Source organism: Flavobacterium marginilacus, assembly GCF_026870155.1.
GTDB lineage: Bacteria > Bacteroidota > Bacteroidia > Flavobacteriales > Flavobacteriaceae > Flavobacterium > Flavobacterium marginilacus.
This window is the reverse complement of record NZ_CP113975.1, coordinates 2,133,843-2,595,215: the sequence shown is the minus strand read 5'-3', so window position 1 is coordinate 2,595,215 and position 461,373 is coordinate 2,133,843. Positions and strand designations below refer to the sequence as shown.

General features: G+C 34.6%; 389 protein-coding genes, 4 tRNA genes, 3 rRNA genes, 1 other RNA gene and 9 pseudogenes. 215 read left to right on the top strand and 191 right to left on the bottom strand.

Translation table 11 applies throughout. From position 1 onward, the window contains the following. Positions 1-211 precede the first annotated feature (211 nt). The 3 genes from OZP07_RS11150 to OZP07_RS11140 form a co-directional block, all read right to left on the bottom strand. The gene (locus OZP07_RS11150) at positions 212-1,546 is read right to left on the bottom strand and encodes a DEAD/DEAH box helicase (protein ID WP_281638392.1); all 1,335 of its coding nucleotides are present in this window, start codon (positions 1,544-1,546) and stop codon (positions 212-214) included. Positions 1,547-1,636: 90 nt separating this feature from the next. Next, entirely contained in the window at positions 1,637-3,175 is a 1,539-nt protein-coding gene (locus OZP07_RS11145) for a DEAD/DEAH box helicase (protein WP_194641744.1), read from the bottom strand. Between the two features lie 109 nt (positions 3,176-3,284). Then, positions 3,285-3,812, bottom strand: coding sequence for a DUF6155 family protein (locus OZP07_RS11140; protein ID WP_281638391.1), 528 nt, complete (start codon positions 3,810-3,812; stop codon positions 3,285-3,287). Between the two features lie 106 nt (positions 3,813-3,918). Here OZP07_RS11140 and OZP07_RS11135 point away from each other — a divergent pair, with 106 nt between their 5' ends. After that, positions 3,919-4,203: a DUF3817 domain-containing protein gene (locus tag OZP07_RS11135; RefSeq protein WP_281638390.1), complete on the top strand. Its 285-nt coding sequence runs from the start codon at positions 3,919-3,921 to the stop codon at positions 4,201-4,203. Between the two features lie 301 nt (positions 4,204-4,504). Next, on the top strand, positions 4,505-5,767 hold the full coding sequence (locus tag OZP07_RS11130; RefSeq protein WP_281638389.1) for a mechanosensitive ion channel family protein: 1,263 nt from the start codon (positions 4,505-4,507) through the stop codon (positions 5,765-5,767). A 65-nt stretch (positions 5,768-5,832) separates the two neighbouring features. Here the strand turns inward: OZP07_RS11130 and OZP07_RS11125 are convergent, their stop codons facing one another. Continuing rightward, positions 5,833-6,222 (bottom strand): acyl-CoA thioesterase, encoded by a 390-nt coding sequence (locus tag OZP07_RS11125; protein ID WP_194641748.1) that lies wholly within the window; start codon positions 6,220-6,222, stop codon positions 5,833-5,835. Positions 6,223-6,292: 70 nt separating this feature from the next. Between OZP07_RS11125 and OZP07_RS11120 the strand changes: the two genes are divergently transcribed. From OZP07_RS11120 to OZP07_RS11070, 11 genes are all read left to right on the top strand, one after another. Beyond that, positions 6,293-6,691 (top strand): glyoxalase, encoded by a 399-nt coding sequence (locus OZP07_RS11120; protein WP_281638388.1) that lies wholly within the window; start codon positions 6,293-6,295, stop codon positions 6,689-6,691. A 478-nt stretch (positions 6,692-7,169) separates the two neighbouring features. Then, the gene (locus OZP07_RS11115; protein WP_281638387.1) at positions 7,170-7,727 is read left to right on the top strand and encodes a gluconate 2-dehydrogenase subunit 3 family protein; all 558 of its coding nucleotides are present in this window, start codon (positions 7,170-7,172) and stop codon (positions 7,725-7,727) included. A 48-nt stretch (positions 7,728-7,775) separates the two neighbouring features. Then, positions 7,776-9,479, top strand: a complete 1,704-nt coding sequence (locus OZP07_RS11110) for a GMC oxidoreductase (RefSeq protein ID WP_281638386.1) — start codon at positions 7,776-7,778, stop codon at positions 9,477-9,479. A gap of 18 nt (positions 9,480-9,497) precedes the next feature. Continuing rightward, complete coding sequence (locus OZP07_RS11105) at positions 9,498-10,652, top strand: Gfo/Idh/MocA family protein (RefSeq protein ID WP_281638385.1); 1,155 nt, start codon at positions 9,498-9,500, stop codon at positions 10,650-10,652. A 10-nt stretch (positions 10,653-10,662) separates the two neighbouring features. Continuing rightward, positions 10,663-11,715 (top strand): sugar phosphate isomerase/epimerase family protein, encoded by a 1,053-nt coding sequence (locus OZP07_RS11100; protein WP_281638384.1) that lies wholly within the window; start codon positions 10,663-10,665, stop codon positions 11,713-11,715. Positions 11,716-11,734: 19 nt separating this feature from the next. Beyond that, entirely contained in the window at positions 11,735-12,097 is a 363-nt protein-coding gene (locus tag OZP07_RS11095; RefSeq protein WP_194641753.1) for a c-type cytochrome, read from the top strand. Between the two features lie 17 nt (positions 12,098-12,114). Continuing rightward, positions 12,115-13,578, top strand: a complete 1,464-nt coding sequence (locus OZP07_RS11090; protein WP_281638383.1) for a Gfo/Idh/MocA family protein — start codon at positions 12,115-12,117, stop codon at positions 13,576-13,578. Between the two features lie 27 nt (positions 13,579-13,605). Then, positions 13,606-14,316 (top strand): 3-keto-disaccharide hydrolase, encoded by a 711-nt coding sequence (locus OZP07_RS11085; protein ID WP_281638382.1) that lies wholly within the window; start codon positions 13,606-13,608, stop codon positions 14,314-14,316. 36 nt (positions 14,317-14,352) lie between these two features. After that, the gene (locus OZP07_RS11080) at positions 14,353-15,582 is read left to right on the top strand and encodes a nucleoside permease (protein WP_281638381.1); all 1,230 of its coding nucleotides are present in this window, start codon (positions 14,353-14,355) and stop codon (positions 15,580-15,582) included. 20 nt (positions 15,583-15,602) lie between these two features. Then, positions 15,603-16,493: a hydroxypyruvate isomerase family protein gene (locus tag OZP07_RS11075; protein ID WP_281638380.1), complete on the top strand. Its 891-nt coding sequence runs from the start codon at positions 15,603-15,605 to the stop codon at positions 16,491-16,493. Positions 16,494-16,508: 15 nt separating this feature from the next. Then, positions 16,509-17,381 carry a sugar phosphate isomerase/epimerase family protein gene (locus OZP07_RS11070; RefSeq protein ID WP_281638379.1) on the top strand — a complete coding sequence of 291 codons (873 nt, stop codon included), beginning with the start codon at positions 16,509-16,511 and terminating at the stop codon, positions 17,379-17,381. 134 nt (positions 17,382-17,515) lie between these two features. Here the strand turns inward: OZP07_RS11070 and OZP07_RS11065 are convergent, their stop codons facing one another. From OZP07_RS11065 to pckA, 11 genes are all read right to left on the bottom strand, one after another. Beyond that, positions 17,516-19,168: a M1 family metallopeptidase gene (locus OZP07_RS11065; RefSeq protein WP_281638378.1), complete on the bottom strand. Its 1,653-nt coding sequence runs from the start codon at positions 19,166-19,168 to the stop codon at positions 17,516-17,518. A 277-nt stretch (positions 19,169-19,445) separates the two neighbouring features. After that, complete coding sequence (gene hisIE / locus OZP07_RS11060; RefSeq protein WP_194641760.1) at positions 19,446-20,042, bottom strand: bifunctional phosphoribosyl-AMP cyclohydrolase/phosphoribosyl-ATP diphosphatase HisIE; 597 nt, start codon at positions 20,040-20,042, stop codon at positions 19,446-19,448. A 44-nt stretch (positions 20,043-20,086) separates the two neighbouring features. Beyond that, positions 20,087-20,842: an imidazole glycerol phosphate synthase subunit HisF gene (hisF, locus tag OZP07_RS11055; protein ID WP_194641761.1), complete on the bottom strand. Its 756-nt coding sequence runs from the start codon at positions 20,840-20,842 to the stop codon at positions 20,087-20,089. A gap of 94 nt (positions 20,843-20,936) precedes the next feature. After that, the gene (gene hisA / locus OZP07_RS11050; protein ID WP_194641762.1) at positions 20,937-21,659 is read right to left on the bottom strand and encodes a 1-(5-phosphoribosyl)-5-[(5-phosphoribosylamino)methylideneamino]imidazole-4-carboxamide isomerase; all 723 of its coding nucleotides are present in this window, start codon (positions 21,657-21,659) and stop codon (positions 20,937-20,939) included. A 77-nt stretch (positions 21,660-21,736) separates the two neighbouring features. Further along, positions 21,737-22,318, bottom strand: coding sequence for an imidazole glycerol phosphate synthase subunit HisH (gene hisH, locus OZP07_RS11045; protein WP_194641763.1), 582 nt, complete (start codon positions 22,316-22,318; stop codon positions 21,737-21,739). Positions 22,319-22,323: 5 nt separating this feature from the next. Next, positions 22,324-22,671 (bottom strand): nuclear transport factor 2 family protein, encoded by a 348-nt coding sequence (locus OZP07_RS11040; protein ID WP_194641764.1) that lies wholly within the window; start codon positions 22,669-22,671, stop codon positions 22,324-22,326. A gap of 11 nt (positions 22,672-22,682) precedes the next feature. Then, positions 22,683-23,819: a bifunctional histidinol-phosphatase/imidazoleglycerol-phosphate dehydratase HisB gene (gene hisB, locus OZP07_RS11035; protein ID WP_281638377.1), complete on the bottom strand. Its 1,137-nt coding sequence runs from the start codon at positions 23,817-23,819 to the stop codon at positions 22,683-22,685. Between the two features lie 55 nt (positions 23,820-23,874). Next, a complete protein-coding gene (gene hisC / locus OZP07_RS11030) occupies positions 23,875-24,915 on the bottom strand; it encodes a histidinol-phosphate transaminase (RefSeq protein WP_281638376.1) in 1,041 nt (346 codons plus the stop codon). 101 nt (positions 24,916-25,016) lie between these two features. Further along, positions 25,017-26,300, bottom strand: coding sequence for a histidinol dehydrogenase (gene hisD / locus OZP07_RS11025; RefSeq protein WP_281638375.1), 1,284 nt, complete (start codon positions 26,298-26,300; stop codon positions 25,017-25,019). Positions 26,301-26,396: 96 nt separating this feature from the next. Continuing rightward, a complete protein-coding gene (hisG, locus tag OZP07_RS11020) occupies positions 26,397-27,254 on the bottom strand; it encodes an ATP phosphoribosyltransferase (RefSeq protein ID WP_194641768.1) in 858 nt (285 codons plus the stop codon). 400 nt (positions 27,255-27,654) lie between these two features. After that, positions 27,655-29,274, bottom strand: a complete 1,620-nt coding sequence (gene pckA / locus OZP07_RS11015) for a phosphoenolpyruvate carboxykinase (ATP) (protein ID WP_281638374.1) — start codon at positions 29,272-29,274, stop codon at positions 27,655-27,657. A gap of 280 nt (positions 29,275-29,554) precedes the next feature. Here pckA and OZP07_RS11010 point away from each other — a divergent pair, with 280 nt between their 5' ends. After that, on the top strand, positions 29,555-31,255 hold the full coding sequence (locus tag OZP07_RS11010) for a putative transporter (RefSeq protein ID WP_194641770.1): 1,701 nt from the start codon (positions 29,555-29,557) through the stop codon (positions 31,253-31,255). Positions 31,256-31,377: 122 nt separating this feature from the next. On the opposite strand, the gene OZP07_RS11005 is transcribed toward OZP07_RS11010, so the two are convergent. Continuing rightward, the gene (locus OZP07_RS11005; protein ID WP_281638373.1) at positions 31,378-33,354 is read right to left on the bottom strand and encodes an alpha-ketoacid dehydrogenase subunit alpha/beta; all 1,977 of its coding nucleotides are present in this window, start codon (positions 33,352-33,354) and stop codon (positions 31,378-31,380) included. A gap of 172 nt (positions 33,355-33,526) precedes the next feature. Here OZP07_RS11005 and OZP07_RS11000 point away from each other — a divergent pair, with 172 nt between their 5' ends. The 6 genes from OZP07_RS11000 (at position 33,527) to OZP07_RS10975 (ending at position 38,653) form a co-directional block, all read left to right on the top strand. Beyond that, complete coding sequence (locus OZP07_RS11000) at positions 33,527-34,477, top strand: isopenicillin N synthase family dioxygenase (RefSeq protein WP_194641772.1); 951 nt, start codon at positions 33,527-33,529, stop codon at positions 34,475-34,477. A gap of 76 nt (positions 34,478-34,553) precedes the next feature. Further along, complete coding sequence (locus OZP07_RS10995; protein WP_194641773.1) at positions 34,554-34,883, top strand: translation initiation factor; 330 nt, start codon at positions 34,554-34,556, stop codon at positions 34,881-34,883. 104 nt (positions 34,884-34,987) lie between these two features. Next, positions 34,988-35,860: a nucleoside phosphorylase gene (locus tag OZP07_RS10990; RefSeq protein WP_281638372.1), complete on the top strand. Its 873-nt coding sequence runs from the start codon at positions 34,988-34,990 to the stop codon at positions 35,858-35,860. Between the two features lie 3 nt (positions 35,861-35,863). Continuing rightward, positions 35,864-36,334, top strand: a complete 471-nt coding sequence (locus OZP07_RS10985) for a DUF4265 domain-containing protein (RefSeq protein ID WP_281638371.1) — start codon at positions 35,864-35,866, stop codon at positions 36,332-36,334. 122 nt (positions 36,335-36,456) lie between these two features. After that, complete coding sequence (locus tag OZP07_RS10980) at positions 36,457-37,581, top strand: SDR family oxidoreductase (RefSeq protein ID WP_281638370.1); 1,125 nt, start codon at positions 36,457-36,459, stop codon at positions 37,579-37,581. A gap of 139 nt (positions 37,582-37,720) precedes the next feature. Beyond that, entirely contained in the window at positions 37,721-38,653 is a 933-nt protein-coding gene (locus OZP07_RS10975) for a transglutaminase-like domain-containing protein (RefSeq protein WP_281638369.1), read from the top strand. 158 nt (positions 38,654-38,811) lie between these two features. Here OZP07_RS10975 and tnpA read toward each other — a convergent pair whose 3' ends face one another. Then, positions 38,812-39,267: an IS200/IS605 family transposase gene (gene tnpA, locus OZP07_RS10970; RefSeq protein ID WP_194644296.1), complete on the bottom strand. Its 456-nt coding sequence runs from the start codon at positions 39,265-39,267 to the stop codon at positions 38,812-38,814. Positions 39,268-39,380: 113 nt separating this feature from the next. Next, the gene (gene ung / locus OZP07_RS10965; protein ID WP_281638368.1) at positions 39,381-40,052 is read right to left on the bottom strand and encodes a uracil-DNA glycosylase; all 672 of its coding nucleotides are present in this window, start codon (positions 40,050-40,052) and stop codon (positions 39,381-39,383) included. A 108-nt stretch (positions 40,053-40,160) separates the two neighbouring features. Between ung and OZP07_RS10960 the strand changes: the two genes are divergently transcribed. The 3 genes from OZP07_RS10960 to OZP07_RS10950 all read left to right on the top strand — a co-directional run bounded on the left by OZP07_RS10960 (position 40,161) and on the right by OZP07_RS10950 (position 43,133). After that, positions 40,161-42,326, top strand: coding sequence for an endonuclease MutS2 (locus OZP07_RS10960; RefSeq protein WP_281638367.1), 2,166 nt, complete (start codon positions 40,161-40,163; stop codon positions 42,324-42,326). Positions 42,327-42,442: 116 nt separating this feature from the next. Then, entirely contained in the window at positions 42,443-42,676 is a 234-nt protein-coding gene (locus tag OZP07_RS10955; RefSeq protein ID WP_349293663.1) for a GIY-YIG nuclease family protein, read from the top strand. Positions 42,677-42,686: 10 nt separating this feature from the next. Beyond that, positions 42,687-43,133 (top strand): thiol-disulfide oxidoreductase DCC family protein, encoded by a 447-nt coding sequence (locus OZP07_RS10950; RefSeq protein WP_281638471.1) that lies wholly within the window; start codon positions 42,687-42,689, stop codon positions 43,131-43,133. Positions 43,134-43,461: 328 nt separating this feature from the next. On the opposite strand, the gene ettA is transcribed toward OZP07_RS10950, so the two are convergent. From ettA to holA, 5 genes are all read right to left on the bottom strand, one after another. After that, the gene (ettA, locus tag OZP07_RS10945) at positions 43,462-45,153 is read right to left on the bottom strand and encodes an energy-dependent translational throttle protein EttA (protein WP_194641782.1); all 1,692 of its coding nucleotides are present in this window, start codon (positions 45,151-45,153) and stop codon (positions 43,462-43,464) included. A gap of 178 nt (positions 45,154-45,331) precedes the next feature. Continuing rightward, entirely contained in the window at positions 45,332-47,128 is a 1,797-nt protein-coding gene (locus OZP07_RS10940; protein ID WP_281638365.1) for a cytochrome-c peroxidase, read from the bottom strand. Positions 47,129-47,210: 82 nt separating this feature from the next. Continuing rightward, entirely contained in the window at positions 47,211-48,695 is a 1,485-nt protein-coding gene (locus OZP07_RS10935) for an alkaline phosphatase PhoX (RefSeq protein WP_281638364.1), read from the bottom strand. A gap of 246 nt (positions 48,696-48,941) precedes the next feature. Then, complete coding sequence (locus OZP07_RS10930) at positions 48,942-49,124, bottom strand: CAL67264 family membrane protein (RefSeq protein ID WP_194641785.1); 183 nt, start codon at positions 49,122-49,124, stop codon at positions 48,942-48,944. Positions 49,125-49,174: 50 nt separating this feature from the next. Next, complete coding sequence (gene holA, locus OZP07_RS10925; protein WP_194641786.1) at positions 49,175-50,179, bottom strand: DNA polymerase III subunit delta; 1,005 nt, start codon at positions 50,177-50,179, stop codon at positions 49,175-49,177. Positions 50,180-50,313: 134 nt separating this feature from the next. Here holA and OZP07_RS10920 point away from each other — a divergent pair, with 134 nt between their 5' ends. From OZP07_RS10920 to OZP07_RS10910, 3 genes are all read left to right on the top strand, one after another. After that, the gene (locus tag OZP07_RS10920; RefSeq protein ID WP_281638363.1) at positions 50,314-50,769 is read left to right on the top strand and encodes a type I restriction enzyme HsdR N-terminal domain-containing protein; all 456 of its coding nucleotides are present in this window, start codon (positions 50,314-50,316) and stop codon (positions 50,767-50,769) included. Between the two features lie 111 nt (positions 50,770-50,880). Continuing rightward, a complete protein-coding gene (locus OZP07_RS10915; protein WP_281638362.1) occupies positions 50,881-51,873 on the top strand; it encodes a glycosyltransferase family 2 protein in 993 nt (330 codons plus the stop codon). A 71-nt stretch (positions 51,874-51,944) separates the two neighbouring features. Further along, positions 51,945-52,796 carry an OmpA/MotB family protein gene (locus tag OZP07_RS10910; RefSeq protein WP_194641789.1) on the top strand — a complete coding sequence of 284 codons (852 nt, stop codon included), beginning with the start codon at positions 51,945-51,947 and terminating at the stop codon, positions 52,794-52,796. Between the two features lie 100 nt (positions 52,797-52,896). Here OZP07_RS10910 and OZP07_RS10905 read toward each other — a convergent pair whose 3' ends face one another. The 3 genes from OZP07_RS10905 to OZP07_RS10895 form a co-directional block, all read right to left on the bottom strand. Beyond that, positions 52,897-53,517, bottom strand: coding sequence for an L-threonylcarbamoyladenylate synthase (locus OZP07_RS10905; RefSeq protein WP_194641790.1), 621 nt, complete (start codon positions 53,515-53,517; stop codon positions 52,897-52,899). A 90-nt stretch (positions 53,518-53,607) separates the two neighbouring features. Continuing rightward, the gene (locus tag OZP07_RS10900) at positions 53,608-55,944 is read right to left on the bottom strand and encodes an ATP-dependent helicase (protein ID WP_281638361.1); all 2,337 of its coding nucleotides are present in this window, start codon (positions 55,942-55,944) and stop codon (positions 53,608-53,610) included. A gap of 286 nt (positions 55,945-56,230) precedes the next feature. Then, complete coding sequence (locus OZP07_RS10895; RefSeq protein ID WP_281638360.1) at positions 56,231-56,515, bottom strand: DUF1801 domain-containing protein; 285 nt, start codon at positions 56,513-56,515, stop codon at positions 56,231-56,233. Between the two features lie 457 nt (positions 56,516-56,972). On the opposite strand from OZP07_RS10895, the gene OZP07_RS10890 reads away from it, so the two are divergent. Both OZP07_RS10890 and OZP07_RS10885 read left to right on the top strand, forming a co-directional pair. Continuing rightward, entirely contained in the window at positions 56,973-57,455 is a 483-nt protein-coding gene (locus OZP07_RS10890) for a hypothetical protein (RefSeq protein ID WP_281638359.1), read from the top strand. A 31-nt stretch (positions 57,456-57,486) separates the two neighbouring features. Next, the gene (locus OZP07_RS10885; protein ID WP_194641794.1) at positions 57,487-58,341 is read left to right on the top strand and encodes an HNH endonuclease; all 855 of its coding nucleotides are present in this window, start codon (positions 57,487-57,489) and stop codon (positions 58,339-58,341) included. 39 nt (positions 58,342-58,380) lie between these two features. Here the strand turns inward: OZP07_RS10885 and OZP07_RS10880 are convergent, their stop codons facing one another. After that, positions 58,381-59,148, bottom strand: coding sequence for a sulfite exporter TauE/SafE family protein (locus OZP07_RS10880; protein WP_281638358.1), 768 nt, complete (start codon positions 59,146-59,148; stop codon positions 58,381-58,383). A 131-nt stretch (positions 59,149-59,279) separates the two neighbouring features. Between OZP07_RS10880 and OZP07_RS10875 the strand changes: the two genes are divergently transcribed. Beyond that, on the top strand, positions 59,280-59,801 hold the full coding sequence (locus OZP07_RS10875) for a DUF7935 family protein (protein WP_194641796.1): 522 nt from the start codon (positions 59,280-59,282) through the stop codon (positions 59,799-59,801). An 80-nt stretch (positions 59,802-59,881) separates the two neighbouring features. Here the strand turns inward: OZP07_RS10875 and OZP07_RS10870 are convergent, their stop codons facing one another. Beyond that, entirely contained in the window at positions 59,882-61,945 is a 2,064-nt protein-coding gene (locus OZP07_RS10870; RefSeq protein ID WP_281638357.1) for a M1 family metallopeptidase, read from the bottom strand. Between the two features lie 103 nt (positions 61,946-62,048). Here OZP07_RS10870 and OZP07_RS10865 point away from each other — a divergent pair, with 103 nt between their 5' ends. Continuing rightward, positions 62,049-62,780, top strand: coding sequence for a Dph6-related ATP pyrophosphatase (locus OZP07_RS10865; protein WP_281638356.1), 732 nt, complete (start codon positions 62,049-62,051; stop codon positions 62,778-62,780). 153 nt (positions 62,781-62,933) lie between these two features. On the opposite strand, the gene OZP07_RS10860 is transcribed toward OZP07_RS10865, so the two are convergent. Then, the gene (locus OZP07_RS10860) at positions 62,934-63,374 is read right to left on the bottom strand and encodes a hypothetical protein (RefSeq protein WP_281638355.1); all 441 of its coding nucleotides are present in this window, start codon (positions 63,372-63,374) and stop codon (positions 62,934-62,936) included. 87 nt (positions 63,375-63,461) lie between these two features. Further along, entirely contained in the window at positions 63,462-64,007 is a 546-nt protein-coding gene (locus OZP07_RS10855; RefSeq protein ID WP_194641800.1) for a DUF1697 domain-containing protein, read from the bottom strand. 220 nt (positions 64,008-64,227) lie between these two features. Between OZP07_RS10855 and recG the strand changes: the two genes are divergently transcribed. The 7 genes from recG to OZP07_RS10820 all read left to right on the top strand — a co-directional run bounded on the left by recG (position 64,228) and on the right by OZP07_RS10820 (position 76,587). Continuing rightward, positions 64,228-66,336, top strand: a complete 2,109-nt coding sequence (gene recG / locus OZP07_RS10850) for an ATP-dependent DNA helicase RecG (RefSeq protein ID WP_281638354.1) — start codon at positions 64,228-64,230, stop codon at positions 66,334-66,336. Between the two features lie 415 nt (positions 66,337-66,751). Continuing rightward, positions 66,752-67,810, top strand: a complete 1,059-nt coding sequence (locus OZP07_RS10845; protein WP_194641802.1) for an efflux RND transporter periplasmic adaptor subunit — start codon at positions 66,752-66,754, stop codon at positions 67,808-67,810. Between the two features lie 94 nt (positions 67,811-67,904). Then, a complete protein-coding gene (locus OZP07_RS10840) occupies positions 67,905-71,003 on the top strand; it encodes an efflux RND transporter permease subunit (protein WP_281638353.1) in 3,099 nt (1,032 codons plus the stop codon). Between the two features lie 71 nt (positions 71,004-71,074). Next, positions 71,075-72,385, top strand: coding sequence for a TolC family protein (locus tag OZP07_RS10835; protein ID WP_281638352.1), 1,311 nt, complete (start codon positions 71,075-71,077; stop codon positions 72,383-72,385). Between the two features lie 24 nt (positions 72,386-72,409). Further along, positions 72,410-73,273 carry a bestrophin family protein gene (locus OZP07_RS10830; protein ID WP_281638351.1) on the top strand — a complete coding sequence of 288 codons (864 nt, stop codon included), beginning with the start codon at positions 72,410-72,412 and terminating at the stop codon, positions 73,271-73,273. 190 nt (positions 73,274-73,463) lie between these two features. After that, a complete protein-coding gene (gene pheT / locus OZP07_RS10825) occupies positions 73,464-75,884 on the top strand; it encodes a phenylalanine--tRNA ligase subunit beta (protein ID WP_281638350.1) in 2,421 nt (806 codons plus the stop codon). Positions 75,885-76,056: 172 nt separating this feature from the next. Then, positions 76,057-76,587: an ExbD/TolR family protein gene (locus OZP07_RS10820; protein WP_349293662.1), complete on the top strand. Its 531-nt coding sequence runs from the start codon at positions 76,057-76,059 to the stop codon at positions 76,585-76,587. A gap of 106 nt (positions 76,588-76,693) precedes the next feature. Here the strand turns inward: OZP07_RS10820 and OZP07_RS10815 are convergent, their stop codons facing one another. From OZP07_RS10815 to lon, 9 genes are all read right to left on the bottom strand, one after another. Continuing rightward, positions 76,694-78,889: an OmpA family protein gene (locus tag OZP07_RS10815; protein ID WP_281638349.1), complete on the bottom strand. Its 2,196-nt coding sequence runs from the start codon at positions 78,887-78,889 to the stop codon at positions 76,694-76,696. Positions 78,890-78,899: 10 nt separating this feature from the next. Beyond that, complete coding sequence (locus OZP07_RS10810) at positions 78,900-79,838, bottom strand: PorP/SprF family type IX secretion system membrane protein (RefSeq protein WP_281638348.1); 939 nt, start codon at positions 79,836-79,838, stop codon at positions 78,900-78,902. A gap of 28 nt (positions 79,839-79,866) precedes the next feature. Beyond that, positions 79,867-83,682, bottom strand: coding sequence for a T9SS type B sorting domain-containing protein (locus OZP07_RS10805; protein ID WP_281638347.1), 3,816 nt, complete (start codon positions 83,680-83,682; stop codon positions 79,867-79,869). A 161-nt stretch (positions 83,683-83,843) separates the two neighbouring features. Continuing rightward, positions 83,844-85,622: a 30S ribosomal protein S1 gene (gene rpsA / locus OZP07_RS10800; protein ID WP_194640700.1), complete on the bottom strand. Its 1,779-nt coding sequence runs from the start codon at positions 85,620-85,622 to the stop codon at positions 83,844-83,846. A gap of 418 nt (positions 85,623-86,040) precedes the next feature. Beyond that, positions 86,041-86,574, bottom strand: coding sequence for a hypothetical protein (locus OZP07_RS10795; protein ID WP_194640699.1), 534 nt, complete (start codon positions 86,572-86,574; stop codon positions 86,041-86,043). A gap of 106 nt (positions 86,575-86,680) precedes the next feature. Then, the gene (locus OZP07_RS10790; RefSeq protein ID WP_281638346.1) at positions 86,681-87,943 is read right to left on the bottom strand and encodes a nucleoside permease; all 1,263 of its coding nucleotides are present in this window, start codon (positions 87,941-87,943) and stop codon (positions 86,681-86,683) included. A gap of 290 nt (positions 87,944-88,233) precedes the next feature. Next, complete coding sequence (cmk, locus tag OZP07_RS10785) at positions 88,234-88,923, bottom strand: (d)CMP kinase (RefSeq protein ID WP_281638345.1); 690 nt, start codon at positions 88,921-88,923, stop codon at positions 88,234-88,236. A 36-nt stretch (positions 88,924-88,959) separates the two neighbouring features. Beyond that, entirely contained in the window at positions 88,960-89,982 is a 1,023-nt protein-coding gene (porQ, locus tag OZP07_RS10780; RefSeq protein ID WP_281638344.1) for a type IX secretion system protein PorQ, read from the bottom strand. Positions 89,983-90,165: 183 nt separating this feature from the next. Next, on the bottom strand, positions 90,166-92,619 hold the full coding sequence (gene lon, locus OZP07_RS10775; RefSeq protein WP_194640695.1) for an endopeptidase La: 2,454 nt from the start codon (positions 92,617-92,619) through the stop codon (positions 90,166-90,168). Between the two features lie 400 nt (positions 92,620-93,019). Between lon and OZP07_RS10770 the strand changes: the two genes are divergently transcribed. The 4 genes from OZP07_RS10770 to OZP07_RS10755 are packed head-to-tail and all read left to right on the top strand — an operon-like array spanning position 93,020 to position 95,925. Next, a complete protein-coding gene (locus OZP07_RS10770) occupies positions 93,020-93,574 on the top strand; it encodes an RNA polymerase sigma factor (RefSeq protein ID WP_194640694.1) in 555 nt (184 codons plus the stop codon). Continuing rightward, positions 93,571-94,113: an anti-sigma factor gene (locus OZP07_RS10765; protein ID WP_281638343.1), complete on the top strand. Its 543-nt coding sequence runs from the start codon at positions 93,571-93,573 to the stop codon at positions 94,111-94,113. Before OZP07_RS10770 ends, OZP07_RS10765 begins: the two co-directional genes overlap by 4 nt. Continuing rightward, positions 94,097-95,167 (top strand): hypothetical protein, encoded by a 1,071-nt coding sequence (locus OZP07_RS10760; RefSeq protein ID WP_281638342.1) that lies wholly within the window; start codon positions 94,097-94,099, stop codon positions 95,165-95,167. Before OZP07_RS10765 ends, OZP07_RS10760 begins: the two co-directional genes overlap by 17 nt. A 38-nt stretch (positions 95,168-95,205) precedes the next feature. Beyond that, on the top strand, positions 95,206-95,925 hold the full coding sequence (locus OZP07_RS10755) for a head GIN domain-containing protein (RefSeq protein WP_281638341.1): 720 nt from the start codon (positions 95,206-95,208) through the stop codon (positions 95,923-95,925). A 120-nt stretch (positions 95,926-96,045) separates the two neighbouring features. On the opposite strand, the gene OZP07_RS10750 is transcribed toward OZP07_RS10755, so the two are convergent. Further along, positions 96,046-96,681, bottom strand: coding sequence for a hypothetical protein (locus OZP07_RS10750; RefSeq protein WP_281638340.1), 636 nt, complete (start codon positions 96,679-96,681; stop codon positions 96,046-96,048). 636 nt (positions 96,682-97,317) lie between these two features. Between OZP07_RS10750 and OZP07_RS10745 the strand changes: the two are divergent. Continuing rightward, positions 97,318-98,989 (top strand): annotated as a pseudogene (locus OZP07_RS10745) (IS1182 family transposase). Between the two features lie 59 nt (positions 98,990-99,048). On the opposite strand, the gene OZP07_RS10740 reads toward OZP07_RS10745, so the two are convergent. Then, complete coding sequence (locus tag OZP07_RS10740) at positions 99,049-99,555, bottom strand: DUF2911 domain-containing protein (RefSeq protein ID WP_281638339.1); 507 nt, start codon at positions 99,553-99,555, stop codon at positions 99,049-99,051. A 176-nt stretch (positions 99,556-99,731) separates the two neighbouring features. On the opposite strand from OZP07_RS10740, the gene OZP07_RS10735 reads away from it, so the two are divergent. Together OZP07_RS10735 and OZP07_RS10730 are read left to right on the top strand one after the other, a co-directional pair. Further along, positions 99,732-101,648, top strand: a complete 1,917-nt coding sequence (locus OZP07_RS10735; RefSeq protein WP_281638338.1) for a DUF294 nucleotidyltransferase-like domain-containing protein — start codon at positions 99,732-99,734, stop codon at positions 101,646-101,648. 3 nt (positions 101,649-101,651) lie between these two features. After that, a complete protein-coding gene (locus OZP07_RS10730; RefSeq protein WP_194641726.1) occupies positions 101,652-102,248 on the top strand; it encodes a 3'-5' exonuclease in 597 nt (198 codons plus the stop codon). A gap of 13 nt (positions 102,249-102,261) precedes the next feature. Here OZP07_RS10730 and OZP07_RS10725 read toward each other — a convergent pair whose 3' ends face one another. From OZP07_RS10725 to OZP07_RS10695, 7 genes are all read right to left on the bottom strand, one after another. After that, positions 102,262-102,747, bottom strand: a complete 486-nt coding sequence (locus OZP07_RS10725) for a 4'-phosphopantetheinyl transferase family protein (RefSeq protein ID WP_194641725.1) — start codon at positions 102,745-102,747, stop codon at positions 102,262-102,264. Beyond that, positions 102,744-102,998 (bottom strand): acyl carrier protein, encoded by a 255-nt coding sequence (locus OZP07_RS10720; RefSeq protein WP_194641724.1) that lies wholly within the window; start codon positions 102,996-102,998, stop codon positions 102,744-102,746. The genes OZP07_RS10725 and OZP07_RS10720 overlap by 4 nt, the downstream gene beginning before the upstream one ends. Positions 102,999-103,041: 43 nt before the next feature. Continuing rightward, positions 103,042-104,316, bottom strand: a complete 1,275-nt coding sequence (locus OZP07_RS10715) for a beta-ketoacyl-[acyl-carrier-protein] synthase family protein (protein WP_281638337.1) — start codon at positions 104,314-104,316, stop codon at positions 103,042-103,044. Between the two features lie 239 nt (positions 104,317-104,555). Continuing rightward, a complete protein-coding gene (locus OZP07_RS10710) occupies positions 104,556-104,993 on the bottom strand; it encodes a 3-hydroxyacyl-ACP dehydratase FabZ family protein (RefSeq protein ID WP_194641722.1) in 438 nt (145 codons plus the stop codon). Positions 104,994-105,037: 44 nt separating this feature from the next. Continuing rightward, positions 105,038-106,090 carry a type III polyketide synthase gene (locus tag OZP07_RS10705; RefSeq protein WP_281638336.1) on the bottom strand — a complete coding sequence of 351 codons (1,053 nt, stop codon included), beginning with the start codon at positions 106,088-106,090 and terminating at the stop codon, positions 105,038-105,040. 35 nt (positions 106,091-106,125) lie between these two features. Continuing rightward, complete coding sequence (locus OZP07_RS10700; protein WP_281638335.1) at positions 106,126-106,836, bottom strand: methyltransferase domain-containing protein; 711 nt, start codon at positions 106,834-106,836, stop codon at positions 106,126-106,128. 46 nt (positions 106,837-106,882) lie between these two features. Continuing rightward, positions 106,883-108,016, bottom strand: coding sequence for an NAD(P)/FAD-dependent oxidoreductase (locus OZP07_RS10695; RefSeq protein ID WP_281638334.1), 1,134 nt, complete (start codon positions 108,014-108,016; stop codon positions 106,883-106,885). Positions 108,017-108,165: 149 nt separating this feature from the next. Here OZP07_RS10695 and OZP07_RS10690 point away from each other — a divergent pair. After that, positions 108,166-108,595 (top strand): annotated as a pseudogene (locus tag OZP07_RS10690) (transposase); the annotation flags it as partial. An 11-nt stretch (positions 108,596-108,606) separates the two neighbouring features. On the opposite strand, the gene OZP07_RS10685 reads toward OZP07_RS10690, so the two are convergent. Beyond that, a complete protein-coding gene (locus tag OZP07_RS10685; protein ID WP_281635207.1) occupies positions 108,607-109,503 on the bottom strand; it encodes an IS982 family transposase in 897 nt (298 codons plus the stop codon). A gap of 115 nt (positions 109,504-109,618) precedes the next feature. On the opposite strand from OZP07_RS10685, the pseudogene OZP07_RS10680 reads away from it, so the two are divergent. Both OZP07_RS10680 and dnaX read left to right on the top strand, forming a co-directional pair. Next, a pseudogene (locus OZP07_RS10680) lies at positions 109,619-110,164 on the top strand (IS30 family transposase); the annotation flags it as partial. A 166-nt stretch (positions 110,165-110,330) separates the two neighbouring features. Continuing rightward, on the top strand, positions 110,331-111,416 hold the full coding sequence (gene dnaX / locus OZP07_RS10675) for a DNA polymerase III subunit gamma/tau (RefSeq protein ID WP_194641718.1): 1,086 nt from the start codon (positions 110,331-110,333) through the stop codon (positions 111,414-111,416). Positions 111,417-111,480: 64 nt separating this feature from the next. Here dnaX and OZP07_RS10670 read toward each other — a convergent pair whose 3' ends face one another. Next, the gene (locus OZP07_RS10670; protein WP_281638332.1) at positions 111,481-111,648 is read right to left on the bottom strand and encodes a hypothetical protein; all 168 of its coding nucleotides are present in this window, start codon (positions 111,646-111,648) and stop codon (positions 111,481-111,483) included. Here OZP07_RS10670 and OZP07_RS10665 point away from each other — a divergent pair. Both OZP07_RS10665 and OZP07_RS10660 read left to right on the top strand, forming a co-directional pair. Beyond that, positions 111,623-112,075 (top strand): DNA polymerase III subunit gamma/tau, encoded by a 453-nt coding sequence (locus tag OZP07_RS10665; protein WP_228520888.1) that lies wholly within the window; start codon positions 111,623-111,625, stop codon positions 112,073-112,075. The genes OZP07_RS10670 and OZP07_RS10665 overlap by 26 nt on opposite strands. Positions 112,076-112,196: 121 nt before the next feature. Continuing rightward, complete coding sequence (locus OZP07_RS10660) at positions 112,197-112,754, top strand: acetate uptake transporter (protein WP_281638331.1); 558 nt, start codon at positions 112,197-112,199, stop codon at positions 112,752-112,754. A gap of 76 nt (positions 112,755-112,830) precedes the next feature. Here the strand turns inward: OZP07_RS10660 and OZP07_RS10655 are convergent, their stop codons facing one another. The 7 genes from OZP07_RS10655 to OZP07_RS10625 all read right to left on the bottom strand — a co-directional run bounded on the left by OZP07_RS10655 (position 112,831) and on the right by OZP07_RS10625 (position 120,091). Then, positions 112,831-113,883 (bottom strand): o-succinylbenzoate synthase, encoded by a 1,053-nt coding sequence (locus tag OZP07_RS10655; protein ID WP_281638330.1) that lies wholly within the window; start codon positions 113,881-113,883, stop codon positions 112,831-112,833. Between the two features lie 118 nt (positions 113,884-114,001). Further along, complete coding sequence (locus OZP07_RS10650; protein WP_281638329.1) at positions 114,002-115,204, bottom strand: tetratricopeptide repeat protein; 1,203 nt, start codon at positions 115,202-115,204, stop codon at positions 114,002-114,004. Between the two features lie 145 nt (positions 115,205-115,349). Continuing rightward, complete coding sequence (locus OZP07_RS10645) at positions 115,350-116,027, bottom strand: metal-dependent hydrolase (protein ID WP_281638328.1); 678 nt, start codon at positions 116,025-116,027, stop codon at positions 115,350-115,352. Positions 116,028-116,099: 72 nt separating this feature from the next. Beyond that, entirely contained in the window at positions 116,100-117,062 is a 963-nt protein-coding gene (gene menA / locus OZP07_RS10640) for a 1,4-dihydroxy-2-naphthoate octaprenyltransferase (protein WP_194641711.1), read from the bottom strand. 60 nt (positions 117,063-117,122) lie between these two features. Continuing rightward, entirely contained in the window at positions 117,123-118,640 is a 1,518-nt protein-coding gene (locus tag OZP07_RS10635) for a PH domain-containing protein (RefSeq protein WP_281638327.1), read from the bottom strand. After that, positions 118,640-119,155 (bottom strand): PH domain-containing protein, encoded by a 516-nt coding sequence (locus OZP07_RS10630; protein ID WP_194641709.1) that lies wholly within the window; start codon positions 119,153-119,155, stop codon positions 118,640-118,642. Before OZP07_RS10630 ends, OZP07_RS10635 begins: the two co-directional genes overlap by 1 nt. Before the next feature lie 105 nt (positions 119,156-119,260). Then, on the bottom strand, positions 119,261-120,091 hold the full coding sequence (locus OZP07_RS10625) for a 1,4-dihydroxy-2-naphthoyl-CoA synthase (RefSeq protein WP_194641708.1): 831 nt from the start codon (positions 120,089-120,091) through the stop codon (positions 119,261-119,263). A 100-nt stretch (positions 120,092-120,191) separates the two neighbouring features. Between OZP07_RS10625 and OZP07_RS22250 the strand changes: the two genes are divergently transcribed. After that, the gene (locus OZP07_RS22250; RefSeq protein WP_432419555.1) at positions 120,192-120,482 is read left to right on the top strand and encodes an ATP-binding protein; all 291 of its coding nucleotides are present in this window, start codon (positions 120,192-120,194) and stop codon (positions 120,480-120,482) included. Between the two features lie 195 nt (positions 120,483-120,677). Here OZP07_RS22250 and OZP07_RS10615 read toward each other — a convergent pair. The 7 genes from OZP07_RS10615 to OZP07_RS10585 all read right to left on the bottom strand — a co-directional run bounded on the left by OZP07_RS10615 (position 120,678) and on the right by OZP07_RS10585 (position 126,119). After that, a tRNA-Leu gene (locus tag OZP07_RS10615) sits at positions 120,678-120,763 on the bottom strand. 7 nt (positions 120,764-120,770) lie between these two features. Further along, positions 120,771-120,843: transfer RNA gene (locus OZP07_RS10610), tRNA-Phe, on the bottom strand. 66 nt (positions 120,844-120,909) lie between these two features. Beyond that, positions 120,910-121,019 (bottom strand): 5S ribosomal RNA (rrf, locus tag OZP07_RS10605). 143 nt (positions 121,020-121,162) lie between these two features. Then, positions 121,163-124,044, bottom strand: a 23S ribosomal RNA gene (locus OZP07_RS10600). A gap of 195 nt (positions 124,045-124,239) precedes the next feature. Next, positions 124,240-124,313, bottom strand: a tRNA-Ala gene (locus OZP07_RS10595). A gap of 89 nt (positions 124,314-124,402) precedes the next feature. Then, positions 124,403-124,476, bottom strand: a tRNA-Ile gene (locus tag OZP07_RS10590). A 129-nt stretch (positions 124,477-124,605) separates the two neighbouring features. After that, a 16S ribosomal RNA gene (locus OZP07_RS10585) occupies positions 124,606-126,119 on the bottom strand. Together the 16S, 23S and 5S rRNA genes with 4 tRNA genes alongside form the textbook arrangement of a ribosomal RNA operon. A gap of 843 nt (positions 126,120-126,962) precedes the next feature. Here OZP07_RS10585 and OZP07_RS22245 point away from each other — a divergent pair. Further along, positions 126,963-127,064 (top strand): annotated as a pseudogene (locus OZP07_RS22245) (hypothetical protein); the annotation flags it as partial. 84 nt (positions 127,065-127,148) lie between these two features. Continuing rightward, complete coding sequence (locus tag OZP07_RS10580) at positions 127,149-128,354, top strand: IS4 family transposase (protein WP_281635697.1); 1,206 nt, start codon at positions 127,149-127,151, stop codon at positions 128,352-128,354. 144 nt (positions 128,355-128,498) lie between these two features. Here OZP07_RS10580 and OZP07_RS10575 read toward each other — a convergent pair whose 3' ends face one another. Beyond that, positions 128,499-129,158, bottom strand: a complete 660-nt coding sequence (locus OZP07_RS10575; RefSeq protein WP_194643490.1) for a DUF4294 domain-containing protein — start codon at positions 129,156-129,158, stop codon at positions 128,499-128,501. Positions 129,159-129,241: 83 nt separating this feature from the next. On the opposite strand from OZP07_RS10575, the gene OZP07_RS10570 reads away from it, so the two are divergent. The 9 genes from OZP07_RS10570 to OZP07_RS10530 all read left to right on the top strand — a co-directional run bounded on the left by OZP07_RS10570 (position 129,242) and on the right by OZP07_RS10530 (position 141,223). Then, positions 129,242-130,330 carry a M42 family metallopeptidase gene (locus tag OZP07_RS10570; RefSeq protein ID WP_194643488.1) on the top strand — a complete coding sequence of 363 codons (1,089 nt, stop codon included), beginning with the start codon at positions 129,242-129,244 and terminating at the stop codon, positions 130,328-130,330. 67 nt (positions 130,331-130,397) lie between these two features. After that, the gene (locus OZP07_RS10565; RefSeq protein ID WP_194643486.1) at positions 130,398-131,078 is read left to right on the top strand and encodes a response regulator transcription factor; all 681 of its coding nucleotides are present in this window, start codon (positions 130,398-130,400) and stop codon (positions 131,076-131,078) included. Further along, the gene (locus OZP07_RS10560; protein ID WP_281638326.1) at positions 131,075-132,433 is read left to right on the top strand and encodes a sensor histidine kinase; all 1,359 of its coding nucleotides are present in this window, start codon (positions 131,075-131,077) and stop codon (positions 132,431-132,433) included. The genes OZP07_RS10565 and OZP07_RS10560 overlap by 4 nt, the downstream gene beginning before the upstream one ends. Positions 132,434-132,520: 87 nt before the next feature. Next, on the top strand, positions 132,521-133,768 hold the full coding sequence (locus tag OZP07_RS10555; protein ID WP_281638325.1) for a TolC family protein: 1,248 nt from the start codon (positions 132,521-132,523) through the stop codon (positions 133,766-133,768). Positions 133,769-133,780: 12 nt separating this feature from the next. Further along, complete coding sequence (locus OZP07_RS10550; RefSeq protein ID WP_194643481.1) at positions 133,781-134,866, top strand: efflux RND transporter periplasmic adaptor subunit; 1,086 nt, start codon at positions 133,781-133,783, stop codon at positions 134,864-134,866. Between the two features lie 3 nt (positions 134,867-134,869). After that, a complete protein-coding gene (locus OZP07_RS10545; RefSeq protein WP_281638324.1) occupies positions 134,870-137,968 on the top strand; it encodes an efflux RND transporter permease subunit in 3,099 nt (1,032 codons plus the stop codon). Positions 137,969-138,202: 234 nt separating this feature from the next. Next, a complete protein-coding gene (locus OZP07_RS10540; protein ID WP_194643477.1) occupies positions 138,203-139,555 on the top strand; it encodes a cytochrome ubiquinol oxidase subunit I in 1,353 nt (450 codons plus the stop codon). 11 nt (positions 139,556-139,566) lie between these two features. Beyond that, positions 139,567-140,604 carry a cytochrome d ubiquinol oxidase subunit II gene (cydB, locus tag OZP07_RS10535; RefSeq protein WP_281638323.1) on the top strand — a complete coding sequence of 346 codons (1,038 nt, stop codon included), beginning with the start codon at positions 139,567-139,569 and terminating at the stop codon, positions 140,602-140,604. Between the two features lie 22 nt (positions 140,605-140,626). Then, entirely contained in the window at positions 140,627-141,223 is a 597-nt protein-coding gene (locus tag OZP07_RS10530; RefSeq protein WP_281638322.1) for a DUF2238 domain-containing protein, read from the top strand. An 86-nt stretch (positions 141,224-141,309) separates the two neighbouring features. Here the strand turns inward: OZP07_RS10530 and OZP07_RS10525 are convergent, their stop codons facing one another. Next, complete coding sequence (locus tag OZP07_RS10525) at positions 141,310-141,846, bottom strand: hypothetical protein (protein ID WP_281638321.1); 537 nt, start codon at positions 141,844-141,846, stop codon at positions 141,310-141,312. A 71-nt stretch (positions 141,847-141,917) separates the two neighbouring features. Beyond that, entirely contained in the window at positions 141,918-142,298 is a 381-nt protein-coding gene (locus OZP07_RS10520) for an ankyrin repeat domain-containing protein (protein ID WP_194643469.1), read from the bottom strand. Positions 142,299-142,668: 370 nt separating this feature from the next. Between OZP07_RS10520 and OZP07_RS10515 the strand changes: the two are divergent. Next, positions 142,669-144,340, top strand: a pseudogene (locus OZP07_RS10515) (IS1182 family transposase). A 56-nt stretch (positions 144,341-144,396) separates the two neighbouring features. On the opposite strand, the gene acs reads toward OZP07_RS10515, so the two are convergent. The 7 genes from acs to OZP07_RS10480 all read right to left on the bottom strand — a co-directional run bounded on the left by acs (position 144,397) and on the right by OZP07_RS10480 (position 154,868). Continuing rightward, a complete protein-coding gene (acs, locus tag OZP07_RS10510; RefSeq protein ID WP_194643467.1) occupies positions 144,397-146,307 on the bottom strand; it encodes an acetate--CoA ligase in 1,911 nt (636 codons plus the stop codon). A 427-nt stretch (positions 146,308-146,734) separates the two neighbouring features. After that, positions 146,735-148,207 (bottom strand): ketol-acid reductoisomerase, encoded by a 1,473-nt coding sequence (ilvC, locus tag OZP07_RS10505; RefSeq protein WP_194643465.1) that lies wholly within the window; start codon positions 148,205-148,207, stop codon positions 146,735-146,737. 86 nt (positions 148,208-148,293) lie between these two features. Then, the gene (gene ilvN / locus OZP07_RS10500; RefSeq protein WP_194643463.1) at positions 148,294-148,815 is read right to left on the bottom strand and encodes an acetolactate synthase small subunit; all 522 of its coding nucleotides are present in this window, start codon (positions 148,813-148,815) and stop codon (positions 148,294-148,296) included. Between the two features lie 6 nt (positions 148,816-148,821). After that, positions 148,822-150,519: a biosynthetic-type acetolactate synthase large subunit gene (gene ilvB, locus OZP07_RS10495; RefSeq protein WP_281638320.1), complete on the bottom strand. Its 1,698-nt coding sequence runs from the start codon at positions 150,517-150,519 to the stop codon at positions 148,822-148,824. 83 nt (positions 150,520-150,602) lie between these two features. Further along, positions 150,603-152,276, bottom strand: a complete 1,674-nt coding sequence (gene ilvD / locus OZP07_RS10490; RefSeq protein WP_281638319.1) for a dihydroxy-acid dehydratase — start codon at positions 152,274-152,276, stop codon at positions 150,603-150,605. 276 nt (positions 152,277-152,552) lie between these two features. Further along, entirely contained in the window at positions 152,553-153,668 is a 1,116-nt protein-coding gene (leuB, locus tag OZP07_RS10485) for a 3-isopropylmalate dehydrogenase (RefSeq protein WP_281638318.1), read from the bottom strand. A 36-nt stretch (positions 153,669-153,704) separates the two neighbouring features. Continuing rightward, positions 153,705-154,868 (bottom strand): 2-isopropylmalate synthase, encoded by a 1,164-nt coding sequence (locus OZP07_RS10480; RefSeq protein WP_194643455.1) that lies wholly within the window; start codon positions 154,866-154,868, stop codon positions 153,705-153,707. Between the two features lie 154 nt (positions 154,869-155,022). Between OZP07_RS10480 and OZP07_RS10475 the strand changes: the two genes are divergently transcribed. Both OZP07_RS10475 and OZP07_RS10470 read left to right on the top strand, forming a co-directional pair. Next, a complete protein-coding gene (locus OZP07_RS10475; RefSeq protein WP_281638317.1) occupies positions 155,023-156,567 on the top strand; it encodes a hypothetical protein in 1,545 nt (514 codons plus the stop codon). A gap of 53 nt (positions 156,568-156,620) precedes the next feature. Continuing rightward, a complete protein-coding gene (locus tag OZP07_RS10470) occupies positions 156,621-158,720 on the top strand; it encodes an LTA synthase family protein (protein ID WP_281638316.1) in 2,100 nt (699 codons plus the stop codon). Between the two features lie 270 nt (positions 158,721-158,990). Here OZP07_RS10470 and OZP07_RS10465 read toward each other — a convergent pair whose 3' ends face one another. After that, entirely contained in the window at positions 158,991-159,992 is a 1,002-nt protein-coding gene (locus tag OZP07_RS10465; protein WP_281638315.1) for a zinc dependent phospholipase C family protein, read from the bottom strand. Positions 159,993-160,089: 97 nt separating this feature from the next. On the opposite strand from OZP07_RS10465, the gene OZP07_RS10460 reads away from it, so the two are divergent. After that, positions 160,090-160,821 (top strand): YoaK family protein, encoded by a 732-nt coding sequence (locus OZP07_RS10460; RefSeq protein WP_281638314.1) that lies wholly within the window; start codon positions 160,090-160,092, stop codon positions 160,819-160,821. Here OZP07_RS10460 and OZP07_RS10455 read toward each other — a convergent pair. The 6 genes from OZP07_RS10455 to fabG all read right to left on the bottom strand — a co-directional run bounded on the left by OZP07_RS10455 (position 160,818) and on the right by fabG (position 168,211). After that, complete coding sequence (locus OZP07_RS10455) at positions 160,818-161,780, bottom strand: YeiH family protein (protein ID WP_281638313.1); 963 nt, start codon at positions 161,778-161,780, stop codon at positions 160,818-160,820. The two genes, OZP07_RS10460 and OZP07_RS10455, sit on opposite strands and share 4 nt — an antisense overlap. Before the next feature lie 72 nt (positions 161,781-161,852). Then, positions 161,853-162,749, bottom strand: coding sequence for a LysR family transcriptional regulator (locus OZP07_RS10450; protein WP_281638312.1), 897 nt, complete (start codon positions 162,747-162,749; stop codon positions 161,853-161,855). A gap of 18 nt (positions 162,750-162,767) precedes the next feature. Next, entirely contained in the window at positions 162,768-163,346 is a 579-nt protein-coding gene (locus OZP07_RS10445) for a hypothetical protein (protein ID WP_281638311.1), read from the bottom strand. A 251-nt stretch (positions 163,347-163,597) separates the two neighbouring features. Further along, on the bottom strand, positions 163,598-165,286 hold the full coding sequence (ilvD, locus tag OZP07_RS10440; protein ID WP_281638310.1) for a dihydroxy-acid dehydratase: 1,689 nt from the start codon (positions 165,284-165,286) through the stop codon (positions 163,598-163,600). Between the two features lie 72 nt (positions 165,287-165,358). After that, entirely contained in the window at positions 165,359-167,386 is a 2,028-nt protein-coding gene (locus tag OZP07_RS10435) for a hypothetical protein (protein WP_281638309.1), read from the bottom strand. Positions 167,387-167,464: 78 nt separating this feature from the next. Then, complete coding sequence (gene fabG / locus OZP07_RS10430; RefSeq protein WP_194643438.1) at positions 167,465-168,211, bottom strand: 3-oxoacyl-[acyl-carrier-protein] reductase; 747 nt, start codon at positions 168,209-168,211, stop codon at positions 167,465-167,467. A 288-nt stretch (positions 168,212-168,499) separates the two neighbouring features. Here fabG and OZP07_RS10425 point away from each other — a divergent pair, with 288 nt between their 5' ends. Further along, positions 168,500-168,934, top strand: a complete 435-nt coding sequence (locus tag OZP07_RS10425; RefSeq protein WP_194643436.1) for a MarR family winged helix-turn-helix transcriptional regulator — start codon at positions 168,500-168,502, stop codon at positions 168,932-168,934. A gap of 1 nt (position 168,935) precedes the next feature. Then, entirely contained in the window at positions 168,936-170,264 is a 1,329-nt protein-coding gene (locus tag OZP07_RS10420; protein ID WP_281638308.1) for a serine hydrolase, read from the top strand. Positions 170,265-170,316: 52 nt separating this feature from the next. On the opposite strand, the gene OZP07_RS10415 is transcribed toward OZP07_RS10420, so the two are convergent. Next, positions 170,317-171,171, bottom strand: coding sequence for an EamA family transporter (locus OZP07_RS10415; RefSeq protein ID WP_281638307.1), 855 nt, complete (start codon positions 171,169-171,171; stop codon positions 170,317-170,319). 170 nt (positions 171,172-171,341) lie between these two features. Here OZP07_RS10415 and porX point away from each other — a divergent pair, with 170 nt between their 5' ends. The 5 genes from porX (at position 171,342) to OZP07_RS10390 (ending at position 175,691) form a co-directional block, all read left to right on the top strand. Continuing rightward, on the top strand, positions 171,342-172,895 hold the full coding sequence (gene porX, locus OZP07_RS10410; RefSeq protein ID WP_281638306.1) for a T9SS response regulator signal transducer PorX: 1,554 nt from the start codon (positions 171,342-171,344) through the stop codon (positions 172,893-172,895). A 121-nt stretch (positions 172,896-173,016) separates the two neighbouring features. Then, positions 173,017-173,424, top strand: a complete 408-nt coding sequence (gene tsaE, locus OZP07_RS10405; protein WP_194643429.1) for a tRNA (adenosine(37)-N6)-threonylcarbamoyltransferase complex ATPase subunit type 1 TsaE — start codon at positions 173,017-173,019, stop codon at positions 173,422-173,424. An 8-nt stretch (positions 173,425-173,432) separates the two neighbouring features. Then, on the top strand, positions 173,433-173,909 hold the full coding sequence (locus OZP07_RS10400; RefSeq protein ID WP_281638305.1) for a GNAT family N-acetyltransferase: 477 nt from the start codon (positions 173,433-173,435) through the stop codon (positions 173,907-173,909). An 89-nt stretch (positions 173,910-173,998) separates the two neighbouring features. Next, on the top strand, positions 173,999-175,192 hold the full coding sequence (locus tag OZP07_RS10395; protein WP_281638469.1) for an alanine dehydrogenase: 1,194 nt from the start codon (positions 173,999-174,001) through the stop codon (positions 175,190-175,192). Positions 175,193-175,316: 124 nt separating this feature from the next. After that, positions 175,317-175,691: a DUF4258 domain-containing protein gene (locus tag OZP07_RS10390; protein WP_281638304.1), complete on the top strand. Its 375-nt coding sequence runs from the start codon at positions 175,317-175,319 to the stop codon at positions 175,689-175,691. A 350-nt stretch (positions 175,692-176,041) separates the two neighbouring features. Here the strand turns inward: OZP07_RS10390 and OZP07_RS10385 are convergent, their stop codons facing one another. From OZP07_RS10385 to OZP07_RS10370, 4 genes are all read right to left on the bottom strand, one after another. Continuing rightward, the gene (locus tag OZP07_RS10385; protein WP_281638303.1) at positions 176,042-176,995 is read right to left on the bottom strand and encodes a phosphoribosylaminoimidazolesuccinocarboxamide synthase; all 954 of its coding nucleotides are present in this window, start codon (positions 176,993-176,995) and stop codon (positions 176,042-176,044) included. Positions 176,996-177,093: 98 nt separating this feature from the next. Then, the gene (locus tag OZP07_RS10380; protein WP_281638302.1) at positions 177,094-177,933 is read right to left on the bottom strand and encodes a Cof-type HAD-IIB family hydrolase; all 840 of its coding nucleotides are present in this window, start codon (positions 177,931-177,933) and stop codon (positions 177,094-177,096) included. 200 nt (positions 177,934-178,133) lie between these two features. Then, positions 178,134-179,087: a PhoH family protein gene (locus OZP07_RS10375; RefSeq protein WP_281638301.1), complete on the bottom strand. Its 954-nt coding sequence runs from the start codon at positions 179,085-179,087 to the stop codon at positions 178,134-178,136. 145 nt (positions 179,088-179,232) lie between these two features. Continuing rightward, on the bottom strand, positions 179,233-179,490 hold the full coding sequence (locus OZP07_RS10370) for a hypothetical protein (protein WP_194643418.1): 258 nt from the start codon (positions 179,488-179,490) through the stop codon (positions 179,233-179,235). Positions 179,491-179,617: 127 nt separating this feature from the next. Here OZP07_RS10370 and OZP07_RS10365 point away from each other — a divergent pair, with 127 nt between their 5' ends. The 5 genes from OZP07_RS10365 (at position 179,618) to dnaN (ending at position 184,682) form a co-directional block, all read left to right on the top strand. Beyond that, entirely contained in the window at positions 179,618-180,448 is an 831-nt protein-coding gene (locus OZP07_RS10365; RefSeq protein WP_281638300.1) for an SAM hydrolase/SAM-dependent halogenase family protein, read from the top strand. 180 nt (positions 180,449-180,628) lie between these two features. Then, positions 180,629-180,925 (top strand): putative quinol monooxygenase, encoded by a 297-nt coding sequence (locus OZP07_RS10360; RefSeq protein ID WP_281638299.1) that lies wholly within the window; start codon positions 180,629-180,631, stop codon positions 180,923-180,925. 120 nt (positions 180,926-181,045) lie between these two features. Further along, the gene (gene gldF, locus OZP07_RS10355) at positions 181,046-181,771 is read left to right on the top strand and encodes a gliding motility-associated ABC transporter permease subunit GldF (protein ID WP_194643412.1); all 726 of its coding nucleotides are present in this window, start codon (positions 181,046-181,048) and stop codon (positions 181,769-181,771) included. Further along, the gene (gene gldG / locus OZP07_RS10350) at positions 181,771-183,456 is read left to right on the top strand and encodes a gliding motility-associated ABC transporter substrate-binding protein GldG (protein ID WP_281638298.1); all 1,686 of its coding nucleotides are present in this window, start codon (positions 181,771-181,773) and stop codon (positions 183,454-183,456) included. Before gldF ends, gldG begins: the two co-directional genes overlap by 1 nt. 107 nt (positions 183,457-183,563) lie before the next feature. Next, positions 183,564-184,682: a DNA polymerase III subunit beta gene (dnaN, locus tag OZP07_RS10345; protein ID WP_194643408.1), complete on the top strand. Its 1,119-nt coding sequence runs from the start codon at positions 183,564-183,566 to the stop codon at positions 184,680-184,682. 218 nt (positions 184,683-184,900) lie between these two features. Here the strand turns inward: dnaN and OZP07_RS10340 are convergent, their stop codons facing one another. From OZP07_RS10340 to OZP07_RS10330, 3 genes are all read right to left on the bottom strand, one after another. Next, on the bottom strand, positions 184,901-186,673 hold the full coding sequence (locus OZP07_RS10340) for a MutS-related protein (protein ID WP_281638297.1): 1,773 nt from the start codon (positions 186,671-186,673) through the stop codon (positions 184,901-184,903). 153 nt (positions 186,674-186,826) lie between these two features. Continuing rightward, complete coding sequence (locus OZP07_RS10335; RefSeq protein ID WP_194643404.1) at positions 186,827-187,666, bottom strand: universal stress protein; 840 nt, start codon at positions 187,664-187,666, stop codon at positions 186,827-186,829. 231 nt (positions 187,667-187,897) lie between these two features. Further along, on the bottom strand, positions 187,898-188,725 hold the full coding sequence (locus OZP07_RS10330; RefSeq protein ID WP_281638296.1) for a universal stress protein: 828 nt from the start codon (positions 188,723-188,725) through the stop codon (positions 187,898-187,900). 216 nt (positions 188,726-188,941) lie between these two features. Between OZP07_RS10330 and mnmE the strand changes: the two genes are divergently transcribed. The 4 genes from mnmE (at position 188,942) to OZP07_RS10310 (ending at position 193,228) form a co-directional block, all read left to right on the top strand. Beyond that, complete coding sequence (mnmE, locus tag OZP07_RS10325; protein ID WP_281638295.1) at positions 188,942-190,354, top strand: tRNA uridine-5-carboxymethylaminomethyl(34) synthesis GTPase MnmE; 1,413 nt, start codon at positions 188,942-188,944, stop codon at positions 190,352-190,354. A gap of 1,494 nt (positions 190,355-191,848) precedes the next feature. Continuing rightward, a complete protein-coding gene (locus tag OZP07_RS10320) occupies positions 191,849-192,604 on the top strand; it encodes a hypothetical protein (RefSeq protein ID WP_281638294.1) in 756 nt (251 codons plus the stop codon). Between the two features lies 1 nt (position 192,605). Next, entirely contained in the window at positions 192,606-193,001 is a 396-nt protein-coding gene (locus OZP07_RS10315; RefSeq protein ID WP_281638293.1) for a DUF5675 family protein, read from the top strand. A gap of 11 nt (positions 193,002-193,012) precedes the next feature. Continuing rightward, complete coding sequence (locus OZP07_RS10310; protein ID WP_281638292.1) at positions 193,013-193,228, top strand: hypothetical protein; 216 nt, start codon at positions 193,013-193,015, stop codon at positions 193,226-193,228. Between the two features lie 859 nt (positions 193,229-194,087). Here the strand turns inward: OZP07_RS10310 and OZP07_RS10305 are convergent. The 4 genes from OZP07_RS10305 to OZP07_RS10290 form a co-directional block, all read right to left on the bottom strand. Then, complete coding sequence (locus tag OZP07_RS10305; protein WP_281638291.1) at positions 194,088-194,321, bottom strand: hypothetical protein; 234 nt, start codon at positions 194,319-194,321, stop codon at positions 194,088-194,090. Positions 194,322-195,017: 696 nt separating this feature from the next. Next, complete coding sequence (locus OZP07_RS10300) at positions 195,018-195,221, bottom strand: hypothetical protein (protein WP_194642811.1); 204 nt, start codon at positions 195,219-195,221, stop codon at positions 195,018-195,020. A 405-nt stretch (positions 195,222-195,626) separates the two neighbouring features. Further along, complete coding sequence (locus OZP07_RS10295; protein WP_281638290.1) at positions 195,627-196,460, bottom strand: RteC domain-containing protein; 834 nt, start codon at positions 196,458-196,460, stop codon at positions 195,627-195,629. Positions 196,461-196,557: 97 nt separating this feature from the next. Continuing rightward, positions 196,558-198,984: a bifunctional aminotransferase class I/II-fold pyridoxal phosphate-dependent enzyme/GNAT family N-acetyltransferase gene (locus OZP07_RS10290; protein ID WP_281638289.1), complete on the bottom strand. Its 2,427-nt coding sequence runs from the start codon at positions 198,982-198,984 to the stop codon at positions 196,558-196,560. A 223-nt stretch (positions 198,985-199,207) separates the two neighbouring features. Between OZP07_RS10290 and OZP07_RS10285 the strand changes: the two genes are divergently transcribed. From OZP07_RS10285 to OZP07_RS10270, 4 genes are all read left to right on the top strand, one after another. Beyond that, complete coding sequence (locus OZP07_RS10285) at positions 199,208-199,591, top strand: DUF7793 family protein (protein ID WP_281638288.1); 384 nt, start codon at positions 199,208-199,210, stop codon at positions 199,589-199,591. A 39-nt stretch (positions 199,592-199,630) separates the two neighbouring features. Continuing rightward, positions 199,631-200,551 carry a helix-turn-helix domain-containing protein gene (locus tag OZP07_RS10280; protein ID WP_281638287.1) on the top strand — a complete coding sequence of 307 codons (921 nt, stop codon included), beginning with the start codon at positions 199,631-199,633 and terminating at the stop codon, positions 200,549-200,551. 526 nt (positions 200,552-201,077) lie between these two features. Then, positions 201,078-202,592 (top strand): DoxX family protein, encoded by a 1,515-nt coding sequence (locus OZP07_RS10275; protein WP_281638286.1) that lies wholly within the window; start codon positions 201,078-201,080, stop codon positions 202,590-202,592. A gap of 92 nt (positions 202,593-202,684) precedes the next feature. Beyond that, entirely contained in the window at positions 202,685-202,966 is a 282-nt protein-coding gene (locus tag OZP07_RS10270; RefSeq protein WP_281638285.1) for a DUF6520 family protein, read from the top strand. 62 nt (positions 202,967-203,028) lie between these two features. Here the strand turns inward: OZP07_RS10270 and OZP07_RS10265 are convergent, their stop codons facing one another. Genes OZP07_RS10265 through OZP07_RS10255 form a run of 3 tightly spaced genes read right to left on the bottom strand, consistent with a single transcriptional unit; the run spans position 203,029 to position 210,197 of the window. Next, on the bottom strand, positions 203,029-205,710 hold the full coding sequence (locus OZP07_RS10265) for an alpha/beta hydrolase family protein (protein ID WP_281638284.1): 2,682 nt from the start codon (positions 205,708-205,710) through the stop codon (positions 203,029-203,031). A 2-nt stretch (positions 205,711-205,712) separates the two neighbouring features. Further along, positions 205,713-207,146: a RagB/SusD family nutrient uptake outer membrane protein gene (locus tag OZP07_RS10260; RefSeq protein WP_281638283.1), complete on the bottom strand. Its 1,434-nt coding sequence runs from the start codon at positions 207,144-207,146 to the stop codon at positions 205,713-205,715. Between the two features lie 18 nt (positions 207,147-207,164). Then, entirely contained in the window at positions 207,165-210,197 is a 3,033-nt protein-coding gene (locus tag OZP07_RS10255; protein ID WP_281638282.1) for a SusC/RagA family TonB-linked outer membrane protein, read from the bottom strand. 615 nt (positions 210,198-210,812) lie between these two features. Between OZP07_RS10255 and OZP07_RS10250 the strand changes: the two genes are divergently transcribed. The 16 genes from OZP07_RS10250 to OZP07_RS10175 all read left to right on the top strand — a co-directional run bounded on the left by OZP07_RS10250 (position 210,813) and on the right by OZP07_RS10175 (position 235,092). Then, the gene (locus tag OZP07_RS10250) at positions 210,813-211,049 is read left to right on the top strand and encodes a helix-turn-helix domain-containing protein (RefSeq protein ID WP_281638281.1); all 237 of its coding nucleotides are present in this window, start codon (positions 210,813-210,815) and stop codon (positions 211,047-211,049) included. A 732-nt stretch (positions 211,050-211,781) separates the two neighbouring features. Continuing rightward, positions 211,782-212,795, top strand: coding sequence for a nucleoid-associated protein (locus OZP07_RS10245; RefSeq protein ID WP_281638280.1), 1,014 nt, complete (start codon positions 211,782-211,784; stop codon positions 212,793-212,795). Positions 212,796-212,818: 23 nt separating this feature from the next. Then, the gene (locus tag OZP07_RS10240; protein ID WP_281638279.1) at positions 212,819-214,105 is read left to right on the top strand and encodes a hypothetical protein; all 1,287 of its coding nucleotides are present in this window, start codon (positions 212,819-212,821) and stop codon (positions 214,103-214,105) included. A 317-nt stretch (positions 214,106-214,422) separates the two neighbouring features. After that, positions 214,423-215,559 (top strand): three-Cys-motif partner protein TcmP, encoded by a 1,137-nt coding sequence (gene tcmP, locus OZP07_RS10235; protein ID WP_281638278.1) that lies wholly within the window; start codon positions 214,423-214,425, stop codon positions 215,557-215,559. 1 nt (position 215,560) lies between these two features. Next, positions 215,561-216,301, top strand: coding sequence for a DUF5131 family protein (locus OZP07_RS10230; RefSeq protein ID WP_281638277.1), 741 nt, complete (start codon positions 215,561-215,563; stop codon positions 216,299-216,301). 408 nt (positions 216,302-216,709) lie between these two features. Then, positions 216,710-218,692 (top strand): cytidine/deoxycytidylate deaminase family protein, encoded by a 1,983-nt coding sequence (locus tag OZP07_RS10225; protein WP_281638276.1) that lies wholly within the window; start codon positions 216,710-216,712, stop codon positions 218,690-218,692. Between the two features lie 624 nt (positions 218,693-219,316). After that, positions 219,317-221,665, top strand: coding sequence for a type I restriction-modification system subunit M (locus tag OZP07_RS10220; protein ID WP_281638275.1), 2,349 nt, complete (start codon positions 219,317-219,319; stop codon positions 221,663-221,665). A 12-nt stretch (positions 221,666-221,677) separates the two neighbouring features. Continuing rightward, complete coding sequence (locus OZP07_RS10215) at positions 221,678-222,757, top strand: PDDEXK nuclease domain-containing protein (RefSeq protein WP_281638274.1); 1,080 nt, start codon at positions 221,678-221,680, stop codon at positions 222,755-222,757. After that, positions 222,750-224,057 carry a restriction endonuclease subunit S gene (locus tag OZP07_RS10210; RefSeq protein ID WP_281638273.1) on the top strand — a complete coding sequence of 436 codons (1,308 nt, stop codon included), beginning with the start codon at positions 222,750-222,752 and terminating at the stop codon, positions 224,055-224,057. Before OZP07_RS10215 ends, OZP07_RS10210 begins: the two co-directional genes overlap by 8 nt. Before the next feature lie 20 nt (positions 224,058-224,077). Then, on the top strand, positions 224,078-224,938 hold the full coding sequence (locus OZP07_RS10205) for a DUF6615 family protein (protein WP_281638272.1): 861 nt from the start codon (positions 224,078-224,080) through the stop codon (positions 224,936-224,938). 4 nt (positions 224,939-224,942) lie between these two features. Further along, positions 224,943-226,748, top strand: coding sequence for a DUF262 domain-containing protein (locus tag OZP07_RS10200; protein ID WP_281638271.1), 1,806 nt, complete (start codon positions 224,943-224,945; stop codon positions 226,746-226,748). Beyond that, positions 226,745-228,973, top strand: a complete 2,229-nt coding sequence (locus OZP07_RS10195) for a DUF262 domain-containing protein (RefSeq protein ID WP_281638270.1) — start codon at positions 226,745-226,747, stop codon at positions 228,971-228,973. Before OZP07_RS10200 ends, OZP07_RS10195 begins: the two co-directional genes overlap by 4 nt. A gap of 4 nt (positions 228,974-228,977) precedes the next feature. Beyond that, entirely contained in the window at positions 228,978-232,016 is a 3,039-nt protein-coding gene (locus tag OZP07_RS10190) for a type I restriction endonuclease subunit R (protein ID WP_281638269.1), read from the top strand. Between the two features lie 283 nt (positions 232,017-232,299). Then, positions 232,300-233,454 (top strand): OmpA family protein, encoded by a 1,155-nt coding sequence (locus OZP07_RS10185; RefSeq protein WP_281638268.1) that lies wholly within the window; start codon positions 232,300-232,302, stop codon positions 233,452-233,454. Positions 233,455-233,664: 210 nt separating this feature from the next. Beyond that, positions 233,665-234,573, top strand: a complete 909-nt coding sequence (locus OZP07_RS10180) for a DUF5655 domain-containing protein (RefSeq protein WP_281638267.1) — start codon at positions 233,665-233,667, stop codon at positions 234,571-234,573. 174 nt (positions 234,574-234,747) lie between these two features. After that, on the top strand, positions 234,748-235,092 hold the full coding sequence (locus OZP07_RS10175) for a GIY-YIG nuclease family protein (RefSeq protein WP_432419554.1): 345 nt from the start codon (positions 234,748-234,750) through the stop codon (positions 235,090-235,092). 1,781 nt (positions 235,093-236,873) lie between these two features. On the opposite strand, the gene OZP07_RS10170 is transcribed toward OZP07_RS10175, so the two are convergent. From OZP07_RS10170 to OZP07_RS10100, 16 genes and pseudogenes are all read right to left on the bottom strand, one after another. Next, positions 236,874-238,592 (bottom strand): ATP-binding protein, encoded by a 1,719-nt coding sequence (locus OZP07_RS10170; protein ID WP_281638266.1) that lies wholly within the window; start codon positions 238,590-238,592, stop codon positions 236,874-236,876. A gap of 86 nt (positions 238,593-238,678) precedes the next feature. Then, a complete protein-coding gene (locus OZP07_RS10165) occupies positions 238,679-239,800 on the bottom strand; it encodes a universal stress protein (RefSeq protein WP_281638265.1) in 1,122 nt (373 codons plus the stop codon). A gap of 66 nt (positions 239,801-239,866) precedes the next feature. After that, the gene (locus OZP07_RS10160; RefSeq protein ID WP_281638264.1) at positions 239,867-240,943 is read right to left on the bottom strand and encodes a porin; all 1,077 of its coding nucleotides are present in this window, start codon (positions 240,941-240,943) and stop codon (positions 239,867-239,869) included. Between the two features lie 137 nt (positions 240,944-241,080). Beyond that, entirely contained in the window at positions 241,081-242,286 is a 1,206-nt protein-coding gene (locus OZP07_RS10155) for an IS4 family transposase (RefSeq protein ID WP_281635697.1), read from the bottom strand. A gap of 84 nt (positions 242,287-242,370) precedes the next feature. Next, positions 242,371-242,472: pseudogene (locus OZP07_RS22240) on the bottom strand (hypothetical protein); the annotation flags it as partial. Between the two features lie 277 nt (positions 242,473-242,749). Then, positions 242,750-243,304 carry a K(+)-transporting ATPase subunit C gene (locus OZP07_RS10150; protein ID WP_194643901.1) on the bottom strand — a complete coding sequence of 185 codons (555 nt, stop codon included), beginning with the start codon at positions 243,302-243,304 and terminating at the stop codon, positions 242,750-242,752. Positions 243,305-243,455: 151 nt separating this feature from the next. Continuing rightward, entirely contained in the window at positions 243,456-245,504 is a 2,049-nt protein-coding gene (gene kdpB / locus OZP07_RS10145; protein ID WP_194643899.1) for a potassium-transporting ATPase subunit KdpB, read from the bottom strand. 9 nt (positions 245,505-245,513) lie between these two features. Beyond that, the gene (gene kdpA, locus OZP07_RS10140) at positions 245,514-247,235 is read right to left on the bottom strand and encodes a potassium-transporting ATPase subunit KdpA (RefSeq protein WP_281638263.1); all 1,722 of its coding nucleotides are present in this window, start codon (positions 247,233-247,235) and stop codon (positions 245,514-245,516) included. 21 nt (positions 247,236-247,256) lie between these two features. Beyond that, a complete protein-coding gene (kdpF, locus tag OZP07_RS10135) occupies positions 247,257-247,334 on the bottom strand; it encodes a K(+)-transporting ATPase subunit F (protein ID WP_194643909.1) in 78 nt (25 codons plus the stop codon). Between the two features lie 112 nt (positions 247,335-247,446). Next, entirely contained in the window at positions 247,447-247,728 is a 282-nt protein-coding gene (locus OZP07_RS10130) for a DUF7674 family protein (protein ID WP_194643895.1), read from the bottom strand. 164 nt (positions 247,729-247,892) lie between these two features. After that, positions 247,893-249,233 (bottom strand): sigma-54-dependent transcriptional regulator, encoded by a 1,341-nt coding sequence (locus OZP07_RS10125; RefSeq protein ID WP_281638262.1) that lies wholly within the window; start codon positions 249,231-249,233, stop codon positions 247,893-247,895. 55 nt (positions 249,234-249,288) lie between these two features. Then, positions 249,289-249,492 (bottom strand): annotated as a pseudogene (locus tag OZP07_RS10120) (tyrosine-type recombinase/integrase); the annotation flags it as partial. A 13-nt stretch (positions 249,493-249,505) separates the two neighbouring features. After that, the gene (locus OZP07_RS10115; protein WP_281638261.1) at positions 249,506-250,324 is read right to left on the bottom strand and encodes a helix-turn-helix domain-containing protein; all 819 of its coding nucleotides are present in this window, start codon (positions 250,322-250,324) and stop codon (positions 249,506-249,508) included. 161 nt (positions 250,325-250,485) lie between these two features. Next, positions 250,486-251,481 (bottom strand): SDR family NAD(P)-dependent oxidoreductase, encoded by a 996-nt coding sequence (locus tag OZP07_RS10110; protein ID WP_281638260.1) that lies wholly within the window; start codon positions 251,479-251,481, stop codon positions 250,486-250,488. A 238-nt stretch (positions 251,482-251,719) separates the two neighbouring features. Beyond that, positions 251,720-251,860, bottom strand: a complete 141-nt coding sequence (locus tag OZP07_RS10105) for an IS3 family transposase (RefSeq protein WP_281638259.1) — start codon at positions 251,858-251,860, stop codon at positions 251,720-251,722. A gap of 816 nt (positions 251,861-252,676) precedes the next feature. Further along, entirely contained in the window at positions 252,677-254,146 is a 1,470-nt protein-coding gene (locus OZP07_RS10100) for a M28 family metallopeptidase (protein ID WP_281638258.1), read from the bottom strand. 340 nt (positions 254,147-254,486) lie between these two features. On the opposite strand from OZP07_RS10100, the gene OZP07_RS10095 reads away from it, so the two are divergent. The 7 genes from OZP07_RS10095 to OZP07_RS10065 all read left to right on the top strand — a co-directional run bounded on the left by OZP07_RS10095 (position 254,487) and on the right by OZP07_RS10065 (position 267,470). Continuing rightward, positions 254,487-255,074, top strand: coding sequence for an RNA polymerase sigma factor (locus OZP07_RS10095; protein ID WP_194643883.1), 588 nt, complete (start codon positions 254,487-254,489; stop codon positions 255,072-255,074). Positions 255,075-255,284: 210 nt separating this feature from the next. Next, positions 255,285-256,325, top strand: coding sequence for a FecR family protein (locus tag OZP07_RS10090; RefSeq protein ID WP_281638257.1), 1,041 nt, complete (start codon positions 255,285-255,287; stop codon positions 256,323-256,325). Positions 256,326-256,507: 182 nt separating this feature from the next. After that, complete coding sequence (locus OZP07_RS10085) at positions 256,508-259,876, top strand: SusC/RagA family TonB-linked outer membrane protein (RefSeq protein ID WP_281638256.1); 3,369 nt, start codon at positions 256,508-256,510, stop codon at positions 259,874-259,876. A 10-nt stretch (positions 259,877-259,886) separates the two neighbouring features. After that, on the top strand, positions 259,887-261,251 hold the full coding sequence (locus OZP07_RS10080; protein ID WP_281638255.1) for a RagB/SusD family nutrient uptake outer membrane protein: 1,365 nt from the start codon (positions 259,887-259,889) through the stop codon (positions 261,249-261,251). Between the two features lie 63 nt (positions 261,252-261,314). Next, on the top strand, positions 261,315-262,292 hold the full coding sequence (locus tag OZP07_RS10075) for an ABC transporter ATP-binding protein (RefSeq protein WP_194643876.1): 978 nt from the start codon (positions 261,315-261,317) through the stop codon (positions 262,290-262,292). Next, entirely contained in the window at positions 262,276-264,543 is a 2,268-nt protein-coding gene (locus OZP07_RS10070; RefSeq protein ID WP_281638254.1) for a Gldg family protein, read from the top strand. The genes OZP07_RS10075 and OZP07_RS10070 overlap by 17 nt, the downstream gene beginning before the upstream one ends. 113 nt (positions 264,544-264,656) lie before the next feature. Next, entirely contained in the window at positions 264,657-267,470 is a 2,814-nt protein-coding gene (locus OZP07_RS10065) for a M16 family metallopeptidase (protein ID WP_281638253.1), read from the top strand. A gap of 348 nt (positions 267,471-267,818) precedes the next feature. On the opposite strand, the gene OZP07_RS10060 is transcribed toward OZP07_RS10065, so the two are convergent. Continuing rightward, positions 267,819-268,721 carry a phospholipase A gene (locus OZP07_RS10060; protein WP_194643871.1) on the bottom strand — a complete coding sequence of 301 codons (903 nt, stop codon included), beginning with the start codon at positions 268,719-268,721 and terminating at the stop codon, positions 267,819-267,821. A 1,432-nt stretch (positions 268,722-270,153) separates the two neighbouring features. On the opposite strand from OZP07_RS10060, the gene OZP07_RS10055 reads away from it, so the two are divergent. The 17 genes from OZP07_RS10055 (at position 270,154) to OZP07_RS09975 (ending at position 287,338) form a co-directional block, all read left to right on the top strand. Next, on the top strand, positions 270,154-270,750 hold the full coding sequence (locus OZP07_RS10055; protein ID WP_281635791.1) for a hypothetical protein: 597 nt from the start codon (positions 270,154-270,156) through the stop codon (positions 270,748-270,750). Between the two features lie 707 nt (positions 270,751-271,457). Further along, on the top strand, positions 271,458-272,024 hold the full coding sequence (locus OZP07_RS10050) for a hypothetical protein (RefSeq protein ID WP_281638252.1): 567 nt from the start codon (positions 271,458-271,460) through the stop codon (positions 272,022-272,024). Between the two features lie 170 nt (positions 272,025-272,194). Next, on the top strand, positions 272,195-272,653 hold the full coding sequence (locus OZP07_RS10045) for a DUF6985 domain-containing protein (RefSeq protein ID WP_281635786.1): 459 nt from the start codon (positions 272,195-272,197) through the stop codon (positions 272,651-272,653). A 1,853-nt stretch (positions 272,654-274,506) separates the two neighbouring features. Beyond that, positions 274,507-274,638 carry a hypothetical protein gene (locus tag OZP07_RS10040; protein WP_281638251.1) on the top strand — a complete coding sequence of 44 codons (132 nt, stop codon included), beginning with the start codon at positions 274,507-274,509 and terminating at the stop codon, positions 274,636-274,638. Between the two features lie 69 nt (positions 274,639-274,707). Continuing rightward, the gene (locus tag OZP07_RS10035) at positions 274,708-275,037 is read left to right on the top strand and encodes a hypothetical protein (protein WP_281638250.1); all 330 of its coding nucleotides are present in this window, start codon (positions 274,708-274,710) and stop codon (positions 275,035-275,037) included. Positions 275,038-275,791: 754 nt separating this feature from the next. After that, positions 275,792-276,604 (top strand): hypothetical protein, encoded by an 813-nt coding sequence (locus OZP07_RS10030; protein WP_281638249.1) that lies wholly within the window; start codon positions 275,792-275,794, stop codon positions 276,602-276,604. A gap of 1,086 nt (positions 276,605-277,690) precedes the next feature. Then, complete coding sequence (locus tag OZP07_RS10025; RefSeq protein ID WP_281638248.1) at positions 277,691-277,873, top strand: hypothetical protein; 183 nt, start codon at positions 277,691-277,693, stop codon at positions 277,871-277,873. A 10-nt stretch (positions 277,874-277,883) separates the two neighbouring features. Beyond that, positions 277,884-278,264, top strand: a complete 381-nt coding sequence (locus tag OZP07_RS10020) for a hypothetical protein (protein WP_281638247.1) — start codon at positions 277,884-277,886, stop codon at positions 278,262-278,264. A gap of 179 nt (positions 278,265-278,443) precedes the next feature. After that, positions 278,444-279,271, top strand: a complete 828-nt coding sequence (locus tag OZP07_RS10015) for a S1 family peptidase (RefSeq protein WP_281638246.1) — start codon at positions 278,444-278,446, stop codon at positions 279,269-279,271. Positions 279,272-279,472: 201 nt separating this feature from the next. After that, complete coding sequence (locus OZP07_RS10010) at positions 279,473-279,814, top strand: type II toxin-antitoxin system RelE/ParE family toxin (RefSeq protein WP_281638245.1); 342 nt, start codon at positions 279,473-279,475, stop codon at positions 279,812-279,814. A gap of 3 nt (positions 279,815-279,817) precedes the next feature. Beyond that, positions 279,818-280,108, top strand: coding sequence for a helix-turn-helix domain-containing protein (locus tag OZP07_RS10005; protein ID WP_281638244.1), 291 nt, complete (start codon positions 279,818-279,820; stop codon positions 280,106-280,108). Between the two features lie 711 nt (positions 280,109-280,819). Next, positions 280,820-281,197 carry a hypothetical protein gene (locus OZP07_RS10000; protein ID WP_281638243.1) on the top strand — a complete coding sequence of 126 codons (378 nt, stop codon included), beginning with the start codon at positions 280,820-280,822 and terminating at the stop codon, positions 281,195-281,197. Between the two features lie 624 nt (positions 281,198-281,821). Then, on the top strand, positions 281,822-282,382 hold the full coding sequence (locus OZP07_RS09995) for a hypothetical protein (protein ID WP_281638242.1): 561 nt from the start codon (positions 281,822-281,824) through the stop codon (positions 282,380-282,382). A 194-nt stretch (positions 282,383-282,576) separates the two neighbouring features. Then, positions 282,577-283,152, top strand: coding sequence for a hypothetical protein (locus tag OZP07_RS09990; RefSeq protein ID WP_281638241.1), 576 nt, complete (start codon positions 282,577-282,579; stop codon positions 283,150-283,152). Between the two features lie 453 nt (positions 283,153-283,605). After that, complete coding sequence (locus tag OZP07_RS09985) at positions 283,606-283,737, top strand: hypothetical protein (RefSeq protein WP_281638240.1); 132 nt, start codon at positions 283,606-283,608, stop codon at positions 283,735-283,737. A gap of 1,067 nt (positions 283,738-284,804) precedes the next feature. After that, positions 284,805-286,097 (top strand): pentapeptide repeat-containing protein, encoded by a 1,293-nt coding sequence (locus OZP07_RS09980; RefSeq protein WP_281638239.1) that lies wholly within the window; start codon positions 284,805-284,807, stop codon positions 286,095-286,097. 701 nt (positions 286,098-286,798) lie between these two features. Beyond that, positions 286,799-287,338 (top strand): hypothetical protein, encoded by a 540-nt coding sequence (locus OZP07_RS09975; protein ID WP_281638238.1) that lies wholly within the window; start codon positions 286,799-286,801, stop codon positions 287,336-287,338. A 147-nt stretch (positions 287,339-287,485) separates the two neighbouring features. Here OZP07_RS09975 and OZP07_RS09970 read toward each other — a convergent pair whose 3' ends face one another. From OZP07_RS09970 to OZP07_RS09950, 5 genes are all read right to left on the bottom strand, one after another. Next, entirely contained in the window at positions 287,486-288,121 is a 636-nt protein-coding gene (locus OZP07_RS09970) for an RloB family protein (RefSeq protein WP_281638237.1), read from the bottom strand. A 2-nt stretch (positions 288,122-288,123) separates the two neighbouring features. After that, complete coding sequence (locus OZP07_RS09965; RefSeq protein ID WP_281638236.1) at positions 288,124-289,380, bottom strand: AAA family ATPase; 1,257 nt, start codon at positions 289,378-289,380, stop codon at positions 288,124-288,126. A 232-nt stretch (positions 289,381-289,612) separates the two neighbouring features. Further along, positions 289,613-289,888 (bottom strand): transposase, encoded by a 276-nt coding sequence (locus OZP07_RS09960; protein ID WP_432419553.1) that lies wholly within the window; start codon positions 289,886-289,888, stop codon positions 289,613-289,615. Beyond that, on the bottom strand, positions 289,810-290,223 hold the full coding sequence (locus OZP07_RS09955; RefSeq protein ID WP_281638234.1) for a hypothetical protein: 414 nt from the start codon (positions 290,221-290,223) through the stop codon (positions 289,810-289,812). Before OZP07_RS09955 ends, OZP07_RS09960 begins: the two co-directional genes overlap by 79 nt. Further along, a complete protein-coding gene (locus OZP07_RS09950) occupies positions 290,223-290,630 on the bottom strand; it encodes an IS110 family transposase (RefSeq protein ID WP_281638233.1) in 408 nt (135 codons plus the stop codon). The genes OZP07_RS09955 and OZP07_RS09950 overlap by 1 nt, the downstream gene beginning before the upstream one ends. A gap of 1,105 nt (positions 290,631-291,735) precedes the next feature. On the opposite strand from OZP07_RS09950, the pseudogene OZP07_RS09945 reads away from it, so the two are divergent. Both OZP07_RS09945 and OZP07_RS09940 read left to right on the top strand, forming a co-directional pair. After that, positions 291,736-291,946, top strand: a pseudogene (locus tag OZP07_RS09945) (type II toxin-antitoxin system RelE/ParE family toxin). A 186-nt stretch (positions 291,947-292,132) separates the two neighbouring features. Then, complete coding sequence (locus OZP07_RS09940) at positions 292,133-292,582, top strand: GNAT family N-acetyltransferase (RefSeq protein ID WP_281638232.1); 450 nt, start codon at positions 292,133-292,135, stop codon at positions 292,580-292,582. A gap of 74 nt (positions 292,583-292,656) precedes the next feature. Here OZP07_RS09940 and OZP07_RS09935 read toward each other — a convergent pair whose 3' ends face one another. Beyond that, entirely contained in the window at positions 292,657-293,439 is a 783-nt protein-coding gene (locus OZP07_RS09935; RefSeq protein ID WP_194641947.1) for a sulfite exporter TauE/SafE family protein, read from the bottom strand. 469 nt (positions 293,440-293,908) lie between these two features. Between OZP07_RS09935 and rlmH the strand changes: the two genes are divergently transcribed. Together rlmH and OZP07_RS09925 are read left to right on the top strand one after the other, a co-directional pair. Next, entirely contained in the window at positions 293,909-294,382 is a 474-nt protein-coding gene (gene rlmH / locus OZP07_RS09930; RefSeq protein ID WP_194641946.1) for a 23S rRNA (pseudouridine(1915)-N(3))-methyltransferase RlmH, read from the top strand. 227 nt (positions 294,383-294,609) lie between these two features. Beyond that, positions 294,610-295,077 (top strand): CHRD domain-containing protein, encoded by a 468-nt coding sequence (locus OZP07_RS09925; RefSeq protein WP_194641945.1) that lies wholly within the window; start codon positions 294,610-294,612, stop codon positions 295,075-295,077. 76 nt (positions 295,078-295,153) lie between these two features. Here OZP07_RS09925 and OZP07_RS09920 read toward each other — a convergent pair whose 3' ends face one another. Together OZP07_RS09920 and folP are read right to left on the bottom strand one after the other, a co-directional pair. Next, on the bottom strand, positions 295,154-295,774 hold the full coding sequence (locus OZP07_RS09920) for a hypothetical protein (RefSeq protein ID WP_281638231.1): 621 nt from the start codon (positions 295,772-295,774) through the stop codon (positions 295,154-295,156). A gap of 2 nt (positions 295,775-295,776) precedes the next feature. Continuing rightward, positions 295,777-296,592, bottom strand: coding sequence for a dihydropteroate synthase (gene folP / locus OZP07_RS09915; RefSeq protein ID WP_281638230.1), 816 nt, complete (start codon positions 296,590-296,592; stop codon positions 295,777-295,779). Positions 296,593-296,761: 169 nt separating this feature from the next. Here folP and OZP07_RS09910 point away from each other — a divergent pair, with 169 nt between their 5' ends. The 4 genes from OZP07_RS09910 (at position 296,762) to tpiA (ending at position 299,964) form a co-directional block, all read left to right on the top strand. Continuing rightward, on the top strand, positions 296,762-297,298 hold the full coding sequence (locus OZP07_RS09910; RefSeq protein WP_281638229.1) for a DUF1599 domain-containing protein: 537 nt from the start codon (positions 296,762-296,764) through the stop codon (positions 297,296-297,298). 46 nt (positions 297,299-297,344) lie between these two features. Then, positions 297,345-298,445, top strand: coding sequence for a BT_3928 family protein (locus OZP07_RS09905; RefSeq protein WP_281638228.1), 1,101 nt, complete (start codon positions 297,345-297,347; stop codon positions 298,443-298,445). Positions 298,446-298,660: 215 nt separating this feature from the next. Beyond that, complete coding sequence (locus OZP07_RS09900; protein ID WP_281638227.1) at positions 298,661-299,164, top strand: TlpA family protein disulfide reductase; 504 nt, start codon at positions 298,661-298,663, stop codon at positions 299,162-299,164. Between the two features lie 47 nt (positions 299,165-299,211). Further along, positions 299,212-299,964, top strand: a complete 753-nt coding sequence (tpiA, locus tag OZP07_RS09895; protein WP_194641941.1) for a triose-phosphate isomerase — start codon at positions 299,212-299,214, stop codon at positions 299,962-299,964. 173 nt (positions 299,965-300,137) lie between these two features. Here the strand turns inward: tpiA and OZP07_RS09890 are convergent, their stop codons facing one another. Continuing rightward, positions 300,138-301,805 carry a tetratricopeptide repeat protein gene (locus tag OZP07_RS09890; protein WP_281638226.1) on the bottom strand — a complete coding sequence of 556 codons (1,668 nt, stop codon included), beginning with the start codon at positions 301,803-301,805 and terminating at the stop codon, positions 300,138-300,140. A 617-nt stretch (positions 301,806-302,422) separates the two neighbouring features. Between OZP07_RS09890 and prmA the strand changes: the two genes are divergently transcribed. Next, entirely contained in the window at positions 302,423-303,256 is an 834-nt protein-coding gene (gene prmA, locus OZP07_RS09885) for a 50S ribosomal protein L11 methyltransferase (protein ID WP_281638225.1), read from the top strand. A gap of 41 nt (positions 303,257-303,297) precedes the next feature. Beyond that, positions 303,298-303,573, top strand: coding sequence for an ATP-dependent Clp protease adaptor ClpS (locus OZP07_RS09880; protein WP_281638224.1), 276 nt, complete (start codon positions 303,298-303,300; stop codon positions 303,571-303,573). A gap of 389 nt (positions 303,574-303,962) precedes the next feature. Here OZP07_RS09880 and OZP07_RS09875 read toward each other — a convergent pair whose 3' ends face one another. Both OZP07_RS09875 and OZP07_RS09870 read right to left on the bottom strand, forming a co-directional pair. Next, positions 303,963-304,376 (bottom strand): DUF6691 family protein, encoded by a 414-nt coding sequence (locus OZP07_RS09875; protein ID WP_281638223.1) that lies wholly within the window; start codon positions 304,374-304,376, stop codon positions 303,963-303,965. 3 nt (positions 304,377-304,379) lie between these two features. Continuing rightward, positions 304,380-304,937, bottom strand: coding sequence for a YeeE/YedE family protein (locus OZP07_RS09870; protein WP_194644199.1), 558 nt, complete (start codon positions 304,935-304,937; stop codon positions 304,380-304,382). 179 nt (positions 304,938-305,116) lie between these two features. On the opposite strand from OZP07_RS09870, the gene OZP07_RS09865 reads away from it, so the two are divergent. The 5 genes from OZP07_RS09865 to OZP07_RS09845 all read left to right on the top strand — a co-directional run bounded on the left by OZP07_RS09865 (position 305,117) and on the right by OZP07_RS09845 (position 310,133). After that, entirely contained in the window at positions 305,117-305,566 is a 450-nt protein-coding gene (locus OZP07_RS09865) for a 2-dehydro-3-deoxyphosphooctonate aldolase (RefSeq protein WP_194644197.1), read from the top strand. Between the two features lie 153 nt (positions 305,567-305,719). Next, entirely contained in the window at positions 305,720-306,538 is an 819-nt protein-coding gene (kdsA, locus tag OZP07_RS09860) for a 3-deoxy-8-phosphooctulonate synthase (RefSeq protein ID WP_194644195.1), read from the top strand. A gap of 23 nt (positions 306,539-306,561) precedes the next feature. Continuing rightward, entirely contained in the window at positions 306,562-307,473 is a 912-nt protein-coding gene (locus tag OZP07_RS09855; protein ID WP_281638222.1) for a hypothetical protein, read from the top strand. A 99-nt stretch (positions 307,474-307,572) separates the two neighbouring features. Further along, positions 307,573-308,433, top strand: a complete 861-nt coding sequence (locus tag OZP07_RS09850; protein WP_281638221.1) for a hypothetical protein — start codon at positions 307,573-307,575, stop codon at positions 308,431-308,433. A 149-nt stretch (positions 308,434-308,582) separates the two neighbouring features. Next, positions 308,583-310,133: a pectinesterase family protein gene (locus OZP07_RS09845; RefSeq protein ID WP_281638220.1), complete on the top strand. Its 1,551-nt coding sequence runs from the start codon at positions 308,583-308,585 to the stop codon at positions 310,131-310,133. 149 nt (positions 310,134-310,282) lie between these two features. Here the strand turns inward: OZP07_RS09845 and OZP07_RS09840 are convergent, their stop codons facing one another. Then, a complete protein-coding gene (locus OZP07_RS09840; protein WP_281638219.1) occupies positions 310,283-310,633 on the bottom strand; it encodes a DUF1801 domain-containing protein in 351 nt (116 codons plus the stop codon). Positions 310,634-310,708: 75 nt separating this feature from the next. Here OZP07_RS09840 and OZP07_RS09835 point away from each other — a divergent pair, with 75 nt between their 5' ends. The 9 genes from OZP07_RS09835 to OZP07_RS09795 all read left to right on the top strand — a co-directional run bounded on the left by OZP07_RS09835 (position 310,709) and on the right by OZP07_RS09795 (position 316,486). Beyond that, positions 310,709-311,314 carry a hypothetical protein gene (locus OZP07_RS09835; RefSeq protein WP_194643863.1) on the top strand — a complete coding sequence of 202 codons (606 nt, stop codon included), beginning with the start codon at positions 310,709-310,711 and terminating at the stop codon, positions 311,312-311,314. Positions 311,315-311,350: 36 nt separating this feature from the next. Beyond that, complete coding sequence (locus OZP07_RS09830) at positions 311,351-312,028, top strand: YiiX family permuted papain-like enzyme (RefSeq protein WP_281638218.1); 678 nt, start codon at positions 311,351-311,353, stop codon at positions 312,026-312,028. Positions 312,029-312,031: 3 nt separating this feature from the next. Next, positions 312,032-312,328, top strand: a complete 297-nt coding sequence (locus OZP07_RS09825; RefSeq protein WP_194643861.1) for a winged helix-turn-helix domain-containing protein — start codon at positions 312,032-312,034, stop codon at positions 312,326-312,328. Positions 312,329-312,381: 53 nt separating this feature from the next. Next, positions 312,382-312,834 carry a hypothetical protein gene (locus OZP07_RS09820; RefSeq protein ID WP_194643859.1) on the top strand — a complete coding sequence of 151 codons (453 nt, stop codon included), beginning with the start codon at positions 312,382-312,384 and terminating at the stop codon, positions 312,832-312,834. A 3-nt stretch (positions 312,835-312,837) separates the two neighbouring features. Then, positions 312,838-313,494 carry a DUF1361 domain-containing protein gene (locus OZP07_RS09815; protein WP_281638217.1) on the top strand — a complete coding sequence of 219 codons (657 nt, stop codon included), beginning with the start codon at positions 312,838-312,840 and terminating at the stop codon, positions 313,492-313,494. Positions 313,495-313,500: 6 nt separating this feature from the next. Continuing rightward, a complete protein-coding gene (locus tag OZP07_RS09810; RefSeq protein ID WP_281638216.1) occupies positions 313,501-313,821 on the top strand; it encodes a hypothetical protein in 321 nt (106 codons plus the stop codon). 350 nt (positions 313,822-314,171) lie between these two features. Continuing rightward, positions 314,172-315,530: a cell envelope integrity protein CreD gene (creD, locus tag OZP07_RS09805; RefSeq protein ID WP_281638215.1), complete on the top strand. Its 1,359-nt coding sequence runs from the start codon at positions 314,172-314,174 to the stop codon at positions 315,528-315,530. A 229-nt stretch (positions 315,531-315,759) separates the two neighbouring features. Continuing rightward, a complete protein-coding gene (locus OZP07_RS09800) occupies positions 315,760-315,948 on the top strand; it encodes a hypothetical protein (RefSeq protein ID WP_349293661.1) in 189 nt (62 codons plus the stop codon). Next, the gene (locus OZP07_RS09795) at positions 315,938-316,486 is read left to right on the top strand and encodes a DUF8465 domain-containing protein (RefSeq protein ID WP_281638214.1); all 549 of its coding nucleotides are present in this window, start codon (positions 315,938-315,940) and stop codon (positions 316,484-316,486) included. The genes OZP07_RS09800 and OZP07_RS09795 overlap by 11 nt, the downstream gene beginning before the upstream one ends. A 77-nt stretch (positions 316,487-316,563) precedes the next feature. Here the strand turns inward: OZP07_RS09795 and OZP07_RS09790 are convergent, their stop codons facing one another. Further along, the gene (locus tag OZP07_RS09790; RefSeq protein WP_281638213.1) at positions 316,564-317,523 is read right to left on the bottom strand and encodes a hypothetical protein; all 960 of its coding nucleotides are present in this window, start codon (positions 317,521-317,523) and stop codon (positions 316,564-316,566) included. A gap of 296 nt (positions 317,524-317,819) precedes the next feature. Between OZP07_RS09790 and OZP07_RS09785 the strand changes: the two genes are divergently transcribed. Further along, positions 317,820-318,743, top strand: coding sequence for an EamA family transporter (locus OZP07_RS09785; RefSeq protein WP_281638212.1), 924 nt, complete (start codon positions 317,820-317,822; stop codon positions 318,741-318,743). Between the two features lies 1 nt (position 318,744). After that, entirely contained in the window at positions 318,745-319,866 is a 1,122-nt protein-coding gene (locus OZP07_RS09780) for a cysteine desulfurase family protein (protein WP_281638211.1), read from the top strand. 215 nt (positions 319,867-320,081) lie between these two features. On the opposite strand, the gene OZP07_RS09775 is transcribed toward OZP07_RS09780, so the two are convergent. Both OZP07_RS09775 and OZP07_RS09770 read right to left on the bottom strand, forming a co-directional pair. Then, entirely contained in the window at positions 320,082-320,777 is a 696-nt protein-coding gene (locus tag OZP07_RS09775; protein WP_281638210.1) for an aspartate/glutamate racemase family protein, read from the bottom strand. Next, positions 320,778-323,423 carry a patatin-like phospholipase family protein gene (locus OZP07_RS09770; protein WP_281638209.1) on the bottom strand — a complete coding sequence of 882 codons (2,646 nt, stop codon included), beginning with the start codon at positions 323,421-323,423 and terminating at the stop codon, positions 320,778-320,780. It abuts the gene before it with no gap. A gap of 194 nt (positions 323,424-323,617) precedes the next feature. On the opposite strand from OZP07_RS09770, the gene OZP07_RS09765 reads away from it, so the two are divergent. Both OZP07_RS09765 and fumC read left to right on the top strand, forming a co-directional pair. After that, on the top strand, positions 323,618-326,329 hold the full coding sequence (locus OZP07_RS09765; RefSeq protein WP_281638208.1) for a M16 family metallopeptidase: 2,712 nt from the start codon (positions 323,618-323,620) through the stop codon (positions 326,327-326,329). Between the two features lie 159 nt (positions 326,330-326,488). Then, positions 326,489-327,874, top strand: coding sequence for a class II fumarate hydratase (fumC, locus tag OZP07_RS09760; RefSeq protein WP_281638207.1), 1,386 nt, complete (start codon positions 326,489-326,491; stop codon positions 327,872-327,874). Positions 327,875-327,967: 93 nt separating this feature from the next. On the opposite strand, the gene OZP07_RS09755 is transcribed toward fumC, so the two are convergent. Then, complete coding sequence (locus tag OZP07_RS09755; protein WP_281638206.1) at positions 327,968-329,170, bottom strand: NAD(P)-dependent oxidoreductase; 1,203 nt, start codon at positions 329,168-329,170, stop codon at positions 327,968-327,970. A gap of 246 nt (positions 329,171-329,416) precedes the next feature. On the opposite strand from OZP07_RS09755, the gene OZP07_RS09750 reads away from it, so the two are divergent. The 3 genes from OZP07_RS09750 (at position 329,417) to OZP07_RS09740 (ending at position 332,836) form a co-directional block, all read left to right on the top strand. Beyond that, positions 329,417-330,631 (top strand): serine hydrolase domain-containing protein, encoded by a 1,215-nt coding sequence (locus tag OZP07_RS09750; RefSeq protein ID WP_281638205.1) that lies wholly within the window; start codon positions 329,417-329,419, stop codon positions 330,629-330,631. A 203-nt stretch (positions 330,632-330,834) separates the two neighbouring features. Then, positions 330,835-331,231: a transfer-messenger RNA gene (gene ssrA, locus OZP07_RS09745) on the top strand. Positions 331,232-331,531: 300 nt separating this feature from the next. Beyond that, complete coding sequence (locus OZP07_RS09740) at positions 331,532-332,836, top strand: site-specific integrase (RefSeq protein ID WP_281638204.1); 1,305 nt, start codon at positions 331,532-331,534, stop codon at positions 332,834-332,836. A 462-nt stretch (positions 332,837-333,298) separates the two neighbouring features. On the opposite strand, the gene OZP07_RS09735 is transcribed toward OZP07_RS09740, so the two are convergent. After that, positions 333,299-334,393 (bottom strand): Fic family protein, encoded by a 1,095-nt coding sequence (locus OZP07_RS09735; RefSeq protein ID WP_281638203.1) that lies wholly within the window; start codon positions 334,391-334,393, stop codon positions 333,299-333,301. 179 nt (positions 334,394-334,572) lie between these two features. Then, positions 334,573-335,085, bottom strand: coding sequence for a hypothetical protein (locus OZP07_RS09730; protein WP_281638202.1), 513 nt, complete (start codon positions 335,083-335,085; stop codon positions 334,573-334,575). A 224-nt stretch (positions 335,086-335,309) separates the two neighbouring features. Here OZP07_RS09730 and OZP07_RS09725 point away from each other — a divergent pair, with 224 nt between their 5' ends. The 8 genes from OZP07_RS09725 to OZP07_RS09690 all read left to right on the top strand — a co-directional run bounded on the left by OZP07_RS09725 (position 335,310) and on the right by OZP07_RS09690 (position 342,159). After that, entirely contained in the window at positions 335,310-335,549 is a 240-nt protein-coding gene (locus OZP07_RS09725; protein WP_281638466.1) for a hypothetical protein, read from the top strand. A 270-nt stretch (positions 335,550-335,819) separates the two neighbouring features. Beyond that, positions 335,820-336,038 (top strand): hypothetical protein, encoded by a 219-nt coding sequence (locus OZP07_RS09720; protein ID WP_281638201.1) that lies wholly within the window; start codon positions 335,820-335,822, stop codon positions 336,036-336,038. A 235-nt stretch (positions 336,039-336,273) separates the two neighbouring features. After that, positions 336,274-336,873 carry an SCO family protein gene (locus tag OZP07_RS09715; protein WP_281638200.1) on the top strand — a complete coding sequence of 200 codons (600 nt, stop codon included), beginning with the start codon at positions 336,274-336,276 and terminating at the stop codon, positions 336,871-336,873. 8 nt (positions 336,874-336,881) lie between these two features. Continuing rightward, positions 336,882-337,256 carry a hypothetical protein gene (locus tag OZP07_RS09710; RefSeq protein WP_281638199.1) on the top strand — a complete coding sequence of 125 codons (375 nt, stop codon included), beginning with the start codon at positions 336,882-336,884 and terminating at the stop codon, positions 337,254-337,256. Between the two features lie 39 nt (positions 337,257-337,295). Then, positions 337,296-338,162, top strand: a complete 867-nt coding sequence (locus OZP07_RS09705; RefSeq protein ID WP_281638198.1) for an AraC family transcriptional regulator — start codon at positions 337,296-337,298, stop codon at positions 338,160-338,162. A gap of 20 nt (positions 338,163-338,182) precedes the next feature. Further along, complete coding sequence (locus OZP07_RS09700; protein ID WP_281638197.1) at positions 338,183-338,851, top strand: superoxide dismutase; 669 nt, start codon at positions 338,183-338,185, stop codon at positions 338,849-338,851. Between the two features lie 226 nt (positions 338,852-339,077). Beyond that, complete coding sequence (locus OZP07_RS09695; protein ID WP_281638196.1) at positions 339,078-340,385, top strand: O-acetylhomoserine aminocarboxypropyltransferase/cysteine synthase family protein; 1,308 nt, start codon at positions 339,078-339,080, stop codon at positions 340,383-340,385. Between the two features lie 400 nt (positions 340,386-340,785). Beyond that, on the top strand, positions 340,786-342,159 hold the full coding sequence (locus tag OZP07_RS09690; protein ID WP_281638195.1) for an MATE family efflux transporter: 1,374 nt from the start codon (positions 340,786-340,788) through the stop codon (positions 342,157-342,159). Here the strand turns inward: OZP07_RS09690 and OZP07_RS09685 are convergent. The 5 genes from OZP07_RS09685 to OZP07_RS09665 all read right to left on the bottom strand — a co-directional run bounded on the left by OZP07_RS09685 (position 342,139) and on the right by OZP07_RS09665 (position 345,836). Next, entirely contained in the window at positions 342,139-342,582 is a 444-nt protein-coding gene (locus tag OZP07_RS09685) for a hypothetical protein (protein ID WP_281638194.1), read from the bottom strand. The two genes, OZP07_RS09690 and OZP07_RS09685, sit on opposite strands and share 21 nt — an antisense overlap. A 163-nt stretch (positions 342,583-342,745) precedes the next feature. Further along, positions 342,746-343,297 carry a cysteine hydrolase family protein gene (locus OZP07_RS09680; protein WP_281638193.1) on the bottom strand — a complete coding sequence of 184 codons (552 nt, stop codon included), beginning with the start codon at positions 343,295-343,297 and terminating at the stop codon, positions 342,746-342,748. Between the two features lie 66 nt (positions 343,298-343,363). Further along, positions 343,364-344,236 (bottom strand): helix-turn-helix domain-containing protein, encoded by an 873-nt coding sequence (locus tag OZP07_RS09675; RefSeq protein WP_281638192.1) that lies wholly within the window; start codon positions 344,234-344,236, stop codon positions 343,364-343,366. Between the two features lie 119 nt (positions 344,237-344,355). Then, positions 344,356-344,892, bottom strand: coding sequence for a nuclear transport factor 2 family protein (locus OZP07_RS09670; protein ID WP_281638191.1), 537 nt, complete (start codon positions 344,890-344,892; stop codon positions 344,356-344,358). Between the two features lie 44 nt (positions 344,893-344,936). Next, entirely contained in the window at positions 344,937-345,836 is a 900-nt protein-coding gene (locus tag OZP07_RS09665) for an SDR family oxidoreductase (RefSeq protein ID WP_281638190.1), read from the bottom strand. Positions 345,837-345,992: 156 nt separating this feature from the next. On the opposite strand from OZP07_RS09665, the gene OZP07_RS09660 reads away from it, so the two are divergent. The 3 genes and pseudogenes from OZP07_RS09660 to OZP07_RS09650 all read left to right on the top strand — a co-directional run bounded on the left by OZP07_RS09660 (position 345,993) and on the right by OZP07_RS09650 (position 346,882). After that, a complete protein-coding gene (locus tag OZP07_RS09660; RefSeq protein ID WP_281638189.1) occupies positions 345,993-346,325 on the top strand; it encodes a winged helix-turn-helix transcriptional regulator in 333 nt (110 codons plus the stop codon). Positions 346,326-346,399: 74 nt separating this feature from the next. Continuing rightward, positions 346,400-346,585, top strand: a pseudogene (locus OZP07_RS09655) (Fe-Mn family superoxide dismutase); the annotation flags it as partial. 18 nt (positions 346,586-346,603) lie between these two features. Further along, a complete protein-coding gene (locus tag OZP07_RS09650) occupies positions 346,604-346,882 on the top strand; it encodes a YHS domain-containing protein (protein WP_281638188.1) in 279 nt (92 codons plus the stop codon). Between the two features lie 182 nt (positions 346,883-347,064). On the opposite strand, the gene OZP07_RS09645 is transcribed toward OZP07_RS09650, so the two are convergent. From OZP07_RS09645 to OZP07_RS09620, 6 genes are all read right to left on the bottom strand, one after another. Then, positions 347,065-348,159 carry a PepSY-associated TM helix domain-containing protein gene (locus OZP07_RS09645; protein ID WP_281638187.1) on the bottom strand — a complete coding sequence of 365 codons (1,095 nt, stop codon included), beginning with the start codon at positions 348,157-348,159 and terminating at the stop codon, positions 347,065-347,067. A gap of 21 nt (positions 348,160-348,180) precedes the next feature. Next, positions 348,181-350,313: a TonB-dependent siderophore receptor gene (locus OZP07_RS09640; RefSeq protein WP_281638186.1), complete on the bottom strand. Its 2,133-nt coding sequence runs from the start codon at positions 350,311-350,313 to the stop codon at positions 348,181-348,183. A 176-nt stretch (positions 350,314-350,489) separates the two neighbouring features. After that, entirely contained in the window at positions 350,490-351,296 is an 807-nt protein-coding gene (locus tag OZP07_RS09635; protein ID WP_281638185.1) for a DJ-1/PfpI family protein, read from the bottom strand. Between the two features lie 2 nt (positions 351,297-351,298). Next, positions 351,299-352,186, bottom strand: a complete 888-nt coding sequence (locus OZP07_RS09630) for a DJ-1/PfpI family protein (RefSeq protein ID WP_281638184.1) — start codon at positions 352,184-352,186, stop codon at positions 351,299-351,301. 55 nt (positions 352,187-352,241) lie between these two features. Then, positions 352,242-354,632, bottom strand: coding sequence for a TonB-dependent receptor (locus OZP07_RS09625; protein WP_281638183.1), 2,391 nt, complete (start codon positions 354,630-354,632; stop codon positions 352,242-352,244). Positions 354,633-354,726: 94 nt separating this feature from the next. After that, a complete protein-coding gene (locus tag OZP07_RS09620) occupies positions 354,727-355,032 on the bottom strand; it encodes a hypothetical protein (RefSeq protein WP_281638182.1) in 306 nt (101 codons plus the stop codon). A 299-nt stretch (positions 355,033-355,331) separates the two neighbouring features. Between OZP07_RS09620 and OZP07_RS09615 the strand changes: the two genes are divergently transcribed. From OZP07_RS09615 to OZP07_RS09565, 11 genes are all read left to right on the top strand, one after another. Next, complete coding sequence (locus OZP07_RS09615; RefSeq protein WP_281638181.1) at positions 355,332-356,777, top strand: c-type cytochrome; 1,446 nt, start codon at positions 355,332-355,334, stop codon at positions 356,775-356,777. A 1-nt stretch (position 356,778) separates the two neighbouring features. Then, on the top strand, positions 356,779-358,128 hold the full coding sequence (locus tag OZP07_RS09610) for a c-type cytochrome (RefSeq protein WP_281638180.1): 1,350 nt from the start codon (positions 356,779-356,781) through the stop codon (positions 358,126-358,128). Positions 358,129-358,333: 205 nt separating this feature from the next. Next, a complete protein-coding gene (locus OZP07_RS09605; RefSeq protein ID WP_281638179.1) occupies positions 358,334-358,498 on the top strand; it encodes a hypothetical protein in 165 nt (54 codons plus the stop codon). A 1,301-nt stretch (positions 358,499-359,799) separates the two neighbouring features. Further along, entirely contained in the window at positions 359,800-360,177 is a 378-nt protein-coding gene (locus OZP07_RS09600) for a single-stranded DNA-binding protein (protein ID WP_281638465.1), read from the top strand. 45 nt (positions 360,178-360,222) lie between these two features. Next, positions 360,223-361,296, top strand: coding sequence for a DUF932 domain-containing protein (locus OZP07_RS09595; RefSeq protein ID WP_281638178.1), 1,074 nt, complete (start codon positions 360,223-360,225; stop codon positions 361,294-361,296). Between the two features lie 51 nt (positions 361,297-361,347). After that, positions 361,348-361,746, top strand: a complete 399-nt coding sequence (locus OZP07_RS09590; RefSeq protein ID WP_281638177.1) for a hypothetical protein — start codon at positions 361,348-361,350, stop codon at positions 361,744-361,746. Between the two features lie 54 nt (positions 361,747-361,800). Then, positions 361,801-362,337, top strand: coding sequence for a PRTRC system protein E (locus OZP07_RS09585; protein ID WP_281638176.1), 537 nt, complete (start codon positions 361,801-361,803; stop codon positions 362,335-362,337). A gap of 17 nt (positions 362,338-362,354) precedes the next feature. Next, a complete protein-coding gene (locus tag OZP07_RS09580) occupies positions 362,355-362,573 on the top strand; it encodes a PRTRC system protein C (RefSeq protein WP_281638175.1) in 219 nt (72 codons plus the stop codon). Positions 362,574-362,590: 17 nt separating this feature from the next. Next, positions 362,591-363,766 carry a hypothetical protein gene (locus tag OZP07_RS09575; RefSeq protein WP_281638174.1) on the top strand — a complete coding sequence of 392 codons (1,176 nt, stop codon included), beginning with the start codon at positions 362,591-362,593 and terminating at the stop codon, positions 363,764-363,766. Continuing rightward, a complete protein-coding gene (locus OZP07_RS09570) occupies positions 363,763-364,485 on the top strand; it encodes a PRTRC system protein B (RefSeq protein ID WP_281638173.1) in 723 nt (240 codons plus the stop codon). Before OZP07_RS09575 ends, OZP07_RS09570 begins: the two co-directional genes overlap by 4 nt. Further along, positions 364,485-365,291 carry a PRTRC system ThiF family protein gene (locus OZP07_RS09565; RefSeq protein WP_281638172.1) on the top strand — a complete coding sequence of 269 codons (807 nt, stop codon included), beginning with the start codon at positions 364,485-364,487 and terminating at the stop codon, positions 365,289-365,291. Before OZP07_RS09570 ends, OZP07_RS09565 begins: the two co-directional genes overlap by 1 nt. A gap of 340 nt (positions 365,292-365,631) precedes the next feature. Here OZP07_RS09565 and OZP07_RS09560 read toward each other — a convergent pair whose 3' ends face one another. The 16 genes from OZP07_RS09560 to OZP07_RS09485 form a co-directional block, all read right to left on the bottom strand. Then, complete coding sequence (locus tag OZP07_RS09560; protein WP_281638171.1) at positions 365,632-366,867, bottom strand: MFS transporter; 1,236 nt, start codon at positions 366,865-366,867, stop codon at positions 365,632-365,634. Continuing rightward, the gene (locus tag OZP07_RS09555) at positions 366,867-367,214 is read right to left on the bottom strand and encodes a DsrE/DsrF/TusD sulfur relay family protein (RefSeq protein WP_281638170.1); all 348 of its coding nucleotides are present in this window, start codon (positions 367,212-367,214) and stop codon (positions 366,867-366,869) included. Before OZP07_RS09555 ends, OZP07_RS09560 begins: the two co-directional genes overlap by 1 nt. A 20-nt stretch (positions 367,215-367,234) precedes the next feature. Continuing rightward, positions 367,235-368,341, bottom strand: coding sequence for an MBL fold metallo-hydrolase (locus OZP07_RS09550; RefSeq protein WP_281638169.1), 1,107 nt, complete (start codon positions 368,339-368,341; stop codon positions 367,235-367,237). A gap of 67 nt (positions 368,342-368,408) precedes the next feature. Then, the gene (locus tag OZP07_RS09545; protein ID WP_281638168.1) at positions 368,409-368,972 is read right to left on the bottom strand and encodes a Crp/Fnr family transcriptional regulator; all 564 of its coding nucleotides are present in this window, start codon (positions 368,970-368,972) and stop codon (positions 368,409-368,411) included. Positions 368,973-369,227: 255 nt separating this feature from the next. Beyond that, positions 369,228-369,662, bottom strand: a complete 435-nt coding sequence (locus OZP07_RS09540; protein WP_281638167.1) for a DUF3872 domain-containing protein — start codon at positions 369,660-369,662, stop codon at positions 369,228-369,230. Positions 369,663-369,673: 11 nt separating this feature from the next. Further along, a complete protein-coding gene (locus tag OZP07_RS09535) occupies positions 369,674-370,234 on the bottom strand; it encodes a conjugal transfer protein TraO (protein ID WP_349293660.1) in 561 nt (186 codons plus the stop codon). Positions 370,235-370,261: 27 nt separating this feature from the next. Beyond that, positions 370,262-371,155 (bottom strand): conjugative transposon protein TraN, encoded by an 894-nt coding sequence (traN, locus tag OZP07_RS09530; RefSeq protein ID WP_281638165.1) that lies wholly within the window; start codon positions 371,153-371,155, stop codon positions 370,262-370,264. A gap of 25 nt (positions 371,156-371,180) precedes the next feature. Further along, positions 371,181-372,509 (bottom strand): conjugative transposon protein TraM, encoded by a 1,329-nt coding sequence (gene traM / locus OZP07_RS09525; protein ID WP_281638164.1) that lies wholly within the window; start codon positions 372,507-372,509, stop codon positions 371,181-371,183. Next, positions 372,496-372,783 (bottom strand): hypothetical protein, encoded by a 288-nt coding sequence (locus OZP07_RS09520; protein WP_024981718.1) that lies wholly within the window; start codon positions 372,781-372,783, stop codon positions 372,496-372,498. The genes traM and OZP07_RS09520 overlap by 14 nt, the downstream gene beginning before the upstream one ends. Positions 372,784-372,803: 20 nt before the next feature. Then, positions 372,804-373,232: a hypothetical protein gene (locus tag OZP07_RS09515; protein WP_281638163.1), complete on the bottom strand. Its 429-nt coding sequence runs from the start codon at positions 373,230-373,232 to the stop codon at positions 372,804-372,806. A 10-nt stretch (positions 373,233-373,242) separates the two neighbouring features. Further along, the gene (gene traK, locus OZP07_RS09510; protein ID WP_281638162.1) at positions 373,243-373,866 is read right to left on the bottom strand and encodes a conjugative transposon protein TraK; all 624 of its coding nucleotides are present in this window, start codon (positions 373,864-373,866) and stop codon (positions 373,243-373,245) included. A 24-nt stretch (positions 373,867-373,890) separates the two neighbouring features. Then, positions 373,891-374,883, bottom strand: coding sequence for a conjugative transposon protein TraJ (gene traJ / locus OZP07_RS09505; protein ID WP_281638161.1), 993 nt, complete (start codon positions 374,881-374,883; stop codon positions 373,891-373,893). 3 nt (positions 374,884-374,886) lie between these two features. Further along, the gene (locus OZP07_RS09500) at positions 374,887-375,519 is read right to left on the bottom strand and encodes a DUF4141 domain-containing protein (protein ID WP_281638160.1); all 633 of its coding nucleotides are present in this window, start codon (positions 375,517-375,519) and stop codon (positions 374,887-374,889) included. Positions 375,520-375,552: 33 nt separating this feature from the next. Then, positions 375,553-378,048, bottom strand: a complete 2,496-nt coding sequence (locus OZP07_RS09495; protein ID WP_281638159.1) for a TraG family conjugative transposon ATPase — start codon at positions 378,046-378,048, stop codon at positions 375,553-375,555. After that, entirely contained in the window at positions 378,045-378,374 is a 330-nt protein-coding gene (locus OZP07_RS09490; protein WP_281638158.1) for a DUF4133 domain-containing protein, read from the bottom strand. Before OZP07_RS09490 ends, OZP07_RS09495 begins: the two co-directional genes overlap by 4 nt. Before the next feature lie 11 nt (positions 378,375-378,385). Continuing rightward, a complete protein-coding gene (locus OZP07_RS09485; RefSeq protein WP_432419552.1) occupies positions 378,386-378,691 on the bottom strand; it encodes a DUF4134 domain-containing protein in 306 nt (101 codons plus the stop codon). 181 nt (positions 378,692-378,872) lie between these two features. On the opposite strand from OZP07_RS09485, the gene OZP07_RS09480 reads away from it, so the two are divergent. Beyond that, positions 378,873-380,009 (top strand): DUF3800 domain-containing protein, encoded by a 1,137-nt coding sequence (locus tag OZP07_RS09480; RefSeq protein WP_281638157.1) that lies wholly within the window; start codon positions 378,873-378,875, stop codon positions 380,007-380,009. A gap of 68 nt (positions 380,010-380,077) precedes the next feature. On the opposite strand, the gene OZP07_RS09475 is transcribed toward OZP07_RS09480, so the two are convergent. From OZP07_RS09475 to OZP07_RS09460, 4 genes are all read right to left on the bottom strand, one after another. Further along, positions 380,078-380,494, bottom strand: coding sequence for a ubiquitination-like system serine protease family protein (locus tag OZP07_RS09475; protein WP_281638156.1), 417 nt, complete (start codon positions 380,492-380,494; stop codon positions 380,078-380,080). Next, positions 380,481-381,659 (bottom strand): ThiF family adenylyltransferase, encoded by a 1,179-nt coding sequence (locus OZP07_RS09470; RefSeq protein WP_281638155.1) that lies wholly within the window; start codon positions 381,657-381,659, stop codon positions 380,481-380,483. The genes OZP07_RS09475 and OZP07_RS09470 overlap by 14 nt, the downstream gene beginning before the upstream one ends. Further along, positions 381,634-382,335, bottom strand: coding sequence for a multiubiquitin domain-containing protein (locus OZP07_RS09465; RefSeq protein WP_281638154.1), 702 nt, complete (start codon positions 382,333-382,335; stop codon positions 381,634-381,636). Before OZP07_RS09465 ends, OZP07_RS09470 begins: the two co-directional genes overlap by 26 nt. 314 nt (positions 382,336-382,649) lie before the next feature. Continuing rightward, a complete protein-coding gene (locus OZP07_RS09460) occupies positions 382,650-382,895 on the bottom strand; it encodes a DUF2188 domain-containing protein (protein WP_281638153.1) in 246 nt (81 codons plus the stop codon). A 149-nt stretch (positions 382,896-383,044) separates the two neighbouring features. Here OZP07_RS09460 and OZP07_RS09455 point away from each other — a divergent pair, with 149 nt between their 5' ends. Further along, a complete protein-coding gene (locus OZP07_RS09455; RefSeq protein ID WP_281638152.1) occupies positions 383,045-383,398 on the top strand; it encodes a helix-turn-helix domain-containing protein in 354 nt (117 codons plus the stop codon). Next, complete coding sequence (locus OZP07_RS09450; RefSeq protein ID WP_281638151.1) at positions 383,395-384,309, top strand: ImmA/IrrE family metallo-endopeptidase; 915 nt, start codon at positions 383,395-383,397, stop codon at positions 384,307-384,309. Before OZP07_RS09455 ends, OZP07_RS09450 begins: the two co-directional genes overlap by 4 nt. Positions 384,310-384,628: 319 nt before the next feature. On the opposite strand, the gene OZP07_RS09440 is transcribed toward OZP07_RS09450, so the two are convergent. Genes OZP07_RS09440 through OZP07_RS09425 form a run of 4 tightly spaced genes read right to left on the bottom strand, consistent with a single transcriptional unit; the run spans position 384,629 to position 387,367 of the window. Further along, on the bottom strand, positions 384,629-385,477 hold the full coding sequence (locus OZP07_RS09440) for a hypothetical protein (RefSeq protein WP_281638150.1): 849 nt from the start codon (positions 385,475-385,477) through the stop codon (positions 384,629-384,631). A 38-nt stretch (positions 385,478-385,515) separates the two neighbouring features. Further along, a complete protein-coding gene (locus OZP07_RS09435) occupies positions 385,516-386,151 on the bottom strand; it encodes a conjugal transfer protein TraD (protein WP_281638149.1) in 636 nt (211 codons plus the stop codon). 3 nt (positions 386,152-386,154) lie between these two features. Then, positions 386,155-386,595 (bottom strand): DUF3408 domain-containing protein, encoded by a 441-nt coding sequence (locus tag OZP07_RS09430; protein WP_281638148.1) that lies wholly within the window; start codon positions 386,593-386,595, stop codon positions 386,155-386,157. 4 nt (positions 386,596-386,599) lie between these two features. Then, the gene (locus OZP07_RS09425) at positions 386,600-387,367 is read right to left on the bottom strand and encodes a ParA family protein (protein ID WP_281638147.1); all 768 of its coding nucleotides are present in this window, start codon (positions 387,365-387,367) and stop codon (positions 386,600-386,602) included. 699 nt (positions 387,368-388,066) lie between these two features. Here OZP07_RS09425 and mobA point away from each other — a divergent pair. Both mobA and mobB read left to right on the top strand, forming a co-directional pair. Further along, the gene (mobA, locus tag OZP07_RS09420; RefSeq protein ID WP_281638146.1) at positions 388,067-388,504 is read left to right on the top strand and encodes a conjugal transfer protein MobA; all 438 of its coding nucleotides are present in this window, start codon (positions 388,067-388,069) and stop codon (positions 388,502-388,504) included. 2 nt (positions 388,505-388,506) lie between these two features. After that, the gene (mobB, locus tag OZP07_RS09415) at positions 388,507-389,811 is read left to right on the top strand and encodes a conjugal transfer protein MobB (RefSeq protein WP_281638145.1); all 1,305 of its coding nucleotides are present in this window, start codon (positions 388,507-388,509) and stop codon (positions 389,809-389,811) included. Positions 389,812-389,886: 75 nt separating this feature from the next. On the opposite strand, the gene OZP07_RS09410 is transcribed toward mobB, so the two are convergent. Further along, a complete protein-coding gene (locus OZP07_RS09410) occupies positions 389,887-390,168 on the bottom strand; it encodes a hypothetical protein (protein WP_281638144.1) in 282 nt (93 codons plus the stop codon). Between the two features lie 185 nt (positions 390,169-390,353). Between OZP07_RS09410 and mobC the strand changes: the two genes are divergently transcribed. The 4 genes from mobC to chrA all read left to right on the top strand — a co-directional run bounded on the left by mobC (position 390,354) and on the right by chrA (position 394,638). After that, positions 390,354-392,372 (top strand): conjugal transfer protein MobC, encoded by a 2,019-nt coding sequence (gene mobC / locus OZP07_RS09405; protein ID WP_281638143.1) that lies wholly within the window; start codon positions 390,354-390,356, stop codon positions 392,370-392,372. 220 nt (positions 392,373-392,592) lie between these two features. After that, positions 392,593-393,084, top strand: a complete 492-nt coding sequence (locus OZP07_RS09400) for a hypothetical protein (RefSeq protein ID WP_281638142.1) — start codon at positions 392,593-392,595, stop codon at positions 393,082-393,084. Positions 393,085-393,086: 2 nt separating this feature from the next. Beyond that, positions 393,087-393,524, top strand: a complete 438-nt coding sequence (locus tag OZP07_RS09395; protein WP_281638141.1) for a DoxX family protein — start codon at positions 393,087-393,089, stop codon at positions 393,522-393,524. Then, complete coding sequence (chrA, locus tag OZP07_RS09390; protein ID WP_281638140.1) at positions 393,508-394,638, top strand: chromate efflux transporter; 1,131 nt, start codon at positions 393,508-393,510, stop codon at positions 394,636-394,638. Before OZP07_RS09395 ends, chrA begins: the two co-directional genes overlap by 17 nt. Before the next feature lie 212 nt (positions 394,639-394,850). Here the strand turns inward: chrA and OZP07_RS09385 are convergent, their stop codons facing one another. Then, the gene (locus tag OZP07_RS09385) at positions 394,851-395,258 is read right to left on the bottom strand and encodes a winged helix-turn-helix transcriptional regulator (RefSeq protein WP_281638139.1); all 408 of its coding nucleotides are present in this window, start codon (positions 395,256-395,258) and stop codon (positions 394,851-394,853) included. Positions 395,259-395,371: 113 nt separating this feature from the next. Here OZP07_RS09385 and OZP07_RS09380 point away from each other — a divergent pair, with 113 nt between their 5' ends. The 11 genes from OZP07_RS09380 (at position 395,372) to OZP07_RS09330 (ending at position 403,148) form a co-directional block, all read left to right on the top strand. Then, positions 395,372-396,166 (top strand): SDR family NAD(P)-dependent oxidoreductase, encoded by a 795-nt coding sequence (locus OZP07_RS09380; RefSeq protein WP_281638138.1) that lies wholly within the window; start codon positions 395,372-395,374, stop codon positions 396,164-396,166. Positions 396,167-396,177: 11 nt separating this feature from the next. Next, positions 396,178-396,546 carry a DoxX family protein gene (locus OZP07_RS09375; RefSeq protein ID WP_281638137.1) on the top strand — a complete coding sequence of 123 codons (369 nt, stop codon included), beginning with the start codon at positions 396,178-396,180 and terminating at the stop codon, positions 396,544-396,546. Between the two features lie 12 nt (positions 396,547-396,558). Next, positions 396,559-397,482, top strand: a complete 924-nt coding sequence (locus OZP07_RS09370; RefSeq protein ID WP_281638136.1) for an alpha/beta fold hydrolase — start codon at positions 396,559-396,561, stop codon at positions 397,480-397,482. 140 nt (positions 397,483-397,622) lie between these two features. Continuing rightward, a complete protein-coding gene (locus OZP07_RS09365; protein ID WP_281638135.1) occupies positions 397,623-398,609 on the top strand; it encodes an MBL fold metallo-hydrolase in 987 nt (328 codons plus the stop codon). Positions 398,610-398,710: 101 nt separating this feature from the next. Next, positions 398,711-399,190, top strand: a complete 480-nt coding sequence (locus tag OZP07_RS09360; RefSeq protein WP_281638134.1) for a DinB family protein — start codon at positions 398,711-398,713, stop codon at positions 399,188-399,190. A 44-nt stretch (positions 399,191-399,234) separates the two neighbouring features. Continuing rightward, positions 399,235-399,621, top strand: a complete 387-nt coding sequence (locus OZP07_RS09355) for a DUF4345 family protein (RefSeq protein ID WP_281638133.1) — start codon at positions 399,235-399,237, stop codon at positions 399,619-399,621. Positions 399,622-399,826: 205 nt separating this feature from the next. After that, positions 399,827-400,417, top strand: coding sequence for a TetR/AcrR family transcriptional regulator (locus OZP07_RS09350; protein ID WP_281638132.1), 591 nt, complete (start codon positions 399,827-399,829; stop codon positions 400,415-400,417). A gap of 392 nt (positions 400,418-400,809) precedes the next feature. Beyond that, positions 400,810-401,370 (top strand): NAD(P)H-dependent oxidoreductase, encoded by a 561-nt coding sequence (locus OZP07_RS09345; protein WP_281638131.1) that lies wholly within the window; start codon positions 400,810-400,812, stop codon positions 401,368-401,370. 6 nt (positions 401,371-401,376) lie between these two features. Then, positions 401,377-401,748: a DoxX family protein gene (locus OZP07_RS09340; protein WP_281638130.1), complete on the top strand. Its 372-nt coding sequence runs from the start codon at positions 401,377-401,379 to the stop codon at positions 401,746-401,748. Positions 401,749-401,880: 132 nt separating this feature from the next. Next, positions 401,881-402,753, top strand: coding sequence for an NADP-dependent oxidoreductase (locus tag OZP07_RS09335; protein ID WP_281638129.1), 873 nt, complete (start codon positions 401,881-401,883; stop codon positions 402,751-402,753). Between the two features lie 68 nt (positions 402,754-402,821). Further along, positions 402,822-403,148 carry a zinc-binding dehydrogenase gene (locus OZP07_RS09330; RefSeq protein WP_349293669.1) on the top strand — a complete coding sequence of 109 codons (327 nt, stop codon included), beginning with the start codon at positions 402,822-402,824 and terminating at the stop codon, positions 403,146-403,148. 426 nt (positions 403,149-403,574) lie between these two features. Here OZP07_RS09330 and OZP07_RS09325 read toward each other — a convergent pair whose 3' ends face one another. Next, positions 403,575-404,468, bottom strand: coding sequence for a helix-turn-helix domain-containing protein (locus OZP07_RS09325; RefSeq protein ID WP_281638128.1), 894 nt, complete (start codon positions 404,466-404,468; stop codon positions 403,575-403,577). Positions 404,469-404,600: 132 nt separating this feature from the next. On the opposite strand from OZP07_RS09325, the gene OZP07_RS09320 reads away from it, so the two are divergent. From OZP07_RS09320 to OZP07_RS09310, 3 genes are all read left to right on the top strand, one after another. Then, the gene (locus OZP07_RS09320) at positions 404,601-405,656 is read left to right on the top strand and encodes an efflux RND transporter periplasmic adaptor subunit (protein ID WP_281638127.1); all 1,056 of its coding nucleotides are present in this window, start codon (positions 404,601-404,603) and stop codon (positions 405,654-405,656) included. Positions 405,657-405,669: 13 nt separating this feature from the next. After that, on the top strand, positions 405,670-408,771 hold the full coding sequence (locus OZP07_RS09315) for an efflux RND transporter permease subunit (protein ID WP_281638126.1): 3,102 nt from the start codon (positions 405,670-405,672) through the stop codon (positions 408,769-408,771). Positions 408,772-408,847: 76 nt separating this feature from the next. Beyond that, entirely contained in the window at positions 408,848-410,194 is a 1,347-nt protein-coding gene (locus OZP07_RS09310) for a TolC family protein (RefSeq protein ID WP_281638125.1), read from the top strand. A 429-nt stretch (positions 410,195-410,623) separates the two neighbouring features. On the opposite strand, the gene OZP07_RS09305 is transcribed toward OZP07_RS09310, so the two are convergent. Genes OZP07_RS09305 through OZP07_RS22235 form a run of 3 tightly spaced genes read right to left on the bottom strand, consistent with a single transcriptional unit; the run spans position 410,624 to position 416,455 of the window. After that, a complete protein-coding gene (locus tag OZP07_RS09305; RefSeq protein ID WP_281638124.1) occupies positions 410,624-416,035 on the bottom strand; it encodes an N-6 DNA methylase in 5,412 nt (1,803 codons plus the stop codon). Continuing rightward, positions 416,022-416,345, bottom strand: a complete 324-nt coding sequence (locus OZP07_RS09300) for a DUF1896 family protein (RefSeq protein WP_432419551.1) — start codon at positions 416,343-416,345, stop codon at positions 416,022-416,024. Before OZP07_RS09300 ends, OZP07_RS09305 begins: the two co-directional genes overlap by 14 nt. Then, a complete protein-coding gene (locus OZP07_RS22235; RefSeq protein WP_432419550.1) occupies positions 416,279-416,455 on the bottom strand; it encodes a DUF1896 family protein in 177 nt (58 codons plus the stop codon). Before OZP07_RS22235 ends, OZP07_RS09300 begins: the two co-directional genes overlap by 67 nt. Before the next feature lie 391 nt (positions 416,456-416,846). Here OZP07_RS22235 and OZP07_RS09295 point away from each other — a divergent pair, with 391 nt between their 5' ends. Both OZP07_RS09295 and OZP07_RS09290 read left to right on the top strand, forming a co-directional pair. Next, the gene (locus tag OZP07_RS09295; protein WP_281638123.1) at positions 416,847-417,245 is read left to right on the top strand and encodes an NUDIX hydrolase; all 399 of its coding nucleotides are present in this window, start codon (positions 416,847-416,849) and stop codon (positions 417,243-417,245) included. Positions 417,246-418,196: 951 nt separating this feature from the next. Beyond that, complete coding sequence (locus tag OZP07_RS09290) at positions 418,197-419,624, top strand: hypothetical protein (RefSeq protein ID WP_281638122.1); 1,428 nt, start codon at positions 418,197-418,199, stop codon at positions 419,622-419,624. A 79-nt stretch (positions 419,625-419,703) separates the two neighbouring features. Here OZP07_RS09290 and OZP07_RS09285 read toward each other — a convergent pair whose 3' ends face one another. The 5 genes from OZP07_RS09285 to OZP07_RS09265 form a co-directional block, all read right to left on the bottom strand. After that, complete coding sequence (locus OZP07_RS09285) at positions 419,704-420,585, bottom strand: ORF6N domain-containing protein (RefSeq protein ID WP_281638121.1); 882 nt, start codon at positions 420,583-420,585, stop codon at positions 419,704-419,706. Positions 420,586-420,640: 55 nt separating this feature from the next. Continuing rightward, a complete protein-coding gene (locus tag OZP07_RS09280; protein ID WP_432419549.1) occupies positions 420,641-421,003 on the bottom strand; it encodes a topoisomerase C-terminal repeat-containing protein in 363 nt (120 codons plus the stop codon). Between the two features lie 42 nt (positions 421,004-421,045). Beyond that, positions 421,046-424,216: a hypothetical protein gene (locus OZP07_RS09275; RefSeq protein WP_281638120.1), complete on the bottom strand. Its 3,171-nt coding sequence runs from the start codon at positions 424,214-424,216 to the stop codon at positions 421,046-421,048. Continuing rightward, entirely contained in the window at positions 424,209-425,093 is an 885-nt protein-coding gene (locus OZP07_RS09270) for an ABC transporter ATP-binding protein (protein ID WP_281638119.1), read from the bottom strand. Before OZP07_RS09270 ends, OZP07_RS09275 begins: the two co-directional genes overlap by 8 nt. 61 nt (positions 425,094-425,154) lie before the next feature. Then, entirely contained in the window at positions 425,155-427,311 is a 2,157-nt protein-coding gene (locus OZP07_RS09265) for a TonB-dependent receptor (protein ID WP_281638118.1), read from the bottom strand. Positions 427,312-427,421: 110 nt separating this feature from the next. Here OZP07_RS09265 and OZP07_RS09260 point away from each other — a divergent pair, with 110 nt between their 5' ends. After that, positions 427,422-428,405 carry a helix-turn-helix transcriptional regulator gene (locus OZP07_RS09260; RefSeq protein ID WP_281638117.1) on the top strand — a complete coding sequence of 328 codons (984 nt, stop codon included), beginning with the start codon at positions 427,422-427,424 and terminating at the stop codon, positions 428,403-428,405. Between the two features lie 157 nt (positions 428,406-428,562). Here OZP07_RS09260 and OZP07_RS09255 read toward each other — a convergent pair whose 3' ends face one another. From OZP07_RS09255 to OZP07_RS09220, 8 genes are read right to left on the bottom strand one after another with little or no spacing between them, the layout of a single operon-like run. Then, complete coding sequence (locus OZP07_RS09255; RefSeq protein ID WP_281638116.1) at positions 428,563-429,801, bottom strand: GTP-binding protein; 1,239 nt, start codon at positions 429,799-429,801, stop codon at positions 428,563-428,565. A gap of 11 nt (positions 429,802-429,812) precedes the next feature. After that, the gene (locus tag OZP07_RS09250) at positions 429,813-431,168 is read right to left on the bottom strand and encodes a DUF3526 domain-containing protein (protein ID WP_281638115.1); all 1,356 of its coding nucleotides are present in this window, start codon (positions 431,166-431,168) and stop codon (positions 429,813-429,815) included. A gap of 1 nt (position 431,169) precedes the next feature. Beyond that, positions 431,170-432,606: an ABC transporter permease gene (locus tag OZP07_RS09245; RefSeq protein ID WP_281638114.1), complete on the bottom strand. Its 1,437-nt coding sequence runs from the start codon at positions 432,604-432,606 to the stop codon at positions 431,170-431,172. Between the two features lie 11 nt (positions 432,607-432,617). Further along, entirely contained in the window at positions 432,618-434,918 is a 2,301-nt protein-coding gene (locus tag OZP07_RS09240; RefSeq protein ID WP_281638113.1) for a TonB-dependent siderophore receptor, read from the bottom strand. 22 nt (positions 434,919-434,940) lie between these two features. After that, entirely contained in the window at positions 434,941-435,636 is a 696-nt protein-coding gene (locus tag OZP07_RS09235) for an ABC transporter ATP-binding protein (RefSeq protein WP_281638112.1), read from the bottom strand. A 19-nt stretch (positions 435,637-435,655) separates the two neighbouring features. After that, positions 435,656-435,958 carry a DUF4919 domain-containing protein gene (locus OZP07_RS09230; protein WP_281638111.1) on the bottom strand — a complete coding sequence of 101 codons (303 nt, stop codon included), beginning with the start codon at positions 435,956-435,958 and terminating at the stop codon, positions 435,656-435,658. A 10-nt stretch (positions 435,959-435,968) separates the two neighbouring features. Next, positions 435,969-436,781 (bottom strand): 5'-nucleotidase, lipoprotein e(P4) family, encoded by an 813-nt coding sequence (locus OZP07_RS09225; RefSeq protein ID WP_281638110.1) that lies wholly within the window; start codon positions 436,779-436,781, stop codon positions 435,969-435,971. Positions 436,782-436,791: 10 nt separating this feature from the next. Continuing rightward, positions 436,792-437,154, bottom strand: coding sequence for a MerC domain-containing protein (locus OZP07_RS09220; protein ID WP_281638109.1), 363 nt, complete (start codon positions 437,152-437,154; stop codon positions 436,792-436,794). A 528-nt stretch (positions 437,155-437,682) separates the two neighbouring features. Here OZP07_RS09220 and OZP07_RS09215 point away from each other — a divergent pair. The 4 genes from OZP07_RS09215 to OZP07_RS09200 are packed head-to-tail and all read left to right on the top strand — an operon-like array spanning position 437,683 to position 440,618. Continuing rightward, positions 437,683-438,408 carry a hypothetical protein gene (locus OZP07_RS09215; protein ID WP_281638108.1) on the top strand — a complete coding sequence of 242 codons (726 nt, stop codon included), beginning with the start codon at positions 437,683-437,685 and terminating at the stop codon, positions 438,406-438,408. Between the two features lie 7 nt (positions 438,409-438,415). Further along, complete coding sequence (locus tag OZP07_RS09210) at positions 438,416-438,748, top strand: hypothetical protein (protein ID WP_281638107.1); 333 nt, start codon at positions 438,416-438,418, stop codon at positions 438,746-438,748. A gap of 2 nt (positions 438,749-438,750) precedes the next feature. Then, on the top strand, positions 438,751-439,053 hold the full coding sequence (locus tag OZP07_RS09205; protein ID WP_281638106.1) for a hypothetical protein: 303 nt from the start codon (positions 438,751-438,753) through the stop codon (positions 439,051-439,053). A 2-nt stretch (positions 439,054-439,055) separates the two neighbouring features. Next, the gene (locus tag OZP07_RS09200) at positions 439,056-440,618 is read left to right on the top strand and encodes a PepSY-associated TM helix domain-containing protein (protein WP_281638105.1); all 1,563 of its coding nucleotides are present in this window, start codon (positions 439,056-439,058) and stop codon (positions 440,616-440,618) included. A 323-nt stretch (positions 440,619-440,941) separates the two neighbouring features. Here OZP07_RS09200 and OZP07_RS09195 read toward each other — a convergent pair whose 3' ends face one another. After that, positions 440,942-441,937: a helix-turn-helix domain-containing protein gene (locus OZP07_RS09195; protein ID WP_281638104.1), complete on the bottom strand. Its 996-nt coding sequence runs from the start codon at positions 441,935-441,937 to the stop codon at positions 440,942-440,944. Between the two features lie 111 nt (positions 441,938-442,048). Between OZP07_RS09195 and OZP07_RS09190 the strand changes: the two genes are divergently transcribed. The 3 genes from OZP07_RS09190 to OZP07_RS09180 all read left to right on the top strand — a co-directional run bounded on the left by OZP07_RS09190 (position 442,049) and on the right by OZP07_RS09180 (position 446,887). Next, positions 442,049-444,445 carry a TonB-dependent receptor gene (locus OZP07_RS09190; protein WP_281638103.1) on the top strand — a complete coding sequence of 799 codons (2,397 nt, stop codon included), beginning with the start codon at positions 442,049-442,051 and terminating at the stop codon, positions 444,443-444,445. A gap of 82 nt (positions 444,446-444,527) precedes the next feature. Continuing rightward, complete coding sequence (locus tag OZP07_RS09185) at positions 444,528-445,700, top strand: PepSY-associated TM helix domain-containing protein (RefSeq protein ID WP_281638102.1); 1,173 nt, start codon at positions 444,528-444,530, stop codon at positions 445,698-445,700. Positions 445,701-445,705: 5 nt separating this feature from the next. Further along, entirely contained in the window at positions 445,706-446,887 is a 1,182-nt protein-coding gene (locus tag OZP07_RS09180; protein WP_281638101.1) for an alpha/beta hydrolase-fold protein, read from the top strand. Between the two features lie 40 nt (positions 446,888-446,927). On the opposite strand, the gene OZP07_RS09175 is transcribed toward OZP07_RS09180, so the two are convergent. Then, positions 446,928-447,086, bottom strand: a complete 159-nt coding sequence (locus OZP07_RS09175) for a hypothetical protein (protein WP_281638100.1) — start codon at positions 447,084-447,086, stop codon at positions 446,928-446,930. A 251-nt stretch (positions 447,087-447,337) separates the two neighbouring features. Here OZP07_RS09175 and OZP07_RS09170 point away from each other — a divergent pair, with 251 nt between their 5' ends. From OZP07_RS09170 to OZP07_RS09155, 4 genes are all read left to right on the top strand, one after another. Then, entirely contained in the window at positions 447,338-449,698 is a 2,361-nt protein-coding gene (locus OZP07_RS09170; RefSeq protein ID WP_281638099.1) for a TonB-dependent receptor, read from the top strand. Positions 449,699-449,705: 7 nt separating this feature from the next. Then, a complete protein-coding gene (locus tag OZP07_RS09165; protein WP_281638098.1) occupies positions 449,706-452,090 on the top strand; it encodes a TonB-dependent receptor in 2,385 nt (794 codons plus the stop codon). Between the two features lie 71 nt (positions 452,091-452,161). Further along, a complete protein-coding gene (locus tag OZP07_RS09160) occupies positions 452,162-453,421 on the top strand; it encodes an LPS-assembly protein LptD (protein ID WP_281638097.1) in 1,260 nt (419 codons plus the stop codon). Positions 453,422-453,437: 16 nt separating this feature from the next. After that, a complete protein-coding gene (locus tag OZP07_RS09155; protein ID WP_281638096.1) occupies positions 453,438-454,541 on the top strand; it encodes a PepSY-associated TM helix domain-containing protein in 1,104 nt (367 codons plus the stop codon). A gap of 210 nt (positions 454,542-454,751) precedes the next feature. Here the strand turns inward: OZP07_RS09155 and OZP07_RS09150 are convergent, their stop codons facing one another. Genes OZP07_RS09150 through OZP07_RS09135 form a run of 4 tightly spaced genes read right to left on the bottom strand, consistent with a single transcriptional unit; the run spans position 454,752 to position 461,089 of the window. Further along, complete coding sequence (locus OZP07_RS09150) at positions 454,752-455,942, bottom strand: MFS transporter (RefSeq protein WP_281638095.1); 1,191 nt, start codon at positions 455,940-455,942, stop codon at positions 454,752-454,754. 1 nt (position 455,943) lies between these two features. Then, positions 455,944-457,674: an IucA/IucC family siderophore biosynthesis protein gene (locus tag OZP07_RS09145; RefSeq protein ID WP_281638094.1), complete on the bottom strand. Its 1,731-nt coding sequence runs from the start codon at positions 457,672-457,674 to the stop codon at positions 455,944-455,946. Between the two features lie 44 nt (positions 457,675-457,718). Further along, positions 457,719-458,705, bottom strand: a complete 987-nt coding sequence (locus OZP07_RS09140) for a hypothetical protein (protein WP_281638093.1) — start codon at positions 458,703-458,705, stop codon at positions 457,719-457,721. Positions 458,706-458,764: 59 nt separating this feature from the next. Then, positions 458,765-461,089: a TonB-dependent siderophore receptor gene (locus OZP07_RS09135; RefSeq protein ID WP_281638092.1), complete on the bottom strand. Its 2,325-nt coding sequence runs from the start codon at positions 461,087-461,089 to the stop codon at positions 458,765-458,767. Positions 461,090-461,373 lie beyond the last annotated feature (284 nt).

Genomic DNA, 461,373 nt, shown 5'->3' with positions numbered 1-461,373 from the left:
GCAAATTTTACTAAAAAAATCATCTTGAAATTAACCACTTTCTGCGGAATTAGAGCAAATTAATTCTTGTAAAATTACTGAATTCAGTTTTTTAAAAAATTAATTTGCGAATTTGCGGTGGTCTTTTATCTCCCGTTAGAGGTTAATGACTAATTACTAACAGCTAATTGTTGCTATCTATAAAAGTACAATTTATATTAGGAGCAAAAATTTAGTTTTTGAATTTTTTAACAGGCTTTTCCGTAACTTCAGTTTTGTTCTGCAGCAGATAATTGGCTAGTAATTTTTCTATGAGTTCGTCTTTGGTGAGGTGATGAAAAATAGTTTTTATTTTTGTTTTTAATTCGGCATCCACGTCGTGGTTGGGTTTGGTTTTGAAGATTTGTTTCGCCCATAAAAGTGTATTATTTTCTTCAATACTAGCGACAGATGGTTTTTTGTATTTAGAAAACTGGATTCCCAATTCTCTTTCGAAATCAGCAATTTCAGTTTCTTCTTCGGGCTGTAAAACGGTCAAAGAAAGCCCTTTAGCCCCTGCCCTAGCCGTTCTTCCGCTGCGGTGAACATACACTTCATAAACGTCTGGCAAATGATAATTAACAACATAAGAGATTGCTGCCACGTCAATTCCCCGCGCAGCCAAATCGGTTGCTACCAGAATATTGATGTGACCTTCGCGAAACTGCTCCATGATTCGGTCACGGATTCCCTGCGACAGACTTCCATGTAATGCTCCTGATGAAAATCTATTTATCGCTAAGTTTTTTGCCAGTTTATTGACAGCTGCTTTGGTTTTGCAAAAAATAATACCTCTCTCCCCTTCTTTCGAATTCAGAAAATGCATTAAAACATCCAGTTTTTCAATCGGTTCAACCACAATATAATTGTGGTCAATCCCTTGATTGCCTACAGTTTCCATGCTGGCGTTTACCTGAACTACATTTTTATTTAAGTAATTCTGGATTAACTGCTTGATGGTTCCTGGCATTGTTGCCGAGAACAAAAAGGTTCTATATGTTTTTGGTAATTCAGTAATGATTTCGTCTAAACCTTCTTTCAAAATAGAAACCATTTCGTCGGCTTCATCAAGAACCAAGAATTTCGTTTCCTTTAGGCTAATGGCTGAACGCTGCAGCAAATCAATCAAACGGCCAGGTGTTGCAACAACTATATGTGTTGGTTCTTTTAATCTTTCTATTTGTGGCTTGATCGGAATTCCACCGCAAACTGCTGCGATTGAAACTTCGGGAAGGTATTTTGCAAAACTTTCCAGATTATTAAAAATCTGCTGCCCTAATTCTCTTGTAGGAACTAAAATTACAGCCTGAACTGTTGGTGATTGTGTATCGACCAATTGTAATAAAGGCAATCCAAAAGCTGCCGTTTTTCCTGTTCCTGTTTTCGCAAGCCCAACAATATCAGTAGTATTTGATAATAATAACGGAATTGTTTTTTGCTGGATTTCGGTTGGGGTTTCAATTCCCATTTCGGTAATTGCTTTTAGAATTCCTGCTGAAATTCCTAAATCTGAGAATTGTTTTGACATGCTTTTTGTTTTTAGACCTCACTTCCAGCCCCTCTCTAAAAGAAAGGGGAGCGTTGACGTTTGGTTTTATTGCTTATATCTGATACTATATTAATCTAGTTCGTTCATTACCTTTTCACGGTATTTTTTACCTATCAGCAACAGAAGTTTCTGTTTGTAATCATCTAACAGCCATTCTCTGTAATTTTTACTGCATTGGCTGAGACATTTTGAGAAACGTTTAACGCGGTCTTCAATATCTGCCTCCAATTCTTTTGAAAGCGCTTTGGCTTCCTGCAGTTCTTCAGTATTATCGACACACATTGCTGCGTGCTGATCAATTGATTTGTCTAAAACTACCTTTGATCTTAAGTTCTGAGCTATAGCTAGTTTGTGTTCTTCATCTACATCAAAAGTTACATCGGCAGTTTTGCTGAATTTGGCCCGCAATTCAGGAGGCATTGCATATTTGAAATGCAGTTCGATTTCGCTGTCGTCTCTTAAATTCTCCAGGTAAAATTCAGGTGATTTAAAGATATGCTGCCAGTTTACAGGATCGCTCCATAGACCGAAACGGGCGGCGTTATTTCCTAAATCAATCACGGTAAATTCATCTTTTCCAGGTAATTTTCGGGAACCACGACCAATCATCTGGAAATAAAGCGTTAATGATTTGGTAGCTCTGTTCAAAATGATGGTTTCAACAGTAGGCTCGTCAAAACCCGTTGTAAGGATTCCGACAGAGGTTAAAATTGCATCCGGTGTATGTTTGAACCAATGAAGGATTTCTTTTCGTTCTTCGTTACTGCTGGTGTTGTCCAAGTGGCGGATGCCGTAGCCTGCTTCCCTGAACGTTTCATAAACATATAAGGAGGTGTTGATTCCGTTATTGAAAATCAGAGTCTTTTTGCCCAATGATTTTTCGGTGTAGGCATGCAGTAATTTTTCCTGCATGGCCATGTTTGTATATAAATCGTCTGAGGATTTTACGGTGTAATCTCCGTTGATACCTACTTTTAGCGATGTTAGCCCAACGTCATAGCTGTAAGTTATTGCTCTTGCCAAGAAACCATTGTCGATTAATGAGCTGATGGTATCTCCCACGATCAGTTCATCATAGCTCTGGTGCATTGGCAGTTTTATATTGGAACTCAATGGAGTTGCCGTTACTCCAAGGATGAATGCATTTTTGAATGATTTTAATAATTTTCGGAAAGAATTATAATGTGCCTCATCGATAATAACCAAACCGATGTTATCCAAATGCAGTTTTTCGTCATTGATACGGTTTTTTAAGGTTTCTACCATCGCAACAAAACAGGAATAATCGTTTTGGTCTGGAAGTTCCTTTACTTTACTGTTGATGATTTTATTTTTTACCTCAAAGCCTTTTAGCATTTTTGATGTTTGCTTGCACAGCTCGATACGGTGTGTTAATACCACAACTTTTTTGTCGTGCTGAGACAGATAACGGCGTACGATTTCAGAAAAAATTACAGTTTTTCCACCGCCTGTAGGCAATTGATACAGCAAATGATGCTGTGCCGGAGCATTGTCTATACGGTCAAAGATGGCATCAATATCTCCCTGCTGATAAGCGTAAAGTTCTTTTCTCGATTCAATTTCAATTTCTAAATTCTCTTGGTGCATTGTGTATTTTTGGATTTTTGCAAAAATACGCCTAAAAAACAGTTATTAAGCCATGTTTTTTAAAAAAATATCCTTGGAATTAAATTAAAATGATTTTTCAAACAGCATTTTATTCTTCTAAAACAGCAATACCTGCTTTGAAATCAGCGAGATTGTGCCATTTTTGGCGTAAAACTTCTTCATAAATACCAGTCAGCCGTGAATTAAATTCGGTTATAATTCCATTTGAAATTATGAATTTTATGGCTTGTTCAAATGAATTAAACATGCTTTTGTAAAATAATTCCTGTTTTATGATGTTTTCTGAAGCAAATGTCTGTGCAATTTCGATGTTGTAAAGCATTACATCGGCAATGACAAACGGATCTACACCCAATGTTAGAAAATGTTTGATGTATTTTTGAGCTACTGACCGTCTCATTTTTGGCTTTTTTCTTTTGCCTTTTGTCTGCAACGGAAAATACTCATGGGAAATTTTGAGTTTGCATTCCTGTAATAGTCTGTCTTCTTTTGGGTTGAATACAAAATCATAATAAACTTTTACCAGACTGAATTTTTCATACAATTCAATAATCTGCTCTTCCAGCTGTTCTTTGTTGAGATCGTTCAGGTATTTTTTTAAATCGCGCTTGCTCATTATAAATGTTTAAGAATAACAAAAGTAATTTAGTTTTCTAATGTATACACCGATAATCATTGATATTGACTAATTTTGCCTCTTAATTCAAAAAAAACAACTACAAATGCTTAAGATTTTTAAGATTACCGCTATTTTAGAAGGGATTTCCTATTTGGTTTTATTTTCGAATATGCTCTTTATCAAACCATCAAATATCGAACTTTATAAAACATTATTGTACCCTATCGGGATGAGTCACGGTGTATTATTTATTGGTTATGTTATTTTAGCTTTCTTGCTGAAGAATTCACAAAATTGGAATGTCAAAGATTTCGGATTTATTTTAGCAGCTTCTTTGCTGCCGTTCGGAACTTTTTATATGGAGAAAAAATATTTGAAAGCAGTTTAATAACGCCTAAAACCACGGCATTCACTTTTAAAAGTTTCTGACACGAATTACACTAATTTGCACGAATTAAGGTTGCTTTCAATTACACAAAATATTCGAAACTATAAAATTTGTAAAATTTGGTTTCAATTTTGATAAGAATTAGTGCTAATTGGTGAAATTAGTGTTTATCTTTTTTTAAATGCGAATGCCGTGGCTAAAACATGTTGTCTAAATTATGAAGATGTACCGCAGTATATCTCTTGGGTTAAATCTAATTCTTTATCAGCTTTGCGGTTAATCTCATTTAATAGGTATCAAAATGGATAAACTGGTACATTTTATTTTTAGTTTCCTCTACCCTATTTTCAGACATTGGGGCATGAGCAGGTCTTTGTCGACTTATACGAGTTTGGTACTCAATACCATTTTGCTCTGTTTTTTGGCTTATGCCTTGTATGCAATTTCTCGTTTTATACTGGTGACCCTTATGGCAGTTGTTGCCCAAAGAACCAAAAGCAGGTTTGACGATTTGCTGGTAAGTAATAAAACTGCAAAATACATCTCGTATTTGGTTCCGCTGTTTTTTGTATTCAAATCGGTTCCGGTGATTTTGGATAAGTTCGAATATTGGGAAGATATTTTCGGCAAGGCTGTTGCTACTTATATCGTTTTGCTGATTTTATGGATTATCCGTACCATTTTTAATTCACTTCGTGATTATTTAAAATTAATTCCGAGATACAGCGATAAACCAATCGACAGTTTCATTCAGGTTATTATGATTATACTGTGGATGCTTGGGATCACATTGATTATTTCAAAATTGTTTGATATTGATCAAAAGGAAATGCTGACTATTCTGGGAGCTGTTTCGGCAGTAATTATCTTGATATTCAGAGATACTATTTTGGGTTTTGTTGCGAGTGTTCAGGTAGCTATAAACGATATGGTGCGCATTGGCGACTGGATTACGATGGATCGTTATGGCGCTGACGGCGATGTGATAGAAATTAATCTGGCCACGGTAAAAGTCCGAAATTTTGACAATACTACAACCACTATTCCAACGTACAGCCTGAGTTCGGATTCTTTCCAGAACTGGCGCGGAATGCTAAATTCTAACGGAAGAAGGATTAAAAGACATATAATAATAAAAACAAGCAGCATCCGGTTTCTGGAAGATCATGAACTTAACGATTTAAAGAAAATCAGCCTTCTGAGTGCTTATATTGATACCCGAAAAATAGAAATTGATAATTATAATCTTGGCAATAAGATTGATAAAAGTTTGGCCATAAATGGCAGAAACCTAACTAATTTGGGATTGTTCCGAAAATATATAATTCAGTATCTGCAGCAGTATCCGGGCTTAAATCGTGATATGACGATGGTCTGCCGTCAGCTGCAGTCTACTCCTTACGGTGTTCCTCTTGAAGTTTATACTTTTTCAAAAGACAAGCGTTTTGAGAATTACGAATATATCATGGCCGATATATTTGACCACATTATTGCTTCTGTTCCTTATTTTGGTTTGGAAATTTTTTCAATGTCTTCTGATGATTCTAAGATTCCGAGCAGCTAAATTTTTTAAGTATCTAAGATTCCAAGTGTCTTTGGTACTTAGAATCTTAGTGTCTTAGAATCTTCTTAAAAACCTAATCTGTCTTTTACAAATTCAATTTCGGTTTTTCCATGTGCTTTGGGTTTTCCATCTTCGCCTAAGTTTACCATGACAGTTTCATCAATAGTAATAATGGTTTCTCTGGTCATCATATTTCGTGCTTCGCATTTTAACACTAACGAAGTATGGCCAAATTTTACCACATCGATCCCGATTTCAACTATATCACCTTGTCTTGCAGAGCTTCTAAAATTGATTTCGGACATATGTTTTGTAACAATTCTGGGGTTTTCTAATTGTATAATAGAATATAGAGCCAGTTCTTCGTCCAGCCAAGCTAATAATTTACCTCCAAATAAAGAGCCATTTGGGTTTAAGTCTTCAGGTTTTACCCATTTTCTAGTATGAAATCGCATAAATTTTTATTTAATAATGCTAAAATAAGACATTGCTAACAGTAATTTTTATATTTTTAAAGAAAAAAAGATGGATCAGAGAGATAAATTAATCAAGGAACTTCGCGGAGAATCATTGGGAGAATCAAATATTCAGTCGTCTTCGGAAGAGTTATTTCAAAATGAGGTTATTAGGCCGATTTTAAAATTGCAGAACGATTTGTTTATTGCTTCTTTTCTAAATTATATCAGTAAATACAAAAGGGATTTTTACGCAAAATCGGTTGAAAGCAAATTGGCTGTCATCGAAAACGCCATTCAAAAAGACATCAAATTCCGAAATGCTTTGAAAGGAATGGTTATTGCCCTATTTACAACTGATGAGTATGCACTTTATATTCAAAATTCCTCTAGTCTCAACAAAAGAATGATGAACTTATTGATTGAAAGATTAAAAAGCCAGGTGCAGCTGTTTGATCAGGGAAATTAACTTCTTTATTTTTTTATGATTATCCTTAACTAATACTAAACTGTTCGAATTAGCAACAGATTAAAAATATTACGCAGATTTTTTTTAAAAAATAGTAAAGAAATCTGTGAGAATCGGTGTAATCAGCGGCGAAAAAATACAAGGTATTATTTGCGGACAGTCATATTTTCTTTTTTATATCCGATTGCACATTTCTTGGCTTAAATTTAAATATTTAACAAGAATTTTATTCATTAATGATTTCTTTTATTCTATTTTTAATTGAAATAGATTGTCAAAACTTTGCATTTTTTTTCAACTCATTACAGATTGCTATTTGTTTTTTTAAATAACACTAAAGCGTTTATTAAATGTGAAATATTATTTTTTTTATTAATTAACATTAAAAAGATTAATATATCTGTTTTTTGCCTATTATTGTAATTAATTGATAATTGCATTATTTGTAAATAAAGTGTAATATTTTAAATAAAAATAAATGGAAAGACGTGAAGCTCTAAAAAAAATAGCATTTTTAATGGGAGGAGCAGTTTCTGCTACAACTATCGGGGTATTATTTGAAAGTTTTACTGTTTTGCCTGAAAACAGCTCCCATCTTTATTCTGTATCTGATGAGGAAATTCTAGCTGAATTTTCGGAAATCATTTTGCCCTCTACTGTAAAATCACCAGGCGCAAAAGCTGCGGGTGTTGGCACATTGATTCCATTAATTATCAAAGATTGTTACCCGGCAAATCTGCAGGCTGTTTTTAAAAAAGGTTTTGATGAGATGTTAGTTCTGTCTAAGACTAAATTTAATAAAGAATTTTTAAGTCTGAATGACGAAGAAAAAAAACAGCTTGTGAATGAATTAAAACAGCAGTCAATTGATAATAATCATGAGCCTTCTTTCTTTTTGATTGCCAGAGATTTGACAATATTAGGTTATTTTTCTTCAGAGATTGGCTGTACAATGGCTAGAGAATATCTGCCAATTCCAGGTAAATATGATGGAAATGCAGATTACATTCCTGGACAGAAAGCATGGGCAACATAAGTGTCTGACCGTTTTAATTATTTTTATTAATTGATTAAAAAGAAACAAGTGAATATCAATACCGATTTTAAAAAGCAAAATACCTATGACGCAATTGTCATAGGATCTGGAATAAGCGGCGGATGGGCAGCCAAGGAATTAACCGAAAAAGGATTAAAAGTACTATTGCTGGAGCGTGGAGAAAACATTGAGCATATAAAAGATTATGATTCGGCGATGAAAGCTCCTTGGGAAATAGCTTATTGCGGCAAATTAACCGAAGAGCAAAAGCGGACGCATCCTGTACAGACCAGAGATTATCCATACCAGCAGGCAAACGAAAAATGGTGGGTAAATGACTTAGAATGTCCGTATACCGAAGATAAACGTTTTGACTGGTACAGAGGTTTTCATGTTGGCGGAAAATCCTTGATGTGGGGACGCCAGAGTTATCGTTTCAGTGACCATAATTTTGAAGATAATCTTAAAGACGGCCATGGAAATGACTGGCCAATCCGTTATAAAGATATCGCACCCTGGTACGATTATGTTGAAAAATTTGCAGGAATCAGCGGTCAGACTGAAAGCTGGCCTTTACTACCTGATGGACAATTTTTACCCCCAATGGATATGAACTGTGTTGAAAAATCAGTGAAAGAGCGAATTGAGAAGCATTATAACAAATCCAGAATAATGACTATTGGCCGTACAGCAAATTTAACTGTTCCGCATTTAGGAAGAGGAAGCTGTCAATATAGAAATTTATGTAGTAGAGGATGTCCTTTTGGAGCTTATTTCAGTACGCAATCCTCAACTCTGCCGGCAGCCATGGCTACTAAAAAAATAACCGTCCGCCCCTACTCGATTGTTAATCATATAATTTATGATAAAGAAACAAAGAAAGCCAAAGGTGTTATGGTTATTGATGCACAGACAAATGAAAGCATGGAGTTTTATGCCAAAATTGTTTTTGTAAACGGATCAACGCTAGGTTCCACTTTTGTTTTATTAAATTCAACTTCAGAAGTACATCCGAATGGTTTAGGTAACGGCAGCGGACAGCTTGGGCACAATTTAATGGATCATCATTTTAGATGCGGTGCCGAAGGAACTGTTGAAGGTTTTGAAGACAAATATACTTACGGACGAAGAGCTAATGGTATTTATATTCCAAGGTATCAGAATTTTAAAGACGACAAGAGAGATTATTTACGAGGGTTTGGATATCAGGGCGCAGCAAGCAGAGGAAATTGGCACAAAGAAGTGGCTGAATTGGATTTTGGAGGGGATTTTAAAGAAATTTTATCCAGACCTGCAGAATCATGGACGATGGGATTAGGCGGTTTTGGAGAAATGCTTCCTTATTATGAAAATAAAGTGTACATCGATCATTCTAAAAAAGACAAATGGGGACAGCCTGTATTGGCAATTGACTGTGAATACAAGGAAAATGAAGCCAAAATGCGTGAGGATATGATGTATGATGCGGCCGAAATGCTGGAAGCGGCTGGTGTCAAGAATGTAAAAGCGTATGATAACGGCTGTTATCCGGGAATGACAATTCATGAAATGGGCACTGCCCGTATGGGGAACGATCCAAAAGAATCAGTATTGAACAAATGGAATCAGATGCATGAAGTAAAAAATGTATTTGTAACTGATGGTTCCTGCATGCCATCAAGTGCCTGTCAAAATCCTTCACTGACCTATATGGCCTTAACTGCTAGAGCTGTTGATTACGCTGTAAAAGAATTAAAGAAAAAAAATATCTAGATATAGGATTATTCAATTATGAGAAAATTAAAAATGGGAATGATCGGCGGTGGCAAAAATGCTTTTATCGGTGCAGTTCACCGCATTGCTGCAAATATGGACGGATTAATCGAACTGCATTGCGGTGCTTTCAGTTCTAATCCTGAAGTATCCCTTGAATCTGGTAAAGAATTAGGCTTAGCAGAAGAGAAATGTTATGAATCCTATACCAAAATGATAGAGACCGAAGCAAAATTATCTCCTGAGGAAAGAATGGATTTTGTTTCGATAGTTACTCCAAATCATGCCCACTTTGCTCCTGCTATGTTAGCATTAGAAAATGGTTTCCATGTGGTTTTGGACAAACCTATGACTTTGACTTTGGCGGAAGCCAGATTATTGGAACAAAAAGTTAATGAAACTGGGCTTTATTTGTGTTTAACACATACTTATGCCGGTTATCCGATGGTAAAACAGGCAAAGAATATGGTTGCTGAAAATCATTTTGGAAATATTCGGAAAATAATGGTTGAATATCCGCAGGGCTGGCTGAGTACTGACTTTGAAAATGGCGGCAACAAACAGGCCGCTTGGAGAACTGATCCTTCCAAAAGCGGAATCAGTGGCTGTATGGGAGATATCGGAACTCACGCTGCACATTTGGCAGAATATATTTCAGGATTGAAAATCACACAGCTTTGCGCTGATATTAATACCGTTGTTGATAATAGAAGACTCGATGATGATGGAAATGTACTGCTTAAATTTGATAATGGTGCCAACGGAATTCTGGTAGCCAGCCAAATTGCAGCTGGTGAAGAAAACAGCTTAAAAATTAAGGTTTATGGCGAAAAAGGCGGTTTAGAATGGCATCAGATGGAACCAAATACCTTAATTGTAAAATGGCTGGACTCCCCTGCTCAATTGTACCGAACCGGAAACGGATATTTATCACCAATTGTCGCTTTCAATACCCGGACTCCTAGCGGACACCCGGAAGGTTACTTGGAAGCTTTCGGAAATTTATATAAAAACTTTGCTTTGACTTTGCAGTCAAAATTAGAAGGTAAAGAACCAACAGCAAATATGCTTGATTTTCCAACGGTAGAAGATGGTGTTAGAGGAATGGCTTTTATAGAAAATGTAATTGCTTCGGGTAAATCATCTCAAAAATGGACTGAATTTAAATTTTAAAGTATCACAAATGACCAAAATACAAGGACCTGCGGTTTTTTTAGCACAATTTATATCTGATGAAGCCCCTTTTAATTCTTTGGAGGGAATTTGCCAATGGGCTGCCAATCTGGGTTTTAAAGGAATACAGATTCCAACTCTGGATTCTCGATTTATTGATCTGCAAAAAGCTGCCGAAAGCAAGACTTATGCTGATGAGCTAACTGGAATTGTTGGTTCATACGGCTTAAAAATATCTGAACTCTCTACTCATTTACAAGGTCAGCTGGTTGCTGTTCATCCTGCGTATGATGATTTTTTTGATGGATTTGCACCGCAGGCTTTGCGCGGAAATCCAAAAGCAAGACAAGAATGGGCAGTTCGGCAATTACATTATGCTGCAAAAGCTTCACAAAATTTAGGACTTAATGCACACGCTACTTTCAGTGGTTCGTTATTGTGGCAGTATTTTCATCCTTGGCCACAGCGTCCCCCAGGTTTAATTGAAGAGGGATTCAAAGAATTAGCAAATCGCTGGTTACCTATCCTGAATGAATTTGATAAAAACGGTGTAGATGTCTGCTATGAAATCCATCCGGGAGAAGATTTATTTGATGGCGAAACTTACGAAATGTTTCTCAAAGCGGTAAACAATCATCAGCGTGCCTGCCTGCTTTATGATCCTTCACATTTTGTGCTGCAGCAGTTAGATTATATTCAGTACATCGATTTTTATCATGAACGGATCAAAGCTTTCCATGTTAAAGATGCCGAATTTAATCCAACAGGAAAACAAGGTACTTTTGGCGGTTATCAAAGCTGGATAAACCGCGCAGGCCGTTATCGCTCGCCTGGCGATGGTCAGATTGATTTTAAAACCATTTTCAGCAAATTAGCACAATATGATTATAAAGGCTGGGCAGTTATGGAATGGGAATGCTGTTTAAAAAATCAGGAAGACGGAGCCCGAGAGGGAGCCGAATTTATAAAAAAGCATATTATTAAAGTTACCGATAAAGCTTTTGATGATTTTGCCTCGGTAGAAACAAATACACAGCTTAATAGAAAAAATTTAGGTCTTTAAAAAACATAAACAGTAAATAATGAAAATTAAAATTTTAGCAGCAATACTAATGCTGGGCGCTTTGAGCTCTTTCTCAAAATACGAATCAATTCCAACGGGATATAGTGATACTGAAGAAGTCCAGCCTTCTGAAGGAGAGCTAATAATTAAAAAGTTAGATTGTGCAACTTGTCATAAAATAGACAAAAAGGTAATTGGTCCTTCTTATTTGGATATCGCCAAAAAATACCCAATGAATGACAAAAGTATCAGCTATTTATCAGATAAGATTATCAAAGGAGGTTCTGGAGTCTGGGGGGCTGTACCTATGGCTTCACATGGCACATTAAAGAAAGAGGATGCAAAAAAAATTGCAAAATACATTCTGTCATTGAACAAATAAAATTGTAAAATCTATTTATGGATCAAGATTTTAATCAAAAAAAAGAGCCAGAATCTGCTCTTCGCAGAGATTTTCTTAAAAAAGGTGTACTGGCAACAGCTGGGTTAATGATAATTCCCAGACATGTCATGGGAAGGGGTTTTGTAGCTCCCAGTGATAAATTAGTAATTGCCGGTATTGGTGTTGGCGGAAAAGGAAGATCAGACATTGGTTCTTTTGAAAAAAGCGGTCTTGCAAATGTTGCTTATTTGTGTGATGTTGATACTAGAAGAGCTTCAGATAGTGTTAAAGCTTTACCAAAAGCCAAGTTTTACAAAGACTGGCGCGAAATGTTAGACAAAGAGCATAAAAATTTCGATGCGGTTTCCGTTTCTACACCCGATCATAATCATGCCATACAAGCTTTTTCGGCTATGCAGTTAGGCAAGCACGTGTATGTGCAAAAGCCAATGGCACATGATATTTACGAGGCGCACATGATGACTCAGGCGGCTGCCCGTTATAAAGTCGTTACACAGATGGGAAATCAAGGATCTTCGAATGATGGCACACGAATTCTAAAAGAATGGTATGATGCTGATTTAATCGGCGATGTACATACTGTTTATGCATGGACAGACAGGCCTGTATGGCCCCAAGGAATTCCCTGGCCAACAGCTAAAACCGAAATTCCTAAAGAATTAGACTGGGATTTATGGCTGGGAACCGCTCCTTATAAAAATTATATAAATAAGTTAGTACCATTCAACTGGCGTGGCTGGTGGGATTATGGAACTGGTGCGTTGGGTGATATGGGCTGTCATTTGATGGAAGCACCATTTTCTGTATTGAATCTAAAATATGCAAAAGATGTGCAGTGCAGTGTTGGTTCAGTTTATGTTGATGAATTCAGGAGAGGATATTTTCCAGAAAGCTGTCCGCCTTCGAGTCATGTAACATTAACGTTTCCAAAAACTAATAAAACAAAAGGCGATATTAAATTGCACTGGATGGACGGCGGTATTCAGCCGGATCGTCCTGAAGAATTAGGTGCAAACGAAATCTTTGGCGATGGCGGCAACGGCACATTATTCATTGGAACAAAAGGAAAAATGATTTGTGATACTTATAGTGAAAATCCAAGATTATTGCCTTTAAGCCGTAATGAAAACTTAAAAATTACTCAAAAATACCCTCGTGTAAAAGATGGAGCCAATGGGCATCAAAAACAGTGGATAGAGGGCTGTATTGCTGGATATGGTAAGAAAGAGCTCAGTTCTCCTTTTGAAATTGCGGGTCCATTAACAGAAGCTTTATTAATGGCAAATCTTGCAGTAAGAGGCTATGATTTTCACAAAGAATATTTGGGAGAAGATGTATATCCAGGACGTTCAGTTAAAATGCTTTGGGACAACAATGCTAAGAAAGTAACCAATGTTGATGATGTAAATCAATTTGTAAAACGCAATTATAGAGAAGGCTGGAAAAACCTAAGTTTTTAAAAAATATTAAAATTAAAGATTATAACCATGAAAAAGATTATTACAGCAGTATTAGTATTCACTTTATTCCAAAACCTTCAGGCGCAAAAAGGATTTAAACCCATTTTTGACGGAAAAACGACAACAGGCTGGCATACTTATGGCAAAACTTCTGTTAGCGGCGGATGGAAGGTTGAAGACGGTGTTTTACATTTTGATCCAGAAGCTGCGAAAAATGGTCAGGGAGGAGATTTAGTAACTGATGCCGAATATGAAAATTTTCATTTAAAATTGGACTGGAAAGTTGCTCCTAAAGCGAATAGCGGTATTATATTTTATGTAAATGAAAATGCACAGAAATATAAAAACACTTATGAGACGGGTTTAGAAATGCAGGTTTTGGACAATGACGGTCATCCTGATGGTAAAATTACTAAGCACCGAGCAGGAGATCTGTATGATTTAATTCAAAGCAAATCAGAACCAGTAAAACCTGTTGGAGAATGGAATACAGCTGAAGTTGTCTGCAAAAACGGTAAACTGACTTTTGTTTTAAACGGAGTTATTGTTGTTGAGACGACACTTTGGGATGATAATTTTAAAGCATTGGTTGCAGGAAGCAAATTTGCCAGCTGGCCAGGTTTTGGAACTTTCAAAAAAGGAAAAATTGCTTTGCAGGATCATGGTAATAATGTATGGTACCGCAACATTATTATTAAGGAATGGAATACAATGGAAACTACAACAGGCTGTAAATAATAGATTCGAAACATTTTTTATAAATCAACCCACTTTATGAATACAACTATCCGCATTAAATTATCTGTAATGATGTTTCTCGAATTTTTTATCTGGGGAGCTTGGTTTGTCACTCTTGGTACATTTTTAGGAAACAATTTAAAGGCATCTGGTTCAGAAACGGCGGCTATTTTTTCTACCCAATCGTGGGGAGCCATCATCGCGCCTTTCATTATTGGTTTGATTGCAGACCGTTATTTTAATGCTGAGAAAATTTTGGGTATTTTGCATTTAGCAGGTGCATTTTTAATGTATCAAATGTATCAATCTGCAGACATTGGTATGTTTTATATTTATGTATTGAGTTATATGATTTTGTATATGCCAACATTAGCTTTGGTAAATTCAGTGGCATTCAATCAGATGAAAGATGCGGAGAAAGAATTTGCAAATATCAGAGTCTGGGGTACTATAGGCTGGATTTTAGCAGGATTGTCCATTAGTTTTCTGTTTCATTGGGATGCTGCAGAAGCTGTTTCAAATGGATTGCTAAAAAATACATTTCTTTTAGCAGGAACTGCTGCTTTGGTTTTAGGCTTATTAAGTTTTAATCTGCCTAAAACGCCTCCAAAAGTTAGTGAAGGGAATATTAAAATAGGAGATATTATTGGTCTTGATGCTTTAAAACTTTTGAAGGATAAAAATTTCTTTATATTTTTTATTTCATCAATTTTAATTTGTATTCCATTAGCTTTTTATTATCAGAATGCACATCCTTTTCTGACTGCTTCCGGAGTTGAAAATCCGACAGGAAAAATGGCTGTTGGTCAAATATCCGAAGCACTTTTTTTATTATTAATTCCTGTGTTTTTTGCCCGTTTTGGATTTAAAAAAACAATTTTGGTGGGAATGCTTGCTTGGGCAGTCCGATATATTTTATTTGCTTACGGCAATGGCAGTGATTTGAGTTTTATGCTTATAATAGGAATTGCTCTGCACGGAATATGTTATGATTTTTTCTTTGTTTCAGGGCAGATTTATACCAATTCAAAAGCAGGCGAAAAATATAAAAGTGCCGCTCAAGGGCTGATTACGTTAGCTACTTACGGCATCGGAATGTTAATTGGGTTTGCAGTTGCAGGCTGGATTACGGATAATTATAAAACAGCTGAAGGAGCGGTCGATTGGCAGATGGTTTGGATAATTCCTGCGGGAATCGCTTTTGCTGTATTTTTGATTTTTGCTCTTTTATTTCAGGATAAAAATAAATTGGCTGATGAAATTTAAGCAATTTAAAAATAACGATTATGAGTGCAACAGATAGAAGAACTGCTATAAAAGGTATTCTTGCCGGAACTTTGACATTAGGAGTTCCAGCAGATTTATTAGCTTTGGCTGAAACTAAAGAAGAACTTAAATCAAATCCGAATATGCTGAAAGGAAAAATTAACCATTCTGTAGCCCGCTGGTGCTTTAAAGATTTTGATATAGAAACGCTTTGTGTGGAAGCAAAAAAGATTGGAATCACAGGAATTGATTTAGTAGGCCCGCAAGATTGGCCAATATTGAAAAAACATAATCTTACTTCTACAATGTGTAATGGTGCCGAATTAAATCTAGTGGATGGTTTTAATGATCCAAAATTTCATGAACAGCTGATTAAAAATTACACGGAAATGATTCCGCTCGTTGCCGAAGCAGGCTACAAAAATCTGATTTGTTTTAGTGGAAACAGAAGAGGGAAAACAGATGAAGAAGGCTGGAATAATTGTGTGCTTGGGCTGCAAAAATTAATACCATTGGCTGAAAAGTACCAGGTCACCTTGGTTATGGAATTACTAAATAGTAAAATTAACCATAAAGATTATCAATGCGACAGAACCTATTGGGGCGTCGAATTGGTGAAACGAGTCAATTCTAAAAATTTCAAACTGCTTTATGATATTTACCATATGCAGATAGATGAAGGTGACGTTATTCGTACCATAAACGAAAATTACACCCACATTGCTCATTACCACACAGGAGGAGTTCCGGGACGCAATGAAATTGATGAAACCCAAGAGCTTAATTACAGCGCCATAATGAAAGCAATTGCTCAAACTGGTTTTACGGGATTTGTAGGGCAAGAGTTTATCCCAAAACAAAAAGATAAAATTGCCTCTTTGAAAAAAGCAATAGCAATTTGTGATATTTAATTTAATAAAGTAAAAATGATAAAGAGAAGAGATTTTATAATTAACAGTGGTTTGGCATTGGGCGCATTGGCAATTGCTCCTTCCCTTGCCTTTACTTCAAAACAAAAAAATATCGGTATTCAATTGTATACTTTGAGGGCAGCATTTTCTAACGATGTGAAAGGAGTTTTAGAACATGTGGCTAAGTCAGGTTATAAAGAAGTGGAAACCTATGGCTACTCCAGTGATAAAGGTTTTTTTGGCACTTCAGCAAAAGATTTCAAAAAAATACTTGCCGATAATGGTCTAAAAGCACCTAGCGGACATTATGATTTTAATTCTTTTATAAAAGACAATAACGCTGATTTTCTGAAAGCTTCTATTGAATGCGCTAATCAATTAGGAAGTGAATACATAACCGTTCCTTATTTAGATGAAAAATTAAGAAGCGATCTAGATGGTTTTAAACGAATTGCGCAAAAAGTAAATGAAGTAGCCGTTTTATGTAAACAATCCGGACTAAAATTAGCTTATCACAATCATGATTTTGAATTTAAAAAGTTTGGAAATCTGACAGGTTATGATATTTTACTGCAGGAAACGGATAAAAAGTTAGTTGATTTTGAATTGGATATATATTGGGCAGTCCGTTCAGGAAATGATCCTTTGCAGATGTTTAAAGCTAATCCCGGCCGATTTACAATGTGGCATGTAAAAGATATGGATAAGTCCAAAGCAGAATGGAATACCGAAATTGGAGAAGGAAGTATCAACTTCAAAACCATTTTTACTGAAGCTAAACTCTCAGGAATGCAGCACTTTTTTGTAGAGCAGGAAACCAATTATTCTCCAACCCCAGCTGATTCGATTAAAACAAGTTTTGAATATGTTTCCAAACATTTACTATAATTATTTTAATAGGTTCTTACTTAAAGACTGACTTCTGCTGCAATTTTGAAAGAAATTGAATAGCTATAAGTTTATAAAAAATAAAATACCAGCAAGCCGCTGGTATTTTTGTTTTTTGAAGAATGTAAAATGATTTAATTCACATTTTTAGAGAGAACATAAAAATCTTTATTTACCTCGACTTTTTCAATTTTAGAATCATTGTTAAATTTACTCCAGTCTGCTTTTGGTTTTAAAGTGATTTCTTTTCCATTAAGAGAAACTTTTACAGGCATTTCAAAACCGGCAACAATATTTGTCCAGCGGTATTTCAAGGTATTGTCCTGAACAGTATATTCTAATGTCGGAATTCGAACATCTCGCAGATATTGGTTAAAAAATGGATTTAAATCCAAGCCGGACTGCTGGCTTAGGTAATCTTCAATCTGCTTGGTCGTTACCGTTTGATGGTAAAAAGTACTGTTCAGGCCTCTCAGGATATTTCTCCATTTTGCATCATCATTAACCAGCTGGCGCAGTGTATTAAGCATATTACCGCCTTTGTAGTACATATCGCCGGAACCCTCACTGTTTACATCATAATGGCCAATGATCGGGATATCATTTTGAATGTTTTTTCGGGTACCGCGGACATATTCAAGGCCTGCTTCTTTTCCATAGTAATATTCCAGAAAAAGACTTTCGGAATAATTAGTGAAACTCTCATGGATCCACATATCGGCGATATCTTTGTAGGTAATGTTATTGGCAAACCATTCATGTCCGGATTCATGAACAATAATAAAATCAAATTTTAATCCCCAGCCTGTTCCGCTCAAATCGCGTCCGAGATAACCGTTTTGGTATCCGTTTCCGTAGGTAACACAGCTTTGGTGTTCCATTCCTAAATAAGGAGTTTCAACCAGTTTGTAGCTGTCTTCATAAAAAGGATACGGTCCAAACCAGTATTCAAAAGCTTTCAGCATTCTAGAAACATCTTTGAATTGTTCTTTGGCTTTGGCCAGATTATCTTTCAAAACATAATAAGTACAGTCCAGATCTCCTTTTTCTCCTTTGTATTTTTCTGAAAAAGTAACGTAATCACCGATATTAATATTTACACCATAGTTGTTAATTGGATTTTTTACAGCCCAGGTATAGGTTTTCGTTCCGTCTTTTAATGTTTTTACATTTTGAAGACGGCCATTGGAAACATCAGTTAAATTTCCGGGAACGTTCACGCTGATTTTTATTCCTTCTGCTTCATCATACATGTGGTCTTTGTTCGGCCACCAGACACTAGCGCCTAATCCTTGGCAGGAAGACGCAATAAAATTATTTCCGTTTTTATCTTTTTTCCAGGTAATACCCCCATCCCAAGGCGGATTTACTGCTATTTTTGGTTTCCCTTGATAAAATATCGTTATTTCTTTTAGTTCTCCTTTATTTTGGGCTGAAACCAATGAAATATAAAATACATTTCCATCTCGTTTGTATTTCAAAGCTCCTCCGTCTTGGGTAACCTTCGTGATTTTCATAGGCTCCTGCAGGTCTATCTGCATTGTTTTATATGGCTGCAAAACTTTATACTGAATGGTATTAGACCCTGTAATTGTGCTGTCTGCTGGATTTACTTTTATTGCAAGGTCATAATGTTTCAGATCCCACCACGATCTTTCTTTAGTAATACTGCCCCTAAGAGAATCCTGTCGGCTAAAATGAGTCTCGGATTTACTGAGAAGTCCCTGTGCCTGAATTCCACTGGAAATTAAGAATACAATTAATAACGTTTTTAGGTGTTTCTTCATGGATTTATAAATTTTGTATCAAAATTACATACTTTTTATGAGTTTTTCATAAATAAAAAAGAAATTGTATAGGCTACGAATTATACCAATTTCATGGATTTTCTTTCTCTTTAAAAACTAAATAAAATAACAACCGCAAGGTTCACAAAGAAAAGCTATGAACGCAGCACTTTGCGGACTTTGCGATTTTCCTTCGCGAACCTTGCGGTTAAATTGGTCCTTAGATAGGGATAGATTAAAAAAATCTGTTTCATCCCCGTAATTCGTGGTCTAAAACTTACTTCTGACGCCCTTTCAAAACATTCACAACATCATTCAATTGATATCCTTTTGCCTGTAGCAAAATAAGGTAGTGAAAAAGTAAATCAGCACTTTCGCTTAAGAACAGATCATCATTATCATCTTTTGCCTCAATAACTACTTCGACTGCTTCCTCACCTACTTTCTGTGCAATTTTGTTAATTCCTTTTTCAAATAAAGAAGCCACATAACTTTTTTCAGAATCAGCATTTTCTCTTCTGGTTTTGATTGTATTTTCCAAATGTGAAATGAATCCATATTCCTGCGCATTAGGCTCTTGCCAGCAGGTGTCAGCTCCCGTGTGGCAAGTTGGTCCCACTGGTTTTGCCTGAATCAAAAGCGTATCGCCGTCACAATCATTTTTAATATCTACAAGTTCCAAGAAGTTACCGCTTTCCTCACCTTTTGTCCAAAGTCTTTGTTTGGAACGGCTGAAGAAAGTTACTTTTTGAGTTTCAATTGTTTTTTGAAGTGATTCTTCGTTCATATACCCCAACATCAGGACATTTTTGGTTTCTGAATCCTGAATAATTGCCGGAATTAATCCGTGTGCGCTTTTGATATCTATGTTCATATTTTTGGTCTAAAGTTTGAAAGTCGAAAGTCTTAAAGATAAAACTATATTCGAACTTCTATATTATTGTTTTTTAATTCTTTTTTCAGGGTTTTGATTTCAATTTCTTTGAAATGAAATACACTCGCTGCCAATGCTGCGTCTGCTTTTCCATTGATAAAGGTATCTGTGAAATGCTGCATATTTCCAGCACCTCCAGAAGCGATTATTGGAATATTTACCAATTGCGATAATTTTGCCAAAGCTTCATTGGCAAAGCCGTTTTTGGTTCCGTCGTGATCCATCGAAGTGAAAAGGATTTCTCCCGCCCCTCTTTGTTCTACTTCTTTTGCCCAGTCAAACAATTTTATTTCCGTCGGAACTTTTCCTCCTACCAAATGTACAATCCATTCACCTTCAATTTGCTTAGCATCAATTGCAACTACTACACATTGGCTTCCGAATTTTTGTGCCAAATCATTAATCAACTGTGGGTTTTTCACCGCCGATGAATTGATAGAAACCTTGTCAGCTCCATTCTGAAGCAAAACTTCAACGTCACTCACTGCTGAAATTCCGCCGCCTACAGTAAACGGGATGTTAATTGTTGCCGCCACTTTCCGAACCAAATCAACTAGAGTTCTTCTTCTTTCTTCTGTTGCCGAAATATCCAGAAAAACCAATTCGTCAGCTCCTTCATCCGAATAGATTTTTGCCAATTCCACAGGATCACCTGCATCCCGCAAATCTACGAAATTAACGCCTTTTACGGTTCTTCCGTTTTTAATGTCCAGACAGGGTATTATTCTTTTTGTTAACATTTTTATTATTGTTACGGTAGAGACGTTGCACTGCAACGTCTAAACTATTCGGTGTTTTTATTTTGATTGGGTTAGACGTAGCACTGCAACGTCTCTACGATATGATATAATTTTCCAATTGTTTCAACGAAATTCTGCCTTCGTAAATGGCTTTTCCGATGATGGTTCCTTCACAACCCAATTCGGCCAGTTTAGGTAATTCATCAAAAGTAGAAATTCCACCAGAGGCGATTAATTTTACACCTTTCGCCTGATCTAAAATTTTGGCATACAAATCAAAACTTGGTCCTTCGAGCATCCCGTCTTTGGCAATATCGGTACAAATTACGTATTGAATCCCTTTTAACTGATAATTTTGTATAAACGGAACCAAATCTTCGTTTGAATCTTCCAGCCAACCGGAAACCGCTACTTTTTCATTAGTGGCATCGGCTCCTAGAATGATTTTGTCCGAACCATATTCTGCAATCCATTTTTCGAAAATTGGTCTGTTTTTTACGGCAATACTTCCGCCTGTGATTTGGTTCGCACCACTTTCAAAAGCGATTTTCAGATCAGAATCGGCTTTTAAACCTCCGCCAAAATCAATTTTCAATTTGGTTTGCGTGGCGATTTGTTCCAATATTTTATAATTGACAATCTTGCTTGATTTTGCCCCATCCAAATCTACCAAATGCAAATATTCTATTCCGTGCGCTTCGAATGATTTTGCTACTTCCAGCGGATTTTCGTTATATATGATTTTGGTATTGTAATCGCCTTTGGATAAGCGAACACATTTTCCTTCGATGATGTCTATTGCGGGTATTATTCTCATTTAATTTTTGATTGTAGATTAACGATTTTTGATTTCAGATTGCTATTGAAATTGATTTTTGAAATTGTCATTACCTTTTATAGCTTCAGAAAATTTCCAAGGATTTGCTCGCCAACATCACCGCTTTTTTCAGGGTGAAATTGCGTTCCGTAGAAATTGTTATTTTCCAGAGCCGAAGAATACTCAACGTCATAATCAGTGGTTGCAATGGTTTCTTTGCAAATAGGCGCATAAAAACTATGAACCAAATACATATATTCCTTTTCGGCCACATCTTTGAATAAATCCGATTTTAGGTTGTAAATGATATTCCAACCCATTTGAGGCACTTTTACTTTTGGCGAAAATTTAATAACATCTACATCAAAGATTCCCAAACCTTCTGTGTTTCCTTCTTCAGAACGGTTACACATCAACTGCATTCCTAAACAAATTCCCAAAACGGGTTGTTGTAGTGTCGGAATCAAAGTGTCTAATCCACTTTTTTTGAGCATCATCATAGCATAACTCGCCTCTCCCACTCCAGGGAAAATCACTTTGTCTGCCTTTTTTATTTCCTCAGGATCATTACTCAAAACGGCTTTGAATCCCAATCTCTCGATGGCAAACATAATGCTTTGGATATTTCCTGCTCCGTAATTTATGATTACTATTTTCATTTTTCTTAATTAGTATAATGCGCTATCATTTTATTTACCAATCCTTTATCATTGAAAAACATAACTTCAATTGCCATTTTTCCCATAATAGATTTGTAATATAAAGCGACTGAATTGACGCCAGATGTAACTTCAATCAGCTCAAAATGTAAATCAGGAAATTTAGTTAAAGCCTTATTCCAATAATCTTTAACCAAGGCTTTTCCAACAAGAGAACCGCTTTCAATTCCTCCAGCCAATTTTATCATTGGAGTAGTAATTTCGATATCCTCTGAATAATGATTTAAAATATCATCCAAATCGTGAGAATTCCAGGATTCAATCCATTCTGAAGCAAATTTTTGAGCATCCATAATTGGTAATATTAAAGCATTCCTTTTGTTGAAGGCAAAATCATTTTCTCGGTATCACGTTTTACGGCTACTTTAATCGCTTTCGCAAAAGCCTTAAAAATAGCTTCTATTTTGTGATGTTCGTTCGTTCCCTCTGCTTTGATGTTAATATTAGCTTTGGCTCCGTCAGAGAAAGATTTAAAGAAATGATAAAACATTTCCGTTGGCATTTTACCTACCATTTCGCGTTTGAATTCGGTTTCCCAAACTAGCCAGTTTCTACCGCCAAAATCAATTGCTACTTGTGATAAGCAATCATCCATTGGCAAACAGAAGCCATAACGCTCAATTCCTAATTTGTTTCCTAAAGCTTTCGCAAAAACTTCTCCCAAAGCAATTGCTGTGTCTTCTATCGTATGGTGTTCATCAACTTCAAGGTCGCCTTTTACCAAAATCTCCAAGTCCATTTGTCCGTGGCGTGCGATTTGGTCAAGCATGTGGTCAAAAAAGGCAATTCCTGTTTCGATTTTGCTTTTTCCTGTTCCGTCCAGGTTCAGGTTGATGTAAATATCTGTCTCGTTTGTTTTTCTTGAAATCGATGCCGAACGCGCTTCTAGTTTTAAAAACTCGTAAATCACTTTCCAATCGGTAGAATGCAAGACAATGATTTCGTCTAATTCTTCTTTTTTGCTTGAGATTTCAGCAATTCCCAAATCATCTTCCGATTTTAAGAAAATAGCTTTTGCGCCTAGGTTTTTAGCCAATTCCACATCGGTAATGCGATCGCCTAAAACAAATGAGTTAGCCAAATCGTAATTTGGATTATCAATGTATTTGGTAAGCATTCCTGTGCGAGGCTTACGCGTTGGCGCATTGTCTTCAGGGAAAGAACGATCTATAAAAATATCATCAAAAAGAACACCTTCGTTTTCAAAAGCTCTTAAAATAAAGTTTTGTGTTGGCCAAAATGTATCTTCCGGAAAACTATCGGTTCCCAGTCCATCCTGATTGGTAACCATAACCAATTCGTAATCCATTTCTTTGGCGATTTTTGCCAAATACTGAAATGCTTTTGGGTAAAATTCCAGTTTTTCTAAACTGTCTAATTGATATCCTTCCGGTTCCAATACAATCGTTCCATCACGATCTATAAAAAGTACTTTCTTCATAAGTTATTTTATTCTAGACCTAACAGGTTTCTAAAACCTGTTAGGTCTTAGTTGATTAATTTTGTAATGCTTCAATTAATTTTTTATTTTCTTCTTCAGTTCCAATAGTCAAACGCAAGGTATTTTCACACAGTGGCTGAGTCGTTCTATTGCGAATCACAATTCCTTTGGCAATTAATTCATCGTAACGTTTGTTGGCATCATCTACTTTTATTAGGATAAAATTAGCCTCTGTCGGATAGATTTTTTCTACGAAAGATACTTCATCTAAAACTGAAAGTAATTCTGTTCTTTGTGCTATAATTGAGGTGATTTCACTCGCAATTTTCACTTCATCACTCAAGCGTTCCAAAGCACGAAGCTGTGTCAATTCGTTTACGTTATAAGGCGGTTTGATTTTATTTAAAACTGAAATTACTTCTGTAGAAGCATAGCAAACTCCTAAACGGATTCCTGCCAGACCATAAGCTTTAGATAAAGTCTGTGTAATAATTAAATTTGGATATTGATCTAATTTTTTCAACCAGCCTTCTTTATCTGAAAAATCAATATAAGCTTCGTCAATAACGACAAATCCATTGAAACTTTCCAATAATGTTCTAACACTTTCCTCTGAAAAAGAATTCCCAGTAGGATTATTTGGCGAACACAAAAAGATGATTTTAGAATTAGTATCAACTGCTTCTAAAATTTTCTCCACTTGTGGCTGAAAATCATTCGAAAGCAATACTTCTCTGTTTTCAACGGCATTGATGTTGGCCAATACACCGTACATACCGTAAGTTGGAGGTAACGAAATTACGTTGTCAACTTTTGGCTCACAGAAAGCTCTGAATAATAAGTCCAAAACCTCATCGCTTCCGTTTCCTAACAGAATTTGTTTTGGGTTTACGTTTTTCATTTTCCCCAAAACTACTTTTACATTGCCTTGCTGTGGATCTGGATAGCGGTTTACGCCGTTTTGATATGGATTTTCATTGGCATCCAAAAAAATCATATCAGCTGTATCGAAATCTTCAAACTCATCACGAGCCGAAGAATAAGGCTTTAATTTCTTGACGTTTTCACGTACTATAGTGTTTATATCGAAAGTCATTTTTTATTTTTTTTGAGAAAAGAAAAAAGATGCAAGAAGAAAGACTTTGTGTTCAGTTCTGCAATTCTTTTAATCTTTGTCTTTGCTCTTGTTTCTTGTCTCTATTTTAAATTCTTCAATCTCAAGGTAACTGCATTCTTATGCGCCTGTAATCCCTCGGCTTCAGCCATTATTTCAATCGCTTTTCCAATGTTTTGAATACCTTTTTCGGATATTTTTTGGAAAGTCATTGATTTGGTAAAACTATCAAGGTTTACACCGCTGTAATTTTTGGCATAACCATTTGTTGGCAAGGTATGATTAGTTCCCGATGCGTAATCTCCTGCACTTTCAGGAGTGTAGTTCCCAATAAAAACAGAACCTGCGTTTGCAATATTATCTACATAGAAAGCTTCTTCTTTGGTACAAATAATAAAATGTTCAGGGCCGTATTCATTGATTAATTCTAAAGCGATGGCATCATTTTCAACAAAAATTAATTTGGAATTTGCAATAGCCTTTTCTGCGATAGCTTTTCGTGGTAAAACATCCATTTGAGATTGTACTTCTTTTTCAACCTCATCGATCAATGTTTTTGAAGTGGAAACCAAAATCACCTGACTGTCAGTTCCGTGTTCGGCCTGAGAAAGTAAGTCGGATGCAACGAATGCAGGAACGGCACTGTCATCGGCTACAATCAATAATTCAGATGGTCCTGCCGGCATATCGATTGCAACGCCAAATTGAGTTGCTAATTGCTTAGCAACAGTTACAAACTGATTTCCCGGTCCGAATATTTTATACACTTTTGGAATACTAACAGTTCCAAAAGTCATTCCGGCAATCGCCTGAATCCCTCCCACTTTCAGGATTTTGGTCACACCGCATAAATAAGCGGCATATAAAATGGCAGGATTGATGTTTCCGTTTTTGTCAGGAGGCGAACATAGTACGATTTCGCTGCATCCTGCAAGATTTGCTGGAACTGCCAGCATTAGCACAGTCGAAAACAAAGGAGCGGTTCCGCCCGGAATATACAAACCGATTTTTTGAATAGGTCTTTTTTCCTGCCAGCAGTTTACGCCTTCGATGGTTTCAACTTCAATGCGATTTGTTTTTTGGGCTAAGTGGAATTTTTCAATATTTGATTTTGCCAATTGGATGGCTTCTTTTAATTCTTTTGAAATAGTTGCGATTGCCGTGGCTATTTCGGTTTGTGAAACTTCCAGTTCAGGAACTGAAGCTCCGTCAAAAAGTGAAGTGTATTTTGCTACTGCAAAATCTCCTTTTGACTGCACTTCTTTGAAAATTCCTTTCACCGTTGCTTCTATATCGTCAACTGTTTTAGTTGGTCTTTCTAAAATTGAGGACCAGGTTTCTGGTTTTGGATTGTATATTTTATTCATTTTTTTATGCTTTAAGCTTTAAGCGGTATACTATAAGTTAATTTACGATATGTTTTGAGGCTTAAAGCGTATTGCTTACAGCCTAAAGCGCGAAACTTAAAGTACCATTTTTTCAATAGGACAAACTAAAATTCCTTCGGCACCGGCATCCTTCAATTTGTCGATTACTTCCCAGAAAGTATCTTTGTCAATCACCGAGTGTACGCTGCTCCATCCTTCCTGCGCCAAAGGCAGAACAGTTAAGCTTCGTAACACTGGAAGAATCTTTCCAACTTCATCAATTTTGTCGTTTGGCACATTCATCAAAATATACCTCGATTTTCTGGCTCTCAAAACCGATTCGATTCGGAATTTCAGAGTGTCGATTAACTTTTGGTTTTCTGGGTTTATTTTTGGAGAAACTGCCAAAACCGCTTCACTTTTCAGGATAACTTCAACTTCTTTCAAGTTGTTTTTGAATAAAGTGCTTCCGCTTGAAACGATATCTACAATAGCATCGGCAAGGCCAATATTTGGTGCAATTTCAACTGATCCTGAAATTTGGTGAATATCAACCGTCATTCCAAAGGAAGCAAAATAGTCAACAACTGTATTAGGGTAAGATGTAGCGATTCTTAGTCCGTCTAAATCTTTTATAGAATTGTATTCGAAGGTTTTGGGAACTGCAACAGAGACTCTGCATTTTGAAAAACCTAATTTTTGGGCTACTTCAATCCCTTTTCCTTTTTCTACCAAAAGATTATCTCCCACGATAGCTGCATCAACAACACCGTCAATTAAGTATTGCGGGATGTCAGAATTTCTAAGAAATAAAACTTCTAAGGGGAAGTTAGTTGCTTCGGCTTTTAACTGGTCGTTTCCGTTGTCTATTGAAATACCGCAGTCTTTTAGGATTTGGATGCTTTCTTCGTTTAAACGTCCCGATTTTTGAATTGCAATTTTAAGTGTACTCATTTTAGTTTTTTTTAGTTTGTTGTTTTGAGTTAATGCCTGAGTACAAAGAATGGGTAATAAAAAACCCGCTTGATGTACTCAAACGGGTTTAGATTATTGTGATTTACACGCATACCATTAACACATCGCTTGAGAGCAATTATGAGAATGATGATGATGTAATTGAATTGATAACATAACTTTATAAAATTAGATAACTCTTTGTTTCTTTTGCAAAGATAGGGTATAAATTAATAATAATCCAATTTTTATTTTAACGTTTCGTCAAGTATTTGTTAAATTAAAAAAACACGGAAGATATTTAATTACTGAGAAACAGAAACACCTATTTGGAATTGCTTATCAGACAATACCAAACAGGTGTTTCAAAATCAACTTTAAAATAATTACTACTAAACGGTTAGCTTAATACTGGTTCCAAAGAAGGTCCGGCTGCGACTAAGCGTTTTCCTTCTTCGGTATCAGTGTACTGCTCAAAATTTTTGATATAACGTGCAGATAAGTCTTTTGCTTTAGTTTCCCATTCCTCAACATCTCTGTAAGTGTCTCTTGGGTCTAAAATTCCTTCGCTTACATTTGTTAATGCTGTTGGAATTGTTAGGTTTAAAAATGGAACAGTGGCTGTTTCTGCGGTATCGATCTCACTGTTAATAATTGCATCAATAATTGCTCTTGTGTTTTTAAGAGAAATTCTTTTCCCTGTTCCATTCCAACCTGTATTAACTAAATATGCTTTTGCTCCGTGCTCTCTCATTTTTCCAATTAATGTTTTAGAATACATTGTTGGGTGTAATGTTAAGAAAGCTTCACCAAATGCTGGAGAGAAAGATGGCTCTGGAGTAGTAATTCCTCTTTCAGTTCCTGCTAATTTGGATGTATATCCGCATAAAAAGTGGTATTGTGCCTGATCATCATCAAGTATAGATACTGGAGGCAGTACTCCAAATGCATCAGCAGAAAGATAGATGATTTTCTTAGCGTGTCCAGCTTTTGACGGTAATACAATTTTATTAATATGATAAATTGGGTAAGATACTCTTGAGTTTTCGGTGATTGAATGGTCATAATAATCAATTTCTCCATACTCATCGACGATAACATTTTCTAATAATGCATCTCTTTTAATAGCTCTCCAAATATCTGGTTCATTTTCTTCTGATAAATCAATTACTTTAGCATAACAGCCTCCTTCATAGTTAAATACTCCGTTGTTATCCCATCCGTGTTCGTCATCACCAATTAAGTATCTTTTTGGATCTGCAGAAAGTGTTGTTTTTCCTGTTCCTGAAAGTCCGAAGAATACAGCAACATCTCCTTTTTCGCCTACGTTAGCAGAACAGTGCATTGAAGCCATTCCTTTCAAAGGCAAGTAGTAGTTCATCATCGCGAACATTCCTTTTTTCATTTCGCCTCCATACCAAGTACCTCCAATAAGCTGAATTCTTTCAGTAAGATTGAATACTACGAAGTTTTCTGAGTTCAATCCTTGTTCTCTCCAGTTTGGATTCACTGTTTTTGAACCGTTCATTACAATGAAATCAGGTTTTCCAAAGTTTTCCAATTCATAATTTGAAGGTCTGATAAACATATTAGTAACAAAGTGAGCTTGCCAGGCAACTTCCATTACGAAACGGACTTTAAGTCTTGTGTCTGCATTTGTTCCGCAGAAAGCATCTACTACATATAATTTTGGAGAAGTAGAAAGCTGTTTCAATACTAATCCTTTCAAATCATCATAAACTGATTGTGTTGTAGGGAAATTCACTTTATCATCCCAGTAGATAGTGTCTTTTGAAACGGCATCTTTAACGATATATCTGTCTTTTGGTGAACGGCCTGTAAAAACACCTGTTTTTACTGCAACTGCACCTGTATCTGTTAATGCTCCTTTTTCATATCCTTTTCTTTTGTGTGAAATTTCTGCCTGATATAATTCTTCATAAGATGGATTGTATACTACTTCATGGTAGCCTGTAATTCCCAAGTTATGTAATTCCTGAATGATTTTAATGTTCTTCATAATGTGTGTATTTTATTATAGTTTTATGCGTTATTTTCTTTATCAAAATTACTCCAGTTAGTGACTAAAAAACCTGATTTTTATCATGTTTTGAAGAAAAATATGCGCAAACGTTTTCGATTTTAGCGCTGTTTTACAAAGAGATATGATTATCTTTTTTATTGAAGATGTATTTTGGTTTTATAGGAAAGAAATAAAAATTAAACCTGATTTTTGTCATATAAAATTACCAAAAAAAATAATTCATTTACGTTATATTTTCATTAAAAAAGCTACAATTATGTTTGAATGGTTTAACGTTTTGTTTACTCCGACAGATACGCCGGAAATGACACAGTCATTAATAGTATTGTTTATGGCTATAAGTATTGGTTTTTTTGCTGGTAAAATAAAAATTGGCAAAGTTTCGCTGGGAGTTTCCGCTGTAATGTTTGTGGGACTGTTTTTGGGACATTTGGGATTTAGCATGGAACCAGAATTGATACAGTTTGTGAGAGAATTTGGTTTAATTCTGTTTGTCTATGGCATCGGAATTCAGGTTGGCCCTACATTCTTTTCTTCTTTCAAAAAAGAAGGTTTAATTTTCAATGCATTGGGAGTCGGAACCGTATTTTTAGGAGGAATTATTACTTGGCTGCTATATTTGGCTGCTAATGTAAAAATTGAAAATGCTGTTGGTTTAATGTCCGGTTCAGTGACAAATACTCCAGGGCTTGGTGCTGCAAAGTCAACTCTTATTGAAATCCAAAAACAATTGAATCTTCCTGCGGATCATTTTTCAGATCCAGCTATTGCTTATGCTATTACATATCCCATAGGTGTTTTTGGAATAATTCTGATTATAATTTTGGCCAAAAACTTCTTGAAAATTGATTTGTCAAATGAAGTTGTGCTTCTAAACAAAAAGAATAAAGATTCAGAAAATAAAATTGTGCGCCAAAAATGCAGAGTTACTCAGCCCGAAGTGATAGGAAAAACTATCCGTCAGGTATTCAGAGAGTTTGCTCTTGACGGTGTTATTATTTCCAGACAAAAGCAAAGCGGTACAAAAGTGGTGTTTTCGCCGTCATTGGATTCGGTTCTAAAAGAAAAAGACGTTCTAATGGTGGTTGCCAAACAAAAAAACATAAATAAGTTTATTGATATTGTTGGAAAAGTATCGACGGATTTATTTATTGAATCTGAAAATGATGTTACAGCCAAAGTTCTAAGTGTTACTAAAAAAACTGCCACACATAAAACACTGGCGCAATTGGATTTATACAATCAGTTTGGATTAAAAGTTACCCGTGTAGTCCGTTCGGGTCTGGAAATTCTGGCACAGCCCACATTAGAGCTTTTTTATGGTGATACTTTATTGATTGTTGGAAATAAAGAAGCTATTGAAGAAGCTGAAAAAATCATTGGAAACTCAAAAAAAATACTTTTAGAACCTGATTTTCTTTCTCTTTTCGGCGGTTTGATTTTTGGGGTTGTTATTGGTTCAATTCCAATAATGATTCCGTCATTACCGGTTCCGCTGAAATTAGGATTGGCTGCGGGACCGCTTCTGGCGGCTTTGTTTATCAGCAGATATGGCGGTGTTGGAGTAATTCATTCGTACATTAATAATGGAGCCATTCATTTTATGAAGGATTTCGGAATATGTATGTTCTTTGCTGCAGTTGGTATTAAAGCTGGACACGGTTTCTATGATAATTTTGTTTCAAATGACGGCTGGATGTGGATTTACTATGGATGCTATATTACGTTTATACCTTTGACTGTCTTGGTTTTAGTCAGCCGATTCGTATTTAAGCTTAATTTTTATCAAATGGTTGGTATTATGAGCGGTTCTTATACAGATCCTGCCGCATTGGCTTTTAGTACCAAATATTTAGATTCGGATATTCCTAATCAATCATATGCAACAGTGTATCCTTTAGTAACCATCAGCCGAATTCTAGTTGCACAGCTGCTGATATTGCTATTAGCAAGCTGATGCAGTAATTTAATTTTAACCATTAAGATATTAAGAAAAATTAAGGTTTAGTATTTTCTTAATGAACCTTAATGAACCTTAATGTCTTAATGGTTCAAAAAAAATAAATGTTTACATTGTTATTAATATGCCAAAAGAGATTTTAATTCTTTTTCGAATCGGCCTTTCGGCAAATATTGATCTTCCAGTGCTTTTGTGAACGGGATTGGAGAATCCAGACTCGCCACACGTTTTACAGGCGCATCAAGATATTCAAAACAGTTTTCCATAATCAACGCTGAAATATCGCTGGCAACACCTCCAAACATTGAATCTTCCTGATAAATAATAACTTTTCCTGTTTTTTTTACCGAAGCAAATATCGTTTCAGTATCTAAAGGCTGTAAAGTTCTTAAATCCAAAAGATCTGCTTGCATTTCAGGGTTATTATCTAAAGTTTCCAAAGCCCAATGCACCGCTGCGCCAAAAGATATAATTGTAACATCGTTTCCTTCTCTCAGCAAAGCAGCTTTCCCCAGCGGAATAGTGTAATAATCGGTCGGTACATCTTGTGATAAACTTCTATATAATTGTTTATGTTCGAAGAAAAGTACAGGATTTGGATCGTTTATTGAAGCATTCAGCAAACCTTTTGCGTCAAGCGGAAAAGCAGGATAAACTACTTTTAGACCTGGAGTTTTGGTAAACCAGGCTTCATTGGTCTGAGAATGGAAAGGACCAGCCTGCGTTCCGCCGCCACAAGGCATTCGAACGACTACATCCGCTTTTTCTAACCAGCGGTAGTGTGATTTGGCTAATAGATTCACAATTGGGTTAAATCCTGTGGAAACAAAATCGGCAAACTGCATTTCGACAATTGCTTTGTAGCCGTTAATGGATAATCCCATGGCGGTAGAAACGACAGCGCTTTCACAAATAGGTGTATTGCGAACGCGTTCTTTACCAAACTGCTCCACAAAACCATCTGTAATCTTGAACGCACCGCCATATTCAGCTATATCCTGACCCATAATAACGGATTTTTCATGCCTTTCCATTGATTGTTTCAAACCTGCTGAAATGGCATCTATAAAACGGATGTTTTCTGTTGCTGTATTCGGAGGAAAATCTTCGTAGTCATACGGTTTGTAAACATCATTTAATTCTCCTTCAAGAGTTGGCTCAATTTCAGGTTCTTCATTGGCTGAAGCCCAGCTTTGATCAATGTCTTTTTTTATTTCCTGCTGGACTTCGGCATCATATTCTGCAGTTAAGATATGATTTTGGTACAAAAAGCTTCTGTAGTTGTCTACAGGGTCTTTGGAAGCCCAAGAATTCATTAATTCCTGCGGGACATATTTGGTGCCGCTCGCCTCTTCATGACCGCGCATTCGGAACGTTTTGAATTCGAGCAAAATTGATCTTGGTCTTTCAATCATCGAAGCTTTTAATTCAGTCAAAAGATTAAAAATCTCCAAAATATTGTTTCCGTCCACGATGTGGCTTTCAATTCCGTAACCTATTCCTTTGTCGGCAAGGTTTTCGCAGCGGTATTGCTCATTCGTTGGTGTTGATAAACCATAACCGTTATTTTCAATTATGAACAAAACTGGTAAATCCCAAACTGCAGCAATATTCAAGGCTTCGTGAAAATCGCCCTCGCTCGTTGCGCCTTCACCAGTAAAAACGGCTGTTATTTTTCCGTTTTTCTTTAATTTATTGGCTAATGCTATTCCATCGGCTACACCCAGCTGCGGTCCAAGATGCGAAATCATTCCAATGATTTTATAATCTTGTGTCCCAAAGTGAAAACTGCGGTCTCTTCCTTTGGTAAAACCATTGGCTTTGCCCTGCCATTGCGAAAAAAGACGCTGTAACGGAATATCTCTTCCTGTAAATACGCCTAAGTTGCGGTGCATCGGCAGAATGTATTCGTCAGTATCCAAAACTGCAGTCACTCCTGCAGCAATTGCTTCCTGTCCAATTCCGGAAAACCATTTGGATACTTTTCCCTGACGGATAAGGATTAACATTTTTTCTTCTACCAGCCTTGGTTTCAGAATTCTTTTGTAGAGATTTAATAATGTTTCGTTCGAGAGATTTTTTGGGTCAAAGTTCATTTTTTAGGGGTGTTTATTACGTATTTCAAATATAGATAAATATAACAGTATGAAAGCGAAATGTTGTATTTGTTGTAATTTTGAATAATTTTTAAAAAGAGTTAATTATTTTATTCTCTATATTTGTGGTTACGAAGTTTTAGGCTTCTAAAGTATTAAATACATTCATAATATGCAAAACATTCCTAGTGTTGACTTGCGTGATTTCCTTTCGGACGACCCGAAACGTAAACAAAAATTTGTAAATGAAATCGGAAGTGCATTCGAAGATATAGGCTTCGTAGCACTCAAAGGGCATTTTTTAAACGATCAATTAGTTGATGAATTGTATGGCGAAATTCGAAATTTCTTTTCACTGCCGTTAGAAACAAAACACAGCTATGAAATTCCTGGAATCGGCGGACAAAGAGGTTATGTTTCTTTTGGAAAAGAACACGCCAAAGGCCGTAAAGAAGGGGATTTGAAAGAATTTTGGCATTTTGGACAGTATGTTGATAAAGATTCAAAATACGCTTCAGAATATCCTGAAAATGTTGAGGTAAAAGAATTGCCCCGTTTTAATGAAGTGGGGAAAGAAGCCTACAAAATGCTTGAAAAAACGGGTGTTTATGTATTGAGAGCTTTGGCATTGCATCTTGGATTGGATGAATTCTATTTTGACGAATTTGCCAAAGACGGAAATTCAATCCTAAGACCTATTCACTACCCTCCTATTACAACTGAACCTGAGAATGCTATTCGTGCGGCTGCACATGGTGACATCAACTTAATTACTTTGTTGATGGGGGCTCAGGGCAAAGGATTGCAGGTTCAAAACCATAATGGCGATTGGATTGATGCTGTTGCAGAACCGGACGAACTGGTGATTAATGTTGGAGACATGTTATCCAGACACACCAATAATAAGCTGAAATCTACGATTCATCAAGTGGTAAATCCACCGAGGGAATTATGGGGTACTTCACGTTATTCTATTCCATTTTTTATGCATCCGGTAAGTGATATGAAATTAAACTGCCTTGAAAACTGCATCGATGCTGAAAATCCTAAGAAATTTGAAGATATAACTGCAGGCGATTATTTATATGAACGCCTCGTTGATTTAGGTTTAATAAAAAAATAAATAACAAATTTTAAAATCCAAATTCCAAAGCTTCACTTTTGGGATTTGGATTCTGTTTTTTATAATTTGAAAAAAAATGGATTTACAAGACCAATTAAAAAATCTTTTTCCAGACCATGAAATGGCTCCAGAAGAAGCAATCGAAAAAGAACCGCACCAATTATATGTTCAGAAAGAACCTATGATCTGCAAATTTGAAAAAAGAAAAGGAAAGGCAACCACCATAATTGAAGGCTACGAAGGATCTGATGAGGATTTTAAAATTCTTGCCAAAGAAATCAAAACAAAACTGAGTGTTGGCGGTACTTTCAAAGACGATTCCATTATTATTCAAGGCGATTATCGTGATAAAATAATGAACATTTTAAAAGAAAAAGGATTCAAGGTAAAACGTGTGGGAGGATAAAGATTTTAGAATGCAGATTTTAGAATTTAGATTTCAGATTACTCAGAAACTTAGTGAACTTTGCGTAAATCTTTGCGCTCTTTGCGGTTAAATAATTATAAAAAATGGCTATACAGCAATCCGAATTAATACTCAATCCTGACGGGAGTGTGTATCATCTTAACCTGAAACCTGAAAATATTGCCCACGATATCATTTTTGTAGGCGATCAGGATAGGGTATCAAAAATCACCAAACATTTTGATTCGGTTGAGTTTTCTACTCAAAAACGAGAATTCAAAACTGAAACCGGAATTTATAAAGGCAAACGCATAACGGTAATGTCAACAGGAATTGGTCCGGATAATATTGATATTGTGGTTAACGAACTCGATGCACTTGTCAATATTGATTTGGAAACCCGAATACCAAAAGAAAATCTAACTTCATTAAACATTATCCGAATAGGAACTTCGGGCTCTTTGCACGCCGATATTCCCGTGGACAGTTTTGTGATGTCAAAATTTGGATTGGGACTTGACAATATGCTCCGCTCCTATTTGGCTGATTCCATTTCTAATATTGAAATCGAAGACGCTTTTATTGCTCATACCAATTGGGATTTGAGAAAAGGAAGGCCTATTGTTGTTGCTGGCTCTTCCATCTTGGAGAAAAAAATAGAAAGCGACAGAATTCATAAAGGAATCACGGCTACTGCGGGAGGTTTCTATGGACCTCAGGGACGTATTCTGCGTTTAAATATTCAAGACAATGAGCTGAATTCTAAAATGGATAATTTCCTTTTTGAAGGAAACCGAATCACTAATCTTGAAATGGAAACTTCCGCTATTTATGGGCTTTCGGCTCTTTTAGGACATCAGGCTTTATCTTTAAATGCTATTATTGCTAATCGTGCGAATGGTACTTTCAGCAGTGATCCGTACAAAGCGGTTGATGAATTAATTGAATATACTTTGAATAAATTGGCAGAAAATTAAACTATGACAGAAAATCAACAAAAAGTCTTATTTCGATTCCACAGTGCTATTTTAGATGAAGAAATAACTGAAACTATGTGGTCGGATATAATTGATGCCGAAAAAGGAATATACAAATTAGACAACATTCCGTTTTTTGGACCGCTTATTGCAACAGATGACATTTTCTATGCAAAATTTGATGAAAAAGAAGGAAGTATTGTTTATAAAGAAACAATCGCCGCTTCTGGAAACTCCATAATTCAGATTGTCATTTTAAAAGACAATTTTGACAACGTAATCATTAGAGAAAAACTTAATGAAATGGATTGTGTTTCTGAAGTTTTGAATGAAAAGTATTTTGTTGCTGAAATAAAGAGAGCCTGCGATTATTCAGCGGTAAAGCAATTTTTAAATGAATATTCGGAATTAGGTTTATTAGATTTTGCTGAACCTTGCCTGTCTAAAAAACATAGTGACGATTTATTAAAATAACTTTATTACCATCTGCGAAAATCTGCTAAATCTGGGCGTCAATTTTTCACACAGATTTAGCAGATTTTTTTAGCTCTCTCATTCTTTTTTAAAACTATATTTGTGTTTTGAAAAATAAACCAATGAAAATAATTCTTACGGGAGCAACTGGAGTTTTGGGATCGCACATTATGTATGACCTTCTGGAGCTTTTTATCAAAAATAATAACAGCGGAAAACTTTTTATAATTGCCAGAAACAAAGGAAAAGTTAGTGCTGTCGAGCGTGTCAATGAACTTTTGACCAGTGATTACACTCCCGAAATTTTGCGTAAAAGCGGATTGGAAGAACTGCATAAATACATCGAAATCATAGATTCCGATTTAGCGAACCTTCAGGATACTTTTTCCGAAAAAATAAAAGGCGCTTACTTTATCCATTCGGCAGGTTATGTAAATCTTTCCACGGATGAAAAACTAAAAGGCAAAATTTTTGATGAAAATGCCAAAATCACTCAGGCACTTTTCAATACTTTTCATCCATTCATTAAGAAATTTATTTACATTGGGACGGCGTTTTCATCAGGAATACGAGCTGGATTGATAGGTAATGATTTCCATAATCTTGGTTTCAAGCCAAAGCATCGCAATGCTTATGAAAATGCTAAATTTCATTCGGAGAATTTCATTGCACAGGAATGCAAAAAACTTGGACTGCCTTTTCAAATTCTGCGCCCTAGCGTAATCGGAGGGAAAATGCTGGGAACCGAAAGCCCTTATTTCATTCCGAAATATATGGTTTTTTATCTTTTGGCCAAATTTTTCCACTTTACCTCCCAGCGAAAAGGAGAACAGGAAAATGTTCGTTTCATCATCAATGAAGAAACAGGTTTGAATATTATTCCGGTCGATTATGTGTCTAAAGTGATTGTAAATACCTTTGAGCGTGACGATATTGAACAGTTGAATATTGTAAATGACAAAAGTTTCAATATCGTAAAAGGACTTCAGCTGATTATGAAAGAAGTGGGTTATACCAATTTTACCTTAATCAAGAATCCGCTTGATTTCAAATACAAAAACACTATCGAGAAACTGTATTACGAAAGTATCGGCAAGCATTTAAAACCTTATTTTATTACCAATCCAAACGAATACGATACTACTTTGCTGAATTCTATTCTGGAAATACCAAAATTGGATAATGAGGCATTTACCAATATGATCCGCTATGCCATTTCTAATGATTTTAAGGACATCAATGTGTAAAAAGCTGCTAAGTTTCTAAGATTCTAAGTCGCTAAGAGATTTAAAAAAAACTTTGAAACTTAAAAAAATTAGCATCTTAGAAACTTAGAAACTTAGTATCTTAGTGGCTTAAAAAAACAATTCCCTGCTTTTGGGTGTTATGGTACAAATTAACAAAACGAATTTTCATCTCGTAAAATCCAAGTTTCAGTTGAAAAAGCCTTGGGATCGTTTTGTTATCTTTTTATTGAGCACACTCATTACGATTCCTTTATTTATCGTGCTTCACCAAAATCTAATCGACCCGCAATGGTATTTTGGTTTGGACAGAGTGCTTCTTTTTATTCTTGTTTTGGGGATTATTTACTTTGCTTTATATGCTTTACGAACTATAATTATCGTTTGTTTTGCGCTGTATTTGTTAGTTCTTGTTTATGGAAGCATGTTTGGAAATTTTAGTTTCAATTCTGTTTTTGAAGACTATAATACAATGCTCTACACAATGAATAACGATCCGTTTCCTCAGGATATTATCATTGCCAAATTACTGCCGTTCCCTAATAAATCTGAGATTTTAATGGCAATCGAATATAAAAATCCAAAAGTTAGGAATTTTGCCATAATGGCTACAACCAAGCATTTTAAAGGCATTCGAGGATATTCGGATTACAGGAATTTAATTCAGTGCTTTGCTGTTTTTAAGGAAATTAACAGCCGTTGGAACTACGTTAACGATCCTAAAAACGGAGATTATATCGCCACAGCACACGAATCACTGCTTTATTTTTCGGGAGACTGCGACGATCATTCCATTTTGATGGCGGCCTGCGTCCGCTCTATTGGAGGAACGCCTAGACTCATTCATACCAAAGGACATATCTATCCCGAAATTTTAATTGGAAGCAAAAGTGATCTTGAGAAAGCCAATTTTTTAATTAAGAATGTTTTGTTCGTCGAGGAAAGCAAAAATAAACAGCTTAATTATCACATTGACGAACATGGTCAAGTATGGCTGAACCTCGATTATACAGCCAAATATCCTGGAGGCCCTTTCTTGTCCGAAGAAATATTAGGGGCTTTGACATTGGAGTAATTCTAATGTGATTGAATTAGGATTTTCTTGCTATAGTTTCCCAAATATAATTCTCGCAGTGACGCGAAGACGCAAAGTTTGAATCTGATTTCTTTGCGTCTTCGCGCCTTTGCGAGAGTGAAATGAATTACCCCGAGGCAGAGCCTCGAGGTATCGCATTACTCAAAAGACAACCGTAGCTGATTTTTGTTAAACGATTTGTAAACAGTCTTTTCTTCTCCTTGATTTTGAATGTATTTCTGAATCACATTCTCATTACCATACTGACCAACCGTATTTACATAATATCCACTCGTCCAAAAATTACCTCCCCATAACTTACTTTTAACTTCTGGATGTAAACGAAAGAGCTCTTTTGCTGTAATACTTTTTACTGTCCTGACAATAATTTCAACAGAAATCTTTGGCACGCTTTGTATCAAAAAATGTACATGATTTTCATCTGCTCCTATCTCAACAAAATGAATTTCATATCGTTCCGAAATATTTCTACAAACTTCTACCAAACTCAGTTCTACATCCTCCGATAAAACATTTCTTCGATATTTTATCGGACAAACCAAATGATAAAGCAACAAGCTTTTATTATGCCGTTTGAAAATATGTTCACTCATCAAACAAATATACTAATCTTTGCGCATCACCCCGAGGCAGAGCCTCGAGGAATTCTTTTGATTAAAAGGTTAACTAAATGAAATATAATCTTCTGCACAGGAAGTTTAAAAAATCACAACCAATCAATTTTCTTCATGCTATTTTCTTCCAAATATAAATTTGCTTTGCTAAAATGTTTATTACCAAACCATTTTCCCTGATTGGCGCTCATTGGCGAAGGATGCCCTGATTCTAAAACCAAATGTTTACTTCTGTCAATCTTTGCTCCTTTTTTTTGTGCAAAACTCCCCCAAAGCATAAAAACCACATTCTCTTTTTCGTCTGATATTTTTTGGATAACTGCATCAGTAAAAAGATTCCATTTAAGGTGTTTGTGGCTGTTTGGATTATCTCTTCTAACAGTCAAGGACGCATTAAGCAACAAAACGCCTTGTTTTGCCCATGATTCCAAATTTCCTGAACTTGGTATAAAAATAGAATCCAGATCGGTATTGATTTCCCTAAAAATATTGCGGAGTGAAGGTGGAATTTTAACCGAATCATTCACCGAAAAAGCCAAACCATTGGCTTCTCCATCCCCGTGATACGGATCCTGCCCGATAATCACCACTTTTATATCTTCAAATGAACAATTATTAAAAGCCGAAAAAATCAGTTCTTTTGGAGGAAAACAAATGAAGTTTTGATATTCTTCATTCACATCTTCCATTAATTTGATGAAATAAGTTTTTTCAATTTCATTGGCTAAAATAGTCTGCCATGAAGGGTTTAAATTGAGATTCATAAAAATATTTTGCTGTAAAGTTCGGAAAGATTTTGGAAAGAGTGTAAAGAAAATGGTTTTTGACTTTTTACTTTGTAACTTTGGACTTTTGACAATTGATATATAATAATGATCTCCATTACCGAAAAAACATTACAGGACTTACAATTTCCAACGGTTCTTGAAACAATATCCGAAATTTGTAATACCGATATAGGAAAGCAGAAAGCCTTGGAAATAACTCCTTTTAGAGAAAAAGAATCTTTGATGAGTGCATTAATGCAGACTTCAGAATATGTCTCTTCTTTTCAAAATAATAATGCGATTCCTAACCATGGTTTTGATGCTATAACGCATGAAATCAAGTTTTTGGCAATCGAAGACAGTTTTCTTGAAGTGGGCAGTTTCAGAAAAATTGCGACTATATCTGAAACTACCAATGTGCTTTTGGCATTTTTAAATAAATTCAATGATTATTATCCAAATCTTTGCGCCAAAAGCTCAGTTATCCAATTAACCAAAGCAATCATTACGCTGGTAGATGCCGTAGCCGATAAATATGGTGAAATAAAAGACAATGCCTCTCCCCGTCTTTTGGAAATCCGCCGTGAAATGAATCTGGTTCGCGGGAAAGTAAACCAGAGTTTTGGTTCGGCTTTGACGCAGTACAACAGTTTGGGTTATTTGGACGATATCAAAGAAAGTTTTGTACAAAACCGCCGTGTTTTGGCCGTTTTGGCCATGTACCGCCGAAAAGTGAAAGGTTCTATCCTTGGAAGTTCCAAGACCGGAAGCATTGCTTATATTGAACCCGAAAATACATTGAAATATTCCCGTGAACTTGCAAATTTGGAATATGAGGAAAAAGAAGAAATCACAAAGATTTTAAAACAGCTGACGAATGCTGTCCGTCCGTTTTTGCCTTTATTGATTCAATATCAGGATTTTCTCAGCGATATTGATGTTATTGCCGCCAAGGCAAAATATGCGAACAAAATCAACGGTATTTTACCTGCAATTACAGACGAACGCCGTCTGTATTTTAGAGAAGCTTTCCACCCGATTTTGTATTTAAACAACAAACAGAAAAAGGAAGTTACGCATCCGCAGACAATAGAATTAAGTCAGGAAAACCGGATTATTGTAATTTCAGGACCAAATGCCGGCGGTAAAACCATTTCGATGAAAACTGTTGGTCTGCTTCAATTGATGCTTCAGTCGGGTATGCTTATTCCGGTACATGAAAGAAGTGAAACTTTCCTTTTTGACAGAATACTTACAGATATCGGAGATAATCAATCGATTGAAAATCATTTAAGTACGTATAGTTACCGCTTAAAGAACATGAACTACTTCCTGAAGAAGTGTAATAAAAGAACCATGTTCCTGATTGATGAATTCGGTACAGGTTCGGATCCTGAGTTAGGCGGTGCTTTGGCTGAAATTTTCTTGGAAGAATTCTATCATCGTGAAGCTTTTGGATTGATTACTACGCATTATTCGAATCTTAAGATTTTGGCAAATGAACTGCCGTATGCTACTAATGCGAATATGCTTTTCGACGAAAAATCATTGGAACCAATGTATAAACTGGTTTTAGGTCAGGCAGGAAGTTCTTTTACGTTTGAAGTAGCACTTAAAAACGGGATTCCTTTTGGCTTAATCAACCGAGCCAAAAAGAAGATTGAAATTGGTAAAGTACGTTTTGATAAAACCATTGCTAATCTCCAAAAAGAACGCTCGAAACTGGAAAAAACTTCGACAAATTTGAAAGAAGAAGAAACCAGAGCGCGGGAAGAAAGCAAAAAAATGGAGAATATAAATGTCAAAATCAAGCAAAAATTGGAAAGCTATCAGGAATTGTATGACAGCAATCAAAAGACGATTTACATTGGCCAGAAAATAGAAGATATTGCCGAGAAATATTTTAATAATAAAAACAAAAAAGACCTGATTGGAGAATTTTTGAAAATAGTTGAAATTGAAAATTCAAAACGTAAAAAAGCGACTCCAAAAGAAGCGAAAGCGATTATAGCCAAGAAAAAAGAAATTATCAAGGAGGTTGAAATCAAGGTTGAAGAAATCCGAATTGAGAAAAAAGAGAAGAAACTCAAACCGGTGATCGAAAAACCAAAACCTATTCTAAAAGTCGGTGACCGAGTGCGAATGCTGGACGGAAAATCTATAGGAAGCATTGATAAAATTGAAAAAAATAAAGCAGTTGTGAATTACGGACTCTTTACTTCGAAAGTAAGCTTGGAAGAATTGGAGTTTGTTGAGGCTGGGAAGAAGTAGTTTTCGTTTATCAGTTATCACACAAGGCTAGGTCATTGCGAGGTACGAAGCAAACACGTGTTTATATTATTACCAATAAAAGTCAAACCGTTGTTTATACAGGTGTGACATCAAATTTGCCTCAAAGAATTTTAGAACATAAGGAGAAAAAATATCCTCAATCATTTTCTGCTCGTTATAATGTAAATATTCTGGTTTATTATGAGCAATTTCAATGGATTGAAGATGCAATAACGAGAGAAAAACAAATAAAAGGAGGATCTAGAGAATTCAAAAACAATCTTATTCGTTCAATAAATCCAACTTGGAAAGATTTGTTTGAAGAAATTAAAGATGTTATGATCCTATAAAATGATAAAGATGGAAGAACAGCGTGAGATTGCTTCGTTCCTTGCAAAGACTGCAGCAAATAAAAAAATAATTCTCTTTGACGGCGTTTGTAATCTTTGCAATTCGGCGGTGCAGTTTGTTATAAAGCACGACCAGAAAGATGTATTTAGATTCGTCGCTTTACAATCCGAATTGGGTCAGCAGATTCTAAAACACATTGGTGTAAATCCAGTAAATATTGACAGCATAGTTTTGTATGAATCTGGAAAAGCGTATTACTATAAATCCTCGGCAGCAATTGAGATCGCCCGATGTCTTGGAGGTTTTTGGCATTTTGGAACTGTTTTCAGAATTATCCCTACAGGAATCAGAAATCTGTTTTATGACTATATTGCCAAAAACAGATACAAATGGTATGGAAAAAAAGAAAGCTGTATGATACCAACGATGGAACTGAAAAAAAAATTTTTAGAATAATTTAATTACATGATAAATATCATCTCTTAAGCAGGATTACTGTCGTAAATTTGACTAATCTTAAAAGTTAAATTTTATTAGAGAACGTTCATAAGAAACCGCATATTCATAGTTGTTTTCGAGTTGGTAATTATTGGTTTAAACGAAAACTGTGTTTTATAGGTTCCAATCTAATAAAATGAAATGATTAGTTTTTTTTGTCTAAAAAGAAAAGAGGATGCCTTTCTGTGAGCATCCTTTTTTTGTTTTGTGATATTTTTCAAACCGATACATAAAAAAGCCTCAAATTATTATAGAATCTGAGGCTCCTTATTTTTGTAATCAATTATTATCTAATTAACTTTCTATATTTTAAACGTTTTGGAGTTAAATCACCGCCTAAACGTTTCTTTTTGTTTTCTTCATATTCAGTGAAACTTCCTTCGAAGAAATATACTTCAGAGTCACCTTCGAAAGCTAAAATGTGTGTACAGATTCTGTCAAGGAACCATCTGTCGTGCGAAATTACAACGGCACAGCCTGCGAAATTCTCTAGACCTTCCTCTAATGCACGAAGCGTGTTTACGTCCAAGTCATTCGTTGGCTCATCCAGCAATAATACGTTTCCTTCCTCTTTCAAAGTCATTGCTAAGTGCAGACGGTTACGCTCCCCACCGGAAAGCATAGATACTTTCTTATTCTGCTCACCTCCTCCAAAGTTGAAACGGGACAAATATGCTCTTGAATTTACTTGTTTTCCGCCCATCATGATCAATTCCTGACCGTCGGCAAAATTTTCCCAGATGGATTTATTTGGATCAATATTTGAATGTGACTGATCTACGTAAGCAATTTTTACGGTTTCACCCACAGAAAATTCACCGCTGTCTGTTTTTTGCTCTCCCATAATCATTTTGAAAATGGTAGACTTACCAGCACCATTTGGACCGATAATCCCAACAATTCCAGCCTGTGGCAAAGTGAAGTTCAAGTTGTCGTACAATAATTTATCACCAAAAGCTTTGGCAACACTTTTTGCTTCAATAACATTTGTTCCCAATCTTGGACCATTTGGAATGTAAATTTCTAATTTTTCATCCAATTGTTTTTGATCTTCGTTCAAAAGTTTATCGTAGTTCTGCAAACGTGCTTTTTGTTTTGTCTGACGTCCTTTTGCACCTTGACGAACCCAGTCCAGCTCACGCTCCAACGTTTTTCTGCGTTTTGAAGCTACTTTTTCTTCCTGTGCTAAACGGTTTGATTTTTGATCCAGCCAGGAAGAATAATTTCCTTTCCATGGGATACCTTCTCCTCTATCCAGTTCCAGAATCCAGCCAGCCACATTATCCAGGAAATAACGGTCGTGCGTCACGGCAATTACAGTTCCGGCATATTGCGCCAAGTGCTGTTCTAACCAAAGTACAGATTCGGCATCCAAGTGGTTGGTAGGCTCATCCAAAAGTAATACATCTGGCTGCTGCAGTAACAAACGACATAAAGCCACACGGCGGCGCTCTCCTCCTGAAAGGTTTTTGATTGGCGTGTCACCGTCCGGCGTGCGCAGAGCGTCCATTGCGATTTCTAATTTGGTGTCGATTTCCCAAGCCCCAAGAGCATCAATTTTATCCTGAAGTGCAGCCTGACGATCCATCAATTTGTCCATTTTATCAGGATCTGAATAGTTTTCTTCAAGACCAAATAAATCGTTGATTTGGTTGTATTCTTCAAGAACAGCCATTGTTTCGGCAGCACCTTCACGAACGATTTCGATTACGGTTTTCGAATCATCAAGAATTGGTTCCTGCTCTAGATAACCAACAGTGTAACCCGGCTGAAAAACAACATCTCCCTGATAGTTTTTATCAACTCCTGCAATAATTTTTAAAAGAGATGATTTACCTGAACCATTTAGACCTAAAATACCAATCTTCGCTCCGTAAAAGAAACTTAGATAAATATTCTTAAGTACTGGTTTATCTGCACCCTGATAGGTTTTACTCAATTTCTGCATTGAGAAAATTACCTTCTTATCGTCTGACATAGTATTATGATTTAATTTTTAAAGAATACAAATATAACATTATTGGAGAGATAATAAAAAGTCTAAAGTCCAAAGTCATAAAGTTTATAAAGCAGAAAAACACACACTGTGGGTCAGCTTATTTCTTTTGTTTCTTTCGAATGTTGAATCAAAAAAATAACTTAGAATATTAACTCTTTTAGTGTTTATCTGTCAAGGTTTTCATAAACGAAACCAATGCTTTTGCTTCTTTTGGTGTTAACTCTAATTTATCAGAAGGCAATGTTTGATTTTTAACCGAAATTCCTAATCCAGCTCCTCCGCCTTTATTGTAAAAATCAATAACTTCTTCCAGAGTGGAAAACACACCATTATGCATATACGGTGCGGTTATACCGACATTTCGCAGTGATGGGGTTTTGAAGGCGTTTTTTAATTGAGGCATTTCGTATTGCAGATATCTTCCCAAATCCGGACTGATTTTTTTTCCGTTTTTATCTGAAGGTGTTCCTATTACTTCCTGTTCTGTTTTTTGATAACTCGGAGGTACAGTGCCATTAAACAAAGGGATGAAATGACAGGTTGCACATTTTGCTTTTCCTGCAAAGATGTTAAATCCAAGTTTTTCTTCGGCCGTAAAATCATTGGAATCTCCCCTCATATACTCGTCAAATCTGCTGTCGAATGCGTTTAAGGAACGGATGTAGCTGGCCAATGAATTTTGTACCTGCCATTCTTCTATTTTCTTTGAATCTGGAAATGCTTTCTTGAATAGCTTTTGGTATTCCTTGTCTTTATTTAAAATCTGAATTGCATTGGCAACATTTCCATGCATTTCATCTTTATTAGTAATTACATCAAGGCTTTGTTTTTCCAAATCGAGCTGGCGCATATCCCAAAACTGTGCATTCTGCAGTGAAGCATACGTCAGCGTAGGTGTATTTCTGCTCAAGTTGCCGCCTTTTAAGGATTGGTTTGTTTTTAATCCATCGGTAAATGCTTTTTCTGGAATATGACAAGAGGAACAGCTTCGGGTTTTATTATTAGAAAAGGAAGTTTCATAAAATAATTTTTTGCCTAATTCGGCTTTTTCTTTAGAATATTGATATTCTTTTGAAGGAATAAAAGCATTCACATCAAAAGCATCTTTTTCGAAAATAGTTGCTGAATATGGATTTACAACAGTATTTCTGCTTGTCTTTTCTATTTTATTTATTTTTTGAAAAGCGACCAGCTTTTTGCTGATTGGGTTTAAAAAGCTTTTAATAAAATGAGCTCTGTCAAATGTTTTAAAATCAGTATTAGAATCACAATAATTTCCTGCTTGGTTAATTAAAGCTTTAATTTCCTTTTGACATTGAACGGATTCAGAACTTTTAAAATCCATTTTCGAAATTAAATTTCCTATTGAACCCAAACTGTTTTTTGCTTCTGGTATGGATTGAAAAGCAATTGGCGAATCGAATCCTGTTATTCCCAAAGCCAGAACTCTGTTAAGCTCCATTTTTGAAGCGTCCAGAATGTGTGCGTTTGAAATCGTAATAACACTCAAATGTTCTTTAATTTGTTTCAAGTTACCGCTCAATATTTTGGTTGTTCTAACTAATTCTTCTTTGTTTTTAATATCGTAATTCGGAAACATAAGTTCTTCCATCACTTGGAAACCATTTGGCGGAATAAAAGTATTTTCGGCAACTTCCAACTCATCCAAAGCGGGACCATTTATGAATCGTGCCGGATCGGGAGTAAAATATTCAACTGCCCATTCAATCTTTTTGTAGGATAATCGTGTGGAATTAAAAGCTTGCTGAATTTTTTTTTCGTCATTGCTTTCTTCTATTGTTTTTTCAAGTTCGATCACTTTTTGATTTAATTTTTCAATATCTGAGATTAATTCCTGTTGAATTGTTATCTCGTTATATTTTTTTTCGCATCCAGATAATAGAATTACTAGCGCAAGATTCAGGGCAATTATTATTTTATTAGTAAAATTCATTTTAAGTAATCTCTTTTTAGGTAAATAAAACAAAAAACAACCCTGTAAAAAGGGCTGTTCTTTATGTATCCATTTCAAAAAATTATTTTTGAACATTTCTTATAATTACGGTTTGTCCGCCTTCCATATTGGTATTCACCTTACTTCCATCGGCATATTTGAAAGCTTCTTTTTGCCAAGTATGAGGATGAATATTCACAAGAAATGTATTTGGAACTCCAATAACATCTGATATATCCTGCATAGCTCCGTATTCCCAGCTTCCTAATCTTAAGTCATTTATTGGATTATAAGTCGTATTCCAAGCCACATCGTCACGTTTATGATTCATTGTCAGCCAAGGTTTGTTGGTTTTTGCAGCAATGTTATACTGCCAGATATAAGAATCGTGTTTTGCAGCAGTATAATAAGAATCCCCATCTTCTTGGATATAAACATAATTTTCAGTTACGCAAAGGTTATCCGGATTGATGATTCCTGTACCTGGAGTTGAATCTCCTTCAACAATCAATTCTAATTTACCGGCTAATGGATTAGTATCATTTAATACTAATTTGTAAACTCTTCCCCACATCGTGTATCCACTTACAGGATTGGCTTTATCAGGAGATTGCCCTGTTGCTGTAAAATAGATTTCACGATTGTTTTTTGCAGATCCTTTTCTGTAATCAACATCTTCTACTCTTGAAAAACGGATAGCTCCTAAATTATTTACAGTTGTATTGATTTCTGCTCCAGTGATGTTTTTAGCATTTGGAATTTCAACAAATGACACGTCAAAAGAGTTTCCAATAGTCATTGAAGTTTCTACCTGATTTCCGTCATTTCTTTTCAAGGCATATAATTTGCCATTAGTCAAATCCCCAACAGTATTGCTTACATACATAATTACCTGACCCGCACTAGCGTGAGAAGTAGAATAAGACTGATCTTCACCGATCAAAATAACTGTTTTTCCTTCATAAGCTTCTTTTGTAAGCGGAACGGCATTTTCCATATTCGCTTTTCCTAAAGCTGGTAAAACTCTGTCTTTTCTGCTTTTTTCACTTGATAAACCAAGTGGATCAATACCGTGAACCATACTCTCTTCACTGCTTTCTCCAGCTGTTAAAAACATTGGTCCAAATCCGTTGATTGCTGGCGTAGCTAATGTTGCAGAACATAATCTGGTCATGCCTCCAATTCCGTCAACAATGTATTCTCCTTTGACAGCTTTTAATGTTTTATCGAAATACACTCTTGAAACTGACTGCAGAATTTCGTGATTGGTAATCATCATATAGCCATCACTGTTAGGGTCTTTCATAAAACCGGCACCGTCAGGCTGTGCTCCGTAAACAAAACTAGGAGATCCAGGCAATACATCCGAACTGCTGATCATTGATGTGATTTTCAAGTTTTCAAACCCTTCTTTTGCTACTACTAAAGCTGGTACAGAAGAAGTGTTGTTAAAATCAATCGTCGAATTTACTGGTTTTGAATTGTCGTTATTATCATTTTGACAGCCTAAGACAGCTAAGCTTAATGCAGACAGTACTCCTGCTCTTTTTAGATAATTAAATTTCATAGTTTTTGTTTTTTTTGTTTTTGACAAAACTATACTGTTAAAATCGTGAAGAGGTTAATTGATATTATTGAAATGATGACCATTAGGTTAAGGCTGTTTAACCCAAATATTAAGAAGTTAATTTTTTGTTAATAAAAAAAAATGGGATTATTACAAGTTTTGAAAAAGCTGAAATTATTGAATAAAAAAACGACCATTGCCGAAAAAAAGCAACAGTCGTTATTTATAAGAAGTTTAGAAAAATATTTATACTCGCCCTTTCAAGGCACTAAAAACCCATGCATTTGCTAGAAAACCTACTCCTACAGCTGCAAATCCCCAGCCGGCAACATCATTATATCGAAATATTCCTAATCCTATCAGTAATAGCCCCATGAGTATCATTATGAGCGTAGCCCATCCTAAAATACTGTTTTTATTCATTCCCATAATTGTAGTGGTATTTGTTTTTAATGAAAGTAAATATCGGTATTTTAATACTAATTAAAAATTTTATAAAGCATTTCTTTTAACAAATCGGCCTGAGATAAACTGTTGACTCCTACTCCTTTACTTTTAACATCAATATCTCTTAGGGAAGCAACAATCTGGCTCACTTTCTTCATTGGGTAATTTTTGACTGCCACATCATAATCTTTTAGAAAAAATGGATTGACTCCTAATACGGAAGCTACATTTTTAGGGTTTTTATCTTTTAACCCATGGTATTTTAATAACTGGATAAAAAAACCAAAGACTAAGCCGGTTGTCATAACCAGTGGATTATCTTTTGGGTTTTGGGCAAAATTCTCAGCAATTTTATAGGCTTTCAGCTGGTCGCGCTCACCGATTGCTTTTCGCAGTTCAAACACATTATAGTCTTTGCTGAATCCTATATTTTCTTCTATATCCTTGGCAGTAATTGTACTTCCTGCGGGCAGTATAATCTGCAGTTTTTCAAGTTCGTTATTGATTTTGCTCAAATCGGTTCCCAAAAACTCAACCAGCATGGCAGAAGCTTTGGGCTCAATGCTGTATTTTTTTCCTGCTAAAACACGCTTAATCCAATCCCCTACTTGATTTTCATACAGTTTTTTACTTTCATAAACGATTCCGTTTTTTGCTAAAAGTTTGGTAACTTTTTTTCGTTTATCCAGCGTTTTGTATTTGTAGCAAAACACCAAAACTGTTGAAGGCATAGGATTTTCAGCATAACTTTCAATTTTATCGATAGTTCTTGATAATTCCTGAGCTTCTTTAATAATTACTACCTGACGGTCGGCCATCATTGGATAACGTTTGGCAGTAGAAACCACATCGTCTATGCTTACATCTCTTCCGTATAAAACGGTTTGATTAAATCCTTTTTCTTCTTCAGCTAAAACATTTGTTTCAATATATTCAGATAATTTATCAATATAATAAGGCTCTTCTCCCATCAAAAAATAAATGGGTTTGATGTTTCCTGCTTTTATGTCGTTTACAATCTTTACAACTTCGTCCATAGAAATTTATGATTTTTGATTAACGATTTTTGATTTTAAAAAATCTATCTCCATTTTTTGCTTTTCTATGTTCTTTTATCGCGTCTATCATCTTTTCTCTTTTTTCTATTTTCAAAAAATTATACTTTTGCCTCATGCAAAAACTCAATTTTCCTTCTTATGTTTTTCGTTTCAAAAATAGCGAAAATAAAGTGTCTATTTTCGACGAAATTAGGAAAAAATTCATCATTCTCACGCCCGAAGAATGGGTTCGCCAGCATGTAGTCCGCTTTTTATTGGAACAAAAAAAATGTCCAAAATCGCTTATTAATGTTGAAAAAGTTTTAATGGTCAACGGTTTGCGAAAGCGTTATGATGTCGTTGTTTTTAATCCAAACGGAACAATTTTTATATTGATCGAATGCAAAGCTCCCGAAGTAAAAATATCTCAGGCAGTTTTTGATCAGATTGCAAGATATAATATGACCATGGAAGCCCAATTTTTGATGGTGACCAATGGACTAAATCATTATTTTTGTCTGATGGATTTCGAAAATGAGAAATATGAGTTTTTGAAAGAACTGCCAAATTATAAGGATTTGGAAGTTTAGATTATTGGATTCTTAGACTTTATAGATTGTTAGAGTCTAAAATCGATAGCGCAATAATCTAAGAATCCAAAAATCTAACAATCTAAAAGTCTAAGAATCTAAGAAGTCTAAATGAAAATAGCCGTAGTTATACTCAATTGGAATGGTGTGAAATTATTAGAACAATTTTTACCTTCCGTAATTCAATATTCGCCTGAAGCAGCTGTTTATGTTGCAGATAATGCCTCAACAGATGAATCGGTAGCATTTGTAAAAAATAATTATCCTTCTGTAAAAATTGTTCAGAATAAAACCAATAAGGGTTTTGCAGGCGGTTATAATGAAGCTTTGGGACATATTGATGCAGAAATTTATGCTTTGGTAAATTCGGATATAGAAGTGACTGAGAATTGGCTGCAGCCGATATTAGAGACTTTTGAAGCAGAACCCAAAACGGCAATTATTCAGCCAAAAATATTAGATTTCAAAAAGAAAGATTATTTTGAATATGCGGGCGCAGGCGGCGGTTTTATTGATAAGTTTGGTTATCCGTTCTGCAGAGGACGTATTTTTGATACTCTGGAAAAGGATAATGGGCAGTACAATGATAAGACAGATATATTTTGGGCATCTGGAGCCTGTTTTTTTATCAGAAGTTCAGTTTATAAAGAGTTAAAAGGTTTTGACGAAGATTTTTTTGCGCATCAGGAAGAAATTGATTTATGCTGGAGGGCTGTTAATAGAGGGTACGATATTAAATACAATTCAGGGGCAGTAGTTTACCATGTTGGAGGAGCTACTTTGAAACAGGCAAATCCGCAGAAAACGTTCTTGAATTTTAGAAATTCACTGTTGATGTTAACAAAAAATCTTCCTCAAAAACAACTCTTTCAAGTGATTTTTATCAGAATGCTTTTAGACGGTGTGGCTGGAGTTAAATTTGTATTTTCAAGTCAATTTATTCATTGCTGGGCAGTTATACGAGCACATTTTTCTTTTTATAGGCTGTTTTTTAAAAATTATAAAAAAAGAGAAAATAATCAGACTGAAATATACTTTAAAACGGAAAGCATCGTTTATGGATATTATGTTAAGGGTGGCACGATTTTTGCTGACCTAATTTAACAATAATTTATATTTAAAATTAACATTTAAAAACTAACTTTGTAAAACACGTTTAATTAAACATGAGATCTATGAAAAAAATAATGATTACACTATCCGCTTTAGCACTCCTTACATCTTGTGTGTCTAAAAAAGAATACGCAGCTCTGGAAGCTAAAAACAAGGAAACACAAGATTTATTAAATTCTTGTACTGTAAAATTAAATTCTTGTTTAGAAGAAAAAGCAGGTCTTAAAGCGACTGTAGATGGATTAAAAGAAACGAATCAGCATTTGATTTCTACTTCAAAAGACATGACGATTCTGTCAACTAAAGGTGCTGAAAATATTGAAAAAGCATTAGAATCTATCAAAGAAAAAGATTTGAAAATCAGCAGAATGCAGGATGCTTTAACTAAAAAAGACAGTGTTACGCTTGCAGTTGTTACCAGCTTAAAATCTGTAGTAGGACTGGATGATCAGGACATTGAAATCAATGTTGACAAAGGAGTGGTTTTCATCTCTATCTCTGATAAAATGCTTTTTAAAAGCGGTAGTTATGAAGTAAGCGACAAAGCAAAAGGAGTTTTGACTAAAGTTGCAAAAGTTGTAAACGACAAACCTGATTTTGAATGTATGGTTGAAGGCCACACTGATACTGATGTACTTAAAGGAAATGCTTGTTTAATTGATAACTGGGATTTGAGTGTAAAACGTTCTACTGCTATTATCCGTATTTTATCTAATGATTTAAAGGTTAATCCAGCTCAATTAATTGCAGCAGGCAGAAGTTCATACGTTCCATTGGTACCAAATGATTCTCCTGAAAATAAATCTAAAAACAGAAGAACACGTATCTACGTTATGCCAAAAATAGACCAGTTCTATGATATGGTTGAAAAAGAAATGAAAAAACAGCCAGGAGCAGCACCAGTTCAAAAATAAGGTATAGTTCATAAAAAAACGCTTCGAGATTTTCGAAGCGTTTTTTTTATGTTTTAATTTTTTGGTTCAATATAATTTGACTCCTGATTTTAAATAAAAGTTATATAATATCAATATCTCCTTTTCCTTCTCTCACAACGATTGGTTCATCGCCTGATAAATCAATTATAGTTGAGCCGATATTATCTCCATAACCTCCATCAATAACCATATCAACCAAATTCTGCCATTTTTCAAAAATAAGTTCTGGATCTGTGGTGTATTCAATTACTTCATCTTCATCCCTAATAGACGTTGAAACAATTGGATTTCCTAATTGGCGTACAATTTCTAAGGCAATGGAATTATCGGGAATACGGATACCGACTGTGGTTTTCTTTTTAAATTCTTTTGGCAGGTTATTATTTCCTGGAAGGATAAAAGTATATGGGCCGGGTAATGCTCTTTTAAGAATTTTAAAAGTTGAGGTATCTATTTGCTTTACATAATCAGACAAATTGCTCAAATCGTGGCAGATAAAAGAGAAATTTGCTTTTTCCAGTTTCACTCCTTTTATTTTTGCTATTTTTTCAAGGGCGCGGGAATTAGTAATATCACAGCCCAATCCATAAACAGTATCGGTTGGATAAATCACTAATCCTCCATCCTGAAGTACTTTTACCACTTTGGCAATAGCTGCTTCATTTGGTTTATCGGGATATATTTTTATTATTTGTGCCATGTCATTTTTGGTTTAGAACTTAAAAATAGTTTAATAGCTTAAAAGTTTAACTGTTTAGATCTGTTCGGGATGAAAACTGAAATAATATTTTTATCCAATGATCTCCAATTTTGCAAAACGCAGCAATAATTTCTTTAATCCTCCTACTTCAAATTTAATTTCTGCTTTTTTATCAGCACCAACACCTTCCAGGTTGATTACCTGACCTTTCCCAAAGCGTTCGTGCATTACAACATTTCCAGGAACCAAAGTATTGTCAAATAAATTGGCACTTCCATTCGCAGGGCTGTTTCCAGAAACTGGTTTTAGTTTTCGGATATTAGCATCTGGTTTAGGCTGATTATCAGTAATTTGTTTTGGCGGTGTACTTCCTATTGGTTTTGCAAGACGCAATTTGGATTTATCCACATCTCCAAAAATATCGCTGTCAATCATTGGTTTAAAACGGTAATTGCTTTCTGCCGGCGTAAGATATTCCAAATATTGCGGGTCTATTTCTTCAATAAAGCGAGAAGGCTCGCTATCAGTTAATTTTCCCCAGCGGTAACGCGATTGCGAATAAGTTAAGTACGCCTGATGCTCCGCACGGGTCAAAGCTACATAAAACAATCGGCGTTCTTCTTCCAGTTCGCTTCGGGTACTCATACTCATGGCGCTAGGGAACAAATCTTCCTCCATTCCCACTACAAATACATGCGGAAATTCAAGACCTTTGGCTAAGTGAATCGTCATCAAGGCCACACGGTCTTCATCGCTGGTGTCTTTATCTAAATCGGTTGCAAGAGCTACATCTTCCATGAATTCAGATAATGAGCCGACAGCTCCGTCAACTTCTTTTTGGCCTTCGATGAAATCTTTAACACCATTCAGCAATTGTTCGATATTTTCAATTCGGGCCATTCCTTCAGGAGTAGCGTCTTTTTTTAATTCCTGAATTAATCCTGTTTTTTTCGCAACATGTTCTACAACATAAAAAGCATCCTGATTTTCATTAATCACCTGAAAACTCTGAATCATTGTAACAAAATCCAAAAGCTTCTGTTTGGTTCCTGAATTCAGTTTTAAATCAATCCGTTCAATGTTCTGCATTACTTCAAAAATTGAACGCTTATAATGATTGGCAGCGATTGTCAGTTTCTCAATAGTTGTATTCCCGATTCCTCTGGCCGGATAGTTGATTACACGGATTAAAGCTTCCTCATCTTTCGGGTTAAGTACTAGTCTTAAATAACACAGCGCATCTTTAACTTCTTTTCTTTGATAAAAAGACAAACCTCCGTAAATACGATATGGAATATCTCTTTTTCGTAATGCATCTTCCATAGCTTTGGACTGCGCATTAGTACGGTATAGAATTGCAAAAGCACCATTGTTGAGCTGATGATTCATTTTTTGCTCCCAAATGGTAGCGGCAACAAAACGTCCCTCTTCATTATCGGTAATACTTCGATGTACTTTGATTTTTGGACCAAAATCATTGGCGGTCCAAACCACCTTGTCCAGTTTTACTTTATTTTTATCAATAATAGTGTTGGCCGCTTCCACAATATTTTTGGTTGAGCGGTAATTTTGTTCCAGCCTAAAAGTTTTCACACCCTCATAATCTTTCTGGAAGTTTAGGATGTTATTGATATTTGCTCCGCGAAAAGCATAAATACTCTGCGCATCATCCCCTACTACACAAATATTCTGAAATTTATCAGACAAAGCGCGAACAATCAAATATTGTGAATGGTTCGTATCCTGGTACTCATCCACCAATAAGTAGCGAAAACGGTTCTGGTACTTAGCCAAAACTTCTGGAAAACGAGTCAGCAGTTCATTGGTTTTTAATAACAGATCATCAAAATCCATTGCGCCCGATTTGAAACAGCGATCTACATAATGCTGATAAATTTCGCCCATTCTAGGTTTTTTACTCATCGCATCCGCTTCCTGTAAATCGGGGTCATTGTAATAGGCTTTTACGGTAATCAAGCTGTTTTTAAAGTTTGAAATCCTGCCCAAAACCTGTTTTGGTTTGTATACATCACGATCCAGCTGCAACTCTTTAATAATACCCGAAATAGCACGCAGAGAATCCTGCGAATCATAAATTGTAAAGTTTGACGGATAACCTAAATGCTCCGCTTCGGAACGCAGGATTCGCGCAAAAACAGAGTGAAACGTTCCCATCCAAAGATTTTTGGCTTCGCTGGTTCCCACAATATCCGAGATACGTTTTTTCATTTCCCTCGCCGCCTTATTGGTGAAAGTAAGGGACAAAATATTGAAAGGGTCAATGCCCTGATGCATCAAATAAGCAATTCTAATGGTGAGTACACGAGTTTTTCCGGAGCCTGCACCCGCAATAATAATCATAGGACCATCTTTTTGCAATACAGGTTCGCGCTGAGCTTCGTTAAGCTGTTCTATATATTTTTGCATGAAATAACTACTGTTTGATGCAAAAATAAGGATTTATGAATGAATAAACGAGCCTTAACATAATTCTGCTGACCAAAATCAGCAATCTGCGGTTTAAAATCATTTGGGCGTGACCACAATAGAGAAAGGGGCTGATTTATGAATGTCTTTATTCGCCCCTTTCTCTATTGCGGTCGGGCAGTCCGCGTTACTTCGGTAACCTGCTTCCGTCCCTCACGCGGGATACTGCAGATCCAGAGGATTTAACTTTAATTGAGAAAAATTAATATTGAAGAAACAAAAAATATCAATTCGGATATAATTCCTTAATTCGGGAAATTGATTTTTGTACTAATTCACCCAATATCATAATATCAATATCCTCTATTTTTTGAATGTACAAACATGCTTTACTGGTTTTATATTTTCCCAATTGCGAAAGCAGTATTCCTTTCTCTTCAAAATCAGAAGCGAGATAAATTGTAAGAGCATTTTTTCTTGAAGCAAGTCCTGAAAGCGGTGCATTTCCCTCATAACCGCTTTCATATTTATAATTGTAAATACCAAATCCAACAATGCCAGTTCCCCACATTTTGGGAGCAAAACCAGATTGTCTGTTTAATAAACCACTACAGACTGAAAGTCTACAAGGTTGGATTGCGAAAATTGATAAAATTTTGCCACAGATTCATAGATAAAAAATGATTTTAAAATCTGTGGCAAAAACTTTTTTAGAAGCTAAAGCGGGATGCACTGAAAGTGCATAGTTTTAAACTCTATTTGAGACCAATAAATCAATAATTAGTCCGCAGTCTTCCCATCTCTTTACATTACTTATGGAAGCCAAAAAATCGGCAACGCTATTTTCTGTTTCAACTGTTTTATTTTGGACATATCGTTTTTTATAAAGTTCTAATGGTGGTATTTTGCAGAGACAATTATTAGCTAAATATAAGATATTAATTGGTATTAATTGGTATTAATCAGGCTATTTATTACTATATTAGCAAACGCTATTGCCGTAATTATTAACTAAAAAGTTTATTACTATGAAAAATCTAGGTTTGTTTTTTTTGCTGTTAACTTGTATTGGATTCCAAAGCTGTAAAAATGATAAAAATCCAAAAGAAGCTGAAGCGTCCAAAGCACAAGCTGAAAAAATAATAAGCACAGCTTGCTATAAATCATTGTATGAAAACGATACAATTAATTTGACAGTCAATACACTGAAGAATGGAAAGATAAATGGTGACATGGTAATGAAAATCGAGAATATGCCAGACAAAATTGGTAAAATAATCGGGGAATTCCGTGGTGATACATTGTTTGCCGATTATTCGTTTATTCAGGGAACAAATGAAAAAGTAACATTCAAAAATCCGATGGCATTCTTAAAGCACGGAAGTGAACTGATTCTAGGCAGTGGAAAAATCGAAACATATCTAGGACGTTCTTATTTTGCAAAAGATAAACCTATCGATTTTGAAAAAGTGAAATATAAATTTTCTGAGGTAGACTGTGCTAATAAATAAGTTGGCGGTCAGCCTGAAAAAAAAACAAAAAATGACAGATTTCGATTGGAAAAAAGAAATATTAATTTGGACAGACAAAAAAAGGAAAATTAAGCCTTTTCAAACTGATCTTATTGACTTTTTTGAAAAATCATTTATTAACACATCTCATCCGGAAAAATCACTTTTTGGGACAAACGATTACAGTATTTCATTATTGACAGGTGGTATTTTCTTTATTGCTTATACGAAAGTAGGCGTAATTTGGTTGCTCTTGGACAAACAATTTACAGATATTCCAAACTCACAAAGTAGAATTGTTAAATCAACGAAGAATTTTTCAGAACCTCTTTTTTGGTTAGAAACAGAGGACTATAATAATATACAAATTTTAATAAACAGAGCTGAAATTTGGGAAAGTTTTAAAAATGCTACTGACAGGATTTTCGAAAATAAAATAGTAACTGCACACAAAGACCATATTGCTAAAAACAAAATTTTACTTTCAGATTTTTTTGGAATAGAAAAACACTTTATTCCTTTAAAATCGGCTTATGAAATTGAAACTGAATTTCAAGAAAAAGTTAAAAAAGCTAATGAAGTATCAAAAAAGAAAAGACAAGAAATATTAGCTAAATCTAATCCGAAACCAACAAAAACAGTTGTAACACAAACAGTATTTAATCGAAATCAATATGTAATTGTAGAAGTTTTAGAAAGAGCAAAAGGAGTTTGCGAAAAATGCAATAAAAACGCTCCGTTTTTAAAAGACTCTGACAATTTACCATATTTAGAAGTACATCACATTAAACCATTAGCTGAAGATGGAGAAGATACTGTTGAAAACACAATCGCACTTTGTCCAAACTGCCATAGAAAAGCACATTATGGAAAGACATCGCACTAAAAAAAGCCTTAACTTAACCCCCAAAAAGGTAATCTTTGATTATTTGAAAAAGACATCGTAGGCAAAGCGTATAAGTGTACCGATTACAACTGCCAAAAAGAAGATTCGGATAAATTTATTTCCTCTGTTAATGGCTAGTTTGGCACCCAGCCACCCTCCTATCGCATTGCTGGCTGCCATGGGCAAGGCAATTGCCCAAATAATTTTTCCTTTGAGAAAAAATAAACAGATAGAACCAAAATTGGTTGCCAGATTGACCATTTTGGCATTGGCAGAAGCGTGCAGAAAGTCAAATCCCATTATGGCGATGAAAGCAACAACAAGAAAGCTTCCCGTGCCGGGACCTATAAAACCGTCATAAAATCCAACTATGAAACTGATTCCTAATGCATTAAGAATTTGAGTCTTTGCCGAAATATTTCTAACCTGATGCTGTCCAAAATTTTTCTTGGCATAGGTGTAAATAGCTAATAATGATAAGACTGCAAGTAATAGCGGCTTCATAAAATCATTGCTCACATAAGTTAAGACTGTTGATCCCCAAAACGCTGCCGGAAATGCCAAAAGCATCATGATTATCAAAATCTTTTTATCGAGAGTAACTTTTTTTAAATACTGGTAAGCTGCAAATGAAGTTCCGCTGAAAGCTGGTATTTTTAAGGTTCCTATTATTGTTGATACCGGCAGATTAGGCAGAAGAATTAGACCTGCAGGTGTTTGTATAAGCCCGCCTCCGCCTACAATGGCATCAATAAATCCCGCAAAAAAAGCTGCTAAGCATAGTAATACAATAATGTAGGTTTCCATTGATTTTTTATATTTTTTTATTCTAGTTTTTGAACTTGCAAAAATACTATTCCGCTTTTTATTATTGCGAAAATTTGCCTTTGATTTAGTTTCAAAAAGATTATTTTTGCTCTTTTTAAAACGAAAACAAAATGGATTTATCAAAAATGATCGAATTGCTTAGCTATACCCTGCCTGCCATTATCACTGGGGCGGTTGCCTATTATTTTTTTAATTTACATACAAAAAACGAAGAAGGAAGGCGCCGTTATTTATTAATGAAAGAAGGTCAGAAAAACTCAATGCCACTGCGTTTGCAGGCATATGAGCGTATGACTTTGTTTCTGGAACGCATCAGTCTTTCTAATTTATTGATTAGAATTTCGCCAATTTCTGCTGATAAAACTGATTACGCCAATTTTATCATAGCACAGATTGACCAAGAATTTGAACACAATCTGGCACAGCAGATCTATATGACAGATGAATGCTGGACGATTATAACAACTGCAAAAAATGCTACTATTCAGATGATTCGAAAAGGAGCTTTGAGTGAAGCTGTTACTAATGCGGATCAATTGAGAGAAGCACTATTAAATGATTTACTGGACAAACAGACTCCTAGTAATGCCGCTTTGGGATATATTAAAAAAGAAGTAAGCCAGATGTGGTAGTTTTTGAATTTATATGATTCAGAGAAGTTAAGTTGCTAAGATTTTGGTCTTAGAGACTTAGCTTTTTTTATTTTAATTTGCTATTCTTTGAGTAATCTATTCAATTGGAATTGTTCTTTTTCATTTAAATCAGGCAAGAGGGTCTGAAATGCACCTCTGATTTCAGTGTTTTTTAATAATAATCGAATATTGTCTCTTCCAAATTTAGAAAATTGCCACATATGATGCGTGGTGGCATTCACTAAATTTTTTAAAATTTCTTCATTAATAATTTTGAAATTCAATAAGTATTCTAAAGCATTTTGTCTGGTTGTGGCTTCATATTTAGTTGAAGAATAATTTACTAATTCTTGAATACAGGTTTCTTTATTGGCATCATATTCTGGAGTAGAAACAGCCAAAGACAGCCATAGAATCCTTAAATTATAATCGTTAAATCCTATCCAGTCTTTTGTTTTTGATAAATATTCAACTCTCTTGCTGGGAAAGTTATTCCATAAATTATATAAAGCTAATTCCTGAGTCTGATAGGATTTGTCATCAAGCAATGTTTCATAATCAGTTCTGAACTCTTCTGGTATTTTTTGAAGTGTACTTGCCACCGCCTGTCTTATTTGTATGTTTTGGGTTTGCAGCGCCAATCGTAATAACTGTTTTTTATCTTCAAACTTCTCTTTGAAAAGCTGCCCGACAATTGCTTCTTTCACACTGTGGTACACATCAGATTTTAATGTTTTTTCGAAGAAATCATACTTTTCTATGATTGGTTTGCTTCTAAGTTTGTTTACTTCCAGCACAATTTTCATCGCGTTATTTTTTGCTAATAACTCATTAGCAATGGTACTGTTGAAATCAGATGATTCCAGCCATACTTTGCTAAAATTTATCAAATCATAGTTTGATACTTTTTTGATTTCATTAAAGAAATCTTGAGTTGTCACGTTTTGACAGGAATATTTCAGAATATAATTCTTTACTGCTTTTTTAAAAGCTTTCTCGCCTATTGCTTCGCGTAAAACATGCAGTGCCCAAGCTCCTTTTTGGTAAAAAGACAACGAACTCGCTTTAGGATTCAGCACCGGAATGGTATCGGTTTTGGAGGCTTGTTTTAATTGTAGTGATGACTCATATAACTTGGAATAAAAATAATCATCTCCATAGATTGATCGTTCTGCCAATAAAGCATAATAGGTTGCAAATCCTTCCTGTAGCCAATGATCTTTTCCGCTTTTGGCAGTAACTAAATCACCAAACCATTGATGTGCGAGTTCATGCGCATTGACATTAGTATAACTTCGGTCTTCAAAACCAATGCTGTCAACTACGTATCGGGTTGCAAATAATGTTGAACTCGTATTTTCCATGCCAGCATACAGAAACTCTGAAACCGGAATTTGGCGATAGATTTTCCAAGGATACTTTACTCCTATTTCGTTTTCCAGAAAGTCAAATATTTCTTTGGAATAGCGGTAGGTTGGTTCTTGTCTGCTTATGTCTTTTGGATCAAGATACAATTCTAATGGAATTCCAGATTTTGCTTTCAGTGTGTTTTTTTCATATTTACCAATGGCTAGCATTAGTAAATAAGAACTCATTGGTTTTTGCATTTGGTATTTCCAATGTGTACTATTATTAGCTGTTTGGATGCTTTTTAAAATACCATTCGACACAACTTGATATTTTGATTCAAAAGCAATTTCCATATTAAAAATTACTTTTTCATTGACATCATCAAAACTCGGAAACCAATGACTGGTATATTTTCCTTGTCCCTGCGTCCAAATCTGTAAATTATCTGTTGCTTCGGAACCTGTAAAATACATCGTTTGCTTTGGTTTTGCATCGTATGAAAACTGAACGAAATTTTTCCCTCTTTGGAACGGGTAAATCAAGAGCAGTTCTTTTCCGTTAGTTGTAAATGTAATGCTATGATGATTCAGTTCTACTCCCGAAAAAGTCATGTTCTGCGCATCAATTTTGATGGTATCAATAGGCTTTAATACTTCAAATGTATAGGTTATAGTACCAGAAATACTTTTACTGTCTGGATTAATGGAAATGCTGCCATCAGCGGTTTTAAAATCTACCGATTTGGTTTGCTGTGCGAATGCAAATGCAGATAAAAACAGGAAAAGGTATTTCATTAAAATAAATTTGATGCTTAAGTTATCCAAAGTTACAAAGGTTTAAGAAACAAATCGGACATAAGTTGTAAGTTTACTTCCGAAATAAACCAATACAAGAACATTGAAAAAGAAAGCCCTATTTAATTGGAGCAGCGGAAAAGATTCTGCTTTAGCATTATACAAAACACTGCAAACTGATCAATACGAAATCAGTTGTTTATTAACCAGTGTCAATCAGCAGTTTCAGCGTATTTCGATGCATGGCGTTCGGGTTGAATTACTGAAATTACAAGCTGAGAGCATTGGATTACCGCTCGAAATTATGCTGATTCCAGAAATGCCAACGATGGAAGTATACGAAGCAGTAATGGAGACAACTCTTTCTAAATTGAAAGGACAAGGTGTTACTCACTCTATTTTTGGAGATATTTTTCTGGAAGATCTGCGTAAATACAGAGAAGATAAATTAGCCGAAATAGGTTTTAAAGGTGTGTTCCCGCTTTGGAAAATTCCAACTTCAGATTTAATTCAGGAATTTATTGCATTGGGATTCAAAACGATTGTGGTTTGTGTTAACGAACGATTTTTGGACAAAAGTTTTGTAGGCCGTGTAATTGATCAGGATTTTATTAATGATTTACCCGAAAATGTTGATGTTTGCGGTGAAAACGGGGAATTTCATACTTTTACTTTTGATGGACCAATTTTCAGTAAACCGATCGAATTTGAAGTTGGCGAAGTAGTTTACCGCAAATATGAAAAGCCAAAAGAAGAAGATTCCTCCGATACTGCTTGTGATACTTCAGCATCGGACGCTTTTGATTACGGATTTTGGTATTGTGATTTGGTTTAAATATATCAAATCAAAATAGAATTTATTAGAAAAAGACATGAAAAAAAGAGAACAATAAAGTCAATAAACTTTAGAGTTCTCTTTTCGAGTGTTTCATAATTGAAAATTAACCAAATGTTCAAATTATAAACAAAATGCTGATATAAGTATTAATTAGTATATTATAATCTTTTGATAATCTAATCCAGGGCCATCGCATATTCTCCATGTACTTGACAGAGTATTTTTATCAGAAAAATGAAGTTCTTCTTTTAAATTGCCATAACAGCTTCCGATAATTTCGCTGGAAGCTGAATATGTTAATTCTAAATACGTTCCTTCTTGAATATTTTTAACAATATATGTTCCTGCTGCCGTTGTCTGAACAGTATTTTTATTTCTAATTTTGGTAAATGTACCGTTATCGCTAAATACATAGAATTCTTGGTATTCCATTGCATTTCCGGTAGTTTCGGAATTAAACACAGTACCAGACATTTTTATCAATGTCCATTTACCAAGATAACTATCAGCTGTATTTGTGTTTTCATCATTATCTTTTGAACATGAAGTAAAAAAGAAAAACAAAGTAACTGCGATTATAAACTGTTTCATTTTTTTTGTTTTTTTGCGTTACTTAATAGATTTACTTTTTTATAAATAGTTGCGTTCGATTGCAATTTTTTTTTTAAAAAGATAAATTTATCTTTCCTCATACAGTTTAAGCAATTGTGTGACAGTATTCCAATTTCTTATTGTAGCGGTTACATTTAGTTTTTTTTCGATGTATTTTTGGTCGAATCTGGTTTTTCCAGCACCTACGGCGTATTTAATGTAGATTCTGCTTTCATCTATGTGCGCTTCATCCGGTTTTACCTGACTCATCTTTAAGTCATTTATATGGTCGTTTCGCAGAGCAATGGAAACAAAAGCGACGTAGAGTTTTTTTATATCTGCCTCTTTTTCTGTCAGGAAACGATTGTTTTTAAAACAGTTTTCTAAATCTGTTTTACTAATCACTACTACAGGTACTTCATGTCCAAAAGTTTTGAAAATTTCCTGCTTGATTTTGAAACCGACAGCTGCTCCGTTTTCTTCATCGGTATCCACAAAAACATTTCCGGATTGAATATAAGTCTGTACATTTTGAAAACCAATGTTTTCCAAAGCTGTTTTCAGAGCGTCCATTTTTATCAGGTTATGGCCTGATACGTTGATGCCACGAAGGAGTGCGAGATGGGTTGTCATTTTATTATTTTTTTCAAAGCTATAATTTTATAGTACAATTTCCTAAACAAACCCATTTTCAAATTTACAAACAAACAGCTATCTTCGCTTTCTTAAAAAGAGAAAAGAAAATAGAATAAAGAAAATAGACCTAAAAACATGAAATTCAAATTCGGAAAATCTATTTTCTATATTCTTTACTCTATTTTCTAAAAATCTAAAATCTGCAATCTAAAATCAAATGTCCAATAATCTCTTAGAAACTCCCATAGAATACCTCAAAGGTGTTGGCCCCACTCGGGGCGCATTGCTGCGCAAGGAATTGGGGATATTCAAATATGGGGATTTGGTAAATTTTTTTCCGAATAGATATATTGACCGAACTCGTTATTATAAGATTAATGAACTGCAGAATAATATTGCCGAAGTGCAGATTATTGGTAAAATCATTAATATTAAAACAGTCGAATTTGGTAAAAACCAAAAGCGATTGGTTGCCACATTCGTGGATGATACTGGGCAAATGGAACTCAATTGGTTTCAGGGGCAGAAATGGATTAAAGAAAGTTTAAAGCTCAATGAAGTCTGTGTTATTTTTGGAAAATGCTCCCAATACGGCAGTAATTACAGCATGGCGCATCCCGAAATTGAACTATTAAGCGAACACCAAAAAAGTCTCCGTTCGGCTATGCAGCCCGTTTATCCATCGACTGAAACACTGGCGAACCGAGGAATTACAAATCGGGTGGTAAATAAAATGATGCAGCAGCTGTTTATGGAAACACAGGCATTATTCAGCGAAACTTTACCTTCTTATCTGACAAATGAATTAAAGCTGATTCCTAAAAATGCGGCTTTATTCAATATCCATTTTCCAAAAAGTGCTGCGATTTTGGCGAAAGCTCAATTCCGTTTAAAATTTGAAGAACTGTTCTTTATTCAGCTGCAGCTGATAACGAAGAATCTAATTCAGAAGCATAAAATAAAAGGGCATCCTTTTTCGAAAGTGGGTGAATTTTTTAATGAATTTTATCAAAATCATCTTCCTTTCGAATTGACAAACGCACAAAAAAGGGTAATAAAAGAAATCCGTACCGACATGGGCAGCAATGCTCAAATGAACCGATTGCTGCAGGGAGATGTGGGTTCTGGAAAAACTATTGTTGCCTTTATGAGTATGCTGCTGGCAATGGATAACAGTTTTCAGGCCTGCTTGATGGCTCCAACTGAGATATTGGCCAATCAGCATTTTATAGGTTTGTCTGAATTAGCAAAATCGTTAAATATTAATATAAAGATACTTACTGGTTCTACCAAAATTGCAGCAAGACGTATTATCCACGAAGAACTAGAAAACGGAACTTTGCAGATACTTATCGGCACGCACGCCTTATTGGAAGACAAAGTAAAATTCCAAAATTTGGGTTTGGCAGTAATTGACGAACAACATCGTTTTGGTGTAGAACAGCGATCCAAGCTGTGGAAGAAAAATACAATACCGCCTCATATTTTGGTAATGACAGCCACCCCTATTCCGCGAACTCTGGCGATGAGTTTATATGGTGATTTGGATATTTCAGTTATAGACGAACTGCCTCCAGGTAGAAAACCTATTCAGACCGTACATCGTTTTGATTCTAATCGATTGAAAGTCTGGAAATTTATTCGGGATGAAATTGCCAAAGGACGTCAAATATACATCGTTTATCCGCTGATTCAAGAGTCCGAAAAAATGGATTATAAGGATTTGATGGATGGTTATGAAAGTATTGCTCGTGATTTTCCGCTGCCTCAGTATTCTGTCTCGATTCTTCACGGAAAAATGAAAGCTGCCGACAAAGACGAAGAAATGAAACGCTTTTCTGAAGGAAAAACCAATATTATGGTTGCTACAACGGTTATAGAAGTCGGTGTAAATGTACCGAATGCAAGCGTGATGATTATTGAGAGTGCCGAACGTTTCGGATTATCGCAATTGCATCAGCTGCGCGGGCGTGTCGGTCGTGGTGCCGATCAGAGTTATTGCATTTTGATGACATCGTTCAAATTATCCAGCGACAGTAAAACTCGTATGGAAACAATGGTTAATACTAATGACGGTTTTGAAATTGCCGAAGTGGATCTCAAACTCCGCGGTCCTGGTGATTTGATGGGAACTCAGCAAAGCGGTGTACTTAATCTTCAAATTGCTGATATTGTGAAAGACAAAGAGATTTTGCTTTTGGCACGAAACTATGCAATAAAAATCCTTAAGGATGACGCTCCTTTGCAAAAACCTGAAAACGCTATCTTGAAAGCTGTTTTTATTGAATTGACCAAAAAGAAGAATATTTGGAATTACATTAGTTAAGTTGTTAAGTTTCTGAGATACTAAGTTACTGAGACACCAATAGAAAGTAAACAAACAAAGTTTTTTATAAATCTGTGTTAATCTGTTCAATTTGTTTTATCTGTGACCCAATATAGAATAGAATGTGCAGAATATTTCTATCGGCTAAGTTGAGAGCATTTTTTATGAAATAAAAAAAGTTGTTTGTTAGATAGTCAGATGTTTGATTTCAAGGTGTTTAATGGTTTTAAAAACTCAATTAAACCTTATCATATTTCTTTAGTCTAATTCTTTTGATGAAACTTTTTGGCTAAATTTTAATACTTGTATGTACAAACGTTAAATAATAATTAACAATTCCACTTTTAACAATTCTAAAGCCTAAATTTGTTTTGCCTTTGCTAAAGATATATTAAATTACTTTTAAAATTATAAAATGAAAATTAAAAACCTTGTTTACGCCTTATTAATTATCCTATTTGGCAGTTTTATAGCATATAGGATTATCTCAAATAAAAGTAAAAATGAAGAACCTAAAAATAAAAACGGTAAAGATTCTCCAATAATAGTAATCGGGCAAGTAGTAAAAACGGCTACTTTTGATAATAATTTATCTTTATCAGGCTCTATTGAGGCTAATGAACAGGTCGAAATTCATAGTGAAGTTTCAGGAATTGTAGAAGCCATTTACTTCAATGAGGGTTCTGTCGTAAATAAAGGACAGGTTTTATTCAAAGTAAATGATATTGAATTAAAAGCACAGCTGCAGCAAGCGGTAACCAAAGAAGGCTTAGCTGCTGAAAATGCCAGAAGAGCTAAATTACTGCTCGAAAAAGAAGCCATCAGTCAAGAAGAATACGATATTTCAAGAGCCGATTATAAATCAGCTCAAGCCCAAACGCAGTTAATAAGAGCTCAAATTTCAAAAACGGCTGTTAAGGCTCCGTTTTCAGGAAAAATAGGATTACGTTCTATTTCGCCGGGAACTTATATTACTCCAGCAATTTTAGTCGCAAAATTGGTAAATACCGGAAAATTGAAAATTACATTTTCTATCCCAGAAAAATATGCTTCCCAAATAAAATCAGGATCTACTATAGATTTTAGTGTTTCAGGATCTGCAAAAAAATATACTGCAAAAATATACGCAATAGAACCAGAAGTTGAAGTAGCTACGCGCACCTTACAAGTTCGTGCCATTGCAGATAATATAGACGGCGGTCTTTTCCCAGGAACTTTTGCTGATATAAAATTACCGTTAGCTATTATTAAAGATGCTATTGTCGTCCCTTCGGAAGCGATTGTTCCAGTTCAGGAAGGTAAAAAAGTCTTTATCTCTGATATGGGCAAAGCCAAAGAAGTAATGGTTGAAGCAACTACTAGGACTGATGCCTCTATTTTAATTCTTTCAGGTTTGAAGGCTGGGGATACTTTAATTACCAGCGGAGTTATGTCTCTTAAAAATGATGCTCCAATAAAAGTTACAGTAAAGTAAGTTATAAGTTATGAGTTATGAATTATAAGTTTTTCAATCATTACTATAATTCATAACTCATAATTCATAACTCATAATTTATAATTAAAAAGAGATGAGTTTATCAACTACAAGTATAAGAAGACCAGTTTTAACTATAGTACTAAATCTTCTTATTATATTATTCGGTTTTATTGGGTACAGCTTTTTGGGTGTTCGTGAATTTCCATCAATTGATCCGGCACAAGTTTCCATTAGGACAAACTATACCGGAGCTAATTCTGATATCATAGAATCTCAAATTACTGAGCCTCTTGAAAAAGCAGTAAATGCTATTGACGGAATTCGGAATATAACTTCTTCAAGTAATCAGGGAAGCAGTAATATTACAATCGAGTTTAATTTGGATAAAGATCTTGAAAGTGCTGCAAATGACGTTCGTGACAAAGTTTCACAAGCTGTCAGAAGTCTGCCTCAAGACATAGATGCCCCGCCAGTAGTGTCAAAGGCTGATGCAGATAGTGAATCTATTATTTCGATGACGGTTCAAAGTGATACCAGAAGTTCATTAGAACTAAGTGATTATGCCGAAAATGTTATTTCACAGCGTTTAGAAACGATTCCAGGAGTGAGCGGTGTTCAAATTTGGGGGCAAAAACGTTATGCGATGCGTTTATGGATTGATCCTTCAAAATTAGCATCTTACGGCTGTACAGTTGCCGAAGTCCGCGCTGCTTTGAATGCCCAAAATGTTGAATTGCCTTCTGGGAAATTGACAGGAAATAATACTGAGCTTACTGTAAAAACAATTGGTAATTTATCAAACCCCGAGGAATTTAACAATATCATTATTCGTACCGATGGTGATAAAATTGTTCGTTTCAGTGATGTTGGAAATGCTTCATTAGGACCAGAAAATATTGAGACACAGCTTACTCAATCGGGTCTGCCCTTAATTGGTTTAGCCATTGTTCCTATGCCAGGTGCCAATTATTTGGATATTTCCAAAGAGTTTTACAAAAAATATACTGCTTTAAAAAAGGATTTACCCAAAGATATCAAACTTAATATTGCTTTGGATAATACTATTTTCGTAAAAAAGTCGGTACTTGAAGTGGCAGAAACTTTAGGTATTTCAATTCTTTTAGTAATCATTATTATTTATTTATTTTTTAGAGACTGGGCAATTGCATTCAGGCCTTTAATAGATATTCCGGTTTCGTTAATTGCTACTTTTTTCATTATGTGGCTTTTTGGATTTTCGATAAATGTATTAACGCTTTTGGCTATTGTTCTGGCAACTGGTTTGGTTGTTGATGATGGTATCGTTGTTACCGAAAATATTTTCAAAAAAGTTGAAGAAGGAATGTCGCCAATTGAAGCCGCTATCAAAGGCTCAAATGAAATTTTTTATGCTGTAATTTCGATTTCGGTGACTTTAGCTGCGGTATTTTTACCTGTAATCTTTTTAGAAGGTTTTGTCGGCCGTCTCTTTCGGGAGTTTGGTGTGGTAATTGGAGCGGCAGTATTAATTTCGGCTTTTGTGTCTTTGACTTTAACACCAATGCTGAATGCCTATCTGATGAAAGGCGGTGAACAGAAAAAATCAAAATTTTATATTAAAACGGAGCCGTTTTTTGAAAAGCTAAATAGTGGTTATGCTGAATCTTTAAAAAGTTTCATGAATAAAAAATGGATTAGTTTCCCAATTCTGATTGTTTGTTTTGGGCTGATTTATTTGTTTTTTACCATTCTTCCAAAAGAAACCGCACCTTATGACGATCGCAGTTCGGTAACAATGCGTATGACGACTCCTGAAGGTTCTTCTTATGAATATACGGATCGCTTCATGCAGGAAATATCAAAATTAGTTGATGATTCGATTCCGGAGAAAAAAGTAAGTTTGGTCATAACTGCTCCTGGATTTGGTGCTTCTGCAACGAATAGCGGTTTTGTGAGGCTTTCATTATCAGGACCTGACGAAAGAAAAAAATCTCAAAAAGATATTGCTGATGAACTGTCAAAATGGACAAAAAAATATCCCAATGCAAAAACCTCAGTCCTTCAGCAGGCTACAATTGCGGTAAACAGACGTGGCGGCTTGCCTATTCAGTATATTATTCAAGCTCCAAATTTTGAGAAACTTCGCCAAAAAATTCCATTGTTTATGGACGAAGTTGGCAAAAGTGATGTGTTTTCTGTTACCGATGTAAATTTAAAATTTAATAAACCTGAAATAAATGTAAGTATTGACCGTGCAAAAGCAGAAAGTCTTGGGATTTCTATTATGGATATTGCTCAGACACTGCAGCTTTCGTTAAGCGGTCAGCGTTTTGGTTATTTTATTAAAAACGGAAAACAATACCAAGTCATAGGACAATTTGATCAAAAAGACCGTTCAAAACCATTGGATTTAACGTCAATGTTTGTAAAAAATAACAAAGGCGAACTGATTCAGATGGACAATGTCGTTACTATTGAAGAACAGAGCAATCCTCCGCAGCTGTATCATAATAATAGGTACATGTCGGCAACGGTTTCAGCTGGTTTGGCTCCAGGAAAAAGTATAAGTGACGGAATTGATGTGATGAACGAAATTAAAGCCAAAGTGCTTGACGATTCATTTACCACAGATTTAGGCGGAGAATCACGTGACTTTGTTGAGAGCAGTTCGAATACTTCTTTCGCTTTTGGACTTGCATTATTATTGATTTTCTTGATTCTTGCAGCACAATTTGAAAGTTTTATAGATCCGTTCATTATTATTTTGACTGTACCAATGGCGGTTGCAGGAGCTTTATTTTCTCTTTGGCTGTTCAATCAGACTTGGAATATTTTCAGTCAGATTGGAACGGTAATGCTTATTGGACTGGTAACCAAAAATGGAATTTTGATAGTCGAGTTTGCTAATCAGTTACGAGAACAGGGAAAACCAAAATTAGAAGCCATTTTAGAAGCTTCGGAAGCACGTCTGCGTCCCATTTTAATGACTAGCTTAGCTATTGCTTTAGGAGCATTACCAATTGCAATGTCATTAGGAGCAGCTTCTACTAGCAGAATTGGAATGGGAGTTGTCATTGTGGGTGGAACCATTTTCTCTTTGGTATTGACTCTTTTTGTAATTCCTGCAATTTATCTGATGTGGTCCAAGGCCAGAAAACATTACCCAGAATTTGATCATATCGAAGAATATGAAAGAGAAAGCAAATCGTAGATCTTAAATTTTGAACAAAAGTTAAAGTTGTGAATTGTTCTGAAAAGAATTGACGACAAATGATTGAAAATATGAAAACTAAAAATATAGTAAAAAGTCTGGTTTTATTTTTGTTTTGCATTGCAAAAACGAGTGCGCAGCAAGTACTGACTCTTGAAGATGCGATAAAAATTGCTTTAGAAAATAATTTTGAAATTAAAATTGCTAAAAACAATCTGAAAATTAATGAAACCAATTTCGCTATTGGAAACGCCGGGATGCTGCCTAGTGCGACAGCTTCTGTTGTGGACGATAACAGTGTTAAAAATTCTTCTCAAACCCGTCAGGACGGTACTACTACCTCGCTGGATAATGCTAAGAATAATAGTTTGAATTATGGTGTTTCCTTGAATTGGACGATTTTTGACGGAATGCGGATGTTTGCCAGATATGATCAGTTAAAAGAATTGCAAAACCTCAGTGATGCACAGTTAAAGTGGACTATTGTCAACAAAATCAGCAGTGTAAATTCTGTGTATTATGATTTGATTCAGGAACAGCAGAAATTATCCGATTTGGATTCAACTATTGTTATTTCTCAAAAAAGACTTGAATTTACAAAAAACCGATACACTATTGGAAAAAATTCTAAACTTGATGTTTTAAATGCTCAGGTTGATTTAAATACAGACCTTGGAAATCTGGTAAAAGAAAAACAGGCTTATGCTAATGCAAAAACTCTTTTGAATCAGATTTTGGCTCGGGATCTGAAAACAGATTTTATAGTTTCAAATAAAATTAATGTAGACAGAAAATTACAGCTGGCCGATTTAATGGCATTGGCTGAAAAGCAAAATCCTGAATTGGAGATGCAGATAATCAATAAAAAAGTAGCCGAATTAGAATTAAAACAAATCAAAGGAGACCGCTACCCTACTATTAAATTAAATACGGGTTACAATTTCAGTGATTCGCATTCGAGTCTTGGTTTTACCTCTCAATCTTCTGCACACGGTTTGAATTATGGTTTTTCTGCTTCTTTAAATCTGTTTGACGGCGATGCCCAAAACCGAAATGAAAAAATTGCTAAAATGCAGATTGACAATTCAAAACTGGCAATAGATCAGCAGCTGATTCAATTGAGAAGTAATTTGGCTGTCGCATATCAAGTGTATTTGACCAATCTGGATTTAATCGATTTGGAAGAAAGCAATACTGCCATTGCAAAGCAGAATATTGAAATAACTGCCGAAAAATTCCGAATAGGAACTATTACTTCTGTTGAGTTTAGGGCTGCACAATTAAATTTTATTAATTCCAGAATACGTTTGAGCAGTGCCCAGTTTCAGGCAAAATTATCTGAAATAACATTGCGTGAATTAGCAGGAAATCTTAATTTTTAATTATTTTTGGCATAAAAAGTCAGAATGATATCCTATAATCCCAAAGTTTGGTTCGCTTATATTTTTCGTTTTCATAGATCAGATTCCTTTAGGGAGTTATTGCCAATACTATTTTTAATTGCAGGCTATTGTGGCGCAGTTGTTTATTTGGAGATTGAATATTTCAAACTTGATGAAACCAGCCATGTAAAAAACCTTTTTGTAATACACACCAGTTTAGGATTTGTGATTTCCTTATTATTGGCTTATCGTGTCAATTCGGCTTATGACCGCTGGTGGGAAGGCCGAAAATTATGGGGAGCTTTAGTCAATAACAGCCGAAATTTAGCGATAAAACTTTCAGTGATTCTGAAAGATGAAAAGGATTTGGCTTATTTCAGGAAACTGATTCCAAGTTATGCTTCGATGCTGAATAAGCATTTGAAAGACGAAGAAACGAGTATGCAATTGTTTGAACATGTTGATCTGGCTCTTGATCACCACAAACACAGACCCAATCAAATCGCTAAAATGCTTTTCCAAAAAATAAACGATTTGTATGTTACCCACAAAATTTCGGGTGATCAATTGATTATTCTTAACAGCGAAATTCAGTCGTTTACTGATATTTGCGGTGCTTGCGAGAGAATAAAAAACACCCCAATTCCCTATTCTTACAGTACATTTATCAAGAAATTTATTTTTCTGTTTGTTTTGACCCTGCCTTACGCTTATGCATTTACATTGGGATATTATGTGATTCCTGTGGTTTCTTTTATTTTTTATGTATTGGCAAGTATCGAAATAATTTCTGAAGAAATTGAAGAGCCTTTTGGTTATGATGATAATGACTTACCTACGAAAAAAATTGCAGAGAACATCAAAAAACACATTGAAGAGTTAATTTAGAAAGTCTTAAATTTTATTGAATTTGAATTAATTTTTGAGGCTTACTGACTTTGACCCTCAAGAAACATTGATTATATTTGCATTCTTGAAAAAACCGTAGAATGAAATGTGCATGACTTAAATTGGTTCCAAGTGCCAATGACGATTTTGCGAATTACATTTGACCGATAAAAATAATAAACAGCTACAAATGAAAATATCTTATAACTGGTTAAAACAGTTCATTAAAATAGATTGGAAATCCGAGGAAACATCAGCATTACTTACTGATTTGGGGCTTGAAGTCGAAATTGTTGAGAAATACCAATCCGTTAAAGGAGGATTAGAAGGTATTGTTGTTGGGTATGTATTAACTTGTGTACCGCACCCAGATGCCGATCGTTTAAAAATTACTACTGTTGATCTTGGAGACGGTATTCCATTACAGATTGTGTGCGGTGCTAGTAATGTCAGTGCTGGACAAAAAGTGCCGGTAGCGACCATTGGAACCGTTTTGTATGATAAAGAAGGAAATCCATTTACTATAAAAAAAGGAAAAATTCGAGGACAGGAAAGCCATGGGATGATTTGTGCCGAAGATGAATTAGGTTTAGGTGAAGGTCATGACGGAATTATGGTATTAGATGAATCAATTCCTGCAGGAACATTAGCTTCTACTGTTTTTAAAATAGAAAATGATGAAGTTTTTGAAATTGGCTTAACGCCAAACCGTGCTGATGCTATGAGTCATTTAGGTACAGCACGTGATTTGAGAGCTGGTTTAATTCAGACAGGAATTAATGTTGAATTGATTACTCCGGCTGTTAGTAATTTTAGAGTGGATAAAAGAACTTTGAAAATAGATGTTGATGTAAAAGATATTCAGCTTGCGCCAAGATATTGCGGTGTTACTATTTCAGGACTTACTGTAAAAGAATCTCCAGAATGGCTTAAAAACAGACTGAAGGCAATTGGAATTAATCCAAAAAATAATATTGTAGACGTAACCAATTATGTATTGCATGATTTAGGACAGCCTCTGCACGCTTTTGATGCGGCTAAGATTAATGGAAAGATTTTGGTGCAGACACTTCCAGCCGGAACTAAGTTCGTTACATTGGATGATATTGAAAGAACTTTAAACGAAGAAGATTTAATGATTTGTGACGAAAAAGGACCTTTGTGTATTGCTGGTGTTTTTGGAGGAAAAAAATCGGGTGTTACGGAGGTAACGACTTCTATTTTCTTGGAAAGTGCTTATTTCAATCCGGTAAGCATCCGTAAATCGGCCAAAAGACATCAATTGAATACTGATGCTTCTTTTAGATTTGAAAGAGGAATTGATCCTACAATTACTGAATATGCTTTAAAAAGAGCTGCTTTATTGATACAAGAAGTTGCTGGAGGAGAAATCACATCTGATGTTGTAGATATTTATCAAAAGAAAATTGAAGATTTTCCTGTGTTTTTGAATTTCCAGAATGTTTCCAGAATTATCGGTCAGGAACTGCCAAAAGATACTATCAAGCAGATTTTGGCTTCTTTGGAAATTAAAGTCAATAGTGTTTCCGATGCTGGTTTGGGATTAACAATTCCTGCTTATCGTGTTGATGTGCAGAGAGAAATTGATGTAATCGAGGAAATTCTGAGAGTTTATGGATATAATAACATTGTATTCTCTAAAAAATTAAACGCTACAGTTTCTAATTCGCCAAGAAATGAGGATTATAAAGTACAAAATACTGTTGCGGGTCAATTGAATTCTCAAGGATTTAATGAAATGATGGCCAATTCCTTGACCACAGCTTCCTATGTGCAGCTTTCAGAGACTTTAAAAGAGGATTATAATGTAACGATGTTAAATCCGTTGAGCAGTGATTTGGCAACAATGCGCCAGTCGATGTTATTCTCTGGTTTGGAAGCTATATCCTACAATATCAATCGTAAGAATTCAGATTTAAAATTATTTGAGTTTGGAAAAACATATCATAAATTCCTTGCTGGATACGAGGAAATTAAGCATCTGACATTGTTTCAGACAGGAAACAGAAACCAAGAAAGTTGGACAAATGCTCAAAAACCGTCTGATTTCTTTTTGTTTAAAGGATATGTTGAAGCCATACTTTCGAGATTAGGAATTGCTAATGCAAAAAGTACGGCTGTTTCTTCAGATGTGTTTTCTGAAGGAATTGCTTTTGGGCAAGGAAGTTTGTCTTTAGTTGAATTTGGAGTTGTAAAGAAATCAGTTTTAAAACATTTTGGAATAAAACAGCAAGTTTTATATGCTGATTTTAATTGGGCAAATGTTTTGAAAGCCATGTCCAGCAAAATTAAATATACTGAAATACCAAAGTATCCTGAAGTACGCAGAGATTTGGCTCTCTTGGTAGATCAAGAAGTAACTTATGACACAATTTATACAATTGCCAGACAAACTGAAAAATCGTTATTGAAAAATATTAATTTATTTGATGTATACGAAGGCCAGAATTTACCTGAAGGCAAAAAATCATATGCATTGAGTTTTACCATTCAAGATACTACCAAAACACTTGAAGATGCTCAGATTGATAAAATTATGAATAAACTGCAGAAAAATTTTGAAACTGAGCTTGGAGCTAGTTTGAGATAAATTTTTACAGTTAAAAATATAAACTCCCAATTCTTAGAATATAAGAATTTGGGAGTTTTTTTTATTCCTTAGTTTTAATTTGTTATCGTTATCTGAATTAATTAACAAAAAAAGTATTAAATTTAAACTAAGGAAATTTGAATAATTTACTCATTCTAAAAAACATCAGATTATGGAAATCAGAAGAAAAATTAGAAGTAAAAAATTAAGTACAAGAGTAGATTTAACAGCCATGGTTAGTGTTTCTTTTCTGCTGATTATATTTTTTATGCTTGTCGGTGAATTATCTAAGCCAAAAATTATGGATTTAACTTTGCCTGAAAAAGATCCAATCTGGGATGGAGTTATTAGTTGTGGAATGGGAACTGATGATCGGATAATAACAGTTTTACTTGATAAAAATAATAGAATTGTAACCTATTCAGGAATTTTAGGCTATTCAAATGAAGCTCCTAAAGAGTTTAAATATGGTATCAATGGAATTCGTAAAGAATTAATAACTAAACAGGCTGCAATACTTGATTATTCTGCTAAAATGGGAAGACCAGACAGAGGAGCCATTGTTATTATAAAACCAACAAAAAACTGTAGCTTTAAAAATCTTGTAGATATTTTAGATGAAATGGCGATTGTAAAAATAAGTACCTACACTATTGTAGATTATTATACTCCTGAAGAAACAAAATTACTTGCAATGAAATAATTATTTTTTTTATGTATTTCTATTTCGCGATCTGCTAGTTAACAGATAAAAGAAATCCTAATTCAAACGAATTAGGATTTCTTTGTTTATGAATCAATGTGTTTTTTTATAGATTCTTGATTACAAATTCACTTCTCCTGTTTAACTCGTGCTGTTCTTCATCACAAGAATCTTCTGGAATACATTTTACAATTGGAACAGATTCACCGTAGCCTTTGGCATGAATTCTATTTTTAGAAATTCCCTGTTCCAAAATATAATCCCTTGTTGCATCGGCTCTATTTTGAGAAAGATTCAGGTTGAATTTCGCCGCGCCGCGATTATCAGTATGAGAACCAATTTCCACAACCATTTCAGGGTATTTTTTCATTAATTCGACAACACGATTTAGAATTTTTTTGGATTCTTTTCGGATGTACCACATGTTGTAATCAAAATAAATAGGTTCTGTTTTGATGATCAGCCTGTCTTTATCTTTAACAACATCTTTCTCTGCCGCAACTATAGCTGCAGTTTTTTCTTTTTTCTTAGCTTCAGCTAATTCTTTTTGTTTTTTGTCTGCTTCTAGTTTGTCTTTTTTCAACTGTTCAAGTGCAGCTATTTCTGCCAGCCTTTTGGATTCTGCAGCATTAGCATCGATTATTTTTTGCTGCTGTAAAGCTATAGCATCGTCTTTTCTTTTTTGCTCGAGTGCCGCTAATTCGGCAGCTTTTAATTGCTGAGCGGCCAGTTCTTCTTCTTTTTTGATTATTTCCTGAGACTTGATTTCCATAGAGGCATCATTAGTTTTGTTTCTGTCTTTAGAAATAGTCAATGACTTTGAATTTTCGGTATAATTTTCTTTGGTTACAAATACAGAATACTGAGATTCACATGCTATAGAAAAATTAAATTTTCCATCTGCTGCAGTTATAAATTTATTAATTTCCTGATCGTCACTGTTTATCAGTATAACTTTTGCATTTTCTAAGGCAAGATGCGAATCAATATCCGTTATTATACCGCTGATATACTGCTTACAGTCTTCAATAAGCAGTTCTTTGGTTTCTTTTATGGAATAAATATCATCTTTTCCTTTTCCTTCAGGTCTGTCAGATGAAAAATAACCTTCTTTGGTATCTGAATCAATATAATAGGCAAAATCATCATAACCAGAATTTACAGGCAGCCCGACATTTGAAGCTTTCGAATAGGTATTATTATGAATATCTGATACAAAAATATCTAAAGCGCCATAACCTTCCAGTCCATTCGAAGAGAAATACAGCTGGCTGTCTTTTGAAACAAATGGAAACTGTTCTCTTTTTGATGTATTTATATTTTCTCCTAAATTAGTTGGAACACCGTATGTTAAACCATCTACAGAAACACTGAAAATATCGAAGGATCCTAATGTTCCCGGCATATCAGATGCAAAATATAATGTTTTTTCATCAGGACTTAAAGCAGGATGCTCTACCGAATATTCCGGACTGTTAAATGGTAATGATACAACATTTGTCCATTCTCCATTAATTAATTCTGCTCTGAAAATTTGAATATTAGATATTTTTTCTGCGTTTTTTCCTATTTTTCCGTTATTATAATTATTTCGGGTAAAATACATTGTTTTACCGTCTTTTGTAAAAATGGCATTCGATTCGTGCATTGGTGATTTTAATTCTTTAGAAAAATACGATACAATAGAATCTTTTTTATTTATATTCTTCAATGGAATGCTTACTAAATTCAGGTAGCCTTCATTGTTCCATTTATAGGTTTTGTCGAATAGACTCGGTTTCTTTTTAACAGCGGCAAATACTAAATTATCATTAAAAACAACTCCGCCAAATTCTGAATTTTCTGTGTTCAAAGCTAAATTTACAATTTGAAATCTATCTCCAATTGCGGTTACATTACTTAAACTTTTAATTCCTTTGTCTAATTTTTCGATTGCAGCACTATTATTTGAAGTCTGATAGTAATTTCTTAGAACAGTATTGGCTTCATCGTATTTTCCTCTGGTTTTTAATGTTTGTGCATATCTAAAATAAAAGTCTTCATTTAGTTCGTTGCTTCCGTTTTGAAATAAAAGAGCATATTGTGCCTGAGCTTTATCATATTGGCCAGTGTAATAATAACAGTCTCCCAGATTTTGAATTACTGCAGTACTTTTATCTTTAAGACTAATTTTTTCATACAAAGGAATGGCTTCGCTGTAATACGTTTTGTTAAACAGACGATTTGCTCTCTGCAGATCCTCCTGCTGGGCTTGTGCAAATTGGATCGTAAAAACAATTAAAAGTATATATATTCTTTTCATCTTTGTTTTTTTAGAAGAATCTAGGCGATTTATTATATCCTTTACCCAACAAATTCAAGTTATACAAAAGCACTATTTCATGTGATCCGGAATTAAACTGGCTCAGGTTAGAAATAGTATAATCATAAGAATAACCAATTCTAAAATTTGGAGATACATTTATGCTCATTAGAGCACTTACAGCATCTCCAATCCGATAAGCTGCTCCAAGCTCAAATTTTTCATTATACAATACATTAGCTGTTAAATCTACAGAAACAGGCGCTCCCTCAACAAATATGGCCATAGCTGCCGGCTTTAGTTTAAATTCTTCATTGATGTCAAATACATAACCCCCAGTTAAATAACCATGAGCTTTATGAGTTCCAAAGGAATTAATCTTACCTCCGGATGATCCTTGGTGTTCGGCAGAAAGAATGTTTGGAACAGATATACCGATATAATAATTATCAGCAAAGAAGTATGCTCCTGCTCCAATATTTGGCATGGTTTTGTTTGTGTTTTCTGCAAATGCTAAATCAGTAGTTACGTCACCGCTGTTTAACTGAAAGCCGTTGAAATTTGTAGTTATTGCAGTAAATCCGGCTTTTAGTCCAAAGGAAAGTTTGTGGGTTTCATTTAGCTGAAGTACATAGGCAAAATCAGCAAAAAAATTTGTTTCTTTTTTTGCACCATCACCTATATCATCTGAAATTAATGAGAAGCCGGTTTCGATTTTGTCATTTATTGGAGTATGTGCAAATAAGGTTAGTGTTTTTGGAGCGCCTTTAATTCCAGCCCATTGGTAGCGATAAAGACTTCCTAAATTTAGTATTGCCGGCGTATCTGTTGCATAAGCAGGATTTATCACACTCATATTACTCATATACTGTGTAAAATGAGGTTCTTGCTGAGCGCTTGCCTTTAGTATAGAAAGGAAAAAAAACACAAAAAGTATTAATTTTTTCATTGGAATTGGTTTAGTAGTAAAATAAGAATTATCGGTTCAAATAAAGCTGTCCTTGTCGTGGTGAAAAGTTATCTTTATTATAATTGATAATATAAAAATATACACCTGTAGCGGCATCACCGCTTATAAAGCCTGAATTAGAATTTTTTCCATCCCAGTCAGGTTTGTTTATATTGCCTTTGAACATGATATTTCCATACCTATTAAATATTTCTATACTGAAATTCGGAAATAAATATTCTATATCTAATATTTTGAATGTATCATTAATGCCATCACCATTTGGGGAAAAACCGTCAGGAATTGTTAAGCCGTCTGGAGTAACACTGCAGGCTGTTAATATAATGGCTGTTTCTAATGGCCCTGAAACGCACTTAGTATTAGGATTGTAATCAATGGCATAATATGTCGTTCCTTCAGTTAATAAAACAGTATTGTCGTATGCTGTCCCATTCACAGGTGCATCATACCATGTTAAATTTCCTGTATAGCTAGTATTATTAGTCAAATTTTGAATTGTCGGTTTGTCTGCTCCGCAAAAATTCTGACCATCAGTTTTTAATGTTGGAACTGGTACACTGTTTATAGCAACATTAACAACAGTTGCGTTTGATTCACATCCAGTAGTAAGATTAACTTCTGTCAAATAGTAATTCCCGCTGATTAAAAGTGTGCTTGGCAGCAATGGTGTTGTGTTGTTTGCAGAATTATACCATTTATACTGCGTTCCGCTAGGTTTTAAATTTGCAACTGTTGCTGCATTTTCTTTACAAAATCCCTGATCATTTGCAGCTGGTTTACTTGGAATTGGCAGAATAGCAAAACTTTTAGGGGCTGGGGGGATTACTGCAGAACAAGTTGTAATTAAATTAATTATGTCGTTCATAATTAATGAATTAGATCCTGTATTAGGAAGCCCTGAGCCAAGTATCGTAAAATTGGTACTGCCTCCTATTACTATAAGTGCATCAGTTTGTGTATTAATTGTATTGGCACCGGTAACGCTATAACTAAATTTTACGCTGGATAAAGTTCCTAATCCGGAAACAATAACATTTAGTGGCTGATTTGGACAGCCGTCTTTAACGGTTACAGTCATGCTGGAAGTGTCTGGAGGACCATTTACAGTGAAATTAGTTTTTTGATCTGTAAATATAGGACAGCCAGTTACAGTATTAGTGATGTTTGTCAGATTAAAAGTCGTTAATCCTGCTTTTGGTATATCAGATGCAGGAATTATAAAACTTACTTTTCCGTTTACAACAGTCAATGAAATGGTTTTTAAGCTGACAATATTTGCTCCCAATAATCGATAATTGATATTGATTGTTGTTAAAGATCCTAATCCTGATAATTCAACATTTGTTGACTGTCCCTGACAAATATCTTTAATAGCTGTTACCATGCTGGAGATATCTGGTAATGGATTTGTAATAAAGGATTTACTTAGATTGGCAGTATTTGTACATCCAGTATTTGGATTGGTTATATTGGTTACTTGAACTGTAGTGGTACCTACGTTTGGAACAAAATTTGGAAGAATATCAAATCGGCCGATACCGCTGGTTACGCTAAGAACAGCAGCTATTCTGGTTCCTGTATTGGCTCCGCTAAGACTGTAAAGGACATTATAATCTCCATTGGCAAGGTTTGAACTACCTCCTAATAAAACAGTTACTGTATAAGACTGACAGGTTGTAGCAATTGATAATCTGGCACTGTCAATTTGCGGAGTTGTATTAATAGTTACCTGGATTTTTTTTAAAGCAGATTCACAAAGAGTTACTGGATTTACTTCTTTTACAAAATAATCTCCGGTGCGTAATGGCGTCGTCAGTGCTAATGGTGTTGTACTTGCAGCAGAATCAAACCATTGGTATTGATTTCCTTGAGGTGTTAAATTGGCAACAGTTGCATTATCAGCGCTGCAGAAAGGTCCGCCTGAAGCAGCAGGTGTATTTGGAAGCGGATTAACAGTAAAAGATGTTCCCTTGTTTATTGCAAATGTACAGCCTGTTATAGTATTAGTAACATTTGTTATGTTTAAAGATGTTGAGCCTGTATTAGGAATATCGGCAGCTGGAATTGAAAATTTAACTTGACCAGCGACGGCTGTTAAAGAAATAATTTTGGAACCAGTAGTATTACTTCCTGTAAGGTTATAAGCGACATCGATAGCAGTTAATATTCCTAAACCAGTTAAAGTTACTTCAGTTGGCTGAGCTGCGCAGGCATCTTTTACTGTAACTCCCAAATTGCTTAAATCTAAAGACGGATTAACTGTAAAATCTTTTCTAAGGTTTGAGGCATTAGGACAGCCGGTAGCAGAATTTGTAATTCTGGTAATTGTAATTGCTGTAGTACCGGCTTTTGGTATATATGCAGATTGAATGGTAAATGTAGATAATCCGCCTATTACATTCATTGTTGCTGGTATTCCATTTAGATTGTTGCTTCCGCTCAAATTGTAAATAATGTCATAGCTCCCGTCTGTAAGGTTAGAAGTACCAGAAAATGCAGCTAGAGCATCTGAACCTTGGCAGACTGTCGGAATTGTAAGGGTAGCGCTATTGATTTTAGGACTTGGATAAACGTGTACTACATCTTGAATTGTTCCAACAATGCTGGAACAAAATACTGGACTTGTAGTCAAATTAACATTCGTTATGTCAATTGTGTAATTTCTAACTTGTGAAAAATACGATGTAGGAATCGGGAAAGTTAAAACGCCGTTAGAAAAACTTTGAATGGAACTGAATGAACCTACACCAGATATGGAATAATTGACTCTATAAGTCCCGTTTGGTATTGGTTTGACTCCTTGTGTCAAAATTCCTGTATAGATTGTAGTTGCTAAATTGTTTTCGCAGACAGGATTGGGATTTACGGTTAATGTCGCAGAAGTAAAATCTAACTGCTCCCCTATTGCTATAGCGACTGTGGCTGACTGTTTACTGCAGACACGATCGTCTTTAGGAGGTGATACTATATATGTAAAACTGTATACTCCTGGTCCTTTTGTATTGTATATGTTTTGAATGTCAATTGTAGAGTCTGTACTGTTGCTGAGTTCTGATGTACCAAATTCAGTCCAGGTTCCGCCGGTATCTTCTCCTCTTAATTGATTGTATAGGTTCACATTTGTATATGAGCCAAGCTGATTAGAACACAGTTCTAAATTACTGGGAGTACCTGGTTCTGGAGTACGATAAATGGATACTGAAACTTGAGATGATACTGCCGGACAGCTGCCGATAGCGTCAATTGTGTATTTATAAGAGTATGTATTATAAGGAGGAGGTACAGAAGCATTTAAAACACCAGTTGTCGTATTTAATCCTCCTGGGAAAGTCAGGGCTTGCCAGGTTCCTCCACTTTGTGGAGCTAAAACGGGTGTTCCCTGAAAAACCTGAAATAAACTATAAGCATGATCAGAACTACAGATAGAATTGCTTGGTCCCGGCACTCCTGCATAACCACCGATAGTAACCGTAATCGTAGCTGTATTAGTGACACAGCCCACAACTCCATTTATAGTATAGGTGTAATGATAAATACCGCTTTCATATACTTTCTGGGCATTTAAAATACCTGTGGCAGTATCAACTAATCCTCCGGAATTATCATCATCACTCCAAGTGCCTCCAGCTGTATGAGTTCCTAATAATAAATTCAGATCAATTGACTTGCTGCTAACATTTGTTATATCGCTGCCGCATAACGTGAGACTGTTATTATTACCGGCACATTGAGCATTTATGTCTGTCGAAAAGACTAAAAAAAGGAAAACAATTAAACAAGTAGGCAATGTAAATTTGGAAGAGAAAAGCAATTTTCGAACCATAAATTGTTTTTAGTTTATTCAAAAATAAGCATTTTTAGAATTAAATATTCAGTTTTATTCTTTTTAATGAGTTAAAAATGCCAAAGAGGTAAAAAAATGATATTTTAATAAAAAAAAGCCCTGCAAATCGCAGGGCTCTCTATATTCAAAAAATCTAAGAATTATTTTTTCTCTGATTTTTCCATTTTAGCTTTCAATGCAGCTAATACATCATTGTTATCTCCTAAAGTTGCAGCTGGTGCATTTGTAGTAGATGCAGATGAAGTAGTTTCAGCAGCAGCTTTCACGTTTTTCTCTTCTTCTTCACGGAAGATAGCAGTGTGAGAAGCAACTACTCTTTTGAATTCTTTGTTGAACTCGATTACTTTGAAATCAGCAGAATCACCTTTTTTCAATTTTTTACCGTCTTCTTTTTCAAGGTGACGAGTAGGAATGAAAGCAACGATATCTTCACCGAATTCTACAGTAGCTCCTTTATCAACGATTTCAGAAATTTCACCATTGTGGATAGTTCCTACAGCAAAAGAATCTTCGTATTGATCCCAAGGATTAGCAGTAGTTTGTTTGTGACCTAAAGATAATTTACGTCCGTCAACATCTAATTCTAATACTACTACATCAAGTTTTTCACCAACATTTACAAATTCAGATGGGTGTTTGATTTTCTTAGTCCAAGAAAGGTCAGAGATGTAGATTAATCCATCGATTCCTTCTTCCAATTCTACGAAAATTCCAAAGTTTGTAAAGTTTCTAACGATACCAGTGTGTTTAGAACCTACTGGGTATTTAGCAGTGATGTCAGTCCAAGGATCTTGAGTCAATTGTTTGATACCCAAAGACATTTTACGGTCTTCTCTGTCTAATGTCAATACAACAGCTTCAACAACATCTCCAACTTTTACGAAATCCTGAGCAGAACGTAAGTGAGTTGACCAAGACATTTCAGAAACGTGGATTAAACCTTCAACACCTTCAGCAACTTCGATAAATGCACCGTAATCAGCGATTACAACTACTTTACCGTTTACTTTGTCACCAATTTTCAAATCAGCGTTCAAAGCATCCCATGGGTGAGCGTTCAATTGTTTCAATCCTAATTGAATTCTTGTTTTCTCATCATCGAAATCAAGGATTACAACGTTTAATTTTTGGTCTAACTCAAGAACTTCGCTTGGGTGGTTAATTCTTGACCAAGAAAGGTCAGTAATGTGGATCAATCCGTCAACACCACCTAAGTCAATGAATACACCGTATGAAGTGATGTTTTTAACAACACCTTCCAATACTTGTCCTTTTTGTAATTGACCGATAATTTCTTTTTTCTGTACTTCGATGTCAGCTTCAATAAGCGCTTTATGAGATACAACAACGTTTTTGAATTCGTGGTTGATTTTTACCACTTTGAATTCCATCATTTTGTTAACATATACATCGTAATCTCTAATTGGCTTAACGTCAATTTGAGATCCTGGTAAGAATGCTTCAATTCCGAAAACATCAACGATCATACCGCCTTTAGTTCTGCATTTTACAAAACCATTAACGATTTCTCCTGTTTCGTTTGCAGCAATAACTCTATCCCATGATTTGATAGTACGTGCTTTTCTGTGAGATAATACTAATTGACCAGTTTTGTCTTCACGGATGTCAATTAATACTTCTACTTTGTCACCTACTTTTAAATTTGGATTGTAACGGAATTCGTTCAATGAAATAACACCTTCCGATTTTGCGTTGATATCAACGATAACGTCTCTATCTGTAATTCTCACAACTACTCCCTCTACTACTTCTTCCTGGTCAGTAGCGATAAAAGTTTTTGATACTAATTCTTCGAATTCCAACAAGTTTTTCTCATCTACTGCATCGATACCTTCTTCAAAGTTATGCCAGTTGAAATTTGCTAAAAACTCTTCTTGTGATTTTAATTGTTCAGACATGCTGATAAAAAATTTGTATTCTGTTTTTTCTCGAGTTTCTCCATGCGAAAGAAAAATACAGAAGTTGTTTTACTTAAATTGTTGATACCTAAAGGAAACTCCTATTCACCAAAAGGTCTGCAAAATTAATTCTTTTTTCTGAACTGACAAAACAAAACATGCATGATTATCAATCAATTGTTTTAAGAGCAGGAAATTTTGTTTTCATTAGGAAGTTCAGTCCCGATTTTTGTTGCAATCTTGTGAACCGAACCTCGGTCCACAAGGATTTTTACTGCAATCGGGGCTATTTTAGAAGTTCACTATTTCATAACAACAAACCCGACAAATTTTAAAAACTTGTCAGGTTTAAACTCTCAAAACTGTTACTATATTTTATGGGTACGTGCGAGACGCTCACACTTGCAATTTTAAAAACTCAAATCAACTTTAAAGGGATTCTTTCATGAATAAAGGAAATTATTTTTTCAAAATTTATTTCACCAACTTCAAGTTTATCCAATATGTATGGTTCGTAATTTTTTGCAACAAGTATTAAATTATCTTCTTTTACTAAATATAAGGTAAATTTTTCCCAGTCTAGAACTGCTGTATTATCTCCAACTTTCATAATGAAAGATTTCTCTGTGAATTCAATAATTGCTTTTTTGTTGTCTTTTAAAAACTTAACTTCTTTTACTTTTGCGATTTCAAACTTTTTATGAACACTTTTAACTTTAAAATAATAATAAATAAAAGGGAGTAAATTATATAATCCAATAAAGAGAAAAAAAAGACCACCCATAAATCTATTTGGGTTATCGTAAAGTAAAGAAATTCCAATAACTATTAATAAAACACCAAGGTATTGAGAATATCTATGAAAGTCAGTCTTTTTTTTCCAGCCCAAATCAAACAATAAATCCATTTGTTTACGGTAAATATTTTCGTCAAAGTCTATTTCGAATTTCATATAATCTAATCACTTTTTTATTTTTAAATATTTCAAAAAAAAAATATTATTTTAAACAACAAACCCGACAAATTTTAAAAACTTGTCGGGTTTATTTAATATATTTTTAATGCTTCACATTCTCCAATTCCTTCGGATCATGTTTGTATTTGAATAAAAAGGCAAACAAAATCAAAATCACAAAGGCATATCCGGCAAATGAAAACCAAACCTCCGGCCATTGAACTTTATTTTCAGTGGTAAAATAACTTACCGTTCTTCCTGCAAATTCACCGCCCAAAATAGCTCCAATTCCGTTTGTCATTAACATAAACAATCCTTGTGCGCTCGATCTGATTTTGCTGTCGGTTTCTCTTTCCACAAATAAAGAACCTGAAATATTGAAGAAATCAAAAGCCATTCCGTACACTATCATCGATAAAATAAGGAAAATAACTCCAGAACCCGGATTTCCAATTCCAAATAAAGCAAAACGCAATACCCAAGCCAGCATACTAAACATCATTACCTGCTTGATACCAAATCGTTTCAGGAAAAACGGAATCGTCAAAATAAATAAAGTCTCTGAAATTTGGGACAACGAGATGATAAATACAGAATGTTCAACTCCAAAAGTTCCGTGATATTCAGGATTGGAACCAAAATCTCTGATGAATGTATCAGCAAACATATTGGTAACTTGTAAAGCAGCTCCTAAAAGCATAGCGAATACAAAAAATATTGCCATCTTTTTTTGTCTGAATAACACAAAACTGTCTAATCCAAATTTACTCGATAAGGATTGGTTGGTATTTTTATTTTCGGCAGGCACATCCGGCATCGTAAACGAAAATAAACCTGTAGCAATCATAGCAACCGAAGCAAAAATAAATTGGTTGGTATTTGATTTCCAGTCTGTCAAATCTACTATCCACATTGCTATTATGAATCCAACTGTACCCCAAACACGTATTGGAGTAAACGCTTTTTGCACATCAAATTGGAATTTATTTAAAACCGCATAACTGACGGAATTATTCAATGCGATTGTTGGCATATAAAAACAGCAGGTTACAAAAATCACCCAGTACATTTCAGTAGAATTGGTTGCCTTAGTAGCAAAAAAGATTGAAATTCCTGCAGCGATATGTGCAAAACCTAAAACCTTTTGAGCGCTAAAATATTTATCAGCAATTATTCCAAGCAAGGCAGGCATAAATAAACTAGCCCATCCCATAGAACCATACGTTCTTCCAATAGATAAACCGACACTGCCGCCTTCAATCGGACCGAAAACCTGCCCCATATAACCGCCTAATGAAATCAGCCAGATTCCCCAAACGAAAAATTGGAGAAAATTCATAATTGTCAATCGTAATTTTATATCCATAAGATGATTTGTTTTTTTATTTGTAGATTTTGAGACGTGTAAATCTAACATTAAAATTGATATTACCAAAAAAAATACTCGACAATACATGTTTTTTTTTAACATATAAGTCATATAAGATTATGTAACGTTAAAACCAAATTGAGCTCGATTTGAGAAGCTTATATAAGTGTAAAATATTAAAAACGAGTGTATTATTTATTTTGAGGAGTGTGTAAAAAGCCTTTAAAACAAACTTCTGTTTATTTTAAAGGCTAAAAAACTTATATTTCTTATATGTTTAAAGAAAGTTATGAATTTATAACTTCATTTACCAATTCTAAAACAACTTCAAACTGTTCTTTACGGTCGAGATACGAATTGTCTACTTCTATAGCATCTTTGGCGATTACTAAAGGAGAATCTTCTCGGTGTGTATCAACATAATCTCGGTCCACCACATTTTTTAAAACTTCTTCATAGGAAACTGTATCTCCTTTTGCCTGCAGTTCGTCAAAACGTCTTTGGGCACGGGTATCAGCACCGGCTGTCATGAATATTTTGAGTTCGGCATTAGGGAAAACAACGGTACCAATGTCTCTTCCGTCCATGACAATTCCTTTCTCTCTGCCCATTTCCTGCTGCTGTTCCACAAGTTTGGCGCGTACTTCTGAAATTGCTGCAACTGTACTGACAAAACTGGAAACTTCCAGAGTCCGGATTTCAGTTTCTACATTAATATCATTCAGATACATTTCGGCAAAACCTAATTCGGGATTGAATTTAAAATGCAGTTTTATCGAAGATAGGCTGTCTACTAATTTATCTTTATCCAAAAAATCGATTCCAATGCAATTATTCTGCATTGCAAATAAAGTGACTGCGCGGTACATTGCACCAGTATCTACATATACATAACCCAAATGTTTTGCTAATTGTTTCGCCAAGGTACTTTTGCCTGTAGATGAAAATCCATCTATTGCTATGGTGATTTTTTTCATGTCTATGTTCTGTTATCTATATTCTTTTTTCTAAAATCATTCTCCAAAATTAATAATCAATCCAAATAAACTAGTGTTTCCTGCTAATGTATATTTAGAATAGGAGTAATTTAGTTTTAATTTATTCAGTTTGAGTCCAAAACCCAATGAAAGTCCTGAAAAATTCCGCTGATCCTGTATCTGCAGCTCTTGCCCTCTTCTAAAATTGTAGCCCAATCTTATATTAAATGCTTTCTTGGGAAAAAGTTCTGCACCAAAAATCATGTGACGCAGCGCATTGTTAAAAAAAGATACTTTTTCTTCGGTTACCGTGCCATCAATAGAAGTTTCAGAATTAACAGGATTTGAAAAAGACAAATTCCATTGCTGCAGATTCTCTACAGTTAAATGCCAGCGTAAAGGGACATGCTCAAGCTCTTGAGAAACTCCTGCAATAATTTCAAAAGGAAGCTGCTCTCTAGTCCCATCATAAGTAGTAAATTGAGTTCCAATATTCATTAAAGTCAAAGCCCAATTCACGTCATTTTTTTTATCAATATATACCATTCCTAAATCTACCGCTCCTCCAAATGAGCTGTAACTTTCCAGTGTAGACTGAATAAGTTTTGTGTTGGCACCAATGTGAATATCGGTGTAAGGAATATTGTAGGCATAACCAAGAGAAAGTGCTATTTCACTTCCGGTAAATGAATTTGTCTGTACTCCATTTTCATCATATCCGTCAAATTTTCCGTAATTAATGTAATTGATTCCGGCTTGAAATGTCTGCAGATGCTGATCATAGGTATAGGCATATGAGGCTGTGCCGTAAGTGACTTCCTGATAGTAATTTCCGTAATTTAATGATAAACGATTGTGCATTTCGTCATTGATTGAAGCAGGATTGAAAAGTGCCTGATTGACATCTTCATCATAAATAGTAATCGTTTTTCCGCCTAATGCAGCTTGTCTTGGTGAAGTAATCAAATTTAAAAACTCATAAGTATATTTCCCTCCTGTTTGTCCGTAGGAAACAGAACAAATTAGCAGAGAATAATAAAATAAAAGTTTTTTGAACATACAATAATCAAAAGAAGGTTTGATATTTCAAGATTCAAACTTACAAAAATAACAGCTAATAATAAGGTAAAAAACAAATTGCTTTCGCCTGTTAGCAATCGCTCGAGTCCAAATCCCAATTTTCATATATTAATCAGAACTGGAATTTGGAATTTTGCTATTTGTAATCTAAAATATTGAAATTTATTTCAACTCTTTTGCGTTTTTAACTTTGTCTTTTGTAATGGCTAATTCTAAAACTTCGCTCATTTCTTTAACATAGTGAAAAGTTAGACCTTCTAGATATTCGGGTTTGATTTCATCAATGTCGCTTTTGTTTTCGTGGCATAAAATGATTTCTTTAATATTGGCTCTTTTGGCTGCCAGTATTTTTTCTTTAATTCCGCCAACAGGCAGTACTTTTCCTCTCAAAGTAATTTCTCCTGTCATAGCCAAGTTTTTCTTAACTCTTTTTTGAGAAAGTAAAGAAACCAATGATGTCAGCATGGCGATTCCGGCACTTGGTCCGTCTTTTGGTGTAGCTCCTTCCGGTACGTGTAAATGAATGTTGTATTTATTCAATACTTCTGGATTCAATCCCAGTAATTCAGCGTTTGCCTTAATGTATTCTAAAGCAATTGTGGCTGATTCTTTCATTACAGTGCCTAAATTTCCTGTAATAGTCATTGAGCCTTTCCCAGGTGAAAGTAAAGACTCAATAAATAAAATATCACCTCCCACGCTAGTCCAGGCAAGACCAGTTACTACACCAGCCACTTCGTTATTTTCGTATTTGTCTCTTTCCAGTCTTGGAACACCTAAGACTTTTATAATATCTTCGTCTGTAACTTTTTTATTGTATTCCTCTTCCATCGCTACTGCTTTGGCTGCGTTACGGACAATCTGAGCAATTTTATTTTCCAGACCGCGTACACCTGATTCACGTGTGTAACCTTCTACGATTTTTTCTAATTGTTTTTTGCCAATAGACAAATCTTTTGGTTTAAGTCCATGAGCTGTCAATTGTTTTGAGAACAAATGTTTTCTGGCAATTTCAACTTTTTCTTCAATAGTGTAACCTGACATTTTTATGACTTCCATACGGTCAATCAATGCAGGCTGAATTGCTGCCATATTATTAGAAGTGGCGATGAACATTACTTTGGATAAATCGTAGCCCATTTCAAGGAAATTATCATAAAAAGCACTGTTTTGCTCTGGATCCAAAACCTCTAATAATGCAGATGATGGATCACCGCTATGGCTGGAAGATAATTTATCAATTTCGTCCAAAACAAATACAGGATTTGAAGTTCCGGCTTTCTTTAAACTCTGAATGATTCTTCCTGGCATTGCACCAATATACGTTTTTCTATGTCCGCGGATTTCGGCTTCATCACGCAGTCCGCCTAATGAGATGCGAACATATTCTCTTCCCAATGCCTCAGCAACAGATCGCCCAATCGATGTTTTACCAACACCTGGAGGTCCTGTTAAACAGATAATTGGCGACTTCATATCGTTTCTTAATTTAAGCACGGCCAAATGTTCGATCATTCTCTTTTTGACATCTTCCAAACCAAAATGATCTTTATCTAATACTTTTTGAGCGTGTTTTAAATCAAAATTATCTTTTGAGAATTCACCCCAAGGCAATTCTAAAAATAATTCTAAATAATTTCTTTGAATACCAAAATCAGGAGCCTGTGGATTCATTCTGCGCATTTTTGACAATTCTTTATCAAAATGCTTCATTGTTTTTTCATCCCATTTTTTACTTTTGGCCTTCTGGCTCATTTCGTCCATTTCTTCCTCCTGCGAAACACCTCCCAATTCTTCCTGAATGGTTTTCATCTGCTGATGAAGGAAATATTCTCTTTGCTGCTGGTCTAAGTCAAAACGAACTTTAGACTGAATATCATTCTTAAGCTCTAGTTTCTGTAGCTCAATATTCATGTAGCGAAGCGTTTCCAAAGCACGTTCTTTCAGCCCATTAATCGACAATAAATCTTGTTTTTCCTTTACTGATAAATTCATATTAGAAGAAACAAAATTGATTAGAAACGAAGGGCTTCCAATGTTTTTTATAGCAAATGTAGCTTCAGTAGGAATATTTGGGCTTTCGCTGATAATTTTTACCGCTAATTCTTTTACTGAATCAATAATTGCATTGAATTCAGTATCTTTTTTAGCAGGTCTTTTTTCAGCAACTTCTTTGATTTTTGCTTTTAAATAAGGTGTTTCCGAAACTACTTCAGAAATTTCGAAACGTTTTTTCCCCTGAAGGATAACTGTTACATTCCCATCGGGCATTTTTAAAACACGAAGAATACGTGCTACGGTTCCAATTTTATTGATATCATCAAAGGTAGGATCTTCATCGTCTTCATTGATTTGAGCCACTACTCCAATTACTTTTCCATCAGTGTTGGCGTCGTTTATCAATTTTATTGATTTATCTCTTCCAGCCGAAATTGGAATTACTACTCCCGGAAACAAAACGGTATTGCGTAAAGGTAAAATAGGTAAAAATTCCGGTAATTCTTCATTATTCATTTCTTCCTCATCTTCTGGAGTCAATAATGGAATTAATTCGGCTTCCGAATCAAATTCTTGAAGTGACAGATTGTCAATAGTGAGTATTTTATGGTTTGACATAGCAGTATTTAAGTCTTTTTGTCATTAATTTTTTAGATAGGAACGCAAATATAAGGTATAGTAACAATATTCTGATCTAATATTGTTGTATAAATAGATTAAAATATTCGAGCCTTAATAAGGCAATGATTATGCCAAAATAAAATTCTTCTTTTATTTTCTTTAATTAAGCATACTATTAATAAAAAGCCAAACTCTAGAATCTGTTTTTTAGGAGCAGACACATTGGGATTTTTCAAAAAGCTTGGTTCCCGATAGCAATAGAAATAACTTCTTTCATAATTACCTTTTGAAAGATTGAAAAAACCTAGATTTAAAAGTGTAAAAAGTTAAACTAATTTTATAAAACTGTAACATATCAAAAAAAATCATGTCTTTATTATAAATCATTACTATTTAATTGAATTTGACCCACCAAAATATCGAAGATTTAATTACGCTCTGCAAAGAGAATAATCAGAAAGCACAATTTGAGATTTATAATCGCTATTGCAAGGCGATGTATAATGTGGCCTATAGAATTGTGAAAGATGAGCATTTTGCTGAAGACGTTATGCAGGAAGGTTTTTTGAAGGCATTTACCAAAATAAATGATTTCAAACAGGAAGTTGCCTTTGGTGCTTGGCTGAAAAGGATTATAGTCAATTACAGCATCGATTTTTACAAAAAAAACAATCAATTTAAAACAGAAGACTTCGAAAAAACACTTTACAAACTAGAAGAAAACGATAATGACCGGGAAGAAAAATTAGATTTTAATGATTTAAAAGTTAAGCAGGTTCTGGATGCTATTCAGTCCTTGAAGTATAATTACAGCATGGTTTTAACTTTGTTTTATATAGAAGGTTACGACCAGGAGGAAATAAGCGAAATTCTTAAAATTAGTTATGCAAACTGTAGAACAACTTTGAGCAGAGCTAAAGAAAGCTTAAGAAAAAAATTAAATGAGTTATGAAAATGAATAATGAAAATGAAAAATTAGACCAGCTATTTGAAAATTTTGATAATCAGTGGGATGTTCATGAATTGGACAGCCAGCATTCGGATAGGTTTTCAAAGAAACTGGCTCTTAAAAAGAAAAAAAGAAACTACAGTTTTATCTATGCTGTCGCTGCTTCAGTAGTTGTTTTGCTGGGTGTGTCATTATTGTATAGGAACAATGACAGATCAAAAGAATTGAAATTTGCCTCTAAAGAAACTAAACAGACAGATTCAATTTTTACCGTATTAATTAAGAATGAATTAGAAAAAATTCACGAGAAAAAATCTCCTGAAAATGAAAAAATTATTAGCGACGCTTTAAAACAAATGAAATTGTTGGATAGCGATTATGATAAAATTATGCATGAATTGGAAGTTAACGGCGAAAGCAAGCCTATTATTTATGCAATGATCAGTAATCTGCAGACACGGATTTCTTTTTTGCAGAGTGTTTTGCAGCGTATCGAAGAATCTGAAAAACTTAAAAATTTAAACGATGAAAAAACAATTTAAAATATTCCTGATACTTTTTTTAATTCCTTTTTTAGGGTTTTCTAATGATGATTTAAGCTATACGAAACAGAAAAGCATTAATAAAGCTTATATAGTCAACAGCGATGCAGGTATCAATATAGATAACTCATACGGTAATATCTTTGTTACTACCTGGAATGAAGATAAAATTGAAATTGATGTCCTTATCAAGGTAAGCGGTGACAGTGAAAGATGGGTGAGTCAAAAACTGGATGCTATTGATGTGAATTTTATTGCGCTGAAAAGTATGGTTACGGCGAAGACTGTAATTGAAAATTTCGCTTCCAAAAATAATGGAAAAAATGATAATTTCGAAATCAATTACACTATTAAGATTCCAAAAAATGGATCGGTAATCTTGAATAATAAATATGGCAATATTAGCGCAACCAATCTGTTTTCCACTACGGATATCAATTGTAAGTATGGCAAAATTAATTTGGCAAACCTAAATGGGAACAGCAATAGAATCCAAATTGGCTATTGTTCAAAATCTACTATCGATTATTTAAAAAATGGCTCGATAAGCTCAAAATATTCTGAATTGTCAATAGATCGTGTTGCCAAAATTGATTTGGTCTCTGATTATTCCGAAATAGAAATTGGAGATGGCAGTGATGTAAAATATAATAGTAAATATGGCAGTATCAAAATTGATAAGGTTAATTCCTTGGATGCAAATGGTAATTATTTGTCAATAGATATTGGATCGATTACCAATCAATTAAGATTATATACCAAATACAGTAATGTTTCAATTGATGATATTCAGCCCAAAGCGAATAATATTGCCATTGCGGCGGGTTATACCGGTATTAAAATAGGCTTTGATTCGAATTATATTTTTGATTTTGACATTAGTGTGAAGCATGCTGATTTTAAATTCGATAATGAATTAATTTTCAGTTTAAAAGAAGAATCTAATTATACCAAAAGAGTAAGTGGTTATTTCAAGAAAAAAGGAGAAAACAAAGTCACAGTTACTTCCGAATATGGTAATGTAAAATTGTATAAAAACGATGTTCAGAAATAGTTTCAATCATAATCAATAAATCTTTAAATCAATTAAAAATGAAAAAATCACTAGAATTAATCCTTTTAGGAACTTTCCTTGTTACAGTTATTGGATATGCTCAAGGAAGTAAAATTAAGGGGAATGGAAAAATAGTTACTGAAAAAAGAGCTACAGCCGAGTACGATCAAATTAGTGTTTCAGGCTTTTTTGATGTTGTATTGGTCTCTGGAAAAGAAGGGGTAATAACAATTACTGGAGAGGAAAATATCTTGCCTTATGTCAAGGTTGAAGTAAAAGATAATGTTTTACAAATTCATGTGGAAAAAAATATGAGTATCAGTACCAAGAAAAATCTCGTTTTGATAGTACCCTTTGAACAAATTAGTGCTGTTTCGCTATCTGGCTCAGGTAATGTGGAATCAAAAAGTAACATTGTGGCTTCAAGTTTTAAAGCCAAACTGTCTGGTTCTGGTGATTTGAAACTGGACGTCAATGCCACCGATTTTGAAATTAATCTTAGTGGATCGGGAGATGTTGTATTGTCTGGAAATTCGGATAACTTCAATTCTAAAATGTCAGGTTCGGGTGATATTGATGCCACTAATTTAATTACAAAGAAAGCTAACCTGACTATTTCAGGATCTGGTGACATGATAGTAAATTGCAGCGATAGTTTGTATGCACGAGTTTCAGGCTCTGGCGATATTGCTTACAAAGGCAATCCGGCATCTAAAGATACCAAAGTGAACGGTTCTGGTGAAATTTCAAAAATTTAGCGGTTTTCTAGACTATCTTTTTGTAGGATATTTTTTTGTACTGTTTACAGGAGATAATTTACAAGCATAAAAAAAGAGGCAAACTGCCTCTTTTTTTATGCTTTAAATCAAATGATTTTATTATCTAATATGGAAAAAATCAGCATTGGTACGGTTATTCCCTAAAGAAGCTATAATTCCAAAAGTTAAAGCAAACTGACTGCTTGAAAATTTGCCTGGATTTGGATAAGTTGTGTTTTTTCCATTGTAATAAACATCTTGTTCCATAATACTTTTGTAAGTTGCATCAGCAAAAAAAGAAACTTTATCATTAAATGCCCACACAGGCTTAATTCCAAAAACTACAGCTCCAATGTAGTCACGGTCATTGTATTTACTTGACATTGCACCTGCATTAAGACCACCATGAAGTAACATTGTAAAATTATCTGAATCACCATATAATTCGAGAGTTTTACCTATATTATAAACTAATTCTAGACCCAATAGTTTTTGTTCATTTCTTTCATTTAAATTATTTATAAAATAATCATAATTTAAGCTTCCTAATAATCCTACATTCTCATTTAACATATAGCGTAAAGCTCCTTGAAAATGCCTTTTAGAGATACTTTCATTACTTGCTCCTGATGGAGAAACTTTAGATAATGGAATTCCTAATCCAATTCCGGCTTCAAGGAATAATTTGTCGTATCGAAAGGATTGTCCTTGAACCATAGCGGTCATTAGTAGAAATGCAAAAACGATTTTTTTCATAATTGATTAATTTTTTTTATAAATATTATAGATTGATGGGGGTATTATAAAAGCATCCCTATAAAATTAGCATTACATTTATCTGAAATTATGAGAAATAGTTATTATAATTTGATTGTTTTTCGCCACTCAAAAAGCAGTAGTGAAAATATATTTGAACCAAACTACCGTAATTATTTCCCTAAATTCCCGTAATATTTTCAAAATTATAAAGCTAATTTTGTGCAAATATAATTGACTGTAATTTAATTATTGTAAAAAAAAAGTGACGGAAGTGTAATTATTATGAAATTAATTAATAACGTTCTGAAAGTCAGTTATTTATTCCGGTAATATTTTATGCTAAAAACCATTGATATTAATAAAGATTGAAAATTTGGTCTTTTAAGTTTATTAAATGGCTAATCTAAGATTCAAAAGTCCTCATTAGTTCATTATAAATGTATCTGTAATACCAATTCTAATGAATAATAAACCAATACTATCTCTTCTCTTGAATCGAATTGAGAGAATTAAAAAATGTTTTTAATAGATATTAGTTTACCCGCACAAGAGGCTGTCCAAAAAGTAAGGACAGCCTTTTTTTTGCTGTTTTTAATCTAAAATAGTATCTTAGAGTTGCACAAAAAACGAGCAATGGCTAAAGTAATATTTAAATCGCAATCGATCAATACACCGGAACTTTTTCCGATAAATATTTTTGATAAAATTTCAGAAAACCATCCTGTCCGCTTAGTGGATAAGATTGTCAATTCATTGGATATAAGTCATATACTTAAAATATATAAAGGAGGAGGCACCTCGGCCTATCATCCCAGAATGATGCTTAAGGTTTTGTTTTACAGTTATTTAAGCAACACTTATTCCTGCCGAAAAATAGCAAAGGCACTTACTGAGAACATTCATTTTATGTTTATTTCAGGCAACTCAACTCCTGATTTTAGAACCATTAACGATTTTAGAGGAAAGATTTTAAAAGAAAACATCAAAGATTTATTTGCAGAGGTGGTCAAAATGCTTGTGGAAATGGGCTATGTCAGTCTGGATATCCAATACATTGATGGAACAAAAATAGAAGCCAAATCCAATAAATACACCTTTGTCTGGCGGGGTTCTATAGAGAAATACAAAGAAAAGCTCGAAGTAAAAATCAACAGTATCTTATCCGACATTGAAAACAGTATTTTATCAGATAATCAAGAAGTCAACAAGGAAGAATTACCAAAAAAAATAAACTCGGAAGAGCTGAAAGAAAAATTATCAGAACTCAATAAAAAACTCAAAGAGCCCAACAAGAAGATAACCAAAGAGCTTGAAAAGCTTCAGGAAGAGCACCTGCCAAAGCTTGAAAAATACGAAAAAGATTTAGTGATTTTAGGCAATAGAAACTCCTACAGTAAGACAGATCCTGACGCTACCTTTATGAGAATGAAGGAAGACCATATGAAAAACGGACAGTTAAAACCTGCATACAATCCTCAGATTTCTACTGAAAATCAATTCATTACCAACGTAACCATTCATCAGACACCTAACGACACTACGACTTTAAAATCCCATTTGGAGGAATTTGAAAAAATGTATCAAAAACAAAGCAAAACAGTTGTAGCCGATGCTGGTTATGGAAGCGAAGAAAACTACGAAATGCTTGAAAATAAAGACATAACGGTACTATGTAAAGTATAATTATTTTCACAAAGAACAGAAGAAAAAAATGAAGGACAATCCGTTTCTTGTCCAGAATTTGTTCTACAATATACAGCAGGATTTTTATGTGTGTCCAATGGGACAAAGAATGGAAAACATTGGCAGTGGAAAACGGACATCGGCCAACGGATACGAATCACAAGTATCTTATTATCAAGCAAAAAGATGTGATGGATGTCCACTTAGAAGTTTGTGCCATAAAGCCAAAGGAAACAGAACAATAGAAGTAAACCACCGCCTGAACCAATTAAGGGCTCAGGCCAAAGAGCTGCTCATGAGCGAAAAAGGACTCGAACACCGAAGCAAACGCCCAATAGAAGTTGAAGCAGTATTCGGACAGCTAAAAAACAACAATAAATTCAGCCGGTTTACTTTCACAAGCATCGAAAAAGTGGAAATGGAATTTCTATTGATGGCTATCGGGCATAATTTCAGAAAAATGATAGCAAAGAACAATGATGCGTCGAAAACTCATCTAAAAATCTCCTTCAGAGTTCTAAATAGAGCTATAAAAGTCGAAATTCACTTTTTAAATACTGTAACAGAATATTTTTTCATTAATCAACCAACCCAAAATCGATTCCTGAAATTTGCAGCATAAAAAAAGCTGTCCTTTTCGGACAGCCTCTTATAAAACTTTCTTAAAATTTATTTTAGAAATTACTTCACATTAAATCCAATATTCCATGTATCCCAGCTCAATACCACGTCATTTGAATTAATCGTATACACTAATTTTTCAACGCTTGAATTTGCTGTTTTTGGTTTCACTTTTACACGAAGCTGATCTTTCTTTACATCATATTTATAAGCTCCCCATTGTTTAGCTTCTTTATTAAAAATGATTGTACATTCTTTTTCACTTGGAATTACAAAAAAGGAATATTTTCCAGCTGGAAGTTTTGCCCCCTCAATAGTAATATCTTTATCTGTTTCAAATGTTGTAGCATCATTTGCACCAGCACGCCATACAGCATCAAATGGTACTAATTCTCCCCATATTTTTCTTGCTCTCACAGATGGACTTCCATAATTGATGGTAATTGTGGCTTCTTTTATTTTTCCGGTTACAGTTTCTGCCGGACTTTTAGGCTTTTCTTGTGCGTTTGCAAATGCTGCAGTAAATAACGCAATTAATACAACAAATTGATTTTTTAAGGCTTTCATAATACTTTTTTAATGATTTTAATTTAAAATTAAATAATTGTAGCCAATACCATACTATCGCATAGTATTTTGTGATAAATTTAACAATTCTGAAATTTAAACACTTAACAATTTTATATCTTCGTTTTGAAGCCATTTTTTATTATTTTTACAAGCCTTACTTTTAGAACGAAACTATGAATACAATTGCAGAAAATATAGCTGATTTTTTAAAGGAATACCCTCCTTTTGACAACTTGACTTTTCAGGAATTATCAGTAATAGCAACAAATATTCGTGTTTTAAATCTGGAAAAAAATGAAACTTTATTCCAGATAAATGACAAACTGCACGATTGTTTCTATGTTGTAGCCTCAGGCACAATTCATCTGTCTGTTATTGCAGATGCCGAAGAAACACTTCTAAATAAATGTCATGTTGGAGATGTTTTTGGATTGAGACCTTTTTTTGCCAAGAACAATTATATGATGACTTCAAAATCTCGTGAAGAAAGCATCATATACGCTATTCCTATTGCTGCATTTAGACCTTTTGTTGCAAATAATCCAGATGTTCTGAACTTCCTTTTGGAAAGTTTTGCCAACAATACCTGGAATCCTAAAGAAAAAGAAAACTTAAGAGGTAAACTGGCCAGTGATAATGTATTTTATATAGATCAAAAGTCGGAAATGCAGTATTTTCAGTCGCTGACTTACAACAGATCGCCGCTTATAGCTTCAATTCATGACATCGCTAAAGATGTTGCGCTCTTAATGACTGCAAACCTGTCAACAAGCGTTATTATTTGTGACAGCAGCTTACCTATCGGAATTGTTACTCATACCGACATGTGTTCTAAAATTGCTACAGGACAATTTCCGCTGACGGTGACTATGAGAGCAATTATGTCCTCTCCAGTAGTAACTGTTGTTGAAAATATCTCACTCGCTGAAGCACAGCTTGTGATGTTAAAAAACAATGTAACTCATTTATGTGTTACTTTGGACGGAACCGATAAATCAGCAGTAAAAGGCATGATTTCAGAACATGATTTAATTATTGCGCAAGCCAATAATCCTGGTGTTTTAATCAAAGAAATCAAGCGTGCTTCAAATCCTAAGGATTTAAAACAAATTAGAGAGCGACTGACTGAACTAATTCAAAATTCAATTCACAAGAACATTCCACTTTCCAATATAAACAATATTGCGAGCGAAATAAATTTAGCCATTTTAAAAAGGGCAGTCGAATTATCTATCCTAGAATTAGGCTCTCCGCAGGCACGATTTGTATGGCTAAGCATAGGAAGCCAAGGAAGAAAAGAACAATTATTACTTACAGACCAAGACAGTATATTAATATTTGAAGATGTCACTCCAGACAGATACAGAGACGTTAGGGATTACTTTTTGAAATTAAGTAAAAAAACAACTGCTGTACTCGAAAAAGTAGGCTACGAATTGTGTCCAAACGGCCATATGGCAAGCAATATGCTTTGGTGTAAATCATTAACAGACTGGACTAAACAATATGACAGCTGGATGAATACTCCAGGTGAGAACAGCAACGATGTGAGCAGTATTTTCTTTGATTTAGAACTGATTTTTGGTGAGAAAAAGATATTCGAAGCGATAGAAAATGTAATCGATAAAAATCAGGAACATAACTCCTTATTTTTTGACTTTCTGGGGAATGATGCCTTAAGAAAAAATTCGCCTCTTACTTTTTTCAAGAAATTTGCTCTAGAAGAAGACGAACCTCACAAAGACAAGTTCGACATAAAAACAAAAGCTTTAATGCCTTTGATTGATGGTGCAAGATTGTTTGCATTGCATTTTAATATCAAAGGACTAAACAATACTTATCTTCGTTTTAAACAATTAGCAATCATTGACCCCGAAAACTCCGATATTTATCTCAATTGCGCAGAAGCATTTTTAGTTCTGTCAAAATTCAGAGTTGATGAAGGCCTAAAAAATGAAAATTCAGGACAATATATCAATATTAGCGAACTAACGAAACTAGAAAAAGAAAAATTAAAAAATGCCTTAGCCCCAATGAAAGAACTCGAAGAATTAATTAAAAGTAATTTCAAACTAACGCAATTTTCATAAAAGATGCTTGACTGGCTAAAAAATATAAATAAAGAATACCCTGAATTTTGGAAAACTTATCTCGAAAAGTTTAACCAAAAATCAAAGCGGTATGTCGTATTTACTACTGAAACTTCAGGTTTAAACCCCGAAAAAGATGTGATTCTGTCTATTGGATCATTTGCTATAATTAACAACAGAATCCACATTGGTGACAGCTTTGAATCTATTTTACTTCAATACAAATTTTTTCATGATAACGGACTTTCAAATGAATTTATCCTTGAAAGTAAAATGAAAAAATTAAGCGAACCTGAAGCGATTCATGCTTTTATTGACTACATCGGAAATGCTGTTTTAATAGGCCATCATGTTGATTTTGATGTTGACATGATTAACAGTGCATTGATTCGTTCAGGCTGTGGCCGATTAAAGAACGAAGCCTTAGATATCGATGTCATGTATCGAAAATTAATTGACATCAATGACAAACAGTTTTCATTAGATGAATTGTCAGAAATTTTTAAACTGCCAAAAAACTATCGCAATTCACCTTCGGAAGATGCCTATACTATTGCTTTATTGTTTTTGAAATTGAAGAAAAGATTAGGTATTAAATAATATCCAACAAACCCTACAGCGAAATTATCTTTTTGAAACGGCCATGATGCGTTATAGAAACCGGCCGTTTTGTTTCTGCAGTTATATCCATAAAATAAGGAATTCCATTAGCCTTTTTTACATTTTCCAATGTTTCCAAAGATTTTATTCTGTCAAAATCGGCAGTATCAGAAACTGCAATAGAATAAATGCTGTTTTCTGTAATTTCTGTTTGGGTATAAAAAACAAAATCCTCAATAACAACCTTTCCTGAATTCTGATTTTCATAAAAACACTGCAATAACGACGGAAAATAGCCTCTAATCCCCGTACAGCGGTTATAAATTTTATATGCAGCTTCTTTTCTGCTCCATAAATTCCAAACCATTAATTCTGGATTGGAATCATTATGAATCATAATCTGCTCTTCCAAAGAAAATACTTTTTCCAAAAAACCTTTTCTTTTCCAATTACTTTCCTTCCGGGCTAAGTCCAGATCTATTATGTCATTCCCAATCATTCTTTTAACAGCTCCATTTCAATAATACCAATAGCTTCTTTTACATTCACCATTTGTTTCATCGATTCGTTATCAATTATAATATCAAATTTTTCTTCAATATCCAAAATGACATCAACCAGATTAGCCGAATTTATTTTTAAATCATTTATAAAATCTGTTTCTTCAGAAAGAGATTCAAAAGCTTCTTGATCTTGAACATAAGGCTTTATTATATTTTTCAACTTTTCTAATGTTTCTTCTCTATCCATAAATTTACTTTTTTATAACATTAAATTTTTAATATCAAGACTACTAAGATATATATTTTTTAAAAACAACGCATCCATTAACATCTCCGAAACCAAAACTAGCCTTTAAAATAACATTCAAATCGATTTCAACCAGTTTTAAAGGAACTTTCGAAGCATCAATAACTGTTTCAATTTCAGGATGCAAGTCTTCACAATTCCGATTTGGAAAAACAAATCCTTGATACAATTGCAGAACTGCTGCAACACTTTCAATACTTCCGGCTGCTGACAAACAATGGCCAACCGTTGATTTCAATGAATTTATATAAGGAAAATCAATTCCTTTTCTGTTTAATGCCGTACTCCAATTTAAAATCTCCAGACTGTCTTTGGCTGTTGCAGTAAGGTGGCCGTTCACAGCATCAACCTCTTGCCCAGTAATTCCTGCACTTAACATCGCACTTTGAATACATTTTTGAACAGCAGCAGGATTTGGCGCAGTTAATGTCCCTAAACCTCTTTGCCCTCCTGAATTGAGTGCTCCGCCTAAAACTTCAGCATATATTCTCGCGCCGCGTTTTAAAGCAGTTTCCATATCTTCCAAAATCAATGCCCCCGCACCGCTTGCCGGAACAAATCCCGAAGCACTTGCAGACATGGGTCTTGAACCAGTTTCCGGAGAATTATTATGTTTATACGTACATACCCGCATGGCGTCAAATCCTCCCCAAATGTAGGGTCCAGAATCACTTGTACTTCCCGCCAAAATCCGTTTTGCCTGTCCTGACTGTATACGTTCATATCCCAAAATAATACTTTCGGTTCCTGTTGTACAAGCAGAAGAATTAGTAGTAACAATGTTTCCTAAACCTAATTTTCCAGCTAAATAAGCACTGACGCCACTATTCATAGTTTGAATTACAGAAGTACTTCCTAGATTTCTAACTTTAAAATCATCAATTTTGTAAATACTTTCTCTGAATTTATCAATTCCGGAGGTTCCTGATCCAAAAATTGTTCCGCTGTCCCAATCGGGTTCGTCAAGCCTTTCTATTGATAAACCAGCATCTTTCCAAGCATCAATTCCAGCGATAACCCCATATAAAATACCGGAAGAATTAAAATTCTTAAGCTCCAGTTCTGTAAAATACTGTAATGCTAATTCTGTAGAAACGTCCGGCATTCCAGCAATCTGACAAGAAAATTTCAATCTCTCTAATTCTTCAAAATGTTTTATTCCCGAAATTTCATTTTTTACTGCATACTGAAACGCATCAAGACCAACTCCATTTGGAGCAGCCACCCCCATACCTGTTATGACAACGCGTTTTTTCATTTAAATCAACATATCAATTACAATATCTGTAAAATTTTATACTATCCTTAACTAATACCAAACAAATCAAATTAGCCACAGATTAAAAAGATTTACACAGACTTTTAAAAAAAATAATAATGAAATCCGTGACAATCTGTGTTATCAGTGGCGAAAAAAAAATACATAGTATTATTTGCGGACAGTCATAAAATTTTAAATAAGAATTACCCGATGACTGATTAGTCATTTTTTTTATTTTATTCCTGCTGAATTATCATACCGGCTATTTCACCACTGCAGACTATGTCGCCTTTTACATTCTTCATACTGACTTTACATTTTAATTTTCCAAATCTGAAATAGATTTTTTCTGAAATGACAGTTACTTTTTCATTAGGAAAAACTGGCTTTATAAAATCAATATTAACTGATGTTAAACCAATTGACGATATTTTACTCGTGTTTTTATTTAACAAAAATATCCCCAGGCAAACAACCCCTATCTGCGCCATAACCTCAGTTAAAATCACTCCTGGTGTGATCGGCTTACCTTTAAAATGACCTTTGTAAAAATCAAGATTTTCATCAAAAGTAAATTCACCCTCTACTCCATTTTCATCAATTCTTATGATTTCATCTACAAAAAGAAAAGGTTTGGAATACGGTAACTTCGAGATTATATCTTTTTTTTCCATTAATTTCATCCTAAAAAAACCAAAATCAAAACTCTTTTATGATTCTAAAACTGCAGCAACACTCTTTGAGCCGAAAATCCGGGTCCAAAACTCAGCATCAACCCTTTAGAGCCTTTTTCGGGTTTTTTATCCATGAAGCGCTCTAAAACATACAATACAGTCGCACTTGACATGTTTCCATACAGCTTTAAAACTTCTTTGGTATCATCAATATTTTTTCCATGACCAGAAAACAGCTGTTCGACAATCTGTATAATTTTTTTTCCTCCCGGATGAAAAATTAAATGATCAATTGCTTCGATTTTTAAATTATTTTTATGCAAAAACGGATGCACAATAGCATCAAAATGAGAAGCAATTGTTTCTGGAACTTCAATATCTAAAATCATCTGAAGCCCAGAATTAGTAAGCTTAAATCCCATCATATCTATTTTATCATAAAAATGATACATCTCCTCGTCCAAAATTTCAACTCCTTCATCCTCTTCAGCCGAAGAAAGCAGTACACAGGCCGCACCATCTCCAAAAATAGCAGCACTTACAATATTTGCCATTGAAAAATCATTCAATTGAAATGTTGCTGTTGGGCTTTCAACTGCAATAACCGCTGCTTTATTACCAGGATTCGCTTTGAGAAAATTCTTTGCATAAATAATTCCAGAAATACCTGCGGCACAACCCATTTCGGTAACCGGCAGACGCACAATATCCTGTCGTAATTTCAAACTATTAATCAAATAAGCATCTAATGACGGAATCATGATTCCTGTACAGCTCACAGTTATAATAAAATCCAGTTCTTCGGGCTGCCATTTTGCTTTTTTCAAAGCTTTATCCAAAACTTTTTCCCCTAAATCAATTACTTCCCTGATATAAACATCATTTTTTTTTTCAAAAGAAGTTTTTTCAAAAACCGCAGTCGGATCCATTATAGAATATCGTTTATCTACTTCGGCTCCCTCAAAAATCTTCTTTACTTTTCGAATAAAACGCTCCTCCTGCCCTTCTAACCAAACATCTAAAAATGGAAGAATTTCTTCGGTAGTCCTCGAAAACTTCGGTAACTGTTTGGTAACACATTTTATTTTGACACTCATTATTTCTTTTAATATTACAACTGAATTAAAACATTCTATTTTTCAACTATCCACTGATATCTAAACGCCCATTTCCACTGAATACTGTATTTTTTAAATTTCAAATTTTCTGAAAACGCAATCAGCTCATCCTTTTTAAACCCTCTTAAAATAGAAGTCAAACCATCTTTTCGAGGCATTTCACTCAGATTAAACACAAAACAAACCAACTGAAACAATCGATACGCCATAGAACTTCTATGCAGATCATTAATAACAAAACCTAATTTGGAATTTGCATAAAAAGAAATCAGTAATTTAACAATTTCACTATTTTTAAAATGATGTAATGTTAAGGTACATAGCAATATATCACACTTTATTTCTTTGAAAAATTCATCTAAAACATCTAATTTTTTATACGAGATATTTGAATAATTTCGAGACAGATCAGCTGCATAATTTACAGTAAACTCATTCGCATCAATACCAATTAGTTTTAAATTCAGATTGTTTTCAAAACCAAAATCTGCCAATTTCCGAAGCATGTCACCATTACCGCAGCCAACATCCATAATAGTAATCAAATCTGAGTCAGATGTCTTTTCAAGCAATCTTACAACCCCTTTCAAAGTCAGTGAATTTCCTCCCAAAAGCTGATTTATCTGGGCAATTTTATCCAATGCCGCTTTCAAGACATCACCTTTCAAATTAAAATCATCCATTATTTCAGGATCATCTGTTCTATATCTGGTTTTTACAAACATGAGACATTTTATTAATTCAGAATTACAATTTGAAAACCATATCTTACTAATCATTCATAGTTACTAACTGACCATGTGTCCGTTTTATTATAATTGGCAATAACTTTGGGAATTTAATCATTATTTTCATCAAAAAAACACTCGCCTTATGTTTTTGAAGAATAAATGCTAAAAAACGCCCCATACTTAATCTATTTTTAAAATTAGAATTCCATTCATACATATACCTCTTTTCCAATTGTTCTCTGGATTTTATTTCTTTTTTATGCAGTTTCTCTATCAATTCAGAAAGAATTTTGGCACTATGAATCGCCATAGCCATACCATTTCCGCACAAAGGATGAATCAAGCCGGCAGTATCTCCAATCATCAGTATGTGATTCTCAATGAGTTCTTTTTTATCAAATGATACTTGACTGATTGTTAACGGAGTTTCGAAAAGCATTTTACTTGTTTCAAAAATCTCTTTTAAATGCGGATTTTTCACAACTATTTGACTTTGAAAATCTTCTATATTTTTATATTTTTTAAAAGAAGCATAACTGGCTAAATAACAAATATTCACAACATTATTTTCTACTTTTGAAACTCCGCAATATCCTCCTTCAAAATTGTGCAGACCGACTAAATCATCTGGAAATCCGCCCGAATAATGAGCTTTTACGGCCAGCCAATCGGATTTTTTACCAACAAATTCACGCTTTAATTTTTGATCAATATTGGATCGTTTTCCATAAGCACCAATCACAATCCCTGAAACAAATTTTCTGTTATTCGAAACAGAAATAGTAAAAACACCATTCTCAAAAACAATATCCTCTACATTATCCTGAATAATTTCACAGCCGTTCTGAATTGCTTTTTGATACAGAAAAGCATCCAAAGCATAACGGCTGACACCAAATCCGCCAAGAGGCAGATCACAATGAATCATTTTACCATCAGCTGTTGAAAATTCTAATTTTGAAATCTGCGTAGGATTTAATTCAGATATATCCAGAGAAAGCCAATTTAAATAAGGCGTAATTTCATTTGAGATATACTCTCCGCAGACTTTATGCTTTGGATATTCATTTTTTTCAATCAAAATAACTTTCAGTCCAATTTTAGACAAATGAATCGCAGCGGTAAGCCCTGCCAATCCTCCTCCAACAATTGTTATTCCTTTGGATACATCCATATATAAGACGATTTATAAAATCTTAGATTCAAGTAATAAATGCAACGTGAAAAAAAACTCTAGTGTTATTCTTTTGACCTAGGTCAAAAGAATAACACTAGAGTTGGCGAAAAAATCATCATATCTTTGGGTTGCAACACTCAAAATAGATGGCACATTTAACGTTAGAACAAAGATACAAAATAGAAGTATAATAGAAATGCCGGTATCAGTATTTCCGAAATTGCTGAATTGGTAGATAAAAACAAATCAGTTATTTCTCGAGAAATAAAACGTAATTCTGATCAAAGAAGTGGTGTTTATAAAGCTGTTTTGGCGGATAAAAAAGCTTTAAACAGGCATAAGGTTAAGATCAAAAAATGCACTTTAACCTCAGAAGTTGAAGCAAATATTTTGTTTTATTTAAAGCAAGATTACAGTCCTGAACAAATTGTTGGCAGAGCAAAAATTGACAAAAGAGCAATGGTTTCTAAAGAAAGAATCTATCAATATATTTGGGAAAATAAACGCAAAGGAGGACTCTTATATAAACATCTTAGGACCAAGGGTAAAAAGTATAAAAAAAGAGGACATTTAAAACCTGAACTCGATTAATAAAATACAGCCAATTGGTTAGTTTTAATCGTTTCGTATTTCAAAGAAGGTTTTTTAGGCAGAAAATTATAAGCAATTATTCCAGCGATAAGATTTGACAAAAAGTTGGTAAATGAACGATGTCTAGAATGTTCAACTTGGCAAATATTTTTAAGTTCATCGTTAACCGTTTCTATTATTGAACGTTTACGGAGTAAAATTTTATCACTCATTTCCATCAAACTATTTTTCATATTATTTCGAATACTTGTAATTAATTGGATTCCATCAACAAATAATAATTGAGAGAGTTTCTCGCTTATATATCCTTTATCACCAAATAGTTTTCCGAAAATAGCATTCAAAAAGCCCTCATTTTTCAGTGGCTCTCTATCATCTACGTTGGCTTGAGTTACAGCAAAACTTAACAATTCTCCTTTGTCATTAATGATGATGTGGAGTTTAAACCCATGAAACCAGCCCATTGTAGATTTCCCTGTAGTGGCAATACCTTTAAAAACTTTGTTTCTACTGATTCGTTTGTTTTTACAAACTCTAATTGGTGTTGAGTCTACAAACGAAATGCCTGTGCAATTGCCTAAGCAACAGGTTTTGGCAAAAATTGTCATTGGCAAAAGAACACTTTGCATTAGTTCTAAAAAGCGATTATAAGAAACTGTATTAGGAAATTCATTTTGCATATGCTTTTGGACATAAAAAATGTAATAATGCTTGAAACAGCGAAAACCACTCAAATGAAAAAGTAAATAAATTGTAATTACTTCTGATTTTGACATAATCGAAGGACGTTTGGAAGGTTTTCCTAGCAGAAAAGACTGTGTGGTTTTATCAAAATCTTTGCAAAATTCATCAACAATAGAAAAAATATCTGTAATTTTATCAAAACAAATCATAAGGTAGAGTTTAGTTAAATATTTAATTGTCAGAAATTTAAATATACTAAATTTTACCTTTTTCTACAAAATTTTCAACCAAAATTATTAATCGAGTTCAGGTTTAAAGGATAAAAGAGGACTTATTATTGGTAGGGTCGATATTAGCGAGCGTCCAAAGATTGTAGAAAAGAAAAGTAGATTGGGCGATTTAGAGATTGATTTGGTCATTGGTAAGAATCACAAAGGAGCGTTACTAACTATCAATGACAGAGCCTCTGGAATACTTTTTATGGGAAAAGTAGAAAGCAAAGAAGCTAGTGCAATACAGCAGAAAACAATTGAATTATTGAAAGATTGGAAACCAATAATCAAGACCATTACTTCGGATAATGGAAAGGAATTTGCCAATCATCGGGCCATTGCAGAAGATTTAGATATCGATTATTATTTTGCCAAACCCTACCATAGCTGGGAACGAGGAGCCAATGAAAATTTAAACGGATTAATAAGACAATATTTTCCTAAAAAATCTAACTTTGAAAACATCGAAGAACAACAAATAAAAACAGTAGTTAATACATTAAACAACAGACCCAGAAAAAGATTTGGCTATAAAACACCTAATGAAATTTTCGCCGAAAAAATCAATAAATTGAATACTGTTGCATTTATATGTTGAATCCACCAATCATAATGATAAAGTATTGTGAAAATACACAAATCTGATCATAAATAAAGAATAAATCATTTCATTTCAGCAGAAATTAAAACTGCAGAAAATTAAAATTTTGGAACTTGCTTTTTGAATTTTCAAATCCTATATTTGCTTTCGAATAAAGAAAAGCATGGAACAATTTGTAGTATCGGCCCGTAAATACCGTCCTCAGACATTTAAAGATGTAGTGGGGCAAAAAGCGATTACCAATACGCTGCTCAATGCCATAGAAAGCAATCACTTAGCTTCTGCCCTTTTATTCACAGGACCTCGTGGTGTCGGAAAAACAACTTGTGCCCGTATTTTGGCCCGAAAAATAAATCAGCCAGGATATGATGATCCGAATGAAGATTTTGCATTTAATGTGTTCGAACTCGATGCTGCTTCAAACAATTCCGTTGATGACATTCGTAATTTGATCGATCAGGTTCGTATCCCGCCACAAACCGGACAATACAAAGTATATATCATTGACGAGGTGCACATGTTATCTTCTGCGGCTTTTAATGCTTTCCTGAAAACATTGGAAGAACCGCCAAAACATGCCATTTTTATATTGGCTACCACCGAAAAACACAAGATTATCCCAACGATATTATCGCGCTGCCAGATATTTGATTTCAAAAGAATTACCGTAAAAGACGCCAAGGAACATCTTGCCGATGTAGCTTCGAGTCAAGGTGTAGCTTTTGAAGATGATGCACTGCATATTATTGCACAAAAGGCAGATGGCGCCATGCGTGATGCTTTGTCAATTTTTGACCGAGTAGTTTCTTTTTGCGGAAACAATTTAACCCGTCAGGCCGTAACTGAGAATTTAAATGTTTTAGATTACGAAACCTACGTTACAATTACCGATTTACTTCTGGAAAATAAAATACCAGACTTATTAATCGCATTCAATGATATTCTAGCCAAAGGTTTTGATGCTCATCATTTTGTTTCTGGATTAGCCACTCATTTTAGAGATTTATTGGTAAGCAAAACTCCTTCTACTCTTATTTTGCTGGAAGTTGGTGAGCAGGCACAGAAAATGTACGGAATTCAGGCTCAAAAATGCAGTCAAGACTTTTTGTTAAAAGGAATCGATATTGCAAATGACTGCGATTTAAAATACAAAGCCAGTCAAAATCAGCGATTACTTGTCGAACTTTGTTTGATGCAGCTTGCCTCTATCACTTATGATGGAGAAAAAAAAAAGTTGAGCAATTTATAATTCCGCCTGCTTATTTTAGAAAAACTGCAGATTATTCGATAGCAGAAATTTCAAATAACAAAAATCAGATTCCAGCTGCTCCAGAAAGTGCAAAAACAGTTTCAAATACTGAAATTGCCAAACCTGTTACTTCAACAGAAGAAAAACCTAAGACTTCAAATCCTGCTTCTGCAGCTCCTTCAAATAACGAAGCGAAATTTTCAGCTTTGTCCCTTTCCAGTATCCGAGCCAAAAAAGCTTTAGAAGAAAACTTAAAAGGATTTGTAAAGGAAGACAACACTATACTTCCTACGGAGTCATTTACTGAAACAGAAATGCTTCTGCAATGGACAAAATATGCCGAACGCCTTGGAAGCAAAGGCTATAAAATTATGGAATCGTTATTACTTATTAACGACCCAAAATTAAACGGCACAAAAATCACCTTTGAACTACCCAATGAAGGATCTAAATTAGATTTTGAAAAAGAAATGATTGGTCTTTTAGGACATTTGCGGGGACATTTACACAATCACGACATAACTATCGAAGTAAATGTAAATGAAAGCATAGAGATAAAAAGAAGCTTTACTGATCAGGACCGCTACAACCGTCTTTTGGAAATAAACCCGAATATCGAATTATTACGGACTACTTTTGGCCTGGATTTAGATGCCTAAAAAAACATATGTATTTCTTACACAAATGAAAATTTAATACCATAAAATGTTATTTTTGTAGCAGCATGTAACGCACTATAACGTTATATTAGACTTTTCTAACTATTAAAAAAACTAAAAAATGGAAAACAAATTAGCTAATCCTGCGCCTTTAGGGCTTTTGGGTTTCGGAATGACCACAATTTTATTAAACATTCACAATTTGGGATTTTTCCCAGTAAGTGCTGTAATTATTTCAATGGGAATTTTTTATGGCGGTCTAGCCCAAATAATTGCAGGAATACTATCATACAAAAACGGTAAAACCTTTGCCGGTACCGCTTTCACCTCATACGGTTTCTTTTGGCTTACCTTGGTTGGCATTTGGCTTTTTCCAAATACAGGATTTGAAATGGCAGGCACAACTCCTGCTCCTTTTTTTGGCTGTTATCTAACGCTTTGGGGGATTTTCACCGCTTTTATGTGGTGGGGAACTTGGGGTGGCAGTAAAGTACAGCAATTTGTGTTCTTATCTTTGACCATTTTGTTTTTTGTTTTAGCCATAGAAAAAATCACCTGTAATGAATCCTTAGCTCCAATCGCTGGAGGAATTGGTGTAATCTGCGGAAGCAGTGCTTTTTACTTAGCTGTTGCTGAACTTTTGGAAGAAGTTAAAAACAAAAGAGTTTTACCTTATTAATTTCAATCTTTTTACATACAAAAGGCTCGAAACTAAAATATGTTTCGAGCCTTTTGTGTTTTTATGTAGATCAAATTTAAGACCCAAAAGTTTTGTTTATATCCAAATTCCAATCCAAATCATTACTGTACCATAATTGTCCTTGAAAAACCGTCAGAGGACAATCAAAATTATTAGTGTACAACGCTCCAGTTCCTAAACCCTGAGGCATCGGATTATTAAGTGTAAATGTCCATTGCGCGATTGCATTCAACCCAATATTACTTTCCAAAGCCGATGTAATCCACCAGCCGATATTGTGTTTTTCAGCTAATAAAATCCATTCTTGCGTACCACGAAAACCACCCACAAAACTAGGCTTTAAAATAATGTATTGAGGTTTGATTTTTAGCAGTAAATCTTCTTTTTCGGCTAACGTAAAAACGCCGATCAATTCTTCATCCAAAGCAATAGGAAAAGGAGTAGATTTACACAGCTCTGACATACTGTCAGTGTTGTTTTTTTTAATCGGCTGTTCAATACTATGCAATTTAAAACCAGACAATTGATTCAATTTAAATAAAGCTTCATTTGAATCAAAAGCACCGTTTGCATCGACTCTTATTTCGATTTGTTCCATTGTGAAATGCTCCCGAATATACCGCAATAACTGCAGTTCTTTATCAAAATCTATGGCTCCAATTTTGAGTTTTATACAACGAAAACCATCTGCTAATTTTTCCTCAATCTGCTGCTTCATAAAAGCCTCTTCTCCCATCCAAACCAAGCCGTTTATTTCGATTGATTTTGTACCGTTTGTAAAGTCTGAAGGAAATAGTAAAAAAGGATTTTGACTTTCCAAAGACAGAAACGCCATTTCTATTCCAAACTGTATTGATGGAAATTCTAACAATGCTTCCCAAAGCTCATCTTTCCCAAGTTGAATATTATTGCAAACCCATCGTAATTTTTCTTCATAATCGGGATGGTCGTCAATACTCAAACCTCTTAGGATGCCGCACTCGCCTATTCCTTTTTTGCCGTTTTCTTCCAAAACGATAAACCAGGTTTCTTTTTCGTTCAGCACACCGCGGGAAGTACCTGATGGGCGTTTGAAGTTTAGGATGTATTTATGATAGACTGCTTTCATAATATTATTTAAAATCGGCACTTAACTGTCATTCCGAATAACGAGGAATCTCATAATGTGAGTAACTTGGATTCCTAGTCCCTCGGAATTGACAAAACAGCGAAATACTGTAGACAAATTACTCTCTTATCAATTTCAAAACTCTCTCAAAATCCTCATTCTTAATTCCGGCTTTTTGAAAAGCCTTAAAATCGTCTTCGGTTTTTTGAATCCAGCTCAAGCTGTCAGTTACGTTTTGACTTTGGTATTTCTTGTAGATTTTTTTAGCTTCTTTGTAATTATCGTTCAGCAGGTATGCGTGAGCGAGATTCAATTGAACCAATAATTCAGTACTGTCCAGTTTTTCGCCATCCAGCAGGTATTTTAATGCTTTTCCGTATTGTTTGGTCATCAGGTAACTATTTCCGATAGTGCTATAATCTAAAACCGTTCCTTTACTATCATCGATAATTATACTCAATTTCGCAATTGCATCACCGTATTTGCCCTTTTTTATCAAAAGGGAGGCTTCTTTACGCAGATCAGAATAAACAGCGCTGGAAGTGCTTTTTTCGCCAAAACAGGAATCCCCTGCATCTTTAAAAACTTTGGAGCGTTCTACTGCCAATAATTTTTGAAACTCCTGATATCTATACTTGGATTGGATTTTATCCAAAACACATACACAAAAGTTATCCGAATTGGTCATTTTTTGAGCCATATTGGAGGTTTTGCATTGGTCGATAATCATTTTTCGATTATCTACGCTCCATCCACGGCTTAATTTTTTATCGACCCAAGGCACAACTTCCAAAACGATTTTTTGCTTCATAATCCAATTTTTACTTTCGAAACCAAACCATAAAGCAGATGAAGTATCACTTAGACAGCTTGATTTATCAATCGAAAGCCTTTTGGCATCTTTGCTTACGGGTTCATCCTGAGCTAAGCATGACTCTAGTGTTTTCCCAGAATCTTTGTAATCTGCGGCCAATTTATCGGTAGAAAAAATAGCGTAAGTACATTTATCGTCTCCTGATATTTTAGACAGCACAAAAACAGCACCCGCTGACCCCTGACTGATTCCTGTTGGATCGGGAATTGATTTTAGCACCGAAACCAAACTGCTGGCCAGCTGCTGATTTTCGTCCAAAAGTGTTATTCTATAAACAATTTCGGTGGTTCCCAAAGGTAAATCCTCGGTTTTAATAACGATTCGGTCTCTTGCTGAAACGTTGATTTCCTTAGTTGTGGATCGGTCTTTATCCCAATAACCGTCTTGTTGCGCAAATGTATTTACTCCAGAAAGAAATGTTATGAATAAAAGAAGTTTTTTGGTCATTATAAAAAATGATTGAAAGATTTAAAATTGAACAATTTCAAAATGCTCTTGAAATCTGAAATGCCCTAGCCCAGATGGAAACGGCATCCTGTTGTCCCGGGGTTTGGGACAACAGATATAGTGGACAGCTGGAAATAGCTCTAAATTACAATTCAATGAAATCGCCTATTTCAAGAAGCATCAAGTCTTTTCCTTTGTCAAAAAACTTTTTGATAGCTTCTTCGTGATTGATTTCGATATAGCCAAAGGTATCATAATGAATACCTAGGATCTTATCGCAGTCCACAAAATCGGAGGCGATTATGGCATCATCAACATCCATAGTGAAATTGTCGCCGATAGGAAAAATTGCTAAATCAAGTTTAGTCCGCATTGGGATAAGTTTCATGTCCATAGTTAAGGCTGTATCGCCTGCAATATAGATGTTTTTGTGTTCGCCTTCGATTACAAAACCGCCCGGATTGCCTCCATTGCTGCCATCAGGAAATGAACTGGAATGAATTGCGTTGACATATTTTACTTTTCCAAAATCGAAATTCCAGCTTCCGCCATGATTCATTGGGTGTGATTGAAAACCTTTTTTACCATAATATCCTGCGATTTCAGCATTGGAAATAATTACGGCATTGGTTCTTTTGGCAATAGCTTCGACATCGAGTATATGATCGCCGTGTGCATGAGTCAACAGAATAAAATCGGCCTCCAGCGTATTAATATCAATATGTGAAGCTTTTGGATTTGCCGAAATATAAGGGTCAACGATAATTTTCCTGCCACTTACTTCAACTCCCAAAGAGGCGTGACCGTAGAATGTTATTTTCATTTTTTTTAGCTTATGATTGTTAGACTAACGAGTGCTTTTTTTGAAATTGTAATTGATTTTTGACATTGTCTCTTATCTTCCTCCTAAGAAAACATTCACAATGATGTCCGAAATCAGCGAAATCATTGATAAAGACAATAATATTGAAAGCAAAAAGGTACTCAAAGCTACTTTTTTCAATTCTGGATCAAGCAGTTTTGGATCTTGATTTTTAGAAACTGTGATTAAATGCTTTGTCAGCGGAATATATGCCAATAAAAACAAGTATTGATCAAAACGGAAATTACTCAGAACAGCAAAAGCAATTACCGAAACCATAGCGGTAATGATTAAGAAATAATGGTACTTTTTAGCTTTTTCAGAACCAATTTTCACCACGACTGTGTTTTTTCCTGATTTAGCATCCGATGCCTGATCACGCATATTGTTCAGATTCAAAACTGCTACGCTCAACAATCCGACAGCGATTGCAGGCAAAATTAAAATGGCGTCTAATTGTTTTGAATACAAAAAATTAACTCCAAGCGTACTTACCAAACCAAAGAAAACAAAGACAAATATATCTCCATAGCCACGATATCCGTAAGCAGAACTTCCGACAGTATAACGAATTGCAGAAGCTATAGCCAAAATTCCTAATACCAAGTAAAACAAAGAATACACAAGATTACTCTCTCCAAAAGCTAAGTAAATCAAGAATATGGCCGAAAATAATGTAAGCACTGAAGTAATCACCAAAGCTTTTTTCATTGCCTGCGGAGTGATTACACCGCTTTGAATAGCACGTTTTGGCCCTACTCTGTCTTCATTGTCGGTCCCTTTTACACCGTCACCGTAGTCATTAGCAAAATTGGAAAGCACCTGCAGCCCCAAAGTTGTTAATAATGCAAACGCAAATATTTTCCAGTTGAAAACTTCACTTGGTGTCAGTATCTCATTGGTTGGGTTTGCCTGTGCATACATACTTCCCACTATAATTCCGGATACGGATAATGGTAATGTTCTTAATCTTGCTGCTTCAATCCAGTGTTTCATTTTTGTTGTTTAAATGTTAAGAGTTTTAAAAATTTAAAACCATTTTCTAACTTCTTCTTTTTACATCCAATTGCTGTCGGAAGTTTCCATTTCGTAAAGCCAAAGATTGACGTATTGTTTTATTGCCGTAAAATTACCCAAATGAAAACTAATATTTCCACCTGCGGTATGCAAAGTTAAGGATCCTATATTGATATTTTTGTGCCAAAACAACTGTGAAGTTGTAATCGCCTGAATTTTATGAGGTAAAATAATTTTATTGGTAATATCCCATGCACCGCTCTGAAGGATTATAAAGTCATCATTGATATAAAGCCGGTTGTTTCTGAATATAAAAAACTGAATAATCCCAACAAAAATAACATATAGCATAACAAAATAATCAATATTCGGCAATTCCTCTATTATCAAATCTCTAACAAAATAGTAACCTAACAACGGTAATCCGATCGTCAGAAAAACAGAAAAACCAAGCTTTCTAAAATTAGGCTTTAGCATCACTCCTTTTTCAGGGATTTTTTTAAATAATAATTTCAGAATTTCGTCTTTCTCTAATTTATTACAGCCTGGAATTTCAATATGCTGTTTGTGGTCTTCTTTTTCCCCTCCCGTGGCCTGTTTTATTTTCAGATGTAAAATATCCATTTTCTTTTGAAAAAAATTCTGAGTAACACTTGTAATCTGCACTTTTTCAGGCTTTATGATCGTTATTTTAGTATTTAACAGCCCATAAGAAAGTAACAACGAACCTTTTTGTCTTGCAATTTTATAATCAAAAAAAGTAAAAATGGTTTTAACTAAATTAATAACGATAACAGTCAAAAAGAAAAGAATAAATAAAATCAAAAATACTGCAGCAATTTGATTGGCATCAACATAATCCTCTATATTTTCATCATGTAAAATATCTCTTCCAGTAATTTGCTTGATGTGATCAAAAAGCGAAATAAAAAATGCCAACAATATAAAAAAGCTTTTTACATAATTAGACGTAATTCCGATTTTCAGCAAACTCAAAAAACTGATTTTCATAAAAGGAATTTCTGCATCAGCTGTTTTTTCTGCAAAAAATTCATCAGAATCTATATGAGCGTTTGCATTAACTGTACTTTTTTTATCATTTTCTAATAAACGAGCCTTTAAGTCTAAAGCTAATGCATGTGAAATGGCTTTTATATTTCCTTCCTTTTTATTGGAACCAGCGGTATCAACTGCCAATTCAAAAACACCAGCCAATCTTTGGATCAAGGATTGGTTAATATTTACCTGCTGAATTTTAAAAAGGTGAATAGCTGTTTTAGTTTTATTAAAAACACCTTCGGTAATAATAAATTCGTCACTATCCTGATCGATATAAAAAGTAAAATTTAAATATTTTAAATAGGAAATGATTCCAATAATGATAAAAATAGCCAAAGTACCTCCAAACAAATAGCCTTTGTTAATTTCATTGAATTTAAAAATCCAAATGACCAAAATCGGCCATAAAGCCTTGGCATATTCCTGAAGAGAATAGAAAAATAGTACCAAAATCCCCACAATGGACTGTCGTTGCGGCTGATTAAAATCGGCACTCATTATAATTGTTTTTGAATTTTACCCATCAACAGCTGTTTGATGTTCTCGGCCTGTTCTTTTGCAATTCCAGGTATCATTATATCACTTGAACTGCCTCCTGCAGTAAAGATTTCGACTTTAGCCAAACCAAAAAAACGAGAAATCAAGCCTTCATGTAAAGATACATGCTGCACTCTGTTATAAGGAATTACAAGAGTATTAGTAGCAATTATTCCGTGTCTGAATAATACATCGTGATTTCTAAAAGCAAAACCTTTTTTCTTAAAACTCAATCTCGAAAAGAAAATCACGATAACCAATAAAACCATGTAAAGAATACATAATTCAAGAATAAATGGAGTTAATTCATTATCAAAAAACAATAAAATCCCTCCTCCTATTCCAACAATCAAGAAGAATGTGGCAAGCGATATTAAAATCACTTTCCAATAATCAGGATGTAAAACCGAGAATTCAACTTCCTCATATTTTGGCAATTGGGTCGTATCTATTGTTTCGTTTGTGAAATTTTCCATTTTATAATTATTTCAAATTTCAGGTTTTAAGTTTAAGATTTAACTTAAAACCTGAAACCATTTAAAACTTAGCAGTTTAGAATCTCAGTAACTTAGAAGCTTTATTTACGGCAGCCATTTTTTTTCAAAATTTGGTTTACGCTTTTCAAGAAACGCGTTTCTTCCTTCTTTGGCTTCTTCCGTCATATATGCAAGTCTCGTCGCTTCACCAGCAAAAACTTGTTGCCCTACCATACCATCATCAGTAAGATTCATAGCAAATTTCAGCATTTTAATCGATGTTGGCGATTTAGCCAATACCTCCTGGGCCCACTGATAAGCAGTTTCTTCCAATTCATCGTGAGGAATAACGGCATTGACCATACCCATTTCAAAAGCCTCTTGAGCAGAATAATTGCGACCCAAGAAGAAAATTTCACGGGCTTTTTTCTGTCCAACCATTTTGGCAAGATAAGCAGATCCATATCCCCCGTCAAAACTTGTAACATCAGCATCTGTCTGTTTAAAAACAGCATGCTCTTTACTCGCCAAAGTCATATCACAAACCACATGTAAACTATGACCTCCGCCAACTGCCCAACCAGGAACGACCGCAATAACCACTTTCGGCATAAAACGAATCAATCGCTGAACTTCAAGAATATTCAAACGATGCTGCCCGTCATCTCCCACATAACCTTGGTGTCCACGGGCATTTTGATCCCCACCGCTGCAAAACGAGTACACTCCATCCTTAGTCGAAGGTCCTTCAGCAGAAAGCAAAACCACTCCTATCGAAGTATCCTCTTGTGCATCATAAAAAGCTTGATATAATTCAGATGTCGTTTTTGGTCTAAAAGCGTTGCGTACATTAGGTCTGTTAAATGCAATTCGCGCAACACCATTGCATTTTTTATAAGTTATATCTTCAAATTCTCTGGCGGTTATCCAATCCATTCTGTATATATTTTAATTATTTAGTGTAAAAATAAGGCATTTTTTTTCAATTTTAAAGCAAAAACACGCTCAACTCCTCGTTATTAAACTAAATTTTTATATGCATTCATCATTTGAAATACTAAAAACAATATTTGAGCGAGAATCTTTTAATGCCAAAATAAAAGCATTTAGAAGTCAGTTTAGAGGAGTTAAGAAAGATAGATTTCTTCCTCTTCAGATTATTATTACAATTTCGGCAGAAATCAAAGAAAAAAGAACCTTCATCCAAATTTCAGATAATGGAAAAGGAATCGAAAAAGAAATTGAGAGCAAAATATTCCTGCCATTCTTTACAACCCGCAAAGAGGGAGCTGGAATTGGCTTAACTTTATCCAAAAATATTACCTAATCACATGGCGGTTATCTTGCTTATCGAAAAAATGAAGATGGCAAAACTACTTTTGCAATTTGTTTGGTTGATCAGTAATTCTTCCACTTTAGATTATCAATCATGGATTGATTCCCTTTTTGAAAGCCAAAGGAGATAAAATTCTCACAAATTAAAAAGCTTCATTCTTTTTTAAAGGAATGAAGCTTTTTTTTGTACTCAGAGCGGGACTTGAACCCGCACGAACATTGCTGTTCACTGGATTTTAAGTCCAGCGTGTCTACCAATTTCACCATCCGAGCATTTATGTGGTACCTCCAGGGATCGAACCAGGGACACATGGATTTTCAGTCCATTGCTCTACCATCTGAGCTAAGGTACCTAAGAATGAAAATATTCAAATCTTAATAAAAAACCCCGTTTCGTTATGAAACAGGGTTTTTATAAAGAAAGGCAGCGACATACTCTCCCACATAACTGCAGTACCATCTGCGCAGGCGGGCTTAACTACTCTGTTCGGGATGGGAAGAGGTGAGCCCCGCCGCAATAACCACCTTAAGGCCGTTGTTACTTGAGGTAACATTACATTAATAATTAATAACTTATAATTAATAATTGCAATAATATCTTAACATACTGAGATAAAGAATATAAAAAGTTTTAGAAAGTTTCTTCTCCCGATTTTCATCGGGAGAGGAGGCGTACATAAGCTTACGGGTTATTAGTACTACTCGACTATGACATTACTGCCTTTACATCTATAGCCTATCAACGTGGTCATCTTCCACGACCCTTAAAAGAAATCTCATCTTGTGGTGGGTTTCGCGCTTATATGCTTTCAGCGCTTATCCCTTCCCAACGTAGCTACTCTGCGGTGCCCCTGGCGGGACAACAGATACACTAGAGGTTAGTCCAATTCGGTCCTCTCGTACTAGAATCAGATCCACTCAAATTTCTAACGCCCACAGTAGATAGAGACCGAACTGTCTCACGACGTTCTGAACCCAGCTCGCGTGCCACTTTAATGGGCGAACAGCCCAACCCTTGGGACCTTCTCCAGCCCCAGGATGTGACGAGCCGACATCGAGGTGCCAAACCCCCCCGTCGATATGAGCTCTTGGGGGAGATCAGCCTGTTATCCCCGGCGTACCTTTTATCCTTTGAGCGATGGCCCTTCCATGCGGAACCACCGGATCACTATGCTCTACTTTCGTACCTGATCGACCTGTATGTCTCTCAGTCAAGCTCCCTTATGCCATTGCACTCTACGCACGGTTACCAAGCGTACTGAGGGAACCTTTAGAAGCCTCCGTTACTCTTTTGGAGGCGACCACCCCAGTCAAACTACCCACCAAGCAATGTCCCCCCGGTTGGGGGTTAGGCCTCAGATAAACAAAGGGTTGTATTTCAACAATGACTCCACAACGCCTGGCGACGCCACTTCACAGTCTCCAACCTATCCTACACATCATTTATCCAAGGTCAATACTAAGCTATAGTAAAGGTGCACAGGGTCTTTTCGTCCCACTGCGGGTAAACGGCATCTTCACCGTTACTACAATTTCACCGAGCTCATGGCTGAGACAGTGTCCAGATCGTTACACCATTCGTGCAGGTCGGAACTTACCCGACAAGGAATTTCGCTACCTTAGGACCGTTATAGTTACGGCCGCCGTTTACTGGGGCTTCAATTCAATGCTTCTCCGAAGATAACATCTCCTCTTAACCTTCCAGCACCGGGCAGGTGTCAGGCCCTATACTTCATCTTACGATTTTGCAGAGCCCTGTGTTTTTGATAAACAGTCGCCTGGACCTCTTCACTGCGGCCCCGATTACTCGGGGCGACCCTTCTCCCGAAGTTACGGGTCTATTTTGCCTAATTCCTTAGCCATGAATCTCTCGAGCACCTTAGGATTCTCTCCTCGACTACCTGTGTCGGTTTACGGTACGGGTACTGATTACCTGAAGTTTAGAGGTTTTTCTTGGAAGCCCTTAGGCGCACTATCTCTTTGTCCGAAGACTCCGAGTACTATCGTATTTCCCCAAAAGATGTGGATTTGCCTGCATCTCTTATAGGTAGGTACTTCAACGAACTATTCCGTCAGTTCGCGGCGCTTTCATCACTCCGTCACCCCATCACAGTAATCACTAGTACGGGAATATTAACCCGTTGGCCATCGACTGTCCCTTTCGGGTTCGCCTTAGGTCCCGACTAACCCACAGCTGATTAGCATAGCTGTGGAAACCTTAGTCTTTCGGTGTGCGGGTTTCTCGCCCGCATTATCGTTACTTATGCCTACATTTTCTTTTCTAACCAGTCCAGCATACCTTACGATACACCTTCAGCCCTGTTAGAATGCTCCCCTACCACTTTACATTGCTGTAAAATCCATAGCTTCGGTAATATGTTTATGCCCGATTATTATCCATGCTCGTCCGCTCGACTAGTGAGCTGTTACGCACTCTTTAAATGAATGGCTGCTTCCAAGCCAACATCCTAGCTGTCTGGGCAGACAAACCTCGTTCTTTCAACTTAACATATATTTGGGGACCTTAGCTGATGGTCTGGGTTCTTTCCCTCTCGGACTTGGACCTTAGCACCCAAGCCCTCACTGCAAGGAAACATTATATAGCATTCGGAGTTTGTCAGGAATTGGTAGGCGGTGAAGCCCCCGCATCCAATCAGTAGCTCTACCTCTATATAACTTATGCCTTGCGCTGCACCTAAATGCATTTCGGGGAGTACGAGCTATTTCCGAGTTTGATTGGCCTTTCACCCCTACCCACAGGTCATCCGAAGACTTTTCAACGTCAACCGGTTCGGACCTCCACACTGTGTTACCAGCGCTTCATCCTGCCCATGGGTAGATCACACGGTTTCGCGTCTAACACTACTGACTAAAGCGCCCTATTCAGACTCGCTTTCGCTACGGATCCGTGGCTTAACCACTTATCCTTGCCAGCAACGTTAACTCGTAGGCTCATTATGCAAAAGGCACGCCGTCACCCCACGAAAGGGCTCCGACCGCTTGTAAGCGTATGGTTTCAGGATCTATTTCACTCCGTTATTCACGGTTCTTTTCACCTTTCCCTCACGGTACTGGTTCACTATCGGTCTCTCAGGAGTATTTAGCCTTAGCGGATGGTCCCGCCAAATTCAGACAGGGTTTCACGTGCCCCGCCCTACTCAGGATACCACTATCCTTTACACTTGTTACCTATACAAGACTATCACTCTCTTTGGTTCTGCTTTCCAGCAGATTCTAGTTCCTTGTGCAAGAAATGTCGTGGTCCTACAACCCCAGAACTGCCGTAACAGCACTGGTTTGGGCTAATCCGCGTTCGCTCGCCACTACTTACGGAATCACTTTTGTTTTCTTCTCCTCCGCCTACTTAGATGTTTCAGTTCAGCGGGTTTGCCCACCTATCGGTGTGCTATGTCTTCAACATAGCGGGTTGCCCCATTCAGGTATTTACGGATCTATCGATGTGTGCTCGTCCCCGTAACTTTTCGCAGCTTATCACGCCTTTCTTCGCCTCTGAGAGCCTAGGCATCCCCCATACGCCCTTATTTTGCTTATTGTACTTACGGTTTATTGCTTTTTTTGTTAATTCTTTATAGTTTTGCAACTATAAAATAAAAACTATTAACAACAAACGCATTTGTTCTTTCTACTTTTTATTATTTCTTATCTCAATATGTCAATGAACTTTCTAAAGCTTTAGGCTTTAAGCAATACGCTTTAAGCTTTTTTAGCTTATGGCCTACAGCCATTTGTGGAGAATAACGGAGTCGAACCGTTGACCTCCTGCGTGCAAGGCAGGCGCTCTAGCCAGCTGAGCTAATCCCCCATTTTTTTAGCTTTCAGTTATCAGCCGTCAGCTTTCAGCGGATTGTTGATAACTCAACTTCTAAAATTTCCTTCTTTTAAGTTAAATAGTAGTCCCGGGCAGACTCGAACTGCCGACCCCTACATTATCAGTGTAGTACTCTAACCAGCTGAGCTACGAGACTCTGTTTTTACTTAATTTTTATTCTTTTTTTTTAAATTAACAGCAAGAGTAATATAATCTTCATATTTGAAACCAAAAGTCTCTTCGTCTTCTTTCTTTGGCGTGCACTTGGCTAACACCAAAGCTCTAGAAAGGAGGTGTTCCAGCCGCACCTTCCGGTACGGCTACCTTGTTACGACTTAGCCCTAGTTACCAGTTTTACCCTAGGCAGCTCCTTGCGGTCACCGACTTCAGGCACCCCCAGCTTCCATGGCTTGACGGGCGGTGTGTACAAGGCCCGGGAACGTATTCACCGGATCATGGCTGATATCCGATTACTAGCGATTCCAGCTTCACGGAGTCGAGTTGCAGACTCCGATCCGAACTGTGACCGGTTTTATAGATTCGCTCCTCCTCACGAAGTGGCTGCTCTCTGTACCGGCCATTGTAGCACGTGTGTAGCCCAAGGCGTAAGGGCCGTGATGATTTGACGTCATCCCCACCTTCCTCACAGTTTGCACTGGCAGTCTCGTTAGAGTTCCCGACATGACTCGATGGCAACTAACAACAGGGGTTGCGCTCGTTATAGGACTTAACCTGACACCTCACGGCACGAGCTGACGACAACCATGCAGCACCTTGTAAACTGTCTTACGAAAGGTCTGTTTCCAAACCGGTCAGTCTACATTTAAGCCTTGGTAAGGTTCCTCGCGTATCATCGAATTAAACCACATGCTCCACCGCTTGTGCGGGCCCCCGTCAATTCCTTTGAGTTTCAGGCTTGCGCCCGTACTCCCCAGGTGGGATACTTATCACTTTCGCTTAGCCACTGAAGTTGCCCCCAACAGCTAGTATCCATCGTTTACGGCGTGGACTACCAGGGTATCTAATCCTGTTCGCTACCCACGCTTTCGTCCATCAGCGTCAATCCACTGGTAGTAACCTGCCTTCGCAATTGGTATTCCATGTAATCTCTAAGCATTTCACCGCTACACTACATATTCTAGTTACTTCCCAGTAATTCAAGTCTGGCAGTATCAATGGCCGTTCCACCGTTGAGCGATGGGCTTTCACCACTGACTTACCAAACCGCCTACGGACCCTTTAAACCCAATGATTCCGGATAACGCTTGGATCCTCCGTATTACCGCGGCTGCTGGCACGGAGTTAGCCGATCCTTATTCTTACGATACCGTCAAGCTCCTACACGTAGGAGTGTTTCTTCTCGTACAAAAGCAGTTTACAATCCATAGGACCGTCATCCTGCACGCGGCATGGCTGGATCAGGCTTGCGCCCATTGTCCAATATTCCTCACTGCTGCCTCCCGTAGGAGTCTGGTCCGTGTCTCAGTACCAGTGTGGGGGATCTCCCTCTCAGGACCCCTACCCATCGTAGCCTTGGTAAGCCGTTACCTTACCAACAAGCTAATGGGACGCATGCTCATCTTTCACCGTTGGAACTTTAATAATGGGCTGATGCCAGCTCATTATACTATGAGGTATTAATCCAAATTTCTCTGGGCTATCCCTCTGTGAAAGGCAGATTGCATACGCGTTACGCACCCGTGCGCCGGTCTCTATCTCCGAAGAAATATACCCCTCGACTTGCATGTGTTAAGCCTGCCGCTAGCGTTCATCCTGAGCCAGGATCAAACTCTTCATCGTATATTATTTAGTCTTGCGACTTATTTATTATTCGACTCAGTCTCTATTGGTCTTTATTCAAATCTTAACGATTCTATTACTCTTATTTTATTTGTTCTGATCTAGTCGTTGCAGTGCAACGCCTCTACCAAAACGGCTGTCAATTCAATATGTCTAGGAACGTGTTCTTCTTTATTTTCTCACTTATCGTTATTGCGATTAGCGGGTGCAAAAGTAACAATTCTTTTTTAACCAGCAAGATTATTTTGAAGTTTTTTTGAAAAATTTTATCTCTCTTTCTTCTCATCTCTTACTCAGTCTATCAAGGAACGTTACGCATTTTGCGGGGTGCAAAAGTAACTCACTTTTTTAAATTCTGCAAGCTTTTTAAATCTTTTTTTCGAAAATGTCTTTCCGTTTTGATCTCTTCGGCCTGTCAGTACTTTAAGGAACGCTGTCGCTGTTGCGGGTGCAAAAGTAGACAGTTTTTCCGTTTAAACAATGCCTTTTCGTGATTATTTTTTGTTTATTTTTTAATACACTGGTAACCTCAGGGTTATAACTGCTCGTTTTGAGGTTTTTTGAATTCTGAAAGGTGATTTTGGAAAGTTTTATCGGTTTTAGCAGGATTTTAAGCTATCGAACATGTTATTTAACTCGTAGAAACCGCCCCCGCCCTGCGGGCAACACTCCAAAAGCAGGAAATTCGCCTCAAACTTATTATTGGTCTCTTTTCTAATTATCCTATACATATATTAAGAGCAGATCTCTCTTATGAAATACCAAAACCATAGCCCAGATGGAAACCTACCGTGTGGACACAAATACAATTTCGTTATTTTTATCACTAAATAAAGATATAATATGCGAAGATATTTTACAGACATTGATGATTCTCGACTATTAAAAAGGAGTAATTTAATATTAGATAGTTTATTTCATAATTGTGTTCATTCGGTACGTCAGCTTACACAAAGCGATTCAGAATGTAAAGCAGTTTATCGTTTCTTGCAGAACAAAAGAGTTTCAGAATCGAAATTAATTAAAAACATGTCAGCAAACTGCTGTTTTTCAGCTCAAGACAAAACAGTTTTATGTATACAGGACACAAGTGAGATCAATTTATATAATCATAAAAACAGAGTTAAAAAAGACGAATTTATAGGATTGACTAATGCTGCAGCAAAAGGAGGAATTGGATTTTTACTGCATCCTAGTTTCGTTATAGATGCTTATAGTTTTGTTCCGTATGGCTTTTCAGATGTAAAAATATGGAACAGGCCTTTAGAGAAACTTACAAAAAAGGAAAGGAATTATAATTTGCTTCCAATTGAAGAAAAGGAATCTTATAAATGGATAGAATCTTCCCAAAAATCCAAGGAAGTTTTAGAGAAATCAAAAAAAGTCATCATCATTCAGGATCGAGAAGGTGATATTTATGAGCAATTTGCAATGATTCCAGATCAAAAGACGGAATTATTGGTAAGAGCAAGAGCAAACAGAACGCTACTAAACAAGGTTAAATTGTTTAGTTTTATAGCCAATGAACCTCTTAAAGGGAAATATACGATAGAATTAGAAGGTGATAAAAGAAGAAATATAAACAAACGGGAAGCTACCTTAGAAGTTAGATTTTCTGAAGTAACTATCCAAAAAAATGATTTAGTTTCAAAGAATGCACCCAAAAGCCTTGATTTATATATCATCGAAGCAAAAGAAATTGGCGATAACATTGATAATCCAATATGCTGGAGATTACTAACAACCATTAAAGTCTTAGACCTAGACACAGCCTTAAAATGTATCGAATGGTATACTTGTAGATGGATTATAGAAGAGGTTTTTAGAATTCTAAAAAAGGAAGGATTTAATATAGAAGCAAGCGAATTAGGTTCTGCAAAATCTATTCGAAAATTGTCTTTAATGATGATGGAGACAATTGTCAAACTATTTTTAATGCAAATAGCATATAGTATTCCAGAGGAAGAAATAGAAGCGAGAAGTTGTTTTTCAGATCAAGAACTTGAATGTTTAGAATATCAAATGATAAAATTAGAAGGAAAAACAGAAAAATTAAAAAATCCTCATATCCAAAAGGATTTAAAAAGATATGTTTGGGTTATTGCAAGGCTTGGTGGATGGAAAGGATATGCAAGTGGGAGAAAACCAGGAATAACCACTTTCTCTATCGGAATACAGAAATTTGCTTCAATAATGGAGGGATGGCAATTGTTTTTAGATGTGTCCACACGGTAGGATGGAAACGGCATCCTATTGTCACGGGGTTCGGGACAATAGATACAGTGGACAGCTGGAAATTGCTCCTGATCATTAGTTAATAAAAAAAGAGAAACAATTACCTTAATAATTATCTCTCCTAAATATATTAATTAATTTCATTTATTTTTTAACCCAAGCTTCGTCCAGCTTTTCATAATCTATTGGTTTTGCCGGCTCTTGTTTTCTAAGTCTGCCAGATTCGAACCCTCTGACTAATATAGTTTCTATTAAATAGTCCTCATTAACTACAAACGGTTCATATTTCATTTTCAAATCAATATTAAACATATTGGCAGTTGTATTTGACCAAAATGCTTTCCATCCGCTTTTGAGGTTTTTAATTAATTCATAAGTTGTAGTTCCAGTTTGTCTATCTATTAATTTAACTAAGATCTGTCCTTGTTTTCTGGAAAGCTTTTTTAATCGATCTTCAAACTCGTTGCTTAAATAATCTTCAACAATTTTGAAATATCTCTTTTTATCCTTGTTATTTGTAAACTTAGCCATTCCTCGATTTAACGAAGTCAGTCTTTCGGAAGCAATTCTTGCATATGGATATGTAGCATAAACTCTTCTTTGGAGTAATAAAAACTGCTTTTTATCCTCGTCACTCATTTTGTGTTTTTCGATTACTAGTTCAGGAAGCACAATCGTATCGCCAAAAATACTATCGGCTTCTGTCAAGACATAACCCATTGGAATATTATCATTTTTTGGGTCTTGGGCATGAACAGAAAGTGATATCAAAAAACAGAAAAATAAAATTTTATAAAACTTCATGGGGAATTATTTTTAACACAAAATTATACATTAAATATAGAACTATAAAGACAAATATTTAATTTAGCGAAAAATTATTTTATATGAGTACTGAATCAATATTGAATGCATCATCTATTACCTTTTTAGAGAAATACCTGAACAACGCATCCCCTACCGGCTTTGAAAGCGAAGGGCAAAAAATATGGATGGATTATTTAAAACCATACGTAGATACTTTTATTACTGATACCTATGGAACTGCTGTGGGAGTTATTAATCCTGACGCTCCATACAAAGTTGTCATAGAAGGCCATGCTGATGAAATCGCCTGGTATGTTAACTATATTACCGATGATGGATTAGTTTATGTAATACGCAATGGAGGTTCTGATCATCAAATTGCACCATCGAAGCGTGTAAATATCCATACTAAAAACGGAATTGTAAAAGGAGTTTTTGGATGGCCTGCTATTCACACCAGAAATAGAGATAAAGAAGAAAACCCTAAGATTAGTAATATTTTCATTGATTTGGGATGCGAAACCAAAGAACAAGTCGAAAAATTAGGAGTTCATGTAGGCTGCGTGATTACTTATCCTGATGAGTTTATGATTATGAACGAGAATAAATTTGTTTGTCGAGCTATCGATAATAGAATGGGAGGCTTTATGATTGCTGAAGTTGCTCGTTTATTACATGAAAATAATATAAAATTACCTTTTGGTTTGTATATTACCAATGCAGTTCAGGAAGAAGTTGGCCTTAGAGGTGCGGAAATGATTACGCAAACCATAAAACCAAATGTTGCTATTATTACAGATGTTTGCCACGATTCAACAACACCAATGATTGATAAAAAAATTGAGGGTGATACTAAAATTGGTAAAGGACCAGTTGTTACTTATGCTCCAGCTGTTCAAAACAATCTGAGAGAATTAATTCTGGATACGGCTGTAGAAAAAAACATTCCGTTTCAGCGTCTGGCTTCTTCAAGAGTTACCGGTACAGATACTGATGCTTTTGCTTATAGCAATGGTGGCGTTGCTTCTGCTTTGATTTCGCTTCCGTTGCGATACATGCATACCACAGTCGAAATGGTACATCGTGAAGATGTTGAAAACGTAATCAAATTGATTTATGAAACGTTATTGAAGATTGAAAACAACGAAACCTTCTCGTATTTCAAATAATTGAAGGAATACAAAACATACATTCGGCTATTTGTTTTAATAGCCGAATGTATATTATCAATGCTCTATGAAAATTTTATTACTCGAAGACGATTTTACTTTATCTAAAGAAATCTCAGCATTCTTTAACTCAAAAGAATTCGAGTGTTTTCCTTATTATGACGGAGCATTATTATTAAAAAAATATTTACCCTACGAATATGATTTAGTAGTTCTTGATATCAATGTTCCCGGAAAAAATGGAATAGATGTCTGCAAAGGCATTCGGGAGATTGATAAAAAAACACCTATTTTAATGTTAACTGCGTTTAGCGAAATTGAAGACAAATTAGCTTCTTTTGATAATGGAGCCGATGATTATCTGGTAAAACCTTTTCACTTCGAAGAACTTTTTGCCCGTATTTTATCTTTATTAAGGCGGAAAGAAATTCCTCAGCAAACACAGCAGAAAATTATTGTTCAGGATTTAGAAATACTGGAAGATGAAATGAAAATTTATCGCTCCGGCATTGAAATCAAATTAACTCCTAAAGAATTTAAATTGATTTTGATTTTGGCACATGCCAAAGGGAAAGTAGTATCCAAACAGTTTATAGCCGAAAAACTTTGGGATTATCATATAGAAACCAACCAAAATACAATTGAAGTATATATCAATTTTTTGAGAAAAAAAATCGATAAAGACCACGATATAAAACTTCTTCACACCAAAATTGGTTACGGATATTATCTAAACGATCAGGAATGACCTTAAAAAACAGAATATCACTTTTAGTCAGCTTGCTGTTTACAATCCTTTTTGGACTGGCTTCAACTTTGATATTTGTTTTGTATTCCAATTTTAGAAAAGAAGAATTTCGGGATCGATTAGAAATAAAAGCCCTTTCCAATATCAAACTTCTGGTAAATGTAAAAGAAGTTGATGATCAGCTTTTAAAAATGATTGATCAAAATTCGATTAACAAACTGTATGACGAAAAAACATTAGTATTTGACTCAAACTACAAACTTATTTACAGCAGTATTGACGACGCCAAAATTAACTGGTCAATTAATGACCTGAAATACCTCAAAAAACACAAAACCTTCTTTAAACAACAAGGCAATTATGAAGTGTATGGTGTTTTTTATGATACCAAAGACAGAGATTTTTATGCCTTAATATCAGCAACTGATGATTACGGAAAAAGAAAACTGCTTTTTCTTAGATATACCTTAATAGTATCATATATCTTTTTCACCTGTATTTGCTGGGTTTTAACGTCATTTATGGTAAAAAAAGCGATGAATCCTTTAAATATTTTTCATCAAAAAATAAAAAACATAAACGAGAATAATCTCGACACCAGAGTCAGTTTAAAAGACAATAAAAACGAAATTGATTTGATTGCCAATGAATTTAATTTCATGATGGACCGAATCGAGATTTCCTATCAAAAACAAAAAGATTTTACAGCTCACGCTTCGCATGAACTTCGAACTCCGTTGTCCAGAATCACTTCTCAAATCGAAAATGTGGTTTCGGATCCTGCAACATCCGATAAAGGGAAGTCTTTTCTGAAAGTAATTTTATCCGACGTAAATCAGCTGACACAGCTGATACATTCCTTATTGATCCTTTCGAAAATCGACAACAAAGATCGCGAAAATAACGAAGTGCATCGAATGGATGAAATTCTGTTTTCGGCCATCGAAAACCTGAACAAGAGCTTTCCGGATTTTGTAATTCATTTTGAAATGGAAGAAAGCGACAGTTTAGATTCCGCTTTGGAAATTAAAGGAAATAAAAATCTTTTAGAAATTGCTTTGGGCAATGTTTTAAAAAATGCCTGTATTTACTCAGAGAACAAGCAAGCCAAAGTAAAAATCAGCACCCAAAACAATCATCTTGTCATTTCAGTTTACAATACTGGGGAAACTTTGAATGAAATAGAACAAGAGAATCTTTTTCAGCCATTTATGCGCGGTACAAATGCAAAAGGAACTTCGGGTTTTGGCTTAGGCCTGCGTATCGTACAACGCATACTCACTCTGCATAACTGCACCATCACCTACAGTATTCCAGAAAAAAACACTAATTTATTTCAACTGTTTTTTTATTAATAGTCATTTTTAAGGTGTTTTTAAGGTAGATCTTAAGGTCTCTTAAAGTCTGATGATAGCATATTTGTATCAAATAAAACCGATACAATGAAAAAGTTATCTGCACTACTATTTCTGATTTTAATAAATCAGGTGAGTTTAGCTCAAAAAACAGTCACTCTACAGAACTGTGAAAGCCAGTTTCTTAAAAACAATCTCTTTTTGCTGGCCTCTCAATATAATATTGATGCTTCAAAAGCACTGACTATTCAAGCCCGAATTTGGGATAACCCGACAATTACAGCACAATTAAACGCTTATAATCCTGAAAGAAATCAATATTTTGATATTGGAAAAGACGGTCAAAAAGCTTTTGGTATTGAACAGCTGATTTATTTAGGCGGAAAAAAACGCAATGAAATAAAACTATTTCAAACCAATGAACAACTGGCCGAACTGCAGTTTAATGATCTTTTACGAACATTAAAATTGCAATTGCGCAAGAGCTTCTACACAGTTTACTACAACACGAAGAGCCTTGAAACTACCGATGAACAGCTTTCGCACATTGAAGATTTAATCAGCTCCTACTCTATTCAGGCGCAAAAAGGAAATGTACCGCTAAAAGATGTTGTCCGCCTGCAATCCCTATATCTTAATTTTAAAAACGAGCGAATGGAAGTTGTAAATAATAATATTGAAGAGCAAGGCAATTTAAGACTACTGCTTAATTCTACTGAGAATGTGATCCCGGAAGTTTCAAAAGAGGAGTTCAATAAATACCTAAAAACTATTGATTTTAATTTAAAATCATTTGAAGAGGAAGCTATTGCCAACAGACCTGATTATTTAGCTAAACAAAAAGAAATCGAAGCAAATGAACTAAATGTAAAATGGCAAAAATCACTTGCTGTTCCCGATCTTACGCTGGGAGCAAATTACGATCAAAGAAGTGGTGCTTTTGAAAAAGAAGCAAATGTAACCATTGGAATTCCGCTGCCTCTTTGGAACAAAAACAAAGGAAATATCAAATATGCCAAAACCATTCTGGAACAATCTAAAGTTGAAAAGCAAAATTTTGAACTTCAATTACAAACCGAAATTACTTCGGCTTGGAATAAATGGGATGAATCCCGCAAAAACTATACGGTCATAAAACCAACCGTTAATGCCGATTTTGAAGCCGTCTACAATGGAATGCTGACGAATTTCCAAAAAAGAAATGTCAGTTTATTAGAATTCACCGATTTCATGGAAAGCTACAATCAGGCAACTATTCAGGTTAATGAGCTAAAGAAAAAGCTGGCACTTTCTGCCGAAGAATTCAATAGTACAATCAGTAAAGACTTATTTTAAAACTAAATACTAATGAAACATACACTAATTATAGGAATTGCACTTGTAAGTTTAACCGTTACAAGCTGTAAAAAGGAAGCCGAAAATCCTCAGACCAATACTTCCTTTGCTTTAAGCGATACGATGCTAAAAACCACTACAACCGCCATAGCACAAACTCAAAAAGTAAAAAATGAATTGAGTTTTTACGGAAAAATTACGGCCGATAACAACAAAATGATTGACGTGTACCCTCTTGTGGGCGGAAACGTTGTCAAGGTAAATGTCGAACTTGGCGATTATGTAAAAAAAGGACAGGTTTTAGCTACCATAAAAAGCACTGATATTGCCGATTTTGAAAAACAATCGCTCGACGCAAAAAGTGATTTACTGGTTGCCAAAAACAATCTGAAAGTTGCTCAGGAATTATTTGACGGAAAATTAAATTCTGAAAGCGATGTACTTCAGGCAAAATCGGAGGTGGCAAAAGCGCAGTCTCAATTGAGCAAAATTCAGGAGACTTATAAAATCTACAATATCAAAGCGGGGTCTATTTATGAAGTGACGGCGCCAATCAGCGGTTTTATTATTCAAAAAAGTATTAATCAGGATATGCTTCTGCGCTCGGACCGCTCAGAAAACATATTCGATATTGCCGAAATCAGCGAAGTTTGGGCCATGGCAAACATCAACGAAATTGATATTAATAAAGTAAAATTAGGAATCGATGCCGATGTAACAACTTTGAGTTATCCCGATAAAATTTTTAAAGGGAAAGTCGATAAAATCTTTAATGTAATCGATCCCGAAACCAAAGCCATGCAGGCAAGAATTAAACTGCAAAATCCAGGGTATCTATTGAAACCCGACATGAATGCAAATATTAAACTGTCCTATAACGAAGACAAATCGATGATAGCTATTCCGAGCAATGCCATTGTTTTTGATAAAAGCAAAAACTTTGTCATGATTTTTAAAGACCGTCATAATATAGAAACCAGAGAAGTTGAAGTCTATAGCGTTGTAGGCGACACCACCTATATTTCGAGCGGTTTAAAAGAAAATGAAAAAGTTATTACCAACAATCAGCTATTTATTTATCGCTCTTTAAACGATTAAACCATGAACAAATTCATCAGAAACATTATTGCTTTTTCGCTTAAGAATAAAGCATTTACCTTTTTTTGGGTTGGAATACTGGCTGTTGCAGGATTTATTTCTTTCAAAAATATGCCAATTGATGCCTTTCCGGATGTCACCAATACTCAAATCATCATTATTACACAGTGGAATGGTAAAAGTGCTGAGGAAGTAGAACGATTTGTAACATCACCGATCGAAATTTCGATGAACTCGGTGCAGAAAAAAACCAGCGTTCGCAGTATTACAATGTTTGGACTATCGGTTATCAAAATTATTTTTGATGACGGTGTCGATGATACTTTTGCCCGCTTGCAGGTCAATAATTTATTAAAAAATGTCTCTCTTCCCGATGATGTCGAACCCGATGTACAGCCTCCTTATGGACCAACTGGGGAAATTTTCAGATATATTGTAAAAAGTAACAGCAGAGACAGCAGAGAATTATTAACCTACCAAAACTGGGTAATCGACAAACAGCTTCGTGCCGTTCCCGGTGTTGCCGATTTGAATGTTTTTGGCGGTCAGACAAAAACGTATGAAGTAGGTGTTGATCCTATTAAATTAGCCAAATACAACATCACTCCTTTGCAGGTTTACAATGCCGTAAATGCCGGAAACTTAAATGTTGGCGGTGATATTATCGAAAAAAACGGTCAGGCCTTTGTTGTTCGAGGTGTAGGGCTCTTAAAATCGATTCCGGATATTGAAAACATTATTGTTGATGATGCCGGAGGAAATCCGATTTTGGTCAAAAATGTAGCCTCGGTTTATGAAAGTTCAATGCCAAGAGTCGGGCAGACAGGAATTGGAAAAAATGATGATGCCGTTGAAGGAATTGTCGTAATGCGCAAGGGCGAAAATGCTCAGGAAACATTGGCTTTAATCAAAGATAAAATCAAAGACTTAAATGAAAATGTTCTTCCAAAAGATATAAAAATTGAAACTTTCTATGATCGTGATAATCTGATGAATTTCACGACCGAAACAGTAATGCATAATTTGTTCGAAGGAATTATTCTGGTTACCTGCGTAGTTTTTCTTTTCATGGCCGACTGGAGAACAACTTTTACGGTTTCAATTGTTATTCCGCTTTCGTTATTGTTTGCTTTTCTGTGTTTGAAACTAATGGGAATGAGCGCCAATCTGCTGAGTTTGGGTGCAGTCGATTTTGGAATCATCATCGACGGCGCTGTAGTCATGGTCGAAGGATTATTTGTCGTATTGGATCATCGGGCACATCAGCTGGGAATGACAGCATACAACAAAATTGCAAAAGGCAGTCTGATTAAAAAAACGGGAGCTGAAATGGGAAAAGCCATTTTCTTTTCTAAATTAATCATCATAACTGCTTTGCTGCCAATATTCGCATTCCAGAAAGTAGAAGGTAAAATGTTTTCGCCCCTCGCCTATACACTTGGCTTTGCATTAATTGGAGCGTTGCTTTTTACTTTAACATTAGTTCCGGTTTTATCGCACATTCTTTTGAATAAAAATGTAAAAGAAAAAAACAATCCGTTTGTAAACTTTTGGGACCGAATAATAAGTAAAGGTTTTGCCTGGACATTTAAACATAAAATAAAAACATTAATTGCTTCGGTTGCGATATTAGTTACCGTTTTCTTTTCGGCAACATTTTTAGGAACGGAGTTTTTACCACAATTAAATGAAGGGGCTTTGTGGGTAACAGCAGAATTGCCAATGAGTACCTCCCTGCCCGAAAGTGTACAGACTGCATCAATAATCCGAAAAGATCTGGAAAGTTTTCCCGAAGTAAAAAAGGTGCTGTCACAGACCGGCCGAAGTAATGACGGAACAGATCCGAACGGATTTGGGTTTATTCAGCTTCAGGTTGATTTAAAACCAAAATCAGACTGGACCCGAAAAATTTCGATGGATGATTTAATTAATGAAATGGATACCAAATTAAAAGTACATCAGGGAATTACTTATAATTATTCACAGCCTGTTATTGATAATGTAGCCGAATCGGTAGCTGGGTTTAAAGCTTCAAATGCGGTAAAAATTTATGGTGACGATTTAGACAAACTAGATGAACTTTCGAATGAAGTTTTAGCAAAAATAAAAAATATCCCTGGTATCAAAGATGCCGGTATTCTTAGAAATGTTGGACAGCCGGAAATCAGTGTAATTTTAGACAGAGAAAAAATGGCCGCTTATGGCGTAACATTAAGCGATGCACAGGCTGTTTTAGAACTGGCTTTTGGAGGAAAAACAGCCACTCAAAAGTATGAAGATGAAAAGAAATTTGATGTAAGAGTTCGTTTCTCCAAAGAATACCGCAAAGATGAAGAAGATTTGGCAGAGCTAAAAGTTCCAACAATCAGTGGTGCCAAAATTCCGCTAAAAGAAATTTGCGACCTTAAAACAGTTACTGGGCCGGCTTTTATTTACAGAGATAATACCAAACGTTTCATTGGGGTAAAATTCTCTGTCCGCGATCGTGATTTAGGAAGTACAATAGCCGAAGCACAACAAAAAGTGGCAGAAATCAAGATGCCGGCTGGCTACACAACAGGATGGACAGGAGAATTTGAAAATCAGGTTCGTGCCAGTGCCCGACTAGCTCAGGTTGTACCGATAAGTTTACTGGGAATATTTGTTTTGTTGTTTATTTTATTCGGAAACATTAAAGATTCTTTGCTTGTTTTAGCAAATGTACCTTTTGCGATCATCGGCGGAATTTTGGCTTTGCATATTACAGGAATGAATTTTGGAATTTCGGCTGGTGTAGGTTTTATTGCTCTTTTGGGAATTTGTATTCAAAATGGAGTAATCCTGATATCGGAATTTCATCATAATCTGAAGGCAAAATTCTCGCTCGAGGAATCGATTTTCATGGGAGTAAAAGCCAGAACAAGAGCTGTAATTATGACCGCTTTAATGGCATCTATAGGTTTGATGCCTGCAGCAATTTCAACAGGAATTGGTTCTGAATCTCAAAAACCTTTGGCAATCGTGATAATTGGAGGTTTAGTTACCGCAACTATACTAACATTATTAGTTTTCCCGATTATATTCTGGGTATTCAACCGTAAAAAACACGCTAGAATTGAATAATGGTTTTGAAATAAGTTAATTGGTTAAATATTTTTTCGACAAAAGCATCATTTTTTTAATGGTGCTTTTTTTTGTAATCTTTTTAAATATTGTGATTCTTTTTTACATAAAAACATTTTCTTTTAAAGGAATAAAAGAATATCAAAAAACAGAAATAAAATTAATTTTTAAGCCTAATAAAGTTAGCTTTCTGTCGTAAATTTACACATACTTTTTAAACAAAATACTTTCCTCATGGATGTAGAAATACTAGCCCGCATACAATTTGCCTTCACAATCGCCTTTCATTATATCTATCCTCCATTAAGTATCGGCATCGGCTTAATAATGGTAATCATGGAAGGACTTTATCTCAAAACCGGAAATAAAGATTATGAAATCCTGACTCGTTTTTGGATCAAGATATTTGCTATAACTTTTGGAATCGGGGTTGCTACCGGAATTATAATGGAGTTTGAATTTGGAACCAACTGGGCAGTTTATTCGCGTTATGTTGGTGATATTTTTGGAAGTGCATTAGCCGCCGAAGGTTTGTTTGCTTTTGGTCTGGAGAGCACTTTTCTGGGAGTACTGCTTTTTGGATGGAATCGCGTAAAACCTTGGGTACATTTTGTATCGGCATTGGGTGTTTTTTTAGGATCAATGTTTTCTGCGGTTTGGATTGTAGTTGCCAATTCCTGGCAGCAGACGCCTGCAGGTTATCATATTGTTGGAACAGGTTTACATGCCCGGGCTGAAGTGACCGATTTTTGGGCCATGGTTTTCAATCCGTCTAGTGTGGACAGAATTATTCATACTTGGCAGGGGGCAATTTTGGCAGGAGCTTTTTTAGTTTTAAGTGTTCATGCTTATTACATTAGGAAAGGCCGTTATGTCGAAATATCAAAAAAGGCATTCAAAATTTCTTTAGCAGTTGCTGCAATTTTTTCGCTTACCCAATTGATTTCTGGCCACAGCACAGCTGATGGAGTTGCGGTAAATCAGCCTGCAAAACTCGCTGCTATGGAAGGACATTTTGAAAAAGATAAACCTGCCGATTTATATCTTGTTGGCTGGGTTGATAAAGAACAGCAAAAAGTTACCGGAATAGGAATTCCCGGCGGATTGTCTTTCCTTGTACATCAGGATTTTGATGCCCAAATAAAAGGCTTGAATAATTTCCCAGCTGAGGACAGACCGAGCCAGATAAACGCTGTTTTTCAATTCTACCATATTATGGTTGTAATTGGAATGTTTTTAATTGGACTCACATTGTACTCCAGTTTTTTATGGTGGCGTGGCAGATTATTTGAAAAAAAATGGCTTTTGTGGATTTTTTCTTTTTCCGTTATTTTGCCTCAAATAGCCAATCAGGTTGGATGGTTCACTGCCGAAATGGGAAGACAGCCTTGGGTTGTTTACGGGCAGTTAAGAACCAGCAAAGCTTTTTCTCAAGAAGTTTCTTCACAGCAGATTGTTTTTTCTTTGGTTATGTTCACTGTAGTTTATTCATTATTGCTAGCTTTATTTCTATATACTGTAAATAAAAAAATAAAGCACGGTCCTTATGACGAATCAGAAAAAGCAGTAACATTCAAATCCTTTTAATCTTTATAGTTATGGAAACTTTTTTAGGGATTGATTATCCAACATTGTGGTATTTAGTAATAGGATTACTGTTCTCTGGTTATGCAATATTAGAAGGTTTTGATTTTGGCGCCGGTGCCTGGCATTTATTTTTCAGAAAAGATTTAAGCCGCAGAATTGCAATCAATGCAATTGCTCCCGTTTGGGATGCCAATCAGGTCTGGCTCATTATTGGAGGCGGTGCATTATTTGCTGGATTTCCTATAATGTATGCGGCTATGCTGTCAGCAATGTATGTTCCGTTTATGCTTTTTTTGATGCTAAATGTACTTCGTGCTGCTGCCATTAAATTTAGAAGTGTCGAAGAAATGACGTGGTGGAGAAAAAGCTGGGACATAATCTACAGTATTTCCAGCATATCGATTGCTTTCCTGCTGGGTGTTGTTTTAGCTAATATTTTACAGGGATTTGCATTGGGGCCTAATTTCAGTTACCAGGGCGGTGTGTTTTTTTCTTTTTTAAATCCATACGCCATAATGGTTGGTTTTACTACACTATCTATTTTTATGACACAGGGTGCTATTTATCTATTACTGAAAACTGAAGGCAGACTTCACGCCAGACTTACATTTTTACTAAAAAAAGGAATGATATTCTTCATCATCAGTTTTGGAATTACAACTCTTTATACTTTGATTTTTATTCCTGAAGTTACAGCTAATTTCAGGGCTAATCCTATTTATTTTATTGTTCCTGTAATATCATTTTTGGCTGTAGCCAATGTTCCTCGTCTGGTTTCAAAAAAACAATACATGAGGGCATTGATCTTTTCATCATTGACAATGGCTTTTTTACTGATTCTTGTTGCGCTGCAATTGTATCCGACGCTTTTAATTTCTACAATTGACCCAAAATTTAGCGTAACCATTTACAATGCTGCTTCTTCACAAAAATCTTTAGGGATAATGCTGACTATTGTTACCATTGGTGCACCGTTATTAGGGGCTTATTTTTTCTTTTTGTACAGAACATTCAACGGGAAAGTAAAACTAGATGACACCAGCTATTAAATTAAGCTTTAATTTCCAAAAAATGAAATACATATACTTATTACTTGCTATATTCAGCATCGTTTTACTTTGGTCAGTCATAAATCCAAAAGAAAGCTTTACCTGTTTCCTTGAAATTATTCCGGCGATAATTGGGATTACCATCTTGGCTTTAACTTTTAAAAAATTTCGTTTTACGAATTTTACTTATACTCTGATTTTAATTCATTGTATTATTCTCTTCATTGGCGGTCATTACACCTATGCTGAAGTTCCTTTTTTTGATTATATCAAAGAGGTATTTCATCAAAGCCGGAATAATTATGATAAAATTGGCCATTTTGCACAAGGTTTTGTACCTGCAATGATAATTCGGGAACTCTTTATTCGAAAAAAAGTTATTGCTAATCAAAGCTTTTTCAAATTCATAATTGTTTCCATTTGTGTGGCAATCAGTGCTGCTTATGAATGGATTGAGTGGTTTGTTTCAATTGCTTCTGGGGACGGCGGAGATGCTTTCTTGGGAACACAAGGATATGTTTGGGATACACAGTCGGATATGCTGTTTGCTGCAATTGGTGCTGTTACTGCTTTATTATCACTTTCTAAAACACAGGACAGACGGCTTATTACAATGTAACTTCTGTTCACAAAAAAAAAGCATCCTTATACTCTTTTATAACGGTGCTTTTTTTATAACCTCACTAAGTTTTACTGCATTTAACATTAATTCATTCCGATAATTTTTTTAGAATTAAATGAATTTATCAATACTGGTATTCTGTTGATTTTTTTAAAGTCTAAATCTCTAACTTCATTATTTTCTTTACTTTCAATAATTAGTTCTAATTCAGCTATTTCATCTTCCATTGTTCTTTCAACAAAAAGTGGACATCTCACATCCGATACCTTACTTTCTATTATTAAATCTGATTGTGCTATTATTTCTTTCATTGATGCTTCAAGAGCTAGAAATTCCGTTTCCTCTGTGTTAGAATTCTCTGTGATCTTATCTCCTTCTGCAATAATCTCTTTCACTGTTTTACGATTAAAAGCAATGACTGTTTCAGGATTAAAAACTTCTCCTTCATCCTTTAAAGAAGGTTTTGTTAATTGTGTATCATCATTTTGTTTTTCAATATCATTATCTGACAAAATGATATTTTGAAATAAACTGCTTGATTTATTAACTCTATTTTCTGCATTACAAATATTTGAAAATAAAACTAATGCTATTCCTGAAAGTAAAACTGATTTTTTCATGATTATATTTTTTTGATTGATTTAATTTAAATGAGACTCCATCAAGTATGAAGTCTCATTTTTATTTTTTATTATTTTTTTAAAAGCTGAATAGCCTCACTTGCATTTGATAATTCAGCATGTTTCAAAGCAGTGAATCCGTTTTCATCTTTTTCTTTAAGACGAGCACCTTTTTCCAATAAAATTTTGATAATTTCCACTTTATTGTAACGAGCTGCAAACATTAACGGAGTCATGCCATTTGATTTCTCATTTACATTTGCGCCATATTCAATAAACTTCTTCACAGATTCTACATCTCCTTTGCTTATAGCGATACAAAAAGGAGAAACTGTTATTTCATTAAATTCAACACTGTCTTTGAATACTGGAAATGAATTCAAATTTGAAGCCAAAGAAACACTTGAAAAAGCTACTAAAGCTACCCCTAAATAAACGATTGATTTTTTCATAATAATTGATTTTTGATTGATGATTATAATTAAACTTGGATCATATAATAATATCCTATGCAAATATATATCTTTTAAAAGGTATTATGTATTACAAAGTATTAAATATTAACATAAAATTAACACGTGAAACATTTCTATTGATAAAAAAACTGAAGAAATATCTTAATAGAACTATCATACAATTTAATTTTATTAAACCAAGTAATCAATAGACTTAATTTAAAAAGTAATGTTACTGCATTATTCATGAATTAACATTTATTTAATTTTTGGGCAAAAAAAAGAGGCTGTCCAAAAAGTAAGGACAGCCTTTTTTTTGCTGTTTTTAATCTAAAATAGTATCTTAGAGTTGCACAAAAAACGAGCAATGGCTAAAGTAATATTTAAATCGCAATCGATCAATACACCGGAACTTTTTCCGATAAATATTTTTGATAAAATTTCAGAAAACCATCCTGTCCGCTTAGTGGATAAGATTGTCAATTCATTGGATATAAGTCATATACTTAAAATATATAAAGGAGGAGGCACCTCGGCCTATCATCCCAGAATGATGCTTAAGGTTTTGTTTTACAGTTATTTAAGCAACACTTATTCCTGCCGAAAAATAGCAAAGGCACTTACTGAGAACATTCATTTTATGTTTATTTCAGGCAACTCAACTCCTGATTTTAGAACCATTAACGATTTTAGAGGAAAGATTTTAAAAGAAAACATCAAAGATTTATTTGCAGAAGTAGTCAAAATGCTTGTGGAAATGGGCTATGTCAGTCTGGATATCCAATACATCGATGGAACAAAAATTGAAGCCAAATCCAACAAATACACCTTTGTCTGGCGGGGTTCTATAGAGAAATACAAAGAAAAACTCGAAGTAAAAATCAACAGCATCTTATCCGATATCGAAAACAGTATTTTATCAGATAATCAAGAAGTCAACAAGGAAGAATTACCAAAAAAAATAAACTCGGAAGAGCTGAAAGAAAAATTATCAGAACTCAATAAAAAACTCAAAGAGCCCAACAAGAAGATAACCAAAGAGCTTCAAAAGCTTCAGGAAGAGCACCTGCCAAAGCTTGAAAAATACGAAAAAGATTTAGTGATTTTAGGCAATAGAAACTCCTACAGCAAAACAGATCCTGACGCTACCTTTATGAGAATGAAGGAAGACCATATGAAAAACGGACAGTTAAAACCTGCATACAATCCTCAGATTTCTACTGAAAATCAATTCATTACCAATGTAACCATTCATCAGACACCTAACGACACTACGACTTTAAAATCCCATCTGGAGGAATTTGAAAAAATGTATCAAAAACAAAGCAAAACAGTTGTAGCCGATGCTGGTTATGGAAGCGAAGAAAACTACGAAATGCTTGAAAATAAAGATATAACGGACCTATGTAAAGTATAATTATTTTCACAAAGAACAGAAGAAAAAAATGAAGGACAATCCGTTTCTTGTCCAGAATTTGTTCTACAATATACAGCAGGATTTTTATGTGTGTCCAATGGGACAAAGAATGGAAAACATTGGCAGTGGAAAACGGACATCGGCCAACGGATACGAATCACAAGTATCTTATTATCAAGTAAAAAGATGTCATGGATGTCCGCTAAGAGGTCTATGTCACCAAGCCAAAGGAAACAGGACAATAGAGATAAACCACCGCCTGAACCAATTAAGGGCTAAAGCCAAAGAGCTGCTCACAAGCGAAAAAGGACTCGAACACCGAAGCAAACGCCCAATAGAAGTTGAAGCAGTATTCGGACAGCTAAAAAACAACAATAAATTCAACCGGTTTACTTTCACAAGCATCGAAAAAGTGGAAATGGAATTTCTATTGATGGCTATCGGGCATAATTTTAGAAAAATGATAGCAAAGAACAATGATGCGTCGAAAACTCATCTAAAAATTTCCTTCAGAGTTCTAAATAGAGCCCTAAAAGACCATATTTACCTTTTAAATACTGTAACAGAATATTTTTTCATTAATCAACCAACCCAAAATCGATTCTTGAAATTTGCAGCATAAAAAAAGCTGTCCTTTTCGGACAGCCTCTTTATTGAAAACTTAAGTTTTATGCTTATTTAAATGATCTTACCATTTACTATTTCATCAACAATTTCGGGATTTAGTAAAGTTGTGGTATCACCAAAATTAGAATAATCGCCTTCAGCAATTTTTCTTAAAATTCTACGCATAATTTTTCCAGATCTTGTTTTTGGCAATCCAGTTACATATTGAATTTTATCTAATTTAGCAATTGGACCAATGTGATCAGCAATATGCTGGTTAATCTCTTTCGACAAGTTATCCCTGTCTCTGTATTCACCAGACTCTTTAAGAATAACATATCCATATAATGCATTTCCTTTAATATCGTGCGGGAATCCAACAATTGCTGATTCAGCAACAGCTGGATGCTCATTAATTGCATCTTCAATTGGTGCAGTACCTAAATTATGTCCTGAAACAATTACAACATCGTCAACACGTCCTGTAATTCTATAATATCCTACTTCGTCACGCAGAGCTCCGTCTCCTGTAAAATATTTACCTGGAAAAGTGGAAAAATAGGTATCTTTATATCTTTGATGATCTCCCCAAATAGTTCTTGCAATACCTGGCCACGGAAATTTAATACACAAACTGCCTACTACCTGATTACCTTCTATTTCATTGCGTTTGTCATCCATCAGCACTGGCTGAATTCCAGGTAACGGCAATGTAGCATAAGTAGGTTTTGTTGGGGTTGTAAATGCTAACGGAGCAATCATAATTCCGCCCGTTTCAGTCTGCCACCAAGTATCAACTACCGGACAGCGCTTCCCTCCTACGTGATCATTATACCAGTGCCATGCTTCCTCATTAATTGGTTCTCCAACTGAACCAATCACTTTTAATGATTTAAGCGGAAATCTTTGAACATAAGATAAATTTTCTTTTGCCAAAGCACGGATAGCTGTTGGTGCTGTATAAAATTGAGTTACTTTGTGTTTTTCAATTGTTTCCCAAAAACGGCTAAAATCCGGATAAGAAGGAATTCCTTCATAAATTACAGTTGTTGCACCATTCAATAATGGACCGTATAAAATATAGGAGTGACCTGTAATCCAGCCAATATCTGCAGTACACCAAAATATATCATTCTCTTCATAATTGAATACATTCTTAAAAGTATAAGCAGTATAAACCATATATCCTGCTGTAGTATGAACCATTCCTTTAGGTTTTCCAGTAGATCCTGATGTATACAATATAAACAAAGGATCTTCGGCATCCATAATTTCGGCAACACTATTGTTAATTGCATTATCAAGTAGCGGTGCTAACCATTGGTCACGACCAGCTTTCATCTGAATTTCTGCATTCGTTCTTTTAGCAACTAAAACAGAGGTAACGCTTGGACAATTCTGCAAAGCATCGTCAACAATTCCTTTCAGGTCTATGGTTTTATTCCCGCGGTATCCGCCATCAGATGTTATTACCATTTTGCATTGGCTGTCATTTATTCTTGAAGCAACTGCCGATGATGAGAAACCTGCAAAAATAACCGAATGTATAGCACCAATTCTAGCACAGGCTAAAACTGCTACTGCCAGTTCTGGTATCATTGGAAGATAAATACAAACACGGTCACCTTTCGTAATTCCCTGCTCTCTCAAAACGTTAGCCATTTTTGATACACGCTCGTAAAGCTCATTATAGCTTATGTGCAATGCTTCTTCAGAAGGATCATTTGGTTCAAAGATTATTGCCGTTTTATCACCTTTTTTTGCTAAGTGTCTATCAATACAGTTCTTAGTAATGTTAACTTTTGCATCAACAAACCATTTAACTTCGGCATCAGCCATATTAAAATCGACAACTTTGTCCCAGTATTGATACCATGTGAAGTTTTCTTCAGCTATTTTCCCCCAAAACTTTCGAGGCTCGCGTATCGATTTATTATAATGTTTAAAGTATTGTTCTAGACTATCAATTTTAAAATAACTCATCTTTTTAAATTTTTTATAAAAGTATTAAATCTCTTCGGTTTTAAAAACTATTAATTTGTAAAATACACTAAAAAAATAATAAAAAAACGCAGTTCTCCAAATTTTAATGTTTTTTTCATAACGTTTTAGATTTATTACCAAATTTAAAACAAGAAAAGGGCATATCTACAAAGTAAAATGCCCTTTTATTAACAATATTAAATAACAATTTTTTTCTTCTTTATTCAAAAACAAAAAAATCCAAAATAACTAGGATTACTTCACTTAACTTACAGCTCATTTGAAGTTAAGTGAATGTAACTATGCATAAATATCTTTCAATTGTCCAATAAGTGCTTACTAATTCAAAATATTTAAACCTTTATGATATTTTATGCAAATCCCAGCACACCCTCATGGTGTGGTAATCCCTAATTTATTATTTTTATTATACAATTTTTTTCATTGCAGTCATTGATTCTCTCAACCATGCTCCAACTTCTTCAACAGGGTGATTTCTGATAACTGCATTAATTTCAATTAACTCTTTATTATCAACTCCGTTATTTCCGTTATTAAAAGGACGCCCAACTAAATTGCTTGGTGCATTTTTCACGTACTCAGCGATTAATGGCTTACAAGCGTGATCAAATAAATAACAGCCGTACTCAGCAGTATCAGAAATAACGCGGTTCATTTCGAATAATTTCTTTCTTGCAATTGTATTAGCAATAAGCGGTGTTTCGTGTAATGACTCATAGTATGCAGACTCTTCGATAATACCTGAATCTGTCATTGCTTCAAAAGCTAATTCAACACCAGCTCTTACCATTGCAACCATTAATACTCCGTTATCAAAATATTCCTGCTCAGAAATTTCAACATTTCCAGCTGGAGTTTTTTCAAAATTAGTCTCTCCTGTTGCAGCTCTCCAAGTTAACAAATTAACATCATTGTTTGCCCAGTCTTCCATCATTGTTTTAGAGAAGTGACCTGAGATAATATCATCCATGTGTTTTCTGAATAATGGACGCATAATATCTTTTAATTCTTCAGAAACTTTATATGCTTCAATTTTTGCTGGATTAGACAATCTATCCATCATATTAGTAATACCACCGTATTTCAATGCTTCAGTAATAGTTTCCCATCCGTATTGGATTAATTTAGAAGCATATCCTGCGTCTACACCTTCAGCTACCATTTTGTCAAAACACAAGATAGAACCTGTTTGTAATAAACCGCAAAGAATAGTCTGCTCACCCATTAAATCTGATTTTACTTCAGCTACGAAAGAAGAACGCAATACACCTGCTCTGTTTCCTCCAGTTGCAACAGCATAAGCTTTTGCCTGATCTAAACCTAAACCATTAGGATCATTTTCTGGGTGAACCGCAATAAGAGTCGGTACACCAAAACCTCTTTTATATTCTTCACGAACCTCAGATCCAGGGCATTTTGGAGCACACATAATAACTGTTAAGTCTTTACGAATCTGCATCCCTTCTTCAACGATGTTGAAACCGTGAGAGTAAGCCAAAGTAGCTCCTTGTTTCATTAATGGCATTATTGCTGTAACTACAGCAGTGTGCTGTTTATCTGGCGTAAGGTTACAAACTAAATCAGCTGTTGGAATTAATTCTTCATAAGTTCCAACTTTGAATCCATTATCATTAGCATTTTTAAAAGAAGCTCTCTTTTCAGCAATAGCTTCTGCACGTAATGCATAAGAAATATCTAAACCTGAATCTCTCATGTTAAGACCTTGATTCAAACCTTGAGCTCCACAACCTACAATAACTACTTTTTTTCCTGCTAATGCATCTATTCCATTTGCAAATTCTGATTGATCCATGAATTCGCAAACTCCTAATTGTTCTAATTGTAATCTAAGTGGTAATGAATTGAAATAATTTGCCATTTTTTTTAATATTTAATGAATGTAAAATTTATAATTGAAAATTGTAATCTGCATTCCTCTTATCCAATTGCAGATTGATTTTATTTTTATTTAAATGCTTCCAGTATTGCTGAAATTTCCATTTTTTCTTTCGAAATAGATATTCTTCCTGAACGAACAAACTGCATGATTCCATAAGGTTTCAGTTTTGCGTATAATTCCTCAATTTCAGATCTTTTTCCAGATTTTGAAATCACAAAAAACTCTCTAGATACCGTAACAATTTCAGATTTACTGTCTTTTATGATATTCTGAATCTGTCTTTCGTCAAAAAGCAGACTAGACGCAATCTTGAAGATGGCGCTTTCCAAAAAGATAGTCTCTTCATCAACATGATAGAAAGCTTTAATAACCTCAATTTGTCTCTCTATTTGGCCTACGATGTTTTGTACCCACTTTTCAGTGGTATTTACAACTATCACAAATCTTGAAACATTTTCAATTTCAGATTCAGAAACATTAAGGCTTAATATATTTATATGGCGTTTCAAGAATATACCCGATATCCTGTTTAATAAGCCAACGTTATTTTCTGAGTAAACAGAAATGGTGAACATTTTATTTTCCATAATTTTTTAGCTTAATCTCATGTCAGAAACCGAAGCTCCTGTCGGAATCATTGGGAATACATTATTTTCTTTCTCTACCATAACTTCTAAGAAATAAGAGTCTTTTGAAGCCATCATTTCTGCAACGGCTGCATCCAAATCTTGTCTTTGAGTTACTTTTTTAGATTTAATATGATATCCTTCAGCGATGGCAATGAAATTTGGATTAATCATTTTAGTTGAAGCATAACGATTATCAAAAAACAATTCCTGCCATTGACGTACCATTCCTAAAAACTCATTGTTCAGCACTACTATTTTTACTGGAACCTGTGATTGAAAGATAGTTCCTAACTCCTGAATGTTCATTTGAAAACCGCCGTCTCCAATAATAGCTACAACTTCACGGTCTGGTCTTCCCATTTTGGCACCGATAGCGGCTGGCAAAGCAAACCCCATTGTTCCTAAACCTCCAGAAGTAACATTACTTTTGGTTGAATTGAATTTAGCATAACGGCAGGCAAACATTTGATGCTGACCAACATCTGAAACAATAATTGCATCACCTTTTGAATGCTTATTAATCATTTCCATGGTTTCGCCCATTGAAATTCCTTTTCCATTTGATGGAGAAAGTTCTTCTTTTATAACGGCATCTAATTCAATTTTGTATTTATCTTTGAACTCATTATGCCAAGAATCATGTACTTTCTTGTCAATTAATGGAATCAAAGCTGTCAATGCTTCTTTAACATCGCCCAAAACAGCAATATCTGTTTTTACGTTTTTATCCACTTCTGCAGGATCAATTTCGAAATGAATTACTTTGGCTTGTTTAGCATAAGTTGCCAAATTCCCTGTAACCCTGTCATCAAAACGCATACCTAAAGCAATCAGTACATCACATTCATTAGTCAAAAGATTTGGACCGTAATTACCGTGCATACCTACCATACCTACATTTAAGCGATGATCCGTAGGCAATGCTGAAAGGCCTAAAATAGTCCAAGCAGCAGGAATTCCAGATTTTTCTACTAATCTTTTCAATTGTTCTTCTGCCTGACTTAGTATAATCCCCTGACCAAAAATAATGTATGGCTTTTTGGCATTATTAATCAAATCTGCAGCATCTTGTACTTTTTTAAGATCTAATACAGGTTTTGGATGATAACTTCTAATTCCAGTACATTTTTCATAACTAAAATTTAATTCATCAAACTGGGCATTTTTAGTAATATCAATTAAAACTGGACCTGGACGGCCAGATTTAGCAATATAAAACGCCTTGGCAATAATTTCTGGAATTTCATGAGCTTCTGTAATCTGGTAATTCCATTTTGTTACCGGAGTTGAAATTCCGATAATGTCAGTTTCCTGAAAAGCATCAGAACCAAGCAAATGTTTTCCAACCTGCCCTGTAATACAAACTAAAGGTGTTGAATCGATTTGAGCATCTGCTATACCAGTTACTAAATTTGTTGCTCCTGGTCCTGAGGTAGCGATTGCAACCCCAACTTTACCTGTAGCTCTTGCAAAACCTTGTGCTGCGTGAGCTGCACCTTGTTCGTGACGCACCAAAACATGATGCAATTGATCTTGAAATTTATATAATTCATCATAAACCGGCATAATTGCTCCGCCCGGATATCCGTAAACCAAGTCTACACCTTCTGCCAATAAACATCTAATAACGGCTTCTGCCCCTGATATTTTATTATTTTCCATTTTATATTTTTTTAGCTTTTTGCAATTTCTGTTTGCTATAGCCTTTTTTGTCTCTGTTTTATTACCACCAAAGTGGATTTTTATTATTTATCGGTAACACATCCTGTTGATGCGCTTGACACAGATCTTGCATATTTTAAAAGAACACCTTTAGTTGCTTTTAAAGGTGGCTGCACCCAATTGGCACGTCTTTCTGCAAATTCTTCTTCACTAATTTTTAAATCGATGGTATTCTTAACTGCATCAATAGTAATTACATCACCATTTTTAACTAACGCAATTCCTCCGCCATCATAAGCCTCTGGTGTAACGTGACCAACCACGAATCCATGTGAACCTCCAGAGAATCTGCCATCTGTAATTAAAGCAACACTGCTGCCTAATCCGGCGCCAATAATGGCTGATGTAGGTTTTAGCATTTCAGGCATCCCTGGACCACCTTTTGGTCCACAATACCTAATGACGACTACATTACCTGGCTTTACTAATCCTTTTTCTATACCTGGAATCACTTCGAATTCACTTTCGAAAACGACAGCTGTACCTTCAAAATATTCTCCTTCTTTTCCGCTAATTTTAGCAACAGCACCTTCTTCTGCAAGATTACCGTATAAAACTTGGATATTTCCAGTAGATTTTAATGCTTTTTGAATTTCAAATACTACCTCTTGCCCATCTTGCAGATCAGGAACGTTAGCTAAGTTTTCAGTAATTGTTTTTCCAGTCACAGTTAAGCAATCGCCATGAATGAGACCAACTTTCAGTAAATATTTCATTACAGCTGGAACACCTCCTACAGCATGCAGATCCTCCATCATATATTTACCGCTTGGTTTCAAGTCAGCAAGTACAGGTGTTCTATCATTTATTGCCTGAAAATCATCTAATGTGATTTCAATATCTACTGAATGAGCCATAGCAATCAAATGCATAACCGCATTCGTTGAACCTCCAAGAACAGCAACTATTGTAATCGCATTTTCAAAAGCCTTACGAGTCATAATGTCTCTAGGCTTGATATCTTTTTCTAATAATATGCGTATTGCTTTTCCAGCATCATCACATTCTTTTCTTTTTTCTTCGCTTAAGGCAGGGTTTGACGAACTGTATGGCAGACTCATTCCCAAAGCTTCAATAGCTGAAGACATGGTATTAGCAGTATACATTCCGCCACAAGCACCAGGACCAGGACAGGAATTTTTAATCACTCCAGTAAAATCTTCGTCTGAAATTGTATTTTGGAACTTTTTTCCTAATGCCTCAAAAGCAGAAACAATATTTAAACTTTCTCCTTTCCACTTTCCAGAATGAATAGTACCTCCATAAACCATAAGAGCTGGGCGATTTACTCTTCCCATAGCAATTAAGGCACCAGGCATATTTTTGTCACAGCCAGGAATAGCAATCAAACTATCATACCATTGCGCTCCCATAACCGTTTCAATAGAATCGGCAATTACATCACGGGAAACCAATGAATAGCGCATTCCTTCAGTTCCATTTGAAATTCCATCACTTACACCTACAGTATTAAATATCAATCCAACAAGATCAGCATCCCAGACTCCTTTCTTTACATCTTTAGCCAAATCATTCAAGTGCATATTACAAGTATTTCCTTCATATCCCATACTTACAATTCCAACTTGTGCCTTTTTCAAATCCTCCTCAGTCAAGCCGATTCCGTACAGCATAGCCTGAGCCGCTGGCTGCGTTACATCTTGCGTAATTGTCTTGCTGTATTTATTTAATTCCATTCTGTATTAATTAGTGTATTTAATTTTTTATTTAAAAAAAAGCCTCCCAAATAATTTTGGGAGGCTTCACATATTTTTACATATATATCTATACCAATCCCTTTTCATATGTGATAATCACAATGACACTTAATACTAAAAGGACGTTGATAATGTGTTTCATTTTTGTTTTTTTGACTTTGCAAAAGTACAAAACAATTCCAAAATAAAAAACTTTTTTACCAACAAACTAACAGCAATTAGTGATAAAACGCAACCTTTTATGATTTTTATTAATTAAACGATAGTTGACTGTCCTATTTGAACATTATCATTTTTAAAATATAAATCATCTTTACTTAATATGACATTTGAAATAAAATCTCCAACATCATTAGTACCAAATCTTGAATCTGGATTCAGATCAATAGTAACTACTTTATATTCAATAGCTTTTTCAACAGCCTCGTAAACTTTTCTCGCTTCTTTCTGCAGACCAAAATGTTCCAACAGCATTGCAGCGGATAAAATTGAAGCAATCGGGTTAGCAATATTTTTCCCTTTTGCCTGCGGGTAAGAACCGTGTATTGGTTCAAAAAGAGCTTTGCTTTCTCCAACTGATGCAGATGCCATCAAACCTATAGATCCCATAATCGCACAAGCTTCATCTGATAATATATCACCAAATAAATTTTCTGTTAAGATTACGTCATATTGTTTAGGATCAGTAATAATCTGCATCGCAACATTATCAATGTACTGACATTCTAATTTTACATCCGGATACTGCTTAGCAATTTCTTTAACTAATTTTCTCCACAATCTAGATGTTTCCAGCACATTAGCCTTATCAACTAATGTTACTTTTTTTCTTCTGCCCTGAGCCGCTTTAAAAGCCTGGTGTGTAATGCGGTTAATTTCATTTTCTGAGTACTCACATATATCAGAAGCAAAAGTTCCTTCGTCATTTATGACTTTATCGCCATAATACGATCCACCCGTTAATTCTCTGTAAATCACAAAATCAACGTTTTCGATTACTTCTTTTTTTATTGGAGAAGCATCCAGAAGATTTTTAAACGGTCTTATAGGCCGAATATTTGCAAAAAGCCCCAATTCCTGTCTTAACTTCAATAATCCCTGCTCCGGACGTACTTTAGCTTCGGGATTGTTATCATATTTAGGATTTCCAATAGCACCGAACAATACCGCATCTGTGTTCAGACAAAGATTTAAAGTCTGCTCAGGCAAAGGATTTCTGGTCTTTTCTATAGCAACAGCGCCAATTAAAGCATCTTCAAAAATAAATTCATGATCATAGGCAACACTTATAGCATAAAGCGCTTTCTTAGCTTGTAAGATAACCTCTGGACCGACACCATCACCTGAAAGTACTGCTATTTTTAAGTTCATAATTATTTATTTTTAAAGTATTATTTCTGCTAAAATTTAATTAACATATATATTGCTTGCTTCAATAATCTGATGAATATCACTATCCAATACTTCTTTTTTAATATCAGCAAATTTTAAAAACTCAATATATACGATATCTAATTGTGTTTTTGTAAGCTCATAACCAACTTTTTTAGCTCTGTATGCCAAAGCTGCTCTTCCGCTTCTTGCAGTAAGAATAATAGACGACTCATTGACACCAACATCCAATGGATCCATGATTTCATAAGTGGCTCTATTTTTAATCACACCGTCCTGATGAATCCCAGAACTGTGAGCAAAAGCATTAGCTCCAACGATTGCTTTATTCGGCTGAACGATCATCCCCATACTTTCAGAAACCAATCGGCTCATTTCGTTCAACTGCTTACTGTCAATATCTGTATATAAATTCAAATAAGGATGCTGTTTAAAAATCATAACCACTTCTTCAAGTGCTGTATTTCCAGCTCTCTCCCCTATTCCGTTAATAGTACATTCAATTTGGCGGGCACCATTTACAGCTCCTGCAATAGAATTTGCAGTTGCCATTCCCAAATCATTATGACAATGGCAAGAAATAGTAACATTATCAATTCCTTTTACATTCTCTTTAAGGTACTTTATTTTTGCACCGTACTCTTCTGGCAGACAATATCCTGTAGTATCCGGGATATTAAGAACTGTAGCTCCAGATTTGATTACTTCTTCGCAAACTTTAGCCAAAAATGCATTATCAGTTCTACCTGCATCTTCTGCATAAAACTCTACATCTTCAACATACTTTTTTGCGTGGGCAACAGCGTGTTTTGCTCTGGCAATCACATCCTCTGGCGTAGTCTGCAGTTTATGGATAATATGTGAATCAGAAGTTCCTATTCCTGTATGGATTCTAGGTCTAACTGCATGTTTTAAAGCCTGAGCCGCTACATCAATATCATTTTCTACTGCTCTGGTAAGACCACAGACAGTTGCGTTTTTTACAATTTTACATATCTCTGAAACAGATAAAAAATCACCTGGACTAGAAACAGGAAAACCAGCTTCTATGATGTCTACTCCCATTTCGTCAAGGCGGTTGGCTATAACGAGTTTTTGATTGGTGTCTAATTTACATCCTGGGACCTGTTCACCGTCTCTTAAAGTGGTATCAAAAATTTGGACTTTCTCTCTATTCATTTTAATTTATTTAATGTAATTTCACATCTTAAAACAAAAATAGTTTTCATTTACTCAAAACTAAACCTACTTTTAAGTAAATATACTATTTGTAACGTAAAAAATAACAAATCATTAATCTGACAATCAACAAGTTAAACACTTTTATAATACAATGGCTAACCATCAAAAAGATTTTTTATTTGTATTAATAAAATCCCTTTCCAAATCTGAAAAAAGACAATTTAAAATTTTTGCCAGCCGCTTAGAGACAAGTTCAAACACTAAGTTTATCGAATTATTTAATATTCTGGACAAATCGGAAACATATGATGAAAAACTGATATTAAAGAATGGCTTGATTAAAAAAGTACAGCTGTCGAACCTCAAATCGTACCTGTACAAACAAATTTTGGTGAGCATCCGCTTAAATATTCCCAGTCAAAACATCCGTTACCAGCTTCGCGAGCAGATTGACTTTGCAGTAATCCTATATAATAAAGGACTTTACAAGCAAAGCTTAAAAATATTGGATAAAACCAAACAGCAGGCTATAGAAAATGATGAAAAATACATGGCTTTTGAAATTGTTGAATTTGAAAAACTGATCGAATCACAATACATCACCAGAAGTATTCAAGGACGGGCTGACGAACTGGTTATACAAGCCAAAGAATTGAATTACCGCAATACTATTTCGAGCAAATTATCCAATTTGTCGCTTCAGCTATACGGGACAATGCTTAAAACAGGATATGTAAAAAGCGATGCCGAATACAAGTACATAGATGACTATTTTGTTAAGCACATTGCGCGTTTGGATCAGTCAAAATTTGGTTTTAGAGAAAAATACTGGTTCTATAATGCCAATCTGTGGAGAAGTTTCCTGGTGCAGGATTTCCTTTCCTGTTATAAGTTTGCTACTAAATGGGTGACTCTATTTTATGACAACAAAAATATGATTTTCCTAAATCCGGTTTTTTTCCTAAAAGGAAATCACTATCTGCTTGAATCATTATTCATGCTGAAATACAAAACCAATTTTAAAAAATATTTAAATCTTTTGGAAGAAACCATCAGTGATCCGCGATTCCCTGTCAATGACAATATTGCTTCACTTTCATTCCTATATATTTATAACAACAAATTAAACTTTCATATACTGGAAGGAACTTTTGCCGAAAGCGAATATCTCATTCCTGAAATTCTGAAAAAAATTAAAATACACAATGAGCATTTAGACGAGCATCACGAAATGATGTTCTATTACAAAATTGCCAGTATTTATTTTGGAAATGAAAAGTACCAGGAATGTATTGTGTATTTAGAGAAAATCATCAATAACAAAAATCTGTATGTTCGGGAAGATTTAGCATGCTTCGCGCGTTTATTGTGTTTAATCGCTCATTATGAATCAGGTAAAGATTTTAATTTAGAAAGTCAGCTGTTAAGTACTTATAAATTTTTAATCAAAATGAACGATTTACATGAGGTGCAAAAAGAGATTATACGTTTCCTGAAAAACTTAAGCAACTTATATCCAAGTGACATTAAGAAAGAGTTCATCAAAATGAGGGAACGCTTTATTGAATTAGAAAAAAGCACTTATGAAAAACGTGCTTTCCTTTACCTTGATATTATTTCTTGGCTGGAAAGCAAAATTGAGAACCGTAAAATAAGCGACATCATAAAAGAAAAAGCAAAGCTGAGCAACAGGTAAAGAAGCAAAATCATCAAAAAATAAAATCCTTATTTTTACAAAAAAAACATCATATGAATTTTCTAAAAAAGTTTTCTCCTTTTTATAATCTTGCGCTTTTCTACATCGCAGTAAGTTTTGTTTTGCGCATTGTCTTGATATTTCATCCTATAACGCAGACTAATTTTGTTTTTCTGGATACCATGAAAATTTTCTTCATTGGCTTGATTTCAGATGCATTTGTGTTTGTAATAGCTTCTGCTTTTTTATGGCTATACCTTATTTTTATCTCCAATTCCAAATATTATAAACCTTGGGGTTATATTATTTTTGGAATTTTCATTGCACTGCTGCTTTATATCGCCTCAGGAAAAACGATTCTGAATGAATATGGCGGTGCTCTGCCAAAAATCGGAATGATTTTCGTTGGTCTTAAAACACTGTTATTTGGACTTCTTCTATTTTTACCAAAACACCGAGATAAAATTAGATTTTGGCTGTTCACTTTTGTGATGTTTTTGTATGTTGTACTTATTCTTCAAAACGGCATCAGTGAATACTTTTTCTGGAATGAATTTGGGGTTAAATACAATTTCATCGCTGTAAATTATTTGGTTTACACCAATGAAGTAATCGGAAATATTATGGAATCGTATCCAGTGATTCCTCTGTTTTCAGGATTGTTTTTAATCGCTGGAATTGTGACTTATTTTATTGTCAAAAGAACCAGAAATTATATTGACGAAATTCCATCTTTTACCGATAAATTAAAAATATCTGCAATTTATCTTGCCTTATTTGCTTTGGCTTTATTTGCAGTTCCTTCGTTAGCCAAAAAAGAAAACTCTCAAAATGTTTTTACCAATGAACTGCAGGCAAATGGAATGTATCGTTTCTATTTGGCGTTCATGAACAGTGAATTGGATTATTTTAAATTCTACAAAACGCTGCCAGAGAAACAAGCTTTTGCTTTGTTAGGAAAACAAATTCCGTCCATTTCGGGTGAAACTACTTTACGAACAATTAAAAGTGATGCTGCCGAAACTCCAAAAAATGTAGTTTTAATCACTATAGAAAGTTACAGCGCCGATTTCATGAAAGCATACGGTAACGATCAAAATATCACTCCTTTCTTAGATGATTTAGCATCAAAAAGTTTACTATTTACTAATTTATATGCAGTGGGGAACAGAACTGTCCGCGGTCTTGAAGCGGTAACTTTATGTTTTCCTCCTACTGCCGGCGAAAGTGTAGTCAAAAGAAAAGACAATAAAGACAAATTTTCTACGGGTTCTATTTTTAAACAAAAAGGATATAACGTGAAATATCTTTACGGAGGTGATGCTTTTTTTGATAATATGGAAGACTTTTTTACCGGAAATGGTTATGACATTATAGATAAAAAAACATTCACCCCAGAAGAAATTACTTTTGCTAACATTTGGGGAGTTTGTGACGAAGATATGGCTAATAAAGCCATAAAAACAATGAATACCGAAGCTAAAGAAGGTAAACCTTTCTTTAATCATTGGATGACTGTGAGCAATCACCGTCCATTCACGTATCCAAATGGCAAAATTGACATTCCGGGAGATGCAAAATCCCGTGACGGAGGTGTAAAATATACCGATTATGCTTTGAGAAAATTCTTTGAGATGGCGAGCAGACAGCCTTGGTTCAAAAATACGGTATTTGTAATTCTTGCTGATCACTGCGCATCAAGTGCAGGAAAGACTGAACTTCCTGCTGATAAATACAGAATTCCAGCAATGATTTACAGCCCAGGATTTATTCAGCCACAAAAATATACCAATTTGATGTCGCAGATCGATGTTATGCCTACACTTTTCGGTTTACTGCATTTTAATTACCAAAGTAAATTTTACGGTCAGGACGTTTTAAAACCCGATTATAAACCAAGAGCCTTAATTGCAACGTATCAGGATTTAGGATTAATAAAAGATAATGTTTTAACCATTATTTCTCCGAAACAAGCGGTAAAACAGTTTCAACTGACATTAAAACCAGATCAAAAAACAGCTCCTGAGTTCCAGATTTATTACGATCAGGTTCCTTTGAAAACAGAACGAACTGATCTTGTAAACGAAACGATTTCTTACTACCAGACAGCTTCGGATATTTTAAAGAAAAAGAACTATCAAAAGCTGAACTAAACCACTATGGACTGAAAGTCCATAGATTTCAGACTGAAAGTCTCAAATTTGGATTATGAAAATTAATGAAATTTTGCCACAGATTCACAGATAAAAAATGATTTTAAAATCCTGTGAATCTGTGGCAAAAACTTATTTAGAAGCTAAAACGAGATGCACTGAAAGTGCATAGTTTTAAACTCTATTTGAGACCAATAAATCAAATTTATAAAACACAAAAAAGCCTGTAAATATTGAGATTACAGGCTTTTTTGTGTTTCTTAATTCGGCTTAAAAATCATTCTCACTTTCCAAACCAAAAAGTTTACCGGTTTTCCAAAGCTTCAAATCACTTTTCAGATTCTTTTTATTGCGCTCTGTCAATTCTTTAGAATCCAGCTCTTCAAGATTTGGTTTTCCTGCATTAACCCAGGCTGTGTACCAAAAATTAGCTGTAGAAACAATTGCTTTGCGCATTTGCTTTTCAACCATCCCATTCAAAGCTGTATGAAGCTGCGTTACATATTCTTTTGAATATATTAAATCACCATACTTATTTTTTGCAGGATTTCCTTTTTCATCTTTGTCAAATACCTTGTCAGGTGCAAAGCTTGCGCGAAGTGTTCTATCGATCAGCAAAAGTGGTTCAACTTGACTATGCGAATCATTTATCATGTCCCAAGTCGCTTTTTCAATATTATCAATATATTTAGCTTCACCTGTATAAAAATTATAATCTTTACCAAACATTTCCGGCATACGGGATTCAAACATAGAGTGAATTCCTTTTTGATTGGTAAGCTGTCCATCATGATTCGCAGAAGTATGCAAAGGCATGTTAGCATCGCCAATATAATGAGCCAAATCGCCAGCTATAAACAAAATCTCAGTCTTTCTTTTGTCTTTCATAGCTTTAGTCAGCTTGGTCATCATTTCCTGAATATACCATCCTACAAAACCATTATCATTCAAAAACTTCTCACTGTATTTTTTCTTAGCGTCTTCAAATGAATGCGGAATAGAATCCATAGATCCAAAATTCTCCATATCCATATAATGACGTGGCCCTTCTGCTCTATCACGAAGCGTATATTTGCGTAAATCCGGCACAGTTGATTCCTGAGTTATAAAATCAATATGATTGTAAAAAAATGTCTGCATTGGTTTTGGCAAAGCCATAACTGCTGCGTTATTAATATGTTCGTGACCAAAAATACCCCAAGATAAACTGACAAAAGCAAGACCGATTGCTGAGAAAGTAAGAACTCTTTGTTTTAATTTAAATTTTTTCATTATATTTATTTAATTGAAATACAAAAGTATTTTTTTTAAACATAAATTAAGCATTTTGTGTTTAATTTTATGTTAAGCCAAAGAAAAATAAATTAAAATGTTTAAACATCAAGGCAAAAACAGAACTTCAAAGCATAATTTACGTCTTGCCATACTATTATCTTTCATAGCTGGTATTGTTAATGTAACTGGAGTTTTAGCTGTAAAGACACTGACAACAAACGTCACGGGGCATTTTGCCTATTTTGCAGAAGAAGTTACTAAAAAAGATTATCAAGCTGCTATTGTGTTTTTAATTTATACGCTGTTCTTTTTAGCGGGAGCTTTTACATCTAATTTTTTGGCCGAATTGGTTTCCGAAAAAAAGCAGAATCTTTCCCATCTTCCAGCAATAGCTATCGAATTTATTATTTTGGTCACCTTGGGGCTTTTAGAAATTAGAACTGATTTGAATTTAATTGATGAAAAATGGATTGCTTTTGGTCTGCTTTTTGCAATGGGAATTCAAAATGCATTAGTCACCAAAATTTCAAGATCAACCGTAAGAACAACACATTTAACTGGACTCTTTACAGATTTAGGCATTGAGCTGTCTCAACTGTTTTTTTACAAAAAACCAGAAGAGCGAAAAGCCTTAAAAACCAGCATTTATTTAAGACTGTCTATTATTTCTTTTTTCTTTCTGGGGTGTTTCTCTGGCGGTTTTATTTACGGATATTTGGCTCTAAAAACATTATTAACCGCAGCAGCTTTTCTATTGATCGCCCTTTATTACGATTACATCCGATTGCATTTTATTGCGATTAAACGAAAGAAAAATCCGTTTTAGAAATACAAAATCGCCAATAAAGTCCCAACAGCAATGCTTATCCAAAGTAATACTCCCTGAAGTAAAGGCATCAATCCTACCGATTTCAAGACGGAGCGATTCAAGCCCGCTCCTATCAAAAACAAGGTAACAACAAGTCCTGTTTTGGCAGCCGAAACCAAATGTGGAGCAGCATTCGCAACTGGAGAAAAATAAGTATTGCAAACCATTGCCAAAATAAACAATCCAATAAAATATGGAATTTTCACTTTGCGGGTCTTATTTTTAAAACCAAATGCGGTTATCAAAGTAACTGGAATAATCCACAAAGCTCTGGCTAATTTTACTGTTGTGGCTGCCTGTAGAGCTTCCGCTCCGTATTTATTTGCAGCACCAACCACAGAACTCGTATCATGAATCGCAATTGCGCACCACAAACCAAAATCGTTCTGTGACATTTGCAGCCAATGTCCAATTACTGGAAATGAAAACAACGCAATAGAATTCAGAATAAAAATCACTCCCAACGCAACTGATGTCTGCTTATCATCTGATTTTATAACTGGAGCGATTGCAGCAATGGCGCTTCCGCCGCAGATGGCAGTTCCGCAGGAAATAAGATGAGCCGTTTTCTTCTCTATTCTAAACCATTTTCCCAATAGAGTTCCTAAAACGATAGTTGCTGCAATAGAGCCAACCGTAAAAAGAAAACCTTCTCTTCCTGCTGCGGCTGCGCTGTTAATATTCATACCAAATCCCAGTCCCACTACTGAAACCTGCAATAATATAGTCGTTGCCTTATGATTTAAATGCAAAAAAGGATGTCCGGAAAGATTAGCTGCAATTAAACCTAGCAGCAAAGCTATCGGAGGAGAAATAATTGGAAACAAGCAAAGAATTAACAGCAAAACAAAAATAATCTGCTGTACTGTCGGACTGATTTTTAATAAAATTGGAACATTAAAGCTTTCGGTTTTCATTCTATGACGCTTTTTTAACAAAACAAAGGTCTCTATAAAAAAGCGGGAATACCAATCGTTAAAAATAATCCACTATAACTTTAGATTATAATAACTCGAAATGTTTTTTATGAATAATTCAGAAAGAGAATCTGATTTCCCCTGTAACGTAATGATATAAAAATAACGTTCAATCGTCAGACCATCAATATCAATTACTTGCAATTCTTTATTTTTCAACTCCTTAGACACAGCATGTATTGACATAAAAGCAACACAATCTGAATTCAGCAGATACGATTTTATACTTTCGGTACTTCCTAACTGCATTTCGATCTGCAGCTGATCAATTTTTATATTGAAAGGTTTTAAAGCATATTCAATAACTTCAAGTGTTCCAGAACCTTGCTCCCGGACAAGAAAACGCAGCGATTTAAGATCAGATGGAGCAATTTCCTTTCTCTTAACCAGCGGATTATTGGAATTACAAACCAAAACCAGCTCATCTCTAATGAACTGCGTGTATTTTATGGACGGATTCTTGGACTGCCCTTCTACAATTCCTATTTCAATTTCTTTTTTCAGCAGAGCGTTTTCAATTTGCTCTGTGTTTCCGTTAAGCAAATTTACTTTGACTGCTTCGAGTTTTTGGTGAAAACGGGCCAAAAGCGGCGAAATAATGTATTGTGCAATTGTTGTGCTGGCACCTAAACGCAGCAGACCTTTTCGCTCATTACTAAAAGTGCTTAAATCAAAATCGATTTCCCTGTAAATTTCAAAAATATTTTTGGTATGCTTCAATAAAGTTTCACCGGCATTTGTCAATGCAATCTTCGAACCGTTTCTTTCAAAAAGCTTGGTTTTGTATTCTTCCTCCAATTCCTGAATGTGCTTGGAAATGGCTGGCTGCGTGATAAATAATTCCGAAGCCGCTTTAGTAAAACTCAATCGGGTTGCTACAGTGAAAAAAACTTTTAGTCTGAAATCCATTTTTTGTTATTTAAACTCTTATTTATTAACAATCAATATTATTCCATAAATCCAAAAATTATATAGAATTGTATAACTAATGCCATATAATAAACTTCTCCGCAAATTCCCATTACATTCATTTGCGTTTTTAAAAATCAATCGTAATGCTCTAAAAAATACCCAATAAAGCATTGCCATAAAAGTTAAAATCGAAATCCAAATAATTGCTCCAAATATGAAAAACAAATATCCGAAAACTAAAGTTGCAATTATCCACAGAATAATACCTAAAATGATTCCTGCTATTCCTTCATTAAGGTCAGGTAAATCTGCAGATTCTGAGAAATTAATCTCTTTTAAATGTTCAATTTTTTTTAAATCGAATTGGTCAGTGATTTTACCAAGATTGTCTTTTAATTTGACTCCTTTGTAAAGTCCAAAAGTAATAAACAGAAAAAAAGTGATCGATAAAATTGAAGCAGAAATAAAAGAATTTTCAATTACAGTTTGATGCTTCCCAAGACCATAAATCCAAACACTTAAAACAGTAGAAATAATTACAATTATTGAAATTATGAATATATTTTTAGTATTTAAAATCGTTCTTTTTTTCATTTAAAATCTAACTTTAATTATTCCATATTTTTATGAATAATCACAAAAAATCCAATTCTCTCCCTTTAGCCCCGATTGCAGTGAAAATCCTTGTATGCCGGGGTTCGGCATACAAGATTGCAACGGAAAGCGGGACCTGTATTTACTGAAAATGCCTAATCTTTCTGCTCCAAAAAACAATCTAAATTGATAATCTTTGAATAATACCTAACAGGTTTTGAAAACCTGTTAGGAGATCGCAATCTGTTTTATTACAAATCAGTTTTTAAAACCGCACCGCTGCTGGCATTGGTAACCAAACTTCTGTACTGTCCTAACCATCTTGAGGTTAATTCTTTTTTCAAAGGAACAAATACCGCTTTTCTTTTGGCAATTTCTTCATCTGTTAAATTCACTGACAAAATGTATTGATCAACATCAATATGAATCTCATCACCATCTTTCAATAATCCAATCATACCGCCTTCGGCTGCCTCTGGGCTTACGTGCCCGATACTTGCTCCTCTTGTTGCACCGCTGAATCTTCCATCGGTAATTAAAGCAACTTTGGCTCCTAGTCCCATCCCCATAATCAATGAAGTCGGCGCGAGCATTTCCTGCATTCCCGGACCTCCTTTTGGCCCTTCATATCGAATAACAACAACGTTTCCAGCTTTTACTTTACCGCCTAAAATTCCGTCAATCGCTTCCTGCTGTCCGTCGAAACATACGGCAGTACCGGTGAAAACTCTATCACCCGTAATTCCGGCAGTCTTAATAACAGCACCCTGTTCTGCAAGATTACCATATAAAATTGCAAGACCGCCCACATTTGAATACGGGTTATCAATGGTGTGAATGATATTGGTGTCTTTGATATAAGCATCTTTGATTTTTTCTAGTACCGTTTCGCCTGTAATTGTAAGGTTATCCAATAAAATATCATCGCCGCGTTTTGTCATTTCTTTCATAACGGCATTAACACCGCCGGCTCTGTTGATGTCTTCCATGTGAACGGTTGACAAACTTGGAGAAATTTTGGCAATATGCGAAACTCTTTTGGAGATGCTGTTGATATCCCCAAGGTTAAAATTAACATCGGCTTCATTGGCAATTGCCAGCATGTGCAAAACCGTATTGGAACTTCCACCCATCGCCATATCTACCGCAAATGCGTTTCTTACAGCATTTTCATTAAGAATATTTCTAAGTCTGAACTTCTTAGTTTGTGCCTCATCTTTTGCAATTTCACAAATTCTTCTGGCAGCACTTCTGTAAAGTTCTTCACGCTCCTTTGTTAATGCCAGAATCGTTCCGTTTCCAGGAAGCGCAATTCCCATAGCTTCCATAAGCGTATTCATTGAGTTTGCTGTAAACATACCCGAACAGCTTCCACCGCTAGGACAGGCATTACACTCAATATCTTTCAATTCTTCATCAGTCATTTCTCCTGCTTCGTGCTTTCCAACAGCTTCAAAAGCAGTAGCTAAATCAATCGGCACACCGTCTTTGGTATGTCCTTTTTTCATTGGTCCTCCGCTCACAAAAATTGTCGGAACATCAACTCTTAAAGCCCCCATTATCATACCCGGAACAATTTTATCACAGTTTGGAATTGCAATCATAGCATCCAATTTATGTGCATTCATAACGGTTTCGATAGAGCTTGCAATAAGCTCACGTGAAGGCAATGAAAAAAGCATTCCGTCATGTCCCATCGCAATTCCGTCATCGACACCGATTGTATTAAACTCAAAAGGAACACAGCCGTTTGCTTTAATCTCTTCTTTTATAATTCTTGATACCCTGTCCAGAAAAAAGTGCCCCGGAATAATCTCAATATAAGAATTTGCAACGCCAATAAACGGTTTATCAAAATCTTCATCAACCAATCCAGTTGCTCTAAACAATGATCTATGCGGCGTTCTTTGGTTTCCTTTTTTTACTTCATCACTTCTCATAATATATACTCTCCTAAAATTCTTTTATTATAACTTAATTTATTTTTTCAATTGTATGACTAATCATTTAAACTACAGCATCCCGTTATACTTGCGGACAAACCATTCTGCTGAAAGAAAAACAGCAATCAAAATCAGCATCCATTTCCAGTCGATCAAAGGCGATTTGGTCACAACATCTTTCTGAATCGCTTTGTATTCTTCGTTTTCCAGCAATGTTTTAATTAATGTATCGATTTGATTCGGGTAAAAAGCTGTCCCTTTCGTTTGTGCAGCCAGTTGCTTCAATTTCTGAACATCCGGATTTACAAACTGTTTTTCAATATCGAAATCCAGAATCTCAAAATGCCCTGAATATGATGCTTTTGAATTCAGTTCTTGTACCGAAAAATTATAACTGCCAGCAGCAAGTCCGTCAAGATTTACTTTGAAAGTATTGTTTCCTTTTAAAAAATCAAAATTTTTGGTTTGTTTGGTTTTAACATTTGTTACAGCGATTGTCAAACTCGCTTTATCATCAAAATCATAATTCTTGTTGAAATATTGAGCTGTAATTTCTATAGATTCACCAGTGTTGTAAAAATTTTCGTGATTAACAACCAATGATTTTTTAGCATTAGTAGAAGCCAAATACTGCATAATCTTATTGACAAAAACATCATATTTATCAAAAGACTGGTTATCAACATGGCTTTGCAGACGCCATTTCCAGCTGTTTTCTCCGAATAAATAAGCAGATCTTCTGCCTTGATTTTCCGTAAATGAAAGCAAAGGCGCTTTGGTATCTATATTTCTAATTTTAGCAGAAAGCAAGACATCGACATTTCCATTTGTGCTAATTGAACCATAGCTGTTCTGCAAAGGAGGAAAACTTTCGAAACCAAAATTATCAACTGCAAAAAGATTGAACTTCGAATCAAAACCAGCCAGATAATCTTCTGACTGACCACTCATTTTGAAAATAAAATTGCTTTGTCTTTGGTTCAAAAATGAAAAATCTGTTACAGTTCCTGTTATGATAAACGTATTCAGGCGGGCTTTTTCATTAGCGTCAAAAACCGATTTAAAAGCTGTCGTCGGCTGATATAAAATCAAAACATTGTAATCCTGTAAAGACTTTATTTCGTTTGGTTTAACAACAGTTACTTTGTGCTGTGAATTAGATTCAATTGCTCTTTTTAAAGCTCCAATATCTGGATGATTTATTACCGAAACAATGGCTACAGACGTTTTTTGATCCATAACTTCCACAGCAAAATTTTTACTGTTATTGAAGGTGTTTTTTTCACTTTCCTTAGAATCAATTTTCGCCTTATAAATCTGCAGTCCTACTTTCTCGGCAGGCAAAAGCACATTTACAATTGCCGTTTTCTTTGATGGTGAAAAAGAAATATTTTGTTTATGCAGTACCTCATTTCCTTGACTTATACTAAAATTGGCAGTCACATTTTTAGTCCCGGAATACTGCAAAAATACTTCTGCCGGAAATTTATTCTTCAAAAAAGCATATCTATTTACATTCAGCTGATTGATTTTTAAATCCAGAACTTTGGTCGTATCACCCAAAACCACAGGATACACTTTATTGTTTTCACCAAAACTGTAAACATAATCATTTCCAGAAGTCTGGTTTCCATCAGTAATAATAACCGTTGGATAAAATGCGTTTTTGTAGATACTCTTTAAGTTTTTGGAAACCAAATCTATATTGGTTTGATTTCCTTTAAAATTCAGACTGTCCGACTGCCGAAAATCAGTATCAAAAAGATACGTCTGCACCTCAAATTTTTCCTGAATCGCTTTATTCGAAGTGATTTTTTTAAAAATTTCTACAGCATTTTCGTTCGCTTTTAAAAACGAAACAGAACTTGAATTATCAGCCACAATAGGCAGCGGTGTTTTTATAATTTCAAGTTTACTCGTTGTGATAATTGGATTTATCAGAAGCAGCAGTACTAAAAAAACACTTAAAAAACGCAAAAAAGCCAAAAACAAACCAACTTTCGATTTGCTTTTGACTTTGTATATATATTGAAAAAACGACAAACTACCCGCTATTAATAAAGAAAGTAGAAGTAATAGAATCGTGCTTGCTGTCATATTTATTTAGTTTAAGTTTGTTGTTTATAGTTTTTAATTGCAGGACAATAAACAACAAACCATAAAACAATTAACTTTCTAAGTAAGCATACCTCCGCAAACATTCAGTACTTGGCCAGTAATGTAAGCACTCATATCAGATGCTAAAAACAGACAGGCATTGGCAACATCTTCTGTAGAACCGCCTCGTTTCAAAGGAATGCCTTCTCTCCATCCTTTTACAACATCTTCACTTAATTTGGCAGTCATTTCAGTTTCAATGAAACCTGGAGCAATAGCATTGCAGCGAATGTTACGAGAACCCAGCTCCAAAGCTACAGACTTTGTAAAACCAATAGCACCTGCTTTTGAAGCAGCATAATTTGTTTGACCTGCATTTCCAGAAACACCAACAACCGAACTAATATTAATGATAGAACCTGCGCGCTGTTTCAAAAACGTTTTTTGAATTGCTTTTGTCATATTGAAAACTGACTTCAAGTTAACATCGATAACTTGATCAAAATCAGCTTCTGACATACGCATTAATAAATTATCTTTTGTAATTCCAGCGTTGTTTATCAAAATATCTACTGTTCCAAATTCAGCCAAAACAGCATCCACAAAAGTCTGCGCTTCATTAAAATCAGCAGCATTGGATTTGTATCCTTTAGCTTTAATTCCCAATGCATTCAATTCGTTTTCTAATGCCTGTGCAGATTCTGCAGATGAACTATAAGTAAAGGCAACATTTGCTCCGTTTTTTGCAAAAACTTCAGCAATTCCTTTTCCAATTCCACGACTTGCGCCAGTAATAATGGCTACTTTTCCTTCTAGTAATTTCATATTTCCGTTAATATTTATTTTTTATTAGGAGCTATTCCTGCTATCCGCTTCAATCTTTTTATTTTTAAAGAAAAAACAAAAAGGATTTCCACTGCTATCAGGGCTAGTTTACAAAGGCCAAATATAATAATAAATTACGGATAGCAAAAAATTGCTGTTTCAATTAATAAGCGGTAATCTGAAGCCTCAATTAAATTTACCTGCCTCTTTTTTAAAATTTTAAAAAAAAATAAAATAAATACAAATATAATTGATACAACAACTATATTTGCATCAAATAAATTTTATATGAAAAAAAATCCAACCGGAACCGTTCTTTATACCATTGAATTAGCAATAAAAGAGTATAGAAAAATAGCACAGAGAAATATTGGAAAAATTGTAAGTGATATAACTGTTGATCAATGCTTATTGCTAATAATCCTAAATAAAAATCCAGACTATTCTCAAAAAGAATTAGCAAAATTAATTTTTAAAGATAATGCTTCAGTCACCAGAATAATTGAATTGATGGTAAAAAAAGATTACATAACTAGGAAAATCAACGAATTAGATCGAAGAAAATTTAGCCTTGAAATCACCGAAAAAGGAAAAAACACAATAGAATTATTATCACCAATTATACTACAGAACAGAGAAACTGCTCTCGATGGTTTAACACAAGATGAAATAGATTTACTAGACAAAACACTCCATAAAATAATCTTAAACTGTAAAAAATAAAATGGCAAAAATCAATCAATTCCTTAAATCAGCTCAAACTCTACTATTTTTCTTTTTCCCACTATTAATCTTTGCACAAAAAGACGTATCAGCTAATCTTGCAAAATATATGCAGGCGCAGGTTGATGTAAATAATTTTAGCGGAACGGTTCTTGTGTCCAAAAACGGCACCATTTTATTAAAAAAAGCATACGGTTTAGCTGATTATGAGTGGAATATTAAAAACACCATAGACACAAAATTTCAATTGGCTTCGGTAACCAAACAATTTACTGCTACAGCTATTCTTCTACTAGTAGAACAAAAAAAATTATCCCTTGCTGATAAACTAAGCAAGTTTTTTCCCGATTATCCAAAAGCCGACAGTGTTACCATTCATATGTTATTATCGCATACTTCAGGACTGGCTTTAGGCTTTAAAGAATTAGCCTTAAGCACTATTAATGCTGATTCTGCCTATTCTGAAATAAAGAAAATACCTTATGAGTTTTCCCCAGGAACTAAAAGCGCTTACAGCAATATAGGGTATTACTTGTTGGCTAAAATTATAGAAAAAGTTTCAGGCGAAAAGTATGCCGTTTTTTTAAGGAGAAATATATTTGAAAAGGCAGGAATGAAAAATACAGGTATTAGCAATAATGATTCGATAATTTCAAAAAAAGCGAAGATTTATTGCCGAACAGAAAAAGGTTTCATTCATAATCCTTATATCAATTGGACGGTTAACATAGGACATGACGGCGTTTATTCCACCGTTGAAGATTTGGCTTTATGGGACAAAGCGCTGTACGGAACGACAATTTTATCAGCAGAAATGAAAAATCTCATGTTTACTCCCCATAGCGACGAAAATTGGGGATATGGTTTTATAATTAATCCGTTTTACAATCACGGACATCAATTGATTGCTCACGACGGAGGTTTTTTTGGCACAATGACTTCTTTTAACCGATTTACAGATGACAAAATATTTGTGACAGTACTTTCTAACAACGAATCCTTTTCATACATTATTGGCTATGGACTTTCAGCAATTGCATTGCAAAAAGAAGTAGAACTTCCATACAAACATCATCAAATACAAATAGACACTGCAGTATATGATAAATACACAGGCAAGTATGGCAAAATTGAAATACTAAAAATTAACGGTAAACTTTACTATAACGATACCGAAATGGAACTACTGCCTGAGTCCAAAACGAAATTTTTCAGAGCAGACAATAACGACAGGACATTTGAATTTATTCAGGATAAATCTGGTTCTTTTAATTCTATACTATTAACTAAAGGAGGAGTTAAAGAAAAAGTGAAGAGAAATATTCCTTAAAAAATAGTGCCTAATTCATCATTTTAATTCTACAGTCCAGTAAAATCATTATTTAATTCAACTGGGATGCCACAATAAAAACAATAGCAAGTAAAGCCAGAAACAGTCCAATAATATTGCGTTTAGTAACTTTTTCCTTAAAAACAAGAATTCCTGCAAGACTGCCAATGACAATAACTCCCATATTCATTCCTGCAAAAACGGTTGATGGATTTTGGGCAAATGCTTTGTGGGCATTAAGATAAAAGAAAATATTTCCGAAGTTGAAAACACCAACTAAGCCTCCGAAAATAACACTTTTGAAATCTATTTTTACTTTTTGAAAAAGTATTTCATACCCGTTGAACAGCATCATTATAACAAGTGAAATAAAGAAAAGTACAAATAACGAAGTAGTAAAAGAAAGTGCAGCTGTGAGTGCAATCTGCTTAAACAGAATATCAATTATTCCAAAACCAAGCAGTACAAGGGCCGGATAAATCCATTTGTTTTCCTTGTTATCTGCGGGTTTATCCAAAATGAGCACTATCGCTGGAAAAGCAAACAAAAGCGCTGTCAGTTTGAGTCCGCTGAATTGCTCGCCAAAAAAGAGCCAGGCTACTAAAATAGAAATAATCAGTGATAACCGCTGAGCAGCATCAGTCTTTACGATTCCCATATGTTTTATTGAAGCTGCAAGAAAAAGAAACACCACCGGAAGCAAAACGCCTAAAGGAAGCAGAATTTCCCAAGGTGAAGAAGCATCCAAAACAGTTAAATCCGGACTAAAGAAAAAGTAACACAGCGCAAAAGCAAAAACATAATTATAAGCCACAATTTGTGCTGAAGGTATTTTATAGGTTCGGGCAATTTTGAAAATCGCTCCCACTGTCACACTGCAGATCACACTCAGAATAAGAAATAGCATAGTTCCTGTTTTTTGTTTCCGCAAAAATAGTGTTTAAACCTAGAATGAACATTAAATTCAAGTATCAACAATTGCAAATCATAATTATTGCAATTGTTTTTAATCAATTTTATACTATTTTTAATATTATTTAAGTTCTATACAACTAAATTGCACTAAAATAAACTGAAATGGAGAACATAAAAATACTTTGGGTCGATGATGAAATCGATTTGCTCAAACCACATATATTATTTCTGGAGAAAAAAAACTATAGCGTTACTACCTGCAATAACGGCCGTGATGCGGTAGATATTTTTGAAGAAGACAATTTTGACATTGTTTTTCTGGATGAAAATATGCCCGGAATGAGCGGTTTGGACACTCTTTCTGAAATGAAGGAGAAAAAATCATCAATTCCTGTGATTATGATTACCAAAAGCGAGGAAGAACATATAATGGAAGAAGCTATTGGTTCAAAAATTGCCGACTATCTTATCAAACCAGTAAATCCAAACCAGATTTTGCTGAGTTTGAAGAAAAACTTAGACAATTCCAGACTGATTTCGCAGAAAACAACTTTGGATTACCAAAAAGAATTCCGAAAAATTACGATGGAATTGGCTATGGTCAATTCCTATGAAGACTGGGTGGAATTGTACAAAAAACTGCTGTTCTGGGAATTGGAACTCGAAAACATCAATGATCAGGGAATGATCGAAATTCTGGAGTCCCAAAAAGCAGAAGCCAATTCACAATTCGGCAAATACATTGAGCGCAATTACGAAGATTGGTTTGCCCCAAAAGCAGACAAACCAGTTCAGTCTCATAATTTATTCAAAGAATTAGTCGTACCGGAAATTCAGAAAAAAGACAAGCCTGTACTTTTCATTGTAATCGATAATCTGCGTTATGATCAATGGAAAGCTTTTGAAAGCGTGGTTGGCAACTATTATAAACTCGAAAAAGAAGTTCCGTATTTCTCCATACTCCCTACTGCTACCCAATATGCCAGAAATGCCATTTTCTCAGGATTACTGCCACTTGAAATGGAAAAACAGTTTCCGCAGTATTGGAAAAACGATCCTGACGAAGGCGGTAAAAACTTATACGAAGCCGAGTTTCTAACAGCGCAAATCAAGCGTCTGAGACTGGACATAAAAGAAGATTATTTTAAAATCACCAATGTCACCGGCGGAAAAAAACTCGCCGAAAGCTTTAAATCATTGAAGGATAACGATCTTGTGACCGTGGTTTATAATTTTGTTGATATGCTTTCGCACGCCAAAACTGAAATGGATGTGGTAAAAGAGCTGGCTTCGGATGACAAAGCATACCGTTCTCTTACATTGAGCTGGTTCAAAAACTCTCCATTACTGGAAATCATTCAGCAGGCACAAAAACTGGGATTCAAATTGATTCTGACCACCGATCACGGTACTATCAATGTAAAAAACCCATCAAAAGTAGTCGGTGACAAAAACACCAGTTTAAATCTTCGCTACAAAACAGGACGCAGCCTGACTTACGAACAAAAAGACGTTTATGCCGTAAGAGAACCAAAACTTATCGGTTTACCTGCTATAAATATGAGCAGTTCTTATATTTTTGCAAAAAATGATCTGTTTTTGGCCTATGTAAACAACTACAATCATTATGTGAGTTATTACAAAAATACGTATCAGCACGGCGGAATCTCACTGGAAGAAATGATTATTCCTTTCTTGGTTTTTAATCCGAAATAGCGAAAAAAATAACGATTTTCAGTTTTCATAATATTAAGAGAATATTGAGAACTTGCAATTAAGAGAAGACCTAACAGGTTTTAAAAACCTGTTAGGTCTAAAAAATCACAATTAATAAAAAATGACCATCATATTTTCAATTGAACAGCTTCCAGAAACCGCACAGCAGATTTTAGACCAAAATCCAAATAAAGTAATCCTTTTTAATGGAGAAATGGGGGTTGGAAAAACCACTTTAATCAAACAGCTATGCAAAACACTGGGTGTTCAGGACGCGACCAGCAGCCCCACTTTTTCATTAGTAAATGAATACCAGACCAGCAATAACCAAACCGTATATCATTTTGATTTTTACCGATTGAACAAAGAAACCGAAGCTTTGGATATGGGCGTAGATGATTATCTGTACTCAGGAAACTGGTGTTTTATCGAATGGTCTGAAAAAATTGCTAATTTGATTCCAAAGGAACATACTGTAATAAATATAGAATTACTGCCAACAGGAGAACGTTTATTAGAATTAAACTAGAAAAAATTATGGTATCAGATGCCAATAAAGTCGAGATCATTCCTTTTTCAGCCGAATTAAAAGAACATATCAAAATCTTAAATCTGGAATGGCTTCACAAATACTTCAAAGTGGAGCCAAAAGATGAAAAAGTTTTATCCAATCCTCAAACCGAAATAATAGACAAAGGCGGAATGATTTTCTATGCTCGGTACAATAACAAAATTGTCGGCACAGTTTCTTTGCTGAAAATTGATTCCGCAGTATTTGAACTTACTAAAATGGCTGTTTCTGATGGAAATCAAGGATTAGGCATTGGTAAAAAGCTGATGGAACATTGCCTCAATAAAGCAAAAGAAAATGGAATCCAGAAATTAATCCTGTATTCCAATCGAAAATTACTGCCGGCACTCACTTTATATGAAAGTTTTGATTTCATGGAAATTCCATTGGAAGAAGGTATATACGAAAGGGCTGACATCAAAATGGAAAGAAATTTATTCTAAATTCATACCGCTTGTGTATTTAATTAGGCGTTCCAAATATCATACTTTGAATCTTTTTTGTAAATTGTACCACTAATTACATGAAATCAATGTCTCTAAGTCCATTTACAAAAGAACAATTACTGCCTCAGGAAGAAAAACTGGAAATAGCTAAACACAAAGGCCAGCTTTTTATCGGAATTCCTAAAGAGAATAGTTACCAAGAAAGACGCATCTGCCTTACACCTGATGCTGTGAACTCCCTTACCTATCAAGGACATAGAGTAATGATAGAATCCGGAGCCGGAGTAAGTTCCAGCTATAGTGACAAAGAATACAGTGAAGCTGGTGCGGAAATAACACAGGATACTAAAAAAGTTTTTAGCTGTCCGATGATTTTAAAAGTGGAACCGCCAACAATTGCTGAAATTGAAATGATACAGCCTAAAACAATTATTTTATCTGCCATTCAATTAAAAACCAGAAAAAAATCATACTTCGAAGCTTTATCCCGAAAAAAAATAACAGCCCTTGCTTTTGAATATCTAAAAGACGGCGAAAGCTCCTACCCTGCCGTAAAATCATTAAGCGAAATAGCAGGAACCGCATCCATACTGATTGCTGCGGAATTAATGACTACAGATGAGTTTGGAAAAGGCTTACTATTTGGCAACATTACTGGTGTTGCACCTACAGAGGTTGTAATAATCGGAGCTGGTACCGCCGGAGAATTTGCTGCCAAAACCGCCATCGGACTTGGAGCCAGCGTAAAAGTTTTTGACAATTCGATAACCAAACTGCGCCGATTACAGAGCAACCTGCATCAGCGCATTTTTACATCTACAATTCAGCAGAAATCATTACTTAAAGCACTCAGACGCTGCGATGTTGCGATCGGTGCCATGCGCGGATTGGAACGCTGTCCTGTAGTAGTAACAGAAACAATGGTCGAGCACATGAAAAAAGGTGCCGTAATTGTTGATATCAGCATCGACACTGGAGGCTGTTTTGAAACATCTGAAGTGACCACTCACGAAAAACCAACATATATAAAACACAATGTATTGCATTATTGCGTGCCTAATATTCCTTCCCGTTATTCTAAAACGGCATCGCTTTCCATAAGCAATATCATAACACCTTATCTTTTACAGATTGCCGATGACGGTGGTATCGAAAGCGCCATCCGATGTAATTCAGGGTTAAAAAACGGTGTTTACTTATATCACGGAATTCTCACCAACAAAGCAATTGGCGACTGGTTTGATTTACCGGATAACGACATTAATTTAATTGTTTTTTAAACAAACTTTCCCATACCTTTGCGGAAATTAAAATATAAGATGAGCATAAGCTTCAATAGGCTGTTAATGCCAAAAGTAACTATGCAAATTTCATATGACCAATAAAAAACAATAAATATTATATATGAATTTCATACATCGTTTTGCATACTATTTAGTGGGGTTAATTATGGGATTATTTGTGGTCGCTGCAATTTTCAGCGGAAAAGATACCCGCTGCAATTATTTCCCAAACTCCAGGGTTTTAAATGATCTGAGAAACAAACCTTTTCACTATTCTGATAAAGCCTCACTCATTTTATCTCAAAAATGGATTGACACCACCGATATCAAAAACACATTAAAACTTGGAGACGTTGATTTTGACAAAAGCAATATTCCATTCAAAAAAGGAAAACTCTACGTCATAGAAGGCAGAACAAGAAAAAATCAGCAGATTATAATCAAAGTGATTAATTACGAAAACAAAGCGGTTCTCGAAGACATCACTAAAAAATAAGATCACTAAACTCTTCTCCCACGAAGAGTTTTTTTATTGGTCTCAAATAGAGTTTAAAACTATGCACTTTCAGTGCATCTCGCTTTAGCTTCTAAAAAAAATTTGCCACAGATTCACAGATTTTAAAATCATTTTTTATCTATGAATCTGTGGCAAAATTTTATCAATTTTCGCAATCCAACCTTGCAGACTTTCAGTCTGCCTAACCAAATCTATGACTTTCAGTCCATAGTGGTTTAGTTTTTTTTGAGAAAAAAAAGAACAATATTATTGACTCTAAAAAAACCATAATTCAATTAGATGAATTATGGTTTTTCTATAATAACGCAATATTACGATTTGATGTAATTTTATCTTTGTGCTAAATAAGCCAAAACATTTTTCTCAATTCTTTCATTAATGCTTGAAATATCAGCTTTTACAAATTTTTCACCGATAATATTTTCATACAATTCAATGTATCTATCTGAAACGGTTTCGATATACTCATCAGTCATATCAGGAATCTGCTGCCCGTCCTGTCCTTGAAATCCATTTTGAATTAACCAGCGTCTCACAAACTCTTTGGACAATTGTTTTTGTTCCTCACCATTTTTCTGTCTTTCCTCATATCCTTCAGAATAAAAATAACGGGAAGAATCCGGAGTATGAATTTCGTCAATCAATACAATCACACCGTCTTTAGTTTTTCCAAATTCATATTTGGTATCAACCAAAATCAAACCACGGCTTGCAGCGATTTCAGTCCCTCTTTGAAACAAAGCACGGGTATATTTTTCTAAAACTAAATAATCTTCTTCCGTAACGATTCCTTTAGCCAAAATATCTTCACGTGAAATATCTTCATCATGAGAACCATTATCTGCTTTAGTAGTCGGAGTTATAATCGGTTCTGGAAATTTATCATTTTCTTTCAGTCCTTCTGCCATTGTTACACCGCAGATTTGTCTTCTTCCTGCTGCATATTCACGTGCTGCATGACCTGAAACATAACCGCGAATCACCATTTCTACTTTGAAAGGCTCACATAGATGACCAACAGCTACACTTGGATCCGGCGTTGCAATTAACCAGTTTGGTACAATATCCTGAGTCAATTCCATGAATTTGGTAGCAATCTGATTTAGAATCTGGCCTTTGTAAGGAATTCCTTTTGGCAGAACAACATCAAATGCAGAAAGCCTGTCAGTAGCTATCATTACTAGTAAATCGTCATTGATATTATAAACTTCTCTTACTTTTCCGCGGTAAACTGATTTCTGATTCGGAAAATTAAAATCGGTAGTGGTAATTGTATTGCTCATTAGTAGTGTGTTGTTATTTTTTAGTATGCAAATTTAAAACTAATTAATAGAGAACGCAAGGAAAACCAAAAGTTCTATTTATAGATCAAAAATAAATTCTATGCATTTATTTCTTTAAACTTGGTACCAATATTTTCTAAATTTAAAGACAAATATCTGGCCACTCCGTCTTCATTATTGGTAGAAATCACTTTTAAATGCGGTAATTTATTTTTTAAATTCTGCGGTGCATTCCCCATAATTAAACCGATTCCCGCCGCGTCTAACATTTTTTCATCATTAAAACCATCCCCAAAAGAAACAGCCTCTGCAAAAGTATAGCCTTCTTTCTCCAGAATCCTGTTAATGGCAGCACTTTTGTCTACTGATTTATCCATAAATTCCAAACAGATAGGCAGACTGAAAGCATGATTAAATTCATCTGAATGGGTTTCAAGAATTTTCTCTTTTAAATCTACTAATTTTTGATGATCTTCGTGCGTGAAAAAAATTTTTATTGCATTAAAATCTTCCAGCTCAGCAAAATTAACCACTTGAGGAGGATATGCTAAATCTTTTTGAAAAGCATTTAATTTTTTATTCGTTTTAGAAGTCTGCCAGACAGTTTCCCTAAACAGAACTGTTGTAATTTCGGGATCAATGTCCAGTGCTAAAACTGATTTTACCGAATCCCCATTCATATCAAGAGAATACAATAATTCTTTTTGAGGCGAATGAATTCTGGCTCCGTTTGATGTTACTAAATAAACTGGAAAATCCAAACTGTCGATGATTGCCATCGCATCAATATGATGGCGCCCAGTGGCAACAATAATTAAATAATTCTGCTTGTGCAGTTCTTGAAAAACAGATTTAGTATACGCTGATATTGTGTGATCTGAGTTGAGTAATGTTCCGTCTAAATCACTTATTACTACTTTAATTTTTTGTTTTGGCATTTTAATTCAATTTCATTTTAACCGCTGCAAAATTATTGCTTTTCAATAACATACCAAAAAAGTTAGTTTTATATAAAATTCATTTAACTTAATTATATACATCTGTTAACTTTAAAAACAAGATACATTCTTTCGTATATAGAAAAGGAGAAATTCAATTGTGAGCTTCTCCTTTAACTTTTAATTATCTTGTTTTAATTTTAATAATCATTATTTTCGATTTGTTTATAAGCATCAATTACTTTTTTAACCAATCGATGACGTACAATATCCTTATCATCAAGGTAAATAATACCAATACCGTCAATATCTTTTAAAACTAGTAAAGCTTCCTTGAGTCCGGAAATTGTTCTACGCGGTAAATCTACCTGCCCAGGGTCACCGGTAATCATAAACTTAGCATTTTTACCCATACGCGTCAAAAACATTTTCATCTGCGAATGTGTTGTATTTTGTGCTTCATCCAGAATTACAAAAGCATGATCCAGAGTTCGTCCGCGCATGAAAGCCAAAGGTGCAATTTGAATAATTCCCTTTAAAATATAATCTTCTAATTTTTCGTTGGGAAGCATATCCCGCAGTGCATCATACAAAGGCTGCATGTAAGGGTCCAGTTTTTCTTTCATATCACCAGGAAGAAATCCTAGATTTTCTCCAGCTTCTACAGCAGGTCTGGTCAGAATAATACGCTTGACCTGTTTTTCCTTTAATGCTTTTACAGCCATGGCAACACCTGTATAGGTCTTTCCGGTACCAGCAGGACCAACGGCAAAAACCATATCATTTTTTTCCATGGTATCCACCAGCAGCTGCTGATTGGGAGTCATCGGTTTAATGATTTTTCCACCTACGCCATGAACCAAAATTTTGTCATGTCCCAGAGCTTTTCTGTCATCCTGATCGTCACTTTGAATAACTCTTTCTATTACATTATCATCTATGGTATTGTATCGTGTAAAATGCAGCATAAGGCGCTGAAACCGCTTTTCAAATTCGTCTAAAACATCTTTGTCTCCAAATGCTTTAAGAGTAGTGCCTCTTGCGACAATTTTCAATTTTGGATAAAATTTCTTAATTGACTCTAGGTGTGAGTCTTGAGTACCCCAAAAATCTTTTGGAGCAATGTCGATTAGCTCGATGATTCTTTCGTTCAAAATAAGAAGTTTTTAAGTTAAATAATTGAGTTAAATCAATTTCAATATTTACGCTGTAACACTTCTATTACAGTTTTTAATTTCTAAATCGGTAAATAACACTAAAAAACATCTTTTTCTGGAATTTGGGTAATTCCAGTTCTAATTATACGTTAGCTTTTAATTTTTTCAACATTTCTTCATTCAATAGATCAGAAGGCTTAATTGATAAAATTTCACAAAGATTATTATTAAGAAGCAATTCAATATCAGTCTCATTAAATACTTGCTTTTTGTCTTTTTTAACTTTAATTTTTTTGTCTAAATTATCTGACTCAGCCGTTTTTTTATCCGAAATATTTTCTTGACCAAATGAATTAATTGTAGTAAATAAAAGAAATAAAATAAAAATAAACTTTGACATAGATTTTGTTTTAATTCAAATAAAATTGTGTTTAAATAAAGTATAAAATACTTTAGCTTTGCATTTTTCAAATTTAAGAAAAAATAAGTTTCGGTCGCTTCAAAACTCAATAGTTATAAACAATTTTATGTCAATAATTACCCTTACCACTGATTACGGCTTAAAAGACCACTTTGTCGGTGCGCTGAAAGGGAAGATATTATCTGAGTATTCTGACGCCGTAATTATTGACATTTCTCATTACATCGATCCATTCAACACAGTTGAAGCCAGTTATGTTATCTCGGCCTCTTATGACAGTTTTCCAAAAGGCACTGTTCATATTATTGGAGTCGATTCAGAAGCCAACAATGAAAATCAGCATATTGTTATGCAGTGGAACGATCATTTCTTTATTGCATCCGATAATGGAATCTTAAGCATGCTTTCGCAAAAGATCATTCCGCAGAAAATTGCCGCCATTACCGTTCATGACCGTCTGCATAATGAAGCAACCGATCTTGATGTTTTTGTAAAAACAGCCTGCCATATTGCCAAAGGCGGAGCTCTAAGTGCAATTGGCAAAGAAATCACTAGTCTAAAACAAGTAACCGATTTGCAGGTGATTCTCTCCGAAGATGGAAACCAGCTAAAAGGAAACGTAATTTATATAGATCATTTTGGCAATGTGGTGACCAATATTTCTAAAAAACAGTTTTTAGAATGTTCCAAAGGAAGAGCTTATGAAATTGCCTTCAGGAACCAAACCATCAAAAACATTTTGCCGTATTATTCAGCGATTGCAAATTCGGATAAATATCCTGTAAAGTATTATGAAGGTCAAAAATTAGCCATTTTTAACGAAGCCGGTTTTCTCGAAATTGCCATTTTCAGAAGCAATCCGCTGACAGTGGGATCTGCGAGTACATTATTAGGCCTTAATTACAGGGATGTGGTTTCGATACAGTTTAAAAATTGAGTTTTAAGATTTTAGAGAAAAGAGTATAGAATATAGATTTTTGAAAGAAGATTAAAAATATCATTTGAAAATGAAAAAAGAATACAAAAAAAACTGCATTTACAAGCAAAAAAACGAGTAATATATCAGGCAGTTATTAAATCATAAATCGTTAATCAGCGATCTAAAATCAAAAATCAAATGTTTGTACGAATTGTAAAACTGAGTTTTCACGAGGAAAATATTCCTGCCTTTTTGGAAAACTTTGAATTAATGAAAGACCAGATTCGAAATGCTCCTGGAAACCGTTTCCTCGAACTGTATCAGGACAAAGAAAACAAAAGCATTTTCTTTACCTATAGTTATTGGGAAACAGAAACTGATTTGGAAAACTATCGAAATTCAGAGCTTTTCAATAAAGTTTGGACATTTACGAAAAAATTATTCAATGCAAAACCTGAGGCTTGGAGTGCCGATAAATTAGTAAGCCTGCCGTAACCAGTCAGCAGATTTTAGATTTCTGTTTCCAGACTGCAGATTTCAGATTAAAAAACTTAGTATATTTGCGCCTCTTTGTGGCAAATAAACGATTAAACAATAAACGAATTAACATAAAAAATGAAGTCAATCGTATTTCGCGAAATAAAATCCTTCTTTGGTTCACCAATCGGGTATTTAGTAATCGCCTTGTTCTTAATTGGAAACGGCTTATTCCTTTGGGTCTTTGAAAGTGATTATAACATCCTGAACAGCGGTTTTGCCGATTTAACTCCTTTTTTTACTTTGGCACCCTGGATTTTAATTTTCCTGATTCCAGCAGTAACCATGCGCAGTTTTTCGGATGAAAAAAAGCAGGGTACATTAGAATTACTGCTCACAAAACCTATCAGCGTTTGGGAAATTGTAAACGGAAAATTCTTGGGAGCATTTTTGCTGATAATAATGGCTATCATCCCAACTTTTATCTATGTTGAAGTAATTTATAATTTGGGGTCGCCCGAAGGAAATATTGACATGGGAAGCACTTTGGGTTCTTATTTTGGTCTGCTGTTTTTAATTGGTGCTTATTCCGCAATCGGAATTTTTACTTCCTCAATATCAGAAAACCAAATTGTATCCTTTATAATAGCCGTTTTTATGTGTTTCTTGTTCTATTTTGGTTTTCAAAGCTTAGCTTCTGTTTTTCCAGATTTCTCTTCATTTATATCTTATTTCGGAATGCAGGATCATTACAAAAGTATGAGCCGGGGCGTTATAGATACTCGAGATGTAATTTATTTCATTAGTATTGCCGTTTTATACCTTTCGTTCACAGTGTTTAATTTAAAATCTATTAAATCCTAATGAAAGCTTTCAATATAAAAAATGCCAAAGCATTATTGATCACTATTGCGGCAGTATTCATATTAAACATTATAAGTAATTTCTTTTTTCATCGTTTTGATTTAACGCAGGATCATAGATATACGCTGTCACCAACCACTTTAAAGATCATCAAAGATGTAAAAGCTCCTTTGTCTATAAAAGTATATCTGCAAGGTGAATTACCAGCTGAATTCAAACGGTTACAGCTGGAATCCAAACAGCTTTTGGAAGAATTTCAGGCCTATAATTCTAACATTATTGTCGAATTTGTAGATCCATTGGAGAACAAAGACGAGAGCATGGATAAAATTAAGGAGCTGTATCGAAAAGGATTGACACCAATAAATATCACTGTAGACGACAAAGGAAAACAATCCCAGTCAATGGTTTTTCCATGGGCAATTGCCGTTTATAATAATAAGGAAGTCAATATTCCATTGCTGAAAAACATTATGGGAGCCACTACTACTCAAAAAGTGATTGGATCTGTACAGCATCTTGAATATTCTATTTCGGACGGAATCAATAAAATCTCGAAAGACAAACAAAAGAAAGTCGCTATCATCAAAGGAAACGGTGAACTTCAGGAACGTCATATTGCCAAATTCCTGATGCAGGTACGCGAAAGCTATTTCATTGGTCCGTTTACTTTGGATTCAGTTGCCAAAAATCCGGAAGGAACACTAAAATCACTGCAAAATTATGATCTGGCTGTCATTGCCAAACCAACGGAAGCTTTTACCGATGAAGAAAAATTGGTTTTGGATCAATTTATTATTCACGGAGGAAAAACCCTTTGGCTCGTAGAACAAGTTAATGCCGAAATGGACAGCTTGTACAATCCAACTGGAGCAACATTAGCATTCCCAAAAGATCTGAATCTTAATGATATGTTTTTCAAATACGGCGTGCGCATCAATCCAGATTTGGTAAAAGATGAACAGGGAAGCCCGATAAAACTGGCGTCCGGAGAGCAGGGAAGCGCAACGCAATATCAGGATTTCATCTGGAAATTTGCTCCTCAGGTATATCCTGCAAGCAAGCACCCGATTGTAAAGAATCTGGGGGGCATCAAATTTGATTTTGCTAATGCGATGGATACTTTAAAAAACGGTATTAAGAAAACTGTTTTACTGCAGTCGTCTGCTTATTCAAAAAGGATAGGAACTCCTGTGCCAATCAGTCTGAATATGGTTTCTGAGCAGACTTCAACCTCTGACTACCTAAATAAAGGAAATATTCCTATGGCAGTTTTACTGGAAGGAAATTTTCATTCGATGTTTGAAAACCGTGTATTACCTTTTGAAGAAAAATCTTTTGTTACCAAAGCAAAAGAAAGCAAAATGATTGTGGTTTCGGACGGCGACATTATAAAAAATCAATTAGACAAAACAGGACAGCCTGTAGAATTAGGTTATGACCAGCGATCTGGTAATTTGTACGACAACAAAGATTTTATGATGAATTGTGTGAATTATCTGCTGGATGACACCGGACTTATTAACATTCGAAGCAAAGATGTTGACCTGCCTTTGTTGGACAAAGAAAAAGTGTATGAAAACTATACCTTTACCCAGTTCCTAACTATCGGGCTTCCAATCTTAATTTTACTTCTGTTTGGTCTCGGATTTACGTTCCTAAGAAAAAGAAAATACAGTAAATAGATGTTAATAAAAAATTTGGAATACTCGAATAGTTTACAATATATTTGTAAAGCCTATTCTTAATTTTAATTCAGAAAAAGCACACCATTAAAAACAAAACAATACAGATGAAATTTATAGTATCGAGTTCGTACTTATTAAAACAATTACAAGTTTTAGGTAGCGTTATCAACAGTAACAATACTTTGCCAATTTTGGATAACTTTTTATTTGAATTAAATAATAACGAATTAACTGTTTCGGCATCCGATTTGGAAACTACCATGTCCGCCACATTGTCGATCGACTCCAAAAGTAAAGGAAGTGTTGCAGTACCTGCAAAATTATTATTGGAAATCCTTAAAACTTTTCCTGAACAGCCGTTAACTTTCACAGTAGAAGAAAACAGTACTATAGAAATCAGTTCTAACTCTGGAAAATATGCCTTGGCGTATGCACCGGGAGAAGAGTTCCCGAAATCTGTAAACTTAGAAGATCCGTCTGTAACGCTTGTTCCTGCTGATGTTTTGGCAACAGCGGTAAGCAAAACCATCTTCGCAGCTGGAAATGACGATTTGCGTCCGGTAATGTCTGGAGTATTTTTCCAATTTTCTCCAGAAGGTTTGATTTTTGTAGCAACAGATGCTCATAAATTGGTAAAATACGCACGTTCTGATGTAAAAGCATCGCAAGTGGCTGAATTTATCATGCCAAAGAAACCATTGAACATTTTAAAAAGCATCCTAAGCACATCGGATGCTGAAGTAAAAATAGAATACAACGATTCGAATGCTACTTTCTCTTTCGACAACTACATTTTATTATGTCGTTTAATCGATGGAAAATACCCGAATTATGAAGCGGTTATCCCAAAAGAAAACCCAAACAGATTAATGATGGATCGTTCCCAATTTTTGAGTTCGGTACGTCGTGTTGCTATTTTCTCTAATAAAACAACGCACCAGATTCGTTTGAAAGTTGCTGGAGCCGAATTGAATATTTCTGCCGAAGACATCGACTACTCCAACAAAGCAGAAGAAAGATTAACTTGTGATTATCAAGGTGACGATATGCAGATAGGTTTCAACTCCCGTTTCCTTACCGAAATGCTGAACAACCTGCAATCAGACATGATCATGCTTGAAATGTCATTACCAAACAGAGCCGGAATCCTTACTCCTATTGATGGACTGGAAGAAGGCGAAACCGTAACAATGCTTGTAATGCCAGTAATGCTAAACAGCTAGTTACTTCTAAAATACGAAACTAACCAAAACCATTTTTATATTTGAAAAGCCAAAATTCCTAACCAGAATTTTGGTTTTTTGCTTTTAGTCATGTCATTGCGAAGCACGAAGCAATCGCATAACGCATATCCATATTCCAGATTGGCTTCACGTGCTAATCTGATGAGGCTGCTTCGTTCCTCGCAATGACTTTGCGACTGAAAAACCGGCAGGAAAAACTAAATAACCCCCATCTTCTGCATTAAAAAAGTGGCGCTTTTGTTTTGGCAGATGCCTTCACGGAGTTTATAATCAAAATGGAGTTCATTGCTGCTAATTTCGACTTCAAAGCATTTATTGGTTAGAATATCAGGATACTCATTTGTGGTCAAGCAGACTTCTATGTCGTGTGTTGCGATGGCTCCGATTGCTTTTTTAGCAATTACTTTTTTGACTACTTCAATGGTTCCGTTTCGTTTATCATCGGAGTTGGTGCCACGCAGGATTTCGTCCAGAAGAACAAAAGCAGGACCCGACTCCAGTTCATCCATAATCTGCTTTAAGCGTTTGATTTCGGCAAAGAAATACGATTCGCTGTCGGATAACGAATCTGACAATCGCATCGAAACTAAAACTGGCAAAGGATGTACGTTCGCACTACTCGCGCAAACTGGCGAACCCATTCCCGCAAGGAGCATATTGATTCCCAAACTGCGCAGGAAAGTACTTTTACCAGACATATTGGAACCCGTCAAAATCATAAACGACTGCGGATAAAACTGTACATCGTTACCTTTCCTAGTAGCTGGATTCAATAAAGGGTGACTCAAATTTGTGAAATCAATTTTATGATCGTTATTTAATACTGGATATGCAAAATCGGGATTATTATACGAAAAATTAGCCAGACTGTTCAGCATTTCGAACTCCCCTATCACTTCCAGCCATCCCTCAATGACTGCTGCATGCTGTTTTTTCCAAACGATCAGCGATCTCAACACATGAAGATTGAAAAGAAATGTTCCGTTGAACAATAAAGCCGTTACAAAATTCCCAATGGTATCCATATTAGAAAATAATTCGGATAATTTCTTAAGGTGCACGCTTGCTTTCTGATTCTGGAAGTATAATTTTTGCTGTAAAGCAATTAATTTTTCGGACTGAAAGTTTTCATTTTCTATCTTTTGAACCAGTAAACTGTACTGTTTTACTATGACATCAATATTTTCAGCATTGGCAATTTCAATAGTTATTCTTTTGTAAAACCGGCCTAAAAATGACATGTTTAATACAAAGAAAAAAGTCAGATACGACAAGAATACTGGATTGGAAGTGAAAAAATATCCCAGCAGATTACTAAAAAAACCTATTGGAAACAGAAAAGATAAAAGCGTATCCGTTTTTGATAAAGAAGAACTTTCAAATCGGCTCCACTCCAGTAATGCTGAGTAAACTGACTGGCTGTCCTTCCCTGCTTTGGCGAAAGCCAAAAACTCCTGACGCCACTCTAATTTTTCTTTTAACTCCTGAACAGCTTTATGATTCAGGAGTATTTCACTGTTTGGCAAAAGCGTCAATAATTGTCTCGCTAATGTCTTCTTGCCGATATAAGTTGCGGTTCTGTTAAGGTTTTGGAACAAAGAATGCGCTCCAAATATATCCAGATCATAGGCATACGGATGATGAAAATCATTGAATTCGGCACCATTTTCAAAAGGGATTGCTTTTCGTTCCAAATAGGCGGTTTCATTTTCGTTAATTTCCACCAGGGCTGTTTTTATCTTTTTTTGAAAAGACAGCTTTGAATGAATCCGCATCAAAATAATAAAACCAGCGAATAGTATAACTGCCATCATGACAAATACTATTTCACTGGTTTTTATGTAATAAAATAAGCTTCCTAAGAAAAGCAGAATACTGATAAGTCTAAAAAAACTTATGCTGTTGTACTTGCTGTTAATTTCCTTTAAATCCTCTGAATGGCTTTGACTATTGGTTTTATAAATTTCCATTGTTTGTTTTAATGATACACAAATGTAGGGAATCAGAAATTCAATGGCAATGGCAGATTTCAAATATCAACAGCAATGACAATGGCAGATTTTAAATTTTCAAATGTTAATGGAAGTCTCTATCAAAATAAAACTTAAATCTGAAATCTAAGATTACAGCTCCTCTTCGTGCAGAGCCAATACCGGCACTACAGAAGTGTTGGACATTTTTTGGGTCAGACTTGGATTGAACAGCTCAGAAAAGAAATTTCGTTTATGGGTGATCATGGCTAAGATATCGATGTTTTTGTGGGATACAAAATCGATAATCGTTTCTTTGACCAAATCACTGTTTACGACTGTAAACGTAATAGGTTCATTTAAGAATTCGGTTTCCCATTCCTTTATTGTTGTGTCCAAAACATCAGATTTGCTGGTTTTGACATACAGACATTTCACTTCGGCATTGGTTTTTTTGGCGATTTTGAGAACTTGCCGCAGCGGCGCTTTGTCTTTGTCTCTAAATCGGGTGGTGAAACCAATGGCTTTGACTTTGTCATATTGCGCTTCAACTGGTATGCTTAGGACCGGTACATCAACGGTTGTAAGCACTGCGCCTGTATTGGATCCTACAAAAAATGATTCCCAGCCTGATGCACCTGAAGTACCCATTACCACAAAATCGACTTTTTCTTCTTTGACAACTTTTTTGATTGCATAAATCAAGTCGCCGTCCATAAGTCTATGGCTTAGTTTTATATTTTCTAAGCCATTTTTCTTGGCCAGTTCCCGAAGTTTGGGAATTTCATTCTTGAACATATCAAATTGTGCCAACTGCAGAGAATCAAATACTGTATAATAATTCTCAGGCACAAACTGACTGTCAACTATTGGCAGTTCAAAAGTGTGCAAAAGCAGGAGTTCACCATTTACAATTTTTGCAAATTCCAATGCGTGAATAAAAGCATTATTGGCAACTTCTGAAAAATCGGTGGGCAATAAAATCTTTTTCATTTGTTTATGAATTATAGTTTACTTTTTTTTTAGGAACAATTCTGTTATATCTATGACTGGCTGTTATTATGCTAAAATTGTCGTTTTCAGGCGCTGCGTGAGTGATAGAAGCTGGCTGCCAAAGCAACGCGGAAAGCCCGACGCTGCTGAGGAAAGGGGCGAATAAACGCTGCTATACTTTAGCCCCTTTGCTCAGCTGGGTCACGCCCAAATAATCATGATTCAGTACTTTTAATGAATGGATAAGAACGGAATATTGATATGAAAGGCCAGCTTTCCAGACAGGCTTACCTGAAAAAGCTTTTCAAAAAATCCTCTATGCCGTACATGGATTGCTGCCATATTTATAGCATTTTGATCGATATACTTGAAAATTGCTCCTTCGATATCATTCTCTATAACAGAATGAAAACTAATGTCTGCATCTCTGAAAATATTCTTGAAATCGGCCTCAAAATCATTGTCCTGAACGGTATGCGGCGTTTTAATGCTGAGACAGTCGATGTGTGCCTGAAATACATTGGCCAGCGCCGCTACTTTTTTCAGAGGCTCAATATCGTCCAGAAGATACCTTGTATTGAATAAAATTTTGGTTATCGGGGTATAAGTGCATTTCTCAGGAATGACCAAAACGGCTGTACTGCATTCGTTCATTATCCGGGTGGCCACTGTACCCAAAAAGACTTCACGCAAGTGGGTAACTCCCTTAGTTCCCATAACGATAAAGTCTATTTGCTCTTCTTTGGAAATCTTCGCGACTTCGTCCACCAGATAGCCCTGAATAAGGACATTGCTTATTTTGATGTGTTCCAAATCATGGGTTTGGGCAATGTTCCGCAGTACAGGCACTTCGTCTTTGTAATTTTCGAAATCGCTCAATTCCTCATACTGATAGATTTCATGCAGATAGACAGAAACGTCCAGATAAGCCGGTGAATTCAATTCGTAAACATGAAGCGTAATAATCTCGGCATCTATAGCATCGGCGAGCTTTAGCGCATATATAAAAGCATTTTTTGAAGCTTCTGAAAAATCTGTTGGGAACAATATTTTTTTCATTTTTACAGATAATTTACTGATTACCAATAACTCTTATAAATTTACAAAATTTCATACAGATAAAGTATGATAATTATCAATTTGATTTACATAATTTAAAGGCTGGGATATGTTTGTTGTTTGTGGTTTAGGGTTTGTCATTTGTTGTTTGACTTTTAAATTTTCAATGCCTCCGGCTAATCACTAATTTGTTTACTTTTGCATAAATTTTTTGTTATGATCCAAAACGATTCTATAGTTGCCTTAGCCACTCCTTCAGGAGCTGGTGCCATTGCCATAATCCGTATTTCGGGCGAAAATGCCATAGCTATAGGCCATTCGGTTTTTAGATCCATAAAAAACAAAGATCTGACACAGCAAAAATCCCACACACTTCATTTGGGACATATTATTGACGGACAAAAAACACTGGACGAAGTTTTAGTGTCTGTATTCAAAGGACCTAACTCTTATACGGGCGAAAATACCATTGAAATTTCGTGTCATGGTTCAACTTATATTCAGCAGCAAATTATTCAGCTGCTGCTTCGAAAAGGCTGCCGAATGGCCGATGCGGGTGAATTTACATTAAGAGCATTTTTGAATGGGAAATTAGATTTATCTCAAGCTGAAGCTGTAGCGGATTTAATTTCGTCAGATAATGAAGCTTCACATCAGATTGCGATGCAGCAAATGCGCGGTGGTTTTTCTAATGAAATTGCTAAACTGCGCGAAGAATTATTAAATTTTGCTTCTTTAATCGAACTGGAATTGGACTTTGCCGAAGAAGATGTTGAATTTGCCGACAGAGCGCAATTTCATGAATTATTGAACCGAATAGAATTTGTACTTAAGCGTTTGATTGATTCGTTTGCCGTTGGTAACGTTATCAAAAACGGCATTCCTGTTGCTATTGTAGGCGAACCCAATGTGGGGAAATCTACACTGCTGAATGCTTTATTAAATGAAGAACGCGCTATTGTTTCGGAAATTGCAGGGACTACACGCGATACTATCGAGGACGAATTGGTGATTGGCGGCATCGGCTTTCGATTTATAGATACCGCCGGAATACGTGAAACCGCCGATGTGGTGGAAAGCATCGGAATCAAAAAAACTTTTGAGAAAATTGATCAGGCGCAGGTTGTTTTGTATTTAGCTGATGGCCGTCAGCTGTCAGTTAATGAAAAACTGGATAACTTACTTATTGAAATCAACAAAACACAAAATCTGTATCCGCAAAAGCCTATTTTGGTTATCATTAATAAAAAAGACTTACTTTCTAAAGAAATGACAGAAGTAATCGAAGCAAAACTAGCAACCAATAACCAGCAGCCGAAAACCATTTACATTTCTGCTAAAGAACGAATTGGCGTTGATGACTTAAAGAATGAACTGCTTTCTTTTGTTAACACCGGAGCACTTCGCAATAACGAAACAATTGTCACTAATACACGCCATTATGATTCGCTGCTAAAAGCCCTTGACGAAATTCAGAAAGTGAAATTCGGGCTGGAAAGTAATCTTTCCAGTGACCTTATGGCCCTTGACATTAAAGAAGCGCTGTACCAATTTGGGATGATTACGGGTCAGGTTACTAATGATGAATTACTGGGGAATATTTTTGCTAATTTCTGTATCGGGAAATAGGTTTCACAAAACATCACAAAATAAAACAAAGAATCCCATTTAAAATACTATAAAACAGGATTTATCTTTCTGCTCATATCGTTTTATATGACTGTCGTTAACTAATACCAAACAGATCGAATCAGCCTGCTAAGAAACTCCTGAGTTATAAAAGCCGTCTACTACCACGGCATTCGCTTTTAAAAGTTTCTTACACGAATTACACTAATCTGCACGAACTAAGATTGCTGTTTAATTACACAAAATATTCGAAACTGTAAAAAGCTGTAAAATTTGATTTCAATTTTGATAAGAATTAGTGTTAATTGTACGGCATTCGCTTTTAAAAATTTCTGACACGAATTACACTAATCTGCACGAATTAAGATTGCTATTTAATTACACAAAATATTCGAAACTGTAAAAAGCTGTAAAATTTGATTTCACTTTTGATAAGAATTAGTGTTAATTGGTGAAATTCATGTTTATCTTTTTTTAAATGCGAATGCCGTGGTCTACTACTCAATAATACTGTTTACCAAAATTTATTGCTAAACTACTTTTTCTTTCTTTATGCATTCTTAATGCACTATCCATGCCTTTGGGTGGGCTTTACCCAGGAGTATGTTCGTCCTAAAATTATTTTGTCCTTTCCTAAAATAACTATACAGGTTATTTTTTCTTTTTATCAGATTGAATTGAGAAAAATAAAATAGCCACATATTAGAGCCTGTTTATGCACGGCATTCGCTTTTAAAAGTTTCTGACACGAATTACACTAATTTGCACGAATTAAAATCGCTATTTAATTACACAAAATATTCGAAACTGTAAAAAGCTGTAAAATTTGATTTCACTTTTGATAAGAATTAGTGTTAATTGGTGAAATTCATGTTTATCTTTTTTTAAATGTGAATGCCGTGCTGTTTAAGTTTTATTTATTGGCTCTCTCATGACGATTTTTGGCTACAACTTCGTTAATTTTTTATACAATAGCGCTGCTATTTTATAAAAATCCGCCTAGTTTCACTCAAAAATCATCTAATAATAAATCTCAAGACTAAACTACTATGGACTGAAAGTCCATAGAATTGGTTAGGCAGACTGAAAGTCTGCAACGCTGGACTGCGAAAATTGATGAAATTCTGCTACAGATTCACAGATTTAAAATCATTTTTTATCTGTAATCTGTGGCAAAAACTTTTTTAAAAACTAAAGCGGGATGCACTGAAAGTGCATCGTTTTAAACTCTATTTGAGACGAATGAAATTTAAACAGGCTCTTAAATTCTTATAATCATTCAGGACAATTAACGAGGTTTTTCTATAGGCAAAAAAAGCTATAATGATCTTTACAGCACTTATTGGCTGTTCCTGAACCCTATGCCTTTGATACTAAATACGATAGTAACACCTTTGCATTATAAATCCGCTTCTAGATGCATCGAAACTGATTTGTAAGGTTTGAAAAAATGTACCGAACATTTTAAACATCAACATTATACTAACAGAAATTATGGCTCAGCAAAAAGGCATTATTAAATTAAAAGGAACTATCGGGGATATTACTTTTTACAAAACTAAAGACGGACACATGGCTCGTGAAAAAGGAGGAATCGATGCAAAACGAATTGCAAATGATCCTGCTTTTCAGCGCACCCGTGAGAATGGTGCTGAATTTGGAAGAGCGGGAAAGGCTGGCAAAGTTTTGAGGACTTCCATACGATCCTTACTTTTAAATACTGCTGACAGCAGAATGGTCAGCCGACTGACGCAGTCTATGATCAAAGTAATTCAGGCTGACAGCACCAGTGAACGCGGGATGCGGAATATTATCGACGGAGAAGCGGAATTGTTAATTGGCTTCGAATTTAATATCAATGGAACATTAGGCACCAGTCTGTTTGCCCCGTATACCGCAGCAATTGAGCGTGTCAGTGGTGCAATCACTGTTGATTTCGCTTCTTTTGTACCTGCCAACATGATAGCTGCTCCAGCTGGTACCACTCATTTTAAAATCATATCGGCAGGAACGGAAATAGATTTTGAAGCAGAAACATTTATTGAATCGCATTCGGAGACACTGCCACTGCCATGGGATACACAGCCTACATCAGCTATTTCTCATATTAATATGGTAACCCCTAATAGCGGAAAACCACTTTTTTTAGCCTTAGGAATGGAGTTTTACCAAGAAGTCAACGGCAAAATGTATTCCCTTAAAAATGGAACTTACAACCCATTGGCTCTGGCGGCAGTAAACGGTATATAAGATGGTTTTACTATTGACCAGAACGTATTTTCCAGGAGGCACAAATGGGAAACTTGTCTGCAATGGCAAAATAATCTGTTATACGATTGAATTGCCGTGGAAAGACAATGCAAGCCAGGTTTCCTGCATTCCAGAAGGTGAATATTTTGTATGTAAGCGATACAGCAGAAAATTCAGATGGCATTTAGAAATTATGGATGTTAACAATAGAAATTTAATTTTATTTCATCCCGCTAATAATGCCTTAAAAGAACTGAAGGGCTGTATTGCTCCAGTTACCCAACTTTCGGGTTCAGGAATTGGACTCCAATCCAGACCAGCTTTTCTAAAGCTTAAGAAATTGGTCTATCCAAAACTTGACGAAAAAGAGAGTGTTTTATTACTTGTTCAATCTTAAAAATACCTATTATGAGTATTCTAAAAAGAGCTACTGCTCCTACTCCAAAATTCTTTAAAGTTCTTCGCACTATCGGGCTTGTTCTCGCAACTGCTGGTGTCAGTGTTATTACTGCTCCAATAGCACTGCCACCTGCGCTGATTTCAATTGCCGGCTATCTGACAGCTGCCGGCACTGTATTATCTGCCGTCAGCCAATTGACTACTCACCCTAATTTCGAATCCTGATGCAAGCCAGTAACAGTCCATTGATGGGAACTATCAGTGGTACTTTTCTGAGTATGGTGCCCAATCTGCAGTCGGAAGATGTTTTGAAGACTATTGTTCTTGCTATTATAGGAGCGGTTGTCAGTTTTAGCATTTCGATACTGCTGAAAAAGCTCATACGAAGGAAAAGGAAATGAAAAGAATTTTGAATTTTATAAGCCCATACCTAACGGTCTGGGCTTTTTCATTCAATACTTTTTTTTGCCACTGATTACACAAATTCCCACAGATTTCTTTAAATACCATGTGTTTTTTTTCGCCACTGATTGCACAGATTCTCACAGATTCCTTTAAATACCATGTGTTTTTTTTTGCCACTGATTGCACAGATTCTCACAGATTCCTTTAAATACCATGTGTTTTTTTTTGCCACTGATTGCACAGATTCCCACAGATTTCTTTAAATACTATGTGTTTTTTTGCCACTGACTGCACAGATTCTCGCAGATTTCTTTAAATACCATGTGTTTTTTTTGCCACTGATTACACAGATTCCCACAGATTTCTTTAAATACTATGTGTTTTTTTGCCACTGATTACACAGATTCCCACAGATTTCTTTAAATACCATGTGTTTTTTTTTGCCACTGATTACACAGATTCCTACAGATTTCTTTAAATACCATGTGTTTTTTTTGCCACTGATTACACAGATTCCCACAGATTTCTTTAAATACTATGTGTTTTTTTGCCACTGATTACACAGATTCCCACAGATTTCTTTAAATACCATGTGTTTTTTTGCCACTGACTGCACAGATTCCCACAGATTTCTTTAAATGCCATGTGTGTTTTTTAGCCACTGACTGCACAGATTCCCTCAGATTTCTTTAAATACCATGTGTTTTTTGCCACTGACTGCACAGATTCCCACAGATTTCTTTAAATACCATCTGTTTTTTTGCCACTGATTACACAGATTCCCACAGATTTCTTTAAATACCATGTGTTTTTTTTCGCCACTGACTGCACAGATTCCCACAGATTTCTTTAAATACCATGTGTTTTTTTGCCACTGATTGCACAGATTCCCACAGATTTCTTTAAATGCCATGTGTGTTTTTTAGCCACTGACTGCACAGATTCCCTCAGATTTCTTTAAATACCATGTGTTTTTTTTCGCCACTGACTGCACAGATTCCCACAGATTTCTTTAAATACCATCTGTTTTTTTGCCACTGATTACACAGATTCCCACAGATTTCTTTAAATACCATGTGTTTTTTTTCGCCACTGACTGCACAGATTCCCACAGATTTCTTTAAATACCATCTGTTTTTTTTGCCACTGACTGCACAGATTCTTACAGATTTCTTTAAATACCATGTGTTTTTTTTCGCCACTGACTGCACAGATTCCTACAGATTTCTTTAAATACCATGTGTTTTTTTTTGCCACTGATTGCACAGATTCCCACAGATTTCTTTAAATACTATGTGTTTTTTTGCCACTGACTGCACAGATTCTCGCAGATTTCTTTAAATACCATGTGTTTTTTTTGCCACTGACTGCACAGATTCCCACAGATTTCTTTAAATACCATGTCTGTTTTTTCGCCACTGACTGCACAGATTCCCTCAGATTTCTTTAAATACCATGTGTTTTTTGCCACTGACTGCACAGATTCCCACAGATTTCTTTAAATACCATGTGTTTTTTGCCACTGACTGCACAGATTCTCACAGATTTCTTTAAATACCATGTGTTTTTTTTGATGGGAAGGGCTTTACAGTGGAAAGAGGCTCTACTGTTATCCAATAATGAGCGGCTGTACCTGTTCTAATTTTAGTCCTGTGTATAAACAGAATTCTTCGATGCTTATAAACTGATGTTCATTTTTATTCAACTTCTTTTTGATTTCAATAAGAAGCAACCTTGAATATTTATAACTTTTACCAGTAATTATCTGAATGTCCTTTGGATAAATACATACTCTTTTCTGATCTATTTTCATTGATTACGCATAGTTAGTTCTTTTCATAAAAAAAGAAGTTCTGTCTTTTTTTCTTTGACAAAATTGAATGCTTTATTTCATTTTCTTTCCCTATGCGTTTCGTAGTTACGATGAAATTTAACATTTTCCTCACCCCCCAGCCCCTCTCCGGGCTGCTTCATTCTTCGCAATGACAGAGGGGGGAAGAACTGTGGGATGAATTATAAGTTGAGGAACGTTTTTTTTAAATAAATGACCACCCCGCCCGTTGGACACCCCTCCAGAGGAGGGGAATTTTATTTACAAAGAAGAGTTTAGTGTTATCGGACAGGCATTTAAATCCATAAAAAAATGCAGTACATGTGATTTTGAATGTATCACTTTACTGCATTTTGATTTTCGTAGTTACGAAAAGGTTACGAGTTTTTAGACTTCCTCTTCTTTATTGATTTTTTGTTTGAGGTTGAACGTTAACTCTTCTAAAAACTTAGTTTTACTACTTTTTCTGCTTTTAATTTCGGTGTAGGTTTTGTATATGTTATCTAATTTGATATTAAAAAAATCTTCAAAAGATGCAGTTATAGTATTGATGTCAGCTGCACCATTATTAAGAGAGCCATTGGAGTATAAAGCATAGATTAACTCTGTAATTGCAGTTTTGGGAGCTGTCCATACCAATACTTTGTGTTTCTTTTCTTCGAACATCATTTCATTACCAGCATTGAGTTTTTGCATTGCTTCACGGATGTAGTGAATGAATCGGTACATCGCTTTTATTTTTGCCCAAAGCATATCTTGTGAGGTTGAAAATTCCGGAAATTGATAATGATCAGTCATGGGGGTAAATGGAAAATTATCACGATGGTTTCTAGTAAAGAATTGATGATCCAGATAGCTGCATCCCTGTTCCATATAATGTACAAAGTCGGCATTTTTATAAAAGAACTTATTGATTTTTCGCAGTTCTTTTTGGAGGAACTGGACTTTATAGGAGTTTCCTGCTTTGGGCATTCTCAATTCACAAGAACGCACTTCTGTAAAATAAATCAATAAACTCATCGGAACTGGTTTAATGTTTTTGAAAAAATCGATCTCTTCCGGAACGGTATTGAAATCTTTTTTATCTACTATTTCTTTTAAACTTGTTAATGTTTTATTGCACAATACAATTCCATTGCCAGCTTTATTTTGCATTGTTTCGTCTGCTTCCAATATTCCATTGCAGGAATCATTAAATGATTCGATCGTTTTTTTAAACATGGGTTTGTTGTTTAAACCTCACCCCCGGCCCCTCTCCAAAGGAGAGGGGAGCGAAAAGCGGGTTAATTTTATAATTTTGTTCTAATTAAATTTAAAATTAATTTCGTGTTTTATATTCATTTTGTAGTGTCCCCATTAATTCCATTGCATAATTATCTCTTGCTTGAACATAGGCTAGTTTTGGAACTATTTTAGCTCCTAACTTTCTTTTTTCAAAAGAAGCAGACACGCCAAAATCTATTTTTTGAAACTGTAAAGTATTGGCTCTTTTTATAGTCTGGAACAGCAATTGTCTGTAAAGCTGGTATTCTTTTGCCCATTTATAATCCATTCCTATTAATTCCGGGACATAGGTGTAATTGTTGTTTTTGTAGCAAAACATCACTCCTACAAATGGATTTTCTATTTCAGCTTTCAGTGTTAAAACAATAAACTCCCAGTTGGGGTTTTCATTCATATTCTCGAAAACTTCTTGGGTATATCGAAATGTGTTAATGGCATAATTATTGTCTTTTACGTTGTTGTAGAGCTGGTATGCTCTTGTTATTTCTGATTTGCTTAATTTATCTTTTATTACAACATCATAGTGTTTTTCATAAGGTTCTATCTCTTTATTGAAATGTTTCCGTGACCGGGACGATAATTCATTAGCAAATTCTTCATTAGTACTCCATCCTTGGCTTTGCACCACACAGGATTCTGGCATGTCCATTTTGATATACCCCTGATCCAGTATTGATTTATTGTATTTGTTTCCTTCTTCAAAATCTCTTACAACCAACATATCTGCATTTAATGTATTGTATTTTTCATCTATACTATCCAATAAAAGTTTTACTGCTTTCTCTGCTAAAGGATGTTCATGATTGATGAAACAGTGTTTTCCTTCTGTAAATAAAGACCCCATGCCCAGTACTTTTGAGGTGAGGTATAAAGGATTGGTTTTTCTTATTTCTTCCAAGTGGATGGAGACCGATTCAGTTGCCAGCATATCGTCTTTCCAAAGTCCGTAAGTAAAAAAAGTCATCAGAATAATATTGCCTTCACTGTCTTTGATGGTGTAATAGTAAAAATCCCATTGATGCGCTGGGTCTGGGTGCTGACTGAATGTTTTTTCCAAATAAACGAGTCCTTCCCAATCGAAAATATTCTGTCTCCGCATGTATTGATCCCATTCTGATTTTTCGATATCCTGAATAGTGTTTTTTTCTTCAATAAAGAGTTCCTGTTCTTTTGATTCTGAAATCTTTTGTACTTTCCCAATTCCTAACCCAAAAGCCTGCCTTATTTTATTTTCGTTGCTATTAGTTTCTTCCAAAGCTTTAGGAAAATGGTGTTCCATTGCTTCGGCTAATGCTTTAATATCCTCGACTTGATTGTGACTGGAGAGCGTAATTCTAATTCCAGTATTTTTTATAGGTACAGCAGGATAAATTCCTAAATTCAAAAAAAATCCTTCTTTGAATAAACGTTTTAAAAAGTTATAACCCGCTGCGGGTGTACCCATTCCCAAGAAGAAAACCGGCGAATCATTTTTTGAAATTATAGGAAGATCTCCCATTGATAATAATTGATTGAAACAGCCTATTTTATCAGCTAAGTCTTTTTGCTTCAATTGAATTTCAGGTGATAAATGAATGTCTGCTGAAGCAATTGCTGCCGCTACAGATGCAGGTTCCAATTGAGCAGAAAAAGTGAGCGGTCCGCCAAAGTTTTTAATCTTATCTCTTAATTTCTGATTCCTGCAAAATACCGTTGCACCGCTGGCTCCAAAGGTTTTGCTTAATGTACTTACTACTACACAATTTTCTGGAAGTTCTTTAATTGTGTCAAAGATAAAACCAGTTCCATTTTTACCTCTCCAACTCATACCATGAACGTCGTCAAAATAGAAATTAAGCTGAGGGTATTTTTGAGTCAAATCCAATAATTCAGGAATAGGTGCGTAATCCCCAAACATGGAGTATACGCCATCAGCCATATACCAGATTTTATTGCACTTCGATGTTAACTGTTTGATTTTATCTTCCAACATCGTCAAATTACTGTGCCTAATCATTTCAACTGGAATTCCCCGCAGTTTTAAAAGCTGGCAGGCATTCTGTACACTCCAGTGTACCTGATGATCCATTATAACTGCATCTTCATCTCTTATTAGTGTTGGAATAACCGCTAAATGTCCCAGTGTACTGTTCTTGGCAATAATAGGCGGAATGCCATACATTCGTTCGATTTTGCTCTCCAGTTCGCTGTAAAGCGGATGTGAAATATATGATTTTGAAAGCGGGAACTGCGTACCATAATTGTTTATGGCTGCTATTGCAGCCTCTTTCAATCGAATATCTTGTTCTAGTCCCAGATATCCAGTTGTCCCGAAATGAAACATTTCCTTTCCATTGATTTGGATTGTCCTGCCTGTTAAAACTTTGCCTTCTGCATATAAGTGCAAAACACCTTCTTTTTTAGCTCCAGACAAAACCTCATCCACTGTATCGATGAAGTTATTGTGTTTGATTTTTGCCATTTGTTAGTTATTTTTTGGTCTTTTTTAAAATAGATTTCTAAAAGTCATTATAAAAAATGAAAGTTATTTCATCTAATTCTTTAATACTCCCAAATTGACAAGTCATATTCCCGAATTGACAACTAATACTACAAATTGCAACAAATAATCCCAAATTGGCAACTGAACTGTTAGTAAATGTTTATATTTTTGTTAAAATATTATCTTATTAAATTATCAGAACATGATTGCAGCCCATGATCTTTTTGAGAACGACTATGCCCGATTTTGGATTGCGGATAATATTCTCTTTTTTGAATATAAACCCAATACTATTATTGATCTGAAGACAGCTCAGTGTGTTGTAACCGATAGAATTCATTTTCAAAACGAAAGGTCTTACCCTGTTTTGTGTGATATCCGCGGTATTATTTCGACTGATAAAGCCGGACGGGACTATTTGGCCCAATCGGGTTCCATACTGACACAAGCCGTTGGGCTTGTTATACACGAAAAAGTATCCCTAACAATCAGCTCTTTTTATTTAGAAATAAGCAAACCCTCAGTACCCACAAAAATCTTCAATAAACACGATGAAGCATTGGCTTATTTGAAGCAATTTATTTAGAGGGAAGAAAATAGAGAATAGAACTGCATACTCAGTATTATGGAAAGACTGCATAACCAAGAGCGTATTGTTACCATGCATCAAATGTTATTTGAGATGGCGCGAGGCAATTTCAACAGCCGTATTCCCTTAAGTTCCTATGATGACGAATTGGAAACACTTGTTGTTTTAATCAATATGGTTGCTGAAGAAATGAAAGAATCCATTTTTCCTGCCGGCTATGTTAATTCTCATAAAACATATCAATTTATAACTCAAACTACTTTTGTTTTAGATGCTTCTTTTTTTATCAAAAGTTTTACTCCAGAAGTTATTCTATTTTTGGACTATTCGGAATCTGAGCTGTTGAACCAACCTTTGTCCGGCATTATTACCGAGACTTCTTTAGTACGGCTTCAAGAAGTATTTGACACAAATATTACCTTACCAATAACTATTACTTTAGATTTTACTCCCAAAGAACATTTGCCTGTTTCTGTTGCCTGCAGTATTGGAAAGCTAATTAACTGTTCGGAAATTATATTAAATCTTGTTACTCCTGTCTTGCAAGATTCCTATGATCCTTTGGCCTACGAGAATGAAAATGAGAAACATAGTAAAACCAGAAAGGCAGATGCACTTTTGATACAGAAACTTTATGATTATATTTTAGCTCATCTTGAAGAACCGCTTCCATCACTAAAAGTGCTTTCATCAACATTTGGCACTAATGAACATAAATTAAAAGATGGTTTTCGTCATTTTTTTAAGACCAGTATTTATCAATTTTATAATGATGAACGTTTGAAAAGAGCTTATTTTATGATGGAGCATTCAGGGATTCCTTTAAAAAATATTTCGGTTATGAATGGTTTTAATAATTATCCCACCTTTTCAAAGTCCTTTAAAAAACGTTTTGGTTTGTCACCAAACGAAATGAAGCGAAATGAAACTGGTTTTACTTCTTTACTGGAAGATTAAAGAAGATTTTTTCTTTTAGCTCACTTAATTCTTATTATTAACGGTGTTCGCTGAATCTTCGATTTGCCTTGATGCAAAAGAAACAAAAAATATTCATGTTTTATTATTGTTTTTTTGGTATTCATGAATCTTCGATTTCAAGCCTAGAATATTTTTACACCAAAAATCATCGAACAGATTTATCTCACTTCACTCTTATTTTTATTGGTGTTCGATGAACCTCACTTCATTCGGTTTGTCCTATCGCGACCCAGACGCTCGTGTTTCACACTCGACTCTCGGGTCACTCCCCACCGCCAGCGCGTAAATCCTTATCGTGATTTTAGGCGGAAAAATATAAGGGCGGAAAAGGACGTTTTCATAAGTTGATTTCTGTAATTATTCATGAATATTCTATTACAAGTGGAATTTGCTCCTGCTATTATTTAATCATAATCCGTTTTGGATAAGTATTGCTCCCAATAAGACAAGCGTTATTGTTTTGAAATTCAGAATTTTACTTTGTGGCACTAAAATCTATAATTCTATGATTCTGAATTCCAAAACAAAAAATATTTTTTTAGACTTTATAAGTCTGCTATATATTTTACTGTTCGTCTATGCTGCAGTCAGCAAAGTATTAGACTTTGAAAATTTCCAAGTTCAATTAGGGCAATCACCTCTATTAAGTGCTTTTGCAGGATCGATAGCATGGCTAGTTCCCGTGCTTGAATTAAGTATTGCATTGCTGATTGCTTTTAAAGAATGGAGATTAATAGGTCTTTTTGCAGCCTTTGGCTTGATGATAATGTTTACAGCTTATATCTATATTATTTTGAATCATAGTTCTTTTATCCCCTGTTCCTGTGGAGGTATTCTTGAAAAAATGGGATGGAAAGAACATCTGATATTTAATGTTTTTTTCGTGCTTTTAGCCTTTATCGGGATTTTATTTCTTTTTCAAAATAGAACAAAGGCAGTTACTGCTCAATCAAAAGCTATTTATTTATCCCTTTTGGCAACGGCTATAGCAAGTGCTGGAATTGTTTTTTTGTTTTTTTATTTATCTGAAGATATTATTCATCATCGAAACAATTTTGTCCGCCGTTTTCCCAGCGATGCTATAAAAGTTAATCAAATTGACCTCAAGTTTAATTCTTATTATTTTGCGGGCTATTCCAAAAACAGAATATATTTGGGAAATTCAACTGCCCCTCTTTTGGTTACAACACTGGATACACTGTTACATAAAAGTCAAGAATTCAGGATTCATCCCAATCGAACTAATTTTGCCTTTCAATCTGTTCAGGTCCGTGTTTTACCACCCAATTTTTATCTTATTGACGGATCTGTCCCTGTTATTTTTAAAGGAAAAATCAAAGATTGGAATGGATACGTGAAATGGAATGGAGCAACTACTTTTTCTCATTACCAATTAATCGATTCACTTACATTAGCTTTTCGCACGAGCAACACTTTCAATGGTGAGATTACCCTTGGATCGCTTTTCTTCGGAAGGGCATCAAAAGCAACTTTTAATTCTAAATTACTACAGAAGCAAATTGACGGAATTTTTGATGTTGATGGAATGTTACATTTTGATAATGATCTTAAAAAAATGGTTTATGTCTATCTGTATCGTAATCAATTTGTAGTTGCTGACCGGTCGCTTAATCTTAACTATAGAGGAAAGACTATTGATACAGTAAGCAAAGCCCAGATTAAGATAGCTGAAATCTCAAAGAGAAACGAACGAAAACTGGCGGCACCGCCCTTGATTGTTAATAAAGCAAGTGCAGTCTGTAAAAATTTATTGTTTGTCAATTCAGCACTCCTTGGAAAATATGAGCCTTCTGAAATGTGGAACCAAGCCAGTATCATCGATATATATAATCTTAACACCAATTCCTACGAAGGCAGCTTCTATATCTATCACATTGATAATGAGAAAATGCGCCGCTTTTTTGTTTTAGATAACAATTTTTACGGATTTATAGGGAGGTATTTGGTGTGCTATAAATTAAATAAGGGAATAACGAATTCGTATTTCAAATCAAAATGAAGCAACTTTTATAAACGCATATCGGCCGGTGTCAGGGAATAGATCGAAAACCTGTAAAAGAGTAGATCGCTAACATTTTAAACTTTGTAATTATGAAAACAATTTTTTTGAGACAGGTTATGCCTGCAGCGGTAATTGCACTTGGGATAGCCGGTGCTCTTACAACCAATGCTATGAATGTACATTCCAGAACAATTTCTTCTGTTCAAGGGTATGTTAAACTAAATCCACAAGGGACATCCTGTGAAGCACACGATGAATGTTCAACAGTCAATAATGGCGACATTTGTACTGTAGGCATGGATCCGTCTGGAGCTCAATTGTTTGGCAAGAATTCGGCCAACCAATGTGCTGTAGAGATCTACAGACCGTAGTCTGATTGTTATGTAAAAGCCAATGCAGTTCCAAGAGGGACTGCATTGATTTTTAGTATTAATCAATTCCTGCTGTTATTAAAAACCTGCGTTTTCTTTACATTGCTGCCCTCTTTTAAATAATAATCAAACCATTTTTCAATACTGTTTGTTAGGTGCTTTTGGTCAGCGCTTTTAGAAAGAATATGACTTTCCTCAGGATAAAGCAACATCGTATTTGTTTTGCCAAGACGCCGGAGAGCTAAGTAAAACTCAATACTCTGATAGTAATGGACATGATAATCCTGTTCGCCTGCCCATGATAATAGAGGTGTGTTCACTTTGCCGGCATGATATATCGGAGAGTTTTGAAGGTATCCGGCATAGTCTTCATAAAGTGATTTACCAATTCTCAATTGTCCGAATTCATATTGCCAAAAATTGGGTTTTTCCATATTCTTAGCCACATATAGATAACCGCTTACAAAATCTGTAATAGCTGCGCCCGCAACTGCAGCTGCAAACATATTAGTCTGGGTAATTATGAAATCTGTTTCATAGCCCCCGTAAGAGTGACCAATAATCCCTATTCGAGTGCTGTCAATGGATTCGCCTGCGATAATTTTTTTTGTGGCTGCAATTACACAGTCAGCTGCAGAAGAACCTGGATTTCCTACTTCATAAACGATGTCTGGCAACAAAACGAAATATCCTTTTGATGTAAAATTGGCAATGTTAAATCCTGTGGGATTATTTTCGGACGGTTTAATGTATTTATATAAATCTTTTGTCTGTTTTTCATAGACATGCACGATCAAAGGATATTTTTTATCGGATTGATAATCCGCAGGATAGTACAAAATTCCATTTGAATTAATCCCCTTGGAATTGGTGTAAGAAACAATTTTTGAGGTTCCCCAGCTGTATTTAATATGCTGTGGGTTGCTCTGGAACACTATTTTTTCCTTCGCGTTTTGATTTTCTTTAATTACTAATCTTGGTGGTGAATTAAAATTTTCTTCTGTATAAACATAGCTATTATTTTTCTCACAAGCAATGAATTGAGGAATTCTCATTTTCTTGTTTATCAATTGCTGTAAACCAGTTTTTTTATTCCAAAAGCAATATCCTTTTCGTTCAAGTCCTTCTGCCTTAATTACCAGCCTGTCATTACCATGAAACTGCCCTTTATAATTACCGTCATAATTCATTTTGATGGACTGATCCCAAGATTGAGGCATAATTCTATATGTTGTTTTTGTATCCAGTCCATTGGTTAATCGAAAAGAATCTGAGCCATCGAGAGCAATGCACCAGATGTCATACTTATCGTAAAGAAAGAGAGTGTTTTTTTCCTCGTTCCATCCTGGATTACCATAAGGGAGTGCCTCCTCCCCCCAGTCGGATTGGTCATCGGAAAAAGCAACTCCTAGATCTTTAGTGAGATTTCTGTGTAATCCGCTTATGATATCATAAATCCACCAATGCTTATTTTTAAAGTAGACTATCTGTTTTTTGTATACTGATATAGAAACACTCCCGTTGATTCCTTTTTGGTTCTCTAAAACTAATTTTTTTTCTCCTGTTGACAGATCCAAAATATAAAAATCCACAGGAGCATCAAAATTAGACTGGGGCTCGTATTGCAGCGGATTGAATAACAAGGCATGGGTCTGGTTTGTGTTTAACATCATTTTTGGGAATTCATTATCGGTAATCCGGCTGAATCGATTTTGGTGAGGCCACCATACAGCTGCTTTTGCTATGTTATTCCAATCGGCAATTTGTATTTTAGAAGGATAAATGGTTTTGTCATCTGTATTCCAAACTTGTATTTGGGAAGAATCAGCTGCAGCAACGGTCTTCTGTAATCCAAAGAATATTCTTTTCCCGTCGGGGGCAATTTGTAAGTTTGCAAAAGACGATGATGTAATTTCTGTGTCATAGGGAAAACTATCTTGTATTGCCGGGTCAAAAGTATATAATTTATTTTCTGCTATATTATAATAACCGACTGCGGTACGTTTTGTTTTTTTGTCATCACCCACAAGAAGCTGTAAGAAAGCAATTGAACTTCCATTTTCCTGCCATACAATATCGGAATATTCACAAGATTTAATAGTACCTGATACTATGACTGTTGTTTTATCCCGCAACTTCAGCAAGGCTATTGCTGTATTTTTTTCAGATGCTGTGCAATAGGCAATTGTATTGGTTTTTCGGCAATAGGAGTATAATTCTATATCATTTATAACAATCGATTTACTATCAGCAGGATTTTTGATCTCCAGCTGTTTTTTTCCGTCTTTTCCTTTTTTTAGAATGATTAGATCTCTAGTATCTGCGCCTAAATCAAATTTGATTACATTCGGAATAGTCTCCTGTTCTGCTGTACGTAAGTTAATAATCATTAACTCCTCTTTTTGGCAAATCGTGATGAACCATTCATCTCCACTAAATTCTCCTTTTTGTCCATTTGGAAAGGCATAAGTCTTTGTTCCTTTACTGTTTTTAACAAATAAGGAGTCGTTTCCAGTTTCATAGTTCAGCGAAAAACTTATCCATTTTGCGTTTTCGGAAAGTTTTTCAGCCCTAAGTGAACTCCATAAGGAATAATCCTCAGCTGTGAGATTTTTTTTAGTACTGTTTTGTCCAAATCCATCCAATGGAATGAAATGGGCGGCTAACATTATGAAGCACACCCATAGTCCATTAATCGATGTGACATAACGCTCTAAGAGATGTTTTATGTTATCGTTTCTCATTGTTAGTATCCTGGATTTTGAGGCGTTAGATTAGGGTTCAATGCCATTTCTGTTTCAGGCAGGGGGAAGAGTCTGTCAGTGGTATTCCATCCCTTTTTTATGGGCTGTAGTACTTCATCCAACCGATTTGCCCTTTTCAGATCAAAAAAGCGGTGTCCGAGTTCCGTGAAAAATTCTGCCTTCCTTTCCTGCAGTATGGAATTAAGTATTTCTTCTCGGCTTATGGCTTTTGTTCCTGTAAGACCAGCGGTGTTTCTGATTTTATTCAAATCTTCTTTTGCACCAATAAGATCACCTTGCTGCGCCCGCGCCTCTCCCCGAATCAGGTATTGTTCTGCAAGGCGTAATAGTATCGAGTACTCCACAGTGCTTGAAGTGTTTGATTTTTGTTTGTATTTATTGGCATGATACCAGGTGCTGGTTCCTTTAGTTAATGATTTTATCCAAAAAACCCTGCGCTGGTCACCGGGTTCAAATCCATTGACAAACTGCTCGCTCAAAGCCACGAGTCTGGGAGGTGCTGCCGTGAATATGAATGTTTCGCCTTCTTGGGTGTTCTGCCCCACCGTACGGGGAATAAGCTGCCAAATTGTTGTACCGCTTTCTTTCAGGAATATTTTATCCAGATCTGTCTCCCATTTATAGACAGCTGTATTATTAATAAGATAGGAAGCGGCATTGGCCGCCTCAGCCCATTTACCATCGTAAAGATAAACTCGTGCGAGTAATGCCATTGCAGCCGATTTGTTGGGGCGTATCCGGTCGATGGAAATGTATTTTTCTGGTAATAGTGAAACTGCAAGTTCCAGATCGGCTATGATATGAGCATAAAGATCCGAAACAGGCATCCTATAGAGCTCTTTATTCTGTTTATAATCCGTTGAGGTAACATAGGGCGAATCTCCAAATAAGTTCAGCATATAAAAATGAAACAGAGACCTTATAAACAGAGCTTCTCCAGTTAATTGATTCTTAGTACCAACAGCCAATAAAGGGGAAGCATTTACTCCTTCAATAATGGAGTTTGCTTTGTAAATTTGGTTATAGCCAGTGTTCCACCAATTTGTACTATCCGAATTTGACGGCAGGATTGAATTGTTGTAAAAGTTTATGGTAGAGCCGGTAACCGTCCCATAATATACAAGTTCGTCTGCATAGTTTCCTATCTGGTTTGACATTCCGGTTCTGCTTCCAGTCAGCATACCCGAGTCCCGCATAGAAGCATAAATGCTGACCATAGCGGCATCAGCAGTGGCTTTGTCCTGAAAAACCGTTTTGGCTGTCAGCTGGGAGGAAGGAAGTTCGACCTCCACAAAATTATCACAGCCGTTTAGAAAAATAATACAGCACAAAAGATGTATTCTTACTGAATATAGATTAATTATGGTTAGGAATTTACTATTTTTAATAAACTCTGAAATTGATTTCTTTTCCATGTTATTTGAATTAAAAGATTAAAAAGTCAGCTGCAGTCCTGTTGTAAATACCTTTAAAGGAGGCAGGCTTGTTCTGTATTTAGATTCAGGATCAGCGCCTTGAAATGAAGTAATCGTTAAAAGGTTTTGTCCCTGAAAAACAACTCGGCATTTAATCTTTTTCAGCCACTGTCCGGGAATGGTATAGGAAAGCGATACATTCTTGAGTCTTATATAAGACGCATCTGTTATAATCGCATCACTGGCATAGTATCTGCTGAATGCCGTAGCGGCATCCTTATTTATTCCGGTAGTATACTGCTGGTATTCTGCTATATCTCCAGGGTTCTGCCAATGATCGAGAATCTCCACAGGCTGATTCGACATGGTGCCAGGATTTCCAGTGCCATATGATACGTTATAATTTAGCTGGTTTACGAACTGAAAAATGAAGTCCAACTGCCAATTCTGGTAACTGAGGCTGTTTTGAAATCCTCCATAATATTTTGGATTGAGATCCTGAACGTATTGTTTGTCTTCGTTTGCAGTTAGTAAGCCGTCTCCATTGAAATCCTGAAATTGATACAGACCAGTTTCTCTATCCATTCCTGTATAATGGTACACTTTTTTAATGTTTAAGGGTTCGCCGATGACATACAGGTTTTTGTATGTTGATCCTTGAAGATTTGGGAAAGAAAGCAGTTCATTTTTAGGTATTGTCAAATTAAAACTGCTCGTCCAGCCAAAAGACTGTCTTTGAAAGTTAACAGTCCGCAGGGTGAGTTCAACACCCCTGTTTTGAACTGCGGCTTCCAGATTTGCCTGTATTGAACTGAATCCCGTTGTGCCAGGGAGCGGTATTCCAACCAATTGATCAGATGATCTGTTTTGATACCAGCCGGCTGTTAAAAAAATACGGTCTCTGCAAAAACCGGTTTCCAAAGCCAATTCCAGTTTTTTATTGGTTTCCCAGCCAAAATCTGGATTAAACAAGCGCGTGGGATCAAGCCCAATAACACCCCCATAATTATTCCCAGAAGAATCATACGTATCCAAAAACTGGTAATCTCCAATCTGGTCATTTCCGCTGGTACCGTATGTTATCCTTAGTTTTCCAAAACTTAAAAAATCAAGGTTCTCCTGTATGAATGTTTCATTTGAAAACAGCCAAGCAGTACCAATGGCACCAAAAGAAGCGAACCGCCTGCTGGGGCCAAACCGGCTTGAACCGTCCCTGCGACCTGTGATATTTAAGAAGTACCGTTCCTGAAGCGAAAAATTAACCCTGCCAAAAAAAGCCTGATATCTATAGACCGACTCGTCATCAAGCAAGGCATGTACATTAAAAGCAGAAGAAAGATCATTAATGAGGCTGTTACTGCTGAATCCTATAGCTTCCTGTACGAGCTGACTGGTTGTCTGCTGCTGCAATGTACCACCAGCCAGAACTTCAATTTTTCCTGCTTCGAATGTTTTAGACCAAGATAACTGCGGTTCAATAATCCATGATTTTCTTGCTGTGCTGTTAACATAGAGCGAAGAGTACTCCGACCCAACTTCATAGGCAGGGTCGTAGATGGTGGAGGGAGTTGTTTTACTGTCTTCAAAACGGGTATCAGTAAAACCAAAGCTTGCTTTTGCAATTAAACTTTGGAAAACAGCATAGGATAATAAGCTGCTAGAAAAAAAGTCATTTGTAACTGCTGTATATTTCCCCTCAAAATTACTCAACGGATTAGTCCAGGTGCTGTTCTCCCAATTTAAATTCCCTTGGGCATCATATAAAGCAGGGGCGTTTGGAGGAAGCAGTATAGTCTGTCTGGTAAGGTCGGTTCCAGGCAGATTATTTTTCTGGGCGGTATAACCCATTGAAAAATTGAGATGAAATTTTTTATTCTCTGATTCATGGTTGAGACTGGCATGCAGGTTTGCTTTTTTATAACTGAAATCGCCCGGCAAAACAGTCGTTTCCTTATGGTAATTTCCACTGATGATGAACTGGGTCTGCGATGAACCGCCGGATAGTGAGGTTTGGGCATCATTGATCTGAGAAGTTCCTCCAATAAGCACTTTTTGCCAGTCGGTATATCGGTTTTGATCCCAAGTGCCATTTACGTCATAATCAGCAGGACCGTATGGAATACCATCATTGGCAAAAGCTTCTCTGCGCATTTGCAGGTATTGCTGTGTGTGCATTAAATCCATGAATCGGGTTACTTTTCCTAATCCGCCAGAGAGGCTGGCGGTAAATCTTGTTTTCCCTTCCTTTCCTTTTTTGGTGGTAATGAGTACTACCCCATTGGCTCCCCTTGAACCATAGATGGCAGTTGCATCGGCATCTTTAAGCACTTCAATACTTTCGATATCCGCTGGGTTAATACTGTTTAGAGGACTTACGGGACCAGGAAGAACTGTACCTGTTAAGTCAGAACCAACGGCATCGGAAGAATAAGGAACACCGTCAATAATATAGAGCGGTTTGTTTCCATCTGAGCGTAAACTGTTTTGTCCCCTAATCTGTATGTCGAAACTGCCTCCGGGCGTACCCGTACTTTGGGTGATAAAAACACCTGCCATACGCCCCTGCATTGTGGCCAATACATTGGTCACCGGCTGTTTCTCAATATCTTTTGATGTGATTTTTGAAATGCTTCCTGTGCGTTCACTATTCTTTACGGAGTAATATCCCGCATTGATCTTCACCTCTTGGAGGCTGGTGGCATTTTCCTGAAGGATAATATTCATTGTGCTGCGTCCTTGTATCGGAACGATCTCGGTTTTGTATCCGATGTAGGTAAAAATTAAAGTGTCTTCTGGTGCCGCAGAAAGGGTGTAATGACCATTATAATCCGATACAGTGGAACTATTTGGTTTATTTTTTATCGATATGCTCACACCCGCTAAGGGATTGCTTCCATCTGTGACAGCTCCCTGAACTTGATGCTGTTGAATTGAGTTAGGATTTTGCCGGAGTGAATTGCTGGCTTGCATGGGTGATAAAGACAGTACAGTTCCCATTAAAAACAGGGAACAAAAAGCCTTTCCACCCAAAGAAAATGAAAAAGTTTTCATAATATTGGGTTGGTTTAGTAAAATGTTAGTTTTATTAGCTGCGGTCCTCTAGGTAGTTTGGCGACGAGATAGAGGGCCATTTTTTGTTTTTAAGCTACTGAGTTGCTAAGACTCTAAGATGCTAAGCTTTTTGTGTTTTTTATTGCATAGGCATTTCTTTTTAAAAGAGTTTTTAAAATAGGAAAAGCTTACTGCCGTTGCCTGTTGCAGCCAGACGTTGGCAGTGCCTTTCCCAACTAATTCAATACTAATTAATGGTAATGCGAAACGTAAAAAAATAAAACAGTGCTAAGAATTGAAGCTGCGTTTTGCCTAAATAATGGACATAAAAAAAGGCATGGAACTCAACTTATATCGTTATCGAGGTACTGGCGGTACCCTACCACGAATAAGTGAGCCCACGCCAAGGACGTGAGCATCTTACTTATCATCTCGTGGTTATTTAAACGCCAGTTTTCGATAACGAGATTCAAAGCGAATGCTTCAAATATTTTCTATATGAAGAAACGCAAAAATACATTACATATCGTAATGATGAACAAATATAATAAAATAATTACAATATGGACTATAGTCCATTGAAAATAATTTAAAAATTATGGCTCTTTGTATGATATGGCAAATGACTTAACAGAAATAGAAATCTATATTATTCAAAGGGTTAAACAAATCCGAAAGGAAAAAGGATTTAATCAAGAACAATTATCTTTAAAACTAGATAAAGGTGTCGGTTTTATTGGCGATATAGAAGCACCTTCTAAAAAAGCAAAATACAATATTAAGCATTTGAATGAAATTGCTAAAATTTTAAATTGTTCTCCTAAGGACTTTTGGCCTGAAAAGCCACTTTAAATATACCACAGTAGAAAAGATGCCTAGGCATCTTTTTTTATGCAATTCATCGAGATGCTTGTCAAATCGGGAGTAAAAGTTGTTAATTCGGGAGAAATTGAGTTCATGATAAACGGGTAACTTTCCATACGTTTTATATTTGAACTATGGAATGGTACGAAATAATTGAGGTAATTGTAATGTGGGTTGTGGGAGCTTATCTAAGGCTAAAATTTAATGAATGGTTGAAATATAAGCATTTAAATGGTAGTTGGAGAAATCGGAAGAAATAAATAAATGTTGTGATGGTTTCTATATTTTGGTTCAGAAACAAACACTTTTTAATAATATGATAATGAAGCATATTCTTATAACCAAATATTTAACCTTCATAACATTTTTTTATATTATATCATTTATTTTATCATCTTTGAATTGTTCCTTACTCATGAACTATATAGAAGCAATAAAATGTTTTACATCATTTTAATTACTTAAAATTTATTCACTAGAATTTTACAATAAAAGTGAATTAAAATATTAAAATAAATTTTGGGAATTAAAAAAAAATCAAAGATATCTTATTGCTCTTATAAATATACAGAACAAGACACCTTGTTTTTATAGGTAAATTCACTGTAAATACAAACAATCTTATAAGTAAGATTTGTATTTGTAATAAAGTAAATAAAGGTACTTAGAATACATAGAGAAGATATTCTGTTTGAAATTTAAGAGATTTAAAATATATATATGATAGTAAATAAAGTAATAATTCATGAACTTTTAAAAGTAAGAGGTCAAAATGTAGCAGAGACTTTTATATCAAATTCACTTCTACCAATCACTGAAATTACAATAGATTTAGTAGATAAATTAAATAGCAGTTATAATGGCGATAAAATTATGTATGCTGTTTTTGATGAACAACCTGATCGCATCTTTCCAACAAGGTTCAGAGAATACAAAGAAAATTCACAAACAGATATTGATTTTTTGAATTTCACAAGGATTATAATTAATAATCTGAGAGACTTAATAAGATTAGTAAATCTTGCAACTGGTGGATTTGTCGTTTTTACTGAATATAATAGTAACGGAGTTGATTTTTTTGGAGCTTTCCTAATTCGTGATACAAAAGGTGTAATATTTAATAGAAACGAAGATGCGCATAGAGTTGAAATCGACACAATTAAATATATGAACATTGAAAAACTTGCTATGGCTTCAAGAATTCATATTCCAAAATATATAAGTAATGATGGTAGATATATTACCTTTATGAGAAAAGGTCAACCAGATGTAGCAGAGTATTTTATTCAATGGATTTCTGCTTCACAACCTGAAAGTAGTAAGCATTTTACAGAACGTCTCTATGATTTGGTTAGTTTAATGCCTTTACCTGTCGACTTTGAATCTGGAGAAGAAATGGAAATTAATACTTTTAGGGATAAAGTTGTAAAATATGTCAAGGATAGAGGCAGAATGGTTGATTTAAATGAAATGGGGAATCATTTTTATGAAGATGAAAGCATTTTTACATACCATAGAGATTTGAATGATTTTGAAATTGACAATATTTTTAAAGCAGATAGAGATGCACTTTATAAATTTAATCAATTAGAAGTTAAAGCAGAAGGTATACAGTTAAAATTTTCAAGAGGTGCCTATAGTTCAAATAAAGTAAGAGTTGGAGAGGAAAACTTAGTTATTATCGAATCTTTAGCATTAAGAAATGCGTTAATAGCAGAAGCAGGTCCTCAATAATAAATACAAAATTAATAGAAAAAATGAATAATTTTAATCATTTTCAAAATTTATTTGAGGTAATAAAAGATCATGAATTAAATTATAATTCTGATACAGAAATTATTTCTATAAAAACAAATGATATATCTAAAATAGAAAATTTTATCACATCTGCCACTAAAATTAATGAAGGCGTTGAATTTAGCATTAATAATTTTGATTATTTGTTTTTTTTTGATGAAAGTGATTTTTGTATTAAATGGAAAAAATGGATTAATTCGAATAAAGATGTTGCTATTTTAAATCTCAGATCAAAATCAAAATTTTATCAAAAAACAGATAATATATTTTATGAAAATTTTATCAAAAAAAATAGTTTTTATTTTAAAAATGCAATCACATATAATGATTTTATAAATTTCTTTATATTAAAAAGTAACGAAGAAAATAATAAATTTCAATTTGTAGATAATTTTGACACAAACTCGAGGAAGCTTTTTTTTACGTCTTCTAAAGAGCCTGGTAAATTAGTATTAAGTTATCCTTCAGAGTTACCAAATTTTGATGATAATATTGATTATTTTATTGTTTTAGATAATTTAAAAAACTCTTTTGAACCAATAAATAAATATCTACCATTATTTATAAAAAATGAAATATTTAAATATTTTGATGATAAAAATGATACTAATGGTTTTGTCACTTTATTTGAAAAATTAAAAGAGATATTAAACTTAGCTGATAAAAATTATCAAATATATCTGCATGATTTATCCTTAGATAAAATAAAATCAGATTACAAAGAATATAAACAGAAATACTTTGCTAGTCAAAATGATATTCTTTCTAAAATAACAACACAAGTCATTGCCCTACCCATATCTATCGCAGCATCAGCATTTTCTTTATATAATTTAAAAGGCGATATATTTCCAACATTGATAGTGATATTTGGTCTGATTAGTTATATAATATACGTAACATTTATTGTAAGTATTTATTTTGGTGATATTTTGACTCTCAATATAATGGCTCAAAAGGATTATAAAATTTTAAAAAATCATCCTTTTTTTATAGAAAATACAGATGAATTAACATACTTTAATGAAATAAAAGATAATATATTCGATAGATTAAAATCGCTTAAAATAGGATTAAATATATTTACTTTTATTATGTGGATTAGTTCGATTTGTCTTGTTATTTATAGTTTAAAAATGCTCTCGATAACAATTAACAATTTAATACTCCCATTTTTAATTGTTGCGTTTTTATTTTGTCTAATATATGTTCGTTTTTTAAATAAACTAGAATTGAAAAATGAATAAATACAATACAAAAAAATTGTAGAGGTTGCGAAATCAAAAATGATAAACCTAAAAAACAAAAGACATATTAAATTATAATTAATTGCTTTTAGTTTAACATTGCTAATTGAATATAAATAGTGATTAGGAATAGCCAGTCAACAATTTGTTTATAGCAAAAGCAATGTAATCAATAATTTTGCCTTTTCAGAAGTACATTTTGACTTAATTTTATCAATTGAAGATGTTATTTTTAAAACAAGGAAATTGTCGAAAGAATATTCCCTATGTTTTTTTTAATGAATTAAGCAAAGTTTTAAAATCTAAAAGATAATTAAATGGCTAAAGATATTAATAAAGCTAGTTTTGACCACGCAACTAAGATAAAATTGGATATTTTTAGAGAATCATTCAAGGAATGGTTACCTGTCTTTATCCATAATCCTTATGTGGAAAAAAGATTTATTTATGATTTTTTTGCTGGTAGTGGAATGGACGCAGATTTGAATTATGGAAGTCCACTTATTCTTTTAGATGAAGCGAAAGGTCAAGATTTAATGTATTGTAGTAAATCTGATGGAAAAAAAATAGTTTTTGCTTTTAATGAAAAAATAAAAAAGAAAAGTAAAGAATTAGAAAAAAACGTCAACCAATTTGTTAATAATTGCCTTCAAAATTGTAATAGAGAAAAATGTGTATATGAACATCATTTTGGGAATTTTGATTTCAAAGAGGCATTCAAGAGACAGAATGTACTTGAAATAATGAATAATAAAAAATATGGCAAGTTTGTTTTACTAGATCAATATGGTTTCAAAGAAGTTAATAATGATGTTTTCAATCAATTAATTAATTTTCCAAAAACAGATTTTATATTTTTCATTTCTTCGTCATTTATAAATAGATTCCAGAATGAAGCTTCAATTAAAAAATATATCGAAACAGAAAAAATAGAATTTAAGAAATCCGAACCTAAACACTGTCATAAATTAATTTCGCAATATTTTAAAAACACAATACCTAAAAATAAAGAATATTATTTACATCAATTTTCAATAAAAAAAGGAACTAATTATTATGGTTTAATTTTTGGGACAAGTCACTCACTTGGCATGGAGAAGTTCTTAAAAGTATGTTGGGATCAAGATAAAATGGCTGGAGAAGCTAACTTCGATATCAATGATGATTTTAAACAAGGGACTCTTTTTTATGATGAGCAATTCAGTAATAAAATTGAAAAATATAAAGAAGAACTTTATAGTAAAATCGCAAATAAAGAAATAACAACAAATATTCAAGGTTTAAAATTTGCATTAAAATATGGAATTCAAACTAGGATTTATTTGGAAATAATTCTTGATTTTTTAGCAAAGGATAAAATCAAAATAACAAAGGGCAAAATAAATAAAAAGATAAGTAGTATACATAGATTAAAAGACATTGATATTTACGAATTTTGTATAAAAGAACAGTAATATGGCAGAATCAAGTATAGAATGGACAGAACTAACTTGGAATCCAACCACTGGTTGTGATAAAATATCTCAAGGGTGTAAAAATTGTTATGCAGAACGAATGGCTAAACGTTTACATGCTATGGGAGTTGAAAAATATGAAAATGTTTTTAAAATCACAGAACATCCTGATTCGTTAAAAGAGCCTTATAAATGGAAAAAAAGACGAGTTGTTTTTGTAAACTCAATGAGTGATTTATTTCATGAATCCATTTCAGATGAGTTTATTTTGAAAGTCTTTGATGTAATGAAGGATACAGAGCATATCTACCAAATATTGACAAAACGCGCCGAGCGTTTGTTAGATTTTGATAAAAGAGTTTTAAAAGGAAAATGGCCTCATAATGTTTGGATGGGAGTTTCCGTTGAAGATATGCGCGTGATAGACCGCATAGATTATTTAAGAAAAACAAAGGCTAGAGTGAAATTTTTGTCATGTGAACCACTTATTGGACCTTTATCAAAAATGAACCTTAAAAAAATTGATTGGGTTATTGTAGGAGGTGAAAGCGGTCCAAAATCTAGAATTATGGAAGCTGATTGGGCTATCGATATCATGGAGCAATGTGAAAAAGCAGACGTTCGTTTTTTCTTCAAACAATGGGGTGGCACTAATAAGAAAAAAACTGGAAGAGAAATTAATGGTAAAACTTATGATGATATGCCTGATTTTGACGGTGTATTAGCGGATGCAGGATATTAAAATCAGTGATGGAAATGTACCCTGCTGTAGTAGCGGAACGTCAGGCTGTGAAAAAATCTCTTTTTTCCATAGTTGCAAGGCAAAAAACCTGTCCTCAAACCGCAACACACCCCTTTTAAAACAAGCTGTTTTTTAAGCAGCAATTTGTTTTATGCCTAATGACTTTAGATATATTAATATTGATAATCCAGTTGAAAATTCACTCGAGATTATATAAAAACGACAACTAACAGCCGTCATCTTATGTAATGCATCGTAAAGTTATTCAAAGCTTTTGAGAGGGATATATATTGGTTATTTTTCAAGTATAGAATGCCTATAGCAGATTACCTGACAAAATCTAGCTTCAAAAATTTTTAAGATAGAATTCGAGAAGACAGAAATTAATATAAAAAAATTAAAAAAAAAATGAGCACGAAATTAGACCAATTATATTCATTAAGAAAGAATTTTACAATTATCGGATTGACAGGAAGAACTGGAAGTGGTTGTTCTGAGTTAGCGGAAATTTTATCTAGTAAATTTGATGAAATTTCTAATATTAGAAAATCAAGTGATATTGAAGATTCCATTTTTCAAAGAAAATTTGCAATAACTTATAATTATACAAAAGAGAATTGGAAGCAATATAAAATTATAGAATACAAGAAAGTATTGTTACTTATTTTACTCCCAAGACTATATAATAATCCGTCAAATACTTTGCTTTTTGATTTTTTTCGATATAAACTAAAAGATGAGACCCCTAAAGAACAAATCTTATATATTAAAGAAAGTATTCAGAAATTAATTATAAATAATGAAGATCTTATAAAAGATATTATTGATATTGGTCCTATTCAATCTTTAAAACAACCAAGTAATCTCATAAAGCTTAATGATATCTTTTGGGGTGAGCAATTTAATAAATTAGCAGATGAAGTAAATCAAATTCTAAAAAAAGGAGGAATTATTGAACGTATAATGCTATTACATCATACTGCAAATAATTTTAGAAAATTGGGTAGACCTTTCAAAAAAGAAAAATCAGATCCAAGATACATCTATACAATTGCAAAAGTAATTAATAGAATTATTAAAGCAACTAAACATTGTTCTTCTGATGAACAATGTCATATCGTAATTGATTCTCTTAGAAACTCATTGGAAATTAATTTTTTTAAAGAACGTTTTTCTGCTTTCTATTTAGTTGCAGTAAAAAATGATGCAAGAAAATCTAAACTTATTAATTCATATGGCAGTTCTACTATAGTGGATAGACTCTTGGAAATTGATGAAGATGAATATAAATGTACAGATTATCAAAAAGGAATTTTTTATACCCCAGACGTACAGAATTGCATTCAAATATCTGATTATCATGTAAATAACAATATTTCACAATCTAATATTGATAATAAAGAAGAAAGCATTAAAAATAAATTCAGTTTTTTTTCAGTAGAAGAACAGTTAATGAAATTACAAGCACTAATCCAACAACCTGGAATAATTACACCTGATCCCTCAGAAAGAGTTATGCAAATTGCATACACCGCTAAGTTAAATTCAGGATGCATATCCAGACAAGTAGGTGCTGTAGTTACCGATGATGAATTTTCAACAAAGGCAATCGGTTGGAATGATGTTCCTAAAGGTACCATTCCATGTTCGGTTAGAAACATTAAAGAAATAGGAAATGATAGTTTTGGATTTACAAAATTTGAATTAGGTGAAGGATTAAAAGAAACTGAACAAATTAATGACGAACAAGCAGATAATTTATTAGATAATGAATCTAAAAAATTTAATAAATATATTAAAGCAAATTATAACGAAGCAAGTTTACCAGAAGAAATGCTAGGAGGAAGAAATTGTCCATATTGCTTCAAGCAAGCATATAATGCTTTTTCAGGTGAAAAGAATCAAGTACATACAAGGTCATTACATGCTGAGGAAAATGCTATGATGCAAATTTCCAAAAGTGGTGGACAAGGCTTAAGAAATGGTTTTCTTTTTACTACTGCAAGCCCTTGTGAGTTATGTGCTAAAAAAGCATATCAGTTAGGGATACGTACAATTTATTACATAGATCCATATCCAGGTATTTCAAGAAATCATATTTTGAAAAGTAATGCTAAAACTGATCCTTTAATGATTTTATTTTCAGGTGCAGTAGGTAAAGCGTATCATAAATTATATGAGCCTTTTCTATCTCAAAAAGATGAGTTAGCATTATTAACTAATTTTAATTTAGAATCCCCTAAGGATGTAAAAGCTAAATCCTTAAAAGCTATTTTGAAAAAAGAATTTAGAAGTAATAAGGTTTTATTAGAAAAAATTGAGAATAAATTCGGTAATGATGAAGCGGGCTTTGATAGCCTAATCTATATAATTGAAAAGGCTCTAGAATAGAACACCAGCTGCTCTCCAAAGAGTTCCTATAAACCTATCTATGATGCGCATTCTATGATGACTTCACGCTTTTTTATTTTGTTCTTAAAAATCAAAAACAAACTAAAAGTCTCCCGCCTTTTCTTTCGTAATCATTTCTAAACTGTATTAATCTCAATGTTATAAATCCTCGAGTCAAGAGAAATTGACAACCTTGATTGGATTCAAACTTATAAGCTTATGCCTTACAATTTGAAAAACGCAATCAGCATAATAGCTGTATAGCAAAACTTGAAGCTGCTTGGCTGGAAATTACGATTGAGTACATGTCTATTTTACAGCATTCAATGCATAATGAGGTTTCTAAATTTATATATGAAGATTGGTAAACCTACTACATCATACGATCCCCGCTCCAGAATCCTTTCTTTGTAACACAAGTGCCGAAATCTTATACTGACAAAATAGTCTATCCTCTTTGGAGAGCTGTCCCAATTTGTGTACCATTTTATGCTGCAGTTCTTATTTTTAATAGGTTATTTTACTGAATTTAGCTAGTTTTACAAATCCTATATTCGCTACATTTTATTGCGAAAACAAATCAGATATAGCAGCCGTAAAAAAAATAATACAGTATTAAAATCAATGAATCAATCCGTACATAATAAATTAGTTTCCTTTATCTGGTCAATAGCAGACGACTGCCTTCGTGATGTTTACGTTCGCGGAAAATACCGTGACGTTATTTTACCAATGGTCGTACTTCGCCGTTTAGACGCTTTACTTGAACCAACCAAAGACGCTGTGATGGAAGAACTGGCTTTCCAGCGTGATGAAGCTGGATTTACCGAATGGGATGAAAACGGATTACGAGGAGTTTCAGGTTATGTATTTTACAACACCAGTGAATGGACTTTACAGCGTTTGCACAATACTGCAACCAATAGCCAACAACTGCTGCAAGCTAATTTTGAGGATTATTTGAACGGTTTCAGCAGCAACGTAAAAGAAATTATCGAAAAATTCAAATTACGAAGCCAAATCCGACACATGGCAACTAAAGATGTGCTGCTGGATGTATTGGAAAAATTCACCTCTCCAGATATTAATCTTACTCCTTTTGAGAAATTAGACAGTAACGGCAGAAAACTTCCGGCACTTTCTAATTTAGGAATGGGCTATGTTTTTGAAGAACTGATTAGAAAGTTTAACGAAGAAAATAATGAAGAAGCAGGAGAGCACTTTACACCTCGTGAAGTAATCGACCTGATGACGCACATTATTTTTGACCCTATCAAAAACAATTTACCGCCTGTTATGACCATTTACGACCCGGCATGTGGCAGCGGCGGTATGCTGACCGAAGCTCAAAATTTCATTAAAGATGAAGAAGGCGAAATTCGTGCCATCAATTCGGATGTGTATTTGTACGGAAAGGAAATCAATGACGAAACCTATGCCATCTGTAAATCGGATATGATGATTAAGGGAAACAATCCCGAAAACATTCGTGTCGGTTCTACCCTATCTACCGATGAATTTGCAGGAACTACTTTCGATTTTATGCTTTCCAATCCGCCTTATGGGAAATCCTGGGCAAGTGAGCAAAAATACATCAAAGACGGAAAAGATATAATTGATACTCGTTTTCAAATCAAATTAAAAAATTATTGGGGAATCGAAGAAGATGCCGATGCCATTCCGCGTTCTTCGGATGGACAGCTGTTGTTTTTAATGGAAATGGTCAGCAAAATGAAACCACTTTCTCATAGCAAAACAGGAACACGTATTGCTTCCGTTCATAACGGCAGCAGTTTGTTTACAGGTGATGCAGGAGGCGGCGAAAGCAATATCCGCCGTTATATTATCGAAAACGACTGGCTCGAAGCCATTGTGCAATTACCCAATAACTTATTTTACAATACAGGAATTACCACCTACATTTGGATTTTAAGCAATAACAAAACGGACAATCGTAAAGGTAAAGTGCAACTGATTGATGCCGGACAATTATACCGAAAACTGCGCAAGAATTTAGGAAACAAAAACTGTGAGTTCGCTCCGGAACACATTTCTGAAATTGTAAAAACCTATACCGATTTGCAAGCGATTGAAAGAAAGGCTGCTGAAGGTATTGCCTCCAAAGTTTTCGACAACTCTGATTTTGGCTACTACAAAGTAACTATCGAAAGACCAAAACGATTAAAAGCACAGTTCACAACAGAGCGCATTGCCGAATTGCGTTTTGATAAAAGCCTGCGTGAACCGATGCAATGGGTGTATAAAACCTATGGTGAAGCGATTTACACCGAAATCAGACAACACGAAAAAGCTATTACCGATTGGTGCGAAAAGCAGGAACTCAACCTCAACGCCAAACAATTGAAAGCGTTGACTACCGAGGCACTTTGGAAAAAACAATTCGATCTAATGACCTTGGGTACTACGCTAATGGATGCAGTAGGAACAGCCGAATACAATGACTTTAACAGCTTCAAAGATAAAGTAGCTGCTGTAGTTAAAATCAATAAATTAAAGGTAAGTGCTTCTGAACTAAACGCTGTTTACAATGTTATTTCGTGCTACGATGCCAATGCAGAAAAAGTTGTAAAAAGCATCGTAAAACTAGCAGGAGACAAACTAAAGCAACTGCTTGAAAAGTTAGACTGTACCGAAAAAGAGCTGCCTAATTATGGTTTTTATCCAACGGCTAAAAAAGGAGAATTCCTGACCTATGAAACTGAAAGTGATTTACGTGACACCGAAAATGTACCGCTAAAAGAATCGATTTACGATTACTTTTTACGCGAAGTACAACCACACGTTTCTGAAGCCTGGATAAATCTGGAGGCAACCAAAATTGGCTGCGAGATAAGCTTTAATAAATATTTCTACCAACACAAACCTTTGCGCAGCATTGCAGAAGTGACTAACGATATTATTGATTTAGAAAGGCAAAGTGATGGATTGATTGCAGAAATATTGGCTTTATAAATACATTTCAGGATGCAAATACTAGACAACGAATACAAACAATGGCTCTTTGAATTAAAATCAAAAATCCGTTCGTCTCAAATAAAAGCGACATTGGCATTGAATGCGCATTTAGTGTCATTTTATTGGGAATTAGGCAAAATGATTGCCGAAAAACAAAAAACATCTCCGTGGGGAAGTAAATTATTAGACCAAATTTCAAAAGACTTAAAAGTGGAATTCCCTGAAATGAAAGGGTTTTCTGTTACAAATCTTAAATATTGTAAATTGTTCTATCTTCAATTTACAAATAGTCCTCAAGTTGGGGACGAATTAAATATAATTAGTCCTCAAGCTGGGGACGACTATTTATTTTCACTGCTAAAACAAATTCCTTGGGGACATATCAAACTTATTATCGATAAGGTAAAGGACAATAAAGTGGTTCAATTTTATGCCCAACAAACTATAGAGAATGCGTGGGGAAGAGAAACTTTAGCCCTGCAAATCAAATCGCAATTATTTGCAAGACAAGGAAAATCGATAACCAATTTCAAAAATACCCTGCCAGAACCGCTGTCCGATTTGGCACAGCAAACGCTAAAAGATCCTTATGTTTTCGATTTCGTAACGATGTTTCCAAAAATGAAAGAGCGTGATTTAGAAAAACAATTGGTCACACAAATCTCTAAATTCTTATTGGAGCTTGGCAAAGGTTTTGCTTTTGTAGGACAGCAATACCCACTCGAAATTGGCGAAAAAGAATACTTTTTAGATTTACTGTTCTACCACATCAAACTGAAATGTTATGTAGTGGTTGAATTAAAAAACACCGCTTTTATCCCCGAATATACAGGAAAAATGAATTTTTATCTCTCGGCAGTCGATACGCTTTTGAAACAAGACGATGACAAACCGACCATAGGAATACTATTGTGCCGAGACAAAAACAATATCGAAGCCGAATTTGCCTTACGGGACATCAACAAGCCTATAGGCATTAGCGAATTTTTGTTTACCGAAATCCTACCCGAAGAACTAAAAAGCAGTTTGCCGACCATTGAAGAAATTGAAAACGAATTACTAAACCGAACCGATACCTCTGATGAATAATACCATTACAAAATTACAAACCTATTCTAGTTACAAACCTTCGGGAGTGGAATGGCTGGGGGATATTCCTGAGCATTGGGAGTTATCAAGATTAGGAGTTTTGTTAAATCCAATTTCTACAAATAATAGAACTGATTTATCCCTATTATCGATAACAAGAGAAAAAGGAGTTATTTTGAGAGATTTAGAAGATGAAGGAGCAAATCATAATTTCATTCCAGATGATTTATCAAATTATAAAGTTCTTTTGAAAGGACAATTTGGAATGAACAAAATGAAAGCTTGGCAAGGTTCTTATGGAATTTCTGATTATGATGGAATTGTTAGTCCTGCTTATTTTATTTTTGATTTGGATAAAAAAATGACACCTGAATATTTTCATTTAGCTATTAGAAGTAAATTATATGTTTCTTTTTTTGGTTCTGCTTCTGATGGCGTAAGGATTGGCCAATGGGACTTATCAAAAGAGCGAATGAAACAAATTCCTTTTTTAATTCCATCTTTAAAAGAACAAACTGACATTGCTCAATTTTTGGACGACAAGACCGCCAAGATTGACCAAGCCATTGCCATCAAGCAACAACAAATTGAATTACTCAAAGAACGCAGGCAAATACTCATTCACAAAGCCGTTACACAAGGAATAAATCCTGATGTAAAACTAAAAGACAGCGGTGTGGAATGGATTGGGGAGATTCCGGAGCATTGGGAGGTAAAGAGGTTGAAAGATATTTGCTCAATAAATTTAAACTCATTACCTGAAAACACTAATAAAAACTTTGAATTTAAATATGTTGATATTGGTAGCGTGAGTATAGAAAAGGGAATATGTAATATTGAAGAATATACATTCAAAAATGCGCCCTCAAGAGCAAGAAGAATTGCAAAAACAGGAGATACAATTATATCGACTGTTAGAACATATTTAAAAGCCATTGATTTTATTGATGAAATTAAATCTAAGTATATTTATTCAACAGGCTTTGCAGTATTACAACCTAAAGAATTTATCTATCCAGAATTTTTGGGCAACTTCGTAAGAAGCGATGCTTTTACAGAACAAGTAACTGTAAATTCAAAAGGAATGAGTTATCCCGCAATTAATAGCACTGATATCGGTAGATTAACTGTAGTACATTGTGGATATGAAGAACAAAAGCAAATTATTGAATATATAGAAACCGCTAATACCAAAATCTCCACAGCCATTTCGTTAAAAGAGCAAGAGATTGAGAAGTTGAAGGAGTATAAAATGAGTTTGATAGATGGGGTCGTAACGGGGAAAGTGAGGGTAAGTTAAAATAAAAAAAAAATAAGGATATGAGCTTATTAAGTACATCAGCAAGGTGTAAGTTGTTTGAAGAGATAGCTGAAAAATTATGGAAAAAAATAAGTAGGGCGCATGAAGTAAATATTAATTTGTCTGAAATTGGAATCACTTCTGATATAATGGTCGAAATTTTACAATACAATAAAAGTTTAACAAACTTTGATGTCTATACAAAAAAAGCTGTTGATGAGAAAACGTATGGAAATGATATCGATTTATTTGTTGAAACAAACCTTAATGAATATAAATGGTTTGCCTTGCAAGCTAAAATTTTAAAAACAAGCGGTGAATATGATAAATTACGATATGTAAGCGGTGGTGATTTACAGTGGGATAAACTTTTATTACTTGAAGGAATTTCTGGATGTGAAAGTTACTATTTACTATATAATGGTGACGGAAAAGGTACCTACAATTATTCAGGTACTGATAGATGTGAAAGCACTTTTTCTGAATCTCAATTTGGTTGCTCTATAGTTAAAACCAAAGATGTTATTAGGATTGCAAGTAGAACAAATACAAGAGGTAATTTCATCAAAGCAAAATTTGCGGATTTTCATCATTCGTTTGCTGAACCATGGAGGGTATTAACATGCTGTTATCATAAAACTGAAGGAAAAACACTTTACGCCTTAGAAGAAATTAAAGAATCTGATATAAATTTTAAATTAATTACGCTAGTTGATAAAGAAGAAGAAGAAGAAGAAGAAAAAAGTGAGAAAGATATAGATAATGAAAAAGACATAGATAATGATATTATAGACAATAATCGTATCTCAATTGCCAAAAGAGAAGCAAAATGGGATCCTAGTTTGAGAATAGTAATCCATAGGACAGACAATTTAAAATAACAAAATGAGTCAATTATTATATAGTGTTGAAGAAGTTTTTTCAGAAGATGGTTATTTAAAAGAACTTAAAAAGGAATATTATAATATTCCACATTATCAAAGAGGTTATAAGTGGGAACCTAAAAACGTTCAAAAATTACTCGAAGATATAGATAATTTTAAGCACGCAAACGATAAATTTTATTGTTTGCAAAACATTACAATTGTAGAAAAAGAGAACTATTTTAATGTAATAGACGGACAACAGCGATTAACCACTCTAACTATTCTTTTATCTTATTTAAACAAAAAAGAATTAGTCTTTAATAAAGTACGTTTTCCTGAAAACTCAATAAGAAAAGAGACTAACAGTTTTTTGAATAAAATAATAACGAACACATTAGCTTCATTTCCAGAAAATAGTTGGGAAGGTTTTACTAAAAAAAATGAAAATTATGATCATCAAGATATTTATCATATCTATAGAGTATACGAAGCAATTGAAATTTGGTTTGATGAAAAGCAAAGAAATGAGCCTACTTTTGATGTAGTTATTTATACCGAAAAATTACTAAACTCTGTAAAATTAATTATAAATAAAGTAGAAGGCACGACAAGCGAAGAAAAAATATTTGGAAATCTTAATTCTAAACGTGTGCCTTTGGATGGAGCAGATTTAGTAAGAGCGATTTTAATAACTCGTGTTGCTAATGAAGAAGGAAAAAGAGAAAGTGATATAAAAAATATAGTTCGAGTAAACGAAAGAAGAGTAAAAATTGGATGGGAATTAGATCAGATAAATAATTGGTGGAGTCGTGATGATGTTAAACAATATTTTTCAAATTTTGTAAATGTTAAATCAGAAGAAATAGGTGTTAGTAATAAACTTTTTGACGAAAAAAAATATCCAATAAATAATTTATATTTATTATTTGCTGAAAAAAAAGGAGATAAAAAATTAACTCTTGAACTAATAGAGAAGCACAATAACGATGCATTAGGATTATATAAAGAAATCGTAAAACTCCACAGCACTTTACAAGATTGGTTTAATGATCGAAAAATATACCATTTTTTGGGATATTTGTTTAATCATAAATCTAATAAAACATTTAATTTTAATACAGTTTGGAATCTTTGGGAAAAATGTACAACTAGAGATCAATTTATTGAAAAACTTAAAGGATTAATGCTAGAAGTAGTTTCAATTGACAATGAACTAATCAATTTTACTGATAGTAATGTCAATTGGTATTATGACAATCCAGAAAAACTTGTTCAGACATTAGTTTTAATGGATGTGATATATTCATTAAAAGAAAATCATAATTTTTTACCTCATTTTGCTTTTACTAAAAAAAGCAATGATATTGAGCACATTTTTCCGCAAAATCCAAAAGAAGTTGAGAAGCAAAAAGAATATATAGCATTTTTAAATAAAACTTATGTTGGAAAAAACAAACAATTTGATTTGAAGGATTTTGATTCTAAAAAAAATGATGAAAAATATCAAGAAAAAATCATCTTATTCATTAAAGAACAAACAAGCTCTTTCAAAATTAATTCTGTTGGAAACCTAGTCCTATTATATTCTTCGCTCAACAGAAGCATAAGTAATTCAAAATATGCTGATAAAAGGGCTAGAATTATTTCATTTTACAATGATGGTAATTTTATACAACCGCATACATTTAGCGTTTTTGTTAGAAACTTTAATGACGACAAAGATGAGAATAAAGATTATGAACATTGGACTAACATAGATATAGAATCTAATGCGAAATTTATTTCTAAAACAATAGAAAACTTTTTTAACATACAAAAACCATGAGTACAGTAAAATCAATGCAAGAAGTATCTGTTGAGCAATTAATGAATAATTATAATTTGATTGTTCCTGAAATTCAACGAGAATATGTGTGGGGTTTTAATGATTATGGAATACTAGATACTTTTATTCAAGATATTACAGAAGGATTTAAACTAAACAACAAAATAGATGAAGCTACAGTCTCTGAGATTGAAACAATTAAAAAATTAGTTGATACAACAAGCGATGAAACTACTAGAAAAAGTTTAAATAATATTCTTGATTGCTTATTGAGTAAGTCAAGTCCTATAAATATTGGTTTTTTATATTCATATAGACCCGGTTATTATGTTTTTAATGATCGTAACGATGATTTATATTTAATCGATGGACAGCAAAGGTTTACAACATTATTTTTAATACTATATTATCTATCAATTAAAGAAGGAAAACAAAAAGATTTTATATCTACTTTTAGGTTTAACAAAGATATTGAACAAATTGCATTTGATTATAGAGTAAGGACATTAACACATAATTTTTTTATTGATTTACTTAGTAATGCAAAATCTGTTGATGATTTATTAAATATAAGAAATAAGAATTGGTTTTTATCCAACTATGATAATGATGTTACAGTAAATGCAATTGTTGGGCAAAAAACAAATGAGAAATCGGGAGTATTCAATAAACTTAATTCCCATTTTGAAAATGATTCTAATTCATATTATGAATTTGTAAAAACGCAAATTAAATTTTGGCATTTTAAAACAGAGGAGACTTCACAAGGTGAAGAGCTCTATATAACTATGAACTCTAGAGGTCAGCAGTTAGCGGATAATGAAACTATTAGAGCTAAATTGTTTGACACTGATTTAGTAAAGTCAAATCCTTTAGAATGGGGCGAAAAGTGGGAAATATGGCAAGATTTCTTTTGGAAAAATAGAGATAAATCTAATAATGAAATTACTGCCGATGAAGGATTTAATGAATTTTTAAGATGGATTCAGATAATAAAAATGACTGAAATTCAAGAGGTTATTATAGATGATGACAACGAAGATTCCTTAGATAAAAAAGATATTATTGCAATTATAAAATGGGGAAAAGGAAAAAAATTAGATGCTAAATATTTAAGTTTAGATGAAATTGATTATTATTTTAGGGCTTTAAAATATTTATTTGAGTCGTTTCCTAACGAAATGGAAAAATTAAAATCAAATTACTCTACTTATTCTAACTTCAATTTAATTGAAAAACAATGGTTATGTCCAGTAGATAACAATAATAGTATTATTCAAATAGATAGTTTTCGCCTTTTGCCAATTTTATACTATTGTAAAAATAGAATAGAATTAGATGGGACTATTGATTCAGTTAAGTTATTTCGAGTAATTCGTTTTTTTTATAACCTCAGAAGTGATGCTACAATTATGAAAGCATCAAGTTTACTGACGATTAATGCAATAAAATTCATTGGGAATTTAAGTAGCAATAGTGATATTACTGATATTCTAGATTTAAAAGGTATATCTGTTTCAATTTTAAATAAAGAAGAAAGAAAGAAACTTCAAATTATAAAAAAATCTGAAAATCGCTTCAGGACAGAAGATCTTTTTTGGAGAGCTGAAGATAATGAGCAAAATGAGGGTTCAATAATACATTTAATTGAATTTAGCAATCCACATATAATTAGTAATCAATTTAACCTTGATGATTTTGAGGAAAAACTAATCATCTTTGAGGAATTTATTCAAAAGAAACATTATATATGGGGGAATTTAATTGCTACAGATGTGTACACTGAATCATTTGACAGAATTAGTTATATTGGTAATTGGCATAAACAAGAAGGATTTTTACAATTAATCTCTACTAAACAAGGATTAAATACAATAGGGTTAAAAGAATTTTTAATACATGTACAAAAAAAATTTATTCAAACTTACAAAACAGCGGATGATATTATAAATGAAAAGTCATTCAAGAAACAAATCTATATTTATTACATTTTACAATTTAATTCAATTATCATAAATGCTCCTAAATGGAACTGGGATTTCGGATGGAATTTTGGTGCTTTTGCTTCTACTTCAGGATATAAAACCTTTTTTACTGATGGAGTTATATTTCAGTATTTTAGAACTAATTTCCGAGAAAAGGATGACAAAATGTTATGGATTCATAAAAATATTAAAAATCAAAATTTGATTATTGAAAATTTATTAAACTGGTCTAAAGAATAATACTATGCCTAGCCAAACCAACGAACAAGCTCTAGAATCTGCTATAGAAAAAAAACTAACAGGTAGTTCGCTCGAAGAACTAAAACAAGAAGGAAATATACAAGAGCGTAAGGAATTGTACCGTTCGGGCAATGGCTATTACATTGGCTACGCCAATGACTTCAATGCCAAATACGCTATTGATGAGGTTCGTTTTTGGCATTTTCTGGAAACTACTCAAGCCGAGGAGTTAGCCAAATTGCAAAAGCAAAATGACTGGAAACTCAAAATTCTGGAGCGCTTGGATCGTTTGGTTAAAAAATACGGCATTTTGCGTTTGCTTCGCAAAGGGTTGGAAGTCGATGATGCCCATTTTACTTTATTATATGTCTTGCCTTTGCCCAGTAGCAGTGCTTCGGCAAAAGCCAATTTTGAGAACAATGAGTTTAGTGTTTCTCGTCAAATTAGGTATTCGGTACTCAATCCGAGAGAAGAAATTGATATGGTTATTTTTGTCAATGGTTTACCCATTGCGACGATGGAACTCAAAAACCACTGGACAGGACAAAACGCCAAAGTTCACGGTCAAAACCAATACAAAACTAAAAGAGATATAACCCAGCCTTTATTAAACTTTGGGCGCTGCATCGTGCATTTTGCAGTCGATACCGATGAAGTGTATATGACGACCAAACTAGACGGCACTAATACTTTTTTTCTGCCCTTCAATTTAGGACATAATTACGGTAAAGGCAATCCGCCAAATCCTTTTGGGCATAAAACTTCTTATTTATGGGATGAGGTTTTAACACGCGAAAGCGTGGCCAATATCATCCAGCATTTTGTGCGTTTTGATGGTACAGAAAAAGACGGATTGAGCAAACGTAATTTATTCTTTCCGCGTTACCATCAAATGAATGTGGTGCGGCGAATTATTGTCGATGCAAGTAAAAATGGCGTTGGACAAAACTATTTGATTCAGCATTCGGCAGGTTCCGGAAAATCAAATTCGATTACCTGGGCAGCCTATCAGCTGATAGAAACCTATCCTGAAAGTGATACGATTCCAGGCAGTAAAGGAATATCCAATCCCTTGTTTGATTCAGTAATTGTTGTTACTGACAGGCGATTATTAGACAAACAACTTCGGGACAACATCAAAGAATTCTCAGAAGTAAAAAATATTGTGGCTCCTGCCTACTCTTCAAAAGAATTAAAAGAAAGTTTAGAAAGCGGCAAACGCATTATCATTACAACCATTCAAAAATTTCCTTTCATCATTGATGGTATTGCCGATTTAAGCGACAAACGCTTTGCTGTAATTATTGATGAAGCGCATAGCAGTCAAGGCGGTTCGGCTGCTGATAATATGAATCGTGCCATGGGTAAAGCCAGTAATGAAGAGGAAGACGAAGACCCACAAGATAAAATTATTGAAGCCATGCGTTCCAGAAAAATGCGGGGTAATGCTTCGTATCTGGCTTTTACCGCCACACCAAAGCCCATCACTATAGAGAAATTTGGAGTTTTACAAGAAGATGGATCTTTCAAACCGTTTCATTTATACTCTATGAAACAAGCGATTGAAGAAGGGTTTATTTTGGATGTTCTGGCCAACTACACCACCTACAAAAGCTACTATGAAATAGAAAAATCTATTGAAGACAATCCGCTATTTGACACCGCAAAAGCACAAAAGAAATTACGTGCTTATGTAGAACGAGACAAGCAAACCATTGCCACGAAAGCCGAAATAATGTTTGAGCATTTTATTGCCAATATCATTAATAAAAAGAAATTGAAAGGCAAAGCGAAAGCAATGGTAGTGACTCAAAGCATTGAATCGGCTATTAAATATTATTCTGCTTTAAAAAGCATATTGAAAGACAAAGGAAATCCTTTTCAAATTGCTATTGCATTTTCAGGAAAAAAAACGGTTGATGGCATAGAATATTCAGAAGATGCTTTGAATGGTTTTCCCGAAAAAGACACGCGTGATAAGTTTGGTGATGATGAATTTAAAATGTTAGTGGTTGCCAATAAATACCTGACAGGTTTTGACCAGCCCAAGCTAACGGCTATGTACGTTGATAAAAAACTGCAAGGTGTTTTGGCGGTACAAGCCTTATCCCGATTGAATCGTGCTGCAGATAAATTAGGAAAGAAAACAGAAGATTTATTTGTATTGGATTTCTTTAATTCAGTTGATGATATAAAAACAGCATTTGACCCGTTTTACACCGCGACTTCTTTAAACAGTGCTACAGATGTAAATGTACTGCATGAAATAAAAGGTGTTCTGGACGAAGTTGGTGTTTACGAATGGTTTGAAGTAGAAGATTTTGTAACTAAATATTTCAATAAAGTAAATACTCAGGAATTAAGTCCCATAATTGATGCTGCGGCTGACAGATTCAACTTTGACCTGCAATTGGAAGACAGTGAAAAAGCTGACTTTAAAATCAAAGCCAAACAGTTTGTAAAAATTTATGGGCAAATGGCAGCGATACTTCCTTATGAAGTACTTAATTGGGAGAAGCTTTTTTGGTTTTTGAAATTTTTAATACCAAAATTAATAATCACAGATGGCAGTATTGATGCATTAGACGAATTATTAAATTCAGTCGATTTATCCACCTACGGTTTAGAACGTGTAAAATTGAATGAATCCATTGTTCTGGATGAAATTGAAACCGAATTAGACCCACAAAACCCAAATCCAAGAAGTGCTCATGGCGGTGATGAAGAAATTGACCCTTTGGATTTAATCATCAATAGTTTCAATGAAAAATGGTTCCAAGGATGGGAAGCCACACCAGAAGACCAAAGAATTAAGTTTGTTACCTTAGGTAAATATATTCAGGCACATCCTGATTATTTAACTAAAGTAGCAGCTAATACCGATGTTGCAAACCGAGATTTAGCGTTCCGAAAAATATTGGATGAAGTAATGTCGAAACAACGAAAAACAGAACTGGATTTGTATCGCTTGTATGCTAAAGATGAGGCTTTTCATCAAGCCTTTTTAGATACTATGAAACGAATGGTTGGGGCAAATATGTAATATTTCAAGTTTAATTCTTAGAGCCTGTTTACGTTTTATTTATTGGCTCTCTTATGACGATTTTTGGCTACAACTTCGTTAAATTTTTATACAATAGCTCTGCTATTTTATAAAAATCTGCCTAGTTTCACTCAAAAATCATCTAATAATAAATCTCAAAAATAAAATTTAAACAGGCTCTTAGATGTGACAGAACCGCCTCACGCTGTTTCTAATTATAAAGAGAAGTATCGCAATATAAGTATTTACTTTCCGTTTAAATTAAAAAACTTACTCAACAAAAATGACTAAATTGTTTAGATTAACTACAGTTTTTATGCTTGTATCCTTAAAATTAATTTCTCAGAATTTAATTTTAAATCCAAGTTTTGAAGAAATTCGATACACGCCTGATTCAATTAGTGCATTTAATGAAAATGTAAAATACTGGTCAACTCCTAATGATGGCACAACAGATTTATTTGATATTAATGCAAAAAATCATATGATTTCCATTCCTGAAAATTACAATGGACACCAAACTGCTAAATTTGGTGAAAAATATGCTGGATGTTACTTTTACGCTGAGAATAACTATAGAGAATACATACAAGGACACATAAAAAGTCCTTTAGAAAAGGACAAAGATTATAAAGTGTCATTTTATGTTTGTCTAGCAGAAAAATCCAAGTATGCACTAAGTGACTTAAGTTTTATTCTTTCAAATCCAAGATTAAACCTTCCAAGTTCAGATTATTTATCCGACAATTCACTAAAAAATTTATGGTTAAATAGCTCTTCTAAACACTCTATTGAAAATGAAAACTATTATACGAATTCAGATAACTGGACCTTAGTTTCAAAAGTAATTAAAGCAAAAGGGGGAGAAAACTATATTGTAATTGGAAATTTTAATAATGATTCAAAAACTAAAAAGAAAAAAATCAATAGCAATGCAACTCATAACTGTTCATATTACTTTATAGATATGGTTTCAATAGAGCCATTAAATAAGGTTGTTACTTTGATAAAACCCAATTCGGACAATATTGTTGAGAATAAAATAAATAAAGTTATTGAGAAAGAAACTATAGTACTTGAAAAGACATATATTTTAGAAAACATCAACTTTAAATCAAATAGTATTGATTTAAATGAAGATGCCATAGATGAACTCGAAAGAATATTCAATTTTTTAAAGAAAAACAACAGTACTGAAATATTGATTTCTGGTCACACTGATGACGTTGGAAGTGATGAGTATAATCAAAGACTATCTGATGATAGAGCCCAAGCAATAGCAGAATATTTAAGCAATAAAGGTATAAGCTTGACGAGAATAAAAACGATTGGATACGGTAATAGTAAGCCAATAGAATCAAATAAAACAGAAGAAGGTCGAAATAAAAATAGACGAGTAGAATTTAAAATAACTAAAAACAACAATGTCTATGAGTAATTGCTTGTTCTCATATACTTAGAGTCTGTTTAAGTTTTATTTATTGGCTCTCTTATGATGATTTTTGGTTACAACTTCGTTAAATTTTCATACAATAGCTCTGCTATTTTATAAAAATCTGCCTAGTTTCACTCAAAAATCCTCTAATAATAAATCTCAAAAATAAAATTTAAACAGGCTCTTAAACAGTACTATTTTTAATAACAAATCATGAATATATACCAAGCTAAAAATACCACTACCCTGTCTCTATTAAATGAAAAACCTTTCCATCTTGAAAGAGAAATACAAACGTTGTTTGAGCAAAACCTATTTCAAATTACAGGGTTGGAAATGGTAAAAAGTGAATTTAGTATTAAAGGCAAACGTATTGATACATTAGCTTATGATAGTCAATCGAATGCTTTTATAATTATAGAATACAAGAGAGATAAAAACGTTAGTGTGGTTGACCAAGGTTTTACCTATTTGAGTTTGTTGCTAGAAAATAAAGCAGATTTTGTATTGTGCTATAATGAAACTTTAAATAAATCTTTGCATAGCAATACAATAGACTGGTCGCAAACAAGAGTAGTTTTCGTGTCTCCCAGTTTCACAGAAAACCAACGATTAGCAACTAACTTCAAAGACATTGCAATCGAACTTTGGGAAATAAAACGCTATGAAAATGATTTGATAAGTATTAATCCAATTAAGAAAACGAAATCAGCCGAAAGTATAAAACCTTTGACTCAAAAAAATAGTGTTATCCAATCGGTAACTGATGAGATTAAAGTTTATACAGAGGAGGATCATTTAAATGGCTCTTCTGAAGAAATTATTGCATTATATGAAAATTTCAAGAATGCTATTTTGATTCTGGCAGATGATATTGAAATAGTTCCTAAAAAGCTATACATAGCTTTTAAAAAGAATAAAAATATTGCTGACATTGTTATCTTAAAAAAAGGAATCAAAATTTTTATTAACCTTAAAAAAAGGCAGCTTGACGATCCTAAAGGAATAATGAAAGATGTTTCTGAAACGGGACATTGGGGTAATGGTGATTTTGAAGTAGTAGTTAATAACACTACGAATCTAGAGTACATTATGAGTTTAGTCAAACAGGCTATAACATAAAGAGTACCTGCCTTCTAAGCAGGCGGTCGAAGGTTCGAATCCTTCTGCGTTTACAATAGCAAAAAGCAGAGCAGTAAAGTCATTGCGAGCGATAGCGTGGCAATCGCACGAAGTTGCTTATTTTTGCTGCTCAACTTGTCTGACCTCGTTAGTGCGATTGCTTCGTTCCTCGCAATGACAAGAAAGAATACTAATAGTCACAATGACAAGACAATGAAACCAGGTTTTATCTACATCATCACCAATAAATATCAAACAGTGGTTTACACTGGTGTAACATCTAACCTGCCAGCACGTATTCTGGAACACAAAGAAAAAAGATATCCTAATTCATTCTCGGCTCGATATAACCTAAACATACTCGTGTATTACGAACAATTTCAATGGATTGGCGACGCAATTGGCAGAGAAAAACAAATAAAAGCAGGTTCGCGAGAGGATAAAAATGATCTGATTCGTCCTATGAATCCCACATGGAAAGATTTGTATAAGAAGATTAAGGATATTATGACGGAGTAGTTGTCGCACAGGTCATTGCGAGCGATAGCGTGGCAATTACACGAAGTTGCTCATTTTTGCTGCTCAACTAGTCTGACCTCGTTAGTGGGATTGCTTCGTTCCTCGCAATGACCTACTGGATTGAATTGCTTCTTCCTCGCAATGACTAGACTAGAATGAATTGCTTAGTTCGTCTCAATTGCGTAACTTTTTGAATGGGGATGTAATAAATGAAGCTTCTCAGATGACTACTCCCTTAAGCAGGAAAATTTTATTTCACTCAAAATTTATTATTCCAGATACGAAAAACCATTGTTACACTGAACACAAGATATTTTAAGTGGCCTAAAAGAAGCGATAAAAATATAAAGAAGAGAATGATTAAGATAGGTGGCAAAACGCACTAATATAACGGTCTTTTAGGAATAAAAAGATCGATACTTGTTCAATTGTTTCGCGACTGATCTCTAAAGAGACGTAGGCATTACTGTAAGTACGAACGGGTGGAAAGCACTTACGCCATTACAGCTGCTTCAACAACCTGACTACCCGTGATCTTCGTTAGAACAAGTATCGATTCTATTTTAAATTAGGATAACATATAGTTAAATGCAGCATACAATTTTTCTTTATTTTCGTTTCTATTTATAAAAAGTAAGTCTAAAGATTGGCTTGAATTCTATACTATAAAATTAGGGATTAGAGTAGTAAAGGATTTATACCATTTCTTGAATTTGTTATAAGATTTACTTAAATTAAAAAATCACAGCTCCCCAAAGTCCCAAATTTGTGTATTCTTTTTAAACATTTTTAAAAAACGTAAAGGCGATAAAAGTTTTCCGACTTTTTCCATAAACTTTTTAAGACTCTTCCAGGTATCATTAAGTGAAGTGAAATTTCTGATTTTACTAGGATTGTAGAGTTACTTGCGGAGATGCTTCCTTCGTCAGCATGACAAACTACACGGAGAGACTAACAGAGGTAGTAAATACGCAATCAAAGTCATTGCCAGGAACGAAGCAAACACCCGCTCTTCGAAGAGTTCCCAGCTCCGCAAAGTCAACCGACTTTCTGTGCTTTTTTAAAACATTTTTAAAAAACGTAAAGGCAATAAAAGTCTCCCGACTTTTTCATAAACTTTTTAAGACCTCTTCCATATATCATTAAGTGAAGTGAAATTTCTGATTTTACTAGGATTGCAGAGTTACTTGCGGAGATGTTTCCTTGGTCAGCATTTTTTTTGGATAGTAAAAACCCTCTTCAGAAGCTATTTGTCCTACTCTATTTTCCACTTGACATTTTTTTTATTACCAAATAACACATATCTGTTTAAATACAGATTATTGTCGATTAAATACATTGATTATGTGAAAGTACCCTCATTAATTTTTGGGATTATTTCTTTGGTATTGACATCACTTATAATTGGAGCTTATGAACCAAACCATATAATGATAGTGAACGAAACAGCGAAATAGCAGTTATCGTTCTTATCCCAACAACCCTAAACTGCTATGTCTATATTGTTGCTTTTTACCACTTCTGAACAGGATATTCACACAATGAAATACTCATCTTTACCGCTGATATCTTAAATTACAAACTGTATGTTGATCTTGCCTTTTTTATATTCATAAAGTTAATGAGTATTATTTTTTTTTCCCAAACAAATTAACCGTTCACCTTATGAGTTTTTTCTGGATTAAATACAGACTACCTTAAGTTTTTGTTTCAAAAAAGGTATCAACTCCAGTAGCAGTTTATCTTCATTATTACATTGCGGATGATAAGCTTAAATATTATCAGACAATATTTAAGCTTATGCTGAAAGTGCTGCCCAATCCGAGTTCACTTTCTACATTAATAGTTCCATTTTGTGCTTCAATAAATTCTTTACTGATAGCTAACCCTAATCCAGTTCCAGATTTATTACTTCCAGGAATCTGAAAATATTTATCGAAAACCTTGGTTTTGTAACGGCTGTCAATTCCTTTTCCAGAATCAATAACCTGAAAAATAATTTGTTTGTCGATTTGTTTCAATTTAACTACTATTTCGCTATTCTCTGGAGAGTAGGTAATAGCATTGGTCAAAAAATTAATTAAAACCCAGCTCGTTTTTTCGGCATCTGCTTTTACATTGGGTAAATCGGTTTCTGCATCTATACTAATTTCAATTTGTTTTTGTTCTGCTTTTACTTTGACCGCTTCGGTGGCATAATGAACTATTTCGTAAGGATTGCTTTTTTCAATATTCAACTGGATATTTCCTGTTTCGAGCTGTGACAATTCTAATAATTCTCCTGTAATTTTTAAGAGCCGCTGACTATCGTCTTTAATACTCTCAATCAAATGTTTCTGCTCTTCATTAAGGATTCCGGTGGTTTTGTTTTCTAATAATTGTAAACTCATTTTTATGGATGAAATAGGAGTTTTCAATTCGTGGGAAACTGTAGCTATGAAATTTGTTTTAGCAAAATCCAATTCTTTAAAAACAGTGATGTTTCTTAAAATAATAACATTGCCAATGGATATAGACTCGTCTTCTCCCGTTGGTTTGATGGTAATATTCACCATTTCTTTTTCAAAATAACTTTCTTTGGCATCAGCAAAAATCTTCATTGGATGTGCCTTTGAATTATCCGATTCACTAATGATTAAAGACTTCATTAAATCATTTGTTAAAGCCAGATTTGCTGCTAATTTTCCAAGAACATCTTCTTGTTTCATACCTATGATTTTCAACGCTTGATCATTGATAAATAAAATTACACCCTGATTATCTAAACCAATGATAGGATCATGCATATTATTGATTAATGTTTCCAAACGTTTCTTTTCAAATGACAATTTATACAAGTTGCTGTTGTGATACTCTTGTAGTTTTTCAGCCATTGTATTGAACGATTTGGCTAAATCTCCAAATTCATTATGGTGCCAGAAATTAACTCTTTCAGAATAGTTTTTATTAGCAATTTCCTTAATACTTGCTGTTAATTCCTTGATGGGATTCGCAATATTATTAGGCAGATTAATTAATAAATTAAAAGCAATCAGAAAGCATAATGTACCCACAACGGCAATCCACAAATTAGCAGTTTCGGCAGTATGTTTTGCAATATCGCTTTTAATTTTTATAGCATTCATATTGAGCCTCATAATCTCGAAAATATTTTGCCGGATTTGAGCTTTTATTTTTTCGGCGCTTTTATTCTGCTTTAATAAATTAAAATTAGATTCTAATTTTTTTGTGAGTATGTCTTCGTTTACTTCTGTAATGTTTGCTTCTTGTTTTTTGAGATTGATTTCAAAAACTGCAATAGCTTTATTTTCATTAAACGCTATTTCATCTAATGAAAGCAGCATATTCCGAGAGTATTCTAATGTATTATAATTAGCTTTCAAAATATTTCCAGTGTCATTTTTTATTAAAAAAATATAATAGGCACTAACTAGTGTCAGGATAAATATTAATAAAAATAATAATCCAACTCCTAAATTTAATTTAGTTTTAATTTTCATAAATAGATATTTATTGTTTTTTATTGATCATATCTAATCGCAATTCTTCATTTTTTTTGAGTTTTTGGAATCATAGCGATTTCATTTTATGATAGTATTACAAGGTCAACATTCGATGATGAAAGATTATTCAATAGTCTTTTAAAAATTGATGTTGACAAAATTACTTTAAGTAAACTCAAATGTGGTTTTCCTATACAAACAGTCGTGATTTGTTTCTGTTCGACTATTTTTAAAATGGCATCAGTAATTTTTTTGTTTTCCACTTTAATCACTTCTGCACCGAGTTCAGCTGCTAATTTGAAATTATTTATCAAATGTCTTTGTTTATCAAGTGCAATTTTTTCGCTGCTTTCTTTAGGTGTTTGAACATATAAAACAGACCAATCGCTATTGTAATAACTCGCTAAACGAGCCGCTTTTCGAATGACAATTTTGGCTGTTTTATCATTGCTGCTAATGCAAGCCAAGAGTTTTTCTTGTCTCAATGCTATGTTTTTTGGCACCTCATTCTCCACTTTTCGGACTACTTGACTGGCTACTTCTTTCAGTGCCAATTCACGCAATTGAAGAATCTGATTTGGCTTAAAAAAATTATTTAAAGCCATTTGGATTTTATCTTCTGTGTAGATTTTACCTTCTTTTAACCGATTGATTAATTCATCGGAAGTTAAATCGATATTCACCACTTCATCTGCCAGTCTCAAAACATTATCAGGAATACGTTCTTTGACTTCAACATTTGTAATTTGTTTTATATCCTGATTTAAACTTTCAATATGCTGAATATTTACTGCCGAAATTACATTAATTCCAGCTTCCAAAATCTCTAAAACATCTTGCCAGCGTTTTTCGTTTTTACTGCCCTCAATATTGCTATGTGCTAATTCATCAACAATTACTACTTCCGGACGAAGATTGATAATGGCTTGGACATCCATTTCTTCCAGCTGTTTTCCTTTATAAAAAATGGTTCTTCGGGGAATAATTGGCAACCCCTCCAATAATTCGTGTGTTTCCTTACGATTATGAGTTTCAATATAACCAATTTTTATATCGATTCCGTTTCGCAATAACGAATGCGCTTCCTGAAGCATACGAAAAGATTTGCCCACGCCGGCACTCATGCCAATGTAGATTTTAAACTTCCCTTTTCTTGATTTTTGAATTAAATCCAGAAAGTGCTGTGCGTTATTTTCTTTTTCCATTTTTTATAAGATAAGAAGTTTTTTGTAAAATGATATCTCACATTTTACAAAAAACATTTCACTAAATTAAAGACTAATCGCTAATGATGTCGTTACAAAAGTATTCGTATCTGTTGGGAGATTATCTTTTGTAAAAATATCATCTTTACTTGACAGATTTCTGGCTTCGATTCTAAACATAACGTTATCAGAAACTATGTAATCAAAGTTAGCTGAAAAACCATATGTTTTAAATCCGTTTGGCGTTTCTGTTGCGATAATTACACCTTTTTCATCACTGTAGTACTCTCCACGTGCTGTCAGCTGAATTTTATCAGCTGGTTTATATTGAAGAATCAAAACAGGAGAAAACCAAACATCGTATTTGTCACTTCCTTTATCCGATTGCTGTGAACCAACATCAAAACCTGCTGTTACATTTGTTTTATCAGACAGCTTAAACTGTCCGTAAAAATTATTAAAATAACGCCATTTTTTGTCAGCATCAGGCTGCTCATTTCCAGCATAAGTACTCCAATTCAAGATTACCTTATCTGACGGTTTGTATGTAAGCTGCGTTCCAAAAGCCGGAGTTTGGTTTCCTTCAACTTTCTGAATTCTCTGCCAGCCATTCAGATACATTCCCGCCAAATACCATTTTCCAGATTCAGAAGTATAACCAATTTTTACACCTGCTTCATAATACGGAGAATTTTCGGCAAGAATACTTCTCGTTAAAGTCTGACAATCTTTACCAATGGCACTTTCAAAACCAATGTGCGAAGGCATAATTCCAGCATCAATCCAAAGATTGTGGTTATTAGCTATTTTTACACCAACATTTGCTTCATAAACATTTTTCAATAAATCCTGTTCCGCCGACATATTGTATTCGGCATACGTTCCAGCCATCAGCGCAAAATTTCCACGAATATTTGCTGCAGCATAATTCACTTTTGCCATTCCCAGATTAAGGTTAGCTTCATTGCTTTTATTATAACTGTAAAAAAATCCCGGACGGGTATGATTTTTGGGTTTTGCAAAATCATAACTGTAATAAACATCAATATATCCCGAAAACGTAAAAAGACTTTTAGATTCTTCTTGAGCGTTTGCAGTTGTAAATCCGAAAGCTATTAAAGCTGTAAGTATTATTTTTTTCATATTTTGATTGCGAGAAACAAAGTAATTTCGTCCTCTTAATTAATTTTTTTTGTAGATTTTTTTTAGGAGCTAATCCCGCTATCCGTTTCAATCTTTTCCTGGCTAAAAAAGCCAGAAAAAGGATTTCCACTACTATCCTACCGTGTGGACACATCTAAAAACAATTGCCATCCCTCCATTATTGAAGCAAATTTCTGTATTCCGATAGAGAAAGTGGTTATTCCTGGTTTTCTCCCACTTGCATATCCTTTCCATCCACCAAGCCTTGCAATAACCCAAACATATCTTTTTAAATCCTTTTGGATATGAGGATTTTTTAATTTTTCTGTTTTTCCTTCTAATTTTATCATTTGATATTCTAAACATTCAAGTTCTTGATCTGAAAAACAACTTCTCGCTTCTATTTCTTCCTCTGGAATACTATATGCTATTTGCATTAAAAATAGTTTGACAATTGTCTCCATCATCATTAAAGACAATTTTCGAATAGATTTTGCAGAACCTAATTCGCTTGCTTCTATATTAAATCCTTCCTTTTTTAGAATTCTAAAAACCTCTTCTATAATCCATCTACAAGTATACCATTCGATACATTTTAAGGCTGTGTCTAGGTCTAAGACTTTAATGGTTGTTAGTAATCTCCAGCATATTGGATTATCAATGTTATCGCCAATTTCTTTTGCTTCGATGATATATAAATCAAGGCTTTTGGGCGCATTCTTTGAAACTAAATCATTTTTTTGGATAGTTACTTCAGAAAATCTAACTTCTAAGGTAGCTTCCCGTTTGTTTATATTTCTTCTTTTATCACCTTCTAATTCTATCGTATATTTCCCTTTAAGAGGTTCATTGGCTATAAAACTAAACAATTTAACCTTGTTTAGTAGCGTTCTGTTTGCTCTTGCTCTTACCAATAATTCCGTCTTTTGATCTGGAATCATTGCAAATTGCTCATAAATATCACCTTCTCGATCCTGAATGATGATGACTTTTTTTGATTTCTCTAAAACTTCCTTGGATTTTTGGGAAGATTCTATCCATTTATAAGATTCCTTTTCTTCAATTGGAAGCAAATTATAATTCCTTTCCTTTTTTGTAAGTTTCTCTAAAGGCCTGTTCCATATTTTTACATCTGAAAAGCCATACGGAACAAAACTATAAGCATCTATAACGAAACTAGGATGCAGTAAAAATCCAATTCCTCCTTTTGCTGCAGCATTAGTCAATCCTATAAATTCGTCTTTTTTAACTCTGTTTTTATGATTATATAAATTGATCTCACTTGTGTCCTGTATACATAAAACTGTTTTGTCTTGAGCTGAAAAACAGCAGTTTGCTGACATGTTTTTAATTAATTTCGATTCTGAAACTCTTTTGTTCTGCAAGAAACGATAAACTGCTTTACATTCTGAATCGCTTTGTGTAAGCTGACGTATCGAATGAACACAATTATGAAATAAACTATCTAATATTAAATTACTCCTTTTTAATAGTCGAGAATCATCAATGTCTGTAAAATATCTTCGCATATTATATCTTTATTTAGTGATAAAAATAACGAAATTGTATTTGTGTCCACACGGTAGACTACTATCGGGGCTAGGACTTTCAAGGTAAAAAGATGATTAGTATCCTAACAGGTTTTAATTAGATTTTTACACAGTTTTGTCATCCCAACGAAAGAAATATGAAAAAACTTGTGGGTTTCTTTATGGTCAAAAGAAAGCTTATAAATACCTAACAGGTTTTGAAAACCTGTTAGGATATAAAGCCTATTAGGAACAACTTAGAACCACAGCACCTTTCTCAGTGTAACTCATCCAAAGCCACATTCAATTCCAATACATTTACAGTTGCTGTTCCCATAACTGTTGGTGTATTAATTTTACTTTCGACCAAAGCTTTTACTTTATCTTCTGATAATTTTCTTTCCTTGGCAATACGTTTTACCTGAATCAATGCACCTTGCGGAGAAATATTTGGATCCAGTCCACTTCCTGAAGCAGTAACCATATCCGATGGGATCTCTGATTTTTTCAAATAAGGATGTACCAATAAAAAGGTATCAATTCTTTTTTGAACCAAAGCCAAATAATCAGCATTACTTGGACCTTTATTACTTCCGGCACTTCCTGCAGCATTGTAATCAACTGCCGAAGGTCTTCCCCAGAAATAATTCGATTTATCAAATTTTTGTCCAATTTTTTGATAACCAACCACTTTTCCGTTAACCGAAATAGTTTCGCCTTTACCTTGATTTGGAGCAAATTTGGCAATTCCATATATTGCCAAAGGATAAATAACGGCAAACAAAACAACCAGTACCAAGGTCAATTTTAATATTGAAAATATATTTTTCATTTTTTTTGTTTTTTATTGTTTCCTCACCCCCAACCCCTCTCCAAAAGAGAGGGGAGTTTTTGCAGAAGGATCAGTTGTTAATCATTATTTTATAATTAGATATGCAATTCCGTTCCGTCTCCCTCTCCTCTGGAGAGAGCTGGGGTGAGGATTAGACAAATACAGCCACAACCAAATCGATTAATTTGATTCCGATAAACGGAATAATCAAACCGCCAAGTCCATATATCAAAAGATTTCTTTTCAAAATAGCACTTGCCCCGATTGGCTTATAATCAACTCCTCTTAAAGCCAATGGAATCAATATTGGAATAATAATCGCATTGAAAATTACCGCTGATAAAATAGCGCTTTCAGGGCTGTGTAAATTCATAATATTCAAACCCTGTAAAGCTGGAATTGCAGCTATGAAAAGTGCTGGAACAATGGCAAAATACTTGGCAACGTCATTCGCAATAGAAAAAGTGGTGAGTGTTCCGCGAGTCATTAACAGCTGTTTTCCAATTTCAATAATTTCAATTAATTTGGTTGGATCATTATCCAAATCGACCATATTTCCAGCTTCTTTTGCTGCTTGTGTTCCACTGTTCATTGCTACACCAACATTGGCTTGAGCAAGAGCTGGTGCATCATTAGTACCGTCACCCATCATTGCCACGAGTTTACCATTTTGCTGCTCGTTTTTGATGTAGTTCATTTTATCTTCAGGTTTAGCTTCGGCAATAAAATCATCTACACCAGCTTTTTCTGCAATGAATTTCGCAGTCAAAGGATTGTCTCCCGTTACCATAACTGTTTTAACCCCCATTTTTCTTAATCGTTCAAAACGTTCTTTCATTCCAGTTTTTATAATATCCTGAAGTTCTATAACGCCTTGTACTTGATTGTTTTTAATTACAACCAATGGAGTTCCTCCATTAGAAGAAATATCAATTACTTTTTTTTCAATATCTTCCGGAAATGGATTTCCAGCTTGCTGTACAATATTTTTGGCAGCATCCTGAGCTCCTTTTCTAATGTTGGTTCCATCTTTTAAAATTACACCACTGGTTCTGGTTTCGGCCGTAAATTTGATTAAAACTGCACCTTCAATTGATGATTTTTTTGCTGTTTCTTTGCCAGCTAATTCGATAATACTTTTCCCTTCAGGAGTATTATCAGCTAAAGAACTTAATACACAGGACTGGATAAAATCTTCTTGAGAAATGCCTTTCGCTGGGTAAAAATTAGTTGCTTTTCTGTTTCCAATGGTTATGGTTCCTGTTTTATCTAATAATAAAACGTCAATATCTCCTGCAGTTTCAACCGCTTTTCCCGATTTTGTAATAACATTGGCACGCAAAGCCCTGTCCATTCCCGCAATTCCGATAGCAGATAATAAACCTCCGATAGTTGTTGGAATCAAACAAACAAAAAGTGAAATAAAAGCAGCAATTGTGATTGGTGCATTAGCATAATCAGCAAAAGGTTTTAGCGTAACACATACAATCACAAAGATTAAGGTGAAGGCTGCTAATAAAATGGTCAATGCAATTTCATTTGGTGTTTTTTGACGAGAAGCACCTTCGACCAAAGCTATCATTTTATCTAAAAATGATTCACCGGGCTCTGTAGTAACTCTAACAGTTATTCTATCGGTTAAAACTTTAGTTCCGCCAGTTACAGAACTTTTATCGCCTCCTGCTTCACGAATAACGGGTGCGCTCTCTCCCGTAATGGCGCTTTCGTCAATAGTTGCTATCCCTTCAATAATTTCTCCGTCTGTGGGAATAACATCACCTGCTTCACAGAAAAACATATCATCTTTTTTCAATTGAGAGGAAGAAACCATTACAGTTTCATCAGAATAGATTTTGCCTAATTCTAAAACTTTTTTTGCTGGTGTTTCTTCACGGGTTTTTCTTAAACTATCAGCTTGTGCTTTTCCTCTTGCTTCTGCAATGGCTTCTGCAAAATTAGCAAACAAAAGAGTAGCTAATAAGATTAAGAATACAATAAAATTATACGTAAAACTGCCTTGATCCTGTGCGCCAAATAAAATAGCAATGCACATAACAAACATAATAGCAGTTCCGATTTCAACGGTAAACATTACTGGATTTTTGAACATTACTTTAGGATTAAGCTTTACAAAAGATTGCACTAAAGCTTCTTTTACCTGCTTACTTTCAAATAATGAATTGGATTTATTTTTAGTCATCTTGATTAATTATTTTAATGAAAAATATTCTGCTAATGGACCTAAAGCCAGAGCAGGAAAGAAAGATAGTGCAGCTATTATTGCAATTACAGCAAAAACCATAATTCCGAAAATAGTTGTATCTGTTTTTAAAGTTCCTGCACTTTCTGGAATATATTTTTTATTGGCTAATATGCCTGCAATTGCAATGGGTCCAATGATTGGTATGAATCGGCTCAAAAGCAGCACAATTCCAGTTGTAATATTCCAAAACGGATTGTTGTCACCCAAGCCTTCAAAACCAGATCCGTTGTTGGCCGCACTTGATGTGTATTCATATAACATTTCAGAGAATCCGTGACTGCCAGGATTATTCAGCCAGCCAGTTGCATTGCCGCTGAACCAATAGCCCATCGCTGTATCATTAGCAGCAAAATAAGAAGCCAAAGCAGTTCCAGATAATATCAATAAGGGATGAAGAATAGCAATAAAAGCGGCAATCTTGACTTCACGGGCTTCAATTTTCTTTCCTAAAAATTCAGGTGTTCGACCTACCATTAAACCCGAGATGAATACCGCCAAAATGATAAAAATGTAAAAGTTCAGCCATCCGACACCGCAGCCACCGTAAAATGCATTGACCATCATAGCCAATAATTGCATCGCTCCTGACATAGGCATTGAACTATCATGCATACTGTTTACCGAACCTGTCGAAATTACTGTTGTAGCAATACTCCAAAATCCCGAAATAGCTGGACCAAAACGAACTTCCTTACCTTCCATAGCACCAGTTGTCTGAGCAATTCCCATTTTTTCGATAGCTGGATTTCCATTCAATTCGGTTATAACAGTTGGAATGACCAATAGTAAAAAACCTAGGGTCATTACTCCAAAAATAATGTAGGCAAATTTTCTTTTCTTTAGATAAAAGCCTAAAGCAAAAATCATTGCAAAAGGAATAATTAATTGTGCAGCCAATTCAATTGCATTGGTCAAATAAGTAGGATTTTCTAATGGATGAGCTGAATTGACTCCAAAAAAACCACCTCCATTTGTACCAATATGTTTAATTCCAATAAATGCCGCCGCTGGACCACGGGAAACTTCGACAGTATCGCCCTGCAAAGTGACAATTTTATCTTTCCCTTTAAACGTCATTGGAGTTCCGCTAAATAATAATGCGACTGCTACAATAGCAGAAAGGGGCAATAAAATACGAGTACAGCTTTTTACGAAAAAATTGTAAAAATTACCTAATTTATCGGTGGTTCTTTCTCGCATCGCTATAAAAACCATGGCTGCCGCAGCCATCCCTGTAGCGGCCGAAACGAATTGCAGGAACATCAACATCAACTGACCTAAATAGGAAAGTCCACTTTCGCCAGAATAATGCTGTAAATTGCAGTTAACTACAAATGAAATGGCTGTGTTAAAAGCCAAATCGGGTGACATTGACGGAATATTATCCGGATTTAAAGGCATTGAACCTTGAAACAACAAGACAAAAAAGCAAAGAAAGAACCAAGCCATATTGACACTCAAAAGTGCTTTCAGGTGTTGTTTCCAGTTCATTTCTTCGGTGGAATTGATACCACTGATTTTAAAAATTAATTTTTCAATTGGATTGAAAATGGGGTCAAAAAGTGTTTTATCTCCCAAATAAACTTTGGCAATATATTTTCCTATTGGAATAGCCAAAATTATAGAAATGATAAAAATACTGATGACGCCAAATAATTCTGTGTTCATAATCTAATTTTATAGAGTTAGTTAAAATTTTTCGGGTTTGATTAAAACATAAACCAAATAGCCAAAAACGATAAGTGCGATAATAAATAGTGTGGTCATAATTTATATTTTTTCAAAAAAATCGACAGATTTAAAACAAATTGCAAAGAGCAAAACTGCTAATGCGAGTAAAAGGATAGTGATTAACATAGTGTGAAAATTGAGGTTAGATTTACATTTTTGCAATATGGATTTGTCTGATATACTCATCCTGTAATGATTTTGGAAACAGATTGGAAATTCTGCAATGTTTCATTTCCATAAAAGTGGCTATTGATAAGAGATATACATTAGTAATGGCAATCTTGGTATCATTGCTGCCTGTTTTGAATAATTGTTCAGCAACAGCTAAACATTTTTTTGCCCGATTAATATTCCCAGTAATGATTGCCTTTTTTGTGATTTCGGCAAAGCGTTCTGCCTGTTTGTAAATAGTATTAACTTGATTTTTCATAAGAATGATTTTTATGTTCTTCATCGCTTATGCCAAAATGTGTTCCATAAAAAATAAAAAATCGTAAACTCTTATTTTTTAAGGCATTGTTGTGTTTGTACCAAAAAAAGGCATAAAAAAAGCCTATCAAAATGATAGGCTTTTCTCAAAATGGTAAGATTATATTATTGAATATTGTATTCGTCTAATTTTCGGTAGAGTGTTGCAACGCCTATTTCAAGTAAACGTGCGGTTTCAGCTTTATTTCCTTTGGTGTAGTTCAAAACTTTTTGAATGTGCAGTTTTTCTATACTTTGCATCGAAAATGCCGAAAGTGTTTTATTCGATTTATCTGACTGATGCTGTAGTTCATAAGGCAGTGCATCCGAAGTTAAAACATCCGAATTACTTAAAATAACCGCTCTTTCAATTACATTTTTAAGCTCCCGAATATTCCCTGGCCAGTGATAGGTTTCTAATTTATGAAGAAAATCATCATCAATTTTTAACGCTTTTTTATTGATCGAATTAGAGAATTTGTCAACGAAAAAATAAGTTAATAATGGAATGTCCTTTGTTCGTTCTCTTAAAGGCGGAATATTTATTTCGAAAATATTCAATCTATAATACAAATCAGATCGAAAACGATGTTCTTCACTTTCTAATTTTAAATCCCGATTAGTAGCTGCTATTAGTCGAAAATTGGATTTTTTAGGCATTGTATCTCCAATTTGGATGTATTCGTTCGTCTCCAAAACCCGCAGCAGTTTTGCTTGTAATTCTAACGGCATCTCTCCTATTTCGTCCAAAAAAAGAGTACCGCCATTTGCTTCTTCAATAAAACCTTTTTTGTCTTTTAAAGCTCCAGTAAAAGCTCCTTGTTTGTGTCCGAAGAGTTCACTTTCTAAAATTTCTTTGCTAAAAGTACTGCAATTTAATGCTACGAATGATTTTCCAGCAGAGTGGCTATTTTCGTGAATAGCTTGTGCAAAAACTTCTTTTCCTGTTCCAGTCTCGCCAGTCAAAAGTATAGTTGAATTTGTTTTTGCTACTTTTTTAGCCAAATCAATAACTTGCTCAATCCCTTTGGATTTGCCAATAATGAGATCAAAAGAATATTTATCCGAAATTCTTTTTTCTAACAGTTTTACTTTTTTTTGAAGCTGAACTTTTTCTATTGCCCGGTATAAAAGAGGAATAATTTTATCGTTATCGTCACCTTTTACAATATAATCGAAAGCACCATTTTTCATTGCCTGGACTCCATCGGAAATTTTGCCATAAGCAGTCAGTAAAATCACTTCTGTAAGCGGAAAACCAGCTTTGATTTTTTGAAGAAAATCTACACCATTACCATCAGGAAGCAGTACATCGCAAAGCACTACATCAATATCATTCTGCTCTAACTTCTTGAATCCTGATTTTAAATCAGCAGCTTCAACTACATTAAATCCTTCTGATGTTACAATTCTTGATAGTAAACCCCGTAACTTGTCTTCATCATCAATTATTAATACATTTTTCAAAAGAATAAAGAATTTAATTTGAGTAAAATTAGATATTAATTTTTTAATAAAGATATTAATTGCTAATTGTTTTGGGTTCATTTGACAGATAATACATTGAAAGAAATTTATCCTTCAGAATCTGCATATCTTCACTTACTTTCTTATCCAAAACTTTAGTATAATGCTGTTTTTTATGCCCCGGCATTTTGCTCACACTTTCGATAGGAACGCCATTTGTAAGTGTTACAGTCGTTCCAAAAGTATGTCGGGCTATGTGGCTATGTGAAAATTTACAAGTTATTATTAGTATACAGTTGTGTTGGAGGCCTGCCATATTGATTTTTAAATGCAAATGAAAAATGAGATAAATCTTCAAAACCAACTTCCAGATAAACTTCAGTTGGTTTTTTCTTTTTATCAGTTAATTGATAGTAAGCCAACTCAAGTCTTTTTTTAGTCAACCATTTTTGAGGTGTTGTATTAAAATGCTTTTTAAAATCTCTATTGAATGTGGATAAACTTCGACCAGTCATATATCCAAATTTTTCCATTGACATATTGAACATAAAATTACGTTCCATAAAATTTATTAGGTCGACTTTACCAGGTTCATCAAAGTTTGCTAATACAGTATCAATATTTTTGTCAATTTCTCTCAAGATGCTAATGGCTTCTGTAATTTTTAATGATGCTATGTTTTCTGGAAATTCTCCTTCTAATTCAAAATAAGGGATCAAAGATGACATACAGCTTTCTAATAAAGGATGATGATCAAAACTGTATATTTTTTGTTCAGGAATACTTTTGTTACGAACATCAATTTTTTCATAGAACTTCTTTAATCGTTCTGTAGATAAGTGCATAACAACTGTTTTATGAGGTTGTCCGTTTTTAGGATAATTAATTATTGTAGCCATTTGATTTCTGGGAATCAAAAAAATATCGCCTGTTTTGAAAAAGTATGTGGTGTCTGCCTGTATTATTTTCGTTTCACCAGAAATAAACCAAATCAGCATGTGGTCATCAAACATCAAGTCAGATTTGAAGAGTTTATCGTCATAACTGGATAGCTTAATGTTTGATGTTATATATTTTGCCTGATATTCCATAACTACGATTGATTAAATTCGTCTTTTTGAGAAAGACCTTATGAGACAAAGATAAAAAATGCCGAATATTGTTTAAAATGTCAAACTGTTATTATTTAAAAGAACAACTAACTCTAAATTTTTATTAGAATCAGCTGTTCTATCATTTATGGTGATCGATTTTAAATTTGAAACACTACACCCGTCATTTCTTCGCTCAAATTCCATAGTTTTTTAGCATTCAATTTATCTAACGAATAAAGTTCTACTCCTGATATCCCAATACTTTCATTATTGACTAATGGAGCAATGTCAGCATCTTCACAATAAACACCACCAATATTTTCAAGTTTTGGACTTGTAGCACACCAAACAGTAGTGGCTGCACCTTGAGGAATTGTTTTTAGATTTGCTGCAATTTCAGGTAGAATGTTACCATCCGCATCCAAGAAACCCATTTTTTGAAACATTTCTATTGATGCTTCTCTAGCTAGTTCTGTTCCTCCAATAGAGCCTGGATGCAAGGAATAGGTTCTTACATTAAACTCTTTTCCACGATTGTCTAATTCAATTGAAAATAAATTACTTGCAGTTTTTGATTGCCCATAAGCCTGCAAGGTTTCGTATTTACGTTGAAGAAAGTTAGGATCATCAAAGTTAAATGGTGCCATTTGGTGTCCGAGAGAAGATACATTTACCACTCTTGCTCCATTGGCATTTTTTAGAGCAGACCATAATTTTGCAGTTAACTGAAACTGCCCAAGATAATTAGTTACTAATTGTGATTCGCAGCCACGAATATCTCTACGCAATGGTACCCACATAATACCCGCATTGTTAATAAGCAAATGAAGTGGTCTTCCTGATGTAAGGAACTTTTCAGCAAAGGCATCAATTGATTCAGGATCCATTAAATCCATTGATTCTAATTCTACATTTGCTATACCTTGCAGATTTTTCTTTGCCTTTTGAGTATCTCTTGCTGGTACAATAACAATTGCTCCAGCTGATGCAAGTGTTTTGGTCGTTTCTAAACCGATTCCGGTATGCCCACCTGTTACGATCGCAATTTTGCCTGTAAGGTCAATTCCATTGATTACATCTTTTGCTGTTGATTTTGAGTTAAATCCTGAATTAATTGAATTTTGTAATGCTCCTTGATAATTGTTCTGTATCATTTTGTTACTATTTAAAAGTTATAGTGCAAAATTAGATAGGCATTACTCTTTCGACTTTGTTTAAAATGTCATTTTACTTTGTTTAAAATGTCGAGTATGAGTTTACTATTTATAAAATATCTGGATATGCTAACAAAAACTGTACATTAAATTAAGTTACATTTTTATAATTAATTTGATTGTTAAATTCTTCAATAGTTGCATAATTCAAAGCTGAATGTCTTCTTTTTCTGTTGTACTAAATCTCAATATATTCAAAGACTTCTAGTTTCATTTGTTCTTTAGAAATGAGTTTGTTTCCATAAATCAATTCAGTTTTTAAGGATTTAAAGAAGCTCTCCGCTACCGCATTATCCCAACAATTTCCTTTTCGGCTCATACTTCGGGTTATTTTTTTATAGGATTCAAGAACATTTACAAACTTTTTGCTGGCATATTGGACACCTCTGTCAGAATGGAAAATTAAATCTTGCTCAATATTTCAATTTTTAACAGCCAATTTCCAAGCTCCAAGTGTGGTTTACTTCGCCTGTTCGCTATCGCTCGGGTCATCTGTACTCATTCCATCGCTTAAACTCCAACATATATTTTTTTTATCGTACAAATCCATAATAATGTTCTCCATTTATGAACGCTGTTTGGATCGACCATAGCTAATTTAGCAGCCTCACGTTTAGAAATTCCTGTTTTTTCGTTTTGTTTTAAAATCAACAAAACTCTCAAACGCTGACCAATAAATGGAATATTCGCTTTTAAAAATTTTTAAATTCAATATACCCAAAGTATAAAAAAACAGCACACAGACAACACGGATTTAACGGATTTATTAAAAAATCCATTCTAGTCTGTTTTATCCGTGGAATCCGTGGCTAATTTAACTGTTTTGCAAAATGACAAATCACTATTTAGAGCCTGTTTAAGTTTTATTTATTGGCTCTCTTATGACTATTTTTGGCTACAACTTCGTTAAATTTTTATACAATAGCTCTGCTATTTTATAAAAATCTGCCTAATTTCACTCAAAAATCATCTAATAATAAATCTCAAAAATAAAATTTAAACAGGCTCTTATTTTTCAAAAGCAAATGCCTTGGTAAATAAATAAGTCAGTATTCAGCCCTAGCCTTTACATATCAGGCTTTATCCTCTCCCCTCTTTATGGTACATTTCGAAACTGAAATTTCGGTAAAATCAACTATTTTGATTTTTTAGCTGACAAAAATTTAGGCCTTTCGGGATTATTAGATAAAATCCATCCTGTTCGGTAAATCCAATCAGTCATTTTATACAGTTTTGCAAAATCTATATTTTCAGATTCGTCCATTGGTGTATGATATTGACTATGAAGTACACTGGTAAAAAAAACTGCTGGTATTCCTTTTTGAGCATAAGGAATATGATCGGATCTAAAGTAAAAAAACTCAGGATGTTCCGGTCTGTCCCAAAGTTTATCGAGTTCAAATTTAGGTCCTTCATCATTTGCTTTTTTTGCAGCATTTACCAAATCAGGAGAATTTTGATGAGGATCCGTGGAGCCTAAAAGTGCTGCCTGATTGATATCATTTCTTCCAATCATATCACCATTCAATACGGCAATAATATCTTTTTCAGGAACTGTAGGATGTGATGCATACCAGCTTGAACCTAATAATCCGCGCTCTTCGGAACCGTGAAATACAAATAAAGCAGATCTTTTGGCTGGCTGCTTTTTGAATGCCCGCGCAATAGCCAGCATAGCAACACAGGTACTTGCATTATCATCTGCTCCATTGTAAATGGAGTCTTGACCGTATTTTTGCCGCACACCGTCATGATCTTGGTGTCCACTGAAAAGAACAAACTCCTTTTTTAATACAGTATCTTTACCTTCAACTTTTCCAACAACATTTACAGAAGGATACTTATATGTTTCTGAAATTACTTCGGCTGATAAATGATCGTTTGTATTTTTAAAAAATTCTATCTGATCATTATGAACCCAAAAAGCAGGCATTCTGGAAGGTACCGGTATTTTATCGCGGTAGCCTTCGATTCCGTAAATGCCGCGTTTCATTTGCGGTTCAACCTGCGTCCACGATTTTTCACCCAATTCATCTGCAATAATAATTAAAGCGGCTGCTCCTCTATACGCTAAATCTTCATAATATTTCTGTTTAACAAATCCTGGATAACGTCGTTCGAAAAGTGAAATATCATCCGAAATTCCATCTTTCGAAGCTATTAAAACGACCGCTTTTCCTTTTACATCAACTTTTCTAATTTCTTCTGCAGAAATTTTTCCTAAATAAAGTAATGGAGCCTCAACTTTGCTGGCTGTTGTTTCGGCAATCAAGACTTCGCTCCATAACTTAAATTCTTTTTGCCCAATTCTAAACTTGGTGTAATTGGTAACCTGATGTCTGTACAAATCGAAAAACTGAAAAAAAGTTCCATCGTCTCCTGCAGGCGACATTCCAGATTGTTTTGCTTTTTCTGCAAGCCACACAGACACTTTTAATTCGTCCAAGGTACCTGCTTCACGTCCATTGAAGTGATCTCCAGCCATTTCGTACATATCTGTTTTAAGATCTTGTACAGAAATTGACGAAACTAAAGGTTTTTTTACTGCCTGCGAAAAAACTGCAATGCAATAGAAACTAAATAATATAAATAACTTCTTTTTCATAATTAAATCAAATTAAAAATTAGGATAATTTTCTTAAAAAAAAGAAGGACTTGAAAAAGAAACAAATCTATACTTTTTATAAATATTCTTCAATAAAAAAATGCTTTTTTTATTATATTCTGCTCAATTCTCAACAAAAACAAGACTTAACCTACACTATTATAAATACCATTACAACCCGTCATTAAATGTTACACAAAATAAGGTGCTTAATTTTTACAATAATTTAATATTTTATTCATAAACTATTAAATTAATATTTCTAAAGAGGTATTCTAGATAAATAATCTTCGTTTAAAAAAAAATAAATAATATTGCTGTATTGATTTTAATTAAAAAAATGGCTCAAAATTCAAATATTGACGAGAATAAAATTCTTCTTGAATTATCTCAAGGAAGTGAACTTGCTTTTACAAATATTTACAATCAATACAAAAATATTGTGTACTCGACTGCTTTTAGAATCACAAAATCAAAAGTACAATCGGAAGAAGCTGTTCAGGATATCTTCTTGAAAATCTGGCAGAACCGCAAAAATTTAACCGAAATAAACAATTTCGAAAATTATATCTATATAATTTCTCGCAATCATTTATTTAATTCTATTAAAAAAATTGCCAGAGAAGCAAATATGATTGCTGAAATCAATCCAAACGAAAATAGTTTTATCGATACTGATAATAATATTAAAGACGAACAATACAATACGATCTTAAATCAGATTGTAGAACAGCTTCCTCCACAGCAGCAAAAAGTCTATAAAATGGCTAAATGGGACGGATTAAGTCATCAAAAAATTGGTGAACATTTGGGAATCTCAACAGAGACGGTAAAAAAACACATGGCTCAGGCTCTGAAATTTGTACGTCTTAAAATTTCTCCGTACATGAATATATTCATGACAATCCCTTTATTTTTCAAAATATAGTCTAAAGTTTTTTCTTTCAAAAAAGCCCTATTGGTTGTTTTTTACATTTTTTTCTGCATTTTTTTCACTTCTCACTACTCCCCCCCTCTTTTTTAATGGTCTTTATATAAAAGGGGCATTAAAAACATGCCTGCCCCTCTAAAATTGGAAGGACTTAAAAAAAAAAAAAACATAATTTACGAACAAGTACTAATTTAATTAACGAAACAAATGCAGCAAAAAAATTTCGAAGAGTTATTTGAAGGCTATCTGCAGAATAACCTATCTGATGCAGAGCAACTGCAAATGATGGAAATAATTCAGCGGGGCACGCATGATGATTTTCTGAAAGAAAAAATTCATGATATGCTGAAAAGAGATTATGTTACAGAAGTAATGGATAAAATGCAAGGAGATGATATCCTTAACTATATCTTATCTAAACCGGAAAGCGAATCTAAAGTTGTGAAATTGAATCCGGGCAGAAGAAGAAGAACAATATTACGATCTCTATTTGCCGCTGCCAGTATCGTTTTACTTATCGCTGTGGGAAATTCATTTTTTTTCAAACAAAAAACTTCAATTTCTGCTCCTGAAATCAAACCTGCTGCAATCGTAGAAAATACGTTAATTGATTTTAGGGGTAAACAATTGGTTCATCTTCCTGATGGCAGTACAGTTTTGCTGAATGACAACAGTAGTTTAAAATACGATCAGAATTCTTTTAATAGCAAAACTCGTGAAGTTACGCTGACTGGAGAAGCTTTTTTTGATATTAAACACAACAAAGAGAAACCTTTTATTGTACATACAGGCAAAATTCAAACTAAGGTTTTAGGAACTGCTTTTAATATTAATGCAAAAAATTCTTCTGATAATATTGAAGTTACAGTAACCCGTGGTAAAGTTCAGGTAGGAGATACAAAAAAAATATATGGTGTGATTACTCCTAATCAGCAGATTAAAGTTAACAAAAGGACTTTTAATTTTGAGCAGAATAATATTAATGCTGCAGCTGTAACTGAATGGAAAAGTAATTACCTGATTCTGGATGATATAAACATGACCGAAGCGATTTCTTTAATTTCTCAAAAATATAAAGTTTCGATTTTAATTCAGAATGAAAAAATTAAGAACTGCCGAATTACAGCGAGTTTCTTGAACGAAGAAAATTTAGATCATGTTTTAAAAGTAATCTGCAGTGTTATAGAAACAGAATATCATTACAATAAAAATGGTTCCATTATTATGGACGGAAAAGGCTGCGAATAAAAAACAGAAGAGAAAAAAAGCTGACTAACCTCCTACTTAGAACGCTTTTAAAATTAAATATTAACCTTTAAAAAACAGAAACAATTAACGAAGACTAAATTAAAAAAGCCATCCAGCTCCTACACCAGATGGCCGAGATTTTTAACAATTAATCCAGTAACCATTAAAAAACAAGCAAATTTATGAAATTACGCTGTAAAACAACCATGTTTGATAAGGAAAAGAAATCCTCTTTATTTCATTTATCAAAAAAAACAATTATGATCATGCGAATCAGCCTCTTCCACATTTTCTTACTGACCTGCGGTACTCATATGATCCTTGCAACCGAAATGAACGGTCAGAACTTAGAATCTATATCTGTTGATATCGAACTTCATAATCAAGATATTAAAACTTTATTTAAAAAAATAGAAAGTAAAACAGGATTACTTTTTGCTTATCAGCCACAAACTATAAAAGATTTTCCAAAAGTAACAACACCAAGAGGCTCCAGAAGTGTCAGTGATATTTTGAATACTGTTTTTCAAGGCAGCAATTTAGTCTATAAACAAGTAGATAAAAGTATAGTCATTTACAAAAAAGAAAACGAAAGTAAACCAGCAAAAGTAAATCGAATCTTAACAGGGATAATAACCGATCAAGCCGGAATGCCTCTATCGGGAGTTACACTTTCCATTCCTGGTACCAATCTTGTTGAAATAAGTGACTACGACGGACAATTTTCATTTGAAATTCCAGATGGAAAGGTTACCATAAAAGTGTCGTACGTAGGATACAAAACACGTGAAATTGCAATTGAAGACCAAACAAAGCTCACAATTAAAATGACATCCGATTTATCCAAATTAGATGAAGTTGTAGTTATAGGTTATGGTACTACCACTAAGAGATCTTCAACAGGTTCCGTAGTAAAGATAACCTCAGAAGATATTAAAAAACAACCAGTTACAAATATCCTCCAAACCTTGCAAGGAAGAGCTCCTGGAGTATTTGTAACACAAACTTCTGGTTATGCCGGCAGTGATATCAATATTAGTATCCGTGGGAGAAACTCAGTTGACGATTACAACATACCTCTTTATATAATTGATGGTATTCCATATATTGGAAGTGATCTTAAGGGGCAGGCACAAGAGATAAAAAATTATGTCATTAAAGGTGCTCAAAAAAATACCAGTCCATTAAACATCCTGAATCCAAATGATATTGCAAGTATCGAAATCCTTAAAGACGCTGATGCAACAGCAATCTATGGTTCAAGAGGTGCAAATGGTGTAGTGCTCATCACTACCAAAAAAGGATCATCAGGCAAGACAGAATTTACCATCAATACTAATTCTGGAATTTCAGAAGTAGCTAATAGAGTAAAAACATTAGATACAGCTGCTTATCGTAATATGCTGCAAACAGCTTTGACAAATGCTAAAGCGAATCCAAGTAATTCCAGTACGGGTATTGCTTTGACAGATTGGGATCCAAATGCTCAGATAAACTGGCAAGATGAGTTAATAGGAGGAACTGCTAATTTTAATGATTTCTCTGCAAGTTTAAAAGGGGGAAATGAAACAACTAACTTTCTGTTAAGCGGTGCTTATCATAAAGAAACTACTGTTTTACCGAATGATTTTGGATACAACAAATTCTCTACCAACTTTAATATTAATCATACTACTCTAAATAAAAAATTAAAATTAGAAGCTACAGTTATGTTTGCTACTGATAAAAACAAGCTTCCTTTTTTCGACATTACTAATTATGCTATTACAACTGCACCAAATCACCCCATTTATAATGCAGACGGCACTTTTTACTGGGCTGCTACTTATTTTAGTGACATTAATCCATTAGCAGCTTTAGGTAAAAGGGTAGAAGACAAAGGAAGTAATTTAATTACCAGTTTTAATATTAATTACAAAATAGCAAAAGGATTGTCTTTTAAAACAGATTTTGGATATGGTTTTACCGAAATGCTTTCAAAACAGACATTGCCAGCTACTGCAAGTAATTATGCTTATTACAACCTGAATAAACTCAGCCTTAACACCTTACGTTCTTATACAGTTTCGAACAATAATGCCAGTAATTTTACTATCGACCCACAATTGAATTATGTAACTTCTTTATGGAAAGGAAACCTGACTGCTTTGGCTGGGATGTCATACCAAGACAGTAAATCAGAAATGCCTTCATATGTATCCACATCTGGTTATAGTTCTGATAATCTTATCGGGTTTACGGGTACAGCTGCAACAGTAACTTCTAATAATGGTTCTTTAGAATATAAATATGTATCAATGTTTAGCCGCTTGAATTATAACATAGCAAGTAAATATATTTTGAATGCAAATTTTAGAAGAGATGGTTCTTCAAAGTTTGGACCTAATAATAAGTACGGAAATTTTGGTTCTGTAGCTGCCGCCTGGGTATTTTCTGAAGAAGATTTCATAAAAAAGGATACATGGTTAAGCTTTGGTAAACTTCGTACCAGTTATGGAGAAGTGGGCAGTGATGGTACTCTCAATTATGGATTTTTAGATACCTTTAGTGCTGCCACCTATGGAAACGGTAATGCTTCTTTGTCAGCGACAAGACTAGCGAATCCTAATTATCAATGGCAAGTGTCGAAAAAATTTGAGACGGCAGTGGATTTAAATTTCTTAGACGATAAAATTTCATTTACCGCAGCTTTCTACAGAAATATAACCGGCAATCAATTAGTTGGCTACCCAATAAGTGCTCAGTCTGGATTTACTTCTTACGCTGAAAATATGGGAGCAAAAGTTGAAAATAAAGGATGGGAATTTACGCTTACTACAAACAATGTTAATACTAAAAACCTAAATTGGAGCAGCTCATTTAATATTTCAACCAATTCCAATAAGTTACTAGCATTTCCAGGCATAGAATATACTTCTTATTATAGCCAATATGTTGCTGGAAAACCATTAAACAGTATGTATATATACAAGTATACTGGTATACAAAATGGAATTCCTCAATTTGAAGATGCTAATGGAGATGGAAAAATTAGTACAGGACTAGCGGCTACCGGTGCGGGAGACAGACAATATTTAGGAGCAACAACCCCAAAATATTACGGAGGAATATCAAATTCAATCAGTTATAAATCATTTTCTTTTGATTTTCTATTCCAATTTGTAAAACAAACCGGAAGAACTTTAATGACTTCAATAGGAATACAGCCCGGTTATCCGTATGGTTTGGCTAATTTTCAGACTGATGAATACAATGATTATATAGCCCAGGGAAATACCTTAAGTTCTAATTACCTGCCTAGCTATCTTAATTACTTAGGTTCAGATGCTACTATAGTAGATGCATCTTACATCAAACTTAAAAACGTAAGTGCTTCTTATATCATTCCTTTAGATCAAAACATGCAAAAAGTAATTAAAAATCTGCGTGTATCCCTGCAAGGGCAAAATTTAGTAACCTTCACTAAATATAAAGGATTTGATCCTGAATCTCCAGGTTTAGTTTTACCTCCAATGCGTACCATAACTTTTGGAACTCAGTTAACCTTTTAAACCTAAAAACATGAAAAATAATTTTATAAAACACACTTATATATTTTCGTTTTTTCTTTTGATAGGATTAACGAGCTGCGATAATTTACTAGAAGTTGATGTTCCTTCAGAGCAATTATCTGCCCAAACCGTATATGCTTCAGAACCTACAGCAGAAGCAGCTGTTAACGGAATTTACCAAAGTATGGTAAAGATAAGCTACTATAATTCTTTAAATATTGTTCTTGGACAAACTTCAGACGAATTCATACCAAAGACATTACTTAGCAGCGTTTATACTACCAATGAGATTATAGATACTGATTCATCTATAAGTACGATGTGGACAGAATTCTACAAAACCATTTTTAATGCCAATAACGTTATTGAAGGTATTAGTGGAAGCACGACACTCACTCCTGCTAAAAGCAAGGAATGGATTGCTGAAGCTAAGTTTTTAAGAGCCTATAACTATTTTTATATGACTAATCTTTGGGGCGACATCCCTTTAGTACTAAGCACAAATAAAGATATATCTGCACTGGCGCCGCGTAATACGCAAGCTGAAGTTTACAATCAGATTATTAAGGACTTAGAAGAGGCATCAGCTGACCTTCCTGCAAATTATGATAACTATACGGCACTACGTATCAGAGCAACAAAATGGGCTGCTCAAGCCCTGTTAGCAAGAGTCAATCTTTATTTAGGAAAATGGACCGAAGCATCAGCAAACGCAACTGTTGTAATCAACGAAACCGGAACTTACAAGATGATTACCGGTCTCTCAAGTACTAATAGTCCTTTTATTGCAGATAATAAAGAAGCTATTTTACAAATACCTTATTTTAATTTTACTTATAGTTATGAAGGTTCAGTATTATTTACAACAACTGGTACTTACATGCTTAGAAATGGAAATACCCTTTTTGAGACTGGTGATGATCGAAAAACAAAATGGACAGGTACAACAACAGTAAGCGGAGTGACGTATGTAATTCCAATAAAATATAAAAATGCTTATACTGCCACCCCTGTAGAACGGTCAACTATACTTCGATTGGCTGAACTTTATTTAATTAGAGCCGAAGCCAGAGCAAAATTAAATGATATTACTGGGGCTCAGCAGGACATTAATGTTATCCGAAACAGAGCTTTACTGCCTTCAACTGCTTTAACAGATCCTGCTCAACTATTAGATTTAATTTCTCTGGAAAGACAACGCGAACTTTTTGCAGAAAATGGACACAGATGGCTAGATTTAAAAAGAACTGGAAAAATTGACCAGGTTCTTAGTACTACAGCTGGAAAAATATGGTCCTCTACAGACAGCCTATATCCAATCCCGGAATCGGCCAGACGTTCAAATCCTTTCTTAACTCAAAATCAAGGATATTAAATAATAAATTACGCAAGAATGTATTTTTAGTAAAAATACGTTCTTGCAATTTTATAAAACACTATGGAAACAACAACAATTGTAAGAGTTGAGGACTTGTCGCATCAATACAGTAAGGATTGGGCAATACAAAATATAAGTTTTGAAATAAAAGAAAATAAAATCTTAGGTTTATTAGGATCAAACGGAGCAGGGAAATCAACCACAATGAACATTCTTTGCGGCGTTTTAAACCAGACTCATGGTAATATATTTATTGACGGTATTAATCTGAAGGAAAACCCTGTAGAAGCTAAAAAGCTAATTGGTTTTTTACCACAAACACCGCCTTTACACTTAGATTTAACAGTAAATGAATATTTAATTCACTGCGCAGAATTGCGTCATGTTAAAAAAGAAGATTTAAAAGATGCTTTAGAGAAAGCCAAAGAACAATGCGGAATTTCTCATTTCAGCAACCGTTTAATCCGAAATCTTTCTGGCGGATACCGTCAGCGTGTAGGTATCGCGCAAGCAATTATTCATGAACCTAAACTGGTAGTTTTAGATGAACCGACCAACGGATTGGATCCTAACCAGATTTTAGAAGTTAGAAAATTAATCAAAAAAATATCTAAAGATAAAGCGGTTATTTTCTCTTCACACATTTTGTCTGAAGTTCAGGCTACTTGTCAGGAAATCAGAATGATTGAAAACGGACACATGGTTTTTGCAGATTCTCTGGAAGCTTTCAATAATTATATCGAAGCAGATAAACTAACAGCCAGTTTTGAAAATCCTCCGGCAATTAATGCTTTAACTGATATTCCTGAAGTTACGCAGGCTGTATATCTTTCTTCTAAAAAAGTACAGATTACTTTTACCGGAACGCAGGAAGTTGCTGAAAAAATCATTTCCCTAAGTGTATCCAACAATTGGAAATTACGTGAGATTCAATTCGAAAAAATATCACTTGATGAAATTTTTGCTCAGTTATCAAAAAAAGCACCTTCTAAAAACGCTATCCTTCTTAAAAAACAAACAAATGAAAACAATATTTAGAATTGCTAAAACAGAACTTAACACTATGTTTTACTCCCCTGTCGCATGGGTGGTTTTGGTAATATTTTCGATCCAGTCAAGCTGGAAATTCTTCGACTTAATTGAGCGTTTTGAAAAATCGCAGAAATTAGGGAATGGTATGGATAATTTGTCGCAAGTTGTTTTTTCAGGGTTCAGCGGTTTGTATACCGAAATGCAGAATTACCTATACCTGTATGTTCCCTTATTAACAATGGGTTTAATAAGCCGTGAAATCAACAGCGGTTCTATAAAACTGCTGCTTTCATCACCCATAAAAATTAAAGACATCGTATTAGGAAAGTATCTTGCCATTGCTGCTTACTGTTTCCTGTTTGTGTCCATATTAGGATTACAGGTTATTATTGCTTATTTCTCTATCGATAATTTAGATTTAAAATTCGCTATATCAGGTCTTATTGGATTGTATTTACTGGTTTGCACCTACGCCGCCATTGGACTTTTTATGTCTTGTCTTACTTCATATCAGGTCGTTGCCGCCATTAGTACTCTAGTTGTTTTAGCAGGGTTGAATTTTATTGGCAAATTATGGCAGGATATTGCGTTTGTAAAAGACATAACCTATTTCCTTTCTATCGCCGGCCGTGCCAACGAAATACTGGAAGGCCTTATTATCAGTAAAGATGTATTTTACTTTGTATTGGTAAGCAGTCTTTTCATAGTATTAAGTATCTATAAATTACAAACTGGAAGAGATGCCCAAACCACTTCCAAAAGAGTTTTAAAATATACTTTGCTAATCACTATTGTATTATCGCTTGGATATGTAACCTCAAGAGCTCCTCTGACACTTTATAAAGATATGTCCAGAACCAAAAGCAGAACGCTAACCAAGAACAGTTTGGAAATCGTTGAAAAAATTGAAGGACCAGTAAAGATAACTACCTATGTAAACCTACTAGATTTATATTATTTTATGGCAATGCCTGCTTCTCAAAATCAGGATATTGCCAGCTTCGAACAATATACCCGTTTTTTGCCCCAAACTCAAATGGAATATGTATACTACTATGACACTTCAACAAATACAGCATTATATGCCCAAAACCCAGGACTGAATGACAAACAGCTTGCCGAAAAAATGATCGAGACACAAGGCATCAAACTCGACAAGTTATATTCGCCTGCAGAAATTAAAAAAATCATTGACTTAGGTCCAGAGCAAAACCGCGTAGTAAGAACGGTAGAATACAATGGAAAGAAAACATTTTTAAGAATGTATGATGACCTGTTTAAAATGCCGATGGAAAAAGAAATCTCTGCAGCCTTAAAACGTTTAGTGGTTCCTGCTCCAAAAATTGTTTTTTCAACTGGAAACATGGAACGCAGCGTTGACAAAACAGGAGATAAAAACTACAAAACAGGATTTAACGAAATTACCTTCAGATATTCTCTAATCAATCAGGGATTTGATGTTTCTTCTGTAGATATTAATGCACAGAATATTCCGGATCAGACCAATATTTTAATTATTGCAGACCCAAAAACAGAATTAAGCCAAGGAGCTATAGACCGTATTTCAAAGTACATTGATCAGGGAAAAAATCTAATGATTTTAGCAGAGCCAGAAACAAATTCGACACTGGCTGCAATTACGGATAAATTAGGAATTACCTTTACAAAACAAGCATTAGTTCAAGAAAGCGAAACCAATTCTCCTGATTATTTAGTAACTGAATTTCAGAAAAATATTGACCCCAATGTAATTAAATTCACCCCTAATCCGAATAATAATCCTATTCCGTTTTTAGGAAGCTGCGGCATAAAAACCATTAAAAATGAAGGTTTTAAAGTAACTCCTCTTTTAAAAACAAACAATCAGCCAGCTTGGGAATCACAGACAGGTATAACATCAGTTTCACCAGAACTGAAAAAACAGCCTTCAGTAACAACGATTCCTCTAGCTGCAGCACTAACTAGAAATATCAATGGAAAATTGCAAAAAATAATTGTGGCTGGTGATGCTGATTTTATGGGAAATGCCGAATTAGGCCGAGGCGGTTCAGGAACATTTCAGTTCGTAACCGATATTTTCAGCTGGTTTAGCAATTATCAATTTCCTATTGATACGACACGTCCGGAAAACATTGATAAAAAGCTGACGATAACAGCCAATCAGGTCTTTATCTGTAAAATTGTCTTCATCGGACTGTTTCCTTTATTGATTATATTAAGCGGTGCATTTATTCTAATCAGAAGAAACAGAAGATAAAAAACCTTCCTTTTGGTGTCGTTGGAAATCATATTTAATTTATTTTTTGCCCCCAATCAAAAAAATACCCTAATTGACTTTTTAACGGCATCAATTGGATAAAAAACAAAAAAATGAATAAAAAAAATATACTATTTGGGATTCTGCTGCTGTCTTTTCACGGTGCATTTTCTCAATTCAAAACCACAATCCCTCTTAATAAAAATGTCACAACAGGCCAGCTTAAAAACGGATTGACGTACTACATTTTACACAACAAAGAACCTAAAGACCGAGCAAGTTTTTACTTTGTTCAAAATGTTGGGGCAATATTAGAAGATGACAATCAAAACGGACTGGCACATTTTCTGGAGCACATGGCATTTAATGGAACGGAACATTTTAAAGGCAAAGGCATTATTAAAATGCTGGAAAAAAACGGGGTAAGTTTTGGAAAAGATATCAACGCTTATACTGCTCAGGACGAAACCGTTTACAACATTAGCAATGTTCCCGTAACCAATGAGACATTAATCGATTCTACTCTTTGGGTTTTGCATGACTGGTCCGGATCACTTTCCTTAACAGATGCGGAAATTGATGCGGAAAGAGGAGTAATCAGGGAAGAATGGAGAACCAGAAGAACAAGTGGTTTCCGTTTAAAAAGCCAGACAGACCAAGTTTTGTATAAAGGATCAAAATACAGTAAACGTGATGTTATCGGCGATCTGAACATCATCAATAATTTTAAATATGCAGAACTTAGAAACTATTACAAAAAATGGTACAGACCAGATTTGCAAGCAGTAATCGTTGTTGGTGATATTGATGTGAAAGTATTGGAACAAAAAGTCAAAACAATATTCTCAGGTATTCCGCTTTCAAAAAAAGCAGCTGTGAGAACATATACAGAAATCCCGAAACACGATGAATTGTATTTTGTAACCGCAGCCGATAAAGAAGCTTCATCAACATCAATTACTTTACAATATATTCAGGATGAACCTTTGATAAAAGACAGTATCGTTACACGTAAGAACGTAATGAATTCTCTTTATACCAGCATTTTAAATAATCGTTTTAAGGAATTACTCTTAAAAAATCAAGGTTCGAGTTTGAATTTAAAAACATATTTTGGACCAATTTCAAGACTAAATACTTCGTTTAATATTACGGCGCTATCAAAAAAAGGAAAAGTACTCGAAGCTTTTGAAGAAGCTTACACAGAAGCGGAACGTTTGAGACGTTTTGGAGCTGTACAGGCAGAATTAGACCAGACAAAAAAGCTTTTTATCAGTTCGTATGATGATTTTCTGAGCAATAAAGATAAAGTCGATAATGATAGCTGGGCAGACAAATTGACTAATTATTTTCTCAAAGCAAAACCCTCACTTTCACCCGAAGATGATTATAAACTCGTTGTGGGCATTATCAAAAGTATGACTTTAGAAGAGCTGAACGCTTACGCGAAAACTATTCAAAAACCAACCAATCAGGTGGTTTTGGTAACAGGATCTGATCAGGATAAAAATGATTTTCCGACTAAAGAAGCTGTTGAAAATGTGATGAAAAAGACTGAAAGCATGACTTTAGTACCTTACACCAAAAAAGAAAATAACACGCCTTTAATAGAAAAAGAATTAAAACCTGCCGCTATTAAAAAAACATTTGATGCAGCTGGCATAAAAGATGCAAAAGGATATGTTCTTGAAAATGATGCGAAAGTAATTGTGCTTCCAACAACATATTCTCAAGATCAGATTGTTTTCTCTGCTTTTTCAAAAGGCGGTAAATCTTTGGTCAAAACAGAAGATCTGGCGTCGGCCGAAATTGCTGCAACACTGGCAAGATCCTCCGGACTCGGTAATTTTGACAACATTGGTTTAAAAGAAAAACTAACCGGAAAAGTGGCGCAGTCTGCCCCTTTTATTGGTGAAAACACACAAGGCTTTCAGGGAAGTTCAAACAAAGCCGATTTTGAAACCATGCTGCAATTGCTTTATCTCTCTTTTGAAGCACCACGCTTTGATGCGAACATCTTTAATATTCTAAAAGAGCAATATAAAAATCGTTTAGAAACCATCAAAAAAGATAATGGAAGCGCTTTTAAAGATGCTGTTGATTTAGCAAATTCAAATAATAACCCAAGAACTTTTTTATTCAACGATAAATTTCTAGAAACGATTGATCTGAAAAAAGCGGAAAACATATACCGCGACCGATTTAAAAACACAGCTGACTTCACGTTTATTTTTGTCGGGAATATTCCAGAATCCGGATTAGAATTAATTCAGAAATACATTGGAAACCTAAAATCAAATCCAGCTCTAAAAGAAAATTTTGCTGATCATCATATTGAACCCAAAAAAGGAAAGACAGTGGTGCATTTCACCCGTCCAATGGAAGTTCCTAAGACAACTGTTTATTTAAACCTAACAGGCAAAACGGAGTACAGTAAAGAAAATGCTATGAGCATGTACATTATCGGCGAATTATTATCGAAGCGTTTTTTACAGACCATCCGCGAAGAAGAAGGCGGTAGTTATGGCGTAAACGTTGGCGGAACTTTAGAACAGATTCCTACACCAACTTTTAGCCTTGCACTGACTTTTGACTGTAATCCTGAAAAACAGGAAAAATTAATGGAAATTATCAGGAAAGAATTAAATGATTTAAAAACGATTCCGGTTAATGCGAATGATCTGGAAGACATCAAAAAAGCACTTTTAAAAAACAGGGAAGAATCGCTTAAAACCAATTCATTTTGGAATAGTACAATTTATAACAACAGCTTAAATCAAATTCCGTTTTTACAGGATGAAGAATATAAAAATTTAATTTCTAAAATTAATCAGAAAACTATTCAGCAGTTTAGTAAGCAGGTTTTGGATAGTTCCAGCAGTGTTGAAGTAATTATGAATCCTGAAGTTAATCTGGAGAGTAAATAAATTTGAATACTTTTTTTTATATTTAATTAGTCATTAAAGGTTGTCTTTTCGGACAGCCTTTTTTGTTTACTAAAAAAAAGTGCAGTAAGAGCCTATTTAAGTTTTATTTATTGGCTCTCTTATGATGATTTTTGGTTACAACTTCGTTAAATTTTCATACAATAGCTCTGCTATTTTATAAAAATTTGCCTTGTTTCACTCAAAAATCCTCTAATAATAAATCTCAAAAATAAAATTTAAACAGGCTCTAAAAGTAAAATTAATTCAAAGTTTAACAGTAAAATATTTTTCAGGTTTAAAGCTTAAAACTACATTTTTCCAAGCAGCATTCTTCAACATTTTATCATTTTATAAAGTTCCCGCAAATACAATCCCAATTCCTGCAATGGTATGAATCTGATTATAATCAATCATTGCATCGCCATATCCGTGAAAAAACTGACCATACCCTTTTAAGTTTCCATATATAGGAAAAGCCCAATCAAACTCAATACTGCCATGATTATTGTCACCAAATCGCAAAGAATGCTGTGCTTTTAATGTCAGCAAATGTTTTTTTAGTCTATAGTTAAAGGCGGCATCAGCTCTGCCCATATAATTTTCGACATCGGGATTTTCATTAGTTTCCATTGCAAACCATGTTCTGATAAGCAAGCTCCAATTTTTATCTTCAAAACCCGATTGCAGGATAAATCGGTTCCAGCTTCTCGTAAATTTATGCCCTTCTCTTCCATTTGACTGATGGTTAAATCCAAAGCCAAGCATCTTTAGTTTTAAAAAATTAATTGTGACAGGATAGTTAAAAATAATCTCGGGTTCATAATTGGTTTCCCTAAATGGTCTTGAGTATTCTACATTATAAACCTGCCAATACGATTTTTGAGTATAGCCCAACCATAAAGCTCCTTCACCAAAGATTCTTTGCGCTAATTTGGTCTTGAAACTAAACTGCATGGCAGCTTCTACATTTTGTAACTGAACTTCCTCAGCTGCAGGAATATCATCCGGAGCTACTTCAAACGGAACTTCTCTTCTATGGCTGGAAAACCGGAACGGCATAATATAAATTGGCTTATATGCGGTAAACAAAAAGGTCTCACTTGTACTGTCTGGTTCTAATTCCCACATTTTTGAAAGAGTTTGATACGAATCCTGTTTCTTAAAAATAGACGAAGACTGCCCCCATAAAGAAGAACTTAATACTAAAAACAGAATCAAAAGCGGTGCTATTTTTTTTGAATAATTTTTCATAATATTTCAATTAATTGTGTGTCATTTTTTATTGTCAGAAGACTGCAACTTTATATGTTTATTTTAAAACAGCATTCATTATTTATTATTATAGGGTTTTGATTATTTTTTTCCACTTTTGTAAATAGGATATATTAATGATGTAAATCAATTATTGTATTGCCAGTAATAGGGATTTATATTTAATTAAAGTTAATTTTTTTTTTGCAAATAATTTGTATTCCTTTTTATGACTGCCCGCAAATAATACCATGTGTTTTTTCGCCACTGATTACACAGATTCTCACAGATTTCAGTACTATTTTTTAAAATCAGTGGCTAATTCGATCTGTTTGGTATTAGTTAAGAATAGTCATATTCATTTTAACAGTAATTTACAGCTATAGAAATCACACTAATTGATAAACTTTTTTGACTAAAAAATGAAGAGCTGGTAAGAGCCCGTTTCAGTTTTATTTATTGGCTCTCTTATGACGATTTTTGGCTGCAATTTCGTTAAATTTTTACAGAACAGCACTGCTATTTTATAAAAATCTGTCTCGTTTCACTCAAAAATCCTCTAATAATAAATCTCAAAATAAAATTTAAACAGACTCTAAATATATCAACCAAACCACTACGGACTGAAAGTCCATAGATTTGGTTAGGCAGACTGAAAGCAAGGTTGGATTGCGAAAATTGATGAAATTTTGCCACAAATTCACAGATAAAAAAATGATTTTAAAATCTGTGAATCTGTGACAAAAACTTTTTTTGAAGCTAAAGCAAGATGCACTGAAAGTGCATAGTTTTAAACCCTATTTGAAACCAATAAAACCTGCCTCCGCCGTCGCAAGCATAAGGTATCATTGGGCTGGTGCGAGTGTCACACTGCAAGGTTGGATCGCGGAAATTGATGAAATTTCGCCACAGATTCACAGATAAAAAATGATTTTAAAATCTGTGAATCTGTGGCGAAAACTTTTTTAGAAGCTAAAGCGAGATACACTGAAAGCTCTTCACTCCACCTCCATTACTGAGGCTGTTTCACTACATACAGCACCATCCGCCATTCTTTTGAACTTTGATACTGTAAGCCTTGTGAGTATTGCTCACTTGTGCCGTTCTCTTGATATTTCATAAGGACTTCCTAAGTTCCATATAAAAGCCTAAATAAGAGTCATTCCTTCTTTATTGCGTTTGTCTTATACCCAGTAAGCGTCCCAAAACAATAATGATATATACCTATGTAAACAGTACATCGCTGAAAAAAATCATAAACCCTTTCGATATGTAAGAAATAATTTTAAATTTGTGCAAAGCGAATAAAAATAAAACGCATAAATTAAACTAAAAACATGCGCATAACATACCAATTGAGAATAAAAGGAGTTGGCTTTATTCGTGTATATAATAGTTACCAGCAATTTTACTAAAAATAAGAAATAATACGATGAGAAAACAAAAATTAATTTTTAAATTATTAACTTCAATTATTCTATTTTCATCTTGCTCAAAAAGTGATGATAATCCAATAAATAACATTCCAACAAATAGTGGAAAACTAATTGTAAACGGTATAGAAAAAAATCTAACAAAAGGATTTATAAAACCAAATTATACTGGTACTGACGTGACTTATGACAAGAGAAGCTTTTATCTTATTTTGACAAATGACGAGGTAACAATTCAAAATAATAATTTCATTTATTCAGACAAAATAACCCAGCTAATAGATTTTAATATGTATTGTTCAAGTCTAAATCCTGGAAGCGTTCAATACACAACATACAATGTCAAAAATTCCCATACTAATGTGAATTTTAATGATCCATTTATTGACCATACCGGCATAAATACAAATGTTGTGATTAAAAATGGAGCATTAGTTTCGAGGACTTCTCTAAGTTCTGATGATATGACAAGTGGACAAACAAGCATTTCATATAATAATGGAATTTATACAATCAATTTTTCTTTTTCAAATGCACAAAATACTATTACAGGAACATATACAGGAACTCTAACAACCCTAAATTATCAATATTAACAAAGCAAAACAAAAAAACTACTGGTAACACTTGCTACAAGAGATTTGGGTATTTGGCTTAATTTAAAAATGGTCTTGTATTTGGGAAGTTTAGGCAAATCCGAAAATAAGGCTTAATTTAATCCCAAACCTCTTGTAGCAAGGGGACGTTGGGAGTAATTGGCAGTAGACTACGGAGTTTCTTGCACAATAAATTTTCGGGATATTTTTTTGGGATGTTTAAAGGATAAAGCATTTAGGCTTCAAGTCTTTCGATTGGGAATCGTAGAAAGTTCACTTTCAATACGTTTGACAACGTAAAAGACTTGGCGAAGTTATCGAAAATAAATGACAAAGTCAAGAATTTACTTTCGAAAACTTAAACATCCCAAAAAAACAGCGCCCAAAACCCCTATTATTGACTTCGCCTAGCAGGCTTGCTAAGCGCAATAAATAATTGGTTTCATTGATTTGGATTGTGTAGAAAGAAAAAGACAGGAGTAGTCTATCCAACTCCGTTACTGATTAAAATATGGATTGTGTATAAGTCAGTAACTACTCCCAACAGCGGCTATGAGAAATGCCTTCCGCTTTTTTTGGATAAAATAGTACAAATTGAAAAATTTGGCTATTTTAGCTATTATTAGTGAAGCGGCAAAGAGAAGGCACTTCGCATAGCCGCGAAACGTTATGGCTAATACTACAACACCGAAATCCTAAGACGAATTATGAAAATATTAAATCTTCTTTTTTTAACACTTTTACTACTGAATTTTAGTAGTGAAAAGGAAATGGATTTAGGTTCTTTTTCAATGAAAACTCCAAAAGATTGGACTTACATAAAGCAACGTGGAATTGACTCATTTGTTGGAAAAATAGCAATCGGAAAAAACGATACGTTATACTTTGACTATGGATTATACTCAAATAACCTTGAAGAAAGTTTCAATAATGGTTATTATTACATAATAAATAATGACAGTATTTTCACTCCTGATTGGGAACTTAGCAAGTTAGACACAATTAATGAACCTATTTATAAATTCTTTGCACGAGGAGGAAAAACCAAACTAAATGAATTTATAGAGAACACCAGTTACGAAGAGACAATAAATGGACTTAAAGCAAAAATTGTAGTTCCTATAAATGCTGAAAAAGGAACAACAGGTGTATATTTTGAAAATACAAGTACTAATAGAAAAGGAATGAAATTTCAGATTAGCGGTTACAATTTGAAGGAAGAAAATCAGAAAGCATTTTTGAGAGCAATTAAAACGTTAAAATTCAAACATTGAAAAAGCACTAGCCATAACACTTGCTACAAGAGATTTGGGCAATTGGCTTAATTTAAAAATGGTCTTGTATTTGGGAAGTTTTCGCAAATCCGAAAATAAGGCTTAATTTAACCCCAAACCTCTTGTAGCAAGGGGACGTTAGCGGTAATCCTACAAAAAACGAAATTACGATGAAATCAAAAATTTTCGGAGATTTAAAAGAAACTGAATATGATTCCGATTGGTTGGAAGCTTCTCCTTTAGAAATTCCATATTTTAGTAATGAAAAAATAAAAATTACATTAGTAGAAAAAGATTCTGAATATATTCAAAATGCAGAAATAGCCTTTGAAAATTTTTTGAAATTAACGGAAACTGATAAAAATAAAGATTCAGAAAAAGTATATGAATATTATGCAGAAATTCTAAAAGCGGGTTATACGAAAAACCTAAACTTGAAAACTAAAAGTGAAATATGGAATTTCGTTACAGTTGGAGAAATAGTTTTGCATTGGAGTGAAAATGGAACAATATATTTATGTGTTTCTTGTGAATGCGAATGGGAAATTGAACACGGATTACAATTATCATTTAAAAATGGAGAAAAGCTTATAAAAGCAAATTCACATTCAGATGATTTTGAAGAGTAAATAATCAGAATAAATAGAAAGGACTACCGCTAACAGCCGTTTGTAGCAATTGGGGTTTTAGGCTGAATTTAAAGATGGTTTTGTACTTGGAAAATTGTGCATAATGGAAAAATCTCGCATCTTTAATCCCCAACTGCTACAAGCGCCAGAACGTTAGGCGAGAGTTGTGCCGAAAATACGCAGATAAATCCGATTTGGAAATGAAGTTTGTAGCTCGCAGGAAATTTATAAAGCAGAAGCGTGAAAATTGGAATCGCCAACAGAAACTTGATAAATTGAAATCTTGAAAACAGAAGCGTGAAAATTGGAATTTATAAAACAGACGTTTGAAAGTTGGAATCTATAAAAGCAGAAACCAAAAAAACGGAAAAGTAAAAAAACATCGAAAATTACAAACCGAAAAGCAGAAACGTGAAAATTGGAATCTGCCAACAGAAACTTGAGAAATTTGCGGTTAAAATCGTATTTTCGACAAAAACAACCCTCGCCTAACACTTGTTACAAGCGATTTGGGCAATTGGCTTAATTTGAAAATGCTCTTGTATTTGGAATGTTTAGGCAAATCCGAAAATAAGGCTTAATTTAACCCCAAACCTCTTGTAGCAAGGGGACGTTATGGTGTATAGCTCCGACGATCAACAGACAATTTTTATCAGGAGTTTTAATCCGAAAAATACAAACCGAAACAGAAACCGAGCCGACGAAAATCTGAACCGAAATTCGACGCTTAATTGTTGCGGACAAACAAACGTTAAACCGCTTTGTGGAAAACCGAAAGCGGATTTTTTTTGTCGCTTTTTTTTGAGAATTAACCGAAATTGAAACTTAAAAGCGTGAAACTATTTGGAACGGAAAATCGGAAGGCAGAAAAGCTACCGAAATAGGAATCGATAATTGAAATGTCAAATCGTTCGTGCTCAGCAATCGTCAAGCTACACACCATAACACACGCTACAAGCGATTTGGGCAATTGGCTTAATTGAAATATGGTTTTGTATTTGCAAGAATTTGGCTAAACCGAAAAATAACGCTAATTTAGTCCCAAACCGCTTGTAGCGCGAGAACGTTATGGTGTATAGCTCCGACGATCAACAGACAATTTTTATCAGGAGTTTTAATCCGAAAAATACAAACCGAAACAGAAACCGAGCCGACGAAAATCTGAACCGAAATTCGACGCTTAATTGTTGCGGACAAACAAACGTTAAACCGCTTTGTGGAAAACCGAAAGCGGATTTTTTTTGTCGCTTTTTTTTGAGAATTAACCGAAATTGAAACTTAAAAGCGTGAAACTATTTGGAACGGAAAATCGGAAGGCAGAAAAGCTACCGAAATAGGAATCGATAATTGAAATGTCAAATCGTTCGTGCTCAGCAATCGTCAAGCTACACACCATAACACACGCTACAAGCGATTTGGGCAATTGGCTTAATTGAAATATGGTTTTGTATTTGCAAGAATTTGGCTAAACCGAAAAATAACGCTAATTTAGTCCCAAACCGCTTGTAGCGCGAGAACGTTACAGGAGAGTTTACAGCCAATTCGTGCCTAATTGACGCTTTCATTTTCAATAGAAATCAAAGCAGAAACGTAAAAAACCGAACGCAGACAGAACGCCGAATTTGAAAAATTGGAATCTGCCAAACTTACGCCGAAAAGCAGAAACGTGAAAATTAGGAATTGATAACCTGAGGAATGAAAAACTTAATCTGCCAAACTAACGCTGACATTTGAAACGTAATCTTGAAAGCCAAAAAATTAATCTCTGCTCTTTTTTCCCAACAATTGGAATTTATCAAACATAACTTCCGAACTAAAACGGAAAACCGAAGCTTAAAAAATTGGAATAGAAAATGCTAAAGAGAAAAATCGTGCTAAAGAAAAACCCTCCTGTAACAGCTACTACAACGGATTTGGGCAATCGGCTTAATGGAATAATAGTTTTGTATCTGAATGATTTGGCAAATCCGAAAAAATGGTCTTAATTTAATCCCAAACCCGCTGTAGTAGCAACACGTTATGCGTCAGCTTAAAAAAACAGAAGAACGGACAAAATGGGATATAAAAGCGTTTGCATAGATTGTAGAAAGTCTTTAAATAGACCTTTGGAAACTGATTCTGACAGACTATATCCCTGTTCAGAATGTGGAAAATCAATGACTCTTTTGTCACATAGATTCAGGCCTCCAAAAAAGACGGATGATAAAAAATGGGAAGTCGTCCAATATTTAGTTGAAAACGGTTTTCGTTATGACCATATTTATCAAAAAATTGAAACTAATAGCAGAGGCATAACAAGTTATCAGAATTATGCGGAATATCCTAAAAACATAAGAGAAGCAAAAGAGTTTATAGAAAAATATAAGGAACAAGCAAGAAAGTAAATAATCAGAAAAATCCATTTTTAGTTCTCAGCATCTTTTAGATTCAAAAAACAGCCTAACTTTAATTGAAAAAATGGACTTTCACAAAATGGAAATTGAAATATAAATAAAAAGCCGAACGCATAACACTTGCTACAAGAGATTTGGACATTTGGCTTAATTTATAAATGATCTTGTATTAGGGAAATTTAGGCAAATCCGAAAATAAGGCTTAATTTAATCCCAAACCTCTTGTAGCAAGGGAACGTTATGGTGTATAGCTCCGACGATCAACAGACAATTTTTATCAGGAGTTTTAATCCGAAAAATACAAACCGAAACAGAAACCGAGCCGACGAAAATCTGAACCGAAATTCGACGCTTAATTGTTGCGGACAAACAAACGTTAAACCGCTTTGTGGAAAACCGAAAGCGGATTTTTTTTGTCGCTTTTTTTTGAGAATTAACCGAAATTGAAACTTAAAAGCGTGAAACTATTTGGAACGGAAAATCGGAAGGCAGAAAAGCTACCGAAATAGGAATCGATAATTGAAATGTCAAATCGTTCGTGCTCAGCAATCGTCAAGCTACACACCATAACACACGCTACAAGCGATTTGGGCAATTGGCTTAATTGAAATATGGTTTTGTATTTGCAAGAATTTGGCTAAACCGAAAAATAACGCTAATTTAGTCCCAAACCGCTTGTAGCGCGAGAACGTTACCAGCAATTACCGAATAAAAATATATACAACAATATTTACTTGCTTTTATAATGAATAATATTTTAAAATCAATTTTAAAAAAATTAGAAGATTCTCTCTCTAATAGTTATTTTAAACAATATGCTCCAGATAGTCGAAATATTGTAATTTCTCTAAAATTAGAAGAAGATAAAATGAATGATTTCAAAGCCGAAGTTAAAAGTATAAATTGGAACTATATTAGAGCTGATGTTATTTTAATGTATATCACCTTACCAGACAACCAAAACAAATTGAGTTTTGACACTTCATTTCCTGAATTTACTCAAGATGTATATACCTATTTTTATCCTAAAACTGACTTCAAAAATTATCTTCCGAATAATTTTGATACTAGACTTTCATTTCTAAAATACGATGACAAAATTAATTTTGACCTTAACGAATTTAAAATTCTTGTCGAATACATAAAGAAAGATATTATTTCAAAAATAAATACTGAAAAATTTGATTATAATTTTGCAGATAAAAGAGAAGAACCATATGAGACCAAAGAATATAGAAGTACGGCTAGAATCTATAATGCTAAAAATGAAATTGTTGGACAAGTTCATAAATTCATAGGAAATAAAACTATTACAGGGCATACAGACTGCAATAAAATTGATTATTGCAGAATAACTATTTATAATTCAAAACAAGATAAAGTCTACTTTATAAATATGAAAGATTTGAAAAACAATTCAATTCTTCCAATTAGAGAAGGTATAGTTTTTCTAAATAAAAGACCAATTGATTTATTAAGATTAGAATACTGTAAATTATTTTTATTAATGCATAGTTATGCGAAAAACCATAATGGTGCAATATACATTTCTATATAAAATAATAACTGCTGGTAACACTTGCTACAAGAGATTTGGGCATTTGGCTTAATTTAAAAATGGTCTTGTATTTGGGAAGTTTAGGCAAATCCGAAAATAAGGCTTAATTTAATCCCAAACCTCTTGTAGCAAGGGAACGTTATGTGTGATCGCTCCGTGAACGAGAAGCAGACAATTTTAATCAGGAATTTTAGAGACGAAAATGATTAATTGAGACAGAAACCGAGCAAGCTGAAAATTGAAGCGCAAATCGTTTTTTAATTGTTGTGGAAAAGCAAATGTTAATCACTTTTTTTGATAATCGAAGCGGAATATTTTTTGTCGATTTATTTTGAGGATTAATAAACGACTTTAAAAATTGAAACTATGAAAATAATTGGAATCGACAATCGGAAGGCGGAAAAGCTTTGTGCAATTGGAATAGATAATCGAAATCGAGTTTCTGACGTGCTTTCCGTTCGTGTCGCGACCACACATAACCGCTACTACAACGGATTTGGGCAATTGGCTTAATGGAAAAATGGTTTTGTGTTTGGATGATTTGGCAAATCCGAAAATAAGGCTTAATTTAATCCCAAACCCGCTGTAGTAGCAACACGTTAGGCGAGAGTTGTGCCGAAAATACGCAGATAAATCCGATTTGGAAATGAAGTTTGTAGCTCGCAGGAAATTTATAAAGCAGAAGCGTGAAAATTGGAATCGCCAACAGAAACTTGATAAATTGAAATCTTGAAAACAGAAGCGTGAAAATTGGAATTTATAAAACAGACGTTTGAAAGTTGGAATCTATAAAAGCAGAAACCAAAAAAACGGAAAAGTAAAAAAACATCGAAAATTACAAACCGAAAAGCAGAAACGTGAAAATTGGAATCTGCCAACAGAAACTTGAGAAATTTGCGGTTAAAATCGTATTTTCGACAAAAACAACCCTCGCCTAACACTTGTTACAAGCGATTTGGGCAATTGGCTTAATTTGAAAATGCTCTTGTATTTGGAATGTTTAGGCAAATCCGAAAATAAGGCTTAATTTAACCCCAAACCTCTTGTAGCAAGGGGACGTTATGCCTCATGCTAAAAAACCGAAAGATGAGCGAAAGAAAAAATCGTAAACGAAATAAAGAAATAAAAGCTGAAGACGTTGAATTTGATAGCGATGAAAATTTTGCTTTTATTGTGGGATACACTTCTGGTGGTGCACCGTATGGATTGACACACGAAGAGATGAATGATATTGAAAAAGAAAACCACGAAAATGACGATATAATATAAAAGAAAATAAATGTCAACTGGAGAAGCACATACAATTTGGTTTCCTGAATTAAAACAGCTTTTAAAAGAAAATTGGAAAGAAAATTTGACAATTACAAAACAGTTTAAACTTGTAGCTGAATTAGATAATAAACTGAATCAAATTAGAGCCGAAAAAAATATTCAAGCTCCAATGATGTGGTGTCCAAAATGCCAAGAAAGACATCGCTCAAAGCTTAGGTCAATTTCTATAACCGCAATGTATTTTGCTTTAAAAAAATTTGATAATTGTACCGAAATTCAGTTTGTTGAATTAATAAAGAATTGGAAAATATATTCCAAAGAGAAAAACCTTGACATTTATGGAAAGGAAGTGAATAAAACCAATATAGAAAAAAGCACGAAGGCATAACAGCTACTACAACGGATTTGGGCATTAGGCTTAATGGAAAGTTGGTTTTGTATCTGGAATTATTTGGCAAATCCGAAAATTGGTCTTAATTTAATCCCAAACCCGCTGTAGTAGCAACACGTTAGCGGTAAGTATCCCAGAGAAGACATCCAGTAATATACAGAAAACTTTAAAAAAGTATGAAAAAAATCTTAATTGCACTTTTAACTTTTACATTTTTTACTAAAATGAACGGACAATCAATAGATAAACAAAGACTACTTCACGCAAAAAAATCTGTTGTTAGAATATTAATAGATGACAAGCCTTCGGGTACTGGTTTTGTTGTTTCAAAATCAGGACAAATAATTACTTGCTGGCACGTAATTCAACCAGCAATTACTGTAGACGAAACCACAAAACAAATTCATTTAAAGAAAATTACAGCTGAATTTATCTCCGGAGAAAAAATAGAATTGGGAATTTATACTTATCTTTTTGAAGCAGGATACAGAGATGCTTTGATTTATGATTATTGTTTTCTTGAACCATCAATAAAAACGGCGGTTTCTTATGATTTTTTAAAACTTGGAAAATTTGAAAATGTAAACGAAGGAGAACAAGTTTATTCAGTAGGTTATCCTTTGGGAATAGAACAACAGTTTGTATCAACTGGAATATTGTCAACAAAATGGACTGATAAAATTAAATTGCAAGATAATACTGAAATGAATAGAGAAGTTTCTTGGCTTGATTTAACAATGAATAAGGGAAATTCAGGAGGCCCAATATTAAAAATTGGTAGTACAGAAGATGAAGTTATTGGAATTGCTACATTTATTTTAAACCCATATGCAAACACTTCTCAACAACTTTCGAATTTAAGTGCAAATCTTGGCGTTGACATTGCATTTGGTGGAATTAGCCAAGTGAAAGTAAATAAATTGTTTGCGGACGCAGTTACCAATAATTCGATTGGAATTAGTGGATGTGTATCTATAAATCATATTAATAGCGTACTAAAATAATACCTACCGCTAACACTTGCTACAAGAGATTTGGGCATTTGGCTTAATTTAAAAATGGTTTTGTATTTGGGAAGTTTAGGCAAATCCGAAAATAAGGCTTAATTTAATCCCAAACCTCTTGTAGCAAGGGAACGTTGGCAGACATAGCAGAAAATACGAACGCGATTTGCAGTTGTGTAACTTTTAAGTTACCTTTGAAAAATGAAAGTACGTGAAGTTATAGCATATGAAAATTACTTTGAAGATTTTCTTCTTGAACAACCGAAAAAGGTTCAAGATAAAATCTTTAAAATTATTGAAGCAATAGAAACTTTAGAAAGAGTTCCTTCCAATTATCTTAAATCAATGGAGGGAACAAATGGTTTATATGAAGCGAGAATCCAATTAGCTTCAAATATTTGGCGAGTATTTTGTTTTTTTGACAATGGAAAACTCGTAATACTACTCAATGGCTTTCAGAAAAAAACGCAAAAAACTCCCAAAAATGAGATTGAAAAAGCATTGAGATTAATGAAAAAATACTACGAAGAAAAAAACAAATAAATTATGGAAACTAAAAGTTGGAAAGACATTAAAGACAATGTTTACGGGGAAAAAGGAACCGAAAGACGTGATGAACTTGAAAGAGATTTTCAAGGTTTCAAAATTGGCTTGTTACTAAAAAAAGCTCGAGAAGAAAAGCATTTAACGCAAACTGAACTTGGCGGTTTAGTTGATAAAAAAAGAGAATATATTTCAAGAATTGAAAATAACGGAAGTAATTTGACTCTGAAAACTTTGTATGACATTGTAGAAAAAGGATTTGGTGGAAAAGTAAGTATCCAAATTGAACTATAAAGAGCTACGATCTGCCAACACTTGCTACAAGAGATTTGGGCATTTGGCTTAATTTAAAAATGGTCTTGTGTTTGGGAAGTTTAGGCAAATCCGAAAATAAGGCTTAATTTAACCCCAAACCTCTTGTAGCAAGGGAACGTTATGCGTAATTGGCAGTAGACTACGGAGTTTCTTGCACAATGAATTTTCGGGATATTTTTTTTGTGATTTTAAAGAATAAAGCATTTAGGCTTCAAGTCTTTCGATTGGGAATCGTAGAAAGTTCACTTTCAATACGTTTGACAACGTACAAGACTTGGCTAAGTTATTAAAAATAAATGACAAAGTCAATACATAGGATAAATCATTTAGTTTCACTAACTTAAAATCACAAAAAAATAGAGCCCTAAAAGCCCATTATTAACTTCGCCTAGCAGGTTTGCTAAGCACAATAAATAATTTGGTTTCATTGATTTTGATTGCGGTTAGAAAAGATAAGATAGTCTATCCAACTCCGTTACTGAGTAAAAATATAGATTGTAAATAGATCAGTAACTACGCATAACACGGGCTAAGCAAAATGCCTTCCGCTTCTATGGATAAAATAGTACAAATTAAAAAATTTGGCTATTTTAGCAATTATTAGTGAAGCGGGCTAAAGAAGGCACTTCGCCTAGCCCGATCACGTTAGTGGCTATGCAAAGATCCTGCATATAAGAAAAAATATATAAAATGAGAAAATTTCTTTACCTAACGTTATTATTAAGTTTCTATTCTTATAGTCAGACAATTCAAACTGAAGTTTCCGCTTCTGAACTTGTTTACTCGTCAATATTGGAAATAGAAAGTGGAATTTTAACAGGTAAAGGTTATGAAATTCATTTACCGAATTTGATGGCTAATTTGTCTGGGATTAAGCCAAAAAAATACGATTTAAACTATTCCGGGTTAACTTATAGTCCAACAATAGAGGAAATAAAAGTTTGGAAAGAATGGTTTGAGAAAAATAAAGCAAAAATTACATATGGAGAAGTTGACAAAGTTTCTGGTGAAAAAGTAATCCTATTCGAATATGAAAAAGGAAAATTTAGAAGTGATATAGAAAGATAATAATGCACAGCCACTAACAGCTACTACAACGGATTTGGGCAATTGGCTTAATGGAAAGATAGTTTTGTATCTGAATGATTTGGCAAATCCGAAGAATGGGCTTAATATAGTCCCAAACCCGCTGTAGTACCAGAACGTTATGGTGTATAGCTCCGACGATCAACAGACAATTTTTATCAGGAGTTTTAATCCGAAAAATACAAACCGAAACAGAAACCGAGCCGACGAAAATCTGAACCGAAATTCGACGCTTAATTGTTGCGGACAAACAAACGTTAAACCGCTTTGTGGAAAACCGAAAGCGGATTTTTTTTGTCGCTTTTTTTTGAGAATTAACCGAAATTGAAACTTAAAAGCGTGAAACTATTTGGAACGGAAAATCGGAAGGCAGAAAAGCTACCGAAATAGGAATCGATAATTGAAATGTCAAATCGTTCGTGCTCAGCAATCGTCAAGCTACACACCATAACACACGCTACAAGCGATTTGGGCAATTGGCTTAATTGAAATATGGTTTTGTATTTGCAAGAATTTGGCTAAACCGAAAAATAACGCTAATTTAGTCCCAAACCGCTTGTAGCGCGAGAACGTTATGGATAAGCTTAAAACAACTAAATTTTAAAAATGAAATATTTATTTCTTTCCCTATTATTCCCAATATTCTGTATTTCACAAGTTGACACCACTATGGTGAAAATTACAGAACAGAAGATAAATGCTGTTGAAACATCATCTTACAACGATTATGAAAATGATTATTCTATAGAGAAACCAGATTGGCTTAAAGTAGATTCAGATTTACCGTCAAATATGTATGGTGGAGTTATGCCGAAAGTTAATGGAATAGAGAACGCTATTATGATAACTGCTTTTAAAAAGAATCGCTTTGAAAACTTTAAAGATTTTCAGAGAATCTACATTACAGGTAACACATTTGGAAAACCTACTTTATTTAGTGATCAATATACTTGGTATGGTAGAAATAAAAGAGATTTTAAAAAAGTTAAGCATGGAGTAAGTTCTCGCGTATTTTATATTTTCAAAAAACATGTCTATCACAATCAATTTGTTTTACTTGAAACTTCAAGTGCTTATCTATTTGTTCATTTTTGTTCTACACCAGAAACTTACGATGAGAATATAAAGAAATTTAATGAATTTTTGAAAGGATTAAAGGTACAATAAAGCCTATCCATAACAGCTACTACAACGGATTTGGGCAATAGGCTTAATGGAAAAATGGTTTTGCATTTGAAATGATTTGGCAAATCCGAAGAATGGGCTTAATTTAGTCCCAAACCCGCTGTAGTAGCGACACGTTAGGCATAATTTTACTGAAGAAACTAAAATCGTAATAACAATAACCATTTAAGTATAAAATGAAATCTGAAATTGTATACGTTGAAATTGAAACTGGAGCAAATCATGATGGACAAGCACAGATTGGAAAATGCTTCTTTTCGAAAACGGGAAAAACAATTTACTTTAATGGAAATGTTTATCAAAAAGGAAAAGGTTTTTCTAGCAACTATTTTGACATTGAAACTGGAAATGGTTACTGGATTTCTGGAGTGAAAAAAAACGGTACAGATAGACATAAATTCGGAAAAGGCATTATAGAAATCGACCAAAGTATTATTGCAGAATATTTGAAAATTATTGGAGAAACTGAATTGCAGAAAAACAAGTTCAAATTAGTTAACTTAAATAATATTCCGTCAAAAACGAAAGCAACAGAAATACTAAATGAAAAATACGAAGCTGAATTCGATAGTTCTATCCGCTTCAAAAATCCAACGGATTTAACAAAAATTGAACTTGAAAATTTGATTAAATATTATAACGAGATAGATTTTTCAAAACTGTATAAGAAAAATAGAAAAGAATATATTGAAGAATTGAAAAATTTAGAAAGAGAACTAGATAAACGAAACGAACAAAAAAACTATGCCTAACACTTGCTACAAGAGATTTGGGCAATTGGCTTAATTTAAAAATGGTCTTGTATTTGGGAAGTTTAGGCAAATCCGAAAATAAGGCTTAATTTAACCCCAAACCTCTTGTAGCAAGGGAACGTTACAGGAGAGTTTACAGCCAATTCGTGCCGAATTGACGCTTTCATTTTCAATAGAAATCAAAGCAGAAACGTAAAAAACAGAACGCAGACAGAACGCCGAATTTGAAAAATTGGAATTTGCCAAACTTACGCCGAAAAGCAGAAACGTGAAAATAGGAATTGATAAACTGAGGAGTGAAAAACTTAATTTGCCAAACTAACGCTGACATTTGAAACGTAATCTTGAAAGCTAAAAATTAATCTCTGCTCCTTTTTCCCAACAATTGGAATTTATCAAACATAACTTCCGAACTAAAACGGAAAACCGAAGCTTAAAAAATTGGAATAGAAAATGCTAAAGAGAAAAATCGTGCTAAAGAAAAACCCTCCTGTAACAGCTACTACAACGGATTTGGGCAATCGGCTTAATGGAATAATGGTTTTGTATCTGAATGATTTGGCAAATCCGAAAAAATGGTCTTAATTTAATCCCAAACCCGCTGTAGTAGCAACACGTTATGGTGTATAGCTCCGACGATCAACAGACAATTTTTATCAGGAGTTTTAATCCGAAAAATACAAACCGAAACAGAAACCGAGCCGACGAAAATCTGAACCGAAATTCGACGCTTAATTGTTGCGGACAAACAAACGTTAAACCGCTTTGTGGAAAACCGAAAGCGGATTTTTTTTGTCGCTTTTTTTTGAGAATTAACCGAAATTGAAACTTAAAAGCGTGAAACTATTTGGAACGGAAAATCGGAAGGCAGAAAAGCTACCGAAATAGGAATCGATAATTGAAATGTCAAATCGTTCGTGCTCAGCAATCGTCAAGCTACACACCATAACACACGCTACAAGCGATTTGGGCAATTGGCTTAATTGAAATATGGTTTTGTATTTGCAAGAATTTGGCTAAACCGAAAAATAACGCTAATTTAGTCCCAAACCGCTTGTAGCGCGAGAACGTTATGCGTAATTGGCAGTAGACTACGGAGTTTCTTGCACAATGAATTTTCGGGATATTTTTTTTGTGATTTTAAAGAATAAAGCATTTAGGCTTCAAGTCTTTCGATTGGGAATCGTAGAAAGTTCACTTTCAATACGTTTGACAACGTACAAGACTTGGCTAAGTTATTAAAAATAAATGACAAAGTCAATACATAGGATAAATCATTTAGTTTCACTAACTTAAAATCACAAAAAAATAGAGCCCTAAAAGCCCATTATTAACTTCGCCTAGCAGGTTTGCTAAGCACAATAAATAATTTGGTTTCATTGATTTTGATTGCGGTTAGAAAAGATAAGATAGTCTATCCAACTCCGTTACTGAGTAAAAATATAGATTGTAAATAGATCAGTAACTACGCATAACACGGGCTAAGCAAAATGCCTTCCGCTTCTATGGATAAAATAGTACAAATTAAAAAATTTGGCTATTTTAGCAATTATTAGTGAAGCGGGCTAAAGAAGGCACTTCGCCTAGCCCGATCACGTTAGCCGTCAGTTTCGTGGAACGCAGAGAGAATCGTAAATTTAAAAGAAATCTAGATGTCAGAAGAAATAGAAATTATTGAAAATGAAAATGATTTAAGGGTTAAATTTGAAAATGAAATAATAAATCCAGTAACTAATGATTATTGGATTTTAGTTAAAAATAAAATTATTGATTATGATTTTAAATTTCCATTAACATCAAGCGTTTTTAGCGATCATGAATCGACTCAAATATTCTATAGTAGTTTTAATATAAAATATGGCTTAAAATTTAAAGATTGTACTTTTAAAAAAGGAGTACAACTATATCATGATACATCAAAAGCGCGAGACATATGCTTTGAAAATTGCATATTTGAAAATAATGTCAATTTAAGGTCTTATGAAAATTCAGTAATATTTTCAAAATGTCATTTCAAAAATGGCTTTAATGCTAGAAATTCAATTGTTAAAGGTAAAATTAGATTTTGGCAATGTCACTTTGAAAAAGAAGCAGATTTTAGAAATACAAAGTTTGAAGGTCTAGCAGACTTTTGGCGAAGTATTTTCTACAAAAAAACAATTTTCTATAAGACAGATTTTATGGATACTGTAGTGTTTTCATCATCAGTTTTTAAAGAGAATGTTCTTTTCACATATTCTTTGATAAATAAATTAATCCTTTTACGAGGAACAAAAATTGAGAAAGGATTCGATATATCTTTAGCTATTATTCATGGCAAATTAGGGCTTTTTGAATTTAACTTAAATAATTACACTGACACAGAATTTATCACAGAAGAAGATGAATATGAAACAGCAGTTTCAGAAAATGCAATAATTCCAATCACAAATAAAAGAGAAACTTTTAGAATCCTAAAGGATAATTTAGAATCACAAAAAAACTTGTCCGAATCATTAAAATACAAATCAATAGAAAAAGAAGTTTTACGAATAGAACTTATACATAATGGTGGTAACATTCCACTAGACACAACAATCAAGAATTTAAAAAGTATTACTAACAATAGATTAGATAGAATTAATTTATGGTTAAATAAGTGGTCAAATGACCATGGCGACAGTTATGGTAGAGCAATAATTTTTGTATTTGTTGTCGGCTGGACTTTCTTTTACTTTTCACTTTTGACAACAGAAAAGTATTATTTCACAATGAATACAAATCTTTGGAATTTTGGTGAAGGTTTTAAAATATTTATAGAATTTCTAAATCCTCTTCATAAATTTGATTATATAGAAGACACTAAATTATCTAGCGCTTGGTTTTTTGTTTTTGATTTTTTAGGAAAGACATTTGTTGGTTATGGAATATATCAATTTATTCAAGCCTTTAGAAAATATAAATAAGAAAACCGAACGGCTAACAGCCGTTTTGCGCTATTGCGAGAAAAGTGCTAAATTCACGTTTATCTTTCGCAAGAAGTTGTATCTTTAACGGAAAATATAGCGTTCCGAAGCTCGCAACAGACGCAAAGCGGCGACACGTTAGGAGGCATTGCTCCGTGAACGAGACGCAGACGGTTTTAATTAGGATTTTAGGAACGAAAATATTGAACTGACGCAGAAACCGAGCTGGCGAAAAATTGAAGCGCAACTTGATGTTTAATAGTTGCGGACAAGCAAATGTTAATCACTTTATGGACATGCAAAGCGGAAAATTTTTGTCGATTTTTTTTGAGGTTTAATTGAAGATTTTTGAAGTGGAAATACAGAAATAAATTGAAACGGAATATTGGAAGGCGGAAAAACTTTGCGCAATTGGAATAGATAATTGGAATAGAGTTTCTGCCGTGCTTATCGTTCGTGTCACAACACCTCCTAACAGCCGTTACACGAGATTTGGGCATTAGGCTGAATTTAAAGATGGTTTTGTACTTTGGAAATTTGTACATATCCGAAAAAACTCGCATCTTTAATCCCAAACCTCGTGTAGCGCCAAGACGTTACCACACATTTTGAAAAAAACAGAACGCAAATACAATCTTGAAGAAATAAATCTGCTAAAAAGTAGAAAATATTCGCTTTGGAAACATTTTGAAAATTTCGGAATGAAATTAATTGGAATTACAATGGCTCTTTTAACACCTTTGTTGCTTTATGACAAATTTGTTGACGCAGTATCATCTGAAATACAACTAATGATTTTAATTCCTTTGTTAATATTTTCTTTTGGAATTGTGGTTTATTGGATGAACAAAAACGGAGAAATAGGTTGGAATAGAAAAGTTGAAAACGAAATTAAGAACGGAAAAGCACAAGTTTTGAAAATTGAAACGGAAAAAGTCTTTAAACGAAATGAAACATATGATTTAGGTTCTGGATTTTATATAAAAATATCAGAAAATAAAACTTTATTTCTACAAGGACAATATTTTGACCAATTGCAATATTCTCGGAAATTCCCAAATACAGAATTTGAAATTGTGAAAACTAATTTGACTCATAATAACTTAATTACTATAAATTCTTTTGGACAATATTTAAAACCTGAAAAGAAATTAAAGGCATTTGCGAAAGAAGATTATGAAAATAATAGAGTTCATTATGACGGAGAATTATTGAATATTCCAATAGATGAGATAAAATAAAAACGTGTGGTAACACTTGCTTTAAGAGATTTGGGCAATTGGCTTGATTTAAAAATGGTCTTGTATTTGGGATGTTTAGGCAAATCCGAAAACAAGGCATAATTTAATCCCAAACCTCTTGTAGCAAGGGAACGTTAGCTGAAAGTGTCACTCAACTTTGTCTTCAGAATAAATCCCCAAAGCTTTAATTAGTAAATGCATTTCACTATACGAATAACCTCTTTCATCTTTAAGATGACTTTTTAATGATGATTCAGAATTTCTATAAGCATTAATTATTGAGCCTTTTGGATTTTCTGTTTCAAAATTTTTATTAATGTTAACTATTGATTTAAAGAATTTTTCAGTTTTCTCATAATTAGGTCTATATTTTTTCAACTCTTTTTCAAGTTCATCATAACTATTAAACTTTTTAGTTAATACACCTTTTGTAAAATAATATAAAAACCACAATTCAGTACATCTTTCAGTTTCTATAAAAATTACTTTCGACTCAATACCTTTTGATTTCTTAACTAAGATTTTAGAATGATATTTTTTCACTAATGCAGAGTACTCGATTTGTGATTTTCCAGATGTTTTCCCATCCATATCAATTAAACAGTAAATTTCATCGAAACCCTTTTCAACACTTAAAAGTATATTTTTCTCCAAAGTTTTAAGGCTTGAAGCTTTTTTGCCCAATTCTCTAGGCATAACAACAAATGGAGAAATTCCTTTAAGAGATTCAATATAATATTTTTCAGTAATTCCTTCCCCAATTATTGCTATAGTTTTCCTCATAATCAAATTTGGTTTAGAATTGTGGATCCTAAATTAGGTTTAGCACCTAATTTTCCAATTTTATAAGCATTCAGAAGTGATAAATTTTTATGCAAACCTAAATCAGAAGCTTTATATAATTCTGAATTTGATTTATTTCTAGATTTTTCAACAAAACAAACCATATCTCTTCTCAACATCCAATCCTCACCAAGTAGCATTTGATTATGTGTTGAAAAAATTAATTGACTATCATTTTCGATTCTTAGAAAAGTTTCTAAAAAATGTAATAATAAATCATAATGCAAACTATCTTCCAATTCATCTTCTAGAACAATAGTACCACGATTACCTAATTCCATTAATAATCTTGCTAATCTAAAATAAATTCTAGTTCCCGAAGATTGCATTCCAAATTCAATTTGAAATTCCACATCATCATTTTTATGAGTAAATAAAACTTGTTTTTGAGGTTTTAATAGTTTTTCTTTTAGAGATTCGGTTAAACTATCATCTTTTGATATTTCTTCTATTAATTTACTGTTTAACTTTGATTCAATTACAGTAAAGTCAGTAATATTAAAATCTGCTCTACTCAATAAATCTAATAAAAATTCTTTTGTTTTCGGATCTTTATTGGCGTATTCAGCAATTTCAATTGAATCATTGTGTGCTCCTAATTCAATAACATTATTTCTTATCCAATCATATAACTCTAAAAGAATTTTTGGAGCATTAATGTTTTTTTTATTCAAAGTTGAAAGGACGGTGTGATTTTTAAGCGTTTCCGTATTAAACTCATTCTTAGTTTTTGATTTAATGTCAAAAGTACTTCCAAATTTTATTTCTTTTCCAATGCTTTTTTCATACAAATCAGACATAATCCCCGAATCCGTAACATATTCTAATTTTTCAAATAAAATTTCATTCTCGTTAAATTTAATTTCATATTTAAACTTTCTAGTTCCCATCCAAAAAACAATATCAAACTCAATAGGTTCTCCATTATTTAATTTAAAAGGTTTATAAAATTCAATTTTATTACTTTCTTTATCTTCTGATGAAATTAACATCATCCATAAAGTTTGAATTGCAATTAATAGATTTGATTTACCAGATGCATTGGAACCATAAATCACCAATAATTTTAGAATTTTTACGCCTTTTTTTGGCTCGTATGTTAACTCATTTAAAAGTGTTTTATCTGAATTAGCCAAAAAACTAACTGTCTGTTTATTATTAAATGATAAGAAATTTTTTAACGAAAACTCTTGAATCATAACTTGAAGCTTTAAATTCGTAATTTTTATACAAAAATACAATATAAAACAGTTAAAAACAAACTTAACATTACAAAACACCTTCAGCTAACAGCCGTTTGGCGAGATAGGGGTTTTAAGCTGAATTTAAAGATGGTTTTGTGTTTGTAAAATTTGTATTTAACCGAAAAATCTCGCGTCTTTATTCCCCAACCTCGCATTCTATGGCAAAATCCAAGTAAAAAATGCTAAATTACGCTGCAAATTTTTTAATGTTGACATAAGGTGTTCCGCGGTTAATGGTTGCAAAAATTCGTCCTAATAGTTTGCATCTTATATTATTTAAAACCAACATTTTTGATTTTCCTTCGGCTACTTTTCGTTCGTAATATTGTTTAAGTTCTGTGTCGTGTTTTTTGCTGTTTAAAGCGCACATATTCAGTAACGATTTTAGTTTTTTATCTGCCAGATGATTGACCTTTGTCCTTCCTTTAATAGAACTGCCCGAACTGTATTCAAATGGAGCCACTCCTGCATAACAAGCCACTTGTCGCCAGTTTTCGAAGGACTGAAACGATTGGTAACTAAGATAATATACAAGGCAGTTTGTGGTCCAACTCCTGGGATACTTTGGATGAGTTCATTCTGCAATTTGAGCTGCTCATTGGATTGAATGATTTCTTTCATTTTCTGTTCAACTTTTTCGATTGCTTTTTGAAGCTGTTTAACAACTACTTTGTTAATTTTTAAAACATCATCCATAGCTTCTTTGGGGATGTAGCCGATTCCTTCACTGGTACTTCCTATGATACGCAGGGTTTTAAGTAGTTTTTCACGCTCTGTAAAAAGTAATTTAAGTTCCATTAATGATAAATTAATGATAACTCTGGAAGCTGTGTTAATCGTAGCTTGTGCAAATGTGTTAAGGCATAAAACGCAATATCCTTAGAGTCATTTTTATCAGTTTTCCCTCTGGAGATTCCTTTACTGCGTTTGATTTCAATGGCTGGAATCATCCAATAATCGATCTTGTACTGAGTCAAATAACATCCCAAAGGAAGTGAATAAACACCAGTGTCTTCAAAACTAACCAATACGTTTTCCAAAGCAATTTTCCGGCTGTTTAATTGCTTTACAATCTCTTTAATCCCTTTGACGTCATTGCTTACTAAAAAGTGAAATGTTTTCTTTCCTAATGGTTTTTCAAGAAAAGTAACATCTAATTTTAACTTAGAAACATCAATCCCTACAAAAAATAAATAGTTTTTCATACATTTGATTTTAAGTGAAATAAAAAGTTGAATTTGCTTTAAAGCCTTTATTAGACCCGTCGTCTATCATTCTATTTGAAGCCATTCAACAAAACTCAAGGAGGAGCAGAAGACTAATGCGAGGTATGGATCATGAGTCTGGCCAAGCGCGTAGTTCACTTCTGCTTTCCTTTGAGAAATTTACAAAATTTATGCTTTTACAAAGTAAAGGCTTTTACAAAGTAAAGGCAAAGCGACCAAACGTTATGCGGGAGTTATGCCGAAATTACGCAGATGAAAACAATCAGAAAATAAACATTGGTTTCCGCAAGAAGTTGACAATGCAGAAGCGTGAAAATTGGAATCGCCAACAGAAATCGGAAAGTTGGAATCTGACAATTGACAGACGAAAAACTGAAGTGTGAAAGTTAGAATCTGCCAATAGAAACTTGAAAAACTGAAACTTGATTTTTTTACGCAGAATTTTAAAGTGAAAAATAAAACATTGAAAATTGCAAACCGAAAAGCAGAAACGTGAAAATTGGAATGTGCCAACAGAAGCGTGAAAGTTTTGTGTGAAAATTGTAATTTCGACAAAATAACCCCCGCATAACAGCTAGAGTTTCGTTGCGTGCGTAGCACGAACAATAAAACTTGTGTTGAACGGAACCGCTGTGATTCCGCGACTATGGAGTTATCGTAAAAGAGATTTGTAATTTTTCAAGAGGTCAATGCACCTCTTTTTTTTGGGATGGTTTCGCTTGGTTTTTTTTCGTGTTTTCCGTCACTTTTGAGCATAACTTCCCTTACCCGTAAAATTAGTTTTGACAGGAATCGGAATTTTGGTTGCTGCCAAGATACCAAGCAGGCGGACCGCGCTCACGGCATTCGCTTTTAAAAGTTTCTGACACGAATTACACTAATTTGCACGAATTAAGATCGCTGTTTAATTACACAAAATATTCGAAACTGTAAAAGTTGTAAAATTTGATTTCAATTTTGATAAGAATTAGTGTTAATTGGTGAAATTCGTGTTTATCTTTTTTTAAATGCAAATGCCGTGGCATCGCTGAAGATTTTGAATCAAAAAAGTTTTTAAAATTCCTAAAAGCCAGAAAAAAATAGAATGCCAAAATATCGTTTTACGGATAAAGCTCTTAATGATCTAACAGACATTTGGGATTATGCTGTAGAAGAATGGTCTCAAAATCAAGCGGAGAAATATTATAATCTATAAATGCGGCCAGCATATTATCTTTTACCGTGAAATTTCAAAAAATGAAATTGAGATTGTAAGGATACTTCATGGCATGATGGATTTAAAAAATAAATTCTGAAAAATACAATCTAATCAGAAAAAACAAAATTATTCATCGTAAAATCCAATACTTCTAATTTTTATAGCTGACTCATTTTTTGCAATTAAATTGAAAAAAAAACTTTTCAAAACTCACTGCTCGGGTTCGCAAAAAACAAAAAAAGAAATCAAATATTTTTATCTTTACAACAACAATAAACAAACCATGCCCAACACAATAAGAACAACAGCCGAAAACAAAGACTTTCGAAAACTTGTAGTTTTACTTGACCAGGTTTTGGCTGAATTAGACGGCGAAGACCATTCTTTTTATGCCCAGTTTGACAAACTGGATAATATCAAAAATGTCGTGGTCTGCTATGAGGATAACGAAGCGGCTGGCTGTGGCGCTTTCAAAGAATTTGATGCTGATACTGTCGAAATAAAAAGGATGTTTGTCCATCCTGATTTTCGGGGTAAAGGAATTGCGAGTGCTGTTTTGAAAGAACTGGAACTTTGGGCAGGTGAAAATAATTACTCCAGCTGTGTTCTCGAAACTGGAGCAAACAATCCAAAAGCAATTGCTTTGTACCGCAGATCGGGTTACGAAATTATCCCCAATTACGGCCAATATGAAAATGTAGAAACCAGTGTTTGCCTAAAAAAGCTAATATAAAATGAAGAGCAGTAACCTTAGACAAAAGTCCAATGTTACTGCTCTATAAAAATATATAAACTCTTAAAAAACTACTAGCTGATCAGCTTAAATCCAACAAAAAACAGCATAACTGCAATCGCATTTCTTAACAATAAATCCGGCATTTTTCCGCTTAACATACTTCCAACATAAATTCCAGGAAGTGATCCCATCAATAATTGGCCAAGCAATGCCAAATCTAAATTACCCATTGAGGCATGTCCCAATCCTGCTACAAGAGTCAAAGGCACTGCATGAGCAATTTCGGTACCAACCAAACGAGGTGTTGGCAAAAGCGGGTATAAGAAAAACAATGTAACCGTTCCTAATGCTCCCGCACCAATAGAAGTCAGCGTTACAGTTGCTCCCAATAAGACACCAATTGCAATAGTCAATAAATTTTGTGTTCTGCTCTCGCTATGAAATTTATCTCCGGCATGTTTTTGAGATAAAACCAAAAGTTTCTTTTTGAACAAAATCGCTACCGAAGTAAAGACCAAAGCCCATCCCAAACTGTATTTTATAATATTATTTAAAGCTGTCGTATCAGCATGCAGACTGTGCAAAATCCATAATGTAATTAAGGCTGCAGGCACACTTCCAAGAGAAAGCCAGCCAGTAATAGTCCAATTGATATTCTTTTTTTTGTTATGAACCAAAACTCCTCCAGATTTAGTAATCGCAGCATATAATAAGTCAGTTCCAACCGCTGTAGACGGCGGTATGTTAAAATACAATAAAATAGGTGTCATCAAGGACCCTCCCCCTACTCCTGTCATACCCACAATAAAACCTACAACTAATCCGGCAATAATTAAACCTATCTGAAAATCCATAAAATTGAAATTTTTTTTTGGCAAAAATAGAAAAAACTCCAATACTATATGCATCACAGAGCTTCTCGATAACCTCTTCAATCATTCAAATTCATTGCTTTAGTATCAAAAAAGCATCATTTCCAAATTAGCATTATAGCATATAAAAGCAATTTGCTGCCAAAATCATTTAATATTCGACTAAAACCATAGAAATTAAATACATTTCGCGCATTTTTTTATAAATTTAATAATAATCCTATGGACTTACTAGATTATATAAAAAATTAATAAAATTATTTTAAAAATAAATATTTTTCTTACGAATTAGAACTGGTTTTCGGTAATAAAAAGTTCTGAAAGCGCAAAATGCAGCTTTAAAATTGAATTAAACCACTATAGAAAACATCAAAAGTATTACTGAGAAGAATTTTTCATAAATCTAAACACAAACTGCTTTTTTGTAACTTCGCCTTTTCAAACATCAAATATGAACATCAGACTAATAGCTATAGGCAAGACCGACAATAAATCATTGCAGACGTTAATTGATGATTATACCAAAAGACTGTCTTTCTACATCAAGTTTGATTTAGAGATTATTCCCGATATCAAAAACGTTAAAAATCTATCTGAAAGCCAGCAGAAAGAAAAAGAAGGTGAACTCATTTTATCCAAAATAACTCCGACAGATCAGCTTATTTTGCTTGACGAAAACGGAAAAACCTTTAACAGTGTAGCCTTTTCAGCCGAATTACAGAAAAAAATGAATTCTGGTATCAAAACACTGGTTTTTGTAATTGGCGGACCTTATGGTTTTTCGGATACGGTTTATGCAAAAGCAAATGGAAAAATATCGCTTTCGCTGATGACTTTCTCTCATCAGATGGTACGTTTATTTTTTATTGAACAATTGTACAGAGGCTTTACCATTTTGAGAAATGAGCCTTACCATCATCAGTAAAACTCATATTTGTCGCTTATTTATTCAAAATGGTAATACTGCATCAGCCTTGGATTCACATTATTTTTTGACTAATAAAAATACAAGTTTCATAATCAATATTTTACACCAAAAAGAGATTTAATTAAAAATATAAATCGTAAATTTATTATATTTTTATTAAATCTTAATAAAATTTAATAATTGTATTTTTTCAACCTTTTTTTAACCCTAAAAAATACATAATTATGAAATCTTTACTTGGTTTTACAGCAATTTTGCTATTGCTTTTTACTGGAATTTCTTGTTCCAGCAGTGACGACTCCCCAACTCCGACTCCGACTCCTGTTATTGTAACTTTCAATGCTGCACTAACTCCAGTATCTGGTACAGGCTCAATGGCATCAGGAAATGCTGAGCTTAAATTCAACCAGACAGCTAAGACATTTGAAATTACTGTAACTTTTACAGGAATAACACCTAAGCATGGCCATATCCACGCTGCAGACGGCGCTATAGTTTTTCCTTTCTCCGATGCAGTTGTTGCTGCCTCTCCAATAAAACTGACATTTGATATAAATGATGCCCAAATTGCAGAACTGATGGCCAATCATTACTATGTAAACCTGCATACTGATGCTTTTCCAACGGGTGAAATCAGCGGCACACTGATCAAAGCAGGAACTTCAGGCGGAGGTGGCGGCGGAGGATATTAATTCTAAAACTTTAAAAAAAAGTCTTTCTATTCAAAACAGAAAGACTTTTGTTATTTAAAACAATAAAGAAATCAAATTAATAAACACATTCTTCAGAAATTACATTTTTCAGCTCAATTGTCCTAATAAAAATTTTATTCTGAATATAACTCCCATAACTGCTGTTTTTATCAAAACAATATCTTATTTTCTGCAGCCCATCATTAAAATTATTGATGACGTTTTGCAATTCATTTTTAGAAACCAATTCATTGTTTACTTTTATCTTTCCATCTTTAGAGAAAAAAACTACTATGCCTTTTAATGGTTTCTCCATTTTATAATGTATCATCGTAAAAGGCAGAAAAGCTAAATTTTTACCAATAGAATCAGCATACGAATAATAGTTTTGGGCAGCTATATTTTTGTGGGCACCATCTCCGCTTTTTTTTGCCTGCAGTTTTATTACTTCAGGAATTACCAGTCGCAATGGCAGGCGTTTGTCAATATTCAAAATCCAATTTGTTGTACTAATGCTGTTATTTCTATTTACTTCGGCTAAAGTATCTCTATCCTTTACTCTGAAAAAAATGTAAATTGGAGACAAATCCACTACTTCTTTTACAATGGTCCGATCAACCTTTGGAAGCAGAATATCTTCTTTATTGCCACAAGAAAAAAACAGCAGCGCGGCTATTGCTAATATATACTTCATCATTTTTAACTTAATTTACTATATAATCTTATACATTCCATTGCTTCTTTCACATCATGAACTCTCAATACCTTTGCTCCTTTTATCAAAGCAACTGTATTCAAAACAGTCGTGCCGTTCAAAGCCATTTCGGCATTTGTGTCTAGCTCTTTATAAATCATAGATTTTCTGGAAACCCCTGCTAACAAAGGCAGTTCAAGCATTTGAAACAATTCCATTTTTTTCATCACATCATAATTTTGTTCCAATGTTTTGGCAAAGCCAAAGCCGGGATCCAAAATTAAATCATTAATTCCTAAAGCCCTTGCGGCAGCAATACGTTCCGAAAAATAAAACAGCATTTCCTTGATAATATCTTCATATTGAGTAAAAGTCTGCATCGTCTGCGGTGTTCCTTTCATGTGCATCATGATATACGGAACCTGATATTCTGAAATGGTTTCGAGCATTTTGTCATCCAGCAATCCTGCCGAAATATCGTTGATAATTGCAGCGCCGCTCTCGATACATACCTTTGCTACTCCAGCCCTGAAAGTATCAATTGACAAAATAATTTCCGGAAAATGTTTCTGCAGCAGATTCACAACAGGGATTATTCTTAAAATTTCTTCTTCTTCCGAAACAAATTCTGCATTCGGCTTGCTCGAATAAGCACCGACATCAATAAATGAAGCGCCTTCACTGAGCATTTTATCTACTCGTTTAAGCAGTTCTTCTTCATTTTTATATTTTCCTCCATCAAAAAAAGAATTTGGAGTTATATTCAAAATACCCATCACTTTTGGAGCAGATAAATCGATAAGCCGGCCTTTACAGTTCATTCTTTATTAGTTTTTACAATTGGTAAGCAATTTCAAAAATCAATGACAATTTCAATCAAAAATTTTCCGAAATCATTTGTCATTCTGCAGTCAAAAATCGTTAATCAGCAATCTTCAATCGAAATTTATTCTTATTTTTGAGGCAATTTTATACAAATATACACCAATAATGACGAAAACTTCACAAGAATATGATGGCGTAATCACTATCTGCCGCACACTTTTTATCAATAAAATGAAAGATTACGGCAGTGCCTGGCGTATTTTGAGACTTCCTTCTCTAACTGATCAAATCTTCATCAAAGCACAAAGAATACGAAGTTTACAGGAAAATGAGATTCGAAAAATTGACGAAGATGAAAGCGGAGAATTCATAGGTATTATCAATTATTCGATTATGGCTTTAATTCAGCTGGAATTAGGGGTGGTCGATCAGCCTGATTTGGAAACCGAAAAAGCAACAAAATTATATGATGCCAAAGTAGCTTTGACCAAAGAATTAATGGAAAACAAAAACCACGATTATGGAGAAGCCTGGCGTGAAATGCGCGTAAGTTCGCTTACCGATCTGATTCTGCAAAAACTGCTTCGTGTTAAACAAATCGAAGACAATAAAGGAAAAACAATCGTATCTGAAGGAATCGATGCTAATTATCAGGACATGATTAATTATTCGGTTTTTGCTTTGATTTTAATGAAAAAATAGATTAAAAATATCTCTGTACAATACCCCAAACTAAAACAAACTTAAAATGAAAAACATCATCACCCAATTCTCCCGGATTTTTGTCGGAGTATTGTTTATAATCTCAGGATTGATTAAACTAAATGACCCTGTTGGTTTCTCCTACAAACTGACCGAATACTTTAGCGAACCGGTTTTCAATATGCCTGTTTTTGTGCCTTTTTCTTTGGCAATTGCTTTGTTTATTGTAATTCTGGAAGTAGTTTTAGGCGTAATGCTGCTAATTGGTTTCAAATCAAAACTGACGATTTGGCTTTTACTGCTTTTAATCATCAAATTTACTTTTCTTACCTTTTACTCTGCTTACTTTGATGTGGTCAAAGACTGTGGCTGTTTTGGCGATGCACTGCACCTTACACCTTGGCAGTCTTTTACAAAAGACGTTGTTTTATTATTTTTTATATTGATTCTGTTTATTAATATGAAATTGATAAAGTCTCTATTTTCTGATAAAATCCAAAATAGCTTAGCAGTACTTTCGGTTTTACTCTGTGCATTCATGGGGTATTGGGTAATCAATCATTTGCCTTTAAAAGATTTTCGTCCATACAAAGTTGGAAATAACATCCAAAAAGGAATGGAAATTCCTGAAGGTGCGCCAAAATCAGTTGTTGAAATGATTTTTATCTACAAAGTAAATGGTGTTGACAAAGAATTCACAGAGAAAGATTTATCGAATATTCCAGCTGGAGCGACTTTTGTAGACCGAAAAGATAAAGTTATTACTGAAGGCTACGTTCCTCCTATCCACGATTTTGCAATGGAAAAAGACGGATCTGATTATAAAGAAGAACTGCTTCAGGAGCCAAAACTGCTAATGATAGTTGCTTATGATCTAGCCCTTGCCAATGCTGACGGTCTTGCCAAAATGGAGCTGATTAATAAAAATGCTTCCGCAAAAGGTTATAAAGTGATCGGCATGACTGCTTCATCTCCGGAAAAGATTGCAGAAATCAAAAAACAATACGGAATCACTTTCGATTTTTATTTCTGTGATGCCATTCCGCTGAAAACAATTGAAAGAGCTAATCCAAGTTTTGTAATTCTTGAAAAAGGAACTGTAAAACAAAAAGTACATTATAATGATACCGATGATTTAGTTTTCTAAATTTCATCTTTAACTATAAAAATCAGCCTTGCAGAAATATTATTTTCCTGCAGGGCTTTTTTTTAAAATGCCGTTATCAATTAAAATCAAGCACAGGAAAAAAATATTAACTATAACGATATTGTGACCTTTTTTGAGGTTTTTTATTTTAAAATTATAAAATCTGCTTACTTAATTTACAATTCTTTGGTTAACTTTGTAAAAACTTAATTTAAATGAAAAAAATTGCTCTTTTAATTATTTCTTTTGTAACATTCTCCTGTACTCAAGCCCAAAAAATTCAGAAAACAGAATTCTCTGAAAAAGCACTTTCTGAAACCTTATTAGATTCAAATGATAAACAGGTTAAATTTCAAGATATTTTAAAAAAACAAAAAGGAAAAACTACTGTAATAGAAGTTTGGGCTTCCTGGTGTGGTGATTGTGTAAAAGCAATGCCAAAATTAAAAGAACTTCAAGCTGCTAATCCAAAAGTTTCGTATGTATTTATTTCTATGGACAAAACTGCTGAAAAGTGGAAACTGGGCATCGAAAAACATGAATTAAAAGGATTGCATTTTATGGCAAACGACGGAATGAAAGGTGCTTTTGGCACAGCAATAGACTTAGATTGGATTCCTAGATATATCATTATAGATAAAAAAGGAAAAATCGCTGTATACCGTGCTATAGAAACCGATTTTGCACAAATTGATGAAACACTAAAAAAACTGCAATAAAAAACTGCAGCATATATTAATTACACAAAACTATAAATACTACAAAAATGAGAAAGAAGATTGTTGCAGGAAACTGGAAAATGCATAAAAATGCTGCACAAACAAAAGAACTATTAAACGAGTTACTAACTCAAATTCCAGCTGAAACTGCTGCACAGGTAATTGTTGCTCCAACATTTATAAACTTGGCTTCAGCCGTAGAAAACTTAACACATTCAAATATAGCAGTTGCTGCACAAAATTTACACCAAGCAGAAAGCGGTGCTTTTACAGGTGAAATATCTGCTGATATGATTAAAAGCGTTGGTGTAAGCAACGTAATTTTAGGCCACTCAGAGCGCAGAGCTATTTTTAATGAAACTGATGCTATTATCGCTAGCAAAGTAAATACAGCATTGAAACATGATTTGACAGTAATTTTCTGTTTCGGTGAAGAATTAAAAGACCGTCAGTCTGGAAATCATTTCAACATTGTTGAAAACCAATTAAAAGACGGCTTATTCCACATTGAAGCAAAAGACTGGGAAAAAATCGTTTTGGCTTATGAGCCAGTTTGGGCTATTGGAACCGGAGAAACTGCTTCACCTGAGCAAGCACAGGAAATGCACGAATTCATCAGAGAAACTGTTCGTAAAGCTTTTGGAAGCGATATCGCCGAAGACTTAACGATCCTTTACGGAGGAAGCGTAAAACCAGATAATGCCAAAGAAATCTTCTCTAAACCAGACGTAGACGGAGGACTTATTGGCGGTGCTGCACTTAATGCAAAAGATTTTATTTCTATTGTAACATCAATCTAAAATCCTTAAATAATTTAACTTCTAAAAGTTCAATTATTCAAATACAAAAGGAGCTGTTCAATTCAATTTGAAACAGCTCCTTTTTTTATGTTCTATATATTTTTTTAAAATTTTAGAACATAAAACCAGCGGCAGGAATACCGCTGGCTTTTCAATAATCAAATAAACAACCTCTATTGTAACGATTTTAATTGATCTGCTGCATATTGATTGGCTGGATCAATTCCTAATGTTTTATTGAAAGTATCTTTTGCTTTTACTTTATCATTCGCAGCATAAATAACTCCCAAATTATTATAAGCTTCTATTAATTTAGATTTCATTCCTTTGGAACTCAACTCTTCAACGCTTTTCTTTTTAGCAGCAGCTATAAAATCTTCGTAGTTTTTTGCCACAAGAACATCGTTTTTAAGTAAGACCTGTATTCTGGCTTTAAAAAGATAAGCATCCTGAGTTGATGGTGATGACTGAATAATGATATCCAAAGAAGCATCTGACTTTTTCAGCAGATCGGTTTGCTGTGCAGTTAAATTCTCAGCATTATAATAAGACCAATAAACTGATGATGCAAAAAAGAAATTATCCATTAAATAGGATTTTGTTTCCGTGTTGCCAATCGCGATTTCATAAACAGATGCCGCATCGGCATATAATTTTTTCTCATATAGTTTTTTGGCCTGATCGGGAAGTTCTGCTGCTACAGCCGGGCTCATTTCAAATGATTTTTTAAAATCTGAAATTCCGTCGCTGATTAATGTATTATCAACTGGAACCGCATTCAATCCTTTACTTAATTTTGCAGCGCCAATATAAAAATAATCTCTGCCGATAACACGGTTTGAAGCATTTGAAACAAAAGACAATAAAGAACTTATAGCCGTATCAAAATTATTATTATAGTAAGCAGAATAGCCTAAATAACGATATATTCTTGGATTTACATTATCCAATTTACTCATTTCATTCGCTTCTTTTTCAAGTGATTTATAATCGGTTGCAAGAATTAAAAAATCAGCATGACGCATACGGGAATCCAAAGAGTAGTCCGTTAAAGACATATATTTTTCATAAAATGCCAAACCTTTTGAGATATGCTCTTCATATTTCCTAGCATCGTTTAACGCCCAAAGATATTGTGTCTCGGCAAGCTCGCGATAAACTGGACCGTAATTTGGATTCATAGCAATTACTTCATCAAAAGAGGTTAAAGCAATCGGAAAATTATGGGCATTTTTGATTAATGTACCCAATCCCATTTTTGCTCTCAGCAAAGTATTATCCAATCGAAAAGCCTCACGATAACATTCGTAAGCTTCATTTTGCTTTTTATCAATTTTATAAGCATCTCCCAAGGCCAATAAAACAGCAGTATTAGCAGGATCAATTTCTCTTGACTTACTTAAAATCTCAATCGCTTTTTTATAATCCGGATGATCAGAAAAAGTATAGGCTTTACCAATAAATACTTTTTCTTCTAAATCTCTTTTGCCGGTATTTTTAACTGCTAATGCAAAATACTTTTCAGCTTCGGCATTATCACCTTTATCCAATGCGATATTACCCAATCCAATATAATTGAAATTTCCTTTGGATGAATATGCAATTCCAGCATCAAAATGTTTTTTGGCCGTTTCCTGATCACCTATTAACAGATAAACATTCCCCAAAAGAAATTTTGCATAACCATCTGCGGGTTTAGCTGCCGTAAGGGTTTCTAAAATATTTTTTGCCTTTTCATATTGTTCTGCATCGATAGCCTCCTTTACTTGTTTTATATCCTGTGCATGCCCAAATACAACAAAAAACAGTAGTGCTGCGGTATAAATAAAAACTTTTTTCATAATAGATTTATTAATTTGATTATTAGAATAACACTGTTTAAAACTTTCCTAAAACAGTATTACAAAGATAAAAAAAATCAAAATAAAAACATCAATTTTAAAGAGTTAATTAACTGTATTTCAGTTATTTATATTTTAAAAAACATGATAAAAATCATATTTTATATCATTCAAAAAAAGTATAATTTCTGCTAAAAAAGTTTTATTTCCACTTTCCTTTAATCAATAAAAAACTCAATCAATTCATTTACAAAATAATATTCCAGATTATACAGCAAAAAAGATATAAGAGTTGAAAAAGAAGATTATTTATTGGTCTCAAATAGAGTTTAAAACTATGCACTTTCAGTGGATCCCGCTTTAGCTTCTAAAAAAGTTTTTGCCATAGATTCACAGATTTTAAAATCATTTTTTATCTGTGAATGAATCAGTGACAAAATTTCATCAATTTTCGCAATCCAACCATGCAGACTTTTCAGTCTGCCTAACCAAATCTATAGACTTTCAGTCCATAGTGGTTTAGTTTAGACATAATGCCAATAGACAGCACATTAAAATATTTTAAATTTCAAAAAAGTAATGCGTCTTATATGCTTATATTTGCAAAAAAAATAAACATGTCAAACATTTATATTGGGTATCATTTTAGCATTGAACCAAAAGAACCGGGATCTGAAATATTGATTGCAGAATTAGGAGAAAAAGCATTTGAAAGCTTTACCGAAACTGAGACAGGAATTTCAGCTTTCGTACAAAAAGATCTTTGGGATGAAATGATTCTGGAAGGCGTTCAGATATTACATTCAGAAGAATTTAAAATTGATTACAGTTATGAAGAAATCGAGCAGATAAACTGGAACGAAGAATGGGAAAAAAACTTTGAACCAATTGATGTAGAAGGAAACTGTCATGTGCGAGCACCTTTTCACCCGAAAACTGATGCTGAATTTAACATTGTAATTGAACCCAAAATGAGTTTTGGAACCGGCCATCATGAAACAACTCACATGATGATTCAGCATTTGTTAGAAATAGATGTTAAAGGAATGAAAACATTAGACATGGGCTGCGGAACAGCTATTTTAGCAATACTTGCCGAAATGAAAGGTGCACAGCCAATTGATGCTATCGATATTGACAACTGGTGTTATTTAAATTCTATAGAAAATGCCGAACGCAATAATTGCAGGCACATAACCGTTTATGAAGGTGATGCTTCACTTCTAAAAGACAAAAAATACGATTTAATCATAGCCAACATCAACAGAAATATTTTGCTGAACGACATGCAGAGCTATGTAGACTGTTTAAACCCAAAAGGAACTATATTATTCAGCGGTTTCTACGAAGAAGACATTCCTTATATCGATGCTTCCTGCACAGAAAAAGGGCTGACGTATATAAAAAAGTTCCAAAAAAATAACTGGGTGTCATTAAAATACGTAAATTAGTACAATTCTTTAAATTAACGGCGTACAAAAAACTAAAAAAAATGAGTACAATAGAAAAAGTAAAAGAAAAACGAAGGGAGAAGGAAGATATTTCTATGAACAATGAAATCATAGTATATAATGACGATGTAAATACTTTTGACCATGTTATTGATACCTTAATTCGTATTTGCGGCCACACTCCTATACAGGCAGAGCAATGTTCACTAATAATTCATTTCAATGGAAAATGTACTGTAAAAACCGGTGAATACGACAAATTAAAAATACAATGCACTGGATTATTAGAAGCAGGTTTAAGTGCTGAAATAATCTAAGTTACAGTCCATTCCAAAAAGGAGTTTTTCCTGCCTATTCAAGAAGTACAATCTTGGATAGGCATTTTTTTTACCTCTCCCCAACCCTTCCATTGGAGAGAGATTAAAATTGGATTATTTTATAAATAATAATTATGACTGCCCGCAAATAATACCATGTATTTTTTTTGCCTCTGATTACACAGGTTTCATTACTGTTTTTTTTAAAAATCTGTGTAAATTTTTTTAATTTGTAGCTAATTCGATCTGTTTGGCATTAGTTAAGGATAGTCATAAATAATAAAATTTGGAAGCAAAAAAATCAGAATGATTACTAAATATTAAAATTTATTAATTATAATGATTTACAATTACTTAAAAACACAAACCTAAAGTTTAAGCTTAACTATTTAATGAGGAAGTTTACTTTTTAAAGCACCATAAATAACTGTTCCTATCAATGCTCCAATGAGCACAATAATTACTGGTAAAAACCCCGCCCCTATCAATATAAAAATTGGCCCTGGACACGAACCTACCAATGCCCAGCCCAGCCCAAAGGAAATTCCTCCAATTAAATATCGGGCAGTTCCTTTTTCTTTTTCCTGAATTTCAATAGGCAGGCCTTTGATATCCCTTATACCTTTTCTTTTTATGATCTGAATGCCTAAAATTCCAGTCGCAACAGCAGCTCCAATGATTCCATACATGTGAAAGGATTGAAACTGAAACATTTCGTAAATACGATACCAGGAAACCGCTTCTGACTTGGTAAGTACAATTCCAAAAACAAAACCAACCAAAAAATATTTTAATACTTTCATAATCTAAAATAATAAGGGTAATAAAAAATGAGCCATAATCAATCCGCCTATAAAAAAACCAATTACAGCTTTCAAAGAAGGCAGCTGCAGATTACTCAATCCGGAAATTGCATGACCAGATGTGCATCCGCCGGCATAACGGGTTCCAAAACCAATTAAAATTCCGCCGCCAAGAAGTATCAGTATACTTTTAGGCGACTGCCAGATTTGATCTCCAAATAAGGCTTCCGGCATTAGTTTTCCATTGGGAGCATCAATTCCCATTGCCTGAAGCTGCGTAATCGTCTGCGGATTAATGGCAACATTCGAAGGATCACTCATAAAATGCACTGCAGCAAAACCTCCTGCCATAGCACCCAGAACTACAACATAATTCCATCTGTTTGCTTTCCAGTCAAAATTAAAATAAGCAATACGTTTTCCTAGTCCAGTCATAGAACACAACGACTGAAGATTGGTAGACATACCAAAATTCTTTCCGAAATAGATAAGCGAAAGCATCACCATTCCGATTAAAAAGCCCGAAATATACCAAGGCCATGTTTGAAAAATAATATTCATAGCGTTTCTTTTTAGCAAATATAAACAGGACAAAGCTGTCTTTATGCAAAAAATGTTACATTTATAAAAATAATAACCATCATAAAATTCCTTATTGAATCAAATGATAATTACAATTTGACTAATTTTGAAATCATAATTGAATCCTTTTAAATTAAAAAACAATTAACTTCAAAAATATGAAAAAAACTGTTCTTCTTATTGCTTTACTACTCATTATTACTTCTTGCGGAAGCATTAAATCTTCTATAAAAAATGTAGATAACAGCGCACCTGTTCCAGTTGTTAAAAACGATGCTTTTGTAATTACAGCTTACAGCAAAGACAAAAAATATGGTTATGATAAAGATTACCCGATTAATATCTTTTATAGAGACACCAAGAATGACACCATTAACCAAAAATATTTCCTGAATGCTTTGGCTGGTCCAAAAGGAGAAAAAATCACATATACAAAACTAGAAAACTGCTGTCCGTTTCCTTCCAAAAACACTGACACAGGGGCTGGATTTCTAGATGTTTACCAATTAAAATGGGAAGGTTTGAAAACTCCAATTATTTTATATTTAAACATTTACGAAAGAGGACAGCTTATGGTTCCTGCTGGTCTTGGCCTGAAAAAATTATAATTTATTTTTTTTGAAGCGCCAGTCAAGATAAAAGATGCAATATATGACTGAAATAGCTCCAAATATCTGCTTTGGCACTTGTAAAAATAATTGCGAAATCTAATTCGGAAACCGCAAAATCAAGCTACCTTTGCACTTTCAAAAAAACACAATATGAACATACAAAATATACCTCAAATAAAGCATACTGAGAGCGGTAACTTCTTTTTACTTGCCGGCCCATGTGCAATTGAAGGCGAAGAAATGGCAATGAGAATCGCAGAGCGATTAGTTGACATTACTGATAAATTACAAATTCCTTATGTTTTCAAGGGATCTTTTAAAAAAGCAAACCGTTCAAGAATTGACAGCTTTTCTGGAATTGGTGATGAAAAAGCATTAAAAATACTTGAAAAAGTATCAAAAACATTTGGTGTGCCAACTGTAACCGATATTCACACTAATGAAGATGCAGCTATGGCTGCTGCCTATGTAGATGTTCTGCAGATTCCGGCATTCCTTGTCCGTCAAACGGATTTAGTTGTTGCAGCTGCTGCAACGGGAAAAGTGGTGAACTTAAAAAAAGGGCAATTCATGAGTCCAGAAAGCATGAAACATGCTGTTCAAAAAGTATTGGACTGCAACAATCAAAATGTAATGGTTACAGACCGAGGAACTATGTTTGGTTACCAGGATATGATTGTTGACTACCGCGGTATCCCAACGATGCAGCAATATGCAACTACCGTTTTGGATGTTACGCATTCGTTACAGCAGCCTAATCAAACGGCTGGAGTTACCGGCGGAAGACCAGATATGATTGAAACCGTTGCAAAGGCTGGTATCGCAGTTGGCGTAGACGGTATTTTTATCGAAACCCATTTTGATCCTGCCAATGCCAAAAGTGACGGTGCAAATATGCTTCACTTAGATTACTTTGAACCGCTTATGAATAAATTGGTTGCCATCAGAAAAACCATTAATCAATTTTAATTTTAACTTAGAATACCAATACATTGAAAACATTTTTACAAACTTCGTTCTTAATTTTATTTATATCATTTAATACATTCGCCCAGAATGACTTTATAAAAAAGGAAAGATATACTGCACACAATAAAGGAAAATTCTTTATTTCATGGGGAGGCAACAGGGAGAGTTATACTGAATCTGATGTGAACTTCAGAGGAAAAGATTACAACTTCACAGTTGATAATATGGTAGCTCATGACAAACCAAAAGGCTGGCATGTTGATTACATAAATCCTGCTAACATGACAATTCCGCAAACTAACTTTAGAATGGGATATTTCATTAACGACCATTACAGTGTTGCTATTGGCTGGGATCACATGAAATATGTTATGAGCCAAGCTCAAACAGCTAATGTTACTGGTTATATTAATTTACCTGCTGATCAATCTGGATCTATTTACAACGGAGTTTATGATAATACTCCTGTAGATATGTCTCAAGGTAATGCTCAGGAAGGTGGTTACGAGAAAAATATTGCTCAGCCAAATGGTACTGCTTTTTTAATGTACGAACACACAGATGGTTTGAACTATATAAATACAGAAGTTTCCAGACATGATGATATTTCGAAATTATTTAGGTTACCAAATACAGATAAAGTTCAGATTAATTTAACTGAAGGTTTAGGAGCCGGACTTTTATATCCAAAAACAAATGCTACTGTGTTAGGAATGCCTCGTCATGATGATTTTCACATTTCTGGATATGGTTTATCTGCAAAAGCGGGGATTAACTTTACGTTTTTCAAGTATTTCTATATCCAAGGGGAGCTAAAAACGGGTTACATCAACATGCAGGATATTAAAACAACAGCCAGCAGTGATGATAAAGCTTCACAAGATTTCTTCTTTTTTCAAAGAATTATTGCTGTTGGAGGTATTTTTAGACTGTAAAACATTCTCATATAAAATCAAAATCTCCTTCGGGAGATTTTTTAGTATAAGATAAATTTTAGTTGCTTTAATAAAAATTATTAATCAAATTTAAAGACATTGAAAACAAAAATTTCACATACTGCTTTTTTAGTTTTTTTCTTTACTGTTAATGTTTTTGCTCAAAACAATGCTCCAAGTACAGAATTATACACTGCACACAACAAAGGGAAATTCTTTGCGCACTGGGGAGGAAATAGAGCTTATTACACTACTTCAGATATTCATTTTGAAGGTGAAGGATATAATTTTACTGTAGAAAATGCGCAGTCGCATGATTTACCTAAAGGATGGAATATTGACTATATCAAACCTGGAAGTTTAACTTCATCGCAGACCAACTGGAAAGTTGGATATTTCTTTCGCGATAAATTCAATGTTTCTATTGGGATTGACCACATGAAATATGTGATGACCCAAAATCAGACAGCAATGATTAATGGAAACATTAATTTACCTTCTGGTGAAACTGGTTCTGTATTTAACGGATCTTACAACAACAAACCTATCGATCTGACCGATGGAAAATTTTTGAAATTTGAACATACAAACGGATTAAATTATGTCTTTGCTGAAACAGCTTATTACACAGATATCTCTTCCATTTTCGGCATTAGAAACACTGATATTTTCCAGCTGAATTTCACTCAGGGAGTCGGAATGGGATTATTGGTTCCAAGAACCGATGCTACCGTTTTAGAAAAACAAAGACATGACGAGTTTCATATTTCCGGATATGGTTTTTCTGCTGATGCAGGTTTAAATTTCACTTTCTTCAAGCATTTTTACGCACAAACCGAAATAAAAGGCGGTTATATCAATATGACCGATGTAAGAACTACTTATACTGATGATCATGCACAGCATCATTTTTGGTACGGAGAAACAATAGTCTCTTTTGGAGGTATCTTTAGATTATAAAAAATTCTTATCAAGCAACAATTAAATCTCCTCCGGGAGATTTTTCTGTTTTAAGCTGTCAGCAAATTTGATTAATGCTATTTTATTCTTAATTTTCAATATGTTAACAACTAAAATCACTTATAGCACAACAAACTAAAGTAACAGCTATGAAAAATATCGCAGTAAAGAATCAAATTTTCAGAATTGCCCGTTTGTTATTTTATTTCTTTATAATCATCTGCATACAATCAGCAAATGCACAGACATTCAATAATAAAATAGTACATTTCCCTCTCAGCGGAGCAAAAAATGTAAATCCAGATACCTGTTTTAAGCTGATTTTTAATGCTGTTCCAAATCTGCACAACAAAGGAAAAATACGTATTTATAATGCTTCCAATAATACATTGGCAGATGAATTGGACTTATCCGTTGCTCCGGGGCCCAAAAACACCCGTACTCCCGCACCCTATGACAAATTCATATACAATTACATACCGGACAGCATTTATACAGTGCATAAAGAAGATTTAAATACTGCACACAAATACCAGATTAATTATATAGGCGGCACTAAACCAATTGACGCTTATCATTTTTATCCGGTACTGATTGATGGCAGCACAGCTTTTATCTATCCTCACAGCAGCCGTTTGGCTTACAATAAAACCTATTATATTGTTATCGACAGAGACGTTTTTAATTTTGCCAATGGACAGACTTTTGAAATAAATAAAAACCAATGGCAGTTCCAGACCAAAAAAACTGCTCCTTCAAAAAACAGTAAGAAAATAATTGTATCCGCAGATGGAAAAGGCGATTTCACAACAGTTCAGGGCGCAGTTGATTTTATTCCTGAAAATAACAGCCAGCCCGTTACCATTTTGATCAAAAAAGGAATTTACAATGAAATTATAAACTGTCCAAATCGAAAAGCAGTTTCCTTCATTGGCGAAGACCGAAATAGTACAATTATACGATATGCTAACAATGGTGTATTTAATTTTCGTGAAATGAGTCCCGATCCCAATTTAAATAAAGATGTTCATAATATTAGGGCTGTAATGGCTGTACACCGTTCTTCGGAAATTACCGTTGCTAATCTAACAATTCAGTCCATAGGAGAAAAACCCGCGCAGGCTGAAGCTTTATTGACTGTAGGTGATAAAATGATTATTGACAACGTCTCTATTGAAGGAAGCGGCGATGCCCTGCAGGCGACCGGGCGTGTGTATGTAAACAATTCGAAAATACTGGGGCATGGCGACAATGTATTGGGATATGGAGCCGTTTTCTTTAACCGCTGCGAGTTTGTCTCTTATTCCGGTCCTCATATGTGGGTGCGAAATACAGATAAAAATCACGGGAATGTATTAGTAAACTGCATCATAAGATCCATTGGCGATGCTGAAACTGATATTGCAAGAGCTCCCGATAATCATGGCATAAAATATCCTTTTGCCGAAGCAGTCCTTATTGACTGCAAAGCAGAAGGCCTTCGCCCGTCAGGATGGGGAACTGTAACAGATCAGGCAGATAATATCAAATATTGGGAATATAACACTACTGATCTTGAAACCGGTAAAGCTGCCGATTTGAGCAAAAGACATCCAGCATCCAAACAGCTGACTATGGAAAAAGATGCTGAACTTATTAATAACTACAGAAAACCTTCGTATGTATTAAATGGCTGGAATCCAGTCATTCCTGTACATTGATTCTAATTGATGAAATTTTGCCACAGATTACAGATAAAAAATGATTTTAAAATCTGTGAATCTGTGGCAAAAACTTTTTTAGAAGCTAAAGCGAGATACACTGAAAGTGCATAGTTTTAAACTCTGTTTGAGACCAATAAATGATTTATTTAGGCATATAATAACACAGCTTCCCGAATCACTTCAATCAGGACTGCATTATCTATCGTTTCTAAGTCATAATATCTAAGAGACTTAACGGTATTCCGTTTCTCGCCAACTAGACTTTCCTGATTGCCTTTTAATTGGAAGCCTCTAGAAAAACCAGCGTCTACAAAACCTTTTCTGTGATTGGGAGCCAAATAACAAAATGGCTTTTTATTATAATAGAAATAAGGTATCCCCCATTTAAAAAGCAGTTTGAGTTCAGGAATTTCCTGCTCGAAAACACTGATTAAATGCAGTAATATCACTTGATACTTTTCGGGCTGCCGGTAGATATATTCATCGGTTATCTTCATATATTAAAATTAATAAAAAAAATATTCAATTTCTCAAATATTATAATTAACTTTGTTTTTCAAAGTACTTTAAAAATGGAAGAAAAATATTTACAAGACATCAGTGACATCAAAAATATGATGAACAAATCCACACAATTTATCTCTTTGAGTGGTTTGTCAGGAATTTTAGCTGGTGTATACGCTTTGATAGGCGCCTATATTGGTCACGAATTAATCCAGAATAACGACAGCAGTGTCATTACATTGGAAAGCAATACATTTAAACTGATACTGCTGACCGCTTTCATCGTTTTATTTTTGTCTGTTGGAACAGCACTGCTGCTTACTATAAATAAAGCAAAAAAAGGCGGTGAAACCGTATGGAATTCTTCATCCAAAAGAATGCTGACAAACTTTTTGATTCCGCTGGTTACCGGAGGGATTTTTGGACTCTTATTACTGCGGAACGGAAGCTACGGTTTAATAGCTCCTGTAACTCTTATTTTTTATGGACTAGCCTGTGTAAATGCAAGTAAATATACTTTAAGAGATGTTCGTTATCTTGGTATTACCATTATAATCCTGGGACTTTTGGCAACCGAATTTTCGGGATATGCATTGGAATTTTGGGCATTAGGGTTTGGAGTATGCCATATTATTTATGGAAGCATGATGCACTTTAAGTACGACCGAAATTAAAAAGGCTTAAATTTAACCAAATAAAAATCCATAGAAATGACAATGAAAAAAACAAAGTATCTTTTTGCGGTTATTACCTTTCTGATGAGTTTTGGCTGTGCTTTGTTTATTGCCAATTCTATGTTTGGTAATATTCTTTTTGGCCTGCGTCATGATATTATTTTAAATAAAATTCAGGACGGCGATATGATTTTTCAGACTTCACAATCCAAACAGTGCGAAGCGGTTCGAATTGCAACTAATTCTAAGTTCTCTCACTGCGGTATTATTTTTATTGAAAAAGGAAAAAAATATGTATTGGAAGCTGTACAGCCTGTAAAATATACACCGCTGGAAACTTGGATAACACATGGTAAAGATAATCATTTTGTGGTAACCCGCTTAAAAAATGCATCAGTGCTACTCAATGCGGAGACACTGCAAAAGATGAAAGCCTATGGAGAAACACTAAATAACAAAGACTATGATTTGTATTTTGAATGGTCTGATGATAAAATATACTGCTCTGAATTAATTTGGAAAATTTACAAAAACGGAGCTGGAATTGAATTATGTCCATTGCAGAAACTGAAAGATTTTAACCTGAAAGACAGCCGTGCTCAGACAATACTGTCCGAAAGATATGGAACTAAAATTCCGCTTGAAGAAAATGTTGTCGCACCGTCAGACTTGGAACAATCCAAAATAGTAACCACAATAATAGACACTTACTAAGATTTGAAAAATATTATTCAAAATATCAATAAAGCTTTTGACCATCGCATCAGACTAGGCATCATGTCTATTCTGATGGTCAATGAATCGGCCGATTTTAGTACTTTGAAAGAATTATTGGGCGTAACCGATGGTAACTTAGCGAGCCATACCAAAGCACTAGAACAAGAAAATTACATTGCCATTGAGAAACAATTCATCGGTAAAAAACCAAATACCAGCTATAGAGCAACCAAAGAGGGGCGAAAAGCATTTCAAGATCATATCAGCGCCCTGGAAAAATTAATACAGAAACGCTAACTCTTTTTTTTAACCTTAAACTTTGAAATTCAAAGTACTTTTAATTAATAAAAATGAAAGACAAATTCATCGAAAAAATGTACGAATGGAGTAAAAAACCATATCAGCGATTCTTCAAAAACAAAACTGCCTGGAAGATTCACAAACAAGATCTACGTACATATCCTGAGGAAACATTAGGTTTTCATCTAGGCCAGTTTTTACAGAAAAACAATTTTGAGATCCAGCCCAAACTAGAAGATCATGATATCATTCATGTACTCACCAGCACTGGCGTAAGTGTGCGGGAAGAAATCGGAATGCAGTATTATCTAATGGGTAATGGTAAAAAAAGCCTGTATTTGTATATAGTCATAACTGTCGGCACACTCTTCTACCCTATGCATATTAAATATTTTTTCAAGGAATTTCATAAAGGTAAAACAGCACATCACTTCTACTCTTTGGATTTTTCAAAAATGCTCCTGATTCCAATTAAAACTATTCAGCAAACCTTTAACATTTAAATTATGAAGCTCATCATCAACCTATTCAACAGCAACCGAAAAATCAACAGCGTTTTATTCTTATTTACTGCTTACTGCTTGATTTTACTCGTTGTTCGCGCCAAATTGACCAATACAGTTTATCTCTTTTTTTTAGTTTGGAATCTGTTTCTGGCCTTCATTCCCTATCTTTTCATCAGCTGTCTGAAAACCCAGATTAGTTTTCAGAAAAGCAGAATTAAGACATTTACACTGCTATTTCTCTGGCTCCTTTTTCTGCCAAATTCGTTTTACATTCTTACCGATCTGATTCACCTGTCACAATCTGAAAACCATTTGTTCTGGTTCGATTTGGTTGTCATAAGCTCATATGCCCTGATTGGATTTACGCTGGGCATTATTTCACTGATAGAGTTCGAAAACATCATAAAAACTTATACTTCTTCTTTAATTATCAATTTATTAACGCCTGTCATCTGTTTTTTATGCGGCATTGGAATTTATCTCGGAAGAATACTGCGGTACAACAGCTGGGACATTTTGAGCAGTCCTATAAAATTATTTCAGGATACGCTAGCCTCATTATTATCTGTACATGCATTACTGTTCTCCTTTTATTTTGGAGTCTACATCTATTTATTCTACTCTTTGAGAAAAATCTATTCAGCTATAAACCACTAACAAATTATGGAAACTACTTTAACCCAGAAAGAACCTTTTGATGGCAGAACTTCTACCGAACTCGCACTTGGCTGTTTTACAATCGGAACACTTTTATTTATACTTTTTCTAACCCTTGCTGACAATACATTCATACTGCTAATTGGTTTTGTATTCTTTATGCTGACTGCTATTCTCAATATTATAATGCTCACCCACCTGCTCTATCATTTTTACATGATGCCGCAGCAGAGAAAATACATAGGACTGAAAATTGCGATTTTATTGAGTAACATTCCAATAGTTTTCTTGTATTACATCATTGCTGATTCATTTGGACTATTATAATTTTTAATCCTAAAAACAAGAACATGCAAAGACCAAACCTTATAAAATCCTATTACAGATGGGCATTTTCCAATGAACTGGCTATTGGATCATTTCTCATAGGAACCTTATTGCTGCTATTATTTAAGTCCGATGCTCATGGAAAAATGATTTTAATAATAGGCTGGTATTATGTGCTTTTTTCAATAATTATAAATTCTATTATGTTCTTATATCTTGTTTTTCTCTGTATTATTTTACCGGATGAAAGAAAAAAATTAGCATTAAAACTAATCATTCTATTATGTAACATTCCAATAAGCATACTCTATTACAATTTTATTTTTTAATCATTACTAAACCCAAAAAACATGGAAACAACAGAAAATCAAAACCCCGCACCAACCCCTTTTTTTCAATCTAACACCGCCAAAATGATTATGATTGGTATACTTACTTTAGTATTGCTCATTCCGCTGGAATTTGTCAAAAGCCTGATAATCGAACGTTCTTATCGTCAGGAAGAAGTTATCACTGAAATCAATGACAAATGGGGAGAAAGTGTTTACTTCTACGGACCAATACTAAAAGTTCCGTACACCACATTTGACGAAACTTTATCAATCAATCAAAAAACAAATGAAACTTTAAAACAGCGAAAAGCAATCACCAGATACGCTTATTTCTTCCCAGAAGATTTAAAAGCCAAATCCAATGTAGTCACCAAAGTCCTTAACCGAAACAATTATGAATCGGTTGTATACAGTTCCAAAATGAATTTTGAAGGCTATTACATTCAGCCCGATTTTAGCAGTAAAAATATTCCTGCTGAAGTTATCCAATGGAACAAAGCCACTATTTTAATCAAAACTACCAATTTAAAAAGCATCAAAGACGAAGTGAAAATCAATTTTGGCGGCACCAAATTTACTTTTGAACCTGTTTACAGCACAAATCTAAATGATACTACGCAAGCTCTAGAAACTGGTTTTATAGATCTGAAAAGCATTCTGAAAACAGCCAAAACAAGTTTTGGTTTTGACATCACTTACAACGGAAGCAAGCAGATAAAAATGGTTCCTATTGGAAAAACCACACAGCTGAGCATGCTGTCCAACTGGGGATCGCCAAGTTTTACAGGTAATTTTCTTCCAGATGATAAAACAAAAACAATCGATGCCAGCGGGTTTTCTGCCAGCTGGAAAATCCTGCATATCAACAGAGCATTTTCACAGCAGTTCTTCGAAAATCTGCCCGATTTAGGAACCTATGCTTTTGGAGTCGATTTTGTAATTCCGGTGAATCAATACCAGCAGAACGAAAGAGCAGCCAAATATGGTTTTCTGGTAATAGGCTTGACATTCTTGATTTTCTTCCTAATCCAGTCGATAAGCAAAATCAAAATTCATATTTTCCAATATTCTATGATAGGTCTGGCGCTTATTTTATTTTACACCCTGCTTATTTCTATTACTGAACACAGCAGCTTCACAAAAGCCTATCTGATTGCGGCCGTCGCAGTCATTACGCTCATTGCATTGTACTCGGTTTCGATTCTGAAAGGAAGCAAATTTCCGCTGTTCATCGCCGCTTCTCTCACTGGGTTATACTCCTTTATTTATGTCATTATTCAATTAGAAAATTACGCTTTACTGGTAGGAAGCATTGGTCTATTCTCCATATTGGCAGCTATAATGTATTTTTCCAGAAAAATTGACTGGAATAAATAAAACAGTTAATTAGGAGCTTAATCCTGCTATCCGCTGCAATCTTTTGTGCCGAACACCGGCACAAAAGGATTTTCACTTCTATCAGGGCTAGGATTTATCGGCACTAAGAACATTTGCAGACCAAAAGAAATAATTAAAAATAATAAGTCATAAAAGTGAATTTTGAAAATCTCAGCAGCTTTAAACAATACTCTCCTAAAGTTTAGTATTTTTGAAGCCTGAAAATGAAATGATGAAAAAATTTGTAATTCTGATAATGGCTTTCGCAATTGGTACTGCGCTCTACGAGCAGACAAGTACTGATAAAAATATATATGTAATGGTGATTGCTATTGTCATTTTTATGATGGGAATGATGCGTTTAAGCAGCAAAACTCCAAGTAAAAACCAAGATAATAACGAAGACGATGTTCAATAAAGGAGATAAAGTTTCAGTGCTGGATGATGCTGTTGACGGCGTGGTGCTATCAGTAAAAGACGGTGTAGTAACTATCGAAACTACAGATGGTTTTGTAATGAATTACAATGCCGGCGAGCTTATCAAAATTGGTGAATCTGCCAATCTTATGGAAGGCATCAAAGGCATTAACATTAATGAAATCAAGAAGGAAAAGGAAATACCGAAACCGCGCAGTTTTGTAAAAGAGAAAAAAGACAAAAACGAACTGCCTGTCCCGGAATTTGATCTGCATATCGAAAAACTGGTTCCTAATAAACGCGGTATGTCCAATTATGATATTTTGACTTTACAAGCAGAAACTGCCCAGCGTCATATTGAATTCGCCATTCGCAACCGCATACCGAAAATTGTTTTCATACACGGCGTAGGCGAAGGTATCCTCAAAGCCGAATTAGATTTCCTTTTAGGCCGTTATGATAATATCGTTTTTCAGGATGCCAATTATCAAAAATACGGTCAGGGAGCTACCGAAGTTTATTTTAAACAAAACAAATAAACTGATCTTATTTTATCCCATAAAAAAACGTCAATACTTTCTTAGCATTGACGTTTTTTTATAAATTATATTTTCACTTATGGTTTAATAGTTTCCAAGTCTCCATATTTGTAGTTATCACCCAATTGGAAATTACTATTCCCTTTTTCAAGGGTTACGCCTTTCAGGACAATTGTATGTTTAAATATATTTGGACCAGCTGTAGTAGTAGTAACTTCAATAGTACCTTCTTTTCCTAACCATTCTTCTTTAACTGTTGGTACAGTTGGATCTGTTGAACCACAAAAATAATTGGAAGACACAATACTGTTAAACATACGGTAAACCAATTTATTATTAACTAATTTATCATTAACTAATCCTATAGTTCCTGTTCTTGGCTTATCTATAGGGGTAACTTCGTTAATAATTAACTTTGGATCAATTTTTAGCGTTAACGATTCACTCGCATAAAATTCATAAACCAAATAGTTATCACAAAGAGATAATTTTTTATCAAAAGCTAATGGCAGCGGAGTTATCGTTTTCAAATAATCTCCAAAAATAAAGCTTTCATAAAACTGAGTGGTACCATCTCCTTTGGCAAAAGTGATATTTTTAAAAACAATATTATGCTTATAACCTGTTATTTTTGAACTATTATCCGCAACATTTGATGTTTTTACAGCTTCTGTTGTAATTTGAATAACACCAGAGGAAGCATCCCATTGTGTTTTTATATTCGGAGTTGAGGGACGAATTAAATCACATACATTTCCATCAGCAACTTTACCGTCATAAAAACTATACACCACTTGGTTTGTCGAATTGACATCTAATTTAATTGGGGTATCTTTTTCTGTTGCTTCTTCTTTAAAAGTTTCTGCGGGAATATTTAAAATCAGAGATTCTGCTCCTTTGAGTTTAAAAAGCAAATTATTCTCTGCACAGGTACTTGTTGTTATTTCATCAAAATTAATTGTATCAACTACTAAATCTCCATCATCACAGGCTGAAAAAGCAATTGCACAACATAAAACTCCTATAAATCTTTTCATTCTTCTTTTATTTAGAACAAAAATATGACATTTAATTTGTTCCAAAAACAGTTATAGATCTAAAACGCATATTTTAACAAAAGTATCTCTAAGATGTCAGACCTTTTGAAAGTAAATTTTATTGGATATTAACATTTAGAACAAATTAACTGCAGACATTTTTCAATCCCGTTATTAATTCCGTTTTTCTTAACCAGTAATTAAATTTTCTTAGCTTCAGTGCGTATCTTAGTCTCTCAATTTTGGTGCTCAGAAAATGCATAAATCCTTATCTTTGTACCGAATTCTACTTTTCGATGAAAAAATACAATTACTACTTTGCGGCTTTTTCAGCTTTTTTTCTCTGGGGTTTTTTCAGTCTGGCATTAAAACCAATTTCCAGTTATCCTTCACTCGATATAATGTTCTATCGTGTGTTTTTCAGCGTATTTATTCTGACAGCCATAAATCTCATTTTTCGACGAAAAAACATCAAAAAAAACTGGGATGATTTTAAGATAATGACTAAAAAAACAAAACAGAAAATTATCATATTAACCTTGACCGGCAGTTTAATTTTAGCTTCCAACTGGCTGATTTTTATATATGTAATTAATCATGTAAATGTGAAAGCAGGATCATTGGCCTACTTGATCTGCCCTATATTAACCACCGTTTTTGCCTTTTTTCTTCTTCGGGAAAAATTAAATAAATGGAAATGGACAGCGGTCTGCATTAGTACAATAAGCTGTGTTTTATTGTCCCTAAATCATTTTCAGGATATTCTTTACAGCCTTGTAGTAGCTTCTACTTATGCGTTATATCTGGTTAGCCAGCGTAAGAACTGTGAAATAGATAAGTTTCTGATTTTGAATATTCAGCTGCTTTTTATTGCTTTACTTATTCTGCCATTTTATCCAAGTTACAGCGGAGCAATCCCAACAGAACCATTATTTTATACTTGTTTATTCTGTATCGTTGTGCTTTTTACAATTATTCCGCTTTTCTTAAACCTGTATGCATTAAAAGGACTTGATTCATCCACAGTAGGAATCCTAATGTATATCAATCCGATAATCAATTTCTCCTTGGCTGTTTTTTATTTCAAAGAAGATGTAAGTCTGCTTCAAATGCTTTCGTATTCCCTTATTTTAATCTCCATTATTATTTTCAATAAGAAAGTGTTATTTGGCAAAAAAAATAAATCCAAAACAATTGTTCCGGATTCAAAATCTGTATAGTATGAAAAAAGCATATCTTGATAACGCCTCTACAACAGCACTTCGTCCCGAAGTAATTCTGGAGATGACCAAAATACTGACCGAAGATTATGGAAATCCATCTTCTACTCATAGTCAGGGACGCAATGCCAAAAGTATACTTGAACTCTCCCGAAAATCAATTGCCAGACAGCTAAATGCTGCAGCATCTGAAATCATTTTCACTTCCTGCGGTACAGAAGCTGACAATTGGATTTTACGGTCAGCAGTAAAAAATTTAAAAATTGAGCGTATCATTACCAGTAAAATAGAACATCACGCTGTGCTTCATACAGCAATGGCACTTCAAGATGAATACGGCATTCAGGTGGATTATGTAAATGTGAAACCAAATGGAGAGTTAGATTTGACACATTTAGCCGAATTATTATCCGAAGAAAAAAAGACTTTGGTATCGCTGATGCATGTTAATAATGAAACCGGAACTGTTTTAGACCTTGACAGAGTAAGCCAGATCTGCCAGGAGCATAAAGCTTTATTTCATTCAGATACAGTGCAGTCCATCGGAAAAGCTAAAATTGATTTACAGCATACACCTATCGATTTTATAGTGGCCAGTGCCCATAAATTTCACGGTCCAAAAGGTGCTGGTTTTGCTTTTGTCCGAAAAAATTCGGGACTGCAGCCGTTGTTTTTTGGCGGTGAGCAGGAAAAAGGACAGCGCGCAGGAACAGAAGCTGTTCATCAGATTGCAGGAATGGCAAAAGCCTTAGAACTTTCATATGAAAACCTAGAAACCGAAAGCCTTTATATTGATTCATTGAAAGAATATACTGTTGAAAAATTAAAAGCAAATTTCCCTGATTTTAAAATCAATGGAGAGAATACTTTTTACAATCTGCTCAATGTCACTCTGCCAATGGACGAAAGCAAAACTTCGATGATTTTATTTCATCTGGATATGAAAGGAATTGCGGTTTCTCGAGGCAGTGCATGTCAGTCAGGAAGTATCAGGCCTTCACACGTATTGGCAGAAATGCTTTCCCCTGATGAATTAAAAAAACCAAATATCCGAATTTCTTTCAGCCATTTTAATACCAAAGAAGATATTGATTTATTAATCGAAGGATTAAAACGTATTTAGCTCACCTCATTCGCATTTTAAAAAAAAGATAAACACGAATTTCACCAATTAACACTAAATTCTTATCAAAATTGAAGCCAAATTTTACAAATTTTTACAGTTTTGAATATTTTGTGTAATTAAGCAATCTTAATTCGTGCAAATTAGTGTAATTCGTGTCAGAAACTTTTAAAAGCGAATGCCGTGCATTTAGCTTCGTAATACTTCATCAAATTTTATATTTTACCTAAAGCAAATGCAACTGCTGCGTTAGAATGAATCAAAGCAGTATCAAACACAGGAACTTTTACCATTTCCTGCTTCACCAACAAAGGAATTTCGGTACAGCCCAGAATAATTCCTTCAACTCCATTATCGATAAGTTTTTCTATAATAGAGAGATAGCGTGCCGAAGTAGTTTCTAGAAACAGTCCTTTTCCCAATTCATCAAAAATAGTATCGTGTATAAAATCCCTGTCGTCAGCATCAGGGATTATTACTTCAATATCTAAAGCTGTTAATTTGTCTTTAAAAAAATCCAATTCCATCGTAAATTTTGTTCCAAGAAGACCCACTTTTTTGACACCTCTTTTCTGGACTTCCTTTGCGGTCTCCACAGCAATGTGAATCAATGGTAAATCGATACTTTCCTGAATCTGGTCAGCGATAAGATGCATCGTATTGGCACAAAGAATAATGGCTTCTGCACCGCAGTTTTTCAAATTTTGGCAGGCTTTAGACAGCATATTGAATGTTGATTCCCAGTCGTTGTTTTCATTATTTCTTTTAATGTCATCATAATTAAAAGAATAAATAATACACTCGGCAAAATTCACACCGCCTAGCTCTTTGTTGATTCCTTCATTTATAAACTTATAATAATCTGCTGTTGAAACCCAGCTGATACCGCCTATGAGACCTAATTTTTTCATTTACTTTACTTTTCCTAATCTATTATAACATGGATTGATAATTGCTATATACAGCAGTGAAAAAATCCACCCGATGGTTATCAGTAAAAACAAAAAAGCTTTTTTCTTAAGGACACTTTCAATATTGATTATCTGTGACAAAAATTTGGATAAAAAACTCACCAAAAACACAATCAATGCCAAACCGATAAGATCATAGGAAATTGATATCGTCAAGAGCGGACTTGGATTATCCCAATTGCCAACTAAATATATTAGCAGCCCAAGTACCATCAATCCGCCAATACCCAATACCGTATAACTTAAGGCTTTTGACCTTCTGATAATCTTAAAGGGTACATAACCGCTCACTTTCAGCTGCGCAGCCAGCTGTTTTTCTTTGGCGGGAAGTGTACAGCTTTCAGTTATTCTCAAAAAGCTCCAATCTGCTTTTTTCACATTTTCCGAACAGCTTTCATGCGTCATTTGTTTGTACCCGCTGTACATTAAAGCATATGCTTCAAGATCATTAAAAGAATCCAGATCGGTTCTTACTTCGCTGAGACCTTTTTGTATCTTCTTCATTATACCATATTTCAGGAGTGCATTTTCGTCTTCAATTTCTTTATCATACAAAATGCTTCGATTTACATCGGTGCAGTCAATCCAGCTCACAGGAAGCTGTTCCAATCCATTTTTTAAATGAACAATAGAAAGTCTGGCAACAATTGATGTATACTTTCGGGATTTTAAATCCAATAATTGAATCTCGCGCAGGCGTTCCTGTAAAATAGTATCTACCCTAAAAAAAAGGGACATTGCATTACCTGTATGTATTGCATTATCCGGCATTTGAGCACTGGCATCGCTTACTATAATTTCATTACATTCCTGTTCTAATATTGATGCAATCCCCTGATTATCATGAACGCCTCCGTCAATCAATTCCAAATCAAAATTTTTATACAGCCCTTTCAGTACCAAAGGCTGAAACAGAACAGGCACACAGGAGGAAGCAGCTACTGCATACCCCAGCCTGAATTTTTGGTAGTCCTCGGGCGCATTTTCATAATACATTCGTCTCAAGCGGGGTTTCACATCAAATTCATCCGAAATATAAGTAGGCGGTTCTCCCATCCAGGAAGCCGTAAACTGCCAGTTATGTCCTGTATTAACAGCAGTAGCATTTAAAATTAATTGAGGCACTTTATTCATTCTTTTCCAATTATCATCATTCAGTTTAAATGATTCGTTTCCAAAAGGATTAATAAATAAATCACTCATATTAATAAATTCACTGTCCTTCCGCTTGTTTTTGGGTAACAGCGGATTATAAAAATACTCCTCGTACAATTCGGCCAGCCTGTTGGAGCGGGAATAAGAATCCCCTTTCCACATCTTTACATTTTTGAAAAAATTGGTCAGCAGGCGCATTCGTATATTCTTTTGGACTGCGTCTAAAAACTCTTTTTCTATTTCTTTCACAATTTGGATATAATCTTCCTGAGCGATTTCTTCATCCCGCTTACTTTCAAACAGCTGCTTGATTTTCAAATAATAAAAAGCACCAATTATCGAACCTCCAGAGACACAGGAAATTACTTCAACATCTTTCAGTTTATCCTTTTCGGCCAATGCGGCCAAAACACCAATATGAAATAATGAAGCCCTAAATCCGCCGCCCGAAAGCCCAATCCCTACTTTATTCTGCGGTTTTTGTTTTACGCTATTTTCATCACCGTTTTTATCTGCCTGAAGATTTAACGCAGTCAGGCAGCTGTTTTGTCCTTCCTCTATAATTTCACTTTTTTGAAAAGGATCCTTATTCGTAGATTTTTGATATTTCTCTGCATTCTGATAATTAGCTAAATTATAAATCTGCTTGCTAAAGGATTTAATCTCCCAATTCTCTTTCTTATCCTTAGTATATAGTTTTATGAAATAAAGTGCTTTATTATACATTCTGAGTCCAAAAAAGGCTTCAGCCAGTGCCTCATATAATTTTTCTTTATCCTGTATTCCGTCTTTAAAAATCACTTCATCTGTATCGATCAGATATTCGTCAACAATTTCTTTTCTTGTCTTTTGGGCAGTTTCAAACCGCACAAGTGTTTCTGCGGTAATTTCACAAGTTTCTGAAAGCCCTTCTAAGTTTTCAATCACAATTAACTCATTGAGATTGGCATAATTCACAGCAGTATTAATGCACTCTGTTTCGGTTAAAATAGATTTATGCTGTTTATTTTTCCAAATCAGATATCCCTTTTTGTAATAGGCTCTTGACTGTAGTAAATTATGAAACTGGTGATCAAATTTCCATTTACTTCTATATACGGCACCTGCTATACCAAGCGTTCTCGAATTTTTTGTCTTTTCTAAATCACAAAATGATTTCAGCGTATTTATTGCTTTATCAAATTTAAAATAGGAAGACAATGTACTGTCCTTATATATATTTTCGGCTAAATCCTGATATTGCGATAACTTTACTTCAGCACCTTGATCTTCGTTGTCAGCGATTTTTTTCAGCAGTATTTCAGCAGCATAGCCATACTGTTCAAATTGAACTAGATTTTGGTACAAATCTTCGAAGCGGACATCATTAGAAATATCTTCACCTCTCAAATAATTTTTTGCCAATGCAATAACCTTTTTTTTATCTTCCATATTCAGTAATAATTGAAAATCAAATTAATAAAACAAAAAAAACATTTTAACGAGAAACATTTTATAAATTTATAAAAAATCTAAAGTAAAATACAGGAAAAATAATCACTTACTTTAACACTTTTCAATAAAAGATTATTCTTTCAAAAAAAGTATATTTACACCTTATAAACTTACAAACAATTACTAAAAAAATGAAAAAACTTCTCCTAAGCATTTCTTTTCTGATATTTTTATCCGCAAACTGCTATTCACAGGAAGCAGCACTTGTTACTTCGGTGGAAGGCATCAAAGAATACAGCCTGCCAAACGGGTTAAAAATTTTATTAATTCCAGATGCAGCACAATCAAATGTTGTTGTAAATATCGTATACGGTGTAGGTTCACGCCATGAAGGTTATGGAGAATCGGGTATGGCACATTTATTAGAGCATATGCTGTTTAAACGTTCTTCTAAGTTTACTGACATCAAAAAAACGATTGCAGATAAAGGTGCTCAAGCCAATGGAACAACCTATTATGACCGCACTAATTATTATGAAATTTTACCCGCAACTGATGAAAATTTAAAATGGGCACTTGATATGGAGTCCGATAGAATGATCACTTCTGCGATATTGCAATCGGATTTAGACAGTGAATTCAGTGTTGTCCGCAATGAATTCGAAATAGGAGAAAATGATCCGTCAGGCGTATTGAACGAACGTATTCTTTCAACAGCCTATTTATGGCATAATTATGGAAAATCAACTATTGGAAGTAAAGAAGATATCGAGCGGGTTCCAGCAAACCGATTGAAAGTATTTTATCAGAAATATTATCAGCCCAATAATGCTACACTTATTATTGGAGGAAAATTTGATGAGAAAAAAACGCTTTCCTGGATTAAAGAATACTTTGCTCCTATTCCAAAATCAAAAAACGAAATCCCGCAGACTTACACTGTAGAACCAGCTCAGGACGGAGAACGTTTTGTTGAACTTAAAAGAAACGGAGATATTCAATATATTGGAATGGCTTATCACACTCCAAGTTACTCAGACAAAGAATATGCAGCCAATAATGCTATAATCTCAATACTAACAAATAATCCTTCAGGAGCATTATATAAAGCATTAGTAGAAACCAAATTATCAACTAATGTCTATGGATATACTTTAACATTAAAAGATCCTGCATACAGTTATTTTGCCTGTGAAATTGCCAAAGACAAAGACATTAACACAGTACAGAAAGCTTTTTTGGAGACAATGAATACTGTTCCTCAAATGACCTTTACAGAAGAAGATCTTAAGCGTGCCAAAAATGAACTGCTGAAGCAATTTGAGAATACTTACAACAAAACCATCAATTTGTCTGTTGCACTGACTGAATTTATTGGAGCTGGAGACTGGCGTCTGTTTTTTATAGACAGAGATAACATTGAAGCTTTAACAGTTGCTGATCTTCAAAATGCTGCCAAAAAATATTACTTACAAAGTAACAGAACCTGGGGACGTTTTATCCCAGAAGCGGCCAGCGAAAGAACAAAAGTAGCCGAAACTAAAGATATTCCAGCATTAGTTAAAGGATACAAAGGAAAAGCATTAGAAGCTAATACTGCCACTTTTGAAGTATCTGCAGCTAATATTATAAAATCTACTGAGGAAGGGAAATTAGCCTCTGGAGGGAAATATGCATTATTAGAAAAACCTGCCAAAGGAAATAAAATTGAAGCTAGAATATTACTGAGAATGGGAGATGAAAAATCATTAAGCCAAAAATCGATGATTGCTGGGCTAACCGCCAGCATGCTGAAACTTGGCACTAAAAACAGAACTAAAAAAGAAATCAACGACCAAATCGACCAGTATAAAATCAATCTTAGTTTCGGGGGATCTGTAGACGGTTTATATGTTCGGCTTAGTACAGACAAAGCCAATTTAAGCAATGCTTTGAACTTGGTGCAGGACATCTTAAAAAATCCTTCTTTTGATACTGCTGAATTTGAAAAACTAAAACTGGAAACCAAAAACGGATTAGAAGCTAATAAAAATGAACCACAAGCTGTAGCAAATGAAGAACTTACAAAGATTACCTCATTGTATCCTAAAACTCATCCATATTACTCCGAGACAACAGAAGAAAGTCTGGCAGCATTAAACAAAATCACAATTGAAGATATCAAAAATTTTTACAGCACTTTTTATGGAGGAGCAAATAGTGTTTCTACTTTTGTCGGAGGAATCGACAAAGCTGTCATAAAAAATTTCCTGAATGCTGCTTTTGAAAATTGGAATCCAAAAATTGCTTACAAAAGAATTCCAACCCAATACTTTGACGTAAAATCAAATGACAAAACGATTCAGATTAATGATAAAACCAATGCTGTTCTGCTTGGAAAAATCAACTTGAATATTGGAGAAAAAAATCCTGACTATCCTGCTGTTTCAATGGCAAATGAACTGCTTGGAGGAGGTTCATTCTTGTCTTCCAGAATTCCGCAGCGTCTTCGTGAAACAGAAGGACTAAGCTACGGTGCAGGTTCTTATTTACAGGCTAATGCTATAGACCCAACATCAGATTGGGGAATTTATGCTTTTTACAACCCTGCAATGAAAGACAAATTAACAGCTGCTTTAAATGAAGAAATTCAAAAAGCTATAAATAAAGGCTTTACCAAAGAAGAATTTGACAGCTCTCTAAAATCATGGCTGCAAAACAGACAGACTATGCTGGGAACAGATGAATTTCTAGTTCGCGAACTACGAGAAAATCTGGATTTAGGAAAAACATTTAAAGATTATGAGGATTTTGAAAACAAAGTTAAAAGTTTAGATGTGCAAAAAGTAAATACTGCATTAGTTAAATATTTTGATCCAAAAAAATTCGTAGTTGTAAATACTGGTGATTTTGTTAAAAAGTAATTTTTTTTTCAGCTGCTAAGTTTCTAAAATAAAAAGATATCTCATATCTAATTTTACAAAAAATGTATTGATTGCTCAATACATTTTTTTTATGTGTGAAATTAATTTCATAAAAAAGAAGTAACTTTATTATAATTCCAAATATACAAAACAAATATCATGGATTTTAGAATAGAAAAAGACACTATGGGAGAAGTGCAGGTCTCGGCAGACAGATACTGGGGCGCTCAAACGGAACGCTCGCGAAACAATTTCAAAATTGGTGCTGAGGCGTCAATGCCAAAAGCCATTATAAAAGGTTTTGCCTATCTCAAAAAAGCAGCCGCCTACGCCAATTGTGAATTAGGAGTCCTGACTGCCGAGAAAAGAGATTACATTGCTTTGGTATGTGATGAAATTCTTGCCGGTGAACTTGCTGGTGAATTTCCGCTCGTAATCTGGCAGACTGGTTCGGGTACGCAAAGCAATATGAATGTCAACGAGGTAATTGCCAATCGTGCTCAAGTATTGAAAAAACTTAGCATTACTGACGATGAGCCTTTCATAAAAGCAAATGATGATGTCAATAAATCACAGTCATCCAATGACACTTTTCCAACTGCCATGCATATTGCTGCCTACAAAACCGTGGTAGAAAATACCATCCCGAATGTAGAAAAACTAAAAAACACGCTTCAAAAAAAAGCTGCCGAATTTAAATCAGTGGTCAAAATAGGACGTACGCACTTAATGGATGCCACTCCCTTAACATTAGGTCAGGAAATTTCAGGTTATGCAGCACAGCTGGATTTTGGATTAAAAGCAGTCAAAAATACATTACAGCATTTATCCGAAATTGCATTAGGCGGTACCGCGGTTGGCACTGGCCTGAACACACCCAAAGGTTATGACATAAAAGCAGCAGAATATATTTCGCAGTTTACAGGACATCCATTTGTAACTGCTTCCAATAAGTTTGAAGCTTTGGCGGCTCATGATGCGATTGTTGAAACACACGGTGCTCTCAAACAATTGGCCGTTTCATTGAATAAAATTGCCAACGATATTAGAATGCTCGCATCAGGACCGCGATCTGGCATTGGCGAAATACTTATTCCCGAGAATGAACCCGGCTCTTCGATTATGCCCGGAAAAGTTAATCCAACCCAATGCGAAGCCTTAACGATGGTTTGTGCGCAGGTGATTGGAAATGACATGGCAATTACCGTTGGCGGTATGCAGGGGCAATACGAACTGAATGTTTTTAAACCGATTATGGCTGCCAACTTTCTACAGTCTGCTGAACTGCTAGGTGATGCCTGCTATTCCTTTGACATTCATTGTGCTCAGGGTATTGAACCAAACTACAAACGAATTAAAGAACTTGTCAATAATTCATTGATGCTGGTCACAGCTCTGAATACCAAAATCGGTTATTATAAATCGGCAGAAATCGCACAAACTGCGCACAAAAATGGAACAACGCTCAAAGAAGAAGCAGTACGGTTAGGGTATGTAACTCCCGAAGAATTTGATAAATGGGTGAAACCCGAGGATATGGTTTAAATTAATGGTTAAATTGTAATGGTTAATTATTTTTTAAACCTTATTCAACGCTAATTTAATTCATAATTAACTATTAACAATTAATAATTATTTTCATTTTCCATCAACATAATCCTGCAGATAGCCGAAACGTTCGGTGAGTTTTCCGTTTTCGGTTATTTTTGCTCTTTTGAGGATACCGTCTTTATCACCATTGAAAAAAGCAGGAATAACATGCTCTGAAAACATTTCTCCAAAACCTTCGCTCGAATCTTTTGGCAATTCACAAGGTAAATTATCAACAGCCATAACGACAATAGCTGCTGGATGAAAAACATCTACTTCTTTGTCTTCGTTTGGAAGATAACCGTATAATGGATCGGCAATAGTCGAGGAACGCAGCGTACACGCGATTGGACCATTAACGTCGCAGGAAATATCAGCCACTACTTTTATTTTGCAGTCATTAGCCTGAAGCATTTCGCGGGATAAAATTACAGGAGCATCATTAGCATGAAAATGAGCCGTTATATAAATATCTGAAACTTTGGTGAAACGTTCAAAGTCTGAAATATATTCTGACGGATTATTATGAAAATCGATAAAATCCAATACCTGACCGTCTTTTCTTTTATTATAATCCAAAACATCAATCTGGGTATAAACGGCCTGGGTGAAATTTTTAGCCAGAAAATTTTCAGGTGTAACTTCTTTTATTTTCATAGCTTTCAGCATTTCCGCAGCACCATTTCCAACTTTACCTGTTCCTGTAACCACAATTTTCAGAGGAGGCAGAATATGTCTTTTCAGATGGGCAGTCAAGGCATCTTTACCAGAGAGCGTTTCGGCTTTTGGCATTTTAAACAGCTCAAATTTAATTCCGAAAGCACGGAAAGCATTATAAGTCCCTACAAATCCAGCATACCGCCCAAAACCGATTAATCTTCGGTTATGAGAATCAACAATGGTTTCGTGATCATACAGATCAATGTTTTTTTCCAAAACTGCCTGCAGTAATTTTCGGTTATAAGGCTGTTTTTTGATAGTATGCGAAAAAAAGAAATAGGATTTATTAGGAATCAAATGATCCACAGGAACTTCCTTTACCCCAAAAAGAACATCGCAGTCACTTACATCATTAACAACTTCGATTCCCATGCTTTGATATTGAACATCCGTAAAAATTCGAATATCAGAACTTTCAACTTTTACAGTGCAGTCATGGTACTGCTGCTTTATTTTGGCTAATTCATTTGGTGAGAAAACGACCCTCCTGTCCGGCGGATTTTTTCTTTCTTTTATAATTCCGAATTTCATATTTATTTTTTTAAAATTTGTAAAAATGTAACTTAAAAAACAATATTTGTTACAAATATAACTTTATTATTTAATTTCCACTTTTTTAATAAACCTTTTTCTTTACTAAAAAAACTTAACACGATGATGATTAATTAACTATAAAAAACTCCTTTTTTCGGGTTAATAAAAAATAATATTCATAAATAAAAAAAAACAAAAACAAAACCGGAGGATTATATATATTTGCTTTTTAGTCCCTCAAAAATGAATTTAATAAAAAAGGCAAATATACTATATTTACTGCTCCCAATAGCGGTATTGACTTCCTGCAAAAATGAATCTGATGCTAAAGAAAAAGCGGCAATAGAAATAAAAGACGCTGATCTTCCAAAAAATGTTTTGCCTAAAATGAAACCTATGGGCAAGGAAGAACCACTTACTGCAGATTATATCAAAGAAAAACAGCTCCAGATTGATTCTTTCGTTAAGAAAAACTGGCCAAATAATAGTATGAACGGCGGGTTTCTTGTGGCAAAAAATGGCCAGATCATTTATGAAAAATACGAAGGTTATTCTAATTTAAGAGACAAAACACCAATAACTGACACTACTTCTATTCATATTGCGTCGGTCAGCAAAGTACTGACAGCAACGGCTGTATTAAAATTAGTAAATGCAAAAAGAATTGACTTAGACCAGAAAGTAACTGATTTCCTGCCAGAATTTCCCTATCCAGAGGTTACTGTTAGGATGCTGCTTTGCCATAGAAGCGGTATGCGCAGCTATGCCTATTTTACCGATCGGGACAAAAGTGTCTGGGACAGACATAATACTTTGACCAATCATGATATATTAACGATAATGGGGACTAAAGGAATCCAATTGGAGCAAAAAACCGGTACCCGTTTTGCATACTGCAATACTAATTATGCGATGCTGGCTTTGATTATTGAGAAAGTAACCAAGCTTTCCTATAGAGATGCGATGGCACAGATCATTTTCAAACCGCTGGGAATGACTCATACTTTTGTCTTGGATTTTGAAAAAGACAAACATAATGTAGCGCCATCCTATAAAGCCAACAGGGTAGAAATTGGCATCGATTATCTAGACAAAATATATGGCGACAAAAATATCTATTCCACTCCCAGAGATTTATTGAAATTTGACAGAGCAAGAAATTCTCCATATTTTTTGGAACCTGAACTGCTGGCACAAGTGTATACAGGATACAGCAACGAACATAAAGGAACTAAAAATTACGGATTGGGTATTCGGATGATTAATTGGGAAACTGGCAAAAACTTCTATTTTCATAATGGCTGGTGGCATGGTTTTACATCATCCTACATCACTTTGAAAGATGAAAACGTAACAATAATTGCCTTGTCCAATAAATTCAACCGAAGCACATATGCGGTGCGAAAATTGTCTGTCATCTTTGGTGATTACCCGTTTAAAGTAAAAGATACTGAGTAAATCAGATTGCAGTTATCAGATATCAGACAGCAGATTTTGGATTGCAATATTCAGATTTAGTAATTTTAAACTGTAGTTAATTTTTGAAATTAATACACTTAATAAATTTTGACATTGAATTTTGAAATTCATATCGTATATTTGCAGTCCAATTTAAGATTGTGTAATCTAATATCTGATATCTGCAATCTAAAATAAAAAATGGGGTCGACTGGTTTTGACAGCAAGTCGAATTGAAAAGTAAGCACGTCGAGAACTGGGATAATTCTCGTAAATAAAAGGTCTCAAACATTTTACACGGCGAAGGAAACTACGCTCTTGCTGCATAATCTGAATTATAGTAAGATTAGCCTCGTCCTACAAGGTAGGAAAGCAGGATTCATCTCGAAAGCTTTGGTTTATAGCGGTCGATTAAGATGAATCGTAAATTTAAACCTAGATTTCCGTAAGCTTTGGACGGATTTCGAAACTAAAGAAGCTAAGCAAAGAGCGGTTGTTCCTGACCTAACTCAGCGTCTAAAATCCATTCAGGAAATAAGCGTGTAGAAAGCTCTTTAGTTGCTTGTTTGGACCCGGGTTCGATTCCCGGCGATTCCACTGGGACTGTTTAAAGCCAACTTTTCAAAGTTGTCAAAAACGCACAAAATGTCTCGAAACCCTTTAAAAGCCTGCAAATTTTTGAATTTGCAGGCTTTTTTATTTTACCTGCAACTATCAAAATTTTTAAAAGTGCTCCAAATTTATATGGCAGTACTGTGGCATTTTGCTATTGCAAAAAAAAGTGCCACAATTATGTCATAAAAGAACTTTTAAGATACTGATTTACAACATGTAAAACAGCTTAACGACTTGACTAAAGAACGTCATAATTCTATATTTATTAATTTAAAAAATTGAATTATGTTAGAAAGCAGCTTTGGGCTTTGTTTCTTTTTGAAAACACCCAAAAACAAATCAAACATCAGATATATTTATCTGAGAGTAACAGTAGACGGAATACCAAAAGAGACATCTACCAAAAGAAAATGGGACATTCAAAGGTGGGATCAAAAAACAGAAAGAGCAACGGGAAATAAGGAAGATGCCAGGGCGCTAAATCATTTTCTGGATGCTATAACAACTAGAATCAACCAGTTCAAGATGGATTTAATTTACAACGGAAAATCGATTTCCGCGCAGCGGATTATTGATTTTGTATTGGGAAGGATAGTTTCAAAAGCAATGCTTCTTGAAGAATTTAAAAAGCATAATGACGAGATGTTGGCACTGGTTCCACAGGATTATGCTTTAGCGACACACAAACGCTATGAGACAGCAAGATTTCATGCAAGAGAATTTGTCAAATACAAATACGCGACGGAGGATATTGAATTCAGGGACCTAGATTATGATTTTATCATCAGCTATGAATTATATCTAAAGACCGTACGAAATTGTGTAAATAACTCTGCCTTGAAATATATTGCCTGCATGAAAAAGGTTATCAACAGGGCAATTGATAAAGATATAATTGTTCAGGATCCTTTCAGAGCATTCAAACGTAAAATGACAAAAACCGTCAAAAGACCACTCACCGCGAGTGAATTGCATACGCTGGAACATATCGATATTCCAACCACAAGACTCCAAACAGTTCGGGATATCTTTGTCTTTCAGTGCTATACTGGCCTGGCTTATATTGATGCTTACCAACTTCGGAAAACAGATATAAAAATAGGTATAGATGGAGCTCAATGGATAATGTCCGAAAGACAAAAGACTGGTTCTGTGACCAATGTACCATTACTTCCTAAAGCACTCGAAATAATTGAGAAGTATAAAGAACATCCACTCTGCCTTTCAAGAAATACTGTCCTGCCCGTCTCATCTAATCAAAAAATGAATGCATATCTTAAAGAAATAGCCGATCTATGCGGGTTTACCTGCGAATTGAACACACATAAAGCCAGACGTACTTTTGGCAGCACAGTTACTCTTAATAATGATGTACCCATTTCCGTAGTAAAAGAGATGCTGGGGCACCAGTCAATCCGCCAGACAGAGTCATATGCAATTACCACTGAGCAAACAATTGGCAGGGAAATGAATAACTTGAGTAGCAAGCTGGGTAACGTTCACCCTACTATTCCTGATGAAGCAATGTCTATGATATCTAAGCTGGAAAAAGAATTACAAAAACTAAAGAAACAATTTGGTATTAAATAAACTAAAAAAACAACCTTAGCAAAATTAAAATCAAGTAACACCAATTGTCAAATTGCTCCACGATTGTGTACAAAAATTTTGAGATTTTTTATAAATATTAAAAAAAAGTGTAAAAAAAACCTGCAAATAGTTTAATTTGCAGGTTTTACTCCTTTTTTTTATTTTTTTTTGAAAAGTTGTTCTTTTCGTTAATTTTAGGCCTTTCCCAGACAAAAGAGGGATTTGCATCTCTCTTTTAATTCGCTACATATCAGTAATTTGAAATACATTTTAAATTTAGGCAATCGATTTTACCCCCCTCTTAATCGTAAACAATTCATTTCAATTGTGAATTGTAAATATGTTCATTTGCAATGAAATGGCAAATAAAAGCTTAATAAATATTGCTAAACAAATATGATGAAATAAAAAAAGATTAAAAATTTAGATGTTCAGTTATTGAACTTCTACTAGATTTAATTCTTATTTCACTTTTAAAACCTCTAATAACCTAAAATTCAAATATAACTTTTCTTTACCTACTTGTTCACTTTTTAAGAAACCATCGTTCTCCAATTCTTTCAAATAATTTCCAACCGTTTTTAGATTTCCTAATCCTGCTTTTTCTAATTGATTTCTTTTGGTGTAAGGCAATCTGAATAACTCTTCCATTAAATCTTTTGAATAAATTTTCGGCAGTTGTTCTTGTATTTCTTTCCCCATTTCATTCATCAATTTCTCAATTTCTGCTATTTGGTTTCTACCTTTCAAAGATGTTTGCTCTACCATATCAAGCATATACATAATCCAATCTTGCCAGTTGCCTTCTTCAGTTACTTTTCTTAAATTAGTATAGTATTTATCTTTGTATTGAATAATGTAATTACTCAAATATAAAGCTGGTAAATCCATTAATCCTGTCATTTTTAAATAGAGCAATAATATTATCCTACCTGTCCTTCCATTTCCATCAAAAAATGGATGTATCGCTTCAAACTGATAATGTATGATTGCCATTTTCACTAATGGGTCGATGTTATCTTCCGCGTGGATAAAGTCTTCCAGATTTTTTAATTTTTCTCGGATAACGTTTTCTCCTTCTGGTGGTGTATAAACTACTCTATCTGTAACAGGATTTTTTAATTGTGTTCCTGGTGCATTTCGAATATTTGATTGATTTTCTTTAATAATTTGCATTAATGCCACAAATAAATTTGTGGTTAAAATTGGACGTTTGTTTATTTGGTCTACACCATACCATAAAGCATCTTTATAGTGCATTACTTCTTTTGTCGCTGGATTGTCATTTTTTCTGTCAGCGATTGAAGCCTTAAATAGTTCATCTTGGGTAGTGATGATGTTCTCTATCGCCGAACTCGCTTGTGCTTCTTGCAAGTTGATTGTATCTATAAATAATGTTGGATTGGGCAAATTTGTGATTGCTCCTTTTAATTCTGATAAAGCTCTACTCGCTACAATTGTTTTTTTTAGAATTACTATATTTTCTATTTCCGCTTGTGGTGGTAATAAGGGTAAATCATTATATGGAATTGCTGAATTGTATTTATTATTACTCATTTTTCAAAGATTTTGAACGAGGGCAATTTTTACCTTTGTGCTATTTTCAAGTGTAAATATAATTAAAAATTACTCTCGTTTTATTATTGAGGGTAAATTTTGCCCTCGTTTATTTTTCTTAGAATTAGAATTAAATTTAAATTTTAAATTACAGAACTATCTGCAAGTAGTCAAATATATTACACAGTTATAACAGGTTCCAATATTTTTTTTGCTTTAACACTACCATATTCTTGAAGTGATTTCTTTAGCTTTTTAGCATCCATCGTTTTTGCTTTGAAACGCACTTTTGATACTACTTCATTAAAGTCTTCAGCCAAATAATCAAGGTTATTCAATAGGTCAACTAATAAAAATTCGGGAGTAGCTTTTAATGGAAAATGAGGTTTAACCCTAAATGAAAACGTCATACCCCCAAGATTAAAATCCCCATGACGTTTATGGTTGTAAACCGTTTTGCCATTGTATAACTGAGTGGTTCCTACTCCCAAAGAATTATAAGCATTTAAGGAAGTTACCAAAAAACGTTTGTCTTTGAGAAAAGAACGCAACAATACTTCTTCTTCAGGAGGTGTTTCTCCAAAGACAGTTACCTCAGGATAATAGTATAAGCCTTGAGACAGCTTTTGCAAAGTGCCTTCCTGTACCAACTCATCTAAATGACGGTCAACAGATTTGGACCACTTGGACAAATCAGCCCTACGGTATACTTCTCCTCGTTTTAAATACTTTTCAGTTCCTGTAACTTATTCATGATTAAAAAGTTGCAAATAATATTTAATTGCATATATTTTTATTAAAAATTCATGCAATATGTTTTTTTGTATAGCTCTATATTACTTTTATTATCTCATGATGATATCTAAAAACCGTACGAAATTGTGTAAATAACTCAACCTTGAAATATATTGCCTGCATGAAAAAGGTTATCAAAAGGGCAATTGATAAAGATATAATTACGCAAGATCCTTTCAGAGCATTCAAATGTAAAATGACAAAACTGTCAAAAGGCCACTCACCGCGAGTGAACTGCGCACACTCGAACAGGTCAGTATTACAACCACAAGACTCCAAACGGTTCGAGATATCTTCGTCTTTCAGTGCTATACTGGCCTGGCTTATATTGATGCTTACCAACTTCGGAAGACAGATATAAAAATAGGTATAGATGGAGCGCAATGGATAATGTCCGAAAGACAAAAAACCGGCTCTGTAACCAATGTTCCATTACTTCCTAAAGCCCTCGAAATAATCGAGAAGTACAAAGAACATCCACTCTGTCTTTCAAGAAATGCTGTCCTGCCCGTCTCATCTAATCAAAAAATGAATGCATATCTAAAAGAAATAGCCGATCTATGTGGGTTTACTTGCGAATTGAACACACATAAAGCCAGACGTACTTAGCACAATTACACTTAATAATGATATGCCTATTTCCGTAGTAAAAGAGATGCTGGGGCACCAGTCAATCCGCCAGACTGAGTCGTATGCAATTACCACTGAGCAAACAATTGACAGGGAAATGAATAACTTGAGTAGCAAACTGGGTAAAGTCAACCCTACCATTGCTGATGAAGCATTGTCTATGATATCTAAGCTGGAAAAAGAATTACAAAAACTAAAGAAACAATTTGGGATTGAATAAAATAATATGACTGTCCGTAACACATACCAAAAGTCTAAATATTGAAACTAAAGTTTGTAAAAAGCATTCAATAACTAATTTTTTCTGTGAAATGGTCCTAGTCACGGATAGTTATATAAAATATTAATTCATCAAAAAAAATATAATAAATAGGATAATACTTTAGATCAGATATAGGCTACGGATAATCGATTGCCTTTTAGCATAAAACTAATCAAATACGTATATTTGCCAAATGAAGAAAGTTATTTTCATTCTTTTGACTTGCGTTTTGATGAGTTGTTCGCACAAACAAGAAAAATTACCATTTTTAGGTAATTCAATAGTTAGTGGGAATGAGACCACATATCCAAAAATTAAAGATTTTTCTTTTATAGATCAGGACAGCGCCATTGTTACCAATAAAACTTTTAGAAATAAAATTTACGTAGCCGACTTTATTTTTCTTTCTTGTCCTACCATTTGTCCCAAAATGAATACCGAACTTAATCTTGTTTATACGGCTTTCAAAGATAATCCTGAAGTAGGTTTCCTGTCGCATACAATAGACCCAGAACGTGATTCTATAAAAAGGCTAAAAGAGTACACTATCGCTAAGGGCTTAAATAAAAATTGGCATTTTGTAACAGGTAATAAAGATAGCATTTACAGCATCGCTACAAAAAGCTACTTCGCAACTGCTTACAAAGACTCCAAAGAACCAGGAGGATATGTTCATAGTGGAGGTTTTTTACTTATTGATAAAAATCGATTTATCAGAGGCGTCTATGATGGTACTAATCCGCAAGAAACACAAAGATTGATAAATGATATAAAAATACTACTGAAAGAATAATGAATCCGATGAAAAAAATAGTCCTGTATTTTCTTCTTATGTCGTTTGTGTTTCAAAGCACAAGCAACTTATGGATTATTTCTTCCTTTTACATCAATCAGGATTATATCGCTAAAAACTTATGCGTGAATCGTTTTGACAAAATACCAGTATGTTATGGAAAATGTGTTTTAGCCAAGAAACTAAAAGAAAACGAAAAGCAAGAACAAAAAATTCCAAATATAAAAGAGAAAGAAATTCAGCTTTATTTTTATAGCCAAGAACCAATAGCATTTAATCAAAAAAGTACTGTTGAAAACACAAAAGCAATCATCATTAAAAAAGATTGCACTATCAAAAACACTTTTCTCTACTCCATATTTCACCCACCTAAAATGGCTTAATTTTTTTAGTTTTTATTCTAATTAAATTAAACCATTACTATGCAAACAGGAATTTTACCCGTGTGCAGCCTTGATTTATTTGATGAAAATTTTAAGCATTTTTGGGTAGATAGTTTGGAAGGACTTTTAGAAAAATTTCCTAAACTAGAATACCCTCATAAAAATAATTTTTACACCTTGTTAATTATCGACCAAGCCCAAGGCGAGATTGAAATTGACAATGAAAAAGTAACTCTTATTGATGCTAAAATTATCATTATAAAACCGCGTTGCATTAATAGTATCAAGATAAACAATAAAGCTTCAGGAAAAATGATATGTTTTTCGGAAGACTTTTTCTCCTTGCGATACAATAACAACATATTAAGTCAATTTGCTTTTTTAGATCGAAAAGCAAAAACTTCATTCCGATTAGCCGAAATTCAAAGGCAAAAAATAGATATTCTTTTGCAGCTAATGCAGGAAGAATACCGCCTACAAAAAAACGAAACTACCAAAGTAATTCGTTCCTATTTGAATATATTTTTATTTGAATTGGAACGTTTATACAGTCCTATGGGTATTGTGAAAAATCGAAATATCAAGCAAGATAAAATTCAACAATTTGAAAAACTGATCGAATCCCATTTTGTTACTCAAAAAATGCCTTCCAGTTATGCCGAAATGCTAAACATAAGTGCCAATTATCTCAATAAACTTTGCAAGGAAGAAACAGGACAAACTGCCGGAGACTTAATCCGAAAACAAATTATCATTGAAGCGCAACGTATTTTACATTTTACAAATTATAGCATCAATGAAATTGCAGACAAATTAGGTTTTGAAAACGTTTCCTATTTTGTAACCTTTTTCAAAAAGCAAACAAACAAAACCCCCGAACAATTCAGAAAAGAAGAAAATCATTAAAACAATTAAAACCTTAAACAATGAAAAAAAGTCAATTCTTATCCGTTATTTTATTAATCTGCGTTTCCGTTTCGGCACAGTTTATACAAAAACCTTTGCCTTATGCTTATAATGCTCTGGAACCGTTTATAGATGCACAAACAATGGAAATTCATTACAGCAAACACCACGCTGCTTATATAAAGAACCTCAACACCGCTGTTTTTGGAACCGATGTTGCAAAAATGAGTATTACAGAAATCTTTTCAAATGTATCCAAGTTAAGTCCAGCCATCAGAAACAATGCTGGCGGACATTTTAACCACGAAATGTTTTGGACGTTATTAACTCCAGAAAAAAACACCAAACCATCGGCAGATTTAGAAAAAGCCATCAATAGTGCATTTGGAAGTTTTGACAGCTTAAAAGAAAAATTAAACGTCGCAGCGGTTTCACGATTTGGTTCGGGCTGGGTTTGGTTGTACGTAGGTTTTGACGGAAAATTAGCCATTTGTACCACAGCCAATCAAGACAATCCTTTGATGGATGTTGCCGAAAATAAAGGAATGCCCATTTTGGCAATTGATGTTTGGGAACACGCTTATTATTTAAAATACCAAAACAAACGTGCCGATTATTTGACTGCTATTTGGAACATTATCAACTGGAATACGGTAAATAATTATTATGAGGCAGCCAAACGAAAATAATTTCTGAAAAAATACAGAAATAAATTTGGCGGAGCAAAAAAATAAAAAAGCAGTCAATTTAAACTTCCTGTTTTTTATTGAAAGCTAAATTTTTACAAAAAAAAACAAATTACTATTAGATATCGCAATAATTTATTTATTTTTCCTATTTGGTAATTACACTTGCAACAGCAAGTATAAATGCTCTCTTTTTATTTCTATTACAAATTTTCTAATTATAAATACAATGTCAACAAACAAAAATCTAAAATTTGAAACACTACAGGTGCATGCAGGACAAGTTGCTGATCCTACAACAGGCTCCAGAGCAGTTCCTATCTATCAAACCAGTTCGTATGTGTTTGAAAATGCCGAGCATGGTGCCAACTTATTTGCATTAAAACAATTTGGAAATATTTATACACGTCTTCAAAACCCAACTACGGATGTTTTTGAGAAACGTGTTGCAGCATTAGAGGGAGGTATTGCAGGATTAGCAGTAGCTTCTGGTCAGGCCGCACAATTTATTGCATTAAATAATATTTTGGAAGCAGGAGACAACTTTGTTTCAAGCAGTAATATTTATGGCGGTACTTACAATCAATTTAAAGTAGCTTTCAAAAGGATTGGTGTTACCGTTCAATTTACTAAAGAAACAACCGCTGAAGAATTTGAATCATTGATTAACGAAAATACGAAAGCATTGTATCTGGAAACCATTGGAAATCCAAGTTATGACATTCCGGATTTTGATAAAATAGCTGCTGTTGCCAAAAAACACGATCTGCCTCTTATTGTGGACAATACATTTGGAGCAGGTGGCTATTTATTTAAACCTTTGGAACACGGAGCATCGATAGTGGTAGAATCAGCAACAAAATGGATAGGAGGTCACGGAACAAGCATTGGTGGTATAATCATTGACGGCGGTACCTACAACTGGGGCAATGGCAAATTCAAACAATTTTCAGAGCCATCAGAAGGTTATCACGGACTCATTTTTGCAGATGCCTTTGGCGTGAACAGCCCATTTGGTAATATTCAGTTTGCTATCCGTGCACGTGTTGAAGGTCTTCGTGATTTTGGCCCTGCTATCTCTCCGTTCAATTCATTCCAATTGATTCAGGGTTTAGAAACCTTATCGCTTCGAGTGCAACGCCACGTTGACAATACATTAGAAATTGCCAAATGGCTGGAAGCGCATCCACAGGTCGAAAAAGTAAATTATCCAGGACTTGAAAGTTCACCAAGTTATGCCAATGCCCAAAAATATTTTAAAAATGGATATGGTGCAGTTCTTTCTTTCCAGATCAAAGGCGATGTAACAAAAGCGGATTCCTTTATTGACAGCTTGGAATTAATCAGTCACCTAGCCAATGTTGGTGACACCAAATCTTTGATTATTCACCCGGCAGCTACTACGCACCAGCAATTAAGTGCCGAAGCACAAAAAGCAGCAGGTGTATTTGTAGGATTACTTCGTTTATCTGTTGGAATTGAACACATTGATGACATCAAAGCCGATTTACAACAGGCTTTTGATAAAATAAAATAATTTAGAATTTATTTACCTATAAGCAAACAGAGTTCATTAATTATTAACTAAATCTTTTCCTAATCTTGAACTTCAAACAGGAAAATTAACTGTAGAAAAGTTCAAAATTTTGATAATTTAAAATTTTGAACTCAATTAACACAAAAATCTAAAACGCTGTAAAACAAATTTTTACAGCGTTTTTTTTATTGGTAAAAAACTAAAAATATATTTAATCATTCTTACACTATTCTTTTAGTTTATCAAAATGGTAGCTTTAGGAAGAATTTTGGTAGTAAAAAGCAGATTCATTCCTACCTATCTTTGCTGTATGAATTTCGAATACTAAAATTGCACATTATAAATAATTTATAGTAGCATTTTTACGCTTAATTCGCTTTAAGCTCCCAAATTATTTAATATGATAACAAAATATAAATCTAATAAAATCTATTATCAAAGTACCATAATGCTGGCGGGGCCTGTTGTTGTTTCGCAGCTTGGACACACTTTTGTACAAACTGTAGATTCTATTATCATTGGACATTATGCTGGAACCATATCTCTGGCAGCCGTATCGCTAGTTCATTCCGTTTTTATGGTAGTATTGGTTCTGGGAATGGGAATAGCCTACGGATTAACGCCGCTAATTGCACAGGAAGATGGAAAATCAAATTATCAGGAATGTGCTAAACTACTCTCCAACAGCTTATGGATAAATACAATCGCAGGAATCCTGCTTTTTTTAGTAGTTTACTACGGATCAATGTTTGCAATGAATCACGTAGATCAGGATCCACTGGTTGTTGAAACAGCAAAACCTTATTTACTCCTCTTAGGCATTTCTATTTTGCCTTTAATGATCTTTCAGACATTTAAGCAATTTGCAGAAGGATTAGGTTTTACCAAACAAGCGATGACTATAACCATCTGGGGAAATGTTCTTAATTTAATATTAGCCGTGATTTTGGTAAAAGGAATATTTGGGATTCCTCCGATGGGAGTGCGAGGAATAGGTATTGCAACCTTAATAGATCGTGTTTTGATGATGGTGGTAATGATATGGTATGTTATGAAATCCAGCAATTTTAAACAATACATTCAGTATTTTTCGGTTCGATTTATTAACTTTCAAAGAATTATTAATGTGATAAAAATTGGAGTTCCTGTAGCCATGCAATATATTTTTGAAATTGGAGCCTTTGCGGTAGCAGCTTTAATGGCAGGTAAAATAGGGGCTATGGAACAAGCAGCACATCAAACTGCCATCACTTTTGTAGCAATGACCTATATGATGGCTAGTGGAATAGCTTCTGCTGCAACCATCAAAGTTGGAAATAGTTTCGGAAACCTAAATTATATTAGAATTCAGAAATTCTCCAGAGTTTCCTATCATTTGGTGATCCTATTTATGCTATTTTTTGCTATTATATTTATGCTATTTAATCAATATTTGCCTTATGTGATAACTAGCGATCCAGCTGTTGTTCCTCTAGCCGCACAATTATTGATTATTGCAGGTGTTTTCCAGTTATTTGATGGTACCCAAGTAGTAGGTTTGGGGACGTTAAGAGGGATGGGCGATGTAAAAACCCCAACATTCATCACCTTTATTGCTTATTGGATTGTAGGTTTGCCAGTAGCGTATCTTTTAGGGATTAAACTTGATATTGGGGTAAAAGGAATTTGGTACGGTTTGACACTTGGATTAGTAACTTCTTCCGTTTTATTATATTTCAGGTCTCAATATATTATTAAAAATAAGATGAAATCTTTACTTAAAAATGAAGCCTAATTTTTTAGCAGACTTTTCATCAATTCTATAAAACTGAAAATCAGTGTCCTTAAATTCCAACGTTTCAGGAATATAAAATGGTATATTCATGAAAGTACTAATAGTTCCGCTTCCTAATTTTAAACCTTTATTGTGTTTCAAAAGTACAAAAGGCGCAATTTTATTACCACCTCCATAAGATAAGTATCTAAATTTTCCCTTGAGTGTGTCGCCAAAGATAGTACCTCGCACTTCACCAATATCTTTACCTAACCTTCCATAGCGTAATTCATATTGTCCGAAAAAATAATTTTCTCCTATCGTCAGTGAAAGTAATCCTATATTTTCTCCATTAACTGCTTTGTAAAAAACGTGCTCGGATTTGTCTTTTTTACAACTAATAATTAAAAACGTAATAATAAATAATACAACTCTGTTTTTCATACTTTTTATTTCAAAATTATTTTTTTAGCAAAACCAATAATTACTTTAGGCTTTTGCTTTCTATTCTATTTCAGATTCCAAGATAGTATTTAGATGAAAACTTCTAAAAATAAGAGCCAAATCGAACAATAGTTCAACTTGGCTCTTTTACTTTTAATTCATTTTATGCAGATAAAAACTCATCTGCATTTTTAACTTTAGCATAAAAGAAAGTCAATGCGCTCAAAAAGGCATTGTGTGCATCTTCAGCCTTTACGGTTTTACCATTGATTTCCAAATCTCTTGAAACACAAGCATCTCCGATAACCGTACATTCAAAACCTAAATCCTTTGCAGCTCTTGTAGTGGAATCCACACACATATGAGTCATCATTCCTGTAACAATCAATTCAGTAACTTCATTTGCTTTTAAAAAATCCAAAAGATCCGTTTCTTTAAAACTGTTTGGATAATATTTTTGAATTACTTTCTCACTTTCAAGAGGTTTTACATTTTCGTGAATTTCTGATCCAAAAGTTCCAGGAATGAAAATTGGGACATTAACAGGATCAGCTGACAAATGCTGAATATGTACTATTGGCAAATTCTTCTCACGAAAAGAATCAATTACTTTACGTGCTTTCAAACTTGCTTCTATTGGGTTTACCAATTCAATGGCACCATTTTCAAAATAATCATTCTGAATGTCTATAACAATTAATGCTTTTTTACTCATAATAGTATGTTTTAAATTTATAAAACAAAATTAGAAAAGTATAGTTTTCTGTTTAATACCAAAAGATTACGAATTGATACCATTTTGATATTCGTTTAAAAAATCAGTGGTGGTAATTCCGGTTTGATTTTTAAAAAAGCGCATCAAATGATTGGGTTCGGAAAAGTGAAGCTGAAAAGCAATTTCCGAAACAGTAAGTTTAGAATGAAGCAAATAATCTTTGATTTCTACTAAAATACGTTGTTTTAGCAAGTGCGAAGCTGTAACATTAAATTGTTCTTTTACGGCTTTGTTCAGCGCAATTCGATTTACTTTTAGAAGCTCGGCATAATCATTAATTCGTTGTTTTTCTTTAATGTGAATTTCTATTAATTTCTTAAATTCAAAAGCCTCATTATTTTGATTTTTCTCAAGTGCCAAATTGTGTTTTTCTGCATATTCTCTGTTGAGTTTTTGAAGCAGATAGTAAATCAAGGAACGGATAATATGCGCACTATCAGCCCTTGTTTTTACCAATTCTGATTTTATTTCGGTAAGCAACGCATAATACCTTTCGATAAGTGCTTCATCAATTTGCATATTCAGCGGATATTCTAATTGGTAGAAGTATAATAAACGATAGGTAAACAACTTGTCTGAAAAAAAATCATTCAAAAAATCTTCTTGAAAAACCAAAACTGTAAAATCTAAACCTTCTGGATTCAAATTCCATTCACGCTTTTGAAAGGGCGAAATGAATACAATACTATTGTTACTAATACTTATTTTATCGTGATTTAAAACAAGATGACCACTACCCTTTTTGAAAAAAACAATCTCAAGATAATCGGCATTGTAGGTTTCTTTTTTAAGGTAACTGTCTTTCACTTCATCAGACGGCAAAACATTAATTAGAAAATCGACTCCACATTCTGTCTTATGAAATTTCTGGGTTCTCATCTTTTTTGTTTTTTATACAAAAGTACTAAAAGTTGGTTGGTGGTTTTTCTGTAACCAAAGTGAGAATATCCTAAACAGAATATTCTCACTTGTAGCTTTACTTCTTTTGACCGAAAAAATTATTTCCAAAACTCGTCTTCAGCAGACTGGTCCTCAGAAAACAACCAAACTTGTACAATCTTTCCGTCAGCAACTTCATACAAATCGTTTCCATTCATTTCTACACTTTTAGAACCGCTTTTAGCGCTAAAACGTACTGGACAAGAAACCAAATTACCGTTAACCATCATAGCTCCTGCTGGTTTAATTGCTAATGATCCTTGGGTTGCTCCCATCATATCTCCTAACATTTTACCAATGGCATCAAGGCCTGTTTGTGTTCCAGAAAACTTATTGTTTCCGGGTTGGTGCCATTTTGCGTTAGGACTGAAATATGAAAATGCTGTAGGAATATCTCCTTTTGAAAGGGCTATTGAATATGCCTCTACTACTTCTTTTGGTGTCATTTTAGTTGTTTTTAAATTATTTATTTTTTTTGAATTATCAGTTTGTGCTTGAGCGATTGATGTACCTAATGTTAAACATAGAGTGAGTGCAATTAAAAATTTTTGGTAAACCGCAATACCCAATTGTCTGTTTTTTTCTGTTTGTGTCATTTTATTTTTATGTTAAAATTAAATTTCATTAAGTTTACTTTTGTTTATCCTTTTAAAAAATAAGCCTTATTCTCGCTTGCCCATTCTGTCAAAGAAGTCATTTTTACAGGAAGTTTTTCCAAAACGGCACTCATATTAGCATTAAATTTTGGAGGATATTCTGTTGCATTTTGAAGACTTTCGTAATAGGCGGCAACACTTGATGCACCTGCTTCTCCCACAAATGGTTTCAAAATAGCTCCAAATTCTTGTGGTTTTTGAGGATAATAAACAATTTCTTCTGCTACACCTTTTGAAAATGCTGCTGCAGTATCATTTCCTTTTAAGTTATCTAAACCACTGATTTTAAATGAATCTGCTTTTAAATCATTATTATAAATTGCTTCAACCACAAAAGCACTTACATCTCTAGATGCAATCCAGCCAATTGGCATTGCTTCTGGCGTTGGGTAAGCCAATTTTTTCTCGTTTGCTATAAATGGTGCACAAAAAGGTCCCATCATATTTTCCATATAAATAGTAGGCTGAATAATTACATAATCCACACCGCTATTTTTTAAATAATCCAAAACATCCAATTTTACATCATCTACCGGAGAACCTACTTTTTGTGCTTCTAACCAACCACTGGTATTCCAAACTATTTTCTTAACCCCATTTGTTTTAGCGGCATCAATCACATTTTTTGCATATTCCAATCCGTCAAATGGATTTGGCAATGAAACTGGTATCATAAAGGCAATTGCATCAATTCCTTTGGTAATTTCAAGCATTTTAGCGGCATCACTTAAATTTGCCAATACTGGCGTTGCTCCTACTTGAGCTAATTTTTCAAAACTTTTTTCTGAACTGGTCGCAGCAATAACTTCTGCACCTTTTTTCTTTGCTTCAGTTATTACATTAAATTGTTGTGAGCCTGTAGCTCCGAATACTAAAATTTTCATCTGTTTTTTATATTTAATTTTAAAAAGTTATCTATTTTGTAGATTTTAATTGTTTTTTCACTAAAACTTGTACAAAGATATAATAGTGCTTACTTTTGCACAAGTACTTACCTAATCGTTTGGTACTTACTAAATGGTTAGAATTATTGAATAGCAATGGAAAAAAAAATAAAAAAAAATCCACCTTGTGATGAAAGCTGTCCTGTAAGAGCCTCTTTGTCTCTTTTAAGTGGTAAATGGACGCTGATGATATTGTTTCAAATCAACGAAAACACGGTGCGATATGGTGAACTCAAAAGAGCCGTTACTGGCATTAGTGAAAAAATGTTGATACAAGAATTAAATATGCTTGTTGAGCATAAACTGGTTAATAAAAAAGTTTTCCCCCAGATTCCTCCAAAAGTAGAATACACATTGACGGAACTAGGATTGAAGACCTTGCCAATTGTAGATCAGCTGGCACAATTTGGACTCGAAAATTTGGTATGATAAACCATTATTAAGGTTTTCAACATAATAATCGCAAGTTAATCATTTGAACCTATACTAGGCATATTGCCGCTAGTCAGGATAACCCATTAATGGATGTTGCCGAAAATGAAGGAATGCCTATTTTGGCCATTGATGTCTGGGAACACGCTTATTATTTAAAATACCAAAACAAACGTGCTGATTATCTATCAACTATTTGGAATGTTATCAATTGGAACGAGGTAAGCAATTACTACGAAGCAACAAAACGAAAATAACCACTAAATAAATTCAAAATGAAAAAACTATTTTTAATTATTTGTATTGCAATATTATGGAGTTGCAACAAAAAAGAAAAGAATGTTGTCAAAGAAAGTACAACTGTTATCGAGCCAAAAAATCCGCTCAACCAATTGAAATACGATAACAAAATTGATTTCTATTGCAAAATGGATATTACAAAATATGGCGTAAGCGACACAACACATTACAAAGGGAAACTATATGGTTTTTGTTCTACAATGTGCAAAAACGAATTCTTGATGAAACCAGAAGAATATTTGGCGAAGCAGTAAAATAAAAAAAGCAGGAACGTTTACAATTTTGAAACTATCCTAAAAAATGTAAATAAAAAAAGTGAGAGCTTACATAAACTCACACTTTTTTTATTTGTAAAAAATAGAAAACCGAACTACTGTGTATTTGATAAACATTTTAGGTACTTTAAGAAATAGTATAAATACCAGATTTTATACCATTAATCCCTTTGTTTTCTGCCTTTTCTTTTCCAAAGAAAAAATCCCGTAATGGAAAGGATTGCGGGACTAAACCCGGCAAATACATAAAGAATTTTGATAAAAATATTATCATAATCACCTCGGTGAAGCTGTTTCATCATCCAATAAAAACGGTCAGAAAATGTTTTTTCTTCAATCCGTATTGTTTTTAGCCAATTTCCACTATCACGGTCATAATAAACGTCACTGCCTTTACCAAAATAAAGCGGATTTTTGGTATCCGAAAACTCACCACTTACTACTATTTCAGTGTTTTTATCATTAGCTATTTTTACAGCTATTGGATTGAAATTCCGAATTTCCTTTGCATTTTTAATCACTTGATCAATATTTGCTTTTACCTTGTAATGCTGTTCTTTTTGGGGAGTTATTTCCCATTCTGCGGGTAAAAAAAGACTTTTATTCATCCAGAAACCGGTAAAAAACAGAATAAAATTAAGCATCAAAGTCCAGACGCCGATAGCCCTGTGGAGCGATGAATTAAAGGTTCTGGCAGATTTACGATTTAACTTCTCTTTGAATATAAGTGTAGTAAATATTTTTTTACGATAAATGATCACACCGGTAATTAAGTTTATCAATAAAGCAATTGCAGCAATAGCCGTTATGAGTCTGCCTGGTTTATCAATTAAAAGCGAATAGTGCGCCAGATAGAGCCAGCGAAAAAATGGGGAATGAAAGGAGCTAAAATCGCCTTCTTTTATAATTTCCCCGCTATAAGGATCAACCATACAGCAGTAGAGATAATTATGAGCCACATTATCCTGATAATTATAAATCATAAATTCATAGCTATCACACGTATTTCTTGGAAAAGTATGCAGCATAATCTGTCGTGCTTCAGGATACCTTTCTGAAACTTTATGATACATCTCGTTTAATGAAATGGAATTGCTTCCCTTTGCACAGTAGTGCATTGGCGGGTTATTGAAATATTCGATCTCTTTTTGAAAAACCAGTAATGCACCCGAAATTCCGAAAAAAAGATACAGTACCCCGAAAATTAATCCGAGGTAACTGTGAATCTTAAATGATATTTTTGTGATTTTTTTCACTTTAAGTTTAAAAATAAAGCTTTATAATTTCAATTTAAAAGATAAGATAACCTCACGCAGCATTCCTGGCGTAATCATACCACGGCCTCCATACCAATAGTGCTCGTTAAGCAGGTTATTAGCAGAAAGAGAAAAAACATATCCTGCTTTTTCAAAACTTAAAACAGAATTGATTAAGGTGTAAGCATCTGTAGAAAAAGAACCATTAGTATTATTGATAATTAAGTCTTTACCATAATGACTCCCGCCCAAGCCTAAAGAAAAACCGTTTAAACTTTTTGACTGCGGAGCATAATTGATGTACCAGGTTCCGGAAAGTTTAGGACCCGCATCTACAGGTCTTAAACCTTGAGTAAGTGCATCTGAAACGATAAGTTCACTGTCGTTATAAGCAAAACCTGTATGCAGAAACAATCCTTTGATTGGATTTGATTCTAAATCAGCTTCAAAACCTTTACTACGCTGCTCACCATCTTGTAAATAAGAGGCGGTATTATTTGGATCTTGCCTTACCACATTGGTTACATCTATACTATAATAACTCAAAACGGCATCCAATAAGTTCTTTTGCAGAGATATTTTAACTCCCGATTCCCATTGATTTCCATAAACGGGCTGAAAATTGGTCATCTCACCATTTACTGATTGAGGTGCTTGGGCTTGAAAACCATTCATATAATTAGCAAATAATGAAATTTTTTGAGGAATGATTTGATAATTAATTCCCAATTTTGGAGAAATAGCAGTCTGTTTGTAATCAGCAGTTGTGGTGGCTGTTAATAAATCCTGCGTTCCTTTGTTGTCAATATGATTTATTCTTGCGCTCAACATCAGGCTAAGATTCTCAAGGGGATTAATAACATCCGAAATATAAAATGAATAATGATCCTGAACTGCCTTATAATTTTCTCCATACGGTTTTGAAGCCAATTGAGAAGCAATGTATTCATTATTAAAAAGAGCATTTTGACCATCAATTCCAGTTGCTGGAACTTTAGTGAAATTCATAGATTTACTACTGATAGCATAGAGATAATGGTAATATTCAACTCCAGTAACAAGTCGGTTTTTTATTTTTCCAATATTGAAATTTCCAACAAAATCTTGTTGAATTTGCTGGCTGGTAATATTTTCCGGGTACATTCTGTACACTCTTCGGGTAACATTTTGGCTGTTATCATCCAATCGCAGTCGTATATAATCTCCTGGAGTTTTATTATTAACTGAAATTAAATTGGTTTCAGATTTCCAGTTTGGTGAAAGCTGATTAGTAATTTTTCCATAAATATTTACTGCCTTATTGTTCAAAATTACAGTATTATCCTGGAAAGAACGAAAGTAATCCAAATTCAGTTCCTCAGACGATTTAGCACTGCCTAAAGCCACTTGGTACAGTGGGTTATTAGTAGCCGTTTTGTTTAAAATTTCGGCATCCAGCTGAATCTTCATTTGATCATTAACCTGATAAGAAATACTTGGAGCAGCAAAAAAAGTTTTTGAAAAACCCTGATCCTGAAAAGAGCCTTTGTAAGTATAAGCCCCGGTTAGTCTGGCTAGAATCTTCCCGTCTTTGTCAAGGGGACTGTTAATATCAACTGTTGCCCTTTGCAGATCATAAGAACCACCCGACACACTAATATTGGCAAATGCCATATGCTGCGGTTTTACGGTAATACGATTAATGAGTCCGCCAAAAGTTATCATTGTAGCCCCACCGCCGCCGAAAATTACGGCACTTGGCCCCTTGATAACCTCTAACTGGGCTAAGCTGACAGGATCTATATCAGATGCTACATAACCATTAACCCCATTTCTGAAACTCGAACGCGTACGAAATCCTCTAATGGAATAATATGGGGAAATACCTGCCCAGCTAGGGGCAACACCAGTGGCATTTTGTAGCATTTCGCCTTGAGTGTAAAAATTTCTATTTTTAATGAGCTGTGGCGAAACCGAAGCGGTAACCTGCGGATTTTCTAAATTTTTAATTGGAAGTTTTGAAGCCAATTCGCTTGAAACGTCCTTAAACTTTCGGACTCCTTCAATAATCACTTCGTCCATTAGGGTATATTTTTTTTCTATGCTGTCCTTTTCTTGTGCATAAATTTGCAATGAAGCTACTAAAGCCACCGCGATAAAAATTTTTTTTTTCATTTTGTAATTTTATAATTATAATTTTATTAGAGTGAAAGCACTTTTTCATTTTGGTATAACAATGAAAAGTTATTCCAATACGGATTGAAATTTTTACGCTACTATTTTACTCTTTTAAAGAAGCTATTTTACTTTCCCTTTTTTATACTGTCCAATACAGGTCCAAACATTGAATCTTACATTTCTTTCATCATTTTTACAGTTTCTTTGTCGGTATTTGTTACCGAACCTCCTTGTAATGGTGGTTTTGGATCATATTCTAAATCTAGCATTGTTATTTTCAAATAGTTATCGCCACGAACTTCCTGAACAATGGCAAGACTCATATCAATACCTGCTGTGATGCCTGCACTAGTCCAATATTTGCCATCTCTAACCCAGCGTTTTTGTTGAAAATTGGCACCATACATTGTTAGCATTTCTTTGGCATTGTACCAATGGCTTGTTGCGTTTTTATCTTTCAATAATCCTGTGGCTCCAAGTATCCAAGCACCATTACAAACACTTGTTGTAAATTGGGTTGTTTTATCAATTTTTCTTATCCAATCTAAAGTTTCGGTATCTTTTGTAAGTAATAATGTTTCTGTACCTCCACCCGGAATAAGAAGAATGTCAAGATTTTTAGTGTCCGAAAAATCACGGTCTACCTGAATTTTTATTCCGCTACTATTTTTTATAATTCCTTTGTGCTTACTTACAAAAAAAACCTGCGTTCCCATCATTTCACTTAATACTTGATAGGGCCCCATTGCATCCATTGTCGAAAAATTATCATACAGCAAAATACCAACTGTTTTGATATTTAGTTTTGGCTTATCCAAACGGCTCATTATTTCTTCGTGAGTGGCGGGCTTTTGCTCTGGATTTTCTTTTGCAGAATTATTGCAGCTAAACAAGGTTATTGATGCTAAAATCACATAGAGTATTTTTTTACTCACGCTAATTCTATTCAATTTTTGGAGTTCGTGAATCTGTGATTTCATAATTATTTATATTTTAGTTTGTTCTTTTTAACCTTTTCCAGACTGTCAACAATAGGGTTTACACCTGCATCATACATAGCATTCATCATCCATTCGACTAAAAAACCTGTTTTTTCTGGAGTTCCCCCTTCAATTGGCGGATGTGGATCATATTCCATATCCAACATTATACCTTGGGTGTATTTTTCGCCCCAATTATCATTAACAATTGCCAATGCCATATCCATTCCTGCGGTAACTCCAGCCGATGTCCAATATTTTCCATCATTGGTATATCTTTTGTGTGCAGGTTTTGCACCGTATTTTTCCAGGAATTTATCTTCGTTATACCAATTGGTAACGGCGAATTTGTCTTTTAATAATCCTGTGGCACCAAGTACCCAAACCCCTGTACAAACCCCACAAGTATATTTTGAATTTTTATCAATCATTCTAATCCAATCGTGCAGTTTTTCATTATACGCCGCTTCAATAGTTCCTTTGAATCCCCCAGGAATAACCAAAATGTCCAACTGTTTTACTTGGTCAATTGTTGTGTTGGGAACAATTTGCGTTCCCATTACCGTTGTAACATTCCCAGGCTTTATAGCTATTAATTGTACTTTGTTTCCTGTTTGTCCCAAAACATATTTTGGACCACTAAAATCCAAATCATTAACTCCATCATAAACTAAAATTCCAATAGATTTTATCTGTTGTTTGGGTTTACCCAGAATCATATCCATTATTTCTGAATGATTTTCAGCGGTAATGGTATCGGTAATTTTTGACTTTATAACTTTATCGTTTTCCGATAGTTTCTCTATTTTTTTAGGAGCATCGTTATTGTCATTTTCTTTACATCCAAACAATAATGTCAGTAGCATTAGATTTATAAAAATGGCTCTCATAATCGTTATTTTTTTAATGGAGTTGGCAAAATATTTTACCAACTCCCAATATTTTTTAGAATTTCCCTGTCAATGTTACACCCCACATTCTTGGAGTCCCCATCATATAAGCTCCGTAACCAAAAGCCATATAACGCACATCGGTTAGGTTACGTGCCCACAATGCAATGTCTAAATGCTTACTGGTAATACCCGCTCTGGCATTGAGCATATTATAAGAACCCTGGTGGTAAGCATTTACAAAATCCAATTTATATTCTCCTACATATTTATATTCTCCTCTTATAAATGCTTTGAAGTTTTGAGATGATTTAGAAAAAGGCACATCATATTGAGCGGCAAACATAGACAGCACCGCAGGATTATTAATTGCCTTGTTACCTTTATAATCTATTACAGTATTGGTAGCTGCATCAAAAAGTTCCAGTTTTTTGTATTCGCTATGCGAAGTACTGGCTGTCCAATCTATTTGCAAATTTTTGACAGGAATTACAGATGTTTCTAATTCTAATCCGTAATTATCCATATCGCCAACATTTAGCGTAGCATAGTTTACACCGTCTTGTGAGGTAGATACCTGTTGGTCTTTTTGCTGAAAATAAAATGCGGTCAGGTTTAATTTTAATTTATTATTCCACAAATTGTTTTTGGTACCTATTTCATAATTATCTGAATTTTCAGGTTTGTAAGTTGGGTTCGTCGTACTGCCAAAATTAAATCCTCCTACTCTAAATCCTTTTGCATAAGATCCATAAACCATAGTATTCTCGGTCAATCTGTTGCTCAAAATAACTTTTGGTGTAAAGGCGTTAAAAGTTTTCTTAACAGTACTATCCTCGGTTACAGGCATTACGACACCATCTTTTTCAAACTCGGAGTTTTGAGTAAGTTCTCGGTGCTCTATATCATATCTGGCACCAACAGTAACATCAAATTTTGGTGTAAAAGCATAAGTAGCTTGCCCAAAAAACGCCACGCCATAAGCATCTCTTTTGCCATTGCTGATAGAAGAATAAGGAGCATTAGGATCAAATAATGCATAGTCTTCATCAAAATAAGTAGTGCTACCATTCTTGGATTTCTCTCCGAATAAATAAGAACCTGCAGTCCATTTTAACTTACCGGCATTTGCAGGAGAAGAAAAGCGAAATTCCTGCGTCAATTGATTTTGTTTTGACCAAGTGGTACCACTAATAAGTCGGTCAGCAGTAAAATCAAAATCAAATCTTCCCGGAATCCAAATATGATAATCTACAAAAGAAGAAATAGATGTAAAATTAAAGTCCTTTCCATAATATTTTACTGCTAAATCCGTGTTGAAATTGGTTCTGCGTTCGGTATTATCCCAATTTCCGAAAGCCGTATAAGGGTTGGCAATTGCCGATTCATAGGTAGCTGCCCAAGGGTATCCACCCTTGTCTTTGTCGTTTTCATACCTAGTATTCCAATCGATTGTCCATTTATCCGATACAAGATATTTTAGGTTCACATTTCCGGTATATGCGTTGTGGTGGTCGAAATCTTGGGTGTTTAATGTAGGGTTTGAATAAATAGCGCCACGAGCGTTGGATTGCAAACCTGCATTCACAAATAATTTATTTTTTATTAGTGGTGCGTTAAAACCTACACTATAACGCTGTTGCCCATAATTGCCAAAATCCATTGTGGCAAATCCGCTTGTTTGGTTTATAGGTCTTTTAGTAATGACATTGAGTACACCTCCAAAGGCATTTCTGCCATAGAGCGTTCCTTGTGGTCCACGTAAAATTTCTACTCTCTCTATATTACTGAAATTGAGCGGTGCAGAAAAATAATCAAATTGATAAACGCCATCGACATAAGTAGCCACTGCTTGGTCATTTGAAAAGCCCATAGCACCACGAATATTTAAAAAATTAGACCCTGTGGTATTTCCGTGTTCTACCGTAAAAGTACTCGGAGCCAATGCAGTAAGGTCGGTGATAGTCCATACTCGGTAATTTTCTAACTGCTTGGCATTTAAAGAAGTGATGGCTATTGGTGTTTTTTGTATGTTTGTTTCAACTTTATCGGCAGTAACTATAACTTCGTCCAATGCTTGTGTATTGGCTGATAACGTTACTTCAACCGTTTGTGATTGGTCTGTAGCTTTAAGTTGTTGCACTTTTGATGCAAAACCTACGGCAGTAACCTGAATTTGATAATTGCCTTTTTTTAGGTTTAGACTAAAATTGCCTTCTTTGTCGGCAACCGTTCCAGTAGCACTATTAAGCACACTAACATTGGCAAAAGGCACCACTTGGCCAGCTTGAGATTTGATTGTTCCTGTTATGTTTTGTGAAAAGGAAAATTGCCCAATAAAAATTAGGACGAAAAGTATATATTTACTCATACTTACTTTATTTTGTAAGCGGAATTCGTGACCCGAGCCATATTGGCGAACAGGCGTAGCAATCTGTGATTTCATTTTGATAATTATAAATATTAATAATTGTTTTGTTCGCAAAAAGCCAACAAAAGTTACATTTCAAGATATTTGAAATGGTAATTAAATACTATAATTATGCAATTGGTGGACGAAAAATAGTAAAAAAAATGGATTTTGTTTTTGCAATTTTACAGAAAATCGATATTTTAGTTATCGACGGAAGTTTAATAAAGGGAAGGTTGTATTCGTTTTCAGTAATCGTATAAATACTCTCTATTTTTTCTTTTAAAAGAGTGGTGTTTTTCTCTTCTTTTTCGGCTTGTTTTTTTAATTCTGCTTTTAAAACACAATTTCCATTACAGGTATTGTTTTTTTGTTCTCTCAATACACAAAGTGTTTTGGCAATTTCGTCTTGGTTGATTTTGAATAGTGTGTACACGAATGCACTACTAAATAAATTTAGAAACAAGATGATTGTTAAGCTTATGGAGAGCAGTAATTTCAATTGTTTTTTTGAAGCGAAAGTAATCCTCAAACTTAATCTTTCAAAATATAATCCCATATATAACTAAAAAACGATACGATTGGATTGAAAATCTAAATTACAAAGTGTAAATACCTGTAAAAAAAGCATTTTTATCAAACTAATCAGGAACGTTTTTCTAAATATTCTGCTTAATTATTTTTAGTAAAATAATGAGCTCTGACTGAAATTTGCGGAATCAAATTTATGTTATTATGGATTTTCCAATGTTTCATTTAGACTGGCTCAATAATCGAATGCTAATTGCAATCATCGCCATTCTACACGTTATTATTAATCACGGACTAGCTGTTGGTTTTATGCCATTTGTAACTTGGCTCGAACAACGAGGCGTTTCCCGAAGCGGTAAAGACCAAATCACCGATATGGAATGGGACAATATGGTGTATAAAATAATGAAAGTCGCTTTTATTATTACTACAACCATCGGCGCAATGACGGGTGTTGGAATATGGTTTTCGGTGGCACTTGTGAGTCCTGCATCTATCGGAAGTTTAATTCGGGTTTTTTACTGGGCTTGGTTTACAGAATGGCTGGTTTTTGTTACCGAAGTTGTTTTGATTATGATTTATTTCCTGACTTGGAAAAACAGTAATACCACTTTAAGAGCAAAATTGCGTCATATTAAATTTGGATGGTATTTGAGTTTATTTTCTTGGATAACAATGGCAATAATTGTTTCCATACTTGGTTTTATGATGGATCCAGGGAACTGGGAAACCAATCATACTTTACTAAACGGTTTCACTAATCCAATATATCTACCCCAGCTCTTTTTCAGAACCCCAACAGCAATGCTTGTGGCTGGTATCTTCGGAATGTTTTTAATTACATTATTTACAAAAGCTGGAACCGAAATTAGAATTAATGCCGTAAAATATGCTTCAAAATGGTTATTGTTTTGGGCACCGCTCTCACTAGTTGCAGCCTATATGTACTACCGGGCAATGCCAGATGCAATGACCGAAAATTTGAGTACAGCAGTAGGAACTATCGCTTTTGCGCAATACTACAATCTACTAATGTATTTTGCTTTTGGAGGAGTAGCTCTTACTTTGATTATCGCATTTATTGGAATCTATAAAACAAAATTACTAAAACCGTATCTTGTTATTATACCCGTTATTACTGCTATGGCTTACCTCGGGTTTTTCGAACGTGTACGTGAATTTATTCGAAAACCGTATGTAATCAGCCAATATATGTATTCCAATCTTTTGCTAAAAGACGATTATGTGGTTTATAAACAAGATGGAATTTTAAAACACGCCACTTACACCTCTGTAAATGAAGTTACCGAAGACAACAAAGTCGAAGCAGGAAAAAATGTTTTCATCATAGCTTGCAGTCGTTGTCATACAGCCCAAGGTGTCAATAGTGTTGTATATGTTTTTGACAGAATGTATAGCGGCAATGGAAAACCTCTTAACATTGACGCAATGGCCGCCTATATGCCTAATATGCACAACGGACGAACTTTTATGCCTGAATTTCCCGGAAATGAAAAAGAAGCCGAAGCCTTGGCAACTTACATCAGCTATTTACAGCGGACAGGCGATGTTCTGGAAGGTGCCCAAGAAGAAGGCGTTTCCATAAATCCAAACAATACAGCTTCGGCTCTAATTAATAAAAACAAATAAGATGTTGACTAGTTTATTTATCGCATTACAAAGCGTAACACCTGTTCCAAAAGACATTCCACTGCCATTGCCTTTACCCGAATGGCTATTGATAATCATACTTGTCGTTTCCTTTCTAGTACATATTCTATTTGTGAATCTAATGGTTGGAGGATCATTGCTAACCCTTTGGTCACAAATAAAAGGGCTGAAAAACAAAGAATATGATGTATTAGCCCACGAAATAGCGGCGACAATAACCGTAAACAAAAGTATGGCGGTCGTAATGGGAATTGCTCCATTATTGAGTATCAACGTGCTTTACACCGTATATTTCTATTCGGCAAATGCACTGACAGGTTTAATGTGGTTAGCCGTAATTCCTTTGGTTACCGTAGCTTTTCTATTAACTTATCTGCATAAATACACTTGGAAGATTTTAGAAAACCATAAAGCCATTCATATTTCAATCTTGGCTTTGGCGGTTGTGATCTTTATGTTTATTCCGTTTATTTTCTTGACGAATATCAATTTGATGCTCTTCCCAGAGAAATGGGCATTGGTAAAAGGCTTTTTCAGTGCAATGACTTTGCCAAATGTTTTTCCAAGATATTTCCATTTCATTTTCGCCTCTTTATCCATCACAGGTTTATTCTTGCATTGGTATATGGGTAGAAAAAATTATCCATTCGAAACTATTTTCCCGACTTTTACCCGATATGAATTAAAGAAAAAAGGGTATTCCTTAACATTAGTTGCATCGGTAGTTCAGTTCTTGATTGGCCCATTGGTATTACTAACATTACCATCAAAAGGATTGGGATGGAATCTAGTAGCAGTAATATTCACAGGAGCTGCCATTGCGCTTCCGGCTATGTGGATGATGTGGAAAGGAATAAAAGGAGATGAAGCTGCCATAGACAAAGATTTCAAAAAAGTATTGATTCTAATGACTATTACTGTTGTTTTTATGGGTTCCGGTCGTCAGATTTACCGAATGAATGCTCTAGAAAAACACAGAGAATTAGTAAAACTAAAAACCGAAGAATTTCAACAAATCAAGAAAGAAGCTATTGCTAAAAGCAAAGAAGCACAAGCACAAGAAAATACCGCCGATTTATCTGTAGCCGACAAAGGAAAAGCAGTATTTAGTCAATACTGTGCAGCTTGTCATAAAACAGATGTAAGGCTAGTGGGACCGCCAGTGCTGGAAATGGCAAAAATTTACAAAGGAAACATAGCTGATTTACAAAAATGGATTAAAACTCCAGGAAAGAAACGTCCAGATTATATTCAAATGCCTGGTTTTGAATCGCAACTCAATCAAGAACAGTTAGATCAGCTTGCTGAGTATATTTTAACTATTAAATAATTATAAAATCAAATTTTGTATGTCAAAAGTGTTTTTTATGTTCCCTGTTTTTGTCTTTTTAATTTTTACGGCTATTATGATTAGCACCAATAATCATCCAAAAAAACCAAATAAAAAAGTCAACGAGATGGTTTCCTTCACAGAAAAAAAGACACATACAGTATCAAACCAGTTGAATTAAATAAACGTTTTAAAACAATAAACTATGACACAATTTTTCGCCATTATAATTATAGTATTCGTTTTTGCATCTATTGTATTTTTGATAAAAATCAAATCGACAACATTGCAAATTTTAAAATCAAAAGAGCTAAACAACGAAGAAAACAGATTAGAAAAGAATTATGAATTCATAAAAGGTCTTTTTTAAACATTTTAATGCCAATTTAAATTAAAACTTAAGTCATAATAAGTTTTTTCCATTTCCATAAATTGGCCTGAATACCCTGAATAGTTCTTTAATCAGGGTATTCTAAAAAAATACTGCCATTCAGAGAGTATATTCGTTAAAAAGTGTCCTGAATTTATTTAAGAATTGGTCAGTTTAAAGCCCTGTTGATGCTGACACACGCAGGGCTTTTTTATTATTTTTAAAAAATATCGCAATATTTTTATGCCTCTATTAAAGAATATTTTCTCATAAGAGTCATATTCCGCGCGCACAATTGCAATTAAAACGGACCAGACTATCACGTCCTTCTTTCTTAAATTATTTATGGTATTTATGTAATAACTATTTTAATAATCATAATTAGTAATTCAAAATTAATCACAATAAACTGATTTTAAAGCTATTTGAATCTAACTTCATAAGAACTTCCATTTCAAGTGCCATATCGTTGAGTCTTCCATTATTTTTTATCGGGAATCAAAAAAATAACTAAAACTGAACTTTTAGTTTCAATACAGAAGCAAAAGCTTTTTGCAAATACACAAATTCAATACAGCTTTGTAAGTCTATTTCTGCAACCATCCCATGAGTTCTTTAGAGCCAAATCCATCTAATTACATCTTTTTAGCAATGCCCAATCTTCTATAAATGGTTCTTCCTTTCCATTAAAAGTTACAATTTCATGCTGTCGAATAAATCCTGAATCTGAATCGTTTAGTTTTCTTTGATTTTAATATTATGCCTTTTGAAGGGGGGGCAGTACTGTATCTAACAGGTGGGTCTTAGAAATCATATACGATTCCAACAATATATCCTTTACAAGCCAATCTAATGGCTAACTTATCTTTTAAAAGGCTTTAGATATTTTGAGGCATTAATGAGTTTTTCTAACTCCTTAAAACCGTTACTCAATACAATTCTCATTACTTCCCCTTCATTTTTGTATTCAAAAACCAGTATGCTTTTGTCTTATTTCACGAGCAAAGGTAACTCCGTGTTCATAACGCAATAGCAAGGCCCGGTCCTTCAGATTTGATAAAAAATCTCCACCCATACGGGTTGTATTTTTTATCAAAGCCTTGCTATTGCTAAACACTCACCTTTTTATGCTCATGAAACAAAACATAGCATACTCCAGCTCTTTAAACGAATAAAAAAAAATGTCAGCAATGAGAAATAAAATATTAAAAATAGTAATGATGAAACAAAACAGCACCTCCTCTCATTGCCGAATAAATAAAATTTCAAAAAAAAATAATTCATTAAAAAAAGTAAAAATCATGAAAATCATTGGAAGAGTGACAAAAGATGCGCAGGTACGCACATTGTCAAACAGCAAACAGGTAGTAAATTTTTCAGTCGCTATCAACGACAGCTATCGAAATAAAGCGGGCGAACGTATAGAGCAGACAACCTACTTTGATTGCGCATACTGGCTTAGCCCAAAAGTAGCAAACATACTCACGAAAGGCACTCTTGTGGAACTCACGGGCAGAGTAAGTGCAAGAGGATGGACAGGCAATAACGGAGAAGTGTACGCAGGTCTGAACTTCAACACCTCGCAAATCAAATTGCACGCAGGCGGTAAAAAATCCGAAACGGCACAAACTGCCACGGAAATCAATAATAACAAAGCGGAGAACGACCTCCCATTTTAACTGTAGGTTTTTAAACAATTTTTAAACTTTTTAAATCATTTTATCATGGCACATAATATCAATTTCAACGAGAGTACAGGGCGTTATTCATTTTTCAGCGTTCAGCAAAAAGCGTGGCACGGCTTGGGGCAGATTGTAGAGCAATACCCAACAAGCAAAGAAGCCATAAAACATGCAGGGTTAGACTATGAAGTCATTAAAACACCCCTATATACCAAAGGTTCGGGCATTATTGAAACAGCAAACGGTATAGAAATAGGCAGTAACGAACTGCATGTTCCCAAGTACTTTGCTAATATCCGCACCGATAACAATGCCGTATTGGGTGTGGTGGGTAAAGATTACCACATCGTACAAAACCGTGAAGCTTTCAATTTCTTTGACGCCATTGTAGGCGGTGACGAGGGTATTCTCTACGAAACCGCAGGAGCATTGGGACAAGGCGAACGCATATTCATTACAGCCAAACTGCCCGATTATATCCGTGTGGGCAATGGCGATGATGTAACAGAAAAGTACATTTTCCTAACCACTTCGCACGATGGCAGCGGAAGCATTACAGCAGCCTTCACTCCTATCCGCATTGTTTGCCAAAACACCCTTAATGCTTCGCTTCGCAGTATGACCAACGTAGTGCGTATCAAACATACTTCGGGAGCAAAACAACGTATTGAGAACGCACACAAGATTATGGGATTGGCGAATACCCTAAGCACACAATTAGAGGGCATATTCAATGAATGGGCTAAGGTAAGAGTTACAGACCGTGAAGTAAAAAAGCTAATTCAATTGGCACTTTGCCCGAACAAGGAAACATTGGATTTACTCAAAAAGGGTGCGGAAGATGAAATTTCCACCGTGTTCAAAAATGTAGTGCAAGACGCCTTTGCATACGCTATGACAAGCGACACTCAACAGATGGACACAACCAAAGGTACATTGTTCGGTGCGTACAATGCTGTGACAGGCTACTACCAAAATGTACGCAGTTACAAGGATGATGAAGCCAAACTGCAATCTATTGTTATGGGTGGAACAGCACAAATAAAATCACAAAAAGCATTTGAACTATGTACTGCTTTTGCAACAGACGGAGCGGAAATCTTAAACCTTAATTAAATAACCACAGACTACCGTCTTAAATGGCGGTAGTCTTTAAAAACTAAAGCAATGAATATCGGAACTATTACATACAGGGACTACGAGACAAAAAACATAGGGCTTAATTGGAATTTCAATGAATCAGAATTGCTCCGCATTATGTTGAATAATAAAGATTTTGTCCGCTTTGAAATCTTTGATAGAAACAATAACCTCTTACTGACAACACATCATCCGCATGTAGAACAAAAGGTAATATATATCAAGGTTGCAAAGATAGAAAAAGAGAAAAAAATTACTGGGATAACCTCTGATGCATTCAGAACACCATCAACTATCCGCAGGATAAAAGTACGTTGGAACGTAAACGGTAGACGATTCAGAACGAAGAAAGGAGCCCTTGAGTATGTCTATTGGGAAAACAGAAGAGCAACTTTGAAAATTGAGTCGTTCGTTGACCGCAGATAGTATAACTGACTGCAATAAAAAAACTACTAAACAACATTTAAAAATCTAAGAACGATGAACACATATTTTTTCAATCAGATAGCACAATTGGAAATTGCAGGTGATTTGCAACTGACCATAGCAAAGGGAGCAGAAAACAACCTTATTGTATCGGTTATGCTCCAAAACGAACAATGCGGAGACAACGCAAAACAACTGATTCCACCGCTTAATTTAAGGGGAACAGCAGAAGAATTGGACGAGGGATTTTTTCAGCAGATAACAGCTCCTTTGCAAACCGCCTCGGGTTTAATGGTAAATATGGAAGCCTTTATGAAACAATTGGAAGAAGCTAAAAAGCAATCGGCAATGGAAAAAGAAAAAACCGAAAAAGAGAAAAAAGAACAGGAAGCCAAAGATAAGAAGTTTAAAGACGGTATGGCAAAGGCAGACGAATTGGAAAAAGAGGAAAAGTTCCGTGAAGCGTGGATGAAAGTACCAGAAATTACCGATTACCCCGAGAAAGCGGACGAGATACGAAAACGCAAATCCGAACTATCAGACAAGTTTTCTTCAACAGGTCTGTTTGCGACAGAACAATCTATCGTTTAACAAAAAAATCAAGAGTTATGTTATTAGCAACAAAGTTAGAACGAGTATTCATACTCAAAGATAAAGGACAGGACATCAGACTGACCGACCCAGAACCACGTTGGAGTGTGGAAGCAGTATTGAATTTTTACGCCAATACGTATCCCATACTAACCACCGCAAAAATATCTGCCCCCATTATCCGTGATGATAGGATAGAATACAAATTGGAAAGCGTAATGGGGACAAAAGGTTAAACCAAAAATCAAAAACGATGAACTATGCAACGCAATATCCTATCGGGAACTATCAGCATACCCGAACAAAAAATACAACGGCAGCTGCACCAACAATTAAGCGAGTTCGCCCATTGGATGCAGAGAGCCAAATATGCAAACGAGGTTCGGAAAGACAAACAGAAATCAGTGCCGATAGCAATGCTTCCAATGGTTTTCTAAAGTGTACGTTTTTGCCTAAACTGAAAACAGTGCAATCCGTACAGGCTTGTACGAAAACAGCAAAAATGAAAAAGGATTTTTACAAGTCGCTTTCCCAGCTTGCCCAACATTACGACATTGAACCATTACAAACGAAAGATTATGGCTATCCTTACAATATGGCATTGGCTATGTGGGATGCTGAAAACAAGTTAAAACAAATCAATGTCAATTGGGATAATTTACGTTTGGTACAGGATAGTAAGAAAACATTTTTTACAAGCGAAGAACGATACAGCACAGGCACAACCTTGTACTATATTCCAATTGTGCCGCTCTTTCAAATGCTCAATGACCCAAAGCGTAAAAAGACGGCTCAATTGCTTGTTTCAGTTTGCAGTTATCTGTACCATATTGCCAATATACCCTACTACAGACAGGAAAACAGCTATCTGTACTGGATGTATGAAATGATGAACGATTGGGTAGAACAAGACGATTATACCGAGGAAACGGAAAGCTGTATTGCAGAGATTGTAAAAGCCGAATGGATAGGCGAACGGATAGAACAAAAACTGTTCAACCGTATTAATTTACAGGTATTTGAACAGCGTTTAAACTGCTTTAAAAGCCATGACGCATTCGACCTGGAGTGTCAAGAAGTAGCTTGCAATGCATTTGCCCTTTATGCGCAATATCCGCACGAGAGCATTTTCCGAAACGCACCAAGCCCCCAAGAAGACCCCTATAATGATGAAAACGACTCCGAAACCGTTGGAATGGAAAAGTACATCTCCTTTATAGCAGATACCACAGGTTGGTTGTATGAGAGACTTGCCGACAGTATTAACAATGAGTTTAACGAGTATGGAGCAATGGAAGAACCGACCATTTTCAAACGTTTTGACGGAAGCAACATTAAACAAACCAATCTTGATTTTGAGAACCGCCTGTTTGCCCTTTTGGACGAACTCTGCACACTACTGTATGATTATAAAACGACAAGAAAATGAACAATGTAAACGACATAACCGAGAATTTCGGAACGCTTTACCACCCAAAATCTGCATTGGTTTTTTACCAAACCAAAGGAACGAATACCGATATGTACGTGGAGCATTTTGATATGGACAAAAACGGAAATCCTATCAATGCCCATCCACTAACCGTAAATGAAGCTAAAGTATTGGCGAAGGCTTTACAATCCGAAAAAGAAAAGGAGAAAGCCTTTTTAAAGCCAAAAGGAATTTTGCCGACTAATATACTGCATATCAATCCAAGCGAAAAAGGCACGGTACTTTGGTACACCAAAGCACAGGAACAGCAATTGTATTTTGTCAGCGGTTTGGAAATACCCAACGGCAAAGCGTATGTACCGCCAATGCTTTGGTATGCCAATAAAAATAGCCTTGCGGTATTTGCCCTCGCAACCGATAGAAGACCAACAGAAAATACATCATTGTATTTTGCTCCTTTCTTCAACATTTATGAAGATGGAAAAGTATGTATGGGGACTGTAAGTATAGACATTAAAAATTCCGCTTCCGTAGAGGAATTTACAACTGCTTGGGAAGACTACTTTTTCAACAGCTACTTCAGCCATTTATTAGGAAAACAAAATCCCATAAAAGGGAATTGCGTAAGCCTTTGGAAAAAACTGATTGAAACAAGCGAAGCCTTTCCTAAAGATGTATTAAAAAAGAACAACAAAACCCTTAAAAATATTTTGTGATGAATACTGAGAAACTAAAAGTACATTTTACAGATAACTATCTGATAAGCCCGACCAATCCCATTGCGGTAAACTTAATCGGCGCAGGTGGTACAGGCTCAAAGGTTTTGAGCGCTTTAATGGAAATGAACCACAGCTTAATCGAATTGGGACACGCAGGCTTACGTGTCAGTCTATGGGATGATGATATTGTGACCAATGCCAATTTAGGAAGACAGCGTTTTGCAGAAAGTGAAACAGGGTTATACAAATCCGTTGCACTCATCAACCGTGCAAACCGCTTTTCAGGGACAAACTGGAAAGCGGAAACCGCAAGATTTGAAAAGGACGGTTTAGGCAGAATACCCGAAGAAGCAAAAGCAACAATTTACATTACCTGCGTGGACAATGTACAGTCGAGGTTTGGAGTTGCCGAAATACTGAAAGAAATAAGCAGCCGCAGACACTATAGGGACGAACCTAAATATTGGCTGGATTTTGGAAACAGCCAGCATATAGGGCAAATGTTACTATCTACCATAGGAAACATTCATCAACCCAATTCGGAGAAATACGAAACGGTGGCAAGCCTGCCAATGATTACCGAAGAATTTGGAGAATTATTGAAACAGTCTGAGCAAGAGGACGACACACCAAGTTGCAGTTTAGCGGAAGCATTGGAGAAACAGGATTTGTTTATCAATTCCTCTTTAACCCAGATGGGCTGTTCGCTTTTATGGAGCTTATTTCGACACGGTATGACACCCTACAGAGGTTTTTTTCACAATCTGAAGGATTTTCGAACCCATCCCATAAAAGTCGCCTGACAGCCGGAATCGGGCGCAAAAAGACACTCCCTCCTATGGTCGGAACAGTCTTTTTGCGTCAAATCTGTGCAGCCACTTTGCCAAAAATATATTCCGATACATAAACTCCTCTCCTATATTTTTCCAAAGAGGCTGTGAAGTTTTCGTTAGGGATACACATCCCTAATAATAAATTCTGCGGACTTCTTTTCTTTATCCTGTCTTGCGACCAAAGAAAAGAAGCAAAAGAAGGTCGCTTTGGACTTACTCATCCTTCCTACTTTCTTTCATGAGTTCGCACGAAAAATAAAGTAGCAAAGAAACCTCCTGTAATTTGGATTACTATAACAAAGATGTGAGTTTAGAAATATTTTTTAAAAAGTCTTTTAGAAGTTAATTTACAAGACATTCTATAAATAATAATTGTTGCAGAAATAATAGTTAATACACCAATAAAACCAATTGAAAACTCAATGCTGAATATGTTTGTTAAAACACCAGTCAATATAGCACCAATAACATAACCGAAATCTCTCCAAAATCGAAATACGCCAATAGTTTTTGCTCTCTGTTCTGGATTTGTATCTTCTGCAATGCTTGACAAAAATGTTGGATAAACAATTGCTGTTCCAATACCTAATAAGACTGAAATAGTTACAAAATGAAAAATTGATGTTGAGAAAACCAAACATACTATGGCTAAACCTTGTAACAACATTCCCCAAAACAGCAAATCCCTTTTGCAATAGATATCCGAAAGTTTTCCTGTTATTAGTTGTCCTAAACCCCAAACAATTGGATAAGTAGCCGTAATTATTCCAATATTGGCAATTCCAAATCCTCGTTGTGCTAATAAAATTGGAATTATACCCCAAATCATTGCATCATTCAAATTATTTATTAATCCTGCTTGAGTAACTGAACCTAAATTTTTATTTAACCAACTTGTTTCTGTAAAAGTATTTTTTAATAGAGGAATTGTATTGTTTATTTCTGTTTCTTTTTTAACGTGTCCGGCAGTATCTTTTACAAAAAACCACGTCAATAACGTTCCAAGGATTACAATTACAATTCCAATATAAAAAGGATAAGGTCTTACTCCACAATTATCAGCTATTACACTTGTTGCATAAGCAACAAGTCCTAAAGCTCCATAACCTGCAAATTCATTTAATCCCATTGCAAAACCACGCTGTTTTTCGCCGACTAAATCCATTTTCATTACAACCGTACTTGACCAGGTTAATCCTTGATTTATTCCTAATAAAATATTTGCAAATAAAATCCAGTTCCAATTGTTAGCATATATGAGAATGAAAGGAATTGGAATTCCAATAATCCAACCATAAAGGAGCAGTTTTTTTCTGCCAAATTTATTGGCTAATGCTCCTGCAAAATAATTGGTTATTGCTTTAAATAATCCAAATAATATGATAAATGATAAAATTATAGAAGTTGAAGTAAGATGAAATTCTTTTTCTGCAATTTCAGGCAATAAGGTTCTTTCTAAACCTATCATTCCGCCTACTAGCGCATTAATAAAAACCAATAGCCAAAACTGTTTCCAGTTTTCTTTTAACCCTAATTTTATTTCCATTAAAAAGTTATGATTTTGTCAGCATTAATAATTAAATTGGAGTATTCGGCCATATTACTAATCTCTACACCTTCAATTTTATTAATGTTTCCTCTTGCTTCCATACAACTCTTGCATATTTTTATTGAAGCTCCTTTACTAATTAATTCTTCTATAAGTTCTCCTGCATTATATTTTGTAGCCGATGGTTTTTGATTTTGAATAATTGAGCCAATTGAGTCAGAAAATAAAAAATAGCTTATTTGAATATCTTTTACTTGATTCAATAATTGTATGCCTGTACGAAGCCCGTTATATGATTTTTCATTAGCATAAGGCGCATCATTTAGTATGATTAGAATTTTCATTTATAATTTCGATTTTAAAGTTAAGAAATTGCACATCTGTTTGCTCCAGCTTCTAAATCAATTGGATTTATAGTACTGAAATCTCCTTTTAAATTTAATGCTACAATTTCTAAATAGTTAGTTGGAGTTGGTGGAATACGATTTAAAATAGTATCCGTAAAATCTTTTTCATTTAGTTGCAGCATTGCTACATTGTTTTTTACAAAACCAATAGTGGTTTGAATAGGTTGATTATCAAATTCAACTGGTTGACTTGTATGTGAAGGTAAAACAACACTATTTTCATCAAGTGCTAATAATGTTTGTAATGATTGATATAGATTTTTTGTTTTTTCTAATGCTTCGTCGTTATTGGCTTTTAAGTCTGGTCTTCCAACTCCATTAATGAATAAAGTATCTCCTGTTAGTAGTGCTTTTTCATCTATAAAAAAAGTAGTGCTTTCTAAAGTATGTCCCGGAGATTTTAAAGACACTATCTGAATATTTCCTAATTCAAAAATTGTATTATTATTTATCGGTTCATAGTCAAAAGTCACATTGTTTGGATGCGGAAGAAATAAAGAAACATTATTATTTTCTGCTAATTGTTTTGACCTTGAAATGTGGTCAGCGTGAATATGAGTTTCAGCAACGTATTTTAAAGTGAAATTTTCTTGCTTTAAAATTTGTTCATAAACTTCGATTGGAAGTGAAGCATCAACTATAATTGCTTCATTATTTGAAACTACAATATAAGAAAGACAACCTTTTCCTGTTCGTCTTAATTGGATGATTTCAAAATTTGGAAAAGTAATTTTAGCGGTATTCCAAGACAAACTCCAACCTTTCATACCATTTTCTAAAGAATAAGCATCAAAACCTTGGCTTTGTAATATTTCAGCACCAATTAAACTTGTCTTTCCGCCTGCGCAAATTACAACAACAGGAATATGCTTTTCAAGGTGCAAACCTTGAAAAGCATATTTATCTTTTGTTTTTAATTTTTCGTAAGCATTAACGTGAATACTTTGTGGAATATGCCATTCTACTCGTTCTTGTATCGGTCTAATATCAATTATAGAAACCTCTTTGCCTGTTTCTAACCAATCTCGAAGTGTTTTTGTATCAATTGTTTTTATATGTGTCATTTTGATTTATTTTATTTTACAAAATTCGACACTTAAAAACACTAATCCTTTAACATAAGATAAATAATTACTTAATTGCTCTTATTCTACTCAGACTAACTTGGGTAATTCCTAAATAAGAGGCAATATGTTTTAGAGGAACTTTTTTTAAAACATTTGGTTCTTCTAAAATCAAAGAAGTATATCTTTCCTCTGCCGTATGAAATTGAATTCCTTCAATTCTGTTTACAGTCTCTACGTAAGCAACTTCGAATATTTTTCTAAATAATCTTTCAATTTCAGGATAAGTGTCGTACAATTTAAAAAGTAGAGTAGCATTTATTGCTACGATTTCACTATCCTCTAAAATTTGTATTGCCTTTCGTGATGGCTTTCCTGTAAATAAACTTTCAACTCTTGCGATAATATTGTTTTCAAAAGCAAAGCTTTCTGTAATATCAATTCCATCTTTGTAATAATAAATCCTTGCTGTTCCTGTGTTTAGAAAATAAATAGTTTTGCAAGTATGACCAATAGTTTGTAATTCTTGATTTTTTTTAATTTTTATAATAGAACATATTTCAGAAATAGCATTTTCTGCTTCTTTGGAAAGTGGATTGTGTTTACTAAAGTATTGGAAAAGCAAAGTCATAATTAAATTTCTTTCAAATTTATGAATCTAAATTCTTAAAATATCTCAATTATAATTTTATTATTAATTTCTTGTTTACTGGTGTGAGTTCTGCACTGCACATTTATTAGAATTTAATAATGCTATTTTCAAATTAATATTATTGTATCGAAAGGAATTAAAGTAAAGATTGACAGCCTGAAAATAAATCGTAAAAAATTGACCTGCTGAAATACAGCAGGTCAATTTAATTTATATTAATCGTCAATAATTTCATTAATCACTGCTGTTTAACTGAAAACTTAGTTGTTTCTCGTTACCAAAGTTATCAGAAATCCATACTTCAAAGGATTGGGAGACGGTGGAATGTGAAGTATAATACAACCTGAATTGTTTGGTTGGTAATTGATACAAATCGTTGGGCAGATACGGTAGCTCATCATAATACTGCAAAGTTCCTTGTCCATCAAACTGAAAGTAGCGAAGATAGTATTGCGTATTACTATAATTATAGGCAGCCTCTATCTTTAGCCTGATATCCAAGGTATTGCCATTAGCAATTTCTTTAGGTATGGGCATCACCATTACCTCAAAAGGGAAATTATTTTGTATTTCAAGTTCTTCTTTGCTACAGGATGTAACGGAACTTATCAGGATTGCCAGCAATACTGGCAGTAATCCTATTCTGAATTTATTAAAAAATGCTGTCATCCTTTTATGTTTTAAAAGTTAAACCTCAATCCTACACCCGCTGAAGGTCGGAACTGTTCCAGATCCGTCCCCCACAAAACTTTTGTTCGTCCCTGAAGAATCAGTACAAAACGGTCGGACAAGTAAGTTTCAAAAGACAGTCGTCCACCTGTTCCGTAAATGAAATTATCCTCACTCAATATTTTTGCACCGTCATACAACAAAATTTCACCACGGTTAATGCTTTCATAACCCAATACACCAGTTATTGCCGCATTCAGGCTAATGTTCTTACGGGCATCGCCCAGCAGGAAGAAACTGTAACCACCTTCACCTGTGTAGATTTCCTGTGGTAATCGGAGGTTTTTATAGTCATCAAACTGGTGCGTATATTCCAATGCCCAAAGCTGATAATTGCCGTTTTTACCGTTTACGGTCATACCAATATTGAGGTAGTAGTTCCTGCTGGGATAGTCATTTGATAAGGTTCCAGCGTTTACTTCCATTCCTTTCTGTTTAGGCAGCATGCGTTGTGCCTGTGTGATAGTAATACCCATAAAGGCAAACATCATCGTATAAATATACTTTTTCATTTTTCTATTATTACTTTTAATGAATTATTAAAATTTCAGGTGCATATCATTAATCAAACGAGCCTTAATCAAATCGGAATTTTCTACCTGTAGCGTTTGATGTCTACCACCGTTCTTCTCGAAAATCTCAATCAGTAACATCTTGTCATCGGCAATGGTAAACTGATCCAACAGGAACACATTCTGCTCGGTTGTTTTACCACCAATCTCACCCAGTGGCTTGTAAGTGCGCAGTGGTATCATTGGTCTTTCCTGTACAACGGTTCGCTTTGCGATCTTTTTGTCTACTACTTTGAAATTGATAAAATCAATCTGGAAAGGAACATTTGTACGGTTTGCGAGTGCTGTATGGAAATAGTATTTACCATTATGGATGTAAATTCCTTTCAGGATAAACTGTATGCCGAAACTTTTCGCTCCAATATGCTTTACAATGCGCTTATCGTTTTTGTAAATGGTTTCCAATAACAAACCAGCCAGAGATGGGGTGTTGTTACCCAACTCTTCAAAAAGCACATCGTTTCCACCGGCTTTATCCACTGCCTTCTGCATTGTTAGCAGGTCATAACTCAATACCTCTGGGAATGAGCTGTAATGCACATTGAAGCTGTAAAAGCGGCCGTCATTGGTAATTACCGAAAAATTAGTTTCCGATTCAAACTCTCTTACCGATGCTTTTACTCGAAGTACATTTTCCGCATCTTCTGCTTTTCCTGCAATCAGGTATTCACTGCCCAGATCCACATATCGGATAGCGGTTGGGAAAATCAGATGTGAAGTCTTGTCATAGGTAACTTCCATACAGTACGGTTCTATCTTGCCCAAAGCAAGAGGTGTTTTTGCACTGTCCTGTGCAAAGGAGGATACGGCAAAGCCAATGATCAGTGCAAATGCCCAGAAGGTTCTAAAATGATTTTTCATTGTTTAATTCTATTTATGTTTTACATTATTTTTTGGAGACAAGAAACAGTTGATGACCTGCCTTTAAGGTAACTTTCGGTGTCTTCAATTTTTTGGAGAAATAGCCCGAGATGCCCTGTACTACACCACGGCTCAAATCAGCAGCAACCTGTTGTCCTGCTGATTGGGTAAGCATAAGGCTCGTTCCGGATTGCTGGCTCATATTACCTGCCATTTCGGTAAGAGCATTCATTTCGGGCGAATAGGGCACATCCAGCCCCTGCTGTCCGTCCAGATCATAAATCGTAATATCAACTGGGATGATGTTTCCCTCCAGTTCTATGGAGGTAACTTTGAGATGTAAACGTCCTCCCTCGAGTTTGGCATTAGCCGTTAAAATTGTTCCTTTGGGAATGATACGATTAGGCATTTGGACAGGCTCCAATAAACGGAGGTGTACACCGCTTTCACCGATAATAGTCTGGGTTTCCTGTACACAGGCTTTGATACTGTTTTTGGGATGTATCACTTGTTCTAAAGCACCAGCAGTATAAAAATCCCTGTTCTTATTTTGGCTCCAATCAGCTAAAAAAACACTATCGCTAGGCTCACGATACAAGGCCGATACGGTGTTCTTTCTTGTAGAAGTTAATGCCACAAACTGCTCTTTTTTTGTAGAGGGAAAAGATTTAGAAACATCACCATTGGCAGGTACAGCTTCTCCCGTATTTGTACCTGAAGGAAGATATTTTGCAGCCATCTGATAGGATTTCTCCATTAATGCCAATTGATCATCTACTGTTACTCCAGCTGGAACGTCTTTCTCAGCCAGTTTTTCCTTTAATTCCTCTAATTGCTTGTGGAGTTCCTGTGTTTCTGAATTATCGTCCTTATAGAAAGAACCTAATGTGCTTTGCACGTTGCGATAACTGTTCAAAGCGGGATTACTCTGTTTTCCAGATCCGTGGGCACTACTGTAGCTTTCTTCCTCGTCAGGCAGTTCCTCTCCCGCTTCTCCTTTTTCGTCTTCATTCCAGTAATCAGAAAGAGAGGTGAGATCGTTCCGTTTTTCCTGATTCTTAAGTTCCAACATTTCCTCTTCGTATGCTTTACCCTTATCTTCAGGCATTCCTGCACCAGTAGCTTGAGGCACAACCTCGTTCAGCCCGATTTTATCAATTTCCTTTTTCTCGGAAGACGGTTTAAAGATCAGGTACATACAGCCTACAAATACGATTCCCATTAAACCAAATATCAGCGGCTTTTTTAGCCTTTGGACTTTATCCTGTGTACTGTCTTGCAGTACCTCATCGGTTGCTGCTGGGTTACCTTCAGTTACCCGAACAACCGCTTTTTTGTTCTCATTTACTTTCATAAATCTTATTTTTATAAATTGTTGTTAATGTATCCTGCAATTTTGTAGGACTTTCATTTTTTTTGTGGATGGGGTTCTCGATATGCTCAATGCCTATATCGTTACGGGACTTTGAAGTTTCATACCATACTTTGCCAATGACCCCTGCAGTAAGTAGCAGATAGCCCACAAAGAAGTACAGCATACATTGATGCTGTTTTTGTATTGGCAATACCCGCCAACGTTCATCCAGCTTGTCAAAGTACCTGTCCATAGTTGTTCTTAATTTTTTCATAGCCTTCAAATTTCTTTTTGTTATAGCTTGAAACGCTTTGGACTTTTTTCTGCCTCCTGCTTCGGCTCTTCACTAACCAAAGCGATTGAAGCAATTGCTTTGGGTACGGATAGTATAGAAAGGTCTGTCAAAGTTGATTTTTTCATCAGTTGTCCGAAGCCATCTTTTTTTGCTACCTCCATTCTGTTGAGAGAGAATTTGCCGTTCAGGTATTTTACCCACATATTGCATTCTACACGAGGCTTATCTTCTCCTGACCATTGCAGATAGCTTGTCAGCAACAATTCCTGTTTAGGCAAATTGTCGGCATCCTTTTGGCAACTTTCGAGATATTCACAAATACTGTCTTTTAGCTTTCCGGGATACGCGCCCTGAGTGTGGAAATAACCGCTATATCCTTTTTCGGTAAGGGTTATAGCGAAGGTGTTTAAATCTGAAAATGTTTCCATACTCTTATTTTTAGCGTTCAATAACTTCAATATCCTTGTTTTCGACCACCGAAAATTTTTCGATATTGAAGCCCTGCGGGTTATTATCCGAACGGACGGAATTGACCAGATAGCAGGAAGTTACCAGATTACGTTTGGTTACATTACTGGAACGGATAATAAACTGTTTAGCATACGTATGTACCGCATAGGGATACTTGTCGAAATTGCAAACCACGCTATCCACTTCGATACGCTGCTGTACATTCCCCGATATAATACGGTTGTAATATCCTTTTTCCGAAAGGTCTTTGTAATAATCAAAAGCACTTTTATCGGCAAGGTTAAACGCCCGGCTCATATTGCTTTCGATAGCATTTTTATCAGGAGCCAGCGTAAAAAACAGTTCGTGAAAACGTCTTACGTGTTCCCTTGCTTCAACTGGTCGGTTGATGGATGCATCCTGTGCAAGTGCCAGCATCAATGATTTGCCATTATCCAGTACATAGATCTTTTGGCGTTGTTCTTCTGCAAAGCGGTAGGATTGCCAAACGGCATATCCTGCAACACTGGTACAGAGAACGGTAAATACAAGGGCATACAGCCTAATTTGGAGAAAACTGTTTTCGATATTTCTTAGCGTTTTAAATTCCATTTTTTACTGATTAATAGTTTTACATTATTTGAGTAACTGTCCGCCGATATTTCCTGCTGCCGAACCTGCCCCAGCTCCAGCAATATTTCCTGCTTTCATTGCGGCTTGGTTCACATTACGGGTAAAGTTTCCTGCGCCACCAGCCTGAATAATCCAGCCTGTCACGGTCGGGATGGTAAAATATCCCACAATGCCAATGATCATAAAAATTACATAAACGGTATTTGAGGTGTCGGGAATAAAAGTAGGGTCAGCAAGCATTTCGATATCCCTTTCAATAATCAGGGATTGTATCTTGGCAAGCATAGAGCTGAAGAGGTCGGCTACGGGTAACCATAAATACACACTGACATATCGTGTAAGCCATTGCGTAAGTGTCGATTGAAAACCATCCCAGACCGATATTGCAAAAGCAATTGGTCCGAGTATAGATAATACAATCAGAAAGAATGTACGTATAGTGTCAATCACCAGAGCAGCTGCCTGAAATAAAATTTCCAGTAATTCCCTGAACCAGTTTTTTACAGACTGCTCAATGCGGTACATCTCTTTTTCCATATACATCCCCGACATCGTGGCCAGATCGCTTGGCGACCAGCCCAGTTCTTCTAGTTTTTTATCGAACTCTTCATCCGATACCAAATAAGCGTTTTCAGGATTTCGAAGCATGGCTTCCCGTTCCAACAGGTCTTTTTTTGTCTGTAGGTCGTTCAGGTCAAGCACCTGATTTTCGAGGATGGCATGCGTACCTTGCACTATCGGGCTAAGGATTGCATTGATTGTTCCAAGTACCATGGTTGGGAAAAACATGATGCAAAGACCTAAAGCAAAAGGACGCAGTAAAGGATACACATCAATCGGCTCTGCCCGGCTTAGTGCCTGCCACACCTTAATAGCTACATAGAATAAGGCCCCCAAACCAGCCACTCCTTTCGCCACTGCCGCCATATCGGCAGACAGTGGAAGCATTTCATCATACAAGGAGCGCAGAACCTCATGAAGATTATCAGATTCCATGGCTTACCAGTATTTTTGGTTTGGAGTTCCATAGAGGTCAAGCACTCGTTTGGTATTGTTCTGCTTCTTTGCTCTTAAAATGCTTACCGAGATATTTTTATTCGTATAGTAGCGTACCAAGCTGTGGTATTCTTTCACTTCCTTGTACACTCGGTCAATAATATCCATACGCTCTTTGTCATTTAGGGAAAGACTTGATGAACTTACAATCTGTTTGAGTTCTTTCAGTAATTCTGTACTCTCACCCAGCAATACTGAATAGCCGTTGGCAATAGCTGCCAATTCCTGCGCAGAAAAGTTGGGGTCGTTCATCATTTTGCCAAAATTCTGAACATACATTTCTGACACATCGCCTACTAGCAGTACTGTCTGCTGTACCTTGCGGGCATCTTTTACAAGATTGTTGACGGCTTGCAACTTATCATAGTATTCCTTGCCTTGCTTATATACCTTTTCCACTTCTTTGAAATTTTTAATAACATTAGATACCGTCGATGAAGTCTGTATAATTTCATTCGCACTGTTAAGAATTCCTGAAGCCAGGTTTGCGGGATCTGTAACCACCCATTGGGCTTTTGCGCACGGTGCTACAGCCAACATTAGCGCTGCACACACCATTAAAATTAATTTTTTCATTGTTCTTCTTTTTTTAAATGATTGATAATTGTTTTACTTTTCTCTTCTTTGCAGAGCTATCCGCTTGATAGCCTGCTCTACATTTCCGCCCAGTTCACCGGCAAGCCGCATCACTTCCATTTTTTCGGTTTCCTCGGTGGTATAGGCCAAATATTCTTCAACCGACACTTCTGTAGCATATACAGCCGAATGGGTGCCGCCTAAACCTATCCACACTTCCTTGTAAAGTCGTGACGGATCATTGTTCATGTTGATGGAAAGCACCTGTCCCTTCTCCTTTTCTGTAAGTCCAAGCATAGCCTGTATGTCATCAAACTTGTTCATGTACTTGCGCTGGTCGAGCAGGATTTTACAATCGGAGTTATTGATGATACTTTCCTTGACAATGGGCGATTGGATGATGTCATCGACTTCCTGTGTTACTACAATGGCTTCACCGAAAAACTTTCTAACCGTTTTGAAGAGGTACTTTATATATTCTGCCATACCTTCCTTGGCAATCGCTTTCCAAGCCTCTTCAATCAGTATGAGTTTGCGGATACCTTTGAGTCTTCTCATCTTGTTAATGAACACCTCCATGATGATGATGGTCACGATTGGGAAGAGGATTTTGTGGTCTTTGATTGCATCAATTTCAAACACAATGAAGCGTTTGGAAAGCAGATCTAACTGTTTATCGGAATTGAGCAGGTAATCGTATTCGCCTCCTTTGTAATAAGGTTCCAGTACGTTCAGGAAGTTGGCAATATCAAAGTCTTTTTCCCGAACCTGTTTTTCTTCCAGTACCTTACGGTAATCGCCCTGAACATATTCATAGAATCCATTGAAAGAAGGATATACCTCATCTTGTTTGATACGTTCAATATAACCGCTTACCGCATTGGACAATGCCACTTCTTCTGAACGGGTTGGTGGTTCATCATCCCTTTTCCAAAGTGTCAGAATCAGCGTTTTGATACTTTCTCTTTTTTCTATATCATATACACCATCATCGGTATAGAAAGGATTAAAGGCTATCGGATTATCCTCTGTGTAAGTGAAATAAACCCCGTCTTCGCCTTTGGTTTTTCCTTTGATGAGTTCGCACAAACCTTGATAGGAATTACCTGTATCCACCAACAGCACGTGTGCACCCTGCTCATAATACTGCCTTACCATATGGTTTGTGAAAAAAGATTTTCCCGAACCTGACGGCCCCAGTATAAACTTGTTCCGGTTCGTGATAATCCCACGTTTCATCGGCAAATCCGATATATCCAGATGGATAGGCTTTCCTGTCAGGCGGTCAGCCATTTTGATACCGAAAGGCGATGGCGAATTGTGATAATTGGTTTCTTCAGTAAAGAAGCACAAAGCTGGTTCGATGAACGTATAAAAGCTTTCCTCACTTGGAAAATCACCTGCATTGCCAGGCATTCCTGCCCAGTACAGCGTAGCTGCATCGTTGGTATTATGACGGGGTTTGCATTCCATCAGTGCCAAAGCACTACCGGTGTCGTTCTTTAGCTGTTTCAGTTCGGCAGGGTCTTCCGACCAAGCCATGATGTTGAAGTGAGCCCTGATGGATGACAGTCCAAAACTGTGTGCTTCGTTCAGATAGCGTTCTATCCATTCTTTATTGATTTGATTGGCACGGCTGTAACGAGCCAGTGAATGCATATTCCTTGCGGACTTCTCAAATTTTTGCAGGTTATCTTCGCTGTTATCCAAAAACAGATACTGGTTGTAGATATGATTGCAGTTTAGCAGCAATCCCACTGGAGCAGCAAACGACAAACGGCAGTCGCTCCGGTCGGTAGATAGTTTTTCGTAACGAGTATCTGCTGATGCTGTTGAGGGCAGGTCGTCTGTATCGGATAAGGTATGCAGGCACAATCTTTTGTTGCCAACACGTACTTCCTCTGCTCCCAATCCGATGTCCTGCATTGGTGTCCCGGCCTCCCTCGACAGCGTTAGATACTGTTCCAATAACCCCTGTTTTTCATCCGTACCAATGATGTCCTCTTCTGTAAAACGTCGCAAACCGATAAAACCACTGTCATTTGCAATACGTTCAAACTGTGCTACCGCTTCCATAAAACGATGGATTACTTCCTTATCCCTAATTTCTTTTGGTATAAGAGCACCTTTACAAAGCGACGAAAAATTGCTCTGCATACGCATTCTTTCCTTAGTGGTCTTGGTCAGGAACAGGTAGCAATAATGATTAAGAAAAGGACGTTCGTTAAAATGCAGCTGATAGGATTTACCCAAAAAACTCAAATCATCGCCAGCAATATCGGGCGCATAGTTTTCCTTGATGTACCAGTCTTGTTTGTGGATAACTGTATAATCGGGCAAAGTCTTAATGGCTTTGTGCCAAGCAGAATGAATAGCTTCATATTCCGCAGAAGCCACCGTGAACAGTTCCGGCAAACGCACTTCAAAACAGGCGGTAATGTCTGCATCCTTGGAGAGAATACAATTGTTTTCTACCGCCAGTAATGGAAACTTATTTTCCAGCGTAGTGGTCTTGGCTACATTTCTCATAAGGCATTCGATTTAGAAGTGAACTTTAAATAGCGGTGTAAAGGCTTGCGACAGATGATGTATCGTGGGTGTCTTTTTCTTGCCCCAATTTTCATCAGCCCGTGTTCCCCATACTTTTTGTTCAATGAAAAGGTCTGCCATACAATCAGCGAAGCACCGCCTGCTCCAAGCAACAGGCAGATATAAGAGTTTACGCCAGCCATATACATTATCATTACAAGGATTAGTGTACCAAGCAGTCCGCCTGCGAAAATGAACAAGTATTGTGCTTTCAACCCCTTAAATTCTACACTTCTTCCAATGCCTTTATTGATATTGTAATTCATAAAGCAAGGGATTAAAGGAAGAATGAACGCAAAATGGTAGCCGCAACAATCAAGAAGATACACGCACCAAACCAGCTTGCCGCAGTCTTGCTCGTATCGGGGTCACCACTGCTGAACTTGCCGTACACTTTAACCCCTCCAATGAGACCTACCACGGCTCCAATAGCATAGATGAGTTGTGTGGCAGGGTCGAAATAGGACGTAACCATTTGAGTGGCTTCGGTAATACCAGCTGAACCGTCTCCCTGTGCCATCGCACCCATTCCTGTCAGCAATGCCATTGTTGCCAGCAGGATTTTTTTTCTTTCTTTTTCCATGATTTTAACATTTTAAATTGTTATGTTTAGCCTGCTCGATGCAGATTATCCAGACAAATATCTAATGGAAAAGGAGGTGTTATAACAAAGTGGCAGTGAAAGGAATTAATTGGCTATGGGTGGCATTTATAAAGTCATTTTGATAACTTAGCCTTTTAATTAATTTAATAAGTTAGCTAGTATGATAGACTTTGAAATAGCAGAAATAGAAGTAGCTAACCAATTTGCCCAAATACTGAATCCGCGAGTAGATTTTACAACACCTTACATATTCTACTATGATGAAACCAATAATATCAAAACATTCTATGTAAGAGAAAATGATTTCAATTTTACATTTACCGCAAATTTTGTTTTGGGAGGACTTCTACATCATGGAATCGTGCCGGACGTACAGTCATTGATTGATAGCTTTAAATTGCAGAAAACTGCCAAAGAAGTTAAATTCAAACATATCGCATTCGGAGATTTTCTTGATTGTCTTAAATCGCAAAAATTAAACCTGTTCTTTCGCTTTTTAAAGGATAGCGATCTTTATGTACATTACTCAAGCCTTAATATTCTCTATTGGTCAGTCGTCGACATTGTGGATTCTGCTATCATGAACTCCGAGGTAGCTATGCGATTAGGCTCTCAATTTACCAGCCAATTGAAAAATGACCTCTACAAACTCTGTCGGCTTGAAATAGAGGCCGTTATCAAACTTTTTTATGCTTTTGATTATCCTAACATTAAGCCTGAAAAAATTGGCGATTTCATAGAGCAATTAAGTAATCTTTTTGAAGATTATCTTCCGACACCAGAATTTCATTTTGGACTGGAATCTTTACGGCAGATATTAAGGGAATCTAAAAAGAAAGGTGCATTAGCTTTTGTAATGGATGAAGAAGATCACGTTCTATTAGCAGATCTGACACATTTTTATCTAAGACCCACCTACACTTTTAAGAACTCGACCCATATATTCGACAATGAGGACTCCATACGTGAAGCATTGGATCAGTATCGAATTCTGGACAACGGGGTTGAGTTTAAAAACTACTCTTTCGTAGATTCTCAAGATAACCAATTAACACAACTGTCTGATATTTTTATTGGCTTCATTGGTAAATACACTCATTACAGGAACATACACTCCATCGAAGAGATTAAGGCAGATATCGACTCCTTCTCGTCTTTACAATTAGAAAACTTGAAGTTTTTTATTGATATCATTAATAAATCTGACCAAAAAAATCCTGCGTTTCTGCATTCAACAGATAGTTATGAGGAGATTATGAAATTTGGGACGCTTTGCGAGATTATTGCAAAAAAATAATCTTACAGACAATATAAAAATAAAGCCGAAGGATTACCTCCGGCTTTATAGAGATAAAAATCAAAATTCTACAATAAGAAAAGTTTGGACAACTTCTGCCAAATAGTAGTTTTTAAACTTTTCTGTATGACCAGTTCTTCTTTTGGAATATTTGGAACTTCAAAATAATCTAACTTACGTTCCAGATTATTTTCTCTACCCAAAAGAATTTCCCTTTCTGTCCAACGACTAGCAAACTCAATTTTATTGTTCCTTATCCAGTAATGGGACTGACATTCAAAATTCCAATTACCTATAGAAGGATAGAGCGTAACTTCTTTACCATTAAAAGTCAATTTCCAATCTGTCGGAGATAATGGAGTAACCACTTCGTTACCGCATCCACATACACATTTATGTATTGCAGTACAGTATTCGATTGAGATGTACAAAACACCTTTTTCAACCTTCTCAGGAATGAACTCAACGAATTTATGCTGTAGCATCTTCATTAAAAATTTTAGATACTCCAATAGAATATGAGCAATGATACTCATTTTCCAAATCAACATAAATTCCGGATATCTTCTTCCATTTTATAATAGCAAAAATAGCATTCAATGCATTCAATTCAGCAATCTGAATATTGGTGGCGTATTCATTATTATCAGAATCGTCCGAAAAAATACGGAGAGGTAGATGGTCGTTTTTGTCACGAGTCGCGGAAGTAACCCTTACAGCGCCTGTAAGCTTGCCTTCAACAACATTAATCCCTAAACCTACATCGGAAAAAGCAACTCCTGCACTCACTAAATAATCCGTTATCATTTTCCTTGCGGCATTCCTGTCAACACATACAAATACATAATCCATTTGATTCAACTCTTGTAAGTTTTCTTTCTTCACATAGTAGTCATGGACATGGATATACTTGTGCATGTTTAAATATAGTTTTTGAAAATAGGCTACCTTTTTCGGATTTTCAATCAGATCATTTATTGATGCTGCACCAGGAGAACGAAAGGCGTTATGTTGGTCAAAACTATCGCCGTCGTAAAGGTGGATTTCTTTTACTGGGTTTTTAGCCACCATATCCAAAATATAAGCTCCAGTGCCTCCCAACCCAATAATTGCTATTTTCTGTCGTTCTAACTTTGCATTAATCGATTCGATGTTTGCGCGACTCGAATTAGTATCAATGTATTGAAATACCGTTTCATTGCAACTGTCCGCTATAACTTTAAAAGTCTTTTCAGTAACCAATGGATTCATATATTTCGCAGGAGCGGAAATGATGTCTGCATACCTCTTGACTTTTTCATAGTAGTTTGGATATCCAGCAACAGGCTTATTTGAAAAAGACCTGTTTACTGTAATCAGATGATTCAACACAGAAGTAGTGTTACTATGTTGAATAGCTGTTATAACTGTACCGTCAATTTCACAGGGATTCTCCCCTATAAAATGAATAACATGGTTATCCGGCATTCCCGTTCGGTGATTGTTGCATAACATAAGCGTACTTACCAATACTCCATACTGGATTTGTCTATTTAGATCAACAAAAGGTATATGGTGGATAAGTAAATATCCACCAATAACCTCGATCTCATAACCTTCGTCTCTTAGACGTTTAAGGTCAGGACTATGATTTATCAGTTGCTGTGACATCGAAAATCATTTTATTTTTGACAAGAACACTTGAAGCTTTCACCATAGTGCCTTCTGGTTTAGGTTCCCAACCTCTACTGTAAGTAACTGTATAACCCTTATTTGGATTATTGTCATATGCTCCGAAAGCCAACACAACTAATTGTTCAAAAGAAATATTTACTTCTTTCCATATATGCGGACGAGCGTTTACAATTATTGTTACTTCCATTGGTCTTGGTTTAGAGAAAAATTTCTCTTTACCTGGACGAGCTAAGTCAACAACTTCTTCATCTAATATTTGATCATCTTGCCAATCTTGTTTAATGTCAAGAAAGATATCATCTTCAACAGGAATACTGCCGAGTTCTCTGATTTGAATACCTCGAATATATTGTTTATACCAAGTAAATGGCTTGTCATTAATAAAGAACTGAAGCTTTTTCTTCACAAAGAAATACTCTGTTTCAGGTCGAGCCAGATTAACTTGTTTCTCATTTTCAATAAGCTCATCCTGATATGGCTTACTGATTGACAAAAACAACTCGGTATCTAAAGGTATTCCTGAAAGCTGCTTTAGTTCAGCCCCTGTTTTGTACTGATCAAAGGCTTCATATCCTTTACCTTCTATTACAAACTTTAAGGGTACTTTTGAATTAGGGGAGTATGGTGCCCCTTGATTATTATTTGAATTCATCTTCTAAATAATTTTAATATTGATTTATAAAAATTGTCCATTGCCTATCATTTCAGCAATGGTAGGGCTTGCCCTAGAATAGTTTTATCTTTTGTGCAATTGAAATTTTATAAAATTAATACCTAGCCCCTACTCCTCAATCATTAGGTTCGTAGGTTCAAAATCATCAAAAGCTTGCTTATTTCAAATAAAGGAGGTAGTTTTGAAGTGCAAAAAACATTATTACCAAGAGCCTTGCAAGGGCTTTTGTTTCCTTTATGAATTAAGCCAGGTGATTTTTGCCTGGTTTTTTTTTCTTAATCGCTTTCTTCTCATTAAAATTTTGTGTCTTTCATTGATTTTGGATCATTTCCAGGCTTGACGGTATCACTGTCCCTAATCGGTCCACCATTCGGACGATGTATTCTTACTTCACCACCACCATTGTTTGCTGAAAACTGTTTTGCAAGTTGTTCCGCTTGCTTTTGTGTACTTACAATGGCTGAAGCTTTCTTGCCACTTTCTTTTTGAACATTCCATCCTTCTTGTCCTTTCTTTTGTGTTACATGATAATTTGCCATAATTCTATTTTTATAGTTTAAATTAATATTGCAAATATATAAAAATCTAAATATATCAAGCAAATATTTTTTATATATTTAGATTTTAATTAAAATTACGCTTGATATATTAAGCATTTATTATATCTTTGTATAAAAAAGATGAAAAGATGAGCTCACTAGGATCAACTTTAAAAGATGCAAGGAAAAATGTAGGACTGACATTGAGACAAGTAGAAGAAATGACCGATATTTCTAATGCCTATCTTAGCCAATTAGAAAATGACAAAATTAAAAATCCATCTGTACATATCTTATCAAAACTGTCATCTCTATATAAAGTCTCATTAAAAACACTTCTTTCAAATGCTAAAATGATAGATAAGAAAGAAGCTCAACAAGAAGAAATTAACTTAAACTTTGCCCAAAAAATAGCTTTTCGAGCGGAAGATTTAACAGAAGATGAAAGAAATGATATATTGAAATATTTAGAATTTATTAAATCACGAAAAAGGGAATTATGATAGATGATTTTACTCGAAAAGAAATTGAAAAGGTATCGTATAACATTCTAAAAGAAAGTAAATCTTTTGATATTTTCCCTACACCCGTAGATAAGATTTTATCATACTCTAATTTTGCAGTTGATAACAAAATTGACTTGCAAAACATCGATAATTCTTTTTTTGACTCCTTCAAAGAAAAACTAATAGATCCTTCAAAAAAGGCTCTAGTACATGCTCTATCAAAAATAAAAGGTTTTTTTTACAGAGAAGAGAAAATCATATACATAGATGCGAATCTTGATAAAAATATTGGAAAAAAGAATTTTGTCAAATTACATGAAATTGGACATGGAGTCTTATCATGGCAAGATGAAATTATCTTGGCTTTAGATAATGACGAAACTTTAAGTGAAGAGTATGATGAGCAATTTGAAGCTGAAGCTAACTATTTTGCTTCTATCACATTATTTCAACATGAAAGGTTTCTAGAAGAATGTGAAAAGTTAAATTTGGGATTAGGTTCAGTCATTGCTTTAAGAAAAAAATTTGGTGCATCTGTACATTCTACCTTTAGAAATTATGTATTGCAATCTAAAAACAAATGTGCTTTACTTGTATTGAATCATCCTGTAAATGAAAATGGATTCACAAATATATTGACTACAAGAGATTTGTTTTATTCAAAATTTTTTCTACAGGAGTTTGGGGAATTAACACTTCCTGATGAATTTGGTTTTAAATGGGCATTCGTTCAAGATTTCAAATTCAAAAAAAAATTTCTTGAAAATGGAACAATTTCTTTGATGACAAAAAATGGAGAACAACTAAAAGCAAGTTATCATTTTTTTAATAATACATATAATAGCTTTGTATTTATTTTTCCGAAAGGGGAAAAAAATAGAGCAAAAACTAAAACAGTTTTACAATAGTTGATTTTGTCTTTCCAAATCTCTTCATAAACATCACTTTTTTAATTCTATAACAACAACCCAAGTTGCAAAAAGATGCTTGCTCACACAAACCCCCAATATCAAAATCCTCCAAATCATTTTTCCGCAAAGTGGAAGAACCAGCATCCGTTTCAGAAGAAAGGCTCCCGTCCAACAGTTCGACTATTTTATGGGACGCACTTTCTATGGAATTTTTCAATAGGCTGAATAATTCGGTTCCCTGTATTTTCTGAGCAAAAATTGGGCATAAAAAAATGCCAGAACTTTTGGCTCTGACGCTTCTTTTATATAGAAAATTTTACATTTTTCTACCATTTTTTTGTTCAGGGAATATATCTGATAATTTCTTGGCTTCTATTTTCTCTTTTTGTTCCAATTTTTGTTCTTCAAGGTTTAACTTAATATTTTTTGGAATGTTGGTTTCCTTCCATGGTAGTGTTCTCGCTTTAAAGTGTAATTGAAGAGTATCTTCTTTTATAAGGTGTCCGGGCCCAAAACCATATTTTATGTTCCAGCCAACATTATCCAATTCACTAAGATGCGGAAATTTTATCACTATGATTTCCTTGGGCAGTTCGGTAATGGTACGAATACCCACTTCCTGAAATTCACGCGTTTTTGGATTATAAGGAATAATATATGTCTGGTAATAACGATCATAATACTCCCTTATTTCAGATAAATCTATTCCTTTGGACCTAAAGTCATCTTTTGGTCGAAGCTTGTCCATCACTAAATCAACATAAAAGGTGTGTCCAGCAATATCCAATGTTGGCAATATTTTTTTGTTCCATCGCAAATCAATCGGACTTCCCGGTTTTATCGTCAATTCAAAATCTGTCTTTCCCGAAATTTCTTCTATTGTTAGATTGTACTTTTTTGCCATACCTATAGGATCGAGCTCTACAAGATTGGGGATTTTTATTTCCTTTGAATGGTTGTTATTGCCCAGAGCCATTGATACTCCAAAAGGAAGAAAATTATTGATTGTCATATCATACTGAAAACGGTAACCATCACCAACATACAGCATCTTTTTAATGCTCATCCTATTTTGAGGGTTGCCTTTTTCCTTTAATTCATTTTTTATAACATCTACAAAAAAATCCGTTCCTTCGATGTTCACTGTCGGTAATTCTCGTTCCATAATATTCTATTTTTAAAGAACAAAGGGAAGTCGTCTTTTCAGACAAACTCCCCAATATCAAAATCTTCCAAATCATTTTTCCGCAAAGTGGAAGAACCAGCATCCGTATCAGAAGAAAGGCTACTGTCCAATAGCTCGGCTATTTTACGGGAAGCATTCTCTATAGAATTTTCCAGTAGGCTGAATAATTCGGTTCCCTGTAATTTTTGAACTATTGCTATGGCTGTTTCTTTTTGGGATTGTTCCAAATTTCCCTTTTGGAGCAACTGCCCTACAGAGCTTAATTCCTCGTAGGTAACCCCTTGGGCAAGACTGTTATCGCCACCGGATATTCCGTACCTGTTCCATTCTTCTTCCTCTTCCTCCAAATCAGGCATATTACTGAAAACTTCGTCCAGCGCTGACTGCGGAATTTGAATACCTGCGTTTTCATTTTCGTCGTATTCAATGTCTAAATTATCAGGGTTAATCTCCGGTTCCTCAATTTGGCTCTCATTGGCAGTGTTTGGCACGTAAAGTCTTCTTACAGGCTTAGGCTGACCCATAATATCGGGCAGATTTGGATTAACTTTTTCCTGCATCGGCTTTTGCTCTGACCTTTTTTTAATGATAATCTTGTCCTGCAAAAGCAGGACAATTATTATCAGCAGACATATCACAATTACTGTTTCCATAGTTTATAAAATGGGTTTGTATTTATCATTAAAACTCTTGGTAATCTGGTCGCCAAATTCCTGAAAATGGTAATCCAGCAAATTGTCTAAATAGGCATAAATAGTTATTTTGTCTTCGCCTATTACTTGGACAATCCGTGACAGTTTTTCGTGAAAATCTGGTCGGATATAAACTGTTTTCCCGTCACGGGCATTGGTATCGGGTCTTCTGAAAAAGATACTTTCATAATCTGCTTCACTTGTCTTTTTAGTTCTGACTTTTTCTTTACCCGCAGGTTTCACCTGTGTTACTTCTTTAAGCTTAATCTCTTCTTTTTCGAGTGCTTCGATCGGCGGTTCAGGCGGAAGCTGTAATCCGTCCTTTTTAATGCCGTCCACCATAAGGTTCATCATTAGTTCCTCGTTAATATCAGGCGTGGCTTTTCTTTTATTGTCTTTCTCCATAGGGCTATAATTGAATGATTTTCAAAAATTCGTCTATGAACAGGTCTAACTGACAGGCTTTCATCAAACGTTCATCGGGAGGCATCACGGTAGAACGGAAAACGGTTTTGCTATCCACTTCGCTTTCTTTACGAAAACGGGTACTGCTTTTGATTTGGCTTTGCATCAGACTTAACCCTAACTGCTTAATAAGTTGGTTATACACTCTATATAAGGGCGTGCTTTCCCTACCATCAACTTGGTTCCAAAACAAGTTAATAGTTTCTATGAAAGTTTCTCCTTTTTTCATAATCACGTCCTGCAAAAGCTGTGTGAAGATGAGCGTACTTTCCATTACCACACGATCTGCCATAATAGGTGTAAAAATGTGGTGCATTCCTGCTAATGCTTTCAGAATGCCGGGCGTGTTTACGGTTCCTGGTAGGTCAAAGAATACAATGTCAACCGGAACGGCAGAAGCGTTTACAAATTCGTGACCCTCTTCCAATACGCTATCAGCCTTGCACTGGATAATCGGGTAGGCTTTTTTGTTGATGGTAGTAAATTGTTTGTACGCCAGCTTTTTCAAAGCCTCATTTTCCATTACCATAGCCAAATCCCTTGTCTTCATTTTCATAAGACTGTGCTGTGGAAAATCCGCATCAAATACGGCTACGTTGTAGCCTAACCGATAGTGCATCGTACTTGCAACAAGCGTTGTAAAGGTGCTTTTGCCAACACCGCCTTTTTGAGAAGAAAAGGCGATAAATACTGTTTTGTGTTTTGTGTTCATATTTCTACTTATTTAATTATTTATATATCCAATTACTTATGCCCGCATATAAGCAGTTAGTTATGCATCATTGGATCTATGTTCATAAACCTGTACAGACGCAAGTATGCCGAGAGCTGTCTATATAGCCGAATACGTATTTATATTCGTATGCAGATAAGCAGTTTTTTACCAACATATCTGCTTAAAACCTTATGTGCTTAACCACATAGACAAGTACAGATTGAAGTACCTGTTTACATCCATATTATTGCACCTTTCTATATCGGTGCTTACGTATTTACGTTGTTACCTGCACAGCCACTTATGCCCTTATATCTGTTTATAAGTACAAAGAAATGCAGATATATAGGTGCTTTTATTAACCTGGCATGGTTTGGCGTTCAAAGGCAGTGTTTGGCACTTCCGTATAGTACAATCCTTTCGTAAAGAGGAGTTTACTTTGTATAATGAATTTTATTAACGGATTTATGCAAAAGTCTTTTGACAAAATGGAGATTAATGGTAATGGCTTCGAGCCGTTTTTCCCTGTTACATTTAATCCGTCCCGCAGGGCGGATTTTTGTGTTCAACAGAACACGGCAAGTTGTGTTTTGAGGCACTCGAAACCGAGTTAGTGCCTCAAAACAACTTGCCCTGCTGGGAGCTAAAAAACCTCTCCGAAGTCGAGATTTTGTGTGAGTTAAAAATGGATTAGTGATGAACGAAAACAATAACCAAAAACAGAATAAAGGCGGACGCAAACCAAAAACCGACCCGAGCATCCACCGCCACGTTTTCCGTCTTACAGACGAAGAAAATGCCAAACTTTTATCGCTTTTGGAAGCATCGGGAATGCCTAATAAAGCAAAATTTATAATTTCCCTGCTGTTCAGTAAGGAAATGAAATCGGTTAAAATTGATAAAGGAACGGTTGATTTTTATATGCGATTGACTTCTTTTCACAGTCAATTCCGCTCCGTAGGTGTTAATTACAACCAGATTGTAAAGTTGTTGTACAAGCATTTTTCCGAGAAAAAAGCAGGGGCGTTCCTTTACAAATTGGAAAAACAGACGGCTGAAATGGCGATGCTATGTCAAAAAATCATTCAGATAAGCGAGGAATTTGAAGCAAAACATTTGAAAAAACAGCCTTAAAAATGATAGCAAAAATTGGCAGAAGTGGAAATTTATACGGCGCATTGGCATACAATCAGCTCAAAGTAGAGAACGAAAACGGATATATTTTGTTTGCCAATAAGATGATTGAAACCGCTAACGGTCATTATTCCGTTGCTCAATTAGCCCAATCTTTTGCGCCTTACCTGATAGCCAACCGCAATACCGAGAAACATACCTTGCATATTTCGCTCAATCCCGACCCTAAAGATAAGGTAAGCGATGACAGGTACAGGGAAATGGCGAAAGATTATATGAGGGAAATGGGTTACGGCGAACAGCCTTTTGTGGTATTCAAACACACGGATATTGACCGTAGTCATATTCATATTGTATCGGTTTGCGTGGATGAAGAGGGCAAAAAGATTTCGGATAAATTCGAGAAAATGCGGTCTATGAATGTATGCCGTGAACTGGAAAGGAAACACGGATTAATACCCGCAACGAACAAAGAGCGTAATCAAAACGACAAGATTTTCCGCCCGATAGATTATCGGGCAGGCGATGTGAAAAGTCAGATAGCTTCCGTCATACGCCATCTGCCCAACTACTATCAATACCAAACTTTGGGAGAATACAACGCTTTACTTTCGCTGTTCAATATTACTACCGAAAAAGTGGAGGGCGAATTGCAGGGAAAAATGCAGAAAGGTTTATTGTACATTCCGTTAAATGAAAAAGGAGAAAGAGCCGGACATCCGTTCAAGGCTTCTCTGTTCGGAAAAAGTGCTGGATTTACATCTGTAGAATTACATTTTGAGAAAAGCAAAACAGTTTTGAAAAACCATCCAAGCCAAAAAACTTTGCAATCAGCCGTTACCATTGCCCTGCAATCAACAAGTGATGAGCAGGCTTTTAAAAAACAGTTAGGCGAACAAGGCATTAACGTCGTGGTACGCAGGAATGACACAGGACGTATTTACGGAATAACTTTTATTGACCATAATTCAAAAGCAGTTTGGAACGAATCACGTTTAAGTAAGGAACTTTCTGCCAATACCTTTAATGATTATTGGAACAATAATATCAAACCCGACATTAATATCAAACCCGACATTAAAGAGCCGGTTAAACTACAATCGAAAATATCAAGACCAAATGATGCAGGTCTTCCTGCGGAAGAACCGCACCAATTATTCAATTTCTTGAATACTATTGAAAAACACGAAGACGGCTTGATTGAAGCATTAGGCGGTTTATTGCCCGAAACACAGGGCGAAGATTATGAGGAACAGGATTTTACTAATAAGATGAAGAAGAAAAGAAAAAGGAATACTGGTAATTAAAGATAAAATCAAACTATCCGAGAAAAGTATCAAATTTATCGGATAGTCCAAATCTATAAAGAAATGTTCCTACTACTATTTTTTCCAATTTTGAGTAACAAATTCATTTAGTTTATCTCGCATTACAATGTTACTAGCTTCTGGAAGTCTTATTATTTCTTCAATTTTTTGAAAACTGGATTTATTTTTTAAATCGTGGGTTTTCATAAACTCGTTACAAAAGTCTATTACTTCATAACGTTCTTTTTTGTTTACACGAACTCTGTCTTTAGTGCCTGTATATTCTGGGTCATCGCCAGTAGTTGTCTTGTTTTCATAATCTTTATGAACCAAGTCATTTTCGTCAAATTCTGCCATAACTATAATTTTTAAATTTCGTTAAAACTACAAGTTTTAAGTTTTTATTACTTACGGTTTTCCGTAATAACGTAAATTTATTTTGTACAAGCCAAACACTGCCACGAACTGCCATTGACTGCCACATTCTTATAGCCGAGCTGCACAGTCTTTAAATTCAAGCCCGAACATTAAAAATTAAAATAATGCAGGGAGAAGATGATTTACGAGGACTTGCCAAGATTATGGCATTTATGCGGGCAGTAAGTATTCTTTTGGTACTGATGCACTTTTATTGGTTCTGCTACGGTTTCTTTATGGAACGTGGCTGGACTTTAGAAGTAATCAATAAAATATTAGGCAATTTTCAACGTACCGCCGGGCTGTTTTCGCATAGCTTATATACCAAGCTGTTTGCTTTGGTATTATTGGCACTAAGCTGTTTAGGTACAAAAGGTGTAAAGAATGAAAAAATAACCTGGTCTAAAATTTATGTGGCTTTGGGGATTGGCTTTGTTCTGTTTTTTCTGAACACACCCTTATTAAAGCTATCAATAATTACCGCTCCAATCCTTTATATCCTTACCACAGGTTTAGGTTATATCGCTTTAATGGTAGCCGGAGTTTGGATGAGCCGATTGCTCCGCACTAATCTGATGGACGATGTTTTCAATAATGAAAACGAGAGTTTCCAACAGGAAACCAAACTGATAGAAAACGAATATTCTGTCAATCTTCCTACAAAATTTTACTACAAAGGAAAATGGAACAATGGCTGGATTAACATAGTCAATCCTTTTCGGGCAACGATTGTTTTGGGAACTCCGGGTTCAGGAAAATCGTATGCAATTATCAATAATTACATCAAACAACAGATTGAAAAAGGATTTTCGATGTACATCTACGATTTCAAGTTTGATGACCTTTCTACCATTGCCTACAATCATTTATTAATGCATCAGGATAAGTATAAAGTTCAGCCCAAATTTTACGTCATCAATTTTGACGATCCACGTAAGAGTCATCGTTGTAATCCGCTTAATCCTGATTTTATGACGGACATTTCCGATGCTTACGAAGCTGCTTATACCATAATGCTGAACCTCAACAGGTCTTGGATACAGAAACAAGGGGATTTTTTTGTGGAAAGTCCAATTATACTATTGGCTGCCATTATTTGGTATCTGAAAATCTATGAAGATGGTAAGTATTGTACATTCCCACACGCCATTGAATTGCTGAATAAAAAGTATTCGGACGTATTCACAATTTTAACTTCCTATCCCGATTTGGAAAATTATTTATCCCCTTTTATGGATGCGTGGCAAAGCGGTGCGCAAGACCAATTACAGGGGCAGATTGCATCGGCAAAAATCCCTTTGTCAAGAATGATTAGCCCACAGTTGTATTGGGTAATGACGGGCGATGATTTTTCTTTAGACATCAATAACCCAGCAGCACCTAAAATTTTGTGTGTTGGTAATAATCCCGACCGCCAGAATATTTACTCCGCAGCATTGGGATTGTACAATTCAAGAATTGTAAAGCTCATCAACAAAAAAGGGCAATTAAAAAGTTCCGTAATCATAGATGAATTGCCTACGATATATTTTAGAGGGCTGGACAATCTTATCGCAACTGCCCGTAGTAATAAGGTTGCAGTTTGTTTGGGCTTTCAAGATTTTTCCCAATTAACAAGGGATTACGGAGACAAGGAAAGCAAGGTTATTCAAAATACGGTAGGTAATATTTTTAGCGGGCAAGTTGTTGGAGAAACGGCAAAAAGCCTTTCGGAGCGTTTCGGAAAAGTACTGCAGAAACGACAGAGTATAACTATTAACCGTAACGATAAATCTACTTCCATATCTACACAATTAGACAGTCTTATCCCCGCTTCCAAAATATCTACACTCACACAAGGTATATTCGTGGGCGCAGTGTCAGATAATTTTGATGAACGTATTGAGCAGAAGATTTTCCATTCTGAAATAGTAGTGGATAATGAAAAGGTTGTATCCGAGACAAAAGACTATCAGAAGTTACCGCAAATTTTATCTTTTGTAGATGCTCAAGGTAAAGACAATATGAAACAGGAAATAGAAGCCAATTATAAGCAGATAAAACGAGACATTGTTCTGATTATAGAAAGCGAATTGGAGCGGATTAAAAATGACCCCGATCTGAAACATTTGGTGCAAAAGGATAAGCACAAAGACAACGTATAAATAAGAATATATCGCAATTCCGTGAGGCATTTTTACTTCAGAAAAAACTATTTTTTGATAAATTTATAAAACATTATATTTACTACGAAGATAAGGCTCCCTTAAATTTGATGGAAATCCAACCTGATATAGGGTTAGATTAATGTCATTTTGTGGGCAGTGTAAACAAGTTTTGCAACAGCTTGATAAAAATCACAGAAATAACAAATTCTCTCTTAAAATGAAAAAATATATTCCATTAATCCTTTTACTTTTTATTGTAGTTTCTTGCAATCAACAAGCAGATAAAACTAAAGTCTTGCAAACTAAAATAGACAGTTTAGAAAATAAACTTTCCGAAACATACAAGCCCGGATTTGGAGAGTTTATGGGTAGCATACAAATTCATCACGCTAAACTTTGGTTTGCAGGAGAAAATCAAAATTGGAAATTAGCCGATTTTGAAATGAATGAAATTAAAGAAAATTTAGAAGGAATTCAAAAATATTGTTCCGACAGAACCGAAACCAAATCTATTGGAATGATTAATTTAGCAATGGATAGTTTAAGTAATTCTATTCTAAAAAAGAATAAAGAAATGTTTCAGAGAAATTACACAAATCTCACAAATTCTTGCAATTCTTGTCATCAAGCTACAGATCACGAATACAATGTAATCGTCGTTCCTAAAATTCCGCCATTTTCAAATCAAGATTTTCAAATAAAAAATTAATTATGTTGCAGAAAATAATAAATACAGATAATTCAAAAACAACCATTTTAGTACGTCTAATGGTTGGAGCAGTATTTTTTTCAGAAGGAATACAAAAATTTTTATTTCCTGAGACATTGGGCGCAGGAAGATTTGCTAAAATTGGTTTACCATCGCCAGAATTTTTAGGCAGTTTTGTTGGTTTTTTTGAAATACTTTGTGGCATATTAATCCTAATTGGACTTTTTACACGTTTGGCAAGTATTCCAATTATTATAATTATGCTGGTTGCAATCGCTACAACCAAAGCAGAAGTTCTTAAAAACGATGGTTTTTGGGAAATGCTTCACGGAAGTAGAACAGATTGGGCAATGTTATTGGGGGGAATTTTTCTTTTGATTGAAGGTGCAGGAAAATGGTCGTTTGATACCAAATTAAATAAAAATGACGGAGAAAAATAATTTAAAAGAAATAGCAAAATTATTTTTGAAACTTGGCATTATTGGTTTTGGTGGTCCAGCTGTACATATTGCGATGATGCAAGATGAAGTAGTCTTCAAAAAAAAGTGGCTAACCGAACAACATTTTCTTGACTTAATCGGAGCAACAAATTTAATTCCTGGTCCAAATAGTACAGAAATGGCTATTCACATCGGACACGAAAAAGCAGGTTGGAAAGGACTAATTACAGCGGGAATTTGTTTTATTTTTCCAGCAGTAATCATAACAGGATTTTTTGCTTGGTTATATAAAGAATATGGACAAATTCCTGAAGTAAAACCTTTTTTATATGGAATAAAACCAGCAATCATTGCAATTATTCTTTCAGCAATATTTCCGTTAGCAAAAAAATCCTTAAAAACAATTCAATTGGGAATTATTGGAGCTGTCGTTTTGATTTTTTCACTTCTAAATTACAATGAAATAGTTTTAATGTTTGGTGCAGGAATAATTGCATTATTGATTTATTATTTAAAACAGAACACGAATAAAAGTATAAATGCTTTTATTCCGTTAACTTTTTTTCAAGTTTCAAACACCAATATAATTTCTCCAACAAACCTGAATTTATTCTTAATCTTCTTAAAAATTGGTGCAATTTTATACGGAAGTGGCTATGTACTTTTCGCTTTTCTTGATGCAGAATTAGTTGCAACAGGACTTTTGTCGAGAACACAATTAATAGATGCAATCGCAGTAGGGCAATTTACGCCAGGTCCAGTTTTTTCGTCAGTAACTTTTATCGGTTACCAAATTAATGGATTTTCAGGGTCAATTATTTCAACTATTGCCATTTTTTTACCATCCTTTATTTTTGTTGCATTATTAAATCCATTGGTAAAAAAAATGCGGAATTCTAAAATGTTTTCCACCTTTTTGGATGCTGTAAATGTTGCATCAATAGCAATCATAATTTCTATATGCTTAGAAATGGGAAAGGAAACTATAATAGATTGGCGAACTATTTTAATCGCTTTATTAAGTATTATTGTAACATTTAATTACAAGAAAATTAATAGTGCTTTTATAGTTTTAGGCGGTTCACTAGTAGGGTATCTTTTGACTTTAATTTAGGTTTTAAAGGTTTTAATTTGCATCAAGAAGTTCAAAAGAAACTTAAAAGCCTGTAAGCACTTGTTTTTACAGGCTTTTTGATGGTGCATCAAGACCATAATTCTAAACCCTTATACTTATTGAATTTTACGGTTCGAACCCTTTAATATTTTTTACTTAAATTCAAAAAATTGAATAGCATGTATGCTTTTTTAAACTGGACATAATTAGTATCAACTTTGGAGCATTTTGGTAAAACTTTCTATAAAACCAACCTTGTCTTTTTTTACCATTTCAAGCATTTCTCTAATCTCGTCTGGAATTGTTCCATGTTTTTCAAACCAAAGATGAATTTCTATTAAAACTGGGAGTAAATCTATTCCTTTTGGGGTTAATCGGTACAACACTTTGGCTTTACTTGTGGGGTGTTCTAATTTTTCGATTACTTTATTTTCTTCTAAAGTAACCAATCTATTGGCTAAAATATTGGTAGCAATTCCTTCTGCCGACTTCAGAAAATCGCCATAAGTGCACTCTTTTTTAAATAATAAATCCCTAATTATCAAGAACGACCATTTGTCGCCAAACACGTCTAAAGTGCAGCTAATAGGGCAATCGGATCTTTTTTTTGTTGTTTTCATAAAAAAAAATTAAAAATATTTTTAAAATCACTTGCAAATAACAAGTGAATGTGTTTATCTTTGTACTTGCAAAACGCAAGCAAATTTATAAATTAATTTTTAAATACAATAAAATGAAACAAAATATTTTAGTTACCGGAGCATCATCAGGGTTTGGATTATTAATTGCTAACCAATTGCATCAAAGCGGATACAATGTAATAGGCACCAGCCGAAACCCAAGTAAAACCCAAGTCCCTTTCAAAATGGTTGCTTTAGACCTTGATTCAGACGAGTCAATAAATACCTTGCCTGAAAGACTTTTTAAAGAAATTGGCAAGTTAGATGTTTTGATTAACAATGCGGGATTTTTGGTCAATGGTATTGCAGAAGAAATTCCGATAGAATTAGGCCGAAAACAATTTGAAACTAACTTTTGGGGAACTATCAAAGTCACAAATTCAATTTTACCTTATTTTAGAAAACAAAAATCGGGAAAAATCATAACTGTTGGCTCTATCACTGGGCTAGTTGCTTTTCCGAGTACTTCTTATTATGCCGCTTCTAAACATGCTTTAGAAGGGTATTACAAAGCATTGCGCTATGAATTAACAGAGTTTAACATTCGTGTAGCCATGATTGAACCAGGTTCTTTCAAAACAAACATTATGTCTAATGCATCTACAACCGTAAATAAAATTGAAGATTACAACTCTTTAAGAGCGAAAAGCCAAAAATATGCTGATTTTATAGTTGCTCAAGGAGAGGATGCTTCTAAAGTTGCAACAAAAGTGCTTAAAGTTGTTGAAACAGACAAACCTAAATTTAGAAACTTGGTTGGAAAAGGCTTATCGGTATTGGTTAATTTACAACATTTTGCGTATGGGTTTTTAGAGAAAACAATACTTAAACAATTAAATAACGCTTAAATTTTATCAAAATGAAAAAAGATAAAATTATCTATTGGGTATCAACTGGTTTGTTAGGTTTAACCATGTTAATGAGTGCTTACATGTATGTTACTGACCCAAAAATGGAAGAAGGATTTAAGCATTTAGGCTACTCTGATGCTTTTAGAATAGAGCTTGCTATAGCCAAAGTCATTGGTGTTCTTGTTTTACTTATTCCGGTTTTTTCGAGTAAAATAAAAGAATGGGCGTATGCTGGTTTTGGCATTACGTTTATCATGGCAACCATTGCTCATTATGCAGCAAACGACCCTATAAATATTGTAGCAATGCCTGTTTTTTTTATGATACCGCTCATCATTTCAAATATTTATTTTTCTAAAACAAAATCAACTCTTTAAGATATAAACAAAATGAAAAAAATATTTCTGCTAACAATTTTAACGTTAGCTACACTATTAAAATCAAATGCTCAAAGCGATAGTGCCAAATATGCCTACGCCACCGTTCCTACTCAATTTGTAGAAGCCAACGGAATCAAATTTGCCTACCGCTCTTATGGCAAAACAGGCGATATACCGGTAGTGTATTTTAATCACTTAACGGCAAACCTTGATAATTGCGACCCAAGAATTATGGACGCCATAGCGGCTGAACGTCAAATTATTTCTTTTGATTACAGAGGTGTAGGTGCTACAACAGGCAAACAAGGCAAAAGCATTGCTGATATGGCCAAAGATGCTATTGCCTTTATTCACGCCTTGGGTTACAAACAAGTAGATATTGTTGCGTTCTCAATGGGTGGTTTTATTACTCAAGAATTACTTTTGGTAGAACCCACTTTGGCTCGTAAAATCATTCTTGCAGGTACAGGCCCTAGAGGCGGTGCAGGCGTGAGCGATGTGGTTGGTTTGACTTATAAAGATATTTTCAAAGGGATATTTTCATTCAGAGACCCTAAATTTTATTTATTCTTTACCCAAAATAAAGAAGGTAAAGTAGCCGCCAAAGATTTCTTGAAAAGATTAAAAGAAAGATCTGAAAATAGAGACAAAAGTGTAAAATTGAGCGTACTCAAAGCACAACTCAAAGCCATTGAAGCTTGGGGACATGAAACTCCTGCTGATTTAAGCGTTTTTAAACATCCAGTATTAGTAGCCAATGGCGACAATGATAGAATGGTACCGACACCCAATTCGTATGATTTGGCAAAGCGTTTCCCCAATGCCGAACCTGTTGTAATTTATCCTAATTCTGGGCATGGTGGTATATTTCAATATCACGAAGAATTTCTAAAAAAAGTAATTCCATTTTTAACAAAAAAGGCAACTATTTAGGCTGTATTTATATTTTTCAATTGCCTCTAGCTTTAGCTGTAGGCACATGGGCATGATTGTACTGAAACCATTACTTTTGTAAAAAACGGAAAGAAAGTTAAATAAGACACCGACAATTCTTAATAAATAACTAGCATAAAATGGCACTAAAAAAATTCAATACCGATTTAAAATTTATTAAAGAAAATTGGAAAGGGAATGAACTCAACCCCAAGGGACTGTACACCAACTTGCACGGCGACCACATTAATAGTTTCAAAGAAGTATTGAAATGGCAGACGAATAAGAGCCCAATAACCAAACTTAAAAAAAATCAAGTTTCGCCACTTTCTTGGCAACTAATTGATAAAATTAGGGATAAAAGTGTGAATGCCATAATTCCGGTAGGCCACGCTTGTTTTATTATTGATTTGAATGGTACTCGATTGTTGATAGACCCCGTAATTACTGAAAATAGGTTTTTAAAACGCTATACCAAAGTGCCTTTTGAAATACCCGATTTGAATAATGTAGATTACCTGCTACTTTCTCACAATCATCGGGATCATATTGATAAAGAAAGTATTCTGCAATTGTGTGCATACAATCCCTCGGCAATTATACTAACAGGTTTAGAAATTGGAAAAATATTGAAAAGTTGGGGTGTAAAAAATGAAATTCAAGAAGCAGGTTGGTTTCAACAGTTTAACACCTCAAATAACATTAGTATTGATTATCTGCCAAGTCAGCATTGGTCAAGAAGATGGCTAACCGATACCAACAAAAATCTTTGGGGAGGTTTTATGATTAAGGATAAAAAGGCAGACAAAACCATTTTCTTTGCTGGCGATAGTGGCTACGCACAGCACTTTGCCGAGATTGGCAAAGACTATACTATTGACATTGCTATGATAGGCGTTGGTGCCTATGAACCACAATGGTTTATGAAATATGCTCATACCGGCCCTAGTGAAGCAATTAGGGCATTCAAAGATTTAAAAGCCAAAAAATGGATTCCGATGCACTATGGCACTTTTGACTTGAGTGACGAACCCGTTTATTATCCTGAACAAATACTAAAAGAGAAACATAAAAATGAGCTTTCTTCTATTATTTGGATGCATATTGGCCAGCGTATTAGTATTTGAAACAAATAATAATGAGAGCGAATCATCATCCAAAATAAATTGAAAAACATTTGATTCATCATAAAAAAGTAATTTTAGATGACAACTTTAAATAACAAAAAATGGAAAACGAAATCATATATAAAATCGTACTCGATACATTTAGCAGTACTATTAAAAGAGCCTCAAAACTAATTGAAAGTTTTTCAGACGAGCAATTATCTCAAGAAGTTTCAGCTTCAAAAAACACAGGGCATTATTTATTGGGGCATCTTATTGCAGTGCATGATAACATGTTGCCTCTACTAGGATTTGGCGAAAGTTTATACCCCGAACTGCTAGAGATATTTGTCAAAAACCCTGACAAATCAGAACTGCCCAAACCAAGTATAGAGCAATTAAGAACCCAATGGAATGAGGTCAATAATACAGTACTATCTCAATTAAAATCGCTCACGCCAACACAATGGTTAGCAAAACATACAGCAGTATCTGATGAAGATTTTGCAAAAGAACCGCATCGAAATAAATTGAATGTGGTTTTGAGTAGGACCAATCACCTATCCTATCATTTAGGACAAATAGGGTTATTGAAAAATTAAAAACACATAAGACAAAAATATTTCAAGTAAAAAAAATACAATTGATGAAAAAATTAATAAACATTTTAGTTGTAGTCAATATCATATCGATATTACTTTTAGGATTTAAAAATATGTTTTTCCCATCAGATACAGTAGCATTGTATGGTGTGGATTTGAATAGTATTCTGGCTCACAATACCTTCCGTGGTGCCATCAGCGGTACACTTGTAGCCATCGGATTTATGCTAATTACAGGATTGCTAACCAAAAACAAAACTTGGTACCAATCGGCACTAATGCTCATAACAGTCGTTTTTTTTGGTAGAATATACAGTGTTATCGTTGATGGCTGGTCAAGTGCAATACTGCCACCACTAGTGGTAGAAATTATTTCTATGACAATATTGTACTTTGCATCTAGGCAATCAAAAACTTCTGAAAAATTTTAAAGGTTAATGCCGAAAAAAACATTAGCAGTAACGTATTACAATTAAACGCATAAAAAATATTTTGTCTTATTTAAAAATAAAACAAAAAAACACTTGCGTATTGAAAGTGAATACTATATCTTTGCCCGTATAATTCACTTACTAAAAAAATAGTGTTATAAAATAAACTTTTTGGTTTATTTTTACAATTCAAAAAAGTAATGTGATGATGACAAAAGCAGAAAGAACAAAACAGTTTATAATAGAAACAGCAGCACCTATTTATAACCAAAAAGGTATTTCAGGGACAAATATTGATGATGTTCTTGAGGCTACAAAATTGACAAAAGGCTGTCTTTATGGCCATTTTGAAAACAAAGAAGCACTTTCGTTACAGGTTGTTAGCTACATGATAGAGTCTAACGGCATTGCTTTGATGGCATTGATTAGCAAAGAGAAAACCGCAAAAGGAAAAATATTTGCTTATTTTGATTTTTATAAAGACCCTTTGCAAATGCATATCAAAGGTGGTTGTCCTTTAATGAACCTTGCGGTAGAAGCTGATGATAATTTTCCGTATATTAAAGAGAAAATAGGAGAAACCTTTAAGCAAAGTCAAAATGTTTTTGTTGAAATATTAAAACAAGGCATTCAAGATGGAGAATTTAGCCAAGACTTGCAGCCTGATATTTATGCTTTTAAAGCGCAATCTGCCATTGAAGGAGCCATTGTTATCTGCCGTTGCATGAATACAGCACAACCGATGCGTGGATTGATAAAAAGTTTAAAAATGGAATTAACTAATTATTCAAATTAGTTTTTTTTTCAACCAAAAATATACTTTTTAGTCTATTTTAAATCGATTTTCAATTTTAATAAATTTAAGTAATCATTAAAAACCCGACATAAAATAGACTAAAAAGTCTAAAATAAGTTAAAAATCAAAACAATGAAACAAACTTGCCTACAAAACTTTTGAAAATTCAATCATAAAAGATAGTGTAACTGCTCAGGTACTAAGATTCTAAGATACAAGGCACTAAGACTAAAACCTAGTATCGATTAATGCTTTTTATTTTACCAAAATCATTATTTAAAAAACAAAATATCCCTGTAGCTTTTATTATCAAGTTCTTAGCCTCTTAGAAACTTAGTTTCTTAGTACCTGAGGAGTAACAAAATAGTAACAAATTTAAAATCTAAAATAAAATGAAACATTTAATTATTTTTTCGCACTTAAACCCTGCTAGTTTTACAAAAGCAATTGTAGATGAAGTAGCAACAAAAGCCACAGCCAAAGGCGATGAAGTACAAATTATTGACTTATATGGCGAAGGCTTTAATCCTGTTTTGGCAATGCCCGACATTGAATTTATGTTTATGGGCAAAGAAATGCCAACTGATATTCAGAAATATCAAGAAGCAATTACTTGGGCAGACCATTTGACCATTGTTTACCCTATGTGGTGGTCACAAATGCCAGCGATGTTAAAAGGGTTTATTGATAGAGTATTTTCGCATGGATTTGCTTTTCAGATTACCGAAAATGGCCCTGTAGGCTTATTAAAAGGAAAAACAGCTCACGTATATATCAACATGAATACACCAACGGCTGTTTATGAAGAAACTCTTATGCTCACAGCACAGCTCAGAACCATCGAAGTAGGTATTTTTGAATTTTGTGGTATCAAAACAGAAACAACTTTCTTCGGAAATGTAATAAGCGGAACTGATGAATTAAGAAAAGGTTATTTAGAAACCATAAAATAATTTAGGATGAAGAAGGACAAAATCATTTATTGGGTAACTACAAGTTTAATTAGCATAGGTTCATTACTTGCTGTTTATTGGTATTTTACGGATACAAAAATTGTAGAATCATATAAGCACTTTGGATTTCCTGATTATTTTAGAGTTCAAGTTGGGATTTCAAAACTAATCGGAGCAATAGTTTTAATGGCTCCATTTTTTTCCGCAAAAGTAAAAGAATGGGCTTATGCAGGATTTGGAATCTTATATATTTCGGCTGCTATCATACATTATGTAGTAGGAGACCCAACAGCAAATGTTATTGTGCCTTTGATAAACCTTGTCATTCTTGCAATTTCAAATTTCTATTTTTCAAAATTAAATTCAATTAATAAATAAAAGAAAGCATTTCAAATAAAAAAATACAGCAAGACCGAAAAATTACATCTTATAGAAGTTGCCGAACCCATTGCAAAAGCAAATGAAGTCTTGGTGCAAATTCACGCAGCGGGTGTCAATTTATTAGATTCAATGATTAAAAAGGGCGAATTCAAGCTCTTTTTACCCTATAAAACCCCGCTCATCAATGGGCACGATATGGCAGGAACTGTAGTTAAAGTAGGTTCTGGCGTTAAAAATTTCAAAGTTGGCGACGAAGTCTATTCAAGAGTAGCAGATTATAGAATTGGTACTTTTGCGGAATATATCGCCGTAAATGAAACTGACTTGGCACTAAAACCCAAAAACCTTTCGATGGAAGAAGCCGCTTCTATTCCGTTGGTCGGACTTACGGTTTGGCAAGCAATTGTTGAAATGGCAAATATCAAAAAAGGACAAAAAGTGTTCATTCAGGCTGGTTCAGGCGGTGTGGGTACATTTGCGATTCAATTTGCCAAACATTTGGGAGCCTTTGTAGCTACAACCACCAGCGAAAAAAATATAGCTTTAGTCAAAAGTCTCGGAGCCGATGTAATTATTGACTACAAAACCGAAGATTTTGAAACCAAATTAAAAAACTATGATTTGGTTTTGCACAGCAATCGTGATCCAAAAATTCTCGAAAAATCATTACGCATTCTAAAACCTGGTGGGCAATTAATTTCTTTAGTAGGGCCACCAACACCAGAATTTGCTGCTGAAATTGGCTTGCCTTGGTATTTAAAATTGTTAATTAAATTGATAAGTTCTAAAGCAAGAAAACAAGCCAAAAAACAAAATGTAGCTTTTAAATTCTTGTTTATGAGAGCCGAAGGCAATCAATTGGGTGAAATAACAAAATTAATTGAAGCAGGAATCATTAAACCTGTTATTGACAAAGTATTTCCATTTGAACAAACCAATGAAGCTATGGCTTATGTAGAAACAGGTAGATCGAAAGGGAAGGTTGTCATAAAAATTAAATAAGCTATAAAATGAGAACAATAATTTACAATTTGTAGATAGTACAAAACCAACTATTGCATTAAGTTTCAATTGATGTTGATTTTGTATTAGACACACTTGGTGGCGATACTATTTTAAAATCATTAGACATAACAAAACAAGGCGGAACAATTGTTTCCATTGCCTCTAGTAGTCTATCTGCTGAAGAAGTTGAAAAAGCAAAAGCAAAAAATGTTGATTTATCCTTTTTGCTTGTAGCCTCATCAGGAGATGATATGTTGCAACTTGCTCAATTAATGGAAAAAGGAATACTGAAATCACACGTTTCCAAAACATTCTCTTTTGATGAAATGCGTGAAGCACATTCTTATTTAGAAAAAGACCGAACTGTTGGCAAAATCGCAGTCAATATGTAAGAATAGTACAATACTAAACGGCTAAAGGGAGTACGACAAATTTTCTTTTTTATTGGTCCCAAAAATAGTTAAAACTATGTACTTTAGTGCATTTCGCTTTTAGCTTCTAAAAAATTTTCAAACCGCAAATTCGCAAATTTTAAAATATTAGTTATAGAAATAATTTGCGAATTTGCGGTAAATATTCGTAATACAGCTTGCAGACTTTCAGTCTGACAAACCGAAACTATGGACTTTGAGTCCATAATGGTTTATTTTTTTTAGACTTGATTAGCTGATATAATCTGCGGAATCTGCGTGCAAATTTAGGCATACAGATTCTGCAGATTTTTTTTGAAACGGAAATTTGTCGTGCTATCAGCAGCTAATAATTAAATTAGAATTGATTTTATATAGACATTCAGAAAATATCAGAAGCATTTTGCGTTATTGTACTCTGTATTGCATTGGTGTCATTCCAACCCTTTTTTTAAAGTAGGTTCCAAAAAAAGAAGCGTTTGCAAAATTTAATTCGTCGGCTATTTGTGCTACGGTCATCTCAGTGCTTTTTATCATTGCCTTAGAGGCCATAATCACCATCTCGTCTATCCATTCCAAAATAGGCTTTCCACTTACTTCATTTATAACTTTTGAAAAATGTTTGGGAGTCAAATATAAATTATCTGCATAGAATTTAATGCTTCTCTCGGTCTTGTAATGATCGAATAATAATGTCATAAACTTCATATAGAGTTCTTGTTTTCTATTGGCAGGTACATTGGTTTTGTTTGCAGAAGATATATCATAAATCTGAAGAATTTGATAACTAAGAGCATACAAAAGATTTTTGATAACATCCTCTCTGTACGCAACAGGTTTTTCATATTGTTTGATAATGAGTCCGTGTATAGTCAAAAGTTCTTCAAAAACGGCAGTTTCTAATTTTAGGCTAGCCTGTTCCTCAACAGCTTTTATAATATTCCCCAACTGTATTGTCAACCGCATATTGGAAATAAAATCGAACGTAAAAAAGAGAAATTCAATTCTCAAGTCAGTACTTTGTTCTAGTACATGGATAATATTATTAGGCACAGCAACTAGCAGTGTGTTTTCCTGTACCTCGTGTTCTATAAGGTTAATTCTTATTCGTGCTTTTCCCTGTACACAAAAGACAAAAGCAATCCCCTCAATAATATGGGGATAGTCAAAATTTAAAGCATGCTCTTGAAGTGTAGTTGGTTTTTTCGAAATTATAAAATCATCGGTCTGTGTAACCACATTAAGATTTACCTGATGGGCAAAGTGTTCAATAGAGATTTTTCCAAAATTTCCGTTTTTCATAATCATTTTGACTTTTTTGTTATTCAAAACAACAAAAATACGACATTTTGAACACTATTGAAGAATAATTGGTCTTACCTAAACGCTTTCTTATGTTGAATTTTGTACTCGACATCAAATAACAAAAAAATTATGACCAACGTTTATTCACATCCAGTAAAGTATATCTGTGCTATATCCTTTGCATTAACAGTTTTATCCTGTGCTAAAAATCAGGAAGACCAAAACAGAACAAAAGAGATCCTCGTTAAAACACTACAAGTTACTTGTGCGAAAAGTGCTAACGGACAAGAATATGTTGGTACGATTGAAAGTGACAATGCAGTTGATGTCAGTTTTTTAGTACCAGGCAATATTGAAGAGATGCACGTAAGCGAAGGACAAAAAGTAACTAAAGGACAATTACTCGCATCGCTTAATACGGCCAGTTTAAAAAGTGCAAATGAGGTCTCTAAGGCCACACTAAAACAGGCTGAAGATGCTTACAAACGTATGTCTGCTATGTATGAAAGCAAGAGTCTTCCTGAAATTCAATACATAGATGCAAAAACAAAACTAGAGCAAGCAAGAGCAGGTGATGCGATAGCCCATAAGAACTTCAAAGACGGCAAAATCTATGCCCTACAATCTGGAGTCGTTGGGAAGCGTTACCTGGAACCTGGAACTAACGTAATGCCTGGAATGCCAGTTTATAATATTATGGATATTGGAAGTGTAAAAGTCAAGATTGCCATTCCGGAGGGTGAAATTTCAGGTGTTACGATAGGAGATAAATGTGAAGTAATGATTTCAGCACTAGACAACGAAACTTTTAATGGAAAGGTGCTGGAAAAAGGTGTTTTTGCTAATCCTACCTCCCATACTTATGATATTAAAGTGAAAATAAATAACGTAACAGGTAAAATCATGCCTGGTATGGTCTGCAGAACGTATCTCAACACTATAAAAAGGGAAGGCAGTAACAGTATTGTCGTACCTATAAAGTCCGTACAGGTAGACTTTTCAGGTAAGAGATTTGTATGGGTAAAAGACAAACAAGGAAAAGCGGCCTATAAAGAAGTTTCTTTAGGCAATCTTTCAGAAAATGGAGTCCATATTACTAAAGGTTTACAAGAAGGAGAAGAACTGATTGTAGAGGGGTATCAAAATATCAGTATAGGGACACCCGTATCTGTACAAAAAAACTAAAAAATTACAGGAAATGAAAGAAGAAAAAGGACTCATAGCCCTGGCTATAAAGTATAATAAAATTGTACTGTTACTTATTGGTACATTATTACTGTTCGGGATTTTTGCCCTGTTCAAAATGCCAAAACAGGAATTTCCCATCTTTACCATTAGACAAGGAGTGGTGGTCGGCGCATATCCAGGTGCCACCTCCGCAGAAGTGGAGGAACAACTGGCAAAGCCTTTGGAAAAATTTCTTTTCACCTACAAAGAAGTTAAAAAATCCAAAACATATTCTCTGTCCAGAGATGGAATAGTGTATGTATTTGTAGAACTAAACGATGAGGTAAGCAACAAAGACGAAGTATGGTCAAAAATCAAACACGGCCTTGCCAATTTTAAGATGCAGTTGCCTTCCGGGGTAGTTGCACTGGTTGCCAATGATGATTTCGGAGATACTTCTGCTTTGCTTATTGCTTTAGAATCGGATACAAAAACGTATCGTCAACTGAAGGAATATCTAGAAACGTTGGAAAATAAATTGCGAAGTGTTGAATCGGTATCAAATCTTCGTCGTTACGGAGTTCAGAACGAACAGCTTAGTATCTATATCGATAAAGAAAAAGTGGCCAGCTACAGTATCAATATTTACAGTTTGTACCAAACATTGCTTACCAAAGGTATGATTGGCCCCTCGGGTGTAATTGACAACGATCAAATGGTTGTGCCCATTCACATAGCGAGACCCTTTTCTTCCGAAAGGCAGTTAGAGGAGCAAATCGTTTATTCTGATGAAAAAGGGAATCATATACGACTAAAGGATGTTGCCAAAGTTGTACGTGAATACCCAAAAGCCTCCAGTTACACTATTAGCAATAATAAAAAATGTTTAATTCTTTCTACCGAAATGCGTGAGGGATACAATATTGTTCAATATGGAAAAGATGTCGATGTTATATTAAAGGATTTTGAAAAAACACTACCTGATGATGTAAAAATTTACCGAATAGCCGACCAGCCACAGGTAGTCGATGCTTCTATCAAGACATTTTTAGAAGAACTTGGTATTGCCATCATAGCGGTTATATTGGTTATTGTAGCATTTCTTCCGCTGCGTGTCGCTGGAGTTGCTGCATCAACTATTCCAATTACCATTTTTATATCTCTGGGCATTATGTTCTCAGTAGGCATTGAGCTTAATACAGTAACTCTTGCCGCACTTATTGTTGTGCTTGGGATGATTGTAGATAATTCGATTGTAATCTTGGATAGTTATCTGGAGAAGATTGATGAAGGTGTACAACGCAAACAAGCCGCTATAGAGAGTGCCAAAGAATACTTTAAAGCTATTTTTTCGGCCACATTAGCCATTGGGGTTACATTTTTTCCGTTTTTGATAACTTTTACAGGTCAGATGTATGACTTCTTGAGTGCCTTTCCTTGGACAATTCTAATCACATTGTTGATTTCTCTAGCCGTTGCTGTTTTGCTGGTACCTTATTTTCAGTATGCATTTATTAAAAAAGGAATGCATCAGGCGGTGGGTGAAAAGCGAAATAAATCCTTTATGGATTACATCCAATCTTTCTATGATAGTGTCCTTGCCAAAGTATTTCAATTCCCAAAAATAACATTCGCTATAGGGATAGCATTCGTTGTAATTGGAATTGTAATGTTTGTAAATCTTCCGCTTAAGATCATGCCTACCGCAGAGCGTAACCAGTTTGCAGTAGAGATATTCCTGCCTCAGGCAAGTTCACTGGCTCAGACAGAAGTAGTAGCAAAAGACCTTGCTAAAGAATTAGGAGTTGATAACCGTATAAAATCAATAACTACGTTTATGGGAACAGGTTCTCCAAGGTTTCATACAACGTACGCTCCAAAAATTGGAGGTCCAAATTTTGCACAATTTATAGTCAATACCGTATCAAGTAAGGCAACTATAGAACTCCTTGATGAATATACCGCAAAGTATGCACATCATTATCCTCAGGCTTATGTAAAATTCAAACAGCTTGATTACCAAGCAGGCGTGGATGCAGATATTGAAGTAAGACTCAGTGCGGACAGTATTTCGGATTTGAAAGAAGCTGCAGGTAAATTGCAATCTGAAATCAAGAAATTAGATACACCTCTAAGAATTTATACCAACTATGAAGAAATCCTTCCTGATGTAAATATTGCTTTGCATCCTGTTGAATCAAATCGATTGGGAATCAATGAAGGGCTCTTAGGAATAGGCTTGACGTCAAGGTTTGGAGGTCTGCCTATTACAACAGTATGGGAGGGCGACTATAATATACCAGTAGTGCTTAAATCAAAATGGAAGGACAAAGATCCCAAAGTTTCGGATGTTGCTAATGAATATATCTCAGGTTTGTTCTCTCCAGCAGTTCCACTTCGTCAAGTAGCTGCAATTAGCAATGGATGGCACGAAGGACAGATTGTTCGCCGAAATGGCGTGCGTACTTTATCTGTTTATGTGGATCTCAAAAGAGGTGTAAAAGCAGGTAACACCCAAGGGAAGATTGAGGACCTGGTAAAAGGAATGTCTAAGGAAATGGGTAGCAAAAATATTACCGTTTCTTACGGAGGTATCAAAGAAAATACCGAAGAGACAATGCCAAAAATAGTAGCTGGACTATTTATTTCAGTGGGGATTATTTTCTTCATTCTTGTTTTTCACTTTAAAAATGTGAGTCTTGCCTCGCTTGTCTTTGCTTCAACATCGTTCAGTTTTTTTGGTGCCGCTTTTGGGCTTTGGCTAATGGACATGGAATTTAGTATGACAGCAGTGCTTGGCCTTGTAAGTTTGATAGGTATTATTGTTAGAAATGGTATTATCATGTTCGATTATATAGAAGAACTGCGATCTCATTCGAAAATGCCTGTATTGCAAGCTTGTTTAGAAGCTGGAAAAAGAAGGATGCGACCAATATTGCTGACTTCACTTGCGGCATCAATGGGAGTTATTCCGATGATTATAGGTAAGAGTCCGCTTTGGGGCCCTATGGGTACGGTTATTTTCTTTGGAACCTTAATCTCTATGGTATTTATCTTGACCATGCTACCTCTTATTTATTGGATGGCATACAAAAATCAAGACAAAGAAGTAGAAGAGATTGCCGTTTCGTAAATCGGAATAGCTGCCCAAATAAAAAAGTACCCCTATTTAAAAGCTTCTCTATCGAAATAAATAAAATTAAAATTCAATGAAAAAAATAAATTTAATTGTAATCATTCTGTGCATGTCTATTGGTGTAAATGCACAGAAACACCTGACTTTAGAGCAGGTTAGGTCGCTCGCGCTACAAAATAACACTAAGGTAAAAAACAGCCTGATTGATATCGATGCCGCTACCGAAACTAAAAAAGAGGCCTATACGAATTACTTCCCAAAAGTGAGTGCTTCGGCTATTGCCATGCAGGCTCTGGATCCGTTGCTGGAAATGAACATGAAAGGGGGTAATCTTCCAGTGTATGACGGTAATCCTGCTAATCTTGCAGGTGCTACACAGTTTGCTTATATGCCAGACGTAAATATTGGATTGTTTAACCAAATGGGTTTAGGTTATCTCAATATAGTGCAACCGGTATATGCAGGAGGCAAAATAAAGACAGGCAACCAACTAGCCCAATTGAATATCGAGGTAAAAGAAAAGCAACACAAGCTGTCCGAAAACGAAATTTTGCTTAAAACAGAGCAAGAATACTGGCTGGCAATTGCCATTGGTGAGAAACAAAAAACGCTCGACAGTTATATCACATTTCTTGATATTCTTTACAAACAGGTTGGCAATGCTTATAAAAACGGAGTCATTATAAAAAATGATTTGTTAAAAGTCAGCATCAAACAGCAGGAATTACAGGTCAATAAAATAAAATTAAACAATGCCAAAAAACTGATGCTAATGCAACTGTGCCAGACTATTGGCATGGATTACAAACCCGAAATAGTTCTTGATGACAAATTTGACGACCTTTCTTTGCCAAAAACTTATTTTGTATCCAATCAGGAGGTGCTACCCAGTAGAATGGAATATCAGCTACTTGAAAAAATGGTTACAGGAACCAAGCTGGAAACTCAAATGAAGAAGGCGGACTATATGCCAAATTTAGGAATAGGTGTTACGGGTTATTATCTTGACCAATTGAGCGGTGCACAAAATGGTTCTTTAAATGGAATGGCGTATGCTTCTTTGTCTGTACCTATTTCTGATTGGTGGGGTAGAAAACATAAGCTTAAAGAGTTAAAATTCAAGGAAGAAATGGCTAAAAATATTTTTTCGGACAATAAAGGATTATTAAACCTTCAGATGGAAAAAGCATGGACAGACCTGAGCGAAGCAGATGATAAAATACGATTAATAACGGAAACATTAGTGCAGACAACAGAAAATTTAAGGGTAAACCAGGACGGTTACAATAATGGTCTTATACAACTCTCTGATTTACTGGAAGCCATAGCATTGAAAGCAGAAACAGAGGACAAGCTCATTGAGGCAAAAAATCAGTACAGAATTGCAATTACAAACTATCTACAGGTCACGGCAAGGTAAATTTGCTGACTGATTATAAAGTAGGCCGATTAGTATGACAAAGCTATTATTTTTTCAAAATTGAAATCGCAACAAGATGATTTACAATTTTATATCAAGGTCAGAAAATCGGCAAATTTTTGGTTTGCGTACTTTTTCTCAAAATCAAAAACGTAATCATGAGTTAGAATGTACTTACCAAATTCGGACTTTTAGTAATCAAAATATATCTTTTGCTATTGATGGGGCTTACTTTATAGCTGGTAATTATGTGAAAGAAACTGGAAAGCTTAACATTCTGATTTATATAGGTATATCTCTATTAAGCGAGCTGCCATTTGTAAAAAAGTGAAATAATAATACATTTTGATTCACGCTTACAATGTTCCAATTGAGTGGACAAAGAAAAGAACCAAATGTAGTGTATACTTTTACACATTAGAATACTCTTCAAGGTAAATGAATACCTTTTATCCCTACAATATCCTCCGAATTGTTTGGAGTTTGTTCCTGTTTTTCGCTCTGCTCCACAGCTTCTTCTTTCGCTTCTGGAGTAATTGACAACTGTATCTTTCTCTCAACGCCAGCCAATTCTGTTTTAAGTTCGCTCAATCTATTTTCTTTAGACCAGGTACGAACCACCAATTCCTGAAGTATAGGCAGATCTTTTTGAGTTTCGGTAATCTTCTTTTGTTCCTGGTTAATGTAGCTGGGCAGTTTTTCCAACGCCTTCAGAAAGTTCAATGAAGCGGTGTCAGGGTCTTTTGCTACTAAACCGTTGTTGTAGGTGTATTTGATATTGCCTTCGCCCTGTATCAAAAATCGGTTTACGCTTATATCCATACCCTCTTTTTCGGATATTTCAGTTTTGACCAACAACGTAAATCCATACAGGCTTCCTATTTCTTCATACTGACCTCCAGTGCGGGCTTTGTCGGCAAGCTGGTTGAGCTTAGCACCGATTTGTTTTATATCTGCATTGGGCGATAAACCGTCCAGCAAAACAGGATTTTCGATAGTCCCGTCCGAACGCTTTTGTATGCGCTTTTGTAAATTCCCCCAGTCAAGGTGCATTCGGTTACAACGGGATTGCGCACTTTCTAGCAGTTCCGTAAAGTCTTGCAATTTATATTTGGCACTGAACTTAGAACGATTGAATGCCTGTTTTTCGCTTTCTAATCCAGCAATCTGTTTTTCCAATTTTGCTTTATCCAGCAGATCTGTATTGCCTGATAGGATAGCCACATATTCAGAAAAATTCATTCCCGATTTTTCGTCCATACTGCCTTCATCAATGGTTCGCTTTCCTAGATTGTTGGTTTTTAGCTGGTCAATAAAAAGCTGTTTATTGTACAGCAGGTTGAACTTATAACTATCTAATGATTTTTCTACGGCATAGATAATGACATCTACTTTGTTGTCTGCAAAATGTTTTGCAATTTCATTGCCTTTGCGTACAGCCCTTCCGTCACGTTGGGCAAGGTCGCTGGGTCTCCACGGAGTATCCAAATGATGAACCGCAACGGCTCTTTTCTGTGCGTTTACACCTGTTCCTAGCATACTTGTAGAACCGAAGAGCACACGAATTTTACCCTCGTTCATCCCTTTGATAAGCTCTTTACGTTGCTTGTCTGTTTTGGCTTCTTGTATAAAGCGGACTTCATGTGCAGGGATGTCATGGTCTTCCACGAGCTTACATTTGATTTCGGAGTACACATTCCATTCGTTTGATTTGTAGGTTCCTAAATCAGAGAAAACGAACTGCGTTCCTTTCTGTGCACTGTATTGGTTGTAATATTTGGCAATATTTTTTGCACAATGCGAAGCCTTGTTGTCGGGATGGTCTTCATATATTGCACTTACCATCCGCATATCCAAAGACATTTTTCGGGCATAATCTGTAGCGATGAGCATCTTTGCTTTTTCTTCACTTTGTGACAATGGAGGTCTTCCGAGCAATTCGCCATTCCCAGTTTTGGCAAATTCCATCAGCTTTTGGATAAATACAGCTTGATCTGGTGTAGGCGGTATGTTATACAATATTTCATTTTTATTTGGGCGGTCAATGCCTATATCTTTTGCCGTCCTGTAATCAGTAATTTCGGAATAGAACTGAGCCAGTTCCGGCACTTTGATAAAGTATCTGAAACGCTCTTTTGCGACGATATTATTAGCCACAGAAAATTCATAATCGGTCGTTTTTCTTGCATAGATAGCTGCCCAGGCATCAAAAGAATGAATGCCCTGTTTTTCCATTGCTCTTGGTCGCAGGTATTTGAACAGCAAGTACAGCTCTGTTAATGAGTTACTGATAGTAGTTCCCGACAGAAAGGTTGCTCCCATATCCGCATTTGTACGTTCCTGAATGGTACGGATAGCAAAGAGCAGGTTCATTGCTTTTTGGCTTCCGTCCACATTTCCCAATCCAGCAACCCTTGTATGCCTTGTGTTGAACATTAGGTTTTTAAATTGGTGGCTTTCGTCCACAAATAAATGGTCTATGCCCATCATCTTAAAATCCACCACGTCATCTTTGCGATTTTCAATATCGTGTTGCAGGGTTTTGAGTTTGACTTCGAGGTTTTCTTTCCGCTTGATTACTCCGGCAAGCATGCCTCTGGTCACTTCCTTGCCTTGCGATTGCAGGGCATCGAGATTACGCTCTACGCTGTCCAGTTCTATTTCCAGGATTTCCTTTTGCATTTCGGGCGATTGTGGTATCATTCCGAATTGGTCGTGTGTCAGAATAACACAATCCCAATCGTTGTTTTTAATATCCCCAAAAATCCTCAGGCGTTTTTGGGGCGTAAAATCTTCTTTGCCCGGAAACAGAATTTTAGCGTGTGGATAGGCAGTACGGTAGGCTTCGGCAATTTCGTGAACATTGCTTTTCAGTCCTATAACCATTGGCTTGTGGGCTAATCCCAAACGTTTCATTTCCTGTGATGCGGTACACATCACAAGGGTTTTTCCTGCGCCTACTTCGTGGTCACAGATAGCTCCATTGTTCAACTTTATCATCCAAACGGTGTCCTTTTGGCTGGAATACAGGTCTTCAATACCGAGTACTTTACGGTCTAATCCTGGAAAATCCTGATGTATTCCGTCATAGTTCGGTCGGACAAAACAGTTAAACGTATCGTTGTATTGGTCGGTCAGCCTGTTTTTAAACTCATCGCTTTGGGCGTGAAGCCAATCGGTAAAAGCGGAACGGATTTCGTCAATCTTGGTGTTTGCCATTTGTATAGCCTCCATATCCCGCACTTTAACCTCTTGGTCGCCAATTCTGATTTTTTTGGTAATGTCTGGTGTAGTATTGACAAGGGCGTGTTTGAGCAGGGAAATTCCGTCAAAGGTTCTGCTTTCTGCTTTGACAGCGTATTTTTCCCATATATGAACATTCTTCTGGTCGCACTTTACAGAAAAGTCATCAGCACTTTCGGAATAATGGATGGCTACTTCTGCATCAAAAAGATGTGAAGCAAAACGGGCATAAATCCCTGTGGATATCCAGCGTTCGCCCAAATTAAAATCCAGTTCTTCAAATTCGATACGTCTTGGTCGGGCTTCTTCCAAAACCGTAAGGCTTGCCTTGGCTTGGCTATCATCGGAATTGTTTTCGAGATAGACTTTGACCGCTTCGGCTTTTTCAACCACATTCCCTGCAATCCAGCGTTCGGATATTTCATGTTCCTTTTGCAAAGGATTGTAGAAAATACGACCGTGTAAGGCTTCTTTCAAAGCATCGTCCGTCATACTGCTGATTTCGGACATATAGTACAAATTCACGCTTCCGTATTTGTTCAGTGAAGCTACTAATGCTTCTTCGGGATTGTCTGTTGCTAATGTTATGGTAGAAAAACTTACAGGACGGCTGAATATATCCGCCTTGTGTACCACGCCACCAACAACACGCTCCAAATAAGGGATTTCCTTACCAGAACTGTCTGTTTTAATCAATTTGGCATTATCGGCACTGTTGAGATTGCCATACCTTTTGACAAAGGCATCGTATAAACGGTTAAAGTTTTCTCTTTCTTCCTTATATTCGGTCTTAAACTTCGCCTCTTTATTATAAAGCTCTTGGTAAACATCACGTACTCCGATATACGCTTCGGCTCTTGCTTTTTGCAAAGACGGTAACTGCAAAGGATGGAAAACCGCCGTACCAGCAGATGTATCTACATCTTGCAAATGACCTACCCAATCCTTATCCAAGACAAGGCAATCGTTACGATAGAACGGTTGCAATTCGCGACTATAAGGAGCAGGTTCAGGAATGGTGTTGGGAATGACTGGCTTATCAGATCGGGCATTCCCGTTGCTACTCGAAAACAGGTCGCCGATAGCTTCTTGTTTTTTGTCATTGTTTAATGTACTTCCGTTAGTAATTCTATTTGTAACTGGAGGTGTATAAGTTTGTTGCATCCCATTGAACAGGTCGGTTTGGCGACCTATTGCACGGTTGATTTTTTTAGTGCTTTGCCTTTTAACTTGTGTCACTCTTTTGGTTGGAGCAAGAAACATTATAGGCTCGCCCGCATTTTCAAACAGGTCAAAAATGCTTAACTGTTTAAATTCCTGTGGGCTTTCCGGAATGATTACGGGAATGGGTACAGGTTGCGGTTTTTGCTGAATGATTAAAGGTTCGATAACCGGAGGTGTAACCTTTGGTTCAATCGGAATTTGTATTATAGGCTCATTGTTCCGTTCGCCTTTGTATAAATTCAAATTCAGATGCTTGCCAAAATCTTCGGAAAGCATTTGTTTGAGGTCTTTAGCAATTCCGTCAACGCCGACTTTATGTGTATAAATTAAGGCAGGCTGACCGTAAGGGTCGGTATCTAATTTTCGGTGGGTATGCACAATCCTTGTACTGTCCTGAAAGAGTGCATTGCTTGGAGTATCGTATTCCGTTCGGTTGCTTTGGCAAAACAGATCTTCCCTTTCGGTCAGACTTTGTTTTACTGTGTTCTTTTGCAGTATAATCAAATCACTGCCAACCTCCGTACCTGCATATTCTGTAAACAGGTTGTTAGGCAATCGGATAACTGAAACTAAATTGTTATCCTGCATCAACGCCCTGCGTATCGGTTCGTTCTTGGGGCTATTCAGAATACCCTGTGAAGTAATATAAGTCAACAAACCGCCCTCACGGAGCATATCAGCACCTTTCAGAAAGAAGTAATTATGTATGCTTCGGGAAGCCTGTACTTTTGCCGTGTCTTTGCTTCGGGAATAAGAAAGGTCAAATATAGAAGTGTCGCCAAAAGGAATATTGCTGGCAATTACATCATAGCTGTTTTGTTCCTTTTCGGGTATTTCCTCAAAACCACTTACACGGATATTGTTTTCGGGATAAAGCTGTTTTAAAATCTTGCCTGTCAGCAAATCCTTTTCATAGGCGGTCACACTGGCTTTTTGGTTTTCTGAAAAGGATTGTACGAATGAGCCAATACCTGCGGAGGGTTCGAGGAATTTTTGAATATTCAGACCGCTTTCACGCAAGGTTGCGGAAATCGCATCTATAATCTGGGGCGGTGTATAAAAAGCCGTCAGTACAGAGCTTTTCATACTATCTACATACCTGCGGTATTGTTTTTCGTCTTCGGAATTTTCTTTGAGTAGCTGGTGGAGTTCCTGCGTGAGTGGAAAAAGGTCATGTTCGGTTTTTCTCCAATTATTGATGTCTATTTCGCTCGCTATGGGGTTCAGCACGAATTTAAGACCGCCAAATCCGCTATATTGCATCATTAGCAGTCTTTCGCCTACGGTGGCTTGGCGTTTCTCCTTTTCCAGTTTAAAAGCAATTCGCAGGGCATCAATGTTCTGTTGGAGATGTTGCTTTTTACTGAAGCCCATTTTCGGCTATCCATATTGCGATGGTTCCCGTTATTTCGGTATAGAGCAGGGCAAACTCATAACCGTATGCGAAATCATCGGTTAGTTCATAGTTGGAGAAAACAAGTTCACAAACAGGGAACATTTTCAGTGCAAATGGTCGCAATTCCTCGTCTGCCATTATGGTATCAAACTCATTACAGACTACCTGAAAAACGGTGTCAAATTTGAAGAAATACAAGCCCTCAAAAAGTATGTAATTGGCTATTTCGTTGCATTGCTCAATAGGATTTCCCGAACGAAAAGCATCCTCGTAGGCATTGGCACCCACAAGGAACGTTCCTCAATAAATTTCTGGTCGTTTGCTTTTTCAGGGAAGCTGGTGTTTAATAATTCTTGCAGTCGTAATCTGAAATACGATAGGTCTTTATGTGTATCCATACTCTATTTTGTTTAGAATTTTGTCTGAAACCTAAAATTAGAGCAGGAATTGAGAGCTTTTGAAGAAGTGGTAGGGTTTGGCGTTGAAAGGCAGATTTTGACGAGATAAACAGGTAGAGGCAAAATTAATTTGTATTTTTGAGCATTAAGTTTTGGGCATATACAATATAAGCATTGCGTTTATTTATGAGTTGTGCGACAGCTATAACGAAAGAAAACGCTAAAAAAATCGATTTTAGATTAACTATTTTAGATTTCAGATTTGTTGGAGTTGAAAAGTAAAACTTGAAAAATAGAAATTGGAAAGTTGGAGTATAAAAACGAAAACTTGAAAAGCAGAAATGTGAAAGTTGGAATCGAAAATTGCAGACAAAATGAAAAAAGAAATCTGATGAAAGAAATTGATAAAATTGCATTAATAAAAATTGAAAATGGTCAAATTTTAAGCACAAAATCAAAAGGAAAAAATAAATATTATATTCCAGGAGGAAAAAGAGAAAATGAAGAAACCGACGAGCAAACTTTAATTAGAGAAATTCAAGAAGAATTAAGTGTCAAAATAATAAGTGAATCTATCGAATATATTGGAACGTTTAAAGCTCAATCAGACGGAGCTATTGAAGGAGTAATTGTAAAAATGACGTGTTATAAAGCTAATTACATTGGAAATCTAAAAGAAAATAATGAAATAGAAGAAATTAAATGGTTAAATTACAAAGATTTAAACATAATATCGGAAGTTGATAAAATAATATTTAAGCATCTGAAAGAAAACGGATTGCTAATTTGAACGGAAAAACAAATAGAATAAAATCGAGTAGACGGCTCCGCCCCCAACGGAACGGAGTGCGCCTCTCACACCACCGAACGTACGGGTCACGTATTCGGCGGTTCGCAAATCGTCATCCAAAAGCTCTTTACACCTCTTGGGCTATCCATAATTTACTTTAAGACTAGGCTAAGATAACTTTCCTAATCGAATTTCTTGGAGATTTGCGTTCAGTCCTTCCTTGTTTGTGAGTCCTGTGCGGTATCTATTCGCAACTCGTTGCCCCAAGCACTATGACCTCTGCTGACTTCTTGGCTTAACCAACTCGTAGTTGCCAAGACCTCCCCTGGTAAGAACTTTTTCCTTCGGTCTATCCCCGCTGCATCTACATAACAACAACCTGATTTCATAGCATGTTCAGGACACTGTTTTGGACTTCGTATTGCTGTGCATACTCATCCTTGTTGCTATGCCTCTTATGCAATTTCTGTTCGTCGGTACAGACTTTTGCCGGTTCGCTTCCTTCAGTTCTAGCTTCACAGCTAACAACCTTGCGACGTGCTAATGGTTCGGGTTTTCAATCCGCCCATAAGGGACTTACACCCTCTGGAAAAATACACGCTGTAGGATTTGTTTTCTAATCCAAAATTTGTATTTTCGGATTTTTATCTAACACTACAGCGTGTGTCCTGCTCATGCAGGGCACACAAAGTCGTTACAAGAGATTTGAGCATTTGGCTTAATTTGAAAATTGTCTTGTATTTGGGAAGTTTTGGCAAATCCGAAAATAAGGCTTTATTTAATCCCAAACCTCTTGTAGCGACGAGACTGTCAGGCTGTGAAAAAACTAAGTCAAAAAGAGAAACTATTCGGATACCTGTCGGAGAAAAATTTGACACAGCCGATTCTGAGAGACACTTTTTGAGTTTATTCACAGACTAACGGTAGGTACAATTTAAAAAAAAACAGAAAATGAGTAAATATATAGGCGAAATTATAATGAGAGATGTATCTGATTCTATTAGTGAAGTAGAACAAAATCACGCTCCATTAAACACTGACTTTAAAGTACTGACGAGAGCATTTTTAAATTACTTCATTTCTGACGACTGTCTAACCTTATCTTTTCAAGACTTACGTGACAAATATGTTGAAAGATTTGATGCTGAAAAATATGATTTAATTGAAGTTGTTCCTAAAAGTGAAAACGAATTTTACAATAAAATTTGCGAAACTTATTTTTGTTTGGTTCCTAATCACTCTGGAAATTTGGAGCAAAAGGTAAAAACGATTATCGAAGACCTTAATAAGATAGAAAAAGATAAATCCGACTATATAAAGCAACTTGAAGATTTAAAAAACAAGGAATTTGAAGAAGGTAAAAATTATAAAGAAAAATTATTAATTCACTTCATCGGCAAACAGAAAGAAGCTGAACAACAAATACTTTCTTACATCAAAAACCACCTTTCAACTGAGACAAACAAAAATAAAATTCAACTACCATCAACATTTCAACTATTTCCGCACTATACTTACCATTATAATTTTGCTCAACACACTTACAAATTAGAATATCTTTCTGAAATTAGAAACAAATTAGGAAACCTTGCTCTGCGCAGATATTTTGAATTAGAAAAATTATATAGAACAAACAAAATCGAATTTTTAGAAGAATTAAAAAAGGATTTTAGTCTTGATGTAACCATCAATTCTATTAAAAATTCTATCAATAAAAATAAAAGATTGTCACAAAGAAAAGAACTTATTGATGATATTTTAGACTTGATTGAAAAAGGAAAAACACAGCTCTTTTGTAATGTCGTTCCACAGCAAATAGAAGGTATTTTATATGACTATTGTATTGAATTTGGTATTGCTGAAAACTCACTATTAAATTCATCACTTGGCGACAAGATTAATCTCTTAATGGAGAAAGAGAATACAGAAGTTGATTATGAATATTTTGCTTTTATATTTCCATTAATTAGAAACAGAGTAGCTCACGGCAAACTAATTGACCAAAATTTAGATTTAAATTCTTGGTTATTATTACTTGATTTGAAGTCAGCCTGTGAATGGTTAATATCTGATAAATTAGATTCTAATAAAAACATAAACTTCATAAATGCTTTAAACGAAAGAACTAATATTATTGAACTAATACAAATAGCACCAATAATCAAATCCGGGATAGACGAATTTTACAGTGATGCAAAAACAAAATTGAACGAACAAAAAGAAATTTTACGATCTAAATTACTTGAGACAAATTTCCCATACGACTTAATAACTTCGGACAACAAAGGAATTGTTTTAGAAAATCTTCGTCAATTGAAAAAAATAGGAATTAATGACCAAGAATGTAAAACAATTATAGACAAAATAAACGGTGCTTAACATCCGAAATATAGGGAATTAAAAATAGACAAGAATAAAAACAGACTTTTCCGATGAAGCGAGTGAAATAAATTAAGGTTTATCGGTTTTTCAAAATTTGAAGCATCTTACCAACTTCAATATCCATTCGTGAAAAGGCAAACCATTTTTTACCCAGGTCTTTCAGTGATGCTCCGATATGATAAAGCTCTTTATTGTCAATAATTAAAAAACGGTCGTGGGCATCGGAAAAAATCTCAATTTCAATAGGAGGATATTGGCTGTTGTACCGTTGCAAGTCCAGCCGTAGTTGATTGCTGATAGTTTTAGTATAGATTGTTGCGGTGACATTATCCTTACGTTTGCCCAATAAGGTCAGCACTGTATCATCCACATAATTATCAATCAGAACAATGGAACTTTTAGTCCTTCGCATAATATCTGAAATAAAAGTATAGGCATCGAAAATCTGCCCGTTGTAGAAAATACCTTTTTCGCTGTGGAGCTTGTCGCTTTCCATCGCCTTAAAAATGGCTTCAAATTTTTGGTCAGCTTCCAGTTGTTTAATTTCAATCTTATCCAAACGATGAAACAAAGAAGCGTTGCTGATAATCATTCTACGCATTTCTACAAAGGCTTCCATAATTTCAACACTGACTTTAACAGCAATATCTGAACGAAGTATGGCAGAAGCCATTGCAACACCTTGTCCGGTAAAAACATAAGGCAGATAACGTCTTCCGCCGTAACTCAAACTTGAGGTTCCAAATTGGAACCTCAAGTTTTCAACCTCTTCTTCGGTCAGTTGAAAACAAAAAGAAACAGGAAACCTTTCAATATTTCTTTTTACGGCTTTGTTCAGGTTCTTTGTTTCCACCTGGTATAAGGAAGCGAGGTCGTTATCCAGCATCACTTGCTTTCCACGTATGGAATAAATCAGATTTCTGATTTCCGTTGTGCTAATGGCAGGTTTATTTTCCATTACTTTTTGTAGTTTTTATTTTTAGCAAACTCAAAGGAACTTTCGGCTTTGTCATTTAAGACGATGAGGCGTCGAACTTCTTTTCTGCTTTGCTTTTCATTCCTTTGATGAGTGAAGTTTTGCCCTTGCTGACAAGGCTTTCAATATCGGCTATACCGATTTGTACGCCACACACATTACGAAACTGCACCCAATTACAAACCTCATCGGGACATTTGACAATTTTATCACGGATAATAAGTTGCTGGCTTTTGCATTTCGGACAAACCAATTTAGGCAGGTTATTTTGGGCAATGGAAGTTTGCAATAATTCATTGGTAATAGATGAAGCGTAAGTTTCCATTTCCTTTAGAAATACCCCTGCATCAGCTTCGTTGTTCTCGATTTTCTGCAATGCGAGTTCCCATTCGGCAGTCATTGCCACGTCTGCTATATTTTTAGCAAAACTTTAGATGTTTATTTATTCTAAAAATGTAAAATCTTTAGCCGAAATTTTCTTGTCTTTGTTTACCGAATAGAATGTCCTTAATTTGTCTAAAAACACAGCGGTTCCTTGCTTTTTGGACAATTTATAAAGTTCTAATCCTCCTTTTGATTCTGAAATATAATCGGCATAATCGTCACTTTGTTTCCAATGTATTTCTTTATTGCTGGCAGAGGAAATTCCTTTTTGATAATCATCTTCTAAATTTTTTAGATGCTGTTCTAAAATAGGATTCCCAAAATCTTTTTGCACAAAATGTAAAGCCAAATATTCTGGAATTGATTTTATTATTACAGGAAAACCTTGTGATTTCGTTAGATATAATCTTTGTACATATTGTTTTGCAATCATTTTAGTAAACAAGTAATTGATAAATTCGTCGTTCGTATTATTACTGGTTTTAGCAATCCAAGCATAGTTTTCGGGCAAATAAATTATATTATCAGCCGTTTCTAATTTGTTATCGTATCGTGGACGTTCAGCAATTATTATTGTGGGATAAGGATAATTTCCAAAAATTGGATACAAATTCTGCAATGCTTTTTTTACTGCATTTTCAATAAGATCAAGATTATATAAATGATTTGGGTGTGCATAAATTTCAATTTTTGAGGGCTTGCTGTCTGATGTTTTAGTAATTTCAATTTTCTTGGAATAGAATTTGGCCGATAGAATTGCAAAATCATACCAAGCACCTGAAAAGGATTGGTAGTTATAATAATTTCTTGCATTGCTTACCCACTCTTTTTTGAGTACTCCTGGAGCAATTATACGTTGCTCTTTTGCTGTACTTATTGTAAAATCATAGCTGATACTATCCGCGAATGATGAGGCATAAACATTATCACTAACTTTAGGCAAACGATTATGCAATTTGGTTAAACCTAAAAGGGAACGGTATTGATTTTTAGAAACAATTCTATCAGCATCAAAACCAATAAATTTTGGAAAAATATCGTTTTTAAAATAAGATCCGTTAAAAGTTAAATGCTGTTGTGGATCATTATTTGTAAATCCTTTGTGCTGAATGTTTGCTTCTACTACAAGTTCTACCTGTTGATTTTTTTCTATGGCAGGCGTTATCAAATAAATTGTGTGCTTTAGTTTTTTATCATCTTGAATTATTTTCAGATTATGATTTTTTACGGCCAATTTTTTGATAGTATAAAAGTCAATCCATTCAATATGCAAGGTGTCTATTTTTTTATTGTTTTTACTTTTTAAGGTCATTTCTGCATTTAGCAATAAATATCTCTCATTTGGGAACAAATCTATAGTTGCCTTTATGTCTGTAACCTTAACCTGCTTGCTATTACTATATTTACTGTATTTTTTTTCATACAAAGCGTTTTCTTCCCGTTGTTGCTCTTTGCTTAAAAATTCATTATCGATTACTGTTGTTTGATTTATTTTATTGGCATAAATCATAAAAATTGTTCCCGACAATAATAAACCCAATAGAATTGTATAGCTAAATCTCTTTTGGCTGTTTTTCACTCTTTGCAATAGTGATAATGGAATACCTCTTTGCCAAACAATAAAAGAAATAAAAAACAGGAATAAAGCGAATGATGACCAGTAAATTACAAAATAGCTATTTGCTTGTTCAAATATGCCATATCCATTCATATCGGTATAAAAATCGCCTCCGGGAGCAAATGTAAACAGGTATTTGAATTGTTCAATCATTCCCATTTCTTGGGTAACTGCCGTAAACATAAGCAACATACAAGTAATAATATAAGTGATGTGTTTTTTTGCCGTAATTGATGCAATAAAAACAGTCAATAATACATACTGAAAATATTTTGGCAACCACCTGCCAATCAATTCTCCTATATATACATCTATTTGGTAATCATAAAAGCCTTTAAAAGTTTGCACTACAATTCCCATTACAATAAAGCTTAATGAAAGCAAAAAAGATAAGAGGAACATTGACAAAACTTTAGATAAGATTACACTCCAATTTGGAGTTGGTGTAACGTCTGAAATTAACCAAAAATCGGCTGTTCGCTCTTTATATAATAATTCAGTTGTAGAAACAATAAGGAATAAATAAATAAAAAATGCCAGTGGTTTGGTTACTTTTAGAATTTCTGAAGTAATGGGTAATGTTTGCGTTTCTGAATAATAGGTTTGATGGTATATGGTAACATAAACGATAAAAAGTGTGAAAATGAAGCCCATAAAAATTTTAAAACCAATAGGTCGAATTGAATTTTTAAATTCAAATAATGCCATACGCAACATCGATGATATATTGCTTTTTAAGGATAAATCGATTTTAATTATAGGCAGATCTAATGTTGGAATTATTGTATTTGCTGGTTCATCATTTTTAAATTTATTTTTTTTCTCACTAAATTTTAAAAAAGAAAACCCCTTGTAAGCAACAAAAAGCAAAATAGTAGCAATGCTAAACCAAATAAGTCTATTGATGAGGAAAGACCCTTCGAGAGGTAATGTGAAACTGTTTTTTTGTAAAGCTGTAAGGTTTTCTAATTTTAAATGCAAATTGGCAAAACCAGAGGCATCAGCCATAGTATATACTTCTCCATAATCTTTGGAAGAGTCTCCAAAAATTAAAAGAACAAAAAATAAGAGTGTTCCTATGTAAGCACCCATATTTTTTTTCATTATTGTTGCAAGTGAAAAACTGACACTAAAATAAACAAAAATATTAGGTAAAAAAATGTAAAAAATAGCTTTAAAAAAATTAGCCATATCAAAAGTCATCAGCTTTTCTTGAGGCGAAATACCAGTGTAAGGATATATTAAAATACCAATAAGGTAGCCTGTAGAGAGTGCTAATAAGATAAAAAAGGAACTCAAATAACGACTCCAGAAAAAAGCAGATTCACTTACAGCTGTGGTGTAAAACAGCGAGGCAGTTTTATCATCTAAATCTTTGCCCAATGCTTTGGATGCAAAAAAAGCTACCAGAATAAAAGTTAAGTATCCTGTTCCTGCCAGCACAGCGTAAACAATTGAAGGGGCATTATGAAACGAAGTATCGGCACTAAAAAAGTCTGAAGTGTGTTTTATGTAGAAAATTCCTTGAAGAACAAACAAAATAAAGAAAACATAATTCATTCTTTTTCTTGATTGCTGTTTAAGCTCAAATAAAAAAATATTTTTAAACATATTGATTTCTTTTAACATTTATTACTGAAAAGTAGGCGTCTTCTAAATTTGTTGCTTTTGGCCAAAAGCTACCATTAGGCATTTCAGGATCCAGTACAGTGATGATAACTTCGCCTCTATATATACGTGAAGAAATAATATTATACTCTTGATTGTATTTTTCAAAATCATTTTTTTTAATTTTTTTCTCCCAAATTTTATTCTCTAAACTCATTTCAATATCATCTGGATCTCCGGTTATTAGCACTTTTCCGTTGCCAATAATAGCCATATCATTACACAAAGTGTTTACATCTTCGACAATATGTGTCGATAAGATTACAACAGCATTTTCTCCTATTTCACTCAAAATATCATAAAATCTATTGCGTTCTACAGGATCTAACCCTGCCGTTGGCTCATCTACTATTATAATTTTAGGGTCTGAAATAAGTGCTTGCGCAATGCCAAAACGCTGTTTCATTCCTCCCGAAAAAGTTCCTAGTTTTTTATTTCTTGAATCCCATAAGTTAACTTTATTCAAAAAATAATTCGTTACTTCTAGAATATTCTTTTCGTTTTCGATTCCTTTTAAGCGGGCAATATGACGCAGTAAATCTGTCGCTGAAACATCAGAGTACACTCCAAATTCTTGGGGTAAGTATCCTATTATTTTTCGCATTTCATTGGGCTGTTTAAAAACATCTATTTCATTGAATTTAATGCTTCCTGAATCAGCTTCTTGCAGAGTAGCAATTGTTCGCATCAGGCTTGACTTTCCGGCTCCATTTTGCCCAAGCAAGCCAAACATTCCTTTTTTAATCGTTAAATTTATATTATCTAGGGCTTTGTGTCCGTTTGAATAGGTTTTCGAGAGGTTTTTTATTTCGAGTTGCATATTTTTTTTATTATGAGATAATTATTCTATCTATTGATTCATTTTTTAGATTTTTTCTTACTTATAAATCTACTCTAAGTGTAGTTCCAAAAGTTTGAGGCGCACCTAACAATGAATAGCCGTTACTAGCTGATGATGCATTAAAGAAAGCCAGATATTTACTTTTTGTAGCGTTTTTTATCCAGAAACTCAATTCCCAGCAACCGTGTTTTACAGCTAGATTTGCATTGAGGATATGAAAAGGGGCTTGCTCTACAGTATTATAATAATTCATATATTGCTGTCCGTAATATTTCCATTCTGGTGTAAATCGTATATCGGTATTTTTAAAAATAGTGTGTTGATACGAGAACGAAAGCGTGGAGGTAATATTAGGCGTAAAAACCTGTTTGTTTCCTTTATAATCCAAAACAGTAGTTGGATTGCTCGGATCCAAAAGCAATAAAGATTTGAATTCTGTTTGCGTGAATCCTAGATTATAATCCACTTGAAATCCTTTGAAAATAAGAGCTGAAATTTCAGCTTCAGCACCATACAAATTAAGTTTTCCGTTGTTTGTAATTGCTTGTTCTAAATAATCAGGAGGCAAAAAACCCGTTTGCTGTTGATCATTCCATATACTGTAAAAAAAGGTGGTGTTTGTTCTAAATTTATTGCCAAGCCATTGTGATTTTTGTCCTATCTCAAAAGTGTTTAAATACTGTGGTTTGTAGGAAGTATAATTTGGGTTTGTAGTGTATTGATTCAAACCGCCGGGATTAAATCCTCTTGAATAATTAGCAAACAACAAAAAATCATCTTTTAATTTGTAAGCAAAACCGAGCCTTGGAGAAATTGCTACATCTTTTCCAGAGAAGTTTTTTTCTGGATTCATCATAGGTGGATAGGGTTCTTTTATAAAATCTCCTTTTAATACCATTTCTCTCCAAGAATAATCTAATCGCAGTCCAGCAATAACATCCAGTTTATCGGTAAGGGCATAATTTATATTGGTGTAAACGGCTAATCCGTATTCTTTTCTGGTAGATTGATTTCCTGTACTAAAAGGCGCACTTGCATAATTGGACCCCAAAGCCACCGCATCGCTACCAACAAACGTTCGTGTTTCTGTATTGTAATGATCATCCAGAAAACCATACAATCCCATTACATACCGCAATTTGTCTTGATTTTTGGTGGCTATTTTAAACTCTTGCGTAAAAGTGTTTATAGGGTCATTTTGTGTGAATTTAAACCAATCATATTTCGTAAAATCGACATCATAATCGTCATATTTATCATTTAGGAAGGTGTAACCACTAACAGACGAGAAAATATGTTTGTCTGTTTCGTATTTTGCCAAAAGAGAGTTAGTAAATAAGGTTCGTTTTTCAACATTTTTTCCATTAGCACTATTGGTGTATGGTGTGTCAAAAGCTTCTTCTTTTGTATTCACATAGGGAAAAATTCCTTTCAAATTATTGTATTCAATTCTGGAATTTAATCGCAATGAAAACCCATTATTTCCAACATATTTCAAAAAAATATTACCACCTGTATTTTGTGTTTTATCATAATTTCCATTCAGAGTAGTGTTGTAATAAATCCCCGCAAGACCATTGTGATATAGTGAAGCTCCCGCAAAAAGTTTATCCTTTATAATTGCTCCAGATGCCCCAGCTTTTGTGCGCAGTAAATTATAATTTCCAACACCTACCTCGCCAAAAGTGTGAAAAACATTGGTTGGTTTTTTTGTAGTTATTGCAATTATACCACCAAAAGCATTTCCGCCGTACAAGGTACTTTGTGGCCCTCTAAGAATTTCTATGCGTTCTATATTCTCAATCTGACTAGACATAGAATAGGCATTTAGAATAGGAACATCATCTAAACTGACCCCTACCAATGAAGAAGTGGCACTAAATTGAAAAATTCCTCTCAAGGATATAAAATTAAGTGTTGGACTTCCAGCATTTGAAACATAAAGATTTGGCGCAAATCCTGAAATATCATTTAAGGATTGAATAACACTGTTTTTTATTTTTTTTTCATCAATAACCGTAATTGGAGTGGCTGTTTTTTGTACTTTATTTTCCCTTTTTTCTCCATAAACGGTAACTTCATCGAGTACATTTTGTTTTGAAATAGGAATTGTATCCTGGGCATTTATAATTTGGGTAAAAAACAGAACAGAGGATAGGTATAATAGTTTTGAATTCTTGAATTTAATAATTTTCACGACGACTTATTTAGAATGTTTATAAATAATTTTTTAACTTTGCGAAGTTACTTTTAGATAAACAGAACAGCGTACGCCAAAAGGAATAAAACCTACGTAATACGGAAAAAATGAAAATACGATTGCATAGTGCAGACCTAGGAGAAATATTTTTAGAATCTAGTCAAAATGGTTCAATTACTAACCAATCAGATATTGTGGAAGTAACCCATAAGAATGATTTTTTTTTTGGAAAAGGAGAATATAAAGAATTATACTTTGATGGAATACATATTGGCTACGGCAATATAGAGGTAGCCAAAACTACTATTATCCAAGTAGATACTGATATGGAAACCGTTGAGATGCATTTTGCGCTGTCAGGAAACAGTCAGTCCATTTGTAATGACACCAAAAAGAGCATAGAATTTGGTATTAATCAGCATAATATTATTTACGCCAATCAATTTAAAGGGGAAATGATATGGAGTCCTGACACAGGATTGCAAATTTTTGAAGTAAATTTACTTCCTCAATTTTTTGCAAATTTTTTACCGGAACAAGGCGTATTATTTAAAAATTTTGCAAAAATAATTAATAAAAAAACTACAGGCTTTCTCAACAAACATAATTTGAGAATAACCGTTAAAATGCATTCTGTAATAAATGAAATTATCAGTTGCAATCGAAAAGGAATATTCAAAAAAATGCTAATTCAAGCCAAAGTTATTGAATTACTCCTTTTACAATTAGAACAAATGAGTGAACACGAATGCGAAGTATTTTGTTCTCTGAAAAAAAAGGATATAGAAAAAATGCACAATGCAAAAGAACTTATTTTAGCGAATTTAAACACTCCTTGTTCACTCATTACGCTAGCACACCAAGTTGGCACGAATGAGTTTACGCTGAAAAAAGGCTTCAAAGAAGTCTTTGGAACAACGGTTTTTGGATTAATCAATGATGAAAAAATGGAACTTGCAAAAAAAATGCTCCTTGAGGAAGGTTACGCAGTTAATCAGGTGTCTGAATTAATTGGATATAAAAACCCTCAACATTTTACTACAGCCTTCAAAAAAAAATATGGAATAGTTCCTAGTGCCATAAAAGAGTAGTCATTAATATAACTAAAAGAAATATATTATAAATTTTAGTTGTAAAAAAGAACAATCTTAAAAACTATTACAAATCTAATAGAATCTGAAAAAACGGCTCATTATTATAATGAACCGTTCTACCAACTAAAACAAAAAACTATGATTTTGAAAAAAGTTAATCGTGTAAAAAAGCAGTTTCTGTGGTTGTGCTAGTAGCTCTAGGGATAGGAAAAGGGTCTTTGTTGGAGAAAAAACCATCTTGCAAATCCATAATTTCATCAGCGGTGCAAAGGCAGTTTTCTAGTTCTTGGCGCACTTCTTTTTCGTCAAAAGAAATACCGATGAATACCAATTCGTTTAGTCGATCGCCATAATCTAGTGTCCAGCGTTCTTCAATAATTTCTTGGTTTTCGACAAAATTATTAAAGTTTTCACGTTCGCTTAAAGGCATACTTGCCCACCAAACGCCTGCACTTTCGGCTTTCATAGAACCGCCAGCCTGACTCCAGTTGATGGCTTGCTCTGGGCGTGATGCCATCCAAAACAAACCTTTGCTACGGATGATGGTTGGCGGAAAATCTTCCGAAATAAAATTCCAAAATCGATACGGATGAAAAGGTTTTTCGCTTCTAAAGACAAACGAACTAATGCCATATTCTTCGGTTTCGGGTGAGTGGATGCCTTCCAATTCCCGAATCCAGCCAGCGGAATTTTCGGCTTCTTCGTAATTGAATAATCCGGTGTTGATGATTTCGTTTGGATTGACTTTTCCTAATTCCGAACAAAGAATTTTGGCTACTGGATTCAGTTTATGAATAGACGCTTTTAGGGTTTCTAATTGGCTTTCGGTTACTAAATCGGTTTTGTTAAGGATAATGACATTGGCAAATTCTACCTGATCCACCAGTAGATTTACAATGGTTCGATTGTCATTTTCGATGTTGGTCGCTTTGATGTCTTCTAGTGTTTTAGCAGAACCAAAATCTTTAAAAAAGTTGAAAGCATCCACCACCGTTACCATCGTATCGATATAACTAAAACGTGATAAATCGATATTTTCGTCTTCGTTTACAAACGTAAAAGTTTGTGCTACCGGAATGGGTTCGCTAATGCCTGTGCTTTCTATCAATAAATAATCAAAACGGTTTTCTTTGGCGAGTTTTTCTACTTCAATCATCAAATCTTCTCGTAGGGTGCAACAAATACAGCCGTTACTCATTTCTACTAACTTTTCTTCGGTACGAGAGAGCGTCATTTCGGCTTTAACCAAATTAGCATCTACATTGACTTCGCTCATATCATTAACGATTACAGCAACTTTCAATCCTTCTTTGTTGTGAAGAATGTGATTGAGTAAGGTTGTTTTTCCTGCTCCAAGAAATCCTGATAGTACGGTTACGGGAAGTTTTTTCATTGTTTTCTATATTAAAAGGATTGTTTTTTTGTGTTTCTAAAATTCAGCCAACCTAGAATAATCAATACTAAATTGAAAATTAGCAATGGAAAAATTGATTTAAAAAAATCGATTTTTGAAGCGTCAATAAAAGTTTCTACTTTAAAATTCTCCCATTTTTCTTTGTTTACTGGAGCATTATCAAATATTTTTGGATAAAAATACAAACGCAATTTTTCGTGAAACTTCAGGGTTTCTTGCAGGAATAGCAGTTGGTTTCCTAAATCGGCTTTTGCCAATTCATTCAGTAGTATTTGAGTATGTAATGTGGGTATAAATTGTGTAATGCTTTGGCTGATGCTGTTTCTTTGTTTTAATTTTGTAGCTAATTCTTGTGATTGAACCGCCGATTCATCATCGCCCATTTGTTGCATCGCATAATACCACAACCAGCTAAATTCCTCTTTTGGTAAGGGATAAATTTTGAATTGTGGATAATGCTGGTAGAATTTCTCCATCGTAGCTTTTTTATCCATATCCCATTTTTCATGATAGGCATTTCGTTGTTTCAAAGTCAGTTCTAACGCTTCGGGAACAGGATATTTATTCACGATGTATGTGTTGATTGTAGCTGGGAGAATAATAATCAGAAACAACCAGATCGTTAATAAAATTACGGCATTGAAATTGGAATTTTTTTGAAGCGAAACAATGTAAAAACAAACTGCAAACCAAAAAAGTAGGTACAAAATACTGATGATGTAAAAAGTAAAAAGGGATTGGTCAAATGGAATTTGTAAAAAGAAAACTGCAACAAAAAGTACAATTGTCAACAATACAATCAAACTTAAAATACGGATATAGAATAATTTCAGAATAAATAAAAAGGTATTGTTGCTTTGCGTAGCCACAATTTTCCAGGTTCCGGACTCTTTTTCTTCGGAAACAATGTTATAGGTAAATGCAATAATCAGAAGCGGAAAAAGATAAACGAGTACAAAACTAAAATCGATATTTCCTAACATCAAATTATTCGGATTATTTAATTCCGAATCGTATTTCTGACCTTCCAAACCCCGAATAGTAACACTTTGTATTGACGGATTGACATCCCGCTGCCCAATGGCCAGACTGTTTATCGGGAACGTTTTATTGACCAATGAAAACTTGATATAATAGAGCAGTAGTCCCATTTCGTCTGAATGATAAGACGCATTTCTCGCAATATGTTCTTTTTGATACCTTGCCACTTCTACTATATTTTGGCTTTGCTTTTGTTGGAACTGATGACCAATTAAAAGGCTTATGAACCCGATAAGCAACAAAAAAAGCAACCCAATTTTTGTTCCTTTCGATCGTATGAAATTTTTAAATAATAATGCTAACATATTAAATGGCTTTTAGGTTTTTAGCGGCAATTTTAATAAAGATAAACAGCAGGCTAATCCAAAGAATAATAGAAATAACAGAAATGATTTCGCTTTTTAAAACATCCCAAATTCCTTTTGGCTCATAATGAAATTCGGGTACGTCAGCCCAATGATTTTTATCAATTGCATCCGGTTTACTTTTATCATTACTGATATATTTGATTTGCAAAGCGTTCATTTTTTGTGCCATTGTGTAGCGATACGCTTCGGCTTTTTTTTGAAAATCGATGTACGAATCATAATCGGTATTCGATAATCCCATCGATAAATTTTTCATCGCGATATAGGGATTTATAAACGAAACTGTTTTTGAAAAGCTGTTCTGTTTTTTATAAATTTCAAGCAAGCTTTCCAGATGTTTGTTGTAAATATTCGAACTTATTTTTTCGCCTTCGGTCATAATAAAGCCAGAATAATTGAAAGGCAATTTTTGAACCGAATCTACTTTGTAAGTTAGAAGCAATGAATCTTTTATCGCTTTATAATATGTATCATTGGGGTTGTGACTGTCGCCTTGTTTGAGAATGTCTTTTTCGATATCGCTGTTGAATTGTATTTTAGATGGGGCTTCAAAAATATAAGCGCCAACTGCCTGCGTAGTTCTTGGCAGAATTATGGTAAAAATCAACCAGATTCCGATCAACGAAACCAACGCTTTTTTTGCCGTTTTGCTTGAAGCAGAAATTAAAACGGCAATTGCACAAAAGAAAATCAGATAGATAAAATGAAAGAAAACAAACAACACCATTTTAATCGTTTCATCTGCCGAAATTGTAAAATTTTGAAGCAATAGCCAAACAAAAACCAAAACCATTATGGTTGGAATAAAAAGTATCATAACAACAGATGCAATTCCTATAGTTTTGCCCAGCAAAAGCTGTTTCCAATTAATCCCTTGACTTAAAAGAAGTTTTAAAGTTCCATTTTCTCTTTCGTAGGCAATCGAATTAAATCCCAAGAAGAAAATTAACAGCGGTAATAAAATTTGTAAAACCATCGCAATGCTGATTTCTCCAAAACGAAGCATACTGTTTGAGAATCCAGCTTCCGAAAAATTGGCTGTATTTTGTTTGTGTGCCTCCAGAAATATGGCATTCCCGAAAAACGGTTCCATTCCAAATTCAAAAACGCTTAACGAGGTACTTTTACGAAAAGCAAAGTTTCCGTAATGTGCCATTCTATGCGGATTTTTATCTGGATTTTTCAACCAGTCTTCTCTGGATTCGTGTTGGTATTTTTCGCTGGTTTCATTTTGGTTCGTGTAATTTTTCCAACCCGAAAATGCAGCATAAAGCAATAAAATACCAATAAAAATAGTGATGATATAAACAGCCTGATTTTTAAAAACAGATTTTCTAAAATGTGAGGCTATTAAATTTTCTACGTGTAATGACATAGCTAAATCAATTAAAACTTATAAGTCAGGGTCACGCTTACATTTCGTGGCGCACCAGGAAATAATCGCAAGTAGTTTTGAGCTCCCAGCCAATAGGTTTTATTGAATAAATTTCCGGCGTTGATAGCAATTTGCATATTACTTTTGTTGGGTTTATAATACAAAGCTGCATCAAAAGTTGTAAAATCAGGAAGCGTAAAGGCTCTCGTAAACCAAGGAATCTTGCTGCTCTGGTATTGCATTCCGAAACCAACTCCCAAATCTTTTAGAGCCGAATTTGAACTGAAATTGTAACGAGTCCAAAGGTTAGCACTGTTTTTTGGGGTGTTTTGTTTTCTTTCTCCAATTAATGCTGCATTGGCATCATTTGTAATTTTGGCATCGATATAACTGTAAGAAGCATTGATTTGCCAGTTTGGAGTGATGTAACCCGCTAGATCACATTCGAAACCACGACTGCGTTCAGAACCTCTTGTTACCAATAAATCGGGTTGAGTAGAATCATTGGCATTCATCAGAATATTGCGCTGATTGATTTCGTAAACCGCTGCATTAAAACTCATTGTATTGTTGAAAAAAGTAGTTTTCAGACCAACTTCTTTCAAATTACTTTCTAATGGATCGAACTGACTACCTGCGGGTAATGAACCCGTTTGTGGCATCAAAGTTACCGTGTTTGATTGTGGCTGATAGCCTTCGAGATAGGTGGTGTAAACATTTATAGCCTTGTTAATGGCATACGTAATTCCTATTCTTGGCAATAAAGCTTCTTTTTTAACCGTCAATTCATTGTTCGATTCGTAATTGGTAATATCTTCAAACCATTCTTTTCTCAAACCTAATAAAAAAGTAAATTTTTCCCATTGAATTTGATCCTGAATATAAATAGCATTTGTAGTGGTTAAGGCTGCTGGCAAGGCGGTTCTAACATTCAAAGAATAATCCTCAACATTTCGGATGGTATAACTTGGGTTGTTTAAATTAAAATAGTTCACATTTGGTTTTGGCATAACTACTCCATCCACAGTTATGGTTTGATAATTGGCGGAGTTGGCTACCACAAAAGAGCTGGCTACAGTGCCATCTTTTAATAAATATCCTCTTGCGGCATTTTGTCCACCGCCTTTGGTTTTGTTCCAACTGCTTAAATCATATCCAACCAGTAATTTATGATTGAGTTTCCCTGCTTTTAAATCAAAATTGAAATAAGTACTCAAATTATCCACATTCCAATACTGCTGACGCTGTACAAATTGCATCATTGCCAAACTAGTTACGGGCTTGTTGTTAATATCTACTGCAAAAGCATTTGTAGTTCTATGTTCCTGAAGATTTTCGGTCCAGGATTGTTTCATATACGAAGCATTAAAACCAATTTTGGAAGTGAATTTGTGTGCTAAACTCGTCATAAAGACCACATCTTTTGATTCAAAAAAATCATTTGGAGCACCTAAATTTAAACTTATGGGACTGCTGTTTAAACTGGTAACGCCAGCAACTGCTCCAAATATGGGTTGCCCTCGGTCTAGGTTTCCTGTCATATTACTCAAAATCAATTCGGTATTGATAGCTGTTTTTTCATTGGGAATGTAACTGAAAGAGGGAGATAATAGAAATGATTTATTACCTACCAAATCCCGATACGATTTAGCTTCCTGATACGCTCCATTTACTCTGTACAGCAGTGTTTTAGCTTCATTCAGTGGGCCTGTAAAATCTAAACTCCCTCGAAAAGTACTAAAACTACCCGCACTCAAACTCACTTCTTTTCTATTAACAGCCAATGGTTTTTTGGTAACCAAATTGACGCTTCCTCCAGGATCTACGGATGAAAAAGTAGCACTCGAAGGGCCTTTAATCACTTCAACTCGTTCTATATTATTGGTTAATGGTTGCAGAAAATAGTATTGGTGCGTTCGCATACCGTTGATGATTTGTCCCTCTTCATTTTGGCTTATACCTCGAATGGTATATTGATTGTAAAAACTGGCAGGAATTACACCACTTGCCATTTTTACGGCATCGGCTAGATAAAATGCGCCTTTGTCGGCAATCAATTCTTTGGTTATGGTCGATATGGATTGGGGGATGTCTTTATTAAGTGATGCTGTTTTTGTGGCTGAAAAAGAATAATCGCTATTGTATTTTTTGGAGGTACGACCTATGATTTCAACAGTTTGCAATTCGTTTCTACCAGTTTTCATTTCGATAGAATCTTTAGCAATGCTATCTTTTATTTTGTTGTTTATAGTTTGCGAATGAGCCGTATATAAGCCAATCATTAATAACAAAGAGGTGTATAATTGTTTCATTTTTAAGGTTATAAATTTATTTTTAAACAGTTTGTAAGTACAATTCTTCTAGCTCATTGGCAGAAATAGTATTGGCATTAATAACCGAAACTAAATGGCCTTCTTTCATAATTCCGATGTGGGTTGCCACTTCTCTGGCTCTAAAAATATCGTGGGTTGCCATCAAAATAGCCGTTCCATCGGTCGCAAGTTCTTTCAAGATTTGCGAAAATTCGTTGGATGCTTTTGGGTCTAAACCGCTTGTGGGTTCGTCAAGCAACAATACTTTGGCTTGTTTTGCAATGGCAATGGCAATGCCAACTTTTTGTCGCATTCCTTTGGAATATCCGCCTAGATTTTGATGATGCGCTGTTGACTGTAAACCTGCCTTGGTAAGAAAAGCGTCTAATTCTTCTGTAGAATATTGAAATCCCGCCAAGGATGAAAAGAATTTTAGGTTTTCTACACCCGTAAGATTTGGATACAGCATTACGGTTTCGGGGATGTAAGCCACGTATTTTTTAGTTTCTTGTGCATTTTCGACCACCGAAATTCCGTTTATTTTCAATTCGCCTTCGGTAGGTTTTATAAAGCCTAAAAACAAATTGATGGTGGTTGTTTTTCCTGCTCCATTTTGACCCAAAAGAGCAAAAATTTCCCCTGCTTTGATGTTTAGATTTAAAGAATTTAAAGCAATTTGATCGCCGTATTTTTTTGTTAGGTTTTCTGCTAGTAGCATATAGTTACTTTTTAAGGTATTAAATGGATAATTGTTTGGGAGTATTTTTTTGTTTGGACAGCACTTTAAAATATACCGTTCTGGAATCGATTTTGAAACTGTCATAAAAAACACCATCCTTTATATCCAGCTTTTGTATAATGGGAGTCAATTTCAAAAATCGGAGTAATTTGTATTCTTCATCGATAGTATAAACTTCAAAAGCAGTTTCAATAGAGCGACCATTGCCTGAATGCATTATTCGAATAATATCTTTCGGGGTGTCTTGTTTTGGTATCGCTAATGCTTTTAGCGATACCAATAGTATTAAGAGTGTTTTCATTTTTATTTTTTTAATATCCTTTCAACAATTCTCTTCTTATTTTTTCTTTTTCTTCATCTGTTTTATGGGTATAATCGTAGAGCGCATTTGCCCATTCTCCATAGGTGGCATTGGGCAGTACAATAAATTTTTTGCCCCATTGTTCTTGCTCGATGTCGGTGGCTGTAAATCTATCTGCAATTGATTTTTTTTCGAAAGTGTTTTTAAAATCATTCAGATTATCTCCCAGTAACATCACAATTTTATAGTCTTTGGCTATTGTAGTTCTTCTAATTTCTTTGGATGAAGTGTTGCTTTTAAATAGACAATGACTAGCATCGGCATTGGGTAATTGGAGGTTTTTTAAATCAATCAGCGTACTTTTTACAGCAGTTGTATCTCTATTGGAAACATAAAAAATAGTGAATCCTTTTTTGCTCGCTTCCTGCAAAAAAGCCACTGCTCCCGGAACTGCGGTAGTTTTGGACACTGCTGTCCATCGGTTCCATTCTTCATCGGTCATTTGTTTATTCTCTTTGATGAGTTGCGCTCCCACATAACTATTGTCTAGTATGGTTTCGTCCAAATCGGTAATGATGGCGAGGTTTCCTTTTTTGATTTCTTTTTTCGAAATTTCATTCAATCGCAGACTTGCCAAATTAAAGGCTTGATAACACAAGGCTCTATATTCTGCCGACATTTGTTGCCACAAAATGGGGAATATGGTAACTTGACTTTCATTCTTGTAAGCAATTGATTCTTGAGCATTTATTTCTTTCGAATGTAGAAATAAAGTTAGAAATAGAATGGCTAAAGCAATGTAATTGGTGTTCTTTGTCTTCATAATTAAGATTTTAGGGCTTTTCTTCTTGGTTGTTTTTTGAGTGTGATTTGTAGTTTAAAAAATGTCCTATTATCATACCAAATCCACCCAGATAAATGAAATTGGTATGTAGATCAAGATATATTTCAATAAAAATGCTGAATAAAATAAGCGTGATTGAATTTAAAATAATAACAATAACTAATAAATTGGCGTTTCTGATAATCTGAATAACTGCCCAAAGACTTACTAGTGCAAAGCCTAAATCAATCACGGAATCGTGTCTTAATCCAAATGGAATAAATGTAAGTAACGGAAAAATCAAACAATGAACCATACATAAACTGGCACTTGAAATTCCTAAAATATCTAAAAAAGGTCTTTTGTTTTTCACTTTATATCTTTAACGCAACAATGTTGCAAATATAGTTTTATTTTTAATTAACGCAACATTATTGCATTAATTTTGAAATCTTTTTACAAAAGAAACCCCTAATTTATTTACATTTTTTTTTTCACACCGCAGATCTGTTAGGGTGAATATGTAAATCAAAATATTATTTTTATTTATTCTAAATAAAGTTGCTAAACTGAAATTAGTTTTTATTTTTGCATTAAATTATTCATAATTAATCTAAATAGTGATGAGAAATCTAATTAAACTGCCCATTATAATTTTCATTTCGTCAACAATTTCAGGAAAAAATTAAAAAGATACTGTTAGCAAATTAAAAGAAGTTGAAGTCAATAACAAATACAAGTATAAAAGAGAAAAACATTAAGCTTTATAAAAAATATTGAACTTCCTAAGTATTATCTGTTTTTGGAAATCGAATAAAAAGCCTTATTCAGGTGGAGAGTTTAACTTTTTTGAAATAATTGCCATTTAAAACAATTTATTACAAATCAACCATTTAAAATTATGAAATCAAACACATTCAAAAAATTATCATTTGCGGTACTAACACTTTTGTTTAGTGCGTCTTCATTCGCACACGCTCTTTGGATTGAAACCAAAGCCACTGGAACTAAAGGAAAACCTCAGGCAATTGACATTTATTTTGGAGAATTCTCTGAAAAGGATATTGAAAAAACCGCCAAATGGTTTTCGGACATCAACCATTTTTCGTTGATTTTGATTACGCCTTCAAAAAAAGAAATCAAATTAACCGCTACTGCTTTGGAAAACAAATACCAAGCTTTTTTTACTCCAGATGAAGATGGTGTTTATACGGTGGCGATGCATCACACAGTAAAAGACGTTTACGGAACAATGAAACTAGATTATAATTCAAGTGCTACAGTTACTGTTGCTAATGATTTAAAAGGAAATGAAGCTTCTATTAATCCGAACATCATCAGCTTGTTTTCTAAAGAAGTAAAAACCGCAAAAAAAGACACTAAAATAATGATAAATACTCTATACGAAGGTAAAATTGCCAAGCAGCAAAAAATGAAAGTGATTGCTCCAAATGGCTGGGAAAAAGAATTATGGAGTTCAGAAAATGGGGAAATATCCTTTACCCCTATTTGGTCTGGAAATTATATGGTAGAGTTTGCTTATACCGAAAAAACGGCTGGCGAACACAACGGAAAAAAATATGACGAAGTTTGGAAAATGGCTACTTATCTGATTACTGTAAAATAATTTTAAGATGATTACAATTGCGATTTGCGTTCTCTTTTTGGCATTCTATACGTTGTATTACACTTCAAAACGAGCTTCATTAACCTATACTTTTAGCTTCGAAAAATGGATGCGCAACCATCCAGCTTCAACCAAAATAATTGGGATAACGTTACTTTTAGTTGCTTATATTTTGTGGATAGCCACTTTTGGTTTAGGTTCTGGAACATTATTCTTTTTTATAGCATTAATGACTATTGGCAGTTTAATAGTTATTTTAAAGCCATTGAAAATAATAAAATTTGAAATATTAATCCTTCTACTTTCATTAATTGCAATACTAGAAATTTATTACTCTTAGACATGCCGGCAAATCCTAAATATTTAACGCTTTCTAAAGGACAGCGTTTTCTAAAAATTACTGCTGCCATAATCGGCGGCTACCTAGTTTCTGTCAGTTTTCATTTGGCTCTAGCTTCTTGGCTTGACAAAGCAGCTGTTATTATGACAATGAGCTTTAGTGGTTTTATCCTTTGGGTAGGTCTTATGATTGTTGCTTTTTTGGCAAAAAACGGCTGGAAAATTTGGGGCATTTATCTATTAATAACCTTCATTTTTGCTTTGATTCTTTACCTAGGTCAAACCTATAATCCTATAGCTAAATAACGATGAACAACAGAAACTATAATATCTATTTTCACACACATACTGTTAGTGGTATTGTGATAAGCGTGGTGCTTTTTGTGATTTTTTTTGCGGGTTCTTTCTCTTTTTTTAAAGAAGAAATCAATAATTGGGAGCGCAGCGAATCTGTGATTATTAATAAAGAAATGGTATTGAATACGGAAACAATATTAGATTCCATCAATAAAAAATATCCTTTACACGCTAGAACAGTTTCTTTATATAATTCGACCAATTCAAGAAAATTAAGAGTTTCTTTGGAAGCCTCAAAAGACAGTTTAGCTGCCAAAGAAGCTAAAGAAAGTCAGTACTTTATATTAGATACCAAAACGTTCCAAACAGCTACTTATGATGACTCTTATTCGTTAGGAGAATTCTTGTATCGTCTTCATTTTTTGGCACAAATTCCTTATCCTGTTGGCTACTATCTTTCGGGGTTTGTGGCTTTATTTTTCCTTTTTGCAATTGTAACCGGAGTGTTATTACATTGGCAAAAAATAGTTTCTAACTTTTATCTTTTTAGACCCAAAGAAAAACTAAAAACGATGTGGACCGATGCGCATACTTCGCTAGGTGTTTTAGGTTTGCCATTCCAATTTGTATATGCAGTTACTGGTGCTTTTTTTATGATTAAACTAGTAATAGTCGCACCTGTTGTTATCGCTTTATACGATGGTAATCAGGATAAATTATATCAGGATTTAGAATATAGCACTTTGCCTTATGAATATAAAAAAGCCTCCTTAAAAGCCCCTTATCACATTAATGAATTAGTAGCCGATGCCAAAACCAAATGGAATGATTTTGATATAACCGAAATCAAAATTGAAAATTATGGTGATGCTAATATGCACCTTACCATTGGAGGCCAATTATCGCCAAAGCAGAAATTTACTGGAAATGGAGAATTGGTATATAAAGTGGCTTCTGGAAAAATCATAAAAGAAAAACACCCTTATGCACAAACTACCTATTTAGATGGCGTAAAAAGTGTTTTATATCGCATTCACTTTGCTGATTATGGCGGTTATGCCTTAAAAATAATCAGTTTTGTTTTGGGGATTGTTACTTGCTTTGTAATTATTTCAGGTGTCATGATTTGGCTGGTAGCCAGAGACAAAAAAAATATACCTGAGAAAAAAAGACGCTTTAATCGTAAGGTGGTTCTGATTTATTTGGCCATTTGTTTGAGTATGTATCCCATAACGGCTTTTACTTTTATAGTTTGCAAACTATTTTATCCGCTGGGACAATCCGGAATTTATAGCATTTATTTTGTGGGATGGCTCTTGCTGACTGTGTTTTTTATCGTGAAAAGAAACGATGCTTTCACTACTAAATACAGTTTACTAGCTGGTAGTATTCTAGGTTTTTTAGTTCCCGTTTCAAACGGAATCGTTACAGGAAAATGGTTCTGGACAACCTATAATGATGAATTTCAATTATTCTTTGTAGATGTTTTTTGGATTATTTTAGCTTCTATCAGTCTTTATGCCGTATTGAAACGGAAAAACATAAAAAAGCAGAACAGTCAAATATTAGAATAAGCATTATTCGTAAAACTTATAGCTTAAAAAAATACAATTCACAAAGAAGTTCTTTTGTAATCAATAAAAATAATCCAGCTCTATTGTAAAGTGTTTTTTTAGATTCAAGACAGTCTGGTAAACTAATTCCGTAGATAATGTTAGACTACACCATATTAATATTAGAGAAAGTTAGCTTTGAACCTGAACTTTTTTCAAGAGAATTGCAAAAAGCAATCCATATATTAGCGCCATCTGAAATTCAAAAATTACGCAGGTGGTTTTTAGATTATTCTCAATCACATACTGAATTGGATGAGTTTAAGATCTTTTTTTTGAATTGATTACACTATCTTTTTTAGCTTACTAGGTAAATATCCAAACTTTTTTTTGAAAGCTACTGTAAAATGCTGTGGATTTTTATACCCCAATTCTTCCGAAACACTGCAAATAGAAATATCCTTTTCTAAGATTAATTGCTTAGCATATTCCATACGAAGTTCCGTCAAATAATGAAAAACGGTTGTATTATAAACTATTTTGAACTGTTTTTTTAGTTTAAAATCATTCAAGCCTACTTGTGATGCAATGCTCGCCAGTGTATGTTTTTCTTTGAATTGCGTTTTTAGAATATGTTCTACTGCTACAATTTTAAGATAATCGCTTTCGCTTAAATCTTCATTGATTTTGGTATTTTCTTCTTCATTGATAATGGTAAACAAATGCGATAGTACCTCAACCACTTTTGATTCTAAAAATGCTTTTTTGATAGCTCCCGTATAATTGCATTGAATTATATCTTCGATCAGAATATGCAGTTTTGGCGAAATGCTTTTGCTGGTTTCCCACATAGTATAAGCCGTATTATTGGTAATAGCGCTTGCCAATAAAGGGATTGTAGTTTTCAAATTGGGATAAAACAATTGTTCTAAATAGGCTTCGGTAAAGGTGATTTCGAGTGTCTTTCTTCTTTTGGTCCGGTAATTCAAAACCCCTTTTATATTAGGAATATAAAACAAATTATAATGCCCTTCTGGAATATAAATCCCTCTGCCTAATGGATTTTCAGGAATATATTCATTATCACCTTCTATTTCAAAATGCAGTTTTACAAACGAAAAGCTGTGCTCTATTTCAATCGAATACGAATCATCTCTCATAGTCAAATCCCGACTTACCAAATGAATTCCGTTTAACATAATATCAGTGATAACTCCTGTAATACCTTTATGATTGAAGTCTATTTTTTTTTCAACAAGATCTTCTTTATTAAACTGAATAGGATTCTTTATCACAACCAATTTCTTCTTAAATATCTCGCTTCTCATCTGTGTCTGCATATAATCCGTTTTGCGTTTATTTTAATACTGATTGCGTTAGTAGTTCCATTTAAAATACAAATACTTTTGCGTAAAATTAATAATTTTTAATAAATCTAAATAAGAATAGTAATGATTTCTATCAAACCAAAGACCAAAAAGGTGTTTATAAACACTTTTAAAATCACATTTATATTTATTTTTCTGTGTGCTACAGCATTGGCACAGCAAAATACAGGAACAATTAACGGAACAGTAACTACATCTGACGATCATGTAGGAGAGGCTGTTAACATCACTATATCTGAACTAAAAAAATCAACAGTCACAGATGCTAACGGTAACTTTACTTTTAATAAAGTCCCAACAGGAACCTATCAATTACAAATCAGCATGATGGGACATCAGTCATCTACAAAACAAGCTATTGTAACTACAAACGAAGTAACAGCAGTTAACTTTCAGCTCGAATCTTCCTTAAAAGAATTAAACGAAGTAGTTGTAGTTTCGGCAGCTAAGAAATTTGCCGAAAAGAAGAGTGAATATGTAGCAAGACTGCCAATAAGCAATCTTGAAAACCCACAGGTTTATACCGTTGTACCCAAAGAACTTTTCCAGGAACAAATTGCAGTTGATTTTAGAAGTGCTCTAAACTCGGCTCCTGGCTTGAGCAATGTTGTACAAAGTGTCGGTTCCGGCGGTGTAGGTTTGAGTTTGAGAATGCGTGGTTTCAGCGGCGCATCGGCTGCGGGATCCATTCGTAACGGAATGAACACCAACTGGGTTACTATGAGCGACCCAGTAAATCTGGAAAGTATTGAAGTTATCAAAGGACCATCTGGAACTTTATTCGGATCGGCATTAACCACATATGGAGGCCTTATCAACAGAGTAACCAAAAAACCGTTTGAAACAGCCAAAGGCGAAGTGAGCTATACTACAGGAAGCTGGGCTTTGAGCCGTACCACCATAGATTACAATACACCTATTAACGAAGACAAAACAATGCTTTTTAGAATCAACGCAGCATTGGACAATCAAAAAACTTGGCAGGATTACGGCAAAAGCAAAACCTTCATAATAGCACCGTCATTTACACTTAAGGCAAACGATAAATTGACTTTTGATTTCGATTTAGAGATGTATAACGGAAGCCGAAATTCAATTTCAATTGGTTTGGGTTCTGGAACGCCAACTGCAAAAAGTTTCAATGACTATCATTTTGATTTCAAAAAATCGTATGCAACAGATGAGTTACAGTCTGAAGCCAAAAACACCAATGCTTATGCAAGAGCTGCTTACTTGATTTCGGACAAATGGGTGTCGCAAACCAATTTCTCCAATTCATTTACAGACAACAAAGCCAATTATTTATTCCTGCTGATTAATACTGCGGCCAATAGCAATACGACTTTACAAAGAAGATTATACAACATTAACAGTACTTTCAAAACATCACAATTACAGCAGAACTTTATAGGAAATCTGAAAACAGGAAGTATCAAACACCGATTATTACTAGGTCTGGATTACACTTACATAAGCACTAATGATAACAGATGGCTGATTAATAATTATGATGTTGCCGCTGGAAATCCTGCTCTAACCATAAATGGAACTGCCGCATTTATCAATATAGAAAAATACAAATCCCTGATTGCCGCAATGACTGCTCCAACAGTCACTAACAACAGGGATTTTAGAACGACGAGTGCCTATGTATCAGATGTTGTGAATTTTACTGATCAATTAATTGCAATGGCAAGCGTTCGTTTTGATCACTACGAAAACAAAATAACCAACTACAATCAAAATACCGTTTCGCCAAAAATGGGTTTGATTTATCAAGTAGTAAAAGATAAAGTTTCCGTTTTTGGAAATTATATGAACGGTTACACCAACGTTGCCCCAGGAGCGACTGCCGAAAATCCGCAGACTGAATTTAAACCTGAACAAGCCAATCAATTAGAAGGCGGAGTAAAAGTGGAATTATTAGGAGGAAAACTGAACGGAACTTTAAGCTATTATGATATTGAAGTTAAAGACAAATTACGTACAGACCCAAACAACAGCTTATTTTCAGTTCAAGATGCAACACAGAGAAGCAAAGGTTTTGAAGCGGATTTGATTGCCAATCCATTTAGAGGTTTCCATGTTATTTTGGGATATGGCTATAATGAAAGTGAATATACCAAAGCTGCTGCAGCGATCGAAGGCAAAAGACCTTATTCTACTCCTGCTAATGTTGCTAACCTTTGGATGAGTTATAAAATATTGGACGGAAAAATAAAAGGACTTGGTTTTGGTTTTGGTGGAAATACCCAAAGCGACAGCTACCTGAATGATGCCAATACTTTCACCGTAAATGGATACACCGTAATGGATGCCACTGTTTTTTACGAAAAACCAAAATTCAGATTGGGAGTGAAACTAAACAATATCGCAAACAAAGAATATTGGTCAGCTGATTATTGGGCAAACATGATGCCTACAAGACAATTGGTAGCCAATCTTACTTTCAAATTTTAGGTTTTAAATTAGTTGAGTTATTTTTTTCCAGGCTAACAATGAATAAAACCATTGGTAGCTTGGTTTTTATTATTAATGCCTTATGACAAAGAACCCTCAAAAAACGGCAGTCTCCAAAAAAGCGAAGCAAAAAAACAAATGGAGCAAATTAAACCATTGGTTACATTTATGGTTAGGATTAAGTTCTGGAATAATCGTGTTTATTGTTGCATTTTCTGGTATTTTATTTATTTTCTGCGATGATATTATTGATGGATTGGCTTACAATTCGTTATATGTAGAGGAAGTAAAAGAAAAAAAACTCACTCCGGAAGAAATTCTAAAATCTTTCAAACAGCAATTTCCTGACAGAAAAGCAAGTTATTATATCAACTACAGGGATCCTGAACGCACCATTAAGTTAGCCTCTTCGACCAAAGACAGAGATTTGCAGTTTTCATGGATTGACCCTTATACGGGAATCGTTTTGTATTCAGGCAAAGCCTATGATTTTTTCTATATCGTGGCACACGTACACAGCGGTGAAATGCCTTTTGGAAAAACAGGAAACTTAATCGTAGAGATTTCTGTGTGGATATTCTTAATAGAACTAATTACTGGTCTTATTTTATGGTGGCCAAAGAAATGGAATAGTTCTACAAAAAAACAAAGCTTTACCATTAAAACCAGCGCCAGTTTTAAAAGACTGAATTATGATTTACACAATGTTCCAGGCTTTTATAATTTACTGCCTGCATTACTGATAACCATTACTGGATTAATTATTGTCAACAAGCCGCTAGGTGCTGCAGCTCACAAAATATTTGGAGGAGCTCCTAAATCGTATTCAAAACTGCGCGACATGAAACCGGAATACGACAATACCAAAACTTATGCACCGCTAAGCCCTATCATAGAAAAATTATTTGCTAAAGATAAAACTATTGAACAAGTAAAACTATCCGTTGCCTCAAAGGATAGCATCACTGCAATATTTGCCGTTGCAGCCGAAGATATTGGATTAAAAGGAGTCGAAAACGGAAAAACTTTTGCTATCAACCGCTACACGGGACAAGAAATGGAGATCCCTGTAAATGTGATGAACGGTCTTGCAATTGATGATTGGACCATGAACCTGCACATTGGCTTTTGGGCAGGCTGGATTGGAAAAACATTGACTTTGTTGGTGGGACTTATTTGCACCGCTTTGCCTGTCACTGGTTTTATAATATGGTACGGACGAAATAATAAAAAGAAAAACGGGCCATTAACTTAAAAAATATGAAAAAAATATTTCTACTCCTGCTTTGCTTTTATTTAACCAACTCCTTTTCGCAGGACAGTATAACCATCGGAAGTAAACATCATGTTTTTTCAAAAGCTTTGAACGAAGAACGCAACTTTTGGATCTATCTTCCGCCCGATTACGACAATAAAAAATTTGCTCCAGCCAAATATCCTGTCGTTTATTTATTGGATGCCGAAAACAATTTCCATTCCTATACTGGAATCCAGCATTCATTAGCCAAAGGACCTTATGCAATGATTCCGCAGATGATTGTCGTAGGAATTACCAATACTAATCGTACTCTGGATTTAACTCCCACAGAAAGCAATCGGGATGCTTTTTATGATAAAAACAAAAAAATCTTCAAGCAAAGCGGAGGCAACAAAAACTTTATTTCTTTTTTAGAAACCGAATTGCGTCCTTACATTGATTCGCATTACAGAACTTCTGGCTATAATATCCTGAACGGACATTCCTTTGGCGGATTGACAGCTGTAAATATTTTACTGCATCATACTAAATTGTTTAATGCCTATACGATTATTGATCCGAGTCTTTGGTGGGATAATGAAATTATGATTAAAAAGGCTGATTCCATTTTCAAAAACAAAGATTTCGACAACCGCAGTATTTATTTGGCTATGGCCAATAAAATAAAAATTCCGCAGGACACTACGACTGATATGGCAAGAGGTATTCGAAAATTTGAAAAATTATTAGGATCTAAAACTCCAAGAAACCTGCGATGGGCATTTAAATACTATGAAAATGAAGACCATGGAACTATTCCTATTCCAGCAGAATATGATGGCTTGCGATTTATTTTCAAAGATCATTTAGTACAAGTAAAAGAAGCGGTAGAGAATCCATCTTTAGTAGCACAGCAGTATCATAAACTTTCTAAAACAACTGGCTATGTATTTCTTCCTTCAGAAAGCTATTTGGATTGGATGGGTAACTTTTGTTTAGAAAGAGAAAAACCTGAATCGGCTCTTGCTTTTTTTGAAATGGCAAAAATGTACTATTCTAATAGCAGTAACGTGTTTCTACGTTTAGGACAATGCTCTGAAAAAAAAGAAAACAAAATTCAAGCCCAACTTTTTTATGAAAAAGCATTGCAGCTGGCTCCCGATAACAAAAAAGCAACTACGCTTTTGAAAAACTTAAATAAGTGATCCGGAATTATCTTCTAAAGTATCCCCCTAGTTTTCAACCCTATAAAGGAGATGCCATTAAATTTTTACTATGATCAATAATACGCAAAGTCATTTTGATGTTGGTTTCATTCATCAATTCTCCGATTCTAATTCCTGCTGTTCCCTTTGTCTCCCGCAATTGTAAGGCTAATTGCTTTAAATCGTCATTAGTATCCATATTTTCTTTAAAATTATTTGTTTTGTTATCGATAGAGTAGTCAAATCGATGATAAAATTTTACTATTCATAAAAAAAAGTGAATTTATTTTTCAATAAAATAGCATAAACTTAAAATAAAATTAATTCTATAAAAGTTAATGTTATTTAAAAATATTCTAAATAACATTTAGTTAAACATATCTTAATATTTATATTTGTACTATTCTTATTTAGAATAAATAAAAACAAAGTTTAATCAAATATATAATAATGAACACTTTTAAACACCTAATACAACATTTTATTTTCATAATCTGTATTTTCCTCTTATCAACTATTAGTCTTTTTGCCCAACAAAATAATGGAAAGCTAAAAGGAAAAATAACCACCTCAGACGGAGAATTAGCTGTCGGTGTCAACATCATTCTTAAAAATTCAAAATACGGTACAGTTTCTAATGAAGATGGAACTTTTGAATTTAACAGAATAAAACCAAATATTTATACTTTACAAGTTTCATTAACAGGTTACGAAACAACACAACAAGAAGTAATTGTTACAGAAAATGAAACGACCACTCTTAATTTACAATTAAAAATTTCTGACAAAGAATTAAAAGAAGTTGTTGTAACAAGTAACAAAAAGAGAATAGCTTCAAAAGAAAGTGTTTTTGTAGCACGAATGCCACTCAGGAATTTAGAAAATCCGCAAGTATATTCTGTAATCAATTCAAAAATAATAGAACAACAAGTAATCACTAATTTTGATGATGCGCTGAAAAGTGCTGCCGGAGTAGTTTCTGGAGGATCAGAACCTGGAGTTAGATCCTATTCTTATCTGAGGGGTTTTGATGAACAGGCTTTTTTTAGAAACGGAAAAATGCTTGGTAACTGGACAGAAAATGATATGGCTAATATTGAAACCATAGAAGCCATTAAAGGGCCATCAGGAACTTTATTTGGTGGACACGGTCGTGCTAATTATGGAGGTGTTGTGAACCGAACTACAAAAAAACCTTACGACCACTTTGGGGGCAATATTAGTTTAATTTCAGGGAGCAATGCCTACAATCGTTTTACAGCAGACATTAATAGTCCTCTAACTAAAGATTCAACTTTATTAGCTCGGGTCAATACAGCTTATAGATCCGAAAAAAGTTTTCAAGATTATGGTAGAGCCGAAAGCTTTTTTATAGCTCCTTCCTTTATTTATAATGCCAGTGACCGTTTAAAATTTATTATAGAAGCCGACTTATTTAAAATTAACGGTGTTAAAAGATCTTATTTGAGTGCTAATGGGATAACAAATGTTGACCAGTTAAATGCTATTCATAAATCATCGTTTATTACAAACGAAATTCCGTATGAAAAACAATCTACCATATTTTCCGTAGATGCTATCTATAAAATAAATGATAGCTGGATTTCAACCACATCTTATGCCTATTCTTATAGTTTATATGCCCCAAATTATACTGATACAACAATTGATATCACTAATCAAACAGTAGATCGTTCCGTTGGTTATGCACATTACGATTATGACTATACAAATATTCAACAGTACTTTAATGGTGATTTTAAAATTGGAAAACTACGTAATCGCTTACTTGTAGGATTGGATTACTTAGGCGAAAGAGGTCTTTATGCAGGAGGTAGTGCAAGCTATGATACTTTTAATTATAATGAGGTAGCACCATACATTACAAAAGAAAAATTTGATACGGTTTTAGCAACTAGTTCCCCTTGGTCAGGAAATGAAATATCAGACAGATATAGTGTTTATTTCTCAAATGTTATTGACTTTACACCAAGTTTACATTTAATGATCAGTTTGCGCTATGAATATTTTAAAACAGAAAGTCCAAGTGCGACATTAATCAATACCAATGATCCTGAATACACATATAACCAAGGTGCTTGGACTCCAAAATTTGGATTAGTATATGAAGTTATTCCAAATCAGCTTTCTTTATTCGGGAACTATATGGGAGGTACAAAAAATCTAAATACTTACCTTAAAGATGATGGTACAGGAAATGGCATTTTAGAAAAAGCAGATCCAGAAAAAGCAACTCAATGGGAATTGGGTATAAAATCAAGTTTATTCCAAGACAAATTAACCTTAATGGCTAGTTACTTTGATATAAAAGTAGATAATCGATTAAGAATAGATCCTAATAATCAATTATACAGTTTGCAAGACGGAACGCAAGCTAATAAAGGGTTTGAATTAGAATTATTTGCAAATCCAATTACTGGTCTTGATATTATGTTAGGCTACGCAAATCTTGATGCCAAATTCTTGAATGGTAGCGATGCAGGAAATCACGTGGCATACACGCCTAAATCAACATTAAATTATTGGTTGAGTTATACTCTTAAACAAGGAAATACTAAAGGACTAGGATTAGGTTTTGGAGGAAATTATAGAGGCGATAGCTTTTTGAGTTCAGATAATTTAGTAACTATTTCTAGTGTTCACACTTTAAATGCTTCATTATTTTACGAACAATCAAAATATAGAATTGCTATAAAAGCTGATAATCTTAGTAATGAAATTTATTGGGGAGATTACTTAAATGCTCAAACACCAAGAACCGTTAAAGCTTCTTTAACATTCAAATTTTAAAAAAATAATGAAATCAAAATTAATAATACCAAAATATTTATTACTTGTAACAATCGCATTCTTTGGGATTATAGCTTCTGCCCAACAAAAAACGGGAACTATAAAAGGCACAATTACAACATCTGAAGGCACACCAGCAACGCCCGTTAGTATAAAAATTAAAGAAACCAAGAAAAACACTGTTACAGACAGCAATGGCGAATTTGAAATAAGCAACCTTGCCAATGGTACATACCAGCTTACTGCCACACTTGTTGGACAAGAATCTCAAAAACGCACGGTAACAATAGAACAGGGAAATACAGTAACCCTAAACATTCAACTCAAGTCTTCAGAACAGCAACTGAACGAAGTTGTTATTACAAGTAACAAAAAGTATGTAGCCGAAAAAGTATCTTCTTCCCTGCGACTTAATGCAGAGCTTATCGAGATTCCGCAAAATATTATGGTTACCACAAGACAAACCATTCTGGATTATGGAGCTTTGAATAAAAACGATATGATACGCTCTGTGAGTGGTATTACCAAAACCTACGGAAATGATTTAGATTCCAGTCTTTTGATTAGAGGAACAGATGCAACTTATGGTACGTATCGCAACGGTGTTGGAGGGCCAATTTGGTGGAATGCCCAAGAAGATGCGTCAATGATTGAACGAATTGAGTTTGTAAAAGGGCCTGCTGGATTTATGCTTGCCAATTCTGAACCAGGGGGTTTAGTTAATACTGTTACCAAACAACCTACTCACACTCGCATTAACGAAGTTAGCTTTGGTCTTGGAAGTTTTAATATGATGCGAGCTTCATTAGATTTAGGGGGAGAATTATCCAAAAACGGAAAACTAACCTATCGTTTTAATACAGGATACCAGCAAAGTGCACAGTTTTATAAATTAGGAAATTTTAATCGTTTTTTTATTGCTCCTGTTTTGAAATATGAATTTGATGAAAATACCTGTTTAACTGTTGAACATAATTATGTAAAGGCAGTTACGGCTCATAATAATTTTGAGCAAATAACCATCAATAAAAAATTCTTCGCCTTACCAATAGATATGGCAATGAATGATCCCAACGTTGGTAATTACTTGGGAGCTGACGTGTATAATAGAGCCCATTTGCAACATAAAATCAACGAAAATTGGAAACTGAATGCCCAAACCGCCTATATGACTACCGATTGGGACGGAATGAGTTTGTATGTAAATAGCCTTTCCCCAACCAAAGACACCATTTATAGAACGGTTTCAAAGAGTGACTGGTTTGGAAAACTCTTCAATACGCAACTCTTTTTGGACGGTAAATTCAATACTGGGAAAAAATTGGAACACAAAGTCCTAATTGGATTGGATTATGGAAGTGGTTCCGAAGGGAGTACCTACGGAGGCGATTACAGTAACGCAAAAAGATTGCAATTATCTATCAATAATCCGACGTATTATGTATCAAAAGATAGTTTAAGATACATCCCTGCAGATAATGTTGGCAGTTGGATGTCCACCAACAAATGGCAAGCAATCTACGTGCAAGACCACTTAAAAATAGCCGAAAAATTTATTATTACCCTTGCAGGACGCTATACAAAATTGATTACCGGACAGGACTACAATACAGCCGAAGACCCCGAATATGAAATTGCAACCAACAAGTTTACACCAAGATTTGGATTGACATATTTGCTATCAGATAAAATATCTTTTTTCGGACTTTATGACGAAAGTTTTCTGCCCCAACGTGGTGCTGTTTATGGTGCAGGACGACTCAAACCGCTAACAGGTAGCAACACCGAATTTGGTATCAAAGGATTATTCCTAAACAAGCAACTCGTTTTAAACGCTTCTTTTTATAATATCAAGAAAAATGATGTGGGTATTTCTGATCCAATTCACGATTCTTTCTATTTACAAACAGGACAAGTAACTAGTACAGGAGTAGAGTTTGACATTGTTGGACAGATTACTCAAAATCTATCTATTAATGCCAATTATTCTTTTACAAATGCTAGAGTTACAAAAGATAGTAATCCCAATCTAATTGGTATTGAAAATAGAGGAACACCTGACCAAACTTTTAATAGTTTTATAAAATACAAAATCAATGAAGGCGTTTTTAATGGTTTAGGATTTGGATTTGGTTCGCAATATATGGGAAAAAGAAGTGCCGTCTATACAGGATGGGGAGACGAATTTGGTAACAAATACCTACCAACCTATACTATTTTTGACGCATCCGTTTCTTACACCTACAAAAAATGGAATATCGGATTCAATCTATATAACTTAACCAACAAAAAATATGTAAGTTCCGGTTATTACAATCCAGATGCAGATGAATTTATTTTTGCACCAGGTTCTCCTATTAATTTTAGACTGCAAACTGCGGTGAGATTTTAGAATACTTACAAGAAAGCACTCCTTTTTCATTTATAAAAGGGGTGCTTCTTTTTAACAAAAACCTGCTACTAATGAAAAAAATGCTACTTTATTGCTTATTATTACTCTTTATCGTATCAGGATATGCACAGGTAAAACCGAATGTATATGTCAATTGTGCTACTACCGAAACCCGTTGCTTTCGAGATTATTTATATCAAACTATTAGCAACTGCAATTTTGTTTGGGATGCCGCCATTGCCGATGTACAAGTACTGGTTTCTGAAAAACCAAGTGCCACTGGCGGAATGCTTCTTACACTGGAATTTACAGGGATGAACACCCTAAAAGGTAAAAATGACACCTTAACACAGGAAATTCCACAAGGAGCTACAGACGATTTTATTCGTACCCATATTTGTACCACCATACAACGGGGACTGCAATATGTTTTTCATCACAGTCCTTGGCATACATTATTTGATGCTCAAATGGCTGTTTTAGAAAAAGGAAGTGATGCCATCGAAACAAAATCAAAAGACCCTTGGAATCATTGGAACTTTACCCCTGGTATCAACGGCTACTTTGAGGGACAATCCAATTCGTTTTTTCTGGAATTCAATAAAGAATTAACGGTTTTACGCATTACAAACGAGAACAAATTTATCCTCAACGCACAACAGGGAACAAAATACTCTTCCTATACATTAGACGGCAAAAAAATATCCATTAACATCCATAAATTCAATGCCATTCCTTTGTATGTAAAAAGCATTAACGATCACTGGTCAGCAGGAATAACGGGGCAATACCAAATGGACGAATACAAAAATATAAAAAACAGTTATCGAGTGGCACCAGTAATTGAGTACAATATTTTTCCGTATTCTATAAACGCTCAAAAGCAATTGCGATTGGCGTATCAAGCTGGAGTAAATTATTTTGAATACTTTGACACCACCATTTATGACAAAGAAAACGAAACCAGAGCCTACAATAGGCTAGCTATTATAACGGATGTTACCCGAAATTGGGGAAGCATCAGAAGTTCTATTCAAGGCAATGCTTATTTTGATGATTGGAGCCAAAACCGAATTACATTTACTACTTTTTTGTCCCTGCGAATTGCAAAAGGACTATCCTTTACCATTGATGGAAAATTTGAAATTGTGAATGACCAAATATCGTTACTAAAAACACCACTAGAAGACAACGTTTATTTATTAGGAGGACAACAATTGGCTACCAAAAATTATTATTCGGCTGAATTTGGTTTAATTTATACTTTTGGAAGTATTTTTAGCAGTACCGTAAATCCTCGAATGGGACAAATAGACGAAATAGATTTTTAAATAGTAGCACTACCTTATGAACTTTAAAAAAGCAACCCGACAAATTCACTTATGGCTCGGACTAGCCACAGGAATAGTCGTTTTTATTGTCTGTATTACCGCAGCAGTTTGGGCATTTTCGCCAGAAATAGAAAGTGCAACACAACCATACAGACACGTTATTCCGCAAGACAAACCCTTTTTGAGCATTTCAGAACTCAAAACAATTGCTCAAAAACAATTACCACAAAAGAAAGTAAACAGAATCAGTTTTGAAGGAAAAGAAAAAGCCGCAACAGCCGATTTTTATGGTGATGGTTATTATTACACTGCTTATATCAACCCTTACGACGGAAAGGTTTTGGCTTTTATCAATAACGAAAATGGCTTTTTTAGATGGGTTATAGAAGGACATTACGAATTATGGATGGGTGAATTTGGAGGCGAAATTGTACGTTGGTCAACGCTTATTTTTGTAGTAATGTTGATTACTGGAATTGTTCTTTGGTGGCCAAAAAATAAAGCAGCCCGCAAACAGCGTTTCAAAGTCAAAATGGGAACTTCGCCCAAACGACTTAATTATGATTTGCATAATGTTTTAGGATTTTATGCCTCGTGGATAGTTATATTTGGAGCACTTACTGGCTTGGTCTGGACTTTTGAATGTGTAAGTGATACCGAATATTGGCTAGCCAGCGGTGGTGCAAAAAAAGTAGAATATCCAAATCCTATTGCGAAAAAACCACAAAATTTAACTTTAGAGCAAAAAGGAATAGACAGTGTTTTTATATCAAAAATAAAAGAATACAACAATCCACATTCGGCATCGGTAAGTTTTCCAGAAACCGACAGTACTGCTTACAATATATCGATATATCCAAATCAATCTGGCTATGATAATGATGATTTTTATTATAATCAGTACACCTTTAAAGAAATCCCTGTAAAAGCGTACGGCAAATATGCTAATGCCAATAGTGGAGAAATAGCCAGCCGTATGAATTATGACATTCATATCGGAAGTATTTTTGGTTTAACAGGTAGGATTGCAATGTTTTTGGCTGTGCTTATTGGGGCTTCTTTACCTATTACTGGCTTCTACATTTGGTTGGGACGAAATAATAAAAAGAAAACCAAATAGATAGGTTGGTTTATATCCAAAAGTTGCAAGTCAAATAACTTAAAGTTTTTAAAGTCCTGTAGTGACACTCATTTTTATTTTCACTTTGGTGTATCTAAAAACAATACAAAGTCAATATAGGCAACTACCTTTTGATTTTAAAACTTTTGACTCGCAACTATTAGGTATACACTCCACAACTTCCATTATTAAGATTTAGAGAACTAATGGTTATTCGGTGGCCAACTTTTGTGATTTTAAAATTTTAACTAGCATAATTGAGCAAATTAAAATACCCATTATAAGTGTTGTTAAAAAAATATCTGTTTTAGTTGCTAACTGAGTAAAAAGTAGCAAACCCAAGGAAACAAAACCACTATCGGCAATAATAACAGACATTAGTTTTCCTCGTATTAAATCTGGAGCTTTTTTTTGAAAAATAATTCGACTCATACTTCTAAATGATTGCGTAAGAAATCCAAAAAGGAAAATTAAAAAATAAAAAAGTAACTGAGGCAGTTTAAAGTAAAAAGCAATCAGAATAAATCCCGAGAGTAATGCCAATAGATGCCATCGGATTATTTTTTTATCGGAACTTCCAAATATTTTTGATAAAAAAATCCCAGCCAAAACAGCCCCTCCGGATTCAATTCCAGAAATAATTCCAAATTCTTTCACTCCCAAGTTCAACCCCTCCTTTACATATATAGACAGCATTGCACCAAATGGGAAAAGTAAAAACATCATTAGAATGCTTGTTTTTACACAATTTAGAAGAATAGGCGATTGATATACAAAATGAATCACTTCTTTGTATGACTTTATAATTGATGTTTTTTGATTTTCTGATTTAATATTCTTAATCTTCGGAACAAAGAAGAGTACTATAAACGAAGGGATTTGAAAACATAGATCAATCCAAAAAACATATTTAATATCCCATTTAAACATCATAAACGATGCTAATATGGGAGCTAAAATAGCGGCCAAATTCAATCCAGTGGCATACAATCCGACCGCCTTTGTAATGGCTTCTTTTTTAACTAAATCGGGTAAAATTGCATTTCGAATACTTGGCTCTGCTCCATCAAATATGCTTCGCATAAAGAGTGTCATTGCCAGTAGGAGCCAATGTGGTTTTGAAATTGTAGTAACCAAGATAGTTTGGAGCAAAGACATAAACATGATTCCTGCGTAAACCAGTAGAATCATTTTTTTTCTATCATAAATGTCTGCCCAATAACCACCTATAAACCCCATAAAAAAACGAGGAAAAACTCGAAAAGAAAGCACTTGACCCATTATTGCTACGGCAGAATAGGTTTCTAACAAATACCAACTTAAAGTAGTAAGTGCCATATACTCTCCCAAAGCACCTAAAAAAGTACAGGATAAAAAAACTGGATAAAATTTATCTTTCATTTTAAGCCAGCAAAGGGTTTGGAATTCGGGAAAATATCGTTTTATCTTCTAATCGCATTCTTAATAATGATTTTACAGGCATTGTTTTTGACAATAAAGCGTTATAAAATTGGATTTTAAAATCTTTTTCACATTCTATGCTATCCGTTATTTCTATCGAAACTTGTTTTGCGATTTCCCACAATTCAGAAGAATGAATTTTATAATGACAGCTGATCACTTCAATAAAACTTCCGATAAGATTATAATACAGTGAATGAAAAAACTCATCAATACAATCCTGAAAAGGCAAAATAGTTTTATGAGCATCTATTAAAAGGTTTTTATTCTCAATTGCAAATGGAGCTCCATCAACTACTTGAACACTTCCTAAATCGCGGTATATTAAAGAGATTGGCATCCCTTTAGCATTAAATTTTATGATACAATTTTGTCCGTGAGAATCGATAGCAATACCGAACTTTAAAAAAATTTCTAATGGGAGGTATATAAAAACCTTAAATAATTCAAATACATAAAGTTTTATGTCAACTTTTGAAATTTGATGAAATTGAACTAACAGCGGTTTGTTTACTATTGGCGTTTTATGAATTAGTGACGAGGCAACTATTAATTTTTCGTAAGGTTGTGACATTAAAACAGGGTTTTCTCTTAACATAAAAGAAAGAAGAGGACCTTGTTTATTTGTCTTTTCAATATTTTCTTTAAAATGAACCCCATATAAATCAGGAACTATTACACCTAATTGATTGTTAACTGAAGTTAGTTGATGGGAAAGCTTTTCTAATTTTTCAGAAAAAATGATTCCATTATAAATATCCCTTTTTGATAACAATCGAAACACGCTGGTTGCTTGGATGCCTACTGGAACTTTTACATGCATTCCCAAATTATTTTCATATTTAGAACATAAGGCAAGAGTTCTGAATGATAGTGTTGGCATGGAATAGATTTGTTGCTCAATAACTTGCATTATTCCACTTTCAAGTTCCTTTTTAAATTCTTTTTTAATAACGTGTTCAAAATGCCAGGGATGAACTGGTATGAAAATTTTATTTGAATTTATATCAATGGCTAATTCTTTTTCTAAGAATGTTACCCAAGAGGAATCATCTCCATATTGTTCAACATAGTCTGATGACACCGCTAATAAGTATAAAGGCACATTTGTAAAAAATTCGGGGCAGTATTTTAATAATTCTTCTGAGGATAATCCAACTTTTGTTTTTGTGCAAACATGAATCGGATGCCCCTTAAAAGGTAATGATTCCGAAACGCAAAGTCCGTTGTTTCGTTCCTGACAGGTATAGCATCCTGAAATAGAATTAATTTCGGCTAAAATTTGCTCAACATTTTCATTTTCCCAATCAAAAACGGCTTTCATATTTTCATACGAATTATTCACTTCATTCTCAATAACTTCCCTTTTCTCTTTGGGTACATTCCAAAGGTCTAAAATGAAACTTAAAAGTTTTTCAAAAGAAATATCTTTAAAATTACCATCGGAATCAATTTCCACTACGGGTTTATTATTCGTTTCTATTTGATCTGAATAATTTAAAGAAACCAACAATAAATTTTGGGTGTTTGGAATTTTGTAGTAATTAATGTTTGTTCTTAAATCTTTCCAAAAAACACTGTCATTAAGGTCGTTACTCTCGTTAATTAGCGATTTTACTAACCGTTTTATAATTTCCTTTTCAGCCAATAAGGATGTTGATTTTACTTGCATTGGTTTTCTTGTTACGTTTTATCAGGATTAATGTTTTGAAATGGTTATTCTTTAAACAAATAGTCCAGATATTCCTCAGTTACATTTCTGGATTTTCCAAATAAAGGAAATTCGTGGTCAACTAAGCTAGGTCTTGTGTTCACTTCGATAATGTTAAAGCCTGAGATTTCAAAAGGTTTGGTAATATCATCACAACGCACATCAAGTCCGGCAATATCTATATTCAGAAAGTTTATTAACTCAATAACCTTTTTATTAATTGAAGGATGTACTAGATCTGTTGCATCATGGGCTACAGAACCCGTCCAGCCATTACCGCAATTTCCTAAATAGATTTTTTCTCCTTTTGGCAAAATATCAGCAAGTCTCCTGTCTGATTTTCCTAACAGCTCATTTAAGCCTTCAATTGGAATTTCAGCAAGCATCTCTGTTGGTTTTTCATAAACCAATATTTTAGTGGTATTTCTTTTTTTATTCTCAAATTGGACCAATTGTTCGATGGTGTGAATTCCATCTCCTATAACACTTGGCCATTCATTCCAAAGAACTCCCACAACTTTTTTATCGATAACTAAAAACCTATAATCCAATCCAGAGGCTTGTTGCTGTAAAATAGCGTGACTGCTTATTTTTTTGACATTATTCAAAGCTTCCTCCAACTGGTTATTGTTTTGGACATTCATGTGTATTTCTGCACCTTTATTGGTGTCAAATGGTTTTACTACAATTGGGGCAAATTTTTCTAGAAACAACAATTCTTTTTCACCAATTTCACTGGCAAAAATAAAAGCAGGAATAGGGTAGTTATTTTCTTGAAGGAGATGATTACAAGCAATTTTGTTTTCGGTTATTGCACCGGCTATGTGCGTTAAACTTGGAGAAATTGCCCGGTTTATTACAACACGTTTTTTTCCTTTTTTTAATTCGATAAAGTCTTCAACTCCGGGAATAAGAAACTTACTTTCTATTTGCATTTCCTTTGATTTTTGAAGGATCATCCAACTATGAATATTGCGTATTTTGAATTCCATAATTTAGTGTTTTTTATTAGGAGTGTTTAAGACAATGCTTAAACACTCCGTTTTTAGTATTAAAACTTAAATGACATTGCACAAACAACATTTCGTAGTGCTTGTGGTTGTGCGTCGCTATTCCAAAATTTTTGGTTGGATAGGTTATTTAATTTTACTCCAAAGCCCCATAATCCTTTTTCATAGGTAACAGCACTGTTAATTACGGTGTATGATGGTATTGTCATTGTATTTGATGCGTTCCAGAAAACATCACTCACATGGTTTCCTCCAAATCCGAATCTAAGATTTTTTGCAAACCCCTCTTTAGGTTTATAATCAACCCATAAATTATAAGTGTTTTTTGGAGCACCGGCCACACGTTTGTCAATAAGAGAGGCTTCGCCGGATATAAATTTGTTTTCATTATAACCAATTCCTCCTATAAGAGTAAAATTATTTGTTAATTGTGAGGCTACTTCAAATTCAAACCCTTTACTTTTTTGCTCTCCATTTTGTTTTGTAAAGCCTAAATCATCAACCCAAGTAGCGTTATTTATTTTAATTTCATAAACACTTAAAGTAGCTGATACCGTTTTGTTGAAAAATTCAGTTTTTACACCTGCTTCTTTCTGATTGGCTTCTTTTGGTGACAAACGAAACTGACTTCCATCAGGTTGGTCAACCGGAGCTTGATTTATAAATCCGTTCATATAATTACCAAACACAAAAACATTATCTTTTACTATTTCATATACCATTCCTATTTTAGGAGATAAAAAGGTTTGTTCAAAATCATCTTTAACCTTAACATTGCTTTCTATGCTGGGATCGTTAATAAAATGGTCTATACGTGCGCTTAACAATACAGAAAGTCTAGGTGTAAAATTAATCACGTCAGATAAATAACCACTGATACTGGATTGTGTATTAGCCCAATGCCCGGCATTTTTTGTGGCAAGAATTCCATCAATTTTAGCTTTTATGATTGGTGCAAAATCGGTATTCAAATCGATTTGGTCATACTCGGCCCATGTAAAATTTAACTGGGTTTTATTTTGAGTATAATCTGCACCTACTAACAATCGGTTTCTTATAGAACCAATTTTGAAGTCGGCATTAAAATTTTGTTGAAATTGCAAATACGACAGTTTACGAGCACTATACAACCCTACATTTCTAACAATTGTATGGTCATCAATCCATCTCGGATACAGCTGATAACTATAATCGACATAGCCTTTACTCGAATTAATATTTGTAGAAGAAGTCCAAGTATCTGAAATTTTATACGTTGCTTTTAAAAACAAATTGGCAATATTGGTTTTAGAGTCCACATCGTTTCCTCCAATATATTTTTTATAGTCAATTGGCATGTCTTTGAAGTTGGTAAAAGTAACACCCGAAGTAAAAAACGGATAAGGTTGTTGCGTTCTTGTAATGGTTGCCAATTCTGCTTCTGCAAGCACCTCAAATCTGTCGTTTATTTTATACAAAAAACTGGGAGCTATTGTAGTGTTTTTTGCATATCCGATGTCTTGAAAACTATCTTGATCGCTGTGGGAAGCATTGATTCTGAATAATGCTGTTTTATCCTCATTAAGTGGTTTATTTGCATCCAAAGTAAATCGAAGCAACCCATAACTTCCGGTATAAACAGCAAGTTCACTCTTTGGAACATCATTTGGAGTTTTGGTAACTTTATTGATTAATCCTCCAAAAGAAACGGCATTAGCACCATATAATGTCCCCGATGGACCTTTAATTACTTCAACTCTTTCAATATTAATCGGATCAGTTTCGGCTCTAAACTGGGTTGCCATTCCGTTTCTAACCGCATTTCTGGTTTCAAACCCCCTAATCCAAGCCGTTACCGCACCTGTAGGATTATTAAATGCAACTACACCAGCAGCATTGTTCACCACATCTTTGTTATCAATCAACATTTGTGATTTTATAATCTCTTTAGGGATAACACTATAAACTTGTGGATTTTCTGTGTTCTTTAACGGAATCTTTGCTACATCCTGACTTTCTGTTCCTATAAATCGATTGAATGCGATTCCTTTTATCACAATCTCATTCAATTCGGTCACTTTATTTACAAGAGTAAAATTAATTTCATTTTGACCAGAATTTACTTTTATTGCTTCAGTATGCACTAATATTCCATTGGCGTACAAACTCATTTTGAGTTCTTGTTTAAATGAAATATCAGTAAAACGATACTGCCCATATTCGTCTGATTGCGTTTCTGCTTTTAGTTCATCTATCACGAGTTTAATTTGTTTTGCAGCTATACCGTCAGAAGTGGTTACTTTTCCTGTTATTGAAATTTTTTCCTGAGAATAGGTGACCACAATGAGGAATAGAAATAGAATTGTAAAAAATGATTTATTTTCCATGCTTTATTTTTATTAAGATTAAATTAACAAAACAAATGTATTTAATTATTTTTATTAATTCTAAATAAAAATAATAATTTTTTACTGAACCAAGTAAATAAAAACAGAAAAACAGTAATGAGGTAGGTATTTAGTAATATACTGCTTGTCCATCTAATAAATGCAATAGCATCCAAATCTAAAATATTTAGCTAGGTACCATTTTTGAGTTTTCTGATTTTTTATTTTGTCAACTTTATTAGGTTTAATAAGATTTCGCAAATATTCGGCTAAGTATCTACCAA

What these genes read in the sequence shown, in the direction of transcription:
- OZP07_RS11150 (WP_281638392.1), bottom strand. Translation starts at nt 1,546, where the DNA reads ATGTCAAAACAATTCTCAGATTTAGGAATTTCAGCAGGAATTCTAAAA.
- OZP07_RS11145 (WP_194641744.1), bottom strand. Translation starts at nt 3,175, where the DNA reads ATGCACCAAGAGAATTTAGAAATTGAAATTGAATCGAGAAAAGAACTT.
- OZP07_RS11140 (WP_281638391.1), bottom strand. Translation starts at nt 3,812, where the DNA reads ATGAGCAAGCGCGATTTAAAAAAATACCTGAACGATCTCAACAAAGAA.
- OZP07_RS11135 (WP_281638390.1), top strand. Translation starts at nt 3,919, where the DNA reads ATGCTTAAGATTTTTAAGATTACCGCTATTTTAGAAGGGATTTCCTAT.
- OZP07_RS11130 (WP_281638389.1), top strand. Translation starts at nt 4,505, where the DNA reads ATGGATAAACTGGTACATTTTATTTTTAGTTTCCTCTACCCTATTTTC.
- OZP07_RS11125 (WP_194641748.1), bottom strand. Translation starts at nt 6,222, where the DNA reads ATGCGATTTCATACTAGAAAATGGGTAAAACCTGAAGACTTAAACCCA.
- OZP07_RS11120 (WP_281638388.1), top strand. Translation starts at nt 6,293, where the DNA reads ATGGATCAGAGAGATAAATTAATCAAGGAACTTCGCGGAGAATCATTG.
- OZP07_RS11115 (WP_281638387.1), top strand. Translation starts at nt 7,170, where the DNA reads ATGGAAAGACGTGAAGCTCTAAAAAAAATAGCATTTTTAATGGGAGGA.
- OZP07_RS11105 (WP_281638385.1), top strand. Translation starts at nt 9,498, where the DNA reads ATGAGAAAATTAAAAATGGGAATGATCGGCGGTGGCAAAAATGCTTTT.
- OZP07_RS11100 (WP_281638384.1), top strand. Translation starts at nt 10,663, where the DNA reads ATGACCAAAATACAAGGACCTGCGGTTTTTTTAGCACAATTTATATCT.
- OZP07_RS11095 (WP_194641753.1), top strand. Translation starts at nt 11,735, where the DNA reads ATGAAAATTAAAATTTTAGCAGCAATACTAATGCTGGGCGCTTTGAGC.
- OZP07_RS11090 (WP_281638383.1), top strand. Translation starts at nt 12,115, where the DNA reads ATGGATCAAGATTTTAATCAAAAAAAAGAGCCAGAATCTGCTCTTCGC.
- OZP07_RS11085 (WP_281638382.1), top strand. Translation starts at nt 13,606, where the DNA reads ATGAAAAAGATTATTACAGCAGTATTAGTATTCACTTTATTCCAAAAC.
- OZP07_RS11080 (WP_281638381.1), top strand. Translation starts at nt 14,353, where the DNA reads ATGAATACAACTATCCGCATTAAATTATCTGTAATGATGTTTCTCGAA.
- OZP07_RS11075 (WP_281638380.1), top strand. Translation starts at nt 15,603, where the DNA reads ATGAGTGCAACAGATAGAAGAACTGCTATAAAAGGTATTCTTGCCGGA.
- OZP07_RS11070 (WP_281638379.1), top strand. Translation starts at nt 16,509, where the DNA reads ATGATAAAGAGAAGAGATTTTATAATTAACAGTGGTTTGGCATTGGGC.
- OZP07_RS11065 (WP_281638378.1), bottom strand. Translation starts at nt 19,168, where the DNA reads ATGAAGAAACACCTAAAAACGTTATTAATTGTATTCTTAATTTCCAGT.
- hisIE (WP_194641760.1), bottom strand. Translation starts at nt 20,042, where the DNA reads ATGAACATAGATATCAAAAGCGCACACGGATTAATTCCGGCAATTATT.
- hisF (WP_194641761.1), bottom strand. Translation starts at nt 20,842, where the DNA reads ATGTTAACAAAAAGAATAATACCCTGTCTGGACATTAAAAACGGAAGA.
- hisA (WP_194641762.1), bottom strand. Translation starts at nt 21,659, where the DNA reads ATGAGAATAATACCCGCAATAGACATCATCGAAGGAAAATGTGTTCGC.
- hisH (WP_194641763.1), bottom strand. Translation starts at nt 22,318, where the DNA reads ATGAAAATAGTAATCATAAATTACGGAGCAGGAAATATCCAAAGCATT.
- OZP07_RS11040 (WP_194641764.1), bottom strand. Translation starts at nt 22,671, where the DNA reads ATGGATGCTCAAAAATTTGCTTCAGAATGGATTGAATCCTGGAATTCT.
- hisB (WP_281638377.1), bottom strand. Translation starts at nt 23,819, where the DNA reads ATGAAGAAAGTACTTTTTATAGATCGTGATGGAACGATTGTATTGGAA.
- hisC (WP_281638376.1), bottom strand. Translation starts at nt 24,915, where the DNA reads ATGACTTTCGATATAAACACTATAGTACGTGAAAACGTCAAGAAATTA.
- hisD (WP_281638375.1), bottom strand. Translation starts at nt 26,300, where the DNA reads ATGAATAAAATATACAATCCAAAACCAGAAACCTGGTCCTCAATTTTA.
- hisG (WP_194641768.1), bottom strand. Translation starts at nt 27,254, where the DNA reads ATGAGTACACTTAAAATTGCAATTCAAAAATCGGGACGTTTAAACGAA.
- pckA (WP_281638374.1), bottom strand. Translation starts at nt 29,274, where the DNA reads ATGAAGAACATTAAAATCATTCAGGAATTACATAACTTGGGAATTACA.
- OZP07_RS11010 (WP_194641770.1), top strand. Translation starts at nt 29,555, where the DNA reads ATGTTTGAATGGTTTAACGTTTTGTTTACTCCGACAGATACGCCGGAA.
- OZP07_RS11005 (WP_281638373.1), bottom strand. Translation starts at nt 33,354, where the DNA reads ATGAACTTTGACCCAAAAAATCTCTCGAACGAAACATTATTAAATCTC.
- OZP07_RS11000 (WP_194641772.1), top strand. Translation starts at nt 33,527, where the DNA reads ATGCAAAACATTCCTAGTGTTGACTTGCGTGATTTCCTTTCGGACGAC.
- OZP07_RS10995 (WP_194641773.1), top strand. Translation starts at nt 34,554, where the DNA reads ATGGATTTACAAGACCAATTAAAAAATCTTTTTCCAGACCATGAAATG.
- OZP07_RS10990 (WP_281638372.1), top strand. Translation starts at nt 34,988, where the DNA reads ATGGCTATACAGCAATCCGAATTAATACTCAATCCTGACGGGAGTGTG.
- OZP07_RS10985 (WP_281638371.1), top strand. Translation starts at nt 35,864, where the DNA reads ATGACAGAAAATCAACAAAAAGTCTTATTTCGATTCCACAGTGCTATT.
- OZP07_RS10980 (WP_281638370.1), top strand. Translation starts at nt 36,457, where the DNA reads ATGAAAATAATTCTTACGGGAGCAACTGGAGTTTTGGGATCGCACATT.
- OZP07_RS10975 (WP_281638369.1), top strand. Translation starts at nt 37,721, where the DNA reads ATGGTACAAATTAACAAAACGAATTTTCATCTCGTAAAATCCAAGTTT.
- tnpA (WP_194644296.1), bottom strand. Translation starts at nt 39,267, where the DNA reads ATGAGTGAACATATTTTCAAACGGCATAATAAAAGCTTGTTGCTTTAT.
- ung (WP_281638368.1), bottom strand. Translation starts at nt 40,052, where the DNA reads ATGAATCTCAATTTAAACCCTTCATGGCAGACTATTTTAGCCAATGAA.
- OZP07_RS10960 (WP_281638367.1), top strand. Translation starts at nt 40,161, where the DNA reads ATGATCTCCATTACCGAAAAAACATTACAGGACTTACAATTTCCAACG.
- OZP07_RS10950 (WP_281638471.1), top strand. Translation starts at nt 42,687, where the DNA reads ATGGAAGAACAGCGTGAGATTGCTTCGTTCCTTGCAAAGACTGCAGCA.
- ettA (WP_194641782.1), bottom strand. Translation starts at nt 45,153, where the DNA reads ATGTCAGACGATAAGAAGGTAATTTTCTCAATGCAGAAATTGAGTAAA.
- OZP07_RS10940 (WP_281638365.1), bottom strand. Translation starts at nt 47,128, where the DNA reads ATGAATTTTACTAATAAAATAATAATTGCCCTGAATCTTGCGCTAGTA.
- OZP07_RS10935 (WP_281638364.1), bottom strand. Translation starts at nt 48,695, where the DNA reads ATGAAATTTAATTATCTAAAAAGAGCAGGAGTACTGTCTGCATTAAGC.
- OZP07_RS10930 (WP_194641785.1), bottom strand. Translation starts at nt 49,124, where the DNA reads ATGGGAATGAATAAAAACAGTATTTTAGGATGGGCTACGCTCATAATG.
- holA (WP_194641786.1), bottom strand. Translation starts at nt 50,179, where the DNA reads ATGGACGAAGTTGTAAAGATTGTAAACGACATAAAAGCAGGAAACATC.
- OZP07_RS10920 (WP_281638363.1), top strand. Translation starts at nt 50,314, where the DNA reads ATGCAAAAACTCAATTTTCCTTCTTATGTTTTTCGTTTCAAAAATAGC.
- OZP07_RS10915 (WP_281638362.1), top strand. Translation starts at nt 50,881, where the DNA reads ATGAAAATAGCCGTAGTTATACTCAATTGGAATGGTGTGAAATTATTA.
- OZP07_RS10910 (WP_194641789.1), top strand. Translation starts at nt 51,945, where the DNA reads ATGAAAAAAATAATGATTACACTATCCGCTTTAGCACTCCTTACATCT.
- OZP07_RS10905 (WP_194641790.1), bottom strand. Translation starts at nt 53,517, where the DNA reads ATGGCACAAATAATAAAAATATATCCCGATAAACCAAATGAAGCAGCT.
- OZP07_RS10900 (WP_281638361.1), bottom strand. Translation starts at nt 55,944, where the DNA reads ATGCAAAAATATATAGAACAGCTTAACGAAGCTCAGCGCGAACCTGTA.
- OZP07_RS10895 (WP_281638360.1), bottom strand. Translation starts at nt 56,515, where the DNA reads ATGTGGGGAACTGGCATTGTTGGATTTGGTATTTACAATTATAAATAT.
- OZP07_RS10890 (WP_281638359.1), top strand. Translation starts at nt 56,973, where the DNA reads ATGAAAAATCTAGGTTTGTTTTTTTTGCTGTTAACTTGTATTGGATTC.
- OZP07_RS10885 (WP_194641794.1), top strand. Translation starts at nt 57,487, where the DNA reads ATGACAGATTTCGATTGGAAAAAAGAAATATTAATTTGGACAGACAAA.
- OZP07_RS10880 (WP_281638358.1), bottom strand. Translation starts at nt 59,148, where the DNA reads ATGGAAACCTACATTATTGTATTACTATGCTTAGCAGCTTTTTTTGCG.
- OZP07_RS10875 (WP_194641796.1), top strand. Translation starts at nt 59,280, where the DNA reads ATGGATTTATCAAAAATGATCGAATTGCTTAGCTATACCCTGCCTGCC.
- OZP07_RS10870 (WP_281638357.1), bottom strand. Translation starts at nt 61,945, where the DNA reads ATGAAATACCTTTTCCTGTTTTTATCTGCATTTGCATTCGCACAGCAA.
- OZP07_RS10860 (WP_281638355.1), bottom strand. Translation starts at nt 63,374, where the DNA reads ATGAAACAGTTTATAATCGCAGTTACTTTGTTTTTCTTTTTTACTTCA.
- OZP07_RS10855 (WP_194641800.1), bottom strand. Translation starts at nt 64,007, where the DNA reads ATGACAACCCATCTCGCACTCCTTCGTGGCATCAACGTATCAGGCCAT.
- recG (WP_281638354.1), top strand. Translation starts at nt 64,228, where the DNA reads ATGTCCAATAATCTCTTAGAAACTCCCATAGAATACCTCAAAGGTGTT.
- OZP07_RS10845 (WP_194641802.1), top strand. Translation starts at nt 66,752, where the DNA reads ATGAAAATTAAAAACCTTGTTTACGCCTTATTAATTATCCTATTTGGC.
- OZP07_RS10840 (WP_281638353.1), top strand. Translation starts at nt 67,905, where the DNA reads ATGAGTTTATCAACTACAAGTATAAGAAGACCAGTTTTAACTATAGTA.
- OZP07_RS10835 (WP_281638352.1), top strand. Translation starts at nt 71,075, where the DNA reads ATGAAAACTAAAAATATAGTAAAAAGTCTGGTTTTATTTTTGTTTTGC.
- OZP07_RS10830 (WP_281638351.1), top strand. Translation starts at nt 72,410, where the DNA reads ATGATATCCTATAATCCCAAAGTTTGGTTCGCTTATATTTTTCGTTTT.
- pheT (WP_281638350.1), top strand. Translation starts at nt 73,464, where the DNA reads ATGAAAATATCTTATAACTGGTTAAAACAGTTCATTAAAATAGATTGG.
- OZP07_RS10820 (WP_349293662.1), top strand. Translation starts at nt 76,057, where the DNA reads ATGGAAATCAGAAGAAAAATTAGAAGTAAAAAATTAAGTACAAGAGTA.
- OZP07_RS10815 (WP_281638349.1), bottom strand. Translation starts at nt 78,889, where the DNA reads ATGAAAAGAATATATATACTTTTAATTGTTTTTACGATCCAATTTGCA.
- OZP07_RS10810 (WP_281638348.1), bottom strand. Translation starts at nt 79,838, where the DNA reads ATGAAAAAATTAATACTTTTTGTGTTTTTTTTCCTTTCTATACTAAAG.
- OZP07_RS10805 (WP_281638347.1), bottom strand. Translation starts at nt 83,682, where the DNA reads ATGGTTCGAAAATTGCTTTTCTCTTCCAAATTTACATTGCCTACTTGT.
- rpsA (WP_194640700.1), bottom strand. Translation starts at nt 85,622, where the DNA reads ATGTCTGAACAATTAAAATCACAAGAAGAGTTTTTAGCAAATTTCAAC.
- OZP07_RS10795 (WP_194640699.1), bottom strand. Translation starts at nt 86,574, where the DNA reads ATGAAATTCGAAATAGACTTTGACGAAAATATTTACCGTAAACAAATG.
- OZP07_RS10790 (WP_281638346.1), bottom strand. Translation starts at nt 87,943, where the DNA reads ATGGATATAAAATTACGATTGACAATTATGAATTTTCTCCAATTTTTC.
- cmk (WP_281638345.1), bottom strand. Translation starts at nt 88,923, where the DNA reads ATGAAAAAAATCACCATAGCAATAGATGGATTTTCATCTACAGGCAAA.
- porQ (WP_281638344.1), bottom strand. Translation starts at nt 89,982, where the DNA reads ATGTTCAAAAAACTTTTATTTTATTATTCTCTGCTAATTTGTTCTGTT.
- lon (WP_194640695.1), bottom strand. Translation starts at nt 92,619, where the DNA reads ATGTCAAACCATAAAATACTCACTATTGACAATCTGTCACTTCAAGAA.
- OZP07_RS10765 (WP_281638343.1), top strand. Translation starts at nt 93,571, where the DNA reads ATGAAAATGAATAATGAAAATGAAAAATTAGACCAGCTATTTGAAAAT.
- OZP07_RS10760 (WP_281638342.1), top strand. Translation starts at nt 94,097, where the DNA reads ATGAAAAAACAATTTAAAATATTCCTGATACTTTTTTTAATTCCTTTT.
- OZP07_RS10755 (WP_281638341.1), top strand. Translation starts at nt 95,206, where the DNA reads ATGAAAAAATCACTAGAATTAATCCTTTTAGGAACTTTCCTTGTTACA.
- OZP07_RS10750 (WP_281638340.1), bottom strand. Translation starts at nt 96,681, where the DNA reads ATGAAAAAAATCGTTTTTGCATTTCTACTAATGACCGCTATGGTTCAA.
- OZP07_RS10740 (WP_281638339.1), bottom strand. Translation starts at nt 99,555, where the DNA reads ATGAAAGCCTTAAAAAATCAATTTGTTGTATTAATTGCGTTATTTACT.
- OZP07_RS10735 (WP_281638338.1), top strand. Translation starts at nt 99,732, where the DNA reads ATGAATACAATTGCAGAAAATATAGCTGATTTTTTAAAGGAATACCCT.
- OZP07_RS10730 (WP_194641726.1), top strand. Translation starts at nt 101,652, where the DNA reads ATGCTTGACTGGCTAAAAAATATAAATAAAGAATACCCTGAATTTTGG.
- OZP07_RS10725 (WP_194641725.1), bottom strand. Translation starts at nt 102,747, where the DNA reads ATGATTGGGAATGACATAATAGATCTGGACTTAGCCCGGAAGGAAAGT.
- OZP07_RS10720 (WP_194641724.1), bottom strand. Translation starts at nt 102,998, where the DNA reads ATGGATAGAGAAGAAACATTAGAAAAGTTGAAAAATATAATAAAGCCT.
- OZP07_RS10715 (WP_281638337.1), bottom strand. Translation starts at nt 104,316, where the DNA reads ATGAAAAAACGCGTTGTCATAACAGGTATGGGGGTGGCTGCTCCAAAT.
- OZP07_RS10710 (WP_194641722.1), bottom strand. Translation starts at nt 104,993, where the DNA reads ATGGAAAAAAAAGATATAATCTCGAAGTTACCGTATTCCAAACCTTTT.
- OZP07_RS10705 (WP_281638336.1), bottom strand. Translation starts at nt 106,090, where the DNA reads ATGAGTGTCAAAATAAAATGTGTTACCAAACAGTTACCGAAGTTTTCG.
- OZP07_RS10700 (WP_281638335.1), bottom strand. Translation starts at nt 106,836, where the DNA reads ATGTTTGTAAAAACCAGATATAGAACAGATGATCCTGAAATAATGGAT.
- OZP07_RS10695 (WP_281638334.1), bottom strand. Translation starts at nt 108,016, where the DNA reads ATGGATGTATCCAAAGGAATAACAATTGTTGGAGGAGGATTGGCAGGG.
- OZP07_RS10685 (WP_281635207.1), bottom strand. Translation starts at nt 109,503, where the DNA reads ATGATTTGTTTTGATAAAATTACAGATATTTTTTCTATTGTTGATGAA.
- dnaX (WP_194641718.1), top strand. Translation starts at nt 110,331, where the DNA reads ATGGAACAATTTGTAGTATCGGCCCGTAAATACCGTCCTCAGACATTT.
- OZP07_RS10660 (WP_281638331.1), top strand. Translation starts at nt 112,197, where the DNA reads ATGGAAAACAAATTAGCTAATCCTGCGCCTTTAGGGCTTTTGGGTTTC.
- OZP07_RS10655 (WP_281638330.1), bottom strand. Translation starts at nt 113,883, where the DNA reads ATGAAAGCAGTCTATCATAAATACATCCTAAACTTCAAACGCCCATCA.
- OZP07_RS10650 (WP_281638329.1), bottom strand. Translation starts at nt 115,204, where the DNA reads ATGACCAAAAAACTTCTTTTATTCATAACATTTCTTTCTGGAGTAAAT.
- OZP07_RS10645 (WP_281638328.1), bottom strand. Translation starts at nt 116,027, where the DNA reads ATGAAAATAACATTCTACGGTCACGCCTCTTTGGGAGTTGAAGTAAGT.
- menA (WP_194641711.1), bottom strand. Translation starts at nt 117,062, where the DNA reads ATGAAACACTGGATTGAAGCAGCAAGATTAAGAACATTACCATTATCC.
- OZP07_RS10635 (WP_281638327.1), bottom strand. Translation starts at nt 118,640, where the DNA reads ATGAGTGCCGATTTTAATCAGCCGCAACGACAGTCCATTGTGGGGATT.
- OZP07_RS10630 (WP_194641709.1), bottom strand. Translation starts at nt 119,155, where the DNA reads ATGGAAAATTTCACAAACGAAACAATAGATACGACCCAATTGCCAAAA.
- OZP07_RS10625 (WP_194641708.1), bottom strand. Translation starts at nt 120,091, where the DNA reads ATGGATTGGATAACCGCCAGAGAATTTGAAGATATAACTTATAAAAAA.
- OZP07_RS22250 (WP_432419555.1), top strand. Translation starts at nt 120,192, where the DNA reads ATGCATTCATCATTTGAAATACTAAAAACAATATTTGAGCGAGAATCT.
- OZP07_RS10580 (WP_281635697.1), top strand. Translation starts at nt 127,149, where the DNA reads ATGTCAGCAAACTGCTGTTTTTCAGCTCAAGACAAAACAGTTTTATGT.
- OZP07_RS10575 (WP_194643490.1), bottom strand. Translation starts at nt 129,158, where the DNA reads ATGAAGTTTTATAAAATTTTATTTTTCTGTTTTTTGATATCACTTTCT.
- OZP07_RS10570 (WP_194643488.1), top strand. Translation starts at nt 129,242, where the DNA reads ATGAGTACTGAATCAATATTGAATGCATCATCTATTACCTTTTTAGAG.
- OZP07_RS10565 (WP_194643486.1), top strand. Translation starts at nt 130,398, where the DNA reads ATGAAAATTTTATTACTCGAAGACGATTTTACTTTATCTAAAGAAATC.
- OZP07_RS10560 (WP_281638326.1), top strand. Translation starts at nt 131,075, where the DNA reads ATGACCTTAAAAAACAGAATATCACTTTTAGTCAGCTTGCTGTTTACA.
- OZP07_RS10555 (WP_281638325.1), top strand. Translation starts at nt 132,521, where the DNA reads ATGAAAAAGTTATCTGCACTACTATTTCTGATTTTAATAAATCAGGTG.
- OZP07_RS10550 (WP_194643481.1), top strand. Translation starts at nt 133,781, where the DNA reads ATGAAACATACACTAATTATAGGAATTGCACTTGTAAGTTTAACCGTT.
- OZP07_RS10545 (WP_281638324.1), top strand. Translation starts at nt 134,870, where the DNA reads ATGAACAAATTCATCAGAAACATTATTGCTTTTTCGCTTAAGAATAAA.
- OZP07_RS10540 (WP_194643477.1), top strand. Translation starts at nt 138,203, where the DNA reads ATGGATGTAGAAATACTAGCCCGCATACAATTTGCCTTCACAATCGCC.
- cydB (WP_281638323.1), top strand. Translation starts at nt 139,567, where the DNA reads ATGGAAACTTTTTTAGGGATTGATTATCCAACATTGTGGTATTTAGTA.
- OZP07_RS10530 (WP_281638322.1), top strand. Translation starts at nt 140,627, where the DNA reads ATGAAATACATATACTTATTACTTGCTATATTCAGCATCGTTTTACTT.
- OZP07_RS10525 (WP_281638321.1), bottom strand. Translation starts at nt 141,846, where the DNA reads ATGAAAAAATCAGTTTTACTTTCAGGAATAGCATTAGTTTTATTTTCA.
- OZP07_RS10520 (WP_194643469.1), bottom strand. Translation starts at nt 142,298, where the DNA reads ATGAAAAAATCAATCGTTTATTTAGGGGTAGCTTTAGTAGCTTTTTCA.
- acs (WP_194643467.1), bottom strand. Translation starts at nt 146,307, where the DNA reads ATGAGTTATTTTAAAATTGATAGTCTAGAACAATACTTTAAACATTAT.
- ilvC (WP_194643465.1), bottom strand. Translation starts at nt 148,207, where the DNA reads ATGGCAAATTATTTCAATTCATTACCACTTAGATTACAATTAGAACAA.
- ilvN (WP_194643463.1), bottom strand. Translation starts at nt 148,815, where the DNA reads ATGGAAAATAAAATGTTCACCATTTCTGTTTACTCAGAAAATAACGTT.
- ilvB (WP_281638320.1), bottom strand. Translation starts at nt 150,519, where the DNA reads ATGGAAAATAATAAAATATCAGGGGCAGAAGCCGTTATTAGATGTTTA.
- ilvD (WP_281638319.1), bottom strand. Translation starts at nt 152,276, where the DNA reads ATGGAATTAAATAAATACAGCAAGACAATTACGCAAGATGTAACGCAG.
- leuB (WP_281638318.1), bottom strand. Translation starts at nt 153,668, where the DNA reads ATGAACTTAAAAATAGCAGTACTTTCAGGTGATGGTGTCGGTCCAGAG.
- OZP07_RS10480 (WP_194643455.1), bottom strand. Translation starts at nt 154,868, where the DNA reads ATGAATAGAGAGAAAGTCCAAATTTTTGATACCACTTTAAGAGACGGT.
- OZP07_RS10475 (WP_281638317.1), top strand. Translation starts at nt 155,023, where the DNA reads ATGGCTAACCATCAAAAAGATTTTTTATTTGTATTAATAAAATCCCTT.
- OZP07_RS10470 (WP_281638316.1), top strand. Translation starts at nt 156,621, where the DNA reads ATGAATTTTCTAAAAAAGTTTTCTCCTTTTTATAATCTTGCGCTTTTC.
- OZP07_RS10465 (WP_281638315.1), bottom strand. Translation starts at nt 159,992, where the DNA reads ATGAAAAAATTTAAATTAAAACAAAGAGTTCTTACTTTCTCAGCAATC.
- OZP07_RS10460 (WP_281638314.1), top strand. Translation starts at nt 160,090, where the DNA reads ATGTTTAAACATCAAGGCAAAAACAGAACTTCAAAGCATAATTTACGT.
- OZP07_RS10455 (WP_281638313.1), bottom strand. Translation starts at nt 161,780, where the DNA reads ATGAAAACCGAAAGCTTTAATGTTCCAATTTTATTAAAAATCAGTCCG.
- OZP07_RS10450 (WP_281638312.1), bottom strand. Translation starts at nt 162,749, where the DNA reads ATGGATTTCAGACTAAAAGTTTTTTTCACTGTAGCAACCCGATTGAGT.
- OZP07_RS10445 (WP_281638311.1), bottom strand. Translation starts at nt 163,346, where the DNA reads ATGAAAAAAAGAACGATTTTAAATACTAAAAATATATTCATAATTTCA.
- ilvD (WP_281638310.1), bottom strand. Translation starts at nt 165,286, where the DNA reads ATGAGAAGTGATGAAGTAAAAAAAGGAAACCAAAGAACGCCGCATAGA.
- OZP07_RS10435 (WP_281638309.1), bottom strand. Translation starts at nt 167,386, where the DNA reads ATGACAGCAAGCACGATTCTATTACTTCTACTTTCTTTATTAATAGCG.
- fabG (WP_194643438.1), bottom strand. Translation starts at nt 168,211, where the DNA reads ATGAAATTACTAGAAGGAAAAGTAGCCATTATTACTGGCGCAAGTCGT.
- OZP07_RS10425 (WP_194643436.1), top strand. Translation starts at nt 168,500, where the DNA reads ATGAAAAAAAATCCAACCGGAACCGTTCTTTATACCATTGAATTAGCA.
- OZP07_RS10420 (WP_281638308.1), top strand. Translation starts at nt 168,936, where the DNA reads ATGGCAAAAATCAATCAATTCCTTAAATCAGCTCAAACTCTACTATTT.
- OZP07_RS10415 (WP_281638307.1), bottom strand. Translation starts at nt 171,171, where the DNA reads ATGCTATTTCTTATTCTGAGTGTGATCTGCAGTGTGACAGTGGGAGCG.
- porX (WP_281638306.1), top strand. Translation starts at nt 171,342, where the DNA reads ATGGAGAACATAAAAATACTTTGGGTCGATGATGAAATCGATTTGCTC.
- tsaE (WP_194643429.1), top strand. Translation starts at nt 173,017, where the DNA reads ATGACCATCATATTTTCAATTGAACAGCTTCCAGAAACCGCACAGCAG.
- OZP07_RS10400 (WP_281638305.1), top strand. Translation starts at nt 173,433, where the DNA reads ATGGTATCAGATGCCAATAAAGTCGAGATCATTCCTTTTTCAGCCGAA.
- OZP07_RS10395 (WP_281638469.1), top strand. Translation starts at nt 173,999, where the DNA reads ATGTCTCTAAGTCCATTTACAAAAGAACAATTACTGCCTCAGGAAGAA.
- OZP07_RS10390 (WP_281638304.1), top strand. Translation starts at nt 175,317, where the DNA reads ATGAATTTCATACATCGTTTTGCATACTATTTAGTGGGGTTAATTATG.
- OZP07_RS10385 (WP_281638303.1), bottom strand. Translation starts at nt 176,995, where the DNA reads ATGAGCAATACAATTACCACTACCGATTTTAATTTTCCGAATCAGAAA.
- OZP07_RS10380 (WP_281638302.1), bottom strand. Translation starts at nt 177,933, where the DNA reads ATGCCAAAACAAAAAATTAAAGTAGTAATAAGTGATTTAGACGGAACA.
- OZP07_RS10370 (WP_194643418.1), bottom strand. Translation starts at nt 179,490, where the DNA reads ATGTCAAAGTTTATTTTTATTTTATTTCTTTTATTTACTACAATTAAT.
- OZP07_RS10365 (WP_281638300.1), top strand. Translation starts at nt 179,618, where the DNA reads ATGTCAATAATTACCCTTACCACTGATTACGGCTTAAAAGACCACTTT.
- OZP07_RS10360 (WP_281638299.1), top strand. Translation starts at nt 180,629, where the DNA reads ATGTTTGTACGAATTGTAAAACTGAGTTTTCACGAGGAAAATATTCCT.
- gldF (WP_194643412.1), top strand. Translation starts at nt 181,046, where the DNA reads ATGAAGTCAATCGTATTTCGCGAAATAAAATCCTTCTTTGGTTCACCA.
- gldG (WP_281638298.1), top strand. Translation starts at nt 181,771, where the DNA reads ATGAAAGCTTTCAATATAAAAAATGCCAAAGCATTATTGATCACTATT.
- dnaN (WP_194643408.1), top strand. Translation starts at nt 183,564, where the DNA reads ATGAAATTTATAGTATCGAGTTCGTACTTATTAAAACAATTACAAGTT.
- OZP07_RS10340 (WP_281638297.1), bottom strand. Translation starts at nt 186,673, where the DNA reads ATGGAAATTTATAAAACCAATAGTCAAAGCCATTCAGAGGATTTAAAG.
- OZP07_RS10335 (WP_194643404.1), bottom strand. Translation starts at nt 187,666, where the DNA reads ATGAAAAAGATTTTATTGCCCACCGATTTTTCAGAAGTTGCCAATAAT.
- OZP07_RS10330 (WP_281638296.1), bottom strand. Translation starts at nt 188,725, where the DNA reads ATGAAAAAAATATTGTTCCCAACAGATTTTTCAGAAGCTTCAAAAAAT.
- mnmE (WP_281638295.1), top strand. Translation starts at nt 188,942, where the DNA reads ATGATCCAAAACGATTCTATAGTTGCCTTAGCCACTCCTTCAGGAGCT.
- OZP07_RS10320 (WP_281638294.1), top strand. Translation starts at nt 191,849, where the DNA reads ATGGCTCAGCAAAAAGGCATTATTAAATTAAAAGGAACTATCGGGGAT.
- OZP07_RS10315 (WP_281638293.1), top strand. Translation starts at nt 192,606, where the DNA reads ATGGTTTTACTATTGACCAGAACGTATTTTCCAGGAGGCACAAATGGG.
- OZP07_RS10310 (WP_281638292.1), top strand. Translation starts at nt 193,013, where the DNA reads ATGAGTATTCTAAAAAGAGCTACTGCTCCTACTCCAAAATTCTTTAAA.
- OZP07_RS10305 (WP_281638291.1), bottom strand. Translation starts at nt 194,321, where the DNA reads ATGGCATTTAAAGAAATCTGTGGGAATCTGTGCAATCAGTGGCAAAAA.
- OZP07_RS10300 (WP_194642811.1), bottom strand. Translation starts at nt 195,221, where the DNA reads ATGAAAATAGATCAGAAAAGAGTATGTATTTATCCAAAGGACATTCAG.
- OZP07_RS10295 (WP_281638290.1), bottom strand. Translation starts at nt 196,460, where the DNA reads ATGTTTAAAAAAACGATCGAATCATTTAATGATTCCTGCAATGGAATA.
- OZP07_RS10290 (WP_281638289.1), bottom strand. Translation starts at nt 198,984, where the DNA reads ATGGCAAAAATCAAACACAATAACTTCATCGATACAGTGGATGAGGTT.
- OZP07_RS10285 (WP_281638288.1), top strand. Translation starts at nt 199,208, where the DNA reads ATGATTGCAGCCCATGATCTTTTTGAGAACGACTATGCCCGATTTTGG.
- OZP07_RS10280 (WP_281638287.1), top strand. Translation starts at nt 199,631, where the DNA reads ATGGAAAGACTGCATAACCAAGAGCGTATTGTTACCATGCATCAAATG.
- OZP07_RS10275 (WP_281638286.1), top strand. Translation starts at nt 201,078, where the DNA reads ATGATTCTGAATTCCAAAACAAAAAATATTTTTTTAGACTTTATAAGT.
- OZP07_RS10270 (WP_281638285.1), top strand. Translation starts at nt 202,685, where the DNA reads ATGAAAACAATTTTTTTGAGACAGGTTATGCCTGCAGCGGTAATTGCA.
- OZP07_RS10265 (WP_281638284.1), bottom strand. Translation starts at nt 205,710, where the DNA reads ATGAGAAACGATAACATAAAACATCTCTTAGAGCGTTATGTCACATCG.
- OZP07_RS10260 (WP_281638283.1), bottom strand. Translation starts at nt 207,146, where the DNA reads ATGGAAAAGAAATCAATTTCAGAGTTTATTAAAAATAGTAAATTCCTA.
- OZP07_RS10255 (WP_281638282.1), bottom strand. Translation starts at nt 210,197, where the DNA reads ATGAAAACTTTTTCATTTTCTTTGGGTGGAAAGGCTTTTTGTTCCCTG.
- OZP07_RS10250 (WP_281638281.1), top strand. Translation starts at nt 210,813, where the DNA reads ATGGCAAATGACTTAACAGAAATAGAAATCTATATTATTCAAAGGGTT.
- OZP07_RS10245 (WP_281638280.1), top strand. Translation starts at nt 211,782, where the DNA reads ATGATAGTAAATAAAGTAATAATTCATGAACTTTTAAAAGTAAGAGGT.
- OZP07_RS10240 (WP_281638279.1), top strand. Translation starts at nt 212,819, where the DNA reads ATGAATAATTTTAATCATTTTCAAAATTTATTTGAGGTAATAAAAGAT.
- tcmP (WP_281638278.1), top strand. Translation starts at nt 214,423, where the DNA reads ATGGCTAAAGATATTAATAAAGCTAGTTTTGACCACGCAACTAAGATA.
- OZP07_RS10230 (WP_281638277.1), top strand. Translation starts at nt 215,561, where the DNA reads ATGGCAGAATCAAGTATAGAATGGACAGAACTAACTTGGAATCCAACC.
- OZP07_RS10225 (WP_281638276.1), top strand. Translation starts at nt 216,710, where the DNA reads ATGAGCACGAAATTAGACCAATTATATTCATTAAGAAAGAATTTTACA.
- OZP07_RS10220 (WP_281638275.1), top strand. Translation starts at nt 219,317, where the DNA reads ATGAATCAATCCGTACATAATAAATTAGTTTCCTTTATCTGGTCAATA.
- OZP07_RS10215 (WP_281638274.1), top strand. Translation starts at nt 221,678, where the DNA reads ATGCAAATACTAGACAACGAATACAAACAATGGCTCTTTGAATTAAAA.
- OZP07_RS10210 (WP_281638273.1), top strand. Translation starts at nt 222,750, where the DNA reads ATGAATAATACCATTACAAAATTACAAACCTATTCTAGTTACAAACCT.
- OZP07_RS10205 (WP_281638272.1), top strand. Translation starts at nt 224,078, where the DNA reads ATGAGCTTATTAAGTACATCAGCAAGGTGTAAGTTGTTTGAAGAGATA.
- OZP07_RS10200 (WP_281638271.1), top strand. Translation starts at nt 224,943, where the DNA reads ATGAGTCAATTATTATATAGTGTTGAAGAAGTTTTTTCAGAAGATGGT.
- OZP07_RS10195 (WP_281638270.1), top strand. Translation starts at nt 226,745, where the DNA reads ATGAGTACAGTAAAATCAATGCAAGAAGTATCTGTTGAGCAATTAATG.
- OZP07_RS10190 (WP_281638269.1), top strand. Translation starts at nt 228,978, where the DNA reads ATGCCTAGCCAAACCAACGAACAAGCTCTAGAATCTGCTATAGAAAAA.
- OZP07_RS10185 (WP_281638268.1), top strand. Translation starts at nt 232,300, where the DNA reads ATGACTAAATTGTTTAGATTAACTACAGTTTTTATGCTTGTATCCTTA.
- OZP07_RS10180 (WP_281638267.1), top strand. Translation starts at nt 233,665, where the DNA reads ATGAATATATACCAAGCTAAAAATACCACTACCCTGTCTCTATTAAAT.
- OZP07_RS10175 (WP_432419554.1), top strand. Translation starts at nt 234,748, where the DNA reads ATGACAAGAAAGAATACTAATAGTCACAATGACAAGACAATGAAACCA.
- OZP07_RS10170 (WP_281638266.1), bottom strand. Translation starts at nt 238,592, where the DNA reads ATGAAAATTAAAACTAAATTAAATTTAGGAGTTGGATTATTATTTTTA.
- OZP07_RS10165 (WP_281638265.1), bottom strand. Translation starts at nt 239,800, where the DNA reads ATGGAAAAAGAAAATAACGCACAGCACTTTCTGGATTTAATTCAAAAA.
- OZP07_RS10160 (WP_281638264.1), bottom strand. Translation starts at nt 240,943, where the DNA reads ATGAAAAAAATAATACTTACAGCTTTAATAGCTTTCGGATTTACAACT.
- OZP07_RS10155 (WP_281635697.1), bottom strand. Translation starts at nt 242,286, where the DNA reads ATGTCAGCAAACTGCTGTTTTTCAGCTCAAGACAAAACAGTTTTATGT.
- OZP07_RS10150 (WP_194643901.1), bottom strand. Translation starts at nt 243,304, where the DNA reads ATGAAAAATATATTTTCAATATTAAAATTGACCTTGGTACTGGTTGTT.
- kdpB (WP_194643899.1), bottom strand. Translation starts at nt 245,504, where the DNA reads ATGACTAAAAATAAATCCAATTCATTATTTGAAAGTAAGCAGGTAAAA.
- kdpA (WP_281638263.1), bottom strand. Translation starts at nt 247,235, where the DNA reads ATGAACACAGAATTATTTGGCGTCATCAGTATTTTTATCATTTCTATA.
- kdpF (WP_194643909.1), bottom strand. Translation starts at nt 247,334, where the DNA reads ATGACCACACTATTTATTATCGCACTTATCGTTTTTGGCTATTTGGTT.
- OZP07_RS10130 (WP_194643895.1), bottom strand. Translation starts at nt 247,728, where the DNA reads ATGAAAAATCAAGTTAATACTATTTACAAACAGGCAGAACGCTTTGCC.
- OZP07_RS10115 (WP_281638261.1), bottom strand. Translation starts at nt 250,324, where the DNA reads ATGGAATATCAGGCAAAATATATAACATCAAACATTAAGCTATCCAGT.
- OZP07_RS10110 (WP_281638260.1), bottom strand. Translation starts at nt 251,481, where the DNA reads ATGATACAGAACAATTATCAAGGAGCATTACAAAATTCAATTAATTCA.
- OZP07_RS10105 (WP_281638259.1), bottom strand. Translation starts at nt 251,860, where the DNA reads ATGAGCCGAAAAGGAAATTGTTGGGATAATGCGGTAGCGGAGAGCTTC.
- OZP07_RS10100 (WP_281638258.1), bottom strand. Translation starts at nt 254,146, where the DNA reads ATGAAAAAGAAGTTATTTATATTATTTAGTTTCTATTGCATTGCAGTT.
- OZP07_RS10095 (WP_194643883.1), top strand. Translation starts at nt 254,487, where the DNA reads ATGGCTCAAAATTCAAATATTGACGAGAATAAAATTCTTCTTGAATTA.
- OZP07_RS10090 (WP_281638257.1), top strand. Translation starts at nt 255,285, where the DNA reads ATGCAGCAAAAAAATTTCGAAGAGTTATTTGAAGGCTATCTGCAGAAT.
- OZP07_RS10085 (WP_281638256.1), top strand. Translation starts at nt 256,508, where the DNA reads ATGAAATTACGCTGTAAAACAACCATGTTTGATAAGGAAAAGAAATCC.
- OZP07_RS10080 (WP_281638255.1), top strand. Translation starts at nt 259,887, where the DNA reads ATGAAAAATAATTTTATAAAACACACTTATATATTTTCGTTTTTTCTT.
- OZP07_RS10075 (WP_194643876.1), top strand. Translation starts at nt 261,315, where the DNA reads ATGGAAACAACAACAATTGTAAGAGTTGAGGACTTGTCGCATCAATAC.
- OZP07_RS10070 (WP_281638254.1), top strand. Translation starts at nt 262,276, where the DNA reads ATGAAAACAATATTTAGAATTGCTAAAACAGAACTTAACACTATGTTT.
- OZP07_RS10065 (WP_281638253.1), top strand. Translation starts at nt 264,657, where the DNA reads ATGAATAAAAAAAATATACTATTTGGGATTCTGCTGCTGTCTTTTCAC.
- OZP07_RS10060 (WP_194643871.1), bottom strand. Translation starts at nt 268,721, where the DNA reads ATGAAAAATTATTCAAAAAAAATAGCACCGCTTTTGATTCTGTTTTTA.
- OZP07_RS10055 (WP_281635791.1), top strand. Translation starts at nt 270,154, where the DNA reads ATGAGAAAACAAAAATTAATTTTTAAATTATTAACTTCAATTATTCTA.
- OZP07_RS10050 (WP_281638252.1), top strand. Translation starts at nt 271,458, where the DNA reads ATGAAAATATTAAATCTTCTTTTTTTAACACTTTTACTACTGAATTTT.
- OZP07_RS10045 (WP_281635786.1), top strand. Translation starts at nt 272,195, where the DNA reads ATGAAATCAAAAATTTTCGGAGATTTAAAAGAAACTGAATATGATTCC.
- OZP07_RS10040 (WP_281638251.1), top strand. Translation starts at nt 274,507, where the DNA reads ATGCTAAAGAGAAAAATCGTGCTAAAGAAAAACCCTCCTGTAACAGCT.
- OZP07_RS10035 (WP_281638250.1), top strand. Translation starts at nt 274,708, where the DNA reads ATGGGATATAAAAGCGTTTGCATAGATTGTAGAAAGTCTTTAAATAGA.
- OZP07_RS10030 (WP_281638249.1), top strand. Translation starts at nt 275,792, where the DNA reads ATGAATAATATTTTAAAATCAATTTTAAAAAAATTAGAAGATTCTCTC.
- OZP07_RS10025 (WP_281638248.1), top strand. Translation starts at nt 277,691, where the DNA reads ATGAGCGAAAGAAAAAATCGTAAACGAAATAAAGAAATAAAAGCTGAA.
- OZP07_RS10020 (WP_281638247.1), top strand. Translation starts at nt 277,884, where the DNA reads ATGTCAACTGGAGAAGCACATACAATTTGGTTTCCTGAATTAAAACAG.
- OZP07_RS10015 (WP_281638246.1), top strand. Translation starts at nt 278,444, where the DNA reads ATGAAAAAAATCTTAATTGCACTTTTAACTTTTACATTTTTTACTAAA.
- OZP07_RS10010 (WP_281638245.1), top strand. Translation starts at nt 279,473, where the DNA reads ATGAAAGTACGTGAAGTTATAGCATATGAAAATTACTTTGAAGATTTT.
- OZP07_RS10005 (WP_281638244.1), top strand. Translation starts at nt 279,818, where the DNA reads ATGGAAACTAAAAGTTGGAAAGACATTAAAGACAATGTTTACGGGGAA.
- OZP07_RS10000 (WP_281638243.1), top strand. Translation starts at nt 280,820, where the DNA reads ATGAGAAAATTTCTTTACCTAACGTTATTATTAAGTTTCTATTCTTAT.
- OZP07_RS09995 (WP_281638242.1), top strand. Translation starts at nt 281,822, where the DNA reads ATGAAATATTTATTTCTTTCCCTATTATTCCCAATATTCTGTATTTCA.
- OZP07_RS09990 (WP_281638241.1), top strand. Translation starts at nt 282,577, where the DNA reads ATGAAATCTGAAATTGTATACGTTGAAATTGAAACTGGAGCAAATCAT.
- OZP07_RS09985 (WP_281638240.1), top strand. Translation starts at nt 283,606, where the DNA reads ATGCTAAAGAGAAAAATCGTGCTAAAGAAAAACCCTCCTGTAACAGCT.
- OZP07_RS09980 (WP_281638239.1), top strand. Translation starts at nt 284,805, where the DNA reads ATGTCAGAAGAAATAGAAATTATTGAAAATGAAAATGATTTAAGGGTT.
- OZP07_RS09975 (WP_281638238.1), top strand. Translation starts at nt 286,799, where the DNA reads ATGAAATTAATTGGAATTACAATGGCTCTTTTAACACCTTTGTTGCTT.
- OZP07_RS09970 (WP_281638237.1), bottom strand. Translation starts at nt 288,121, where the DNA reads ATGAGGAAAACTATAGCAATAATTGGGGAAGGAATTACTGAAAAATAT.
- OZP07_RS09965 (WP_281638236.1), bottom strand. Translation starts at nt 289,380, where the DNA reads ATGATTCAAGAGTTTTCGTTAAAAAATTTCTTATCATTTAATAATAAA.
- OZP07_RS09955 (WP_281638234.1), bottom strand. Translation starts at nt 290,223, where the DNA reads ATGGAACTTAAATTACTTTTTACAGAGCGTGAAAAACTACTTAAAACC.
- OZP07_RS09950 (WP_281638233.1), bottom strand. Translation starts at nt 290,630, where the DNA reads ATGAAAAACTATTTATTTTTTGTAGGGATTGATGTTTCTAAGTTAAAA.
- OZP07_RS09940 (WP_281638232.1), top strand. Translation starts at nt 292,133, where the DNA reads ATGCCCAACACAATAAGAACAACAGCCGAAAACAAAGACTTTCGAAAA.
- OZP07_RS09935 (WP_194641947.1), bottom strand. Translation starts at nt 293,439, where the DNA reads ATGGATTTTCAGATAGGTTTAATTATTGCCGGATTAGTTGTAGGTTTT.
- rlmH (WP_194641946.1), top strand. Translation starts at nt 293,909, where the DNA reads ATGAACATCAGACTAATAGCTATAGGCAAGACCGACAATAAATCATTG.
- OZP07_RS09925 (WP_194641945.1), top strand. Translation starts at nt 294,610, where the DNA reads ATGAAATCTTTACTTGGTTTTACAGCAATTTTGCTATTGCTTTTTACT.
- OZP07_RS09920 (WP_281638231.1), bottom strand. Translation starts at nt 295,774, where the DNA reads ATGATGAAGTATATATTAGCAATAGCCGCGCTGCTGTTTTTTTCTTGT.
- folP (WP_281638230.1), bottom strand. Translation starts at nt 296,592, where the DNA reads ATGAACTGTAAAGGCCGGCTTATCGATTTATCTGCTCCAAAAGTGATG.
- OZP07_RS09910 (WP_281638229.1), top strand. Translation starts at nt 296,762, where the DNA reads ATGACGAAAACTTCACAAGAATATGATGGCGTAATCACTATCTGCCGC.
- OZP07_RS09905 (WP_281638228.1), top strand. Translation starts at nt 297,345, where the DNA reads ATGAAAAACATCATCACCCAATTCTCCCGGATTTTTGTCGGAGTATTG.
- OZP07_RS09900 (WP_281638227.1), top strand. Translation starts at nt 298,661, where the DNA reads ATGAAAAAAATTGCTCTTTTAATTATTTCTTTTGTAACATTCTCCTGT.
- tpiA (WP_194641941.1), top strand. Translation starts at nt 299,212, where the DNA reads ATGAGAAAGAAGATTGTTGCAGGAAACTGGAAAATGCATAAAAATGCT.
- OZP07_RS09890 (WP_281638226.1), bottom strand. Translation starts at nt 301,805, where the DNA reads ATGAAAAAAGTTTTTATTTATACCGCAGCACTACTGTTTTTTGTTGTA.
- prmA (WP_281638225.1), top strand. Translation starts at nt 302,423, where the DNA reads ATGTCAAACATTTATATTGGGTATCATTTTAGCATTGAACCAAAAGAA.
- OZP07_RS09880 (WP_281638224.1), top strand. Translation starts at nt 303,298, where the DNA reads ATGAGTACAATAGAAAAAGTAAAAGAAAAACGAAGGGAGAAGGAAGAT.
- OZP07_RS09875 (WP_281638223.1), bottom strand. Translation starts at nt 304,376, where the DNA reads ATGAAAGTATTAAAATATTTTTTGGTTGGTTTTGTTTTTGGAATTGTA.
- OZP07_RS09870 (WP_194644199.1), bottom strand. Translation starts at nt 304,937, where the DNA reads ATGAATATTATTTTTCAAACATGGCCTTGGTATATTTCGGGCTTTTTA.
- OZP07_RS09865 (WP_194644197.1), top strand. Translation starts at nt 305,117, where the DNA reads ATGAAAAAAACTGTTCTTCTTATTGCTTTACTACTCATTATTACTTCT.
- kdsA (WP_194644195.1), top strand. Translation starts at nt 305,720, where the DNA reads ATGAACATACAAAATATACCTCAAATAAAGCATACTGAGAGCGGTAAC.
- OZP07_RS09845 (WP_281638220.1), top strand. Translation starts at nt 308,583, where the DNA reads ATGAAAAATATCGCAGTAAAGAATCAAATTTTCAGAATTGCCCGTTTG.
- OZP07_RS09840 (WP_281638219.1), bottom strand. Translation starts at nt 310,633, where the DNA reads ATGAAGATAACCGATGAATATATCTACCGGCAGCCCGAAAAGTATCAA.
- OZP07_RS09835 (WP_194643863.1), top strand. Translation starts at nt 310,709, where the DNA reads ATGGAAGAAAAATATTTACAAGACATCAGTGACATCAAAAATATGATG.
- OZP07_RS09830 (WP_281638218.1), top strand. Translation starts at nt 311,351, where the DNA reads ATGACAATGAAAAAAACAAAGTATCTTTTTGCGGTTATTACCTTTCTG.
- OZP07_RS09820 (WP_194643859.1), top strand. Translation starts at nt 312,382, where the DNA reads ATGAAAGACAAATTCATCGAAAAAATGTACGAATGGAGTAAAAAACCA.
- OZP07_RS09815 (WP_281638217.1), top strand. Translation starts at nt 312,838, where the DNA reads ATGAAGCTCATCATCAACCTATTCAACAGCAACCGAAAAATCAACAGC.
- OZP07_RS09810 (WP_281638216.1), top strand. Translation starts at nt 313,501, where the DNA reads ATGGAAACTACTTTAACCCAGAAAGAACCTTTTGATGGCAGAACTTCT.
- creD (WP_281638215.1), top strand. Translation starts at nt 314,172, where the DNA reads ATGGAAACAACAGAAAATCAAAACCCCGCACCAACCCCTTTTTTTCAA.
- OZP07_RS09800 (WP_349293661.1), top strand. Translation starts at nt 315,760, where the DNA reads ATGATGAAAAAATTTGTAATTCTGATAATGGCTTTCGCAATTGGTACT.
- OZP07_RS09795 (WP_281638214.1), top strand. Translation starts at nt 315,938, where the DNA reads ATGTTCAATAAAGGAGATAAAGTTTCAGTGCTGGATGATGCTGTTGAC.
- OZP07_RS09790 (WP_281638213.1), bottom strand. Translation starts at nt 317,523, where the DNA reads ATGAAAAGATTTATAGGAGTTTTATGTTGTGCAATTGCTTTTTCAGCC.
- OZP07_RS09785 (WP_281638212.1), top strand. Translation starts at nt 317,820, where the DNA reads ATGAAAAAATACAATTACTACTTTGCGGCTTTTTCAGCTTTTTTTCTC.
- OZP07_RS09780 (WP_281638211.1), top strand. Translation starts at nt 318,745, where the DNA reads ATGAAAAAAGCATATCTTGATAACGCCTCTACAACAGCACTTCGTCCC.
- OZP07_RS09775 (WP_281638210.1), bottom strand. Translation starts at nt 320,777, where the DNA reads ATGAAAAAATTAGGTCTCATAGGCGGTATCAGCTGGGTTTCAACAGCA.
- OZP07_RS09770 (WP_281638209.1), bottom strand. Translation starts at nt 323,423, where the DNA reads ATGGAAGATAAAAAAAAGGTTATTGCATTGGCAAAAAATTATTTGAGA.
- OZP07_RS09765 (WP_281638208.1), top strand. Translation starts at nt 323,618, where the DNA reads ATGAAAAAACTTCTCCTAAGCATTTCTTTTCTGATATTTTTATCCGCA.
- fumC (WP_281638207.1), top strand. Translation starts at nt 326,489, where the DNA reads ATGGATTTTAGAATAGAAAAAGACACTATGGGAGAAGTGCAGGTCTCG.
- OZP07_RS09755 (WP_281638206.1), bottom strand. Translation starts at nt 329,170, where the DNA reads ATGAAATTCGGAATTATAAAAGAAAGAAAAAATCCGCCGGACAGGAGG.
- OZP07_RS09750 (WP_281638205.1), top strand. Translation starts at nt 329,417, where the DNA reads ATGAATTTAATAAAAAAGGCAAATATACTATATTTACTGCTCCCAATA.
- OZP07_RS09740 (WP_281638204.1), top strand. Translation starts at nt 331,532, where the DNA reads ATGTTAGAAAGCAGCTTTGGGCTTTGTTTCTTTTTGAAAACACCCAAA.
- OZP07_RS09735 (WP_281638203.1), bottom strand. Translation starts at nt 334,393, where the DNA reads ATGAGTAATAATAAATACAATTCAGCAATTCCATATAATGATTTACCC.
- OZP07_RS09725 (WP_281638466.1), top strand. Translation starts at nt 335,310, where the DNA reads ATGAAAAAGGTTATCAAAAGGGCAATTGATAAAGATATAATTACGCAA.
- OZP07_RS09720 (WP_281638201.1), top strand. Translation starts at nt 335,820, where the DNA reads ATGCCTATTTCCGTAGTAAAAGAGATGCTGGGGCACCAGTCAATCCGC.
- OZP07_RS09715 (WP_281638200.1), top strand. Translation starts at nt 336,274, where the DNA reads ATGAAGAAAGTTATTTTCATTCTTTTGACTTGCGTTTTGATGAGTTGT.
- OZP07_RS09710 (WP_281638199.1), top strand. Translation starts at nt 336,882, where the DNA reads ATGAAAAAAATAGTCCTGTATTTTCTTCTTATGTCGTTTGTGTTTCAA.
- OZP07_RS09705 (WP_281638198.1), top strand. Translation starts at nt 337,296, where the DNA reads ATGCAAACAGGAATTTTACCCGTGTGCAGCCTTGATTTATTTGATGAA.
- OZP07_RS09700 (WP_281638197.1), top strand. Translation starts at nt 338,183, where the DNA reads ATGAAAAAAAGTCAATTCTTATCCGTTATTTTATTAATCTGCGTTTCC.
- OZP07_RS09695 (WP_281638196.1), top strand. Translation starts at nt 339,078, where the DNA reads ATGTCAACAAACAAAAATCTAAAATTTGAAACACTACAGGTGCATGCA.
- OZP07_RS09690 (WP_281638195.1), top strand. Translation starts at nt 340,786, where the DNA reads ATGATAACAAAATATAAATCTAATAAAATCTATTATCAAAGTACCATA.
- OZP07_RS09685 (WP_281638194.1), bottom strand. Translation starts at nt 342,582, where the DNA reads ATGAAAAACAGAGTTGTATTATTTATTATTACGTTTTTAATTATTAGT.
- OZP07_RS09680 (WP_281638193.1), bottom strand. Translation starts at nt 343,297, where the DNA reads ATGAGTAAAAAAGCATTAATTGTTATAGACATTCAGAATGATTATTTT.
- OZP07_RS09675 (WP_281638192.1), bottom strand. Translation starts at nt 344,236, where the DNA reads ATGAGAACCCAGAAATTTCATAAGACAGAATGTGGAGTCGATTTTCTA.
- OZP07_RS09670 (WP_281638191.1), bottom strand. Translation starts at nt 344,892, where the DNA reads ATGACACAAACAGAAAAAAACAGACAATTGGGTATTGCGGTTTACCAA.
- OZP07_RS09665 (WP_281638190.1), bottom strand. Translation starts at nt 345,836, where the DNA reads ATGAAAATTTTAGTATTCGGAGCTACAGGCTCACAACAATTTAATGTA.
- OZP07_RS09660 (WP_281638189.1), top strand. Translation starts at nt 345,993, where the DNA reads ATGGAAAAAAAAATAAAAAAAAATCCACCTTGTGATGAAAGCTGTCCT.
- OZP07_RS09650 (WP_281638188.1), top strand. Translation starts at nt 346,604, where the DNA reads ATGAAAAAACTATTTTTAATTATTTGTATTGCAATATTATGGAGTTGC.
- OZP07_RS09640 (WP_281638186.1), bottom strand. Translation starts at nt 350,313, where the DNA reads ATGAAAAAAAAAATTTTTATCGCGGTGGCTTTAGTAGCTTCATTGCAA.
- OZP07_RS09635 (WP_281638185.1), bottom strand. Translation starts at nt 351,296, where the DNA reads ATGAAATCACAGATTCACGAACTCCAAAAATTGAATAGAATTAGCGTG.
- OZP07_RS09630 (WP_281638184.1), bottom strand. Translation starts at nt 352,186, where the DNA reads ATGAGAGCCATTTTTATAAATCTAATGCTACTGACATTATTGTTTGGA.
- OZP07_RS09625 (WP_281638183.1), bottom strand. Translation starts at nt 354,632, where the DNA reads ATGAAATCACAGATTGCTACGCCTGTTCGCCAATATGGCTCGGGTCAC.
- OZP07_RS09615 (WP_281638181.1), top strand. Translation starts at nt 355,332, where the DNA reads ATGGATTTTCCAATGTTTCATTTAGACTGGCTCAATAATCGAATGCTA.
- OZP07_RS09610 (WP_281638180.1), top strand. Translation starts at nt 356,779, where the DNA reads ATGTTGACTAGTTTATTTATCGCATTACAAAGCGTAACACCTGTTCCA.
- OZP07_RS09605 (WP_281638179.1), top strand. Translation starts at nt 358,334, where the DNA reads ATGACACAATTTTTCGCCATTATAATTATAGTATTCGTTTTTGCATCT.
- OZP07_RS09600 (WP_281638465.1), top strand. Translation starts at nt 359,800, where the DNA reads ATGAAAATCATTGGAAGAGTGACAAAAGATGCGCAGGTACGCACATTG.
- OZP07_RS09595 (WP_281638178.1), top strand. Translation starts at nt 360,223, where the DNA reads ATGGCACATAATATCAATTTCAACGAGAGTACAGGGCGTTATTCATTT.
- OZP07_RS09590 (WP_281638177.1), top strand. Translation starts at nt 361,348, where the DNA reads ATGAATATCGGAACTATTACATACAGGGACTACGAGACAAAAAACATA.
- OZP07_RS09585 (WP_281638176.1), top strand. Translation starts at nt 361,801, where the DNA reads ATGAACACATATTTTTTCAATCAGATAGCACAATTGGAAATTGCAGGT.
- OZP07_RS09580 (WP_281638175.1), top strand. Translation starts at nt 362,355, where the DNA reads ATGTTATTAGCAACAAAGTTAGAACGAGTATTCATACTCAAAGATAAA.
- OZP07_RS09575 (WP_281638174.1), top strand. Translation starts at nt 362,591, where the DNA reads ATGAACTATGCAACGCAATATCCTATCGGGAACTATCAGCATACCCGA.
- OZP07_RS09570 (WP_281638173.1), top strand. Translation starts at nt 363,763, where the DNA reads ATGAACAATGTAAACGACATAACCGAGAATTTCGGAACGCTTTACCAC.
- OZP07_RS09565 (WP_281638172.1), top strand. Translation starts at nt 364,485, where the DNA reads ATGAATACTGAGAAACTAAAAGTACATTTTACAGATAACTATCTGATA.
- OZP07_RS09560 (WP_281638171.1), bottom strand. Translation starts at nt 366,867, where the DNA reads ATGGAAATAAAATTAGGGTTAAAAGAAAACTGGAAACAGTTTTGGCTA.
- OZP07_RS09555 (WP_281638170.1), bottom strand. Translation starts at nt 367,214, where the DNA reads ATGAAAATTCTAATCATACTAAATGATGCGCCTTATGCTAATGAAAAA.
- OZP07_RS09550 (WP_281638169.1), bottom strand. Translation starts at nt 368,341, where the DNA reads ATGACACATATAAAAACAATTGATACAAAAACACTTCGAGATTGGTTA.
- OZP07_RS09545 (WP_281638168.1), bottom strand. Translation starts at nt 368,972, where the DNA reads ATGACTTTGCTTTTCCAATACTTTAGTAAACACAATCCACTTTCCAAA.
- OZP07_RS09540 (WP_281638167.1), bottom strand. Translation starts at nt 369,662, where the DNA reads ATGACAGCATTTTTTAATAAATTCAGAATAGGATTACTGCCAGTATTG.
- OZP07_RS09535 (WP_349293660.1), bottom strand. Translation starts at nt 370,234, where the DNA reads ATGAAAAAGTATATTTATACGATGATGTTTGCCTTTATGGGTATTACT.
- traN (WP_281638165.1), bottom strand. Translation starts at nt 371,155, where the DNA reads ATGAAAAATCATTTTAGAACCTTCTGGGCATTTGCACTGATCATTGGC.
- traM (WP_281638164.1), bottom strand. Translation starts at nt 372,509, where the DNA reads ATGAAAGTAAATGAGAACAAAAAAGCGGTTGTTCGGGTAACTGAAGGT.
- OZP07_RS09520 (WP_024981718.1), bottom strand. Translation starts at nt 372,783, where the DNA reads ATGAAAAAATTAAGAACAACTATGGACAGGTACTTTGACAAGCTGGAT.
- OZP07_RS09515 (WP_281638163.1), bottom strand. Translation starts at nt 373,232, where the DNA reads ATGGAAACATTTTCAGATTTAAACACCTTCGCTATAACCCTTACCGAA.
- traK (WP_281638162.1), bottom strand. Translation starts at nt 373,866, where the DNA reads ATGGAATTTAAAACGCTAAGAAATATCGAAAACAGTTTTCTCCAAATT.
- traJ (WP_281638161.1), bottom strand. Translation starts at nt 374,883, where the DNA reads ATGGAATCTGATAATCTTCATGAGGTTCTGCGCTCCTTGTATGATGAA.
- OZP07_RS09500 (WP_281638160.1), bottom strand. Translation starts at nt 375,519, where the DNA reads ATGAAAAAATTAATTTTAATGGTGTGTGCAGCGCTAATGTTGGCTGTA.
- OZP07_RS09495 (WP_281638159.1), bottom strand. Translation starts at nt 378,048, where the DNA reads ATGAGAAATGTAGCCAAGACCACTACGCTGGAAAATAAGTTTCCATTA.
- OZP07_RS09490 (WP_281638158.1), bottom strand. Translation starts at nt 378,374, where the DNA reads ATGAATTACAATATCAATAAAGGCATTGGAAGAAGTGTAGAATTTAAG.
- OZP07_RS09485 (WP_432419552.1), bottom strand. Translation starts at nt 378,691, where the DNA reads ATGGAAAAAGAAAGAAAAAAAATCCTGCTGGCAACAATGGCATTGCTG.
- OZP07_RS09480 (WP_281638157.1), top strand. Translation starts at nt 378,873, where the DNA reads ATGATAGACTTTGAAATAGCAGAAATAGAAGTAGCTAACCAATTTGCC.
- OZP07_RS09475 (WP_281638156.1), bottom strand. Translation starts at nt 380,494, where the DNA reads ATGCTACAGCATAAATTCGTTGAGTTCATTCCTGAGAAGGTTGAAAAA.
- OZP07_RS09470 (WP_281638155.1), bottom strand. Translation starts at nt 381,659, where the DNA reads ATGTCACAGCAACTGATAAATCATAGTCCTGACCTTAAACGTCTAAGA.
- OZP07_RS09465 (WP_281638154.1), bottom strand. Translation starts at nt 382,335, where the DNA reads ATGAATTCAAATAATAATCAAGGGGCACCATACTCCCCTAATTCAAAA.
- OZP07_RS09460 (WP_281638153.1), bottom strand. Translation starts at nt 382,895, where the DNA reads ATGGCAAATTATCATGTAACACAAAAGAAAGGACAAGAAGGATGGAAT.
- OZP07_RS09455 (WP_281638152.1), top strand. Translation starts at nt 383,045, where the DNA reads ATGAGCTCACTAGGATCAACTTTAAAAGATGCAAGGAAAAATGTAGGA.
- OZP07_RS09450 (WP_281638151.1), top strand. Translation starts at nt 383,395, where the DNA reads ATGATAGATGATTTTACTCGAAAAGAAATTGAAAAGGTATCGTATAAC.
- OZP07_RS09440 (WP_281638150.1), bottom strand. Translation starts at nt 385,477, where the DNA reads ATGGAACGAGAATTACCGACAGTGAACATCGAAGGAACGGATTTTTTT.
- OZP07_RS09435 (WP_281638149.1), bottom strand. Translation starts at nt 386,151, where the DNA reads ATGGAAACAGTAATTGTGATATGTCTGCTGATAATAATTGTCCTGCTT.
- OZP07_RS09430 (WP_281638148.1), bottom strand. Translation starts at nt 386,595, where the DNA reads ATGGAGAAAGACAATAAAAGAAAAGCCACGCCTGATATTAACGAGGAA.
- OZP07_RS09425 (WP_281638147.1), bottom strand. Translation starts at nt 387,367, where the DNA reads ATGAACACAAAACACAAAACAGTATTTATCGCCTTTTCTTCTCAAAAA.
- mobA (WP_281638146.1), top strand. Translation starts at nt 388,067, where the DNA reads ATGAACGAAAACAATAACCAAAAACAGAATAAAGGCGGACGCAAACCA.
- mobB (WP_281638145.1), top strand. Translation starts at nt 388,507, where the DNA reads ATGATAGCAAAAATTGGCAGAAGTGGAAATTTATACGGCGCATTGGCA.
- OZP07_RS09410 (WP_281638144.1), bottom strand. Translation starts at nt 390,168, where the DNA reads ATGGCAGAATTTGACGAAAATGACTTGGTTCATAAAGATTATGAAAAC.
- mobC (WP_281638143.1), top strand. Translation starts at nt 390,354, where the DNA reads ATGCAGGGAGAAGATGATTTACGAGGACTTGCCAAGATTATGGCATTT.
- OZP07_RS09400 (WP_281638142.1), top strand. Translation starts at nt 392,593, where the DNA reads ATGAAAAAATATATTCCATTAATCCTTTTACTTTTTATTGTAGTTTCT.
- OZP07_RS09395 (WP_281638141.1), top strand. Translation starts at nt 393,087, where the DNA reads ATGTTGCAGAAAATAATAAATACAGATAATTCAAAAACAACCATTTTA.
- chrA (WP_281638140.1), top strand. Translation starts at nt 393,508, where the DNA reads ATGACGGAGAAAAATAATTTAAAAGAAATAGCAAAATTATTTTTGAAA.
- OZP07_RS09385 (WP_281638139.1), bottom strand. Translation starts at nt 395,258, where the DNA reads ATGAAAACAACAAAAAAAAGATCCGATTGCCCTATTAGCTGCACTTTA.
- OZP07_RS09380 (WP_281638138.1), top strand. Translation starts at nt 395,372, where the DNA reads ATGAAACAAAATATTTTAGTTACCGGAGCATCATCAGGGTTTGGATTA.
- OZP07_RS09375 (WP_281638137.1), top strand. Translation starts at nt 396,178, where the DNA reads ATGAAAAAAGATAAAATTATCTATTGGGTATCAACTGGTTTGTTAGGT.
- OZP07_RS09370 (WP_281638136.1), top strand. Translation starts at nt 396,559, where the DNA reads ATGAAAAAAATATTTCTGCTAACAATTTTAACGTTAGCTACACTATTA.
- OZP07_RS09365 (WP_281638135.1), top strand. Translation starts at nt 397,623, where the DNA reads ATGGCACTAAAAAAATTCAATACCGATTTAAAATTTATTAAAGAAAAT.
- OZP07_RS09360 (WP_281638134.1), top strand. Translation starts at nt 398,711, where the DNA reads ATGGAAAACGAAATCATATATAAAATCGTACTCGATACATTTAGCAGT.
- OZP07_RS09355 (WP_281638133.1), top strand. Translation starts at nt 399,235, where the DNA reads ATGAAAAAATTAATAAACATTTTAGTTGTAGTCAATATCATATCGATA.
- OZP07_RS09350 (WP_281638132.1), top strand. Translation starts at nt 399,827, where the DNA reads ATGATGACAAAAGCAGAAAGAACAAAACAGTTTATAATAGAAACAGCA.
- OZP07_RS09345 (WP_281638131.1), top strand. Translation starts at nt 400,810, where the DNA reads ATGAAACATTTAATTATTTTTTCGCACTTAAACCCTGCTAGTTTTACA.
- OZP07_RS09340 (WP_281638130.1), top strand. Translation starts at nt 401,377, where the DNA reads ATGAAGAAGGACAAAATCATTTATTGGGTAACTACAAGTTTAATTAGC.
- OZP07_RS09335 (WP_281638129.1), top strand. Translation starts at nt 401,881, where the DNA reads ATGATTAAAAAGGGCGAATTCAAGCTCTTTTTACCCTATAAAACCCCG.
- OZP07_RS09325 (WP_281638128.1), bottom strand. Translation starts at nt 404,468, where the DNA reads ATGAAAAACGGAAATTTTGGAAAAATCTCTATTGAACACTTTGCCCAT.
- OZP07_RS09320 (WP_281638127.1), top strand. Translation starts at nt 404,601, where the DNA reads ATGACCAACGTTTATTCACATCCAGTAAAGTATATCTGTGCTATATCC.
- OZP07_RS09315 (WP_281638126.1), top strand. Translation starts at nt 405,670, where the DNA reads ATGAAAGAAGAAAAAGGACTCATAGCCCTGGCTATAAAGTATAATAAA.
- OZP07_RS09310 (WP_281638125.1), top strand. Translation starts at nt 408,848, where the DNA reads ATGAAAAAAATAAATTTAATTGTAATCATTCTGTGCATGTCTATTGGT.
- OZP07_RS09305 (WP_281638124.1), bottom strand. Translation starts at nt 416,035, where the DNA reads ATGGGCTTCAGTAAAAAGCAACATCTCCAACAGAACATTGATGCCCTG.
- OZP07_RS22235 (WP_432419550.1), bottom strand. Translation starts at nt 416,455, where the DNA reads ATGGATACACATAAAGACCTATCGTATTTCAGATTACGACTGCAAGAA.
- OZP07_RS09295 (WP_281638123.1), top strand. Translation starts at nt 416,847, where the DNA reads ATGAAAGAAATTGATAAAATTGCATTAATAAAAATTGAAAATGGTCAA.
- OZP07_RS09290 (WP_281638122.1), top strand. Translation starts at nt 418,197, where the DNA reads ATGAGTAAATATATAGGCGAAATTATAATGAGAGATGTATCTGATTCT.
- OZP07_RS09285 (WP_281638121.1), bottom strand. Translation starts at nt 420,585, where the DNA reads ATGGAAAATAAACCTGCCATTAGCACAACGGAAATCAGAAATCTGATT.
- OZP07_RS09280 (WP_432419549.1), bottom strand. Translation starts at nt 421,003, where the DNA reads ATGACTGCCGAATGGGAACTCGCATTGCAGAAAATCGAGAACAACGAA.
- OZP07_RS09275 (WP_281638120.1), bottom strand. Translation starts at nt 424,216, where the DNA reads ATGTTTAAAAATATTTTTTTATTTGAGCTTAAACAGCAATCAAGAAAA.
- OZP07_RS09270 (WP_281638119.1), bottom strand. Translation starts at nt 425,093, where the DNA reads ATGCAACTCGAAATAAAAAACCTCTCGAAAACCTATTCAAACGGACAC.
- OZP07_RS09260 (WP_281638117.1), top strand. Translation starts at nt 427,422, where the DNA reads ATGAAAATACGATTGCATAGTGCAGACCTAGGAGAAATATTTTTAGAA.
- OZP07_RS09255 (WP_281638116.1), bottom strand. Translation starts at nt 429,801, where the DNA reads ATGAAAAAACTTCCCGTAACCGTACTATCAGGATTTCTTGGAGCAGGA.
- OZP07_RS09250 (WP_281638115.1), bottom strand. Translation starts at nt 431,168, where the DNA reads ATGTTAGCATTATTATTTAAAAATTTCATACGATCGAAAGGAACAAAA.
- OZP07_RS09245 (WP_281638114.1), bottom strand. Translation starts at nt 432,606, where the DNA reads ATGTCATTACACGTAGAAAATTTAATAGCCTCACATTTTAGAAAATCT.
- OZP07_RS09240 (WP_281638113.1), bottom strand. Translation starts at nt 434,918, where the DNA reads ATGAAACAATTATACACCTCTTTGTTATTAATGATTGGCTTATATACG.
- OZP07_RS09235 (WP_281638112.1), bottom strand. Translation starts at nt 435,636, where the DNA reads ATGCTACTAGCAGAAAACCTAACAAAAAAATACGGCGATCAAATTGCT.
- OZP07_RS09230 (WP_281638111.1), bottom strand. Translation starts at nt 435,958, where the DNA reads ATGAAAACACTCTTAATACTATTGGTATCGCTAAAAGCATTAGCGATA.
- OZP07_RS09225 (WP_281638110.1), bottom strand. Translation starts at nt 436,781, where the DNA reads ATGAAGACAAAGAACACCAATTACATTGCTTTAGCCATTCTATTTCTA.
- OZP07_RS09215 (WP_281638108.1), top strand. Translation starts at nt 437,683, where the DNA reads ATGAAATCAAACACATTCAAAAAATTATCATTTGCGGTACTAACACTT.
- OZP07_RS09210 (WP_281638107.1), top strand. Translation starts at nt 438,416, where the DNA reads ATGATTACAATTGCGATTTGCGTTCTCTTTTTGGCATTCTATACGTTG.
- OZP07_RS09205 (WP_281638106.1), top strand. Translation starts at nt 438,751, where the DNA reads ATGCCGGCAAATCCTAAATATTTAACGCTTTCTAAAGGACAGCGTTTT.
- OZP07_RS09200 (WP_281638105.1), top strand. Translation starts at nt 439,056, where the DNA reads ATGAACAACAGAAACTATAATATCTATTTTCACACACATACTGTTAGT.
- OZP07_RS09195 (WP_281638104.1), bottom strand. Translation starts at nt 441,937, where the DNA reads ATGCAGACACAGATGAGAAGCGAGATATTTAAGAAGAAATTGGTTGTG.
- OZP07_RS09190 (WP_281638103.1), top strand. Translation starts at nt 442,049, where the DNA reads ATGATTTCTATCAAACCAAAGACCAAAAAGGTGTTTATAAACACTTTT.
- OZP07_RS09185 (WP_281638102.1), top strand. Translation starts at nt 444,528, where the DNA reads ATGACAAAGAACCCTCAAAAAACGGCAGTCTCCAAAAAAGCGAAGCAA.
- OZP07_RS09180 (WP_281638101.1), top strand. Translation starts at nt 445,706, where the DNA reads ATGAAAAAAATATTTCTACTCCTGCTTTGCTTTTATTTAACCAACTCC.
- OZP07_RS09175 (WP_281638100.1), bottom strand. Translation starts at nt 447,086, where the DNA reads ATGGATACTAATGACGATTTAAAGCAATTAGCCTTACAATTGCGGGAG.
- OZP07_RS09170 (WP_281638099.1), top strand. Translation starts at nt 447,338, where the DNA reads ATGAACACTTTTAAACACCTAATACAACATTTTATTTTCATAATCTGT.
- OZP07_RS09165 (WP_281638098.1), top strand. Translation starts at nt 449,706, where the DNA reads ATGAAATCAAAATTAATAATACCAAAATATTTATTACTTGTAACAATC.
- OZP07_RS09160 (WP_281638097.1), top strand. Translation starts at nt 452,162, where the DNA reads ATGAAAAAAATGCTACTTTATTGCTTATTATTACTCTTTATCGTATCA.
- OZP07_RS09155 (WP_281638096.1), top strand. Translation starts at nt 453,438, where the DNA reads ATGAACTTTAAAAAAGCAACCCGACAAATTCACTTATGGCTCGGACTA.
- OZP07_RS09150 (WP_281638095.1), bottom strand. Translation starts at nt 455,942, where the DNA reads ATGAAAGATAAATTTTATCCAGTTTTTTTATCCTGTACTTTTTTAGGT.
- OZP07_RS09145 (WP_281638094.1), bottom strand. Translation starts at nt 457,674, where the DNA reads ATGCAAGTAAAATCAACATCCTTATTGGCTGAAAAGGAAATTATAAAA.
- OZP07_RS09140 (WP_281638093.1), bottom strand. Translation starts at nt 458,705, where the DNA reads ATGGAATTCAAAATACGCAATATTCATAGTTGGATGATCCTTCAAAAA.
- OZP07_RS09135 (WP_281638092.1), bottom strand. Translation starts at nt 461,089, where the DNA reads ATGGAAAATAAATCATTTTTTACAATTCTATTTCTATTCCTCATTGTG.